The 461,373-nt window shown below is 65.0% G+C and carries 414 protein-coding genes, 2 tRNA genes, 1 other RNA gene and 11 pseudogenes (2 of these 428 running past the window's edge); 209 read left to right on the top strand and 219 right to left on the bottom strand.

All coding sequences use genetic code 11. From position 1 onward, the window contains the following. The 6 genes from ACQP2U_RS35075 to ACQP2U_RS35050 form a co-directional block, all read right to left on the bottom strand. Positions 1-3,268, bottom strand: partial view of a multifunctional oxoglutarate decarboxylase/oxoglutarate dehydrogenase thiamine pyrophosphate-binding subunit/dihydrolipoyllysine-residue succinyltransferase subunit gene (locus ACQP2U_RS35075; protein ID WP_433711436.1) — the 5' portion only. It extends 527 nt beyond the left edge of the window; the window shows 3,268 of its 3,795 coding nt (coding positions 1-3,268); the start codon lies at positions 3,266-3,268; the stop codon falls past the left edge of the window. Between the two features lie 96 nt (positions 3,269-3,364). Further along, positions 3,365-7,156: an ABC transporter ATP-binding protein gene (locus ACQP2U_RS35070; protein ID WP_433716682.1), complete on the bottom strand. Its 3,792-nt coding sequence runs from the start codon at positions 7,154-7,156 to the stop codon at positions 3,365-3,367. A 100-nt stretch (positions 7,157-7,256) separates the two neighbouring features. Further along, positions 7,257-8,039 carry an ABC transporter permease gene (locus ACQP2U_RS35065; RefSeq protein WP_433711434.1) on the bottom strand — a complete coding sequence of 261 codons (783 nt, stop codon included), beginning with the start codon at positions 8,037-8,039 and terminating at the stop codon, positions 7,257-7,259. Beyond that, positions 8,036-9,007, bottom strand: a complete 972-nt coding sequence (locus ACQP2U_RS35060; protein WP_433711432.1) for an ATP-binding cassette domain-containing protein — start codon at positions 9,005-9,007, stop codon at positions 8,036-8,038. The genes ACQP2U_RS35065 and ACQP2U_RS35060 overlap by 4 nt, the downstream gene beginning before the upstream one ends. Then, positions 9,004-9,735, bottom strand: a complete 732-nt coding sequence (locus tag ACQP2U_RS35055) for a hypothetical protein (protein WP_433711430.1) — start codon at positions 9,733-9,735, stop codon at positions 9,004-9,006. The genes ACQP2U_RS35060 and ACQP2U_RS35055 overlap by 4 nt, the downstream gene beginning before the upstream one ends. A gap of 112 nt (positions 9,736-9,847) precedes the next feature. Beyond that, the gene (locus ACQP2U_RS35050; protein WP_433711429.1) at positions 9,848-10,873 is read right to left on the bottom strand and encodes a glutathione S-transferase family protein; all 1,026 of its coding nucleotides are present in this window, start codon (positions 10,871-10,873) and stop codon (positions 9,848-9,850) included. A 38-nt stretch (positions 10,874-10,911) separates the two neighbouring features. On the opposite strand from ACQP2U_RS35050, the gene ACQP2U_RS35045 reads away from it, so the two are divergent. Together ACQP2U_RS35045 and ACQP2U_RS35040 are read left to right on the top strand one after the other, a co-directional pair. Beyond that, positions 10,912-11,748 carry an enoyl-CoA hydratase/isomerase family protein gene (locus tag ACQP2U_RS35045; RefSeq protein WP_433711428.1) on the top strand — a complete coding sequence of 279 codons (837 nt, stop codon included), beginning with the start codon at positions 10,912-10,914 and terminating at the stop codon, positions 11,746-11,748. Between the two features lie 95 nt (positions 11,749-11,843). Beyond that, positions 11,844-13,112 (top strand): class I adenylate-forming enzyme family protein, encoded by a 1,269-nt coding sequence (locus ACQP2U_RS35040; RefSeq protein ID WP_433711426.1) that lies wholly within the window; start codon positions 11,844-11,846, stop codon positions 13,110-13,112. A 1-nt stretch (position 13,113) separates the two neighbouring features. On the opposite strand, the gene ACQP2U_RS35035 is transcribed toward ACQP2U_RS35040, so the two are convergent. Then, positions 13,114-13,860 (bottom strand): tyrosine-protein phosphatase, encoded by a 747-nt coding sequence (locus ACQP2U_RS35035; RefSeq protein ID WP_433711424.1) that lies wholly within the window; start codon positions 13,858-13,860, stop codon positions 13,114-13,116. 419 nt (positions 13,861-14,279) lie between these two features. Here ACQP2U_RS35035 and ACQP2U_RS35030 point away from each other — a divergent pair, with 419 nt between their 5' ends. Both ACQP2U_RS35030 and ACQP2U_RS35025 read left to right on the top strand, forming a co-directional pair. Continuing rightward, the gene (locus ACQP2U_RS35030) at positions 14,280-14,759 is read left to right on the top strand and encodes a TetR family transcriptional regulator (protein WP_397036024.1); all 480 of its coding nucleotides are present in this window, start codon (positions 14,280-14,282) and stop codon (positions 14,757-14,759) included. A 38-nt stretch (positions 14,760-14,797) separates the two neighbouring features. Further along, the gene (locus ACQP2U_RS35025; protein ID WP_433711422.1) at positions 14,798-15,985 is read left to right on the top strand and encodes an amino acid deaminase/aldolase; all 1,188 of its coding nucleotides are present in this window, start codon (positions 14,798-14,800) and stop codon (positions 15,983-15,985) included. 120 nt (positions 15,986-16,105) lie between these two features. Here ACQP2U_RS35025 and ACQP2U_RS35020 read toward each other — a convergent pair whose 3' ends face one another. Together ACQP2U_RS35020 and ACQP2U_RS35015 are read right to left on the bottom strand one after the other, a co-directional pair. Continuing rightward, entirely contained in the window at positions 16,106-19,504 is a 3,399-nt protein-coding gene (locus tag ACQP2U_RS35020; protein WP_433711420.1) for an AAA domain-containing protein, read from the bottom strand. Positions 19,505-19,665: 161 nt separating this feature from the next. Next, a complete protein-coding gene (locus tag ACQP2U_RS35015; protein WP_433711419.1) occupies positions 19,666-21,459 on the bottom strand; it encodes a DEAD/DEAH box helicase in 1,794 nt (597 codons plus the stop codon). Positions 21,460-21,521: 62 nt separating this feature from the next. Here ACQP2U_RS35015 and ACQP2U_RS35010 point away from each other — a divergent pair, with 62 nt between their 5' ends. After that, a complete protein-coding gene (locus ACQP2U_RS35010; RefSeq protein ID WP_433711418.1) occupies positions 21,522-22,376 on the top strand; it encodes a carbon-nitrogen hydrolase family protein in 855 nt (284 codons plus the stop codon). 11 nt (positions 22,377-22,387) lie between these two features. Then, on the top strand, positions 22,388-23,011 hold the full coding sequence (locus ACQP2U_RS35005; protein WP_433711417.1) for a phosphoribosyltransferase: 624 nt from the start codon (positions 22,388-22,390) through the stop codon (positions 23,009-23,011). A gap of 95 nt (positions 23,012-23,106) precedes the next feature. Here ACQP2U_RS35005 and ACQP2U_RS35000 read toward each other — a convergent pair whose 3' ends face one another. Genes ACQP2U_RS35000 through ACQP2U_RS34985 form a run of 4 tightly spaced genes read right to left on the bottom strand, consistent with a single transcriptional unit; the run spans position 23,107 to position 26,390 of the window. Further along, the gene (locus tag ACQP2U_RS35000) at positions 23,107-23,979 is read right to left on the bottom strand and encodes an ESX secretion-associated protein EspG (RefSeq protein ID WP_433711416.1); all 873 of its coding nucleotides are present in this window, start codon (positions 23,977-23,979) and stop codon (positions 23,107-23,109) included. Continuing rightward, a complete protein-coding gene (locus ACQP2U_RS34995) occupies positions 23,961-25,250 on the bottom strand; it encodes a PPE domain-containing protein (RefSeq protein WP_433711415.1) in 1,290 nt (429 codons plus the stop codon). The genes ACQP2U_RS35000 and ACQP2U_RS34995 overlap by 19 nt, the downstream gene beginning before the upstream one ends. Next, on the bottom strand, positions 25,243-25,620 hold the full coding sequence (locus ACQP2U_RS34990; RefSeq protein ID WP_433711414.1) for a hypothetical protein: 378 nt from the start codon (positions 25,618-25,620) through the stop codon (positions 25,243-25,245). Before ACQP2U_RS34990 ends, ACQP2U_RS34995 begins: the two co-directional genes overlap by 8 nt. 47 nt (positions 25,621-25,667) lie before the next feature. Continuing rightward, positions 25,668-26,390 carry an alpha/beta hydrolase gene (locus ACQP2U_RS34985; protein ID WP_433711413.1) on the bottom strand — a complete coding sequence of 241 codons (723 nt, stop codon included), beginning with the start codon at positions 26,388-26,390 and terminating at the stop codon, positions 25,668-25,670. A gap of 189 nt (positions 26,391-26,579) precedes the next feature. On the opposite strand from ACQP2U_RS34985, the gene ACQP2U_RS34980 reads away from it, so the two are divergent. Further along, positions 26,580-27,428 carry an SMP-30/gluconolactonase/LRE family protein gene (locus ACQP2U_RS34980; protein WP_433711412.1) on the top strand — a complete coding sequence of 283 codons (849 nt, stop codon included), beginning with the start codon at positions 26,580-26,582 and terminating at the stop codon, positions 27,426-27,428. A 5-nt stretch (positions 27,429-27,433) separates the two neighbouring features. Here ACQP2U_RS34980 and ACQP2U_RS34975 read toward each other — a convergent pair whose 3' ends face one another. Both ACQP2U_RS34975 and ACQP2U_RS34970 read right to left on the bottom strand, forming a co-directional pair. Next, on the bottom strand, positions 27,434-27,763 hold the full coding sequence (locus ACQP2U_RS34975; protein ID WP_433711411.1) for an MmcQ/YjbR family DNA-binding protein: 330 nt from the start codon (positions 27,761-27,763) through the stop codon (positions 27,434-27,436). Positions 27,764-27,821: 58 nt separating this feature from the next. Beyond that, entirely contained in the window at positions 27,822-28,781 is a 960-nt protein-coding gene (locus ACQP2U_RS34970) for a helix-turn-helix transcriptional regulator (protein ID WP_433711410.1), read from the bottom strand. Between the two features lie 89 nt (positions 28,782-28,870). Here ACQP2U_RS34970 and ACQP2U_RS34965 point away from each other — a divergent pair, with 89 nt between their 5' ends. Then, on the top strand, positions 28,871-30,007 hold the full coding sequence (locus ACQP2U_RS34965; RefSeq protein WP_433711409.1) for an epoxide hydrolase family protein: 1,137 nt from the start codon (positions 28,871-28,873) through the stop codon (positions 30,005-30,007). 4 nt (positions 30,008-30,011) lie between these two features. Here the strand turns inward: ACQP2U_RS34965 and ACQP2U_RS34960 are convergent, their stop codons facing one another. Beyond that, complete coding sequence (locus ACQP2U_RS34960; protein WP_433711408.1) at positions 30,012-30,782, bottom strand: hypothetical protein; 771 nt, start codon at positions 30,780-30,782, stop codon at positions 30,012-30,014. Between the two features lie 196 nt (positions 30,783-30,978). Between ACQP2U_RS34960 and ACQP2U_RS34955 the strand changes: the two genes are divergently transcribed. Both ACQP2U_RS34955 and ACQP2U_RS34950 read left to right on the top strand, forming a co-directional pair. Next, complete coding sequence (locus tag ACQP2U_RS34955) at positions 30,979-32,151, top strand: acyl-CoA dehydrogenase family protein (protein ID WP_433711406.1); 1,173 nt, start codon at positions 30,979-30,981, stop codon at positions 32,149-32,151. Positions 32,152-32,160: 9 nt separating this feature from the next. Next, positions 32,161-33,312 (top strand): acyl-CoA dehydrogenase family protein, encoded by a 1,152-nt coding sequence (locus tag ACQP2U_RS34950; RefSeq protein WP_433711405.1) that lies wholly within the window; start codon positions 32,161-32,163, stop codon positions 33,310-33,312. A gap of 51 nt (positions 33,313-33,363) precedes the next feature. On the opposite strand, the gene ACQP2U_RS34945 is transcribed toward ACQP2U_RS34950, so the two are convergent. Beyond that, positions 33,364-33,831 (bottom strand): hypothetical protein, encoded by a 468-nt coding sequence (locus tag ACQP2U_RS34945; RefSeq protein ID WP_433711404.1) that lies wholly within the window; start codon positions 33,829-33,831, stop codon positions 33,364-33,366. 228 nt (positions 33,832-34,059) lie between these two features. On the opposite strand from ACQP2U_RS34945, the gene ACQP2U_RS34940 reads away from it, so the two are divergent. Together ACQP2U_RS34940 and ACQP2U_RS34935 are read left to right on the top strand one after the other, a co-directional pair. Further along, positions 34,060-34,401 (top strand): hypothetical protein, encoded by a 342-nt coding sequence (locus ACQP2U_RS34940; RefSeq protein ID WP_433711403.1) that lies wholly within the window; start codon positions 34,060-34,062, stop codon positions 34,399-34,401. A 65-nt stretch (positions 34,402-34,466) separates the two neighbouring features. Further along, positions 34,467-35,318, top strand: a complete 852-nt coding sequence (locus ACQP2U_RS34935; RefSeq protein WP_433711401.1) for a GNAT family N-acetyltransferase — start codon at positions 34,467-34,469, stop codon at positions 35,316-35,318. A gap of 39 nt (positions 35,319-35,357) precedes the next feature. On the opposite strand, the gene ACQP2U_RS34930 is transcribed toward ACQP2U_RS34935, so the two are convergent. The 4 genes from ACQP2U_RS34930 to ACQP2U_RS34915 form a co-directional block, all read right to left on the bottom strand. Beyond that, a complete protein-coding gene (locus ACQP2U_RS34930) occupies positions 35,358-36,290 on the bottom strand; it encodes a hydroxymethylglutaryl-CoA lyase (RefSeq protein ID WP_433716681.1) in 933 nt (310 codons plus the stop codon). A gap of 270 nt (positions 36,291-36,560) precedes the next feature. After that, positions 36,561-37,769 (bottom strand): CaiB/BaiF CoA transferase family protein, encoded by a 1,209-nt coding sequence (locus ACQP2U_RS34925; RefSeq protein WP_433711400.1) that lies wholly within the window; start codon positions 37,767-37,769, stop codon positions 36,561-36,563. Between the two features lie 135 nt (positions 37,770-37,904). Beyond that, the gene (locus ACQP2U_RS34920) at positions 37,905-38,834 is read right to left on the bottom strand and encodes a TauD/TfdA dioxygenase family protein (RefSeq protein ID WP_433711399.1); all 930 of its coding nucleotides are present in this window, start codon (positions 38,832-38,834) and stop codon (positions 37,905-37,907) included. A 416-nt stretch (positions 38,835-39,250) separates the two neighbouring features. Next, complete coding sequence (locus tag ACQP2U_RS34915; RefSeq protein WP_397036065.1) at positions 39,251-40,021, bottom strand: deoxyribonuclease IV; 771 nt, start codon at positions 40,019-40,021, stop codon at positions 39,251-39,253. Between the two features lie 130 nt (positions 40,022-40,151). Here ACQP2U_RS34915 and ACQP2U_RS34910 point away from each other — a divergent pair, with 130 nt between their 5' ends. The 4 genes from ACQP2U_RS34910 (at position 40,152) to ACQP2U_RS34895 (ending at position 44,848) form a co-directional block, all read left to right on the top strand. After that, positions 40,152-41,312: a serine/threonine-protein kinase gene (locus ACQP2U_RS34910; RefSeq protein WP_433711397.1), complete on the top strand. Its 1,161-nt coding sequence runs from the start codon at positions 40,152-40,154 to the stop codon at positions 41,310-41,312. 172 nt (positions 41,313-41,484) lie between these two features. Continuing rightward, positions 41,485-43,314 (top strand): protein kinase domain-containing protein, encoded by a 1,830-nt coding sequence (locus ACQP2U_RS34905; protein ID WP_433711396.1) that lies wholly within the window; start codon positions 41,485-41,487, stop codon positions 43,312-43,314. Positions 43,315-43,389: 75 nt separating this feature from the next. Beyond that, the gene (locus tag ACQP2U_RS34900; RefSeq protein ID WP_433711394.1) at positions 43,390-44,235 is read left to right on the top strand and encodes an isocitrate lyase/PEP mutase family protein; all 846 of its coding nucleotides are present in this window, start codon (positions 43,390-43,392) and stop codon (positions 44,233-44,235) included. Positions 44,236-44,266: 31 nt separating this feature from the next. Beyond that, the gene (locus ACQP2U_RS34895) at positions 44,267-44,848 is read left to right on the top strand and encodes a TerD family protein (protein ID WP_397036072.1); all 582 of its coding nucleotides are present in this window, start codon (positions 44,267-44,269) and stop codon (positions 44,846-44,848) included. A 43-nt stretch (positions 44,849-44,891) separates the two neighbouring features. Here ACQP2U_RS34895 and ACQP2U_RS34890 read toward each other — a convergent pair whose 3' ends face one another. The 9 genes from ACQP2U_RS34890 to ACQP2U_RS34850 form a co-directional block, all read right to left on the bottom strand. Then, positions 44,892-45,377 (bottom strand): glutathione peroxidase, encoded by a 486-nt coding sequence (locus tag ACQP2U_RS34890; protein ID WP_433711393.1) that lies wholly within the window; start codon positions 45,375-45,377, stop codon positions 44,892-44,894. Further along, on the bottom strand, positions 45,374-46,600 hold the full coding sequence (locus tag ACQP2U_RS34885) for a cytochrome P450 (RefSeq protein WP_433711392.1): 1,227 nt from the start codon (positions 46,598-46,600) through the stop codon (positions 45,374-45,376). Before ACQP2U_RS34885 ends, ACQP2U_RS34890 begins: the two co-directional genes overlap by 4 nt. A 25-nt stretch (positions 46,601-46,625) precedes the next feature. Then, a complete protein-coding gene (locus ACQP2U_RS34880) occupies positions 46,626-48,221 on the bottom strand; it encodes a succinic semialdehyde dehydrogenase (RefSeq protein ID WP_433711391.1) in 1,596 nt (531 codons plus the stop codon). 99 nt (positions 48,222-48,320) lie between these two features. Then, entirely contained in the window at positions 48,321-49,931 is a 1,611-nt protein-coding gene (locus tag ACQP2U_RS34875) for an acyl-CoA synthetase (RefSeq protein ID WP_433711390.1), read from the bottom strand. Positions 49,932-49,943: 12 nt separating this feature from the next. After that, entirely contained in the window at positions 49,944-51,188 is a 1,245-nt protein-coding gene (locus ACQP2U_RS34870) for a hypothetical protein (RefSeq protein WP_433711389.1), read from the bottom strand. Next, positions 51,182-51,733: a nuclear transport factor 2 family protein gene (locus ACQP2U_RS34865; RefSeq protein ID WP_397036084.1), complete on the bottom strand. Its 552-nt coding sequence runs from the start codon at positions 51,731-51,733 to the stop codon at positions 51,182-51,184. The genes ACQP2U_RS34870 and ACQP2U_RS34865 overlap by 7 nt, the downstream gene beginning before the upstream one ends. Beyond that, entirely contained in the window at positions 51,733-51,948 is a 216-nt protein-coding gene (locus ACQP2U_RS34860; protein ID WP_433711388.1) for a ferredoxin, read from the bottom strand. The genes ACQP2U_RS34865 and ACQP2U_RS34860 overlap by 1 nt, the downstream gene beginning before the upstream one ends. 2 nt (positions 51,949-51,950) lie before the next feature. Then, positions 51,951-52,751, bottom strand: coding sequence for an SDR family oxidoreductase (locus tag ACQP2U_RS34855; RefSeq protein ID WP_433711387.1), 801 nt, complete (start codon positions 52,749-52,751; stop codon positions 51,951-51,953). Next, complete coding sequence (locus tag ACQP2U_RS34850; protein WP_433711386.1) at positions 52,751-53,956, bottom strand: cytochrome P450; 1,206 nt, start codon at positions 53,954-53,956, stop codon at positions 52,751-52,753. Before ACQP2U_RS34850 ends, ACQP2U_RS34855 begins: the two co-directional genes overlap by 1 nt. 290 nt (positions 53,957-54,246) lie before the next feature. On the opposite strand from ACQP2U_RS34850, the gene ACQP2U_RS34845 reads away from it, so the two are divergent. From ACQP2U_RS34845 to ACQP2U_RS34800, 10 genes are all read left to right on the top strand, one after another. Then, entirely contained in the window at positions 54,247-55,770 is a 1,524-nt protein-coding gene (locus ACQP2U_RS34845; protein WP_433711385.1) for an aldehyde dehydrogenase, read from the top strand. Positions 55,771-55,820: 50 nt separating this feature from the next. Continuing rightward, positions 55,821-56,573: an SDR family oxidoreductase gene (locus ACQP2U_RS34840; RefSeq protein WP_433711383.1), complete on the top strand. Its 753-nt coding sequence runs from the start codon at positions 55,821-55,823 to the stop codon at positions 56,571-56,573. After that, on the top strand, positions 56,570-57,472 hold the full coding sequence (locus ACQP2U_RS34835; RefSeq protein WP_433711382.1) for an NAD(P)-dependent oxidoreductase: 903 nt from the start codon (positions 56,570-56,572) through the stop codon (positions 57,470-57,472). The genes ACQP2U_RS34840 and ACQP2U_RS34835 overlap by 4 nt, the downstream gene beginning before the upstream one ends. Before the next feature lie 19 nt (positions 57,473-57,491). Then, positions 57,492-57,959, top strand: coding sequence for a carboxymuconolactone decarboxylase family protein (locus ACQP2U_RS34830; RefSeq protein ID WP_433716680.1), 468 nt, complete (start codon positions 57,492-57,494; stop codon positions 57,957-57,959). 12 nt (positions 57,960-57,971) lie between these two features. Beyond that, complete coding sequence (locus ACQP2U_RS34825) at positions 57,972-59,438, top strand: FAD-dependent oxidoreductase (RefSeq protein ID WP_433711381.1); 1,467 nt, start codon at positions 57,972-57,974, stop codon at positions 59,436-59,438. A gap of 11 nt (positions 59,439-59,449) precedes the next feature. Further along, positions 59,450-60,028, top strand: coding sequence for a TetR/AcrR family transcriptional regulator (locus ACQP2U_RS34820; RefSeq protein WP_433711380.1), 579 nt, complete (start codon positions 59,450-59,452; stop codon positions 60,026-60,028). A gap of 78 nt (positions 60,029-60,106) precedes the next feature. Next, positions 60,107-60,925: an alpha/beta fold hydrolase gene (locus ACQP2U_RS34815; protein WP_433711379.1), complete on the top strand. Its 819-nt coding sequence runs from the start codon at positions 60,107-60,109 to the stop codon at positions 60,923-60,925. A 53-nt stretch (positions 60,926-60,978) separates the two neighbouring features. Next, a complete protein-coding gene (locus ACQP2U_RS34810) occupies positions 60,979-61,404 on the top strand; it encodes an acyl-CoA thioesterase (protein ID WP_397036101.1) in 426 nt (141 codons plus the stop codon). A gap of 81 nt (positions 61,405-61,485) precedes the next feature. Beyond that, positions 61,486-62,262 carry an ABC transporter ATP-binding protein gene (locus tag ACQP2U_RS34805; RefSeq protein WP_433711378.1) on the top strand — a complete coding sequence of 259 codons (777 nt, stop codon included), beginning with the start codon at positions 61,486-61,488 and terminating at the stop codon, positions 62,260-62,262. Between the two features lie 254 nt (positions 62,263-62,516). Further along, positions 62,517-65,033 (top strand): ABC transporter permease, encoded by a 2,517-nt coding sequence (locus ACQP2U_RS34800; protein ID WP_433716679.1) that lies wholly within the window; start codon positions 62,517-62,519, stop codon positions 65,031-65,033. 359 nt (positions 65,034-65,392) lie between these two features. On the opposite strand, the gene ACQP2U_RS34795 is transcribed toward ACQP2U_RS34800, so the two are convergent. Next, complete coding sequence (locus ACQP2U_RS34795; RefSeq protein WP_433711377.1) at positions 65,393-65,668, bottom strand: hypothetical protein; 276 nt, start codon at positions 65,666-65,668, stop codon at positions 65,393-65,395. Between the two features lie 107 nt (positions 65,669-65,775). Between ACQP2U_RS34795 and ACQP2U_RS34790 the strand changes: the two genes are divergently transcribed. After that, positions 65,776-66,594, top strand: coding sequence for a phosphatase PAP2 family protein (locus tag ACQP2U_RS34790; protein WP_433711376.1), 819 nt, complete (start codon positions 65,776-65,778; stop codon positions 66,592-66,594). A 1-nt stretch (position 66,595) separates the two neighbouring features. Here the strand turns inward: ACQP2U_RS34790 and ACQP2U_RS34785 are convergent, their stop codons facing one another. From ACQP2U_RS34785 to ACQP2U_RS34770, 4 genes are all read right to left on the bottom strand, one after another. Further along, entirely contained in the window at positions 66,596-67,756 is a 1,161-nt protein-coding gene (locus tag ACQP2U_RS34785) for a VWA domain-containing protein (RefSeq protein ID WP_433711375.1), read from the bottom strand. Positions 67,757-67,856: 100 nt separating this feature from the next. Further along, entirely contained in the window at positions 67,857-70,289 is a 2,433-nt protein-coding gene (locus ACQP2U_RS34780; RefSeq protein WP_433711373.1) for a DUF5682 family protein, read from the bottom strand. A 54-nt stretch (positions 70,290-70,343) separates the two neighbouring features. After that, positions 70,344-71,426, bottom strand: coding sequence for an ATP-binding protein (locus ACQP2U_RS34775; RefSeq protein WP_433716678.1), 1,083 nt, complete (start codon positions 71,424-71,426; stop codon positions 70,344-70,346). Positions 71,427-71,440: 14 nt separating this feature from the next. Then, positions 71,441-74,293, bottom strand: a complete 2,853-nt coding sequence (locus ACQP2U_RS34770) for an SWIM zinc finger family protein (protein ID WP_433711372.1) — start codon at positions 74,291-74,293, stop codon at positions 71,441-71,443. Positions 74,294-74,769: 476 nt separating this feature from the next. Between ACQP2U_RS34770 and ACQP2U_RS34765 the strand changes: the two genes are divergently transcribed. From ACQP2U_RS34765 to ACQP2U_RS34745, 5 genes are all read left to right on the top strand, one after another. After that, a complete protein-coding gene (locus tag ACQP2U_RS34765) occupies positions 74,770-77,196 on the top strand; it encodes an AAA family ATPase (RefSeq protein WP_433711371.1) in 2,427 nt (808 codons plus the stop codon). A 110-nt stretch (positions 77,197-77,306) separates the two neighbouring features. Beyond that, positions 77,307-77,585, top strand: coding sequence for a hypothetical protein (locus ACQP2U_RS34760; RefSeq protein ID WP_433711369.1), 279 nt, complete (start codon positions 77,307-77,309; stop codon positions 77,583-77,585). A 71-nt stretch (positions 77,586-77,656) separates the two neighbouring features. Continuing rightward, complete coding sequence (locus ACQP2U_RS34755) at positions 77,657-78,016, top strand: hypothetical protein (protein WP_433711368.1); 360 nt, start codon at positions 77,657-77,659, stop codon at positions 78,014-78,016. A gap of 149 nt (positions 78,017-78,165) precedes the next feature. Then, positions 78,166-78,552, top strand: a complete 387-nt coding sequence (locus ACQP2U_RS34750; protein WP_433711367.1) for a YchJ family protein — start codon at positions 78,166-78,168, stop codon at positions 78,550-78,552. A gap of 17 nt (positions 78,553-78,569) precedes the next feature. Further along, entirely contained in the window at positions 78,570-78,845 is a 276-nt protein-coding gene (locus tag ACQP2U_RS34745; protein ID WP_433711366.1) for a SelT/SelW/SelH family protein, read from the top strand. Positions 78,846-78,877: 32 nt separating this feature from the next. Here ACQP2U_RS34745 and ACQP2U_RS34740 read toward each other — a convergent pair whose 3' ends face one another. After that, positions 78,878-79,096, bottom strand: coding sequence for an FmdB family zinc ribbon protein (locus ACQP2U_RS34740; protein ID WP_433711364.1), 219 nt, complete (start codon positions 79,094-79,096; stop codon positions 78,878-78,880). 150 nt (positions 79,097-79,246) lie between these two features. Here ACQP2U_RS34740 and ACQP2U_RS34735 point away from each other — a divergent pair, with 150 nt between their 5' ends. Further along, complete coding sequence (locus ACQP2U_RS34735; protein ID WP_433711363.1) at positions 79,247-80,824, top strand: carboxylesterase/lipase family protein; 1,578 nt, start codon at positions 79,247-79,249, stop codon at positions 80,822-80,824. A gap of 258 nt (positions 80,825-81,082) precedes the next feature. Here the strand turns inward: ACQP2U_RS34735 and ACQP2U_RS34730 are convergent, their stop codons facing one another. The 3 genes from ACQP2U_RS34730 to rfbD form a co-directional block, all read right to left on the bottom strand. Next, the gene (locus ACQP2U_RS34730; RefSeq protein WP_433716677.1) at positions 81,083-82,162 is read right to left on the bottom strand and encodes a sugar phosphate nucleotidyltransferase; all 1,080 of its coding nucleotides are present in this window, start codon (positions 82,160-82,162) and stop codon (positions 81,083-81,085) included. 115 nt (positions 82,163-82,277) lie between these two features. Further along, on the bottom strand, positions 82,278-83,174 hold the full coding sequence (locus ACQP2U_RS34725) for a glycosyltransferase family 2 protein (RefSeq protein ID WP_397036121.1): 897 nt from the start codon (positions 83,172-83,174) through the stop codon (positions 82,278-82,280). 91 nt (positions 83,175-83,265) lie between these two features. Further along, a complete protein-coding gene (rfbD, locus tag ACQP2U_RS34720) occupies positions 83,266-84,132 on the bottom strand; it encodes a dTDP-4-dehydrorhamnose reductase (protein ID WP_433711362.1) in 867 nt (288 codons plus the stop codon). 242 nt (positions 84,133-84,374) lie between these two features. Between rfbD and ACQP2U_RS34715 the strand changes: the two genes are divergently transcribed. The 3 genes from ACQP2U_RS34715 (at position 84,375) to ACQP2U_RS34705 (ending at position 88,008) form a co-directional block, all read left to right on the top strand. Then, positions 84,375-85,850, top strand: a complete 1,476-nt coding sequence (locus tag ACQP2U_RS34715; protein ID WP_433716676.1) for an LCP family protein — start codon at positions 84,375-84,377, stop codon at positions 85,848-85,850. Positions 85,851-85,868: 18 nt separating this feature from the next. After that, on the top strand, positions 85,869-86,591 hold the full coding sequence (locus tag ACQP2U_RS34710; RefSeq protein WP_433711360.1) for a TIGR03089 family protein: 723 nt from the start codon (positions 85,869-85,871) through the stop codon (positions 86,589-86,591). Between the two features lie 103 nt (positions 86,592-86,694). Continuing rightward, positions 86,695-88,008, top strand: coding sequence for a cytochrome P450 (locus ACQP2U_RS34705; RefSeq protein WP_433711358.1), 1,314 nt, complete (start codon positions 86,695-86,697; stop codon positions 88,006-88,008). A 124-nt stretch (positions 88,009-88,132) separates the two neighbouring features. On the opposite strand, the gene ACQP2U_RS34700 is transcribed toward ACQP2U_RS34705, so the two are convergent. Next, positions 88,133-89,143, bottom strand: coding sequence for an NAD(P)/FAD-dependent oxidoreductase (locus ACQP2U_RS34700; protein WP_433716675.1), 1,011 nt, complete (start codon positions 89,141-89,143; stop codon positions 88,133-88,135). A gap of 142 nt (positions 89,144-89,285) precedes the next feature. Here ACQP2U_RS34700 and ACQP2U_RS34695 point away from each other — a divergent pair, with 142 nt between their 5' ends. Continuing rightward, on the top strand, positions 89,286-89,873 hold the full coding sequence (locus tag ACQP2U_RS34695) for a helix-turn-helix domain-containing protein (protein ID WP_397036128.1): 588 nt from the start codon (positions 89,286-89,288) through the stop codon (positions 89,871-89,873). Positions 89,874-89,878: 5 nt separating this feature from the next. Here the strand turns inward: ACQP2U_RS34695 and ACQP2U_RS34690 are convergent, their stop codons facing one another. Continuing rightward, complete coding sequence (locus ACQP2U_RS34690; protein WP_397036130.1) at positions 89,879-90,580, bottom strand: response regulator; 702 nt, start codon at positions 90,578-90,580, stop codon at positions 89,879-89,881. After that, complete coding sequence (locus tag ACQP2U_RS34685; protein WP_433711356.1) at positions 90,577-92,250, bottom strand: ATP-binding protein; 1,674 nt, start codon at positions 92,248-92,250, stop codon at positions 90,577-90,579. Before ACQP2U_RS34685 ends, ACQP2U_RS34690 begins: the two co-directional genes overlap by 4 nt. Before the next feature lie 113 nt (positions 92,251-92,363). Here ACQP2U_RS34685 and ACQP2U_RS34680 point away from each other — a divergent pair, with 113 nt between their 5' ends. Then, on the top strand, positions 92,364-93,752 hold the full coding sequence (locus tag ACQP2U_RS34680; protein WP_433711355.1) for a cation:dicarboxylate symporter family transporter: 1,389 nt from the start codon (positions 92,364-92,366) through the stop codon (positions 93,750-93,752). A gap of 186 nt (positions 93,753-93,938) precedes the next feature. Here the strand turns inward: ACQP2U_RS34680 and ACQP2U_RS34675 are convergent. Further along, positions 93,939-94,055: pseudogene (locus tag ACQP2U_RS34675) on the bottom strand (DUF4267 domain-containing protein); the annotation flags it as partial. Positions 94,056-94,260: 205 nt separating this feature from the next. Between ACQP2U_RS34675 and ACQP2U_RS34670 the strand changes: the two are divergent. Further along, entirely contained in the window at positions 94,261-95,724 is a 1,464-nt protein-coding gene (locus tag ACQP2U_RS34670; RefSeq protein ID WP_433711354.1) for a phytoene desaturase family protein, read from the top strand. A gap of 78 nt (positions 95,725-95,802) precedes the next feature. Here ACQP2U_RS34670 and ACQP2U_RS34665 read toward each other — a convergent pair whose 3' ends face one another. The 7 genes from ACQP2U_RS34665 to ACQP2U_RS34635 form a co-directional block, all read right to left on the bottom strand. Then, the gene (locus ACQP2U_RS34665; protein ID WP_433711353.1) at positions 95,803-96,723 is read right to left on the bottom strand and encodes a cation diffusion facilitator family transporter; all 921 of its coding nucleotides are present in this window, start codon (positions 96,721-96,723) and stop codon (positions 95,803-95,805) included. Positions 96,724-97,107: 384 nt separating this feature from the next. After that, positions 97,108-98,328, bottom strand: coding sequence for a mannose-6-phosphate isomerase, class I (manA, locus tag ACQP2U_RS34660; RefSeq protein WP_433711352.1), 1,221 nt, complete (start codon positions 98,326-98,328; stop codon positions 97,108-97,110). Beyond that, on the bottom strand, positions 98,328-99,551 hold the full coding sequence (locus tag ACQP2U_RS34655) for a tobH protein (RefSeq protein ID WP_433711351.1): 1,224 nt from the start codon (positions 99,549-99,551) through the stop codon (positions 98,328-98,330). Before ACQP2U_RS34655 ends, manA begins: the two co-directional genes overlap by 1 nt. A gap of 241 nt (positions 99,552-99,792) precedes the next feature. Continuing rightward, positions 99,793-101,163, bottom strand: a complete 1,371-nt coding sequence (locus tag ACQP2U_RS34650) for a phosphomannomutase/phosphoglucomutase (RefSeq protein ID WP_433716674.1) — start codon at positions 101,161-101,163, stop codon at positions 99,793-99,795. A 60-nt stretch (positions 101,164-101,223) separates the two neighbouring features. Next, positions 101,224-101,604: a DUF3499 domain-containing protein gene (locus ACQP2U_RS34645; protein WP_083898166.1), complete on the bottom strand. Its 381-nt coding sequence runs from the start codon at positions 101,602-101,604 to the stop codon at positions 101,224-101,226. Between the two features lie 106 nt (positions 101,605-101,710). Beyond that, complete coding sequence (locus ACQP2U_RS34640; protein WP_169338101.1) at positions 101,711-102,190, bottom strand: metallopeptidase family protein; 480 nt, start codon at positions 102,188-102,190, stop codon at positions 101,711-101,713. A 151-nt stretch (positions 102,191-102,341) separates the two neighbouring features. After that, positions 102,342-102,575, bottom strand: a complete 234-nt coding sequence (locus ACQP2U_RS34635) for a WhiB family transcriptional regulator (protein WP_029901515.1) — start codon at positions 102,573-102,575, stop codon at positions 102,342-102,344. 543 nt (positions 102,576-103,118) lie between these two features. On the opposite strand from ACQP2U_RS34635, the gene cofD reads away from it, so the two are divergent. From cofD to hpf, 15 genes are all read left to right on the top strand, one after another. After that, positions 103,119-104,117, top strand: a complete 999-nt coding sequence (gene cofD / locus ACQP2U_RS34630; RefSeq protein WP_433711350.1) for a 2-phospho-L-lactate transferase — start codon at positions 103,119-103,121, stop codon at positions 104,115-104,117. Then, complete coding sequence (locus tag ACQP2U_RS34625) at positions 104,114-105,478, top strand: coenzyme F420-0:L-glutamate ligase (protein ID WP_433711349.1); 1,365 nt, start codon at positions 104,114-104,116, stop codon at positions 105,476-105,478. The genes cofD and ACQP2U_RS34625 overlap by 4 nt, the downstream gene beginning before the upstream one ends. A 156-nt stretch (positions 105,479-105,634) precedes the next feature. Beyond that, positions 105,635-106,150 (top strand): NUDIX hydrolase, encoded by a 516-nt coding sequence (locus ACQP2U_RS34620; RefSeq protein WP_433711348.1) that lies wholly within the window; start codon positions 105,635-105,637, stop codon positions 106,148-106,150. Between the two features lie 208 nt (positions 106,151-106,358). Next, positions 106,359-107,597, top strand: coding sequence for an alkane 1-monooxygenase (locus ACQP2U_RS34615; protein WP_433711347.1), 1,239 nt, complete (start codon positions 106,359-106,361; stop codon positions 107,595-107,597). Positions 107,598-107,599: 2 nt separating this feature from the next. Further along, complete coding sequence (locus ACQP2U_RS34610) at positions 107,600-107,773, top strand: rubredoxin (RefSeq protein WP_397036154.1); 174 nt, start codon at positions 107,600-107,602, stop codon at positions 107,771-107,773. Further along, on the top strand, positions 107,770-107,952 hold the full coding sequence (locus ACQP2U_RS34605) for a rubredoxin (protein ID WP_062984220.1): 183 nt from the start codon (positions 107,770-107,772) through the stop codon (positions 107,950-107,952). Before ACQP2U_RS34610 ends, ACQP2U_RS34605 begins: the two co-directional genes overlap by 4 nt. A gap of 39 nt (positions 107,953-107,991) precedes the next feature. Beyond that, positions 107,992-108,612 (top strand): TetR/AcrR family transcriptional regulator, encoded by a 621-nt coding sequence (locus tag ACQP2U_RS34600; RefSeq protein WP_433716673.1) that lies wholly within the window; start codon positions 107,992-107,994, stop codon positions 108,610-108,612. Positions 108,613-108,891: 279 nt separating this feature from the next. Further along, positions 108,892-109,962, top strand: coding sequence for an alkane 1-monooxygenase (locus tag ACQP2U_RS34595; RefSeq protein WP_433711346.1), 1,071 nt, complete (start codon positions 108,892-108,894; stop codon positions 109,960-109,962). 68 nt (positions 109,963-110,030) lie between these two features. Further along, positions 110,031-111,515, top strand: coding sequence for an adenosylhomocysteinase (ahcY, locus tag ACQP2U_RS34590; protein ID WP_397036158.1), 1,485 nt, complete (start codon positions 110,031-110,033; stop codon positions 111,513-111,515). Positions 111,516-111,679: 164 nt separating this feature from the next. Beyond that, entirely contained in the window at positions 111,680-112,321 is a 642-nt protein-coding gene (locus ACQP2U_RS34585) for a dTMP kinase (RefSeq protein ID WP_433711345.1), read from the top strand. 78 nt (positions 112,322-112,399) lie between these two features. Beyond that, positions 112,400-113,077, top strand: a complete 678-nt coding sequence (gene mtrA / locus ACQP2U_RS34580) for an MtrAB system response regulator MtrA (RefSeq protein WP_062984230.1) — start codon at positions 112,400-112,402, stop codon at positions 113,075-113,077. Between the two features lie 71 nt (positions 113,078-113,148). Further along, entirely contained in the window at positions 113,149-115,020 is a 1,872-nt protein-coding gene (mtrB, locus tag ACQP2U_RS34575; RefSeq protein WP_433716672.1) for an MtrAB system histidine kinase MtrB, read from the top strand. Positions 115,021-115,022: 2 nt separating this feature from the next. Then, complete coding sequence (gene lpqB, locus ACQP2U_RS34570; RefSeq protein WP_433711344.1) at positions 115,023-116,840, top strand: MtrAB system accessory lipoprotein LpqB; 1,818 nt, start codon at positions 115,023-115,025, stop codon at positions 116,838-116,840. A 72-nt stretch (positions 116,841-116,912) separates the two neighbouring features. Then, on the top strand, positions 116,913-117,557 hold the full coding sequence (locus ACQP2U_RS34565; RefSeq protein WP_433711343.1) for a ComF family protein: 645 nt from the start codon (positions 116,913-116,915) through the stop codon (positions 117,555-117,557). 245 nt (positions 117,558-117,802) lie between these two features. Continuing rightward, entirely contained in the window at positions 117,803-118,504 is a 702-nt protein-coding gene (gene hpf, locus ACQP2U_RS34560; protein ID WP_433716671.1) for a ribosome hibernation-promoting factor, HPF/YfiA family, read from the top strand. A gap of 159 nt (positions 118,505-118,663) precedes the next feature. Here the strand turns inward: hpf and ACQP2U_RS34555 are convergent, their stop codons facing one another. From ACQP2U_RS34555 to ACQP2U_RS34545, 3 genes are all read right to left on the bottom strand, one after another. After that, positions 118,664-119,209, bottom strand: a complete 546-nt coding sequence (locus ACQP2U_RS34555) for a hypothetical protein (RefSeq protein WP_433711342.1) — start codon at positions 119,207-119,209, stop codon at positions 118,664-118,666. Between the two features lie 79 nt (positions 119,210-119,288). Further along, positions 119,289-119,711: a hypothetical protein gene (locus tag ACQP2U_RS34550; RefSeq protein ID WP_433711341.1), complete on the bottom strand. Its 423-nt coding sequence runs from the start codon at positions 119,709-119,711 to the stop codon at positions 119,289-119,291. A gap of 10 nt (positions 119,712-119,721) precedes the next feature. Continuing rightward, positions 119,722-120,426, bottom strand: coding sequence for a helix-turn-helix domain-containing protein (locus ACQP2U_RS34545; protein WP_433711340.1), 705 nt, complete (start codon positions 120,424-120,426; stop codon positions 119,722-119,724). A 421-nt stretch (positions 120,427-120,847) separates the two neighbouring features. Between ACQP2U_RS34545 and ACQP2U_RS34540 the strand changes: the two genes are divergently transcribed. Then, positions 120,848-122,140: an acetyl-CoA C-acyltransferase gene (locus tag ACQP2U_RS34540; RefSeq protein WP_433711338.1), complete on the top strand. Its 1,293-nt coding sequence runs from the start codon at positions 120,848-120,850 to the stop codon at positions 122,138-122,140. A 71-nt stretch (positions 122,141-122,211) separates the two neighbouring features. On the opposite strand, the gene bluB is transcribed toward ACQP2U_RS34540, so the two are convergent. The 6 genes from bluB to ACQP2U_RS34510 all read right to left on the bottom strand — a co-directional run bounded on the left by bluB (position 122,212) and on the right by ACQP2U_RS34510 (position 129,153). Beyond that, complete coding sequence (bluB, locus tag ACQP2U_RS34535) at positions 122,212-122,868, bottom strand: 5,6-dimethylbenzimidazole synthase (protein ID WP_433711337.1); 657 nt, start codon at positions 122,866-122,868, stop codon at positions 122,212-122,214. Positions 122,869-123,077: 209 nt separating this feature from the next. Further along, on the bottom strand, positions 123,078-124,325 hold the full coding sequence (locus ACQP2U_RS34530) for a fatty acid desaturase family protein (protein ID WP_433711336.1): 1,248 nt from the start codon (positions 124,323-124,325) through the stop codon (positions 123,078-123,080). Between the two features lie 99 nt (positions 124,326-124,424). Beyond that, complete coding sequence (locus tag ACQP2U_RS34525) at positions 124,425-125,840, bottom strand: fatty acid desaturase family protein (RefSeq protein ID WP_433711335.1); 1,416 nt, start codon at positions 125,838-125,840, stop codon at positions 124,425-124,427. Between the two features lie 82 nt (positions 125,841-125,922). Beyond that, positions 125,923-127,080, bottom strand: a complete 1,158-nt coding sequence (locus ACQP2U_RS34520; protein ID WP_433711334.1) for a ferredoxin reductase — start codon at positions 127,078-127,080, stop codon at positions 125,923-125,925. Positions 127,081-127,175: 95 nt separating this feature from the next. Further along, a complete protein-coding gene (locus ACQP2U_RS34515) occupies positions 127,176-127,733 on the bottom strand; it encodes a DUF6912 family protein (RefSeq protein WP_433716670.1) in 558 nt (185 codons plus the stop codon). A 7-nt stretch (positions 127,734-127,740) separates the two neighbouring features. Beyond that, entirely contained in the window at positions 127,741-129,153 is a 1,413-nt protein-coding gene (locus ACQP2U_RS34510) for a wax ester/triacylglycerol synthase family O-acyltransferase (RefSeq protein ID WP_397036182.1), read from the bottom strand. A gap of 588 nt (positions 129,154-129,741) precedes the next feature. Between ACQP2U_RS34510 and secA the strand changes: the two genes are divergently transcribed. Continuing rightward, the gene (secA, locus tag ACQP2U_RS34505) at positions 129,742-132,570 is read left to right on the top strand and encodes a preprotein translocase subunit SecA (RefSeq protein WP_433711333.1); all 2,829 of its coding nucleotides are present in this window, start codon (positions 129,742-129,744) and stop codon (positions 132,568-132,570) included. 63 nt (positions 132,571-132,633) lie between these two features. Here the strand turns inward: secA and ACQP2U_RS34500 are convergent, their stop codons facing one another. From ACQP2U_RS34500 to ACQP2U_RS34480, 5 genes are all read right to left on the bottom strand, one after another. Beyond that, entirely contained in the window at positions 132,634-132,900 is a 267-nt protein-coding gene (locus tag ACQP2U_RS34500) for a type II toxin-antitoxin system RelE/ParE family toxin (protein ID WP_397036186.1), read from the bottom strand. Beyond that, entirely contained in the window at positions 132,897-133,175 is a 279-nt protein-coding gene (locus ACQP2U_RS34495) for a type II toxin-antitoxin system Phd/YefM family antitoxin (RefSeq protein WP_433711332.1), read from the bottom strand. The genes ACQP2U_RS34500 and ACQP2U_RS34495 overlap by 4 nt, the downstream gene beginning before the upstream one ends. A 53-nt stretch (positions 133,176-133,228) precedes the next feature. Further along, positions 133,229-134,263 (bottom strand): ribosome small subunit-dependent GTPase A, encoded by a 1,035-nt coding sequence (rsgA, locus tag ACQP2U_RS34490; RefSeq protein ID WP_433711330.1) that lies wholly within the window; start codon positions 134,261-134,263, stop codon positions 133,229-133,231. Then, positions 134,212-135,522, bottom strand: a complete 1,311-nt coding sequence (gene aroA / locus ACQP2U_RS34485) for a 3-phosphoshikimate 1-carboxyvinyltransferase (RefSeq protein WP_433711328.1) — start codon at positions 135,520-135,522, stop codon at positions 134,212-134,214. The genes rsgA and aroA overlap by 52 nt, the downstream gene beginning before the upstream one ends. Before the next feature lie 612 nt (positions 135,523-136,134). Beyond that, the gene (locus ACQP2U_RS34480) at positions 136,135-137,682 is read right to left on the bottom strand and encodes an aldehyde dehydrogenase family protein (RefSeq protein ID WP_433711327.1); all 1,548 of its coding nucleotides are present in this window, start codon (positions 137,680-137,682) and stop codon (positions 136,135-136,137) included. Between the two features lie 93 nt (positions 137,683-137,775). On the opposite strand from ACQP2U_RS34480, the gene ACQP2U_RS34475 reads away from it, so the two are divergent. Further along, the gene (locus ACQP2U_RS34475; RefSeq protein ID WP_433711326.1) at positions 137,776-138,567 is read left to right on the top strand and encodes an SOS response-associated peptidase; all 792 of its coding nucleotides are present in this window, start codon (positions 137,776-137,778) and stop codon (positions 138,565-138,567) included. A gap of 25 nt (positions 138,568-138,592) precedes the next feature. Here the strand turns inward: ACQP2U_RS34475 and ACQP2U_RS34470 are convergent, their stop codons facing one another. Both ACQP2U_RS34470 and ybaK read right to left on the bottom strand, forming a co-directional pair. Next, complete coding sequence (locus tag ACQP2U_RS34470; protein WP_433711325.1) at positions 138,593-138,952, bottom strand: hypothetical protein; 360 nt, start codon at positions 138,950-138,952, stop codon at positions 138,593-138,595. A 75-nt stretch (positions 138,953-139,027) separates the two neighbouring features. After that, positions 139,028-139,522, bottom strand: a complete 495-nt coding sequence (ybaK, locus tag ACQP2U_RS34465; protein WP_433711324.1) for a Cys-tRNA(Pro) deacylase — start codon at positions 139,520-139,522, stop codon at positions 139,028-139,030. A gap of 292 nt (positions 139,523-139,814) precedes the next feature. Here ybaK and ACQP2U_RS34460 point away from each other — a divergent pair, with 292 nt between their 5' ends. Further along, complete coding sequence (locus ACQP2U_RS34460; protein WP_397036270.1) at positions 139,815-140,486, top strand: sigma-70 family RNA polymerase sigma factor; 672 nt, start codon at positions 139,815-139,817, stop codon at positions 140,484-140,486. A 20-nt stretch (positions 140,487-140,506) separates the two neighbouring features. Continuing rightward, the gene (rsrA, locus tag ACQP2U_RS34455; RefSeq protein ID WP_364493890.1) at positions 140,507-140,767 is read left to right on the top strand and encodes a mycothiol system anti-sigma-R factor; all 261 of its coding nucleotides are present in this window, start codon (positions 140,507-140,509) and stop codon (positions 140,765-140,767) included. Positions 140,768-140,840: 73 nt separating this feature from the next. On the opposite strand, the gene ACQP2U_RS34450 is transcribed toward rsrA, so the two are convergent. Continuing rightward, positions 140,841-140,915, bottom strand: coding sequence for a 50S ribosomal protein bL37 (locus ACQP2U_RS34450; protein WP_022597109.1), 75 nt, complete (start codon positions 140,913-140,915; stop codon positions 140,841-140,843). Between the two features lie 90 nt (positions 140,916-141,005). Between ACQP2U_RS34450 and ACQP2U_RS34445 the strand changes: the two genes are divergently transcribed. Together ACQP2U_RS34445 and ACQP2U_RS34440 are read left to right on the top strand one after the other, a co-directional pair. After that, complete coding sequence (locus ACQP2U_RS34445; RefSeq protein ID WP_433711323.1) at positions 141,006-141,221, top strand: biotin/lipoyl-binding carrier protein; 216 nt, start codon at positions 141,006-141,008, stop codon at positions 141,219-141,221. A 23-nt stretch (positions 141,222-141,244) separates the two neighbouring features. Then, positions 141,245-142,759 carry a sensor histidine kinase gene (locus tag ACQP2U_RS34440; protein ID WP_397036204.1) on the top strand — a complete coding sequence of 505 codons (1,515 nt, stop codon included), beginning with the start codon at positions 141,245-141,247 and terminating at the stop codon, positions 142,757-142,759. Positions 142,760-143,596: 837 nt separating this feature from the next. On the opposite strand, the gene ACQP2U_RS34435 is transcribed toward ACQP2U_RS34440, so the two are convergent. Both ACQP2U_RS34435 and ACQP2U_RS34430 read right to left on the bottom strand, forming a co-directional pair. Beyond that, a complete protein-coding gene (locus tag ACQP2U_RS34435; protein ID WP_011211115.1) occupies positions 143,597-143,851 on the bottom strand; it encodes a WhiB family transcriptional regulator in 255 nt (84 codons plus the stop codon). 251 nt (positions 143,852-144,102) lie between these two features. Then, on the bottom strand, positions 144,103-145,047 hold the full coding sequence (locus ACQP2U_RS34430; protein WP_433711322.1) for a diacylglycerol/lipid kinase family protein: 945 nt from the start codon (positions 145,045-145,047) through the stop codon (positions 144,103-144,105). A 67-nt stretch (positions 145,048-145,114) separates the two neighbouring features. Between ACQP2U_RS34430 and ACQP2U_RS34425 the strand changes: the two genes are divergently transcribed. Further along, positions 145,115-145,546 (top strand): hypothetical protein, encoded by a 432-nt coding sequence (locus ACQP2U_RS34425; RefSeq protein WP_397036208.1) that lies wholly within the window; start codon positions 145,115-145,117, stop codon positions 145,544-145,546. Between the two features lie 6 nt (positions 145,547-145,552). Here the strand turns inward: ACQP2U_RS34425 and ACQP2U_RS34420 are convergent, their stop codons facing one another. The 5 genes from ACQP2U_RS34420 to ACQP2U_RS34400 form a co-directional block, all read right to left on the bottom strand. Then, complete coding sequence (locus ACQP2U_RS34420) at positions 145,553-146,233, bottom strand: endonuclease V (RefSeq protein WP_433711321.1); 681 nt, start codon at positions 146,231-146,233, stop codon at positions 145,553-145,555. Between the two features lie 4 nt (positions 146,234-146,237). Next, a complete protein-coding gene (locus tag ACQP2U_RS34415; protein ID WP_433711320.1) occupies positions 146,238-146,729 on the bottom strand; it encodes an N-acetyltransferase family protein in 492 nt (163 codons plus the stop codon). Beyond that, complete coding sequence (locus ACQP2U_RS34410; protein WP_433711319.1) at positions 146,726-147,337, bottom strand: acid phosphatase; 612 nt, start codon at positions 147,335-147,337, stop codon at positions 146,726-146,728. Before ACQP2U_RS34410 ends, ACQP2U_RS34415 begins: the two co-directional genes overlap by 4 nt. Before the next feature lie 134 nt (positions 147,338-147,471). After that, complete coding sequence (locus ACQP2U_RS34405; RefSeq protein ID WP_433711318.1) at positions 147,472-148,710, bottom strand: Rv3212 family protein; 1,239 nt, start codon at positions 148,708-148,710, stop codon at positions 147,472-147,474. A 333-nt stretch (positions 148,711-149,043) separates the two neighbouring features. Then, entirely contained in the window at positions 149,044-150,735 is a 1,692-nt protein-coding gene (locus ACQP2U_RS34400; protein ID WP_433716669.1) for a DEAD/DEAH box helicase, read from the bottom strand. A gap of 456 nt (positions 150,736-151,191) precedes the next feature. Between ACQP2U_RS34400 and ACQP2U_RS34395 the strand changes: the two genes are divergently transcribed. The 3 genes from ACQP2U_RS34395 (at position 151,192) to ACQP2U_RS34385 (ending at position 153,955) form a co-directional block, all read left to right on the top strand. Then, positions 151,192-152,049: an SCO6745 family protein gene (locus ACQP2U_RS34395; RefSeq protein ID WP_433711316.1), complete on the top strand. Its 858-nt coding sequence runs from the start codon at positions 151,192-151,194 to the stop codon at positions 152,047-152,049. A gap of 70 nt (positions 152,050-152,119) precedes the next feature. Beyond that, the gene (locus ACQP2U_RS34390) at positions 152,120-153,175 is read left to right on the top strand and encodes an alpha/beta fold hydrolase (protein ID WP_433711314.1); all 1,056 of its coding nucleotides are present in this window, start codon (positions 152,120-152,122) and stop codon (positions 153,173-153,175) included. A gap of 87 nt (positions 153,176-153,262) precedes the next feature. Then, entirely contained in the window at positions 153,263-153,955 is a 693-nt protein-coding gene (locus ACQP2U_RS34385; RefSeq protein WP_433711313.1) for a ferritin-like fold-containing protein, read from the top strand. On the opposite strand, the gene ACQP2U_RS34380 is transcribed toward ACQP2U_RS34385, so the two are convergent. Continuing rightward, entirely contained in the window at positions 153,956-154,786 is an 831-nt protein-coding gene (locus ACQP2U_RS34380; RefSeq protein WP_433711312.1) for a helix-turn-helix transcriptional regulator, read from the bottom strand. A 102-nt stretch (positions 154,787-154,888) separates the two neighbouring features. Between ACQP2U_RS34380 and ACQP2U_RS34375 the strand changes: the two genes are divergently transcribed. Then, on the top strand, positions 154,889-155,434 hold the full coding sequence (locus tag ACQP2U_RS34375) for a YceI family protein (RefSeq protein ID WP_397036227.1): 546 nt from the start codon (positions 154,889-154,891) through the stop codon (positions 155,432-155,434). A 263-nt stretch (positions 155,435-155,697) separates the two neighbouring features. Beyond that, on the top strand, positions 155,698-155,925 hold the full coding sequence (locus ACQP2U_RS34370) for a DUF3107 domain-containing protein (RefSeq protein ID WP_364343879.1): 228 nt from the start codon (positions 155,698-155,700) through the stop codon (positions 155,923-155,925). Positions 155,926-156,001: 76 nt separating this feature from the next. Here ACQP2U_RS34370 and ACQP2U_RS34365 read toward each other — a convergent pair whose 3' ends face one another. Continuing rightward, entirely contained in the window at positions 156,002-156,667 is a 666-nt protein-coding gene (locus tag ACQP2U_RS34365; RefSeq protein WP_397036229.1) for a TetR/AcrR family transcriptional regulator, read from the bottom strand. Positions 156,668-156,952: 285 nt separating this feature from the next. Here ACQP2U_RS34365 and ACQP2U_RS34360 point away from each other — a divergent pair, with 285 nt between their 5' ends. The 9 genes from ACQP2U_RS34360 (at position 156,953) to ACQP2U_RS34320 (ending at position 168,030) form a co-directional block, all read left to right on the top strand. After that, positions 156,953-158,077: a DUF3152 domain-containing protein gene (locus ACQP2U_RS34360; RefSeq protein ID WP_433711311.1), complete on the top strand. Its 1,125-nt coding sequence runs from the start codon at positions 156,953-156,955 to the stop codon at positions 158,075-158,077. Between the two features lie 514 nt (positions 158,078-158,591). Further along, positions 158,592-159,662 (top strand): IS110 family transposase, encoded by a 1,071-nt coding sequence (locus ACQP2U_RS34355; protein ID WP_433709920.1) that lies wholly within the window; start codon positions 158,592-158,594, stop codon positions 159,660-159,662. Positions 159,663-160,113: 451 nt separating this feature from the next. Further along, a complete protein-coding gene (moeZ, locus tag ACQP2U_RS34350; protein WP_433711310.1) occupies positions 160,114-161,298 on the top strand; it encodes an adenylyltransferase/sulfurtransferase MoeZ in 1,185 nt (394 codons plus the stop codon). A 164-nt stretch (positions 161,299-161,462) separates the two neighbouring features. Then, the gene (locus ACQP2U_RS34345) at positions 161,463-161,603 is read left to right on the top strand and encodes a hypothetical protein (RefSeq protein ID WP_433711309.1); all 141 of its coding nucleotides are present in this window, start codon (positions 161,463-161,465) and stop codon (positions 161,601-161,603) included. Between the two features lie 343 nt (positions 161,604-161,946). Then, complete coding sequence (locus tag ACQP2U_RS34340; RefSeq protein ID WP_433711307.1) at positions 161,947-162,798, top strand: TIGR02569 family protein; 852 nt, start codon at positions 161,947-161,949, stop codon at positions 162,796-162,798. A 296-nt stretch (positions 162,799-163,094) separates the two neighbouring features. Then, positions 163,095-164,939, top strand: a complete 1,845-nt coding sequence (locus ACQP2U_RS34335) for an SCO2524 family protein (RefSeq protein WP_397035279.1) — start codon at positions 163,095-163,097, stop codon at positions 164,937-164,939. Positions 164,940-164,942: 3 nt separating this feature from the next. Continuing rightward, the gene (locus ACQP2U_RS34330) at positions 164,943-165,857 is read left to right on the top strand and encodes an SCO2523 family variant P-loop protein (protein ID WP_433711306.1); all 915 of its coding nucleotides are present in this window, start codon (positions 164,943-164,945) and stop codon (positions 165,855-165,857) included. Positions 165,858-165,905: 48 nt separating this feature from the next. Beyond that, the gene (locus ACQP2U_RS34325) at positions 165,906-166,922 is read left to right on the top strand and encodes an SCO2522 family protein (RefSeq protein ID WP_433711305.1); all 1,017 of its coding nucleotides are present in this window, start codon (positions 165,906-165,908) and stop codon (positions 166,920-166,922) included. Between the two features lies 1 nt (position 166,923). Continuing rightward, positions 166,924-168,030 (top strand): SCO2521 family protein, encoded by a 1,107-nt coding sequence (locus ACQP2U_RS34320; protein ID WP_433711304.1) that lies wholly within the window; start codon positions 166,924-166,926, stop codon positions 168,028-168,030. Positions 168,031-168,044: 14 nt separating this feature from the next. Here the strand turns inward: ACQP2U_RS34320 and ACQP2U_RS34315 are convergent, their stop codons facing one another. The 4 genes from ACQP2U_RS34315 to ACQP2U_RS34300 form a co-directional block, all read right to left on the bottom strand. Further along, a complete protein-coding gene (locus ACQP2U_RS34315; protein WP_433711302.1) occupies positions 168,045-168,887 on the bottom strand; it encodes a hypothetical protein in 843 nt (280 codons plus the stop codon). A gap of 67 nt (positions 168,888-168,954) precedes the next feature. Next, complete coding sequence (locus ACQP2U_RS34310) at positions 168,955-169,464, bottom strand: GNAT family N-acetyltransferase (protein ID WP_433711301.1); 510 nt, start codon at positions 169,462-169,464, stop codon at positions 168,955-168,957. A gap of 276 nt (positions 169,465-169,740) precedes the next feature. After that, a complete protein-coding gene (locus ACQP2U_RS34305) occupies positions 169,741-171,225 on the bottom strand; it encodes an MFS transporter (protein WP_433711300.1) in 1,485 nt (494 codons plus the stop codon). A 188-nt stretch (positions 171,226-171,413) separates the two neighbouring features. Further along, entirely contained in the window at positions 171,414-172,085 is a 672-nt protein-coding gene (locus ACQP2U_RS34300; protein WP_397035272.1) for a FadR/GntR family transcriptional regulator, read from the bottom strand. A gap of 65 nt (positions 172,086-172,150) precedes the next feature. On the opposite strand from ACQP2U_RS34300, the gene ACQP2U_RS34295 reads away from it, so the two are divergent. The 6 genes from ACQP2U_RS34295 (at position 172,151) to ACQP2U_RS34270 (ending at position 180,283) form a co-directional block, all read left to right on the top strand. Then, positions 172,151-173,410, top strand: a complete 1,260-nt coding sequence (locus ACQP2U_RS34295) for an MFS transporter (protein WP_433711299.1) — start codon at positions 172,151-172,153, stop codon at positions 173,408-173,410. Between the two features lie 293 nt (positions 173,411-173,703). Beyond that, positions 173,704-175,167, top strand: coding sequence for a nitrate/nitrite transporter (locus ACQP2U_RS34290; protein WP_433716668.1), 1,464 nt, complete (start codon positions 173,704-173,706; stop codon positions 175,165-175,167). 26 nt (positions 175,168-175,193) lie between these two features. After that, positions 175,194-177,743 carry a nitrite reductase large subunit NirB gene (gene nirB / locus ACQP2U_RS34285; protein ID WP_433711297.1) on the top strand — a complete coding sequence of 850 codons (2,550 nt, stop codon included), beginning with the start codon at positions 175,194-175,196 and terminating at the stop codon, positions 177,741-177,743. A 64-nt stretch (positions 177,744-177,807) separates the two neighbouring features. Then, positions 177,808-178,239 carry a nitrite reductase small subunit NirD gene (gene nirD / locus ACQP2U_RS34280; protein WP_397035269.1) on the top strand — a complete coding sequence of 144 codons (432 nt, stop codon included), beginning with the start codon at positions 177,808-177,810 and terminating at the stop codon, positions 178,237-178,239. A gap of 2 nt (positions 178,240-178,241) precedes the next feature. Then, on the top strand, positions 178,242-179,483 hold the full coding sequence (locus ACQP2U_RS34275; protein ID WP_397035268.1) for a uroporphyrinogen-III synthase: 1,242 nt from the start codon (positions 178,242-178,244) through the stop codon (positions 179,481-179,483). Beyond that, complete coding sequence (locus ACQP2U_RS34270; RefSeq protein WP_433711295.1) at positions 179,480-180,283, top strand: sirohydrochlorin chelatase; 804 nt, start codon at positions 179,480-179,482, stop codon at positions 180,281-180,283. Before ACQP2U_RS34275 ends, ACQP2U_RS34270 begins: the two co-directional genes overlap by 4 nt. A 121-nt stretch (positions 180,284-180,404) precedes the next feature. Here ACQP2U_RS34270 and ACQP2U_RS34265 read toward each other — a convergent pair whose 3' ends face one another. The 3 genes from ACQP2U_RS34265 to ACQP2U_RS34255 form a co-directional block, all read right to left on the bottom strand. Continuing rightward, the gene (locus tag ACQP2U_RS34265) at positions 180,405-180,692 is read right to left on the bottom strand and encodes a hypothetical protein (protein WP_433711294.1); all 288 of its coding nucleotides are present in this window, start codon (positions 180,690-180,692) and stop codon (positions 180,405-180,407) included. 260 nt (positions 180,693-180,952) lie between these two features. Then, positions 180,953-181,276: a hypothetical protein gene (locus ACQP2U_RS34260; protein WP_433711292.1), complete on the bottom strand. Its 324-nt coding sequence runs from the start codon at positions 181,274-181,276 to the stop codon at positions 180,953-180,955. Beyond that, the gene (locus ACQP2U_RS34255) at positions 181,276-181,473 is read right to left on the bottom strand and encodes a hypothetical protein (RefSeq protein ID WP_433711291.1); all 198 of its coding nucleotides are present in this window, start codon (positions 181,471-181,473) and stop codon (positions 181,276-181,278) included. The genes ACQP2U_RS34260 and ACQP2U_RS34255 overlap by 1 nt, the downstream gene beginning before the upstream one ends. 254 nt (positions 181,474-181,727) lie before the next feature. On the opposite strand from ACQP2U_RS34255, the gene ACQP2U_RS34250 reads away from it, so the two are divergent. The 3 genes from ACQP2U_RS34250 to ACQP2U_RS34240 all read left to right on the top strand — a co-directional run bounded on the left by ACQP2U_RS34250 (position 181,728) and on the right by ACQP2U_RS34240 (position 183,185). After that, positions 181,728-182,597 carry a helix-turn-helix domain-containing protein gene (locus tag ACQP2U_RS34250; RefSeq protein ID WP_433711289.1) on the top strand — a complete coding sequence of 290 codons (870 nt, stop codon included), beginning with the start codon at positions 181,728-181,730 and terminating at the stop codon, positions 182,595-182,597. Then, positions 182,594-182,800, top strand: coding sequence for a DUF397 domain-containing protein (locus ACQP2U_RS34245; protein WP_433711288.1), 207 nt, complete (start codon positions 182,594-182,596; stop codon positions 182,798-182,800). The genes ACQP2U_RS34250 and ACQP2U_RS34245 overlap by 4 nt, the downstream gene beginning before the upstream one ends. A 136-nt stretch (positions 182,801-182,936) precedes the next feature. Continuing rightward, positions 182,937-183,185 carry a type II toxin-antitoxin system Phd/YefM family antitoxin gene (locus ACQP2U_RS34240; protein WP_397035262.1) on the top strand — a complete coding sequence of 83 codons (249 nt, stop codon included), beginning with the start codon at positions 182,937-182,939 and terminating at the stop codon, positions 183,183-183,185. On the opposite strand, the gene ACQP2U_RS34235 is transcribed toward ACQP2U_RS34240, so the two are convergent. Next, the gene (locus ACQP2U_RS34235; protein WP_433711286.1) at positions 183,143-184,102 is read right to left on the bottom strand and encodes a GlxA family transcriptional regulator; all 960 of its coding nucleotides are present in this window, start codon (positions 184,100-184,102) and stop codon (positions 183,143-183,145) included. The two genes, ACQP2U_RS34240 and ACQP2U_RS34235, sit on opposite strands and share 43 nt — an antisense overlap. 129 nt (positions 184,103-184,231) lie before the next feature. On the opposite strand from ACQP2U_RS34235, the gene ACQP2U_RS34230 reads away from it, so the two are divergent. Next, entirely contained in the window at positions 184,232-185,140 is a 909-nt protein-coding gene (locus ACQP2U_RS34230) for an NAD-dependent epimerase/dehydratase family protein (RefSeq protein WP_433711285.1), read from the top strand. 76 nt (positions 185,141-185,216) lie between these two features. On the opposite strand, the gene ACQP2U_RS34225 is transcribed toward ACQP2U_RS34230, so the two are convergent. The 4 genes from ACQP2U_RS34225 to ACQP2U_RS34210 form a co-directional block, all read right to left on the bottom strand. Next, positions 185,217-185,486, bottom strand: coding sequence for a Txe/YoeB family addiction module toxin (locus ACQP2U_RS34225; protein WP_433711284.1), 270 nt, complete (start codon positions 185,484-185,486; stop codon positions 185,217-185,219). Positions 185,487-185,490: 4 nt separating this feature from the next. After that, positions 185,491-185,754: a type II toxin-antitoxin system Phd/YefM family antitoxin gene (locus tag ACQP2U_RS34220; protein WP_433711283.1), complete on the bottom strand. Its 264-nt coding sequence runs from the start codon at positions 185,752-185,754 to the stop codon at positions 185,491-185,493. Between the two features lie 300 nt (positions 185,755-186,054). After that, positions 186,055-186,507, bottom strand: coding sequence for a VOC family protein (locus tag ACQP2U_RS34215; protein ID WP_433711282.1), 453 nt, complete (start codon positions 186,505-186,507; stop codon positions 186,055-186,057). A gap of 107 nt (positions 186,508-186,614) precedes the next feature. Next, complete coding sequence (locus ACQP2U_RS34210) at positions 186,615-187,034, bottom strand: pyridoxamine 5'-phosphate oxidase family protein (protein ID WP_397035256.1); 420 nt, start codon at positions 187,032-187,034, stop codon at positions 186,615-186,617. A 258-nt stretch (positions 187,035-187,292) separates the two neighbouring features. Here ACQP2U_RS34210 and ACQP2U_RS34205 point away from each other — a divergent pair, with 258 nt between their 5' ends. Next, positions 187,293-187,418: a hypothetical protein gene (locus tag ACQP2U_RS34205; RefSeq protein WP_433711280.1), complete on the top strand. Its 126-nt coding sequence runs from the start codon at positions 187,293-187,295 to the stop codon at positions 187,416-187,418. Between the two features lie 44 nt (positions 187,419-187,462). Here the strand turns inward: ACQP2U_RS34205 and ACQP2U_RS34200 are convergent, their stop codons facing one another. Next, entirely contained in the window at positions 187,463-187,909 is a 447-nt protein-coding gene (locus ACQP2U_RS34200; RefSeq protein WP_433711279.1) for a cupin domain-containing protein, read from the bottom strand. Positions 187,910-188,199: 290 nt separating this feature from the next. On the opposite strand from ACQP2U_RS34200, the gene ACQP2U_RS34195 reads away from it, so the two are divergent. Beyond that, a complete protein-coding gene (locus tag ACQP2U_RS34195; protein ID WP_433711278.1) occupies positions 188,200-189,900 on the top strand; it encodes a metallophosphoesterase in 1,701 nt (566 codons plus the stop codon). A 4-nt stretch (positions 189,901-189,904) separates the two neighbouring features. On the opposite strand, the gene ACQP2U_RS34190 is transcribed toward ACQP2U_RS34195, so the two are convergent. From ACQP2U_RS34190 to ACQP2U_RS34165, 6 genes are all read right to left on the bottom strand, one after another. Then, complete coding sequence (locus ACQP2U_RS34190; protein ID WP_433711277.1) at positions 189,905-190,243, bottom strand: TfoX/Sxy family protein; 339 nt, start codon at positions 190,241-190,243, stop codon at positions 189,905-189,907. Positions 190,244-190,290: 47 nt separating this feature from the next. Next, a complete protein-coding gene (locus tag ACQP2U_RS34185) occupies positions 190,291-191,277 on the bottom strand; it encodes an alpha/beta hydrolase (protein ID WP_433711276.1) in 987 nt (328 codons plus the stop codon). Positions 191,278-191,462: 185 nt separating this feature from the next. Continuing rightward, on the bottom strand, positions 191,463-192,203 hold the full coding sequence (gene narI, locus ACQP2U_RS34180) for a respiratory nitrate reductase subunit gamma (protein WP_433711275.1): 741 nt from the start codon (positions 192,201-192,203) through the stop codon (positions 191,463-191,465). Then, on the bottom strand, positions 192,200-192,880 hold the full coding sequence (gene narJ, locus ACQP2U_RS34175; protein ID WP_433716667.1) for a nitrate reductase molybdenum cofactor assembly chaperone: 681 nt from the start codon (positions 192,878-192,880) through the stop codon (positions 192,200-192,202). Before narJ ends, narI begins: the two co-directional genes overlap by 4 nt. Before the next feature lie 25 nt (positions 192,881-192,905). Then, a complete protein-coding gene (gene narH / locus ACQP2U_RS34170; RefSeq protein ID WP_433711274.1) occupies positions 192,906-194,651 on the bottom strand; it encodes a nitrate reductase subunit beta in 1,746 nt (581 codons plus the stop codon). 1 nt (position 194,652) lies between these two features. After that, a complete protein-coding gene (locus ACQP2U_RS34165) occupies positions 194,653-198,432 on the bottom strand; it encodes a nitrate reductase subunit alpha (RefSeq protein ID WP_433711273.1) in 3,780 nt (1,259 codons plus the stop codon). 975 nt (positions 198,433-199,407) lie between these two features. On the opposite strand from ACQP2U_RS34165, the gene ACQP2U_RS34160 reads away from it, so the two are divergent. Next, positions 199,408-200,163: a helix-turn-helix domain-containing protein gene (locus tag ACQP2U_RS34160; RefSeq protein ID WP_433711272.1), complete on the top strand. Its 756-nt coding sequence runs from the start codon at positions 199,408-199,410 to the stop codon at positions 200,161-200,163. 55 nt (positions 200,164-200,218) lie between these two features. Here ACQP2U_RS34160 and mtnC read toward each other — a convergent pair whose 3' ends face one another. From mtnC to ACQP2U_RS34120, 8 genes are all read right to left on the bottom strand, one after another. Further along, positions 200,219-200,902 carry an acireductone synthase gene (gene mtnC / locus ACQP2U_RS34155; RefSeq protein ID WP_433711271.1) on the bottom strand — a complete coding sequence of 228 codons (684 nt, stop codon included), beginning with the start codon at positions 200,900-200,902 and terminating at the stop codon, positions 200,219-200,221. Next, the gene (locus ACQP2U_RS34150) at positions 200,899-201,474 is read right to left on the bottom strand and encodes a 1,2-dihydroxy-3-keto-5-methylthiopentene dioxygenase (protein WP_433711269.1); all 576 of its coding nucleotides are present in this window, start codon (positions 201,472-201,474) and stop codon (positions 200,899-200,901) included. The genes mtnC and ACQP2U_RS34150 overlap by 4 nt, the downstream gene beginning before the upstream one ends. After that, positions 201,471-203,138: an S-methyl-5-thioribose-1-phosphate isomerase gene (gene mtnA, locus ACQP2U_RS34145; protein ID WP_433711268.1), complete on the bottom strand. Its 1,668-nt coding sequence runs from the start codon at positions 203,136-203,138 to the stop codon at positions 201,471-201,473. Before mtnA ends, ACQP2U_RS34150 begins: the two co-directional genes overlap by 4 nt. Positions 203,139-203,831: 693 nt before the next feature. Then, positions 203,832-204,023, bottom strand: coding sequence for a hypothetical protein (locus ACQP2U_RS34140; protein WP_397035242.1), 192 nt, complete (start codon positions 204,021-204,023; stop codon positions 203,832-203,834). Between the two features lie 92 nt (positions 204,024-204,115). Continuing rightward, positions 204,116-205,891, bottom strand: coding sequence for an NTP transferase domain-containing protein (locus ACQP2U_RS34135; protein WP_433711267.1), 1,776 nt, complete (start codon positions 205,889-205,891; stop codon positions 204,116-204,118). A 96-nt stretch (positions 205,892-205,987) separates the two neighbouring features. Next, positions 205,988-206,731 (bottom strand): VOC family protein, encoded by a 744-nt coding sequence (locus ACQP2U_RS34130; protein ID WP_433711266.1) that lies wholly within the window; start codon positions 206,729-206,731, stop codon positions 205,988-205,990. 39 nt (positions 206,732-206,770) lie between these two features. Next, on the bottom strand, positions 206,771-207,067 hold the full coding sequence (locus tag ACQP2U_RS34125) for an MGMT family protein (RefSeq protein ID WP_397035239.1): 297 nt from the start codon (positions 207,065-207,067) through the stop codon (positions 206,771-206,773). Beyond that, positions 207,067-207,852 carry an alpha/beta fold hydrolase gene (locus ACQP2U_RS34120; protein WP_433711264.1) on the bottom strand — a complete coding sequence of 262 codons (786 nt, stop codon included), beginning with the start codon at positions 207,850-207,852 and terminating at the stop codon, positions 207,067-207,069. Before ACQP2U_RS34120 ends, ACQP2U_RS34125 begins: the two co-directional genes overlap by 1 nt. An 85-nt stretch (positions 207,853-207,937) precedes the next feature. On the opposite strand from ACQP2U_RS34120, the gene ACQP2U_RS34115 reads away from it, so the two are divergent. From ACQP2U_RS34115 to nudC, 4 genes are all read left to right on the top strand, one after another. Beyond that, a complete protein-coding gene (locus ACQP2U_RS34115; protein ID WP_433711262.1) occupies positions 207,938-211,819 on the top strand; it encodes a PD-(D/E)XK nuclease family protein in 3,882 nt (1,293 codons plus the stop codon). Then, a complete protein-coding gene (locus tag ACQP2U_RS34110) occupies positions 211,816-216,060 on the top strand; it encodes a UvrD-helicase domain-containing protein (RefSeq protein WP_433711260.1) in 4,245 nt (1,414 codons plus the stop codon). Before ACQP2U_RS34115 ends, ACQP2U_RS34110 begins: the two co-directional genes overlap by 4 nt. A 135-nt stretch (positions 216,061-216,195) precedes the next feature. After that, positions 216,196-217,251 carry a potassium channel family protein gene (locus ACQP2U_RS34105; protein ID WP_433711259.1) on the top strand — a complete coding sequence of 352 codons (1,056 nt, stop codon included), beginning with the start codon at positions 216,196-216,198 and terminating at the stop codon, positions 217,249-217,251. A gap of 23 nt (positions 217,252-217,274) precedes the next feature. Then, a complete protein-coding gene (nudC, locus tag ACQP2U_RS34100) occupies positions 217,275-218,177 on the top strand; it encodes an NAD(+) diphosphatase (protein ID WP_433711258.1) in 903 nt (300 codons plus the stop codon). Between the two features lie 61 nt (positions 218,178-218,238). On the opposite strand, the gene ACQP2U_RS34095 is transcribed toward nudC, so the two are convergent. After that, complete coding sequence (locus ACQP2U_RS34095) at positions 218,239-218,469, bottom strand: mycoredoxin (protein ID WP_364356912.1); 231 nt, start codon at positions 218,467-218,469, stop codon at positions 218,239-218,241. Positions 218,470-218,587: 118 nt separating this feature from the next. Here ACQP2U_RS34095 and ACQP2U_RS34090 point away from each other — a divergent pair, with 118 nt between their 5' ends. The 5 genes from ACQP2U_RS34090 (at position 218,588) to ACQP2U_RS34070 (ending at position 223,006) form a co-directional block, all read left to right on the top strand. Next, complete coding sequence (locus ACQP2U_RS34090; RefSeq protein ID WP_433711257.1) at positions 218,588-218,941, top strand: SRPBCC family protein; 354 nt, start codon at positions 218,588-218,590, stop codon at positions 218,939-218,941. Further along, positions 218,938-219,384 carry an EVE domain-containing protein gene (locus ACQP2U_RS34085; protein WP_433711255.1) on the top strand — a complete coding sequence of 149 codons (447 nt, stop codon included), beginning with the start codon at positions 218,938-218,940 and terminating at the stop codon, positions 219,382-219,384. Before ACQP2U_RS34090 ends, ACQP2U_RS34085 begins: the two co-directional genes overlap by 4 nt. Beyond that, positions 219,377-219,835, top strand: coding sequence for a MarR family winged helix-turn-helix transcriptional regulator (locus ACQP2U_RS34080; RefSeq protein ID WP_433711254.1), 459 nt, complete (start codon positions 219,377-219,379; stop codon positions 219,833-219,835). The genes ACQP2U_RS34085 and ACQP2U_RS34080 overlap by 8 nt, the downstream gene beginning before the upstream one ends. An 82-nt stretch (positions 219,836-219,917) precedes the next feature. Continuing rightward, positions 219,918-222,092, top strand: coding sequence for an ATP-dependent DNA helicase UvrD2 (locus tag ACQP2U_RS34075; protein ID WP_433716666.1), 2,175 nt, complete (start codon positions 219,918-219,920; stop codon positions 222,090-222,092). 593 nt (positions 222,093-222,685) lie between these two features. Beyond that, on the top strand, positions 222,686-223,006 hold the full coding sequence (locus ACQP2U_RS34070) for a WhiB family transcriptional regulator (protein ID WP_396958728.1): 321 nt from the start codon (positions 222,686-222,688) through the stop codon (positions 223,004-223,006). Positions 223,007-223,161: 155 nt separating this feature from the next. Here ACQP2U_RS34070 and ACQP2U_RS34065 read toward each other — a convergent pair whose 3' ends face one another. The 3 genes from ACQP2U_RS34065 to ACQP2U_RS34055 form a co-directional block, all read right to left on the bottom strand. Then, positions 223,162-224,514: an ABC1 kinase family protein gene (locus ACQP2U_RS34065; RefSeq protein ID WP_433716665.1), complete on the bottom strand. Its 1,353-nt coding sequence runs from the start codon at positions 224,512-224,514 to the stop codon at positions 223,162-223,164. A gap of 75 nt (positions 224,515-224,589) precedes the next feature. Further along, a complete protein-coding gene (locus ACQP2U_RS34060) occupies positions 224,590-225,453 on the bottom strand; it encodes a hypothetical protein (RefSeq protein ID WP_433711252.1) in 864 nt (287 codons plus the stop codon). Positions 225,454-225,541: 88 nt separating this feature from the next. After that, positions 225,542-226,951, bottom strand: a complete 1,410-nt coding sequence (locus ACQP2U_RS34055) for a zinc-dependent metalloprotease (protein ID WP_433711250.1) — start codon at positions 226,949-226,951, stop codon at positions 225,542-225,544. Between the two features lie 127 nt (positions 226,952-227,078). On the opposite strand from ACQP2U_RS34055, the gene ACQP2U_RS34050 reads away from it, so the two are divergent. Next, a complete protein-coding gene (locus tag ACQP2U_RS34050) occupies positions 227,079-228,104 on the top strand; it encodes a YlbL family protein (protein ID WP_433711249.1) in 1,026 nt (341 codons plus the stop codon). Here the strand turns inward: ACQP2U_RS34050 and ACQP2U_RS34045 are convergent, their stop codons facing one another. Beyond that, positions 228,105-228,686 (bottom strand): PPA1309 family protein, encoded by a 582-nt coding sequence (locus tag ACQP2U_RS34045; protein ID WP_433711247.1) that lies wholly within the window; start codon positions 228,684-228,686, stop codon positions 228,105-228,107. A 200-nt stretch (positions 228,687-228,886) separates the two neighbouring features. Between ACQP2U_RS34045 and ACQP2U_RS34040 the strand changes: the two genes are divergently transcribed. Continuing rightward, positions 228,887-231,889, top strand: coding sequence for a UPF0182 family protein (locus tag ACQP2U_RS34040; RefSeq protein WP_433711246.1), 3,003 nt, complete (start codon positions 228,887-228,889; stop codon positions 231,887-231,889). Between the two features lie 112 nt (positions 231,890-232,001). On the opposite strand, the gene ACQP2U_RS34035 is transcribed toward ACQP2U_RS34040, so the two are convergent. Beyond that, positions 232,002-232,553: a transglycosylase family protein gene (locus tag ACQP2U_RS34035; protein WP_433711245.1), complete on the bottom strand. Its 552-nt coding sequence runs from the start codon at positions 232,551-232,553 to the stop codon at positions 232,002-232,004. 566 nt (positions 232,554-233,119) lie between these two features. On the opposite strand from ACQP2U_RS34035, the gene ACQP2U_RS34030 reads away from it, so the two are divergent. Next, positions 233,120-233,193: transfer RNA gene (locus ACQP2U_RS34030), tRNA-Met, on the top strand. Positions 233,194-233,291: 98 nt separating this feature from the next. On the opposite strand, the gene ACQP2U_RS34025 is transcribed toward ACQP2U_RS34030, so the two are convergent. From ACQP2U_RS34025 to ACQP2U_RS34015, 3 genes are all read right to left on the bottom strand, one after another. Next, positions 233,292-234,524 (bottom strand): MAB_1171c family putative transporter, encoded by a 1,233-nt coding sequence (locus ACQP2U_RS34025; RefSeq protein WP_433711244.1) that lies wholly within the window; start codon positions 234,522-234,524, stop codon positions 233,292-233,294. A gap of 1 nt (position 234,525) precedes the next feature. Then, positions 234,526-235,035: a hypothetical protein gene (locus tag ACQP2U_RS34020; protein ID WP_433711243.1), complete on the bottom strand. Its 510-nt coding sequence runs from the start codon at positions 235,033-235,035 to the stop codon at positions 234,526-234,528. Positions 235,036-235,209: 174 nt separating this feature from the next. Beyond that, the gene (locus ACQP2U_RS34015) at positions 235,210-235,812 is read right to left on the bottom strand and encodes a TetR/AcrR family transcriptional regulator (protein WP_433716664.1); all 603 of its coding nucleotides are present in this window, start codon (positions 235,810-235,812) and stop codon (positions 235,210-235,212) included. A 198-nt stretch (positions 235,813-236,010) separates the two neighbouring features. Between ACQP2U_RS34015 and ACQP2U_RS34010 the strand changes: the two genes are divergently transcribed. The 8 genes from ACQP2U_RS34010 (at position 236,011) to ACQP2U_RS33975 (ending at position 248,075) form a co-directional block, all read left to right on the top strand. Next, the gene (locus ACQP2U_RS34010) at positions 236,011-237,003 is read left to right on the top strand and encodes a Rieske 2Fe-2S domain-containing protein (protein ID WP_433711242.1); all 993 of its coding nucleotides are present in this window, start codon (positions 236,011-236,013) and stop codon (positions 237,001-237,003) included. Then, positions 237,003-238,094: an NAD(P)H-dependent amine dehydrogenase family protein gene (locus ACQP2U_RS34005; RefSeq protein ID WP_433711241.1), complete on the top strand. Its 1,092-nt coding sequence runs from the start codon at positions 237,003-237,005 to the stop codon at positions 238,092-238,094. Before ACQP2U_RS34010 ends, ACQP2U_RS34005 begins: the two co-directional genes overlap by 1 nt. A 112-nt stretch (positions 238,095-238,206) precedes the next feature. Continuing rightward, positions 238,207-239,787 (top strand): FAD-dependent monooxygenase, encoded by a 1,581-nt coding sequence (locus ACQP2U_RS34000; RefSeq protein ID WP_433711240.1) that lies wholly within the window; start codon positions 238,207-238,209, stop codon positions 239,785-239,787. A gap of 418 nt (positions 239,788-240,205) precedes the next feature. Further along, positions 240,206-242,359, top strand: coding sequence for a hypothetical protein (locus tag ACQP2U_RS33995; protein WP_433711239.1), 2,154 nt, complete (start codon positions 240,206-240,208; stop codon positions 242,357-242,359). A gap of 252 nt (positions 242,360-242,611) precedes the next feature. Further along, complete coding sequence (locus ACQP2U_RS33990; protein ID WP_397035483.1) at positions 242,612-243,481, top strand: MurR/RpiR family transcriptional regulator; 870 nt, start codon at positions 242,612-242,614, stop codon at positions 243,479-243,481. Between the two features lie 41 nt (positions 243,482-243,522). After that, positions 243,523-244,287: an HAD family hydrolase gene (locus ACQP2U_RS33985; protein WP_433711238.1), complete on the top strand. Its 765-nt coding sequence runs from the start codon at positions 243,523-243,525 to the stop codon at positions 244,285-244,287. Beyond that, positions 244,284-246,629, top strand: a complete 2,346-nt coding sequence (locus ACQP2U_RS33980; RefSeq protein ID WP_433711237.1) for a glycoside hydrolase family 65 protein — start codon at positions 244,284-244,286, stop codon at positions 246,627-246,629. The genes ACQP2U_RS33985 and ACQP2U_RS33980 overlap by 4 nt, the downstream gene beginning before the upstream one ends. An 18-nt stretch (positions 246,630-246,647) precedes the next feature. Further along, positions 246,648-248,075: a lipase maturation factor family protein gene (locus ACQP2U_RS33975; RefSeq protein WP_433711236.1), complete on the top strand. Its 1,428-nt coding sequence runs from the start codon at positions 246,648-246,650 to the stop codon at positions 248,073-248,075. Here the strand turns inward: ACQP2U_RS33975 and ACQP2U_RS33970 are convergent. Further along, entirely contained in the window at positions 248,069-248,470 is a 402-nt protein-coding gene (locus ACQP2U_RS33970; RefSeq protein WP_433711235.1) for a nuclear transport factor 2 family protein, read from the bottom strand. The genes ACQP2U_RS33975 and ACQP2U_RS33970 overlap by 7 nt on opposite strands. A gap of 87 nt (positions 248,471-248,557) precedes the next feature. Here ACQP2U_RS33970 and ACQP2U_RS33965 point away from each other — a divergent pair, with 87 nt between their 5' ends. Beyond that, the gene (locus ACQP2U_RS33965; protein WP_397035478.1) at positions 248,558-249,112 is read left to right on the top strand and encodes a PadR family transcriptional regulator; all 555 of its coding nucleotides are present in this window, start codon (positions 248,558-248,560) and stop codon (positions 249,110-249,112) included. Here the strand turns inward: ACQP2U_RS33965 and ACQP2U_RS33960 are convergent, their stop codons facing one another. Together ACQP2U_RS33960 and ACQP2U_RS33955 are read right to left on the bottom strand one after the other, a co-directional pair. Continuing rightward, a complete protein-coding gene (locus ACQP2U_RS33960; protein ID WP_433711234.1) occupies positions 249,113-249,766 on the bottom strand; it encodes a VC0807 family protein in 654 nt (217 codons plus the stop codon). Positions 249,767-249,875: 109 nt separating this feature from the next. Next, a complete protein-coding gene (locus tag ACQP2U_RS33955; RefSeq protein WP_433711232.1) occupies positions 249,876-251,201 on the bottom strand; it encodes a lipase family protein in 1,326 nt (441 codons plus the stop codon). A 327-nt stretch (positions 251,202-251,528) separates the two neighbouring features. On the opposite strand from ACQP2U_RS33955, the gene ACQP2U_RS33950 reads away from it, so the two are divergent. Further along, positions 251,529-252,770, top strand: coding sequence for a PucR family transcriptional regulator (locus ACQP2U_RS33950; RefSeq protein WP_433711231.1), 1,242 nt, complete (start codon positions 251,529-251,531; stop codon positions 252,768-252,770). Positions 252,771-252,865: 95 nt separating this feature from the next. Continuing rightward, a complete protein-coding gene (locus ACQP2U_RS33945; protein ID WP_433711230.1) occupies positions 252,866-253,327 on the top strand; it encodes a DUF2231 domain-containing protein in 462 nt (153 codons plus the stop codon). Between the two features lie 243 nt (positions 253,328-253,570). Here the strand turns inward: ACQP2U_RS33945 and ACQP2U_RS33940 are convergent, their stop codons facing one another. Together ACQP2U_RS33940 and ACQP2U_RS33935 are read right to left on the bottom strand one after the other, a co-directional pair. Then, the gene (locus ACQP2U_RS33940; RefSeq protein WP_433711229.1) at positions 253,571-254,233 is read right to left on the bottom strand and encodes a response regulator; all 663 of its coding nucleotides are present in this window, start codon (positions 254,231-254,233) and stop codon (positions 253,571-253,573) included. Next, complete coding sequence (locus ACQP2U_RS33935) at positions 254,230-255,393, bottom strand: sensor histidine kinase (protein WP_433711228.1); 1,164 nt, start codon at positions 255,391-255,393, stop codon at positions 254,230-254,232. Before ACQP2U_RS33935 ends, ACQP2U_RS33940 begins: the two co-directional genes overlap by 4 nt. Positions 255,394-255,604: 211 nt before the next feature. Here ACQP2U_RS33935 and ACQP2U_RS33930 point away from each other — a divergent pair, with 211 nt between their 5' ends. After that, positions 255,605-256,507: a sterol desaturase family protein gene (locus tag ACQP2U_RS33930; RefSeq protein WP_433711227.1), complete on the top strand. Its 903-nt coding sequence runs from the start codon at positions 255,605-255,607 to the stop codon at positions 256,505-256,507. Positions 256,508-256,542: 35 nt separating this feature from the next. Here ACQP2U_RS33930 and ACQP2U_RS33925 read toward each other — a convergent pair whose 3' ends face one another. Beyond that, on the bottom strand, positions 256,543-257,349 hold the full coding sequence (locus tag ACQP2U_RS33925) for a nuclear transport factor 2 family protein (protein WP_433711226.1): 807 nt from the start codon (positions 257,347-257,349) through the stop codon (positions 256,543-256,545). A 27-nt stretch (positions 257,350-257,376) separates the two neighbouring features. On the opposite strand from ACQP2U_RS33925, the gene ACQP2U_RS33920 reads away from it, so the two are divergent. Beyond that, entirely contained in the window at positions 257,377-257,853 is a 477-nt protein-coding gene (locus ACQP2U_RS33920) for a thioesterase II family protein (protein ID WP_433711225.1), read from the top strand. 57 nt (positions 257,854-257,910) lie between these two features. Then, entirely contained in the window at positions 257,911-258,294 is a 384-nt protein-coding gene (locus tag ACQP2U_RS33915) for a hypothetical protein (protein ID WP_433711224.1), read from the top strand. Here ACQP2U_RS33915 and ACQP2U_RS33910 read toward each other — a convergent pair. After that, the gene (locus ACQP2U_RS33910; protein ID WP_433711223.1) at positions 258,284-258,499 is read right to left on the bottom strand and encodes a hypothetical protein; all 216 of its coding nucleotides are present in this window, start codon (positions 258,497-258,499) and stop codon (positions 258,284-258,286) included. The two genes, ACQP2U_RS33915 and ACQP2U_RS33910, sit on opposite strands and share 11 nt — an antisense overlap. A gap of 51 nt (positions 258,500-258,550) precedes the next feature. After that, positions 258,551-258,751, bottom strand: a complete 201-nt coding sequence (locus tag ACQP2U_RS33905) for a hypothetical protein (RefSeq protein ID WP_433711221.1) — start codon at positions 258,749-258,751, stop codon at positions 258,551-258,553. A 270-nt stretch (positions 258,752-259,021) separates the two neighbouring features. Between ACQP2U_RS33905 and ACQP2U_RS33900 the strand changes: the two genes are divergently transcribed. Then, entirely contained in the window at positions 259,022-260,170 is a 1,149-nt protein-coding gene (locus tag ACQP2U_RS33900; RefSeq protein ID WP_433711220.1) for an alpha-hydroxy-acid oxidizing protein, read from the top strand. 2 nt (positions 260,171-260,172) lie between these two features. Here ACQP2U_RS33900 and ACQP2U_RS33895 read toward each other — a convergent pair whose 3' ends face one another. Then, positions 260,173-260,796 (bottom strand): TetR/AcrR family transcriptional regulator, encoded by a 624-nt coding sequence (locus ACQP2U_RS33895; RefSeq protein ID WP_433711219.1) that lies wholly within the window; start codon positions 260,794-260,796, stop codon positions 260,173-260,175. A gap of 92 nt (positions 260,797-260,888) precedes the next feature. Between ACQP2U_RS33895 and ACQP2U_RS33890 the strand changes: the two genes are divergently transcribed. After that, positions 260,889-262,172, top strand: coding sequence for a glycosyltransferase 87 family protein (locus ACQP2U_RS33890; protein WP_433711218.1), 1,284 nt, complete (start codon positions 260,889-260,891; stop codon positions 262,170-262,172). Here the strand turns inward: ACQP2U_RS33890 and ctaD are convergent, their stop codons facing one another. Continuing rightward, positions 262,173-263,909: an aa3-type cytochrome oxidase subunit I gene (ctaD, locus tag ACQP2U_RS33885; protein WP_433711216.1), complete on the bottom strand. Its 1,737-nt coding sequence runs from the start codon at positions 263,907-263,909 to the stop codon at positions 262,173-262,175. It lies immediately after the preceding gene. A 391-nt stretch (positions 263,910-264,300) separates the two neighbouring features. Between ctaD and ACQP2U_RS33880 the strand changes: the two genes are divergently transcribed. After that, positions 264,301-266,247: a cytochrome c oxidase assembly protein gene (locus ACQP2U_RS33880; RefSeq protein WP_433711215.1), complete on the top strand. Its 1,947-nt coding sequence runs from the start codon at positions 264,301-264,303 to the stop codon at positions 266,245-266,247. Position 266,248: 1 nt separating this feature from the next. On the opposite strand, the gene ACQP2U_RS33875 is transcribed toward ACQP2U_RS33880, so the two are convergent. Then, positions 266,249-268,531, bottom strand: a complete 2,283-nt coding sequence (locus ACQP2U_RS33875) for a heavy metal translocating P-type ATPase (protein ID WP_433711214.1) — start codon at positions 268,529-268,531, stop codon at positions 266,249-266,251. 16 nt (positions 268,532-268,547) lie between these two features. Continuing rightward, positions 268,548-269,282 (bottom strand): zf-HC2 domain-containing protein, encoded by a 735-nt coding sequence (locus ACQP2U_RS33870; RefSeq protein ID WP_433711213.1) that lies wholly within the window; start codon positions 269,280-269,282, stop codon positions 268,548-268,550. Between the two features lie 65 nt (positions 269,283-269,347). On the opposite strand from ACQP2U_RS33870, the gene sigC reads away from it, so the two are divergent. Next, the gene (gene sigC, locus ACQP2U_RS33865; RefSeq protein WP_433711212.1) at positions 269,348-269,914 is read left to right on the top strand and encodes an RNA polymerase sigma factor SigC; all 567 of its coding nucleotides are present in this window, start codon (positions 269,348-269,350) and stop codon (positions 269,912-269,914) included. A 194-nt stretch (positions 269,915-270,108) separates the two neighbouring features. Here sigC and ACQP2U_RS33860 read toward each other — a convergent pair whose 3' ends face one another. Genes ACQP2U_RS33860 through ACQP2U_RS33850 form a run of 3 tightly spaced genes read right to left on the bottom strand, consistent with a single transcriptional unit; the run spans position 270,109 to position 273,046 of the window. Continuing rightward, entirely contained in the window at positions 270,109-270,960 is an 852-nt protein-coding gene (locus ACQP2U_RS33860) for an ABC transporter ATP-binding protein (protein ID WP_433711211.1), read from the bottom strand. After that, positions 270,957-272,006, bottom strand: coding sequence for a FecCD family ABC transporter permease (locus tag ACQP2U_RS33855; protein ID WP_433711210.1), 1,050 nt, complete (start codon positions 272,004-272,006; stop codon positions 270,957-270,959). The genes ACQP2U_RS33860 and ACQP2U_RS33855 overlap by 4 nt, the downstream gene beginning before the upstream one ends. Next, a complete protein-coding gene (locus ACQP2U_RS33850; protein WP_433711209.1) occupies positions 272,003-273,046 on the bottom strand; it encodes an ABC transporter substrate-binding protein in 1,044 nt (347 codons plus the stop codon). The genes ACQP2U_RS33855 and ACQP2U_RS33850 overlap by 4 nt, the downstream gene beginning before the upstream one ends. Positions 273,047-273,255: 209 nt before the next feature. Between ACQP2U_RS33850 and ACQP2U_RS33845 the strand changes: the two genes are divergently transcribed. After that, positions 273,256-273,717: an STAS domain-containing protein gene (locus tag ACQP2U_RS33845; protein WP_433711207.1), complete on the top strand. Its 462-nt coding sequence runs from the start codon at positions 273,256-273,258 to the stop codon at positions 273,715-273,717. A 13-nt stretch (positions 273,718-273,730) separates the two neighbouring features. On the opposite strand, the gene ACQP2U_RS33840 is transcribed toward ACQP2U_RS33845, so the two are convergent. The 6 genes from ACQP2U_RS33840 to ACQP2U_RS33815 form a co-directional block, all read right to left on the bottom strand. Beyond that, positions 273,731-274,909 (bottom strand): DoxX family membrane protein, encoded by a 1,179-nt coding sequence (locus ACQP2U_RS33840; RefSeq protein ID WP_433711206.1) that lies wholly within the window; start codon positions 274,907-274,909, stop codon positions 273,731-273,733. 661 nt (positions 274,910-275,570) lie between these two features. Beyond that, the gene (locus ACQP2U_RS33835; protein ID WP_433711205.1) at positions 275,571-277,334 is read right to left on the bottom strand and encodes an N-acyl-D-amino-acid deacylase family protein; all 1,764 of its coding nucleotides are present in this window, start codon (positions 277,332-277,334) and stop codon (positions 275,571-275,573) included. 4 nt (positions 277,335-277,338) lie between these two features. Beyond that, complete coding sequence (locus ACQP2U_RS33830) at positions 277,339-279,012, bottom strand: class I adenylate-forming enzyme family protein (RefSeq protein ID WP_433711204.1); 1,674 nt, start codon at positions 279,010-279,012, stop codon at positions 277,339-277,341. A 20-nt stretch (positions 279,013-279,032) separates the two neighbouring features. Next, the gene (locus ACQP2U_RS33825) at positions 279,033-280,073 is read right to left on the bottom strand and encodes an NAD(P)-dependent alcohol dehydrogenase (RefSeq protein WP_433716663.1); all 1,041 of its coding nucleotides are present in this window, start codon (positions 280,071-280,073) and stop codon (positions 279,033-279,035) included. After that, entirely contained in the window at positions 280,073-281,212 is a 1,140-nt protein-coding gene (locus tag ACQP2U_RS33820; protein WP_433711203.1) for a serine hydrolase domain-containing protein, read from the bottom strand. Before ACQP2U_RS33820 ends, ACQP2U_RS33825 begins: the two co-directional genes overlap by 1 nt. 10 nt (positions 281,213-281,222) lie before the next feature. Beyond that, positions 281,223-282,590 (bottom strand): flavin-containing monooxygenase, encoded by a 1,368-nt coding sequence (locus ACQP2U_RS33815; RefSeq protein ID WP_433711202.1) that lies wholly within the window; start codon positions 282,588-282,590, stop codon positions 281,223-281,225. Between the two features lie 154 nt (positions 282,591-282,744). Between ACQP2U_RS33815 and ACQP2U_RS33810 the strand changes: the two genes are divergently transcribed. Next, positions 282,745-283,365, top strand: a complete 621-nt coding sequence (locus tag ACQP2U_RS33810; protein WP_433711201.1) for a TetR/AcrR family transcriptional regulator — start codon at positions 282,745-282,747, stop codon at positions 283,363-283,365. On the opposite strand, the gene ACQP2U_RS33805 is transcribed toward ACQP2U_RS33810, so the two are convergent. The 4 genes from ACQP2U_RS33805 to galK form a co-directional block, all read right to left on the bottom strand. Beyond that, the gene (locus tag ACQP2U_RS33805) at positions 283,362-284,591 is read right to left on the bottom strand and encodes an epoxide hydrolase family protein (protein ID WP_433711200.1); all 1,230 of its coding nucleotides are present in this window, start codon (positions 284,589-284,591) and stop codon (positions 283,362-283,364) included. The genes ACQP2U_RS33810 and ACQP2U_RS33805 overlap by 4 nt on opposite strands. A gap of 74 nt (positions 284,592-284,665) precedes the next feature. After that, positions 284,666-284,917 (bottom strand): hypothetical protein, encoded by a 252-nt coding sequence (locus tag ACQP2U_RS33800; RefSeq protein ID WP_433711198.1) that lies wholly within the window; start codon positions 284,915-284,917, stop codon positions 284,666-284,668. 12 nt (positions 284,918-284,929) lie between these two features. Beyond that, positions 284,930-286,636, bottom strand: a complete 1,707-nt coding sequence (locus ACQP2U_RS33795) for a sodium:solute symporter family protein (RefSeq protein WP_433716662.1) — start codon at positions 286,634-286,636, stop codon at positions 284,930-284,932. 139 nt (positions 286,637-286,775) lie between these two features. Then, entirely contained in the window at positions 286,776-287,912 is a 1,137-nt protein-coding gene (gene galK, locus ACQP2U_RS33790) for a galactokinase (RefSeq protein WP_433711197.1), read from the bottom strand. A 173-nt stretch (positions 287,913-288,085) separates the two neighbouring features. On the opposite strand from galK, the gene ACQP2U_RS33785 reads away from it, so the two are divergent. From ACQP2U_RS33785 to ACQP2U_RS33775, 3 genes are read left to right on the top strand one after another with little or no spacing between them, the layout of a single operon-like run. Further along, a complete protein-coding gene (locus ACQP2U_RS33785) occupies positions 288,086-288,676 on the top strand; it encodes a pyruvoyl-dependent arginine decarboxylase (RefSeq protein ID WP_433711196.1) in 591 nt (196 codons plus the stop codon). Continuing rightward, positions 288,673-289,299 carry a hypothetical protein gene (locus tag ACQP2U_RS33780; RefSeq protein ID WP_433711194.1) on the top strand — a complete coding sequence of 209 codons (627 nt, stop codon included), beginning with the start codon at positions 288,673-288,675 and terminating at the stop codon, positions 289,297-289,299. Before ACQP2U_RS33785 ends, ACQP2U_RS33780 begins: the two co-directional genes overlap by 4 nt. After that, positions 289,299-290,885, top strand: coding sequence for a diguanylate cyclase domain-containing protein (locus tag ACQP2U_RS33775; protein WP_433711193.1), 1,587 nt, complete (start codon positions 289,299-289,301; stop codon positions 290,883-290,885). The genes ACQP2U_RS33780 and ACQP2U_RS33775 overlap by 1 nt, the downstream gene beginning before the upstream one ends. An 85-nt stretch (positions 290,886-290,970) precedes the next feature. On the opposite strand, the gene ACQP2U_RS33770 is transcribed toward ACQP2U_RS33775, so the two are convergent. From ACQP2U_RS33770 to ACQP2U_RS33730, 9 genes are all read right to left on the bottom strand, one after another. Then, positions 290,971-291,693 carry a DUF6319 family protein gene (locus tag ACQP2U_RS33770; protein ID WP_433711192.1) on the bottom strand — a complete coding sequence of 241 codons (723 nt, stop codon included), beginning with the start codon at positions 291,691-291,693 and terminating at the stop codon, positions 290,971-290,973. 451 nt (positions 291,694-292,144) lie between these two features. Continuing rightward, entirely contained in the window at positions 292,145-293,596 is a 1,452-nt protein-coding gene (locus ACQP2U_RS33765) for a PepSY-associated TM helix domain-containing protein (protein WP_433711191.1), read from the bottom strand. 317 nt (positions 293,597-293,913) lie between these two features. Then, a complete protein-coding gene (locus ACQP2U_RS33760) occupies positions 293,914-294,477 on the bottom strand; it encodes a hypothetical protein (RefSeq protein WP_433711190.1) in 564 nt (187 codons plus the stop codon). A gap of 169 nt (positions 294,478-294,646) precedes the next feature. After that, on the bottom strand, positions 294,647-296,305 hold the full coding sequence (locus tag ACQP2U_RS33755; protein WP_433711189.1) for an acyl-CoA synthetase: 1,659 nt from the start codon (positions 296,303-296,305) through the stop codon (positions 294,647-294,649). A 152-nt stretch (positions 296,306-296,457) separates the two neighbouring features. After that, complete coding sequence (locus tag ACQP2U_RS33750; protein WP_433711188.1) at positions 296,458-298,083, bottom strand: acyl-CoA synthetase; 1,626 nt, start codon at positions 298,081-298,083, stop codon at positions 296,458-296,460. Between the two features lie 190 nt (positions 298,084-298,273). Next, positions 298,274-298,780: an ArsR/SmtB family transcription factor gene (locus ACQP2U_RS33745; RefSeq protein WP_433711187.1), complete on the bottom strand. Its 507-nt coding sequence runs from the start codon at positions 298,778-298,780 to the stop codon at positions 298,274-298,276. A 108-nt stretch (positions 298,781-298,888) separates the two neighbouring features. Then, positions 298,889-299,515, bottom strand: coding sequence for a hypothetical protein (locus ACQP2U_RS33740; protein ID WP_433711185.1), 627 nt, complete (start codon positions 299,513-299,515; stop codon positions 298,889-298,891). Between the two features lie 233 nt (positions 299,516-299,748). Beyond that, positions 299,749-300,969, bottom strand: coding sequence for an acyl-CoA dehydrogenase family protein (locus ACQP2U_RS33735; RefSeq protein WP_397035436.1), 1,221 nt, complete (start codon positions 300,967-300,969; stop codon positions 299,749-299,751). A 33-nt stretch (positions 300,970-301,002) separates the two neighbouring features. Continuing rightward, complete coding sequence (locus tag ACQP2U_RS33730; protein ID WP_433711183.1) at positions 301,003-302,397, bottom strand: acyl-CoA dehydrogenase family protein; 1,395 nt, start codon at positions 302,395-302,397, stop codon at positions 301,003-301,005. 129 nt (positions 302,398-302,526) lie between these two features. On the opposite strand from ACQP2U_RS33730, the gene ACQP2U_RS33725 reads away from it, so the two are divergent. Further along, on the top strand, positions 302,527-304,425 hold the full coding sequence (locus ACQP2U_RS33725; RefSeq protein ID WP_433711181.1) for a glycosyltransferase family 39 protein: 1,899 nt from the start codon (positions 302,527-302,529) through the stop codon (positions 304,423-304,425). A 275-nt stretch (positions 304,426-304,700) separates the two neighbouring features. Beyond that, positions 304,701-305,666, top strand: coding sequence for an SMP-30/gluconolactonase/LRE family protein (locus ACQP2U_RS33720; protein WP_433711179.1), 966 nt, complete (start codon positions 304,701-304,703; stop codon positions 305,664-305,666). 37 nt (positions 305,667-305,703) lie between these two features. Here the strand turns inward: ACQP2U_RS33720 and hisN are convergent, their stop codons facing one another. Then, positions 305,704-306,486, bottom strand: coding sequence for a histidinol-phosphatase (gene hisN / locus ACQP2U_RS33715; protein WP_433711177.1), 783 nt, complete (start codon positions 306,484-306,486; stop codon positions 305,704-305,706). Between the two features lie 104 nt (positions 306,487-306,590). Then, entirely contained in the window at positions 306,591-307,178 is a 588-nt protein-coding gene (locus tag ACQP2U_RS33710) for an NADPH-dependent FMN reductase (RefSeq protein ID WP_433711175.1), read from the bottom strand. Positions 307,179-307,388: 210 nt separating this feature from the next. Between ACQP2U_RS33710 and ACQP2U_RS33705 the strand changes: the two genes are divergently transcribed. The 10 genes from ACQP2U_RS33705 (at position 307,389) to ssrA (ending at position 316,528) form a co-directional block, all read left to right on the top strand. Further along, positions 307,389-308,246: a helix-turn-helix transcriptional regulator gene (locus ACQP2U_RS33705; protein ID WP_433711173.1), complete on the top strand. Its 858-nt coding sequence runs from the start codon at positions 307,389-307,391 to the stop codon at positions 308,244-308,246. 64 nt (positions 308,247-308,310) lie between these two features. Continuing rightward, on the top strand, positions 308,311-309,426 hold the full coding sequence (gene prfB, locus ACQP2U_RS33700) for a peptide chain release factor 2 (RefSeq protein WP_433711172.1): 1,116 nt from the start codon (positions 308,311-308,313) through the stop codon (positions 309,424-309,426). Next, positions 309,427-310,284, top strand: coding sequence for a mechanosensitive ion channel family protein (locus ACQP2U_RS33695; RefSeq protein ID WP_397035428.1), 858 nt, complete (start codon positions 309,427-309,429; stop codon positions 310,282-310,284). 202 nt (positions 310,285-310,486) lie between these two features. Further along, entirely contained in the window at positions 310,487-311,167 is a 681-nt protein-coding gene (ftsE, locus tag ACQP2U_RS33690) for a cell division ATP-binding protein FtsE (protein ID WP_373283207.1), read from the top strand. Beyond that, on the top strand, positions 311,167-312,072 hold the full coding sequence (gene ftsX / locus ACQP2U_RS33685) for a permease-like cell division protein FtsX (protein WP_433711171.1): 906 nt from the start codon (positions 311,167-311,169) through the stop codon (positions 312,070-312,072). Before ftsE ends, ftsX begins: the two co-directional genes overlap by 1 nt. 163 nt (positions 312,073-312,235) lie before the next feature. Beyond that, entirely contained in the window at positions 312,236-314,122 is a 1,887-nt protein-coding gene (recQ, locus tag ACQP2U_RS33680; protein WP_433711170.1) for a DNA helicase RecQ, read from the top strand. A gap of 148 nt (positions 314,123-314,270) precedes the next feature. Beyond that, positions 314,271-314,516: a hypothetical protein gene (locus ACQP2U_RS33675; RefSeq protein ID WP_397035424.1), complete on the top strand. Its 246-nt coding sequence runs from the start codon at positions 314,271-314,273 to the stop codon at positions 314,514-314,516. Positions 314,517-314,567: 51 nt separating this feature from the next. Beyond that, complete coding sequence (gene smpB / locus ACQP2U_RS33670; RefSeq protein WP_040694424.1) at positions 314,568-315,041, top strand: SsrA-binding protein SmpB; 474 nt, start codon at positions 314,568-314,570, stop codon at positions 315,039-315,041. Further along, positions 315,038-315,901, top strand: coding sequence for an EamA family transporter (locus ACQP2U_RS33665; RefSeq protein ID WP_433711169.1), 864 nt, complete (start codon positions 315,038-315,040; stop codon positions 315,899-315,901). The genes smpB and ACQP2U_RS33665 overlap by 4 nt, the downstream gene beginning before the upstream one ends. Positions 315,902-316,157: 256 nt before the next feature. Next, positions 316,158-316,528, top strand: a transfer-messenger RNA (tmRNA) gene (ssrA, locus tag ACQP2U_RS33660). Positions 316,529-316,581: 53 nt separating this feature from the next. Here the strand turns inward: ssrA and ACQP2U_RS33655 are convergent. After that, positions 316,582-317,058 carry a hypothetical protein gene (locus tag ACQP2U_RS33655; protein WP_433711168.1) on the bottom strand — a complete coding sequence of 159 codons (477 nt, stop codon included), beginning with the start codon at positions 317,056-317,058 and terminating at the stop codon, positions 316,582-316,584. Between the two features lie 387 nt (positions 317,059-317,445). On the opposite strand from ACQP2U_RS33655, the gene ACQP2U_RS33650 reads away from it, so the two are divergent. The 6 genes and pseudogenes from ACQP2U_RS33650 (at position 317,446) to ACQP2U_RS33625 (ending at position 320,813) form a co-directional block, all read left to right on the top strand. Then, positions 317,446-318,573, top strand: a complete 1,128-nt coding sequence (locus ACQP2U_RS33650) for a serine hydrolase domain-containing protein (protein WP_433711167.1) — start codon at positions 317,446-317,448, stop codon at positions 318,571-318,573. A gap of 320 nt (positions 318,574-318,893) precedes the next feature. Next, entirely contained in the window at positions 318,894-319,238 is a 345-nt protein-coding gene (locus tag ACQP2U_RS33645) for a hypothetical protein (RefSeq protein WP_433711166.1), read from the top strand. A 177-nt stretch (positions 319,239-319,415) separates the two neighbouring features. Further along, positions 319,416-319,514: pseudogene (locus tag ACQP2U_RS33640) on the top strand (excalibur calcium-binding domain-containing protein); the annotation flags it as partial. Positions 319,515-319,583: 69 nt separating this feature from the next. Then, positions 319,584-319,877 carry a hypothetical protein gene (locus ACQP2U_RS33635; protein ID WP_433711165.1) on the top strand — a complete coding sequence of 98 codons (294 nt, stop codon included), beginning with the start codon at positions 319,584-319,586 and terminating at the stop codon, positions 319,875-319,877. Positions 319,878-319,917: 40 nt separating this feature from the next. Then, entirely contained in the window at positions 319,918-320,499 is a 582-nt protein-coding gene (locus ACQP2U_RS33630; protein WP_433711164.1) for a hypothetical protein, read from the top strand. Continuing rightward, positions 320,472-320,813, top strand: coding sequence for a hypothetical protein (locus ACQP2U_RS33625; protein ID WP_433711163.1), 342 nt, complete (start codon positions 320,472-320,474; stop codon positions 320,811-320,813). Before ACQP2U_RS33630 ends, ACQP2U_RS33625 begins: the two co-directional genes overlap by 28 nt. A 54-nt stretch (positions 320,814-320,867) precedes the next feature. Here ACQP2U_RS33625 and ACQP2U_RS33620 read toward each other — a convergent pair whose 3' ends face one another. Then, positions 320,868-321,617, bottom strand: a complete 750-nt coding sequence (locus ACQP2U_RS33620; protein WP_433711162.1) for an SDR family oxidoreductase — start codon at positions 321,615-321,617, stop codon at positions 320,868-320,870. A 102-nt stretch (positions 321,618-321,719) separates the two neighbouring features. On the opposite strand from ACQP2U_RS33620, the gene ACQP2U_RS33615 reads away from it, so the two are divergent. Continuing rightward, positions 321,720-322,583 (top strand): helix-turn-helix transcriptional regulator, encoded by an 864-nt coding sequence (locus ACQP2U_RS33615; RefSeq protein WP_433711161.1) that lies wholly within the window; start codon positions 321,720-321,722, stop codon positions 322,581-322,583. Between the two features lie 31 nt (positions 322,584-322,614). Here ACQP2U_RS33615 and ACQP2U_RS33610 read toward each other — a convergent pair. Together ACQP2U_RS33610 and ACQP2U_RS33605 are read right to left on the bottom strand one after the other, a co-directional pair. Continuing rightward, positions 322,615-322,767, bottom strand: a pseudogene (locus tag ACQP2U_RS33610) (hypothetical protein); the annotation flags it as partial. A gap of 31 nt (positions 322,768-322,798) precedes the next feature. Next, positions 322,799-322,996: a hypothetical protein gene (locus ACQP2U_RS33605; protein ID WP_364345082.1), complete on the bottom strand. Its 198-nt coding sequence runs from the start codon at positions 322,994-322,996 to the stop codon at positions 322,799-322,801. Positions 322,997-323,107: 111 nt separating this feature from the next. On the opposite strand from ACQP2U_RS33605, the gene ACQP2U_RS33600 reads away from it, so the two are divergent. The 3 genes from ACQP2U_RS33600 to ACQP2U_RS33590 all read left to right on the top strand — a co-directional run bounded on the left by ACQP2U_RS33600 (position 323,108) and on the right by ACQP2U_RS33590 (position 325,817). Further along, on the top strand, positions 323,108-323,500 hold the full coding sequence (locus ACQP2U_RS33600) for an ankyrin repeat domain-containing protein (protein WP_433711160.1): 393 nt from the start codon (positions 323,108-323,110) through the stop codon (positions 323,498-323,500). A gap of 64 nt (positions 323,501-323,564) precedes the next feature. Further along, the gene (locus ACQP2U_RS33595; protein WP_433711159.1) at positions 323,565-324,869 is read left to right on the top strand and encodes a glycosyltransferase 87 family protein; all 1,305 of its coding nucleotides are present in this window, start codon (positions 323,565-323,567) and stop codon (positions 324,867-324,869) included. Between the two features lie 39 nt (positions 324,870-324,908). Further along, the gene (locus ACQP2U_RS33590; RefSeq protein WP_433711158.1) at positions 324,909-325,817 is read left to right on the top strand and encodes an EamA family transporter; all 909 of its coding nucleotides are present in this window, start codon (positions 324,909-324,911) and stop codon (positions 325,815-325,817) included. Here ACQP2U_RS33590 and ACQP2U_RS33585 read toward each other — a convergent pair whose 3' ends face one another. After that, positions 325,818-326,732, bottom strand: coding sequence for a ubiquinol-cytochrome c reductase iron-sulfur subunit (locus ACQP2U_RS33585; RefSeq protein WP_433711157.1), 915 nt, complete (start codon positions 326,730-326,732; stop codon positions 325,818-325,820). 247 nt (positions 326,733-326,979) lie between these two features. Between ACQP2U_RS33585 and ACQP2U_RS33580 the strand changes: the two genes are divergently transcribed. From ACQP2U_RS33580 to ACQP2U_RS33570, 3 genes are all read left to right on the top strand, one after another. Next, positions 326,980-327,888, top strand: coding sequence for an NADP-dependent oxidoreductase (locus ACQP2U_RS33580; RefSeq protein WP_433716661.1), 909 nt, complete (start codon positions 326,980-326,982; stop codon positions 327,886-327,888). A 97-nt stretch (positions 327,889-327,985) separates the two neighbouring features. Next, on the top strand, positions 327,986-328,699 hold the full coding sequence (locus tag ACQP2U_RS33575; protein ID WP_433711156.1) for a helix-turn-helix domain-containing protein: 714 nt from the start codon (positions 327,986-327,988) through the stop codon (positions 328,697-328,699). A 96-nt stretch (positions 328,700-328,795) separates the two neighbouring features. Then, positions 328,796-329,161, top strand: a complete 366-nt coding sequence (locus ACQP2U_RS33570) for an META domain-containing protein (RefSeq protein ID WP_433711155.1) — start codon at positions 328,796-328,798, stop codon at positions 329,159-329,161. On the opposite strand, the gene ACQP2U_RS33565 is transcribed toward ACQP2U_RS33570, so the two are convergent. Then, positions 329,158-329,760: a TetR/AcrR family transcriptional regulator gene (locus tag ACQP2U_RS33565; protein ID WP_433711154.1), complete on the bottom strand. Its 603-nt coding sequence runs from the start codon at positions 329,758-329,760 to the stop codon at positions 329,158-329,160. The two genes, ACQP2U_RS33570 and ACQP2U_RS33565, sit on opposite strands and share 4 nt — an antisense overlap. Positions 329,761-329,787: 27 nt before the next feature. Further along, positions 329,788-330,231: a MarR family winged helix-turn-helix transcriptional regulator gene (locus tag ACQP2U_RS33560; RefSeq protein ID WP_433711153.1), complete on the bottom strand. Its 444-nt coding sequence runs from the start codon at positions 330,229-330,231 to the stop codon at positions 329,788-329,790. Between the two features lie 81 nt (positions 330,232-330,312). Here ACQP2U_RS33560 and ACQP2U_RS33555 point away from each other — a divergent pair, with 81 nt between their 5' ends. Further along, positions 330,313-331,473 carry an MFS transporter gene (locus ACQP2U_RS33555; RefSeq protein ID WP_433711152.1) on the top strand — a complete coding sequence of 387 codons (1,161 nt, stop codon included), beginning with the start codon at positions 330,313-330,315 and terminating at the stop codon, positions 331,471-331,473. A gap of 113 nt (positions 331,474-331,586) precedes the next feature. Then, positions 331,587-331,877: a hypothetical protein gene (locus ACQP2U_RS33550; protein ID WP_174415132.1), complete on the top strand. Its 291-nt coding sequence runs from the start codon at positions 331,587-331,589 to the stop codon at positions 331,875-331,877. Here ACQP2U_RS33550 and ACQP2U_RS33545 read toward each other — a convergent pair. Further along, complete coding sequence (locus tag ACQP2U_RS33545) at positions 331,874-332,416, bottom strand: thioredoxin family protein (RefSeq protein WP_433711150.1); 543 nt, start codon at positions 332,414-332,416, stop codon at positions 331,874-331,876. The two genes, ACQP2U_RS33550 and ACQP2U_RS33545, sit on opposite strands and share 4 nt — an antisense overlap. A 39-nt stretch (positions 332,417-332,455) precedes the next feature. Then, the gene (locus tag ACQP2U_RS33540) at positions 332,456-333,388 is read right to left on the bottom strand and encodes a threonine/serine dehydratase (protein ID WP_433711149.1); all 933 of its coding nucleotides are present in this window, start codon (positions 333,386-333,388) and stop codon (positions 332,456-332,458) included. A 499-nt stretch (positions 333,389-333,887) separates the two neighbouring features. Here ACQP2U_RS33540 and ACQP2U_RS33535 point away from each other — a divergent pair, with 499 nt between their 5' ends. After that, entirely contained in the window at positions 333,888-334,253 is a 366-nt protein-coding gene (locus ACQP2U_RS33535; protein ID WP_433711148.1) for a hypothetical protein, read from the top strand. On the opposite strand, the gene ACQP2U_RS33530 is transcribed toward ACQP2U_RS33535, so the two are convergent. Further along, positions 334,240-334,833 (bottom strand): dihydrofolate reductase family protein, encoded by a 594-nt coding sequence (locus tag ACQP2U_RS33530; protein ID WP_397035386.1) that lies wholly within the window; start codon positions 334,831-334,833, stop codon positions 334,240-334,242. The two genes, ACQP2U_RS33535 and ACQP2U_RS33530, sit on opposite strands and share 14 nt — an antisense overlap. A 158-nt stretch (positions 334,834-334,991) precedes the next feature. On the opposite strand from ACQP2U_RS33530, the gene ACQP2U_RS33525 reads away from it, so the two are divergent. Further along, positions 334,992-335,702, top strand: a complete 711-nt coding sequence (locus tag ACQP2U_RS33525) for a helix-turn-helix domain-containing protein (protein ID WP_433711147.1) — start codon at positions 334,992-334,994, stop codon at positions 335,700-335,702. 7 nt (positions 335,703-335,709) lie between these two features. Here the strand turns inward: ACQP2U_RS33525 and ACQP2U_RS33520 are convergent, their stop codons facing one another. From ACQP2U_RS33520 to ACQP2U_RS33510, 3 genes are all read right to left on the bottom strand, one after another. Continuing rightward, positions 335,710-336,099: a VOC family protein gene (locus ACQP2U_RS33520; RefSeq protein ID WP_433711146.1), complete on the bottom strand. Its 390-nt coding sequence runs from the start codon at positions 336,097-336,099 to the stop codon at positions 335,710-335,712. Positions 336,100-336,147: 48 nt separating this feature from the next. After that, entirely contained in the window at positions 336,148-336,561 is a 414-nt protein-coding gene (locus ACQP2U_RS33515; RefSeq protein ID WP_397035383.1) for an arsenate reductase ArsC, read from the bottom strand. 306 nt (positions 336,562-336,867) lie between these two features. Further along, positions 336,868-337,773 carry an oxygenase MpaB family protein gene (locus ACQP2U_RS33510; RefSeq protein WP_433711144.1) on the bottom strand — a complete coding sequence of 302 codons (906 nt, stop codon included), beginning with the start codon at positions 337,771-337,773 and terminating at the stop codon, positions 336,868-336,870. A gap of 123 nt (positions 337,774-337,896) precedes the next feature. Here ACQP2U_RS33510 and ACQP2U_RS33505 point away from each other — a divergent pair, with 123 nt between their 5' ends. Then, positions 337,897-338,643, top strand: coding sequence for an SIR2 family NAD-dependent protein deacylase (locus ACQP2U_RS33505; protein WP_433711142.1), 747 nt, complete (start codon positions 337,897-337,899; stop codon positions 338,641-338,643). 243 nt (positions 338,644-338,886) lie between these two features. On the opposite strand, the gene ACQP2U_RS33500 is transcribed toward ACQP2U_RS33505, so the two are convergent. Both ACQP2U_RS33500 and ACQP2U_RS33495 read right to left on the bottom strand, forming a co-directional pair. After that, a complete protein-coding gene (locus tag ACQP2U_RS33500) occupies positions 338,887-340,182 on the bottom strand; it encodes a D-arabinono-1,4-lactone oxidase (protein WP_433711141.1) in 1,296 nt (431 codons plus the stop codon). Positions 340,183-340,237: 55 nt separating this feature from the next. After that, a complete protein-coding gene (locus tag ACQP2U_RS33495; RefSeq protein WP_433711140.1) occupies positions 340,238-340,912 on the bottom strand; it encodes a TetR/AcrR family transcriptional regulator in 675 nt (224 codons plus the stop codon). Positions 340,913-341,029: 117 nt separating this feature from the next. Between ACQP2U_RS33495 and ACQP2U_RS33490 the strand changes: the two genes are divergently transcribed. From ACQP2U_RS33490 to ACQP2U_RS33460, 7 genes are all read left to right on the top strand, one after another. Then, on the top strand, positions 341,030-342,529 hold the full coding sequence (locus ACQP2U_RS33490; RefSeq protein ID WP_433711138.1) for an MFS transporter: 1,500 nt from the start codon (positions 341,030-341,032) through the stop codon (positions 342,527-342,529). Between the two features lie 373 nt (positions 342,530-342,902). Then, positions 342,903-343,331: a fluoride efflux transporter CrcB gene (gene crcB / locus ACQP2U_RS33485; RefSeq protein ID WP_433711137.1), complete on the top strand. Its 429-nt coding sequence runs from the start codon at positions 342,903-342,905 to the stop codon at positions 343,329-343,331. A 33-nt stretch (positions 343,332-343,364) separates the two neighbouring features. Continuing rightward, positions 343,365-343,739: a DUF190 domain-containing protein gene (locus ACQP2U_RS33480; protein WP_433711135.1), complete on the top strand. Its 375-nt coding sequence runs from the start codon at positions 343,365-343,367 to the stop codon at positions 343,737-343,739. Next, positions 343,736-344,098, top strand: coding sequence for a fluoride efflux transporter CrcB (crcB, locus tag ACQP2U_RS33475; protein ID WP_433711134.1), 363 nt, complete (start codon positions 343,736-343,738; stop codon positions 344,096-344,098). The genes ACQP2U_RS33480 and crcB (ACQP2U_RS33475) overlap by 4 nt, the downstream gene beginning before the upstream one ends. Before the next feature lie 47 nt (positions 344,099-344,145). Beyond that, positions 344,146-345,786, top strand: coding sequence for a phosphoglucomutase (alpha-D-glucose-1,6-bisphosphate-dependent) (gene pgm / locus ACQP2U_RS33470; RefSeq protein WP_433711133.1), 1,641 nt, complete (start codon positions 344,146-344,148; stop codon positions 345,784-345,786). A gap of 28 nt (positions 345,787-345,814) precedes the next feature. After that, a complete protein-coding gene (locus ACQP2U_RS33465; RefSeq protein WP_433716660.1) occupies positions 345,815-347,152 on the top strand; it encodes an MFS transporter in 1,338 nt (445 codons plus the stop codon). Between the two features lie 130 nt (positions 347,153-347,282). Then, the gene (locus ACQP2U_RS33460; protein WP_433711132.1) at positions 347,283-348,020 is read left to right on the top strand and encodes a thioredoxin domain-containing protein; all 738 of its coding nucleotides are present in this window, start codon (positions 347,283-347,285) and stop codon (positions 348,018-348,020) included. A 37-nt stretch (positions 348,021-348,057) separates the two neighbouring features. Here ACQP2U_RS33460 and ACQP2U_RS33455 read toward each other — a convergent pair whose 3' ends face one another. Beyond that, positions 348,058-350,016, bottom strand: coding sequence for an MFS transporter (locus tag ACQP2U_RS33455; RefSeq protein WP_433711131.1), 1,959 nt, complete (start codon positions 350,014-350,016; stop codon positions 348,058-348,060). Positions 350,017-350,413: 397 nt separating this feature from the next. Next, positions 350,414-350,746, bottom strand: coding sequence for a transglycosylase family protein (locus tag ACQP2U_RS33450; RefSeq protein ID WP_397035371.1), 333 nt, complete (start codon positions 350,744-350,746; stop codon positions 350,414-350,416). Positions 350,747-351,538: 792 nt separating this feature from the next. Between ACQP2U_RS33450 and ACQP2U_RS33445 the strand changes: the two genes are divergently transcribed. Together ACQP2U_RS33445 and ACQP2U_RS33440 are read left to right on the top strand one after the other, a co-directional pair. Then, a complete protein-coding gene (locus tag ACQP2U_RS33445; RefSeq protein WP_433711129.1) occupies positions 351,539-352,732 on the top strand; it encodes a Cmx/CmrA family chloramphenicol efflux MFS transporter in 1,194 nt (397 codons plus the stop codon). After that, positions 352,722-353,720 carry an IS481 family transposase gene (locus ACQP2U_RS33440; RefSeq protein ID WP_433711128.1) on the top strand — a complete coding sequence of 333 codons (999 nt, stop codon included), beginning with the start codon at positions 352,722-352,724 and terminating at the stop codon, positions 353,718-353,720. Before ACQP2U_RS33445 ends, ACQP2U_RS33440 begins: the two co-directional genes overlap by 11 nt. A gap of 144 nt (positions 353,721-353,864) precedes the next feature. Here ACQP2U_RS33440 and ACQP2U_RS33435 read toward each other — a convergent pair whose 3' ends face one another. Continuing rightward, a complete protein-coding gene (locus ACQP2U_RS33435) occupies positions 353,865-355,055 on the bottom strand; it encodes a Gfo/Idh/MocA family protein (RefSeq protein WP_433711127.1) in 1,191 nt (396 codons plus the stop codon). Between ACQP2U_RS33435 and ACQP2U_RS33430 the strand changes: the two genes are divergently transcribed. Next, the gene (locus tag ACQP2U_RS33430; RefSeq protein ID WP_433711126.1) at positions 355,054-355,653 is read left to right on the top strand and encodes a TetR/AcrR family transcriptional regulator; all 600 of its coding nucleotides are present in this window, start codon (positions 355,054-355,056) and stop codon (positions 355,651-355,653) included. The two genes, ACQP2U_RS33435 and ACQP2U_RS33430, sit on opposite strands and share 2 nt — an antisense overlap. Before the next feature lie 33 nt (positions 355,654-355,686). Here ACQP2U_RS33430 and ACQP2U_RS33425 read toward each other — a convergent pair whose 3' ends face one another. After that, on the bottom strand, positions 355,687-356,055 hold the full coding sequence (locus ACQP2U_RS33425; protein ID WP_433711124.1) for an ACT domain-containing protein: 369 nt from the start codon (positions 356,053-356,055) through the stop codon (positions 355,687-355,689). A gap of 168 nt (positions 356,056-356,223) precedes the next feature. On the opposite strand from ACQP2U_RS33425, the gene ACQP2U_RS33420 reads away from it, so the two are divergent. Next, positions 356,224-356,296 (top strand) — tRNA-Ala (locus ACQP2U_RS33420). A gap of 216 nt (positions 356,297-356,512) precedes the next feature. On the opposite strand, the gene ACQP2U_RS33415 is transcribed toward ACQP2U_RS33420, so the two are convergent. The 3 genes from ACQP2U_RS33415 to ACQP2U_RS33405 all read right to left on the bottom strand — a co-directional run bounded on the left by ACQP2U_RS33415 (position 356,513) and on the right by ACQP2U_RS33405 (position 358,451). Further along, positions 356,513-357,070: a hypothetical protein gene (locus tag ACQP2U_RS33415; protein ID WP_433711123.1), complete on the bottom strand. Its 558-nt coding sequence runs from the start codon at positions 357,068-357,070 to the stop codon at positions 356,513-356,515. Positions 357,071-357,267: 197 nt separating this feature from the next. After that, the gene (locus ACQP2U_RS33410; protein ID WP_433716659.1) at positions 357,268-358,056 is read right to left on the bottom strand and encodes a tyrosine-type recombinase/integrase; all 789 of its coding nucleotides are present in this window, start codon (positions 358,054-358,056) and stop codon (positions 357,268-357,270) included. A gap of 14 nt (positions 358,057-358,070) precedes the next feature. Next, complete coding sequence (locus tag ACQP2U_RS33405) at positions 358,071-358,451, bottom strand: hypothetical protein (RefSeq protein WP_433716813.1); 381 nt, start codon at positions 358,449-358,451, stop codon at positions 358,071-358,073. Between the two features lie 118 nt (positions 358,452-358,569). On the opposite strand from ACQP2U_RS33405, the gene ACQP2U_RS33400 reads away from it, so the two are divergent. Continuing rightward, positions 358,570-359,058 (top strand): TetR/AcrR family transcriptional regulator C-terminal domain-containing protein, encoded by a 489-nt coding sequence (locus ACQP2U_RS33400; protein ID WP_433711122.1) that lies wholly within the window; start codon positions 358,570-358,572, stop codon positions 359,056-359,058. Between the two features lie 598 nt (positions 359,059-359,656). Here ACQP2U_RS33400 and ACQP2U_RS33395 read toward each other — a convergent pair. The 3 genes from ACQP2U_RS33395 to ACQP2U_RS33385 are packed head-to-tail and all read right to left on the bottom strand — an operon-like array spanning position 359,657 to position 362,975. Next, positions 359,657-361,315: an ABC transporter permease gene (locus tag ACQP2U_RS33395; protein ID WP_433711121.1), complete on the bottom strand. Its 1,659-nt coding sequence runs from the start codon at positions 361,313-361,315 to the stop codon at positions 359,657-359,659. Further along, a complete protein-coding gene (locus ACQP2U_RS33390; protein WP_433711119.1) occupies positions 361,312-362,250 on the bottom strand; it encodes an ATP-binding cassette domain-containing protein in 939 nt (312 codons plus the stop codon). Before ACQP2U_RS33390 ends, ACQP2U_RS33395 begins: the two co-directional genes overlap by 4 nt. A gap of 50 nt (positions 362,251-362,300) precedes the next feature. Continuing rightward, positions 362,301-362,975: a TetR family transcriptional regulator gene (locus tag ACQP2U_RS33385; RefSeq protein ID WP_433711118.1), complete on the bottom strand. Its 675-nt coding sequence runs from the start codon at positions 362,973-362,975 to the stop codon at positions 362,301-362,303. A gap of 159 nt (positions 362,976-363,134) precedes the next feature. Between ACQP2U_RS33385 and ACQP2U_RS33380 the strand changes: the two genes are divergently transcribed. After that, on the top strand, positions 363,135-363,458 hold the full coding sequence (locus tag ACQP2U_RS33380; protein ID WP_433711117.1) for a hypothetical protein: 324 nt from the start codon (positions 363,135-363,137) through the stop codon (positions 363,456-363,458). A 22-nt stretch (positions 363,459-363,480) separates the two neighbouring features. On the opposite strand, the pseudogene ACQP2U_RS33375 reads toward ACQP2U_RS33380, so the two are convergent. Together ACQP2U_RS33375 and ACQP2U_RS33370 are read right to left on the bottom strand one after the other, a co-directional pair. Next, positions 363,481-364,671: pseudogene (locus ACQP2U_RS33375) on the bottom strand (IS110 family transposase). A 275-nt stretch (positions 364,672-364,946) separates the two neighbouring features. After that, on the bottom strand, positions 364,947-365,546 hold the full coding sequence (locus ACQP2U_RS33370) for a TetR/AcrR family transcriptional regulator (protein ID WP_433711116.1): 600 nt from the start codon (positions 365,544-365,546) through the stop codon (positions 364,947-364,949). 159 nt (positions 365,547-365,705) lie between these two features. Here ACQP2U_RS33370 and ACQP2U_RS33365 point away from each other — a divergent pair, with 159 nt between their 5' ends. The 4 genes and pseudogenes from ACQP2U_RS33365 to ACQP2U_RS33350 all read left to right on the top strand — a co-directional run bounded on the left by ACQP2U_RS33365 (position 365,706) and on the right by ACQP2U_RS33350 (position 367,947). Further along, complete coding sequence (locus ACQP2U_RS33365; RefSeq protein WP_433711113.1) at positions 365,706-366,071, top strand: hypothetical protein; 366 nt, start codon at positions 365,706-365,708, stop codon at positions 366,069-366,071. 173 nt (positions 366,072-366,244) lie between these two features. Next, positions 366,245-366,697 (top strand): annotated as a pseudogene (locus tag ACQP2U_RS33360) (class I SAM-dependent methyltransferase); the annotation flags it as partial. Positions 366,698-366,740: 43 nt separating this feature from the next. Further along, complete coding sequence (locus ACQP2U_RS33355; protein ID WP_433716812.1) at positions 366,741-367,070, top strand: hypothetical protein; 330 nt, start codon at positions 366,741-366,743, stop codon at positions 367,068-367,070. 52 nt (positions 367,071-367,122) lie between these two features. Beyond that, positions 367,123-367,947, top strand: a complete 825-nt coding sequence (locus ACQP2U_RS33350) for an SDR family NAD(P)-dependent oxidoreductase (RefSeq protein WP_433711112.1) — start codon at positions 367,123-367,125, stop codon at positions 367,945-367,947. 283 nt (positions 367,948-368,230) lie between these two features. Here ACQP2U_RS33350 and ACQP2U_RS33345 read toward each other — a convergent pair whose 3' ends face one another. Both ACQP2U_RS33345 and ACQP2U_RS33340 read right to left on the bottom strand, forming a co-directional pair. Continuing rightward, entirely contained in the window at positions 368,231-368,554 is a 324-nt protein-coding gene (locus ACQP2U_RS33345) for a hypothetical protein (protein ID WP_433711111.1), read from the bottom strand. Positions 368,555-368,568: 14 nt separating this feature from the next. After that, positions 368,569-368,955, bottom strand: a complete 387-nt coding sequence (locus ACQP2U_RS33340) for a class I SAM-dependent methyltransferase (RefSeq protein WP_433711110.1) — start codon at positions 368,953-368,955, stop codon at positions 368,569-368,571. Between the two features lie 203 nt (positions 368,956-369,158). Here ACQP2U_RS33340 and ACQP2U_RS33335 point away from each other — a divergent pair, with 203 nt between their 5' ends. Both ACQP2U_RS33335 and ACQP2U_RS33330 read left to right on the top strand, forming a co-directional pair. Next, entirely contained in the window at positions 369,159-370,058 is a 900-nt protein-coding gene (locus ACQP2U_RS33335; RefSeq protein WP_433716658.1) for a PQQ-binding-like beta-propeller repeat protein, read from the top strand. 157 nt (positions 370,059-370,215) lie between these two features. Next, positions 370,216-371,154, top strand: coding sequence for a tyrosine-type recombinase/integrase (locus ACQP2U_RS33330; RefSeq protein ID WP_433711109.1), 939 nt, complete (start codon positions 370,216-370,218; stop codon positions 371,152-371,154). Between the two features lie 104 nt (positions 371,155-371,258). Here the strand turns inward: ACQP2U_RS33330 and ACQP2U_RS33325 are convergent, their stop codons facing one another. The 9 genes and pseudogenes from ACQP2U_RS33325 to ACQP2U_RS33285 form a co-directional block, all read right to left on the bottom strand. Further along, positions 371,259-372,194, bottom strand: a complete 936-nt coding sequence (locus ACQP2U_RS33325) for an immunity 49 family protein (protein ID WP_433711108.1) — start codon at positions 372,192-372,194, stop codon at positions 371,259-371,261. 496 nt (positions 372,195-372,690) lie between these two features. After that, positions 372,691-373,122: a hypothetical protein gene (locus ACQP2U_RS33320; RefSeq protein WP_433711107.1), complete on the bottom strand. Its 432-nt coding sequence runs from the start codon at positions 373,120-373,122 to the stop codon at positions 372,691-372,693. 117 nt (positions 373,123-373,239) lie between these two features. Further along, positions 373,240-373,524, bottom strand: a pseudogene (locus ACQP2U_RS33315) (Tn3 family transposase); the annotation flags it as partial. Between the two features lie 74 nt (positions 373,525-373,598). Then, positions 373,599-374,186, bottom strand: a pseudogene (locus ACQP2U_RS33310) (Tn3 family transposase); the annotation flags it as partial. Positions 374,187-374,194: 8 nt separating this feature from the next. Beyond that, positions 374,195-376,261: a DUF4158 domain-containing protein gene (locus ACQP2U_RS33305; protein ID WP_433711106.1), complete on the bottom strand. Its 2,067-nt coding sequence runs from the start codon at positions 376,259-376,261 to the stop codon at positions 374,195-374,197. A gap of 523 nt (positions 376,262-376,784) precedes the next feature. Next, positions 376,785-377,624, bottom strand: coding sequence for a TetR/AcrR family transcriptional regulator (locus ACQP2U_RS33300; protein ID WP_433711105.1), 840 nt, complete (start codon positions 377,622-377,624; stop codon positions 376,785-376,787). After that, positions 377,621-379,141, bottom strand: coding sequence for a class I adenylate-forming enzyme family protein (locus ACQP2U_RS33295; RefSeq protein ID WP_433716657.1), 1,521 nt, complete (start codon positions 379,139-379,141; stop codon positions 377,621-377,623). The genes ACQP2U_RS33300 and ACQP2U_RS33295 overlap by 4 nt, the downstream gene beginning before the upstream one ends. A gap of 20 nt (positions 379,142-379,161) precedes the next feature. Next, entirely contained in the window at positions 379,162-380,133 is a 972-nt protein-coding gene (locus ACQP2U_RS33290; RefSeq protein ID WP_433711104.1) for a phosphotriesterase family protein, read from the bottom strand. 65 nt (positions 380,134-380,198) lie between these two features. Further along, a complete protein-coding gene (locus tag ACQP2U_RS33285) occupies positions 380,199-380,420 on the bottom strand; it encodes a hypothetical protein (protein ID WP_433711102.1) in 222 nt (73 codons plus the stop codon). A 60-nt stretch (positions 380,421-380,480) separates the two neighbouring features. Between ACQP2U_RS33285 and ACQP2U_RS33280 the strand changes: the two genes are divergently transcribed. The 6 genes from ACQP2U_RS33280 (at position 380,481) to ACQP2U_RS33255 (ending at position 386,938) form a co-directional block, all read left to right on the top strand. Next, on the top strand, positions 380,481-380,921 hold the full coding sequence (locus ACQP2U_RS33280) for a hypothetical protein (RefSeq protein ID WP_433711101.1): 441 nt from the start codon (positions 380,481-380,483) through the stop codon (positions 380,919-380,921). Then, positions 380,918-381,238: a hypothetical protein gene (locus tag ACQP2U_RS33275; RefSeq protein WP_433711100.1), complete on the top strand. Its 321-nt coding sequence runs from the start codon at positions 380,918-380,920 to the stop codon at positions 381,236-381,238. Before ACQP2U_RS33280 ends, ACQP2U_RS33275 begins: the two co-directional genes overlap by 4 nt. A 66-nt stretch (positions 381,239-381,304) precedes the next feature. After that, complete coding sequence (locus tag ACQP2U_RS33270) at positions 381,305-381,625, top strand: hypothetical protein (protein ID WP_433711099.1); 321 nt, start codon at positions 381,305-381,307, stop codon at positions 381,623-381,625. A gap of 98 nt (positions 381,626-381,723) precedes the next feature. Then, complete coding sequence (locus ACQP2U_RS33265) at positions 381,724-384,003, top strand: hypothetical protein (protein ID WP_433711098.1); 2,280 nt, start codon at positions 381,724-381,726, stop codon at positions 384,001-384,003. Positions 384,004-384,729: 726 nt separating this feature from the next. After that, positions 384,730-386,316, top strand: a complete 1,587-nt coding sequence (locus ACQP2U_RS33260) for a hypothetical protein (RefSeq protein WP_433711097.1) — start codon at positions 384,730-384,732, stop codon at positions 386,314-386,316. 292 nt (positions 386,317-386,608) lie between these two features. Continuing rightward, positions 386,609-386,938, top strand: a complete 330-nt coding sequence (locus ACQP2U_RS33255; RefSeq protein ID WP_433711095.1) for a hypothetical protein — start codon at positions 386,609-386,611, stop codon at positions 386,936-386,938. Between the two features lie 183 nt (positions 386,939-387,121). Here ACQP2U_RS33255 and ACQP2U_RS33250 read toward each other — a convergent pair whose 3' ends face one another. Continuing rightward, complete coding sequence (locus tag ACQP2U_RS33250) at positions 387,122-388,342, bottom strand: MMPL family transporter (protein WP_433711093.1); 1,221 nt, start codon at positions 388,340-388,342, stop codon at positions 387,122-387,124. An 86-nt stretch (positions 388,343-388,428) separates the two neighbouring features. Between ACQP2U_RS33250 and ACQP2U_RS33245 the strand changes: the two genes are divergently transcribed. Further along, the gene (locus ACQP2U_RS33245; RefSeq protein WP_433711092.1) at positions 388,429-388,650 is read left to right on the top strand and encodes a hypothetical protein; all 222 of its coding nucleotides are present in this window, start codon (positions 388,429-388,431) and stop codon (positions 388,648-388,650) included. 495 nt (positions 388,651-389,145) lie between these two features. On the opposite strand, the gene ACQP2U_RS33240 is transcribed toward ACQP2U_RS33245, so the two are convergent. Next, positions 389,146-389,775 carry a hypothetical protein gene (locus ACQP2U_RS33240; RefSeq protein ID WP_433711091.1) on the bottom strand — a complete coding sequence of 210 codons (630 nt, stop codon included), beginning with the start codon at positions 389,773-389,775 and terminating at the stop codon, positions 389,146-389,148. Positions 389,776-390,349: 574 nt separating this feature from the next. Between ACQP2U_RS33240 and ACQP2U_RS33235 the strand changes: the two genes are divergently transcribed. Both ACQP2U_RS33235 and ACQP2U_RS33230 read left to right on the top strand, forming a co-directional pair. Next, the gene (locus ACQP2U_RS33235) at positions 390,350-390,709 is read left to right on the top strand and encodes a TetR/AcrR family transcriptional regulator (RefSeq protein ID WP_433711090.1); all 360 of its coding nucleotides are present in this window, start codon (positions 390,350-390,352) and stop codon (positions 390,707-390,709) included. A gap of 14 nt (positions 390,710-390,723) precedes the next feature. Beyond that, complete coding sequence (locus ACQP2U_RS33230) at positions 390,724-391,068, top strand: TetR/AcrR family transcriptional regulator C-terminal domain-containing protein (protein WP_433711089.1); 345 nt, start codon at positions 390,724-390,726, stop codon at positions 391,066-391,068. Between the two features lie 224 nt (positions 391,069-391,292). Here the strand turns inward: ACQP2U_RS33230 and ACQP2U_RS33225 are convergent, their stop codons facing one another. After that, positions 391,293-391,892: a TetR/AcrR family transcriptional regulator gene (locus ACQP2U_RS33225; RefSeq protein ID WP_433711088.1), complete on the bottom strand. Its 600-nt coding sequence runs from the start codon at positions 391,890-391,892 to the stop codon at positions 391,293-391,295. A 691-nt stretch (positions 391,893-392,583) separates the two neighbouring features. On the opposite strand from ACQP2U_RS33225, the pseudogene ACQP2U_RS33220 reads away from it, so the two are divergent. The 5 genes and pseudogenes from ACQP2U_RS33220 to ACQP2U_RS33200 all read left to right on the top strand — a co-directional run bounded on the left by ACQP2U_RS33220 (position 392,584) and on the right by ACQP2U_RS33200 (position 395,334). Continuing rightward, positions 392,584-393,182: pseudogene (locus tag ACQP2U_RS33220) on the top strand (TetR family transcriptional regulator). Between the two features lie 225 nt (positions 393,183-393,407). Further along, positions 393,408-393,590 carry a hypothetical protein gene (locus ACQP2U_RS33215; protein WP_433711087.1) on the top strand — a complete coding sequence of 61 codons (183 nt, stop codon included), beginning with the start codon at positions 393,408-393,410 and terminating at the stop codon, positions 393,588-393,590. A gap of 65 nt (positions 393,591-393,655) precedes the next feature. Next, the gene (locus ACQP2U_RS33210; RefSeq protein WP_433711086.1) at positions 393,656-394,186 is read left to right on the top strand and encodes a hypothetical protein; all 531 of its coding nucleotides are present in this window, start codon (positions 393,656-393,658) and stop codon (positions 394,184-394,186) included. A 334-nt stretch (positions 394,187-394,520) separates the two neighbouring features. After that, the gene (locus tag ACQP2U_RS33205) at positions 394,521-395,045 is read left to right on the top strand and encodes a class I SAM-dependent methyltransferase (RefSeq protein ID WP_433711085.1); all 525 of its coding nucleotides are present in this window, start codon (positions 394,521-394,523) and stop codon (positions 395,043-395,045) included. Continuing rightward, the gene (locus ACQP2U_RS33200) at positions 395,017-395,334 is read left to right on the top strand and encodes a hypothetical protein (protein ID WP_433711084.1); all 318 of its coding nucleotides are present in this window, start codon (positions 395,017-395,019) and stop codon (positions 395,332-395,334) included. The genes ACQP2U_RS33205 and ACQP2U_RS33200 overlap by 29 nt, the downstream gene beginning before the upstream one ends. A 220-nt stretch (positions 395,335-395,554) precedes the next feature. Here the strand turns inward: ACQP2U_RS33200 and ACQP2U_RS33195 are convergent, their stop codons facing one another. Beyond that, positions 395,555-395,977 (bottom strand): nuclear transport factor 2 family protein, encoded by a 423-nt coding sequence (locus ACQP2U_RS33195; RefSeq protein ID WP_433711083.1) that lies wholly within the window; start codon positions 395,975-395,977, stop codon positions 395,555-395,557. Positions 395,978-396,076: 99 nt separating this feature from the next. Between ACQP2U_RS33195 and ACQP2U_RS33190 the strand changes: the two genes are divergently transcribed. Beyond that, on the top strand, positions 396,077-396,787 hold the full coding sequence (locus tag ACQP2U_RS33190; protein WP_433711082.1) for an ArsR/SmtB family transcription factor: 711 nt from the start codon (positions 396,077-396,079) through the stop codon (positions 396,785-396,787). 46 nt (positions 396,788-396,833) lie between these two features. On the opposite strand, the gene ACQP2U_RS33185 is transcribed toward ACQP2U_RS33190, so the two are convergent. Then, complete coding sequence (locus tag ACQP2U_RS33185) at positions 396,834-396,980, bottom strand: hypothetical protein (RefSeq protein ID WP_433711081.1); 147 nt, start codon at positions 396,978-396,980, stop codon at positions 396,834-396,836. Positions 396,981-397,050: 70 nt separating this feature from the next. Further along, entirely contained in the window at positions 397,051-397,644 is a 594-nt protein-coding gene (locus ACQP2U_RS33180) for a TetR family transcriptional regulator (protein ID WP_433711080.1), read from the bottom strand. 45 nt (positions 397,645-397,689) lie between these two features. On the opposite strand from ACQP2U_RS33180, the gene ACQP2U_RS33175 reads away from it, so the two are divergent. After that, the gene (locus tag ACQP2U_RS33175; RefSeq protein WP_433711079.1) at positions 397,690-398,604 is read left to right on the top strand and encodes an SDR family NAD(P)-dependent oxidoreductase; all 915 of its coding nucleotides are present in this window, start codon (positions 397,690-397,692) and stop codon (positions 398,602-398,604) included. 851 nt (positions 398,605-399,455) lie between these two features. After that, positions 399,456-400,793: a group II intron reverse transcriptase/maturase gene (gene ltrA / locus ACQP2U_RS33170; protein WP_433711078.1), complete on the top strand. Its 1,338-nt coding sequence runs from the start codon at positions 399,456-399,458 to the stop codon at positions 400,791-400,793. 302 nt (positions 400,794-401,095) lie between these two features. Here ltrA (ACQP2U_RS33170) and ACQP2U_RS33165 read toward each other — a convergent pair whose 3' ends face one another. Continuing rightward, entirely contained in the window at positions 401,096-402,184 is a 1,089-nt protein-coding gene (locus ACQP2U_RS33165; RefSeq protein ID WP_433711077.1) for an IS110 family transposase, read from the bottom strand. Positions 402,185-402,374: 190 nt separating this feature from the next. Between ACQP2U_RS33165 and ACQP2U_RS33160 the strand changes: the two genes are divergently transcribed. After that, the gene (locus ACQP2U_RS33160; protein ID WP_433711076.1) at positions 402,375-403,076 is read left to right on the top strand and encodes a DUF3885 domain-containing protein; all 702 of its coding nucleotides are present in this window, start codon (positions 402,375-402,377) and stop codon (positions 403,074-403,076) included. A 247-nt stretch (positions 403,077-403,323) separates the two neighbouring features. Here ACQP2U_RS33160 and ACQP2U_RS33155 read toward each other — a convergent pair whose 3' ends face one another. Then, positions 403,324-404,658 (bottom strand): cytochrome P450, encoded by a 1,335-nt coding sequence (locus tag ACQP2U_RS33155; protein WP_433711075.1) that lies wholly within the window; start codon positions 404,656-404,658, stop codon positions 403,324-403,326. 123 nt (positions 404,659-404,781) lie between these two features. Here ACQP2U_RS33155 and ACQP2U_RS33150 point away from each other — a divergent pair, with 123 nt between their 5' ends. Further along, positions 404,782-405,996: an AAA family ATPase gene (locus ACQP2U_RS33150; RefSeq protein ID WP_433711073.1), complete on the top strand. Its 1,215-nt coding sequence runs from the start codon at positions 404,782-404,784 to the stop codon at positions 405,994-405,996. A gap of 117 nt (positions 405,997-406,113) precedes the next feature. Next, positions 406,114-406,920: a hypothetical protein gene (locus tag ACQP2U_RS33145; RefSeq protein WP_433711072.1), complete on the top strand. Its 807-nt coding sequence runs from the start codon at positions 406,114-406,116 to the stop codon at positions 406,918-406,920. Between the two features lie 423 nt (positions 406,921-407,343). Here the strand turns inward: ACQP2U_RS33145 and ACQP2U_RS33140 are convergent, their stop codons facing one another. Further along, on the bottom strand, positions 407,344-408,033 hold the full coding sequence (locus tag ACQP2U_RS33140) for a hypothetical protein (RefSeq protein WP_433711071.1): 690 nt from the start codon (positions 408,031-408,033) through the stop codon (positions 407,344-407,346). Then, positions 408,034-424,149, bottom strand: coding sequence for an amidase family protein (locus ACQP2U_RS33135; RefSeq protein ID WP_433711070.1), 16,116 nt, complete (start codon positions 424,147-424,149; stop codon positions 408,034-408,036). A 2,641-nt stretch (positions 424,150-426,790) separates the two neighbouring features. Between ACQP2U_RS33135 and ACQP2U_RS33130 the strand changes: the two genes are divergently transcribed. After that, positions 426,791-427,447, top strand: coding sequence for a hypothetical protein (locus ACQP2U_RS33130; protein WP_433711069.1), 657 nt, complete (start codon positions 426,791-426,793; stop codon positions 427,445-427,447). Continuing rightward, positions 427,444-427,698 (top strand): hypothetical protein, encoded by a 255-nt coding sequence (locus ACQP2U_RS33125; RefSeq protein WP_433711068.1) that lies wholly within the window; start codon positions 427,444-427,446, stop codon positions 427,696-427,698. Before ACQP2U_RS33130 ends, ACQP2U_RS33125 begins: the two co-directional genes overlap by 4 nt. Here ACQP2U_RS33125 and ACQP2U_RS33120 read toward each other — a convergent pair. From ACQP2U_RS33120 to ACQP2U_RS33110, 3 genes are all read right to left on the bottom strand, one after another. Then, the gene (locus tag ACQP2U_RS33120) at positions 427,688-428,104 is read right to left on the bottom strand and encodes a hypothetical protein (RefSeq protein WP_433711067.1); all 417 of its coding nucleotides are present in this window, start codon (positions 428,102-428,104) and stop codon (positions 427,688-427,690) included. The two genes, ACQP2U_RS33125 and ACQP2U_RS33120, sit on opposite strands and share 11 nt — an antisense overlap. Before the next feature lie 146 nt (positions 428,105-428,250). Continuing rightward, positions 428,251-428,862, bottom strand: a complete 612-nt coding sequence (locus ACQP2U_RS33115; RefSeq protein ID WP_433711066.1) for a hypothetical protein — start codon at positions 428,860-428,862, stop codon at positions 428,251-428,253. 284 nt (positions 428,863-429,146) lie between these two features. Further along, positions 429,147-429,305, bottom strand: coding sequence for a hypothetical protein (locus ACQP2U_RS33110; protein WP_433711065.1), 159 nt, complete (start codon positions 429,303-429,305; stop codon positions 429,147-429,149). A 64-nt stretch (positions 429,306-429,369) separates the two neighbouring features. On the opposite strand from ACQP2U_RS33110, the pseudogene ACQP2U_RS33105 reads away from it, so the two are divergent. Further along, positions 429,370-430,460, top strand: a pseudogene (locus ACQP2U_RS33105) (IS630 family transposase). A gap of 58 nt (positions 430,461-430,518) precedes the next feature. Here ACQP2U_RS33105 and ACQP2U_RS33100 read toward each other — a convergent pair. From ACQP2U_RS33100 to ACQP2U_RS33085, 4 genes are all read right to left on the bottom strand, one after another. Beyond that, positions 430,519-431,748, bottom strand: coding sequence for a hypothetical protein (locus ACQP2U_RS33100; RefSeq protein ID WP_433711063.1), 1,230 nt, complete (start codon positions 431,746-431,748; stop codon positions 430,519-430,521). Beyond that, the gene (locus ACQP2U_RS33095) at positions 431,749-432,807 is read right to left on the bottom strand and encodes a hypothetical protein (RefSeq protein ID WP_433711062.1); all 1,059 of its coding nucleotides are present in this window, start codon (positions 432,805-432,807) and stop codon (positions 431,749-431,751) included. Between the two features lie 446 nt (positions 432,808-433,253). Further along, positions 433,254-433,487, bottom strand: coding sequence for a hypothetical protein (locus tag ACQP2U_RS33090; protein ID WP_433711061.1), 234 nt, complete (start codon positions 433,485-433,487; stop codon positions 433,254-433,256). A 311-nt stretch (positions 433,488-433,798) separates the two neighbouring features. Beyond that, on the bottom strand, positions 433,799-434,356 hold the full coding sequence (locus ACQP2U_RS33085) for an SRPBCC family protein (RefSeq protein ID WP_433711060.1): 558 nt from the start codon (positions 434,354-434,356) through the stop codon (positions 433,799-433,801). Between the two features lie 59 nt (positions 434,357-434,415). Between ACQP2U_RS33085 and ACQP2U_RS33080 the strand changes: the two genes are divergently transcribed. Both ACQP2U_RS33080 and ACQP2U_RS33075 read left to right on the top strand, forming a co-directional pair. Then, the gene (locus tag ACQP2U_RS33080) at positions 434,416-435,687 is read left to right on the top strand and encodes a TetR/AcrR family transcriptional regulator (RefSeq protein ID WP_433711059.1); all 1,272 of its coding nucleotides are present in this window, start codon (positions 434,416-434,418) and stop codon (positions 435,685-435,687) included. Between the two features lie 33 nt (positions 435,688-435,720). After that, entirely contained in the window at positions 435,721-436,185 is a 465-nt protein-coding gene (locus ACQP2U_RS33075) for a hypothetical protein (protein ID WP_433711058.1), read from the top strand. 277 nt (positions 436,186-436,462) lie between these two features. Here ACQP2U_RS33075 and ACQP2U_RS33070 read toward each other — a convergent pair whose 3' ends face one another. Beyond that, positions 436,463-437,179, bottom strand: a complete 717-nt coding sequence (locus ACQP2U_RS33070; protein ID WP_433711057.1) for a TetR/AcrR family transcriptional regulator — start codon at positions 437,177-437,179, stop codon at positions 436,463-436,465. Positions 437,180-437,394: 215 nt separating this feature from the next. Here ACQP2U_RS33070 and ACQP2U_RS33065 point away from each other — a divergent pair, with 215 nt between their 5' ends. From ACQP2U_RS33065 to ACQP2U_RS33055, 3 genes and pseudogenes are all read left to right on the top strand, one after another. Then, the gene (locus tag ACQP2U_RS33065; RefSeq protein ID WP_433711056.1) at positions 437,395-438,600 is read left to right on the top strand and encodes a class I SAM-dependent methyltransferase; all 1,206 of its coding nucleotides are present in this window, start codon (positions 437,395-437,397) and stop codon (positions 438,598-438,600) included. A gap of 876 nt (positions 438,601-439,476) precedes the next feature. Beyond that, positions 439,477-440,202 carry a hypothetical protein gene (locus ACQP2U_RS33060; protein ID WP_433711055.1) on the top strand — a complete coding sequence of 242 codons (726 nt, stop codon included), beginning with the start codon at positions 439,477-439,479 and terminating at the stop codon, positions 440,200-440,202. Between the two features lie 455 nt (positions 440,203-440,657). Next, positions 440,658-441,616, top strand: a pseudogene (locus ACQP2U_RS33055) (IS110 family transposase); the annotation flags it as partial. Between the two features lie 420 nt (positions 441,617-442,036). On the opposite strand, the gene ACQP2U_RS33050 reads toward ACQP2U_RS33055, so the two are convergent. Continuing rightward, the gene (locus ACQP2U_RS33050) at positions 442,037-442,249 is read right to left on the bottom strand and encodes a hypothetical protein (RefSeq protein ID WP_433711054.1); all 213 of its coding nucleotides are present in this window, start codon (positions 442,247-442,249) and stop codon (positions 442,037-442,039) included. 152 nt (positions 442,250-442,401) lie between these two features. Between ACQP2U_RS33050 and ACQP2U_RS33045 the strand changes: the two genes are divergently transcribed. Together ACQP2U_RS33045 and ACQP2U_RS33040 are read left to right on the top strand one after the other, a co-directional pair. Then, complete coding sequence (locus ACQP2U_RS33045; protein ID WP_433711053.1) at positions 442,402-442,785, top strand: hypothetical protein; 384 nt, start codon at positions 442,402-442,404, stop codon at positions 442,783-442,785. Between the two features lie 291 nt (positions 442,786-443,076). Next, positions 443,077-443,427, top strand: coding sequence for a hypothetical protein (locus ACQP2U_RS33040; protein WP_433711052.1), 351 nt, complete (start codon positions 443,077-443,079; stop codon positions 443,425-443,427). Between the two features lie 263 nt (positions 443,428-443,690). Here ACQP2U_RS33040 and ACQP2U_RS33035 read toward each other — a convergent pair whose 3' ends face one another. After that, positions 443,691-444,035 (bottom strand): DUF6461 domain-containing protein, encoded by a 345-nt coding sequence (locus ACQP2U_RS33035; protein ID WP_433711051.1) that lies wholly within the window; start codon positions 444,033-444,035, stop codon positions 443,691-443,693. Positions 444,036-444,195: 160 nt separating this feature from the next. Here ACQP2U_RS33035 and ACQP2U_RS33030 point away from each other — a divergent pair. Next, positions 444,196-444,627: pseudogene (locus ACQP2U_RS33030) on the top strand (recombinase zinc beta ribbon domain-containing protein); the annotation flags it as partial. Between the two features lie 216 nt (positions 444,628-444,843). Here ACQP2U_RS33030 and ACQP2U_RS33025 read toward each other — a convergent pair. From ACQP2U_RS33025 to ltrA (ACQP2U_RS33015), 3 genes are all read right to left on the bottom strand, one after another. After that, positions 444,844-445,620, bottom strand: a complete 777-nt coding sequence (locus ACQP2U_RS33025; RefSeq protein WP_433716656.1) for a reverse transcriptase/maturase family protein — start codon at positions 445,618-445,620, stop codon at positions 444,844-444,846. A gap of 51 nt (positions 445,621-445,671) precedes the next feature. Continuing rightward, positions 445,672-445,797 (bottom strand): hypothetical protein, encoded by a 126-nt coding sequence (locus ACQP2U_RS33020; RefSeq protein ID WP_433711050.1) that lies wholly within the window; start codon positions 445,795-445,797, stop codon positions 445,672-445,674. 196 nt (positions 445,798-445,993) lie between these two features. Then, positions 445,994-447,688 carry a group II intron reverse transcriptase/maturase gene (gene ltrA, locus ACQP2U_RS33015; RefSeq protein ID WP_433711049.1) on the bottom strand — a complete coding sequence of 565 codons (1,695 nt, stop codon included), beginning with the start codon at positions 447,686-447,688 and terminating at the stop codon, positions 445,994-445,996. A 1,443-nt stretch (positions 447,689-449,131) separates the two neighbouring features. Here ltrA (ACQP2U_RS33015) and ACQP2U_RS33010 point away from each other — a divergent pair. From ACQP2U_RS33010 to ACQP2U_RS33000, 3 genes are all read left to right on the top strand, one after another. After that, positions 449,132-449,617: a hypothetical protein gene (locus ACQP2U_RS33010; protein ID WP_433711048.1), complete on the top strand. Its 486-nt coding sequence runs from the start codon at positions 449,132-449,134 to the stop codon at positions 449,615-449,617. Between the two features lie 407 nt (positions 449,618-450,024). Continuing rightward, complete coding sequence (locus tag ACQP2U_RS33005; RefSeq protein WP_433711047.1) at positions 450,025-450,408, top strand: hypothetical protein; 384 nt, start codon at positions 450,025-450,027, stop codon at positions 450,406-450,408. A gap of 166 nt (positions 450,409-450,574) precedes the next feature. After that, positions 450,575-450,904, top strand: a complete 330-nt coding sequence (locus tag ACQP2U_RS33000) for a hypothetical protein (protein ID WP_433711046.1) — start codon at positions 450,575-450,577, stop codon at positions 450,902-450,904. A gap of 94 nt (positions 450,905-450,998) precedes the next feature. On the opposite strand, the gene ACQP2U_RS32995 is transcribed toward ACQP2U_RS33000, so the two are convergent. The 3 genes from ACQP2U_RS32995 to ACQP2U_RS32985 form a co-directional block, all read right to left on the bottom strand. Next, complete coding sequence (locus ACQP2U_RS32995) at positions 450,999-451,181, bottom strand: hypothetical protein (protein WP_433711045.1); 183 nt, start codon at positions 451,179-451,181, stop codon at positions 450,999-451,001. A 199-nt stretch (positions 451,182-451,380) separates the two neighbouring features. Then, entirely contained in the window at positions 451,381-452,118 is a 738-nt protein-coding gene (locus tag ACQP2U_RS32990; RefSeq protein ID WP_433716655.1) for an NAD-dependent epimerase/dehydratase family protein, read from the bottom strand. Then, entirely contained in the window at positions 452,081-452,425 is a 345-nt protein-coding gene (locus ACQP2U_RS32985; protein ID WP_433711044.1) for an NAD-dependent epimerase/dehydratase family protein, read from the bottom strand. The genes ACQP2U_RS32990 and ACQP2U_RS32985 overlap by 38 nt, the downstream gene beginning before the upstream one ends. On the opposite strand from ACQP2U_RS32985, the gene ACQP2U_RS32980 reads away from it, so the two are divergent. After that, on the top strand, positions 452,406-453,038 hold the full coding sequence (locus tag ACQP2U_RS32980) for a LysR family substrate-binding domain-containing protein (RefSeq protein ID WP_433711043.1): 633 nt from the start codon (positions 452,406-452,408) through the stop codon (positions 453,036-453,038). The genes ACQP2U_RS32985 and ACQP2U_RS32980 overlap by 20 nt on opposite strands. 476 nt (positions 453,039-453,514) lie before the next feature. On the opposite strand, the gene ACQP2U_RS32975 is transcribed toward ACQP2U_RS32980, so the two are convergent. The 6 genes from ACQP2U_RS32975 to ACQP2U_RS32950 form a co-directional block, all read right to left on the bottom strand. Then, positions 453,515-454,162, bottom strand: coding sequence for a hypothetical protein (locus tag ACQP2U_RS32975; RefSeq protein ID WP_433711041.1), 648 nt, complete (start codon positions 454,160-454,162; stop codon positions 453,515-453,517). A gap of 1,094 nt (positions 454,163-455,256) precedes the next feature. Further along, positions 455,257-455,382 (bottom strand): hypothetical protein, encoded by a 126-nt coding sequence (locus ACQP2U_RS32970; RefSeq protein WP_433711040.1) that lies wholly within the window; start codon positions 455,380-455,382, stop codon positions 455,257-455,259. Between the two features lie 224 nt (positions 455,383-455,606). Continuing rightward, on the bottom strand, positions 455,607-456,044 hold the full coding sequence (locus tag ACQP2U_RS32965; protein ID WP_433711039.1) for a hypothetical protein: 438 nt from the start codon (positions 456,042-456,044) through the stop codon (positions 455,607-455,609). Positions 456,045-456,211: 167 nt separating this feature from the next. Next, the gene (locus tag ACQP2U_RS32960) at positions 456,212-457,018 is read right to left on the bottom strand and encodes a hypothetical protein (RefSeq protein ID WP_433711038.1); all 807 of its coding nucleotides are present in this window, start codon (positions 457,016-457,018) and stop codon (positions 456,212-456,214) included. Beyond that, positions 457,015-457,686: a type IV toxin-antitoxin system AbiEi family antitoxin domain-containing protein gene (locus ACQP2U_RS32955; RefSeq protein WP_433711036.1), complete on the bottom strand. Its 672-nt coding sequence runs from the start codon at positions 457,684-457,686 to the stop codon at positions 457,015-457,017. Before ACQP2U_RS32955 ends, ACQP2U_RS32960 begins: the two co-directional genes overlap by 4 nt. A 232-nt stretch (positions 457,687-457,918) precedes the next feature. After that, positions 457,919-459,142, bottom strand: a complete 1,224-nt coding sequence (locus ACQP2U_RS32950; protein ID WP_433711035.1) for an FAD-dependent monooxygenase — start codon at positions 459,140-459,142, stop codon at positions 457,919-457,921. Positions 459,143-459,864: 722 nt separating this feature from the next. On the opposite strand from ACQP2U_RS32950, the gene ACQP2U_RS32945 reads away from it, so the two are divergent. Next, positions 459,865-461,298, top strand: coding sequence for an ATP-binding protein (locus ACQP2U_RS32945; protein WP_433711034.1), 1,434 nt, complete (start codon positions 459,865-459,867; stop codon positions 461,296-461,298). Positions 461,299-461,327: 29 nt separating this feature from the next. On the opposite strand, the gene ACQP2U_RS32940 is transcribed toward ACQP2U_RS32945, so the two are convergent. Beyond that, positions 461,328-461,373, bottom strand: the 3' end of a protein-coding gene (locus tag ACQP2U_RS32940) for a hypothetical protein (protein ID WP_433711033.1). The gene runs 521 nt beyond the window's last position; the window shows 46 of its 567 coding nt (coding positions 522-567); the start codon falls outside the window, past its right edge; its stop codon occupies positions 461,328-461,330.

Raw genomic sequence — 461,373 nt, 5'->3', positions numbered from 1 at the left:
CGTGGCGGCGCAGCAGGTGGAAGTAGTTCGCCGGGGTGGACGGTACGGCGACCGTCATCGAACCCTCGGCGCACAGCTGCAGGAAGCGCTCGATGCGACCGGAGGTGTGGTCCGGGCCCTGACCCTCGTGACCGTGCGGCAGCAGCAGCACGACCTCCGACAGCTGACCCCACTTGGCCTCACCGGAGGAGATGAACTCGTCGATGATGGACTGCGCGCCGTTGACGAAGTCACCGAACTGCGCCTCCCACAGCACGAGTGCGTCCGGGTTGCCCAGCGAGTAGCCGTATTCGAAGCCGACGGCGGCGTATTCGCTCAGCGCCGAGTCGTGCACCGCGAACCAACCCGGGTTGGAGCTGCCGATGTTGTGCAGCGGGGTGTATTCCTCGGCTGTCTTGCGGTCGATGATCACCGAGTGACGCTGGGTGAAGGTGCCGCGACGCGAATCCTGACCGGTCAGACGCACCGCGCGACCCTCATCGATCAGTGTGCCGAAGGCGAGCAATTCGGCGAAGGCCCAGTCGACCTTGCCCTCGTAGGCCATTTCGCGGCGCTTCTCCAGCACCGGCCTGACGCGCGGGTGCACATTGAAGCCGTCCGGCACGCCGAGGAAGGCGTCGCCGATGCGCTGCAGCACGGCCTTGTCCACGGCCGTCACGACCGTCGCTGGCACCTGCTGGTCGTCCTCGACCGATTCACTCGGTTCCGGTGTGTACTTCTCCAGTTCCCTGACTTCGTTGAAGACCCGCTCCAGCTGACCCTGGTAGTCACGCAGCGCGTCCTCGGCCTCTTTCATGGAGATATCGCCACGGCCGATCAGGCTCTCGGTGTATGCCTTGCGCACCGAGCGCTTGGTGTCGATGACGTCGTACATGTACGGCTGGGTCATCGACGGGTCGTCGCCCTCGTTGTGGCCACGACGCCGGTAGCAGATCATGTCGATCACGACGTCCTTGCGGAACTTCTGGCGGAAGTCCACCGCCAGGCGCGCCACCCAGTCGCAGGCCTCGGGGTCATCACCGTTCACGTGGAAGATCGGCGCGCCGATGAACTTCGCGATGTCGGTGGAGTATTCGGTGGAGCGGCTGTTCTCCGGTGCGGTGGTGAAGCCGATCTGGTTGTTCACCACGATGTGGATGGTGCCGCCGACGCGGTAACCGCGCAGGCCCGACAGGTTCAGCGTCTCCGCGACCACACCCTGACCCGCGAATGCGGCGTCACCGTGCAGCATCAGCGGCATGACCGAGAAGCCCTCGGGCCCGTCGCCCTTGTTCAGCAGGTCTTGCTTGGCACGCACCAGACCCTCGAGCACCGGGTCGACCGCCTCCAGGTGCGAGGGGTTGGCGGTGAGCGAGACCTCGATCTCGTTGTCGCCGAACATCTGCAGGTAGGTGCCGCGCGCGCCGAGGTGGTACTTCACGTCGCCGGAGCCGTGCGTGGCCGCCGGGTTCATATTGCCCTCGAACTCGGTGAAGATCTTCGAGTACGGCTTGCCGACGATATTGGCGAGCACGTTGAGGCGACCGCGGTGCGGCATACCGATGACGACCTCGTCGAGCGAATGCTCGGCGGACTGGTCGATCACGGCATCCATCATCGGGATGACGGCCTCGGCGCCCTCGAGCGAGAAGCGTTTCTGCCCGACGTATTTGGTCTGCAGGAAGGTTTCGAAGGCCTCCGCCGCGTTCAACCGGTTCAGGATGTACTTCTGCTGTGCGACAGTCGGCTTGACGTGCTTCTGCTCGACGCGCTCCTGAATCCATTGCAGCTGCTCGGTTTCCAGGATATGGGTGTACTCCACACCGACGTGGCGGCAGTAGGCATCGCGCAGCACCGAGAGCACATCGCGCAGCTTCATCCGTTCCTGGCCGTGGAAGCCCGCCACATCGAAGGCGCGGTCCAGGTCCCAGAGGGTGAGGCCGTGTTGGGTGACATCGAGGTCCGGATGGCTGCGGAACTTGTCCTTGACCAGCCGCAGCGGATCGGTGTCGGCCATCAGGTGGCCCCGGTTGCGGTAGGCGGCGATCATCTCGAGCACGCGGGTGCTCTTGTCGACGCCGCGCTCCTTGACGTCCTTGCGCCAGCGCACCGGCTCATACGGCACGCCGAGGCCGTGGAAGATCTCGTCGTAGAACTCGTCGCTGATCAGCAGGTTGTGGATGGTGCGAAGGAAGTCGCCGGATTCCGCGCCCTGGATGATGCGGTGGTCGTAGGTCGAGGTCAGGGTCATCAGCTTGCCGACGCCGAGCTCGTTGATGCGCTCATCGCTCATGCCCTGGAATTCGGCCGGGTACTCCATCGCGCCGGCGCCGACGATCGCGCCCTGACCCGGCATCAGTCGCGGCACCGAGTGCACGGTGCCGATGGTGCCCGGGTTGGTCAGCGAGATGGTCACGCCGGTGAAGTCGTCGATGCCGAGTTTGCCGTCACGGGCGCGGCGCACGATGTCCTCGTAGGCGGTGTGGAACTGCCCGAAGGTCATGGTCTCGCAGCCCTTGATGGCCGCGACGACCAGCGAGCGGCTGCCGTCCTTACCCGCCAGGTCGATGGCAAGTCCGAGGTTGGTGTGTGCGGGGGTCACCGCGTTCGGCTTGCCGTCGATCTCGGCGAAGTGCCGGTTCAGATTCGGGAACGACTTGACCGCCTGCACGATCGCGTATCCGAGCAGGTGGGTGAAGGAGATCTTGCCGCCGCGGGTGCGGGCCAGGTGGTTGTTGATGACCAGGCGGTTATCGATCATCAGTTTCGCCGGAATGGCGCGCACGCTGGTCGCGGTCGGGATCGTCAGGGACGCCGACATGTTCTTGACCACGGCGGCGGCCGGTCCGCGCAGGACCTTCGCCTCGTCGGCCGCGGTGTCCGCGGGCTTCGGCGCGCCGGAGGTGGGCGCGGCATTCGAGGTCGGCGCGGGAGTCGTCTGCGGCGCGCGGGCGGTGGGCTTCGCGGGAGCGGGAGGCGCGGGAGCGGGAGGCGCGGGAGGCTTGGGCGCGGCGGGCGCGGGTGCCGGGGCGGGGGTCGCCGCGGCCGGGGTCGCCTTCACCGACGCGGGAGCCGGTGCCGGGTTGGCCACCTGCGCGGGTGCGGCCGCGGGCGCGGCGCTGTTAACTGAATCACCCGCGACTTCGGGCGTGTAATCGGCGAGGAACTCGTGCCAACTTTCATCGACGGAAGATGGATCCTGTTTGTACTTTTGATACATCTCATCGACTAGCCACTGGTTCTGTCCGAACTGGGAAGTTGAGCTGCTCACAGCAGGTGTTCGCCTCATTTCGTTCTTCGCGCTGCGACGTTTGTGACGTGCCCGGCACGGGGATCAGCGGATGCGCGCCGATGCGCCCTCTCTGAGGATAGGCCCAGCAGCAAATCAGTGAATCGACTGACCACCGGACAAACGTGATCCCAAAGATGACGACCCGTCCTCAGTCGAGAATATTCCCCCCGTTTCGCTGGCCGCCGCCCAGAGCTGGGCATAGCGGCCACCGGCCGCAACCAACGTGTCGTGCGGTCCGATTTCGGCGATTCGCCCGCGTTCCACGACGGCGATCCGATCGGCTCGCGCGGCGGTTCCCAAGCGGTGCGCCACCACGACGGTGGTGCGGCCGCGAGTCAGCGATCGGCTTGCTACCAGCACCGATGCCTCGGTCTCCGGATCGAGGGTGGCGGTGGCCTCGTCGAGCAGCAGCAGATCCGGACGGACCAGTTCGGCTCTGGCCAGTGCGATCATTTGGCGTTGGCCCGCCGAGAGGCCGCGGCCACGCTCACCGATCGGGTGGCGCATGCCCTGCGGTAGCGCGGCGATCATGTCGGCCGCACCGACGGCGGTGGCGGCCGCCGCGATCTCGGCTTCGGTGGCGCAAGGTTTCCCGAATGCAATGTTGCTGGCGACATCGCCGGTGAAGAGGTGAGCTTCCTGGGGGACGATGCCGAGCCGGGCGCGGTAGTCGGTGAGGCGGTAGTCGCGGATGTCGATGTCGTCGACCGCGATCGCGCCATGGGCGTCGCGCGGCAAGTCGTAGAGGCGGGCCAGCAACTTGACGATGGTGGATTTGCCCGCGCCGGTCGGTCCGACCAGGGCCAACGTGGATCCGGCCGGAATCCGCAGCGAAACTCCGTCGAGGGCGGGTTGCTCGGTGCTCGGATAGTGGAATCGGATGTCGTCGAGGACGACCTCGCCGCGCAGTCCGTGGTCGATGGCGATCGCGTCCGGTGGATCGGCGGCGATGGAGGACGGGGTGCGCAGCAGGTCGCCGATGCGGCGCAGTCCGACGCGCGCCTGCTGGTAGCCGTCGAAAACCTGGGACAACTGCAGGATCGGGCCGAAGAGCAGCTGCAGGTAGAGCACGAAGGCGATCAATGTGCCCGCGGTCGTGGTGGCGTCGGCGACTTCGCGCGCGCCGAAGTACACGACCGCGGCCAGCGCCAGATCGGCCCATGCGATGACGAAAGCGAAGTACATCGCGATCGCGCGCTGGGCGCGCATCCGACTGGCGCGGTAGCGATCGGAGTATTCGGCGAAGCGGCGGGCGGCGATCGGCTCGTGCCGGTTGGCCTGAACGGCGCGCAGACCGGCGACGTTTTCCTGGAAATCCGCATTGACGGTCGAGACGTGTTCGCGCGAGACGGTGTAGGCGGTGGAGGAGACGCGGCGGAACAGCGCTGTCGCCACCAGCAGCGGGGGAAGTGCGATCAATACCACCGCGGCCAGCGAGGTATCGATGACCAGTAGCGCCACCGCGATGCCGACCAGGGTGAGCATGCCGATCAGGGTGGTGGCGACGCCGGTTTGCAGGAAGGTCGACAGTGCGTCCACGTCGGTGGTCATCCGGGTCATGATGCGACCGGACAACTCGCGCTCGTAGTAGTCCAATCCCAGCCGTTGCAGATGGGCATAGCTGCGCACGCGCAGGCCGTAGAGGACGCGTTCGCCGGTGCGGGCAGTGAGGATGGTGGTCGCCGCGCCCACCGCGAGATTGAGTACCACCAAGACCGCGCCGAGCACTCCGGCTCTGGCGAGTACGCCCGAATCATGGCCGCTCACGCCGGAATCGATGGCGTAGCGCACGATCGGTGGGAAGGCGACGCCGATGAGGGTGTCCAGTGCGAGCAGCGTGATGACGGTCAGGACCAACCAGCGCACCGGGCGCAGGAGGCGAGCGAGCCGGAATCCGGGATCTGGCTTGCGCAGCCGCTCATCGTCCGAGCCGGGTTGTTCGGTGGCCGGTGGCAGGCGTTCGATGGTGCGGCGCAATTCGGGGGTTTCACTGAGATCGGCTGCGGCGCCGGAGAAGCCACCTGGACCGCTGGTGCCGGTGGGGCGCTTGGTATCAGCTGACGCTGGGGTAGCAGCGACTGTGGCTTCGTCATTGGCGTATGGGACCGGGCCGGGAAGCCGGATCACCCGATCCGCATGCGCAAGTGTCGATTCCCGATGCGCCAAGATCAATGTCGTGCGCCCGCCCGCATCGGCCAGTTTCTCGAAGATGGTCGCCTCGGTCACCGCGTCGACCGCGGAGGTCGCGTCATCGAGTACCAGAATCCGTGGCTGCGCCAATAGCGCTCTGGCCAAAGCGATTCGCTGCCGCTGCCCGCCGGAGAGTGTCAATCCGCGTTCACCGACAACGGTGTCGTAGCCGTCCGAGAGTTCGGTGATGAACTCGTCGGCCGCGGCAAGCTTTGCGGCATAGCGGATTTCGGCATCGGTTGCCGCTGGTCGACCGAGGCCGATGTTGGCGGCGATGGTGTCGGAGAACAGGAACGGATCGTCGAAAACCACCCCGATCGCGCTCCGGAGATCGGTCGCACGCAGATCTGCGATATCCACGGCCTCGGCATTTCGCGGGTCTGCCCGCACCGGCGAGCCGTACGCGGGGCCGCCGAGCTGTGGAGCGACTGGTGCTGCCGAAGGCGAGTCGGCGGTATCGGCGGTTCGGTTCTTCGCAACGGCGAACTCACCTGCGGTGGTGCCCAGTTCGGTGCCGAAGAGGCGGATGCTACCGGAGTCGGGGGCGTAGAAGCGGGGCAGAAGTAGTGACAGCGTTGACTTCCCGGAGCCCGCGGGGCCGATGATGGCGACGGTTTCGCCGGGCTGCACGGTCAAGTCGAGCTCACGCAAGATGGGCTGTGCGGGATCGAATCCGAAAGTCAGCGAATCGATGTCGAAACCCAGAGGCCCATCGGGAAGCTCGGCAGGGGCAGGCGGGTCGGCGATCTCGGGGGCCGCGTCGATGACCTGATAGACGCGCTCGGCCGCGGCCCTGGTCAGCTGGGCCATGATCACCACTGACGACATGGTTCGGGTGGTCACGGTCATGGTCGTGACATACGCGGAGAAGGCGAGAAATGTGCCGATACCGATAACGTCGTGCAGCGCGAGTAGTCCGCCGACAACGATCACCGCGACCAGCCCGGCTTGCGGAATCGTGGTCACCACGGGTGCGAAGCGCGCATTGATCTTGGCCGCGCGCATTCGCTCGGCGTAGAGAACGCGCCCGTGCGACTCCAGCACGCGCACCATCCGAGCTTCCTGCCCGAAGCCCTTGACCACGCGCACGCCGGTGACGGTCTCTTCTACATGTTGCGCGACCTCGGCAGCGCGTTGCTGCGCCGACCACGTCGCCGCGTACAGGCGCGGCCGCATCCGATACACCAGCACCGCGATGGCGGGGACAACCAGCAGTGCGACGGCGGCCAGCGGCGGCGACAGCCACACCATGACGGCGGCGGCCAGCAGGAACTCGAGCAATGCCAGCCCGGACAGTGGCGTCATCGCCAAAAGCCCCTGCACCAACTGCAGATCCGTGATCGAGCGCGACACCACCTGTCCGGTGCGCAGCGCGTCCTGTCCGACGCCGTCGAGTCGTTGCAATGAGGCGAGCAGACTGACACGTAACGAGTGCTGCACATCGAGGGAAAGTCGTCCGGCCAACATACGGCGTCCGAAGGCAGCCGAGAACCGGCCTAGTGCGACGAGGGCGAGCAGGGCCGCAACGGTCCCGATGACGGAGGTATCACCGACTCCGGCCGCATCAACCGCCCGCTTGGTCAGCAGCGGCGCCGAGATCTCGACCATCGCTCCGGCCGCCAAAGCGATCGCGATACCCGTGACCGTGCCCCGGTGGCTCCGGCACTCGGACCACAGTCTGCGCATCCAACCCATACCGCGCTCGGTCACTCCGCTGCTCACCCGTCTTGTCGTGCTGTCCCGACGGTAATGACACGTGCCGCACCGTTGTTTGTTCCCCGCCGCCGGGGCGGCGTCAGATGTCGCTGGTGCGGAGCAACCACCAGGCCCCGCCCGCGGCGGCGATCGTCCAGAGAATGAGGACCACCAAGGCGGCGGGGGTGGGTGCCAGGAAATCGCTGTCTTTGAAGGATCCGACGGCGACGGTGCTGACGGTGGCGGAACCGGGCAGGACGGCGACCACTCCGGCGAGGCCGATCGCCTTGGCGACCACCCAGGTCAACGGTTCGATGATCACCAGCCAGCCGAGCATCGCCGCGACCGCGGTGGTGGAGGTGCGCAGCAGCAATCCCAGACCGGCCCCGATCAGGGACCAGCAGACCGCGGCGAGCAGACCGCCGCCGAGAACCGCCAGCAAGCGCACTCCGAAGTCGAATTTGCCGCGGCCGAAACCGAGCAGACAGGCGAAGGCGATGAGTTCGACGACGAAGGTCGCCGCCAAGGCGAAACCCGCGGTGACGAGGAATTTCGCGGCGGCCAGGCGATCCCGGTCGGGGGTGAACACGGCGGTGGACGATATTGTCGCGTAACGATATTCGGCGCCCGCACCGGCCGCACCGAAGGCACCGGCCAGCACGATCGCGGCCGCGAGACCGATATAGAGCCCGATGGTCGCCGCGCCCGTGGCCGGATTGGATTTCGGATCGGCGGGTCCGGCCAGCAGTGCGGTCACCGTGCTCGCGACGAGGGCGATCGCGGGGATCAGTGCGGCCAGGATTCGGCTCGCGCGCAGCGTGCTGACCTTGCGGACCTCGGAGTTGACGGCCGGAACGAGATCCGGAGGCAGAACAGCGATCATCGTGGAATCCCATAGGGGGTCGGTTGCTGCGGTGCGATCCCGGCATAGGGGGCGGGCTGGGGCGGGCGGGCCGGTTTGACCAGCGAGGCGAGCACTCGGTCCGGGTGGATCTGATCGGCGGCGATATTGTCCACGCGCACATTGGCCGCCGTCGCCGCCGCACGGATCTGCTCTTCGGTCGCCTCGGCAACGGCCAGGCGTCCGTCGGGACGGATCACCGCATCGGTGAAGCCCTGTGCCGCCAACATCGTCGCGAGTGCGATCGGGGTCGATGCGGCGACGACCAGGCGATCGGGATGACCGCGCCGTAGCCTAGCGGGTGTCCCCTGGTAGACCACCGAACCCTCGCTCACGACAATGATGTTGTCCGCCATGGGAATCACATTCGCCAGGCTTTCGCTGGAAAACAGGACCGAGCCACCACGGCGGGTGTGTCGCCGCAGTAGGTCGGCCAGCCAGGCGTGTTCCGCCGCATCGAGACCGGCCAGGGGCTCATCGAGAATCAGCAGCTGCGGGTCGCCGAGCAGCGCGGTCGCCAGGGCCAGCCGGGTCTGCGATCCGGGCGACAGCTCGCCCGCCCGCGTCTTCGCCGAGTCACCGAGGCCGACCACCTGGATCACCTCGTCGACCCGCGGGTCCCCGACCCCGGCGGCCGCCGCATAGATCAGCAGATGATCACGCGCGCTTCGAGCCGGATGCAGCCCTCGCGGCTGCAACATGGCGCCGACGACGACCGCCGATCCGTCGCGCCGGGAACCCGGCCCGCCGACCGCGGCGGTTCCGGAAGTCGGCTGGAGCAGCCCGAGCAGAATCCGCAGAATCGTCGTCTTACCCGCGCCCGCCGGACCAACCAGGGCGGCGGTGGTCCCGGACGGCACGGTGAAACTCACGTTTTCGACCGCGGTGACCAGGTTGTAGCGCTTGGTCAGGCCGCGAACGGAGAAGGCGAGCGGTCGGCCCGCGCTCATCGCGGCGTGGTCGGGGGTTGCGGCTTGCCCGGATCCAGGGCCGGCAGCGGATCGGCATCGATGACGAGCTGCCGATCGGCGGGCCAGGTCACCGGCGCGGGACCGAATGCCTTGCGCGCATTGTTGATCGTGGTCTTGCCGAGTGTCCGGTTGCCGACGCCACCGATCACCGCGCCGATGCCGGCGGGCACCACCTTGCCCGCCATCAATGCCGCCCGCTTGGTGACGAAGCGGATGATGAATCGCTTGAGCAGCGAATCGTTCATGCTCGATAGCCCGGGAATCCTGTTGGCGAACAGTGTGCCCCAGTTCTTCGCCGAATGACCGACCGTCTTCTCGACGATCTCCATCCCGCTCTCGCCGAGCACGACCGCGAGCACCAGCGCCCGCCGCGTCTCCTTGTCCTCCGGGGAGATGCCGTGCACGGCCGCGACGGCCAGCGTGAACACCGCGGACGCCTCCATGAAGAAGGTCGTCTCGGCACTGACCGCCGCGAGTGCCGCGATCGTGCCGACGCCGGGCACCGCGGCTGTCGCGCCGACCGCACCGCCACTGCTGGTGACCGCGAGTAGGTACTGGTGCTCGAGCCGCTCGATGATCTGCGCGGGACTCTCCGCCGGGTGCGAACGGCGCAGCCGGTCGACGTACTTGGCGACCGCGGGCGCCTGCAGGCGCGACCCGGTATCGAGTAGCTGGACCACCGTCTTCTCGAACGTGCCTTTGAACACGGCGATATCCTCCTCTTCCGCCCGTACGCAACGACCTTATTGCACCGACCGCTATCGGCTCGTCATGACAACGATGTACCCGCTCGGCCGGGTTCCCAGCGTGTCGGTTCCATCACGCCGGTTCGCGCAGCGCGGGGACCCGCTCGGTGAGTGGCGGCGGTGGCGGCGGGGTGCCGTCGCCGAATGGCCTGCCGCCCAGCGCTTCTCGGCCGTGCGGGGCCAGCAGGTCGGTCAGATCCGGGCCCTTCGGCACGATCTGGGTCGGGTTGATATCGGCGTGCACCACGTAGTAGTGCTTCTTGATCTGCCCGAAATCGACGGTGTCGCCGAATCCGGGTGTCTGGTAGAGATCACGCACATAGGCCCACAGCACCGGCATTTCGCTCAGCTTGCTGCGGTTGGTCTTGAAATGGCCGTGGTAGACCGGATCGAAGCGGATCAGCGTGGTGAACAGCCGGACGTCGGCCTCGGTAATGGTGTCGCCCACCAGGTAGCGCTGGGTGGCGAGCCGATCGGAGAGCCAGTCCAATCGGGCGAAGAGCCGATCGTAGGCCGCCTCGTACGCTTCCTGCGTTCCGGCGAAGCCGCACCGGTAGACGCCGTTGTTGACATCCCGGAAGACGGCCAGGTTCACCTCGTCGATCTCGGCCCGCAGCTCCCGCGGATACAGCTGCGGCGCGCCGGGGCGATGGTATTCGGTCCACTCGCTGGAGAAGTCGAGCGTGATCTGCGCGTAGTCGTTGGTCACCACCTGCCCGGTGGGAACGTCCACGAGTGCGGGAACCGTGATGCCGCGCGGATAGTCAGGGAATCGCGCAAGGTACGCATCACGCAAGCGGGGGATGCCGAGCACCGGATCCACCCCGCCGGGATCCAGATCGAAGGTCCAGCTGAGCTTGTCGTGTGTCGGCCCGCAGAGCCCGAGCGATAGGACGTCTTCCAGCCCGAGCAGCCTGCGCACGATCAGTGTGCGATTGGCCCACGGACAGGCCCGCGCCGCAACCAGCCGATAGCGCCCCGGCTCGACCGGATACCCGTCGCGGCCGTCGGCGGTGATGCGTGTGGTGATGTAATTCGTATCCCGGTTGAACTCACCGGGCTCGACGTAGGAGCCGTTTTCCGATACCGACTTGGTCACTCGCCTAGTCTGGCAGATCGACGCCTTAGTCTTGCCGGATGAGTGATACGAAGGCCACCAGGCTGACCCGGGAAACCACCGACGGCGGCGCCGAAGTCGCGACGCTCACCCTGGCCAATCCGCCGCTGAATCTGTTCGATCGGTCGATGTTGGACGCGCTCGTCGAGGATCTCGCCGAGCTCTCGGACAACCCGCCGCGCGCGGTGCTGCTGCGGGCCGAGGGCAAGGTGGTCTCCGGCGGCGTCGACGTGCACGTCTTCGACGGGCTCCTCGCACCCACCCCGCCGAGTCCATCGGATGCCATCCCCTCAGCGGTCGAGCGGGGCGCTGAACTGTGGCGCGCCCTGTTCGCGCAGATCATCCATCCGCTGGAAGCGCTTCCGTGTCCGGTGGTCTTCGCCGCGCATGGCCTCACCCTGACCGCCGCCTTCGAAATGGCCCTGGCCTGCGACATCATCCTGGCCGCGCCCAAGGCGAGATTCGGTCTGGTGGAAACGGTCGTCGGTCTGACACCGTCGATGGGCGGTCCGCAGCGACTGGCCGAGCGTGCCGGTTCGGGCCGCGCTCGCGAATTCGTGATGACCGGTGACCTCTACGACGCCGCGACCATGGCCGAATGGGGCGTGGTCAACGCCGTCCACGACGATGTCGACGCCGCGGCAAAGGAATTGACGGCTCGCCTGGCCGATGGCCCCACCCGGGCACATGCCGCGACGAAACAGATCATCGAGGCATGGCGATCGGGCGGTGTGGCGCATGCGGATTCGGTGACGCCGGAGGTGTCCGGCGCGCTGTTCGATACGGCGGATCTGCGCGGCGCGGTGCGCAGCTTCCTGGAGGTGGGACCGGGGAAGGCGACCTACACCGGCCGATGACAGCCGGGACACGTTCCTCTCCTATGCCAGCGAAATTGTGACTCGCGTCATATAGTCGCAAGAGCCTGCGGGCTCGAGGCGCGTGCGGAGGACTCATGTCGCAGTTTCTGGTCGAATATCCACTCAACCGTCCGCAGGCTTGCGACGCCCCGCTGGCCCGCGGCGCCGATGGGGTGCTGCGCTACGGCAACCTCACCCCGGCGCTGACCGAACTATTGGATCTGCAGGTGCATGCCTTCTCGACCAGGGAGGCGGTGGTGGAGATCGGCGGCCCCCGGCTGAGCTATCGGGAGCTGTGGCATCGCGCCTCCCGCATCGCGGGTGGCCTGCAAGAACACGGCATCGGCTTCGGCGACCGGGTCGCCATCCACATGCCGACGGGCGTGCGCTGGGTCCAGGCCTTCCTCGGTGCGCTGCTCAGCGGCGCGGTTCCGGTGTTGGTGCACGACGGACTGCCCGATGCGGTGGCCGAGCGGGTGATGGCCGACAGCAGTACCGATTTCGTACTCGGCGGCGGCAGTGACGAGCTGCCCGACGGCGCCGCCTTCATCGATGACGGTGCGGCCCTGAGCGATCTTGCGCTGCTCTGCTACACCAGCGGCACGGGAGGCTGTCCGGCCCATGCCACCGTCGCGCCCAAGGGCGTCGAGCTGACCAACGAGAATCTGCTCTCGGCAATCCGTTCTGTCGTCGCGGCGATGGCTCTACCGACCGATGGGTTGCGCAATCTGGTGCTGTTACCGCTGGCACATGCCAGCGGCTGTGTGGACCAGTTGCTGCCGACCTTCGCCGTCGGCGGCACCGTCGTCCTCGCCCCGGATAGTCGCTGTCTCGCGGAAACCATTGTCTCCGAACGGATCGATATGGTTTCCGCGACACCGCGCATCTTCGCCCGCCTGCTGCCCGAACTCGCGGCGCTGCGCAGTGCGGGACTGCGCACCGAGGGCATCGTGCGGGTCAGCAATGCGGGCCATCGCGGCGAACGCGCCGCCGATCGTACCGATCCCGCTGATCTGGTCGCGCCGCTGCGGGACATGTTCCCGGCCGCGCGGCAGTGGTCGGTCTGGGGCGCGACCGAAACCAGCGGCATCGGCTTGGTCGTCGATCACGAGACCGACACCGCACCAGGCGCCGATCCGGTGCTCGGATTCCCCTTCGGCGGTACCGAATTGGCGCTGTGGGGGCCGCGGGCGCAGTCGGGCCACGGCGAATTGCTGTGTCGCGGACCGAATGTGACCCATCGCTACTGGAACGATCCGGTGGCCACCGCCGACCGCTTCACCGGAAGTTGGTTCCACACCGGCGATCAGGTCAGCATCGATGCCGACGGTCTGGTCCGACGCGAGCAAGCGCCGGCCGGGTGACTCACTCGAGTAGGCGATCGCGCAGCCGCGAGCGCAGGTCCGCGGTGAACCCGATGGCGGTCAGGTAGGTCTCGAAATCACCGTGGCGTTCGTGCGCCGCGTCCGTCGCGATGCGCAGGTAGTCCTCCCGCACGCCGAGGATGTCGATGGAAAGTTCCACTCCCGCAGTGAGTTTCGGTGCCATCATGGCGCGCAGCGCCGGGACGGCGTCATTGCTGGCCATGAAGTCGGCGAGTACATCGGCCTCGCCGATCGCGACCGCGCGCAGCAGTGAAGCGATCGCCCAGCCGGTCCGGTCCTTACCTGCCGCACAGTGCACCAGCACCGCACCCTCGCCGTTGGCGATCGTCTCGGCGATGGTGATGATCGCGGTATTCGCCTCGGGCAGGGTCGGGAAGTACCGGTAGACCTCGAGCATGTGCGTGAATGCGGAGCCGGTCTGCGCATCGTGCGGCGGCGCCTCGGCCATCCGGGAATCGAATGGTGTGACAGTCAGTCGCACGCCCTCGGGCAGATTATCGTGGCCGATGTGCTCGATCTCGCGCGGCCCGCGCAGATCGAAGACCTCGGTGACGCCGAGCTCACGCAGGATCGCGTGTCCGGGCAGATCGAGTCCGCTCAATTGGGCCGAGCGCAACAGCACGCCGGGGCGGATGCGCGCGCCATCGACGGTGCGCAGACCGCCGAGATCGCGGAAGTTGAACGTGCCGGTCAGATAGAACTGGTCGGCCGAGGGCGAGAGAGTCACCGGTCCAGGCTAGCTACCTCGCGGTGTCGGCACGGTGTCGATCGCGGAACCGTCGATCGTCCAGTTTGCGAGGTGTTGGTGTGGGATCCGCCACAAAGTGCCAGGGCGGTACCGTTACGTACCGTAGTCTGCTCAATGGTCTATCGTGCGCGCGGCGGACGCGAGAGTGACGCCCTGGGAGGCGATTCCAGTGAACTCCGCTCGATCGCGGCGGGATCCCGTTTGGGTAACAAAACATTCTTCCAGTCTGGAAATACCCAACGAAGCCGTTCTTAAAACCTGGAAACCCTCTACGATTGATGAATGTTGGACTGGGCAACCAGGAAATTCCCTAACGCGGGATTCGTGAGAGTCGCCTGTCGTGTTCAGCGCGCCGCGCCGACGAAGGTGCGCGAGTTCTTTCCTCGAGGGAGTCGTCGTTGAGCGTACGTGGAGAAATAGCGGCGGTCAGGCTGCGGCCGACCATCTGCGAGGCCGTGGAGAAGGCGGCCGCCTCGCTCGATTTCACCGGAGTGCGAGCACTTCGGGTGCTGCTGCATGCTGGTGTGAGTGCGTACTGGCCGCTGGTCAAGGCGGCTCCGGCCAAGCAGGCCCGCAGGTACGAGGCGACCGCGCATCAGCTGGCCGAACGGTGGGAGGCGCAGACCGACTGTGTCGCCGACCCGCAGGCCACGGCCCTGTTCCGGGAGATGGACTCCGAGGTCGCAAGCTTCCTGGACCTGTGTGCCGACCGTTCGGGCGCGCAGTGGTTGGAGCCGACGGATGCCATCGCGGCCTACGCGGTCTCGGTGCTTCAGGGCACCGTGCTGCGCTGGCTCGCGGATTGCAATGACGAAACGATGCTGGTGGTACTCGACGACCTGGTCAGCAGCCTGGCCACCCGGGCCGCCGAAGTCTGATCCCGCAATACTGGACGTTTGACCAGTTTGGTGGTTGAGTGGGTCTGGTGACCGACACGTCGCCGATTGTCGCCCTGCATGCGGCCACCGCCGAGCTGGACCCGCCGCTGGCCGCCCTCGACCTGACCGCACTCCGTGCCAACGCCGCTGACCTGGTCCGTCGTGCGGGTGGGGTGCCCATCCGAGTCGCGAGTAAATCGGTGCGCTGTCGCGCGGTGCTCGAGGAGGTGCTCGGCTCCGGGCTCTGCGCGTCCGGCGGCTTCGCGGGCATCATGTCCTACTCGTTGGCGGAGGCCATCTGGCTGGTCCGCCTCGGCGCGCGCGATGTGCTGCTCGGCTATCCGACCGTAGACCGTGCGGCGCTCGCCGAACTCGCCACCGACGACACGCTGCGCCGATCCATCACGTTGATGGTCGACGATCTCGCGCAGCTGGACCTGATCCGGGCCGCGGTCGGCACCGATCTGGTGCGACCGCGGATCTGCCTCGATGTGGACGCTTCGCTGCGGATCGGGCCGCTGCACTTGGGCGTTCGGCGCTCACCGGTGCGCACCCCGGAACAGGCCGCCGCGCTCGCGCGCGAGGCGATGAACCGTGGGTTCGACGTGGTCGGCGTGATGACCTATGAGGCGCAGATCGCCGGGCTACCCGACTCCAATATCGCTGTGCGCCTGGTGAAGCGGGCCTCGGCGGCCGAAATCGGCAAGCGGCGCGGGCAAGTTCTGGACGCGGTGTGCTCTGTGGTCGGCAAGTTGGAGATCGTCAATAGCGGCGGTTCCGGATCCATCGAGGTCAGCGTCACCGATCCGGATGTCACCGAGGTGACCGCGGGCTCCGGACTGTATGTGCCGACGCTCTTCGATCACTATCGCGCCTTCACCCCGATGCCTGCGCTGTTCTTCGCCACTTCGGTGCTGCGCAAGCCGACTCCGTCCATCGCGACGGTCTTCGCGGGCGGTTACATCGCCTCCGGTCCGACCGGGGCGTCGCGGGTGCCGAAGCCGGTGTGGCCCACCGGTTTGCGGCTGCTCGGTACCGAGGGCGCCGGCGAGGTGCAGACTCCGCTGTCCGGAGCCGCCGAACTGCGGATCGGCGACCGCGTGTGGTTCCGGCATGCCAAGGCGGGGGAGTTGTGCGAGCGGTTCAACCAGATCCATCTGATCGATGGTGCGGGCACGCGGACGACAGTGCCCACTTATCGCGGTGAAGGCAACTGCTTCGGCTGAACCGGCTGCTAATTGTGAATTGCGCGAGCCCGCAATTTCAAGATCGAATTCCATTAAAAGAACCAACCGGTTCGGATTGATTATTTCGGTCACAAACCGACCGAATGCTGAAAGAAATATTCAGCTGAGTCGCAGGAATGTCGCCAGATCCGATAGATCGTCCGGCGTACTCGGCAGATATTCGGTGAGTAGTGGTGACCGAATGATCACGGCCTTCCACATCGCCCGGCACAGCGTCGCCTGAACCAGACTGCGCGACAGTAGGAATCGCATGCCGTAAGGCGCGTCGGCGGGGCTGGATGTGGTCATCGACATGAGCACCACCGCCGCCTCCCGGCCGCGGAATCGCTCGGCGGTGCCGACCAGCACATCCTCGATCTTGGCGCGGGCCAGCAGCGTTCGGATCAGGCCGACTTGGGCGCTGTAGGGCGCGACCACGAGGATGTCGTGCGGATGTAGCCGTCGCGTCATCGCACCGGTCGTCCACGAGGCGCCGAGCAGGGCGCGCACCCGGCGGACCACCTCGCGGGCCTCAGCCATCGATTCGGTCGAATCGCCGCTATGCCGCACCAGCACCGTCTCCACGCCCGGCTCGATGCCCTCTAGTTGGCGTGCGAGCGTGACGGTCTCGTTGGAGCGTAGGCGGTTGTCGTAGTACAGCCGGGAGATCGGATCGCAGACCCGCGGATGCATCCGCCAGGTGCGGTCCAGGAAGTAGCCGCGGGCGGCGGGCAGCGTGTGGCGGCCTTCGGTGAGCCAGCCGAGCACCGATTCGTCGACCGGTTCCGGATGCGCACTGCGCGCCGCGGACGGCGCGGGATCGCCGAGCAGCAGCAGGTTGCGCGCACTCACCGCGACAGCGACGGTATCGGCGAGCGGGAAGCGGCCCGCATCGGCGATTACGAGCAGGTCCAGATTGTTGCCGGGGACTACCTCGTCATCGGCGAAATCGGCTGGTAGGCCGCCGATTACGCAGCCGTTGACCGCATTGTCCAGAAACCGCGGATAGCGCGTGCCATCGATCACCGACCACTCCGGCGCCACCGCCACGGCATCCTTCTTTGCCACCAGTTCCGGTAGCACGCCCATCGCGACGATCATGTCGAGCAGGCTCTCCACCGTCGCGTGCGTCTGCGCGACGATCCCGACGCGCCACTTGTGCCGCGTGACCAGACGTTCGACCGCCCTGGCGATGGTGGAGGTCTTGCCGGTGCCCGAGGGACCCTGCACCGCGAGATAGGAATCGTCGAGATCGCGCAGTGCGGCCATGATGGCCGCCGCGTGGTCACCGTGCACATCCGGTAGCCGTGCGGCGCGCCGCAGCCGCGGGGGTCGGCGGGCGAGGATGTCGAAGACCGCGCCCGCCGGGATCCGCGGTAGTGCCATCAGCAGTTGCTGGGCCGCGAATTCGACTGCGGTCTCGATGTTCTCGTCCCAGGCGGGCAGGCCGGGCGCGATCGCGGTCGGCAGCTCGTCATAGGGTTCGCAGCCGTGCGGCAGTAGTTCCTCCAGCCGCACGGTGTCGTCGAAATTCGCGTCCACCGAGCAGCCGAGCACGGTCGCGGTGGCGGTCGCTCGTCGGCCGACGGCGGTGATCATCCCGGCGGCGACCGGCTGATCGTAGAAGGTGTACACAGTGGCACCCGGGGTCAGCACCGTGCCTGTCGCGGCGCCGCCCGCGGTTTCGCTACCGCCCCAGCCGATGCCGATCCTTCCGGTCAGCGTGAGGTATCTGCGCATGGTCGGCTGATGCGGGCTGCGATGCCATTTGGTGTCGACCGTGCCCCAATCGGCCACCAATACGCCTGGCGCGTCGGCCCATTCGTCCACCGGATGACTGAGCCGGTCGGCATGCGCCCACCACAGCGGCTGACGTTCGCGCCGGTGATAACCGAGCGCTGCCGCCATCAATGCCGCAGGATGATGCGGCTCGCCCTGTGCCGCCGCGTATTCCGCGAGTGCGGCCTCGATCGATGACGGCCGCGACGGCGGCGGCGGATCCGGCTCCTCCGGACTCGGCACCAGACACCACGAACTCGCCTGATCCAGCAGCACCGCATCCGAGTCCACGCGCCGCTCGCCCGCCCGATCCAGCAGCCAGTCACGCAGCCGCAGCACGGTGACGCAATCGCGTTCCTGGCCTGCGGTGTTCGGCAGCAGCCGGCGTAGCCGACTGAGCCGATAGGAGCGTTCGCCGATCAGCAGGGCACTGCGCACGATTGGATACAGATCGACGAGCACACCGGCGTGCAGCAGATCCTCGACGATCTCCTCACCGACTCCGTACCTACCCGTCCACCGCAGCAGCGCCGAGCGCACGCCGGAGGTGTAGTGGTATACGCGCATATCCGGATACATCCGCAGCCGCTGTGCGATGAAGTCGAGCATCTCGTCCAACGCGCGCCGCTGCCCGGCCTCCTCGTCGGCGATATCGGTCATCGCCCGATACGGTGCGGGTGCCGCGCCGAACGGGGCTCGGAAGGCCACGTGGACTGTGCCGTCGCCACCCACCTCGATACCGAGCAGCCGACCCGATGGCCCCTGCTCGATGGTGAGCGCGAGATCGCCCGGTGACGGCGGCGGCAACGCGCCCAATGCGATCGGGTCGACCAGCGTGTGGGTCGGCTGTCCGGAATCTTCGCGGGCCAGTTGGATTCCGGCTTGGCGACGCAATGCGGTAAGGGTGCGCGGCGGCAAGCCGGGCACGGTGGTGGTGGTGGTGCTACTCGCGAGCCGGTCGATGGTGCTCATCCCGGCCTCGCGCAGTCGGGCCCGCGCCGTGCGCGGCATACCGGCCACCAGCAGCAGATCACGCGCCGCCGAGATGGCGCTGGTGCAGGTCGGGCAGTGGCCGCAGGCGAGATAGCGCGGATCGCCCCACTGCACGGGCAGCAACTCGCTCAGTTTGTCTTCCAGAATCCGCTCCACCCGACCGCGCCGAGCCAGATACACCGGAAGCAGATCGGTGAGCGCGAAGGTCTCGCTGTCCTCGTCCAGGTACAACCGGATCAGCGGAGCGGTGAGCGCGCCGCTGCGGTCCACAGCGTCGGCGCAGGCGGCGAGTTCGAGTGCCGCGTCGATCCGATCCGGTGGACCAGCCGCGATGCCGTGCACGGTGTAGCGCACCCGATGACCAGCCCGCACCAGGAAATCGCCGGTACAGACGAATTTTCCGTCGAAGAAGGTGGCACCGTGCAGCACATGCGCACCGGCCCGCAGCGCCGCGACCGTCTCGGCATTGGCGGTCCGCAGCGCGGCGATATACCCCTCGGGATCGACCGCCGGATCGTGCGCGGCGCAGTGGATCTCCACCATCTGACTGCCGAACCGATCACGGAAGTCCGCGAGCCTGCGGGCGCGCGCATCGTGGAATGCGCTGCGCGACGCGTGATCCGGCACCACATCCGCCGTGCCAGCGATGGTGCCCAGTTCGGTATCGAGGGCACGCAGCAACTCGAATTCACAGCGCGCCGCGCGTACCAGGTCGACGGCGGAGCAGACGACACGATCACCGAACACGATCAAACGCGGCCTCCTGTGTCTTCGCCGGACACGGACGGCAACACTGTAGCTAGCCGATTTGACTGCGGTGAATTCGGTGTCCGCGGGGGCCCTGCGTGGTTACGCAAGCTACCGCCTCCGGGCCCGTCACTCCCACCGGCGGTTTAACCGTCCCCGGTTCAGGAGCGTGGTTTACGCCGTTCGGGTCGCTTGCCCCCATCGCGATCGCGACGCGGTCCGGCGCGGAACGGACGTCCGCCCGGCGGCCCGGAATCGAGCTGCAGCTGAATCAGCTGGCCGCTGATCCTGGTGCGCCGCAACGCTTCCAACGTCTCCGAGGATAGGTCGGCGGGCAGTTCGACCAGGCTGTGGTCCGGCCGGATGCTGATATGTCCGAAATCGCTGCGGCGCAGTCCGCCCTCATTGGCGATGGCGCCGACGATCGCGCCTGGCACCACCCGGTGCCGCTTGCCGACGCTGATCCGGTAGGTCGCCAATTCCGCTCCGGTGCCGCGGTGATGCGATGGACCGTGATCTTCGCCCTCGAACCGGCGCGCAGGGCGGTCGCCGCGCGGCATGCGTTCGCGCTGCGGGCGTTCGACCGGCTCCGGCTCGGGCTCCATGAAGAAGTTGTCGCCGTCGTAGCCGCTGACCGCCAGCGCCGCCGCGATATCAACGAGCGGAATGTTGTGCTCGCGCTCGTAGTCCTCGATGAGCTTGCGGAACAGCGCCAAGTTCGTCGAGCTGAGATTCTCGGTGATCGAATCGCCGAATTTGGCGACGCGCTGGGTGTTCACATCATCGACGCTGGGCAGCTGCATTTCGGTCAGCGGATGCCGGGTGGCACGCTCGATCGCCTTGAGCAGATGGCGTTCCCGCGGTGCGACGAACAGCAGCGCCTCACCGCTGCGCCCGGCCCGGCCGGTGCGGCCGATCCGGTGCACATAGGACTCGGTGTCGTGCGGAATGTCGTAGTTGACCACATGCGAGATGCGATCCACATCGAGTCCGCGGGCGGCGACATCGGTGGCGACCAGAATGTCGAGCGCACCGGACTTCAGCTGGCCGATGGTTCGCTCACGCTGGTTCTGCGCGATATCGCCATTGATCGCCGCGGCGGAGAATCCACGCGAGCGCAGCTTTTCGGCCAGTTCCTCGGTGGCCTGCTTGGTCCGCACGAACAGGATCATCGCCTCGAACGACTCGACCTCGAGAATCCGGGTGAGTGCGTCGAGCTTGCGCTGATGCGAGACCTGCACCCAGCGCTGGGTGATGTTGGTCGCCGTGGAGGTCTTCGACTTGACGGTGATCTCGACCGGTTCGCGCAGATACTTCTTGGAGATGCTGCGGATCGCCGAGGGCATCGTCGCGGAGAAAAGCGCGACCTGCTTCTCGCGCGGGGTGTCGGCGAGGATGCGCTCGACATCCTCCTGGAACCCCATCTTCAGCATCTCGTCGGCCTCGTCGAGCACCAGATACTGCAGTTGCGACAGGTCGAGCGTGCCCTTCTCCAGGTGGTCGATCACCCGGCCCGGCGTGCCCACCACGACATGCGCGCCGCGGCGCAGGCCGGAGAGTTGGACGCCATAGGCCTGGCCGCCGTAGATCGGCAGCACATGCAGTCCGGGAATGTGGGTGGCATATCGCCCGAATGCCTCGGCGACCTGGATCGCGAGTTCGCGCGTCGGGGCCAGCACGAGGGCGCGCGGAAGTTTGCCGGTCGCCTCGATACCCATGAGGATCGGGATGGCGAATGCCGCGGTTTTGCCGGTGCCAGTCTGGGCCAGCCCGACCACATCGGCGCCTTCGAGCAGCGGTGGAATGGTCGCGGCCTGGATGGGAGACGGCGACTCATAACCCACATCGGCGATGGCCGCGAGGATGCGGTCATCGATGCCCAGATCGGCGAAGGTCGGGCCGTCGTTGTCCCTGTCGTTGTCGCCAGGAACGCTGTCGACCTGATTAGTACTCATTGACCAGCAGTTTACTGCCTCCCGGTGGTCGTCCCGGCCACCGGGCCAATACGGTGAGACGTATGCAACCCGAAAGCGTGTCCGCGCATCACGATCCGACGACATCGGCGGTGGCTGTGGCGGTGGTTCAATTCGCGCCGGGAACCGATCCGACCAGCAATCTGCGAACGCTGCGCGAGTATGTTCGCGCGGCCTCCGAACGGGGTGCGAAGGTGGTGGTCGCGCCCGAATACTCGATGTTTGCCGTGACCCGGCTCGACGAGCGGGTCGTGGCCGTCGCCGAACCGCTGACCGGGCCGTTCGTCACCGGCCTCGGGGATATCGCGCGCGAATGCGGGGTGTATCTGGTCGCCGGAATGGTCGAGCAAGTGGCGCCGGAGGCGGGTCGGATCCGCAATACCCTCGTCGTGCTCGGACCCGATGCGAACCTGGTGACGAAGTACCGCAAGATGCATCTCTACGACGCGTTCGGACATCTCGAATCCGATGTTGTCGAGCCGGGTGCGATCGAGGCGCCGGCCACCTTCACGGTCGGTGCTGTGACATTCGGCATGCAGACCTGTTTCGATCTTCGGTTCCCGGAAGGCTGCCGTCGCGTCGCGGCTGCGGGCGCGCAGGTGCTTGTGCTGCCGGCGCAGTGGATTCCCGGTCCGGCGAAGGTTGATCAGTGGACGACGTTGCTGCGTGCACGTGCCATCGAGAACACCGTCTACGTGGCCGCTGCCGATCAATGCGCCCCGCGTGGTGCTGGCGCGTCGATGATCATCGACCCGACCGGTGCCGTCCTCGCCGAACTCGGCGACGAAGCGGGCGTGCTCACCGCCGATATCGATCTCGAACAGCTCGCCACGGTCCGCCGCACCAATCCCAGCCTGGCATTGCGGAGATTCGCGGTCACCGAGCGCGCACCGGAGTAGCGTTAATCCGGATGATCTACTCCGATCGGACAGCGGCCGGTCGCGCGCTGGGTTCGGAACTCGGCCACTTGCGTGCGATGCAACCGCTGGTGCTCGGACTGCCCCGCGGCGGGGTTCCGGTGGCGGCCGCCGTGCGCGAGGTAATCGGAGGCGATCTCGACATCCTGTTGGTCCGCAAGCTCGGTGTGCCGTGGCAGCCGGAGTTGGCCATGGGGGCCATCGGTGAGGAAGGTATCCGGGTTCTCAATGAGGATGTGTTGTCGCACACCGGGATAACGCCGCGTCAGGTCGCCGAGATCGAGGATCTGGAACGGGCCGAACTCGAGCGCCGACGTGAGGTGTGGCGCGGTGATGTCAAGCCGATCCCGATCGCCGGCCGCACGACGGTGATCGTCGACGACGGCATGGCGACCGGGGCGACGGTGGCCGTCGCATGCCGGGTCGCCCAACTGCACCAACCGACGCGGATCGTCGTTGCGGTGCCGGTGTCGTCCTCCGAGGCGCTGCGCCGGGTGGCCGCAGAGGCGGATGAAGTGGTCTGCCCATGGGTGCCGCGGTCGCTCGGCGGCGTCGGAATGGCGTACCGCGACTTCCACCAGTTGGCGGACGACGAGGTCACCGCGCTCCTTGCATGAGGTGCCCGCGCCGATTTCGGCCAGGTCGAGGACCGTGGCGCCATTGCCGACCATGGCCTCCGCGCCGACCGACGCACACACCGATCAGGGCGCGGTCACCAACGCTCGGCCAAGGTGAGGGTGCGTTCGGCCGCGGTGACCATCGGTCGCAGTTGTGCGGTGAACCGTTGGGCGGTGACCGGCACGATATCGACATCGACCCCGGTGCGCACCGAGTACCTACCGTCGCCGATCACATCAATCCAGCACAGCACCCCGAATGGATGCAGTTCGCCATCGGCTCGGCGCACCGAGACCACGATCTGGCCGATACCGTCGCGGGATTGCCGGAGTAGCTTGCGAATTCGGGTCGGCGTGGTGGGTCCGGCTACCGGCACGGTCACCAGATCGCGGCTGTCCTCGTTGACCCGGGCCAGCGGTGCGGTCAATTGCGGTGTGGTGCCGGACGTATTCTCCGGCAGCACCGAAATCACCCGTGCGGAAAGGTTTTTCACGCGATCGACGAAAAGTCGTATATCGCCGCCGCGGTCGGTGGTCGCGCCCGCGCGTTGCGCCGCGACCACCGCGATATCTCCGGCGATCGCACCGAGTACCCGAACCGGACGCGATTGCGCCGCGATGCTCGGCTGGGCGACTACGGGACCGGTCTGTTCGACCAAACCCGTCGCTTCGACCGTGCCGTCCTGCGCGCCATCGACTCCCGTCGATGGCTCTGCGGTATCGCGCTCGCCGAGGACCTCGATACGCACGGTGGGACGGGCCAGCACCCGCAATACGCCTTCCAGGTCGGCGTCGAGACTCTCATCGCACCAACGATTGAGGGCGGGGAGTTGGGCGGTGCGCTCTGCGGTATCGCGAGCCGACAGGCGCACGGCGAGTGGGTAGGGGATGCGGTCGCCATCGGTGCGGGCCCAGGCCATGGCGAACTGGTCCGGGGTCAGCGTCCAGTTCACTCCAGTTCGGTCCATTCGCCGACGACCGGGGGTGTCGTCGGATCCATATCGCCGATCAGCTCACCGCCGTCGTCGGCCGGTTCCAGGAAGGTCAGATCGTCGTCGAAGAAGTGGTAGTCGTCGTCGTACTCGTCCTCTTCGTGGGCCGCGCGGGCGGCGGCCGCACTGGTGCTCATACCGGAGCGCGTGCTGTCGCCCGCGACCATTGCGCCGCCCATGAGTCCGCCGACCGCACCCGCCCCGACGCCGTTGATCGCATCGCTGCTCGCATCACGCTTGCGCTCATCGCGTTTGCGCTCATCATCGGTGTTGGAGGTGCCGGGAACCGTCGGGGCGATTACCGAGGTGGATGCGGCGGTGGTCACCGGTGCGGTGGTACCCGGTCGCACCGAGTGATCCGGTGTGGTCGTCGGTGTGGTGGCTGCGGCGGCGCTCGTTGCTGGGGAATCCGCCATCGGCACAACGGGTTCGGCGGCGGCGGGTGCGGTGTCGGTAGTGGTCCCCACCGGAGTGACGGTGGTCGGCGCACTCGCCGGTTGAGTCGCCGCGGCGGGCTCGACGCTGGTGTGCGGTGCGGTCGGTACCGCCGCAGTCGTCGAAACCATTGGGGTGGTGAGGGTTTGCGTACCGCTGTCGAGGACGGTCGTCGCGGACACCTGAGCGGCGGGTGTGGTGGCGGAGGGCTGCGGCACCTCAGCGGTCACCGCATCGGGGAAGGCGGGCACACCGGATCCTGTCGCGATGAACACATTCGTGTAGATGCTGTCCATCGCCTGCACCGCATCCTGGCGGATGCCATCGGCGGATTTCTGTGTGGCGGTGTTCTCGGTCGCCTTGGTCGGATCCAGTAGTGCACCAGCCAGATCCGTTGTCTCGCTGGATGGTTCGACCACGGCCGCCCGCAGTGCCTCGGCGGCATCGCCCGCCTGGCCGAGCCGCTGACCGACCGCGGCCATGACATCGGCGAGTTGCTGTCCGTGCCGCTCGAATTCGCGCACCGCTGCAGCGGCGGCATCCGCCGCGGCACCGCGCCAACCGTCGGCCATCGTGGCCCGAATCTCGCTGTGCGCCTGTTCGACTGCGGTGGCGAGTCCGGTTGAACTGCCTTGCCACGCCTGCTGTCCGGCTGACAGGACAACCGGATTCATCAACTGGACACCGTCGTGGATTTCCCGATGCGACAGGTTGTCGAAAATTTCGACGGTCTGCGCGTAGTTGGGGTCGGTGTAGCTGGGGTCGGCATAACGGATGGGGGTCTTCTCACCGGAGTGCGGCATCTTACGCATGCGCCGCTCCCGCCACCTCGACCTGACCGACCGCGGCTGCCAGATCCGTATCGGACCGGGTGTATGCCGCTCCGGCCGCGCGGAAGGTCTGCGCGAGTGCCCTTGCGGCGTCGGCGTATGCGCGCAATCGAGTGATCGCCTCGTCGGCCTTGTCTTCGAAGCCGCGCCGCAGCGCCGCACCGGAATCGAAGCCGCCGAAGCCGGGAAGCGATGTGGCACCGCTCAATACGGCGATCTGGGCCTCGACCTCATCGGCGAGTTGTGCATAGCGCCTAGCGCACTGTTCGTGTGCCCCCTCGGCGACCAGCACCCCATCGATCCAGAGCTGGCCATCGTCGATCGCTTGATTCAGCGCTGTCACGTCCGACATTTCGCCGCCCCCTTCCTCGTCGTGCTGCCCGCGCAGCCGTGATCAACTCACCGGTGCGCCAACCCCACGACGACACCCTGCATCCAGTCCGCGATGTCGGCAGCGACCCGCGCGTGCACCGGCTCGTGCAACAGGTCGTGCCCGGCGTCGGCGTACTCACGCAAACTTACCCAATCGTGGCGACGAGTCCAGCCCCTCATCGCATCGATCGGCGCCCGTCGGTCCTCGATACCGTGCACGGCGAGAATCGGCAGGGTGCTCGGCAACGGCGTGCCGGGTGCACCCGGCACGCCGCCGCCGAGCGCGCGCTTCGGCACTCCGGACAGCACCAGCCCGACCAGTTCGGTCGGCGGCAGGCTCGGACGCAGCGGGTACTTGGCCTCTAATCCGTGCAAGTCGTCGGCCGCGCTGGTCTGATCCGGCACCGCCGCGCCCAGAATGCCCAAGGCGGTGACCGCCCCGAGTGAATGGCCCATCAGGATCAGCGGCCTGCCCGGCAATTCCGCGCGGACCAGCTCGATCAGCCGCATCGCATCGTCCACCAGTTCCACCAGCGTGCCGGGGTTGTTCGGATCGCCCTCGCTCAACCCGTGCCCCGTGGTGTCCAGCGCCCACAGTTCGATCCCGGCGGAAGTCACGGTGCGGGCAAAGCGGTGGTAATGGCCGCTGTGCTGGCCCATTCCGGGCAAGAGCACCGCGGTCGCCGTCGGGTGGTCGACCGGCCATCGCCGATAATGCATCCGTCCGCGTGCGCCATCGAAGAAGGGCATCTGTAAATACTGTCAACTCGGGAGGATGCAGTCGAGTTCTTGACATAACTACTTGCCAGTTAATAACTGACTAGTTGGCTAGACTTCCGGCCGACAGGTCGGGCAGAAGAGTCGAGGTTCGCTTTGAGAAAGCTGCATCATCCGCACGTAGGACTGTGGGCGGCCGCTTTCGCGCTGAGCTGTGCTGGTATGGATGCATCGGCTGCCATGGCCGAAGCCGAGCCGGGCACGGTCGCCGCATGCGCGTCGGCCCGAGCCACCACGGCCGTGCCAGCCGGACTGCCGGTGCTCGACTGGTCGGAGAACGTTGGCTACGACGCGCAGGGCAACCTGTGGGTGTCGCGGCTGTACCGCAATGAGGTGCAGCGCTACGACAGCGCGGGCCGGTTGACCGCGACGGTGCCGGTCGAATTCCCGGGCGCGGTTCGGCTCGGACCGGACGAACTGCTGTACGTCGTCTTCGGTGATTCACCGACGAGTGCCGTGCGTCCGGGTGGCGTAGTGCGCTTCGATCCCAATGACCCCCGGCCTACGGTATTCGCCTCCGGATTCACCATGCCCAATGGCGCCGCCTTCGACGCGCAAGGCAATCTGTACGTCGCAGCCAGCCTCGGCGTGATTCGGATTCGTCCGGACGGTGTCGTCGATGCGGACTGGACTGCGCGGGCGAACTACACCGGCGCCAATGGCATTGTAGTGCGGGATAATTCGATCTACCTCAGTATGAACGGCAATCCGCTCGGTCGGATCGTGCGCTTCCCGATCGATGATCCAGGCCGCGTCGCCGTGGTCGCGGACTTGACGGTGTCACCCGGTGTGCCGGACTTCGCGGACGATTTCATCATCGATGACGCGGGCGTGCTCTGCGTGACCACATTGACCGGCCAGTTGGTTCGCGTCGATCCGGGCACGAACAGCGCATGCGCCGTACTGACCGACCAACCGATGACATCGGTGGTCGCCGTGCCCGGCCGTTCCGATGAACTCCTCGCCGGCACCGAGAGCGGCGCCATCCTGCGGATTCGCTTACCGCACTGAGCCGTTCATTCCTCGATGAGGTCCGGTGGTGCTGCTTGACGCCAGGAATCCAGCAGGATGTCGTACAGCTCATCGATATCTTCTACAGCGGTGAGCCGGGCCCGGACCCAGGACGAGGATGCCTCGTGCGGCGGGATCCAGAACTTGTCCGGTTCGGCGGCGATGAGTTCTTCGCGATCGTGTTTGGGGCAGCGGATAGCGAACGAGGTCTGATCGTCGGGGATGGTGACGAACATTTTGCCCGCCACATCGAAGGTGGGATGGTACCAGCGTTCCTTCTCCACGGTCTTGGGAAAGGACAACGCGATGCGGCGCACATCGTCGGCGTCGAGCACGGTTCAGGCCTCCGGTTCGGAAATCGGACTCCTATCGTGCACATCGCTTCCTCGGCCATCAAGTGACGGCGTCGGTTATCCGGGACGCGATCGTACGCAACCGCTCCACCAGGACGGGAGGCTCGTGGACACGGAAGTCCGCGCCGAGGTCGATCAGGCGGTATGCCAACCAGGTCGGGTCGTCGTCGCGGGTGGCATCCAGTCGGCAGGAGTTGTCGTCGATGGGTGCGATATCGCCGGGGGAGTCGCCGAGACGTCCCGCGACCCGGCCGATGGGGGCCTGGATCGTTATGCGCACGCGGAACAGCGGTGTGCCCCAATCGGTCCGGCGACCGGCCACATAGGCGGCCGGATCCGCGGCGGGCAGCGGTCGGGGGCGGTAGCGGACGCTGGTCGGCTGCGGCCGGTCGATGCGATCGACGCGGAAGATGCGCCAGTCGTTACGGTCTACATCGTGGCCGACGAGGTACCAGCGGCGGCGCGACGGCACCAGTGCGACCGGTTCGATATGCCGACGGGTTTCGGCACCGGATTCGCTGCGATACGCGAAACGCAGGCGCTCCCTATTGGTTACGGCCGCGGCCAGTGCGGTCAGCACCTCGGGATCGACGGCCGGGGCGTCATCGGTGTGCGGCACCAGGGCGGTGCCGAGTACCCGCACGCGGCGGCGCAATTTCGCGGGCAGCACCTGCTCCAGCTTGGCGAGCGCGCGCACCGAGGCCTCCTCGATGCCGACGATGGCCGATCCCGCGGCAGCACGCAGCCCGACCGCGATGGCGACCGCCTCCTCGTCATCGACCAATAGCGGCGGCATCGCGGCACCGGCCACCAGGCGGTAGCCGCCCGTCGCACCCATCGACGCCTCGACGGGGTAGCCGAGTTCGCGTAGGCGATCGATATCGCGGCGCACGGTGCGGTCGGTGACGCCGAGGCGTTCGGCCAGTTCACTGCCCGGCCATTCCCGTGGTGTCTGCAATAGCGAGAGCAGGCGCAGCAGGCGGGCGGGTGTGTCGTTCATGATTTTCAGGATTCCAGATAAGTAGGACATGAACAGTCCTAGTTGGCTCTTAATGTGGTCGCTGTACCCGAGAGCTAGGAGTCATGCCGATGAACGAGATTCGTCCCTTCCACATCGACATTCCGCAGGCCGATATCGACGATCTGATCGACCGGCTGACCCGCACCCGCTGGTCGGCGCAACTGCCGGGTAACGGCTGGGAGCGCGGCGTCCCGGTCGACTATCTGCGGGAGCTGGCCCAGTACTGGCACACCGGATTCGACTGGCGGGCGCAGGAGGCGGGATTGAACGAGTTCCCGCAGTTCACCACCGAAATCGACGGTCTGGACGTGCATTTCCTGCATGTGCGGTCGCCCGAGCCGGATGCGCTGCCGCTCATCCTGACCCACGGCTGGCCCAATTCGTTCGTCGAATTCACCAAAACCATCGGCCTGCTGGCCGATCCGCGTGCCCACGGGCTCGATCCGGCGCAGGCGTTCCATGTTGTGGTGCCCTCCGTTCCCGGTTTCGCGTTCTCCGAGGGGCCGAAGGAGACCGGGATGACGGTGCGTCGGGTCGCGCAGATGTGGGTCGAGCTGATGGACCGGCTCGGCTATCGGCGCTACGGCGCCCAGGGCGGCGATCTCGGTGCCTACGTCGCACCCGAAATCGCCCGCATCGCACCGGATCGGGTGGTCGGCGTGCATATTGATGGCGGTATCGGCATGCCGACCGAGGCCGATGTGCCGACCATGACGCCGGAGGAACGCGCGGAATGGGATCAGATGCAGGGCTGGATGTCCGGCGGCGTGAACCACCACGTGCTACTGCGTGCCGCGCCGCAGACTTTCGCGCACGCCTGGACCGATTCCCCGGTGGGTCTGCTCGCCTGGCTGATGCAGAAATTCAACGAATTCACCCCGCTGGCCGACTTGGCCGAGGACGTCATGGATCGTGATCATCTGCTGACCAATATCAGCCTGTACTGGTTCACCAACACGGCGGGCACCTCGTCCTGGCCGATGTACAACGGTCTCGGCGATGGCGGATTCGTCTGGCCCGCCGGCCAAAAGGCGGTGCCGACGGGCGTCTACGCGGGCGGCTCCGCACTCATGCTGCGTCTGGCCGAGCGCGACAACACCATTGCGCACTGGCCCGAGGGCAATACCGGAAACCATTTCGTGCCGATGGAACTGCCGGATATGCACGTCGCCGATATCCGGGCGTTCTTCGGCAAGGTGGCTTGAGCGCTCAGTTGTTCTGGTGCGCGATCTCGTCCTGCGATATGGAGTCCGCGCTGTTCGGCGCGGCCGGTGCCACGGGTTGTGGCGCCGGAGCCTGAGTCGCGGCGGGCTGGGCCGGTGCGGGCGCGGTGTTCTCCGGTGCCGGAGCTGGTAGCACCGGACGATCCGGAACGTAGAACATCCCGACCGTCGGCGTCATCACGCAGTGCGCGAAGGGGTAGTCGATCATGCCCCACATCGAGGCGATGACGGTGCCGGGGCCGCTGGTCACGGTCTTGGACAGCGTGGGCATGTTGTATTCGGTGCGGTCGTCGAGGGTAGTGAGGCCACTCGCGCCAGTATTGACGTTCAGCCAGGCCACGACGAGGCCGGAGGACAGCGGCGCGCCCGAATGCGCGGGTGTCGCGCTGAACCGCAAGGTGCCGGGCAGCGGATCCGCGGCGCCATAGGGGTTGGAGCCGTCGGTGGAGGCCGCCGCGATAATCGTGGTGACCGGGCCGACGCTGCCGCAGCCGAAGGTCGGCGCGGCATATGCGAAAGGTGTGAACGCGGCCGAGACATTGCGCAGTTCGGCGATATCCACCATCTTGGTGAACTGGTTCAGCGCGCCGACGCCCGCCTGGGCGGCCGGATCGGGTCCGGCATCGGTGGTGAGTTGTTCGAGTCCGGCGTCGACGGGGGATGGGTCGGCGACCGCCGTGCCGGTGAGGGCGAGGACCGCGCCGATCCCGAGAGATGTCACTGCCGCGGTGGTGCGTGCGATGGATCTGCCGTTCACTCGTTCTCCTCGATACCGAACACCGGGATAGTGCAGCAACGTACCAGCTCGTCGCGTACGCCGCCCAGGGACTCCCGGCAACCGCTCGGGGCCGACGCGCGACACCTACCCGACCACCCCTGTGACCCACTCGACAGTGCGAGATTACCGGGGGGTAGGTTTGACTCGGACGTACGAGACACACCGGGAGATGTGTATGAAACTAAGTCTGACGCCCGACGAGGTGAGCTTCCGCGACGAGCTGCGGAACTTCTACCGGACGCAGATCCCCGCCGACATCCGTGACCGCGTCAAATACGGCCGCGAACTGTCCCGCGAGGACATCGTCACTGCGCACAAAATCCTCAATGACCACGGTCTGGCCGTGCCGAACTGGCCGGTCGAGTGGGGTGGCAAGGATTGGACGCCGATTCAGCGGCATATCTGGCAGGACGAAATGCAGCTGGCCTCGGTGCCCGAGCCGCTGACGTTCAATGCCCAGATGGTCGGTCCGGTCATCGCGCACTTCGGCTCGCAGGAGATCAAGGAGCGCTTCCTCCCGCCGACCGCCGCGCTGGATATCTGGTGGTGCCAGGGCTTCTCCGAGCCCGACGCCGGATCCGATCTGGCCTCGCTGCGCACCACCGCGGTGCGCGACGGTGATTCCTACATCGTCAACGGCCAAAAGATCTGGACCACCCTCGGCCAGTACGCGGACTGGATCTTCTGCCTGGTCCGCACCGATCCGAGCGCAGCGAAGAAGCAGGCTGGCATCTCCTTCCTGCTCTTCGATGTGAAATCTCCCGGCGTCACCATCCGCCCGATCAAACTCATCGACGGCGGCTACGAGGTCAACGAGGTCTTCTTCGAGAATGTGCGGGTGCCCGCCGATCAGCTGGTCGGCGAGGAGAACCAGGGCTGGGCCTACGCGAAATTCCTGCTCGGCAACGAGCGCACCGGCATTACCGGTGTCGGGCGCACCAAGGTCAAGCTCGGTGTCGCGAAGGAGTACGCGCGCCAGACCAAGTCGGGTTCGGGCACCCTGCTCGGGGATCCGATCTTCGCCGCGCGCATCGCCGAACTGGAGAACGAACTGCTCGCACTGGAACTGACCCAGCTGCGCGTTGTCTCCAACTCCTCCGACGGTAAGCCGAATCCAGCCTCGTCGGTGCTCAAGCTGCGCGGTTCGGAACTGCAGCAGGCCGCGACCGAGCTGCTGCTCGATATCGCGGGCCAGGACGCCCTCCCGGTCGATGCCGCCGATATCGCCTCGCCCGGTTGGGCACAGCGCAGCGGCCCCGGCTATCTGAATTACCGCAAGACCACCATCTACGGAGGCTCCAGCGAGGTGCAGCGCACCATCATCGCCTCCACGATCCTCGGATTGTGAGGCGCAGCCATGGATTTCGAACTCACCGATGAACAGGTCATGCTGCGCGACACGGTTCGCGAGCTGCTGGCCCGCAACTACGATCCCGAGACCCGTCTGAAGGTCACCGACACCGAACTCGGCTGGAGTCGCGATGTCTGGAACCAGCTGGCCGAACTCGGCGTGCTCGGTCTGAGCTTCACCGAGGAGGACGGCGGCGTCGGCGCCGGTCCCGTCGAGACGATGGTCGTTCTCGAGGAGATCGGGCGTCGGCTCGCACCCGAACCGCTGCTGGATGCGGTGCTGGTGCCGGGTGGTCTGGTCGCCCGGGTCGGCAGTGCCGAACAGCGCCAGCGGATTCTGCCCGAGGTGACCGGTGGCACCAAGCTGCTCGCGTTTGCGCACGCCGAGCCGGGTGTGCGCTGGCCGTCCACCGAACTCGCGACCACCGCTGTGCAGCAGGGGGATTCGTGGGTGCTGACGGGTCTGAAGAATCCGGTTCCGCACGGCGACAGCGCCGATGAGCTGGTGGTCAGCGCGGTGCTGCCGACCGGTGGTATCGGACTGTTCCTGGTGGATCCCGCCGGGGTGCAGCGCAAGTCGTACCGGACCTTCGACGGTCAGCGTGGCGCTCAGATCGAATTCGACAAGGTCCCGGGCGAATTGCTCGGTGACAATATCGACGCCGCCGAGGCGGTGCGGGTCACGATCGGACACGCTCAGGCCGCGCTGTGCGCTGAGTCGATCGGTGCGATGGAAGAGGCGCTGCGGCTGACGACCGATTATCTGAAGACGCGTAAGCAGTTCGGCGTCACCCTGTCGAAGTTCCAGACGCTGACCCAGCGGGCGGCGAATATGTATGTCTCGCTGGAACTGGCGCGCAGTATGAGCCTCTACGCGAACGCGTCGCTGGCCGACGGTGCCGCGGCTGGATCCGATGGCTCCGCAAGCTCCGTGGACGCGGTCGTAGCCTCGCGGGCGCGGCTGCAGATCGGCCGGTCGGCTCGGCATATCGGCCAGGAGGCGATCCAAATGCACGGCGGCATCGGCGTCACCGCGGAATACCCGGTGAGCCACTACGTCGCTCGGCTCACCGCGATCGAGCGCACGCTCGGTGGTGGGCTGGAGCATCTGCGGGTGCTCAGTGCCCAGGTCGGTGAATACGACCTGCCGGAGCTGTAGGGTCCGATAGTTCCGAACGGCGGCGCGTGCGAGTCATGCGCCGCCGTTTCGCTATTCGTCGTCGCTCTGACCCGGCGAGCTGGCCGTCGGTACGCGGCGTGTCGTCGGCGGCTCTTCGACGGTCGGGTCGACGGCAGAACGCGGCTGGGTGGTCGGCGGCGGCTCGGCTTCCGTGGTGAAGGCAGGCGGCGGTACGGCTGTCGGTGTGGAGGTCTGTGCCCCTCGGGTCGTGGATTCCGGCAGGGCCGTCGGCGGAACGGTGAAATCGACCGACTTGCGCGGCGGTCCCGGGCGCGCGACCTGCCAGCTCGGCGACGGCGGGATGAACACCTTCGCCACCGCCGATGTGGTGGTGCCGTAACGCACGGCCGGGACGGCGTCATTGGCGGATTTGATCGGCGGGGGTGCGACGTAGGTGTCGTGCTTACCGATTCCGCAGGCGCCGATGAGAACGAGTCCCAGAGAGACCGCGCCCGCGGCGATCACCGGACCGGCGATCTTGGCCCTGCTGCTCTCCATCGGTGACACTCCTCGTCGTTCGAGTGGGGCTCACAATAATCGAGGCCGGTCGACCCGGCCAGGCGAGGGAACACGGTAAGCGTGCGGCGCCCCAGCGCAATTAAACAGCGGTGATTCAGATATCGAATTGGTGTCTCTTCGGCGTGTCGCGGGAACGTGTCGTGGTCGAACCACGTCCCGGGCCGTAGCGTGTGTGATCAAAGTTACGCGTGAGACGCCAGTACTTAGATGAGAGACGCGCGGTGCAAATCGGGCGCCGGCAATACTCTGATCGGCGTCATCGAGGAGTTGATGATGGGAGCTTACTCGACAACTCCGTTGCGAGCCTCCGCCACGGCCGACGAATCGGCCGCCCGGGAAACTTCGCAGCAAGTCGTGTCGAACCCGCCGGTGCACACCCTGTCCACGATTTTGTCGCGGATAGCGGCCTGGCTGATTTTCATCGGCGGCATTGTCGGAGCCGTGCTCGGCATCGCCGGACTGCACGTCGAAATCACTGTCGCCGGACTGATTCTGGCGTGCACGGCCGGTCTGGTGCTGCTGAAGCTACGCGCCGATCGAACCAGCTGAACCGCGCCAGGTGGCGCGGGTAAATCGCAAGCGCACAGGACTTTCGGGCTCTAGCGTGATTCGGTATGAGAATCGAGATCACCGCCGATGCCGCGCGGTTCCGGTCGCTGACCGAGCCGTTTCTGCTGTGTGATCCATTGCGGCACACGGTGATCACCACCGGTATCGCCAACCACCTGACCGGCATGCAAGTCGATGCCGACCATTCGCGGTTCCTGTCGGTCCACGATGCGGATGCGACGGTGATCGGTGTCGCCATGCGCGCGGCCGGGCGCGGGGTGTATCTCGGTGCGCTACCCGCGGGAAGTGTTGTGCCCGTTGCCGAGGCGCTGGCCGAGGTAGCCGCGGATGCGGACGGGGTCGAGGGCGCGACCGAGGACGCCACCGAATTCGCCGAGCACTGGGGCAAACGGCACCGTATCGGCTATCACGAGGCGTACTCGACCCGCCTCTACCGGCTCGCGGAACTGAACTTTCCGAGTGTCGTCGGATCGGCTCGCCGCGCAACCGATTCCGATGTCGGACTGTGTGTCGAGTGGACCGGAGCCATGCGCCGCGAATCCGGTATGCCGCCACCGAGCCTGACCCCCATCGCCATCCGGAACCGCATCTCGACCGGCCGCTGGTGGCTCTGGGAACGCGACGGTGAGCCCGTGTCCCTTGCCGCACACCAGGTCCCGGTCTTCGGCTGGTCCCGAATCGGCCCCGTGTACACCCCACCCGCTCACCGCGGCCGCGGCTACGCCAGCATCCTCACCGCCCACGTATCCCGCACCCTGCGTTGGCAGAACCTGCACGTCTGCCTCTTCGCAGACACGGCCAACCCCACCGCGAACCACATCTACCGCACCATCGGCTTCGAACCCGTCCGCGATTTCAGGCACTACCAATTCACCTCGGCCGCAACCGATCTTTAGACGGGCGGCCGCCTGCGGTTCTCAGCAGGTTCGCGCTGCCTATGCGGTACCAGGGGTCGAGGTGACCCATTCGAAGGCGGTGGCCTTGGAGCGGGCGCCTTCGACGGTGCGGGAGCGGTTGGGTTCGTTCAGGTCGGTGAGTAGGGATTCGGTGAGGGTTACCAGGGTGGTCAGGACTGGTGGGGTGAACCAGGTGGGGCGGGTGGCGAAGAGGATGTCTTCGGTGGAGGTGTTGCCGCTGGCGCCGGGGGCGAAGGGGCAGCCGCCGAGGCCGCCGAGGGAGCCGTCGACCATGGTGGCCCCGGCCTGTAGGGCGGCGAGGGTGTTGGCAACGCCCATGCCCCAGGTGTCGTGTCCGTGGAAGACGATGCGGCGGTGCGGGGTCCGGTCGCGCACCGCCGAGATCAGCTCGGATACCTGGGTCGGGTGGGCCTGGCCGAGGGTGTCGGCGATGACGATGTCGGAGGCGCCTTCGGTGCGCGGATCGTTGGCGATGGCCAGAACTCGCTCCGGATCGACGGGACCGTCGAACGGACAGGTGAAGCTGGTGGCGAGGCAGAGCTGGATTTCGCCGCCCGCCTCCCGCGCCAACCGAACGGCATCCGGCATGGCGGCGACACTGTCCTCGGTGCTGCGACCGATATTGGCCTTATTGTGCGCGTCCGATGCGGAGAAGCAGTACTGGAAGTTGCGCACACCCGCGGCGGCGGCCTTCTCCACGTGACGCGGTGTGGCCACCCAGACCCAACACTGCTGCAGTTCTTCGGGACTCAGCGCGGCGATGAGTTCCATGGTGTTTGCCATCGGCGGCACCAGGTCGGGACGCGCCATCGAACCGATCTCCAGTTCGGGCACGCCGACGGCGAGCAGCTGGCGCACGATATCCACCTTGTGCTCGACTGGCAGCACCTTCCCGGTCAATTGCAGTCCGTCGCGCAGTGTCACATCACGCAGGATGGATTCCGGCCGCATCGCCCGACCACCGCTGGTGGTCGAGTCGCTACGCGATGCCACGCTCATCCCTCTTCCTCCCGCGCGTCCAGGACCGGCTGGGCCTGACGCACGTGCATGGGGACACACATCACTCCGCCGCAGGGCTTTTCATTCGAAGCGGGGGTCGGATGCACTGTCGGTCGCGCGTGTCCGGGCGCACTCATTTCGCGCGCACCACGCCCCGGCGGTCGACGCCTGCCATATACCCGTCGCGTCATTTCGCCTCCACTCCATCGATACCGGCGTGCATCACGCCTCCAATCCGGCGATATCGGTATCGCTCATTCCGAGCAGTTCCGACAGCACCTCTCGCGTGTGCTCACCCAGGTCCGGCCCGATATTGCGGATCGGCAGGGACTTTTCGCCGATCACCGGCACGATGCCGGAAAAGCCGACCGTCTTCGGTTGCGGCGCACCGACATCCACCGGAAACGGCTGAATCATATTGCGCGCCTTGTACTGCTCGTCGACGACGATATCGGCGGCGGTGTAGATGGGACCGCACGGAATGGCGGCCGCCTCCAATAGTTTCAGCGCCTCGTCGCGGGTGTGCCGCACGGTCCATTCGGCAATGGACGCGTCGAGCCGTTCACGATTGCGCCAGCGTCCGGCATTGTCCTGCAGCTCAGGATCAGCGGCCAGATCGGGGCGGCCGATCACCTCCATATAGCGCTGGAAGATGGCGTCACCGTTGCCGCCGATAATGATGCTCGTACCGTCGCTGGTCGGGTAGGCATTACTCGGCGCGATGCCCTCCATCCGCCCGCCGACCCGCTCGCGGTTGATGCCGTAGGCAAGATAATCGGGCACGAGCGATTCCATCACCGACAAAATCGCCTCGTTCAACGCCACATCGATGACACGTTCCCCCAGCGGAATCGAGGCGTCGGTGCGTTCCCGCTGGAACAACGCCATCACCGTGCCGAATGCGGCATAGATCCCCGCGATCGAATCACCGATGGACACACCGACCCGGACCGGCGGCCGATCCGGATCCCCGACGAGTTCACGCAGCCCGCCGACCGCCTCGGCGACCGCCGCGAATCCGGGCCGCGCGGCCAGCGGCCCGGTCTGCCCGTAAGCGGAGATCCGGGTGATCACCAGATCCGGATTGACTTCGTTCAGCACCTCCGGACCGAGGCCCCACTTCTCCAGCATTCCCGGCCGAAAATTCTCCAACAGCACATCGCAGTGCCGCAGCAGTTCCAGGACGACGCCCCTGCCCGCGTCGGTGCGTAGATCCAGCGTGATCGACTTCTTGTTCCGGTTGATGGTGCGATACAGCATCGACGTATCGCCGCCGTAGAGCCGCCAGTTGCGTAGCTCGTCCCCGGCCTTCGGCCGCTCCACTTTGATCACCTCGGCGCCGAAATCGCCGAGGATGCGCCCAGCGGTCGGCGCGGCGATGTAATTGCCGAGTTCCAGGACGCGAACCCCGTCCAGCGGGCTGATACTCATGGGCATCAGTCTGTACCATCGCGCCGCCCGGCAACGGCCCGACCTACTACCTCGGCGAATGCTGGTCGAGCAACCGCACGGCCCCTCAACTGCCGCAGCACAATAGGCGATACCGCGGCAGCCGTGCGATTGCCGTCACACTTCGAGCGGAGAAACCTCCTCGATGATCGAGTAGTGCTCGGCATTGCCGTGGTGCGAGGTGCTCTTGACGCCGTCGACACCGACCGGGACGTCCCCCGCGAGGGTGATACGGGTCAGCTTGCGCGGCTGGTCGTCGTAGTCGTCGACGGCGTAGTGCTGGGTGGCGCGGTTATCCCAAATGGCGACGTCACCGGGCTGCCAGTTCCAGCGGGTGGTGTTCTCCAGCCGGGTCACCCGGTCCTGGAACAGGCGGAACAGGGCCTGGGATTCACTGGTGGAGACGCCGACGAAACGCTTGACGAAGTGCCCGACCAGCAGGGCGCGCTCACCGGTCTCCGGATGCACCCGCACCACCGGATGCTCGGTCTCGTAATAGTCGGACTGGAACTCGGCGCGGTAGGCGTCGGTGTTCGGGTTGCTCCGGTCGACGTCGGTGGCCGCGTAGTCGTAGAGATTGGTGTGCACCGCCCGCAGGCTCTCGGCCAGGCGCTCGAGGGGCTCCGGCAGCGAATCGTAGGCGGCGACGGTGGAGGCCCAAGTGGTCGAGCCGCCGTAGGTCGGCAGGGTAACCGCGCGCAGGATGGAAGCCTTCGGGATCCGGTCGACGAAGGTGACGTCAGTATGCCAGCTATTGGCGCGGCCGTACTCCGAGTCGATGGCCAGGCTCTTGACACCGTGCGAGGTGACCGTCGGATGCGGGGTGGTTGGGGTGCCGAGCAGCTGTGCGAACTCGTACTGCCCGTCTTCGGTCAAGTGGTCCTGACCGCGGAAGAAGATGACCTTGTGCTCGAGCAGCGCGCGCCGGATCACCGCGACGGTTGCCGCGTCCACATCGCCGCCGAGCCGGACGTTGTCGACTTGGGCGCCGATGCGTGCGCCGATTTTGGTCACGGTGGCGGTTGTCTGGGCGTAGTCGACCGTCATGAGATCACCTTCGCTGCGTTGAATCGGTTGATGCGCCCCCGAGCACACCACCGAAACAACCACTCCAACCAGGGTTTTCGTCGCCGTGATCCCAACGCACCACCCGCCGAGCGGAGTCATATGGCGGCTCAGCACATGTCGCGGAGCCGCCATATGACTGCCCTCGATGGGCAGGGCTGGCCGTTGCGTGGTTGCGTTGCAGTGCTGGGCGCGTCGTGTGCCGCACCTGGCTTATCTCCCGCAATCAGCTAGGCGGGCCCGCAGCCTCCGTCTCCCCCACTGGTTGTGGTTGCGCTATCGAGCGTTTGTCGAGGGGAGTCGAATGGTCGCTCACGGCGTCGGGCTATTCGACTACCCTCGGCCAGCTGTTCGGTTCGATCTGCTCTCGGCCCATGCCTCGGAGGAAGGCGGGGCGATCAGCTGACGTGCTCGCGCAGATACGCCAGATCCTCGGCGACGCCCTCGGCGGGCGTCTCGAGGACCACCGGAGCATCCGCGGTTCGGCACACCTCGGCGAGCAGTTGCGGATCGATCGTTCCGTCCGCGAAATTGGCATGCCGGTCCGCGCCCGAATTGAATTCGTCGCGTGAGGAGTTCAGGTGTACCAGGTCGATGCGGCCGGTGATGGCTTTGATCCGCTCGACGACGCCGACCAGATCCTCACCACCCGCCCAGGCGTGGCAGGTGTCCAGGCAGAAACCCGCGCCGAAATCGCCGACCGCGTCCCAGAGCCGGGCGATCGAATCGAAATGCCGGGCCATGGCGTGGTTACCGCCGGCGGTGTTCTCGATCAGGATCGGCACCGCGAAGCCGCCCTTGTCCTGCTGACGTTCGAACAGCTTGCGCCAGTTATCGATTCCGGTCTCCAGTTCGCCGTCGGAGCGCACATGTCCACCGTGCACCACCAGACCGAACGCGCCGATATCGGCGGCGGCCTTCGCCTGCTGGGCGACCGCATTGCGCGATGGCATGCGCAGGCGGTTGTTCAGGCTGGCCACATTGATCTGATAGGACGAGTGCACCACCACATCGATTGGACTGGCGAGGATCTCCTCGGTCCGCGGATGCGGGGTCGGTTTGTCCCAACTCTGCGGGTCGACGACGAACAGCTGGATAACATCGGCGCCGAGTTTTTCACCGAAGCCGATCGGATCGCTGTCGAGCCGGACGTGTGCTCCAATGCGCATGGGGCCGAGCCTAACGACTGCCACCGACAACGTCTTCGCCCACCGCAACGAAGGTGTTGCGTCCGGGCCGTGCGGACAGATACATCGGTAGGATCCAGGTGCTCGACCCGATACGGGGGGTGAATCCACTGTGCTGCGAACTGGCGATGTTTTCGCTGGATACACGATCAAACGCGTGCTCGGCCAGGGCGGTATGGGCACCGTATACCTGGCCCAGCATCCGCGTCTGCCGCGCCTGACCGCGCTGAAATTGCTGAAGCGCGAACTGTATACCGATGCCGAGATCCGGCGCCGCTTCGAGCGGGAGGCCGATCTGGTCGCCCAGCTCGACCATCCGAATATCGTCACGGTCTACGACCGCGGCGCCGAGGAGCAACAGCTGTGGATCTCGATGCAATTCGTGCCGGGCGCGGATGCGTCCTGCGCGGATGTCAATGTGCTCGCGCCGGGCCGCGCGGTGCAGATCATCGTCGATACCGCTGCCGCACTGGATTTCGCACACGGCAACGGCGTACTGCACCGTGACGTGAAACCGGCGAATATCCTGCTGGCCAAGGCCCCGATCGGACAGCCGGAACGGGTGCTGCTCACCGACTTCGGGATCGCGGGCATGCGCGATGGCGAGTCAACGCTGAGTTCGGCAGGAACCATTACCGCCACGCTGGCCTACGCCGCGCCGGAACAACTGACCGGGACGCCGGACTACCTGGCCGACCAGTACTCACTGGCCTGCTCGCTGTTCTGGATGCTGACCGGTGCCGCGCCGTTCCAAGGCGCGAATCCGATGGCCGTCATCAACGGGCATCTGTATGGGGCGATACCGTCGCTGCGCCGGTATCGCCCCGACGTGCCGCACGCGCTGGACGCGGTGCTGGCGCGGGCCATGGCCAAACGGCCCGCGGACCGTTTCGTCAGCTGCACCGAATTCGCGCAGGCCGCCCGTCGGGCGCTGCTGTCGGCGGTGCCGTATCCGCATCAAGGGAACGGGCATTACGGTCCAGCGATGGGCAGGGGGGCCGGCACCGAGCATTCTGGTGATGTCGGTCCGGCCCGGAACCCGGTGCCGTCTGGAAACACGGTGCCCCCCAATGCTTCCGAACGAGTCGGCAGCAGAACCGCCCGGCCGATCGAGCCGAGCAGCCACTCCGCCGCCGAGCCACCGAGAACGTCTCGGCCGCGTCTGCCGCTGCCCCCGCGCCGCGCACCGCGGCCCGGCACCATCGCCCTGCCCGATATCCCACGTCGCCCCGGCAGAACCCCGCCCGGACCCGCGCCGCGCCCGCCGCCATAGCCGGAAACAGTCGGATATCGCATGCGATGACGATAAGTCGACGATAACCAGGGCTTAAGCGAATCCTGCTAAGGTTTCGATGTTTTCCGTGGTCAGGAGGTCCTGATCGCGCATTCTTATGCTGTACGCCTGTCATCGGTGGGTCCCGGTGGCGGCGGGAAGTGGAGCAGACATGCTGGCCAGCGGTGACGTATTCGCCGGTTATGTCATCGATCGGCAACTGGGTCGCGGTGGCATGGGTTCGGTGTACCTGGCAAAACATCCGCGACTGCCGCGGATGACGGCGCTGAAGCTGCTGAATCGGGAGATGTTCTTCGATAAGGAGGTGCGGGCGCGGTTCGAGCGGGAGGCGGATCTGGTCGCCCAGCTCGATCACCCGAATATCGTCACCGTCTACGACCGCGGCCTCGATGACGAGCAGCTGTGGATCTCGATGCAGTACATCGATGGCATCGATGCCGCATCGGTCGATCCCAAATCGCTGCCGCCGGAGCGGGCGGTCCAGATCATCAAGGAGACCGCCGACGCGCTCGACTACGCGCACGGTATGGGCGTGCTGCACCGCGACGTGAAGCCCGCGAATATCCTGCTGGCCCGCTCCGGCGGCGGCCGCGGCGAGCGGGTCTACCTGACCGACTTCGGTATCGCGCGACTGCGCGACGACACCGGCCACCTCACCCAGACCGGCACCTTCACCGCCACCCTGGCCTACGCCTCGCCCGAACAGCTCACCGGCGCATCGCTGGATCACCGATCGGATCAGTACTCGCTGGCGTGTTCGCTGTTCTGGCTGTTCACCGGGTCCGGTCCGTTCGCTGCGACGAATCCGGCGGCGGTGATCCAAGGACATCTGCAGGCCGCGCCGCCGGCGCTGAGCAGTGTGCGTCCCGGCTTGCCCTACCAGTTGGACGCGGTGATGGCCAAGGCCATGGCCAAGCGGCCCGACGATCGGTTCGCCTCGTGCTCGGAGTTCGCGCAGGCCGCCAAGCACGCACTGACCAATCCGAGCGTTCCGTCGATGCCGGTGGTCGGTGGACCGCGTCCAGGCACCGGTCCGGCGATTCCGGTGACAGGTGTGCCGCGGCCGATCACCGGGCAGCCGATTCCGGTGACGAACGGGCCGTACCCGCAGACCGCCGGACCGTACCCGCAGACCAGCGGGCCGTACCCGCAGACCAGCGCACCGCACACGGTGCAGCCGCAGCCGTTGGCGCCGACGACCATCAATCCCGCCTCCCAGGGCACCCCACATCCGCAGCCGGTGCAAACCGCGCCGACCCAGCAGCAACCGCATCCGAGCAACCCATACAACCAGCAGCCACTCAGCTTCGCGCCGCGGCCGCCGATGGGCGGACCGCACCCGCCCGCGCCGCCGCAGCGCAAATCGAATGTCGGGCTGGTCGTCGCGCTGTGTGTCGGTCTGGTGATCCTGTTGGTGATCGTGGTCGCGATCATCGGCGCCCTGTCGTCGAGCAGCGGTTCGTCGAGTTCCAGCGGCAGCAGCACCACGACCTCCATTTCGTCCAATGGTGGTGGCGGCTCGATGGATGCGACCGCAGCCGCGATCAGTAAAGAGTTCCCGCGCATGGTGCCCGCCAGCGAATCCGATTCGGTCGGCTACAACGGCGCGAAATGCAATGCCCACAAGACCGGCGACCTGACCCTGCCCACACCGGGCACGCCGGACTTCGGCGCTTGGGCCGCGCAATGGGACTGCTACGGCGGCGGTGACAACGACGATCCGTTCTACACGATCTACGTCTACAAGAACGCCTCCGACGTGCAGAAGGTGCTGAGCAACTTGCCCTCGGACGCCACCAAGTCGACCGACACCAACGGCGGCAAGACCTACACCAACTACAAGTTCGTCAACGACGGGCCCAAGATCGTCACCGCCTTCACCGGCGACAGCAAGCGTGCCCAATTCCTCATGTACGCCGACGGTTTGGCGGGTGCTCAGGACAAGGTCCTGCGCTGGTGGCGTTCGGCTCCGCTGAACTGACAGCCGAACAAGTTCGGCTGCCTCGATGGCCTTCGCGCTGGACGAATGAACACGGGATATAGAGAGGAAGGCGACATGGTCAGCGATCGGCGCCAACGCGCGCAGCGGTTCGTGGAGTTGCATCGGGAAGGTTGCTTTCTGCTTCCGAATGCGTGGGATGCGGGTAGTGCCCGGATTCTGGAATCGGCTGGATTTCCCGCCGTTGCCACCACCAGCGCTGGTATCGCATTCTCCCTCGGGCGTCCGGATCACGACTTCTTCGCTGAGCACGAGGAGGGCCGGGTCGATCGCGAGACCATGCTGGGGCGGATTCGCGAGATCGTCGATGCGGTAGGGGTGCCGGTCAGCGCCGACCTGGAGGAGGGATTCGGCGAGAAGCCCGAGACGGTGGCGACGACGATCTCGTTGGCGCTCGACGCCGGTGCGGCGGGCGGCAATGTCGAGGACTTCACCGGCGACAGCACGCGCCCGCTCTACGACGAGGCGTTGTGCGCGGACCGCATCCGCGCGGCGCGCGCCGCCATCGATGCCAGCGGCGAGCCATTCGTTCTGGTCGGGCGCACCGACGGACTGCTGGTCGATAGCTCACTGAATGAATGCGTCCGCCGGGCCAACGCCTACCTGGCAGCGGGTGCGGACTGTGCATTCGTTCCAGGTGCCAGCGATGCAACCACCATCGGCACCCTGGTGCGCGAACTCGACGGTCCACTCAACGTGGTCATGGGTTTGACCGGCAACGCACTGTCACTCGACGACCTGCGCGAGCTCGGCGTTCGGCGAGTTACGGTCGGCGGCAGCATCTTCCGTGCCATGTATCGCCAATTGCTCGATACCGCACATGAATTGGCCGACCGAGGCACTTTCACCTATGCCGCCGAGCAACTCACTCAGAGCGACCTCAACAACCTCTTCCGCCGCTAAAGCTCGGCGAATTCGCTTGTAATGTGAAGGCATGATCACGCTCAAAAAGGAAGATGGTGCCGCTGATCTCAACGGCATCACCAAGCTGACGGTCGGGGTGAGCTGGGACCCGTCGGGGGGCACCAGCGGCGGCGCGCTCGGAATGCTGCGCCGCAAGCGCGGTGTGGATCTCGATCTGATCGCCATCCTCATGCAAGGCGCCGAGCCGGTGCGTTTCGCCGGTCTCGACTCGCTCGACCCGCTGGGCAACGGTTCGGTCCAGCACACCGGCGACGAACAGACCGGCGCCGCCACCGGTGACGACGAATCGGTGCACGTCACGTTCGCGAATGTGCCCGAGGCCATCGACGCGATCATTTTCGTGGCCGCGGCATTCAAGAAGGGCTCCTCTTTCGAGAAGGCCAACAACATCAGTTTCAAGATCTACGACGCCTCCGGCGGCAGTACCCAGCAGGTGGCCGATATCTGGCCGTCGCTGCTCGGCACGGATAACGCCAATGCGGTGGCCAAGGCATTCCGCAACGGTGGTAGCTGGCAGCTCGAGGTGCTCAACCGCAAGGGCAAGATCAAGCAGGGCGATAAGCAGGCCCTACTGCATTTCGCCATGGCATGAGCAGGCCGGCCGGAGCTCGGGCGAGGAGCTCCGGCCGCTATTGCTACAGAACGGCTTCGACGGCCGAAACGACGGTGGCGTCGTCGGGTGTGGTGCGCGGGCGGAAGCGGCCGACCACCGCACCTTCGCGATCGATCAGGAACTTCTCGAAGTTCCACTGGATATCACCGGCAGCGCCCTCGGCATCCGCGGTCTCGATCAGTGCCTGGTAGAGCGGATGCCGGTCCGCACCGTTGACGTCGGTCTTCTCCAGCAGCGGAAAGTCGACGCCATAGGTGGTCGAGCAGAATTCCGCGATTTCCTCGGCGGTACCCGGCTCCTGGCCCATGAACTGGTTACACGGCACGCCTACGACGCTGAAACCACGTTCGCCATAAGTTTTCTGAAGTTCGACGAGCCCGGTGTACTGCGGTGTCAGCCCACACTTGGAGGCCACATTGACCAGCAGTACCGCTTTATCTCCGACCAATTCGCCCAGTGTTGCCGGGGCGCCGGAGAGGGTACGTAGGGGAATGTTGCGGATATTCATTCGTATCGCACCTGCCAGTTCTTGATTCCGTTGATCCACCCCGATCGCAACCGTACCGGATCAGCGACCTGGCTGATCTTGGGCATCACATCGGCGATCGCATTGAACATCAGGTCGATCTCCAGTCGCGCCAGATTCGCTCCGACGCAATAATGCGCACCGGTGCCGCCGAATCCAACGTGCGGATTCGGATCGCGCAATACGTCGAAGGTGAACGGATTTTCGAAGGCGTCCTCGTCGAAGTTGGCCGAACTGTAGAAGATTCCCAGCCGTTGCCCCTGCTCGATCCGCTGCCCACCGAGTTCGGTGTCCTCGGCGGCGGTGCGCTGGAAGGCATTCACCGGGGTCGCCCAGCGCACGATCTCATCGGGTGCGGTGCGCGGTCGCTGGCCCCGGTACAACTCCCACTGTCCCGGATGGTCCACGAAGGCCTTCATGCCGTGGGTTATGGCATTGCGGGTGGTCTCATTGCCCGCGATGGCGAGCAGGATGACGAAAAAGCCGAATTCGTCGGAACCGAGTGCTTCGCCGTCGACATCGGCATGCACCAATTGACTGACGATGTCGTCGACCGGACATGCGCGCCGCTTTTCGGCCATATTCCAGGCATAACCGAGGATTTCGGTGAAGGCGGTGGTGGCGTCGCCGTACTCCGGATCGTCGTAGTTCAGCGTCTGGTTGGACCATTCGAACAGCTTGTGCCGGTCGTCGTTCGGCACGCCGAGCAGTTCTGCGATGGCCTGCAGCGGCAGTTCGCAGGCGACCTGCTGGACGAAATCGCCGCCGCCGGTTCGCTTGGCCTCGTGCACGATGCGCGCCGCACGTTCGGTGAGCGCGGCGCGTAGGCCCTCGACCGCGCGCGGGGTGAAGCCCTTGGAGACGATCCGGCGGATCTTGGCATGCTTGGGCGCATCCATATTGACCAGCAGTGCACCGGTGAGTTCGATCTGCTCCGGCGTGACATCGTCGGGCAGGCGGATGATCGCGCCCTTCTGTGCGGAGGAATAGATTTCCGGGCTGCGTGAAATCTCCTTTACATCTTCGTGTTTGCTGACCACCCAGTACCCGCCGTCGCGGAAGCCGCCGGAGGTCGCATCCGGCTGCGCGCACCACCACACCGGTGCTGTGCGGCGCAGGGTCGCGAATTCCTCGACCGGCATACGGTTTTCCCACAGTCCTGGATCGGTGAAATCGAAGCCTGCCGGGAACGCGGGCGCTGCCATAGCTACCTCCTGGGTGAAATGCGTTTCAGCGCAGCCTGAGTCGGCGCATGAGTCGTAGGGTTGTCAGCGTCGTCTTCAGCTGCTTCTCGTAGGGCAAGCCCGCACGGGCGGCCATTACCTGACGCTTCTGCACGCCGATATTCACCGTGTCGGTGTATTTGAGCAGGCCCTGATCGCCGTGCCTGGTGCCGACGCCGGATTGTTTGACGCCACCGGACGGGGTGCCCTTGGCGGCGTAGGTGGTGACGAAGCCGTCGTTGATATTGATGTTCCCGGCCTCGAGTTGCGCGCCGATTCGGTTGGCACGGGCCAGATCCCGGCTCCAGACGCTGGCATTCAGACCGTAGGTGGTGTCGTTGGCGAGCCGGATGGCCTCCTGCTCGTCGGTGAACCGGTAGACACTCACCACCGGACCGAAGGTTTCCGCGGTCGCGTGCGTCATCTCGGGGGTGACATCGGTCAGCACGGTGGGTTCATAGAATGCCGGGCCGATATCCGGTCGCGCCTTGCCGCCGGTCAGCACCGTCGCGCCCTTCGCGCGCGCGTCCTCGACATGCGCCGCGACCCGCTCCATATGCTGCACCGAGACCAGCGAGCCGAATTCCGGTGTGAAGTCGTAGGCCGCGCCGATCTCGGCGTTCAATTCCTCTGCCGCCGTGACCAATCGGCGCACGAATTCGTCATACAACCTGTCCTGCACATAGATCCGTTCGATGTGCATACATGCCTGGCCCGAATTCGCGAAGACCGCGAATGACGCACCGGGAATCACCTCGTCGAGATTCGCGTCGTCCAGCACGATCATCGGGTTCTTGCCGCCGAGTTCGAGGCTGCAGCCGATCAGATTGCGGCCCGCGCCTTCGCCGACCACCCGTCCGGTCGCGGTCGAGCCGGTGAACATGACGAAGTCGGCGTTGTCGATCAAGGCCGGGCCCACATCGGGACCCTCGCCGCAGACGACTTGGAACAGCCCCTTCGGCAGACCCGCCCGATACAGCAGCTCGACACCGAATAGCGCACAGAGCGCCGTCTTGTTATCGGGCTTGAGCACGACGCCATTGCCCGCCATCAGCGCGGGCATCGAATCCGACAGCGCGATGGCGAAGGGGAAATTCCACGGTGCGATAACCGCGACCACCCCCTTGGGACGGTGCTCTTCGGTCGAAGTGGTGATCATCGGCACCGGCCCGCCGCGCCGCTTGGACTTCAGCACGCGGCGTGCGGTCTTGAGGTAATGGCTGATAACCATCGGGACATCGCAGGATTCCTCGAAGGCCATGCGGCGGGTCTTCCCACAGCCGATCTGGATCAGGTCGGCAATGGTTTCGTATTCGGCGAGAATCAGGTCATGTGCGCGTTGGAAGACCTCGAGGCGGCGCTGCAGCGGCCAGGCGGCCCACTCCTTCTGGGCCGCGCGGGCGCTCGCGTAGGCGGCGGCGACATCCTCGGGAGTCGATTGGGGTAGTTCGCCGACCACGGCGCCGGTGTAGACCTCGATCATCGAATACGCAGCGGCGGTGCCGGAGGCCGCGACCATGTCGGTCAGCCTGCCGATCAACGCTTCGGTGATCCGGGCGGGCAGCGCCGGTGCGGAATCCTTCTTGGCTTCGGTTGTATTCATCAGACCTTCTCCGTGCTGACGGTAGATGCCCCCGAATTAGAACACGTTCTCATCGTGGCTGTCAGGGCCTTGGGTGGGATGACCTGGTCGAATGCATATTCAATCCGCTTGATGATCCGGTGCGCGGCTCGACGCGAATTCCCGCGCCCAGCGGTAGTCGGGCTTACCGCTCGGGGCGCGCGTGACGACGTCGGCGAGCCAGATCTGCCTCGGCACCTTGTATCCCGCCAGATGCTTGCGCACATGGTGCTCCAGTGCGGCGAAGTCCATCTCGGCACCCGCCACGGATACCACCGCCGCCACCTGCTGGCCCCAGCGCTCGTGCGGTACCCCGATCACCACCGCGTCATATACGGCCTCGTGCGCCTTGACCACGCTCTCGACTTCTTCGACGAAGACCTTCTCGCCGCCGGTATTGACGACCATATTGCCGCGCCCGATCAGGGTCACCGAGCCGTCCGTCTCCACCCTGGCGCGATCGTCGGTCACCACGATCCGGGCGCCGTCGACCGTCTTGAACAGTCGCTCGGTCTTCTCCGGGTCCTTGTAATAGCCGATCGGCACCGCGCCGGTCTTGGCGAGCCAGCCCTCGGCACCGGGTTCGACCGGCCGTCCCGCATCATCGACCACGACCGCACCGCGCCCGCTCTGTACGCGCGGACCGCGGCCGGGATTGTCGTCCTTCTGTGCGAAGCCGATACCGCCGAAACCGGTTTCGGACGAGCCGATGGAGTCGGAGACGACCGTCGACGGAAAAAGTTCCAGCAGTGCGTTTTTCACCGGTTGCGACAGCAGCGCGGCACCGGAGCCGATAGCGACGAGCGAGGAGGCGTCGACCGGTGTGGCGCGGAAGGCATCGATCAGTGGACGTGCCATGGCATCGCCGGTGATCACCATGATCTGCGGACGGCGCTGTTCGACCACCTGCCATACCCGCCGCGCATCGAATTTGGGCTCGAAGAGCACGGCATTGCCGGACCACAGGGCGGTGAAGGACGGCATCATCGCGGCGGCGTGGATGAGCGGCGGGAGGACGAACCAGGTGCTCGGTTCGCCCTGTGCGCCGATACGGGACTGCTGATATTCGTCGGAAACCGGTTCGTTGGTATAGAAGTCGATACCACCGCCGAGGACCCGCCACATATCCTCTTGCCGCCACATGACGCCCTTGGGGCGGCCGGTGGTGCCGCCGGTGTACATCATGAACAGGTCGTCGGGGCTGCGGTCGATGGTGCGGCGGGTGGGGGAGCCGGATAGTAAAGCCTGCTCATACGAGGCGGACAGGTCTGCGGGGGCGATGGGGTCGTTGGGTTGCCGGTCGTCGACGATCAACATGCGAATCGACGGCGTGTCGGTAAGTGCCTGCAGTGCCCCGGCTGCGTATTTCGCATGGCACACGAGCACTTCGAGATCCGCATTGTCATAGAGATAGCGCAGCTCTTCGACGCCGTAGCGGTAGTTGATATTGATCGGCACGGCCCGCCCCTTGAAACAGGCAATGAGGGTTGTCATGGTCTCGATGCCGTTGTGCATCTGGAAACCCACGTGCGTACCGGGTCCGACGCCGATCGAGCCGAGATGATCGGCGAGCCGATTCGCGCGGGCTTCGAGTTCGGCGTAAGTGAGTGCGAGATCGCCTTCGATCAGCGCGATGCGCCGCGGCATCGCGTCGACGGCATGTTCGAAGAGGTCGGCGAAGTTGTTGGACATGGCGATTCACTCTCAGTGAATGACGGTGAGCGGTAGCGGGATGCCACGGTCGGTGAAGGTGAAGGCGGCACCGGTGCTGATCCGGGTAATGGCCACCTCGGTCGCCTCCTTGAACGGAGCTGCGGCGAGGGCTATCTCAGCGATCCAGCCCTGCTCGTCGGAGGAGGTAGAGCGCACCTCGAACCGCGGATTCACGCCGCGCACCATGGCTTCCAGCGGTGCGAGATAGTCGGGATCGATCATCGATGGCCACGTGCGATCGGTGTTGGCATCGCTGTGCCACGGCACCCGCAGCCGCACCGCGTCGTCGGTAGCGGATACGTCGAACCCGCTGTATGGCATGGGATTCCACGCCGGATGCAGGCGAAGTACCTCGGCGAGCGCGGCCGGATCGGCACCGAGCCCGAGTGCGTTGCGAATCCGCTCGGAGGTAATTCCGGCGATGCCCGTGAATTGTTTGCGGCCGATATCGGTCGCGATGTCGACGGCTCGCGCGCGCACGGCGGTCATGAAGCCGAGGGTGAGCAGATGGTGTTGCAGACAGACCTCGTCGGCCATGCGCACCAACGCCGATTTGGAGAAGTCCGCGAAGCGCAGATCGCTGAGCAGCGGACCCGCGTAATCGCTTCGGCCCGGATCGTCCTTATCGATCGGGGACAACTCCAGCTGCGCGGCTCGCGAATCGGCCACCACTTCGGCATTCGGCGGTGCGGGCGGTGGAATATGTGCCGGATCGATGATGACGGTCCACGCGCACACCGGCTTTCGGTCCGCTGGCCGACGTGGCGGCCGGTGGATCGGCCGGACCTGGGCATGCGGATTGGTGGCGAGGGCGGTCGCATCGAAGGTCGGATCCTCGATGTCGTGGCACATGGCCACCACGAACTCCTCGCCGAGCGGCTCCACATCCGCCAGCGCGCCGCAGTGGTCCAGCCAGAACTCGCCGTGATCGCGATCGTCGACGCGGAACCGGAAGTCCATGAACTGCGGCGGCGCACCGATATCGAGTTGCAGACCCTTGAAGATCGTCGGCACGTCATCGCCGTCGAAATCGAGCGCGCGGCGCATGCGGCGGGTATAGACCGGACTGGCCAGCTGCCACTCCTCGATGGCGACCGCCGCCATGCCCTCGCGCCCGAATGCACCGATGGAGTGCGCCATTCCGGACCGGTCGATCAGGTGACCGCACAGCAGCAGTTCGGGCACCAGCTTTGCCAGCTCGGCCCGCGTCAACCGGTCGAAGCTCGATCTCACCACAGTGGAACCGGTGCTTCGCCGATCCGATACCAGCCCGGCAGTGTCTTTCCGGAGACCGACCGCTGGATGCGTTTCTGCATACCTGCGGTCAACGCATTGTTCTGGATCATCTCCACGAACAACTGCGAGACATTGCCGAAGTCGAAAAAGTCACGCTGCCAGGACCATTGGTAGTCACCGCCGTAGCGGAACCAGCTGCCGCCGATGCCCTCGGGACTGTAGTTGCGGCCGTCGGGTCGCTTGTTATCGCTGATCTGCTTCCAGAACCCGATGACATCGCCGCTGCGCTCATCGATGACGAACTGTTGATATGGATAGGACCAGCCCTCCAGCCCCTCCATTTCCTGACCGAGTGCGAGTTCCCGGATCTCGGCCCGCCCGACGGCCATGAATTCCTGGGTCGGGCCGTAATTCCAGCCGTAGGTCGCGTCCTCGGTATACATCTCGGCGAGTGGCTTCCAATCGCCCTTTTCCTCGCAGCGCTGGTTCTCCAGCACCCAGCGCCGAACCATCTCGTCGAGTTCGGCGCGGTCGAAGTCTGGCATTACCGTGTTCCTTTCGCGGGGTCGTCCTCCCGGATCGACAGCGCCTGGGTGGGGCAGTAGCGCACCGCGCGTTCGATATCCGCGCGGGCTTCGGGACCCGGTGTCGGGTCGAGGATTTCGACCTTGCCGCGTTTGGGCACGGTGAAGGACGAGGGCGCTTCGTCCTGGCAGACGGCGTGCCCCTGACACAGATCCAGATCGGCGACGATCCTCACGGTCAGCTCCTGTTCTCGGGGTTCGGTAACGGACGCAGCGGGGCCTCGGGCTGGACCTCGACCAGCACGAGATGTGCCCCCCGCGGTGCGCAGACCACGGCGATGACCGCGGCGGCCAGATCGCTGGCGCGCAGCATGTAAGGGTGACGGGCGAAACCCCAGGTCTTCCAGTCCTCCAGCATCGGCCCGACCACCTCGGGTGTGGAGTTCATGCCCATACCGGTCAGCGTCGGGCCAGGGCGCACCAGTGACGCGCGAACTCCGCTGCCCTCCAGCTCCATGCGCATCTGCTGGACCATTGCCTCGAGCCCGGCCTTGGCCGCGCTGTAGGCGCCGGTACGCGGGCGCGGTTCGTCGGCGCAGTCGGAACTGATCAGGACGAAATCGCCGCGCTGCCTTCGCATCATGCCCGGCAGCACTCGGTGGACCAATCGGTGCGCGCCGACCAGATGCACCTGTACCTGTTGCAGGAACCGATCCGGCTCCATCTCGTGCACCAGCGAGAATTCGATATCGCCCGCACCGGAGACCAGGATTTCGGTGGGCCCGAGGGTATCTTCGGCCGCGCCGACGAAATCGTCGATCGATGCCGGGTCGGTAACATCGAGCTGATGGGCGAAGGCCTCCCCGCCATTGGCGCGGATCTTGGCCGCCAGTGCCTCGCATTGATCAACCCGGCGTGCCCCGAGCGCGACGGGATGTCCGAGTTCGGCGAGTGCCTCGGCCGTTGCCGCGCCGATACCGGAGGACGCTCCGGCCACAATCGCCGGTCGGCGCACCGGATTCGGTTCGAACCGTGGCATTATTTCGCCTCCACGATGATGGGCAGGTGGGCGAACCCACGGACATTACTCGAGTGCACCCGCTTGATCCCGGCGTCGACGACGTCGTAAGACCGCACCCGCGAAGCGAATTCGCGCAGCGCGACGGTGGCTTCCAACCGGGCGAGGTGTGCGCCGAGGCAGAAGTGCACGCCCGCACCGAAACTAGCCAGTCCGGCCTTGTCGGCGCGGTCGATACGGTAGCTGTCGCCGTCAGCGAAGACCTCCGGGTCCCGGTTGGCCGAACCGATCAGCAGCAGCACCTTCGCGTCCTTCGGGATGGTGCGGCCGTGCTGATCGATATCCGTCGCGGCGCAGCGCGCGACCATCTGGCTGGAGGTGTCGTAGCGCAGCGTCTCCTCGACCCAGTCGGTGACCAGCTCGGGTTCGGCCACGACCTTGGCGTACTCGTTCGGATTGCGCGCACTCCAATACAGCGCATTGCCGAGGAGTTTGGTGGTGGTCTCGTTGCCGGCCACCACCATCAGGAACATGAAGCCGATGATCTCCTCATCGGACAGGGTGTCGCCGTCGATGGCGGCATTCAGAAGCGCGGAGGTGAGATCCGTTGTCGGAGTTTTCCTTCGCGCGGCGACCAGATCCGCGTAATAGGTGAGCAGGGTAATCGATGCCTGCGCCGCGGCCATGGGGACATCCAGGACGCCGTCCTCGCGGTGCACCACCAGGTCGGCGAGCCTGCGGATCTCCGCGCGGTCTGGCTCGGGCACGCCCATCAGCTCGGAGATGACATCCATCGGGAGTTTGCCCGCGACCTCATCGATCCAGTCGAACTCGCCGGTCGCGAGTGCCGGTTCGAGGTAGCAGAGCGTCAGTGCCCTGATCCGCTCTTCCATCTCGGCAACCCGCTTGGGGGTGAACCCCTTGTAGACCAATCGGCGCATGCGCATATGCCGCGGATCGTCCATGGCAAGGAACGACATCACCCGGCTGGCGTGCGGGCCCCAGGCCGCCGGATCCAGCGAGACGCCGTTGGCGCTGGACAGGCGGACGCTGTCGCGGAAGGCCGCGGTCACATCCGCGTGCCGCGACAGCGCCCAGAAATCCATATCGGCGTTGTGATAGAGCGGCGCCTCGGTGCGCAGCCGCTCATAGGTGGGGTACGGGTCCTCGTGGAACGCGTAGTCGTAGGGGTCGAAGGTCAGGGGCTCCAGTGAGGCGGCCGTCATCGCGATAACCCGAAATTCGAGAACCAGTTCTCATCGATGATCCGCGCCGCGGCATCGGTGGGAGACACATAGCTGGACATGTGTCTGGACGGTACCACCGAGATGCTCGAATCAACAGAGGTTTCCTGAACAATCTAGGTGTGGGTGGAGTTCGCTCAGAATGGTCGCTGGTTGCTCTCCTCTGGTGCGGCCAGGCTAATCTGCAAGCGCAGTTCTGAAACGGGTTCTTGCGCTTGTGAGCGCAGCGAGACTATATTCCGTACACCTGTCCAGACAGTATCGGAGCCTTTATGAATGCAGCATCGCGCAGCGATTCGGTGCAGGGTGATGGTCGGGCGACGGGTGGGCGCAGCCTCCTGCCCGCCGACGGTTCGCGCCTGCTCATCGGCGGCAAACTGGTCGCCGGCGGGGACGGCGTCTTCGCGACGGTGAACCCGGCGACCGAAGCGGTCATCGGTGAGGCCGCGAATGCGAACGGCGCGGATATGGACGCGGCCATCGCGGCCGCGCGCACCGCATTCGACGACACCGATTGGTCGCGCGATCATGGCTTCCGCGCCCGCTGCCTCGAGCAGTTGCGCACCGCATTACAGGCCAATATCGAGGAACTACGCGAGATCACCGTGGCCGAGGCGGGCGCACCGACCATGCTGACCCGAGGGCCGCAACTCGAAGGCCCGGTCGCGGATCTGTCATTCTCCGCGTCGCTGGCCGAAACCTACTGCTGGGAAACCGATCTCGGCACCGCGACGCCCATGGGCATCAAGAGCCATCGGGTGCTGCGCCGCGAGGCGGTCGGCGTGGTGGGTGCCATTACGCCGTGGAACTTCCCGCACCAGATCAATTTCGCCAAACTGGGTCCCGCGCTCGCGGCCGGAAATACCGTGGTGCTCAAACCCGCACCGGATACCCCGTGGTGTGCGGCGGCGGTCGGTGCGATCATTGCCGAGCAGACCGATATTCCGCCCGGCGTCGTCAATATCGTGACCTCCACCGATCACGGTCTGGGCGCACAGCTCACCACCGATCCGCGCGTCGACCTGATCAGTTTCACCGGTTCGACGCGGACCGGTCGATCGGTAATGACGGGTGCGGCAACGACTTTGAAGAAGACCTTCCTCGAACTCGGCGGCAAATCGGCATTCATCGTGCTCGACGATGCGAATATCGCGGGAGCCTGTTCGGTGGCGGCGTTTTCGGTGGCGGTGCACGCGGGACAGGGGTGTGCCCTCACCACCCGACTGCTGGTGCCGCGCGCCGCATATGACGAAGCGATCCAGGCGGCGGCGGCAACGCTGTCGGGCATCGTGCCTGGTGATCCCGCCGATGCGCGCACCGTCTGCGGGCCCCTGATCTCCGAACGCCAGCGGGCCAGGGTAGAGCGCTATCTGGAGATCGCGCGCGCCGAAGGCGGCCGGATCGTAGTCGGCGGCGGCCGACCGGCTGGCCGCGAGCGCGGGTACTTCATCGAACCGACGTTGATCGCGGATGTGCCGAACACCGCGACGGTCGCGCGCGAGGAAATCTTCGGACCCGTGCTCGTGGTGATCCCGCACGACGGTGACGACGATGCGATCCGGATCGCCAACGACTCCCCGTACGGGCTCTCCGGCTCGGTGTGGGGCACCGACCCGGACCGAATTCGGTACGTCACCAATGGCGTTCGCACCGGCACGATCGGCGTCAACGGCGGCATCTGGTACTCGGCCGACGCACCGTTCGGCGGTTACAAACAATCCGGCATCGGCCGGGAAATGGGCGTCGCCGGATTCGAGGAATACCTGGAAACCAAGCTCGTCGCGACCGCCGGATAGGCCCACCCGTCTCGCCTCGCGATGCTGGATAAATAATAGGAGCTGATTTCATGACTCGATTCCCGGGAAAGACCGCCATTGTCACCGGCGCCGCTCAGGGCATCGGCGCGACATATGCCAAGGCCTTGGCGCGCGAAGGTGCCAATGTCGTCGTCGCCGACCTGAATGCCGAACGCGGTAAAGCCGTCGCGGCCGAGATCACCGCCGACGGCGGCAGCGCCATCTTCGGCGAGGTCGATGTGGCCGATCCGGAATCGGCCACCGCCCTGGCCGAATTGACCATCCGCGAATTCGGTGCGATCGACCATCTGGTGAACAATGCCGCCATCTATGGCGATATGAAACTCAACCTGCTGCTCAGCGTGCCATGGGACTACTACAAGAAGTTCATGAGCGTGAATATGGACGGCGCGCTGAATATGACGCGTGCGGTGTGGCAGCACATGGTCAAGGCGGGCGGCGGATCCATCGTCAACCAATCCTCCACCGCCGCTTGGACCTACTCCAGCTTCTACGGCCTGGCCAAGGTCGGCATCAACGGCCTGACCCAGCAGCTCGCCTTCGAACTCGGTGGTTCCAACATTCGCATCAATGCCATCGCACCCGGCCCCATCGATACCGAAGCCACCAAAACCGTGACACCGAGCGTCATTGTCGACGATATGGTGAAACGGTTGCCGCTCAAGCGAATGGGTACACCGGATGACCTGGTCGGCGCCTGCCTGTATCTGCTCTCGGACGACGCGAGCTGGGTCACCGGGCAGATCTTCAATGTCGACGGCGGGCAAGTGTTCCGGTCATGAGTGAGCGCAACGAGCGAACAATCGGCACAACTGACGAATTGCCGGTCGGGTTCATCGGTTTGGGCAATATGGGCGCACCGATGGCCAAAAGTCTGCTGTCCTGGCCCGGCGGACTCACTGTCTGCGATATGCGGCCCGATGCAGTCGCGCCGCTTCTCGAAGCCGGTGCGGCAGCGGCCGTTTCGGCTGCCGAGATCGCCGAGAAGGCGGCCGTCATCTCGGTGACCGTACTGGATGACGCGCAGGTGCGGGCCGTGGTCACCGGACCGGACGGGGTGTTGCGAACGGCCGCCCCTGGCACGGTTGTCGCGGTGCACTCCACCATCAGCGACCGGACCGCCGAGGAGCTGGCGGGCGAATGTGGCGAATATGGCGTCGAACTGGTGGACGCACCGATCAGCGGTGGTGCGGTCGGGGCCGCGCGCGGCAAGCTCGCGGTGATGGTCGGCGGCAGCGATACGGCATTCGAGCGGGTGCGCGGTCCTTTCGGCTGCTTTGCCGATCTGGTCGTGCACGCCGGACCGGTCGGTGCGGGCACCCGAATGAAGTTGGCGCGCAACCTCTTGCATTTCATCGCATTCACCGCCGCCACCGAGGCGCAGCGGCTCGCCGAGGCCGCGGATCTGGATATCACCGTGCTGGGCAATGTCGTCCGGCACTCCGACGCGGTCACCGGCGGGCCCGGCGCGATCATGCTGCGCGACCGCACCGCGCCGATCGAACCGAATGATTTCTGGCTGCCGATCCTGAGTCACGTGCGCGATCTCGGCGAAAAGGATCTGAGCCTGGCCTTGGATCTCGGCGCACGACTCGGCGTCGAATTGCCGTTGGCGGAACTGGCTCTCGACCGCCTCGGGTCCGGGCTCGGCGTGCCAAAGGAAAGGGAATCCAATGAGTGAGGCATCGCGTAGCGATTCGATGGGAGGTGGCGGTCGGGTGACCGGTGCGGATGAGAACGGATCCGCCGATTCCGTGCGTCAGCGCGGGCTGGCCAAGATGGCCGAGGTCTACGGCACCGAATTCCAGGACTACCCCGGCGACCATTTCGCCGTGACGGCAGATCATCTCTTCGCCGAAATCTGGTCGCGCCCTGGAATCACCATCCGGGACCGCCGACTGCTCCTGCTCGGTGCGCTCGCCGCCCAGGGAGCGATGGATACGGCGGGTATCCAGATCGGCGCGGCCCTGCGCAACCAGGAGCTGACCGAGGCGCAGCTGCACGAAATCGCGCTATTCCTCTGCTATTACATCGGGTGGCCTACCGGCACGAAACTCGATCTACTGGTGGGAACGATTGTCGCCCAACAGAAAAAGGCGGCACGCAAGCAGTCCGAACAGGTGGCGGAGTCCGAATCGTCTGTGCCGTCCGAAGACGTGAGCAAGTGAGGAACGCGAAACATGTCTGATGCCGCAAAGGTCCGGCCGCTGCGCGCCGACTCGGTCGCCGCGTGGGATTTCCAAGCCGATGTCGTCGTCGCCGGATACGGCATCGCCGGTGTCTGTGCCGCGATCGAGGCCGCACGCGCGGGGGCCGATGTACTGATTCTGGAACGCACCGGCGGCTGGGGCGGTGCGGCGGCCATGGCGGGCGGATTCATCTACCTCGGGGGTGGCACCCCGTTGCAGCAGGCGCTCGGCTTCGAGGACACACCCGAGAATATGGAGACATTCCTGCAGGCCGCGCTGGGGCCGGGACAGGATAGAGCCAAGATCACGGACTACTGCCAGAACAGCGTCGAGCACTACAACTGGCTGGTCTCCTGCGGTGTGCCGTTCAAGGAGGAGTTCTGGGGTGAGCCCGGCTGGGAACCGCCGCACGACCAAGGACTCATGTACTCCGGTGGCGAGAATGCCGCGCCGTTCAATACGATCGCGAAACCCGCTCCGCGCGGCCACGTTCCGCAAATGGCGGATAAGAAGATCGGGGCCAAGAGCGGCGGCTACATGCTGATGAAACCGCTCGCCGATACCGCCGAAAGTCTCGGTGTCGGCGTCGAATACGACATCAGGATCCGGCGGCTGGTGATCGACGAGACCGATCGGGTGGTCGGCGTCATCGCGACGCGCTTCGGCAAAGAGGTCGCGATCCGCGCCGAACGCGGGGTCGTGCTCGCCACCGGCAGTTTCGCCTACCACCAGCAGATGATCGAAGGCTATGCGCCGCGGTTGATCGGGCGACCCGCCGCCGCGATCGAGGAGCACGACGGCATCGGCATCCTGGTAGCGCAGGCGTTGGGTGCGGAGTTGGCGCATATGGATGCGACCGAGGTGGCGTTCTTCGGTGATCCACAGCTGTTGGCGCGCGGGATCCTGGTCAACGGGCGCGGCCAGCGCTATATCCCGGAGGACACCTATCCGGGGCGGATCGGGCAGGCGACGCTGATCCAGCAGGAGAATCAGGCATTTCTGGTCATTGATGAGGAGTCGCTCGAGGCAGCCATGGCCACGGTGACGTCCACGCCGTTCTTCCGGCAACCGCCGACCTGGGCGGCCGAGACGGTCGCCGAGCTGGAGTCCGATATGGGTCTGCCGGAGCGTGCGTTGCAGGGCACCGTGGAGTGCTACAACCTGCACGCCGCCGATGGCAAGGATCCATTGCTCGGGAAGAAGCCGGAGTGGGTCAAGCCGATCGGTACCCCGCTCGCGGCCTTCGACATGCGGGGATTCACAGCGGGTTTCACGCTCGGTGGGTTGCGCACCGATCTGGATTCGCGGGTGCTGCACGTCTGCGGTGAACCGATTCCCGGTCTGTTCGCCGCGGGCCGCTGCACCTCCGGGCTCTGTGCCGGTGGCTATGTCAGCGGTGCGTCCCTCGGTGACGGCAGCTTCTATGGCCGACGCGCCGGTCGCGCCGCCGCAAAGTAGGATCTAGACACATGTCCGAAGGCGAGTCCATCATACTGGAGGCGACCCGACGTCGCCTCACCGAGAAGCAGGCCGACACCGTCGACAAGCTGACCAAGGCCGCGGTGGAAGTGCTTGCGCGCGAAGGCTTCGCGGGGATGACCATCCGCATGGTCGCCGCGGCGGCCGGCGTCGGCACCGCCACGGCGTATACCTACTTCTCCTCCAAGGAACACCTCGTCGCCGAGATCTTCTGGCGTCGCCTGTTCGCCAGTGCGGCTCCCGTCAGCGATGATCCGGACCCCACGGTCCGGGTCGTCGCCGAACTGCGCAATATCGCCATGCTCGTCGCCGATGAACAGGAACTCTCGGGCGCGGTGACCAGCGCGTTGCTCGGTCGCGATCCAGACGTGGCCCACCTGCGCGCGCGGATCGGGATGGAGATCCGCAAACGCCTGGTGCGCGCTCTCGGTCCCGACGCCGACCAGGATGTGGTCGAATCCCTGGAACTCTTGTACGCGGGCGCGCTCGTCCGCGCGGGTATGGGCTACGCCTCCTACTCCGAAATCGCCGACCGCATCGAGAAGTCGGCACTGCTGATTCTGAAGTAGGGCACTTACCCGCGAGGTAATCGACTTCATTATCGGGAGCCGCAATGATGATGGGGCACCTGATGATTGGAGAAACCGATGCCCTACTTCGAATCGCACGACGGCACCACGCTGCACTACCAGGACTGGGGTTCCGGGCAGCCGGTGCTCTTCCTGGCCGGCGGCTGGTTGAGCAGCACGTCGTGGGAGTCGCAGATGCTGCCGTTGGCCAAGCAGGGGTTGCGGTGCCTGTCCTACGACCGGCGTGGACACGGCAAGTCGGACTGGGTCGGGCATGGGTACGACTACGACACGCTGGCCGCGGATCTGGCCGCATTCCTGGAACATCTCGATCTGCACGAGGTCACCGTGGTCGCGCATTCGATGGCGGGCGGTGAAATCGTCCGATACCTGAGCCGGTACGGCAGCGATCGGATCAGCCGAGTCGCGCTGGTCTCGGTGACTATGCCGTATCTCGCGCAGGCCGAGGACAATCCGAACGGCGTGCCGAAGGCGGTCTTCGATGCGGTGGGTGCGGCCCGCGCCGCCGACCGGCCGCTGTGGATGGAGCAGAATGCGCAGGCATTCTTCGCGACACATCTGGGCAACCAGGTGTCCTCGGCGCGGATCGCGTGGATGGTCCAGAAGTGCATGGACTGTTCACTTCTGGCGGCGGATGAGATCATGACGACGATCTACAACGCCGACTTCCGCGACGAGTTGCGCGCGCTCACCGTGCCCACTCTGGTCATCCACGGTGACGCCGACGCCTCGGCCCCCATCGATCTGTGCGGTCGGGTGATCAAGGACCTGATTCCCGCCAATACCTACAAGGAATACCCGGCCACCGGCCACGGCATCATGATCTCGCACGCCGCGCAGCTCAATGCCGACATACTCGATTTCATCAAGGCATGAGGCCGGTGCGGTAGCGGCGGATTCTTGTCGTACCCCGCCGCTACCGTGAGCCCATGGGATTCGCGCTCTCGATCACCGTGTCGCCCGAGGACATCGATGGCAACGGGCATATGAACCAGGCCGTCTATCTGCACTATGCGGAACGGGCGCGGTGGGCCTGCCTGCGGGAGGGCGGCTTGTCCCAGGAGAAGCTGCGGGATGCCGGGGTCGGGCCGATCTCGCTGCAGGTCACGCTCGAGTTCAAACAGGAACTGTTCGTGGGCGACGAGGTCACCGTCACTTGCGATTTCGCCTGGGATGGCAAGACCCACCGGACCATTCAGGAGATCCGCAAGGCCGATGGCACGATCTCCGCCGAGATCGTCGGGGTGGGTGGTCTGCTCGATCTCACCGAACGGCGCCTGGTGCCGGACGGCGCGCGCTACTTCCGCGACCTCGCGCAGGATCCGACCGTCTTCGGTCTGGGCCGGTCGGAGTAGTTCTAAGGGTTTATTGAGACCTCGAGAGTTGGGGGAGGTCCCTGATGGCGCGGGCGCTCGATACCGGACAGACTGGATTCCATGACTTCGCACGCCCTAGGTGCCGACCTCGAGAATTCGGCAGCCGCCACTACTGTGGCGGCCCGCGCCATCGACATGACGAAGGTCTATGGACACGGAGATACGCAGGTCAGGGCACTGGATGGGGTATCGGCAGAGTTCGTGAAGGGGGAGTTCACCGCGATCATGGGGCCCTCCGGATCGGGCAAATCGACTCTCATGCATTGCCTGGCCGGCCTGGACAGTGCCAGCTCCGGAACCGTGCGGATCGGCGATACCGATCTCGCCGGGCTCTCCGATAAGCAGATGACCAGGTTGCGTCGCGACCGCATCGGCTTCGTCTTCCAGGCGTTCAACCTGGTGCCGACGCTGACCGCGCAGGAGAACATCACCCTGCCGCTGGACATCGCTGGCCGCAAGCTCGACCAGGACTGGCTGGATACGGTGATCAAGCGGCTCGGACTCACCGATCGACTCACGCACCGCCCGAGCGAACTGTCCGGCGGACAGCAGCAGCGCGTGGCGTGTGCGCGGGCGCTGGCGGGCAAGCCGGAGATCATTTTCGGTGACGAGCCGACCGGCAATCTCGACTCGCGCGCCTCGGAGGAGGTGCTGTCGATCCTGCGCGCGGCGGTGGACGAATTCGGGCAGACGGTCGTCATCGTCACCCATGAGCCGCATGCGGCGGGATATGCCGACCGGGTGGTTTTCCTCGCCGACGGTCGTATTGTCGACGAGTTGCGTGATCCGACCGCCGAATCGGTGCTCGACAAGATGAAGTCGCTGGAGCAGGTGTAATGAGCGAGCGTCAGCGAGTGAACCAAAGATACAGCGCGCCTTCGCGCACGACGGAGCTGAGCGTCAGCGAGGAGCAGTCGTGAGCGAGCGTCAGCGAGTGAACCAAAGATACAGCGCGCCTTCGCGCACGACGGAGCTGAGCGTCAGCGAGGAGCAGTCGTGAGCGAGCGTCAGCGAGTGAACCAAAGATACAGCGCGCCTTCGCGCACGACGGAGCCGAGCGTCAGCGAGGCGCAGTCGTGAGCGGCAAACCGATGCGCAAGGTGGTCTTGCGCAATCTCGCCGCGCACAAGGTGCGCCTGGCATTGACCCTGCTATCGGTGGTGCTCGGAACCGCATTCATCGCAGGCTCCTTCGTCTTCACCGATACCTTGCAGCGGACCTTCGACGGGATATTCGCCAATCAGGCCAAGGGCGTCGATGTGCGGGTGAGTCCGCAAAAACAACAGGCACAGGGTATTCCGCTCAGCGTGGTCGATCAGATCGCCAAGATGGACGGGGTGCGGGCGGTCGCGCCCAGTGTCAACGGACCGCTGGTGCTGCTGTATCCGGATGGCAAGAAGGCCGTACAGACCGGTGGCGCACCGACTTTCGGTCAGTCCTATATCCCGCCGGATAAGGCGGTCGCCGAGCCGGATAAGTTCCTTCAGGGTGTCCCACCCGCGCGCGAGGGCGAAATCGCGCTAAATACCGGCGGTGCGGAACGCGCGGGTCTGCATGTCGGTGAGAAGACCAAGGTGCTGGTTCCCTCGCACGGCAATCCGATCGACGTCACGCTCACCGGAATCTACGAAGTCCCGTCGGACACCGGCGGATTCATCGGTGTGCTGTTCGACGACACGCAGGCGCGCCAGCTGTTCACCGACGGCACGCATGTCGCCTATGTCGATATCGCGGCCGCTGCCGGTACTCCCGGCGACGAACTGCGCGACAAGATCGCGAACGTGCTGGTGGATTACAAGGTGCAGAACGGCGATCAGGTGCGCGCCGATCTGAAGAAGGAAGTCTCCAACGCGCTCAACTTCATCAATTACTTCCTGCTCGCCTTCGGTGCGATCGCACTGATCGTCGGCACCTTCATCATTTACAACACCTTCTCGATGATCGTGGCCCAGCGGCTGCGTGAGTTGGCGCTACTGCGCGCGGTCGGCGCGAGTCGACAACAGGTCGGCCGATCCGTGGTGGCGGAGGCGCTGGTCATCGGATTGATCGGCAGCGCAATCGGTTTGGCGGGCGGCATCGGTCTTGCCTTCGGGCTTTCGGCACTGCTCAATGCATTCGATCTCGGCCTGCCGACCGGATCGCTGACGGTGCTGCCGCGCACGGTGATCGTCGGGCTGCTCGTCGGATTGCTGGTGACGGTGGTCAGCGCCTATGCGCCCGCGCGTCGCGCCGCCAAGATTCCGCCGGTGCAGGCCATGCGCGAGGAGTTCGCCTCGACCGGTGAATCGCTGCGGCTGCGGACCGGAATCGGCATCGCGCTGGCCGTCGCGGGTGTGGTGCTCGTGCTGCTCGGCGCGCAGAAGACCGGCGGCCACGCCGCATTGACGGTCGGGATCGGCGCGCTCGGCCTGATCTTCGCGGTACTGCTCGCCGCGCCCGCATTGTCGCGGCCGGTGGTGGGCGGTCTCGGGGTGCTGCTGCGGCCGTTCGGGTCGATCGGCCGGATGTCGCGCAATAACGCCGCGCGCAATCCACGGCGCACTGCCGCAACGGCTTTCGCGCTCACCCTCGGTCTGATGCTGGTGACCGCGATCGGCATGCTCGGCGCATCGGCGAAAGCCAGCGTGAGTGTGCTCGTCGATAAGGGGGTGAAGGCCGACTATGTGCTAGCCGGACCGCAGCTGATCGGTGTGCCGCTCGGTGCGGGTGACGCGGTCCGCAAATCGGTGCCCGGGGTGGCGGATGTGGTCGGCTTGCGCGGTGTCACGTTCAAGGTCGGCGATGAGCAGCTGACCGGCACCGAATTCGACGGCACGCCCGACCGCGTCATCAACTACGACATGATCAAGGGCACCAACACCCTCGGCGATCACGATGTCATGGTGTCGGAGGACGAGGCCGATAAACGCGGCTGGAAGGTCGGCGACCAGGTCACCGTGACGAGCCTCGGGTTCAAGAAGATCCCGGTCGAGGTGGTCGGTATCTACAAGAAGACGCCGCTGCTCGGCCCGTTGGTGGTCTCGCCGGTCATGTACGACGAGGTGATGCCGGTCAACTTCCGGACCAACCTGCTCATGTTCGTCAAGGCCGAGCCGGGTGCCGATCTGACCCAGATGCGTACCGATCTGGAGAATGCGACCGAGCAGTTCGTCGTGGTTCAGGTGCAGGACCGGGAGGAGTTCAAGGGCGCGCAGGGCAAACAGATCAATACGCTGCTCGCTATCCTCTACGGACTGCTCGCGTTGGCGGTGGTGATCGCCATTCTCGGCATCGTCAATACCCTGGCGTTGTCGGTGGTGGAACGCCGTCGAGAGATCGGTATGTTGCGCGCGGTCGGCATGCAACGGTCGCAGGTGCGCCGAACCATCTATCTGGAATCCATGCTGATAGCGGTATTCGGTGCGATCGTCGGGATGGTGCTCGGCCTCGGTCTGGGTATCGGCTTCCTCCGAACCCTGCGTGATCTGGGCATCGATGAGATCGCCATCCCGTGGAACCAACTGGTGCTTGTGCTCGTCAGCTCGGCCGTGGTCGGTGTGCTGGCCGCGCTGTGGCCAGGCATCCGGGCCGCCCGTACGCCACCACTGGCGGCTATCGCGGACCTGTAGGTCTACCTCGGAAAGGTACGGGCCACTCCGCCGTCGGCGCTCGGTAGACGTCGCTCGGCGGAGTAGCCGAGTCGGTGCAGAGATCCGCGCCAGTCGCTCGATGATCGGCCCCGCCGCGACAACGGTTTCGCTGCGCACGATCGGTTCGATGTGTCGCCGACCGGGTCGGCAGGAGTACGGCGAATGCCCGGTAGCCAGGCTTCCGGGCCGATGGTGTGAGTGCCGCAGCGTCACACTGAGATTCGAAGATCTCTCCGATGGTTCTGCCGGTCGTCGAGTCCACGCGGGGCTGCATGCGGTCGGTGCGCAGCTGACTGGGTGTAGGCCGGGGAGTATTGGTCGGTTAGGCGATCCAAAAGTCAGCTACTCGGGCGAGGCGTAGCCCGGACCGCGTTCGGGGCGCCGGTGACGTGGCCGGTGTCGTCGGGCAGCCGGGCGATCCCGAAGTCGGTCAACAGCGCTCGATCGTGCGAATCCAGCGCCCGCCGACCGTCGCGGCAGGACATTGCCGGGTTTCGCATCCCGATGCGTGCGGTCGAGTGCGCCCCTCGGCTGGGCGATGAGGCCGCAGCGTGCGGATCATCCAGTGAGTCGAGATCGCTGAGCAGTCGAATCGGAGGTGTCTCTCTGGTCACAGTGTGCTGAGTCTGGCTAACGACTGATGCTACGTTAAACGGAGGTTGATACTCCGTTTAACGTCTGATGACGGCCCGGGGATGAATGGGTAAGGAGGCCGCTGGCAATGGTGGCGGTGGGTCTCGGTGGTCCGAACGTGGGTTTTTCGCCCGCGGTCGGTGGCATCGCCGAGAAGATGAGGGTGGCGGTGCACGGCCGCGGCGGCGAGGCGGTTCGACAGCTCGCGTTGATCACCGTGCTCTATGTGGCCTATCGGGTCGGGCGGATGTTCACCGCCGATGACACCGTGCACGCGCTCGGCAATGCCAGGGCCATGCTCGGGCTCGAGGATAAGCTCGGGCTGCCGGAGGAGACTACGGTGCAGGCCGTATTCCTGCATCGGGATTTTCTCGCGGTACCGGCCAACTTCTATTACGCCACCGCACATTTCACGGTGGCGGTCGGGGTGCTGTTGTGCCTGTGGGTCTTCCGGCCGGAGCACTACCGCTGGACCCGCAACCTGATGGTGGCATTGACCGGGGCCGCGCTCGTCGTGCATGTGCTGATACCGCTCGCGCCTCCGCGCATGCTCCCCGATTACGGTTTCGTCGACCTCGCCGCCCTACACGGCCAATCCGTCTATGGTTCACCGGATTCCGGCGGGCTTTCGAACCAGTTCGCCGCCATGCCCTCGCTGCATGTGGGGTGGGCCTTGCTGCTGGCCTTCGCCGTGGTCGCGGCGACCCGTAGTTCCTGGCGGTGGCTGGCATTGGCGCATCCGGTGCTCACCACGCTCGTCGTGGTCGGGACCGGCAATCACTATTGGCTCGACGCGATCGTCGCGGTGGTGCTGCTCGGGTTGGCCGCGCTGCTGCATCCGCTGGTGGTGCCCGCCTCGGCTACGGCGTGGGGTGCCATGGGTCCGCAGCTGGTGCCGACGCGCTGACTCAGTTGGCTCCGGCATTTCGGTTGGCCCAGGCTTGGATATCGCCGCGGTCAAGGGCCAGGGCGAGCAGGTCCGGGAACTTGTCGGGAGTGCAGGCGAACGCCGGTACGCCGAGCGCGGCCAGGGCGGCGGCATTTTCGTGGTCGAAGGCGGGAGCGCCGTCATCGGAGAGGGCGAGCAGCACAACCACCTGAACGCCGGACTCCCGCATGGCGTTGACGCGGCGCAGCATCTCTTCGCGGATACCGCCCTCATAGAGATCGGAGATGAGGACGAACAAGGTATCGGCCGGGCGGGTGATGAGTGATTGGGAGTAGGCGATAGCACGATTGATGTCCGTGCCGCCGCCGAGTTGGGTGCCGAAAAGGACCTCGACCGGATCGCTGAGCTGTTCGGTCAGATCGACGACCTCGGTATCGAAGACGACCAGAGATGTTTTCAGCGAGCGCATGGAGGCCAGAACCGCGCCGAAGACCGAGGCGTAGACCACGCTGGAGGCCATAGAGCCGGATTGATCGATCGCGAGGACGACATCGCGGCGCACCGCCTGCGCCTTGCGGCCGTAGCCGACCAGGCGTTCGGGCACCACGGTCCGATATTCGGGGAGGTAGTTGGCCAGGTTCTTGCGGATGGTGCGGTCCCAGTCGATATCGCGCAGCCGAGGTCGGGTGACGCGGGCGGCGCGATTCAGCGCACCGGAGACCGCTGCGACGGTGTGCGCGGCAATGCGCTGTTCGATTTCGCGGACCACCTTCTCGACCACCATTCGCGCTGTCGCCTTGGTGGTTTCGGGCATCACGCGGTTCAAACTCAGCAGGGTGCCGACCAAATGCACATCGGGTTCCACCGCCTCGAGTAGTTCCGGTTCCAGCAGGAGCTGGGTCAGATTGAGCCGATCCACGGCATCGCGCTGCATGACCTCGACGACGGTGGACGGGAAGTAGCTGCGGATATCGCCGAGCCAGCGGGCCACCTTCGGTGCGGAGCCGCCTAGTCCGGCGGAGCGTTTACCGGATGTCTGATCATCGGTGTTGTAGACCGCGCCGAGTGCTCGATCCATCGCCTCGTCGTCCGCGGAACCCAACCCGCCGAGGGGTTGTTCGGCCGCGGTGCCGAGTACCAGACGCCAACGCCTGGACTGGGTTTCGTCGATCGCGTTCATCCGGTCACTCCGGGGAGTTCGGTGACGGCACTATGTCGCCACATCGTGGTTCGGGGTTGATCGAGGGGGCTGAGCGGGGTGCTGAAGGAGTGCGTCGATCTCATACCGGCACTCCCAGGATGTCCGCGACCGTGCGCATGGCGACGAGCCCGCGTTCGATATCGAATGCCGCTTCCTCGCCGGTGCGCGAGGCACCGGAGCCGCTGTCGCGCACCGCCTGGCCGATGGCGCGGCGCTCCCCGGATTCGAATGCGCCGAAGGTGCGGCGCAGTAGCGGCAGGATTTCGACGAACATATCGTCGCCGAGACCGCGCAGCCAATCGTCGATGAGCCGCAACAACTCTCGGTCGTGGACCAGTATCAGCCCGCGACCGCCGAGGAACCCGTCGATCCAGGCCGCCTTGGCGGCGGCCGTATTGCCGATCGATAGCGCGGCGGAAAGCCGACGTGCGGAATCGGTTTCGTCGATGCGCCCGGCATCGGCCAGCAATCGGACGGCGCGGCCGACGAGAGCGCCGTGCACATCGTCACGGTCGGCCAGGCGGTGCAGGGCGGCGAGCCATTCGCTGGTTGCCCAATCATTGTCGCGGGTGTGGATGGCGGTGTGCGCGGCATCGAGTTGGGTGCGCAGATGTTCGGCGGCATCGGTATCGAGGCCGGTCACCGCGCCGGGCAGGCCTGCGCATATCCGCACGAGCAGACCGTCCGCGACGTGGGCGAGTGCCTCGGTATCGGTGCCGCGGACATCGCCGTAGCGCAGTGTGCGGGTCAGGCCGGGAAGGGCGGCGAGCAGGTGGGTTACGTCGTGGTCCAGTGCCGCTGCCGACTCCAGGCGGGTGATCAGGCCATTGGTGGCATCGCCGAGGTCGGCGAGCAGCGCGACTTCGAGTGCGTCGGTGAGATCGCCGACGGTACTGCCCTCGCGGCCAGCGGTATCCAGGATTTTGGCTTCCGCCGCGGTGCGAATGGTAGTGCCCCAGCGGGAGGCCTCGATGATCGCGACGGCGAATTCGGGTCGCCACCGTAGCGTCCAGGATTCGCGGAAGGTGCCGGTGCTGCGCACTTCGCCGGTTGTCGGTGTGCCCCAGTCGATTCCGAGCACGCGCAGCCTGTGCAGCAGTCGCGAACGCTCGACTCCGCGCTCCTTGCGCAGGTCGAGATCGAGATTGCGGGACAGGGCTTCCTGCTCGAGCCGCAGCGCGCGGATCCGGGCGCGCAGATCGGCATCCAGCGGGACGGTCGGCGTGCCATCCGGCACGGCTCCGAGTGCCTCGCCGACCACTAGTTCGGAAGCGACGAGCCGCAGCATCGTCTCATCGCCGGCGCACATCACCGACCGCACCGCCTCGGTGACCTCCGACAGTCCGGCAAGCGGCCGAGCCCGCAGCACCGCGAGCGTATCGGCGAGCCGGACGGATTCGATGATGTGCGCACTCGACACCGGCAGATCGTGGGCGCGCAGTACTCCAGCCACCTTGGTCAGCCAGCGCGCGATCGGCTGCTCGGTCTCGGTGAACAGGTGGTGATACCAGCCCGGCGAAGTGATCCCGGCACCGTATCCGGAGGTCGTCGCCAGCCGCGAATGCGTCCACGGCACCCAAGTCACCGTCGCCTTCACCTTCGGCAGCCCCTTGAGCAACTTGGTGTCTGCCGTCGCCGGACCCAACTTCCCCGCCAACGCCGGTGCATGCCATGCCCCACACACCACCGCAACCCGCCGCGCCCCCTCCTTCAATACCTTCCGCATCGTCTGCCGCATATACGCCTCACGCCGAAGTGTGTGCGTGTCGATTCCAAGGGGTTCGCGCTCGGCGTGTTCGAGCCCGATCGCTTCGCCGACAGTGTCGCCGGTCGGTGCGTTCTCACTGGCCGCCTCCCCGAGTGCGGCACGGCCTACGACGGTGTCGGGTGCTATGCGTTCCTGCTGGAGTTGGTCATGTGTCGGCCCTTCGCATGTGTCGCCGGGTTCGACCTCGATGGGGTTGGCGGTCATGCCTCGTTCAGCTGCTTCGCGCAGTGCGCCCATTGCCTCGGTGATTGCTTCGAAAGCGTCGGTGTCGGCGACGGATTCGACTACTGCGTCCCACCAGCGTTCGGCATCGTCGTAGCCGGCGGCGGCGGCCAATTCGGCGAGTGGGTCGATGCGGTCGCCCGGTTCGTCTTCGGTGGCCAGGACAGTGGTGGCGGGCAGATCGCAGAACCGGACCGGCACTGCGTGTTCCACCGCATATCGCAGCGCCTGCCATTCGGGGGAGAATACGGCGAAGGGCCAGAATGCGGCCTTGGCGGGCTGATCCGGCACGTAGGCCAGCAGCGCGACAGGCGGCGACATTCCCTCTGCCGCAACGTATCCGACCAAGGGATCGGCATCTGCCGGACCCTCGATCAGGATCGCGTCGGGACGAAACTGCTCCAATGCGGCACGCAGGGATCTGGCCGAACCCGGGCCGTGATGGCGGATACCGAATACGCGGGTCACCGGACCGCTCGAGGCTGCGCTCTGCTGCTCGTCCACTGTGTTTGTCTTCCTCACCGTGTCACCCCCGGTTGGACAGCCGATGTCGTCGGATCAGATGTCGCCGCGCCCTCATCCGGTGACCTCGCGGCAGGCGCGGTAGAAGTCGGACCACTCGGGACGTTCACGCACAACTGCTTCCAGATATTCGGTCCAGATGACAGCGTCGCCCACCGGATCCTTGATGATCGAGCCGAGGACCGCGCCCGCGATATCCGAGGCACGCAAGGTGCCGTCGCCGAAGTGTGCCGACAGGGCAATGCCATTGGTAATCACCGAGATCGCCTCGGCGGTGGACAGGGTGCCGGAGGGTGTCTTGAGTTTGGTGCGGCCGTCGGCAGTCATACCGGAGCGCAGCTCGCGGAAGACGCGAACAACTCTGCGCACCTCCTCGGCCGCAGCCGGAACAGTTGGAAGTTCGAGCGCGGAGCCGAGCTGTTCGACGCGGCGGGTCACAATGGCGACCTCCTCGTCCTCACTGGCGGGCAGCGGCAGCACAACGGTATTGAAGCGGCGGCGTAACGCGGAGGACAGGTCGTTGACGCCACGGTCACGGTCATTGGCAGTGGCAATCACATTGAAACCCTTGGCCGCCTGCACCTCCATCCCGAGTTCCGGCACCGGCAGCGTCTTCTCGGATAACACGGTGATCAGCGCATCCTGCACATCGGACGGAATACGGGTGAGTTCCTCGATCCGCGCGATCGCACCGCGACGCATCGCCGTCATGACCGGCGACGGCACCAGCGCACCCTCGCTCGGCCCCTCCGCGAGCAGCCGCGCATAGTTCCAGCCATAGCGGATAGCCTCTTCGGCGGTGCCTGATGTGCCCTGGACGAGCAGCGTCGACGCGCCGCTGATCGCGGCCGAAAGATGTTCCGATACCCAGGTTTTCGCGGTGCCGGGCACGCCGAGCAGCAGCAGCGCCCGATCGGTCGCCAGCGTCGCGACCGCCACCTCCATGAGGCGACGCGGTCCGACGTACTTGGGGCTGATCACGGTGCCGTCGTCGAGCGTGCCGCCCAGCAGATAGGTGACCACCGCCCATGGCGACAGCTGCCACGACGGCGGCCGCGGCCGATCATCGATCGCGGCCAGCGTCCGCAACTCCTCGGCATACGCCTGTTCGGCATGTGGACGCAACAGCTCCGGCATCGAATCGGTAGTGGTCACTGCAACTCCTCGAGCATCATCGAGCGGTGGTTGAGGTCATGGGCGAGCTGATCGAAGGCTCGCTCCCAATGGGGATCGGTGCATCGGCGTGCCACCGCAGTGGCCGTCCGCGCCGCGCTGACGGGTAGATGTACGGCCGCCACGGACAGCAGTGACCGATGCGCGCTCGGTCCGGTGCCATGCGCTTCCGGGCGCTTGGCTGCGGCGCGTGCGCGTTCGAACAACAACAGAATCAGGTGTTGGGCAAGGGGCTCCGGCCACGGATGGCCCATGGCGGGCAGCAATGCCTCGAGCTCCGAGAGCCACGCGCCGTCCAATTGCAGCAGATGCCGAGTGCGATCCGGCAGCGGCAGCAGCGCGAATAATTCACGCCGCCGCAGCATCGCCAGATCGGTCGGCACGCCCGCGTCGAATAGCGCCCGCGCCCAGGTCGGATCATGTTGTGCCAGTGCGGCATCCACCCAGCCGTCGAACAGCGGCTGGCGGAACCGTTCGCTGATCTTGGCGCGGGTGGCCTTGTGCGGCGCGCCGAGTTCGGACTCCCAGTGCGTCAGCGGTGTCGCCGCGACGAGTTGCCGTAGTCGACCCGCTCGCAGATCCGGTGCTCCGTCCCAGCGATAGGTGAACTCAACGGTGCGGTCGTTGATGCCGTCCCTGCGGTCCGCGTCATCGAGCTCCTCCGGAATGCGGACAACCAGATTCGGGTGCAGCAGCATATGTTCGACCGTGACCCATGCGCTCGCGCGCCGAGTCATGCGCTGGGTGAATGCCGAACTCGGCAGCAGTGGCAGCAGTGCGGCCGCGACTCGCCGCACATCAGATCGCCGATCGTCCAATGCGGCCTCGAGCAGCGGTTCGTCGTCGGCCGAAATCCCATCGGCGAGTATGGCCAATAGCTCCGCCTTCAGCGGACCGGATTCCTTCGGCCAAGACGCGATCAGTGCTTCCCGTGCGGCCTTGGCATCTCGGCCGCGCAGCTCGGTGAGCCATTCGCGGCGCTCGGGCGGTTGGCCGAACAGCCAGCTCTGCGCCGTCGGCGTATCGGAAGGTCCTTGCCGCACCAGGTCGCGCCAGTCCGGATTTTGATCGGCGAGCCAGCGGCCGCGGGTTCCGGCCAGGCGCAATAGCGGCTCGCGCAGTTCGGTATCGGCCTTCGCCTGCTCGAGCAGCAGCGCGCACAGTGCATCAGGGGCGCGATAGTCGAATGGTGCTGCGGCCGTGAACCATTCGGGGAGAAACGGAGACCGATCCCGCAACAGGCGGGCGAGGCGCGATGCCGCGGCGCGGGGCAGTAGTCGCCGCGCGTCATCCACGGCGGGCTCGGGCTTGGCCGCCGTGCTGACGGATACGCCGCCGCGCGCGAAAGCCCCACGCAGAGCGGCGGATTCGAGCAGCAGCAGTGCCGGATCGGTGCGCAACCTGGTCGCGGCGGCCGCCACCGGAGCCGCGAGTCGAGCGGGATCGGCTGCCCTGCGAGCAGTGCCGAGCAGTGCCACCGAGGTCAGCTCCTCGGACACCAGCGCATTCGATGCCTCGCGCGGCCCGAACTCCGCACTACCCACATCGACGACCTCACCGGCGGTGCATACCGAGATCGGCACCAATCCGGCCACACCCCATTCGGCGGCCAGTGTCAACGGATGGCCACCGGAGACCCCGAGCAGTCGCCACGGCTGCTCGGCGGCCGCAACAGGTAGCGCGGTGCCATTGGATTCGGTGATATACCAGCCATTTTCAGTCCATACCGGCGCGACATCGGTGAGCAGCAGCGGCCGCGATCGCAGCCACGGATCGCCCGCGAGCGCCTCGGCATGTACGGCCAATGCGCCAGCGATCGTACCGTCGGCGACCGGCAGCGTGGTGAACGGTTCGGCCGCACCGTGCCGTTCGCCCCAGAGCGCCCGCAGCGGCGCGCCACCCGGGTAGTAGTGCAGATCGGCTTCGGCCATCATCCCCGGAAGTGGTACCTCCACCGAGAAGCTCGGCGAACCGAAGGAATGCTCGAGCAGCAGTGCCCAGCGGCGAGTCCGCCTGCCGTACAACCAGGTTCGGCGCGTATAGAGGCGCTCCTCCTCGCTGGTCCGGATGCCGAGTACCTGCCACTGATCCCGAACCGCCGGTTCGGCGCGCACGGATTCGGCGGACGTCGGATAGCCGATATGGCTACGGACGCTTGCCCGCAGCTCCGGCGACAATTCGTCGAGGCGGCGGTGCGCGGCGATCAGCAGATGCAGTCTCGCGTATTCGGCGAGTACGACATCCGGCCAATCCGCCCTGGTCACCACGGTGGTCGGCAGCTGACGCAGCGCGGCGGCGACGCCGGGTGCCTGCGCGTCCACCATCCGGGCCGCGATCGCCTCGAAGGCACGATACGAGCGGTCTGTCTGGGCCAGTCCGGTCCGCACCTGATCGCCGAGCCAGATATCGAGTTCCTCCAGCCCCGCCGTCACCCGTACCCGCCGCTGTTCGGCGGTCGCCGGATTGGCCCTGCGGGCCTGCGGGTCGGCTGGGGGCTTGGCCGTGCGGACCGCGCGTGCGTTGATCCACTCCGCCGCGAAGGCCGCGATCGTGGCAGCTTCGGCGACCGCACCACCCGACCAGGCGAGTAAGAGCGACAACGCGTGCTTGCACGGGAACTTGCGGCTGGGACACGAGCACTTATATGCCGGACCCGCCAGATCCACGATTGTCTGATAAGGCTTGGAGCCGCTGCCCTGACACAGGCCCCACAGTGCGGTGTCCGACTGTCCGGTGCCGTGCCAGCGCCCGGCGAGCTTGCGCGCGGCCGATAGCGAGCTCGCATCCGGTGCGAGCGCGCTGACCTGTTCCTCGGTCCACGGCGCGGTCATATGTTGGCTCCCGCCTGGTTCATCCGGCGGCCCCGGATCGACTGTATGTCATGTCTTCCCCCGTTACTAGGTTGGGCGAATTTCTACCGCACCCCACCGACAAGTTAGGTGGTGAGTGGGTGTTTTTCCTGGAATACGCTGCGCGGACGGCAGATTCGGCGACAACCGCGCCTTGCGCTGGTTGTCCGATTCTGGCATTCTGTCCTGTTCGGCTCCGACCGAGCCGCCCGAATCGGGCGACACACCATCGAGCTGCCCGCCGGGGTTGGCGAGGGGTGGACATCGAGCGGGGCCCAGCCTGTTCGATGGCCATACCATCCCCGCGGGCAGATTCGTATTTCCCCTTCCGACCAGGCGAAACGACACCCCTGTGGGCGAATTCGACGCCATCGGGTAGCGTTTCGCTCAACTTTCAACAGTGATACCCGTGCGGGGTTGGAGGACAAGCCGCGGTTCGGTGGCGTAGGGGGTTACGCATGCGTACAGATCCCGGAACCGATACTGCGCCGGTGCCGCGCCTGACCGAAGTGGTATCCCGGCGGCTCGCCACCGATCCCGCCGTCACCCCCGATGTGGCGCATACCGTGCTCCGCGCCCTCGGTGGCGGCGAGTCCGATGATCTGACAACCGAATTCGACAGTTCGGGCATATTCCTGCGTGCGATTCGGGTGCGCGGTTTCCGCGGCATCGGACCCGAGGCAACACTGGAGCTGTCGCCCGGCCCTGGTCTCACCTTGGTGGTGGGCCGCAACGGAAGTGGCAAGTCGAGCTTCGCCGAGGCCGCTGAACTGGTGCTCACCGGTAGTAATCGCCGCTGGGACGGCCGATCCGCGGCGTGGCGCGAGGGCTGGCGGAATCTGCACGATGGTGGTTCGGCGCGGATCGAACTCGAATTGCTCACCGCCGGAGACGATCCCGAGCTGACCATAGCCAAAGAATGGTCACCGCAGGCCGATTTGACTCAGGCGCAGTGGACGGAGCGGCGATCCCGAACCACGCCAACGGATTTCAATGGCGACCGCTGGGCAGGTCTGCTGGAGTTGTATCGACCGTTCCTGTCCTACAGCGAACTCGGCGCTCTCGTCGACGGCAAACCGAGCGATCTATTCGACGCGCTGCATCGGCTGCTCGGGCTCGACGAATTGACCGTGGCGCAGGAGCGGATTCGCAGTCGCCGACTGGAACTCGAACGCGCCGCACGGGATTCGCGTCTGGAACGCATCGAACTGGTGACCGCGCTCGGTGCGGTGGCCGACGACCGCGCGGTGCGCATGGCGGCACTGCTGCGCCCGGACCGTCCCGATCTCACCGCCATCGGTCGCGAAATACTCGGCACCGCAGAGAATCCGGTCGGACCGGATGGGCTGCGGGCAATCGTGCGGCTGGTCTTGCCGTCGGGTGCCGAGGTCGAGGCCATCGCCGCGCGCCTCGAACAGTGCCGCGCGGTCCTGGCTCGCAATTCGACCGCGGATGCCGAGGCCGATCTGCGGGTGCTGGAGTTGCTGCGGCGGGCACTCGATCATGTCGGTGCCAGCGGGGAATGCCCATGCCCGGTCTGTGGACGCGGGGAATTGGATGCGACGTGGTTGCGCGGTGCGCAAGCCTCGATTGCCGAGCTGACCTCGCGGGTCGATGCGCTCGCGACCGCACGCGCCGCACTGCGACAGGCCCTCCGCGACGCCCGCGCGCTGCCGGAGCATATTCCCCCGGAACTCGATTTCGATCCACGCAATCCGCCCACCGTCGACACCACCGCCGTGCGTCGCGCCTGGACGGACTGGGCGGCGCTGACCGGTGCCGACTACTCGCCGGACCTGCCCGATCGCCTGCGCGGTGCGCATACGCGTCTGGTCGACGAACTCGAACTGCTGCAGCAGGGCACCCGCAAGGAACTGAACCGCCTGGACGAGGTGTGGTCGCCCCTGGTGCCACGCATCAGCGGGTGGCTGGAGGGGGCGCGCGCGGTCGTCGCGAACGGCAGCGAACTGCGCACGCTCAAGCGTGCCGAGGATTGGCTCAAATCCGCGACCGCCGGATTGCGCGGGGAGCGGATGGCGCCGCTGGAGACCACGGCGCGCTGGGTCTGGCGCACACTGCGTCAGCAGAGCAATGTCGAACTCGGTGCCATTCGTTTGCAGGGCAATGCCGGAACCGCACGTCGGGTACTGCTCGATGTCACCGTCGACGAGGTGGACGGCGCCGCGCTCGGCGTGATGAGTCAGGGCGAATTGCACGCCCTTGGACTTTCGCTGTTCCTGCCGCGAGCGACGGTGGAGGACAGCCCTTTTCGCTTCGTCATGATCGATGATCCGGTGCAGGCCATGGATCCGGCGAAGGTGGACGGATTGGCCAGGGTGCTCGAGGTCATGGCGTGGACGCGGCAGGTGATCGTCTTCACCCATGACGAGCGGCTGGCCGAGGCGGTACGGCGCATGCAACTGGACGCCAGCGTGCTGGAAGTGCAGCGCCGCGAGCGCTCGGTAGTGGAAGTACGGGTCTCCAGCGACCCCATCCGCCGCTACCTCGACGACGCCCGCTCCCTCGTGCGCACCCCACAACTTCCCCCGGCGATCGCCGACGAACTGGTGGCCACCTGCTGCCGCTCCGCCGTCGAAGCCGCTAGCCTGGCCCGAGCCCGGCGCAATCTGCTCGCCGACGGCATGGACCACCGCGATGTCGAACGCCATATCGAGGGCGCACAAACCACCCGCGCAATGGTCGCGCTCGCGGTAATGGGTATCGACGGCCGAGTAGACGACCTCAACAAACACCTCGCCCGCGAAGGCAAATGGGTCGTCGACGCGTTACGCGACGCCACCGCGGGTGCCCATGTCCCCATCGGCCGCAGCATGCGCGACCTGATCGCGGACACCGAAAAGTTCGTCGGCTGGCTACGACGATGAACGGCTGCTGCGTCTCGATCGCTCGGAAGGTATCGATAGCTCGGGGGTGGCGTTGAGCGCGGCGCCTGAAGACGCGGACACTTCAGACGAGGACGAGAGTCGCGCGCCGGATGGGGATCCTTTGGGTGGCGCGCAGTCGCGAGGCATTGGCGATTCGTGGCGCACCGGGGATCAGTGGGATGGTGCTGGCCGGAAGGGGGATGCAGGCGCGCGGCACGGCGGAAATGGTCGGGTGGGAAGGCGAGTCGGGCCGGATGACTCGGGTGGGCAGAGCGGTACGGCTCGGCAGGGTCGTACAAGTCGGCAAGGCGACGGGGCTCGGCAGGGCGATGGGGCCCGGCCGGGCCGCATGGCTCGGCAGGGCGACGGGGCTAGGCAGCGGAAGGTAGGGGGTGCGGAGCGGCGGGGTGGTGGGCGCAAGCGAGAGTCGACGCGGAAACAGCATCCGCCGCGGCCGACGGTGGCTGAGCGGTTCGATGCGGTGGATCGGCTGCTCGACGGGTCGGTGACCGATGCCGACGGGCTCTGGTCGCGGGCGACGGTGTGGATTCTGCGTCTCGCGCTCGAACAGTCCGTCGACGAGTTGTGGTCGAAGGTGGCACCAGAATTGGCGCGCTGTCCGATGCGCGCACAACTGCTCGCCCTGCGCGTATTCGCGGGCGACGCCACCGCCGCGCAGGTCGCGACGGTATGGGCCGCTCTCTCCCGCGCCGCCCACCATCACGATTACGAACTCGCCCCGAGCGTCACCGAATTACGCCGCTGGCGCGAACAGACCGCCGCGATCGCCACCACCCTAGCCACAGCCGCCCCCCGCTGACCACACGCTGCGCAGAAGCCATCTGGATCAAGATCAGGTGGAATCTGTGCAGGCGCCAAGCGAGTAGCCCCTCCACCAGTGCCACCTGATCTTGATAAGCCCGGCCCCGGTGCACGCGGTGATGTGCGCGATGAGCAAGATTTGGAGGCATGGATCAGTCGCAGCCGTGCCCGTGTAAGCGTGGGGAGCCGTTCGGCGCCTGTTGTGGACCGGTACTGGCAGGGGAGCGGTCCGCGGCGACGGCCGAGGCGCTGATGCGTTCGCGCTACACCGCATTCGCGGTCGGTGATATCGAATATCTACTGCGGTCCTGGCATCCGCGCACCCGACCGAAAACGCTCGAACTGGACCCGGACCAGCGCTGGCTGTTCCTGGAGATCCTGCGCACCGAGCGCGGCGGACCATTCGACGACACCGGCCTCGTGGAATTCATCGCCCACTACAAGACCGATCGACGCGGATCCCTGCACGAGGTCAGCACATTCACCCGCGTGGACGGTGGGTGGGTCTACCTCGACGGCGTCATCGAACCATGACGGGTAGCGTGCCAACCATGCCGCGTATCGCGATCGAATACTGCACCCAATGTCGCTGGTTGCTGCGCGCGAGCTGGATGGCACAGGAACTGTTGAGCACCTTCGCCACCGAACTCGGTGAGGTGGCACTCATCCCCGGCTCGGGCGGTGTCTTCCGCATCACCATCGACGGCGACCAGATCTGGGAGCGCAAGGCGGACGGCGGATTCCCGGATATCGCCGTACTCAAACAGCGCGTGCGCGATCGCGTCGCACCGGAGCGTGACCTCGGCCACGTCGACAAACAGGACTGACCCAACCGAGCCTGATATCGACCACGCCGGATTCAGGAACAGCAGCCGCCACCGCAGCATCCACCACCGGCGGGCCGCGGCGTGGGCGCGGGCACCGCCGCACCCCTGCTGACCGTGCCAAATGTGGTCAGCAGCTTGACTGTGTCATCGTGACCGTTCGGGCAGGCCGCCGGATTCGACGCCTCCGCCATCGGACGGTTGACCTCGAAAGTGTCGCCACAGCTGCGACACCGGAAGCTATAACTCGGCATCGGCCCAGCGTAGCGCCAAGGGTGAGAGCTACATCGCCCTATCCCACTGTCCAACTGGACGTACTCTCGATAAGAGATCGCTAGGTGCTTGGACCCGGCCGGAGCAAACTCACAGCGCACTGTCCGGGTCGTAGGCAGGAGGTGCTGAACATGACCACGCAGTTCGATATCGAACCTGGCTCCGAGGTCGATGACACCGAGCCGGTCGCGGAAACGACCTGGGGCCGCGTGAGTGGACGGTGGGACGGACCGGTCGCGGTGTGGCGCAGCATTCCGTACGCATCCGCTCCGTCGGGTCCGAATCGGTTCCGGCCGCCCCTGCCGCCGCAGCCATGGGATGGCATCCGCGAGTGCACCGCCTTCGGCGAAATCGCCCCGCAGACAATGGGCACTATGGTCCCGGTCGATTCCGATCTGCGGATGGGCGAGGACTGCCTGTGGCTCAATGTGTGGTCCCCGCGCAGTTCCGCCGATACCGGTACGCCACGGCCGGTCCTGGTGTGGTTGCACGGCGGCGCCTACTGCCTCGGCACCGCGGCCCAGGCGATCTACGACGGTCGCAGGCTGGCCGAAGCCGGTGACGTGGTCGTGGTGACGGTCAATTATCGCCTCGGCGCGCTGGGCTTCCTCGACTTGTCCTCGCTCTCGGACGCTTTCACGCCGAATCTCGGTTTGCACGACCAGCTCGCCGCACTCGAGTGGGTCCGCGACAATATCGCCGCATTCGGCGGCGATCCGGGCAATGTGACGCTGTTCGGTGAATCGTCCGGCGCCGGATGCGTGACCGCACTGCTGACCGCACCGCGCGCCGCTGGTCTGTTTCACCAGGCGATCGCGCAAAGCCCGCCCGCGACAACAGTTTTCGGGCAGGCGCGGGCTGCGGCTGTGGCCCAACGCTTTCTGGAGTTGATTGAATTACCGTATTCGCGCGCAAGCGAATTGCTGGAGTGCCCGATCGAACGAATCGTCACCGCGGCGGGCCTACTGCTGGATGAGATTCCGTTGAAGGAGCCGGGCCGACTGGCCGCCGCGCCGGTGGTCGACGGCGATCTGGTCCCGACCTATCCGATCGACCGCTTCCAACACGGCCAGTCGCATCGTGTGCCGCTGATCATCGGCACCAATAAGGACGAAGCATCATTGTTCCGCGTTTTCCGCTCACCGATCATGCCGGTGACCCCGGATGCGGTGAACGTCATGCTGCGCGATGTGGCCGCCAGCCATCCGGATATGTCGCCCGAGCGCATCGCCGAAATCACCTCGGCCTATCCGGATCTCGCGAAGACCCGTGGCGCACTTGCCATGTCCACCGACGCGGCCTTCCGCATGCCCGCACACTGGGTCGCCGACGGCCACGCCCAGCACTCGCCGACCTGGATGTACCGCTTCGACCATGCCACCCCGATGCTGAAGGCCGCCCGCGTCGGCGCGGGTCACGCCACCGAATTGCCTTATGTCTTCGGCAATTTCGGCACCCTGAACCACGATCCGACCTTTTGGCTCGGCGGGCGCAAGGTCGCCATGGAAGTCTCCGGTCGCATGCAACGCCGCTGGCTCGCCTTCGCCACCCACGGCGTCCCGGCGGCCATCGATGGCTCCAAACACTGGCCCCCCTACCGCCCCGACACCCGCACCACCCTTCTCATCGACAATATCGACCGCGTAATCGACGACCCGGACCGCGACCTGCATACTGCCTGGGGCGAACAAGCGGTCGGCTTCAGCTGACGCCCGCGCGCGCCTTCCCGACGCCGAGGGCAGCCGGGTTGGCGGCATGGGGAACGCCGCCTCGGTCTCGGCCGTGACGGCTAGCTCGGCTGCGCTCGCCCACGAGTTGCCCGGTGTGGCATGAGTATGTGGCCGGGCGACCCGCGGGTCACGACTGTCGCACGCACAGTGGTCGAGCTTCCTTGAACCGTGCCTTTCGAACGTGCGACGATAAGGGATTTCACCGCGCGCCCGCCAAATACCTTGTGCGCCTCGAGATCAGACGTCCGTAGAGAAGCGAATTCCGCCGTCTGGGATGTCGACGCCGGGCCAGATGCGGGCGCCGCGCAGTAGTTCGCAGCGGGCGCCGACGTTCGCACCGTCACCGATGACGGCGTCGCGGACGAGGGCGCGGGGACCGATGCGCGCACCGAAGCCGATGATGGAGCGTTCCACGGTGGCGCCCGCTTCGATGCGGGCGCCATCGAAGAGCACCGCGCCGTCGAGGCGAGCGCCAGCGCCGACTTCGGCGCCGCGACCGACCACGGTGCCGCCGATGAGCAGCGCGCCGGGGGCGACGCCAGCACCCTCATGAACCAGCGATTCGCCGCGCTGACCGGGCAGTGCCGGGGAAGGGGCGATGCCGCGGACCAAGTCGGCCGAGCCGCGGACGAAGTCTTCGGGAGTGCCCATATCGCGCCAGTAGGAGGAGTCGACGTGTCCCTGCACGCGGGCGCCCTCGGCGAGCAGCGCTGGGAACACCTCACGCTCCACCGACACCGGCCGCCCCGCCGGAATCTTCTCGATGTATTCGCGCCGGAAGACATAACAACCAGCATTGATCTGATCGGTCGGCGGGTCCTGCGTCTTCTCCAGGAACGCGGTGACCCGGCCCTGCTCATCGGTCGGCACACAGCCGAATGCGCGCGGGTCGCTCACCCGAACCAGATGCAGAGTGACATCCGCGTTCGTGGATTCGTGGGTGTCCAGGATCGCGCCGAGATCGGTGCCTCCGAGCACATCGCCGTTGAACACCATGATGTTGTCGGCGCGCAGTCTGGGCAGCACATTGCGGATGCCGCCGCCGGTGCCGAGCGGTTCGGTCTCGGTGACGTACTCGAGTTCGAGTCCGAGGTCGGCGCCGTCACCGAAGTGTTCCTCGAAGACCTCCGCCTTGAACGAGGTGCCGAGCACGACGTGGGTGATTCCGGCGTCCGCGATGCGGGCGAGCAGATGGGTCAGGAACGGCAGTCCGGCCGTCGGCAGCATCGGCTTGGGCGCCGACAGGGTGAGCGGACGTAACCGCGTGCCCTGGCCGCCGACCAGAATCACGGCGTCGGTGCCTGCATTTCCTGCCATCATGCTCCCTGTTCACAGTGGATCGTGTGCTCGGTGGTGCGCGTCAACACCACAGACACCAGTCTCGGTACCCAGCGACACGGGTTCGGCACCGTTGCGTGCCGAACTCGTGACGTTAGCTCTGGGCTTCCCGTGCCTGTTGACGCAGCGCAGATCGAACCGCAATTCGGGAACGGATCGCAAGTCCGGCCCGCAACGCCAACCGCAACGGCGCCTGCCACCAGTGCGGATGCCGATCGGCCTGGAATCGGTATGCGCTCGCGTGGTGCGCGGGCAGCATCACCTCGGGATGGCGGCCGGCCGCATGCCCCTTGGCGTGGGTCACCTCGGCGTCGGGCACGAAGACGTTGTGCCAACCGGCCCTGCCCATCCGGTCGCCGAAGTCCACGTCCTCCATGTACATGAAGTAGCGCGAGTCGAAGCCGTCGATCGAATCGAAGGCCGCGCGCCGCACCAGCAGGCACGAGCCGGACAGCCAGCCGACGGCCCGCTCGGAGATCTGCTCGTTGTCCTGGCGGTATCGCAGGGTCCACGGGTTGGATGGCCATACCGTGCCGAGAATGGCATGTCCGGCGCCGTCGAGCAGGCCGGGCACCGAGCGTGCGGACGGATAGACGCTGCCGTCGGGCTCGCGCACCATCGGTCCGAGCGCGCCGGCTCGCGGCCAGCGCTTGGCGGCGGCCAGCAGTTTGTCGATGGAATCGGTGCCCCAGCGAATATCCGGGTTGGCGATGACGATGAATTCGACACTCGGATCGATCTCCGCGACCGCCCGGTTGATCGCGCCACCGTAACCGATATTTCCGCCGGTTCGCAGCAGTCGCACGTGTGCGTTGGCCTCGGCCGCCAGCTCCGGGGCACCGTCCACCGAACCGTTGTCGGCCAGGATCACCTGCGGTTTTTCGCTGGTGGCTGCGGCTAGGGTGGTGATGAAGTGCTCGAGGTGCTCGCCGGGTGAATAAGTCACCGTGACGACGACAAGCCCGCCTGGGGCCGCTCCGGAATCACTCACGACCGTGCCTCGCTGACGCTCGGCTCCGTCGTGCGCGATCGCACGTTGTGTTGATGGTTCGCTCGCTGTCGCTCCCTCACGGCCATGCAGCCTACTGTGACAACCCCGCAAGCGCGTCCCCGAGTGCGACCTCCCATGGCCGCAATGGCGTAAGTCCGGCATCGGCCCAGGAACGGTTGGACATCACCGAATATGCCGGGCGCCGTGCGGGTCTCGGAAATGCGGTCGAGTCACACGCGCGCACCCGGGTCGGATCCGCGCCGACTCCGGCGAATATCGCCCGCGCGAATTCGAACCAGCTGACCTGGCCGGAATTAGTGGCGTGCAGCACTCGCGGCGCATCCGGTCGACCCGTCAACTGCAGCAGTCCGGCGGCCAGATCGGCGGCGTATGTGGGCGAGCCGAGCTGGTCGTCGACCACGTCGAGGGTGTCGCGTTCGCGTTCCAGCCGCAGCATGGTCGCGACGAAATCGCTTCCGCGCCCGGTGTATACCCACGCCGTGCGCACCACATGCGCGTGCGGCGCGGTTTCCAGCACGGCCTGTTCACCTGCCAATTTCGATCGGCCGTATACGGTGGTGGGTTCGGTCGGGTCGTCGGTGTCGTACGGCTCGGTGTGGGTACCCGCGAACACATAGTCGGTCGAAATATGGATCAATCGGGCGTCCAGCCTCGCGCAGGCGGCGGCGAGTACGGCCGGTCCGGTCGCATTGACCGCGAAGGCGGCCTCGGGATCGGATTCGGCCTGGTCGACGGCGGTATAGGCGGCGCAGTTCAGCACGACATCACCCGGTTCGAGTTCGGCGCGCACCGCGGCTGCGTCCGTGATGTCCAATTCGTCGCGACTGAAGGCGTGGGCGTCGGGTGCGCGGCGCAGCAGTTCGCGACCCAGCTGCCCACCCGCTCCGGTTACGACGAGGCGCGCGGCTACGGTCGAGGAGGGCGATATCGCGGTCACGGGCACGAGTCTGGCACGCCGTGGCACCTGCGGTTGAGGTCCGCCGCGGTAGCCGTCGGTTAGCCTCGGGACAACGGAGACGGGGGCCACCGGAGGCGGGGCGGTCGAGTCAGCGACGCGTCGGCTTCGACGAAACCGGCGCCGCACAGTCGGAATCAGCTGGGAGCGCGCGGGCAAGCGCAGCATGGTGCTTGGGCAGGATGCTCGGTTTTTGGCGAGAGGATGCAGTGGTGCCGCAGAAGATGAGGGCGACAGCGTCGTCGCGACTGTCCGAAGGCGGAAGCGGCTTGGGTCCGCTGCGCGCGTTCGTCGCGGTCGGGGCGGTGCTGGTCCTACTCATCACCGGATTCGGCTGGCACAGCGTGGACGCGCTGATCTCGAATATCGAACGTATCGGCGGCCTCGGCCTCGGCGGTGGCAGCGACGGCGCCGTCGACATACTGCTGGTCGGTGTGGACAGCCGCACCGACGCGCACGGTAATCCGCTCAGCAGCAACGAGCGCGCAATGTTGCACGCGGGCGATGAGGTCGGCACCAATACCGACACCATCGTGCTGGTACGTGTCCCGAACGACGGCCGCTCCGCCACCGCCATCTCGATTCCGCGCGACTCCTATGTCGACATTCCGGGCATGGGCAACGGCAAGATCAACTCGGCGTATGGTTCGACCAAGGAGGCCCAGCGGCTGAAGCTCATCAACCAGGGCGTTTCGGAGGCCGACGCGGATAAGCAATCCACCCAGGCGGGGCGCCAGGCGCTGATCAAGACCGTGGCCAATCTCACCGGCATTACCGTCGACCACTACGCCGAGGTCAGTTTGCTCGGCTTCGTGCTGCTCACCGATGCGGTCGGCGGTGTCGATGTGTGCCTGAACAATCCCGTGGACGAATGGATGTCCGGCGCCGATTTCCGGGCCGGTCGCCAGCAGCTCGACGGGCCACAGGCGTTGAGTTTCGTGCGCCAGCGCCACGATCTGCCACGCGGCGACCTGGACCGGATCGTGCGCCAGCAGGTCTTCATGGCGCAGTTGGTCGGCCAGGCGCTCAGTGCCAAGACGCTGAGCAATCCGGGCAAGTTGCAGAACCTCAGCGATGCGGTCGGGCGCACCGTGGTGCTGGACGACGATTGGGATGTGTTGGCGTTTCTGCAACAGCTGAAGGATCTTTCGGGTGGTCAGGTCAGTTTCGAGACGATTCCGGTCGCCGATCTCAACGACACGACCAGCGACGGCGAATCCGTCGTGCGGGTGGATCCGAAGGCGGTCAAGTCGTATGTGGCGTCGCTGGTCGACGGCAAGTCCGACGATCATGCCGAGCCGACCATCGATCCGGCCTCGGTGAGCGTCAGCGTGTTCAATGCGAGCGGAATCGGCGGGCTTGCGGGACAGGTGGCACAGGTGTTGACGGCCAAGGGTTTCCAGGAGGGATTGGTCGGCAACTACACCGGGCCCAGCGTCACCAGCAGTCGAGTCCTTGCGATGGACGCCTCGAATCCGAAGGTCAAGGCGGTCGCACAGGCGCTCGGCGGGCTGACGGTCATCGCCGACAGCACGTTGTCCCCGGATTCGGTCAGCGTCGTGCTGGCAAGCGACTATTCTGGTCCGGGCTCGACCGCGGGCAGCATGTTCGACTTCTCCGGAACGTCGAGCACCGCGACGCCCGTGCCACCGGCTCCACCGATCGACGCAGGCCAGAACGGACCGAAATGCGTGAATTGACCATGCGTGTATTGACCGATGCGTGACCACGACCAGGTACTGACACTCACCGAGGCGGTGCTGGATCCGATCCTCGAGCGCGATCCGGCAGGTCCGCGCGTCACCTACTACGACGATGCGACCGGCGCCCGGATCGAACTCTCCGGGCTGACCCTGGCGAACTGGGCGGCCAAGACCGGCAACCTGATCCGCGACGAGTTCGGGCTCAGCCCGGGTGCGCGCGTCGCGGTGCTGCTGCCCGCGCACTGGCAGACCGCCGCGGTGTTGCTCGGCTGTTGGTGGGCCGGGATCGAGGTGGTGCTCGGGCCCGATCCGGATGCCGATCTGGCGCTGGCGACCACCGAACGGTTGGCCGAGACCGACGGAATTCCGGAGGCCGCAGCGCTGTCCTTGGATGCCTTCGGCATGCCGGTGCGTGATCTGCCGATCGGCGTCACCGATTTCGCCACCTCCGTGCGGGTGCACGGGGACCAGTTCATGCCGCGCGGCGCCGGGGTGGCACTGGACGGCATGCCGGTCTCCGAGGTACTGGCCGAGGCCAGGAAATCCGCTGTGCTACAAGGGTTTTCCGAGGGCGACCGGGTGCTGTCGAGCACGTCCTGGGATACCCCGGCCGAGCTGATCGACGGGTTCGTTTCGGTGCTCGTCGCGGGGGCCTCGCTGGTGCAGGTGGTGAATCCGGATCCGGCACTGCGCGAGCGGCGCATCGAATCCGAGCGGGTCACCGCGCAGCGCGGCTGAGCTCCTACCCTGGTATAGGTCGGCGTCCGACCTTGGGACGTTCCACTCTGCCCGGGCAGTCCGTACGGTGGAATTGTCGCGCAACGATGGGGTTGGTGAAGTGATGAAGCCGCAGTATTGGTTCCGGTGGTTATCGGTGCAGGGTGCGCCGCGCTTGGCTCTGCGCACCCAGGCCCGGCGCGGCGATCCGTTCGCCCAACTCATGGGCGGACCAGACGGTCTCGCCGACCCCTACCCGCTGATCGAGCGGCTGCGCGGACGGGGTCGGGTGCAGCGCACCTCGATCGCGTGGGCGAGCTTCGATTACGATCTGTGCCGAGCGGTGCTGCGGGACAACCGATTCGGTGTTCGCACCACCGACACCTTCAATATCCCGAAGCCGCTGCAGTTGCTCGCCAAGCGACTTCCCTTGCCGCCCAACCCGGTCGAGCCACCGTCCATGCTGGTCATCGACCCGCCGGAGCATACGCGGATGCGAAAGCCGGTCGCCGCGGCCTTCACCCCGCGCGCGATCGGGCGATTGCGCGAACGGGTCGAGACGGTCACCGAGGAACTGCTCGGTGCGCTGCCCTCGGGCGGTTCGGCCGATCTGATCGAGTCGTACGCCGCGCAGGTGCCGATCGCCATCATCTCGGAAATGCTCGGCTTCCCGGAAAAGGACCGAAAGTTATTCCTGGGCTGGGGCGATCGGATGACACCGCTGCTCGATGTCGGGATTTCCTGGCGAGCATTCCGGCGTGCGCTCGGCTCGATGGAGGTGATGAACGATTACCTCGACGGACATATCGCTCGGCTGCGCCGCGAACCGGGCGACGATATTCTCAGCAGTCTGGTCACCGCGGATGAACTGGACGATTTCGCCTTGAAGGCGACCGCGAGTCTGTTGATGGGCGCGGGGTTCGAGACCACGGTCAACCTGATCGGCAACGGTGTCGCGCAATTGGTCACCCATCCGGAACAATTGGATCGATTGCGGGCCGAACCCTCTCTCTGGCCGAATGCGGTCGAAGAGGTGCTGCGCATCGATGCGCCGGTGCAGACGACGGCGCGAATCGCACGGACCGACGTGGAACTCGAGGGTGTGCAGTTGCACAAGGGACATACCGTGGTGTTGTCACTGGCAGGCGCGAACCGCGATCCAGCGGTCTTCGAGGATCCGGATGTCTTCGATGTCGGACGTTCGAATGCCAAGGAGCACTTGACGTTCAGCAGTGGCATCCATGCCTGCCTCGGCGCGAGCCTGGCCAGAATGGAAGCCACCTACGCGCTGCAATCATTGTTCGAGCGGTTCCCGGACCTGCGACTGGATGGGACACCGCAACGGCGAAAACTGTTCACGCTGCACGGATATGAGCGGATGCCGGTTCGGCTCGGTCGCCGGGCCAGCAGCCCGGCTCCCGAGCCGACGACGGTCTGAGTGCCCTGCGCAGTCGCGCTTCGGGCATAGTGAAATGGTGGTACCGCAGCCGATCGGAGCCGCTATCTCACTGCCTCGTCGACTCGACGGCATTGCCAGGCGACTCGGCTGCGGTGTGGCCGCATCAGATGCCGTGCCGCCGGTCGCCCATCACCTCCTCGCACAGCCGCGCTTCGGTCGCGGCTGAGAAGCAAGCGCGCAGACCGGCGACAGCTTTCGCGGTCTCTTCGGCGACAAAATCGGCGTTGATCTGGGCTGCTGCGGCTGCGCCCGCTGCCGCGGCCGCGCCGACCTGGGCCGTCATATCGGTGACATTGCCCGCGGCCCAGATGCCGGGCACATCGGTTCGGCCAGTGGCATCGGTGGGAATGTATTCGCCGACGCCAGCCGGGTGTTGGGTGGGTCGCAGGTCGAGTGCTTCGAGGAAGTTCGCTCGGGCGACCATCCGGGAGCCGACCACCGCGACCTCGCGAGGGACTACGGTGCCGTCGCTCAACCGCACTCCCGCGAGTCGGTCGTCGACGATCTCGAGTGCGGTTACTGCACCATGCACCACAGGAATACCCCGGGCGTTCAACTCCTCGGACTGTTCGGCCGTCAATGCCATGGTGTGCGAGAAGTAGGTGACATCCGCGCTGAGCTGACGGAACAGCAGTGCTTGGTGCACCGCCATCGGGCCGGTACCGAGGACACCGATGGCCTGGTCGCGGGCCTCCCACCCGTGGCAGTACGGGCAGTGGATCACATCGCGGCCCCAACGCTGCCGCAGTCCCGCGATCTCGGGCAGCTCATCGACCAGCCCGGTGGTCACCAAGAGCCGACGCGCGCGTACCGACCTGTCACCGAGGCACACCGCGAAACCGTCGGCATCCCGCGCGACCGTGATGACCTCGCCGTTCACCACATGCCCGCCATAACCCCTGACCTCGGCTCGACCGCGTTCCAGTAACTCGCCCGGCGGCGTTCCGTCCCGGGCGAGCAGTCCGTGCACCCCCTCGGCCGGAGCGTTACGCGGTCGTCCCGCATCGATGACAACCACCGACCGACGCATCCTGGCCAGGATCAGCGCACCGCTCAATCCGGCCGCGCCACCCCCGATCACCACCACGTCATAGCCGTCCTTCAGATCGGTCACAGCTTCGCCTCGCTGGCGCTCGGCTCCGCTGCGACCGTTGGTGCTGTATTGCTCGGTCACGTGACCACCTCCTCGAAGACGACCATGCAGGAGAGTCGGCGATAATGGCAAACAACCTTGCCGATATGGCAAACTGGGTGGCATGGACAACGACCTCGGCCGAGCACTCGACGCGGTCGGACCTCGGTTACGCACGCTGCGCCGCCAGCGCGAAACAACACTGGCCGACCTCTCGACGGAAACCGGTATCTCGGTGAGCACCCTGTCGCGCCTGGAATCCGGAGACCGCCGCCCAACCCTCGAACTGTTGCTGCCGCTGGCCAAGGCGCACGGGGTCACCCTCGACGAACTCGTCGACGCCCCGCCCACCGGCGATCCGCGCATCCATCTGCGCCCGACCACCCGCCACGGCATGACCTACTTGCCGCTGACCCGCCGAGCGGGCGGCATCCAGGCCTACAAACTGGTCATCCCCCCGAACATCCGCCGCGAGCCCGACCCACGAACCCACGAGGGCTATGAATGGCTCTATGTCCTCAATGGCCGCCTCCGCCTGATCCTCGGCGAACACGACGTAATCCTCACTCCAGGCGAAGCCGCCGAATTCGACACCCGCGTCCCGCACTGGTTCGGCACCGCCGCCCCCGAACCCGTCGAATTCCTCAGTCTCTTCGGCAAACAAGGTGAACGCGCCCACCTGCGCACCACCCCCAAAGCCCGCCCTGAGTAAGAAATTTATTCTGCGCGGGGTTTCCAGATGTAGCGGGTTTTGGGGCGGCCGGCTCGGCCGTAGTCGGATTTGCGGTCTACCAGGCCGTCTTCGGCGAGCTTTTCCAAGTACCGCCAAGCCGTGATGCGTGAGACACCGACGGTGCTGGCCGTGTCGGCGGCGGTGAGGCCGCCGGGGGCGTCGCGGACGGTGCGCGAGATCTCGTCCAGAGTGTGGGGGGCAACGCCTTTGGGGGCGGTGGCGCGTTGGTCGGAGGTGCGTAGGGCGCTGAGGGCGCGGTCGATATCGTGTTGGGAGATGGCGGTTTCGCCCGCGGGCAGGGCGGTGCGGAATTCGCGGTAGCGCTCGAGTTTGTCGCGGAAGGCGGCGAAGGTGAATGGTTTCAGCAGGTAGAGGACCACGCCGTAGGAGACGGCGGTGCGCACCATGGCCAGGTCGCGGGCGGAGGTGATGGCAATGACGTCCGGCCGGGGGGCGAGCCCGGTCAGCGCGGCGGCCACATCCAGGCCACTGGCATCGGGAAGCCCGATATCCATGAGGACCAAGTCGATCGGCGCATTCTCGGCGGCCGCATCGGCGGCGGCGCGCATGGCCTCACGACCGGTGTGCGCGACCGCGACCGCGCTGAAGCCCGGAATCCGTTCGACGTAGGCGCGGTGCGCCTCGGCGATCAATGGCTCGTCCTCGACGATCAACACTCGGATCATCGCGCATCCTTTCGTGGGATCGTCACGGTCACGGCACTTTCCGGATCGCGTTCGGTGCCGATCATGCCGCCGTGCCGATCGACCAGGCGGTGGACCAGTGCCAGCCCGAGGCCCTGATGGTCGGCCTTGGTGGAGTAGCCGCGTTCGGCGGCACGGGCGAAGGCTTCGGCCGACATGCCGGGTCCGCTATCCGCGACGCGCACATACAGTGCCGAATCGTGCACCGGTCGCACCGAATCGAGTACCGTCGTCAACTCTATGGCCGGTGCCGGCGCAGGATCCCCGGCGGCAGACGAATCCTGTTGATGCACAGTAACTTCCACCCATCCAGCGGCACCGTCGGTAGCCGCATCGATGGCATTGTCGATCAGATTGCCGACCAGCGTCACCGTCTCCTGCGCGGACAGCGGCGTGGTCGAGTCGAGCGCCGTATCCTCGGTGATCGTCAACTCGATGCCGCGCTCGGCCGCCTGGTTCACCTTGCCGAGCAGCAGTGCAGCAAGAGCCGGATCGCCCACCGAGGTGAGCAGCCGATCGATTAGGGCTTGGGACAGTTGGAGTTCCGCGGTCGCGAACTCCACTGCCTCTCGATAGCGCCCCAACTCCACCATGGTGATCACGGTGTGCAACCGGTTGGCCGATTCGTGCGCCTGTGCGCGCAGCGATTCCGCGAAACCGCGCACCGAATCGAGTTCGCCCATCACGGTGCGCAATTCGGTGTGGTCGCGAATGGTGATCACGGTGCCGATCGGCCGCCGCTCCCAGGTGACGACATCTTGATTGACCAGCAGAATTCGGTCCGTGGTCACATGCATCTCGTCGCGGACCACGCCCCAACTCATCCGCTGCATCGAAATCGGCAGATCCGCACGTGAGACGGGCCCATCGGGCAGATCCAGTAGCCTGCGCGCCTCATCGTTGACGACCTCCGCGCCATCGCCATTCGGACCGAACACCACGAGCCCCTCGTGGATCGAATGCAGTACCGCATCGTGCTGTTCGTACAGCGTGCGTAGCTCATCCGGCGCGAGACCGTGCGTCTGGCGACGAATCCGGCGACTCAACAGAAACGAACCCGCCGCCGCTACCAGTAGACCTGCCGCGGCCACGCCGAGAATCAACGGCAATTGCGTACCGACCTGAGCGCCGATCCGCGCCCGCGTCACACCCGCCGAGACCAATGCGACGATGCGCCCGTCGTCATAGACCGGTGTGACCGCCCGAATGGAGGGCCCGAGCGTTCCGGTATACGTCTCGGTGAATGTTTCCCCCGCCAGTGCCCGATCGATATTGCCGCTGAACGGTTGCCCGATGAGTGCGGGTGTGGTGTGGGTGTAGCGGGTCCGATCCGTCGCCATCACCACGATGAAGTCCATCCCGGTCGCCATGCGGGTCCGTTCGGTCACCGGTTGCAGCAGGGCGGTGGGGTCGGCGGTGCGCAGCGCTTCGCTGGTGGAGGGTGCGTTTGCGATGGTCATCGCGACATCGGTGACCTCGCGCGTGGTCGTGACATCGCTGTGGTGCCTGGTGTCCAGTACGGCTAGAACGGCGCCGATTCCGATGACCAGGCCGAGTACCACGAGCTGGAGCACGAAGGCCTGCCCGGCCAGCGATAGCCGACCGCGTCCCCCGTGTTTCTCACCGCGCAACACTTTCTTCCCTCGTGCCATTTTGAACGTAATGCACCAAAGCGTGACCGCCATCACCTCTAGCAGCCAACATTGTGCACGTGAGGGCGTGAGCCACCTCACGCCGGTACCACTTGAAGGGGACTTCACCCACCATGAGCGATAGCAGCGACCGAACAACGGTCACCGCCGAAACAACACAGCGGCCGGTGCCACGCGACCGCACCCATTGGCTTTATCTGGCCGTCATCGTCGCCGTCATCGCGGGAATTCTGGTCGGTTGGCAGGCCCCCGAATTCGGTCAGGATGTCGGCCCGCTCGGCACTATGTTCGTCAATCTGATCAAGATGATGATCGCGCCGGTCATCTTCTGCACCATCGTGCTCGGCATCGGCTCGGTGCGCTCGGCCGCCAATGTCGGCAAGGTCGGCGGACTCGCGCTCGGATACTTCCTGGTCATGTCGACCGTCGCGCTCGGCATCGGCATGGTCGTCGGCAACCTGCTGGAGCCGGGCTCCGGCATGAATATCGCCAAGACAGCCAAACAAGGCGCGAAGCTGGCCGATCAGGCGCATGCCGCGGGAGGCACCTGGGATTTCATCCAGGGCATCATTCCGACCACACTGCTGTCCTCGTTGACCACCGGCAGCGTGTTGCAGGCACTGTTCATCGCGCTCCTCGTCGGGTTCGCGCTGCAGGCGATGGGAAAGACGGGTGAACCGATTCTGCGCGGTGTCGCATCGCTGCAGAAACTGGTGTTCCGGATTCTGTCGATGATTCTGTGGCTGGCCCCGATCGGTGCGTTCGGCGCGATCGCGAATGTGGTCGGCAAGACCGGACTCGATGCGGTCAAGCAACTCGCACTGTTGATGATCGCGTTCTATCTGACCTGCCTGGTGTTCATCTTCGGCGTGCTCGGCGTGCTGCTGTGGGGCGTCTCGCGGGTGTCGGTCTTCAAGCTGGTCCGCTACCTGGCTCGGGAATACCTGCTGATCCTGGGCACTTCCTCCTCGGAGTCCGCACTGCCGCGGCTGATCGCCAAGATGGAGCACCTCGGTGTCGAACGGACCACCGTCGGTGTCGTTGTGCCGACCGGATATTCGTTCAACCTGGACGGCACCGCCATCTACCTGACCATGGCGTCGCTGTTCATCGCCGACGCGATGGGCAAACCGCTCGGCATCGGGGAACAGGTCGGCCTGCTGTTGTTCATGATCGTCGCCTCCAAGGGCGCGGCCGGTGTCACCGGTGCTGGTCTGGCCACGTTGGCGGGCGGCTTGCAGAGCCATCGTCCCGAACTGCTCGACGGCGTCGGCCTCATCGTCGGCATCGACCGTTTCATGTCCGAAGCCCGCGCGCTGACCAACTTCTCGGGCAATGCGATCGCTACGGTGCTGGTCGGTACCTGGACCAAGACCATCGATGTGGACCGGGTCCACACGGTCCTCGATCGCAAACTGCCCTTCGACGAGCGGACCATGGTCGACGATGACCACGGCTCGCAGCCGCAGCAGGACGACACCAAGGATCTGGTTCCGGCCTAGCTGTACCCGTATAACGAAGGGGCCCGCAGGATCTGCGGGCCCCTCCGTGGCGTCGGTGGGTCGCGTTCGGCCCACTCCTCCGTGCTGGGCGATCGCGGTGGCGTGGCCGTGGCGCTCGGGGGGCAGCCCGTGGATGCCGGATGCGGCCGCGGTGGAACCGTCCGAGCTGAGCACGGTGAGCATGTCGCCTATCGGGATCAGCGCGATGATCAGGGTGACGATGCCGAGGGCGTAGCACTGCTCGGTGGCGAGCAATACCAGATCAGCCCCGGAGACGGTATCCCGACCGCCCTCGAGATTCATGAACGCGACCGCGTCACCCGCCGGTCATTCCGGCAGCCCGAATCCGGTGGCAATGGTTTCCGGGTCACCAGGTAGCTGATGCCGATGCAGAGGATGAAGGCGGCACCCGCCATTCGCGACCTCAGGGAGCGAATCGGTGATCGATACCTCTCGATACCTCGCAGGGATGACGGCACCGCCCGGGTCGGCCCGGCAGAATCGAGGTATGCCCGATGTCGTCGTGGTCGGTTCCGGTCCCAACGGTCTCGCCGCGGCGGTGATCCTGGCCCGTGCCGGTCTCACCGTCGAGGTGTACGAGGCGCAGCCCACAGCGGGTGGTGGCAGTCGCACCGCTGAGCTGACGCTGCCCGGATATCGACACGATGTCTGCGCCGGTGCGCATCCGATGGCCTTGGCGTCGCCGTTCTTTCGCGCCTTCGACCTAGCCGCGCACGGTGTCGAACTGCTCGCGCCCGAGGTGTCCTACGCGCATCCGCTCGACGGTGGCACGGCCGGACTGGCATGGCGCGATCTGGACCGCACCGCCGCCGGTCTCGGCCGCGACGGCGCCGCATGGCGCGCGCTCTTCGAACCGATGGTCCGACAGTGGCAGCAGGTCGTGGATCTCGCGATGTCGGATCTGCGCCGCCCGCCCGCGGATTTGCTGACCGGACTGCGCTTCGGACTGCGCGTGCTCGAACAGGGATCGCCACTGTGGAACCTGCGATTTCGCGAGCAGACGGCACCGGCACTACTGACCGGCGTCGCCACCCATGCGATCACACCGCCACGCGCCATCCCCGCGGCCGGGGCAGGCATGCTGCTCGCGACACTCGCCCACGCCGGAGGTTGGGTGCTGCCACGCGGCGGGAGTCAGGCCATCGCGGACGCACTGATCACCGAACTCGAACGGCTCGGCGGCAAGCTCGTCACCGGACACCGCGTCGAATCGCTGGACGAATTCGGCGGGGCGCGTGCGATTGTGCTGGACACCGCGCCCGCCGAACTGCTGCGCATGGCGGGGGACCGGCTGCCGCAGCATTACGCGAACGGGTTGCGCCGCTTCCGTTATGGCGGCGCGGCCTGCAAGGTCGACTTCGCGCTGTCCGGTCCGGTGCCGTGGGAGGCACCGGGCTGCGAACTCGCCGGGACACTGCATCTGGTCGGCACTCGCGCCGAGGCAATGGCTGTCGAAAAGACCGTCGCCGCAGGCCAACACGCCGATCGTCCGTATGTCCTCGCCATCCAGCCTGGCGTGGTCGACCCGACGCGTGCGCCAGCGGGTGGCCACACGCTCTATACCTACGCGCACGTTCCGAACGGGTCCACCCGCGATATGAGCGCCGCCGTCATCGCCCAGGTGGAACGCTTCGCCCCGGGCTTCACCGACCTGATCCTGGCCGAGAACGTCGTCACCGGCGCCGAAATGCCGACGCACAATGCCAACTACATCGGCGGCGACATCTCCGCGGGCGCGATGACCCTGCGCCAGTTCGTCTTCCGCCCGGCCCCCCGCTGGAATCCTTACGCCACACCGCTACCCGGCGTCTACCTCTGCTCCGCCTCGACCCCGCCCGGCCCCGGTGTCCACGGCATGTCCGGTTCGAATGCCGCGCGGCACGTGCTGCGCACGGAGTTCGGCATCCACACCAACCCATTGGATCTGCTGCGCACACCGAGTCACCCCTGAGCGTGCACTATCGCAAGAGTCCCTGGATCAGGCCGCAGCCAGACCGGATTGCGTGGCAGGACACGCGAGCGAGCCGACTCAGGCCCGCGGCGTCCGGTACAGGTCGGGTTCCAGATACATCACCCGTGCGGCAGGCACGGCCGCCCGCACCCTGGCCTCCGCGTCATCGATGGCCGCGGCGATATCGTCGATATCCAGATCCGGCACGATCGAGATCTTGGCCGCTACCAGGATCTCCTCCGGCCCGAGATACTGCGTCTTGAGATGGATCACGCGATCGATGCGCTTGCCGTCGACCAGGTTGGCGCGAATCGCCTTATCCTCCTCCGGCGTCGCGCCCTCACCGATCAGCAGGCTCTGCATCTCCACGATCAGGATCACCGCGATAACGCCGAGCAGTGCGCCGATGGCCAGGGTGCCGATGCCGTCCCAGACCGGATCATCGGTGAGCATGGTCAGCCCAACGGCTGCGAATGCGAAGACCAGACCCACCAGCGCGCCGGTGTCCTCCAGCAGCACCACCGGCAGTTCCGGACTGCGCGAATTGCGGATGAACCGCCACCAACTCGAATTGCCCTTGAGCGGGATGGATTCCCGCATCGCCGTCACGAAGCTGAAGCCTTCCAGGCAGATCGCGAGGAACAGGATGACGATCGCGACTATCGGATTGGTCAGCTCCTCCGGATGCTGAATCTTGTGGATGCCCTCGTAGATGGCGTAGATCGAGCCGAGTGTGAACAGCACAAGCGCCACGATGAACGAGTAGAAGTAGCGATTGCGCCCGTATCCGAACGGGTGCAGTTCATCGGCATCCTGCGCGGCCCGGCGCTGACCGAGCAGCAGCAGCCCCTGGTTGGCGGTGTCCGCGACCGAGTGCACCGCCTCGGCCAGCATTGATCCCGAACCGGTGATGAACGCGCCGACGAACTTCGCCGCCGCGATCCCCGCATTCGCCGACAATGCGGCGATAATCGCCTTCTTGCCACCACCAGCCGACATGTAGGTACTTCCTCCTGTATCTTTGGCCGCGCCTTCGGCGCGGCGTGTTCGCGGCCCCCTGGTGTCTCGCGTCCGAGCCGTCGAGACTCGCGACTTCGTCGCATGCGCTTCGACGGCTCGGACGCGAGACGGGCCGCGAACTCCTCGCTCGTAAGACTCGCTCCGGTGTGGCCAGGTTAGGAGGCCGTCGAACGAACAGCCTAGGGGAGCGGACAGGCAAATCGGGCGACAGGTCAGTTCGAGCCACCGACGCATGCGCTTCGGCCACTCGGACGCGAGACGGGCCGCGAACTCCTCGCTCGTAAGACTCGCTCCGTCGTGGTTCGGTTAGGAGGCCGTCGAACGAACAGCCTAGGGGAGCGGACAGGCAAATCGGGCGACAGGTCAGTTCGAGCCACCGACGCATGCGCAGAACAACTGGGCGTCAGCCTCCAGGGCCTGAGCGCGAATCTCGGTGTCAGCCGCGGATATCCACGCCGCCGCGCCGCGTTCCAGCACCAGCTCACTCCCCCCTTGCGACAGTCGCACCCGACCCTCCGTGCACAGCATGATCCCCGGCCCCGCGGATGTCAGCGGCACCTGCCCGGATTCGGCGGTCAGGTCGAACCGCCGAAGCGCGAATTCCGGTGCGGGTGTCGGATAACACAGTGATCCGTCTTCGGCCGGTTCCGGCAGCACCACCGGCAGATCGATCGGCTCGAAATCCAGTACTCGCAGCAATTCCGGCACATCGACATGCTTGGGGGTGAGACCGCCGCGCAGCACATTGTCCGAGTTGGCCATGATCTCGACACCGAGTCCGCGCAGATACGCGTGCAGATTGCCTGCCGCGAGAAACAGTCCCTGGCCGGGTTCCAGGGTCAACCTATTGAGCAGCAGCGCGGCCAGCACGCCGGCATCGCCCGGATATGCCTCGGCGAGTTCGAGTGTGGTGCGTGCCTCTGCGGTGAACTCACGAGTGCCCTTCTCCGAGAGGTAGCGCACGCACCCGTCGAGCACTTGGGGCAGCAGGGTACCGAGGACACTCTGCGGCAGCGTGATCCAGGTCGTGAACAGCGTCCGCAACCCGGCCGAATCGGGTTGGGCGGCAAGCAGATCAGCATACGAGCGCAGCCCGAGCACGTTCAGTGCGCGCAGCAGCTCGACCGTGCGCCGTGGATCCCGGAATCCGGCCAGCGCCTCGAACCGGTCCAGCGCCACAACCAATTCCGGCTTGTGGTTCTCGTCGCGGTAGTTGCGCATCGGCGAATCCAGCGGCACCCGTGCGAGGTTCTCCCGTTCGAATCCGACCCGGGCCTGCGCCGAACTCGGATGCGCCTGCAGTGATAGCGGTTCCTCGGCGGCGAGAATCTTCAACAGGAACGGCAGCCGCCCGCCGAATTCCGGTGCGGCGGGACCGAGTTCGCGCTCCGGATCGTCGGCGACCAATTCCAGCAGCGAGCGGGTGCTGTTCTCCAGGCGGACATGCGCCGGATCGGCGGGATGCGCGCCGAACCACAGTTCCGCCTCCGGATGCGCGGAAGGGACCGGTCGGCCGCACAACTTAGCGAGTGCGGTGCGTGAACCCCAGGCATAGGAACGCAGCGCACCAACGAGTTCGTGCACTAGTAGTGTCCCCCGTCGAGCTGTTCGGTGGACGGTGCCGCACCGCCACGCGAGCCGATCAAGCGTAGATAGGCGGCGGCCATTTCCAAGCGCAGCGCGAGCACCGCGAGTTGTTCGAGTTCGCTGGCGTGGGTGATAGTGCCGGGCATGGGTGCACCCGAATCACCCACCAGGGCGGGCATCGGCGCGACGGGATCGGTGAGCGAGGTGTGCAGCAGTGCGACATCCGCGCTCACCAGATCGGCGTCGACCAGACCCGATCCGTTGCCGCCGAAGACGGCGAGCCGGCGACGCACGGCGGCCTGATCCAGATCAGCGCTGAGCACGAACACCTGGACGCGTTCCACCGGCACGGGTCCGTCGAGTTCCTCATCGTGGAACAGCGGATCGAAGTTCGGCGCGGATTGGCCTGCGGCCTCGACCATTCGGGGATTGGCGGCAACGGCCTCGGCCAGATGCACCGCGGTGGCCACCTTGCCCGCCGCCTGCAACAGCACCTCGGCGCCGTGCTCGGCGAGCTCGCCGGCGGCAGGGGAATCCCCGGCCAGCACGATGGCGCGCTGCTGCATGCGGGCGGCCAGGGTCTTGGCCGGATTGTGGAAGACCTCATTGTGCGGGCCGTCGCGCAATGCCTCGGCATCGAGCACTGCGGCCAGCTCGGTCAGATCGGGTACGACCGCACCGGAGCGAGTCGGATCGACGATGCGCAGCACCGCGATACCGGCGGCGAGGAAGCGCAGCAGCCGATTGTGGTCCAGGACCGGAATCCGCGGCTCCAGCAGGGAGGTGCGCCCCGCCGCCGCGGCCCGCAGCGGGCCTTCGAGCGGCGCCGCGACCACGACCTCCGCACCCCGGCGCTGTGCCCGGTCGACCGCATCGATCAACCGGGGATCGCCCGCGTCGTCACCCGCGACGAGCACCACATCCAGCGGACCGACCCATGGCGGAAGGGCAGTGACCGGGACCACGGGCAGGCCCGCGCGGTCGCCGAGTGCGGCGACGATCAGACTCGCGGCGCGCGCGGCCCGGCCTGCGCCGGAGACCAACACCACACTGCGTGGTCGCAAATCCGCGAGGCGCGCGAGCGCGTCCTCGGTGACCGCGGCAGCGGTCGCACGTACCTGCGCGCCGCCGGATGCCGCGGAGCGCAGAGCGCCGCCGACATCGGCAGCCTCGAGCGAAGCGGCATCATCGAGGTCGAGCACCGGTGTTCCAGCGATCATCGGGCATCCCACCTCCCCTCATCGCGGTGTGTGCGGTCCCGCCCTGCTCCCACCCGGGCTGCCGATTCGGAGGGATCGGCATGGGCGCCCAGGTCGGGCGAATCCAACGTCTGTAATTCCACTATTCCAGTCAGGAGCAAACGATGCTCAGAATCTCGGTATCGGGCTGAGTCGTCTGCTGCCTCGGGCGTCGAATTCTGAGCCTGCACGTCCATTCCGGGCTGTGCTTCCACTATCCCAGTCAGGACCGGACGATGCTCAGGATCTCGGTCACCAGTGCGCTTACTTCCTCCGTCGAGCGGGCTTCGACGTTCAGCCGCAGCAACGGTTCGGTATTCGACGCGCGCAGATTGAACCAGGCGTCGTCGGCAAGCGCAACGGTTACCCCGTCCAACCGGTCCACCGACTTGGCTCGATCCCTGAACGCGTCCACTACAGCCATCGTCCGCTCCTTCGCGTCCGCCACTGTCGAGTTGATCTCTCCGGAGGCCGCATATGTTTCGTACGACGACATCAGCTCCGAGATCGGCCGGTCCTTCTCGCCGAGCGCCGCGAGCACATGCAGGGCCGCGAGCATGCCGGAATCGGCGCCCCAGAAATCGCGGAAGTAGTAGTGCGCGGAATGCTCGCCGCCGAACACCGCGCCGGTGGCCGCCATCTCCTGCTTGATGAACGAGTGCCCGACCCGGGTGCGCACCGGGGTGCCGCCGAGTTCGTGCACGAGTTCGGGCACCGCATGCGAGGTGATCAGATTGTGGATGATGACCGCACCCGGCTCCTTGGCCAACTCACGCTCGGCGACCAGTGCGGTGATGGCCGACGGCGAAATCGGATTGCCTTTCTCATCGACCACGAAGCAGCGGTCGGCGTCGCCGTCGAAGGCCAGGCCGATATCGGCGCCGGACTTGCGGACCAGATCCTGCAGATCGACCAGATTCTTCGGATCGAGCGGATTGGCCTCGTGGTTGGGGAACGAGCCGTCCAGCTCGAAGTAGAGCGGCACCAGGGTCAGCTGCGCCACGGTGCCCAGCACCTCGGGCACGGTGTGTCCGCCCATGCCGTTGCCCGCGTCCACGGCGATGGTGAGCGGGCGGATGTTGTCGAGATCGACCAGCCCGCGCAGGAACTTCGCGTAGTCGGCCAGCAGATCGATTTCTGTGGCGCTGCCCGGTGTTCCGTCGTAGCCGGGTACCCCGTTGATCACCTCGTCCTTGATCGTCGCCAGGCCGGTGTCCTGACCGACCGGAAGCGCCTTCGCGCGGCACAGTTTGATGCCGTTGTAGCGAGCCGGATTGTGGCTGGCGGTGAACATCGCGCCGGGACAGTCGAGGTGACCGGAGGCGAAGTACAGCTGATCGGTCGAGGCGAGTCCGATGTGCACCACGTCGAGGCCCTGGCCGAGCACGCCGTCGGCGAAGGCACCGGCGAGTTCCGGGGAGGATTCGCGCATATCGTGTCCGATGACCACGCGGGTCGCGCCCTCGGCGCGCATCAAGCGCGCGAACGCGGCCCCCACATCCTTGACGAATTCTCCGTCGATCTGTTCACCGACGACGCCGCGAACGTCATAAGCCTTGATCACCGCGTTCACGAATTCGGCAGAGCGGGCCACTGTCATGGTGACCACCCTAGTGGCTGGCGCCGACACCCCTGACACGGTCCCGTCCGACTGCTAACTCGGCGGGTCCGGGAGTACTCGAAGGTGGCCGCGCCGCCCGGTGCGCGTGGCGCGCGGTGCTGGCGGGGCGTAATCGGAATAGCCACGCTGGTCGTGCTCCGGGGGACGGCGGCGCAGGCCCGCCTCGCGGACCGCTTCGGCCAATGCCGTCAGATCATCGTCATCCGGTGTGCTGGAAGAGAATCCGCCTTCGTGGCGAACCATTTCCCAACCCTTTGGCGCGGTGATGCGGGAAGCATGTGTTTCACACAGATCCCAGGAATGCGGTTCGGCCACCGTCGCCAGTGGCCCGACCACCGCGGTGGAGTCGGAGTACACGTAGGTGAGCGTCGCAACAGCGGGATTCTTGCAACCTGGTCGGCAGCAACGACGCATGGGGATCACGCCGATGAGAGTAACGCGCTCGACGTTGCGATGTGCTCAGACACGCTAAGGATTCGGCGATTTCGGGCGAGTTCACCTGCCCTAGGCGGTGTGTTCGTCACGCGCCTTCGGGATCGATGATGTCCGGATCGACGCCGAGATAGGTCGCGATCTGTTGCACGAGGACTTCACGCAGTAGATCGACCAGATCGTCCGGATCGCCCGCGCGCAGTTCGAGTGGCTTGCGGAACAACACAACTCGGGCGCGGGTGGCCACGCCGTGCCGGTCCACTCCGGCCGGAATGAGCCGGGAAAGCGGCACCGGTCCATCGGCCACCACCTCATCCGGCCAGGTAACCGAATCCGGGTGCAGCGGACGGATTTTCGGCACATCGTCAACCGCGATATCGAGTTTGGTGAGTCGATCGTGCCACCGGGTGTCCAGCGGCGCGAACGCCTCCAGGACCAGTCGGTCGAACTGCTGGCCCCTGGTTCGCCATGCCGGCACCGTCGGTGGGAGCATCGGCCCGCGCACCCCGCGCCCACGACGGATCACCGATCGTGCGGTCGGTGGACGACGATTACGTGAACGGGCCATGACTAAAACTTAGGCTAATCCGCCTCCCCTGACCTTCGGCGCCCCATCGGGTCCGCGTGCGCCGCGTCGGCGGCCGAGGGTCGGGTGCGGTTCGACTTCTGGGCGTGCCCCCGGAGTTACCCGCGGTAACTCCGGGGCATGCCCCAAGTCTCTAGCCGATGCCGCGCTTCAGGCGGCGCCGCTCTCGTTCGGAGAGGCCGCCCCAGATACCGAAGCGTTCATCGTGTGCGAGTGCGTACTCCAGGCACTCGTCACGTACCTCGCAGCCCATGCAGATCCGTTTGGCCTCACGGGTCGAGCCGCCCTTCTCGGGGAAGAACGCCTCCGGATCGGTCTGTGCGCACAGGGCACGTTCCTGCCACTGCTCCTCGATCGATTCGAACATCTCGTCGAAGCCCGTCACGACCAAGCTGAGCCGGGGGGCTGTCACTCCGTCGGTCATCTCAGGCCCGATCCGGTCCGGTTCGATCCGACCGATCTCTGCGCAGACGCCACGTGCTGCGCCTGCTGTGGAATCGGTTTGCGATACGCCGCCCGGCATGCCCGAAGGGGTCATGCCCGAAGGGACCAGCTCATTGGCCATCGCTCCGCCTCCTCACTGTGTGTTAGCGCAGAATGATTCTTTCCGTCGGACCAACACGCACACCGACGGCCGTACCCCGCGACGTTGTCCCGCGGACATCCCCGAGCTTGCCACCCCGGTGCGAACACTTGTTCGAAAAGCTGTCCGCGCCTTGAACTCTCGCGCGAACCCGAAATGACATGACTGTGATTAGACACGCCGGACGTGTCGATGGTCAAGCCGCCGTCGCAATTCCGTTACTATCCGCTACCGCTTTCCGTAGCTGATCTTGAACATGGAATAGCAAATGAGCAGCAAATACACGGTGAACCGCGGCCGCTCCGACAGCGCATAGGCTGTGTCGATGTGACTCCACAACAAGCGGACACCGCACCCGCAAGTGGGCCCAAGATCGCCGTCCTGGTGGGCGGGGTCGGTGGCGCGCGCTTCCTTCAAGGCGTCCGGGAACTCCTGCCCGATGCGGACGTTTCCGCCATCGTCAATGTCGGTGACGACGTCTGGATGCACGGCCTCCGGATCTGCCCCGACCTCGATACCTGCATGTACACCCTCGGCGGTGGGATCGACACCGAACGCGGTTGGGGTCGGGTCGCGGAAACCTGGTACGCCAAGGAAGAACTCGCCAAATACCATGCCCAACCCGATTGGTTCGGTTTGGGGGATCGCGATATTGCCACGCACTTGGTTCGAACCGAAATGCTGCGTGCCGGGTACCCCCTCTCCGCGGTCACCGAGGCGTTGTGCAATCGGTGGCAGCCGGGCGTAAAACTCATCCCGGCTACCGACGATCGCTGCGAAACACATGTCGTTGTCAGTGACTCCGACAACCCTGGCGAACGCCGCGCGATCCATTTCCAAGAGTGGTGGGTTCGCTACCGCGCGGACATCCAGACGCACGGATTCGCCACAATTGGGGCCGATGAAGCCAAACCGGCGCCAAATGTGACGCAGATCATAGCCGAGGCGGACGCGGTGCTATTGGCCCCCTCCAACCCCGTGGTGAGCATCGGCGCCATCCTCGCCGTGCCCGGCATTCGCGGGGCACTGCGCACCACCGAGGCCAAGGTGATCGGCATCTCCGGCGTGATCGACGGGAAGCCATTGCGCGGTATGGCCGATGAATGCCTTTCGGTGATCGGCGTGGAAACCAGCGCCGAGGCGATCGGACGGCACTACGGCGCGCGCTCGGCCACCGGCATTCTGGACGGATGGCTGATCCATAGCACCGATACCGCGGATGTGCCCGGTGTCGAAGTGCGCAGTGTGCCGCTATTGATGACCGATCCGCCGACCACCGCCGAGATGGTGCGGGAGGCGATCGACTTGGCCGGGGTGAAACCATGACTACGCAAGCGCCATTGACCGGACCCGCCGATCACGCGGCGGGCGAATTGCGGATTCTGCCGATCACCGGTCTGCCCGAGTTTCGGCCCGGCGACGATCTCGCCGAACGCATCGCCGCCGCCGCCCCCTGGTTGGTCGACGGCGACATTCTCGTCGTCACGAGCAAGATCGTGGCCAAAGTCGAGGGCCGCATCGTCGAGGCGCCGCTGGATCCAGAGGAACGCGATACCGCGCGCCGCGCGCTGGTGGAGCAGGAGGCGGTGCGCGTGCTCGCGCGCAGGGGCCGCACGCTGATCACCGAGAACAAGCTCGGGATCGTGCAGGCCGCCTCCGGGGTGGACGGCTCCAATGTCGAGCAGGGTGAGCTCGTTTTGCTGCCATCGGATCCGGACGGGAGTGCGAAGGCGTTGCGCACCGCGGTGTCCGAGCGGCTCGGGGTGGATGTCGCGGTGCTCATCACCGACACCATGGGTCGTGCTTGGCGCAACGGTCAGACCGATACCGCCATCGGCGCCGCCGGATTGCGGGTATTGCACGACTATGCGGGCGCGGTCGACGGACAGGGCAATGAACTGCATGTCACCCAGGTGGCGGTGGCCGATGAATTGGCCGCGGCCGCGGATCTGGTGAAGGGCAAGCTCGGCGGCGTGCCGGTCGCGGTGGTACGCGGGCTACCCGTCATCGACGACGGGTCCTGCGCCGCGGATCTGCTGAGGGGCGGCACGGATGACCTTTTCTGGCTCGGTACCGCCGAAGCGATCGAACAGGGGCGTTCCGAGGCGCTGCTGCTGCGCCGCTCGATTCGTCAATTCGCCGAAACCCCAGTCGATCCCGAACGGATCCGCACCGCGGTCGCGAAGGCGCTGACCGCGCCCGCGCCGCATCACACCCGCCCGGTGCGGTTCGTCTGGGTTCGTAGGCCCGGCCTGCGCGCGCAACTGTTGGAGGCCATGGCCGAGAAGTGGCGAGCCGATCTCACCGCGGATGGTCTCGACCCGGAGCGGGTGCAACGCCGAATCGCCCGCGGCCGCATCCTGCACGACGCACCCGAGGTGATCATCCCGTTCTGCGTGCCCGACGGCGCACACGACTATCCGGATGAGCGGCGGCGCGGCAATGAACGCACCATGTTCACCGTCGCGGTGGGTGCGGCGGTACAGGGCCTGCTCGTCGCGTTGGCCACCGAGGGCATCGGCAGCTGCTGGATCGGGTCGACCATCTTCGCCCCGGACATCACCCGCGAAGTTCTCGGCCTCGCCGATGACTGGAACCCCTTGGGCGCCATCGCGATCGGCCACCCCCTGGAAGAACTCACCCCCCGCCCCGTCTTCGGGCCCGGCCCCGGCCTGGTCGAGCTGTGAGCGTGTGCGAGCGAGTGAACCGTGAACACGGTGCGTCGCCGGGTACGACGGAGCCGAGCGCTGGCGGGGCGCAGTCGCGAGTGAGTGTCAGCGAGTGAACCGTGAACACAGTGCGTCCGCGCGTGCGACGGAGCCGAGCGCTGACGGGGTGCAGTCGTGAGCGCCAGTTCGCTGCACCTCTCGGCAACGCGGTTGCTCGAGGCGTGGAAGCCGACGGGTATCGATGCCTCGCTGCGCGAGGCGATGCTCGCCTTCCTTGGATCCGCACCGCGCGGGTGTCTGCGCGAGCACGCACCCGGTCATATCACGGCCTCGGCCGTCGTCTTCTCCCATGACGAGCGTGAAGTGCTGCTGACGCTACATCCGCGGGTCGGCCGCTGGATCCAGCTCGGCGGGCACTGCGAGGAGGGTGACGAGACGGTGGCCGATGCGGCACTGCGCGAGGCGACCGAGGAGTCCGGGATGACGGGCCTGCGCATGGATACCGAACTCTATGGCGCGCAGGCCCATCCGATCACGTGTTCCCTCGGCATCCCGACCCGGCACCTGGACCTGCTGTTCCGCATCGTCGCGCCGCCCGGTGCGGTTCCGGTCCGCAGCCACGAATCCACCGACTTGCGCTGGTGGCCGATCGACGCACTGCCCGACAACGCCGACGTCTTGCTTCGCTGAATCTCAACAGCTCGATCGCCGCGTCATCCCGTATTCGATGGGATGACGCGGCGATCGTCGTATCAGGCTCGCCGCGTCCGATTTGCCGTTTCGGCCAGAGTTTACAAAAGCATAAATTTGTCTAGACAGAAGACAAGTTGATCTCTAATGTCCAAGTAAGTGGTACTGCGCATCACATGTGATGTGCCGCTTGGATGAGGAGACAACGATGTCCACGGGAACCCATGCACCAGGCCGCCAGGCGGCGGCGACCGATTGGCGCGACCGCAAGCGATACCTGTGGCTGTGGGGGTTGTTCGCGCCGACCGGGCTTTTCACCATCGGCCTTCCACTGGTCTGGGCATTCAACGAATTCGGCTGGCACCGGCTGGCTCAGGTCCCGTTCTGGCTGGGCCCGGTGCTGGTCTACGTGGTGATTCCGCTGGCCGATATCTTCTTCGGCCCGGACGGCGACAATCCGCCGGACGAGGTGATGGAGTACCTGGAGAACGACCGGTACTACCGCTATCTCACCTACCTCTACCTGCCGTTCCAGTACGCGACGCTGGTCATGGGGTGCTACTTGATCACGGCGGACAACCTGAGCTGGCTCGGCATCGACGGCGGGCTGCACATCATCGATAAGATCGGCCTGGCCATCACCATCGGCATGATCGGCGGCATCGGCATCAATACTGCGCACGAACTCGGCCACAAGAAGGTCGATGTGGAGCGCTGGCTCTCGCGCATCGCCCTGGCCCAGTCCTGCTACGGCCACTTCTACATCGAGCACAACCGCGGCCACCATGTGCGCGTCGCGACGCCCGAGGATCCCGCGAGTTCCCGGGTGGGCGAATCGTTCTGGGCGTTCTGGCCGCGCACGGTATGGGGCAGCTTCATCTCGTCGTGGCGGCTGGAGAAGACCCGGCTGGATCGGCTCGGCAAGAAGTCGTGGAGTCTACGCAATGAGGTGCTCAGTGCCTGGCTGATGTCGGTGGCGCTGTTCGCGGTCCTGGTCGCGGTATTCGGAATCGGGCTGCTGCCGTATCTGATCCTGCAGGCCATCGTCGGATTCAGTCTGCTGGAGGCGGTCAACTACCTCGAGCACTACGGTCTGGTTCGCCAGCGCACCGCATCCGGCCGATACGAGCGTCCCGCCCCGGTGCACAGCTGGAACAGCGACCACATCGTCACCAATATCTTCCTGTACCACCTGCAGCGGCACAGTGATCACCACGCCTACCCGACCCGGCGTTACCAGACGTTGCGCAGTTGGGACGGTGCGCCGAACCTGCCGAGCGGCTACGCCAGCATGATCCTGCTCGCCTACTTCCCTCCGCTGTGGCGGCGCGTAATGGACAAGCGGGTGCTCGCGCACTACGGCGGCGATATCACCCGCGCGAATATCCATCCGGCCAAGCGGGACAAGGTGATCGCGCGCTACGGTACGGCCTGGTCGGAGGCGTGATCATGAGCAGATTTCGTTGTCCGGTTTGCGATTACGTCTACGACGAGCTGAAAGGCGCACCGCACGAAGGGTTTCCGGCGGGCACGACGTGGGAAAAGATACCCGACGACTGGTGCTGTCCGGACTGCGGTGTGCGCGAGAAGATCGACTTCGAACCGATGGGGGTTCCCAAATGAGTGAATACAAGCTGTTCCAATGCATCCAGTGCGGCTTCGAATACGACGAGGCAAAGGGTTGGCCGGAAGACGGAATCGAGCCCGGCACCCGCTGGGATGACATCCCGGACGACTGGACCTGCCCGGACTGCGGCGCCGCCAAGGCCGACTTCTATATGGTCGAGATCGAACGGTCGTGAATTTTGACTGCGGCAACCACCCGTGACAACCTCGCGGGTATGCCGCGCAACGGACCCAGAGTTTCCTATCAGGAGGCGGCGCGGGAACTTCTGCGCACCTCCGTCCTGGATTCGATGCGCGAGCTGCTGACGGAGCGGGATTGGTCCAAGATCACCCTCGGTGATGTGGCCACCCGCGCCGGTGTCAGCAGACAGACCCTCTACAACGAATTCGGTTCGCGCGCCGGGCTCGCGCAGTCCTATGCGTTACGCCTGGCCGACGATCTGGTGGATCATGTCGGCTCCGCGATCGATGGCAATATCGGCGACGCGCGTGCCGCGTTCGAAGAGGGACTGCGCGACTTCTTCCAGGCGGCCGCCGCCGACCCGCTGGTCCAATCGCTGATCGCCGGTGAGGTGAAACTGGATCTGTTGCGGCTCATCACCCTCGAGGCCGAGCCGTTGGTCGAACACGCGACCGCACGGCTGTCCATCGCGTTCCAGCACAGCTGGGTACAGGCGACGGCTGCCGAATCCGATGTGCTGGCACAAGCTCTGGTGCGGATCGCGCTGAGTTACATCCCGACGCCGCCCGCGGAAGGTCGCAATGCGCCCGCCGAATTGAGTGCCGTTTTCAGCCCGTATGTCGAGGCGATCCTGGCCGCCCGCGAGCGGCACTGATTCCACCACTGGGAAATTGACTGTTTGCGGTGAGTATGCCCTGATCATGGCTACATATGAAGGCGCTAGAGAACCGACTGCTACGCATGTAACGGTTGACAACTTTCGACGCCGTGCTGCTGTGTAACGGACGTAAGGTCTGTATGTATTCTCATGCGTCGGAGTTCATGGAACTTATTTAGCGGGGCAAACGTGCAAACGGTTGGCAAACCGGCGGGGTCGCCCGACCCCAAACGCCATCTGTGGGTTCTCGGGCTTATCGCGCCTGCGATCGCGCTGTTGCCGTCGCAGCTGGTCCTGCATACCGGCACCCCGGTCTTCTGGTGGATCGGGCCGATCATCGTGTTGATCGTTATCCCGGTGCTGGACTGGGTGGTCGGCGTGGACGGCACCAATCCTCGCGACGAGGATTACGAGTTGCTGTCCAATGATCGGTACTACCGGTGGTGCACCTATCTTTTCCTGCCGGTTCAGTTGATCGGCCTGGTCATCGCCGCCGTCATGTGGGCGGGCGACGAGCTGGCCGTGGTCGATAAGCTCGGGCTGGCAATGACTCTCGGGTTCGTCAGCGGTATCGGCATCAACGCCGCGCATGAACTCGGGCATCGGGTCGAACATCTGGAGCGCTGGTTGGCCAAGATTTCGCTGGCGCAATCCGGATACGGACACTTCTTCGTCGAGCACAATCGCGGCCATCACGCACGCGTGGCGACACCGGAGGATCCGGCCAGCGCCAGGATGGGCGAATCACTCTGGGAGTTCTTGCCGCGCAGCATTTCCGGCGGATACCGCTCCGCCATCCGGCTCGAACGCGAGCGCCTTACCCGCAAGGGCAAAGGCTGGTTCACCTTGGACAACCATATTCTGCAGGCATGGGCGATGAGCGTGGTGCTGTTCGGCACACTGATCGCGATCTTCGGCTGGCGCGTACTGCCGTATCTGGCGCTGCAGGCGGTGATCGGCGTCATGCTGCTGGAGACGGTGAACTACATCGAGCATTATGGGCTGCTGCGGGCCCGCCGACCCAATGGCATGTATGTGCGCTGCTCGCCACGCGATAGCTGGAACAGCGACCATCTGGTCACCAACATCTTCCTGTTCCATCTACAGCGCCACAGCGATCATCACGCGAATCCGGGCCGTCGGTACCAGACCCTGCGCAGTTCGATGCAGGCGCCGCAACTGCCCGCCGGATACCTGTCCATGATCGCGTTCGCGGCCATTCCGCCGCTGTGGCGACACATCATGGATCACCGCGTACTGGCCCATTACGGCGGCGACATCACCCTCGCGAATATCCAGCCGCGTAAGCGCCGTCGGATCCTGATGTCCTACGGCGTGACCGCGTAGTCCGTCGGTGCGTTCAGCGGTTAGCCTTGACCCGGTACTGACGAATCAGGAGAGGCTGATAGAGGCAGATGACGACCTCAGAACTTCCCGCACGCACGTCCCTGACCGCCGATGTCCGCAACGGCATCGATTACAAGGTGGCGGACCTGTCGCTGGCCGAATTCGGCCGCAAGGAGATCCGCCTCGCCGAGCACGAGATGCCCGGCCTGATGGCCCTGCGCCGCGAATACGCGGAGGTGCTGCCGCTCAAGGGTGCGCGCATCTCCGGTTCGCTGCACATGACCATCCAGACCGCCGTGCTGATCGAGACGCTGACCGCGCTGGGCGCCGAGGTCCGCTGGGCCTCCTGCAACATCTTCTCCACCCAGGACCATGCCGCGGCCGCGGTCGTTGTCGGACCGCACGGCACCGTGGACGAGCCCAAGGGCACCCCGGTCTTCGCCTGGAAGGGCGAGACCCTGGAGGAGTACTGGTGGGCCGCCGAACAGATGCTGACCTGGCCGGGCGAGCCGGCCAATATGATCCTCGACGACGGCGGTGATGCCACCATGCTCGTGCTGCGCGGCGCGCAGTTCGAGAAGGCCGGCCTGGTGCCGCCGGAGGACGAGGACCACTCGACCGAATACAAGGTCTTCCTGAACCTGTTGCGCGAGCGCTTCGAGACCGATAAGACCAAGTGGGGCAAGATCGCCGCGTCGGTGCAGGGCGTCACGGAGGAGACCACCACCGGCGTGCTGCGGCTCTACCAGTTCGCGGCGGCGGGGGAGTTGGTGTTCCCGGCGATCAATGTCAACGACTCGGTCACCAAGTCCAAGTTCGACAACAAGTACGGCACCCGTCACTCGCTCATCGATGGAATCAACCGGGGCACCGACGTTTTGATCGGTGGCAAGAAGGTATTGATCTGCGGTTACGGTGACGTCGGCAAGGGCTGCGCGGAATCGCTTGCGGGACAGGGCGCCCGGGTCCAGGTCACCGAGATCGATCCGATCAATGCACTGCAGGCGCTGATGGACGGCTACGACGTCGTCACCGTGGAGCAGGCGATCGGTCAGGCCGATATCGTCATCACCTCGACCGGCAATAAGGACATCATCACCCTCGACCATATGAAGGCGATGAAGGATCAGGCCATCCTCGGCAATATCGGTCATTTCGACAACGAAATCGATATGGCGGCGCTGGAGCGTTCCGGCGCAACGAAATTGAATATCAAGCCGCAGGTCGACCTGTGGACGTTCAAGGAGTCCGGCAAGTCCATCATCGTGCTGTCGGAGGGCCGACTGCTGAACCTCGGCAATGCGACCGGACATCCGTCGTTCGTGATGTCGAACAGCTTCTCCAATCAGGTGATCGCGCAGATCGAACTGTGGACCAAGCCCGAGGAGTACGACAACGAGGTCTACCGTCTGCCCAAGCATCTGGACGAGAAGGTCGCGCGCATCCATGTCGAGGCGCTCGGCGGCACGCTGACCAAGCTCACCAAGGACCAGGCCGAGTACATCGGCGTCGACGTCGAGGGCCCGTACAAGCCCGACCACTACCGCTACTAGTAGGGTTACCCGTCGGCCCGAAGTGGGCCGACGGGCCCAGGTAACAACTGATTTCGGTCAGTCCATGGGTACACCAAGAACTCACTCGGATCCGGACCGCTGGCCCGCGACGTGACTGTCGAGGCACCGACGACCGGCAAAAGGCGCGGGGAGGCGGAGGAGTCGTGTTGATCGCGGTCGAGGGTCTCGACGGCGCAGGGAAGCGGACGCTGATCGACAGCGTTGTCGCGAATCTGCGCGGACGAGGTCTGCGCGCGCAAACACTTGCGTTTCCGCGCTATGACCAGTCCATCCACGCGGATCTCGCGGCCGAGGCATTGCGCGGCGCCCATGGCGATCTCGCCGATTCGGTACACGGCATGGCGCTGATGTTCGCGCTCGATCGGGCCGCGGCCCGCGATGACCTGTCGAAGTTGCTGGCCGACAACGACATCGTGATCCTGGACCGCTATGTGGCCTCCAATGCCGCGTATTCGGCTGCGCGCCTCCATCAGTCGGCCGACGGCGAAATCGTGCGCTGGGTGGGCGAATTGGAGTTCGGTCGGTTCGAGTTGCCGGTGCCGAACCTGCAACTGTTGCTGGACGTGCCGACCGAGGTCGCGGCCGAGCGTGCCCGCCTGCGTGGCGAACTCGACGACAGTCGTGCCCTCGATGCCTACGAGCGCGACGGCGGACTCCAGCGGCGCACCGGCGAGGTGTACCGTGAGCTGGCCGAACGAGACTGGTACGGGCCGTGGTCGAGATACCGATCCGGTGACGATCCGACGACGCTCGCTAGGCGTTTGGTCGAAATTGTTGCCGGATAAGGTTGGATGTGCGGCGGGATTGCACCAGTGTTGGCGTGGCGGCCCGTTCCGAGCGCGAGAGATGACAACATAGTACTTATGAAGCCGAAGATTCTGGTCGTCGACGACGATATGGCACTCGCTGAGATGCTGACGATCGTCTTGCGCGGGGAAGGGTTCGACCCGCATGTGGTCGGCGACGGCACGCAGGCGCTGGCGGCGGTTCGGGAGATTCGTCCCGATCTGGTACTGCTCGACCTGATGCTGCCGGGCATGAACGGTATCGACGTATGCCGGGTGCTGCGGGCCGACTCCGGAGTTCCGATCGTGATGCTCACGGCGAAGACCGATACGGTCGACGTCGTGCTCGGTCTGGAGTCCGGTGCCGACGATTACATCGTCAAACCCTTCAAGCCGAAGGAACTCGTCGCCCGCGTGCGTGCCCGCCTGCGGCGCACCGAGGAAGAACCTGCCGAGCTGCTTTCCATCGCCGATATCGTCATCGATGTGCCCGCGCACAAGGTGACCCGCGGCGGTGCGCAGATCTCGCTGACACCGCTGGAGTTCGATCTGCTCGTCGCCCTGGCCCGCAAACCGCGTCAGGTCTTCACCCGTGAAGTGCTGCTCGAGCAGGTCTGGGGCTACCGGCACGCAGCCGACACCCGACTGGTGAACGTGCACGTGCAGCGGTTGCGCGCGAAGGTCGAGAAGGATCCCGAGAATCCGGAGATCGTGCTGACCGTTCGCGGTGTGGGTTACAAGGCCGGACCCCCGTGATCGGAGGCGATGCGGATCGTTCGACCGCCTCGCCCGGTCTCGTGCAGCGTCTCGAACGATCCCTCGCACCGGTGGTCGCTTGGCTCAAAGAGGTCGGCAGCGCCCTCGGCCATGTTTGGCGGCGTTCGCTGCAGTTGCGCGTCATCGTGTCCACACTCACCCTGTCGCTGATCGTCATCACGATCCTCGGCGTGGTGCTGACCAGTCAGATCACCGATCGGTTGATCGACGCGAAGATCAACGGCGCGGTCGAGGAGATGGATCGGGCCCGCAATACGGTGGAGAGCCAGCTGGCCGGTGTGCACGACATCGGCACCCAGCAGCAGCGTCTGATCGATGCCCGCAATGCGCTGTCCAATCGCGGCAGTACGGGTCAATCCACCGGTGTCGCAGGCAGTTTCGATTCGGCGCTGAGCGTTGTCGGCGGTACTCCACAGCAGCCGATCTCGACCGGGCCGGTCCAGGAGGTGCCCGAGGAACTGCGCCGCTTCGTCGCGCGCAATCAGGTCAGCTACCAGTTCGCCACGGTCGCGGATCCGGATGGCTACCACGGCCGGGCACTGATCATCGGCAGCCCGAGCGCGGAGATTCCGACGCTACAGATCTACCTGATCTTCCCGCTGGCCAATGAGGAGCGCAGCCTGTCGCTGATGCGCGGCACCATGTTGATCGGCGGCGTCGTGCTGCTGGTGTTACTGGCCGCGATCACCGCATTGGTCACCCGACAGGTGGTGCTGCCGATTCGCTCGGCCGCGCGGATCGCGGGACGCTTCGCCGACGGCAGGCTCAAGGAACGCATGCTGGTGCGCGGCGAGGACGATATGGCGCGGCTGGCCCAGGCATTCAACGAGATGGCCGAAAGTCTGTCCAACCAGATCAACGAGTTGGCTGAGTTCGGAAATCTGCAGCGCCGCTTCACCTCCGATGTCAGCCACGAGCTGCGCACCCCACTGACAACCGTCCGCATGGCCGCGGATCTCATCCACGGCAGCAGCGACGATCTCGATCCGGCACTGGCCCGCAGCTCCGAATTGCTGGTCACCGAACTCGACCGCTTCGAAGGTCTGCTCAACGATCTGCTCGAGATCAGCCGCCACGACGCCGGTGTGGCCGAACTACAGATCGAATCGCTCGACGTGCGGATGTGTGCGCGGGCGGCGATCTCCACCGTGCGACATCTGGCCAAGGAATCCGGTGTCGAAGTGGTCATCGATATGCCCGATGACCCGCTGGTCGCCGAGGTCGATCCGCGCCGGGTGGAGCGGGTGCTGCGCAATTTGCTGGCCAATGCGATCGACCACAGCGAGGGCAAGCCCGTACTGATCCGGATGCGCGGCGATGCCGAGGCCAATGCGGTCGCGGTCATTGTGCGCGATCAGGGTGTCGGCCTGCGGCCCGGCGAGGAGAAATTGGTTTTCAACCGGTTCTGGCGCTCGGATCCGTCGCGGATGCGGCGCTCCGGCGGCACCGGACTCGGTCTGTCGATCAGCGTCGAGGACGCCAATCTGCACGAGGGCAAACTCGAGGCGTGGGGCGAGATCGGTATCGGCGCCAGCTTCCGACTCACCCTGCCGCTGGTGCGCGGCAAGAAGATGGGTGCTAGCCCGCTGCCGCTGGAACCGGGGCTGCGCAAGGCATTGCCGGCGCCGCGGGTCGATCCGGACCCGGCTGGGGATCCGGGCACCGACGAGACGACCGAAGCGACGGTCACGGACCTGTCGATGATCCGCGTCGAGACCAACGGTGGCGAATCGGCCCCGAGTGAAACCGATGCGGTCGCGCCGGATTCGACGGACACCGACTCGGCGGATGTGAACGGGGGCGGGCCGATCGAATCCGTACCGACCAATGGCACGGGACCGGAGCCCGAGCCAACCGAATCCACCGAACCGAAGCAGACCGGGCACAGCGTGCCGGGTGACGGCGGGGACGTACAGTCATGAGGATGCGTAGCTGGTATCCGATGCGCAAAACGCTGCGGCTGTCCGCGCTGGGTGCGGCCGCCGTGGCCGCACTGCTGGTACTCTCCGGATGCGCGAGCCTGCCGGAATCCTCCGCACCGCAGGCGCTCGGCACCATCAACCGCCAGCCCACCTCCGAAGGCCCGCCGGCGCCCATCGGCGGTCGCGATCCGGACCTGCTGTTGCGCGATTTCCTGCAGGCCACGGCGGATCCGACCAACCGGCATGTGGCCGCACGTCAGTACATGACGCCGTACGCGTCGTCGCGGTGGGACGATGCGGCGGGCACCCTGATCGTGGACAAGGCCGATACCCTGCGCGAATCCCGCTCGGGGGATAAGGCGACCTATGTGATCCGGGCGCACAAGGTCGGCGAACTGGCCGCCGACGGCGCCTATCGAGCCATCGACGCGCCGCTGGAAAACAAGATCGAAATGACCAAGATCGACGGCGAATGGCGCATCGACGAGCTACCCGACGGCGTGGTGATGGAGCAGACCGCCTTCGCCAAGTCCTATCGCCGCTACGTCCTGTACTTCGTCGACCCGACCGGTACCACCGTTGTCCCGGATCTGCGTTGGATCTCGGTGGCCAAGAACCAGCTCGCCCAGCGTCTGCTCGGGCTGCTGGGCGAGGGCACCCAGCCCGCGCTCGCCCCGGTCGTGCGCAATGAGCTCGCACCACCGGTGACGCTGCGCGGTCCGATAACCAAACCGAACAACGACGACAACGACGTCGGCGTCGGGCTCGGCGGGGTGCGGATCGATTTCGCCGGTGTTTCCGGATTGTCCCCGCGTGACAAGGAGCTGCTGGCCGGACAGGTGGTGCTCACGCTCGCGGGCGCGGATATCCTCGGCCCGTACATGCTGCTCGCCGATGGCAAACCGTTCGACGACCGCTTCGCCGCCAACGGCTGGTCGGTCGCCGATGTCGAACAGCTGAGTCCAGCTGTCTACGCGCGCAACCAGATCGGACTGCACGCGCTGCGCAACGGCTCGCTGGTGCAGGTCACCGACAGCGGAATGATCACCCCGCCCGGCTACTTCGGCGCGGTGAACAATCTGCAGTCGGTCGCGCTCTCCCCGGACGGTCAATTGGTCGCCGCGGTCGCCGACGCCGGACGGCCGCCACCGGAGCCGCCACGCACACTGATGATCGGCAGCTACGGCGGCAACGCCTTCCCGGTCGCCGCGGGTTCCACCATCAGCCGACCGTCCTGGAATGCCGACGGCACCGCCGCCTGGGCCGTCATCGATGGCGAACGAGTCATCCGCGCGGTCAACGATCGCGCAACCGGAAACGTCTCGGTGCAGGATGTGGACATCTCGGCACTGATGGCCTCGGTACAGGGATCGACGCTGCGGCTTCCGATTACCGAGTTGCGGGTCTCGCGCACCGGCGTGCGTGCGGCGCTCATCGCCGACGGCAAGGTCTATGTCGCGGTGGTCGAACGACGCCCGGATGGCAAGTACGCACTCACCTCGCCACTGCCGCTCGCGCTCAGCCTCAGCACCCGCGCGGTTTCGTTGAGCTGGCTGGCCGCGGACACCATCGTCATTGCCAGGGAGGGCAATGTCGATCCGCTCTCGACCGTCTCCATCGACGGATCGCAGTTCGCACCGCAGACCAGCCAGAATCTGACCGCGCCGGTCCGGGTGGTCAGTGCCTCGCCGGAGACCGAGTACGTCGGCGACTCGCGTGCTGTGCTCCAACTGCAGTACAGCGAGCAGACCTCCGACCGGTTCTGGCGCGAGGTGCCCGGTCTCAACGGCGACAACTCGGTCCCGGTGCTTCCCGGCTGATCGTGGCACCGAAACGGATACCGCGACACCGGCATTCGCGTATCTGTCGGTGGGAGGGCGCAGACTCGGGCGATGCGAACCCTGTTGGATCTGATCCTGGCCACGGCCTGTGCCGGATGCGGTGCGGTCGGGGTTGGCTGGTGTGCGGACTGTGCCGCGACCTTGATGCGGCCGCCGATGCGGGTACGGCCGCGCACCGATCCAGGTGTGCCGTGCTGGGCGCTCGGGAGGTATGCGGGTCCGGCGCGGCGGGCGTTGCTCGCGGGCAAGGAGCACGGACGTCGCGATCTGGCCGAGCCGTTGGGGCTGGCACTTGCCGACGGTCTGGCGCGGTTGCGCGATGACCAGCGGCCGCTGATATTGATCCCGGCGCCGAGTCGACGGGTGGCCGCACGTCGCCGCGGCGGGGATCCGGTGGCGCGCGCGGCGCGGGCGGCGGCGCGGTGGCTGCCCGATAGCCGGGTGATACCGATGTTGCGTGTGTGGTGGGGTGTGCGCGATTCGGTGGGCTTGACAGTCGGTGAGCGGCAACACAATCTGCGCGGTCGGATAGTGGCTCGACCCGGTTCGGGAACCGGGTCGGAAATCGCGGCGAATGCCGAGGTTGTACTGGTCGATGATGTGCTCACGACAGGTGCCACGGCCCGCGAATCGGTACGCGCGCTCGACCGGATCGGGGTGCCGGTACGCGCCGTGCTGGTGACGTGTTCGGCTTGACTCCGGGAAATTTGCGTGAACAGTGGCGGACCGCCCGTTGACGTACTAGCGTCGCGATCACACACCCGAACCGGGAGTTTGGAGGTGGCGCCTCGGACATCAAGTGCCGAGAGATTGTCAATCGGCACGGCTCATCCCGCCGCACGCACGCTGGTCTGTGCGGCCATATCCGGGAGGTACGCGTGACGACTTCTTCACGACCTTCAGTGAAAGACGCCCTCGCTGTGAAAGAAACACAGGCCTCGGTGCTGGATGACAGCACCCTGGATGCGACAGAGCAACCCACAGCGGACCGACCTCGCGCGCCCCGCGGCGATGTCGTGGTGAAGGGCCGCAATGTGGAGGTTCCTGACCATTTCCGAATTTACGTCGCGGAGAAACTCTCCCGTGTCGAACGCTTCGATCCGTCGATATTCATCTTCGATGTGGAGTTGTTCCACGAACGCAACCGTCGTCAGCGTAAGGCTTGCCAACGCGTCGAGATCACCGCACGCGGCAAGGGCCCGGTCGTCCGGGCGGAGGCATGTGCCGACAGCTTCTACGCTGCCCTGGAATCGGTGACCGCGAAGCTGGAGAGCCGACTGCGTCGAACCAAGGATCGCCGCCGCGTCCACTACGGGGACAAGACCCCGGTCTCGGTGGCCGAGGCGACCGCCGATCTGATCGATGAATCACTGTTCGCCCAGGCTGAGGGCGCCACCGCGCACGAGCATCCCGAGGCCGAACGGAGTCGGCCCGAAACGGAGGCTCCGGATTACGCGGCCGGCCCCGGCCATATCGTCCGAACCAAGGTCCATTCCGCGACACCGATGTCGGTCGACGACGCCCTCTACCAGATGGAGCTCGTGGGGCACGACTTCTTCCTCTTCCAAGACAAAGAGACCGACCGGCCGTCGGTCGTCTACCGTCGCCATGCATTCGACTACGGCCTGATTCGGCTCGCGTAGTCAGTCGCCACCGTTGTTCTCCGGGTATTCAGCGCGCGAGTTGGATGCCCGGAGAGTCGCATTATCTGCCTGCTCGGCGTAACAACAGATTTCCCCAGCGCATGGGTAACTCATCGGGTACGTCCATCCCTTGGCCGGGCTTCGCCCGGTCCGCGGCAGTCAATCTCCGGCATGAGGTCCGGGGAAGCGGGGGAGCCGTTCACGAAAAAAGGTTCTGTGCAGCAAGGAATCTCGGCGCTGCGGGCGCATGGCCTGAAGCATGACCAGGTCGGCGAAGGTTTCGGCATCGCGCTCGCGGGCGGTTGTGTAATCGCTGCGCCCGAGCACGTAGGCGATGGACTCCGCGGAGATCGAGGGGAGCAGTTCCGCGAGGGCCGATATCGGCTGTGGCGCGGGGGTTTCGGTCGCCGATCCCGGTCCGTGGCCGAGCAGCATATGACCCAACTCGTGGACGATGATGTGCTCGGCATGCCATTCGGTGGTGTCGGCGCCGTAGACGACGATGTCGCTGTCGCGCTTGGCAATCCACAGACCGCTGCCGGTACCGCAGCCGGCGCCCGTGAGCAGCGCGGTATCGACGGGTTGCAAGGTGATGGGGCGACCGCGATGGTCGGCGACGGCATCGAGGTATGCGGTCAGATTCCAGGGGGACGGTATTGGTACGTCCCGGGCTACTTCCCGGAACCGGCTTTCCATACCGGGCATTCGTCGGCAATCTCCTACAGCGCTGCGGTCCCGCCCTATGCAACCGACGATGCTACCGAGTGTTCGGAAACTGCCCAGCCTACGGTCGCTCGACCGGTTGATCCGTGCGGTGGATGAGTGCGGTCAGCGTGGCGAGATCAATATCGGATCCGCGCAGCGCGATGCTTGCGACATTGGCATCGCGCATGGTGGCCAGCAATTCGAGTTCCCGATCGATCGCGGCCGCCGCCGAGCCCGTGGTGGTCAGGTAGTCGGCGCGCACGCCGAAGCACTGTGCGATGGCGGTGAGCAGTTCGGATCCCACCGGCGCGGAATCGAATTCGCCGCGCCGCAGCCGGTCGAGCTGCTCCTGCGGGACGGTGCGGCCCAATTGCGCGCCGATCTGTTCGGCCACCGCGGCCGTCGTACGCTCGGGCTCCGACCGCGGGTGCACGGTCGCGAATAGTCGATTCACCTTGTGGCTGAGCGTCAGTGGCGCTCGGTTCGTCGCATCGTCAGTCATCTGTATGCCTCTACTGCTTGCCGTTTCGAATCGATGCCGCACCGGGATTGGCCGCCAGCCAGCGTGCGCGGAAGCGGCCCTCGGTGCTTGCGTCCAGATCCTCCGCACGTCCGGCCAGCCAGCGGCGATAGCGGCGTTCCTCCAGATCGGTGGGATCGCTGGACTCGGCGGGCACATCGAGCAGATGCGAGAATGCCATCGCGACCAACGGGTGCAGGGATTTTCCGGGTCCGCCGTTGCGTTCCAGCATCGCGGTGGCATAGCGCGCGGACAGTCGGGAAACAACCCCGTTGAGTTCCGAAATGGCCGATATCACATGGGGTTCGGTGGTCCGGCCGCGCTCCACCGCGTCGTTGAGCCGCCCGGCGGCGGCGAGCAGTCCGGTCAGATCGGAGAGTTCGAAGCGGATCGAGTCTGGTCCGGAGACGATCGACTCGCCAGTGCTCGAGGCGTGTGAGGCGAGCTCGTGCGCGGTCGGATCGCCGCCCGCATAGGTGCGTGCCGCACTGCCGGGAAGCCAGCGCAGCGGCGCGTCGAGTTTGTTCAGGGTGTGCGTGCTGATGCTCGCATCGCCGTCTTCGATTTTGCGGATCGTCGGCGCGGAGGGCCCTCCCAGATCGCCGATCTGCATCTGGGTGAGGCCGAGCTCGTCCCGGCGTTCCTTGATGATTCGGCCGAAGCGCTTATGTCGCGACAGCTCCGAAGGGCTTTGCATAGTGACCATCATGGTAAGCGTCTTTTGGGAGAAAAGACAACTTTATAGAAACTATTTGAAAAACTAATGAAAAGATTGCTACTGTTCCTTCGCGCCGAGTGGTGTCGACGTCGACCTTGCGGGTTCCGAGACGAGCAGGGGCGTTCGCCGGGACGGGCGCCGCTCATCCGCCTCCGCGTGCCTTGCCGGCCGCGGACGCCCCGACAGTGTCGTCGCGGGCGGGCGGTTGAGTGCCGGGCTCGCTTGCGGGCGTGCCCGATGAGTTACCGATGTGCTTGCGAAATCAGTGCGCAGCGGGTCTCAGGAGAACGCCCGGCTCAGCGGCGATGGAGGGGATCGCTGAGCCGGGTTCTCCGGGGTCTGGACCTCGAACTTACTTCCGAGTAAGTTTGTGGGATAGATTTCTCGAGGAGGAAAATCCATGGCTACCAACGCTGCTCGCCGTGCCGTCATCGTTTCCGGTGCGCGGACGCCGTTCGTCAAGGCGTTCAGTGATTACACGCGGATGGATTCGATCGCGTTGGCCGATGCCGCGGTGCGTGGGTTATTGGAGCGGACCGGGCTGCCGGGAGCGCAGGTGCAGGCGCTCGTATGGGGTGGGGTGATTCTGCCGAGTGCCGCGCCGAATATCGCGCGGGAGATTGCCTTGGATCTGGGTCTCGATCCTGGGTGTGAGGGCTACACGGTGACGCGGGCCTGCGCCTCCGGACTCCAGGCGATCACTTCGGCGGTGGCGGCCATCGAGCGCGGCGAATACGACATCATGATCGCCGGTGGCAGCGATTCGACCAGCAATGCCGAGGTGAAGTTGCCGCAGAAGCTGGTGCATGCCGGTGCGCCGCTGGCACTGGGCAAACCGAAGCCGAAGGACTATCTCGCGGCGGCGCGTCAGCTCGCGCCGTTCACCGATCTGCTGCCGAGCCGGCCGAAAATCGCCGAACGCACCACGGGTGAAGTGATGGGGGAGTCGGCCGAGAAGATGGCGCGCATCCACGGCATCAGCCGGGCGGATCAGGACGAATTCGCGGCGCGCTCACACCACCGGGCCGCTGCGGCCATCGACTCCGGCCGCTTCGATGACGAGGTGCTGCGGGTGCGCACCCCCGATGGGGTCGATGTCACGCGCGACGGGCTGGTGCGCGCGAATACCAGTATCGAGAAGTTGGCCGACTTGAAGCCGGTCTTCGCCCGCGACGGCAGCGTGACCGCGGGCAATGCCAGCCCGCTCACCGACGGTGCGTCCGCGGTACTGCTGATGAGTGAGGAGCGGGCGCACGCGCTCGGCTACCGTCCGCTGGCCGCCTTCCGCTCCTGGAGCTACGTCAGCGTCGACCCGACCGATCAGGTACTGATCGGCCCGGCCATCTCCATGCCGCGCGCCCTCGACAAGGCCGGAATGTCGCTTGGCGATATCGATCTGGTCGATATCCACGAGGCATTCGCGGCCCAGACCCTGTCGGTACTGGCCGCGCTGAACAGCGACGAATGGGCCAAGACCCGCCTCGATCGCGATACCGCGGTCGGTGAGGTCGATATCGACAAGCTCAATGTGCACGGCGGTTCGGTTTCGCTCGGGCATCCATTCGGCGCGACCGGCGCACGCATGGTCACCACAATGGCCAACGAGTTGGCCCGCACCGGAAAGAACGCCGCCCTGCTCGGCATCTGCGCCGCAGGCGGAATCGGTGCATCGGCGGTGCTGGAGCGCGTCTGACGGCCCTGGGCATCCTCCCCATTCGACCGCGCAATGGCCGAGCCTATGGCGAACTCGAACCGCGCTTCGACTCAGCTCGGTAGTGTGCGGAAGGTTTCTTGGTGGACGGCGTCGGTGAGGGGGCGGCCGGTGCGCCAGCCGAAGCGTTCGAGGTCGGGTACGCGTTGGAATTCGTGTACCGGGCCGACGCAAAGCCAGGCGACGGGGCGAATGCCGTCGGGTAGGCCGACCAGGTCGGTCAGGAATTCGGCATCGTAGAACGAGACCCAGCCGACGCCGATGTGCTCGGCGGTGGCGGCCAGCCAGAGGTTCTGGATGGCGAGAACCGCCGAGTAGATGCCGGTTTCGGGGACGGTGGCGCGGCCGAGGACCTGCGGGCCGCCGCGGTTGTGGTCGTAGGTGACCACAATGCCGGTGCCACTCTCGGTAATGCCCTCGATCTTGATCGGATCGAAGGTCGCCGCCCGCTCCGGCGGCAGTGCGTCCCGGAATTCGATCCGCTTCTGCGCGACGTGGTCGGCGAATTTGCGTAGCGTCGCGTACTCGCGCACCACCACGAAGTCCCATGGCTGTGAATTGCCGACACTGGGCGCGCGATGTGCGGCATCGAGTATCCGCCACAGTGTCGCATCATCGACGAGGTCACCGGTGAACTCGGCCCGCACATCCCGCCGCATCCGAATGGCCTCGTAAACGCTCAGATCTTCAGCACACACGCTCTCAGTCAACCAGTCACAATCGGCGCTCCCGCCGAGGGCCAGGCATATTGCCGGCGTGGTGTGCCCGGAATACCCGTGCTTCGATATGACCCACCGAAAGGCGAAGGCGCCCACGGGATTCCATGGGCGCCTTCGCACGTCTTCGGTGACATCCGGCCGAAGCGATCAGGGTCGCCGCGAAGGAAATCCTGGAAGAGCGGGCCCGAACCGAACTCGCGTCAGCCGACGGCCGCGGCCCGACGGGCGAATCGGCGGCGGCCATCCTTCAACGCCGTGCGCAGGCCGCGGCGCTTGCCGGTGACCGGGTCGAAGCTCGGCATGGTCTCGCCGTCGAATTTGCGCTCCGAGGCGGTCTCGGGGGCATCGTCGGCGGTCGCGCGCAGGTACTTGTTCGGCAGCGCCAACTTCAGGATGGTGCGCCAGGACTTGAAGTACTGCACCGGGAGCGAACCTGTGGTGTAGGGCAGGTCGTACTTCTCGGCCAGGGCCCGCACCCGCACCGCGATATCGGCGTAGCGGTTGCTCGGCAGATCCGGGAAAAGGTGGTGTTCGATCTGGTGGCTCAGATTGCCGGTCATGAAGTGCATGACCGGCCCACCGGAGATATTGGCGCTGCCCAGCATCTGGCGCAGATACCACTGGCCTTTGGATTCGCCGTCGATATCGGCCTTGGTGAATTTCTCCGCGCCGTCCGGGAAGTGCCCGCAGAAGATCACCGCATTGGTCCAGACATTGCGGATGATATTGGCGGTCAGGTTCGCGGTGAGCGTCGAGAAGAAGGCGGGCCCGGTCAGCAGCGGGAACAGCAGATAATCCTTGCCGACCTGCTTGCCGATCTTGACCAGCACCTCGCGGCGCTTGACCTCGAATGCGGCCCGCTCCGGCGAACCCTCCTTCAGCCTATGCACCTTGCCCAGCTCCAGATGCTGGACCGCAACGCCGTATTCGAAGAACAGCTGCAGCGCCAGGTTGTAGACCGGATTGCCGATATTGAACGGCTTCCACCGCTGATCCCGGGTGACGCGCAACAGGCCGTAGCCGATGTCGTCGTCCATGCCGAGCACATTGGTGTACTTGTGGTGCAGATAGTTGTGCGTCTGCTTCCAGTGCTTGGACGGGCCGGTGTTATCCCATTCCCAGGTGCTGGAGTGGACTTCTGGATCGTTCATCCAGTCCCACTGCCCGTGCATGACGTTGTGCCCGATCTCCATATTCTCGATGATCTTGGCCGTGCTGAGCAGGGCAACACCGGCGAGCCAGGCGGGCGGCAGGAAACTGGCGAACAGCACCGCGCGGCCGCTGATCTCGAGCGCACGCTGCAGGCGGATGACATTGCGGATATACCGCGCGTCCCGAGCACCGCGCGTGGACTCGATATCGCGGCGGATCGCGTCGAACTCCGCACCGAGCGCCTCCACATCGGCTTCGGTGAGGTGCGCGTATTCCTTGACATCCGAGATCGCCATGGCGGTTACAGTACCGTAAGTTACGAGACCGTAGGTTGCCGGGACACGCTCCGGGATGTGGCAAATCCCGCATTGCGAAGGCGGCCGGAGGATGCTAGCTCATCGGCGCCGTCGGATGCGCCGGATCGCCCGCTCACGCATGGCCCTACGCTGCAGTGTCGCCTTCTCCTGACGTGCCTTTTCCTGCAGCGCCAGCTTGGCCTCGCGCAGCACTTCCTTCTCGTGCCGAGCCTTTTCCCGCAAGACCACCTTGGCCTCGTTGAGCGCCGAACGTAGGCCGCGCCGCTTACCGGTCTCGGGGTCGACGGGCAGCCAGTGCGTTTCGTTCCACTTGTCGGCCCAGCGCTCGGCATTCGGCATCGACGGCATGGCGGGCAGTGAGACGCCGGCGAACTTGCGCTCCGATGAGGTCTCCGGTGCGTCATCGGCGGTGCGCTTGAGGAAGCGGTCCGGCAGCGCGAGCTTGTGGATGGTCCGGAAGGCCAGCAGATACTGCTTACCGAGGGAGCCGGTGGTGTAGGGCAGGTCGTATTTGTCGCACAGTTCGCGGACCCGCTCGGCGATTTCCGGATACCGGTTGCTCGGTAGGTCGGGGAACAGGTGATGTTCGATCTGGTAGCAGAGGTTGCCGCTCATGAAGGCCATCGCGGGCCCGGCCTTGAAGTTGGCGCTGCCGAGCATCTGGCGCAGATACCACTCGCCGCTGGTCTCGCCCTCGAGCTGTTCGATGGTGAATTTCTCGGCCCCGTCGGGGAAGTGGCCGCAGAAGATCACCGCATAGGCCCACAGGTTGCGCACCAGGTTGGCGGTCGCGTTCGCCTTGAGCGTCGACATGAAGGCCGGTCCGGTGAGCGCGGGATAGAACAGGAAGTCCTTGGCCACCTGGCGGGTTATCTTGCGGGCGAACTCCTTGTCCGGCTCCGACATCCGCGCCTTGGGCGGCGTGCCGGAGAGCTCCTTCTCGATGCTCAAGTCGTGCAGCGCGATACCCCATTCGAAGGTGGCCGCGAGCAGGATATTGGCCAGCGGCTGGATCAGATGGATCGGCCGCCACTGCTCGTCGCGGGTCATCCGCAGGATGCCGAAGCCGAGATCCTCATCCTTGCCGAGCACATTGGTGTAGGTGTGGTGCGAATAGTTGTGCGCCCGCCGCCACTGCGCCGACGGCCCGGTCATATCCCACTCCCAGGTGCCGGAGTGGATTTCCGGATCGTTCATCCAGTCCCATTGCCCGTGGCTGATGTTGTGCCCGAGCTCCATATTCTCGATGATCTTGGCGACCGACAGGAGCGCCGTCCCGGTCAGCCAAGCCCACCGATTTCGGCTGCCGAACAGCACGCCGCGGGCGAGCACTTCCAGGCCACGCTGTGCCGCGATGGTGCGCCGGATGTACTTTGCGTCGCGCTCGCCGCGGGACAGTTCGACGGCGCGCCGAATGGAATCGAGTTCCTGCCCCAGTGTTTCGATGTCAGCCGCCGTGAGATGGGCGAACGCTTTGATATCGGCGATGGCCACCGGGGTCCTTTCCCTGACTGGATTTATCTCGAGGGTACCTGGCGGCTCCCCCGGGGACGGTGCGTCTGCGAGTGTCGCTGTCTCAGATGTCGAGTGTGCAGTCGCCCGCCGCGGCCGAGATGCAGGTCTGTACCTTGTCACCCTCGCGGCGCTCGTCACCATTGCGCAGATCGCGGGTATGTCCGGAAGTCAGTGTGACGACACAGGTTTGGCAGATGCCCATCCGGCAGCCGAACGGCATCTGTACACCGGCAGATTCGCCAGCCTCCAGCAGGCTGGTCGCGCCGTCGACCTGGACAGTGCGCCCGGTCTTTCCGAAGGTCACGGTGCCGCCCTCGCCGACAGCGGAGCGCTCGATCTCGAAGCGCTCGACATGCAACCGGTCGCTGATGCCCGCCTCGCGCCAATGCTGTTCGATCTCGTCCAGCATGGCGGCCGGACCGCAGGCCCAGGTCTGGCGCTCGCGCCAATCCGGGAATTGTTCGTCCAATGTCGTCAGGGAGAACCGGCCCTGCTCATCGGTGAGGTGCAGATGCGAGGAGAAGCTGGGGTGGCGATCGTGCAGATCGCGCAGTTCGGCGCCGAACATCACATCCCCGCGGGTGCGCGCGGAATGCACGTGCACCACATCGGTGACCACATCGCGACGATCCAGCGCGCGCAGCATGGCCATGACCGGGGTGATACCGCTGCCCGCGGTGAGGAACAGCACCTTCTGCGGCGGCGGCGACGGCAGCACGAAACCGCCCTGCGGCGCGGCCAACCGGACGATGGTGCCCGCGGCGACCCCACTGACAAGGTGGCTGGACAGGAAACCCTCGGGCATCGCCTTGACCGCGATCGAGATCAGGCGCTTGCCACGATGTTCCGGATCGGTCCAGTTCGGCGGGCAGGTCAGCGAGTACGAGCGCCAGTGCCAGCGGCCGTCGACCAGGATGCCGATGCCGATGTACTGACCCGGCTCGTACTTCCAGTCGAAGCCCCAACCCGGCTTGATGACCAGGGTGGCCGAATCGGCGGTTTCCTTGCGCACTTCCACAATCCGGCCGCGCAGCTCACGTGCCGACCACAACGGATTCGCCAGATGCAGATAGTCGTCGGGCAGGAGTGGCGTGGTGACGCGCGCGACGGCGCCGCGCAGCACATTCAGCCGTCCACCGCGTTCGGCGACTTCCGCCGCCGGAGCCTCCAGCCACTCCCGGACCGTGCGCACCGAGAGTGCCGCTTTTTTCAAGACCATTGCCGCCGTTCGTCTCCCTGTCGTAGCAACCGGTGAGGCCGCCTCGCAGCCAGGTTACGGCATCGTAGGTTACTACGGGATGGGTAGGTTGCCCGTCACAGTAATTCGAGCAGGAACGGCAATTCCTGCGCCGCGTACCAGGCCAGCTGATGGTCCTCGGCATCCCCCAGCACGAATTCGGCATCGGCATCGCCGAGGTCGGCGGCATCGACGACATCGACCGCCTTGGCCACCTCGGGTTCGGCCTCGGCCAGGTCCACGTGCACCGAGGCGATCCGGTCGTAACTGATCGATCCGGCCAGTCGGACCACCGCGTCGTCGAGGTCGGGGCGCAGCTTGGCGCCGGTTACATCGGCGGCGATGACCGCGCGTCGATAGACCGGGCTGTGGTAGGTGGTGGCCGGGTCGCCGGCGTCGGTGTCCTCGTCGTCGGCCGCCTCGGTGGCCTCTTCGCGCTCGGCGGCCAGCAGGCGCAGCGAGGCCCGTGCGGCCTCGGCCATCGCCACCTCGGCCAATTCGTCGTCGTCACCGGAGGCGTAGGCCTCGCGCAGTGTCGGCGTGACGGCGAAGGCGGTGCCGCCGGCCGGGCGCAGTTCCCGGTTCTCGACGAGCTCACGCAGCATCGGCACGGTGGCCGGGATATAGACCCGCATGGTGTTCTCAGACGCAGGCACCGAGCATCTCCTCCATGGACTCGTGCACCGACGCGGCCAGCACGCCGATATCGGCCATCGCGTCGCGGTCGGCGTTGAGTCCGTAGAAGACGCGTCCGTCATAGGACGTGATCCCGATGCTCGAGGCCTGGTTGCGCAGCAGCGGCGACACCGGATACATCTCCAGCATCCGCGCGCCGCCGATATACATCGGGGTCTGCGGACCCGGTGCGTTGGTGATCACCAGATTGAACGTGTGCTCTGCGAAGGTACTCGCCGCACGCACACTCATCGCATGCAGGCTCGCCGGAGCGAACCCGGCCAGGTGCACCAGGGTGCGCGCCCGCACCCCGCGCCGATGCCGGCTATTGGCCTCGGTGGCATGGGAGATGTGCGATAGGCGCATCACCGGATTCGGTTCGCCCACCGGCAGATCGATCAGGAACGAGGAGACTTCGCTGGCCGGTTTCAGCTGGTCGTCGATGCCTTCGACGTAGACCGACATGGGCACCACCGCGCGCAGCACGGTCGATTCGGTGAGTGCTTCACCGCGCGAGAGCAGCCAATTGCGCAGTGCCCCGGTGACGACGGCCAGGATCGTATCGTTGATCGAGCATTCGAAGCGCTTGCGGATCTTGCGGTAGTCCTCCAGATCCGTGCGCACCACATCGAAGCGGCGGTTGCGTGAGGTCTTGGCGTTCAACGGGCTGTCCGGTGCGCCGATGGCGGCCGTGCGCACGGCCGAAACCATCGAATCCACCGCCTTGCCCGCGGTCGCGACCACCGAGAACGCGTGGGCGCTCACATCGCGGGCCACCTCGAGCGCCTCGCGCGGCTGCGCCGCGAGTTGGGAAAGCGCGCCGATCATCAGTTCCATCTCGTTGGGTTCGCGCGGGGCCACCCAGGCGTCATCGGCGATACCGCGCGGTGATGCGCTGGTATCGAGGATGACGTGCCCGATCTCGAGTGCGGTATCCCCGTCGACGAGCGCCGAATGTGTTTTGGTGAAGATCGCGGACCGGCCCTGCGCCAGGCCCTCGATCAGATACATCTCCCACAGCGGGCGACTCTGATCGAGCGATCGCGAGGCCAGCCGGGCCACCAGATCGTGCAGCTGGCAGTCGTTGCCCGGAGCGGGCAGTGCGGAACGGCGGATGTGATAGCTGATATCGAAATGGCTGTCCTCGACCCAGACCGGGCGGCCGAGCGCGAACGGGATTTCGCGCACCTTCCTGCGATAGCGGGGGACCAGGGAAAGCCGGCTCTCCACCAGATCGACCAGTCCGTCGTAGTCGAGCGCCGTTTCCCCCTGTGCCGAGTCGCTACCTCGGACGATCGCGAGAGAGCCGATATGGATCGGATTGCTGCTCGACTCGAGCCGATAGAACGACGCGTCCTGCGGCGTCAATCTCGTGATCACGCTGCCCGGTGCTCCTTCCGATGTGGCTCCCACCCGAGCCGTCTCATCGCCCATTGTGGTCGCCCACAACGGTTCGTCCTGCCCCCTGTGGCATATCCAGCGATATTCGCGCATCCCTTTACCCACGCCTGGTTCCGTGGAAGGCTGCCCTGGTTCGAGACCGAGGAACTCGATTCGCACACATTAATCGGGGTGCCGCATAACGGATGCCTTTTGAGCCGCGCTGCCCCTTGGGTGTCGTCGCGCGCCGTCGGATAACGGGTCGTCCCTGGTGGACCAGGGTCACGGCGTCCGGCACGACGAACGACTTACATCGTATGACACCCGCGCTGAAACAGGTTCCGGTCCAGCGGATTCCCATCCGCTCCGGTGGCCGCCACGCGGGTACGGTGAAAAGAAACGGCTATCGCCTCGGCGGTGGCGGCGGATGCGGCGCTATGTCGCTGGTCATCGGCACCTACCATGGATGCCGCATTACCATGAAGCGTGCTGCGGATTCCGCCATGCTCGGCGGGGGCCATGTGCACACTGCCCGCCCCGGGTGACGGCCGAACATTTGACACACCGACCAGAGGACTGACGAGACCCGTGCCTGCGCTGACACTGACGAGGTTGCTACGGATTGGTGAGGGACGCACGGTCAAGCGGCTCGCCCACCTCGCGGACGAGGTCCTCGCGCTCGGGCCCGAGGTCGAGGAGCTCACCGACCACGAGTTGCGTGCCAAGACCGACGAGTTCAAGGACCGCTACGCGGACGGCGAATCGCTGGACGATCTGCTTCTGGAGGCGTTCGCGGTGGCCCGGGAGGCGTCCTGGCGGGTGCTGAACCAGAAGCACTACAAGGTGCAGATCATGGGTGGCGCGGCGCTGCACCTCGGCAATATCGCCGAGATGAAGACCGGTGAGGGCAAGACCCTGACCTGTGTGCTGCCCGCCTACCTTAACGCGATCTCCGGCGACGGCGTGCATGTGGTCACGGTCAACGACTACCTGGCCAAGCGCGATGCCGAGTGGATGGGCCGCGTGCACCGCTTCCTCGGGCTGAGCGTCGGGGTGATCCTGTCCGGTATGACCCCGGCCGAGCGTCGCGAGTCCTACAACTCCGACATCACCTACGGCACCAACAACGAATTCGGCTTCGATTACCTGCGCGACAATATGACCCACTCGCTGGATGATCTGGTCCAGCGCGGGCACAACTTCGCCGTGGTCGACGAGGTCGACTCCATCCTCATCGACGAGGCCCGCACCCCGCTGATCATCTCGGGTCCGGCCGACGCCTCCTCGAAGTGGTATGCCGAATTCGCCCGCATCGCTCCGCTGTTGAAGAAGGACCTGCACTACGAGGTCGACATCAAGAAGCGCACCATCGGTGTGCACGAGGCGGGTGTCGAGTTCGTCGAGGATCAGCTCGGCATCGACAACCTCTACGAGGCGGCCAATTCGCCGCTGGTGAGCTACCTGAACAACGCCATCAAGGCCAAGGAGCTCTACCACCGGGACAAGGACTACATCGTCCGCGACGGCGAGGTCATCATCGTCGACGAATTCACCGGCCGCATCCTGGTCGGGCGCCGCTACAACGAGGGCATGCACCAGGCGATCGAGGCCAAGGAAGGCGTCGAGATCCAGCCGGAGAACCAGACCCTGGCCACGATCACGCTGCAGAACTACTTCCGCCTCTACGACAGGCTCTCCGGTATGACCGGTACCGCCGAGACCGAGGCCGCCGAGCTGCACCAGATCTACAGTCTCGGCGTTGTCCCGATCCCGACGAACAAGCCGATGGTCCGCGCGGACCAGTCCGATCTGATCTACAAGACCGAAGAGGCGAAGTTCGCGGCCGTGGTCGACGATGTCACCGAACGGCACGAGAAGGGTCAGCCGGTGCTGATCGGTACCACCAGCGTCGAGCGCTCGGAGTACCTGTCCAAGCAGTTCACCAAGCGCGGTATCGCGCACAACGTGCTGAACGCGAAGTTCCACGAGAAGGAAGCCGAGATCATCGCCGAGGCCGGTCGCCCGGGCGCGGTCACGGTGGCGACGAATATGGCCGGTCGTGGTACCGACGTCGTGCTCGGCGGTAACCCGGACATCATCACCGACATCATCCTGCGCAAGGAGGGGCTGGATCCGGTGGAGACGCCGGAGGAGTACCAGGCCGCCTGGTTGCCGACGCTGGAGCGGGTCAAGGAGCAGACCGCCGAGGACGCCGACGCGGTGCGCGAGGCCGGTGGTCTGTATGTGCTCGGTACCGAGCGGCACGAATCGCGGCGCATCGATAACCAGCTGCGTGGTCGTTCCGGTCGTCAGGGTGACCCGGGTGAGTCCCGGTTCTACCTGTCGCTGGGTGACGAGTTGATGCGGCGCTTCAACGGCGCCGCGCTCGAGGCCATCATGACCAGGCTCAACCTGCCCGATGATGTGCCGATCGAAGCGAAGATGGTCTCCAAGGCCATCAAGAGTGCGCAGACCCAGGTCGAGCAGCAGAACTTCGAAATCCGCAAGAACGTGCTCAAGTACGACGAGGTGATGAACCAGCAGCGCACCATCATCTACAACGAGCGCGACCGGATCCTGCGCGGTGAGGACATGGAGGGCCAGGTCCAGGAGATGATCACCGACGTGGTCACCGCCTATGTCGACGGCGCCACCGCCGAGGGCTACATCGAGGATTGGGATCTGGACAAACTGTGGACCGCGCTGAAGACGCTGTACCCGGTGAGCGTGGACTACAGGGAGCTGACCGGTGAGACCGGTGTCGGCGAGGCGGGGGATCTCACCAAGGACGAACTGGTCGACGCGCTGCTCGATGACGCGCACAATGCCTACGCGAAGCGCGAACAGCAGATCGACGGTCTGGCCGGCGAGGGTTCGATGCGCAATCTCGAACGCCAAGTGCTGCTTTCGGTGCTGGACCGCAAGTGGCGCGAGCACCTCTACGAGATGGATTACCTCAAGGAGGGCATCGGTCTGCGCGCCATGGCGCAGCGCGACCCGCTGGTCGAATATCAGCGTGAGGGCTTCGATATGTTCGCCGCGATGCTCGAGGGCCTGAAAGAGGAGTCGGTCGGCTTCCTATTCAACCTGCAGGTCGAGGTACAGCAGCCGCAGCCAGAGGGCGTCGCGGTCGATCCGGGCCTGCGCTCGCCCGTCGGCGCCCCCGCACCACGTCCACTGCCCACCCAGCAGGCGCCGGTAGCCAATGGCGCGCCGGCGGCGTTGCGTGCCAAGGGGATCGGTGATTCCCGGGCCAACAACGGCTTCCACTACTCGGGTCCGGACGAGGGTGGACACGCCGCGGTGCACAGTGACGTCGAGGAATACGGCGACGGCGGCACCCGCCGTGAGCGCCGCGAGGCGGCTCGCGCCGAATCGAAGGGCAAGCGCGCACCGAAGTCGCGTCGTCGGCACTGATCGCCGAATCACGAACGCGCCCATGAATCCCCATGGGCGCGTTTCGTAATGGCCGCCCCGCGTCTAGCGTTCGTAAATATCGCGACGGTGTCCGGTGGTAACAACCAGGATGATCAGCTTGCCGTCGTCAACCTCGTAAACCAAGCGGTAGTTGCCAACTCGTAGCCGGAATCCTGGCCGGCCGGTAAGGGCCCGGACGTCTACCCCATCGCGTCGGTATGGGTCGTCGCCCAGCAGCGTGAGCGCGATCAGCAGGCGCATGGCATCGGGATGCGGAATATTCCGCAATGCACGACGCGCGGCTGGGGTCCAACGGAATTCGTATTTCACGCCGCGCCGTGATGTTCAGTGGCGAGGATCTCATCCATCATCTGGCCGAGGGTGATATTTTCCGGTTCACCACCTTCGGCGAGTGCTTCGTCGGCCATGCGTCCGAGTTGTTCATCTTCCCACTCCTCGAGCTTGGCGAGCATGTGCAGCGGGATGACTGCGGCGGCGGGTTCCCCGGCACGCGTAATGACGGTCACGTGCCCGTCCTGAACCGCGGCGTTGACGACGGCAGGGAGCTGGGCGCGGGCCTCACGAATGCTGAGCTGGTCTTCCATATCTGGAGTGTACACCCAGTCGTGTACACCCGACCCGAGGCGGCGGGCGGGAGCTACCAGGGATCGTTGGAGTTCAGGGCGCCCAGCAGCAGGCGAATCGCGGCGACGCGGCGTTCCTTGCCGGGCAAGGTATCCAGGGCGCATTCGGGATCCGCGGGCGGACCGAGATGGGTGCAGCCGCGGGGACAGTCCTCGATGGCGACGGCCAGATCGGTGAAGGCGGCGATGACATCGTCGGGCGTGATGTGGGCAAGCCCGAAGGAACGAACGCCGGGTGTGTCGATGACCCAGCCACCCCGCGGGAGCGGTAAGGCGACGGATTGGGTGGAGGTGTGTTTGCCCTTGCCCACGCCCGAGACCTCGCCGACCGCCCGATCCGCGTCGGGCACAAGGCGATTCACCAATGTGGATTTGCCGACGCCGGAGTGGCCGATGAAGGCGGTGAGTCGGTCGGTGAGCAAATCCAGGATCGGTTCCAGGGGATCGTCGATGCCGCCGTAGATGATGGTGAGGTCGAGATCGTCGAAGGCGGCGGCGAATTCGGATTCGGCGGCCAGATCGTGTTTGGTCAAACACAGAATCGGTTGCAGCCCACCGGCAAATGCGGCGACCATGGCGCGCTCGACGAAACCGGTGCGCGGCGGCGGATCGGCGAGGGCGACCACGATGAACAGCTGTTCGGCATTGCCGACGACGATCCGTTCGAACGGATCGGTGTCATCGGCGGTGCGGCGCAGGACCGTTCGGCGTTCGCCGACGCGGACGATGCGGGCGAGGGTATCGGGTTTCCCGGACAGATCGCCGACCACGTCGACCTGATCACCGACGACGATCGGGGTGCGGCCCAGTTCCCTGGCCCGCATGGCGACGATCAGCTTGTCCGGATCGCCGCCGAGCACGCAACCCCAACGACCGCGGTCCACCGAAACGACCATGGCCGATTCCGCATCATTGTGCCGCGGACGGGTTTTCGTGCGTGGACGAGAGGATTTGCCCGGGCGCACCCGGACATCCGACTCGTCGTAATCGCGTCGTCTCAGCGGGCCGCTCCCTGATCGGTGAGCGTGGGATCGAGCATCTGCTCCCATAGGCCGACGAATCCGGGCAGCGTCTTGGCCGTGGTGCCGATATCCTCGATCGCCACGCCGGGCACCCGAAGTCCGAGAATCGCACCAGCCGTTGCCATTCGATGGTCGGCATAGGAATGCCAGTTGCCGCCGTGCAGCGGGGCCGGGGTGATCTCGAGTCCGTCCTCGGTCTCGGTGACATTGCCGCCGAGCCGGTTGATCTCGGTGGACAGCGCCGCGAGCCGATCGGTCTCGTGGCCGCGCAGGTGGGCGATGCCGCGCAGCCAGGACGGCGAATCAGCAAGTGCCGCAAGGGCAGCCACGGTCGGAGTCAACTCGCCGACCTCGTGCAGATCGATATCGATACCGGCCAGGCGCTCCGGGCCGCGCACGGTCAGCACGCCGTCGAACCGGGTGACCTCCGCGCCCATGCGCACCAGGATCTCCCGGATCACGTCACCGGGCTGCGTGGTCAGCCGCGGCCAATGCGGGATGCGGACCTCGCCGCCGGTGATGGCGGCCGCGGCCAAGAATGGCGTGGCATTGGACAGATCCGGTTCCACATCCCAGTTCACCGCGCGAATCGGGCCGGGGGCGACGGTCCAGGTCTGGGCCTTGCGGCTGTCGGCGGGGGCATCGACCGCGACGTCGGCGCGCCGCAGCATCTCTACCGTCATCTCGATATGCGGCATCGAGGGCAGTGCCTTGCCATCATGATGCACCACGATGCCCTCGTCGAACCGGGCCGCCGACAGCAGCAGCCCGGAGACGAACTGGGAGGATCCGGAGGCATCGATGGTGACCGCACCGCCGCGCAGCGCGCCCTTGCCGTGCACCGTGAAAGGCAGTGCGTCGCCCTCGATATCCGCGCCGATGCGGCGCAGTGCCTCCAGGATGGTGCCGAGTGGGCGAACCCGGGCCTGCTCGTCACCGTCGAAGGCGACGTCGCCGGTGGCCAGGGTCGCGACCGGCGGCAGGAACCGCATGACGGTGCCGGCCAAACCACAGTCGACGGTGCCGCCGTGCAGCGGCGCCGGTGTCACGGTCAGCGTTTCCGCGTCGCCTTCGATCCGCGCACCCAATGCGCACAGGGCGCCGATCATGAGTTCGGTATCGCGGCTGCGCAGCGCGCCGGAAATGGTCGAGGGGCCCTCGGCGAGGGCAGCCAGGATCAGGGCCCGATTCGTGATCGATTTAGATCCGGGCAGGGTCACGGTCGCGTGCACGGGGACATCGACATGGGGCGCTGGCCAGAAACTCACCCGTCCATCTTCACCCATCGCGTCACCGGACACGCGGGCTGGGCTGTGTTTGTTTTGCCGCGGCTGCGGCGCGGCGTGTTCGCGGCCCCCTGGTGTCTCGCGTCCGAGCCGTCGAGACTGGCGACTTCGTCGCATGCGCTTCGACGGCTCGGACGCGAGACGGGCCGCGAACTCCTCGCTCGTAAGACTCGCTCCGTGGTGGTTGGGGGTGGCGGGGGTGTTCGGCACTTGGTGCGCGCATGTGGGAAGGGTGAGTCCCGTGCGTGTGTCGCATGCGCTTGACGGCTCGGACGCGAGTCGGGCCGCGAACTCCTCGCTGGTAAGACTCGCTCCGTTGTGGTCACCTGAGCGGGTCGTTTCGGTGCTCGCCCAGTGGGGGAGGCTGGTGGCTGCGTCGCAGGTGCTTCGACGGCTCGGACGCGAGTCGGGCCGCGAACTCCTCGCTGGTAAGACTCGCTCCGTTGTGGTCATCTGAGCGGGTCGTTCGGTGCTCGCCCAGTGGGGGAGGCTGGTGGCTGCGTCGCAGGTGCTTCGACGGCTCGGACGCGAGTCGGGCCGCGAACTCCTCGGACTCGCTCCGTTGTGGTCGAAGGGCTCGCCTCGAAAAGGCGAGCCCGGCGGGTGGGGCGGCTACTTGTGGCGGCCGTGCACGATCGGCACCAGGCGGCGCAGCAGCTTCATAGTGGATTGGGTCCGGGAGTAGCTGAGCAGTGCCATGCCGGGAATCGCGAAGCGCTGCACCGCGATCGAATGCGGACGGGAGAATTCGCGCAGCCCGGGCTCGCCGTGGATGCGCCCGATTCCGGAATCGCCGACACCTCCGAAGGGCAGCCCGGCGATGGCGGCGAAGCCGAGCACCGAGTTCACCGAAGTCGCGCCGACACGCAGCCGTCGGGCGATCTCCAGGCCGTTCTTCTTCGAGTAGACCGCCGAGCCGAGGCCGTACTTTGACTTGTTGGCCAACTCGACCGCCTCATCGACGCCGTCCACCGTCCGAATGGTGACGGTCGGCCCGAAGGTCTCCTCGGCCACGGCCTCGGAGTTCTCGTCCACATCGATCAGCACGACCGGCTCGATGAATGGACCCTTGACCGAGTCCGGGCCGCCGAGCACCGCGGTGCCGCCGTTCTTCAGCGCGTCATCGATATGGCGGCGCACGATATCGATCTGGCTGGGCATGGTCATCGGACCGTAGGCCGCATCGGCGCCCGAGCCCGGCTTGACCTCGCTCAGGATGCGCTTGACCTCCGCGACGAAGTCGTCGCGCACCGAGCGTTCCACGTACACCCGCTCCACACCGGCGCAGGTCTGGCCACTGTTGGCGGTGGCGCCCCAGGCGACCGCATCGGCCGCGGCCTTGATATCGGCATCGCCCGCGACGATCACCGCGTCCTTACCGCCGCATTCCAGCAGTACCGGGGTCAGCGCTTCGGCGGCCGCGGCCATGATCTTCTTACCGGTCGCGGTGGAGCCGGTGAACGCGATCTTGTCCACCCCCGACTTGACCAGCGCGGCACCCGTCGCGCCGTAACCATTGACGGTTTCGAAGACGCCTTCCGGCAGTTCCGGATTGGCCTTCTTGAACGCATCGGAGAGGAAATTGCCGATGCCGGTGGAGAATTCGCTCGGCTTGAAGACCACGGTATTGCCCGCGGCCAGGGCGTAGGCGATGGAGCCGTTCGGGGTGTAGACCGGATAGTTCCACGGGCCGATCACGCCGATGACACCGAGCGGACGCTGCTCCAATCGCGCGGAGAAGTTCGCCATGAACACGCCGGGGGCGATCTTCTTCGGCGACAGCACCTTCTTGGCATTCTTGGCCGCCCAGGCGATGTGCTCGAGCGCGAGCATCAACTCCAGGAACGCATCGTCGAGTGGTTTGCCGTTCTCCTTGTGGATGAGCGCGGTGAACTCCTCGGAATCCGCGACCAACTGGCTCGACCAGCGCAGCAGATGTTTGCGCCGCTCGTCGAAGCCGAGTCCGCCCCAGGTCGCGGCGGCGGTACGGGCCTTGGCGACGGCGGCGCGCACCGCATCGGCATCGGCGATGGTGTGGGTGGCAATGACCTCTCCGGTGGCCGGATCGACCGATTTCAACGCCGTCTCCGGTGCCGTTGGGGTGGTCTCGATGGTTGTCACGGTGGGTCTCTCCTCTTGCCGAGATAAGTTAACGGCCATTCTCTGAGATGATGCTATGTCAGAACTCTCACCAGGTCACCCCTACCGTCAATTCTTCCCGAGTCTGTCGGCGCAGCGTGCAAGTATCGAGATATGTGCGGCAGATATGCGACAACTACCGATCCCGGTCGGCTCGCCGCCGAACTGGATGCCATCGATGAGACGCCGACCGATAACAAGGGTGGTTCCGCCAACTACAACGTCGCACCGACCACCCAGGTGCTGACCGTTGTCGAGCGGCGTGAGCACGACCACCCGGACGATGACCCCAAGCTGCGCATCCGGCGCATGCGCTGGGGTCTGATCCCGGTGTGGACCAAGGCCGCCGAGCCGGGCGTACCGGTCAAGGGCAAACCGCTGTTCAATGCCCGCGCCGATAAGGCGGCTACCACGGCATCGTTTCGCGATGCGGTGAAGTATCGCCGCTGTCTGGTCCCGATGGACGGCTGGTACGAGTGGTTGGTCGAACCGGATGCCGGGGCAAAGGGCAAGGTCGCCAAACATCCGTACTTCATGTCGAATGCCGATGGTTCGCGGCTGTATATGGCCGGATTGTGGTCGGTATGGCGGGACCGTTCGCAGCGGGAGAGCGAACCGCTGCTGTCGTGCACCATTCTGACCACCGACGCTGTCGGTGAGTTGACCCGCATTCACGACCGGATGCCGCTGCCCATGCCGCAGGAGCATTGGGCGGACTGGTTGGATCCGGATCATCCGGCACCGGCCACGCTGCTGGAGACGCCGAGCGTGGAATCGGTGGCGGGCATTGTGGCGCGTCCGGTTTCATCGCTGGTCAACAGCGTACGCAATAACGGTCCGGAACTATTGGCGCCGTTGGACACTCGGGGCGGTACGGAAAAGGCCGGGCAGATCAGCTTGCTGTGATCGCCCGGCCCGGCCGGTCATCGGCTCAGAGCTGGCACTTCACGCTGTCGGTCACGATATTCAGCGCGCACTTGACGATACCGCCGCCCAAGTCGATGACCTTGCGGGCGACGCCGCCGCCAAGGTCGATGACCTTGCCGGCGACGCCGCCGCCCAACTTCTCGGCCTTGTCGGCCTTCTCATCCTTCGTCGGAGGTTTGTTCTTCTTCTGCCCGTCGTCAACGACATGCTCATCGAAGGGGAAGTCGTTGACCTCGATCACCAGGGGGCCGCCAGGTGCGGCGGTGGCCGCAGGCGCTGGCAGCGCGACCGGGCCGGTGGTGAGCAGGAGAACTCCGAACAGGGTGACGATGACAGTGCTGCACAATCGCTGGCGCGCGGACATTTCGCATCACATCCTCGAGTCGGACGATCTGGGCCCGTTCAGTAACGCACAAAATGTTGCTGACATGGTACGGAGTTATACGGATGTGACTGGTGAGGTTACCGCGTCGGTGAGCCGGATCAAGTCCGCAGGGGCCAATTCGATCTCGAGACCCCGCCGTCCCGCACTGCAAAGCATGCGGTCCCAGGCCAATGCCGAGGCATCGACGACGGTGGGCAGCAGCTTGCGCTGACCGAGCGGTGAGATGCCGCCGAGGACGTAACCGGTGATTCGCTCGGCCTTCGCCTTATCCGCCATGGCCGCCTTGGGTGCGCCGAGCGCCGCGGCGGCGGCCTTGAGTGACAAGGTATTCGGCACCGGCAGCACCGCGACCGCGAGCGCACCGGTCGACAATTCGATCACCAGCGTCTTGAAGATCTGCGCCGCCGTCACCCCGACCTCGGCGGCGAGCGCGTCGACCGCCTCGGTGCCATAGGAATCGGCGCGTGGGTCGTGCTTGTACGCGTGCACGCGATGGGCCACACCGGCCTTGGCCAGGGTACGGATCGCCGGGGTCGAGGCTCCTGCCATGCCGGTCACCCTAATGCCGGTGGGCAAGGGGTTTTCGGCGCGCGGAGTTCGCCGTGGGAACACAGTGGGGCGCGGACATGTTGCATGCGATACGAAAGCCGTATGGCGGCTGTAGGACGTGAAGGAGAGGTCGGTGTCGGTTCTGCTCGACGAACGCCCCGTGACGTCGCTGGTGCTCGATCTGCGACACCCCCGGCGCCCTCCGTGGTCACGCTCGACTACCGCCTCCGGGCGCGTCGAGAGCGCCGCGGCGGACGCTCAGTTCTCACTCGATCCGGCCACGCCTGTAGATTTGGCAGGTACGGCGATCGAAGGGATTGGTGTGACGAGCGACGATGACGTGGTGACCGACGGTGCGGTCGGCGCCGCGGTCGACGATACCGAGCTGGTGCAGCGGTTCGAGCGCGATGCGCTCCCGTTGCTCGACCAGCTCTACGGTGCCGCGCTGCGCATGACCCGGAATCCGGCCGATGCCGAGGATTTGGTGCAGGAGACCTACGTCAAGGCGTTTCAGGGCTTCAAATCCTTCAAGGAGGGCACCAATCTGCGTGCCTGGCTCTACCGCATCCTGACCAACACCTACATCAACTCCTACCGCAAGAAGCAGCGTCAGCCCGCGCAGTATCCGACCGACGAGATCACCGACTGGCAGCTCGCCGCCACCGCCGAGCACACCTCGACCGGCCTGCGTTCGGCCGAGGTCGAGGCGCTGGACGCGTTGCCGGACGACGACATCAAGGCCGCACTGCAGGAGCTGCCGGAGGAATTCCGGATGGCGGTGTACTACGCCGACGTGGAAGGTTTTCCATATAAGGAAATCGCCGACATCATGGGCACCCCCATCGGTACGGTGATGTCCCGGCTGCATCGTGGCCGTAAGCAGCTCAAAGGATTGCTCGCCGATGTGGCGCGCGAACGTGGATTCAACCGCAACGGCGCGGAACGCCAGGAGGTCAAGCAGTGAGTACGGAGCGTGACCCCGATATGGAGTTGGACTGCACGGCTGTACTCGCCGATGTCTGGCTCATGCTCGACGGTGAATGTGACGATGCCACCAGGGCCCGGCTGCAGCACCATATGGATCACTGTTCGCCGTGCATCGAGGCCTACGGCATCGAGGAGAAGATCAAGAGCCTGCTGAGCCGCAAGTGCGGCGGCGACCGGGCACCGGATTCGTTGCGCGATCGGCTGACACTGGAGATCCGCCGATCGGTCACGGTCACGCGGGTCGAGACCACCGAGTAGTCCCGGAAACCGAAAAAACACCGAGTGCCTTACGAAAGATCTTGGCCCTCGGTGTTTTTCGTCTATTTACGGCTCAGGCGTTAGGACGCTTGCCGTGGTTGGCCGCGTTTCCCTTGCGGCTGCGCTTCTTACGACCACGCTTACCCATAGGTAGTCTCCCTTCTGATCGAAGGTCATTGTTTCATGTGTGGTTGGCTGTAGCTTCAGCGGATACGGGCGAACGAGTGGATGAGGTGTCATGGCGGAGGAAGTGCTCTCGGAGCTGGTGTCGGTCGTGCAGCAGGTTGTCGTTGCCGAGGGCGACGAGGTGCATGAGGGGGACACCCTGGTGATCCTCGAGTCGATGAAGATGGAGATCCCGGTGCTCGCCGAAAGCGGTGGCACGGTGACCTCGATCGGCGTCAAAGCCGGCGATGCGATCAAGGCCGGGCATCTGATCGCCGTCATCTCTTAACTTCTGAAGCGGGTAGATCGAATATGGCGACACTGAGCGAGCTGCTGGCCGAACACACCGACCTACCCGGCGTCGCCGTGGACCATCTACAGCGGGTGGTCGGCGATTGGCAGCTGCTGGCCGATCTGTCCTTCGCGGATCTGCTGCTATGGGTCGGTGCGGGACCGATCACCGACGGTGCGGATATCGTCTGCGTCGCGCAGTGCCGCCCGACGACCGCGCCGACCGTTCATCCGGAGGACCGCGTCGGTGGAAGCGCCTCGCAGACCGATCATCCGCAGGTCTTCGACGCGCTGACGACCGGCAAGATCGTGCGTGCGGACAGCGATATCGAGGCCGAGGGCGTCTACCACCCGCATCCGGTGCACGCGATCCGCGAGGCCATTCCGGTGCGCTGCGGCGACGATGTCATCGCGGTGCTCAGCCGCGATACCGATCTGCAGCGCTCGCGGGTGCGCAGCACACTGGAGATCGCCTATGTCGCCTGCGCCGACGATCTGTGCCAGATGATCGCCGACGGAACCTTCCCGACCACCGAGGACCGCGCCGCGACGCACTCCAGCCCCCGTGCGGGTGACGGCTTCATCCGGCTCGATACCGAGGGCATCGTCGTCTACGCCAGCCCGAACGCGCTGTCGGCGTATCACCGGATGGGTCTGCAGTCGGATCTGGCCGGTCAGGACCTGGCCGTCACCACCCGGTCGCTGATCACCGATCCGTTCGACGCCCAGGAGGTCGTCGGCGATATCCAGGCCGCCCTGGCCGGCCGGACCGGGCGCCGCATGGAGGTCGAGGCGCGCGGTGCCACCGTGCTGCTGCGCACGCTGGTGTTGCGCCCGCACGGCGAACTCGCCGGTGCCGCGGTGCTCGTTCGCGATGTCACCGAGGTCAAGCGCCGCGACCGTGCGCTGCTCAGCAAGGATGCGACCATCCGGGAGATTCACCACCGGGTGAAGAACAATCTGCAGACCGTGGCCGCGCTGCTGCGCCTGCAGGCGCGCCGCACCGAGAACGAGGAGGCGCAGGTCGCACTGACCGAATCGGTGCGCCGGGTCACCTCGATCGCCTCGGTGCACGAAATGCTGTCCATGTCGGTGGACGAAGAGGTCGATCTCGACGAGGTGGTGGACCGGCTGCTGCCGATCATGGCCGATGTCGCGACCGTGCACACCGCGAGAATCAAAGTGCGCCGGGCGGGTTCGCTCGGCGTGTTCTCCGCCGAACGCGCCACGCCGCTGGTGATGGTGCTCACCGAACTGGTGCAGAACGCCATCGAGCACGCCTTCGATTCCGGCGAAAACGGCACGGTGACAATCCGTTCCGAGCGTTCGGCGCGCTGGCTGGACGTGATCATCAGCGACGACGGCCGCGGCCTGCCCCCTGGTTTCAGCCTGGAATCCTCCGACCGCCTCGGCCTGCAGATCGTGCGCACCCTGGTCACCGCCGAACTCGGCGGCTCCATCGGCTTACACCCAGGCGCCGATATCGGCACCGACGCCGTCCTGCGAGTCCCATTGGGCCGCCGCTCCGGCCGCTGAGTCGAATTCGCCCGGCAAGCAATAAAACTCAACTTCCACGCACACCTGACCAGAATGGAGCGCGTCTTTCCAGCGACCGTTCGCGGCCTGTCTCGCGTCCGAGTCGTGGAAGTGTATGTACTGCAGGCGCGGGACTCAACCATCCGATACCCGTGCATCAGGTGCCGAACGTCCCGCTGTCAGCAACCAGAATGGAGCGCGTCTTTCCAGCGACCGTTCGCGGCCTGTCTCGCGTCCGAGTCGTGGAAGTGTATGTACTGCAGGCGCGGGACTCAACCATCCGATACCCGTGCATCAGGTGCCGAACGTCCCGCTGTCAGCAACCAGAATGGAGCGCGTCTTTCCAGCGACCGTTCGCGGCCTGTCTCGCGTCCGAGTCGTGGAAGTGTATGTACTGCAGGCGCGGGACTCAACCATCCGATACCCGTGCATCAGGTGCCGAACGTCCCGCTGTCAGCAACCAGAATGGAGCGCGTCTTTCCAGCGACCGTTCGCGGCCTGTCTCGCGTCCGAGTCGTGGAAGTGTATGTACTGCAGGCGCGGGACTCAACCATCCGATACCCGTGCATCAGGTGCCGAACGCCCCCGCCACCCCCAACCACCACGGAGCGAGTCTTACGAGCGACCGTTCGCGGCCCGTCTCGCGTCCGAGTCGTCGAAGCGCATGCGCCGTAGGCGCGAGTCTCGACGGCTCGGACGCGAGACACCAGGGGGCCGCGAACACGCCGCGCCCGCGCGGCCAAAAACACAGCAAAACAAAAGAGCCCGGCACCTGAGTGCCGGGCTTGGCTGCGTTACCGGGCCGGGCCGATAGGTCCGGTAACGCTGGTCGTCCTACTAGACGACGGTGCGGGTACGTGTGCGGGCGTTGCGGCGTTTGAGCGCCCGACGCTCGTCCTCGCTCATACCACCCCACACGCCGGCATCCTGCCCGGACTTCAGGGCCCAGGACAGGCAGTCAGCGGTAACGGGGCAGCGAGCGCAGACCAGCTTGGCATCGGCAATCTGCGCGAGCGCCGGACCACTGTTACCCACCGGGAAGAACAGCTCGGGGTCCTCATCGCGACAGATGGCCTTGTGGCGCCAGTCCATTCCTCTGCTCCTTTGCTGGGCGCCGCAAAAGGGCGCCTATGGTTTGTGGATCGTTCACTTGTGCGACTCGAATGTTTCCGCACGGTTGCTTGTGAATGCTTTCACGAACACCGTAGATGTCAATAGGTATCCGGTGCACCGTGGGGAAGCTCACGCTCTCAAGGAACCCCTAGGGGAACCTGCCCGGTCCTTTGTACTCGCTCTACCCGGTTTTTGCAGCACAACACCGAGTTTTTTCGCGCGTTTCGTGCTCATTTCAGGCGCGGAGCGATGACCTCCAGCACGTCCGGCACGGCTGTGAAATCCACCATGTTGCGTTTTCCGATGAAGTCGCCATCGATTTGCAGGCCGATGGGCTCGCTGGCCTCGATATGTACGGACGGCACATTGTCTTCACGAAAAAGGTTGCGGGACTTGGGATTTCCATTGGCCGAAAGAAGCTGTCTGGCCAGCAGCAGGGTGGAGACCACGGACATAGACCGCACGGCAAACACACCGAGTCCGGTCTCGAAGGCCGTTCCCGGGTTGGTGTGCACCGGGGTGGCGTTCAGGTAGGTCCACGGGCTGGTGTTCGTTACGAAGGCGTAATGGACCTCACTGATCGGCTCGAAGCCCGGGATCTCGATCCGGACGCTCGGCTCCTTGCGCTTGGACTTGAAGAACTGTTGGACGGTGGTGCGAAGGTAGCGACCGGGAGTGGCGGCATGGCCGTTGGCGCGACTGTTGTCGATCGCCTCGCAGACATCGGCGTCCAGACCGACGCCCGCGCTGAAGCCGAACCAGCGATCGTCGGCGAGGCCGAGGCCGATCTTGCGATCGTGATCGAGGGTGAGCAGATCGATGAGCTGGTTGGTCGCGGTGACCGGATCCGGGGAGATACCGAGTGCGCGTGCGAACACATTCGCCGAACCTCCCGGAATCACGCCGAGGCGCGGCAGCCAGGCCTGTCCGTCGTCGACCTGGGGTAGCGGCAGATAACCGTTGATGGTCTCGTTGACCGTCCCATCGCCGCCGTGCACCACGATCAGATCCATCTCGTTGGTCGCTGCCCACTGCGCCAATTCCGCCGCGTGGCCGCGGTGCTGGGTATGCGCGACGGTCAGCTGAGTCCGGCTCTCCAACGCGTGCGCCAGCAGGTCCCGCGTCGCCGGCGTAGTCGAGGTGGCATTCGGATTCACGATCAGCAACGTCCGCACCTTCGGCAGCCTAATCGGCGCACGGCCCGGTCCGAAAAGCCGCCGAGTGCGTTCTAGGCTTGGCCACGTGGCGGACAGCGGCAAAGACGAGGTTTCGGCGGGCGTGCCCGCGACGGTGCGCGGCGCGGGCGGGTTGGTCGCGCTGGAGGGTGCGGTGGCCGTTGTCGTGGCGATCGTGCTGATCGTGCGCGGCCTGCTCGGACACGATCAGAGCGCCGCGAGCGGATACGGCACGGCGGCGTGGTTCGGCATTCTCGGCGGCGCGGTGCTCGCGGCCGGAATCGGACTTTTTCTCGGGCACCGATGGGGGCGGGCCATTGCCGTGATCGCACAGGTGCTGCTGCTTCCAGTGACGTGGTCGCTGCTGACCGATTCGCATCAGCCGCTGCTCGGCGCGCTGCTCGGCATTGTCGTGGTTGGCGCGCTGGTGCTGCTGTTCGCCCCTGCCTCCAATCGCTGGATGGCCGAGGTCTACGGGATCGAACCGGAATCGAAGTAGTCGAGTTCAGGTGGTGGCGGCCCGCAGCGCCGCACGGCACAGGTGATCGGCCTGCCGGGTGGTCTCCGGCTGACGATAGCGCGGGGTGAGCGCGAGCACCTGGGTGCATGCGGTGTCCAGGTCGATGAGATGGCCGACCGAGACGAAGACCGGTTTGACGCCGCGCCGGGTCCGCAGCGCGCGCCCGACGACTTCGCCGTCCATGGTGATATCGCTGCCGGTTCCGCGTTCCGGACCGGGTTCGCGATAGTCGCCCCACGGCGCCTTGGCCACGCCGATTGTCGGTGTCCCCGTGAGGATTCCGACGTGGCAGGCCAAGCCGAAGCGGCGCGGATGTGCGAGTCCGTGTCCATCGCAGACCAGCAGATCCGGTGTGGTACGGAGCTTTTCGAGTGCGGCGAGGGTTATCGGCAGTTCACGGAAGGACAGCAGGCCCGGCACATAGGGAAATCCGACGGCACCGTGTGCTACGGCGGAATCGACGGGATCCAATGTGGCACTATCCAATACGACGGCGGCCGCGGCAGTTGTCCCAGTTTCGTCGTCGTAGGCGGAGTCGAGCCCGGCAATGGCATGGAATTGCGGCGGGTGCGGATCGGCCGCAATCACCAGAGGCCGCAAGGCATCCTGGATCGCCATGGCCTCGTCCGCGGTGGTCGGCCAATCCGTTGGTGCGGTAACCCTCACTCCCTCACCAGGCTTCGGCGGCAAGCTTATCGATGGCCGCGCCGGTGAGCCGGTAGCCGACCCACTCGTCCTGCGGGGTGGCGCCGATGGATTTGTAGAACTCGATGGCGGGCGCATTCCAGGTCAGCACGGCCCAGTCCACGCGGCTGTAGCCATTGGCGACGGCCTCCTCGGCCAAGGCGGCCAGCAGCGCCTTGCCGTAACCCTTGCCGCGGGTTTCCGGTTTGACGTACAGGTCCTCCAGGTAGATGCCGTGTACGCCGGTCCAGGTGGAGTAGTTCAGGAACCAGATCGCACAGCCGACCACACCGGTCTCGTCCTCGACGACATGGGCGAAAACCGCGGGTGACGGCCCGAACAGCGCGGCGCCCAGCTGCTCGGCCGTGAGTGTGCACTGCGCACGGGACTTCTCGTACTCGGCGAGATCTTCGACCAGGCCCACCATGGCGGGTACATCGGCAGGGGTGGCGCGACGGATCTGGCCGGGGCGAGTCATTGTGCGGCTCCATGATTTGCGGGAACTAGGTTGTGCGCCAGGATGGTTCGGTCGTCGTGTTCGTAACCGAGCACGGTGATCGCGGCGGTCGACATCGCGAAGCGCCGCCCCTCCCGGATATCGAGTTCGGCCCAGCGGGCGATCAGCGCCCGGGAGAAATGACCGTGGCCGACAAGCACGATATCCCGGTCCGGCAGTGTAGGTTCCACCGATGCCAGCACCCGATCGGCGCGTGCGCTGACCTGCGCGGCCGTCTCGCCACCCGGGACGACTCCGGTCCAGATGGTCCAGCCGGGATCGTGCTCGCGGATCTCGACGGAGGTTTTGCCCTCGTAATCGCCATAATCCCATTCGGCCAGATCGTCATCGACGACGGTATCGACGAGCGCGGCGAGCGCTGCGGTGCGGACAGCGCGTTGGCGCGGACTGGTGAGCACAAGCGGGTCACGCAGCTTCAGCTCATCGAGCACTCCGCCCGCGGCACGGGCCTGCTCCGCACCGCGCTCGGTGAGTGGCAGATCGGTGCGGCCGGTATGGCGCCGCTGGCTGGACCAGGTGGTTTCGCCGTGTCGGAGCAGGACCAGTCGGGCATCGTCACGTGCTGACATGCGTGCTAGCCCGCCTCCCCGAATCTCTTGCCGGTCGTCGGTGCCTCGATCGTCCATGCCCGGGCCGGCGGTAGGTGCCGACGGGCTTTTGGGCGTTCGGCGATGAGTTACCCATGTTCTTACTAAATCAGTAATCACGAGCCCAGCGCGAACATCTCGGCGCCGCGCTTTTCCAACACGGTGGTGCCGAGGACGGCGAGCGAGATGGGGGAGCCGTCGTAGCCGGGGCGGGCCACTGGAATGCGCGAGACCTCGGTACCCGAGGTGGGGTCGAGGACTGCGATGGCGCCGTCGACCGGCACGAGCAGTCGGCCCGCCATGAAGACAGGACTGCCGAGGGCCCCGGGTGCGGCCCAGATCGGATCGAAAGTGCCCGCGTTCAAGGCGATCAGGCTGTTGCCGGTGAATACCAGGAACAGCGAACTGATCCGGGTGGTTGTCGTCTTATCGCTCAGCGGTGCGGAAAGTTGGTGCACCACAAGCGCGTTCCCGGTGCCGTCGAATACCTCCAGCCGTGGTGATGTCGCTTCGGCGGTCGCGGTGGCGGGGGTACCGGGTAGGTACAGCACGATTCGATTGTCGGACACCGCGATTACGCGCCCGTCTGGTGAGTCCGAACCGGATCCGTTGAGCACATGCGAGCCGTACTCCTCGGGCACCGTATTGTCCTTCGGCGCGGGATTGAGCACGGTCAGCCGATTGGTGGGATCTTCGGGGCAGCGTTCGAGCACGGCGAGCCGGGTAGAACTCGAACTCGACGAGATCAGCTTGCAGCCCTTGCGCGGTTGAGTTTTCACGTTCACCGGTGCGTCGACGTAGCCGTATTCGAGGGTGCGCACCAGATCCGAGCGCCACATCTCCAGCCGTCGCGGCCCCTGGGCCAGCACGTAGGTGCCGTCGACCGATAGCTGCACAGCTGGATCCATATAGCTGCTGCGCGCGGTCCGGCGCGAACCGTCCTCACCGGCGAGCAGTGTGGCTTGGCTGCAACCGCGCTGGTCCTTGTACACCGCGATCACGGTGCCGAACTGCGACTCCACGCCGCACAGTGGTAGGTCGCGCCGATAGTGCCACACTTGCGTACCCGTGCGCGGATCGTGCCCCGTGACCGTGCCGTCCGCGCCCGTCACGACTGTGCCGGCGGCCACCAGCGCTCGGTCCGCGGCCGGGTCGGGCGCGTGCCACAGCTCGTGCAGACTCGTCGGAACCTGATCGGCCGCCGCCGGAGTGGAAACCGGATGTTCCGCCGTCACCGACTCGGTGCCCCTGGCATCACTGCGCGCCCACACCACCGCGGCCGCGATCACCACGACCAACGCGATCGCGACTGCGGAGATGATGTCGGCGCGCGTTCGCCGCTCGGGTGCGAGCACGTTTGCGAGACTACAACGTATCGCCCGGCCGATGCGATCGGTCTCACGGTGAACATCCGCCAGTGGATGACGGCCGCCGACACGTTGAATGGCGCTTACCTGCCGGTATTTCCGCGTCGACACTTGCCTGCGACAGGGCATCGGCGACGCACCGGCATCTGCGCTGGGACCGCTGAGACGCCACAGGCGTGCCTGACCATGTCAGATGCGTCTGGTTGTTGACGGACCTGTTGGTGCTTGCCTGCGAGTGTGTGTCGCCAGACGCGTCCGCAGTTGCGGCGGTTGAGATGCCGCAGGCGCGCCTGGTCCATGCCAGACGCGCCTGTGTAATGACTATGCCGAGGCGGTCACCGTTTCGGGAGCGGTTTCCGTGGCCCCTTCGCCAGCGGGCTTGCGTCGACGGCGCCGACGGCGCGCGGGCTGTTCGGTGGTTTCGGCGTCATCGGCATCGCTGTCCGAGTCCGGCTCGGCGGTCACGTTCGCGTCGCCATTCGGCTCGGCGCCGTTCTCCGTGCCATTTTCGGTGGCACCGCCGGACTTGCGCCGACGGCGGCGGCGACGGGCGGGCTTATCCGCCGTCTCGTCGTCGGTCGCATCGTCGAGCGGGGCTGCGGCGTCATCGGTTTCGGCATCGTCGGTCTCGATGACGTTGGCTTCACCGTCGAGCGGCTGACCCGCGCGGGTGCGGCGCCGATTGCGTTGGCGCGGTGTGCGGGCAGGGCGCTCGACAACCTCGGCGTCCTCGTCATGGACCGGCTTCGGCTTGCGGATCGTGCCGCTGACGCCCTCCGGAATGCCGAGGTCGGAGAACAGATGCGGCGAGCGCGAATACGTTTCGACCGGATCCGGGATGCCGAGACCCAGGGCGGTGTCGATGGAGGCCCAGCGCTTCAGTTCGTCCCAGTCGATCAGCGTCACCGCGACACCGGTGCGTCCGGCCCGGCCAGTGCGCCCGATCCGGTGCACGTAGGTCTTCTCGTCCTCCGGGCACTGATAGTTGATGACGTGGGTGACATCGTCGATATCGATACCGCGCGCCGCGACATCGGTCGCGACCAACACATTGATGGCACCCTTGCGGAACTTGTTGAGCGCCTTCTCCCGAGCGATCTGCCCGAGGTCACCGTGCACGGCGCCGACGGCGAAGCCGCGGTCGGCCAGATCGTCGGCGACCTTCTGCGCCGTGCGCTTGGTCCGGGTGAAGATCATGGTCGCGCCGCGGCTCTCGGCCTGTAGCACCTTGGCGACGAGTTCGCTCTTGTCCAGCGCGTGCGCCCGGTAGACGAACTGCGCGGTGCGATCGTGCACGGCCGAATCGTGCGGTTCCTCGGCACGGATATGCGTCGGCCTGGTCAGGAAGGTGCGGGCCAGGGTGATGATCGGGCCCGGCATGGTGGCCGAGAAGAGCATGGTCTGACGTTGCGTCGGAACCATGCCGAGAATGCGTTCGATATCCGGTAGGAAGCCCAGGTCCAGCATTTCGTCGGCCTCGTCCAGGACGAGCACGCCGATCTTGCCGAGGATCAGATGGCCCTGATCGGCCAAATCCATGAGTCGGCCGGGTGTACCGACGACCACGTCGACTCCGGAGCGCAGCGCCGCGATCTGGGACTCGTATGGACGGCCGCCGTAGATCGAGAGCACGCGCAGCTGGCCCTGGTGGTTCTTCAGGTACTTGCTCGCGTTCTCCAGATCCTTGGTGACCTGGATGCACAGTTCGCGCGTCGGTACGATGATGAGCGCCCGGGGGGTGCCGTCCAGCGGGGTCGTCCCGGTGTCGGCGGTAGCGATCCGGTGCAGCAGCGGTACACCGAATCCAAAGGTCTTACCCATACCCGTGCGGGCCTGACCGATCAGATCTTCACCGGCGAGTGCCAGCGGCAGGGTCAGTTCCTGAATTGCGAAAGTGCGTTCGATTCCGATCTCGCCGAGCGCGCGCACGATTTCATCGCGAACCCCCAATTCGGCGAATGTCGGAGCGGTGTGTGTTTCGTCCAGTTCGGCGGTCAGTAGCGTATCCGCCAGACCGGGTTCCTGTTCGACAGTGATCTTGCTCAGGTTCGTGCCTTTCCTCGTTAGCGCGTCACGCGCGCACGAGGTGTGGGGCGGACCGGCCGGCCCGCGACAACCACATATCCGCCTGTGATACTCACCTCGGCCACTGCCCTGATGCCTGCGGCAGCTCGTCGTTTCGGCGGCTGACCTCAGCAGATATCGGCGCGGCGCAAGGGTGATGCGGATCTGGTGCGCGCACATATTCCCGGACTTCGAAAACCTCGTCGGCGACACTCGGGCGACCGTACGATCCGGCGACTCGACGGACGAAAATTTCCGTTGTCCGCAGAGATTGTAGCGTGATAATGTGCATGGTTCGAATTTGGCGTAGCAACTGCTCGCAAATCGCTCGAAACGGGCGGCCACGGTATTTCCGTACGAAATGCGCCGTTTCCATGTGTCGACCGTCGACGTACGCTGCGGCACATGGCAATTCATCTGGCGCGTCGAATCTGGCACACTCTCGAACCCATCCATGATGTCGTGTATTTCGGTGCGGGTGTCAAGCAGGCCGGAGTCGCGCTCGGACTGCGCGGTTTCTGGCAGACCTACTTCGCGTTCCGCGCCGCGCCGCTCGGAGCGGTGGGTGCGGGCACCGTACTGGCGACCTTCGCCGGATTCCACCCGGACACGGTGGCCAAGGCGGTCCCGGATGCCTGGACCCGGACGACGCCGCAGGCCTGCCTGCAGTCCCGGCGCGCGTTCTCGGTCGGATTGTTGCGCGGGGCCGGAGCCGGTGACGCCGATTGCGCTCGTGCCGTCGAATTGCTCGCACCGGTGGCCCGCACGGCTGATCCGACCGGTCGCCCGCTGTTCGCGGCGAATGCGGAATTGCCGCTGTCCGAGGATCCGGTGGCCGCGTTGTGGCAGCTCACCACCGCGCTGCGCGAACATCGCGGCGATGGCCATGTGGCGGCCCTGGTGGCCAATGGCCTGTCCGGATCGCAGGCGCTGGTGCTGCAGGTGGCGGCCGGTAAAGCGCCCGAATCGGTGATGCGGCCCGCCCGCGGCTGGTCGGAGCGGGAGTGGTCCGATATCGCCGATGAGTTGCGTGCTCGGGGTTTGATCTCGGGGGAGCCGATCAGTCCGGAGCTGACCGGTTCCGGTGCCGAATTGCTCGAACGCGTCGAGGCCCATACCGACGAGGCGGCCTGGAACGGTGCACTGGCGGCGCTGTCGCAGGACGCCATCGCGGAGCTGACCTACGTGCTCGAGCCATTGGCCAAGCGCGTTCAGGAGAGCGTGGTGCCGCCGCTCAATCCGATCGGCATGACTCGGGGCTGAGCGGTGCTCGATTGCTCATAGATCGGGGTTGCCTGTTACCGTCGGTAACGGAATATGAGACATTCTCGAGGTGAGCTTCACCGACACCGTCACCATCGCCGCGCGCAATGCCTGGGCGCTGACCTTCGGTCAGGGCGTCGAGGCGCCGGATCCTACCCCGTCGACAGTGCTGTGGGACGACCCGCATCGGCAGCTGCGCCGCTTCGAGACTACCGGATCCGCCACTGCCGCAATGGAATCGGCAGTGCTGCTGGTGCCGCCGCTGGCCGCGCCCGCCACTTGCTTCGATCTGCGACCGGATCAGAGCCTGGCCCGATTCCTGCTGGAAACGGGCCGGGCGCCCTACGTCGTCGACTACGGCGAAATCACCTTCGCCGACCGGCGTATGGGCTTCGAGACCTGGATCGATGACATCCTGCCCGAGGCGATTCTGCGGACGTCCGCTGATCGCGACGGCGGTCCGGTCGACCTGGTCGGCTGGTCCATCGGGGGCACGCTCGCACTATTGACCGCGGCCGCGCACCCCGAACTGCCGATCCGATCGATCACCGCGGTCGGCTCGCCACTGGATTACGACAAGATGACCGGCATTCCGCAGCTGCGCGCGGTGGCCAAACTCACCGGCGGCATCGCCACCTCGACGGCCGTGCGCGCGGCGGGCGGCATTCCGGCCACGCTGACCCGAATCGCCTACAAGGTCACCGCATGGGACCGCGAACTCACCAGGCCCTGGTTCGTCGCTAGCAATATCGCGCGCACCGAAACCCTGGCCAAGATGGAGTCCATCGACCGCTTCATGTCCGAGATGCCCGGCTATCCCGGCCGCTTCTACGGCCAGCTGTGGGGCCGCCTGATCCTGAACAACGACCTCGGTCGCGGTGTCGTGCAACTCGGCAAGCGCCGCATCGAATTGGCTGACGTGACCGTGCCCGTGCTGCTGGTCGGCGGACCCGCCGATGTCATCACCCCCGCGGCCGCAGTGGCCGCCGGGCAGCGCATCCTCACCGGCGCTCAGTCCGTTCGCTACGAATCCGCACCGGGTAGTCACCTCGGCATCCTCGCCGCCGAAACCGCGCGCGACACCACCTGGGCCTATCTCGACAAGTTCCTCTCCGAACTGTCCTGAACAACGCGCCCGATGTTCGCCGAGATGACCGCGACATGTACCGGGATGACGCTGCCACGTAACAGACCCGGACTACGCTGTGTCGACATGGGAGCACAGTCACCTGCAGCGGTAGGGGTTTCGTTGTCCGGCTCGTCCATTTCCGCCGACGAAACGGGCGTGATCGACCTGTTCGCGGTGCTCGCCTACGGTGAGATCTCCGCGTTCTACCGGCTGGCCGAGGAGGCCAAGCTGTCGCCGACACTGCGCGGCAAAGTGGCCGTCGCGAAGATGGCCGCCGCCGAGATGCGCCACTTCGAAACGCTGGAGTCCGCGCTGGCCGAACGCGGTGTGGATATCTTCGACGCGATGGCGCCGTTCGTGCGCGCCCTGGACGCCTACCACGCCTCCACCGATCCCTCGACCTGGCTCGAGTCGATGGTGAAGTTCTATGTCGGCGACGGTATCGCCGCCGACTTCTACACCGAGATCGCCGGCGCCCTGTCTCCCGAGGTCGCCGCCGTGGTCCGGGATGTGCTCGCCGAGACCAACCACTCCGAATTCGTGGTGGAGGAGGTGCGCCGGGCGGTCGCGACGAGCCGCTCCGAGCGCGACCGGCTGACGCTGTGGGGTCGACGATTGCTCGGTGAGGCGATCACCCAGGCGCAGTACGTCATGGCCCAGCGCGACGAACTCACCGAACTGGTGCTCGCCGCAACCGGTGACCTCAACGGCATCGCCGCGCTGTTCGAGCGCATGCAGGCCAGCCATGCCGAGCGCATGGCTGTCTTGGGAATCTGATTACTCGTTGACCGCGCGGACCAGTCGCAGGCCGCGCGATTGCGCCTGCGCCTGGTCGGTGAGCCAGACGACGACGCACTGATCCTTATCGGCGTTCAGTGCCTCGAAGGGGATGTCGATATGGCCGTACTCCGGGTGGTCGAACCGCATCGTGCCCGAGGCCAGGTCATCGATGTGCTGTGGCTGCCAACGGCTTTCGAACTCCGGGTAGGCGAGCAGCGCATCGATCAGCGCGAGTAGGCGGTCCTCGCCCGGCCAGCGGATCGTCGCGCGCCGCAGCGCGGCCGAGAAAATATCGGCCACCTCGTCCCAGTTCCGCAGCACCTGCTTGGCACGCGAATGCGCGAAGGTGAACCAGGCCAGATTCACGACCTCCGGATTGTCGAGCAGCCCAAGGGGTTTCGCGATGTTCTCCCACGCCGGATTCCAGCCGAGCACGTTCAGTCGCCGCCCGATGACGAAGGCCGGCGTGGGATGCAGGGCGCGCAGGATGGTTTCGATCGCGGGCGTCGGATGTTCGGCCACGGATTCAGTGGTCGGGCAACGGGATTCATTACTCGAGGTGATGGCGAGCCAGCCGAAGTGGTGGCGGTCCTTACCCTCGATCAGCAGCGCCTGCGCGAGCGCATCGATGACCGCCCCCGACGGATTCGTATCGCGGCCCTGTTCCAGCCGGGCCAGATAGTCGGCGCTCACCCCGGCGCGCACCGCGACCTCTTCGCGGCGCAATCCTGGGGTACGGCGGCGACCGCCCTCGGGAAGTCCCACATCGGCCGGCCGCAATTGGGCGCGTCGCGCGATGAGGTATTCCGCGAAGGGATTGGGTGCCATACGTTTCATCGTGCCCCGTCCTGGGATGGTTATCCGCGCCCTGACGGGTCCAGGATAACGGCGGTCTGGCTAGCGGACCACGGTCCGGTCATGGTCTATGGCATGACATCTTCCGCTGAATCCACCACCACCGCGCTCACCCCGGGGGCCTGGACCCTGGACACGATGCACTCCCAGGTCGAATTCACCATCCGCCACCTCGGCATCTCCAAGGTCCGCGGCCGCTTCAACAAGTTCGAGACCGAGTTCGTGGTCGACGACAAGGGCTTCGCCACTCTCGGCGCCACCATCTACCTCGATTCGTTCGACACCGGCAATCCCGATCGCGACAACCATGTCCGCACCGCCGACTTCCTCGATGTCGCCAACCGTCCCACCCTGAGCTTCCGCGCCGTCGAGCCGGTGCTGATCTCGGAATCGTTCGAGGTCGAGGGTGAGGCCACGCTCGGCGGGATCACCAAACCGGTCACCCTCGATGTCGAGTGGGGCGGTGTCCAGGAGTTCGCCGGAACCGGCGACCGGCATGCCGGGTTCTCCGCGACCGGCACGATCAAGCGCACCGATTTCGGCGTCGGCGGCCCGCTGCCCGGCATGCTCAGCGATGCCGTCAAGGTCGAGCTGGAAATCCAGCTCATCGAGCCCAAGTAGGCATATCCGCGAACGGGACGACGTTCGCGACAGGCGAACGCCAGCCGCGTGGTCGGTCGACGGCGCTGTCGGAACACGGAAGCGCTAATGATTTCCCAGGTACATGGGTAAATCGTGGGGTCGCCCAGTACTGGCGAGCTATCCGGCCGCCGGTCGCCGACGTGGGTTTAGTGGCTCTTAGTGGGGCGCTGAATACCCGGCGAGGCGGGGGAGCATTAGCCTTGAATCGACAGCACACAGGACTCTAGGTTCGGAGGTTGGCCGTGGAGGTCAAGATCGGTATTTCGGATAGCCCACGCGAGCTCGTGATCAATAGCGGGCAGACCCCGGACGAGGTCGAGGCGCTGGTGTCCGGTGCGCTGAGCGGTGAGAACGGTGTCGTCGCGCTCACCGACGAGAAGGGCCGCAAGTTCCTGATCCAGGCCTCGAAGGTCGCCTATGTCGAGATCGGCGCCGCCACCGGCGGTCGCGTGGGCTTCGCGGCGGTCTGAGCTCGACCGCGAACCGACAGACGAGAGCCCCCGCACTCGAGCTCGAGTGTGGGGGCTCTGCTGTCCGAATACTCGATCAGTTGATCGGATGCAGCGGCACGTGCGACAGACCGCCCCACGCCAGCGAGACGGTGGTGTCGACCGCCTCTTCCTTCGGAATCGGCCGATCCGCCTCCAGCCAGTACCGTGCGGTGAACTGGCTGGTGCCGACCAGTCCGACCGCGAGGATCCTGGCCCGGTAGGGGTCCAAACCGGAATCGTGGGCGACCAAATCGAAGACCGCGTCCACACAGGCCTCGGTGGCCTGCTCGACCCGGCGCTGCACCTGCGGCTCGCTGATCAGATCGGATTCGAAAACCAGTCGGAAGCCCTGCATTTCGTTGTCGACGAAATCGAAGTAGGCCTGCACCGCGGCACGTACACGCTGCCGGTTGTCGGTGGTCGAGCGCAGCGCCTGACGCACACTCGACACCAGCATGTCGACGTAGTTCTGCAGCACCGCCAAGTAGAGCTCGAGCTTGCTGGCGAAGTGCTGATAGAGCACCGGCTTGCTCACTCCGGCACACTGCGAGATCTCGTCCATGCCCGCGGCGTGGTAGCCGCGCTGAACGAACACCTCACTGGCGGCCGCGAGTAGCTGTTGACGACGCTCGTCGCGCGGAAGCCGGGTGCCGCGCTTGGTCGGCGCGATGGCATCGGACGACATTCTGCGGGACGTCATCCGGTCCACGAGGTCAGTCATTTTTCGGCTCTCCCAGTCGATGCCCCGGCAAATTGGGGTGTACACCGGGTATCCCATGAACGATACCCGGTTGTATCGCGTCTGCCGATCGGGGCCGTACATGCCGTCCATTCGGTGAGATATATCGCAGCCGATCGCGCGTGCAGGCGCAACAGGGTCGCGGGTATTGCGCCCTGTGAGACTCTGGTTGACGTGACCGACCGACCGGAAAGATCCCCCGGCGGCGGGCGCAGCGCGCACCGCCGGGCTGGCTCCGCCGCGTCCGGTTCCGTAGTCTCGGGCTCTGTGGAAAGGCCAGGCCCCGAGGTGCGTACGGGGGCAGTCACCGGAAACGGTGCCGCTGCCCGAGACAGCGCCGAGGGTGAGATCGAATGGAGATCCGGTTCGCCACCGAGCACCGCGAACGGCGTCGAGATCTATGACCCCCTCGGCTTGTACGAATCACCCGTCGATCGTTCCTATCAACCGCTGCGGGCCCGCTGGGATCCCACGGCTCCCGACGAGAGTCGTTCCCGCGCATCGAGACCCGAGCGCGATACCAAGAAGCAGAGCGCACTCGGTCGTTTCATCCGCACCTACGGATGGCGTGCTTACGCACTTCCGGTACTTTTCGTAGTGACCGTGCTGGTGATCGTGGACGCGGTGCACGGGGTCAGCGATCCGGCGAATCTGGCAGGCGGGGCACCGGGATTCGGACGATTGAGCCCACGTGCGGCATCCGCGGGCATTATCGGCGCACCGCCCGGCGACGGCCACTTCCCGACGAATCTGCCGACCGGCGCGCTGCCGGACGGCGGACCGTTCACCGAAAACGGCACAGGCACATGGCATGTGGTGCCCGGGACCACCGGGCAGGTGGGTACCGGAGCGGAGTTACAGTTCAAATACACCGTCGAAATCGAGGACGGCGTAGACACTTCCGGATTCGGCGGGGACGAATCAGTGGCCAAGATGGTCGACAGCACCCTCGGCAATCCCAAGAGTTGGGCGCACGACACCAAGTTCGCCTTCCGGCGCATCGATCAGGGGCAGCCGGACTTCCGTATTTCGCTCGCCTCCCGCGAATCCTCGCGCAAGGCATGCGGTTTCGATATTCCGATCGACTCCTCCTGCTTCAATGCCGATCTGCGCCGGGTGGTGCTTTCGGAGGTGCGCTGGGTGCGCGGTGCGCCGGCCTTCGAGGGCGATATCGGTTCCTATCGGCAGTATCTGGTCAACCATGAGGTCGGCCATGCCATCGGCTATCACCAACATCAGCCCTGCGAGACCGACGGCGGGCTCGCACCGGTGATGATGCAGCAGACCTTCGGCACCAAGAACAACGACATCGCGGTGCTCGATCCGGACGGTGTAGTCCCGATGGACGGTAAGCGCTGTCGTTTCAACCCCTGGCCCTATCCGCGCGGCTGAGTTTTTGGCCGCGCGGGCGCGGCGGGTTCGCGGCCCCCTGGTGTCTCGCGTCCGAGCCGTCGAGACTCGCGACTTCGTCGCATGCGCTTCGACGGCTCGGACGCGAGACGGGCCGCGAACGGTCGCTCGTAAGACTCGCTCCGTGGTGGTTGGGGGTGGCGGGGGCGTTCGGCACCTGATGCACGCGTCCCCGAAGGTCAAGTGCCGCGCCTGTGGGCGCATACGCTTCGACGGCTCGGATGCGAGACGGGCCGCGAACTCCTCGCTCGTAAGACAGTAATGATTGCTGAGTTCCCGTGGTGGCCGTCCTGACTCACCGTAAGACTGGCTTCGGGCCTTCAGCGAGATCTGTCGGTCGACCACCACGGGCACTCAGGTACTCACCGGACGTGGTGTTCGTGACTTCATAGGAGCCTGTTCGCACCAGTCACCCATTACTGTCTTGTCCGCCCGCCCGGCTGGTGTGTGCCGTCCTCAACCCCGGTCGAGAGAAAAGGGCAGGCACATTCCCACCATGACACACGCGGTGATCGAAGTCACCGCCGGCATCGACACCCACAAAGACACTCATACCGCGGCTGCGATCGATGCTGCCGGCCGGACGCTGGGTTCGGGCCAGTTCCCCGCCACCCCCGCCGGATACGCACAGTTGCTGTCGTGGTTACAGACACTGGGCACGCTGGTGCTGGTCGGTATCGAGGGCACCGGCGCCTACGGCGCCGGTGTGGCTCGTTACCTGGCGATCAAGAAGGTGGCGATCGTCGAGATCGACCGGCCCGACCGCAAAACCCGCCGCATGCAGGGCAAATCCGATCCGATCGATGCCCTGGCCGCGGCCCGCGCCGCGTTGGCCGGTGAGCGCACCGGCACACCCAAACAACGCGACGGCCTGGTGGAGGCACTGCGTAACCTGCGCGTCGCACGCCGCAGCGCCGTCGCGCAGCGGTCGGATACCCAACGACAGATCAAGTCGTTGATCATCACCGCGCCCGCGCAGCTGCGCACGCGACTGGCGCCGCTGACCGACAGCGAATTGATCAAAACCTGCCTCACCGCACGTCCGGACATACGCAAGGCCGGTGACCCCGCCCACGCTGTCAAGATCACACTCCGACACCTCGCACGCCGTCACAGCGCGCTGAGCGAGGAAATCACCCAACTCGACGCCACAATCAAACCCATTGTCGCCCAAATCAACTCACCACTACTGCAACTACTCGGTGTCGGCCCCGACATCGCCGGCCAACTGCTGGTCACCGCAGGAGACAACCCCGACCGGATACGCTCCGAAAGCGCGTTCGCGATGCTGGTCGGGACCGCACCACTGCCCGCCTCTTCCGGACGCATCGATCGCCACCGCCTCAACCGAGGAGGCGACCGGCAAGCCAACTCCGCGATCCACCGCATCGTCGTCGTCCGCATGCGCTGGGACCCACGAACCCGCGCCTACACCGAACGCCGCACCCAACAAGGCCTGTCCAAAAAAGACATCATGCGCTGCCTCAAACGACTCGTAACACGCGAGATCTACCACGTCCTCAAAACCCCGAAAACCACCACACCACCCCCGAACACAAACACTTGACATCTATAGGAGCATCTCGCTCCGTGGTGGTTGGGGGTGGCGGGGGCGTTCGGCACCTGATGCACGCGTCCCCGAAGGTCAAGTGCCGCGCCTGCGGCGCATGCGCTACGACAGCTCCGCCGCGAGACGGGCCGCGAACTCCTCGCTCGTAAGACAGCTCCGTTGGGGTTGGTGGTGGCTCGGTGTTCGGCACTTGTGCGCGCATGCGGGAAGGGTGAGTCTCCCGCGCCTTGCGGGCGCATGTGCATCGACGGCTCGGACGCGAGAAGGGCCGGGAACTCCTCGCTCGTAGGAGTCGCTGTGTTGTGGTCGAGTTATGCGGGTCGGTTGCGGTGCTCGGTCGTTGATGCGAGACGATGGTCGGGAAGAACGGTTCGATTGTCGGTGTTCACTTACTTAGGCGCTGAGTCGCCGCACTGCGATCGGCCAATTGATTCGAGGAGCCCTGGACGTGTCATCACCGAAGTCCCTGCCGCCGCTGGTCGAACCGGCCGCGGAGCTGACCAAGGACGAGATCGCCCGCTACAGCCGCCACCTGATCATCCCGGACCTGGGGGTTGACGGGCAGAAACGGCTGAAGAATGCCAAGGTGCTGGTGATCGGCGCCGGCGGGCTCGGCTCGCCCGCGCTGCTCTATCTGGCCGCCGCCGGTGTCGGCACGCTCGGCATCGTCGAATTCGACGAGGTCGACGCCTCCAATCTGCAGCGCCAGATCATCCACGGTGAATCCGATATCGGCCGCCCGAAGGCCGATAGTGCGCGCGATTCCATTCTCGAGATCAACTCCGGTATCGACGTGCGGCTGCACAAGATCCGCCTGGAGCCGGAGAACGCCGTCGAGTTGTTCGCCGAATACGATCTGATCGTCGACGGCACCGATAACTTCGCCACCCGCTATCTGGTCAACGATGCCGCGGTGCTGGCGGGCAAGCCGTACGTCTGGGGCTCCATTTACCGCTTCGAGGGCCAGGTCTCGGTCTTCTGGGAGGACGCACCGGATGGCCGCGGCATCAACTACCGCGACCTCTACCCCGAGGCCCCGCCGCCGGGCATGGTGCCCTCCTGCGCCGAGGGCGGTGTCCTCGGCGTGCTGTGCGCCTCCATCGGTTCGATCATGGTGACCGAGGCGATCAAACTGATCACCGGCATCGGTGAGCCGCTGCTGGGCCGTCTGATGGTCTACGACGCATTGGATATGAACTACCGGACCATCAAGCTGCGCCGCGATCCGGAGCGTCAGCCGATCACCGAACTGATCGACTACGAGGCGTTCTGCGGTGTGGTGTCCGAGGAGGGCCAGGCGGCGTCCGCGGGCTCGACCATCACCGCGCGCGAGCTCAAGGAATTGCTCGACGCGGGCAAGGAAATCGAGCTCATCGACGTGCGCGAGCCGGTCGAATGGGACATCGTGCACATCGAGGGCGCCAAGCTGATCCCGAAGGATCGTTTCCTCTCCGGTGAGGCGCTGTCGGATCTGCCGCAGAACCGCCCGATCGTCTTGCACTGCAAGACCGGTATCCGCTCGGCGGAGGTGCTCGCGGTCCTGAAGAACGCCGGTTTCGCCGACGCCTCGCACGTGCAAGGCGGCATCGTCGCCTGGGCGAACCAGGTCGACAAGTCACTGCCGGTCTACTAGACCAGGTACTCATGCCGAGAGCTTGCTTCGCGACGTCGCCACGGCGGAGTGGGTGTTGGGAGTGACTTGTTCGCGGCGGGTGTGGTGTTCGAGTGGTCGATGTGTGTGCGCCGCTGGGGTGGGGGCGCGGTTGCGGCGCCTGTGTATCGGGTGCTGTACGCCTCGTGACCGCTGACCTCGGCGGAGTGGGTGTTGGGAGTGACTTGTTCGCGGCGGGTGTGGTGTTCGAGTGGTCGATGTGTGTGCGCCGCTGGGGTGGGGGCGCGGTTGCGGCGCCTGTGTATCGGGTGCTGTACGCCTCGTGACCGCTGACCTCGGCGGAGTGGGTGTTGGGAGTGACTTGTTCGCGGCGGGTGTGGTGTTCGAGTGGTCGATGTGTGTGCGCCGCTGGGGTGGGGGCGCGGTTGCGGCGCCCGTGTATCGGGTGCCGTACGTCCCGCGACTACTGACCCCAACGGAGCAAGTCTTACGAGCGACCGTTCGCGGCCCGTCTCGCGTCCGAGCCGTCGAAGCGCATGCGACGAAGTCGCGAGTCTCGACGGCTCGGACGCGAGACACCAGGGGGCCGCGAACACGCCGCGCCCGCGCGGCCAAAAACTCAGCGGCGCGCCGCGGGCGTGCCAAATTCAACACAGGTACCGTACGGCCGTGACTTCTGTGGAACCTCCCGAGCACGTGCGCGCCACGTTCGGTCTGCGCGAAGTGACCCCGGTTTCGCTGGGAGACTGGGACGGCGGCTGGCGGCTCGGTGACGTGGTGCTGAGCCCGATCGCCGATCATGCCAGGGCGGCATGGTCGGCGAAGGTCCGCGAAACCCTCAAAGTTGACGGTCTACGCCTGGCCCGCCCCGTGCGCGCCACCGACGGCCGCTACGTGGTATCCGGTTGGCGCGCCGATACCTATCTGGAAGGTGTGCCCGAGCCGCGCTACGACGAGGTCGTTTCGGTATCGCTGCGGCTACATCAGGCCACGGCGCAGCTGGAACGACCACGGTTCCTGGTGCAACCGCCGGTCGCCCCCTGGGTCGATGTCGACGTCTTCGTCGCCGCCGATCGTGCCGCCTGGGAGCCGGTGCCGCTGCGGAGTCTGCGCTCTGGTGGCATCACTCCGGCAACTTCTCCCGACGGCCAGCGCAGTATGGAACTGATCGGCCAGCTGGCCACCCTGCGCAAGCCGGTTCAAACCCCCGCGCAACTGGTGCACGGTGACTTGTTCGGCACGGTTCTTTTCGCCGGAGTCTTCACTCCCGGTCTCACCGACATCACGCCGTACTGGCGCCCGGCAGCATGGGCCGCCGGTGTCATCGTCGTCGACGCACTCGCTTGGGGCGGCGCCGACGACGGCCTGCTCGACCGGTGGTCCGATCTACCCGAATGGCCGCAGATGTTGTTGCGCGCGGTCATGTTTCGGCTTGCTGTGCATGCGCTACATCCCCGCTCGACCCCCGATGCGTTCCCCGGACTGGCGCGGACCGCCGATATGGTTCGCCTGATGCTCTGAGTTTCGTCTCGACCGCGCGATCGCCCGGTTATCCGATCTGCGTCGTGTGCTGCAACGGTTGCTTTATGCTCGGACAATCGCCACCAGGCGGCGTTGTGCTACCTGCTTTGCGGGCTACCGGGATGCTGTGTGGTTGCCCGTGTTCGGACGGCTCTGCGACCGGTTCGGGTGATGCCGGAATGGAACCAGATCGGACCCTCGTGGAGCCAGCGTAAGCGTTGTGCCCGTGCTAATTTGACGTTCGTGGACGCGGTGTGGACCGGCGCGCCTGCGACATGGGGTGAGGACGGCAGCAGGTGAGAATCCAACCGAGGCAACAGATTCTGGATGTATGGCGCGCCATGCTCGCCGCGTGCTGGGATGGCAGGGATTGGCGCTGGGGCGGTCGGACGGACGCCAACTCTATCAGCGATTCCGAGCAGTTGCTCTGCCTGCTGTATCCGGCCACCGAGATCGATATCTTCGCACTGGACAATCCGGATCGGATGGAAGACGACGTCAGTTCGGTCCTGGAACCGCTCGGCGGTCCGAAGCAGATCGGCAGTTTCGTTGTGTGGCTGCTCGAGCGTTATATCGAGCAGAACACCCGTGACGACGGGCAGCCGGACTTCTCCGCGGGCAGCTATCTGCGTTCCGCCGATGAGCGCGAACCCAATGCGGCACAGCGCCGCATCGAGGTTGTCGACTCGTACTCGATGTCGCTGACCGTCTGTATGGCGGGTCTGCGCTTCCTGCGCGCCTTCCGCGGTTGGGCGCGACCGGGGGAGCTGACTCAGCGGATCGATATTCTCTCCGGGCAGCTCAGCGCGCGGCTCACCGCGGCGATGACCGGACTGGTCCGCAGCTTCGTCGTCAATACGGTGAAGCCGAAATCTCCTGAGGGACAGGCCATTCTGGGGATGTTGAACCAGACCGGTGAGCCCGAGCAGGCCATGGTCGACGGTGTGCGGCGCAGTCTGGAACGGGTGCGGGCGCGGTTGCGCAGTGATGTCACCCTGGGCCAGGAGGAATCGGTCAGGGAGCTCGAGGACGAGAATCTGTTGTTCGAATGCGGGTGGAGTTGGGGTATAGCGCGCGACGCCACCGAGGTCGACTTCGTCGAGGCGCAGATCGCGAGCGAGAAGGGCATCGCCGATCCGCGCCCGTATCTGTATTTCACGGTCGTCGCGTTGGACGGCATCAACGACCTGGTCTCCCCGCGCACCGGTGAGCTGGGTCTGCTCGACGAGAAACAGCACCGACTGGCGCAGGCCCTGCGTACACGCTGGGAGTTGACCCAGCGCTACTGGTCGACGGTCGCGCGCTTCGGCTCGGGCAGTTGGCCGCTGGAGGATATTCCGTGGCGCACCTCCGACGGCGAGCAGTCGGACTACTTCAGTCTCATCGTATCCGCCGTACTGATCCAGGATCTGGTCGCGCGTACCGCCTCCGATGACGACTTGACAAGGGCGGTGGCCATTTTCGACGAGTTGGCCGGCCGCGGCCGGATCATTCGCCGCACCATGCACGATGACCCGGCGGTCGCGCTGCACACTCCCGGCGTGCGACTGACCCTGCGGGGCAGTGAGGTCGTCGATGCCGGACCGACACTGCAGTGGGAGGTCTCGGACTTCTCGGCGGTACTGCTCAAGCGAATGCTACAGGCGGCCAGGCTGTCCAACAATGTCGCGGCCCGCGACAAGCTGATGGAATTGGCCAAATCGGTGATGGAGCATCTGGATCGCCGCATGCTGCGGGCCGGAGCGCCCGGACTATGGGACGATCCGGCGGGCGCGTTCGGTGAGAACGGCGATGCCGAGGTCACAAAACCGTCCTGGTACATGACCGAACGCGTCATCGAATGTCTGGTTGCCGCGGACCGGACCTACCGTGAACCGCCGCCCAATTGGCCGGATCTGCAGGACGTCGCGCGGGTCATGCTGAATACCGCCGAGCATCGGTTCGATCAGGAGATGCTCGGTGTCAGCATCGATGACACCTCGGGCAACCGCGCCGCGCTCGATCGGGTGGAGGACCATATCGATCAGGCCAGGCGGTTGGTGCGCGAGGATTCCGCGACCACCTTCGTGCACGCCCTCGACGCGCTGCGTGAACTCGACCGACTGGCCGCCGCCCGCCGTGACGCGACAAGGAACCCCTAGCGCATGATCGTGTTCGCGACCTCCGACAAGGGCGGCACCGGCCGCTCGGTGACCAGCTGCAATCTCGCCTATCGGATGTGTGTGCGGGGTAAGCGGGTCGCCTATCTGGATTTCGATTTCGGTTCCCCGACCGCAGGTGCGCTTTTCGAGATCAGCGGGGTGGAGCGCGGTATCTCCAGTGGCGACGGCCTGCATTCCTATTTGCTCGGCAAAGTGGGCGTCGCCGCGCGAATCGATGTGCGGGACAACACCGATCGCCGTGAATTGCGCAAGATGCGCACGCGAACCGGCAAGCTGTTCCTATTGCCCGGCGATGCGGGTGGCGCGGAGTTCACCAAGGTCGATGGCCTTACCCTCGAAAACTGCGCCAAGTTGCTGCTCGAACTCGATCAGGACTTCGATGTCTGCATTGTCGATCTCAGCGCGGGCCGCTCGGTGGCGATGGAAATCGCGCTCAAGGCAACGGCTTTGCCGCAGCTGGCCACCCGCACGGTGCGCTGGTTGGTGTTTCACCGCTGGACCCGTCAGCACATCATCGCCGCACACGGTTTAGTGCGCGGGCAGTACGGAATTCTCGATTGCGGTGCGGGCGCGGGGCACGATCCCGAGGTGCTGCTGGACAACATCAGGTACGTGCGTACCGCAGTGCCGCAATTGAACGAGGCCACCGAATCTCCTGGGCCGCAGGCGGCTTGGTTGCATCAGCAGGACTCCATGTTGAAACGGCTGGCATCGACGAACAAGGTCGGTGCGAGCGCGATGCTCGGCGAGACCCCGGTCGAGCCGGTATTGCAATGGCGCGAACAGCTGATTCTGGACATCGACGTGCAGAAGGAGATTGCCAACAAGGCAACCGTCGAGGCCTTCGACACGCTCGCCGATCGTGTGCTCGATCCAGCCACCTGGCGCCGAATCTGAATCGACCGAACTCGAGCACACCGTCGGATGAAAGGGGATTTCGAGTACATGGAGCATGCCGCAGGCTACAGCGAGGCCACCGAGCACCCGCGCGTCGCCAAGGTGCCGCTGTCTCATGTGTCTATCGAGGTCGGACATTTCTATATGCATGATCTGGCCAATGGGGAGGAGAAGATTCGCGCGCAGTTCCGCCGGATCGTGCCGCTGGTCACGGCATTCATCGAGGCCGCGAAAATCGAATTCGGTCCGCGAGCCAGGGTGAGCACCTGCTTTCTGGTCGATGACTATTTCCGGTCCGATACCAATCCCGGCGAAATCCTCGACAAATTGATTCGCAATGCCGACGAATGTGGGTTGACTATCGACTATTTGGCGCGCGAGGCGGGATGCTGGGAGGTTCCGGCCGCCGAATACGGCGCGGTGAGCGCACCGCGTATCGAGCTGGCCGAATTGGTCCGCGCCCGCATCGTGGCCGAACCGCCGGAGGGCGCGAACGGTCGCAGGCCACCTACCGCGGAATCCGGCTGGCTGTGTAATGGCCGACGTGCCTCCGATGATCCCTCGGAGCAGGCGATGCACGACGAGCCGTACGAACCGGCCGAGGAGTTCGGGCGGCGCGAGCATTCGATTTTCCTCGATGTCGAAATGTGGAGTAAGCAGACCCGAAAGGTGAACGGACGCAAGGAAGTATTCACCAAGTGGTCCTGCCCGTATCTGGCCTCCATCTGGCAGTTGCTGCGACTCGGCATGCTGCGATTCGACGGTATGCCGGTGGTCGAGCCACAACCGTGGGAGCCGGGTGTGCCGTGGCCGGGCAGTTGGTGGGAGATGCCAGCGGTGGTCCAGCTGAATCCGCGGGCCAAACCATTTGCCGCATATCGGTCACTTTCGCTGCTGCCGCAGCGATATCTGGGTATCGAGCACGCGGTACGGGTAATACTCGATCACATCCAACTCGACGACGAAGTGGTGGATCAGATCGTCGCCAGGGGCAACGAGGAGGGTATCGACGTATCGCGCAAGGTGACCGAACGCCTCACCCATTTCCTGCTGGACGGATCCTGACGTGAACGAACCGAACGATTCGGCCGCGCGCCGGATGCGCACGGCTCGGTCGACGCCGCACTTGCGGCAGCTGCGTCGCGGCCGAGCCGTGCGCCTGCTGGTGCGTGCTGGTGCGGCACAGACCAGGACACCCGTCGGCCCCCTGGTCGTATTCGGCGAGGTGGACACCTGTCTGCTGCCCGCCGCGACGCCGCTGACGCGCGGTGATCTCGAGGAACTGCTCGAGCTGGTGCCGGGCCGTCCGATGGTGTGGCGGGAGCGGCCGATGTCGCTCGCGGTTTCGCCGACCACTGCCGAGGGTGTGGATTGTCGGTTGGCGGCCCCGTCGCATCCCGACGTGCGGGCGATCGGCACCGTGGCAACGCATGCGGTCGTCGTCGGCGGACGAGTGCTGCAGAGTTCGGCACGTACCAGGGTCGTTCGAGCCGCTGGCGATCAGCGCCGGACGTGGTCGCACTATCTGAGCCAGGTCGGCGTATCCGAGGTGATCACCAAGGTCACCGCGGAAACCGGCGCCCGGCTGGCCGAGGGCTTCCTGGCCGCGGGGCCGCCGCCGGGGGGCACCCTCGATCTCGCGTCGATCGCCAATCGGCTGCTCGGCCGCATCCGGATGGATCACCGCCTGGACCAGAACACGCCTGTGCAATCCGGGACGACCCGGCTGCGTTGGGCGGCGCGAATCGGCGATCCGGCGCAGCCGGTGGTGTGGTTCCGGTTGCGCGACGATACGGTCCGCACCGCGTTGATCACCGTGCGCAGCGAGGCGGAACTGGCCGATGTGCAGCGGTTCTGTGAGGATCTCGCGGTGCACGATTGGTTGCTGTCGGTCACCGCCGCGGCGCTGGAGCAGTCCGATCTGTACCTGCCGGGCAGTGCGGAGTCGGTGGAGGTGCTGGCTCCGGTGCTGCATCACCTGGCACATCTGTGGGTGCCCGGCGCGCATACGCCCCCGGCGCTGCGCGGACTGTGGACGCAGCTGAACACCGATCCGGACTTCACCGCGGGACGGCGGGCATTGATCGATCAGCTGCACAATCGGTTGCTGGTGGCGACCCTGGATGCGGTGCGGCACACCAGGATCGGCACCGAGGACTACAGTGCGGATTAGCCGATACCGCGGCGTCAGATTCGGAACCATCGCCGGACCAGTAGCGCGAAGAACAGCGAATTGAGCACGAGTCCGGCGTAGGCCTCGATGACCAGCAGCGTGCGTCCGGCGCCCCTGATGTCCTCGAGATCGCCGAGCCCGAGTGGATTCAGATAGTTGATCAGGCACATGTGCAGTGCGGTCGGGATGGGCTGGCCGTCGGTCGCCCACAGCACGAAGGTGCCGATGAGTAGGACGGCCGCGATCCAGCCGAGCAGCCGGAATGGCCGAAAACCATAGCCGCACAGCCATTCCAGGGTCCAGTGCGGGATCCGCTTCCAGACCGGATCGATGGCGCGGCAGCGAGCCTGCGCCAAGGCATGCCCGCAGCGGTCCTGGGCGTCGAAGTCCTCCTCGACCCGGTGCAGGCCCACCGCGCGTTTGAAGGCCAGTACGGCATGTTGGGGCAGGTCGGCGGCGATCAGGGCGCGGCCGAGATGCTCATAGGTTTCGGCGATCCGGATGTTCTGGGTGCGGCTCAGGCGGCGTGGTCCGCGGAATTCGACTTCGGCGGCGAGCAGCGCCGTCAATGCGGGCAGTGGTCCGTCGCCGTCCGCGGCGGGTTCCTGGGCCACCTCGTAGATGTGGGAGAAGACCAGGCTGTCGCCGGGCTGGGAGATCTTCGCCGGGTCGTAGTCGAGCTCCAATGTCTCGACGTGGGTGTTGAAGGAGTCGAGTAGCCGCTGTTCGGACTCGGCCCCGGACTGTTGGAAGTAGTCGGCGATCTCGCCCGCGTAGCGGTCGGCATGCCGGTCGATCAGCATGGTCATCGAACTGACAGCAGGTGACAGTTGGGATAGGCCCGCGTATTCGGTCATCGTGTATTCCCCCGGGTGCAGCCGTCACGTTGGACGTGATACCCACCATACCAATGACATTCGACTATCAATCCGGTGCGCGCGTGCCCTTGAGCCAGCGCTTGTCATTCGGTTCGGGAAACTGCGCGGTGGTCGGCCATGGATCGATGCGATGCACCAGCACATCTCGCGGTTCGTTTGCGCCGAAGTAGCGCTGTTCGTGTCCGGCCCAACGGAATCCAGCGTTCTTGTACAGCGCGACCGTGCGTTGATCGGTGGGGCGCACCGTGAGGTACACCGAATCCGCCTGGGCGGTGCGGCAACTCGATACGGCATGGTCCAGCAGCGCACGGCCGAGGCCACGGTTGCGGTAGTTCGGTGCGACCGCGAGACCCATGACCCAGCCGCGTCGGCGGGTGCCGACGCCGACGAGTGCGTAACCGCGCACTCTGCCGCCGATTTCGGCCACCACCCAATCGGGTCCGTGCAGGTCGAACAGTTGCCGCAGCGTCACATACGGGTAGCACAGCTCGCCGAAGTGTTCCCGCTCCAGTGCGGCGATATCGTCGAGATCGGCCAATCGCGCGGTCCGGAACACCGGTTCCCCCTCGGATCTATCCAATGCTCACCCTCCCGATGTGAGTCTGCTTTCCAGCGTAAAGTGCTGGCGCAGTTGACGGACCGGGACCGCCGAAAACGATCCCTACTCAGTCGCGGATAGTGATGCGGATGTGTGCCATCTCGACGGAGCCCCCTCGTGCTGCCTACTGATTCGGCGTGATATCCACCATAGCAATGTGATTCGACGAGGACAGCCGAATGCCGCGCTGGGGACCTCTTCCAGCGCGGCATTCGGGTCTAGCGGGTGATGTGGTTATACGTTGGCGTAGGCCAGGGAGGGCACGCGGGCCACGGCGAACGAGGAACGCAGGTAGAAGAACCAGGTGACCGCGGCCATCACCAGGAAGGCGCCGGCGTAGGCCCAGAAGGCCGGGTTCATGCTGTGGAAGTTGATATTGGACAGACGAAGTGCCTGCTGGAGCAGGTAGCCACCGAAGGCGCCGACCGCGCCGATGACACCGATTGCGGCGCCCGCCTGTCGCTTCGCCGATGCGGCAGATTCGATGATGTCCAATCCGTGTTCGGCAGCGTATTTCTTCGCCTCGGCGCCGAAAATGGATGGGATCATCCGGTAGGTCGAGCCGTTGCCGATGCCGGTCAGGACGAACAGCAGCAGGAACGCGATCAGGTACAGCGGGAACGACTTTGCCTTCAATCCCGCCATGATGAGCACACACGAGATCGCCATGCCACTGAAGACATAGATGGTGATCTTGGCGCCGCCGACCTTATCGGCGATCCAGCCGCCGAGTGGACGGCTGAACGAGCCGACAAATGCGCCCAGGAAGGCGAGATTGCCGAGCGTGGTGATCCAGCCGATTTTGGCGAGGTCGGGGAAGTTGGCCTTGATCAGGGTCGGGAAGGCGAAGGAGAACCCGATGAACGAGCCGAAGGTGCCGATGTAGAGGAACGACATAATCCAGGTGTGCCGGTTGGTCAGCGCCAACTTGTAGGACTTGCCGTCGGCCTTGGCGGTGGTGATGCTGTCCATGTATCGCAGCGCGCTGAACATCGCGACCAGGATGAACGGTACCCAGACCAGCACCGACAGCGTGATACCGAAGCGGTAGCCCGCTGGATCCTTGGCCATGATGTGCGTGCCGAGGGTGATCAGCAGCGGCAATATCAGCTGGGTCTGCGCGACGCCGACGTTACCGCCCGCGGCGTTGATTCCAAGGGCAGCCCCCTTCTTCCCCTCCGGGAAGTAGAACGAGATGTTAGCCATCGAGGACGAGAAGTTGCCGCCACCGAAGCCGGCGAGCGCGGCCAGGATCATGAACACCCACATGGGTGTGCTCGGCTGGTTGACGAAGTACGCCAAGCCCAACGTCGGGATGAGTAGCATGCCCGCGCTGAACGCGGTGAACGCACGCCCGCCGAACTTGGGTATGGCGAAGGTGTACGGAATACGCAGTGTGGAGCCGACCAGGGTCGGCATCGAGGTGAGCAACAGGGCGTTGCTCACCGCGGTCGGGTTGCCCTTGCCGAGTCCGGCAAGGAAGTCGAATCCGGCTAGGCCCATGCTGGTCACGACGGTGCCCCAGATGACCCAGATGCTGAATCCGAGGTTTTCGGAGAACACGGAGAAGATCAGGTTCTTGCGAGCGGTGAGTTTGCCGCCCGATTCCCAGAATTCGGCGTTGTCCGGCTCCCAGTGATCTAACCAGCGTCCCCTTTTCTGGTGGGTGAATGCGGGGGTGTCCGACTGCTGGCCGGTGGCAGCTACTGCGGCAGTCATCGGCTTCCTCTCGATCTGGCTCGGTGGGTTCGCCGAGCTGCGGTCGAGACAAAGGTAGGAGCTGGTTGTTGCGTGTGAATGGCCCCGAGTGACGTTCCAGGCAAATCCGACTCACACGGCCGCGTGCCGCTCGGTGACCTGTTGGTTACCTCGTCGGAAGCAAGGGTTCGGTCGGTCGACCAGAAGTTTTAGCGGTCCGGATATTCGGCGATCAGCGAAGCGAGGAAACATTGCGCGGCCTGCGCCGCGCGATCCGGATCGCCATCAATAACGGCCTGCACCAATTCATTGTGCTCCGCGTCGTAGGCGTCGTCGGATTTCGCGGACCGCGCCCGGATCACCTGTTCGATAATCGGCAGCAGCGAATCGTAGAACTCGAGATATATCGCGTTGTGGCTGGCGACGACGATCGCGCGATGCAGTTCCACATCGGCCTCGATCGCCGCGACGTTCTGTTCGTCCCAGTGCTGCTGGCTGCGTTCCTCCAGCAGCCGCCGCAGATTCGCGATATCGGTCTCATCACGGCGGCGCGCGGCCAGTGCCGCGGCATTGGTGTCCAGCGCCATGCGCAGCTCCAGCACATCGCGCTCCTCCGCATCGGCGAAGTACTTCGCGAGGGTGCCGCCGACCTCCGAGGCCGCGATGACATAGGTGCCCGAGCCTTGGCGACGCTCCAGCATCCCGGCGTGGACGAGGGCCTGCACCGCCTCGCGCACTGTATTCCGCCCGGTTCCGGTGAGCTCGGTGAGCTCCGGTTCGGTGGGGATTCGGGAGCCGATAGGCCAACGGCCGGAACGAATTTCGGCACGCAGCTGCTCGGTTACCTGGGCAATGAGGCTGGTCCGCCGGACGGGTTGCACGGCATCAGAGTACCGCCCATCACAAATCCTTGCCTCCTATCATGGGGTCATCCTATGATTTCGCGGTGACTGCGACTCTCCCGGAAACCACGACTCGCCCGGAATATCTCCGGGTCGAGCGGCGCAAACGTGCACTGACGGAAGGCCGACTGCTCGTCCTCGCCGCCATTGTGATGTCCGCGCTCACCCTCCGGGTCGCCGTCACCGCATTCTCGCCACTGGCCGAGCGCATCGGCGCCGATATCGGCTACTCGACGGCCGTCGTCGGTGTCTTCGGCATGATCCCGACGCTGATGTTCGCGGTTTCAGGTTTGCTCACCCCGCTTTTCGTGCGCCGGATGGGACTGGAGCGCACCGCACTGGTCGCGATGCTGATGGCTGGACTCGGCATGCTGATTCGGGCGGCAGTCGGCGGCACGGCCGAACTGCTGATCTTCTCCGCGTTGGCCCTCGGCGGCATGGGCATCGGCAATGTGGTAATTCCGCCGCTGGTCAAACGTTACTTCCCGGACCGGCTCGCGGTGGTCAGCTCGCTGTACATCACCATGGTCCAGCTCGGCACCGTGGTGCCCGCGCTGATCGCGGTGCCGGTCGCCGACGCACACGGTTGGCGGATCTCCTTGGGGCTGTGGGCAATTCTCGGCTTCGCCGCCGCGCTGCCGTGGCTCGGTGTACTGCGTGATCGCCGCGGCCACGACCAGGTCGACAGCACCGCGCTGCCGCAGCGGACCCAGGGCCGCAAGGGAAAGGTATGGCGTTCGCCGGTGGCATGGGGCATGGCGGGCATGTTCGGCATGACCTCGCTGACCACCTACGCCATGTTCACTTGGCTGCCCAAGATCCTGTCCGAGGCGGGTGCGAGTGCCGCATTCGGCGGGACTATGGTCGGTGTGTTCGCGCTGGTCGGCCTGGTGTCGGCATTCACCGCACCGACGGTGGTCGCGCGGTTCCGCAATCCGTTCGGGTTCGTAGTGGGTTGTGCCGTCTTCTTTTTCACCGCATTCGCCGGACTGCTGCTCGCGCCGATGAGTGCGCCGCTGCTGTGGGTCGTGCTGTTGGGCCTCGGTCCGAGCACCTTCCCGATGGCGCTGACGCTGATCAATATGCGCACCAGAACCCCGCAGGGTTCGGCCGCGCTGTCGGGCTTCACGCAGGGCGTCGGATATGCGGTGGCCTGCGTCGGTCCGGTGCTGTTCGGGATGCTGCACAGCGCGACCGAGGGCTGGGCCGCACCGTTCGCGATGCTCGTCGTCGCGGTGCTGGTGCTGCTCGTCGGCGCATGGCAGGCCTGCAAGCCGCGCATGCTCGAAGACACCTGGGGCTAACTGCGAGCTCACAGCTCGAGTTGCGAGGTTGTGCGGGGGCGGCCATGCTGTGCGTGGCGGATCACATCGTGACAATGCGGGGGAGCGCGTGCGTCACACCTCACGCGCCGGTAATTCGAAGATCGGCTGTTTGTGACGTGCGGAAACCGGTGTGTCACATGGCCGAAACATTTCGTTGAAACTCACCCGGCTTTCCCGGTAATCGTGAGCAACCGTTGATTTGACGGTCATTTGGGGCAGCATTTCGGCAATACCCGTTTCCTACCGTGGGGCTAACCGATTTTGGGAGGCCCCTGTTGAGCACGCTGACGCGTAACCACAACATCGAGCATTGGGATGCCGAGGATGTCGCGGCCTGGGAGGCCGGTGGCAAAGACGTCGCCAGGCGCAATCTGATCTGGTCGGTCTTCGCCGAGCATGTCGGGTTCTCGGTGTGGTCCATCTGGTCGGTCATGGTGCTGTTCATGCCCACCGACAAGTTCGGCATCGATCCGGCTGGCAAGTTCTTCCTGGTCGCCATGCCGACGCTGGTCGGTGCGTTCCTGCGCATTCCCTACACCGTGGCCACGGCGCGCTTCGGCGGTCGCAACTGGACCATCTTCAGTGCCACGCTGCTGCTCATTCCGACGCTGCTCACGCTGTACTTCATCAATCAGCCGGGCACCTCGTACACGACCTTCCTGGTGGTGGCCGCATTCGCCGGATTCGGCGGCGGCAATTTCGCCTCCTCGATGACCAATATCAATGCCTTCTACCCCCAGCGGCTGAAGGGCTGGGCGCTCGGGCTGAACGCGGGCGGCGGAAATATCGGCGTGCCCGTCATCCAGCTGGTCGGTCTGCTGGTCATCGCCACCCTCGGCAACGGCTACGCCTCGCTGATCTGCGCGATCTACCTCGTGCTCGTCGCGCTGGCCGGTGTCGGCGCGGCGCTGTTCATGGACAACCTGAAAAACCAGAAGGCCGATCTGTCCTACATGATCACGGCGCTCAAGGTGCCGCAGTCCTGGGCGATCGCCTTCCTCTACATCGGCACCTTCGGATCGTTCATCGGCTACAGCTTCGCCTTCGGTCAAGTGCTGCAGATCAGCTTCAAGGCCGGTGGTGACACCGTCGCGCAGGCCACACTGCACGCCGCGCAGATCGCCTTCATCGGTCCGCTGCTCGGTTCACTGGCCCGGCCGTACGGCGGCAAGTTGGCCGACCGGATCGGCGGTAGCCGGGTCAGCGTGTACACCTTCGCCGTGATGACCGCGGCCGCTGTCCTGGTGGCCGTGGCGAGCGCTGCGGGTGACCGCAGCGGCGGCGTACCGAGCGGCGCCGCGATGACCGCGCTGGTGGCCGGATTCATCGCGCTGTTCGTGGTGTCCGGTATCGGCAACGGCGCGGTCACCAAGATCATCCCGTCGGTCTTCGACGCCAAATCCAAGAGCCTGGACGCGAGTCCGGCCGCCCAGGCCTCCTGGTCACAGAACACATCCGGTGCACTCATCGGTTTCGTCGGCGCGATCGGTGCGCTCGGCGGCGTCGCGATCAACCTCGTCCTGCGCTCCTCCTACGCCTCGACCAAATCGGCGACCACCGCGTTCTGGGTCTTCATGGCCTTCTACGTGGCCTGCGCCGCGGTGACCTATCTGGTGTTCCTGCGCCGCCCGCGCGGCGGTGTCGACTCCGAGGTCGTCGCGGAGGCCGAAGCACTCGTGCTCGAAGCCGAGGCAGGCAATCCGTCCCAGTCCACCAGCACGTCGGCCCGAGCCTGACACCGAATCATCAACGGAGGACAGTCATGAACTCGACAGTCGACCCCACCCAGCGCAAGACCGTCGTGGTCGCCGGCCACGGCATGGTCGGGCACCGGTTCGTCGAGGCGCTGCGGTCCAGGGACGAGGCAGGCCAGTGGCAGGTCGTCATCCTCAGCGAGGAGCAGCTGCCCGCGTACGACCGCGTTGGACTCTCGTCGTACGTCGGCAACTGGGATCCCGCCGCGCTGGCCCTGCCCGGTAACGAATACGCCGGCGACGAGCTGGTCGAGCTGCGCCTGGGTCAGTCCGCGCAGTCCATCGACCGCGAGGCGCGCAAGGTCACCACCTCGGCGGGCGACACCATCGCCTACGACGCGCTGGTGCTGGCGACCGGTTCGTACCCGTTCGTACCGCCGGTCCCTGGCCACGATCTGCCGGAGTGCTTCGTCTACCGGACAATCGATGACCTGGACGGCATCCGCGCGGCAGCCGCCGCGGCCGGACCCGGCGCGGCCGGTGTGGTCGTCGGTGGTGGTCTGCTCGGTCTGGAGGCGGCCAACGCGCTGCGCCTGCTCGGTATGACGCCGCATGTGGTGGAGTTCAACCCCCGTCTGATGCCCGCCCAGGTCGACGAAGGTGGTGGCGCCATCCTGGAGAAGCTGGTCGTCGATCTGGGGCTGCAGGTGCACACCGGTGTCGGCACCGCGTCAATCGAGACCGTCGCGGACGCGGAAACGGCTGAGCGCCTGAAGGTTACGCTCTCCGACGAGACGGTGATCGAGGCCGGACTTGTGGTCTTCTCCGCCGGTGTCCGCCCGCGCGACCAGATCGCCCGCGACAGCGGCATCGAGGTCGGCCCGCGCGGTGGCATCATCACCGACCTGGGTCTGCAGACCTCCGATCCGAATATCTACGCGATCGGCGAATGCGCTGCGGTGGAAGGCGTTTGCTACGGCCTCGTCGCCCCCGGCTACACCACCGCCGAGATCGTCGCGGACCGATTGCTCGGTGGCGCGGGCGAATTCCCCGGCGCGGACATGTCGACCAAGCTCAAGCTGCTCGGCGTCGATGTGGCCAGCTTCGGTGATGCGCACGGCACCACCGAGGGCGCGCTGTCGGTCGTGCTGCACGACGCCGCCAAGGGCACCTACGCGAAACTCGTCGTCTCCGACGACGCGCAGATCCTGCTGGGCGGCATCCTGGTCGGTGACGCGACCGCGTACTCGGCGCTGCGTCCGCTGGTCGGGCGTCCGCTGCCCGCCGAACCGGCAGCGCTGATCTCGCCCGCCGGCGCCGAACTCGGTGCCGACTCGCTGCCCGACGATGCCCAGATCTGTTCCTGCAACAACGTTTCCAAGGGTGCGATCTGCGGGGCCATCGAAGAGGGCGCCTGCGATATCGCGGGTATCAAGAAGTGCACGTCCGCGGGAACCTCTTGCGGCGGTTGCGTTCCGATGCTCAAGAAGCTGCTCGAGCAGTCCGGCGTGGAGATGTCCAAGGCGCTGTGCGAGCACTTCTCGCAGTCGCGGGCCGAGCTGTTCCAGATCGTCCAGGTCACCGGCATCCGCACCTTCTCCGCCCTGATCGCCAAGCACGGCACGGGCACCGGCTGCGATATCTGCAAGCCGACGGTCGCCTCCATCCTGGCCTCCACCTCGAGCGATCACATCCTCGACGGCGAACAGGCCGCGCTGCAGGACACCAACGACCACTTCCTGGCGAATCTGCAGAAGAACGGCACCTACTCGGTGGTGCCGCGGATGCCCGGCGGTGAGGTCACCCCGGATCAGCTGATCACCATCGGTCAGATCGCCAAGGAATTCGACCTCTACGTCAAGGTCACCGGTGGTCAGCGCATCGACCTGTTCGGCGCCCGTGTCGAACAGCTGCCGCAGATCTGGCAGCGCCTCGTCGATGTCGGCATGGAATCCGGGCACGCGTACGGCAAGTCGCTGCGCACCGTGAAGAGCTGCGTCGGCTCCACCTGGTGCCGCTACGGCCAGCAGGATTCGGTCGGCATGGCCGTACTGCTCGAGAAGCGCTACCGCGGCCTGCGCTCGCCGCACAAGCTGAAGCTGGCCGTCTCCGGTTGCGCCCGGGAATGTGCCGAGGCACGCGGTAAGGACGTCGGTGTGATCGCCACCGAACAGGGCTGGAACCTCTATGTCGGTGGTAACGGCGGTCTGACCCCGAAGCATGCGGTCCTGCTGGCCGGTGAACTCGACGACGAGACGCTGATCAAGTACATCGACCGGTACCTGATGTTCTACATCCGCACCGCCGACCGGCTGCAGCGCACCGCGCCGTGGCAGGAGGCGCTGGAGGGTGGCATCGAGTACCTCCAGCAGGTCGTGTGCGAGGACAGCCTCGGTATCGCCGCGGATCTGGAGGCGGCCATGGCCCAGCATGTCGCCGGTTACCGCGACGAATGGGCCGCGGTGCTCGAGGACGAGGAGAAACTGTCGCGTTTCGTGTCCTTTGTCAATGCCCCGGAAGAGGCAGATCCGACCATTTCGTTCGATGAGACCGGGGAGCGGAAGGTCCCTGTGTTGCTCGGCATACCGGAAATCCCGGTCGCCACACACGGGAAATAGCCGCTTAACCCTGAAGAAACAGGACGCCGGTACCAATGGGTAAGGCGTTTGGAGGATGACACCGATGACCGTGATGGATACCCCCGGCATTGCCACAGCTACCACTGTGTTGACCCACGACTTGCCATCCCCTTCGGGTTGGACGCAGGCCTGCCGACTCGACTACCTGATTCCCGGCCGCGGCGTCGCGGTGTTGCTGAAGGGCGGCCGTCAGGCCGCTCTGTTCTTGATGACCGACGGCACCCTCGCCGCCGTGGGCAATATCGATCCGATCGGTCGCGCGGCAGTGATGTCGCGCGGGATCGTCGGTGACCGCGGCGGTATTCCGGTCGTGGCCTCACCGCTGCTGAAGCAAGCGTTCTCGCTGCTGGACGGGCGCTGCCTGGACGACGATTCGGCGACGCTGCCGGTATACGCGGTGCGCGTCGAGGACGGCATCGTTTCGGTTTCCAATGAGCCGGTCGATGCCGGTCTTGTCGCCGCGGACGGTGGATAAGCATGACGACAATCGATACGGGCGCCTGTCTGGCCGGTTTCACAGTCGGCGTCACGGCCGCCAGGCGGGCCGATGAGTTCGCCACGCTGCTCACCCGACGGGGTGCCGGTATCGTCGCCGCTCCCGCTATCCGCATCATCCCGCTGTCCGACGACACCGAACTGGAGCGGGTGACCCGCGAGATCGTCGCCGATCCCCCGCAGATCGTGGTGGCCACCACCGGCATCGGATTTCGCGGCTGGATGGAAGCGGCTGAGGGCTGGGGGATTGCCGAGGATCTGCGGCTGACGCTGTCGTCCACCAGGATGCTGGCGCGTGGACCGAAGGCCAAGGGCGCCATCCGCGCCGCGGAATTGCGTGAGGAATGGTCGCCCGCGTCCGAATCCTCGGCCGAGGTGCTCGATCACCTGCTCGCCGAGGGTGTGGAGGGTGTGCGGATCGCGGTCCAATTGCACGGCGCGACAACCGAATGGGAGCCGGTACCGGACTTCTGTGAGGTATTGCGTTGTGCCGGTGCGGATGTCGTGCCGGTGCCGGTGTATCGCTGGGTGCCGCCGGATGATCAGGGCCCGATGGACAACCTGATCGAGGCCATCATCACCTCCAGCCTGGACTGCGTGACCTTCACCAGCGCGCCCGCCGTGGCGTCGACATTGATGCGCGCCAAGGAAACCGGGCTCCTCGAGGGTGTGCTGCACGCGCTGCGCGGACGGGTCCTGCCCGCCTGCGTAGGACCGATCACCGCGGCTCCGCTGGAGGAATTGGGTGTGGCGACCTCGATGCCCGGGCGGGCGCGCCTCGGTGCGCTGGCCCGCCACGTCGCCGAGGAATTGCCGCGGCGCGCCAATCGGATTCAGGCTGCTGGACACACCATCAGCGTGCGCGGGGCGTGCGTGGTGGTGGACGGTTCGGTGCGCCAGCTCGCGCCCGCGCCGATGGCGTTGATGCGCTCGCTGGCGCGACAGCCCGGCCGGGTGGTGTCCCGGGAGGATCTGCTCGCGGCGCTGCCCGGTGGTGGTGACGATACCCATGCCGTGGAGACCGCGATCGCGCGGCTGCGCGCTGGGCTCGGTACGCCGAAAGCCATTCAGACCGTGGTCAAACGGGGTTACCGGCTGGCGCTGGATGCCGCGGATTGCGCCGATGACTTTCCGCGCGCAGTAGCTACCGGTCGTGCGCCGGTAGCGGGTATCGGTACCCCGGCCCGCGCGCCGAGGTACGCACAACCTGCGGGGAGCTGGTGACCGCTCCGGCCCTGGTCCTGGTCGCACACGGCACCAGGAGTACCAGGGGTGTGCAGATGATCGCCGCGCTCGCGGAGGCGGTGGTACAGGAGTTCAGGGGGACGGCAGCCGGCGGGGTGGGTGAGCTCGGCGCCGCGGTTTCGGGGCGCGACGCCGAACTACCTTGGGTGCGTACCGGTTTCGTGGATGTGCTCGGTCCGTCGCCGGCCGAGGTGCTGCGCGATCTGACCGATTCCGCGGGGGAAGCCGTTCCCGCCGTGGTGGTTCCGGCCTTCCTCGCCTCCGGATACCACGTCTATCAAGATGTGCCGCGCGAGGTGGCCGAGAGCGGTCATCACGAAGTCGCGGTGACACCCGCGATGGGTCCGGACCCGGCGTTGGCCCGCATCATGGCCATGCGGTTGCGTGCCGCAGGCTGGCGTCCCGGTGACGCGGTGGTCTTCGCGGCGGCCGGATCCTCGGATGCCCGTGCGCGCCAAGACGTTCGGCGCGCGGCAGGCATGCTGGCCGAACATCTGGATGTCCCGGTTCGCATCGGCTACGTCGCCACCGGAGCTCCGCGCGTGCCGGAAGTCGTCGCCGAACTCCGCGAGTCGGGTGCCCGGCGCGTCTTCATCGCCTCCTACCTGCTGGCACATGGCCTGTTCCAGCAGCGTCTGCACGAGGCAGGTGCTGATGGTGTTGCTGAACCGATCGGCGTTCACCCCGCCGTGGTCCGCCTGATCGCCGACCGCTACCGTGCCGCTACCCGAGAATTGATGCGGGCCAACACATTCCCTGTGGAAGTCAGCGGGGCGTAGCGCGTAAGCCACGCAGTACGGGCGCTGATATTTGTGGCGAACGCGCTCTAACCGGTTCGATCAGGTTAGGGCGCCTTCGCTGTCACAGGGACTGGTAGTCGTTGGCTGGTTCCGGAGAATGTCATTGGATCTGAATACCAGCGGTGCTCTGGGCGTTCTGCTGCTCCTGCTCGCTGATCCGTTGGACCGACACTTTGATCGTGTCACGGATCAGGTTCACCACCTCGATATGCTCGGCGAGTGCGGAGTCGATATCCCCGTCACCGCCAATGGCTTTCTCGCCCAGCATTTTCGCCAGTTGGTCCGCGCATTCGTATTTGCCCAGCCCCGTGACGTGGTTCATCTGGCTCGCACCTGCACCCGTCCATTTGGCATCCACGGGCCGCATCACAGTGTAGGTCGGGCTCATGGCACCCGGAATGTTCGACAAGCGCAGACGCATACGGCACGGCGCTGGTCAGGTTGAGATCGATAACATCGGATTCGTCCAGGTCGTCATACTCGATGAGCCAGCCGTCCGCGCCCACCACACACAATGAGCCGTCCGCGAGCTGGCACAGCGTGACGCTATCGGTGGGAGCCAGTTCGAGCTTGCGTCGCGTGTCTTCGTGGAAGGCGGTGAGCAGTGCCTTTACAGCGGGGGCGATTTCATCTCGGTGGGTCTCGATCTCATTCATCTGCATTGTGCCCCAATGGGTTCGGGAGGTCTGCGGCGCACAGCAGCGCGGTCCAATAGTCGTTGCGTAGCACGTCCCAGAGGTTGTCGTGCGCGGGCAGCAACTCGCGCGCATCGGCCAGATCTGGATTTACGTCGAACAGGATGGTTCCGGACTGCGCATCCGGAAGTGGTGTGCGCGACGGAAGCCGATGTGCGGTGAACGACTCGCGGGGGAACTGCACCCGCAGTACGCGCGCCGAACTACTGACCAGCTGCCACACCGCAATCTTGTCACCGTCGCGAGTTCGGGTGGTTCGCAACATATCTCGCCGCATCACTTCACCTCGCCACTGGCATGCCCGATGCCGGGGGAATCGACACCCCGGCACCGGGACGACTCGGTGGGCGCGGGTTGGTTCGCCCACTCGTGAATCGCGTCCGCGAACAACTCGACAACATCGGCCGATGCACCGACGTAGCTGGTGGGTGGACCGATGAACGGATCTCGTTGGGGAAGCTCATGGTTCGGCATCTGCGGTCCTCCCGTACCTCGATGGCTATAGTTGTGAACCCGGCCCGGCAATCTCTGGATGCCCTCGGGGCGGAAGCGGACTACTCAAGAGCGATGGCCGTTCCCCTACCGGGCGCATTTCCAGCAGACCACCGAGCAAGCAGCCCGGGGCCGCCGATCTGAAATTTCGCGGGAAGTTATGCAAAGAGCCTGAGCGGATTACAGATATTCGCGATGCTGCTTCAAATTGAAACGTCACAGAAGGGGAGATGGGTATGGGTGAAACGGGAGAACCGCAGTCTTTGCCGAAGCGTCAGCTCGGCCAGTACCTTCGAGAGGCCCGCGAGGAACAGGGCATGAGCCTTGCCGAGGCAGCCGAGCACATCAACCGCTCGGCTCCGACCCTGCTGCGGATCGAGAAGGGCATCACGAAAAAGCTTCAGCCGTTGGAGATCGAGGCGCTCTGTCGACTGTACGGGTTCGATCAGGTGAAGACAGAGGCAATGAAAGGGCTTGCCCAGCAGGCTAATACGAAGAACTGGTGGCGCGAGTTCGATGACTTGATCCCGGCCAACTTCGACATCTACGTCGGGCTGGAGACTGCGGCCCAGGAGATTGCCACATACCAGCCCGACCTGATCCCTGGCCTGTTGCAAACCCCCGATTATGCCCGCGCACTCATGCGCAGCGCGCTTCCGCTTGATGCGACAGAGGAAATCGAACGCCGTGTTCAGTTGAAGATGCGACGGCAGCTTCTCATCACCCGCAAGGTCAACCCGGTCGCCTTCCAGGTTGTCATCCACGAGGGCGCGATTCGACGCGTCGTTGGTGGTGGCAAGGTGATGGCTGCCCAATTACGCCATCTCGCCGACATGAGCACCCGTACTAACATCACTGTCCGAGTGCTTCCCTTCGCTGCGGGCATCCCGCTCGGCGATCCCGTCGGATCATTCGTCATCCTGCGGTTTGGCGCGGGCGTGCGCACCGTGGTCTATGCCGAGATCTTCACTGGTGACCTCTACCTGGAGAAATCCGCTAGCCTGCGCCGGTACGCTGGCGCTTATGAGGCCATTCAGCAAGCTGCGCTGGATGAGCCCAGAAGCAGGAGCCTGCTCCGGCAGGTGGCGAAGGAGTATCGAGGGTGAACGCTGATCTATCCGGTGCCAAGTGGTTCAAGAGCAGCCGAAGCACCGCGACCAAGGAATGTGTGGAGGTTACGTTCCTTGATGGCGGCATGGTTGGTGTCCGCGACTCCAAGAACCCAACCGGTCCGGCGCTCGTATTCACCCCGGGCGAATGGTCGGCCTTCACCGCTAGCGTGAACGATAGTGAGTTCGAGCGCCCCTAACCCCATTCGAGACATGCGCCCCGCCCGAGGCGGTGCTCAGACGGGGCGTTCCCTATGTATCGCCCGAGAGTTGGTTCGTGCACACGCTATTCGATTGTGGACCAACAATCTGAAGCGAAATCGCTACGCTGAATTCATGTCTCAGCCTGCGCGGATTTCGATGCGTGAACTGCGTAATCACGTCGATGACGTGCTGCGGCGAGTCGAGGCCGGGGAAACCTTCGAAGTCACCGTGAACGCGCGGCCGGTCGCCTTGCTGGTGCCTCGCCGCGAGCGTCCGTCCACTGTGCCGACGCGGGCCTTCTTCGCGGATCTGCCACTCGCTGATGCTGGATTGCGGGATCAGCTTGCCGATGACGGGGTGCGGGTGAAGGAGGCGCGGTAGGCGCTCGGGGGGAGGCCTACGTGGCGGATCATGTGTTGGCGCAGGGATTCCGCGGAGCCGATGCCGCTGTGGCGGGCTACCTGGTCCATGGGCAAAGTGGTGGATTCGAGGAGTTCGCGGGCGCGCTGAATGCGTTGGTGCAGTAGCCATTTCTGGGGGCTCAGGCCGGTTTCCTCGTGGAAGCGACGGGTGAGGGTGCGCACGCTGGTGCGGGCGTGGGTGGCCAGATCGTCCAGGGATAGGGGAGTGTCGAGTCGTTCCAAGGCCCATGTGCGGGTGGCCGAGATTGTCAGTCCGTTCTCGGGCGGCAGTGGCGAGTCGACGAATTGGGCTTGGCCGCCTGGTCGCACCGGTGTCACCACGGCGGCGCGGGCTGCGGCATTGGCGACCGTCGCACCGTAGTCGGTGCGAATCAGGTGCAGGCACAGGTCTATTCCGGCGGCGGCACCGGCGGCGGTGGTCACCGGTCCGTCCTCGATGAACAGTGCGTCGGTGCGCACGTTCACGTCCGGGAACATCGCGGCGAGTTCGTCGGCCAGTCCCCAGTGCGTGGTTGCGGTGCGTCCGGTCAGTAATCCGGCTTGTGCCAGTACGAAAGCGCCGCTGCAGATCGAGGTGACCCGCTTGCCTTGGTCGACGGCCCTGCGCAGTGCCGCGAGGGTGGCCGCATCGGCGGTGCCACGACTGCCGGTGCTCGGCACGATGACGGTATCCGCCTCGTCGAGCGCATCCAGTCCGCGCGGCACCACGACATCGAAGCCGCCCAGCGCGCCGGGAACCACGCCGGGTTCGGCGGTGCACACCACCATCCGATAACACGGCTCACCGTCCACCGTCACCGTGCCGAGCATGGTTCCGGGCATGGCGAGTTCGAAGGGCTTCACCGGCGCGACGGCGACAACGGCCACGGTCTTCATGGCTGGATCCTTGGGATAGATGGCTAACCGGCCACTAGTCTAACGCTCCCGCGCCCGGCAATGTTGATGGCACGCGATCGGGGAATTGTCTCGGCTGCGTGAATCATCTTGTCTCAGAAGGGAAGTCGCATGCCTTCGCATGTCATCATCGGCCGGGGCGCCACCGCCTCGGCAACCGCGGTCCGGTTGGCCGAATCCGGTGACCAGGTGCGGATGGTCAGCCGCAGCGGCACCGGCCCACAGCATCCTGATATCGAACTGATCGCCACCGATGCCGTGGACGCGGCCGCGCTCACCGCTCTCGTCAAGGGGGCGGACACCGTATTCAATACCGCGATGCCCGCCTATCACACCTGGCCGGAGGCCGTACCGCCACTGTTCGGGGCCATCCTGTCCGCCGCAGAGCAGTCTGGTGCGGATTACGTGATGCTCGGCAACCTGTACGGCTACGGTCCGGTGGAAGGTGTGGTCACCGACGACACACCGCTGGCGGCCACCGGACCCAAGGGGCGGGTGCGCGCGCGGATGTGGCTCGATGCCAAGGCAGCGCACGATGCGGGCCGGGTGCGGGTCACCGAGGTCAGAGCAGGGCAATTCCTCGGTGCCGGTGCGGTATCGCTGTTCTCACTGCTGGTGCAGCCGAAAGTGGTTGCGGGCCAACTCGCTCTGGTGCCGCAGGATGTGGACCTGCCGCACTCCTACACCGCGATCGGTGACGCGGCAGCGGCACTCGTAGCGGTCGGGCGCAGCGAAAGCGCTTGGGGACGTGCCTGGTTCGCGCCGACAATCACCAGCACCCTGCGTGCGGCCGCCGAGCGTTTCGCCGCAGCGGCGCAGGCTCCGAAGCCACGACTCGAGGTGATGACCGACCGCGAATTGACCCTGCTCGGCCACACCGACCCGTTCTGGGCCGAATTGTTCGAGACCTACCACATGTCGCACCGCGAGTTCACCGTCGACGACACAACCACCCGGGAGACTTTCGGACTCACCGCGAGCAACCTCGACGAGGTCTTTGCGGAGGTGGCCGCGGCATAGTGAACTGGCGCTACGACGGCGGTCGACCGCGGCATTCCGGACAGCGTTGAATGCCGCGGTCTCGGGGGCCTTGTCGTCAGTCTTCGTAGTGTGAACCGACTTGCACCACAACGATTTCGGTGTCTGTCACGTAGTAGACCAACCGATGCTCTTGGGTGATGCGCCGTGACCAGTGCCCGGCAAGGTGGTGGCGTAGCGGCTCAGGTTTACCGATCCCCTCGAACGGGTCGCGCAGTGCCGCGTCGATCATTTTGTTCGCGCCTTTCAGTACGGCCCGATTGGTGGTCAGCCAGTCCGTGTAGGACTTCCAGCCTTGCGCGGTGAACATGAGTTTCCGGTCGGCCATAGGCTCAGTCTTGGTCGGGGTCGATGAGCTCGTGTGCCTCGGTGCGTCCTGCGCGGGCGTCCTCGGCGGACTGGAGTAGCTTCACCCCGCCATGTGTGCGCAGCACGTACAGCGTTTCAATGAGCGAGTTGTAATCGCTTTCGGCCATGAGTACGGCGTTCTCGCCGCTCTTGGACACGACAGTCACGGTGTCGTGGTCGTCGTTGACCTGCTGGACCAGTCCGAACAGGTTCTGGCGCACGGTCGATATCGGTAGAGCTTTGGCCATCTCTCACACCTCGCACGTAGTGGTACGACTTATTGTACGACACATGCGAGGTGTCGACCTTGGCGGCGTGATGTTCTGAGCGTGTGAGTTGATGACAGTGGCGCGGATCGGGCGAATCCGTAGTGGGTAGACCCGCCGCGTTCACTGGAATCCGTGCTGGCGCTTTGGATTCTTGTCAAAACCGGAGTTCGTCGACCATCCCGGCCGTGTACCGGCGCTGCGCCGACACGGCCGGGCACCTCTTGTCGTAGCCGAGCACTGGTGTGTGGGGGTGCCGGACAACAGACGAGTTGTCCAGTCTCAGGCGTTGTCGTAGGCGTCCTGCAGAACCTTGATATCGAGCTTGGACATGGACTGCAGCGCCGCGGCGACGGCGGCGGTCTTGGTGGGGTTCGCACCGTCCATGAGGGTGGGCAGGGCCGCGGGGACGACCTGCCAGGACAGGCCGTAGCGGTCGGTGAGCCAGCCGCACGGCCCTGGCTCGCCGCCGTCGACAAGGGCGTCCCACAGGCGATCGACCTCGGCCTGGGTATCCACGATCACCTGGATCGATGCGGCATCCGTGAACGGATGTCCGGGACCGCCGTTCATCAGGGTGTACGGGTGGCCGTCGAGTTCGATCGAGACGATGAATGCCGAGCCATCGGGGTGGCGATTGACATCCGAGATGCGCGAGTTGGGGATCAGTGCGGTGTAGCGGGCAGCGGCTTCCTCGGCGTTGCTGTCGAACCAGAGGAAAGTGTTGACCGACATGGTGGGCTCCTTGGGTTGATTTTGACCTGCTGTCACCCGTCGGTCGAAGCTGCTCTTACGCCTTCGACATATCTCCGCGAAATTTCTGAAGAAATTTTTCGCGCAGGTCAGACGCTCGCGACGGCGATGAAGCGGTCTGGAGTGATTGTGATCAGTACCCGCGCGCGCTCCACCTCGCCCAGCACCGGCCCACTGCCGTACTTCTCCCAGATGCGCTGGGTCCACACGCCATCCGCGTCGAGGGTCAGTTCAGCATCCCCGATCACCCGAACCTGCCGATTCGGCCGCTGCCCGCCGTCGCGCGAACCCACAACCTCCCGGTCGATCACAAGTCCGACTCGCGGATTCGCCAGGATCCGCCGCAAATGTGGCCGCCCAGCCCAACTCGTCAGCCGAAACGTCTGCTGATCCCACAGGAACCATATCGGTGTGACATGCGGATATCCGGCCGCGTCGATGGTGGCCAGGTGCGCGACGATATCGCTGGCCAGCAACCCGGCAATCTCGGCTCGACGTAACGCCCGCATCCAGATCCCCTCGAATCGAACTTATGTTCGATTCTACCTCGTTTTGGCGTGTCGGACTCGCTGGTGCTGGTTCTCGCGGTGGAAGGCGCCCGCTGTGCGGGGCATGATGAGGCCATGACGAGACCGGCGACGTCCCCGTGCTGCGGCGAACGCGCGACGGCCGTCACATAGACGGTTTTTCGCGCCGGGACCGATCCTCGGTTCGGTTGGGGGAGTGGTTGCTACGACGGTGGCGGCGGGGTGCCGCGTGGTCACGTCGTGACGGTACCGCTCGGCTGGAGCGCCGAGCCGCGCATCGAATGGAGCCAGGACGTGGTGGTCCTGGTTTTCGAGCCCGGTGGTGAGATCGGTGTTCCGATGAAGATGGTGCTGGATACGCGGTAGCCGGGAATTGGGCACACCTTTCGGTGAAAGGGGTGTCGAGTCGGCTACGCGCAGTCGGGGGCGTCGGCGTCTTCGAACAGCGGCTTACCGGTGGGCGGTGCGTAGACGACGTCGAGGACGAGGGGGTCGGGGCCGAGGTTGCGGCCTATGTGCACGTTCCAGGCGCCTTCGGGCTCGTAGATGAAATCGCCGGTGTGAAATACCGGAGCCACGCAGTCGGGGCCCGGATGGGTGAGGGTGCCCGAGCGGACGAAGCCGAAGACCGGTCCGTAGTGATAGTGCCAGCCGGTGGAACCGCCTGGGGCAATGGTGATTTCGCGGACGACGAGGTCGGTGCCCGCCACGAACGGCAGCAGGCCCGCGGGGATTTGCGTCTGGGCAAGGGTGACCGCGGTGATATCGGTGCCTGGCGTCGCATGTGCGGTCGCGGCACCGAATACGGAACCACCCAGAACGATCGCCGCGGTCGCCGCACGCGTGAAGGGCGTCATCGCCGCAGCGTAGCCCCGAAGACGCTGTGCGGGAAAGGGAGATCGCCTCTGTTGCTGGAGTACCCGTGAGTTTTGGGCGATTTGCTCGCGCGGGCCAAGGCTGGACCGGCGCTTCGCCGACACATGCGGGCACCCCATGTCGTCGCCGGGCACCCCTGTCTTGGGTGCCCGGCTATCCGGCTGGTGCCTGGTCTCGGCGTGTCGTACTCCAGACCAGAATTCGGGAACTGTTCGTGCGTGGGAAGCGGTGTCGGGTTGCGTGATATGCCGCGGCCGTAGAGCATCGTGCCGTGCCGTCGAATCCGATGAACCCCGCTGGCGATCTGCCGGATACCGGAATTCCCGCTGCCAAGGCCGCCCATATGACCATGGACGAGCAGCACGAGTGGCATCGGAATTATCTACGGCGACACGCGGTTTCGCGACGTAGCGTGCTGCGCGGTGCGGCAGCGGCCGCCGCGGTAGCGGCCGTGGGAACCTCACCGTTCGGTAGGCGCGCCTACGCCGAGGACCTGCAGCTCGCGGTCGGCGGTCGACGGGTCGGATACGGGCCGGATGCGACGAGTCAGCTCCGGTTCGCCGGTCAGCTCTCTCGACCACCGGCCGGCACCAAGGTCTTCCTGGACCACGGCCCGACGCCCGCGCTCGGCGGCACCATCGAGGCCGAGGTGCGTAATCTACTGACCCAGGTTCCCGCCGCCGACGGCGGTGTCCTCGCGGCCGAACAGTTCTATGTGCACGCTCCAGTGGACGACCTCCCCGGACGTGTGCCGCATTTCTATCGCTGGCGTACCTCCGACGGGTTCACCTGCGATATCCGCGCCGCCGCACCCGCGATGCCGAGCGCGCGCAGTGCGATCCTGCCTTTCCGGTTCACCATGATGGGCGATCAGGGCACCGACGAAACGCCGGCGTTGCCGCAGGGCACCGTGCCCGGCGACTACGACGACAAGTACTACAAACCCGATAACGATCCGAACGCACCGCACGCGAGCAATGTGCTGCGCCAAATCGCCGCCGCCGAACCGGATTTCCACATTCTCGCCGGTGATATCGCCTACGCCGACCCGTCCGGCGGCGGGCGGCCGAACGAATTCGTCGCCAATGGCGCGAAGCTCGAAACCGGTTTCGACAAGTACAACCCCTACGTCTGGGATGTCTACTTCGGGGCCATCGAACGCAGTGCCGCCGAGACGCCGTGGATGTTCGCCACCGGCAACCACGATATGGAAGCGACCTACGGCCAGCACGGCTACGGCGGCCATCTGGCACGGCTGGACTTCCCGGGCAACGGTCCGGCGGGCTGCCCATCGGCGTACTCGTTCACCTACGGCAATGTCGCGGTGCTCTCGCTCGACGCGAATGACGTCACCTATGAGATCAAGGCCAATACCGGGTATTCCGGTGGGGCGCAGACGAGTTGGGTTGAGCGCACGCTCGCCGCCTACCGCGCGGACCCGAATATCGACTTCCTGGTCTGTTTCTTCCACCACTGCGCGTACTCGACCACCGACTCCCATGCCAGCGATGGCGGCGTGCGCGATGCGTGGGCCGGACTGTTCGACCGGTATCAGGTGGATCTGGTGCTGCAGGGCCACAATCATGTCTACGAGCGCACCGATCCGATCCGCGGTGGCGCCGCGACCAGGATCGCCGCGGACAATTCGATCGTCTACCCCGACACCGACGGCACGGTCTACTACACCGTCGGCGGTGGCGGTCGCCCGCGCTACGACTTCCAGCCCGGTTCGCAGGAAACCTTCCGCGGCCACGAATTACCGGACACCACGGTCCCGAACAGCTATGTGTGGACCGCGTCCGGCGGCAAACAGGACGAAGCGGCCCCGTGGTCGCGGGTGCGCTTCCGCAACTACTCGTTCCTGCGCGTCGATGTCCGCCCCGGCATCTTCGCCAGCGAAATGGATGTGGTCGCGGTTGACGAATACGGTCGAGAATTCGACAAACTCACCTTCCGCCGCCTGGTCCACTGAACCGCTACTTCTCCTTCGGCGGAAGCGAACGCGCATAGCTGACGCCGCGGTCGACCCATTCATCGAGCGCCGCGTCATCGGCGACGGCCGCGCCGTCGACCCGCAGCCAGTTGTTCATTTCGCGGCCGCCCATGACCATCGTGCCGACGTGTTCGCGGGCGAGCAGGATGGTGCTCTCCTCCGGGTCGACGCGGACGAGCAGACCACCCTTCGAACTCGCCGCGACCGCCATATTGCCGTTGATCAGGAAGGCGAGACCGCCGAACATCTTCTTCTCGCTCACCTCGGGCGTCGGGTCGATCAGCTCCCGTATCCGATCGGCGAGCACCTTGTCATATGCCATACCGCATTGTCGACCAGGGCACCGACAAGTTCGTCACGAAGCGTTCGCTACGCATCCAGAGCGGCGGCGAACAGCGGCCAGGACTGGTGCACGTCGTCCTGCCAGTACGCCCAAGCGTGGGTGCCACCCGGACGCATATTCACGGTGGCGGGGATACCCGCCGCGGCCAGCCGGTCCACGAAGGGACGGGTGCAGCCATCGATGACGGTCTCCATGACACCGCCGACCATCATGCGATCGAGCAGGCGGATCGGATTACCGTCGATGCCGCCATCGCCGAGGTTTTCGTGCGGTCCGGGTGCGCCAGTGCCCGACGAGACGTAGAGCGCCGAGCCGCGCAGGCGGTCGACGTGCAGCATGGGATCGTTTTCGGCCCAGGCCGGATTGTCCGGGGCGCCCCACATGTTGTCCGCATTCGCGCCGAAGACCGCGAGTTCGGCGTGCACATAGGCATTGCTGGCGGGATCGCTGGTGCGTGGGCAGCCGCTGTAGGCACCCACCGCCTGATACCGGCCGGGTGCGTTGATGGCCAGATTCAGTGCCGAGGTCGCCGACATCGACACGCCCGCGATGGCGTTGCGTCCGGTCATACCGAACCGCGAATCCAGCAGCGGCGGCAGTTCCTGGGTCAGGAAGGTCGTCCATTTATTGCGGCCGAGCACCGGATCGTCGTTGAGCCAATCGGTGTAGTAGCTCGCGCGCCCACCCATCGGCACGATCACATTGACGTTCTTATCCGCGAAGAAATCCGCGACATCCGTGCGGCGCGTCCATGGGCCGCCGTCCTCGCCGCCGTCGACCGCATTGAGCAGATAGAACGCGGGCGCACCCGAACCGGGGTGCGACATCCACAGCGTGATGGGCCGATTCATCGCCGCCGAATGGACCACCACCTCGAACTGTCGCCCGCCCAGCGGCCGGACATCGAGAATTTGGGGGCCGGGATCGGCTCCGGCGGTTACGGGGACGGACGCGGCGCAGACCGCCAATAGGGAAACCAGGCATCGCATAAGGGAGTGCGGCGAGCGAATCATCGGCACAGCGGAGCGTGGCGAGCGAACCATTGGCACAGGCCGGTACATGGGTCGATTCCTATCACGGCAGCTCGAGCGTCCTCGGTATTCGCCGGGCGTGTTTGCTCACAAATAACACGGCCCCGCCCTCCCGATGAGAGAGGACGGGGCCGCGGGGCATCGGGTGAGAGGACCCGAACTCGGGGTCAGCGCCAGGTTTCGGGCGTGACGGGGGCATCCCAGGCGCGCGCGTAGCGGCGCTTGTCGGGGGCGTTGGATTCCTTGGCGCGGTACACGATGTACGGCCGGGTCAGGTAGCCGAGCGGCGCGCTGAACATGTGGACCAGCCGGGTGTAGGGCCAGATGGCGATGAGGGTCAGCACGACGAGACCGTGCAACTGGAAGGTCCACGGCGTGCCGACCATCAGCTCGGGCTCGGGATGGACGGTGAAAAGGCTACGGAACCACGGGGATACGGTCTCGCGGTAGTTGTACGTACCCCACAGCAGGTTGCTACCCCAGGTGTTCAGCAGACCGGTGACCAGCGCGGCGGCCAGCAGCACATACATGAGCTGGTCATTGCGGGTGGTGGCCTTGCGCACGGCCGCAACGGTGATTCGGCGGTAGAGCAGGATGCCGACACCGAGAATGACCGCGAGTCCGGCGACCGAACCCGCCGCGACCGCGACCACGTGGTAGGTGTGCTCGGAGATGCCAACAGCGTCGGTCCAGGATTCCGGAATCAGCACACCGAGTACATGGCCACCGATGACACCGAGCATGCCGAAGTGGAACAGCGGGCTGCCCAGCCGCAGCAGTCGGCTCTCATAGATCTGGGAAGACCGTGTGGTCCAGCCGAATTGGTCATTGCGGTAGCGCCATAGGTGGCCGAGCACGAACGAGGTGAAGGCCACGTAGGGCAGCGTCATCCAGAAGGCGGTGGTCATCGGCGGGCTTCCGATCCGTCGAACAGCGATGGGTCCATGGCGAAGGGGTCGAGGCCGACCTCTTCCTCGGGCGGTCCCTGGGCGGCGAGTTCGGCGATGCGCCGCCGGTCGGCGGTGGTCAGCGGCGGCAGGGTGGCAACGACGGCCGCCAGCACCGCGGCGTACGGGGATCCGTTGTCCACCAGGGAGAGTCGCAGTAGTTCGATCACCGGAACGTGTTCGCCGAGTAGGCGTTCACCGCCGATCGGGTCGACGGTCGCGGCGAACTCCAGTAGCACCGGCAGGTGGTCGGGCAACTCCTCGTCACCGAGTTCGACACCGGCGTGCCGGTAGGCGTGTTTGAACCGCAACAGCGCCATACCGCGTTTGCGGGTGTCGCCGTAGGCATAGAACGTCAGGTGCATGCTGGAGCGGCGGCGCAGGTCGAAGGTCTCGACGTACTGCTGGGCCAGCGTAATCGGCGGGGTAGCGCGTAGATGGTGGATGAATTCCAACAGCGGCGCGCCCACCACATCGGGCAATTGCGTTGCGGCATCATCGATCTGATCCACGGTCGCCAACATCTGCTCGCTCGGATAGTCGAGCAGCAGCGCGGCGATTCGCCATACCAGGCGGCAATCGCGCTCGGATAGCTGAGCGACGGGCTGGGGCCTGCGGCGCACCTTCAGCAGTGCCATCATGCGCCTCCGGGTGTCAGCGGATTCATTTGCTCGCTCCGGTCGGCGTCGGCGTGACGGAACCGTTTGTAGCGCCATTCGTGGTCGGTCCCGAACCATTGGTGGCCGAGCCATTGGTGGCCGCAGCGATTTTCGCCGAACCATCGGCGTCGTGCCCCTTGGCCCCATTGCCATTGTGCGCGCTGGGCAGCAGACCATCGGTGCTGCGCCCATCCCAGTTCAACAGATTGATCCGGTTCGACTTCGCCTCCGGCGCAGCGCCATTGGTGTCGGTCAGATGGAACTTCTCCACCATTGTGTCGAATGCCGTCATACCCGGCCCGCCGTCGGTATCCAGGCTGCATCCGGTCGCCAGCGAATCCAGTTCGTGCGCCTGTGAAGTAGCGCCGTGCGGAATTACGTACCGGTGTTCATATTTCGCGATGGCAAGCAGTCGGTACATCGCCTCGATCTCCTCCGGCTCCAACCGCACCGACGGCGCGATCGACGGATCTGGCTCGATACCGAGATTCACCGACCGCATGAACGACCGCATGGCCGCCAGCCGTTGCAGCGACGCTCGCACGGGCCCGATCTCACCTGCGGTGAACAATTCGGCCAGGTATTCGACTGGAATGCGCAATGCGTCGATGGCGCCGAACAGATTCGACGCATCTTCGGCATCATGGCCGGTTTCGGAGAGCACATCCACCACCGGTGACAGCGGCGGCACGTACCAAACCATCGGCATGGTCCGGTATTCCGGATGTAGCGGCAGCGCGATCTGGTAATCGACGATCAACTTGTAGACCGGCGAAGTCTGCGCGGCCTCGATCCACTCCGGCGATATCCCGGCCCGTTCGGCCTCCGCGATCACCCGCGGGTCATGCGGATTGAGGAACACCCCGAGCTGCGAGGGGTACAGGTCCTTGGTTTCGGTGACCGAGGCCGCCGCCTCCACGGCATCCGCGTCGTACAGCATGACGCCGATATAGCGCAGCCGACCGACGCAGGTCTCCGAACACACCGTCGGAATACCGACTTCCACGCGCGGATAGCAAAACGTGCATTTCTCCGCCTTGCCCGTTTTGTGGTTGAAGTAGATCTTCTTGTACGGGCAGCCGCTGACGCACTGTCGCCAGCCACGGCATTTGTCCTGGTCGACCAGCACAATGCCATCCTCGGACCGCTTATAGATCGCACCCGACGGGCACGAGGCCACACACGACGGATTGAGGCAGTGCTCGCAGATCCGCGGCAGGTAGAACATGAAGGTCTGTTCGAACTCCAGCTTCACCTGATCCGACAGCTTGGCCAGCAGCGGGTCCTTACCGACCTGTTCCGGTCCCGAGCCGAGGTCGTCATCCCAGTTGGCGCCCCAGGTGATCTTCGTGTCCTGGCCGGTGATCAGCGATTTCGGCCGCGCGACCGGACTGGTGTCCATGGCGGGCGCGGACAGCAGGTTGTCGTAGTCGTAGCTCCACGGCTCGTAGTAGTCCGAAACCGTGGGCAGATCCGGATTGGCGAAAATATTGAGCAGGCGCTTCAGGCGCGACCCCGACTTCAGGGTCAGCTTGCCGCGCTTATTGAGCGTCCAGCCGCCCTTCCACTTCTCCTGGTCCTGGTACTGCCGTGGATAACCCTGTCCCGGACGGGTTTCCACATTGTTGAACCACATGTATTCGGTGCCACCGCGGTTGGTCCACGCCTGCTTGCAGGTGACGCTGCAGGTGTGACACCCGATGCACTTGTCCAGGTTCATCACCATGGCCATTTGTGCCATGACACGCATGTCAGTACTCCACTTCCTGCGAGCGCCGCCGAATGGTGGTCACTTCGTCGCGCTGATTTCCGGTGGGGCCGTGGTAATTCAGTGCGAAGGACTGCTGCGCATAACCGCCGATGAGATGCGATGGCTTGATCATGATGCGGGTCAGCGCGTTGTGGATGCCGCCGCGCTTACCCTTGCCCGGTTGCTTATCCGGTGCGCCCCAATCGAATCCGCCGGGAGCACCCTCGATGCGCGGCACGTCCACCGCCCGGTCCTGGGCGTGATACATGAATACCGTGCCCTCCGGCATCCGGTGGCTGACGATGGCTCGCGCGACGACCACACCGTTCCGGTTGACCGCCTCGATCCAATCGTTGTCCGACACACCGATTTTCGCGGCGTCCCTATCCGACATCCAGATCGACTGCCCGCCGCGCGAGAGCGTCAGCATGTGCAGGTTGTCCTGGTACGCCGAGTGGATGGACCACTTGGAATGCGGGGTCAGGTACCGAACGGTGACGCCGTTGTCACCGACGGACCCCACCCCTGGCTCACTGAACAGCGCGCTCATATCGAGCGGCGGCCGGAAGACCGGCAGCTGCTCGCCGAGTTCGGCCATCCAGTCGTGATCGAGGTAGAAGTGCTGGCGCCCGGTCAGGGTGTGCCATGGCTTGAGTCGTTCGGTATTGATGGTGAACGGCGAATACCGTCGTCCACCGGTCTCGCTACCCGACCATTCCGGTGAGGTGATCACCGGTACCGGTCGGGATTGGGTGTCGGCGAACGTGATTCGCTTACCCTCGTGCTCGGCGGCGAGATCTGCCAACTCGGTGCCGGTGCGCCGCTCCAGCGCCTGGAAACCCTCGACCGCGAGCCTGCCGTTGGTGGTTCCCGACAGCGCGAGAATCGCCTCGGCCGCATGCGTGTCCTTGGCCAGCGACGGACGTCCCTGGGCCACGCCGGAAACCGCGGTGCCGTTCACCCCGGCTAGGTAGGCCACCTCTTCATTCGGATGCGTGGTGACGCCCTTGGTGGTGACGCCGAGCGTATCGATCAGCGGTCCGAGCGCGGCCATCTTCTCCGCGAGCTTCGGATAGTCCCGCTCGACCACGACCAGCTTCGGCATGGTCTTACCCGGAATCGGCTCGCACTCACCGGCTTTCCAGTCCAGTACGCGTCCACCAGCCTGCGCCAGCGCGTCCGGCGAATCGTGCTGCAGCGGTACCGCGACGATATCTTTGCGCTTGCCCAGATGCTTCTCGGCCATCCAGGAGAATCCGCGCGCGATCCGATGGAACGCGTCGAAGTCCGTCTTGGCCTCCCATGGCGGGGAGATGGCGGGGGAGAAGGCGTGCACGAACGGGTGCATATCGGTGGAGGACAGATCGTGCTTCTCGTACCAGGTGGCGGCGGGGAGCACGATATCGGAGAACAGTGTGGTGCTGGTCATCCGGAAGTCCAGCGACAAAAGCAGATCCAGTTTTCCGCTCGGTGCTTCCTCGCGCCAGACCAACTCCTGCGGCCGCACACCCGCGGCATCGGTGGTCTGCAGATTGGAGTCCGCGCCGAGCAGGTGCTTGTGGAAGTATTCGTTGCCCTTACCGGAGGAGCCGAGCAGATTCGCCCGCCACACGGTCAGGCAGCGCGGAAAGTTCTCCGGCGCATCGGGATCCTCACAGGCGAAGCGCAGATCACCGGATTTCAGCCCGTCCACCACATGTTCGGGTGCGGTCTTGCCAGCGGCCTCGGCCTCGTCCACCAGGTCCAGCGGGTTGCGGTCGAAGGTCGGATAGCTCGGCATCCAGCCGAGACGGCTGGCCAGCGCGATATTGTCCGCGGCGGTACGGCCCGCGAATTTCCCGGTGCTCAGCGGTGAGGCGAAGGACTGCGCGGTGAACGGGTCGTAGCGCCACTGGTCATTGCTGAGGTACCAGAACACCGTGCCCTGCATCTGCCGCGGCGGTCGCTGCCAGTCCAGTCCGAAAGCCAGGGTGGACCAACCGGTTACCGGACGGCACTTCTCCTGGCCGACGTAATGCGCCCAACCGCCGCCATTGACGCCCTGACAGCCGGTGAGCAGGGTCAGTGTGAAGAAGGAACGGTAGATCTGGTCGGAGTGGAACCAGTGATTGGTGCCCGCACCCATCAGGATCATCGACCGTCCGCCGGATTTATCGGCGTTATCGGCGAATTCACGGGCGATCCGCTGTGCCTGTGCGGCCGGTACGCCGGTAATGGCTTCCTGCCAGGCCGGGGTGTATGGCTCCGCGGCATCGTCGTAGCCGGTCGGCCAGGTGCCGGGCAGTCCGTCGCGTCCGACGCCGTACTGCGCGAGCAGCAGATCGAACACCGTAGTGACTCGCTTACCCGCGACGGTGATCGTCGGAACGCCGCGCACGAGCACGCCCGCGGTATCGGTATCGAAGCGCGGCAGCTGCACCGCGACCGGGCGCTGATCGGCGCGGTCGTACAGGGTCAGCAGCGGATCGACGCCCTCGAGATCCAGATTCCACTTGCCAGCATCACCCTCGGTGAAGCGATGTCCGAGTGAACCATTGGGCACCACCGGATTGCCCTGCGCATCGAGCAGCACCATCTTGTGCTCGGCGGTTTCGTCGGTGTGGCCGAGATCGGCGGCGGTGAGGAATTTGCCGGGCAGCGCACCGTCGTGGTGGTAGTTGCCATTGGCGTCCCAGCCCTCCGGATCGTCGAGGCACACCAGGAACGGCAGGTCGGTGTAGCGCTTGACGTAGTCGAGGAATCGGGGCGTGCTGCGCTCGACGAAGAATTCCTCGAGGATCACGTGGCCCATCGACATGGCAAGGGCCGCATCGGTTCCCGGCCGCGCGGGCACCCATTCATCGGCGAACTTAGTGTTGTCGGCGTAGTCGGGCGAGACCACCACGACCTTCTGCCCGCGGTAGCGTGCCTCGGTCATGTAGTGCGCATCCGGGGTTCGGGTCACCGGGACATTCGAACCCCACATGATGAGGTAGCCCGCGTCGAACCAGTCGGCTGATTCCGGCACATCGGTCTGATCGCCGAATACCTGCGGGGAGGCCACCGGGAGGTCGGCGTACCAGTCGTAGAACGACAGCATCGAGCCGCCGAGCAGCGAAATGAACCGTGCGCCGACGGCATGGCTCACCATCGACATGGCCGGAATCGGAGAGAATCCGGCCACCCGGTCGGGCCCGTACTTCTTGATCGTGTGCACGTGTGCGGCGGCCGCGATTTCGGCGGCCTCCCACCATTCCGCGCGCACGAATCCACCCTTACCGCGAGCGGACTTGTAGCTCTTGGCCTTCTCCGGATCCTCGACGACCGCTTCCCAGGCCAGCACCGGATCCTTGAGCCGCTCCTTCGCCTCGCGGTACAGCTCGAGCAGCACACCGCGGACATACGGATAGCGCACCCGCGCGGGGGAGTAGGTGTACCAGGAGAAGGACGCGCCACGCGGGCAGCCGCGCGGTTCGTATTCGGGCTTATCCGCGCCTACCGAGGGATAGTCCGTCTGCTGGGACTCCCAGGTGATCACGCCGTCCTTGACGTAGATCTTCCAGGAGCAGGACCCGGTGCAGTTGACGCCGTGCGTGGAGCGCACCACCTTGTCGTGCGACCAGCGATCCCGATAGAACTCATCGGCACTGCGTCCGCCCACCTGGTGCAGGCTGCGCTGATCCGCCGAGACCTCGCCCCGGTGGAAATATTTGCCGAGACGCAGCAGTGCGTCACTTGCGTCGCTGGATTGCCGATCGGCCGAATCGGAGGACGCGGAAGCCTGAGTGCGCGAATTAACCACGACGCCCCCTTCGAGCTGTGAAATCGGGCTGTTGCACCGACTGTAAGGAGGTCGCGACGCACGTCCAAACGAATCTCTCACAGCCCGCAGCGGTTGATCGTGAGGTGTGAGGTCGACGCAACGTGGCGGTCACCGCGCGATTGCCGTGAAATGCCGAAGACATCGATGTGACCAGGGCGGATCCGCTCTGACCGGCCGAAATGCGGCTTGCGGATAGTGTTTCGGGGACTAGCCGGTGATGCTTTGGAAACCACCGGTTCTCAGGCGGTTTACATTTGTTAACACATCCGGCGAGGGCTCGTGAGGCCGATTCCACACCCACGCACGGTGTTCGAATCGGTGCGCGCACAGCCATTCTTCGGCCTGCTGATCCATTCGCTGTCGGTTTGCCGACAGTTTCGGCGATGGGTACCTCGCCCAATTATTCTTCGACGCATGGAGTGATTCGAGGGCGCCATCGGGTACCGCAGAGGCGGCGATGCGTAGGTCGCGGTGCCCCCGCGGCGCTCAGGGTGGTCGTCGCATCCCGCTTCACTCGAGTCCGTCCCCAGCCAGGCATCCCGCCCGGTGTGCCCCATCGAAAGCGGCCGAGCCAGCGCCGTGTGCGGATAACCGGCCCCGTCCCGCTGCTCGCCGAGCGTAGTCATATGGCGGTCGAATGGGAGTGGGGGCGACCAGCGTCCGACTGCGTTCGTCGGAACCCTCCGAACCAAGGCTCGATACGGCAGAAGCTATCTGGACGCGGTACCAGCTTTGCGGGGTGCGGCGTGAATGTTATTGGTGCCCTGGGGTATTCGCGCTTGGGTGTGTCGACAGGCACGGGGAGGCCGGTCGGGAAATTGGAGCAAACACGTCGTTTAATATTGGATCGGCTCGCCTTCTGTGCAGACTGCCAACTTTGTTGATACATCTACAGTTTCATGGGAGTGTATTGCTGTGCCAAGCAGGTCGACCGATGGCGGCGATGGGGCTCGAGTGCGCCCGCCAACGTTCGGGGGCGAGTTGCGCAGACTGCGCGACGATCGACGCATTTCTCGGGAAAAGCTGGCCTTCGCCGCGGGCGTGAGCACCAGCTATATCACCCACCTGGAGGGCGGCGACCGGGAACATCCCACCAGGACGGTGGTGAATGCGCTGGTCGGATATCTGGATCGGATCGTGCCGCTCACCGATGCCGAACGCAGACTGTTTTTCGATCTGGCCGGATTGGGCGTGGACCGATTCCCCTCCGTAGTCGAACTGCGCAATGAGATCGGCGCGGATATGCGCGATGGACTGCGCCTGCACGAGCCGAATGCGGCGGGCTATGTCGATACCCGGTGGAATGTCCTGTCCTGTAATGACTCCTACGCGGCAGCCTTTCCCGGTCTGGTCGACGATGTCAATGTACTGCGCTGGTTTTTCGGCAATGAGCTGTCCAAACAGGTGATGGTCGAATGGGAGCGTGAGGCCGCGCTCACCGTCGACTGGCTGCGCGGACTGATCGGTCAGTCCGGCGATACCGCCTGGTCCATCGAATTCCTCGACGAACTCGGCGCGTATCCGGACTTCCGCAGAATGTGGGCCGCGGGCGGCACCACCTACGGTCGGGATCGGCCCATGCATCTGCGCGATCTGGGCTCCAGGGAGTGCCATCGCCTCGATGTCCAACTGTTCCGGGTGGATTCGGGCAATCATCCCGGGAGGATCCAATTCTTCCTCGGCATTCCGAGCCGGTGTGCCAGTCACTGACCGGCACGGCCGCGTAGGCACGGCCCACCCCTGACTCGCACGGCAGGCGAATAGCTCAGGGCAGCGTCAGTTCCGCGAACGAGGAGATCCAATGATGCGGCGGACGCGCGGGATTCGGTTCACCGGGCCGGTGGACACCGGTCACCGACCAGCCCGCGGTGACAGCGGCATCGAGTTCGTCAGGATGGTCGGACAGGAACCGGATGCGATCGGCGGGGGTGCCGATGGCGCTGGCGATCTTTTCGTAGGAGGCTGGTTCGCGTTTCGGTCCCGCGCTGGCCAAGTCGAAGTAGCCGCTGATCAGTGCGGCAAGATCGCCGCCACGGGCGAAGGTGAACCAATCCTGTTGGTTGCGTACCGATCCCGAGGAGTAGACGAACAGGCGAAGACCAGCGACGTGCCAGGCGGCGAGGGCGGGCGCGACATCCGGGAAGAACTGCCCGTGCAGCGCGCCGTTGCGGAACCCCTCGGCGCAGATGATGCCCTGCGCGGCCTTGAGCGGTTCGGCCTTCACATCGGAGCCGAGCCAGTCGCGCAAGATCGCGGCGACCTCGTCGGTATCGGCATCGGGGCGGCCGGCGAGTTCGCGGGTCGCCGCGATAATGGGAGCAGCCGCAGCCGTGCGGTTTTCGGCCAGCCATTCGGGCAGGCGGGCGCGTGTGTAGCCATAGAGGTCCTCGCGCACCGAACTGGTCGGGCTGGTGGTGCCCTCGATATCGATGACGACGGTGGCGATCACGGGGCCGTCAGCAGCTGATCGAGGGTCGGGAAACCCGAGCTGATCGGGTCACCGGTGAAATCGCCGACCCAGCCGTCTTCCTCCTCGAAGAAGCGGATGGCGATGAAATCGGGCCGAGTGCCCATATCGAACCAGTGCAGGGTGCCCGCCGGGACCGAAAGCAGATCGCCGCCTTCGCATACCGCCGCCACGACCTCGGCACCGAGATGCAGATAAAAGCAGCCGCGTCCGGCCGCGAAGAACCGCACCTCGTCCTCGGCGTGCCGATGCTCGTTCAGGAACTTCGCCCGCGCGCCCTCGGCGATCTGCGGCCATTCCGGATTCGCGTCGTCCGGATGGATGCGGGCGATATCGATATGCTTGTAGCGGCCGGAGGCATTCAGTTCGGCCACCCGGTTGTCGTATTCGGCGAGCAATTCGTCCGACGCGGTCTCGGTCGCATTGACCAGCACCGGCCAGCGGTCGAAAGTGAAACCGCGGGCGGCCAATTCGGCTCCGATCACCCCATCATCGGTGGTGCGCAGCAGTACCTTGTCGGCATCGTCGGCGGCCATAACCTGCAACAGCGTCATGATGTCAGTCCAATCTCGAGGATCTCGTCCGGATTGCGCGCGGCAAAGGCCTGCCGACGGCCGGTACGGGTTACCAGTTCGCACAGGGCCTCGAGGCATTCGGCGCGATCGCGTGCCTGGGAGAGATTGTCTCCCCATGTCGTGATCCCATGACCCGCGATCGCCAATACCGGTGCAGCGGTGGGGTTTTCGAGCAGGTAAGCTTCGATATCCGCGCCGATGCGCGCGACGTCGGGCCAGTTCGGGAAGACGGGCAGGTCGAGGACGGTCGCAGAGGTGCCGTCCGGCTCCTTGGCCACCAGGCCTTTGATGAGTTCGTAGTCGGTGATCCGCAGGGTGGTCAGTGCGTCGGAGGAGCCGAACCGCGTCGCGGTGGTCGTCGCGTAGGGCGGATGAATGTGGACGACGGCTGTGGCACCGGTTGTCCGGTACACCGCGCTGTGAATTGTGGTCTCCGCCGAAGGCTTACGCTGCTGATTCGGCGTCGGCATGGAATCGGCGATGCGGACGGTCACCATATCCGCACTGGTCAATTCGCCCTTGGAGAAACCGCTGCCGGTGATCACCGCGGTATCGCCGGTGCGCACCGAGATATTGCCCGCCGTGCCCGGCATCCAGCCCCGCTCGTACAACTCGCGGGCGATATCGGCGATGGCCGCACCTTCGGTATCGGCGCCGTACACGACACCCAGCTCGGTGACGACCGCTGTCACCAACTCCGCGGGTGTCACATCGAAGGCCGGGTTGAAAACCTCGGTACCGACGGGAGCCGTTGTGACACCGCCGAATCCGGTGACCTCGGCCGCGGCCCGCTGTTCGACGACGATATCCGCACCGGTCGCCATCTTCGGATCACGCGTCGACTCCGGCGCGACCACGATGAACGGAATGCCATGGTGGTTGGCCGCGATAGCGAGCCCGTAGGTGCCGATCTTGTTCGCGACATCGCCATTGGCGGTCACCCGGTCCGCGCCGACCAGCACGCAGTCGACCTGACCGGTCGCCATCGCCCAGGCGGCGGCGGAATCGATGGTGAGCCGATGCGGTATGCCCGCCTCGGCCAGCTCCCAGGCCGTCAGCCGGCCACCCTGCAGTAGCGGCCGCGTCTCATCGACCAGGACGTTCTCGATCGCACCGCGCTCGGACAGCACCCGCATAGCCCCGATCGCGGTGCCGAAGACGCTGGTCGCCAGCCGCCCCGTGTTGCAATGTGTGAGCACCCGCAGCGGTCGGTCCGGACACAGCCGCTGCACGAGATCGGCGGCATGGGTGGCGGCCGCCCGATTGACCCGCCCATCCTCGGCCAGCATGGCCAGGGTTTCGGCGAGTACCGCATCCGCACCGAGCGGCACCTTGGCCAGCACCCGGTGCACCGCCCAAGCCAGATTGACGGCGGTGGGCCGGGCGTCGGCGATTCGCGCGGCATCCGCCTCAGCACGCGCCACATCGACGACACCATCGGTGGTATGCGCGGCGGTGGCGATGACCACCCCGAAGGCACCGGCGATACCGATCGCGGGGGCACCGCGGATGGCCAGTGTCTTGATCGCATCGATTACCTGGTCGACCGTGCTGAGCCGCAGCTCGCGCACCTCATGCGGCAGTTCGCGCTGGTCGATGGTGACCAGCGCACCATCGTCCCAAATCAGGGAACTGTCGTTCATCAGGTGCGTCCTTCGCTTCGTGCGGAGTCGGGTGTTGCCCCTGGTCAACGGTATCGGACGGGCGTTGCCGCCGAAAATCCGCGTCGCCCTGACATCCGGGTCATTCCGCGATGAACTCCGCCTCGCGTTCCACCGCCTCGATCCCTCGATCGTCTGGTCCTGAACGCTGACCGCACGGTGGGTCGGCAGTCAATCTCGCCAGTATCGAGGACACCGGTCACGACCACGCGGTGGTCCGCCAGTTCGCCGACCCCATGGTGGTCCTACGCGCGGGTGCCGTCGTCGAAACCGGACCCGTCGCCGAGGTATACGCATCCCCTCGGGCCGACTACACACGCCGCCTCCTGGAAGCAGTCGCCCGTCGCATCCCTGACCGCCCGGCGCCACTCCGTCTCGGCGCCTGACATCCGGCTCAACGGGCGAGTCGAAAAATGATTGCTTATGTGCTGGAATCGTCATTCGACGAATAGCACGCATAATTTCCGCGTGCAAAAGGCAACCCGCCGGGGCATGCCCATCGGCGGCAAAATTCGAACCAGGCGTGACGCGTTCGAAAGGATTAAGGATCGACCGGCCGGAACATATTGCCGTGAATAGTTTTCCAACGGCTCCGAACCCGACACCGGGAAACGAGACGAGCCACGCACAACCGGGCCGCCGGCTCACGCTGAGGAACCGGCGGCCCGTTTCAGATCAGTGCTGTCCGGTTCGGCGCTGGTCAGCGCCTCGCCGCTCTGAACCCTGGCCTCGCTGATCGCCTTCCATGCGATCGCGATCGCTGGTCTGGCCGGATCGGTTCATGCCCTGGTCCTGGCGCTGCTGTTGCTGCTGCCGTTCCATCTGCTTGGGCATTTTCTTAGGCGTTTTCTTCGACTTTTCAGCCATCTCCACTCGGTCCTTTCCGAAGTGATGTTGTATTCGCCTAACCATCACACAATAGCGAGCGGACATCAGCAGTGGAAGAAGAAATCGATTCTTTACACCCGGAGCGGGAGGAATTCGACGAGGTCGTCGTCGGTGGCCCCGGCGGGGACGACGACCAGGCCGTCACGGTCGATAAGGCCGCCCAGATGGGTGGTGCGGATCTGCGGATCGCCCAGCCAACCGCCGTAGGGGGCGAGTCGTGCCGGGACCATGCGGGTGGCGGGTCCGGAGATCGCGCTCGCATTGCGCAGCGGCCCGATCAACGGTCGCGAGGGATGGCTTCCGGTTCGACCCTCGACGAGCGCGGGTGAGAGCGCCATCAGCACGGCAACAGCCGCGAAGGGATTTCCCGGCAGACCGAGAACGGTTGTACCGCTGGATAATTCGGCGACTACAGTGGAGCCGCCCGGACGCAATTTCAAGCGGTGCACCAGGATTCGGGCCTCGGCACGGGCGATCGCCCCGCGCAACTGGTCCGCCGCGCCACCGCCCGTCGCGCCGACGATCACCAGTAGATCGCAATCGTGCGCCGCACCGAGCACCTCGTCGAAGCCGCGCGGAGTATCGCGCAGGTGCACCCGATCGATCGCCCGAATTCCATACCAGGACAGCACATCCGGCAGGATCGGCCCGATCGAGTCGCGGGTCTGGCCGGTCTGCAGCGGGCCGGTGCTGCGGATCTCGTCGCCGGTCATGATGATGCGGGCCCGCACCGGGCCGCGTACCACCGCATCGGTCACCTCCACACTGGCGGCGGCGGAAATCAGCCCAGCCGTGACCGGTGTGCCCGCTGGAGCGATGAGATCGCCGGGGGCGCGGTCCTCGCCGCGGCGGCGGATATCGTCGCGCAGCGGGGAATCCTCATGTTGGTACAGCATTTCGTCATGCTCGATCCGCGCGAATTCGTCACGCAGCACCCGCGTGGTGCCGTCGGGCACATGTGCTCCGGTGGCGATCCGCACCGCTTCACCGGGCAACAGCCCGACCGGTCGCCGACCGCCCGCGAAGCCGATATCGCGCCGCAAACGCCACGGTCCGTCACCGGCTACCGCGTATCCGTCCATCGCGGAGACATCGAAGCGCGGCAGTGATGCGACCGCTGTCAGCGGTGCGGCGAGCGCGGCGCCGCGCACGGAACCCAATTCGGCACGATACTCGGTGAGTCGAGAGATATTGGCGCGCAGGACATCCCGTGCCTCGTCGAGTGGCAGCGGCGTTGCCGAAACCGCAGCTTGCGGTGCGGGTCGAGTCGCACCGGTGTCCCAAGCCATCCTGGCCCTTTGCACCTGCTCCTCGGTATCGCAATCGGCGATACCCGCCATGGTGACGGTAGCCGTATCCGGCGGGATCAGCGCCTTCATCGGCTGATTGATCAGCGAATCCAGCCGGTCCAACGCGGCCGCCAGCGCCGTCCGTCGCCACACGCCGATCAGGTACTGCGGTCGACCGGATTCGTCGGCCGCGAAGACCGCATCCGCGCCGGATTCGGAGCCGTGCCGAATCAACTCGGTCACTGTCGCCTGCGACAGGAACGGCAGATCCGCCGCGAGCACCACCACCAGCGGGGCGGGCGCCGGGCCGAGCGCGCGCAATCCGGCTCCCACCGCGGCGACCGGACCCGAACCCGGTGGTACCTCCCGCACCTGCACGATCCGCGCGTCCAATTCCGGCCGATGCGGTCCGACCACCACGGTCCGCGGACACCGTGCCACAGCGGCCAAGGCCGCATCGAGCATGGATCGACCGCCGATCACGATGGCGGGCTTATCGACGCCCCCCATGCGGCTGGCGCGTCCGCCCGCGAGCACGATCGCGTCTGCGGCGGTCACCGGTTAGTGCCTGGCGCGAGAGAGGGCATGGCCGACATGCTAATTCGTCGGGTGTACAGATCCGGGGAGGGCGGTCGGGTTCCAGCGGTCGAAGGACTAGACCGTCGAATAGTCCTGGGCCGGTCGGCGCAGGCAGAACTCATTCGTCTCCGGATCGGCGAGCACCACCTCGGGCGCACCATCCGCGTCGTCGACCGGGGTCGCGCCCGCGGCACGTAATCGGGCGACCTCGGTGGCCGGATCGTCGGTGGGGAAGGGCGCCAGGTCCAGGCGCAGTCGATTGCGGCCGCACTTCACATCAGGCGTATGGACGAACTCCAGCCAGGAACCGAGCCCCGTCGCCGAGCGCAGTCCGGCCACCCGCGCGCCGCCGTAGGCGATCGGCCAGCCGGAGGCGGTGCACCAGAACTCGGCCAGCCGCGCCGGATCGTGCGTATCGATCACGATGGCGGCGACCGCACCGGTATCCACATACTCCTCGCGCGGCTCCAGCACGCAGAACTCGTTGCCCTCCGGATCAGCGAGCACCACCCACGGCACCACGCCCTGCCCGATATCGACATGACGTGCGCCGAGTGCCAATGCGCGGTCCACCTGCACCTGCTGATGGTCGAGCGAGCGACTGGCCAGATCCAAATGCAACCGGTTCTTGCTGTCCTTCGCGCGTGCCGCTGGCAGGAAGGTCAGGGCTAGGTCGAGGCCGTCCGGATCGGGTGCCGCCACATCGACCTCGTCGGGGCGGTCGAGCGTCACCGTCCAGCCGAGCAACTCGGCCCAGAAGTCCGCGACGAACCGGGGCCGGTCGGCATCGAAGACGACACACACCAGGCGGGTGGACATATTTCAACGTTAACCGCCGATGGAGGGCGGCGGGGCCGTTTACGGGAGCCGGAAACGCGCGGCGCGCAGGTCCACTCGGCCCTCGCGGATCGGCACGCCCTCGGCGGCCAGCAGGCGCAACTGACGATCGGCCAGATGCGCGGCGGGCTTACCGCCCGCACCGATCACCCGATGCCATGGCAGATCGGCGGAGTCGGTGCGCATGATCCAGCCGACCGTGCGCGGGGTGGACAATCCCGCCGCCGCGGCGATATCACCGTAGGTGACGACCCGGCCCGGCGGCACGGTCGCGACCAGCGCGCGCACCCGCTCGACCTCGGCGTCGGTGGTGGGCATTACAGAACCGATCGGATCAGTGCCGCGGTCTCGGCCGGACGAGCCTGGGCGACCATATGGTCGCAGTCCCATTCGAGCACGGTCAGATCGTCGCCCATATGCGTGGTGAGGGCGGCGCGGAACTCCGGGGTGACGAAGGGCGGCATCACCTTCATGGCCTGCACCAGGATCGTCGGCAGGTCACTGGGTGGCAGCACATAGTGCCTGGCCAGCTGACCCCAGTAGGAGTTGATGGCGGGCAGGCTGATCCGCCAGCCGACCCGGCCGTCGGCGGTCGGCATCAGATGTTCGATGAGTTCGGCATCGAGCAGGCGTGGCTCCACCTCGCCCCAGCCGGTCGCGATCTTGTCCTGGCGGGCATGCTCGACCGTGTCGTAGTCCGGTGAGGCCAGGCTGGACAGTGCGATATCCATCAGGCGCTCGGCCTCCAGCGCGATCGCCGAATCGAGCAGAATCAGCTTGCGCACCAGATGCGGATGGTGATGCACCAGATGCAGGGCACAGGCGCCGCCGAAGGAGTGCGCGACGACGACCACCGGTTCGTCGGTCTCCGCGTTGAGCAGTTCGACCAGATCCTCGACGATGGTCTCGAAGTTCCACGGCGGCAACGCGGTCGAGCGACCGTGTCCGCGCAGGTCGGGAGCGATCAGCCGGACATCGGGCAGATGTCGGGTGGCGAGATCCTCCCAGCGTTTGCCGTGGCCGGTGACACCGTGCAGGGCCAGGACTTTCGGGCCGTCGTCAGGCCCGAACCGGTACACATTGAGAGGCGGCACAGGTCTCATAGTGGCGCATCTGGAAATCCGCCGCAGATCCAGGCGCTGTGTCCGACCTCACCGATCGGTGAATCGCCCGCGTGGCGTGTCGGAGGTGTCTGTTGCAATAGCCCGCGTGGTGCGATCGGATAGCGCGGTGCGACTTGTTCGCCGGAATGTGGCGGCACCCCCGGCTCGGACCTGGGGTGCCGATGTCCGCGCGCTATTCGATGCCGCGGCGACGGTCGGCCCGATTCGGCCGGACTGGCGGCCGTGGCAGGTGCTCGGCGGACCGGGAACCGGCAAGACAGCACTGCTGATCGATCTGGCCGCCGACCGCATCGCCGCGGGCGCCGACCCGGAATCGGTGCTGGTACTGACCCATTCGAAGCAGGCGGCGAGCATGGTGCGCGACGCCATTACCGTCCGGCTGACCGATCCCGGCTCCGCCGAGGGCGGGGTCCCCGGCGCAACCAGGGAACCGCTGGTGCGCACACTGCATTCCTACGCGTTCTCGGTGTTGCGCAGACATGCCAGCGCGCACGGCAATCCGCCGCCGCGTTTGCTGACCGGTGCCGAGCAGGATGCCGTACTGCGCGAAATGCTGCGCGGCGATCTGATCGATATCGCGGCCGGAGCCAGCGGTCTGTGGCCGGAGCGGCTGCAGCCCGCACTGGGCCTCGGCGGATTCGCCGAACAGTTGCGCGATCTCATGCTGCGGGCCACCGAACGCGGACTCGGCCCCGAGGATCTGGTGCGGCTCGGCCGCGAGCACGGTCGGCCGGAATGGGTGGCGGCGGGCAAATTCGCGGTCCGCTACGAGCAGTCGATGCTGCTGCGCTGGTCGGTCGGGGTGGAAGCGCCCGAGGCGACCGCGCCCGCGCTGGACGCGGCCGAACTCATCGGGGCCGCGCTGGATGCGCTGGCCGGCGATGCCGATCTGCTTGCCGCCGAACGGAATCGGATCCGATACCTGCTGGTCGACGATGCCCAGCATCTGGATCCGCAGGCCGCGCTGCTGGTGCGGGTCATGGGTACGGCCGCGCATACCTCGGTCGTGGCGGGCGATCCGGACCAGGGCGTATTCGCCTTCCGCGGTGCGGATTCGCGCTTTGTCGCGGAGCTGGCCGCACCGGATGGACAGCGAATCATCCTGCGGGACAATCACCGATCGGGTGGCGCGGTGGAACTGGCCGTCGCGCGGATCGCGGCCAAGTTGCCAGGCAGTGCGCCACAACGCTTTTCGGCACCTGATCACGCGGCCGCAGCGAAGGACGACGACACCGAGGTGCGCGTGCGGGTACTCGCCACTCCCGCGAAGGAAGCGGCCCTGATCGCCGACCATTTGCGCCGCGCCCACCTCACCGATGGTGTGCCGTGGTCGCGCATGGCGGTGATCGTCCGCTCGGTGCCGTTGTCATTGGCTCCGCTGCGCCGCGCCCTATTGGCGGCCGGAGTGCCCGTACAACAGCCCGCACTCGACGCGCCATTGGCGCGCCGCCGCGGCGCGGCCTGGATGCTGCTCGCATTGCGCGCGGTGCTCGCGGAGGATGCGCAGCAGCGTGGTCGTCGACGTGCGGCCGATGCGATGTTCTCGGCCGAAGACGCCTTGGATCTGCTGGCCGGACCACTCGGCGGCGCCGATCAGATCAGTTTGCGCCGGTTGCGTCGCGGTATTCGACGCAGTGTGCTGGAGTCCGCACGCAGCGAAATCAAGGCCGCACGAGCATCTGCGAGTTCCGCGCCGGGTGATGAACCCGATTGGACCGCTGAGGGTTTCACACCGGGTGAGGAAGCGTTCCCGCCGGACGAGGAAAGCTTCGCCGCCGGGGCGGACAGCTCCGAACGGAATGTCACGACAGCTGAAAGCAACATCGGCCAAGTCGAGCGGATCACCGACGATGCCGATTGGTATGGCATCGAGCCGGAATTCCGTAGCCGAGATTTGGAATGGCAGAGTGCCCAGTCCGGATCGGACATCGACGAGGCGGGGCGGGGTACGGATGACGCTGAGTTGGGTGCGGGTGAGGCCGAACGGAACGCACTGCGAACCGATCAGGGAGACGCAGTCGCTTCCGCGCGGAGCAGCGGCGACCCGGAAGGGGACTCTTCGGCACCCGAACCGGACGACAGCGATTCGGAATGGCGTGGGTATGTCGACAAATCCTCGGCGGAGGTGCTGCGTGATCTGCTGATCGGCCGCGCCGATCGTCGGATCATGGCGCGGCTGACCGATGTCGAGGCGGGGCCCCTGAAGCGGGTGTTCGATTCACTCGACCGGGCAATCAAGACTCGGCGCCGCGGTGCCGGCCTCGAGGATGTGCTGTGGGCGCTGTGGACCGGGTCGCGGTTGGAGCGTCGATGGGTGGCGCAGTCCGAACGCGGTGGGGCGGCGGGTATGCAGGCCGATCGCGATCTGGATGCCGCCGTCGGACTATTCGATGCCGCAGCCGCGTACGTGGATCGACTGCCGCGCGCGAGCATCGAGGGTTTCGTCGAATTCCTTGTGCAGCAGGAGATTCCGCACGACACCAGGTCGCTGACCGCGGCGGGAAATGCGGTCGCGCTACTCAGCGCGCATGCGTCCGCTGGCCGGGAGTGGGATGTGGTCGCGGTCGCCGCTGTGCAGGAAGGTATTTGGCCGAATCCACGCCCGCGCGGCACCCTGCTGCAGACCGAGGATCTGGTCGATCTCACCGCGGGCATTATCGACGCGGGGGAGGTGGTGAGTCGTGCCGCTCCGATCATGGCCGAGGAGCGCAGATTGCTGCTGGTCGCGTGCAGTCGGACCAGGCGCTCGCTACTGGTGACGGCCGTGGAATCGGTCTCGGGTGAACGCGATCTCGTCCCCTCTCGGTTTCTGGCTGAACTCCTCGGCCACGACGATGACAGTGAACCCGGCGCGCTTCCGGTCGCCGATCCGGGGCGCGCTCTGGTCATGCATGCGCTGGTGGCCGAATTGCGCGGGGTGGTTTGCGATTCCGAGGCCGAACCAGAGCGCAGACGGCGTGCCGCCCATCAACTCGCCCGGCTGGCCCACGCCGGGGTGCCGGGTACGCATCCCGACCAGTGGTACGGCACAGCTGATCTCAGTTCGTCGCGTTCACTCTGGGATGACGACGAGACCGCGGTTGCCCTGTCCCCATCCACCGTCGAGCTGTTGCGCACTTGCCCGCTGCGCTGGGCACTGGAACGTCACGGCGGCACCGACGGCGATAACCCGCACGCCGTCAAGGGCAATCTGGTGCACACCCTCGTCCAGGCGCTGGCGGGCAAGGTGCCCGAATCACAGGTCCGTGCCGCATTGGACAAGGCATGGCAGGCCATCGATCCCGGCACCGGCTGGCATTCCCGCCAGGAACTGCGCCGCACCGAGGCCATGCTGGAGACCTTCATGGCCTGGGTGCGCAATACCCGGGGTGAACTGACCCAGGCCGGTGTGGAGGTCCCGGTCGACTGCGTCCTGCCACCGCGCACGGAAGACGAACCCGCCGTGCGGATCCGCGGCCGAGTCGACCGACTGGAGCGCGATGCCTTCGGCCGGTTCGTCATCGTCGATGTGAAAACCGGGAAGTCGCCGGTCACCAAACAGGCCGCCGCCGACCACGCCCAGCTCGCCACCTATCAGGTAGCGGCCGCCGCTGGCGCACTCGACATCACCATTGCCGAGTCCACCTCCGAATCCGACCGCGCGCAGGACGAATCTGCCGCAGGCGAATCGGGTCCGTACACCAGCGAGACCGGCCCCACAGGCGAACCCGGCGGTGCGCGGCTTGTCTACGTCGCCAAGCCCAGCAGCAAGGAGGGCGCAACGCAGCGCATGCAACCTCCGCTGGATGCCGAAGCGCTCGACAAATGGCGTGGCACGATTCATGATGCCGCTGCCGCAACCCAGGGCCCGAGCTACCTCGCCATGCGCAACGACGGCTGCAGGCACTGTTCGGTCGCGGGCAGCTGCCCCGTCCAGGACACCGGAAGGCAGGTGACCGACGAATGAACGCCACCGTATCGCCGAACCGGCTCGCGGAGGCGCTTGGCCTGCCGACACCCACCGAGGAGCAGGCCGCGGTGATCGCGGCCCCACCAGGACCGACCCTGGTGGTGGCCGGTGCGGGCGCGGGCAAAACCGAGACCATGGCCGCCCGCGTGGTGTGGATGGTCGCGAATCGCCTGGTGCTGCCCGACGAGGTCCTCGGTCTGACCTTCACTCGAAAAGCCGCCCAGCAGTTGACCTCCCGCATCCGCACCCGGCTGGCCCGGCTGGCGGGTTCACCGCTGCTGCGCGACCTCGACACCGGCGGTGAGCTGCGCGCCCAACTCTCCGGCGCCGAACCCGAGATCAGCACCTACCACTCATATGCGGGCCGCCTGCTCACCCAGCACGGCCTGCTGCTGCCGGTGGAACCCGCCGCGACACTGCTCACCGAAACCCAGCTGTGGCAGCTCGCCCACCAGGTGGTTCGCAACTGGGACGGCGACCTCGACACCGAGCGCACTCCGGTCTCGGTGACCGAGGCGGTGCTCGCGCTATCCGGTCAACTCGCCGAACATCTGGTGGAACCCGAACAGCTCGCCGAGGCCCATACCGAACTCGAAAAACTGGTGCACACTTTGCCTGCCGGCCCACGCCAACGCGGCGGACCGAGCCAGGCCCTGCAGAATATCGTCCAGGTGCAGCGCGAACGGGTCGCCCTGCTGCCCCTGGTCAAGCAGCTGGCCGAGGCGTTACGCCGGCGCGGCGCACTGGATTTCGGCGCGCAGATGTCTCTGGCCGCACGCCTCGCCGCCGAACATCCCGAAGTCGCCGCCGCCGAATGCGCCCGCTTCCGCCTGGTCCTACTCGACGAATACCAGGACACCGGCCACGCCCAACGCATTCTGCTCGCTTCGCTTTTCGGCGGATTGCCTGCGCAACCGCAGGCCAGGCGCGCACGCAAGGCCACCGCTCCATCGAAGTCCAGCGCTGACATCGGGGTCGACCAGCTCCCGTCGTCCCATACGCCGATCGACCCCGACGTTCGCCGGGCCGAACCTCGCTCCGACGGCGGTGAGTTCGATGCCGGTGGGGGCGACTTCGGCTCCGACCGCGGTGCGTTCAAGCCTGACGGAAGCGACCCCGGCTCTTATCGGAGTGTGCCCGACGCTGGCGGAAGCGGCTCCGGCTCCCATCGGGCCGACTCGGAGGTTCGCCGGAGTGACGGCGATGCGAGACTCGGGCGTCGGTCCGATGCTGAGCAAAGGACAACCAGTCGTGGCGAACAGCGACTGGCGGTGACCGCGGTCGGCGATCCGATGCAGTCCATTTACGGCTGGCGCGGCGCGTCGGCAGCCAACCTGCCCAGGTTCGCCACCGATTTCCCGAGCGCTCCAGGCGTTCCCGCGCCGATCCTGCCGCTACTGACCAGCTGGCGGAACCCGCCGGAGGCATTGGCTTTGGCGAATCTGGTCGCCGAACCATTGCGCCGAAATGCCATCGACAGCGGCGGCGTAACCGTCGACGCACTGCGCGCGAAACCCGATGCCGAGCCGGGCGTTGTTGCTCTGGCTCTCACCGAAACCATTGCCGACGAACGGAATTGGGTGGCGGTCCGGATCGCCGCGGAATGGGCGGTGAAACGCGAGGCGGGGGAGCCGCCGCCGACTTCGGCGGTACTGGTGCGTCGCAATGCCGATGCCGCCCCGCTTGCCGAAGCTCTACGCGAACAAGGCCTTCCGGTGGAAATCGTCGGCCTCGGCGGTCTGCTCGCCACCCCTGAGGTCGCCGATATCGTCGCGACGCTGCGGTTGATCGCCGAACCGGGTGCGGGCAGCGCGGCCATGAGGATACTCACCGGCGCTCGCTGGCGCATCGGCGTCGCGGACCTCGCCGCCCTGGCCAGCCGCGCCAGAGATCTGTCGATCGGCCGTCTGCACGGCAATGAAGTCAACGAGATCACCGATTCGACCGCACTGGCCGAGGCATTGCGCGAGGTGGCCCCCGAACCGGCCGAACAGGCGGGCCTGGCCGATGCGATCGCCGACCCCGGTCCACCGGAACAGTATTCGGAGTCCGGATTCCAACGCATCGTCGCATTGGGCCGAGAACTCGCCGCATTGCGTGAGCGCAGCGGTCAGCCGCTCGCTGAACTGGTCTCGGATGTGGAGCGCACCATCGGCGTCGGCGTGGAAACCCAGGCTCGTCGCGCCATGCTCGGCGCCGGTGCGGGACGCGAACATCTGGACGCCTTCGCCGAGGTGGTCGCCGGTTACGCCAGCGATTCGGGCGCCTCGCTCGGCGGCCTGCTCGCTTTCCTCGCCGCCGCCGAATCCGTTGAAAACGGACTCGAGCCGGGCGAAGTCGAGGTCGCACGGGATCGCGTCCAGGTGCTGACCGTGCACGCGGCCAAGGGGCTGGAATGGGAGATCGTCGCGGTACCGCACGTGACGCGCGGCGTCTTTCCCTCCGGCGCGGCCTCGGGCACCTGGCTCGGCGCGCTGGCCGAACTCCCCACTTCCCTGCGCGGTGACCGCAGACAGGACGATGCCGCCGAGGGCGTGCCCGTACTCGACCTCGCCGATCTCTACGACCGCGCCGATCTGGAACGAGCGATCAAGTCCCACAAGGAGTCCCTGGACCGCCGCCGCATCGACGAAGACCGGCGCCTGTTCTACGTCGCCCTCACCAGAACCGAACGCGTCCTGTTCGTCTCCGCCCACCACTGGGCCGAAACCGGCACCGCACCGAAGGGCCCATCGGATTTCCTCCTGGAACTCAAACACGCCAGCGAGGCCCCTGACAGTCCGACCAATGGCGCGGTCACCATCGACCGGTGGGACGATGCCCCCGACGTCGATGCCGTCAACCCCTTCACCGACAACCCCGCAACCGCCGAATGGCCCCGCGACCCCCTCGGCAAGCGCCGCGACCCGATCGAACAGGGTGCATCCCTCGTCCGCGCCGCCCTCGCCGAACTCGCGGCGCAACCCACAGACGTCACCAACCGTACGGCCCAAGCCACTACCCGTGACAAAGCAACTGCCTCAGTCGATTTCGCGGACCTCGCGCCCCATGACATCGACATGGCACCGACTGTAGACCCTGCCACCGACAACTTTGCCGCCCCGATGACAACGGCTGCTCGCGCCGATGATTCCGCCGCCGCCGCACTGTCGGTCGATCCGTATGCCGATGTTCCCCCGCCCGACTTTCCCGATGCGCCCGCAGTATTCGATGACTCCTACGAACTGTCCGCGAACACCCTTGGTGCGCCGGATCCACACCGTGAGGACGAATCCCAGCCGCCCACACACGAACTCGAACCATATCCCGACGAGTTCGGGCCTTCCCCCAGCGCCTTCGAACCCGTTCCCGACAAGCTCGAACCATCCCTCAGCGACTTCGAACCGAGTCCCGACGAGTTCGGGCCTCCCTCCGACGACTTAGTGCCGCCCTTCGACGACTTAGTGCCGCCCCCCGACGAATTCGCCCCATCGACCTCTGAACCCGCACCACCCCGAAGCCATTCGCTCGACCCCGCCGACCCCGATGGCTGGGCCGCCGACGTCGACGCCCTCCTCGCCGAATTCGAAGCCGACCAAGCCATCGCCCAGGAAGTCGAACTCCCCGGCCAGATCGCCGCGACCGCCCTGGTCGAAATGCGTGCCGACCCAGCCGAACTCGCCGCCCGCCTGCGTCGCCCACTGCCCTTCCCACCGAACCCGCTGGCCCGCCGCGGCACGGCCTTCCACGCCTGGGTGCAGCGCTGGTTCGCCGCCGACCGCCTGCTCGCCTTCGACGAACTTCCCGGTGCTGCCGACAACACCGCCGCTGACGCGGGCCTGGACACCGAGTTGGTCACCATGCAGGAGTCTTTCCTCAACTCGCCATGGGCCCATCGCAGCCCGCTCGAAGTAGAGATCCCCTTCGAAACCTCCATCGCCGGCACGGTGATCCGCGGCCGGATGGACGCGGTCTTCGCCGAACCCGGTGGCGGCTGGATCGTGGTCGACTGGAAAACCGGCGCCGAACCCGCACCCGCCGACGAGCCCGCGGTCGCCATGCAGCTGGCCGTCTACCGATTGGCCTGGGCCAGGCTGATGGCGGCGCGCGACCACGGCACCGAGACGGAAATGCTCGAACGCGTCGGCGCCGCATTCCATTACGTGCGGACCGGGCGCACCATCGCACCCGTCGAGCTTCCCGGCCCGGCCGAACTGGCCGAGCTGATCCGGAATGCGGCGCCGACGCCCCCGCAATGATCCAGAGATTCACCCACCGTTCGCGTCGGCGCCAGGCATGGGTGCCGGGACCCGGTAGGCTGCCGTGCGTGCCGGAGGGACAAGCAACGCCGGAGACGGCCGAGACCGTGGCGAGTACAGGGGCGGGTGCGTCCGGTGTTCGGTGATCGCGCACGCAGTGTCGGACTGTCCAGTCGTCCGGATTTCGCGCTGGTCGGGGTGTTGCGCATTCCCGAAATCCAAACCAGCCCATGGGCTTCACTGGTGCGCAGGGTGCTCTTCGCGATCGGCCTGCTGTTCGCCGCGGCGCTGGTGGTGTATTTCGGTCGCGCTGGGTACCACGACAATTCCGGTGACGAGCTGTCGTTCCTCGACGCCTTCTACTACGCGACGGTATCGCTGTCGACCACCGGTTACGGCGATATCGCGCCGGTGACTCCCGAGGCCAGGTTGGCCAATATCGTCATCATCACCCCGCTACGCGTGCTCTTCCTCATCGTGCTCGTCGGTACCACCATCGGCGTGCTCACCGAGCGCTCCCGGCAGGCATTCAAGATCCAGCGTTGGAGGCGCAGCGTGCGTAATCACACCGTGGTCGTCGGATACGGGACGAAGGGCCGCACCGCGATCGACGCCATGCTCGGCGACGGCGTACAGCCCGCCGATATCGTCGTGGTCGATACCGATGCGGTCGCGCTGGAGGGCGCGGCGAATGCGGGTCTGGTGACGGTGCACGGTTCGGCCACCCAATCCGATGTGCTCAGGTTGGCCGGTGTGCAGCGGGCCGCCTCGGTGGTGGTCGCCGCCAACCGGGACGACACCGCCGTTCTGGTGAGTCTCACGGCGCGCGAGCTCAATAAGAGCGCCAAGATCGTGGTCGCCATCCGGGAGGCCGAGAACACCCACCTGCTGCGCCAGTCCGGTGCGGATTCGGTGGTCGTTTCCTCCGAGACCGCGGGCCGGTTGCTCGGCATCGCCACCACCACCCCCACCGTGGTGGAGATGATCGAGGATCTGCTGACTCCCGAACAGGGCTTCGCGGTCGCCGAACGCGATGTGGAACCGTCCGAGGTCGGCGGCTCCCCGCGCCATCTCAGCGATATCGTGCTCGGCGTGGTGCGTGGCGGCGAGCTGATCCGAGTGGGCGAAGCCGAGGTGGATGCGCTGGAAGCGACCGACAAGCTGCTCTACATCCGGCACGCACGCCGGTAATACCGGCACGATAGTCTCGAACCGTGGCCTCTGGATTTCAGCTCAATGGTGTTCCACTGCTTTCGCGTTCAGTGCTCGACCGTGCCGAGGAGATCCGGGCCGACGAACAGGCGCTGAAGGAGGGCTGGGCCGATGCCGAGTTGCTCCGGATCAATAAGCGCGGGCAGTTCCGCTTCGACGATGGTGCGTTGGTACTGGAACCGGCGATCGAACTGGCCGCCGAGCCGAGTCGGGCCGCGGTATTCCTCGGCATTCACGGCGGCAAACATGTGTGGGCCGTACGTGATGCCGAACTACAGGGCACGCTGACCGATCTGCGCGCCATGGCGGGCGGCCTAGACGATCTCACCGCCGACCTGCTCACCTCCGCCATGGCCCTGCTGAACTGGCATGACAAGGCCGGATTCCATGCCGCCGACGGCACCGCGTCCACTGCGACCAAGGGCGGTTGGTCGCGGGTCACCGAGAGCGGCCACGAGGAGTTTCCGCGGATCGATCCGGCCGTCATCTGCTTGATCCACGACGGCGGCGAGCGGGTTCTGCTGGCCCGCCAGCACACCTGGCCGAAGACGCTGTTCTCGCTGCTCGCCGGATTCGTGGAGGCGGGGGAGTCGTTGGAGCGATGCGTCGAGCGCGAGATGCGCGAGGAAGTCGGACTCGACGTGCGCGATATCACCTACCTGGGCAGTCAGCCGTGGCCTTTCCCGCGCTCGCTCATGCTCGGCTTCGCCGCCATCGCCGATCCCGATCAGCCGCTGATTTTTTCGGATGGCGAGATCGCCGAGGCCTACTGGTTCACTCGGGCCGAGGTGCGCGAGGCGCTGGCCGTCGGTGACTGGTCCGCCCAGAACCAGGGCGCACGGTTACTGCTGCCGGGCTCGATTTCCATCGCACGCACGATCGTGGAGTCCTGGGCCGCGCTCTGATCGAAGACATGGGAAAGTTCCGTGCGGGCTACTCGGTCCGCACGGAACGATCGCAGCCTGATCAGGCCAGCGCGGCCAATGCCTGTTTGACCGCGGCCAGCGACGGATTCGTCGCCGTTGACCCATCCGCGAACTTCACCGTCGGCACCACATGGTTGCCGCCGTTCACACTGCCGACGAATTCGGCCGATGCGGGATCGTCTTCGATATCGATCTCGACATAGCTGATGCCGGACTCGTCCAACTGCTTCTTCAGCCGTCGGCAGTAGCCGCACCAGGTGGTCGAGTACATCGTCAGAGCGGGAGTCACGTCAGTCACGGACGGTTCAACATTTGACGGCCCGATCCTGTTCCGCCGGACTCCGAATCCCGACTTGCGCATGGATTTAGTAAGCGCGCATACTAAATCCATGACAACGATCGCCACCGCACAGGCCACGTCGACCGCGGCGCCCGCCGCCTTCTTTGCCAAATGGGCGGATATGGCCACCTGGCCGGAATGGAACAACGACACCGAATGGGTCCGTCTGGACGGCCCGTTCGCGCAGGGTGCCACCGGCGCTTTGAAGCCGAAGGGCGGTCCCGAGGTGCCGTTCGACCACCAGATAGCCACCGGCCCCGAGCGAACAACGGTGACGGTGACCGTCTCGATCGAGGGACCGCTGAGCTGGTTCTGGACCAAGGTGATGGGCGCGGACCTCGCCGATTCGGTGGAGCCCGATCTGCGTGCGCTCGTCGCCGCGGCTGAGGCGGTGCTCGTATGAAGTACTGGCTGGGGGTGGTCTCCCGGGATCATGTGCGCCGCGGTGTCGAACTCGGCATCGCCCAGGTCAACCATGGCAAGCGGACGCCGCTCGAACGCATGCGTCCCGGCGACGCATTCCTCTATTACTCGCCGCGCGAGGGTATGCGCAGCGGTGCGCAGATCCGATCCTTCACCGCTATCGGCACCATCGACGACCGGCCGGTCTGGCAGGCGGATCCGCAGGAAGGTGGCTGCTTCCAGCCGTGGCGGCGCGCGGTGCACTATCGGACCGATGCTCGCGAGATACCGATCGACGAACTGCGCGGTGAACTGGATCTCACGAGTACGCCGAATTGGGGCATGGTGCTGCGCCGTGGACTGGTCGAACTGACCGCGCACGATTTCGCGGTGATCGCACAGGCGATGATCGATGAACCAGTGGTAAAGGAGGCAGATGAGTGAGGACCGCGGCCTGCGCAGCCGATTCTCCGAGGCGGACGAAAGTCCCGGCCTCTTGCTCTGGCAGGTGACCAACCGATGGCAGGCCGCTCAGCGCGCGGCCCTCGCCTCCTACGACCTCACCCACGTGCAGTTCGTCCTACTGGCCGCGCTGACCTACCTCGCCGCGGGACGCGACGAACCGGTCATGCAACGCGATCTGGCCGCCCACGCCGCCACCGACCCGATGATGACCTCCCAGGTTTTGCGCGCACTCGAGCAGAAGGGGCTGCTCGAGCGCCGTGACCATCCGCACGACCGCAGGGCCAAGGCCCTCGTGCCCACCGAAGCCGGTGTGGCACTGGCGAATCGGGCGATAATCGCGGTCGAGAACTGCGACCACGAATTCTTCGCCCCGCTCGACGGCGATACGAGCGCGTTCGCGAGTGCGCTGCGTCGCCTACGCGATCGTTAGCCGCGCGACAGAGCCCGCGAAACGCGGAGTCCGATCCGGACCGGATCCCTTGCGCGACCACTTGTCGGCGGGCACTGCCATGATGTGTGTCGTGTCGGCAACCAGTACGAGTGAGTCCACCCGCCCGGAGTTGGACTCGCTGGACCCCGAACAAGCCGCGGCCGTCCGTGCGCCCCGGGGTCCGGTCTGTGTGCTCGCCGGTGCCGGTACCGGCAAAACCAGAACCATCACCCACCGCATCGCGCATCTGGTTTCCGCCGGACACGTCAAGGCCGACCAGGTGCTCGCGGTGACATTCACCGCGCGCGCGGCGGGGGAGATGCGCAACCGTCTGCGTGCGCTCGGTCTCGGCGGCGAGGCCAATCAGGTGCAGGCGCGCACCTTTCACGCGGCCGCGCTACGCCAGCTCAAATACTTCTGGCCGCAGATCGTCGGCGATGTGCCGTGGCAGTTGCTCGATCGCAAATTTCCGGTCGTGGCACAGGCCGCGCATCAGGCCGGATTGTCCTCGCACACCGAAGCCGTGCGCGATCTGCTCACCGAAATCGAATGGGCGAAGGCCACTCTCATCGCGCCGGAGGACTATCCGGCGGCCGTGGCCAAACACCGCCGCGAGCCGCCGTATGACCCGATGCGGGTCGCGGCCGCCTACAGCGGCTACGAGAAGTTGAAGGCAACACCGGACGGACTACTGCTCGACTTCGACGATCTGCTGCTGCACACCGCCGCCGCGCTGGAGGACTACGCGTCGGTGGCCGACGAATTCCGCGGGCGCTACCGCAGTTTCGTGGTCGACGAATATCAGGACGTCACGCCATTGCAGCAGCGGGTGCTCGACGCCTGGCTCGGCGACCGCGACGATGTGACCGTGGTCGGCGACGCGAACCAGACGATCTACTCCTTCACCGGTGCCACCCCGAGTTATCTGCTCGACTTCTCCCGCCGCTTTCCGGAGGCGACGGTGGTCCGGCTGGAACGCGACTATCGCTCGACGCCGCAGGTGGTCTCACTGGCCAACCGGGTGATCGGCGCCGCGCGCGGTCGCATCGCGGGCACCCGGCTGCAACTGGTCGGCCAGCGCGACGACGGCCCGGAACCGGTATTCGCCGAATTCGATGACGGCCCGGCCGAGGCCCATGCGGTCGCGCGGTCTATCAAGAAACTGGTCGCCGCGGGCACGCCCCCCGCCGAAATCGCCGTGCTCTATCGGATCAACGCGCAGTCCGAAGCCTATGAACAGGCACTGACCGAACTCGGCATTCCGTACCAGGTCCGCGGTGGCGAGGGGTTTTTCGCCCGAAATGAGGTCAGGCAAGCCATATCCGCACTGCGCCAGGTAGCCGCTCGCGAGGATCTACCCGACCAGTCCCGCAGTGGTAAGGCCTTGGTTACCTTGGTGCGCGCCGCACTCGCGCCCGTCGGACTTACCGCAACCGAACCCGCGGGAGCCCAGGCGCGCGAGCGTTGGGAAGCGTTGATGGCGCTTGTGCGCCTGACCGAAGAGTTGGTCGACCACGACGACGCACTCGACCTGATCGGCTTGCTGCGCGAGTTGGCCGCACGCGCCGAGGCCAGGCACCCACCCACCGTCCAGGGCGTAACCCTCGCATCGTTGCATGCGGCGAAGGGCTTGGAGTGGGACGCGGTATTCCTGGTCGGCGTCGCCGACGGCACGCTGCCGATCGCCCATGTGCTCGGCGACGACGGCTCGGTCGCCGATCAGGCGGCGCTCGAAGAGGAAAGGCGACTGCTCTACGTCGGCGTGACCAGGGCACGCGAGTATCTGCAATTGTCCTGGGCGCTCTCGCGCGGCGGGGGCAGTAGGCGTACGCGGCGGCGCTCGCGATTCCTCAACGGCCTGGTGCCCGACGACTCGCCGGCCTCGCGAATCGCCGCACCTGTTGCCGACACTGCCTCGAATGGTGTGCGCCCGACCTGTCGGGTATGTGCCAAACCGTTGATCGGCACCTACGCCACCATGCTCGGCCGCTGCCGCCGCTGCCCGGCCGAACTCGACGCCGAGCTACTCGCGGCGCTACAGGCGTGGCGCGAGGAGAAAGCGCAGGATCTGCGGGTGCGCGAGTTCGTGATCTTCACCGACACCACACTCACCGCGATCGCCGAGCAACTGCCCGCCGATGACAACGCACTCGCCGCCATACCCGGAATCGGGGCGAAGAAGCTCGAGCAGTACGGGGCCGAGGTGTTGTCGATAGTGGCATCGCGGCTGCGGTCAAGCCCACAAAACCGCAGGTAGAAAATAGGTTGTCGCAATGAGCGGCAACACATATGGTGGATTTCACGCACCGGGAGGTCATCTCGGCGCGCAGAGTTACCGACACGAGTACAGGAGGGAGGCAGACCGATGAATGGCAATACGAACTTCAGCGCCACTGGCGTTGCGGTGAATGCTGCGCCCGTCATGTCGGCCTCCCGGGGGATCCTCGCTGCTTTGCAGGGGATCGGTCTGTCCGGTGTCGGCGTATTCGGGGAGCAAGGCAAAGCCATGAGCATGCATTCCCCGAGTCGCGTCGTCATTCAGGACAAGCCAAGCGCGGGCTGGCACCCGGCCTTTGCCATTACGGCAGAAGCCGGTGTCTTCGCAGTTGAGGCCGGATATGCACCGGCAGATCTGCGGGCAGCACGCCTCCGCCGCACCGCACACCCAGCGACCGTGATCAGGATTCGACAGAGATGTCGAACTAGGTAGGGAACACCCCCCGACCTCCTGGCCACGGATCGCCCGAAGCGAAACCGTGGCCAGTATTTTTACCGGCCCTTCAGCCCACCGGCCTCGGTTTCGCGGAACGAACGAAACGTACCGCTGCAAACGAGCTGAAGGAGAACGACGTGTTCACCGCAGAGAGGCCACAAGCCACTACTGACGTGACATGCCGAACCGTGGCACGGCCCACCCGCCCCCGGGAGGTCACAAAGGTCCTGCCTTGTCGAGCCGGAGACCCCGATCTCTGGTTCGCCGAGAGCCCGGTCCAGTTGGAGCAGGCCAAGGCGCTGTGCGCGTCCTGCCCCATCCGAAAGGGCTGCCTGACCGCGGCCATGGATCGGGGCGAGCCGTGGGGTGTCTGGGGCGGTGAGATCTTCGACCAGGGTGTCGTGATCGCCCGCAAGCGCCCGCGTGGACGTCCACGCAAGGTCGCGATCTCGGCATGAGATCTGTGATTCCCCTCCCTCCGGTCGCTGAGGCCTATCCGGATACGGCCGAATCCGTTCCGGGTAGGGCCCAGGAACGAGAAAGCAAACAAGCCGCTCACCGTGAGATCCGGTGGGCGGCTCGTTTGCGTTCTCGGCCAATCTCTTTCGAGCTTTCAGCTAGCGGAGCGCTCCTCGCGGAAGCCAGGCATCCAGGCCCGCACCAGTTGCATGAACGGGAGCTCCGCATCGAGCTGGGCCAGAATGCCGACCGTACCGCTGAGCACGCGGAAGATCATCAGGTACTGCGTGGGCAACTGTAGTGCCCGCGCGGTCTTCATATCCGGACTGCCGATATCGGAGGCCTTACCCGCCACCCGCTGCATCCACTTGCGGGTGAAGTGGAACGAGTCGGTCTGGATCGGATCGGTGAACGGCCGCAGATAGTCCGCGATCTCCTTATCGGTAACGGTTCGGCCCGGAATCACCCAGCCGTTGTCGTACATGAGCTCGACCAGTTCATCGAAGCGTTCGTCGAGTGCGAGGGCCAGCATCCGGCCGAGGGCCTCTGGGAAGCCATCGGGCATGGGCGCGCAGGCGCCGAAATCGATGACGGCCAGTTTGCCGTCGGACAGCATCATGAAGTTGCCGGGATGCGGATCGGCGTGCAGCAGACCGACGGTCTCCGGCGAGGAGAAGTGCAGTTTGCCCATCAATCCGGCGACCCTATTGCGCAGCGGACGGGTGCCTTCCGGATCCTCGACCCCCTGCTTGATGATTTGTGAGACCGGCGTGCCGTTCAGCCATTCGGTCACGATCACCTTCGGCGCGCTGGCCACCACCTTCGGCACCACGATCTCCGGGTGTCCGTCGAAGGCCTTGGCGAAGGCGCGCTGATTGGCGGCCTCGTTACGGTAATCGAGTTCCTCCTCGGTGCGCTCGGTGATCTCGGCGAGCAGCGGCTTCACGTCCGCGCCCGGAATCACCGAAGCGATCAGACCGGTCATCCGCGACAGTGTCTTGAGATCGGCGCGCAGCGCCTCGTCGGCACCGGGATACTGCACCTTCACCGCGACGGCTCGGCCGTCCGACCACACCGCCTTGTGCACCTGGCCGATGCTCGCCGATGCGGCCGGGGCGTCGTCGAAGGCTGTGAAGCGCTGCCGCCACTGGGTGCCGAGCTGCTGGTCCAGCACCCGGTGCACGGTCTCGGCGGGCATCGGCGGCGCGGCGGCCTGCAGTTTGGTGAGTGCCTCGCGGTAGTGCTCGCCGAATTCCTCGGGCACCGCGGCCTCCATGACGCTCAGCGCCTGACCGAACTTCATCGCACCGCCCTTGAGCTCACCGAGCACGGTGAACAACTGCTGGGCGGCCTTCTGGTTCAACTGAGCGTTGATCTCCCCCTTATCGCCACCGGCCAGCTTCTTACCGAATCCGACGGCGGCTCGTCCGGCGATACCCAGCGGAATCTTGGCTAACTTGGCATTGCGGGACGAGCGACGGCGCACGATCTCAGACACGTAACCCATCATGGCGGACGGACCCGTGCGATCGCCACGACAATCTTGGTGTCGTTGCCTAGCGGACTGTAAGAATCGACACTCTCATCCAGTCGGAGCAGAGAAAATACGGCGGCATCCGCAGCCGTCGTGCTGCGGCCATTCCCGCCGCGAGATCCGGTGTGTATCGAGTTCGAGTTCGATCGTGGTGTTCATCGTGTCGAGCTGACGCTCAGGAGAACAGTCCATGATCGCCTCGAGTTCGCCGAGCAGCAATGCCGCCGTCGCCAGGATTCCGGCCGGTGAGGCGTGCCCGACTCGGCCGAGCAATTGGCTCGCCAGCTGCGGCCACTCCGGGTCGTACTCACAGCGGGTCAGATCGAGGCAGCGCAGACAGCTCGTCAAGCCGGGAAAGACCAGCGGTCCAACTACGCCTTTGCCATCGCGAATGCGCACCTGCACATGTGGAATCCCGTGCAGCACAAGGTCATTGGCCAGGCGCGGTTCGATCACGAGCGCATCGGTCAGCACCACGAGCTCACCGTGCCAATCCAGCACCGAACTATCAGGGCGGTACCCGCGCGAGCGCATCGGCCGCAGCCCGAGCCGCCGCAATCCGGTCGTGACGGCATCCGAGAGCGGGCCGAGCCCGTGCACCCGCACCGAACGCAGCCGTCCCAGTCGCGGATCCGCATGCAGCAGCAGACCCGCGTCATTGATGCGATTCAGCAGCTCCGCCGCGTCCTCGGGTTCGATCCCACATTCCCCGGCCCGCCAGATGACCTGCGGGCGACTGTGCATACCGTCGAGCAGCCGCAGGAATGCCAGCACGGTATCGGTATCCAATGCGGTCCGATCCAGTAGTAGCGCCCGCTCCGGATCCCACCCCAATTGCACGACCCCGGACGACCGAACCAATACGGTCACCCGCGGCGCCAACATCGGCCCGCACATCCGCCTCGTCGTCATGGCAGCAGTATGCGGAGCGGGTCATCGACGAATCAGCGCGAATCCTGTAATAATCCACAGGAATTCGCGCTTATCAACAGGACACGTCTCAGGACGCGTCGGTGTCCTTGCCGAGGTCCGGGCCGGATTCGCCGTCACCCTTGGCGGCCTCGCGTTCGGCCTTTTCGCGTGCCTCGGTTTCGGCCAATTGGGCCAGCGGATCGTCGAAGGCGTCCACGCCGCCGCCGATCACCGAATCGATGAAACCCGCGGGGGAATCCAGATCATTGGAGTCCGGCAGTAGATCCGGATGCGCCCAGACGGCGTCCCTGGCGTCGATGCCCGCATCAGCGGTGAGCCGCCGCCATAGCGCCGCCGCTTCACGTAGCTTGCGGGGCCGCAGCTCGAGTCCGACCAGCGTCGCGAAGGTCTGCTCGGCCGGACCGCCGGTGGCGCGGCGGCGGATCAGCGTTTCGGCGAGTGCGCCCGCGCCGGGCAGGCGGTCACCGATCGCCTCGGTGACCACGACCTGCACCCAGCCTTCGATCAGGGCCAGCAGCGTCTCCAGCCGCTCCAGCGCCTGCTTCTGCTCCGGGGTGGTCTGCGGTTCGAACGCGCCCTGGGACAGGATCTCCTCGAGTTTCGAGGGATCGGTCAGCGACATCGGATCGATATTCTGGGCCGCCGATTCCAGCGCGGAGAAGTCCATCTTGATGCCGCGCGCATAGCCCTCGACCGCGCCGAGCACCTGCTGACGCAGCCACGGCACGTGTCCGAACAGGCGCTGATGGGCGGCTTCGCGGGCCGCGAGGAAGACCAGGATCTCGCTTTCGGGCTGCTCGAGTCCCGCGCTGAACTCCGAGATGGCCGCTGGCAGCAGTGCCGCGGTGCCGGTCGGGCCGAGCGGCAGTCCGATATCGGTGGAGGTCAGCACCTCCTTGGCGAGTTGGCCGAGCGCCTGCCCGAGCTGCGAGCCGAAGGCGAGTCCGCCCATCTGGCCGAGCATGCCGACCATCGGACCGGCGAATTCGCGTGCCTCCTCGGGCAACTGCGCGGTCCACATGCCAGAGATCTGTTCGGCCACCGGATCGCACAGCCGCTTCCAGGTCGGCAGCGTTTCCTCGATCCAATCGTTGGCGGTCCAGGCCGCGGTTCTGCTGGCACCCGCGGGCAGGGTGGTCGCGCCGTCGAGCCACAGTTCGGCCAGACGCGCGGCATCGGCAACGGCCTTGACCGTGCTCTCGGAGACCGGCGTCACACTCGTGCCGAGCTGCTGGCGGGCCAATCGCTTGGCCACGTCGTAATTGACCGGGCCGGATTGCGCCGAACCGGGTTGCCCCATCCCGCTGAGCATCTGGCCGAGTGAGGTGAGCATCTGACCGAGCTGGGCCGGATCGAAACCACCCGCACCCGCCCCACCGAAACCGAACGGATCATTCGCCCCGGCACCGCTCGGCTCGTCGCCGCGGTTGCGGTCGTCATCATCGCGGTTCGAGAATCCGAAGGGGAGGTCACTCATACTGCAAACCTTACGCGCGCGGTGTAGGGGGTCGATGTTCGCGCGGCGCGAAATCCCCGGCGCGCGTACGCCGGTAAATATGCGCCTCGCACGAACGGGCGCGATGGCGATCACTACTGTGGTCCAGGTGAATCGTCGGATCCTGACCCTGGTGGCCGCCCTGATCCCGGTGCTCGTCCTCGGTGTGGTGGGCAGCCTGCTCACTGTGCCCTTTGTCGCACTCGGGCCGGGACCCACGTTCAATACCCTCGGCTCGGTCGATGGCAAGCAGGTCGTCGACGTCCGCGGCGCCGAACTCGACCCGGTGACCGGTCATCTGAATATGACAACGGTCTCGGTCCGTGACGGACTCAATATCTTCGAGGCGTTCGGGTTCTGGGTCAGCGGCGAGCACGGACTGGTCCCGCGCGCCGAGGTATACCCACCCGGTGTCCCGCGCGAGGAGATCGATAAGTCCAACCAGCAGGACTTCAAGGATTCCGAGAGCAATGCCGAAGTGGCGGCGCTGCACTTGCTGAACCTGCCGACGGTGGTGCTGGTGCGCAAGGTCTCCGACGACGGTCCGGCCAAGGAGACGCTGAAGGCGGGCGACGAACTGGTCAGCGTCAACGGCGCACCGATCGCCACGCCCAAGGATGTCGTCACCGCGGTGTCCTCGCAGGCGCCGGGCAGTCAGATCACCGTGACCTACCGGCGCGAGAACACCGAACAAACCGCGACTATCACTCTGGCCGCGCGCCCCGACGACGCGAACAAGGGCTATCTCGGCCTGACCCCGACCGAGGGGGCGCGCCCGCCCATGGAGGTCTCGTTCAACCTCGCCGATATCGGTGGACCGTCGGCCGGTCTCATGTTCAGCCTCGCGCTGATCGACAAGCTCACGCCCGGTGAACTCGACGGCGGCAAGTTCGTCGCCGGTACCGGAACCATCGATCAGGACGGCAAGGTCGGCCCGATCGGCGGCATCCAGTACAAGATGATGGCCGCGCGCGATGCCGGTGCGGAGACCTTCCTGGTCCCGGCCGCCAACTGTAATGAGGCCAAACAGCGCACACCCGACGGCCTGCGCCTGGTGAAGGTCGAAAACCTCACCGGCGCGGTGCAATCCCTCAACGACATCAACGCCGGTCGCCAGACCGTCTCCTGCGGCTGATCACTCCATGGTGTGGTGCAGTGCCTCGATGAGGTTGGGCGCCAGATTCGGATAGGTGCGCAGGTCGAGATCGCCGAAGTCGTCGACGTCGTCCTCGGGTTTGACCTGCAGTAGGCACAGATCCGCGCCGGTGCGCAGTACCGCGGCGAAGAGCCGGGCCGTGCGGCGCCCCGGATGCGTCTCGGCGGCGGCGCGCGCTGCGGCGTCGGCGGCCTCATGATCGGCGAGTAGCGGGGTGAGCGCGTCGTCGAGGGTGGTCTCGGCATCCGGCGGCAGCACGACGATCTCTTGGACGAGCACGCAGCCGCTCACGGCATCGGGCCAGCTGGTGGTGGCGAGGAATTCGTCGAGCGCCATCGATCCGCCGGTGATGTCCGCCGGGAAGGACTCCTGGGCAATGGGAGTCAATTCGCTGCCCTGATCCAGCTGATCGAGCAATCCGGGCTCAGCCGCGACCAGATCGACAGTCGGCACCAGCGCGAACATCTGCGGCGGTCTGCCCCAGCCCTCGGCATCGACGAATTCCGCCACTTCACGGACGGAACGGGCGAGGACGAGTTCGGCGTGCAGGTCTGCGGTCACATCGATATCCAATCAAACACTCGGAATCGATAGGTCGGTGCGTGCGTAATCGCAGACCAATCGCAACCCACCGGTCTGTACCCTCTCAGATTCCGTAGAGTGGGCCGAAACGGTCCGCTTTGGACCACCTGCAACATCGGACTGCGGTGTCACGGCTGAGAAATCGGTGCGCGCGCCGCCGGACCTTGGAGAGTGGCATCGTGGGCATGCGGCCCCCCACCGGCTTACCTTCGTTGTCCCGACGCAGCCGAGTGCTGCTGGTGGCGGCAATCATTCTGGCGGCGCTGCTGCTGCTGGGACCGCGGCTGACCGACACCTATACGAACTGGTTGTGGTTCGGCGAGGTCGGTTTCCGCAACGTCTATCTCACCGTGCTGCGCACGCGGATCCTGTTGTTCATCGTCGTCGCGTTGTTCGTCGGTCTTGTCGTGTGGTTGGCGCTGCTGCTGGCGTACCGGACCAGGCCGGTATTCATACCGGTGGCGGGTCCGAACGATCCGATCGCGCGCTACCGCACCACCGTGATGAGCCGGCTCAAGTTGTTCGGGATCGGCATTCCGCTGGTGCTCGGCGTGCTCTCCGGCTTGGTGGCGCAGTCGAATTGGGTCACCGTGCAACTGTTCCTCAATGGCGATTCGTTCGGCCAGAAGGATCCGCAGTTCGGCCTCGATGTCGGCTTCTACGCCTTCGACCTGCCGTTCTACCGGATGGTGCTGAACTGGCTGTTCGTCGCGGTCGTCATCGCCTTCTTCGCCAGTCTGGTGACGCACTACGTCTTCGGTGGCCTGCGCCTGACCGGGCGCGAGGGCACGCTGACCAGGCCCGCGCGCATCCAGCTCGCGGTCATCGCCGGAATCTTCGTGCTGCTCAAGGCGATTGCCTACTGGTTCGACCGCTACGAGCTGCTGTCGAGCAGTCGTAAGGAGCCGACCTTCACCGGTGGTTCCTACACCGATATCAACGCCGTATTGCCCGCGAAGCTGATCCTGCTGTCCATCGCGGTGATCTGCGCGATCGCCTTCTTCGCCGGTATCGTGCTGCGCGATCTGCGGGTGCCCGCCATGGCGGCCGCGCTGCTCGTGCTCTCTTCCGTCCTGGTCGGCGCGGTATGGCCGCTGGTGGTCGAGCAGTTCTCGGTGCGTCCGAACGCCGCCGACAAAGAGAGTGAGTACATCGAACGCAATATCGCGGCGACCAGGCAGGCGTTCGGCATCACCTCGGACAAGATCGAGTACAAGGACTACAAGGGCGATAGTTCGAAGAGCCCGCTGGAAGTTCCGGTGGATGCGGCGACGATCGGCAATGCCCGCCTGCTCGACCCGAATATCTTGTCGCCCACCTTCACTCAGCTCAAGCAGTTGAAGAACTTCTATGGCTTCCCGGAGTCGCTGGATATCGACCGCTACAACCTCAAGGGTGATATCCAGGACTACATCGTGGCGGCTCGTGAACTGCATCCTTCGGCGCTGAGCGGTAACCAGACCGACTGGATCAACAAGCACACCGTCTACACCCACGGCAACGGCTTCGTCGCGGCGCCCGCCAACCGGGTGAACCGGCCGCAGTACGAGGACCCCAATGCCAACACCGGCGGCAGCAGCGACAGCGGCTACCCCATCTTCCTGGTCAGCGACCTGTTCAACTCGACCGACCAGCAGCAGATCAAGGTCGACCAGCCGCGCGTCTACTACGGCGAGCTGATCTCACAGTCCAATCCCGACTACGCGATCGTAGGTTCCTCCAACGGTCAGCACCCGCGCGAATACGATTCCGACACAGCGCAGTTCACCTACAACGGCAAGGGTGGCGTCTCGATCGGGAACTGGTTCAACCGGTTGGCCTTCGCGGCCAAGTACACCGAGCGCAATCTGCTGTTCTCCTCGGCCATCGGCGACAACTCCAAGATCATCTTCAACCGCAGCCCGCGTGAGCGGGTGCAGAAGGTGGCACCATGGCTGACCACCGACGGCAATGCCTATCCGGCGGTGGTCAACGGCCGGATCCAGTGGATCGTCGATGCGTACACCACGCTGGACAACTATCCGTATGCGCAGACCACCTCGCTGGAGGGCGCGGTCGAGGACAGCATCGATAAGAAGACCGGAAGGCTGTTGCCGCGCAAGGAGGTCAGCTACATCCGCAATTCGGTGAAGGCCACCGTCGATGCCTACGACGGCACGGTGACCCTCTACGAGGTGGACTCGACCGACCCGGTGCTCAAGGCTTGGCGCGGTGTGTTCCCGGGCGCGGTCAAGCCGGAGAGCGAGATCTCACCGGAACTGCGCGCGCACTTCCGCTATCCGGAGGATCTGTTCAAGGTGCAGCGCGAAATGCTGACCAAATACCATGTGGACAATCCGCGAGAGTTCTTCACCAACAACGCTTTCTGGTCGGTGCCGAGCGATCCGACCACCGAGGGCGGGACCTTCAATCAGCCGCCGTACTACGTGCTGCTGGGTGATGCGTCGGCGAACAATAAGCCGGTATTCAATCTGACCAGCGCCATGGTCGGCTACAACCGGCAGTTCCTGTCCGCCTATATTTCGGTGCGTTCGGATCCGGACGGATACGGCAAATTCACGATCTTGCAATTACCGACCGATACGCAGACACAGGGTCCGCAGCAAACGCAGAACAGTATGACGACTGCGCCGGAAGTCTCCAGTCAGAAAACACTGCTGTCGAACTCGAACAAGATCAGATATGGCAATCTGCTGACACTGCCGATCGCCGACGGCGGAATCCTTTATGTGGAGCCGTTTTACAACGAGCGAAATACCGGTGCGGGCAGCTCCACCTTCCCGCAGTTGCTGCGGGTACTGGTGAGCTATCGCGATGTGGCGGGCAGTGTGAAGGTCGGCTTCGCCTCCACCCTGGCCGATGCGCTGAATCAGGTGCTGCCCGGAACAGGTTCGCTGGCCACGCCATTCGGCGGTGATCCGGCGAGCAGGCCGAAACCGGGGACCGCGCCACCGGCGGATCACGGCGCCACACCGCCGACGCAGGGCACGACACCGCCGGCGCAGGGCACCACGCCCCCGCCCGCGACCGGATCCGGCGCCAAGGACGCCGCCGCCGCGGAGCTGAGCAAGAAGATCGAGACTGTGCGAAATGCCATGAAGTCCGGGAACTTCCAGGACTTCGGCAGGGCGCTGGAGGAACTGGACGCCGCTGTGAAGGCATATCAGGACGCCGGTCGCTGATCCAACGAGAACGGCCCCGTCACCCGAAGGAATCGGGCGACGGGGCCGTTCTCATTGACGTCGAACCGACGTCCGCCTCGGCGCCGTTGCCGAGTGACGTCGAATTCCTACGTCAGCGACCGAACGAGTCGATCAGTGCGCCGTTCTGGTCCAGCAGCTGCTGGTACTGGCCCTCCAGGCCATTCTGCTTGGCCAGCTGGTAGCCCGCGGACTTGGCCTGCTCGATGGCGCCCTTGACGCTGGAGACCGGGGCGGGGGCGGCCTCAGGGGCGGCGGGCTCCGGCTCGACGACGGCCGGGGCCGGGCTCGGCTCGGACTCACCGGCGCGCAGGTACTGACCGCAGACCGGCCAGGCGCCCGCACCCTGGGTGGCGAGCACATTCTCGGCCACCCGGATCTGCTCTTCCTTGCTCGCACTATTGGCGGAACCGTGGCCACCGTTGGCCGCCCAGGTGCTCTGCGAGAACTGCAGACCGCCGTAGTAGCCATTTCCGGTGTTGATACCCCAGTTGCCACCGCTTTCGCACTGCGCGACGCCATCCCAATTGTGCGCCGGGGCGGCGGCTGCGGTGCCGGTGGAAAGACCGAACGGGACGGCAACGATTGCGCCGGTGACAGCGGCATAGCCGAGGGCGCGGGTGCTGAGCTTTCGGTGCTTCGACATGTTGTATTCCCTCCCTGCGCCCACCGCCCCCGGTAATGCAAAATGCCGAGTCCCTGCCCCCAGGTGTGTCGGGGATCCTCGAACCGCGGGACAGGGTCGCCGGTGTTCGGCGGTTCGAGTTCGAGCCCATCACGTCTGATCCGGGCCGTGGCTCGACGGTAACGAAGAAATCTCGGTAGATCACATCTTGATAACTTCGCCATTGCATGAAGCGCATAACGTGTATACCGGTGTTTGCGCAGGTCGCAAATGCCATAAGAATGGATTCCGGTCGGTCTGTTATAGCGCCGTTATGTGTTCGGGATCACTACGAAATAGTGACTCATGTCACGTTTGAAACCATTTGGCGACAGGCCTGTTTTCTTTGAACGACTTTCGCGGCCGCGCTCGCCTGGTTCGGTGGATGGATTCGGTAGGCGTCCACCGCCTCCGCTCGGAGCCGTCTGTGCGCAACGTCCCTCGGCTTTCCGTGACCCGTCGCCGCGGCTCCCTGACCAGGGCAAACCGCCTGGAAGGTAAGCGATTTGCCTTCCGTGCGTAGACGTGTGTAATGTTGTGTTTACCGACGCGGGGTGGAGCAGCTCGGTAGCTCGCTGGGCTCATAACCCAGAGGTCGCAGGTTCAAATCCTGTCCCCGCTACTAGGGAAACGGCCCGGAACTCAAATGTTCCGGGCCGTTTTTCATTGGCGCTCGAGCGCGCGTTGGGAATCGTTGCAAGGCTCCTTATCCAGGGCCGATCACCGAGCCGAGGTCGGGGAGGACGCCGCACCGCGTCCGTGCGCTGGCGGATACACATACGTACGCGATGGCGACTTTGTCAGGCCGCGGACCTGCCGCCATGCCCTGGCAAGTGCGAGTAGCTGGCGCAGCTCCGCGGTGAGGTCCCGTGCCCCTGGTTGGACTTGGTGCCGGGGCGTGAACCGGCTCGCGCTCGGGGGGTGCCCGGCAGCTTTGGTGGCAATGGCCTCGGCGATGCGGCGGGCATAGATATATGGGTCACCGCCGGTGGCGGCCAGATCGTCGGGGCTGTCGCTGTAGCGCTCGAGATGCAGCAGGCTGTCGCGGATCTCGACCGTCATGCGGTGCAGGCGGATGGCCGGGTCTGTTCGGCCGTTATGGTCGCGCCGCATCTCTAAGACGATTTCGGGTACGGCTGCGGTGAGATCGGCCCACATCGGCCGCAGGCGGCGGCAGTATCGGCCGGTGCGGTCCCATCCGATGTGGGTGAGCAGGGTGCTGATCAGCGGCACCGTGATCACGGCGGGAGCGCCGACGGCCGAGAGAAGGAAGCCGCTCCATGCTTTCCAGTGCATCTCGGGATCGAATGACGGTTGGCCTGTGATGAGACTGATGATGGTTCCGACCGGGTATACGACCGCTACGATCCCCAGGCCCACCGCGGTGCCCAGGACCGCTGTGTGCAGTGCACGTTCCTGCCAGGCGGTATCGCCTGCGGCATGTATCTCGCGCACGCATACCCGGCCGACGAGCAGGGCTGTAGCGCCGAGCGGAAGGGAAAAAGCGGCCCAGACCACGACAGCCGGCCAGCCCAGGGTTTGGTCGATCAACTGGTCGGCGCGGCGGGCGGGCGTCCCTGCGGTCAGGATGACGGTGGTGGCGGTGATCGTGACGAGGTAATAGCGCCACTGCCGGCGCCATGTGTGGGCGGGATCGGCGCCTGCCCACAACATGGCAACGCCGTAGACATGCGAGATGCACAACACGGTTGCTCCCAGCGAGAGCTGTCGGGCGATGTTCACCACGTCGCTGTCGTCGCCGGGCAGCAGCCAGGCCAGTGAGTGTTGGAACCATGCGTCCCGCAACAAGTGTTCGGAGAGCGCGGCGGCGAGCCCGCGGTTGATGAGCCGGTCGACGAGGCTGTCCCGCAACAGCCACCACCGACCGGCGAGCACCAACGCGATATCTGTCAGGACGGGCCAGGTGATCAGACCCGGGATCGGGGAGGTCATCTCATCGATGCCGGTTTCGGAAGAACGTCGATCGGAACCGGCTCGCCGACCGCTTCGGCAGCATCGCTTCCACCAGCAGCAGGTCGGCGAAGGTTTCGGCGGCTAGCTCGCGCTCGCTACCGTAGTCCTGGCGGCGCAGTACGCTGCGGATGGTTTCCAGCGACAGCGAGGGCATCAATTCGCGCAACGGCAGATCAGCCGCGGCGCCAGCGGGACCGCTCGCGGTCCCGTGGCCGAGCAGCATGTGACCGATCTCGTGGGCGATGATGTGATCGGCATGCCATTCGGAGTCGGCTCCGTACATGATCACGTCATCGCCTTCCCGGGCAATCCACAGGCCGCTTCCGGTGCCGCATCCGTTTGCCGAGAGGGCGCCGACGTCGATCGGGCACAACGTGATCGGCCGTCCGCGGTACTGGGCGACCCGAGCGATGTATTCCGTTATGTCCCATGGGTGGGGGATCGGTACCAGGCGACCCAGCTCCTCGAATCGCGCGGCGAGATCCTCCATTACGTCTTCCCTCGTTGATCACGTCACCCATGCCGATATTGCGGTGAGCGTAGTCGCTCATGGAGCATGGCCGCGAACGTGGCCCGGCGCTTCCGTGAGCACCACGAAAACTGTTGGTGCACGGGCGAAGCCGGGCCGCGCACCAGATCCCGCACCAGTGAATCTCTGGCGGGTTCAGCGCTGCTGATCCGGGTCGGGTGATCGTCGAACCGCCGGGCGTCCCGAATCCTCGAGGTAGGCGACGATGGCGTTGGTGAGTCCACGCCGAGCCTTGTCGAGGTCGGAGTAGGTGCCGAGTTGGCGTTCGGAGTTGATGCCGCGCATGGCGCCTGGGATCAGCGCTGCGATCTCCTCCACGCGGTCCGGGGCAACGCCTAGGTCCGCGAAGGCGTTTTGGCAGGTTCGAAGCCACCCATGGCCCCAGGATGCTAGTTCGGCGGCCGTACGCGGGTAGAGCTGTTCGAGTTCGGTGTGATCGCGCGGCAACGCGGCACGCAGGTTCTCGATCGCCCGGGAGTCGGGGGAGGTGAGTCCCGCGTAGAGGGTGTCGATGATGCTGGCGACTCGCTGATGAAGTGGTGCGGCGGTATCGGTGAAGGTGAGCATTTCGGCTCGCCGCTCGGCGGTGTAGTGCAGCACGGCGGCCCAGAGCCCGTCGTTATCGCCGAACTGATATTTGACCGCACCCCAGGTGGCGCCGATCTCGCGGGCGATCTTGCTGGCCGATACCGCGCCGGGGCCTCCGGTTGCCAGCGATCGCACCGCCGCTTTCAGCATGTTCTCCCGGGTGGCATCGCCACGTCGATTCGTGCGTCGCGCATAGCCATCCCGGTCGGTCACTTTCCAGATGTTAGCTGGTGACGCGCACGCGGCCCGGTCCGAATCCCTGCCGAATGAACCGTCTTTCTATTTTCACAGCATCCACTGTGATAATTTCACAGCGGTCACTGTGATCTGTTGGGAGAGGACAGCGAGATGGCGAAGCCGCCGCTATCGATGAAGCCGACGGGATGGTTCCAAGTCGCGTGGTCGGCCGAGATCGGCGCTGGCACGGTCCGGCGGATGACCTACTTCGGCCAGGAATTGGTGGCGTGGCGGGCGCAATCGGGCCTGCTGACGGTGATGGATGCGTACTGCGAGCACCTGGGCGCTCATCTCGGCTTCGGCGGTCACGTCGAGGGCGATGTCATCGAGTGCCCATTTCATGGCTGGCAGTGGAACCACGAGGGCCGCAATGTCTGCATTCCGTATGAGAAACATCCCAACCGGGGCAGACGCATCCGCACCTATCCGGTCGTCGAGCGCAACGATTCGGTCTACATCTGGCACGACGTCGCCGGTCGCTCACCTTATTTCGATGTGCCCGACGTATTCACCGGATTCGGCGACGACAGCGGCCCGGCCGACTACTACCCATCGGCCACCCTGTTCCGGGAGCGACTGGAACTGCATCCGCAGTACGTGCTCGAAAACGGTGTCGACTTCGCACATTTCAAGTTCGTGCACCAGACGCCGATCGTGCCGATATTCACCCGGCACGACTTCGACGAACCGGTGTCCTACGTCGACTTCACCATCACCTTCGAAGGTGACGATGGACAGTCCATCGAGGATGTCAACAGTGGCGTCGAGGCGATCAACGGCGGACTCGGCATCGCGGTGACCAAGAGTTGGGGCATGATCGACAACAGGACCATCACGGCGGTCACCCCGGTCGACGACGGCACCTGCGATGTTCGCTTCAGCGTGTACATCGGCCGTCGGCCCAGCTCCGATCCGGCGCAGGCCGAGCGTAGAGCCCAGGCGTTCGCCCAGGAGGTCATTCGCCAGTTCACCCAGGACGTGAATATCTGGCAGCACCAGCGCTACTCGGATCCACCGGCACTGTCCGGAAGTGAGTACCAGGGTTTCAACGCCATCCGCACCTGGGCCGAGCAGTTCTATCCAGCGCACGAAAGCAGGCTTTGATGAACACGCCAACCAAGGCGCCGATCCGGGTCTTCCAGGTCGCCACCGGCAATGTCGGAACCGAAATGATCAAACGAATCGGCAACCATCCCGATCTCGAACTCGTCGGATTGCATTGCTACACACCGGAGAAGATCGGCCGCGACGCCGGCGAGATCGCCGGTCTGGCGCCGAACGGCGTCATCGCGACCGGCTCGGTGGAGGAGATCATCGCCGCCGCACCCGACGTGCTCACCTTCCACGGCGTATTCCCCGACGAGGACCTCTATGTACAGGTGCTCGAAGCGGGCATCGACATCGTCACCACTGCGGACTGGATCACCGGTTGGCATCGCGACACCAACCATCCGCATCCGTCGGGTAAGCCGGTGACGCAGCTGCTGAGCGAGGCGTGCGCGAAGGGCGGCACGACCTTTTACGGCACCGGCATGAATCCGGGACTGAATCAGATCCTCGGCGTGGTGTGCTCCGCTGACGTCGCCGATATCGAGAGCATCATCACCCTCGAATCCGTCGACGTGTCGTGCCACCACTCGAAGCAGACCTGGATCGAGGTCGGCTACGGGTTACCGGTCGAGGATCCGAGCATTCCGGGCAGACTGGAGAAGTACACCAGTGTCTTCGCCGACAGCGTCCTGATGATGGCCGATTGCTTCGGGGTGAAACTCGACGGGGTCGAGTTCACCTATGAACTCGGTGCCTGCACCAAGGATGTCGATCTGGGTTGGTATCGACTACCGAAGGGCTCGCTCGGTGGTAACCACATCAAGTACCAGGGCATGGTCGACGGTGTTGCGAGGATCGAGACGCATCTGCAGTGGCAGATGACCCCGCACACCGACCCGAGCTGGAATATCAAGGGCTGCTACATAACGCAGATCAAGGGCGATCCGTGCGTCTACAACAAGCATATGGTTCTCCCGAAGCCCGGCGTCGACCTCTCGAATCCGGACAACTTCGCCTCGATCGGCATGACCGTCACCGGATTGCCCGCACTCAATGCGATAGCGTCCGTGGTTGCCGCTCCGCCGGGACTACTGACCAGTGCGGATATCCCGCTGCGCGGATTCGCTGGTCGCTTCAAGAACTAGGAAACGGGGCGCGCCCACTCATTTCCCTTCTCAACTTATAACGCACCCGGGGGCTTGCGGCAAGACCCGGGTCGTACCGCAGAATCGCTGGCCGAGGCCAGAACCTGCGGAGATGGGAAGTAACCGAATGCATGTGACCGACACCGATGTGATCATCGTGGGTGCGGGCCCGACGGGGCTGATGCTGGCCGCCGAATTGCGACTGGCCGGAGTGCGGCCGCTGGTATTGGAGCGGAAGTCGCAGCCCCGAGACATCCCGAAGGCCGGTGGTATCGGCGGGCAGATCCTGGAATTGCTGCGCTATCGCGGCCTGCTGGAACGCTGCGAAGCGGCCAACACCGATCCGATCCCGGCTCCCCGCTTTCCGTTCGGCGGTGTGCACGTCGACTTGACGCACCTGTCGGATCCACCGTTGCACGCGCTGCCGCTCGCACAGCATCGACTCGAGCGAGTGCTCGCCGAACGGGTTCGCGAACTCGGCGCGGACGTTCGCCGCGGACATGAGGTGGTCGCGGTGAGCCAGGACGATGCCACGGTGACCGCCGAGGTGCGCGGGCCGGACGGGGCGTACCAGGTGACCGCCCGATACCTGGTGGGCTGCGACGGCGGACGCAGCCGAATCCGCGATATCGCGGGCATCGCATTTCCGGGTACCACATATCCGGAGGTCAACCGACTGGTTCAGGTCGCGGTGCACGATTCGGTGACCGTGCTCGACAACGGCGATCTCGATGTCCCCGGATTCGGTAGGATCCGTGCGGGTTTCACGCAAACAGAGCGCGGTATGTTCGCGAACGGGTCGACCACTCCCGGACTGCTCGGTCTGTTCACCGCTGAGGACGAGTCCACCGAGTACGACGACGACGAACCGATGACCCTGACCGAGTTCCAGGACAGTGTCCGCCGGGTGCTCGGCGCGGATCTGCCACTGGGGGAGCCGATTCGGCTGTCGCGCTTCACCTTCAAGGACCGGTTGGCCCAACGCTACCGCGCCGGGCGGATCCTGCTGGCCGGCGATGCGGCCCACCTGTTCCTGGCCACGGGGGTGGCGATCAACGCCGGCATGCTCGATACGGTCAACCTGGCTTGGAAACTGGCCGCCGATATCGACGGCTGGGGACCAGCGGGCCTGCTCGACACCTATCACGACGAACGTCACCTGGCGGGCGCGCGGACCCTGCTACACACTCGGGCGCAAGTGGCACTGCGGCGCGGTAAAGACCCGGCCGCCGAAGCGCTTCGGCAGGTCTTCCAGGAACTGCTTCTCGACGAGCAGCCATTGCGCCGCGTTGGAGCCCTGATCGCGGGCACCGACATCCGCTATCGGCTAACAAACCCCAACGAACACGCCTCGACCGGCACATTCGCACCCGACCTTCCGCTATATACCGACCAGGGCGCAAGCAGCGTCGCGGAACTCATGCACACCGCACGGCCCATCCTGCTCGTCCTCGCCGACCGGCCGGAGCTGTGCGCGATCGCCCGAGAGTGGCAACACCGCATCGAAATCCACACCGCCCGAACCGATCACCGTCCAGCCGACGCCCTGCTGATTCGCCCCGACGCTCATATCGCCTGGGCGGCAACCATTGACGAGTCCGTCGATACCGCCGCGCCGGCGCTGCGAGAAGCGCTCTCGAACTGGTTCGGCGCACCCTCGAGAACGCCGGTGCCCGCCGATCAGCTCGGCTGATCGGCCGTTGTCCCGCACCACTTCTCCCGCTTTCCGACCTGGTGGGAGAAGTGGTGACGCGCCAAGAGGATCCCGGCGCGTCGGACCGTAGACATGCGGTCTGCTGAGCGCGATTGCACTGTGGGAGTGCGGTTTTCATGTACTCGATGTCGGTGGCGGAGGTTTCGAAGACACTTCGTCGGCGCCGCACCGATGTGCCGCCGGCGATGGCTCCGACGGCGTACGAAGTGGACGCTAGGTGAACAACTGGTATCGCAATAGTGTTGCCACGCAACAATAGTTGCGTCATGCTGAGGGTATGGCCAGACGGTCGAAGAGGCGGCCGGTCCGGCCGAGGTGGGGATCCGAGGATCCGAAGGGGTGCTGTCCGCGCCCCGTCTTTTCCCGTGCAATTCGTTGGCGGCGGCGCCTCGGCTGGGTGCTGGCCGTCATCTTCGTGCTGTTCGTCTTTCCTGGGCTCCTCGGCGCGGTGGCCAATGCGCAGTACCTGGCCGCGGCGACGGGCGGCGGTGTCTCCGAAATCGACGGCCTCAGCTGGATGCACATCCACGATTCGTACGGGGTTCCGCTGGCGAACTACGCCTTCGCGACCGACCACGGCGGCGTGCTGGATCCGGGGTCGACGATCCTCTGGGCCATCCTCGGCTTCGAATTCATCGGCTATATCGCCATCGTGACGACCGCTATCTGGTTGATCGGCAATGCGCTGAGCTTCCAGTGGCTCAATATGTTCGGCTCGGCACTGACCGGCGTCGCGGACCGGCTGACCGGTCAGATCGCGACGCCGATGCTGCTGATCACCGCGGCGACGATCGGTGCTTTCTGCGTCGCCTGGTTCTGGGTGCGTGGCTATCACGCCAAGGCGATGCTGCAGATCGTCACGATGCTGGGTGTCGCGGTGCTCGGGCCGGTATTCCTGGCAGAGCCGCTGGGCGATGTGCTGTCCTCGGACGGATTGCTCGCCAAGGGTAGGGATCTCGGAATTTCGGTGGCGGCCGGGCTCAACGGCAACAACAACCCGAATCCGAACCAACTGGTGACGACCATGCAGCGCGATCTGGCGGACAACTTCGCCCGCCGCCCGGTGCAAGTGTGGAATTTCGGGCATGTGGTCGACGAGCAACCGGCCTGCCGGTCGGCCTGGTCCGCGGGGATGACCGCGGGCGACGACGAACGGGTCCGCAAGGGCATGCAGAGCTGCGGTGATTCCGGCGCCTACGCTAAGGCCCAGAATCCGAGCATGGGTCAGGTCGGCACCGGCCTGATGCTGTTGATCTGCGGCGGCATTCTGTTGGTCTTCGCGGTGGTGCTCGGCATCCGGGTCATCAAGGCGGCGCTGGACGCGATCTACCACGGGTTCATGTCGATATTCGGTTTCGCCGCAGGCGGATTCGTCTACGGACCGACGCAGACCTTTCTGATCCGCAATATCGTCGACGGCTTTGTCGCGGCGGGCCGGATGACCGCCTACACCATCTTCCTCGGCATCTACGTGCTGTTCATGGGCAATCTGTTCGCGCAGGCGAAGGGGCAGACCATGGCGGTGATCGTCATCGCGGGCACCGTCGAGATCGTCGCCATCTCCCAGCTCAAACGCCTGAACCGCAGCCTCACCCGGGGCAACGACTGGATCGCCAACCGGTTCGCGCTCGCCGTGCAGGGGTCTGGAGCGCGCCCCGGCGGTGGAGGTGGCGGGGGATCGGCACTCGGTATGGGTGATGCTCGGGCTGGCGGTTCGATGCACGGCGGGCTGATGTCCGGATTGGGCATGCTGAACACGATCAATGCGTCGCCCGCGACCGCGTGGCTCCTCGGCGCCACAGTTGCCCCGTTGAACCCGCTGTCGCGCAGGAAGAAGGGGATGGATCTCAACAACATCGCCGTCTCGCCGATGGTGCGGCAATTGCACGAGTACAACCACGCTGGCCGCGGGAACTGGCGGGTCAAAGCCGCCGGGCGATTGAGCGGAATAGACCGCGGAACCGGGTCCGCCCTCGGTGTCCAAAATATTCTGGACGGTCTGGGCGACAGTAAGGTCCCGGACGCGATGATCGCTCCGATTCTGCTGGCGATGGGTGCGACCGATCAGCAGGTGATCGATGCCCAGCGCGCGCTGGCCGTCCAGAAGGCCAGCATGAAAGACTTCAACCCGAACGGCTTCGCGCCCCTACAGAAGGCGGTCGCCGCGGGGTACGCGGTCGAGAACCACCAAGACACCGCCGCGCTGCCGGCATTCGCGGGGCAGGCAGTGGTCGCTGCGGACAACTTCGTGCGGCACTCCACTGCGCCGATGAACCCGAACGCTGTAGATGACCAATTCGTACAGCGGGTCATGAACAGCGACGAACATCAGCTCAGAACCATTACCCCGGACGAATGGCGCAACGTTGGGCGCGATACTCGCCAACATATCGGACGGCGACTGGCGCTCGAGCACCAGGAAGCGGCCACGAACTACTACCACAATCAGAACGACAGGGCTCTTCTTCAGGCGTTGCAGTTGTCGAACCGGCGTCTGGCCAACTTCAACAGCCTCGATCCGAATGGCGGACCAAACCCGTGGTCTTCGTAGGCGGGCATGTGGGCAGGCTGACAATATTCGCCGATCGGTGAGGTCGAGGATCTGATCGATGGCCGCACCGATGGACCGGTCAACGATCCGTGGTCCGGGCTCCGGAGGCCGAAGCTGATCTCATAGCAAGGAGACCCATTCGCATAGCCCCGAAAACTGGTAGAAACCTGTGGGTTGAACGTGATTGCCCGGGGGCACTAGAACCAGACGGGCCGTCAGTTATGGTGACGGCCTATCGTTCGAGTACCCCGAATGATCGCGAGGCTCACCGTGCGGGACAGCGCTCCCACCACCTATCAGGAACTACGCGCCCTCCTGCAGCAGCGCTTACCGGAACTGGCCGAGGGCCAACAGCGCATTGCCAGGCTGGTATTGGACGATCCGGAAGGAACCGCATTCCGCAGCATCGGGCAGAGCGCCGAACTCGCGGGGGTGCACCGTTCCTCGCTGGTGCGCTTCGCGACCATGCTCGGCCTGCCCGGCTATCCGGGCCTGGTCGAACTCTGCCGCAGACAACTCGCCGCCGAGGCGTATCTGGTGCGTAGACCCGCCGACGCACCGCCGCCGAGCTCGAACGACGAGTTCTTCACCGCGATAACCGAGTACGACGCCACCAATATGTCCCGTACCTTCGCGCGAATCGATCGCGGCGACTGGGACCGGGCGGTGGAGACGCTCGCACATGCCTCGGGTGTGCACGTCATCGGGCTGCGGCGCTGCCTCGCGATCGCCTACGCCGCCACCTACCAGCTGCAGATGGTGCGTCATCGGGTGCGCCAGCTCGGGGCGACCGCCCGGCTGCTGACCGACGAGCTGCGCGATATCGAACCCGGCGACGCACTCCTCGCGGTATCGATCCGGCGCTACAGCAGTGATACCGTGCGCGCGGTCGAGGCGGCGCGCCGCCGAGGCGCCACCACCATCGCCCTCACCGATGACGCGTCCTCCCCGCTGGCCCGCATCGCCGATGTGACCTTCTACGTCGGAACCGGATCCCTCACCGTGCTGCGCTCGCTCACCGCCTTCACCGGACTGGTGCATGCCCTGGTCACCGCCGTCGCGCTGCGCCTGGAATCCGTCGGCGCCGATACCGACATCCTCGACGATCAATTGCTCGAGTAGCCGCGTCGTTTGCCGGTGCCGTCCTCGGGTACCGCTTGGTTATGACGCCAAGCCATGATCTCCGGGAGCTCGGATTGCCCGAGACGATCTCGGTGGCGCTGTTCGACCTCGACGGTGTATTGACCGATACCGCGGCGGTGCATCGGCGGGCGTGGAAGGCCGTCTTCGATGAATTCCTGGCCGGTCGCAGCCCAGGTCCGTTCCACCCGTTCACCGAATCGGACTATCTGGGCTATGTGGACGGCCGCTCGCGGGCGGACGGTATCCGCGAGTTCCTGAAGTCGCGGGGGATCACGCTAGCGGAGGGGGAGCCGGATGCGGCCGACGGGGAGCCGACCGTACAGGGACTCGGAAATCGGAAGAATCGGCTGTTCCTATCGTTCCTCGAACGCGACGGCGTACATGTCTATCCGGGTTCACTGGCCTATTTGAACGCGACGCGGGCGGCCGGATTGCGGACGGGGGTGGTGACCGCATCGGCGAATGCCCATGAGGTGTTGGCGGTCGCGGATCTGACCCGGTTCGTCGATGTGTGCATCGACGGAGTCGAAATCGCCAGCCGCGGTCTGCGCGGCAAACCCGCCCCGGACGCATTTCTCGCGGCCGCCCAGGCGCTGGACGTCAAGCCGGAACGGGCGGCGGCGTTCGAGGATGCCATCGCCGGGGTGACAGCCGGTCGGGCCGGTGACTTCGGATATGTGGTCGGCGTCGATCGAGTGCGCGATGGCACGCAGGCCGAGGCATTGCGCCGGGCCGGGGCAGATGTGGTCGTCACCGATTTGGCCGAGCTCGGGCCACCGCGATGACCACCGACTGCCATGGCTTCGAGATCGCGCCATGGCACCTACGTTGGTGCGGACTGGATCTCGAGGCATTGCACCGAACCGAGTCGATCTTCGCGCTCTCCAACGGACACCTCGGGTTGCGCGGCACTTTCGAGGAGGGCGAGCCGGTCGGCAAGCCGGGCACCTATCTCAACGGGTTCTACGAGAAACGCCAATTGCCATACGCCGAGGCGGGATATGGCTATCCGGAGGAGGGCCAGACCGTCGTCAATGTGACCGACGGGAAAATCATCCGGCTGCTCGTGGAGGACGAGCCGATGGATATGCGTTACGGCGAGGCCGTCGAACACGAACGGGTGCTGGACTTTCGTTCGGGTACGTTGCGGCGCGACACGGTCTGGAACTCGCCGACGGGTCGGCGCGTGCGCATCCGCTCGGAGCGACTGGTGTCGTTCACCGAACGCAGTCTGGCCGCGATCCGCTACGAGGTCGAACCGCTCGACGACGATCTCGAGTTGGTCATCCAATCGGATCTGCTTGCCAATGAACCGGTTCCGACCCCGCACGGTGATCCCCGACTCGCCGCCGCGCTGGAGAACCCTTTGGTGGCGGACTTCTGCACCGCAGGTGATTTCTCGGCGGTACTCGTCCACCACACCCGGCGATCCGGGTTGCGCATGGCCGCGGCCATGGACCACGAACTCGAGGTCGACGCGCCGCCGCGGTGCGGTGTGCACGCCGAGGAGGATATGGCCCGCTTGACGATCGCGGTCGATGTCGCCAAGGGCGAGCGCGTGCGATTGACGAAATATCTAGCCTACGGATGGTCGAGTCGGCGCTCGGTACCGGCGCTGCGAGCTCAGGTCGAGGCGGCGTTGGCCGCGGGTCTCGAGACCGGCTGGGATACCTTGCTGGCCCGCCAGCGTGCGTATCTGGATAACTTCTGGTCCACCGCCGATATCGAGATCGACGGAGATCCGGAACTGCAGCAAGCCGTCCGATTCGCGCTGTTTCATGTCCTGCAGGCGGGCGCACGCGGTGAGACCCGCGCGATACCGTCCAAGGGGCTGACCGGGCCTGGCTATGACGGACATTCATTCTGGGATACCGAGACTTTCGTATTGCCGGTGTTGACCTACACGGTGCCGGTGGCCGCGGGTGACGCATTGCGTTGGCGCCACGCCACCCTCGATCGGGCCCGCCAGCGCGCACACGAACTCGGCCACACCGGCGCGATGTTCCCGTGGCGCTCGATCAATGGCGACGAGGGTTCCGGCTACTGGCCGACCGGCACCGCCGCGGTGCACGTCAATGCCGATATCGCCGATGCGGTGGTCCGATATCTCGGCGCGACCGGTGATGAGCATTTCGAAAGAGGATGCGGTGTCGAGCTTTTGGTGGAGACCGCCCGCTCGTGGGTGAGCCAGGGGCACTACGACACAGCTGGTAACTTCCGGATCGACGGCGTGACAGGTCCGGATGAATACTCCGCACTCGCCGATAACAACGTCTATACCAATCTGATGGCACAGCGGAACCTCGATGAAGCCGCCGAAGCCTGTGCGCGCCAGCCGGATATCGCCGAGCGGTTGGATGTCGACGCCGAGGAGATCCGCGGCTGGCGCGACCGCGCCAAATGTATATTCCTGCCGTATAACGAGGAACTCGGAGTGCACGAGCAATCCGAGGGTTTCACCGACCATGCACGCTGGGACTTCGCCGCGACGCCGCCGGAGAAATATCCGCTGATGCTGTATTACCCGTACTTCGATCTGTATCGTAAACAGGTCGTCAAACAGGCGGACCTGACCTTGGCAATGTACTTGTGCCCCAACGCTTTCACTCCCGAGCAGAAGGCGCGCAACTTCGACTATTACGAGGCATTGACCGTCCGCGATTCGTCGCTGTCGGCCGCTGGCCAGTCCGTCATGGCGGCCGAGGTAGGCCACCTCTCGCGCGCCTTCGACTATTTCGCCGAGGCCGCATTGACCGACCTGCACGATCTGCATCACAATGTCGCCAACGGGCTGCATATGGCCTCACTTGCCGGAGCATGGCTGTGCTGCGTCTTCGGGTTCGGCGGCATGCGCGACCACGGTGGTGAATTGTGTTTCGCACCACGACTTCCCGCGAATATCTCGCGCTTGGTCTTTCGAATCATTTGGCGCGGCAGTGGTATAGCCGTCGAGATCACCGGTGATTCAGCGACTTATCGACTGCTGTCCGGAGATTCGGTGGTCCTGCGCCACCACGGTCGCGATACGACGCTCGGCAATGTCGCGGTCACATTGCCGATCCCGCGGCAATCCGATCGACCCGGGCCATTGCTACCCCGGGGGCGGGCGCCATATCGGCGGGGGTAGCGGTACGAAGGAGCGGGCATGCCATCGTTCACCGAATCCGAGTACTGGTTGGGCCGACTGATCTTCCAGCACGGCCTGGCCGCTATCTATCTGGTCGCCTTCGTGGCGGCGGCGCGGCAATTTCGAGCACTCATCGGCGCGAAGGGGATGTTGCCGGTGCCCAGATTCGTGCGGCGGGTGGAATTTCGCCGGGCTCCGAGTATTTTCCATTTCCACTATTCGGATCGGTTCTTCGCTTCGGTCGCCTGGTCCGGTGCGGCGCTGTCGGCCGCGGTGGTGGCCGGTGTGTTGAACCTGGTGCCGCTGTGGGGCGCGATGCTGCTGTGGGCGGTGCTGTGGGCGCTGTACCTGTCGATCGTGAATGTGGGGCAGGCGTGGTACGCGTTCGGGTGGGAATCGCTGCTGCTGGAGGCCGGATTCCTGGCGATCTTCCTCGGCAATGATCGGGTCGCGCCGCCGGTGCTTGCGTTGTGGTTGGCGCGGTGGCTGCTGTTCCGGGTGGAGTTCGGCGCCGGTCTGATCAAGATGCGTGGCGATTCCTGCTGGCGCGATCTGACCTGTCTGTACTACCACCACGAGACCCAGCCGATGCCCGGCCCGCTGAGCTGGTTCTTCCATCGCTTGCCCAAACCGCTGCATCGAGTGGAGGTGGCGGCCAATCATTTCGCCCAACTCGTCGTACCCTGGGGACTTTTCGCGCCGCAGCCGGTGGCGAGCGTGGCCGCCGCGTTCATTATCGTCACGCAACTGTGGCTGGTGCTCTCCGGCAATTTCGCCTGGTTGAACTGGGTGACGATTTTGTTGGCCAGCACCGTGATCGATATGTCCTCGGCACAAGCGGTTCTGCCCGTACCGGACCCGCCGTCCATGCCCGCGGCATCGCCGTGGTTCGCGGGTCTGGTTATCGCGTGCACCGTCGTGGTGCTGTTCCTGAGCTACTGGCCCGCCCGCAATCTGGTTTCGCGCCAGCAGCGCATGAATGCGTCCTTCAACCCATTGCACCTGGTCAACACCTATGGTGCGTTCGGCAGTATCGGCCGAACTCGCGAGGAGGTGGTGTTCGAGGGGACCGACGAAGCGGAGATCACCGACCGGACACTGTGGCGGGAGTACGAGTTCAAGGGTAAGCCGGGGGATCCGCGTCGATGGCCACGGCAATGGGCCCCGTACCACCTCAGGCTGGACTGGCTGATGTGGTTCGCCGCGATCTCCCCGTCCTACGCCCGCGGCTGGCTGCTCGGCTTCGTCGAACGACTGCTGCGCAACGACCCCGCGACCCTGCGACTACTACGCCGCTGTCCCTTCCGCGATACTCCGCCGACCTACGTGCGGGCGCGAATCTATCTGTACCGCTTCGCAACTCGCGCCGAACTCCAGCACGAGCACACATTGTGGCGCCGCACCCTGGTCGGCGAATACCTCCCGCCGATGGCGTTGGGTCAGTAGTAACTGCGTCCGGCCGGGCCGCCGGAGACCGACCAGACCTCGGTGATGAGCCCATCGGCGATGCGCAGGATATCGGTGCCGCTCACATCGACCAGCTCGCCATCCGGTCCGGTCAACGCCGCACCGTACGGCCGTGCCACGAATCCCGTTCGGGCGTTGTCTATTTCGACGACCGGCTCGCCCTGCGGTGTGAATCGGATCCCGGGACGCTGCTCGTGGAATTCGGCGATCTTGGCGGCGAAGGTCCGCGGGTCGTGGATATCGTCGTAGTCGCTGGCACCGGGCTGGGCATAGCGGAGAGTGAATTCAGGGGCCATGATCTTGTCCGCGAGTCCCAGATCGCCGTTCCACATCGCGGTCCATTCGTCGAACAGGGTGATGCCGAAGTCGCGCATCGTCGCTCCTCAATAGTCTCATTGATACGGTCTCGATGGAATTAACTTATACTCTCAGTGAGACGGTGTCAATGAGATGGAGGAGGCATGGCGGATCTCGGGCCGCAGGACCACATCGTGCTCGGGCTCATCGCCCGGCACGGACCCCTCACGCCCTACGAGTTGAAGGCCAGGCTCGAGGAGAGTGTCGACTACTTCTGGCCCGTGCCGCACGCCCAGCTGTATCGGATTCCCGTGCGCTTGGCCGAGCAGGGGTTGCTCGAAGAGGAGGCCGAGCAGGGCGGGCGGCGGCGTCGACTCTTCCATCTGACTGATGCGGGTCGGGCCGAATTGAAGCGCTGGCTCGCCGATCCGCAGAGTCCGCCCGCCGAGACCCGCGACCCGGCACAGCTCAAGCTCTTCTTCGCGGATCTCGGCGCTCCTGGCGATGTGGTCGCCCTGGCGAATAGCGAGGCAGGAGAACACCGTCGGCTGCTCGAGTCGTATCGATCGCTGTACGCCGATATCGACCCGAGCGACAAGGTGCGCGCGGTATCCCGTGCGCGCATCCTGCGGCTCGGCATCCTGCACGAACAGGCCTATGTCGAGTTCTGGGAAGATCTCGCCGCCGACCCCGAATACCGGGACCGGCGGCGCACGTAGTCAGCCGCGGCGGGCGCGCTTGACGAAACGGACACTGAGTGCGATCAGCGGGGTGAAGAAGATCATCGACAGGACCGGCGAAAGCCAGGCCATGGTGTGTATGGGCAGTTGGTAGGCCAGCAGGATGCGGACGGCGGCTTCGGCGACGAGGCCGACGCCCCAGGCCATCGCCAGGGTGTTGAAGCCGCGGCGCTTGGCCGGGTTCGCTCGGTAGGACGCCTCGAATTCGGCGAGCGCGACCGGTCCGGTGGCCGCGAGTGCCTTGCGTGCGGACAGGTAGGTCAGCGGTTTACCGGCCAAGGTGCTGATCAGGAAGGCGATGCCGACGATCGCGGTGCCCGCGGAATCCTTGACGATCATCATCCGGGGGTCGCCGCTGATCAGCGAACCGAGCAGACCGAAGGCGAAGACGCCGAGCATGATCGCGGCGAACGGTTCGAGGCGCCGCGTTCGGATCGTCTCGGTGAGCAGCACCGCAGCCGAGAACAGGGTGCCGGCGAGCAGGCCGGTGAAGTCGCTGTAGCCGAGGCCGGTCAGCAGGAAGTACGCGCCGATGGGCACCGCGATATCGCGGGCGATCGGGGCGAGTACGCGGATCGGGTTGAAGCGCGGCGCCGCGGTCGGCTCCGCCTCGGACGGTGCGATGGTCGTCATTACGGGTGCTCCTGGCTGGTGAAATCTGCTGTGCACTACGTGAAATGACGTTACGGCTCGGCGGTGGGCGACAAATCTGCCAACCATCACGGGTCCGGCATGACAACTGTCATGCCCGACGGAATTGCCGGATCGGTCTGCCCGCGAGCATGCGCACGAAGAGTGCGGCAAAACGCAAGTGGCTCAGTGCCTCTCGCCTAGTGAAGGCAACCGACCACACCGTTCTCGTGCCCGCCGCGGGCAGTGGGCGGTTGTCGAATCGATCCGCCACCCAGTTCATGGTGGCCGGTGCGCCGATGAACAGCAGCGGCAAATGCAGGCTGAGGCGGTCGCGCAGATAGCGGACGTGCGCGCCCCGGACCGTATAGCGGGCAACGTGTCGATCGATATCGTCGACGGCGATGAGCTCGTCATTGATGCCCTGGATGACGAGCAACGGCATGACCGGCGCCTGCACGCCGGGACGGATCTCGGCCATGATCTGCTGCAAGCCGGGTTCGGCGAGCAGATCGGCGAAGGTGCGGTGGCTGTAGTCGTCGACGTTTTTGCCCATCAACCGGAACAGCAGATGCAGTGTGGTCCGCGTTTCGGCATCGGTGAGCAGATCGAAGAATTCGGACTTCACCTGGGCGCGCAGGATACGATCCAGATCCGCGTAGGCCCGGCGCAATCCGGCCACGCACACCGTCGCGAAACCCGCGAAGAAGGTGCCGTTCAACCGCGCGAAGGCCGAACCGGGATCGCCGACCGGTGAGCCGGCGACCGCGCCGACGATATCGAGTTCCGGTGCGTATTCGGCAGCCAGTTCCGCGGTCCACGCCGTGGCGAGGCCGCCGCCCGAATAACCCCACAGCGCAATGGGAGTCGCCTCGCTCAGGCCGAGTGGTGCGAAGCGCAGGCTCGCACGGATGGCGTCGAGGGATCGGTAACCGGGTTCGCGCGGCACCCCGAAATGTCCGGCCAGCCCGCCGTGGTCGGGCACCGAGATCGCCCAGCCGCGGGCCAGTGCATAGGCGATGACGGGCAGTTCGACCTGCGGAATCGAGCCGAGTGCCCGCGCGCCGCGCCGCAATGCGTACGAGGGCAGACATTTCGAGCTGACGCCGTCGATGGCGCATTGGAACGAGACCAGCGGCCGTGGTTCGCGCGGGTCGGCACCCCATGGCAGTAGCACCGTGGTCACCGCCGCCTCGGCGGTGCCGTGCAGGTTGCTGGTGCGGTACAGCAGTTGCCACGCCGAAAACTTCAGTGGCACACGGCCGAACAGGGCGAGCTCGACCTCGCGTGTCCGCAGGATGGTGCCGCGGGCGAAGCGTGCGAATCCGGCGGGCGGACGATAGAACCGATCCAGTTCCGGTTGCAGTGGTCGAGTCGAACGATACAGTTCGGCAACCGGGTGCGCCGATTCCCATCCGGCGTCGGCCTGCACGCTCATTCCGCAACATCCTTTCGAAGGCGCACCGGCACGGTGTTCTATTTGAAATGACGCCGGAATACCGATACTCAACGTAGCAATTCGGGGGTGGAAAAATAATTGTCCCGAAACACAATTGAGCCGGGTGTTTTTCTCCGACGCGCGGTGTTGACGGTGACCGTCGTCACCCGGTACCACGGTGGAATGCGCAGGTGGGCAGGGTCATGTCGAGCTGGCCTGTCACTGCACGCGGAAGAGAAGAATCCACGGAAATTTTGTCTTCGGAGACAAAAACCGGGCGGTTGCGAGATTTATCGGAAAATGGTTTCGTTGGGTAACGTGCAAGTCATGCCCGTGGTCCTACCCCCGTTGTCCGGAGACGCACCGATTATCGCCCGACTGGTTCGTCGGTTACCCGAAATCGCCGAACGCATGCTCGAGGCGGGCTTCGGGTCGACACCTCCGACCGCGGGTCTGCCGGATGGACATTTCACCGCCGAGGTGCTGCCCGCGATCGCCGGATGCGGACAGGCCTTCCTGCGTGCGATCCAGGAGCAGCGGGTCTTCACCGGAACAGAGGTGATCGAATTCGTCGGTCCGGTGGCCGAGCGGCATGCCGAGGACCGAATTCCATTGGGGCTGTTGATGCATGCGGTACACGGTTCCGGTCAGGTGATCGTGCAGGAGGCAGCGGCGGTGGCCACGCCGGAGGACATGCCCGATCTGATCGCCTTCGGTGCTCGCCTGCTCGATCTGCTGCGCGATATCAATGTCGCCGTGGTGGAGGCCTATACCGATGTGGAGCAGTCGATCTACCACGCCGAACGCGAGGCGCGCCGGGCGCTGTGTTCGGCGCTGTTGCGTGGCCAGTCCGCGGAGGAACTGGCGGCACGCGCGGATGTCGTTCTCGCGGAGCGGTATACGGTGCTCGCCATTCATATCCGTCCGGACGACCACCCGATCGTGGTCGCCGATCTGCTCACCCGCCGCCGAATCCGGGTGTTGCAGCGGGCATTGGACGGGATTGCCGGAACCAAGGCCTTGAGCACATTCGACGGCACGATCGGAATTGCGCTGCTGCCCAGTGGGTCTGATTCCAAGGAGTACGAGCGGCTGGCCGCAGAACTCACCGAACAGTTCGGGGTCGATGTCTTCCTCGCCGAACGTCGCGCGGTCGAGCGGAATCTGCTGCCCCATGCGGTGCAGGAGGCGACCGATCTGGCCGAACTGGCCCGCCTGCTCAACCGGCCCAGCGGGCTGTACGACCTGGATGATCTGCTGCTCGAGTACCAGTTGACCCGGCCGGGTCCGGCCCGGGACCGGCTTGCCGACCGTATTGGCCCGCTGCTGTTGCGCCCGCACCTGTTCGAGGCGCTGGAGGCGCATCTGCGGCACGGGTCCGATCGCAAGGCAGCCGCGGCGGAGGTGCACGTGCATCCGAACACCTTCAGCTATCGGCTCAAGCGTATCGCCGAGCTCACCGGTATTGATCCGAGCGAGCCCAATGGTTCGCGGTTACTGGCGGCGGCGCTCACGGTGCATCGGTTCTATCCGGTGGGTGAGGCCGCGGAGGTCATCGAGGGGGACTGATTGGCGGGATGAACCGTGTACCGCCCTGATCCGTGAGGTGAGGCAGATACTTGGTCCGCAACAGCTGCGGCGGCCACGAACTCCGGGAGTGCCTCATGTCGACGATCAACGGGTTACCCGCGCACGTGCTGCTGGTGCACCTCATCGTGGTCTTCGTTCCGCTGACCGCGGCACTGCTCATCTTGTCGGCGGTCTGGCCCGCGGCTCGTCGGCGGCTGATCTGGCTGGTCACCGGGTTCGCCGCGATCACTGTCGCGCTGACCCCGGTGACGACCGAGGCGGGGGAGTGGCTTCAGCACAGGCTCGGCGGATCCCCCGCCATCGATGAGCACGCGGATCTCGGCGACACGATGATCTACTTCGTGGTGCCGCTGTTGCTCGTAGCGGCATTGCTCATCGTCGTCCACCTGCGCGACGAGCGTGGACGTCCGGTGCGGCGCGTGGTCACTGTGCTGGCGGCGGTATTGGCGATCGCCGCAGGCGGTGCGGCGACCACGCAGGTGTACCGCGTCGGAGATTCGGGCTCACATGCTGTGTGGGGTGCCCAAGCGCCGTAGTGCCATGGTGGGAACCGCATGGCTGTGCGGCTACGGCTTCAGCTCCTGAGCGAATTCCTCACGTCCAGGGCCGGATTCGACCGTTGGACGACCGGCCCGGCGAAAATATCTGACCAGACGCGATGCACGGTGTCCCCCAACTCCAACTCGCATCGGTCTGGGTGTCGCCGACGAAGCCCAACGGCTGGGGAGTATCGCGCAAAGGCTATCGCTGGTGCGAGCGGGTGCTGGGATATGCGGCGGCTAGTGGCTGTGGGGAGGGACGAGGCCGTGTTTGTGGGCGTACACGACAGCGTGGATGCGGTCGCGCACACCGAGTTTCGCGAGTACTCGGGATACGTGTGTTTTGACCGTCTCTTCTCCGACGCCCAGTGCCGCGGCGATCTCGGCATTGCTGCGCGCATCGGCCAGTAGCAGCAATACTTCTCGCTCCCGGGCGGTCAACTGCTCCACCTCGGATGGGCTGTCCGGTGGGGCGAGCGTGCCAGCGAACCGCGATATCAACCGTCGCGTCATCGACGGGTCGATCAGGGCATCACCACGGGCCGCGATTCGGATGGCGGCCACCAGCTCCTCCGGCGGCAGGCTTTTCAGTAGGAATCCGCTGGCACCGGCCTGCAGTGCGCGGTAGAGGTTGGCGTCGCTGTCGTAGGTGGTGAGTACGAGGACGCGAGTGCCGCCCGCAGCGACAATCGCCGCGGTGGCCGCGAGTCCGTCCAGCTTCGGCATGCGGACATCCACAATCGCGACATCCGGGCGCAACCGGGCGGTTTCGGTGATGGCACAGCGGCCGTCAGCGACCTCGGCGACGCATTCGAGATCAGTCTGACTGTCCACCACCGCGCGCAGTCCGGAACGGAACATGCTGTGGTCATCGGCGATCAATACGCGGACCGGTGCGTTCACGAACCTCCGATCGGCAGGGAAACCCTGGTGTGCCAATGGTTTTGCGCATCGTTCGGACCGAATCGCAGTTCACCGCCGAACAACTCGGCACGTTGGCGAATCCCGCTGATCCCACGGTGCGCCGCCGTATCGCCCACCTCGGCGGTCTCGGCGAGCGGGTTGATCGACTCCAGCACCACGCGGTTGGGCTGATAGTCCACGACCAGTTGCGCGTGCGCGCCGTCGCCGTGGCGCAGCGCATTGGTCAGCATCTCCTGCACGATGCGATAAAGGGTCAGGTTCAGCGAATCCGGCAGCGCGACCGCCGTACCTCGCACGGTGAAATCGACGGCGAGACCGGCCGCGCGTACCCGCTCCAGCAGATCCTCGATATCGGCGAGCCCGGGCTGTCGCTGGCCGTCCTCCTCGCGTCCGTGTAGCAGATCGAGTTGACGGCGCAGATCGACCATGGCCGCGCGGCTACTCGATTCCACCGCGGTCAGCGATCGGGTGGCGGCGGCATTCCCGGTGTCGGCCATGGCGATGCGCGCCGCGCCGGCATGGATGCCGATGGCGCTGACGTGATGGGAGATCACATCGTGCAGATCCCTGGCAATGGCGGCGCGTTCCTCGGCGACGGCGCGGGCGAGTGCGCTGCGCTGCTCCTGTTCGCGCAACTTGGCCTGCTGCTCCAGATCGGCGATATACGCGCCCCGCGCCGCGGTATACCGGCCGACCAGCCAAGGCACCACACCGGCCGACACCGTCGAGGCCAGCAGCAACCGCCAATCATGTGAGGTATTGCTGCTGATCAGCAGATGCGCGCTGGCGAAGCCCGCACTCATCGCGATAACGGTCAGCACCGATTCGGGACCGACCATCCAGGCGCCCGCCCGATATCCCGCCACCAGGAATCCGACATCGGCGAAGCGCGCGGCGAAGCCGTGCCGGTGCAGCATCATGGCCTCGGCCAGGCGCAGCGCCACCTGGATCAAGGCCACCACACCGGCGGTGCGCGGCGGCGCGGCCAATGCCAGATCGGCCGCGACGATGGCGATCAGCACCGCGGTGGTCTGCCACGGGGCCACCGCGAAGATCCCGTTCAACGTCAACATCGCGGCATCGACCGCCGCGGCCGCGACGGCGACCACCAGCGATTGGCGGGCCAGCGATCTGCTCACATCCAACAGTTCGCACCACCTTCGCACCGTCCGGGTCGAGCCGTCCGCGGGCGATCCTACCCAGCGTTCGTCCATATTCCGCGAAACTCTGCCTGGGCGACAGCCGCGGCGCATCCCCCGCCCGGGGGACGGCAAATCCCTCGTCAGCGCGATGTTTCCCCAGGCCAGCGCCCGTAACGTGGCGGTGGAGCAGCACAGCGGAGGAGCCATTGTGATCGGTGCGCAGTTATTCATCTACGCCTTACCGGCGTTCGCCGTACTCATGTTCGTGGAGTGGATCGATTATCGCCGCGATCCGGATCGTCCGGCCAACGGTCACTCCGGACGGGATATGGCCTCCAATATCACCACCTACCTGCTCGGCCGATTCCTGAAGCCGGTGTTGCAGTATCTGATTCCCTTCTCGGCGGTGGTGGTCGCGGCCGCCATCACTCCGCTGCACCTTTCGCCGACCACATGGTGGGTGTGGGTGCTCGGGCTGGTGATCACCGACTTCTGCTACTACTGGGCCCATCGCGCCGACCATCGGGTCCGGCTGCTGTGGACCGCGCACAGCGTGCACCACTCCAGTCAGTACTTCAATCTGTCGACGGCCATCCGCCTGCCGTGGGTGCATCCGGCCGCCACTGTTGTGCGCGGATTCGCCTGGGTGCCGGCGGCTTTGATCGGGCTACCGGCGTGGATGATCTTCCTGCTGCAGACCATCGGGCTGCTCTACCAGTTCCCGATCCACACCCAGCGCATCCGCACCCTGCCGCGCCCGATCGAATTCCTGTTCAACACCCCGGCACACCACCGCATTCACCACGGTTCGAATCAGCCCTATATCGATAGGAATTACGGCGGCGTCTTCATCATCTGGGACCGGCTCTTCGGCAGCTTCGCCGCGGAGAGCGAACCCATTCGCTACGGCCTCACCAAGAACATCGGCACCGACAACCCGCTGAAGGTCAATTATCACGAACTCGGCGCGCTGATCAGTGATGTGCGCCATGCGAATACGTGGCGCGGGCGCCTCGGCTACATCTTCGGGCCGCCCGGTTGGACCGAAGCCGCGCCGGTCGATCCGACGGTCATCCCAGCCGCAGCGCGCGAGGGATCGGTCGCCGCTTAGCTTTCGCGGTGTCTGACCGTCGCCGCGAACCAGGTCTAGATCGAGTGAATGAATATGCGGATGGCGGTGATTCGTCGACTGTCCGGGGCGAACTCGACAAAGGCGACACCCTGGGCGGCATCGAGCTGGACGCTGGCACTCACCGTGCGTCCAGCCGCGATCAGCTTGCCCCACTGCATATTTCGAGAACGATTGGTGAATTCCTCCAGCGAGATTCTGGTTCCGGCCGGGAGTTCGATGACCGTGCGCTCGCTGAGTAGACGACGAACCCGCGAGATGTCCGTGGCGGCTGCGGCCGAGAATATCTGGGCCGCAACGCGTTTGCCCGACCGGCCGATACCGCTCAGCGCCTGCACCATGCCGAGCATGCCATCGAAGCCCTGATTGGCGATCAGCTGCGGGCCCAATTTCAGTGCGGCGCCGAGTCCGGGCAGTCCGGTGCGCAGAAGCTGCACGATCATCGCGGCCAACTCCCAATGGGCGGCCAGCCGGGTGATCTTCCAGACGCCGTCCTCCTCGACGAGGTCGTAGCGCAGATGCATGGGCACCGCGACGGTGGCGCCGGTCGACATGGTGGTGCGGATCAGCAGGTCGCGGACTACGGTCGACGGGCCCACGAAGTCGTGGTCGACCTGGAAGGCGATGGTATTGGGGCCGATGAAGGTGTCGTAGAACCGTTCGATCGCGGCGCGGCCGATATGCGGGCGAGAACCGACCGGATCGTTGACGGTCGCCTCGGCGGTGAACAGTTCGACCCAGGCCACCTTGTCATGAGCCGTCACCGCACGCGGTGACGCCTGGACGGCCGCGATCAGGTCCTCGGCAGTGGAATCCAGCGGCATGGCAGTTCCTCCTAGCTACTGCGTCTCATGGTAGAACATGTTCTAATTTCGGCGCGGCGGGGTCGGTGCGCCGCTGGACCGGCGACACCATCCCCGGATCAGCCGGCGCCCGTCTCGACCACTCTCGCCGTCATGGATACCGGGCGGCGTCGATGTCGCCTTGATCAGCGCCTGGTACGGGCGGGAGGGCGTGCTGATCTCCCATCACGAGGTTCGTCGCCGAAGCCGGTGGCGGCCTGGTCGCCGTGCTCTACGAAAGTTGCGGGTGCGCAGGCGTACCGAACCGTGGAGACCTATCGGCCCGAGCCGGGCGCGCGCGTGGGCTGCCCGCTGACGGTACTGGTCGGCGACCGCGATCCTCGGGTGAGCCGGGTCGAGGCCGAGGCCTGGCAGTCGCATACCTCAGGCGCCTTCGAGCTGCGGCAATTTCCCGGCGGGCACTTCTACCTGTGGGATCGGCTGCCAGAGGTCGCGGCCGCGGTCCAGCGGGAGCTACCGGTCTAGCGTTGGCGCCGCGGCTGCACCGAGCACCGGGCCGCGTTGCATGGCACGCTGGCGCCCGTGTCTGAATCGCCGAATCGCACAGGGCAGGGTCGCGTCGCGTCGGTACTGCGTTTTGCGACCGAGCTCATCGCCTGGATCGCGACGCCATGGGCGCTGGCCGGGCATTCGATTGTGCTGGCGGTGTTTTCGGTGGTTGCACTGATCGGGCTGCCCACCGTGTTCGCTACGCCGGGTGACAAGAAGCAGGTGCTCGTCGCCGTACCAGGGTGGGGCACTATCGCGCTGGTAGTTCTGCAACTGGTCGCGGCGGTCGTCGCGGCGTGGGCGGTCTGGCCGGTGTGGCTCGCAGTTCCGGTCAGTGTGTTGGCGGTGCTCACCGTGCTCATGGAGTTGCCGCGCTGGCGCTGGCTGTGGCGTGCCGGCGGTCTCGTCATCCAGTGATGGTCGCGCGGACGAAATTGTGGTCCGACAGGCCGTCGACTGCCACGACCGTCGTGTCCCGCGCGGTCGTGCCGCGCACGATCACATGGTCGATGAACTGCGGTTCGGTGCCTGATGCGCGCGGACGGGTCGGTGCGGAGGCCGGTGGCAGCTCGGCGATGGTGAGATATCGGAGCGCCAGTTCTCCGCGTGCACGCGGTGACATTCCAACTGGCCACGGTGAGCACAGCTCACGATGCTAGTGCGACTATCGAGGCTAGAATTCACCGCTGGTCGCCGGATCGGCCAGCGCCCCCTCCGCGGTTCGTAGTCGGTCGGTGAGTGCGGTGAGTAGGTCCATGGACTCGGTGGATAGGCCGAGCGCCAGTTGTACCAAGCGGTGTAGTGGACGGCTCTTGATCTGATCGGCCACCAGAAGGTCGTGGTCACCAGGTCTATCGAGGTAGTCGGGATTCACGGCGCGGTTCTCACAATCTGTCAGCTGCTCGGTGGATTACCCGTCGCTCCAGCGGTTAGTCGCGCTACAGCAGGTACGGCCGTCGGACCTCGATGCGCAGGTCATCCGGTGCGAACACTACGAGACTGTGACGCACATCGCACAGAGTCCTCGGCTGTGCCGTGGTCGAATGTTTCGCGGTTCGTCCGGCGTTGATCATGGACATTAGCGTCTAATATCCCGGCAAGCGGAGGCCACCCCTCCGATCGACCCCTACCGAAGGGCAGAACAGTGGCGTTCGGCGACTATCAGAACGAGATCTACTTCGCCGCCCTCGGCGGGCATGTGCCCGAGTTCCCGATGGATTTCGCGACGCTCGAGGCAAAGGGCTCGGCCGCACTGCCGGCAACGCTGCACTCCTACATCGCGGGCGGAGCCGGCGACGAGTTGACCCAGCGGCGCAACGTCGAGGCATTCGAGGACTGGGGTGTAGTGCCGCGGATGCTCGTCGGTGCGACCGAGCGCGATCTGTCGGTACACGCCTGGGGGCTCACCTTTCCCAGCCCGATCTTCATGTCCCCGGTCGGTGTGATCGGCTTGGTCGGCGATAAGCACGGTGATTTCGCGGTCGCCGAGGCGGCGGCGAAAACCGGTGTGCCAGCGGTCTTCTCGACGCTCATGGCGGATCCGCTGGAGCAGGTCATCGCGCACGCGGGTGCGACGCCGAGCTTCTTCCAGCTGTACACACCGAAGAATCGCGACCTGGCGGCGAGTCTGGTGAGCCGGGCCGAGGCGGCCGGATATCGCGGCATCACGGTCACGTTGGACACCTGGATTCCGGGCTGGCGGCCACGTGACCTGTCGAGCGGGAACTTTCCACAGTTGCGCGGGCACGTGCTGAAGAACTACACCTGCGATCCTGTTTTCCAGAAGATGGTCGGCTCGGACGATCCACAGTCCATCGTGCTGCACTGGGTGCAGACCTTCGGCAATTCGCTGACCTGGAACGATCTCGAGTGGCTTCGGTCGCTGACCGAGTTGCCGATCGTCCTCAAGGGCATTTGCCATCCCGATGACGCGCGCCGCGCGATCGATGCGGGCATCGACGGCATCTACTGCTCGAATCACGGTGGGCGCCAAGCCAATGGCGGTCTGAGCGCACTGGAGACGCTGCCCGGCGTGGTCGAAGCCGTCGCCGACCGGGTGCCGGTGCTTTTCGACTCCGGCGTGCGGTCGGGCACCGATGTGATCAAGGCGCTCGGACTGGGTGCGACGATGGTCGGCATCGGCCGTCCGTATGTGTACGGCCTTGCGCTGGGCGGGGTTTCGGGTCTGGTGCACGTATTGCGGATGATCCTGGCGGAGGCGGATCTGCTCATGGCGGTGAACGGCTATCCGGATGTCGCCGCGGTGCGCGAGAATATCCGGTCGCGGCGCTGAATCTACGATGTCATCAGGCTGATCAGGAATCGGGTAAGCACCTCGGTGATCCCGGCGAGGTCGGTCTGCTCGTCACCGGTGCTCCACTGGTGTACCAGCGCGAGTAGTGCGCCGAAGTATCCGATCACGGCGGTGTGGAAGCCACCTGGCGGCTCGAAATCGGGTCCGAGCGTTCGACGCATCTGGTCCTCGAAGAAGTCCATCCACAGCGCCCGCTGCTCCAGCCTGCGCTGCTCGACGCGTTCACCGACCCCGACGACCTCGACATGCGCGATCCGGGCCAGGCGCGGGTCACGTCCGATCGATTCCGCGTAAGCCCGCACCGCCGCCTGCGCCAAGCCGACCGCGTCACCCGTTGCCGCCATGGCGGCGGTGACCGCCTGCCTGGCCTCGGTCTGGATCCGGTCGTACACCGCGATCAACAGATCCTCGCGGTTGCCGAAATGCTCATAGAACTGGCTGCGCGCCAATCCGGCCGCCCGGCACAGCGCGGTAATCGAGCTGTTCTGGTAGCCGCTCTCCCCGAATACCTCGACTCCGGCGGCCAGAAATTGCTCCCGCCGTCGCGCACGGCGGGCGGCGACGGGCCGTCCGTCGTACATCCGCGATGGGGAGCCAGCAGGCATCCGAGGACCATACCGGTCCTACCGAGCGGTGTGCGTCGCACGCGCGGTGCCACTACCGTGGGTCGGCGAGTCCGGACCCCGATCGCTGGGAGATGAGCGTGCCTGTATCGACGATCGAGACCACGGCGCCGCCAACCGCGGCACCGCCAGAGCCCGAACGCCGCACCATTCCCGCCGCGGCGTGCTGGGTGATCTCGATCCTCGGGACGGTCGCCGGTGTGTATTACATCCACCAGGTGCGGGAAACGATGCAGGTCATGATGCATCTGATGGATCTGAGCGTCTATCAGATCGCCGGGCACCGCGTGGTCGACGGCGCCTCCATCTATGACACACCGCTGCTGGGGCACACTCGAGGCGTCTGGGAGTTCGTCTACACGCCGTTCGCCGCGCTGCTGTTCGTGCCGCTGGTCGATCTGCACGGTGACGTCTTCACCTACGTCGGTGCCTTCGGCAACTTCGCCATGCTCACCGCGTCGGTGTTGGCGGCGCTTTCGATGCTCGGCTACCGTCGCGACCTGCGGTTGGTGTTGATCGGCGTGCCGATCGCTGGACTGCTGATGTGGTGCGAGCCGGTGCGCGAGACCATGGCCTTCGGTCAGATCAATATCTTCCTGTTGATGCTGGTGCTCGCCGATATGGCGTTGCCCGATTCCTCGCGCTGGAAGGGCGTGCTGACCGGGATCGCAGCAGGCATCAAACTCACCCCCGCCTTCTTTGTGGTCTATCTGCTGGTGACCCGCAGGTATCGGGCGGCCGTTACGGCCATCGGTGTATTCGCGGCGACCGTACTCGTCGGTCTCGCGGCCATGCCCAAGGACTCGCTGACCTTCTGGAGCGGTGCGTTCGCCGACCCCAAGCGCGTCGGTGTGCCGGAGAATCCGCGCAACGAATCATTGCGCGGTCTGCTCGCACGCACCATCGGTGTCCAGGGTGTGCACCAATTGCTCTGGCTGGCAGGCGCTTTCGTCATTGCAGCGGTATGCCTTTATCTGGCACGTCGGCTGTCGCTGACCGGATACGAACTGCCCGCGGTGGTGCTGGTCGGACTCACCACCACCGCGGTGTCCCCGTACAGCTGGGTTCACCACTGGGTCTGGCTGGCACCCCTGCTGGTCTATCTGGCAGACCTGGCCTTGCGCAGACGCGATGCGGTCACATCGATCGGGCTGCTCATCGCAGTGGTGGTCGCATCCGGAGGTGTGATCGCCTTCTTCGACCCGACCATGAGCAGCATCTACGACTATCCCGCGGGAAGCCACCTCGCGACCTTCCTCCACAACGGATACATCTGGCTGACGCTCGCATTATTCGGTGCGGCCGCCGTTGCGCTGCGACGTTCGGCACGTGACGCACTACCCGCCCCGGCGCGGTAATCAAGCCTCCGAAGCGTCCGCCGGTTCCCGTTCCGCGACCGCGGCGGCGTGTTTGGCGCCCGAGCCCCAACCGACGTGCAATTCGGCCCGCATCCGATCGGCCATGTGTGGGTAGTGCAGTTCGAAAGCGGGACGCTCGGAACGGATGCGCGGCAGTTCGTAGAAGTTGTGCCGCGGCGGCGGGCAGGTGGTGGCCCACTCCAGTGAGTTGCCGTAACCCCACGGATCATCCACCGTGACGACCTCGCCGTAACGGTAGCTCTTGAACACATTCCAGATGAACGGCAGCATCGACGCGCCCAGGATGAAGGCACCGATGGTGGAAATGGTGTTCAGCGTGGTGAACCCGTCACCGGGCAGGTAGTCGGCGTAGCGGCGCGGCATACCCTCGGCGCCCAACCAGTGCTGCACCAGGAAGGTGGTGTGGAAGCCGATGAAGGTGGTCCAGAAGTGCCACTTGCCCAGGCGCTCGTCCAGCATGCGGCCGGTCATCTTCGGGAACCAGAAATAGATCCCCGCGAATGTCGCGAACACGATGGTGCCGAACAACACGTAGTGGAAGTGCGCGACGACGAAGTACGAGTCGGTGACGTGGAAGTCCAGGGGCGGGCTGGCCAGGATGACGCCGGACAGGCCGCCGAAGAGGAAGGTGGCCAGGAAGCCGAGGGAGAACAGCATCGGCGTCTCGAAGGTGAGCTGGCCGCGCCACATGGTGCCGATCCAGTTGAAGAACTTCACACCGGTCGGGACGGCGATCAGGAAGGTCATGAACGAGAAGTACGGCAACAGCACCGCGCCGGTGGCGTACATGTGGTGCGCCCACACCGCGACCGATAGCGCGCCTATGGCCAGCGTCGCGTAGACCAATGTGGTGTAACCGAATAGCGGCTTGCGACTGAATACCGGGAAGATCTCGGTGACTATGCCGAAGAACGGCAGCGCGACGATGTACACCTCGGGGTGGCCGAAGAACCAGAACAGGTGCTGCCACAGCACGACGCCGCCGGTGCCGGCGTCGTAGATATGCCCGCCGAGGTGGCGGTCGTAGGCCAGCGCCATCAGAGCCGCGGTCAGAATCGGGAAGGCAAGCAGGATCAGGATGCTGGTGACCAGGATGTTCCAGGTGAAGATCGGCATCCGGAACATGGTCATACCGGGAGCTCGCAGGCAGACCACGGTGGTGATCATATTGACGCCGCCGAGGATGGTGCCGACACCGGAGACCGCCAGACCCAGGATCCACAGATCCGCGCCCGCTCCCGGCGCGTGCTCGATGGTGCTCAGCGGGGTGTAGCCGGTCCACCCGAAGTCGGCGGCGCCGCCGGGCGTGACGAAGCCCGCCGTGGCGATGGTCGCGCCGAACAGGTACAGCCAGTAACTGAGGGCATTGAGCCGGGGGAACGCCACATCCGGCGCGCCGATCTGCAGCGGCAGCACGCAGTTGGCGAAACCGAACAGGATCGGCGTCGCGTAGAACAGCAGCATGATCGTGCCGTGCATGGTGAACAGCTGGTTGAACTGCTCGGGTGACAGGAACTGCATACCGGGGCGTGCCAACTCACCGCGCATCAGCAGCGCGATGAGACCACCGATGAAGAAGTAGGTCATCGCGCTGGTCAGATACATGACCCCGAGGACCTTCGGATCGGTGGTCGTGAGCATTTTCCAGAAATAGGAGCCCTTCGGCCCGACCCGCTGCGGATAGGGCCGCGCAACTTCGAGTTCGGTCGTAACCACGGCCGTCGCCACCTTCCGATCGCTGATCAGCCTTGTCCGGATTATGCGCCTCTTCGATCTGCGACATGCGTGCTTTGCGCCATTGCCGCCGACTTGTCTGCTGCCACGGTATGACTCCGGCTGCGACCACGGTGGGATGTGCTCTGGTGCGACACCTGCTATTTCCGCATCCACTGCTTCTTCGCCATGGGCGTGCGATTCCTGCACCGGTTGCGGTGCGCGCTCGGATACCTTCGGCGCCATGAACCCCGTCGCCGTCCGGCTGTGACGCCTGCCATGTGATGTGCATCATGCCCGTCGCGGACCGGGAACCAGCGGCGGGCAGCGGCCGACCTGTGTGCGAGGGCTGGCACTTCCATGGCCGTCGCGGATCTTTGGCAATCGAGGATTGGTGGAAAACGTGCAGGTCAAGCGCTCCGATCACCTCGTGTGGCTGATCGCGGCGCTCGCCGCCGGCGCGCTCGTGCTGCTCGCTGCGCGCGCGGCCGGTGATATGCCCTACCGGTCGGCGGGCACCGCGTATCCCGGGTTCCCGGATGTCGTGTTCTATATCGTGCTGCGGGTGGTCGCCGCCCTGGCGGGTGCGTTCACATTCGGCGCATTGATTTACGCGCTGTGCTGCACCGTTGTTACCGCGCGCGGTCGGGTCGATGTGGACGGCTATGCCGGGGTCCGGGTGGCGGAGCGGGCGAGTCTGGTGTGGCTCGGCTCGGCGCTGGTCCTGATACCGGTGAGTGCGGCGAATGTTGGTGGGTTGTCGATTGGTGTCGCGCTGGAGCGGGGTGCGGTCGGCGCGCTGATCGATGCGAGCGAGCAGCCGAAGGCATGGATTGTGGTCTCGGTGCTGGCCGGTGTGGTCGCGCTGGCTACGCGGATGACATTGGCGTGGACCGGACTGGTCGTGCCGACTGTGCTCGCATTTGTCGCGGTGCTGCCGCCCGCAATGGTCGGCAATGCGGGGGAGGGTCCGAATCACGACTTCGCCACCGGCGCGATGATCATCTTCCAACCGGCGGTCTCGGTGCTGCCGGGTCTGGCCTGGTGTGTGGCGGCGCAGTTACGGCGGAACCGTTCCCAGGCCGCGGTCCGGCGGTACGGGCGCATCGGGCAGTTGTGTCTTACCGCGGCCACGCTCAGCGGGTTGGTGCTCGGTGCCGTCCTATTGCCGTTGTCGGCGCTGGTCAGCACGGACTACGGTCGGCTCGCCCTGGTGGTCGTCGGGTCGGCCGTCGCAATCGGGATCATGCTGAGAAGGATTGCTGCCGAAGATGTTTCGAGCGTTCTGATCTCAGGAACCGGCGCGCTTTCCATAGTCGCGACGGCTGCTCTGGTGTCGATGGCCGTCCAACCGGCGCCCGCCTTCGCCGACCGCTCATTCACCGCGCAGGAGGTGTTCCTCGGCTTCGATCTGCCGGGGCGGGCCGACGTCTGGCGACTGATGACCATGTGGCGCTTCGATATCGTCCTCGGTACCGCAGCTCTCACCGGTATCGCGCTGTACGCCGTCGGCGTACTGCGCCTGCGGCGGCGCGGGGATACCTGGTCGCCATGGCGCACGCTGTCGTGGACCAGCGGCTGTGTCGCCCTGTTGATTTCGACGTCGTCGGGGATCGGCGCGTACGGCTACGCCATGTTCAGCATGCACATGATCACGCATATGGCGCTCAATATGTTCGTACCAGTGCTGCTGGTACTCGGCGCGCCGGTGACCCTGTTGCTGCGTACCGTTCCCGCCGCGCCCAAGGACGCGGTTCCCGGTGTGCGCGAATGGGTTCTGTGGATGTTGCATTCCCGCCCGACCGCGATACTTGCCCATCCCGGCACCGCGATCGCGGCGTTCGTGTTCTCGCTCTACGGCCTGTACTTCACGCCGCTGTTCCAGAACCTGATCCGTTATCACTGGGGCCACGTCTTGATGAACGTGCACTTCCTGATCATCGGCTATCTGTTCTACTGGGCCATTATCGGCATCGACGCGGGTCCGCGCCGCCTGCCGCATCTGGGTCGGCTAGGTATGTTGTTCGCCATCATGCCGTTTCATGCCTTCTTCGGCGTCGCGGTGATGTCGATGAATACCATTATCGGCGAGCGTTTCTACGAACAACTCCAATTGTCCTGGCATATGGACCTGATGGCCGATCAGCGAGTCGGCGGCGGCATTGCCTGGGTCTCCGGCGAAATCCCGATCCTGCTTGTGGTCGGTGCGCTGCTGACACAGTGGGTGGCCCAGGATCGGCGCACCGCGGTGCGTTCCGATCGCAAGGATGACGAGTACGGCGACTCCGAACTCGCCGCCTACAATGCCATGCTGGAGAAATTGGCGCAGTCGCGCCGTTGATTCAGCGCGCGAACCGCACCCGCCGCAGGCGCAGACTGTTGGAGACAACGAAGAACGACGAAAACGCCATGGCCGCACCGGCGATCAACGGATTCAGCAGGCCGAGCACCGCCACCGGGATGGCGACCACGTTATAACCGAAGGCCCACACGAGATTTCCCTTGATGGTGCGCAGGGTGGCATGGGCGAGTTCGATGGCATCGGCAACGGCGGCGAGATCGTCGCGGACCAGGATGACATCGGCGGCCGCGATCGCGACATCGGTACCCGTCCCGATGGCCATGCCGAGGTCGGCGGTGGCCAGCGCGGCGCCGTCATTGATGCCGTCGCCGACCATGACGACGCGGCGGCCCTGCTCCTGCATGCGGGTGATGAGTTCGACCTTGCCCTCCGGAAGCAGTTCGGCGACAACCTCATCGATGCCGATCTCATCCGCGACCGACTGTGCGGCATAGGCGTTGTCACCGGTGAACATCATGATGCGCAGCCCGAGCGCGTGCAGTCGGGCGATGGCATCGGCGGCGGTGTCCTTCACCGTATCGGCGACCGCGATCACCGCGCAGGCCGCACCGTCGACTACCACGAGCACTACGGTGCGCCCCGCGCGTTCCTCCTGGCGCACAGCACGACTCAGCGTCTGCGGGACATCGATACCGTGGTCGTTCAGTAGGCGGAGACGACCGACCATTACCTCGCGACCCACGACTGCACCGCGTGCGCCCAAACCCGGCAGTGCCGTGAAGGATTCGACCTCCGGCAGGTCGTCGAGCAAGGTCCTGGCGTGCCGGGTGATGGCCGCGGCCACAGCGTGTTCGGAGGCCGCCTCCACCGCACCCACCAATCGCAACACCTCGTCCTCGGTCACCGAATCCGTGACGGTCACCGCGACCACGCTCATCACGCCGTTGGTGACCGTGCCGGTCTTGTCCAACACCACGGTGTCCACATCGCGGGTGGCTTCGAGCGCCTGGTGTCCCTTGATGAAAATGCCGAGCTGGGCTCCGCGCCCGGATGCCACCATCAGCGCCGTCGGAATCGCCAGCCCCAACGCACACGGACACGCGACCACGAGCACGGCGAGGGCGGACGAGGCGGCCCGGTCCACACCGGAACCGAGCAGCCACCAGGTCGCGAAAGTGCCTGCCGCCACCGCGAAGACGAACGGCACGAAGACCGAGGAGACCCGATCGGCGACGCGCTGCATGCGCGCCTTCCCGGTCTGTGCCTGCTCGACCAACCGGATCATGCCGGACAGCTTCGTATCCGCGCCCACCGCGGCCGCCGCCACGACAAGCCGACCGGTGAGCGCGGTAGTGCCACCGATGACGGCCATCCCCTCGGTCACCTCGACCAGAATGGATTCGCCGGTCATCGCGCTGGCATCCACACTCGACTCGCCGGAAACCACCAAGCCGTCGGTGGCGATGGTCTCACCGGGGCGAACCACGAACCGCTGTCCCTCGACGAGTGCACCGATGGGGACCCGCATCTCGCGATTGTCGCGGGTCAGCACCGTGACCTCGCGCGCGCCGAGTGCGGCGAGCGCACGCAGCGCACTGCCCGCCGAACGCTTGGCCTTCGCCTCGAAATACCGCCCGGCGAGCACGAATGTGGTGACACCCGCCGCGGCTTCGAGGTAGATCGCATCACCGGACCAGAACGCGTCCCATACGCCGTTCGGGATTTCGGTTCGCTCCGCATGCAGGAACATGGTGTCGAGCGACCACAGCGTCGCGGTCGTTACGCCGACGGAAACCAGTGTGTCCATACTCGCCGTAAAATTCTTCGCGCCCACCAGGGCCTTTCGGTGGAATGGCGCGGCTGCCCACACCACTACGGGCAGCGCCAGCACGGTCAGGATGATCTGCCAGCCGGTGATCCGGGTGGCCGGGACCATCGCGAACATCACCGACAGATCGGCGAGGGGGAAGAACAGCAGTAGTGCGACGACCAAGCGGCGGAACAGATCCCGGACTGCCGCCTCCTCGGGGGCACAGGAGACGGGTCCGGTGCTATCGGTGATCGGCTGCGCGCCGTAACCCGCCGCGACCACCTCGGCGCAGAGCTGGTCGGCGGAGATGTCCTCGGCCGCATCGACGGTGGCGACGCCGGTCGCATAGTTCACCGAGGCCAGTACGCCCTCGACCTTATTGAGCTTGCGTTCCACTCGGTTCGCGCAAGCGGCACAGGTCATTCCGGATACCGCGAGCGAAATGCGGGTGGTTTCGCGTTCCGGACCAGTGCTGAGATCTGGGCCGACCGCCGCCCGCGTTGCTGTGTTCATTCAATTCCGTTCGGTGTCAGGCGGCAGGATCTTGGGTAGAGCGGAGATGCCCGGTGCGGCGGCCGAATCGGGCGCCGGGTGGCAGGACGAGTTCAGTGGCCGCGGGATTGCTAGTCCGTGTCGGCGGCGAGGTTTCCGGTCGGCGGGTGCGATGCACCACCGCGACCAGCACCAACGCGGCGACCAGAATGCCGTGCGAGAGCACCCGGGAGATCGGCACGACCCCCGAATACAGATCACCGATGACAAAGGCGGTGAGCGTTGCCACCAGCACGCCCAGTACCGGCAGCACACCGGAGGTGGCGTACGGCCGCAGCGCGCAGTAGATAAATCCGATGCCGATCGCCAGGCTCCATGCCGTCGACTCGTTCATCAGGTGCTGAGTCATTTCAGCGTCGTGGTGATGCGTCATGCCGAAGTCGAATCCGGCGAACTGGCCGATCGCCAGCACACACTGCACGACCCCGAGCAGACCGAGCAGCAGCCTGAGCCACTTCACCTCGGAAAGTAATGTCCGCCACATCGATCCGCGCGGACGCTCCAGATCGGCGGCCGCGAATATGGCATCGGTGAGATCGGGTGCGTACGCCGAACCGCCGCGCAGCAGGCGCGAGGTCTCCACGGCGGCCGCGTACCAGGAACAGCACTGCGCGCACTGTTCCAGGTGTTCGTCGACACGCGCCGCAGGCGCGGTTTCGCGTTCGCCATCGATCCGGGCCGACAGTGCGGTCCGGCAAACCTTGCACTCCACGTACAGATTGTCGTCCGCCAGCACCGCAAAGTTCCCGAGGGCGCGCAGGGGTTATTGTCGAGCCCATGCCGACGCCCGCCGAGGATGACGAGACGACTCAGCTGGCACTAGCGGCGGCGCGTGGGGATCGACGAGCTCTGGAAGCTTTTATCCGGAGTACCCAGAAGGATGTCTGGCGATTGTTGGCCCATCTCACCGAGCTGTCGCGTGCCGATGATCTGACCCAGGAGACCTATCTGCGTGCGCTGGGCAGCATCAAACGCTTCGAGGGTCGTTCCACCGCCCGGACCTGGTTGCTGTCCATCGCGCGCCGTGTCGTCGTAGATCAGGTGCGAATGGCCGTGGCCCGGCCGAGCATTGCGCAGGGCGTCGATTGGGTTGCCGCGGCGGACCGTCAGGCGGCGCGGCGCGATGGGCTCGCCGACATCGTGGAGCTGAAGCTGTTGCTCGAGGATCTGTCCGTGGAGCGTCGGGAGGCGCTGGTGCTGACGCAGGTGCTCGGTTTGTCGTATGCCGAGGCCGCGGCGGTGTGTGGGTGTCCGGTGGGCACGGTGCGTTCGCGGGTGGCGCGTGCTCGCGAAGAGCTCATTGCCGCAACGCGCTTCGGCGGTAAGCGCCGCGCCAACGGCTGAACCTGCAGCGTCGCATCCTGCTCTGCTCCGCGCCATCGGCGGTGCGCGAATCCCGAGTAAGGCGGCAGCTTTCGGACCTCGCGGGCAGTTGGAGGTCGAGGTATTGCGATGTAACGCAATCAGATCGACGGTGAGCGCCCGCGAACGGCAGATTCCGCCTTCCGCTGAGTACGCGAATCCCGCAGGAGCGTTGTTCAGCTGGCAGCCAGAGGCTGTGCGGCGTAATGCAATCGGACGATGCCGTCCTCGTGCACCTCGGCAGTGGCATTGACACCGAATACTTTCCGCAGCAGTTCGGGCGTCATGACCTCGAGCACGGCACCCGTCGCGACGACCTTGCCGTGATCGAGCACGACCAGCTGATCACAGCAGCGCACCGCGAGATCCAATTCGTGCAGTACCGCAAGCGTGGTGATACCGGTCGAGCGGACCAGGTCGAGTAGTTCGAATCGAGTGCGCACGTCGAGGTGGTTGGTCAGTTCGTCCAGGACCAGCAGGCGCGGTTGCTGTGCGAGCGCCCGGGCGAGCAGCACCCGCTGACGCTCACCACCCGATAGTGAGCCGATCGGGCGCTCGGCATAGTCGGTGACATCTGTGCGCGCCATGGCATCCGTGACCGCCGCATGATCGGCGACGGTGTCCCGGCTGAACAGCGCGTGATGCGGATTGCGGCCGAGCCAGATCAGCTCGGCGACCGTCAATTCCGTCGCGCCCGAACCATTTTGCAGTACGGCCGCGGTAGTGCGTGCCGCCGCGCGCACCGACAGCGAACTGATATCGGTGCCGTCGACGAGCACCACGCCCCCCTCCGGTCGCAGCGTCCGATAAATGGTCCGCAACAAGGTCGTCTTACCGCTCCCATTCGGCCCCACCACCCCCACGAGCGCCCCGGGCGGCGCATGCAACGTCACCGCATCGAGCACTCGCGCACCCCCGAATCCAACCGTCACCCCCACCACCGACAACTCGGCCATCTGGGTACCCTGTGACTCGACCGGAGGCCCAGTGTGCGGGGTGCCCGGCGCATGGGCGGGCTGCCCGGTCACGCCGGACCTCCCTCGTGGCGGAGTAGCCAAAGGAAGAACGGTGCACCGAAGGCGGCGGTGAAGATGCCGAGGGGAAGTTCGTTGGGAGCGTTGATGGTTCGCGACAGCAGGTCGACCAGGACGAGATATGCCGCGCCGAGCAGTGCCGCCAGCGGTAGCACCCGACGGTGATCCATGCCGAAGGCCAGCCGTATCAGATGCGGAATCATCAAGCCCACGAAGCCGATTCCGCCCGCCACCGCGATGAGCACGCCGGTCAGCAGGGAGGCCAGTACCAACAGGATGATTCGGGTAGTCCGGACGTCGACGCCCAGCGCGGTGGCCTGTTCGTCGCCGGTGCCGAGCACATTGAGGCGACGACCGAAGGCCAGCACGACGGCGACGACCATGAGGACCACCAGCGTGACCGGTCCGAGTCGGGACCAACTCGCGCCGGAGACACTGCCCATGGTCCAGAACATCACCGCACGAAGCTCATTCGGTGTCGCACGTAGTTGGAGGTAGTTCGTCGCCGCCAGCAGGAGATATCCGACGGCGACGCCGGCCAGCACCAGACGGGTCGGTGCCAGCGTGCCGCGCCGCTGTCCGAGAGCGAAAACCACTGCGGCGGTACCGATTGCGCCCATGAAGGCCGCGGTCGAGACGCCGATGCCGCCGAGTGCCGCACCTGCGGTGACGATTACGGTCACCGCGCCGAGTGCGGCGCCCGATGACAATCCGAGCACATACGGATCGACCAGCGGATTGTTCACCAGCGCTTGCAGAATCACGCCCGAAATCGCCAAGCCGCAGCCGCAGAGCGCGGCGAGAATGACCCGGGGGAGGCGATAGTTCCAGATGATCTGGTCGACGGTGAACCCGACATTCGGTGTCCCACCCGACAAGTGGGCGAATATGACCCGCAACGTATCGGCAATCGAGACTGCGACCGATCCCGCGCCGATGGATACCAGCATGACCACCAACAGGATCGCCAGCGAAACGGCAATTGTGAACGGCAGGGGCGTGGTCGCCGACAACCGCCGTCGTCGAAGCGTGTTGGTCATGAGAACTGTTGGGGGTGTACGAGTCTGGCGATCTTGTCCACGGCGATGTTATTGCTCGGTCCGAGGTAGATCGAATCCGAGAGCACCGTGTAGTCGCTGTTCTTGCTCGCGTTCCACTGCGGAAACTGCTCGAGGATCCGCCTGGCCGCGCCATCGATATCGCGATTGCGGTAGTTGACCACGATGAGCCCGTCGATCGGGGTGATGGCGAGCATTTCCTTGCTGATCGTCACGAAAGTGGTTCCGTCCGTTCGGTTGAACGGATTCACCGCACCGGCCTTTTCGATTACGTCGTTCCAGATGCCGCCTGCCGCGATGGCCGAAAAGTCGCCCCCATCGCCCATACCCATATCCGGGAAGATGAGTAGCACATTCTTCTTCGGCTGGCTCGCCACCCGCGCGGATGTCTCGGCGATTTTGCGCTTGATGTCTTCGATGAGCTTCTCGGCGCGACCGGGCACATCGAAGATCGTGCCGAAATCGCGCAGCATAGCGTAGCTGTCCTCGACGGTCGGCATGCCGGAGACGGCACCGGTCGGAGCGCAATTGGTTCGGGGAACATAAGTATTGGCTCCCGCACCGGACAACTCGGCACGAGTGGCGAAACCCTGATCGGCGGAGAAGCCGCCACCTCCGGTGGAGATGACGAGATCGGGATGCTGGGCGAGCATGGCCTCGCGAGGGATGTCCTGCAGGTTGTTCGGCGTGATGCCACCGGTCGGCAGGGCAGCGATGGCTTCGGCGCGGCCGGACACATCGGAGAAGCCGTAGGACTGCGCATTGGCGATGACGCGGTCCGCGACGCCGAGAGCGACGAGCGACGAAATCTCGCCGACGGAGCCGCCGTTCATCACCACAACCCGCTTCGGTGCTTCGGTGAACGTATAGCTCTTGTCGCAGTTCTCCACGCTGACGGGATATTTCGTGCCGCCGTCGGTCGCTGCGGCGGGTGCGGTGGACGCGGATTCGGTGACCGTGGTCGAACATCCGGCGACGGTGATGGCGCCGACGGTCAAGGCCAGCACAGCGCTACGTTTCATGGGCGGGATCTTTCGATACGATCGCCGGTTTCGGTAGGGCGCATCCGCACCGCTGTATGCTGCATGAACACTTAGTCGTACGGCATCACGCCATGGTTCCCGGTGATTTTTCGTATCCGTTACCGTGTGGCGCGCGGGATCCCTGTACAGACCCAGCCGATCCTGCTTGACTGGTGAGATAGGTCCGACCGGACCGCAGGAGCCAGCGCATGTCGACCCATTTCGCTTATCCGGCAGGTAGACCCGCTGACCGTGACAAAACCGAACACGGTGAGCGCGTTGATATTTCGACCGTGCCCGGAGCTCGGATCATCCAATTCACGGTGAGCCATCCGCGTGGTGATGTCACGCTGGTAGTTGTGGCGGGCGAGGTCGATTTGTCGACCGCGCCGCGACTACGGGATAAGTTGTTGCGCGCCTTCCGTTCTCAGGGATCGATCATGGTCATCGACTTGTCCCCGGTCACCTTCTTCGCCGCGGCCGGGCTGACGATCCTGGTCGAGGCGCAGGCGGCCGCCGAAAAGGCCGATCGCCGAATGGTTTTGATCACCACGGTGCGCTGTGTCGATCGGGCCATTGAGCTCACCGGACTTTCCGCGAACTTCTGCCGCGTTACTTCATTGGCCGCGGCACTCGCGGGCCCTACACCGGGATGTGCTGCCCCGGTGTAGGGTTCGCGCGAATTCAGCCGCGCCGCGCCTCCACGCGGGCACGGGCCTTCGCAATCCGTTCCTGTGCAAGCGCCGCCCGGTCCTGAGCTTTATCGAGCTTGCGCAGCGCCCTGTCCACCCGCGGCTGGGCCTTCTTGGCACGTCGCTCGGCCTTCGCGGTCAAGCGCGCACCGCGCTTCTGTGCTTTCCCCGAGAGTTCGGCGCCGCGCTTGCGCGCGGTCGAGGCGAGTTCGGGTCCGCGCTCCTTGGCGAGCTCGGCGAGCTCGATGCCGCGGTGCTGGGCCTTCTCCGCCAAGCGCGCACTACGTTTCTGGGTTTTCTCCGAGAGTTCGGCGCCGCGTTCGCGTGCGGTCGAGGCGAGTTCGGGTCCGCGCTCCTTGGCGAGCTCGGCGAGTTCGGCACCGCGGTGCTGAGCTACTTCGGCGAAATGCGCACCTCGCTCGCGCGCTGTCGCGGCGATTTCAGGGCCGCGTTCCCTGGCGAGCTCGGCGAGTTCGGCGGCCTTCTCGGCCCACTTCGCACTGCGTTCCTTGGCCAACTCGGCCCATTCCGGACCGTGCTCCTTGACCGTATCCGCGATATCGGACCCGCGCTCCTGCGCGGCCGTCGCGACCCGCGTCGCCGCGACATCGCCGAGTTCGCGGGCCCGCGCGGCGGCATCGACCGCGTGCCGTCGCAAGCTCTCGCTCGTCGCCGAATCCGTTGCGGTGAACGGCAATGCGGCCGAAACGGCTGCCGTGGCATTGCTCGCGGCGCGTCGACCACGCCAGCCGAGCGAAGGCCTGCCCTCGGTATCCGCGCTGGCGATCATCAAACCGCCGAGCAGACTCACATCCTTGAGGAAGGCGTTGCGCTTGGCCGCCTTGCGTTCCGGATCCTTCTCCGCCCAGAAATCCTGTTCGGTGAGCGTCGCGGGAATCACGGTCGCGGCCAGGGTGAGCGAGGCCAGGCGCGGAAACTTGCCGAGGGCAAGCAGCACGCCCGCGGAGACCTGGGTGATCGCATTGATCCGCACGACCGTCCCCGGATCCGCTGGCAGTTTCGCGGCGATATTGTCGGGCAGCGATTGCTGACCCTGCTGGACCAGGGTCGATGCCGCTTGGGTGCGTGGCTCGGGGTGGACCAGCGCGTCGACCCCATCGGCGACGAACGCGGTCGCCAGCAGTGGTCGGGCAAATCGGCGTAGCAACATGACGTCCCTTTCCTCGATGGCTGAGGTCCGGGTAACCGCGTTCGGCGCCGTCAAACAACAAGATCAACACCTGAATCGGGGTGTGACCGGGTGTTCTGTCGCGCCGAACGGCCGTACCTGCGGACTGGACAGAAAGGTGGTGATGATGTTCGTTACGGTCTCTGGATTCTCCACCATAGGCAGATGGCCGCAATCCGTGAGCTGAATTCGAGTGTGCCGATGCAGTGTCGCATCCGGGCGGGCCCGGCGCGGGCGGACAGGATGCGATTCTGCTTGCCCAAGATGGTGCAGATCGTGGGGTTGAACATAGGTCGGCATAGGTCGGGAGTCCTGCGCCAAGCCGTGCAGCGCCTGCAACCGGCCCTTATCGCCCCAGAGCGCCATGAGCCGCGCGGTGAGTGTCGCAGTGTGCGCAGCCGCCCGCTTTCGCCGAGCTGATCAGCCACGATTCGGGAGATGACCGCATCCGGCAGCTCCAACCTGCTGGCCACCGGCGCCAGCAGGAGTCCGGCGCCCCCAGGCCACTGCTGACGCGGTCATAGACCCGATCCCGACCGCGATGGGCGAAGATCGCCACGCCACCTCTTGCGAGCGGATAGGCGAACACCTGTGTTCGCCAGTAACGCTTGACGTAGCACGGATCCGGCGACGAAGCGAATTGCTAGCGGATGGTCGGGCGAGGTCGGGAGTTCGCCCGGAGGAAGCGTCCGGTGCGGCGTGCACCGAGCGCCGGTGCCGCCACGCCCGCGCCGAAGACGTACTCCCCGCCGACGAGCACCGCGACCACCGTGGCGTCATTGCGATTGACCATGCGCGACAGATTATCGAATACCGCGATCGGTGCTTCGGCGTACCCCTCCACGGTCTCGTCCAGCTGGGCGGGATCGATGACGACCAGATCGGCGCGGTCACCCGGACGCAGATGGCCGGCGTCGATGCCGTACCAGTCGGCCAGTTCGCCGGTAATGCGGTGTACCGCACGTTCGAGGGACAGGAACGGATGCCCCGCGCGCTCGGCGTCGTACACCCGCCGTAGAAACCGCAGCCCGAAATTGTAGAAGGCCATATTCCGCAGGTGCGCGCCCGCATCCGAGAAGCCGAGTTGCACACCGGGGTCGGCGGCGAATTTATCCAGCACCTGCGGCCGGTAATTGGAAATCGTTGTGTGCCAACGCACCTTGCCACCATATTCGACGACCAGGTCCAGGAACGCGTCCACCGGATGCAGGCCACCGCGATCCTGCCCGACCTGACCGAAGGTCTTGCCGATCACCGAAGCATCCGGACACTCCACGATTTCGGCGTCGAAGAAATCGCGATGCCACACCCGCGGCCCGAACTTCTTGTCGTAGTCCTTGCGGAATCGGCGTCGGTAACTTTCGTCACGCAGTAGTTCCCGGCGCTGCTCCAACTGGTCGGACAGGTGCAATGCGGCAGCGCCCGAACCGAATTCCTCGAATACCGGCAGATCGATACCATCGGAGTAGACCTCGAACGGCACCGGCAGATGCTGCCAGCGGAAGTCGCCGCCCAGCCGATTGAGCACCCGCGCGATAAGCGGAAAGATCTGGGCGACAGCGGGAATGGCCTTGATATCGGCCGCCGACAGCAGGCTGACCTTGAGGGGTTTGCGGAAGATGCCGAGGCTGCTCGCCGCCATCGCGACCAGACTCTGCGGCCGGGCCACATCCGGACCACCCTGCAGCACCCGGCCGCGACGCCGCAGGATCGCGTTGAGCCTGCGGCGTTCGCGGGTGGTCGCGTAGGTCGAGGGCAGCGTGCGTGACCGGCAGACCTCACCGTCGAGCTTGTCGAATAGCAGCTGTTGGGAGGACATGCCGACGAAGCCCGCGTTCAATGCCTCATCGAGTTTCGCTGCCATGGCGGTCAATTCGGCGTCGGTAGGCCGAACCTCCTTGCGGGTGGCGCGATCCAATCCCATCTCCGCTGCCCGGATATCGGAATGCCCGATGAAGGCGGCCAGGTTGGGTCCGAGCGGCAGCGCCTCGAGTGCCTCGACATATTCGTGCGCCGAAGTCCAGGACTTGATTTCGGTCATTGCCGCGATCACATGTTTGCGTGGAATGGCCTCCACCCTGCCGAACAGGTCGCCGGCGTCCGATGCGTCGACATGCACCGTCGACAATGAGCACGATCCGAGCAACACGGTGGTGATGCCGTGCCGGATGGATTCGGTCAGCGCCGGACTCTGCAGCACCTCGACGTCGTAGTGGGTGTGGATATCGATCATGCCGGGAATCACCCATTTCCCGGCGGCATCGATGACGTGTGGGCAGTCGGTCTCGTCGAGGGGTTCGGCCGAAACCGCGGCTAGAGAACCTGCCCGGATTCCGAGGTGACGGATGGCCGACGGCGAGCCGGTGCCGTCGAACCACCGTCCGCCTCTGATGATCGTGTCGTACATGGCTTCACTCCGCGGTGGACAGGGCTTCGGCGATTCCGGCCCGCACAACCTTGCCGGTCGCATTGCGGGTCAGGGGAGTCGTGGTGATCCGCCACCGAGCGGGCACCTTGTAATACGCGATGCGCTGTTTCGCGAAGTCGGCCAAATCCTGTTCGGTTGTGGCGGAAGTGTTCTCGACCACAACCAGGGCCGCGACCACCTGGCCGAGATCGGCATCGGGCACCCCGACGACGGCGGATTCGCGCACCGCGGGATGCTCGTCCAGACACTGCTCGACCTCGGTCGGATAGACATTCTCGCCACCGCGCAGAATGAGATCCGAACGCCGGCCGGACAATCGGAGTCGGCCTTGCTCGAGGACACCGATATCGCCGGTGCGCAACCAGCGCTCGGGCGTGATGGCCGCGGCGGTCGCGGCCTCATCGGCCCAGTAGCCGAGCATGACATAGGGGCTGCGCACCCAGATCTCACCCTCGACCCCCGCACCGACGGGTTCGCCGAGCGCGTCGCGGATCTGCAGGTCGACTCCGATCACCGGGCGGCCGACGGTATCCGGAAAGGCGGCCAGTTCGGCCGGTGCGGCGATGGTCGCCGCGGTACTGCATTCGGTCATGCCGTAGCTGGTCACCAGAGCGGTTTTGGCGACCGGAAGTTGTTCGCGCAGTTGCTGTTGCAGCGCGGCCGAGGACGGTGCCGAATTGAGCGAGAAGGCGGCCAGTGAGGTCAGATCGTATTTCGACAGATCCACTTCGAGTAAACGACTCGCCATGGTCGGCATCGCACCCCAATTGCTGATCCGCTCGCGTTCGATCAGCCGCAGTATCCGGTCGGCATCGAACGCTCCCTGGTATATGACGGCGGTATCGCCGGTCACCATGCGCGGCAACACCAGATTGTGCAGGCTGGCGATATGAAACAGCGGGGAGGTGAGCAGGAAGCGGCGGCCCTTCGGGCTGCCGTCGTCTACGCCGTCCTGGAAGGCGGCGGCGAGCGCGTCGTTGAACCGGTGATAGTCGATGACCGCCACCAGGTTTCGATGCGAATGCACCGCGCCCTTGGGGCGGCCGCTGGTGCCGCTGGTGTAGAGGATGACCGCGGGATCGTCCTCGTCCACCGGAGTATCCGGTAGCTCCCCCTCGCCGAACTCGGCTATCAGGGCGGGCAGGTCGGTCTCCATGGTGAGCACGGGAATCCGAATATCCAACTGTGCCACCTGACCCGCGCGTTTCGCATCGACGATCAGGACCTTCGGGCTGGTGTGCTCCAGACCGTAGGCGATTTCGCGCGGCATCCACCAGGCGTTGTACCCCACCGCGATCGCACCCAACGTCTGCGCCGCCCAGAAAGTCACCACCCATTCGGGAGTATTGGCGGCGAGTATGCCGATTCGGTCACCCTTTTCGACGCCGTATCGCTCCCGCAGCGCACGAGCCAACGCTGCGACGGTGGCCACGTGCTCGGCATAGGACATCCGCCGGTCCTCGGTGACCAGGTAGTCGCGATCATCCAGGGCGACCGAGGCCGCGAGCACTTCGCGCAATGAGCGCACCCGGTCCTCGAGCACCGGAATCGGTGCGCCGAGCACATCTTCGACCGTCATCTCGAACGGCCCGCCGGGACCGGTCAGCCGCGCGACGGCCTGAGTGGCCAATGCCTGTGGATCGAAGGGCTTTGTCATATCGACACTTCCTCATGGGTTCAGGGCACTAGTACTGCGCGGCCGGTAATGAGTCCGCGCTCCAGTCGGTCGAGCGCTGCGCGGCCGTCCGCCAGTTCGAAGCGTTCGGTTTCGACAGTGAGCCGACCCGACTGGGCCAGGGCTACGGAGTTGATCAGGTCGGATTTGGTGCCGCCGTAGGACTTTCGAATCGAAGCGCCCCATGGCCAGCCCGGACCACCCGCCGGCCCGGCCGTGATTTCCGGTGCGCCACCGCCGAGCCCGATCATGCGGTATGCGCCATTGGGGGCGACCGATTCCACCGCCAGCCTGGCGGTCGCATCGACACCGACGAAGTCGAAGACCGCATCGGCACCACGGCCATCGGTGCGGTCCAGGATTTCGCGCGCGGTATCGGTACCGGCGAGCAGGCCCTTGGCCGCACCGCAGCGGGCGGCCAACGCGAGTTTGTCCTCGCTCACGTCAACGGCGATCACGTGCGTCGCGCTGGTCGCGGTAAGGATCTGCACCGCGACATGGCCGAGTCCACCGATGCCGATAACCACCGCGACAGCACCGGGGTACAACTGCTCGCGTGCACCGTTGATGGCGTGATAGCTCGACAGCGCCGCGTCGGCCAGCGGCGCGGCCTGCAGAAAATCCAGCTCCCCGATCGGCACGAAAGAGCTGGCGGGTATGCGGATGTACTCCGCCATCCCACCGTCCGGACCGAGTCCCGGGCACGGCGGCATGGCGGTGCGCCCGGCGGCGCGGCACACATTCTCATTGCCGCTCACACATTCTCTGCAGACACCGCACGACCAGCACAGATAGACGATGCCGCGCTCACCGACCAGTCGAGCTTCGATCGCACTGCCGACCGCCTCGATGGTGCCCGCCACCTCGTGCCCGAGCGTCAGCGGTTCTTCGCGCATCTTGAACGGAATATGCAGCACATGCAGATCGGAATGACAGATACCCGCCGCACCGACCCGCAGCAGCAGATCAGTCGGCCCGATCGTGGGCACCGCGACCTCGCGCAGTTCGAGCACACCGGGTTCGGTGAGCTGCAACGCCCGCATCATGTACGGACCACCGAAAACACGGCGCGCAGATAGGCATTCGCACGATCGGAGCCGATGATTCCCGGAGCCATCTTGTTCATGGTGTAGGCGAAGGTGACTCGATGATCGAGGTCATTGACCACGATGGCACCGCCGAATCCGGCCCACCAGCAGACCTTCCCGTCGGGCACCTCCGGGGCGGTCTGCGACTGCGGCAGCCCGTAACCGAGGCCGAAGCGCAGCGGCAGCAGCAGTGCCAGATCCGCACCGTCGGACTGCTGTTCGAAGATCAGATCGATGGTCTTCTCCGACAACAACCTTCGCCCGTGCAGCGCACCACCGCAGGCCACCAGCGACTGCACCGCCGCCACCGAACGCGCATTGCCGTGCCCGTTCACCGCTCCGATCTCGGCCTCGCGCCATGCGGCGCTATTGGCCTGCGGGATATCGAGCAGGGGACTGGTGAGCGTCTTGACCAGAATGCTGTCCTGATCGAGCGCGGCCATATCGAATTGCAGCAGCGGGGGCGGGACGAGCGGTGTGATGCGGTGGTGATTGTCGGGTGCGGTGCCGATATGGAAATCGGCATTCAACGGTCCGGCCAGCTCCTCGGCGAAGAACTCGCCAAGGGTCCGGCCGGTAATTCGACGAATCACCTCGCCGACCAGATGTCCGTAGTTCAGTGCGTGATAGCCCGATGCGGTGCCCGGCTCCCACCACGGCGCCTGGGTAGCGAGCCGCGCGCTCGCCGCCTCGGTGTCGTAGATATCTGCCAGCTCGATCGGCCGCTCCCAACCGGAGACGCCGGAGGTGTGACCGAGCAGATGACGAATCTCGATATCGCCCTTGCCGTTCGCGGCGAACTCCGGCCAGTAGTGCGCCACCTTCTGCTGCACATCCAGCTCACCGCGGTCCACCAGCAGCAGCGCCGACAGCGCGGTCATGGTCTTGCTGATGGAGAAGACATTGACCAAGGTGTCCTCGGTCCACGGCACGGTCCGCTCGAGATCGCGGTGCCCGCCCCAGATATCGACGACCGGTTCGCCGTCGACGGTCACGCAGATCGCTGCCCCGAGCTCCGCACCCGAGGCGATCTGATCGGCCAATTCTTTTCGCACACCGGCGAATTCGTCGGTACAGAATCCTGATGTCGTCATCGCGCCGCCCTTACGCGTTCTCGAGTGCCCTGGCGGGCACCGGTAACGCATTGCCGGCGGCGGCGGCTCGCTTCGCGCCCCTGGCCATTTCCCGGTTCATATCGCGCACATAGGGCTCGAACTCGACCTGGATCGTGTGCCGAGGCGAGTTGTAATACCGTCCAGTGCGGCGCTGTTCGGCCGCCGCGATCTCGGCATTCATCTGCGCCTGCGACGGCGGCAGGTACTTGCCCGTCAGATAGGCCGCGACCAACTTGCTCTGCTGCTCGGCGAAATTGACCAGCGTCGGCAGCGGTTGGGCCAGACCGAGATAGAACAAATTGTCCACACCCGGTTTCATCATCTGCTTGAACAGCGGGATGCGATTCTGCTCGTCCGGCACCAGTCGCGGATCGGAGAAGAACGGGAAGCTGATGTGGTAGCCGGTGGCGCAGACGATGACGTCCACCTCTTCGGTGCTGCCGTCGGCGAAGCGCACCCGCGGCCCCTCCAGTGCGGTAATGGCCGGTTTGAAGGCGATATCCCCGCAACCGGCGCGATGCAGGAACTCCTCACTCGCCGACGGATGCGCCTCAAATGGTTTGTGATCCGGTTTCGGCAGCCCGTAGAACTCCATATCGCCGCGGAACTTGCGCACGAATCGCTGCTTGAGCTTCAAGCTGACCTTGCGCGGAATCCATGGAGGCACACTCTGTTTGTCGCCGACCTTGCCGTTCACATATTTCGGCAGTACCCAGACCCCGCGGCGCGCGGAAACGGTGAGCTGCTCGGCCACAAAGCGCTGGGACAGCTCCGAGGCGATATCGAGGCCGGAGTTGCCCATGCCGACCACCACGATCTTCTTACCACGCATATCCACCGGATCGAACGGATCGTTGTAGGCGTGACTATGGATCAGCACGCCGTCGAATTCACCGGGATAGTCCGGAATGCGCGGATCCCAGTGGTGCCCGTTGCAGACGATAAGTGCGTCGTAGGCCCTGGTGCGGCCATCAGTCGCGGTGATGAGCCAGCTGCCGTCGTCTTGACGCTCGGCCGCGGTGACCTTGGTATCGAACAGGATCTTGTCGCGGAAGCCGAAATGGTCGACGTAATCCTTGAAGTACTGGAACAGCTGCGAGTGATGCGGGAAGTCTGGCCATTCCTCGGGCGCCGGATAATCCTCGAAGGCGAGCCGGAACTTACTGGTGTCGATATGCAGCGACTGGTAGCAGGCCGACATCCCGTTGGGATTCTTGAAATACCAATTGCCGCCCACCTCATCGCTCGCTTCGAAGACCTCGAAGGGAATATCGAAGTCCTGCAGGCGTTTTGCGGCGGTGATTCCGGAGGGGCCCGCGCCGATGACGCATACCCGGGGCAGATTGCTGTGAGTCAATTCCGTAGTCCTCGTCCGAAGGATTGCCGTCACGTGGGCGGCACCGGATCCGGTGCGGCGAACCATCCCGCGCCGCCTGCGACACGTGGAGTGACGTAGGCAACAAATTAGCACTCACTAGACTCACTGTCTAGTGAATGACATGATGTCTAACATGCCGACCAAATCGAACCCGCCCGGACCGAGTCTGCGCGACGAACAGAAGCTGCAGACCCGCGCCAGACTGGTGGAGGGCGCGAAGGCGCTGTTCATCGAACGGGGTTATGCGGCGGTGCGGGTCGACGACATCGCCGCCGCCGTCGGCTGCAGCCGGGCCACCTTCTATTTGCACTTCGGTAGCAAGCTCGAGATCCTGCGCGCCATTGCCGAACAGAGCACCGCGCCGACCGCACTGTACTTCTACGAGGATCTGGACCGGGTGCTCGACACCGGCTCCCGCGCGGCATTCGTGGACTGGGTGACCCGCGCCATCGCCTGGTTCCAGGAATACAAGGACCTGCTGCCAGCATGGGACGAGGCCACCGCACTGGAACCGGAATTCCGCGAAATCGCCCGCCGCGGCATCCTTGCCCTGCCCAATGCCATGACCTCCTACCTCGCCCGCTGGCCCGAAAACCGCCGCGACGAGGCCCGCCTACGCGTGGAACTCCTTGTCGCCCAACTGGAACGCTTCTTCACCCGCTGGGCCATGCAGGGCACCATCGATGTCTCCGCCGATCAGGCTGCCGAAGTGCTCACCGACATCTGGTTCCCGGCTTTACAATCCCCCGCTTAGCGGCGGCCGCGGAAGGTGCGGCGCAGGTCCTGGGTCCAGAGGTCGGGGATTTCCCAGGGGATGAAGTGGCCGCCCTGGTCATGGGCAGTGAGATTGACGTGGTTGTACCAGCGGCCGCGATCGCTGGCGCGGAAGTGCTCGACGCGGTCGGCGGTGGTGACGCCGGGCGGATTCTCGTAGCCGACGAAGGTGATTCCGGTGGGCGCCTCGACGACGGGTTGGCGCTCGTGTGACGGGGTCCAGGGGTAGCGGTTGTTATTGGCGTAGGTGCGGATCGAGGTGCCGATGGAATTGGTGGCCCAGAAGATCATCGCGTGGGTGAGCAGATCGTCCTTGGTGAAGACGGTTTCGATATTGCCGCCGTCGTCACTCCATGCCATCCAGCGCTGGAGAATCCAGGCGAGCATGCCCGCGGGTGAATCGGACAGGCCGAAGGCCAGGGTGCTCGGTTCGAGGACGTGCGCCGCGAGGTGGACGCCGAAACGATGCTCCAACTCGATGATTCGGGCGTAGACATCCTTGGGCAGGCCGTCCGGAATGGGACGCCCGCCGCTGATATCCCAGGCGCGGTCGCCCTCGAACAGCGTCAGCTTCTGGCTCGAGCCGATATGGATGGCGTACAGCTCGTCGGCGTATTTATGGCCGAGTTGACCGGTGACCAACGCGCCCACATCGCACCCCGCGGCGGCGTATTTGGTGTAGCCGAGGGTTTCGGTCATCAGGATGTGCCAGAGATCGGCGACCTTCCAGAAGTTCATATCCGGGTGCTTCGATAGCGGACTGGAGAATCCGAAACCGGGAAACGACGGCACGATCACATCGAAGGCATCGGCCGGATCGCCGCCGAACGCACCGGGATCGGCGAGCGGATCGATGACCTTGGCCCAGTGCCAGAAGGTCCACGGCCAGCCGTGGGTGAGGATCAGCGGTATCGGATTCGGGCCGACACCGGGTTTGCGCAGGAAATGCACCGGAACGCCATCGACCTCGATGAGGTAGTTGTCGTAGGTGTTGATCGCGGCTTCGGCCTTGCGCCAGTCGTATTCATGCTGCCAGTACTCGACGAGTTCTTGAAGGTAGCCGCGGTCTACGCCGTAGTAGCGATCGTCATTGCCCACATCGTCGGGCCAGCGCGTCAGTGCGAGTCGCTGCCGTAGATCGGCGAGCACCGCATCGGGCACATGAATAGGCGTCGGCTGGAACGGGAACGGGTCGGCGTGACTCAAAGATCTCTCCTGCAACCGCTTCGCGAAATCTCGGATGCCCCGACCGTAACACCGGCGAAAATCGCGAGCTCGAGTCATGCCTCGGGAGGCGAATCCTCCGCACTGGCAGGTGCGTCCTTGGTCGGCACCGCGACCGGCCGCAACAACACCCAGACCAGGAACGCGATCGCCACCGCTCCCATGCCGAGACCAGCCCAGATATTCACATTCACCCCACCGGTCTTGGCCTCCTCGGCCCCGGTGTTGTGCACCAGCCCTGTCACGACCAGCACGACGGCGTAACTACCGAGCAGCGCGCCGACAATGGTGCGGATATCGAAAAGCATCGACTGGCCTCCTTATCCGACGATGATATTCAGTGCGATGACCAGGACCAGCGCAATCCCCGCCAGCAGTACCGGCCGTTGATACCAGGGCAGATCCGCTTCGTCCGGATCGTGGCGCAGTTCCTTCGGCGTCTGCGAATACACCAGCCCGACCAGCTCGGCATCCGGCTTCGACTGCGTCACCTGGGTAACCGCGACGCTGACCACGATATCCACCACGAACGCCACACCGGCCGCGACGAAACTCGAACCCTGACCGGACAATTCGAAAACGCCAGCCTTGTGCAGAATGAAAACCACAATGGCCGAGGCGGTTCCGAAGACCAGCCCCATCCAACCCGCTGTCGGCGTCATCCGCTTCCAGAACATACCGAGAATGAAGGTCGCGAACAGCGGTGCATTGAAGAAGCTGAACAGCGTCTGCAAATAGTCCATCATATTGCTGAAATTGCCTGCGATGAAGGCGGTTCCGATCGCCGCGACCGTCGCGCCGACCGTCGCGAGGCGACCGACGTTCAGGTAGTACCCGTCCGGCCGATCCCGCCGCACATACTGCTGCCACAGGTCATAGCTGAATACCGTATTGAAGGCGGAGATATTGGCCGCCATACCCGCCATGAACGCCGCGAGCAATCCGGCGAGCCCGACGCCGAGTAGCCCGTTCGGCAGCACATCCTTCATCAGATACAGCAGGGCCTGGTTATAGGTGGCATCGCCGGAGTAGTTCGAACCGGTCGTCTCCGCCGCCTTGTACTCGCTCATCTGCGGTACCAACACCGCGCTGATCATGCCGGGAATGACCACGATCAACGGAATGAACATCTTCGGATACGCGCCGATGATCGGGGTGCGCCGCGCGGCCGAAATGGAATGCGTCGCGAGCGCGCGCTGCACCTCGACGAAGTTGGTGGTCCAGTAGCCGAAGGAGAGCACGAATCCGAGACCGAAGACGATCCCGACCACCGAAAGGAAGTCATTGGCGAATCCGCTGAGCGCATTGCCCGGCCAGGAGTCCAACTGCGGGCCACCGCCGGGGGACGCGGTCACCTTGTCACGCAGCCCATCCCAGCCACCGGCCTTGTGCAGACCGACCAGCGTCAGCGGCAACAGCGCGGCGACGATCACGAAGAACTGCAAAACCTCGTTGTAGATCGCCGCCGACAACCCGCCGAGCGTGATGTAGGAAAGCACGATCGCCGCGGCGACGATCACCGACACCCACAGCGGCCAACCCAGCAGCACATTCAGAATCGAACCGAGTAGATACAGATTCACCCCGGCAATGAGCACCTGCGCGATCGCGAAGCTCAACGCGTTCACCAGATGGGCGCCGGTGCCGAAGCGTCGCCGCATGAATTCCGGGACGCTGCGCACCTTGGAGCCGTAGTAGAACGGCATCATCACCACACCGAGGAACAGCATGGCAGGCACCGCGCCGATCCAGAAGTAGTGGAAGGTGGGGAAGCCGTATTCGGCGCCATTGGCCGACATGCCCATGATCTCGACCGCGCCGAGATTGGCGGAGATGAAGGCGAGACCGGTCACCCAGGCGGGCAGCGATCGTCCGGACAGGAAGAAGTCGATACTCGACGAGACCCGCTGCCTGGCCAGCAGACCGATGCCGAGTACGAAGACGAAATACAGCGCTACCAGCGCATAGTCGACGGGCTGCGCGTCCAGGCGCAGTGTCGTCTCGGCCTGTGTCGAGACGGCGGCCAGCGCCGATGAGTAAGCGGTTGAATCGGCAAGCGGCACAGCGTCGTCCCTCCAGGCGATGAAACTGGACGTCTCGCGTTCTACTGTGCGTGATTGTGCCGTACCCGCGCGGCACATTCACGCACAAAAGTTGGACAGTTGCTCACACGATGCGGTGCGCACCGGCACTGGGCACGACGACGAAGGTGCGCGGTGCCTCGAAACCCGATTGCGCGAATAGATCTCGCACCGCGTCCGCGACCGCCGCGGTGACGTCCCGATCGACGAGCGCGATGACGCTGCCGCCGAACCCGCCGCCGACCATCCGCGCGCCGTGCGATCCGGCGTCGAGCGCGGCGGATACCGCGGTGTCCAGTGCCGGTGTCGAAACCTCGAAATCATCGCGCAGTGACTCGTGCGCCGCAGTCAGGATCGGTCCGATCTCGCGCGGATCGGCACCGCCTCGCAACTTTTCGGCAACCGCGAGCACTCGCGCATTCTCGGTCACCACATGGCGCGCTCGCCGCCGCAGTATCGCGTCGCCGATGCGGTCCACAGCCACCGCCGATTCGATATCGCGCAGTGTCGGCACATCGAGCGCCGCAGCGGCCGCCTCGCATTGAGCGCGCCGCCGTGCGTAACCACCATCGATCAGCGCGTGCGGCTGTCCGGTATCGATCACCAAAAGTTCCAGCCCGAACCGATCGAGATCGAACGGAATCTGTTCGTGCGCGACAGCGTCGTGGGCGACCAATCGGCGCACATCCAGGAACAGCGCGTGTCCGGCCGTGCACAGAATCGATGCGGACTGATCGAGCAGTCCGGTCGGCACTCCGGCGTAGTCGTTCTCGGCGGCGCGGGCCAGATCGATCAATTCGCGATCGGTGACGGTGGGCGCGAACAGATCTCGCAGCGCGACCGCCACCGCACACGACAGCGCCGCTGAGGAGGACAATCCGGCGCCGATCGGCACCGCACCGTCCAATTCCAGATCGACTCCGTCACCCACATATCCACGCCGCGCGAATTCGGACACAACGCCCAGCGGATAACGCGACCATCCCGGCACCCGATCCCGTTCGGCGGCAAGCTCGCTCACCGCGACGAGCACGGTCTCACCCGGGCGCTGCTGCGAGACCACCCGGACCCGTCCGTCGGTGCGCGCCTCCGCTCGACACTCGACTACCAGCGGCAATGCGATGGGCAGCACGAAACCGTCGTTGTAATCGGTGTGTTCACCGATGATGTTGACCCGCCCCGGCGCAACCCACTTCGGCACGAATTCCTCACTTCGTCGCATGGCCAGTGCCCACGCACGTCATCCGAGCAACCCTGGGCACCACACCCTACGAGACACGCCACCGGAGCATGTGTTTCGGCCTGCGCGGATGCGTGATCGATCTTCTTGACGCACAGTCGAATTTGACGCAATACCGGCCTAAAAAATCCGGCCGGTGGCTTCGGGAGGGCATTATGGTTCTGACAACCCCACGCGGCGGCCTACTCGGGCTGCAGTGGATCGATCGACTACTCCCGCCCATGGGCAGGCCGGACCGCGGCGATCAGCGTGACTCCGGAGCTCCACTGACGATCGAGATCGGCGCGGCGACGGGGACCGGCCCGACAGCTATGTCGGCCTTCGATGCGGCACTGCGTGACCTGGGAGTAGGTGATGCCAACTTGATCCGCCTGTCATCGGTCATTCCACCGCGCGCTGTGCTGGCCCGCACCGGGCGCGTCCGCAAACCGATCCACTGGGGTGATCGGCTCTACTGTGTCTATGCCGCGCAGCACGCGGATGCGGCGGGTGAGCGCGCGGGCGCGGGCATCGGCTGGGCGCTGCGCGACGACGGTTCCGGCGCCGGACTTTTCGTCGAACACGAGGCCGAGACCGCCGCGCAGGTCGCGACGCTCATTCGCGCGAGTTTGACCGATATGACCCGCAACAGACCGCAAGGCTTCGGCCCGATCCAGCTGTGCACCACCGAGGCCCACTCCGATGGCACTCCGACCTGCGCACTCGTGCTGGCGGCGTACCACACGACACCGTGGGGACAACAATGACAGCATTGCGCAGCGATTCCATGGCGGGTTGTGGTCGAGCGACGGGTGGGCTGCCTGAGCTGAAAGTCACTATCGAATCGACCATTCCGGACGACCGGATCGACATGTTCCACCTGCTGTACGAGGAGGCCTTCGGCCCCTTGCGCACCAAGGCCATTGCCAGGCAGGTGCTGCACCGATCGGAATTCCGCGAGGAGATGATCGATCCGCGGGTTGTCAAACATGTCGCGCGCACCGCGACCGGCGAGCCCATCGGGGTGACGACTTTGACCAAACATCTCGAGACAGTTCCGTGGATCAGTCCGGAGTATTTCGCTGCCCGCTATCCCGAACATGCGGCACGCGACGCGATCTACTACGCGGGTTTCACCCTTGTTGCGCCAAGTGCCCGACAAGGAGCCGCATTCCATGCCATGATCAAATCAGTTGTCCAGGTATTGGTGGCCGAGCGCGCGGCGGTCGGTTGGGACATCTGCTCATACAACAACACTCGGTTTTCCTTCGCCGACAGCATTCGAGCGGTGCTCGATGAGCAGGCGGCGAACGTCGAAGTCGCGGTGGAGGATTCGCAGACCTACTACGCGGCGCGGTTCACTGGGGATGGAGCGACCAAGGGGGGCTGATGACCGTCAGCGAAGAGCAGTCGACCACCATTCGGCACCGCCACGAAATGCGCTGGTGCACAGTATTTCTCGCACTGACCGCAGTTGGTCTGGCGGTGCTGCTCTTGATTGATGTCCGGCCGGTGTCGCTGCTGACCATTGCCGCCGTGGTGCTCGCGGCGCTCATCATGATCTGTATCGGCCTGCGCCGATATCGTCCCGAGCGCCCCCTGCCGTGGTATCTGCTCTCGGCGTCGGCGGTGCTGTTCGCCGTGGGTACGGCCACCCGCGAGGTCGACAGCCACAAGCTGCATCCGATCGACGATCTGTTCACGCTCGCAGGGTATCTCGGCACCGGAGTGGCCGCGGCGCTGTGGCTGCGCCCGCGCCAGGTCCGGCCGAACTACGATTTGCTGCTCGACTCGGCGCTCATCGGTCTCGGCGCACTGCTCGCTTCGTGGACCTTTCTGATCTCACCGATCCTGCAGTCGCACGACACTGTCGCGCACACGGTGGTGGCCGCGACCTATCCGGTGCTCGATGCACTGCTGCTGAGTTTGGTAGCGCATTCGATGGCGACCGCGACTCGTTCGGAGACCTCGTTGCACCTGTTGCACGTCGGGTTGATCGCGGTGCTGATCGGCGATTTCGGGTACAGCCTCGACGCCGTCGGGCGCGCACCCGTCGCGCACGAGTTATTGCTGGTGCCGCTGCTGGTGGCCTATCCGATCGTCGGCGTCGCGGCGCTGCATCCGACCATGGCGAGTCTTGGTGCGCCCCGGCGCATTCACCCGCACCATTCGCGGCAGCGGGCCAGCTTCATCGCGGTCGCTTTGATCGTGGCCTCGCTGATTCCGGTGGTCGGTTCCAGTCTGGACACTCTCGATAGGGTGGTGGTCTCGTCACTGTGTGCGCTGCTGCTCATCGGCGTGCTGGTACGCAGCGAACGCGCGATCGTCCGCAGTGCACGCAGTGAACGGCGCGCGCAATACCAGGCCGATCACGACATGCTCACCGGATTGCTGAACCGAGCCGCGCTGCTGCGCGCGCTGAATCGCAATCGTGATCACTGGATCGAGCAACCGCTGTGCCTGCTGTTCATCGATCTCGACGGCTTCAAGATGGTCAATGACAGCTACGGCCACGCGGTCGGCGACGAACTGATCGCGAATGCGGCATCCCGGATTCGGCACCTCATCCGGCGCGACGATGTGGTGGCCCGCTACGGCGGCGACGAATTCGTGGTGCTCGCACCGCTGGACCGACAGGAGGCCACGATGCTCGCGGAGCGACTACTCGCCGCCTTCGTTCGGCCATTCGAGCTGAGCGCGGGCCAAATTCCGATCACCGCGAGTGTCGGGCTGGCCTGCGGCAGCCCGCGCAGCTCCGACGACACCATCTACGACCTCATCCGAGAAGCGGATTCGGCGATGTACCACGCGAAGGAGTACTCGCTCGGCTACGCCTTCCACGACGATCTGCGCCACGGTCCGGAACCGCGCAGCACCGACGCACGCCACAGCAGTGCCGACTCGGGACGCCGGATCTGGCGCCCGAGCGGCAGGTCGTTCAATGCCAGCGGCACGTCCACCAGCACCGCGGTCTGATCAGCCGAGCACCACAATCCGTTCGATCGGCACTGCGATCCGATCCGTCCAGCTCTGTGGGTCTGACCAGCAAAAGCGCCGCGACCTAGTCGGACAGTTCCTCGAGCAGTCGCCGCGCTTCTTCTAACTCGGCCTGTAACTGCTGCACTTTGGACTCCTGGACCACCCGGGCCGCCTCCAGGATTCCGGCAACCACCTCGGCCACCTCCGGATGCAGCACCTTGGCCGCCTGCGCCACCGCGGAGCTGGTCACCGGCAGACCGCGCACGGACTTCTTTTTTCCGCTGACCACATCGACCGACCACTCGCCGTCAGCGGTACCTGTCAGCGTCACCGTCACTTCCGGTGCCTTCGCCTTGCTCCGCGCGGCAGTAGCCTTCGCCGCAGGCTTCGCGGTGCCCGCGGGCTTGGCCGGTTCCGCCGCAGGGGCACCGGGTTTCGAGGCCGGGGCGGGTGGGGTGGGGCTCGGGACCGGCTGGGGGGCCGGTGTCGCGGTGCTCGTCAAGGTCGACGGCTGGGTCACCGTGGATTCCTTCCTGGTTGTCGACTTCGGCTGGGCAGAGCTTGTGGTTGCCGCCTTATCGCGCGGCGGCTTGGTCAACGTCACTTCGGTCGGAGAAAAGGACAGTACATCCTTCGATCCGGTCGGCTTGACCCGCAGGAAGTCGCTCTCGGATCGATCACCGATCTCCACCACCTTGCCGGACCGCCCCTCCGGCACGCCCACCGCGGCCGCGGTGAACCACACCATCGGCGGGCGACCGCCGGCGATGTCCGTGGCGATCTGCTGAATCTCAGTGTCCGACAATGGCTGTGGTCTCGTTCGTGGGGACGGCATGGTGCACTCCGAGCGGTATTCGTGGATGGCTGCGTGCACAGATGATGCCGTACACCACCGACACATTCACAAGCCACCACCGAATCCACCCGGAATCAGCCGGACTTCGGAATCGCAGCGAACTCGCAGCAACGGTTCTGTTGCGGGTCTCGAGAGCGTTCGGCGTCCACGAAAGCGGGACTGATGTCCCCGGATTCCGGCGCGTTTCCAGCATTAACGAGCACCCCGCGCGGTTGTGGCCGAGGGGGGCGCTCGTGTTCGGTTGTGCGGCAGTTGTTCACGACCGGACTAGGGCTGGTGGTAACTGCCGGAGCCCCTCACGCCCCGGCAGTTCAATTGCTGCGTCCCTCGGGCACCGCACATGGCATGGCGCGGCGATGACGTGCACGGCACGTGATCGGTGTACGGGAATATCTCGCGACTAGGTCGTGGCGCGCTTGCCCACGACCAGGCCGACAATGACGTCGACACCGAGGAAGCCGAGCAGGCTCAGCCCGACCAGCGGCACGAACCAGCCGACAACCAGCGCCGCCGCCACGATGGGCAGCGCCAGCCACGGCGAGGTCTGGCGCAATGCGCCGCGACGTGGCGCGCGTCCGATGGCGAGCCGCGAAGCACCGCGGGTCGGCCGTCGCTTCCACCACATCAGGTAGCCGAGCACGAGCACGACGACCAGCCCGATCATCACCGCGAGCAGCAGTAATTGGTTGAGCAGTCCAAACATCAGGCCCATGTGGAATTGGATGCCCCAGTTGGTGAGCTTGGCCATGATCGGCCAGTCGGCGTAGGCGAGCTTGTCGGTGACCGTGCCGGTCACGCCGTCGACGGCAACCGAATCGACGGTGTAGGTGCCGGACATGCGCCGTTCCTTCACCGCGAATGTGACGCCGGGTTCGGCCGGAACGGCGATCTCGGAGCCCTGGGTTATGCCATTGGCGCGGGCCGCCGTATAAACCCCGTCGAGCTGTGCGATCCGGGTCGGCATAGCCATCGGCGCGGGCGCGTGGTCGCCACCGCTGCTGTGATGCTCGCCCCCGGCATGCCCCTGCGTAGTCGCGCCCGGCAGCGCGGTGCTCACAGCGGGTGTTGTCCAGCTGAGCTGCTCGCGCAGTTCGGTGATGTTCTCGCCAGCATAGGTCGACCAGGTCATCCCGGTCGCCGAGAGCAGCAGGATCACCGGCATGATCCAAATACCCACGGCCCCATGCCAATTCATAGAACGGCCACGGCCGGTTTGTGAACCGTCCGGTGCCAGTAGCCAAGCCGCGGAGTTGCGGTTGCGGCGTCCGCGCACGCGACGGATCCACAGCACCAGACCGGCCAGCGCCACGACCCACAACCAGGACGCGGCGAGTTCGCTGTAGATGCGACCCGGCTCGCCCAGGTGCAGATCCCGATGCAGTCTATCGATCCAGGTGCGCATCGGAAGCGCACCCGAACTGCCGTAGACCACATCGTTGCCGACCGGCTGCGCGGTGTATGGATTCACGAAGACCGCACGCCGTTCGGATTCGCCGAGCGACGGGTCTTCGAACAGCACGCGGGTGGTGTCATCGGCCTTCGGTGCCGGAGCCACCGCGATCAGCTTCAGATCTGGCTCGGTGGCCACGGCCGCGGTGACCTGTTCGGACAGCGGCCGCATTTCGCCATGCGCCTCGACCTTCAACAGCTCGTGCGAGGTGATCGATTCCAGGGTCGGGGAGATGGCATAGAGCGCTCCGGTGACCGCGGCGATCAGGATGAACGGTGCGACGAAGATGCCCGCATAGAAATGCAACCGCATCGCGAGGGGATAGAGGCCGTTGCGCGACCGCGTTTCCTTTGTCGGAGCGGGCGATTCGACATCCGGTGGACTGGTGTCCGTAATACTCATGACTATTCGTTTCTGGAGTTCGGAAGAACCCGGAAGATCGTCGGCCGTTCGTAATCGGCGAATGGTTGTCGGAATCCGCTGGACGCACGGCAAAGCGGCAAACGCCGAAATTCATGACGGACAGCGGATCCCGGCATTCGCCGGGCGAGCAGGGCGCCGCGCGACAACTGGGCGAGTCCGGACGCGGCAGCAATGCTGACCGACGAACCAGCAATCCAAGGATCGATTTCAGATCGTCATATGAAATCTCGCCCTCGCAAAGGTGTTGCGCGGTAACGACGACGCACGAGCAGGGCCCGTGCACCGGGTAAGGAATATCAGCGACCGAACGCCAACGGCGGACCGCGCGTGCGCAGCGATTCCGCGGCGAATATGCGCAGCACAACACGATCGCGATGCGTCAGGCGCCGCGACGCCGGCCCGGGTATCGCGGGCGGGTGGTACCGCATCGGCAGCAGCCGCGAGAGCAGCGCGCAACCGATTCGATACGCGGCCTCCGCGCCTCGGATAACCACCGCGGCGAGCACGGCCGCCACGAGGTGGGCGGCCACCATACCGGGCGTGAGCTGTGCATCGACGTGATGCATATGCCCCGAACTCCAGCCCATGGTGACGTGCCCGAGTAGCTGACCTGCGGCGAGGACCGAGATCAGTCCGATCGAGGTGTCACGCAGCGGTGCGAGCCCGGCGACCAGTGCGCCGACAACGGCGCAAGCGGCGGCGAGGAGCACGAGCGTGGTGCTGTCCGGTGGCATCCCATCGGACGCCCACCCGTGTGCCGCAACGGATACGGCACCGGAGATCGAACCGGCACATGCGCCGCGCACTCGCGCGACGGCGCTGCGATGCCCCGCAGCGGCCGGGCCGAACTCGATACTCACGCGCTGATGATAGCCGACGAATTACCCATCGGTCCCCACCCGGGCGGCGGCCGAAATTCATGGGATGCATCAAGTTCCCAGCTGGAGAAATGCAAATGCCGCACACCTCCGGATTTCCCGTACCGATTCCGCGGCCGGGAATTCGAAGGTGTGCGGCCATGAATGTGACTCAGTTCGCGTCGATTTCCATCTCGATCAACGGCTTGCGCAGCAACTTACCGGTCGCATTGCGCGGCAGCTCATCGAGGAAAATCACCTCGCGGGGTACCTTGTACCGCGCCAGATTCGCCCTGACGTACTCCTTGATCTCCTGTGCATCGCGCTTGGACTCCGGACCAGGAACGACGAAGGCGCGCAACCGCTTACCGAATTCGCGATCGTCCACACCGACCACCGCGGCCTCGAAGATATCGTCGCGCCCCGCGATCAGGTTCTCCACCTCGAGCGGGAAGACGTTCTCACCGCCGGAGACGATCATGTCGTCGTCGCGGCCGTCGATGTAGAGCAGGCCGTCGGCGTCGAAATGCCCCACGTCACCGCTGGACATCATGCCGTCCACGATTTCCTTGGTGCGGCCGTCGGTATAGCCGGTGAAGGCGAATCCGTTGTCCACGAAGATGGTTCCGGTCACATTCGGCTCGGTGATCGGCTTGCGGTTCTCGTCCAGCAGCACGATCCGGATACCGACCGGCGCCTTGCCCGCGGTGGTCGGTGCCTTGCGCAGATCCTGCGGGGTCGCGACGGTCATAACCGCGCATTCGGTGGAGCCGTACAGGTTGTAGAGGCTGTCGCCGAAGTAGTCGAGGGTGCGGGTGACCACATCGGGTGCGATGGCCGAACCCGCCGCGAAGATCACCTTGATACTGCGCGGGTCGTACTTGGCCAGCACCTCGTCGCCGAGATCGAGGATGCGCTGCAGCATGGTCGGCACCACGACCAGCGAATCGGCCTGGTAGCGCTGGATATTCGCCAGCGTCTGCTCCGGATCGAACCGGCGCTGCTGGAAGATCACCCGGTTGCCGAGGGCAAGACCAAGGGTGAACTGGGAAAGACCGGTGCCGTGGAAGATCGGCGCGGCCATGATCATGGTGCCGTTATTGGGCAGCGGCACCCGATCCACGAACTGAGCCGAGGCGAACGGGCTGACGCGGTCGCGCGGCGCACCCTTCGGCGTGCCGGTGGTTCCGCTGGTCAGGATGACTATGCCGCCGGGCTTCACGGGCGCGGGCACCGGCGCGGTCGATCGGCCTTTGATCAGCGATTCGATGGTCGCAACCGCCGGATCGACATTGTCCTTCTCGTCCACCCAGGTGAGCACCCGGGGAATCTCGGCCGGGATCGCGCTCATCAGGTCGAGGAATTCACTGTCGTGCAGTACGGCCTTGACGTTTTCGCGCGCGGCCACATCGGCGAACTGTGGTTTCGCGAAGCCGGTATTCATCAGCACTGTGCGCACGCCGAGCTTGCCGGTTGCGAGCAGGCTCAACACCATGCCGCGATGGTCGCGCGCCAGCAGGGCGACGACATCACCTGGCCTGAGACCCTGCTCTTGGAGCCCACGGGCCAGGGCGCTGGACTGGTCGTTGAGTTGGCCGAAGGTGACCTCACCGCGCTCATCGACAATGGCCGCCGCATCCGGTCTGGTCTGCGCCGCGTGCATCACGACACCGGCGAACGGGCCGAATTTGAGCACGTTGAACGCGGACCGCGCCGCCTGATCGGGTCGGAGTGGATTGAACAGGCGCCGCTTGACCATGATATTCACGCCCTGGGCGAAATCGCCCGCTTTCCGGACGGAGTCATTCAACGCAGGCAGGGATAGGGACATTCGTCAACGCCTTCCGCGGTCCACCCACCTGGACCGGGGATGGTGTGGACCGCAACTTCGGGATCCAGTGCTGCCGCTAACAATAGCAAGCATCTGTGACTCGCTGTGTCACGTATCTCAGTTGTCCCGCTCGGCGTCGCTATAGCCCAGGTTCAAGCCTTGACTTCGTACTCGACGAGCACCCTACGCAGCAGTTTCCCGGTGGTGTTGCGGGGCAGATCGTCGAGAAAGACAACGTCGCGCGGCACCTTGTAGCGAGCCAGATTCTCCTTGACGTAGGCCTTGATCTCCTCGCCGTCGGGGGAGTGACCGTCCTCGGGGACCACGAAGGCACGCAGACGCTTGCCGAATTCCACGTCATCGACGCCGACGACGGCCGCGTCGAATACATCCGGCCGCTCCAGCAGCAGGTTCTCCACCTCCTGCGGAAAGACGTTCTCGCCGCCGGAGACGATCATGTCGTCATCGCGGCCGTCCACCATCAGCAGGCCGTGTTCATCGAAGTGGCCGACATCGCCGCTGGACATATAGCCGTCGATGATCTGCTTATGCCTGCCGTCGGTGTAGCCCTCGAACGGCGCACCGCTGCGGACGAAGATGCGCGCGGTGGTATTGATCGCGCTGACCTGCTTGTCATTGTCGTCGTAGAGCCGGACCTCACAGGTGATCGGCGCGCGACCGACAGTGCCGGGGGCGATGGCCAGATCGTCCGGGTTCGCCACGGTGGCCACGGCGCATTCGGTCGAGCCGTACAGGTTGTAAAGGACCGGGCCGAAGATCTGCGTTGCTTTGACGCACAACTCCGGCGCGAGCGCCGAACCCGCGAGCAGAATGCATTTCAGCGAAGTGGTGTCGTACTTGGCGCGGATCTCCGGTGCCAGTTCGGTCATCCGGTGCAGCATGGTCGGCACCGCGACCAGCATTTCGGCCTTGTGATCGGCCACCATCTTCAGCGTGGCCTCGGCGTCGAAGCGGCGGCGCACCACCACCTTGTTGCCCATCGCCGAGGCGACCAGATAGGTGCCGAGTCCGGTGCTGTGGAAGATCGGCGACACGATGACCTGAGTTCCCCTGACCGGGAATGGAATTCGGTCCACCATCTGCGCGGTTGCCAGCGGGGTCACCTTGCTGCGCGGTGCGCCCTTCGGCAGGCCGGTGGTGCCGCTGGTGAGGATGACGAACCCGCCCGGCTTGGACGGTGCGGGCAGATCCGCAGTCGAGTTGGCGGCGATGAGATCGTCGAGAGTCTGTGCGCCCTCGGGCAATTCGGTGCCCTCGTCGACCCAGGTGAGGTAGCGCGGCAGACTCGGCGGCAGCGCGTCGAGCAAGCCGAGGAATTCGCTGTCGTGCAGCACGGCCTTGACCTTCTCGCGCTCGCAGACCTCGGCGAACTGCGGTTTGGCGAAGCCGGTATTCATCAGCGCGACTCGCACGCCGAGCTTGCCTGCCGCGGCCATGGCCAAGATCAGGCCGCGATGGTCGCGGGCCAGCACACCGATCACCGACCCTTCGGTCAGATTCGCCTGTCGCAGCCCGCGCGCGACGGCGGTCGACTGCTCGTCGAGTTGCCGGTAGGTCAGTTCGCCACGCTCGTCAACCAGCGCGGGGGCGTTGGGCGCCACTCGAGCCGAATGCCGGATCAAGGTCGCCTGCGGCCCATAGACCTGCGATTCCTTCACGGTTCGCAAGGCTTCCAACGGCTTCGTGGGATCGCTGACCCCGCGCGCCCGCAGCACCCCGAATGCCTTCACAACCTCCAGCGCATGCGCCAACTTCATCGTCGACCACCTCTACAGCAACTCGCGTCGGCACTCGCCCCAGCGATCTGAACCACCGTCATGTCCCACCAACCGTATCAGCGCTATGACCCACATCACACCCGCCGACGTGCGGGCTGGACAGATGATCACGCGGAAACCATGGCGGCGAACCGCGAGAAACTCCCGCCATCAGTTCACCTGATCTCGATCACCTCCGCGCGGTGGCCAGCGCGACGAGTAGGGGAACGACGCGGTTCGGGGGGACCTCGAAGCGGTTGTCGCCGACCGTGTGGAGCCAGCCGGTGGCGGCGAGTTGGCGCAGGTGGTGGTAGATCTGGCCGGAGCTGCCCACTTCGTCGAGGTCGGTGAGTTCGGCGGCGGTTCTGCTGCCGAGAACGATCTCCCGAAGGATGCGCAGACGGACCGGACTGCCAAGGGCAGCGAGGCATTCAGCGGCATCGTCCCAGTTGTAGCCGACGAGGTCATCGGTACTGAACTGGACCTGCCAGTCGAACGGTTCCGCGCTGGGTAGTGAGCCAGAACCAGCGAACATCACTCCACCATTGGGCTGGTCCGCATTCGCAAACTCCTCATGAAGCCGCCGCAGCGCCCACCCTCCTTGCGGGGCGGATCCACTCGCTTGCCCGCTGCCGTTGATCAGATCCATGGCCGCGAGTCGGCGTTCGAGTTTTGCTAGTCGGTCATCCACGCTCACGAGCGCAAATTTACGGAGTCGGATAATTGCTGGCAATGGCTCAGCATTGGCTGATGTGACGCATAAGCCCGGCACGGTTGATCCGTGCCGGGCTCACGTGTCGGACGGTCAGTTGTAGATAGAGCCGAATGACGGAACCGAGATGGTTGCGAGTTTGTACTCGAAACCGTCGGGGTGGGCGTCGCTGACCGGGACGGGCCAGCGGTGCCACAGGGTGCCGTAGACCGCGCCGACGATGACGCCGGCTCCGGTGTCGATCGGGCGGGTGCGGATGGTGGTGTCGACGGTGGCGTCAGTGTGCTCGGAGAGCACCTCGGTACCGCTGCGGCCATTGGCCAGATTGATCCACAGGACCTGGAGCTTTGCCCCGGTCTGATCCGGCGCGATCATGCCGGGTCCGCCGAAGAATCCGAATCGCAACCCGTCGTAACCGAGGGCGACGCCGGACCCGTAGACGCCCGGACCGTTACCGCGTCCGATATCGGATTGCGCCGGGATCTGGAACGGCTGTGCGGGCAGGGCCACCTGGGTGGCGACCTGCCCGGATGCCAGTAGCCGGTCAACTGCCTGTTCGGCGGCGGCATTGCCGATGGCGGCCTTGCGCAACTGCTGTGTGGCCGCATTCCAGTCGATCGTCGTCGGTGCCGCCACGGCATGACCGGCGAATACGGCGACGAATGCGGTGGTAGCCGCGAGGGCGGCGGTGAAGCGACGTATCAAACCCAGCCTGTGCATAACCAGTCTCCTGTTGGGAATCTTGGTACTGCTCGATGGAATTCGTCCGCTGATCAGCTCGCCAAGATACCGTGCGCTACTTCACCGGTTACGGCGGGTGCCTCGAACCCTCCGTGGCCGCGATCGCGGAGGGAGGCGTGTCGGCGCCATAGCGTCCACCACGACCGAGAAAATAGGAAAACCGGTGCGCGTCGTTCGCACCGGTTTCCCTTCTAGCACTTGCTAGGTCAGCATCACTTCAGCTCGGCGCTGGTCTTTCCGAGAATGCGGCGTGCCACGATGAGCTGCTGGATCTGCTGGGTGCCTTCGAAGATATCCAGAATCTTGGAGTCACGGCCCCACTTTTCGAGCAGTGTGCGCTGCGAGTAGCCAATGGTGCCAGCCAGTTCGACTGCCTTGAGGGTGATGTCGGTGCCGGTGCGGCCTGCCTTGGCCTTGGACATCGAGGCTTCCAAGGAGTTCGGCTTCTTGTTGTCGGCCATCCACGCGGCGCGCAGCGACAGCAGGTACGCGGCCTCGTAATCGGCTTCCATCCGCAGGAATTCGGCGGCGGCCGCCGGCTGATTATTGGCCGGGATGTCGTAGGACGGCTCGATGCCCGCATCCTTCAGGATGGCGCGCAACTCCTCGAGCGCCGCCCGCGCGACACCGACCGCCATCGCGGCCACGAGGGGACGGGTGTTGTCGAAGGTCTGCATGACCCCGGCAAAACCCTTTTCCACGTTGACTTCCGGGCTGCCGAGGATGTTGTCCTTCGGAATCCGGCAGTCCTGCAACAGCAGTACGGCGGTATCGGAAGCCTTGATGCCGAGCTTGTGCTCGAGCCGGGCCACCGAAAGCCCGGGAGCATCGCGCGGTACGACGAACGACTTGATCGCCGCGCGGCCCAGGCTGCGGTCCACCGAGGCCCACACCACGATGTGGGTGGAGCGCTGACCCGCGGTCACGAAGATCTTCTCGCCGTTGAGAACCCATTCGTCGCCATCGAGTACGGCGGTGGTGGTGACGGCGGCGGAGTCGGAACCGAAGGACGGTTCGGTGATGGCCATTGAGGCCCACACCTTGCCGAAGCGCTCGAGCTGCTCATCGGTGGCCACGGCGGCGATGGCCGCATTCCCCAGACCCTGGTAGGGGATCGACAGCATCAAGCCGACGTCGCCCCAGGAGGTTTCGAGCGCGTTCAGCAGCGCGGACATATTGCCGCCGTTGGAGTTTCCGAGCAGTTCGGTGGCGTGCTCGTCGGTATCGGAACGACCGCCGGCCGCACCGCCGATCTTCTGGGTGCCGGAGTCGGCGAGGCCCTCGACCATGGCGGCCATGGTGTCCAACTCGACCGGGTACTCGTGCTCGGCGAGGTCATACTTGCGCGAGATCGGCCGGAAGATTTCCTGGGCGACCTGATGGGCCTGGTTGGCGCTGGCCCGCAGCTTCTTGGGGAGTTCGAGATTGATCATGGTGATGTCTCCTGGAAATAAGGAACCGGCCGGTCAGACGAGCACGACACCTTCGGCGACGCCGATGGCCCGCAGATCGCGGTACCAGCGCTCGACCGGGTGTTCCTTGGTGAAGCCGTGGCCGCCGAGTAGCTGCACGCCGTCGAGGCCGATCTGCATGCCCTTGTCGGTGGCCAGCTTGCGGGCCAGTGCCGCCTCGCGGGCGTAGGAAAGGCCCTGTTCCGCCCGTGCGGCACCCCGCAGGGTCACCAAGCGCAGGCCGTCCAGTTCGATCGCCATGTTCGCGACCATGAACGCGACCGCCTGGCGGTGCGAGATCGGCTCGCCGAATGCCTCACGCTCGTTCACATACGGAATTACGTAGTCGAGCACGGCCTGTCCGGTGCCGATGGCCAGCGAGGCCCAGCCGAGGCGGGCCAAGCGCACCGCGTCGGCGTACTCCTCGGCGCGGGTGGTGGCATCGCCGTCGCCGAGGATGGCGTCGGCGCCGACCGCGACATCGTTGAGCAGCAGGCGACCGAGCCCGGCGGCGCGCAGACCCATGCTCGGATCGGCCTCGATGACCAGACCTTTGCTGTCCGACGGCACGATGAACAACGCGGGGCGGCCGTCGAGTTCGGCGGCCACGATGAATAGTTCGGCATCACCGGCGGCCGGGACCAGGCTCTTCACGCCGTTCAGGCGGTAACCGCTCGGGGCACGGGTGGCCTTGGTCTGCAGGGCGAACGGGTCGAACAGTGCTCGCGGCTCGCTGATCACGACCGAGGCCTGTGGCACGTTCTCACCGGTGAAGGCGGGCAGGTAGGTCTGCTGCTGTGCGTCGGTGCCCCACTGGGACAGGGCGACTGCGACACCGCTCGGTGCGAGAATCGGCAGGGCCAGCCCCATATCGCCATGCGCGAGCGCCTCGGCGACCAGCGAGTTGGCGACCGCGCCGCGCTCGGCGGCCGCGCCTTCCAGTTCCTCGGGCACGTTGATCAGGGTGATGCCGAGTTCGGCGGCGCGATCGAGCAGATCGCGCGGGGCCTTCGCGGAGTTGTCGGCCTCGTAGGCGGCCGGGCGCAGGATCTCGGCGGCGAATTCCTGCACCGTCTCGACGATCATCTGCTGCTCGTCGCTCGGGGTCAGATCGAAGAAGTCCTTGTGCTTGGATTCGTTGTCCGCCAGGCGTTTCGGCGCACCGCCGCCGGCGACCTTGCCGAATGCGCGAGTCGCGGCACCGAGGGTGCGGAAACCGGTCTTGGTGCCTTCGTAGGTGACTCGCTCGATCGGCTTGCGCAGGTTGTACTTCTCGGCGAGCTCCGACCCGGTAATGGTCGTCATCACCCGCATTGCCGCGCCCATCCAGTCCCGCTTGGGGTGGTTCAGGCCGACCGCGGACGTGTCTGGACGTCGCGTCGTTGCGCTGTCTCGAGTGCTCATCATCACCTGTTTTTCTCGGGTGGGTGGGTGAGGTCTTTTCCCAGCTATCTTACTCCTGAGTAAGGCTATCTTACTCCAGAGTAAGAAGTGCGTCGAGGTGCAGCATACGCTGCCGAACTGTGTCAGGCTGGACAAGTGCCCAGAGTCGTGGGACGACCGCTGTGTGTCGTCGCTGTGCTGTTCGCCGCGCTACTCACCGCATACGCCCCGCGCTACGGCTATCACCGGGACGAGCTGTACTTTCTGGCGGCGGCCCGGCATGCGGATTGGGGCTACCCGGATCAGCCGCCATTGACTCCGCTACTGGCCCGCGCGATGTCGGCAATCGATGCCGATTCGTTACTGCTGCTGCGGCTTCCATCGGTCGCGGCCGCGACATTCGTCGTCGTTGCCGCGGGCTTGATGGCGCGCGAGCTCGGCGGTGGGCGCGGAGCGCAGCTGTTGGCGTCGCTTGCCGTCGCGAGTGCGGCGATGGTGATGGGGATCGGTCATCTGCTGAGTACCGCGTCGTTCGATATAGCGGCGTGGGTATTGGTTTGTCTGCTGGTGCTGGCGTTGTTGCGAGGCGCGGAGGGAGGTGCTGAGCGACTCGCGTGGGGCGCCGAGGCGGACGGTTGTGCGGGCGGGGGCAGTCCTGCGCCGTCGGATGCGTGCGACGGTGGGCGTGGACGCGCGGATTCCGGTGGTCGTTCCGCAGCGGATGAGCGCGATGGTGCGCGTCGGGTGGGGCCGGGTGAGCAGGAGCGCGCGATTGATCGGGTTGGGCCAGTTGGGCCCGTGGATATGGGAGCACAGGGCGCGCCGGATGAGCGTGAGGTCGCGAATGGTCGCGTCGCGGCGGATGGGCGTGAGGGTGTAGGTGGTCGGGGTGGGCCAGTTGGGCCCGTGGGTACGGGAGCTCGGGGTGCGCCTGATGGGCGTGAGGTCGCGAATGGTCGCGTCGCGGCGGATGACCGTGAGGGTGTAGGTGGTCGGGTGGGGCCGGATGAGCGCTCGAGTGTCGGTAGGCCGGGGCAGGTTCGATTGTGGCTCGGGGTGGGGCTTGTTGTCGGGATCGGGTTGCAGAACAAGGCGCTGCTGATCTTTCCGGTCGTGGCGCTGGTGCTCGCACTGGTTATCCTCGGCCCACGAAAGATATTCGCCACCAGATACTTTCCGATGGCGGTCGGGGTGGCGATGGTGATCTGGCTGCCATATCTGGTGTGGCAGTGGCGTAATGGCTGGCCGCAGTGGGAGATGAGTCGAGCGATCGCGGGCGGATCTTCCGGAACCTCGGATTCGCCGATGATGTTCGTGTTGTCGCAATTCGGGTTGATGGGTCCACTGCTGGTACCGCTGTGGGTATTGGGGCTATGGCGGCTGTGGCGCGATCGGAGTCGGCGTGCGTTTCCGGTCGCCTATGCGGCGCTGTTCGTGGTGTTCCTCGTCAGCGGCGGTAAGGCGTACTACCTGGGCGGGATGTATCCGATCCTGGTGGCCGCGGGTGCGGTACCGGTCGCCGCCTGGTTGGGTAGTCGGCCAATCCGTTGGGCGGCGGTGGGTTCGATGATCGCGGTGAATGCGATCGTCTCGGCGGTGCTGTTCCTTCCCGTATTACCGGTGGCGCTGCTGAAAGATTCGCCAGTCCTCGCGATCAACTACGACGCGGGCGAAACCATCGGCTGGCCGCAGTTCGTGCGCCGAATAGCCGAGGTACGCGCCACGCTCGGACCCGATATCGCCATCCTTACCGACAACTACGGCGAGGCGGGCGCGATCGAACACTTCGGCGGCGAATACGGATTGCCGACTCCGCACAGCGGTCACAACTCCTACTGGTGGTGGGGTCCGCCCAGCGACACGGCCACCGCGGTGATCGTCGTCGGCCTCGATCGTGACCGCCTCATCCGGTACTTCGCCGAAGTCGAGCCCGCCGGTCACATCGACAACGGTCTCGGCATCGCCAACGACGAACAGGGCAAACCGCTGTTCATCTGCCGTGAACCGCGCGTACCCCTGTCCGGGATATGGCCCGCGGCGAAACATCTGAGCTGAGCTGTCCGATTGCAGCCATCCACGGGCCCGACGGCAACGAACAAAGTTGGACGCCTATCTACGTAGGTGCCGTCCCCAGTGCTCGGCCGTGTGTTTTCGTCGAGGCTGAATCCCGCTGTACGAGTAAGGAGATGCCATGGTTCTTCGCATTGTCGATCAGTTCGTCTCCGGGGTCCTGAATATGATCGCGACGCTGTTCGTTCCGTGAGACGGGTCGCCCGGGGCGGGTTGTCCGTCCCGGGCAACATTCCAGCACGGCTGTTAGGTTGTGCCGCATGGCAAGACGGCCGCGGAGTCGGCGACTGAGCGCAACGTTGCTGACGGCGGCGATTACAGCGGGCATCTTGTCCGTGGGGACGGCCGAGGCGAAGACACCGTCCGGATCGTGCGCGGACGGGTGGGACGTTTCGACGATCGTCAGCGGGGTCGGCAATCTGGAGAATCTCGATACCGACGGGTCCGGCGGTTTCTATGTCACCGGCATCCTCGACGGGTACCTGGCCCATATCGATGCGGCGGGCAAGTTCGAGAAGTTGGTTACCGGTCTGGACCATCCGGCCGGTGTGCGGGTCGTCGGGCGGTCCGTGTACTTCGTCACAGGCGACGGTGTGGCGGAGGCGCCGGGCACTCTGCGGCGCTACGACATAGACACCGGTATGGTGACGATTCTGCTCACCGAGTTGAACGGTCCGAACGGACTGCTCGAATTGCCCGACGGTGACCTGGTATTCGCCACCATCGGCATCACCGGTCCGCCGACCGGCATCTCGCGGTATCGGCCGTCGACGGGGGAGTACACGAAGACCTGGTCCAACCTGCCATGGACCAATGGACTGGCGCTCGCCCCCGACGGCAAGTCGATCTACACCGACAATATGACCCTGCGCGTCTTCCGTGTAGCACTCGACGATCCCGATAACGCGACGGTCGTCGCCGGTGCTCCCGATCTGGTCGCGCTGTTCGACGATATGGAAGCGACCCGCGCGGACCAACTCTTCGTGGCCGACCACATCCAGGGCGCGGTGTACCAGATCGACCCGGCCACCGGCCGGGGCTGCACGATCATTACCGGCCTGATCAAACCCGGCCCGATCCGCAACCCACCCGACGGCGCCACCTCCGTGCGGATCGCTCGCGACGGTGACGGGTGGGCACTGTTCGTCACGAGCATGGATGGAACCCTGCGTCGACTACGTCCGCCCGCGGGCATCGACCTGACCCCGGCCGATCCGAGGCGATAGAAAGGACTGTGCCCGAACGCGACCGCGTTCTCGAGGCTCAGTTCAATCGGGTGAGGACAGCGTCGTGGAGCAGGGAGTTGGTGGCGATGGCGTCGCCCCCGTGCGGGCCGGGAGTGCCTGAGAGGGAGGTGAAGCGGCCCCCTGCTTCGCGGACGAGGATGTCGAGGGCAGCCAGGTCCCACAGGGAGACTTCGGGTTCGGTGGCGATATCGACCGCGCCCTCGGCGAGCAGGCAGTAGGTGAAGAAGTCGCCGTAACCACGGACCCGCCATACCGCATCGGTGAGGTCGAGGAACTTCTCGCGCAGGCCGCGCTCGCGCCAGCCGGACAGGCTGGAGAAGGCCAGGCTCGCCGAGCCGAGCTCACCGACCGCGGAGACCGAAATCGGTTTCGGCGCATCGGAATCGACGATGGCCCAGGCTCCGGAACCGGCCGCCGCCCACCAGCGCCGCGCCAAGGCGGGCGCACTCACCACGCCGACCACTGGAACGCCGTCCTCGAGCAGCGAAATCAGCGTCGCCCAAATCGGCACCCGCCGCACGAAGTTCTTGGTGCCATCGATCGGATCGATCACCCACTGCCGCCCGCTGAACTCGACGTCACCACCGAACTCTTCCCCGAGCACCGAGTCGTTGGGGCGCTCCTGCCCGAGGACCTGGCGTATCGCCTTCTCCACCGCCAGATCCGCATCCGACACCGGTGTCAGATCCGGCTTCGAATCGACCCGCAAATCCAACGCCCCGAACCGCGCACGGGTAATCCCATCGGCCTCATCGGCCAACCGCAGCGCAAGTTCGAGATCAGAGGAGTAATCAGCCACCCCCGAACCCTATCGCCCACCCTCTGTGCGTCGGACGCATCCCTGCTGCCGCATAAGCAGTGCCCACCTCGCAGACGTCGCACCTTGTGCGAGGCAGCCGCGAGTTATGCGGCGGCCGGGACCGAGCGAGCGGCGGCGAGGGCACTCGCCCACCAGTGGAGTTGGTCGAGCATGGCCTGGGCGGCTGCGGCGGGTTCGGTCGGGTCGAGGAGTTTGCCGTCGGCATCGAAGAGCAGGTAGTAGCGAGGGAAGCTGACGTAGTTGCGGACGGTGTGTGCGTTGAGCTCGTTGAAGACCTGGCGCAGGTGCTCGATGGCGAGCAGGCCGCCGCTCCCGCCGCTGTAGCCGACGAAACCGATTGCCTTGCTGTCCCATTGGGTGAAGTGCCAATCGATGGCGGCCTTCAGTGCGGCCGGGTAGCTGCGGTTGTAGTCGGGGGTCAGGATGACGAAAGCGTCAGCGTCACCGAGCCGCCTGCTGAGGTCGGTCATCCCGGCCGGGCGTTCCGGATCGGGGTTCATCGCCGGGGGAACGGCGGGCAGAGCCAATGGCAGCTCGGCCTCGGCCAGATCGATCAGGTCGATCTCGAATCGGCCGTGCCGGGCGGCCTCCTCGACGAACCAGTTGGCCACGGTCGGCGCGAAGCGTCCCTCCCGGACGCTGCCGATGATTACCGCGAGCTTCAAGGACATGGTGTTCTCCTTCGATCTCGAAATCGTTCGAGTCCCAATCTGCTGCCCGGTGGCACCATCAGGAAGACCGCGCGAAGAGTGGTAGTGGCAGGGACACCTTCGGCGCCGGCCGCGCTTGTACCGTCGAGGTGTGAACGAGCATCCGCGAGTGAGCCATCACCACACTGCGCCGTTGCGAACGACGAAACCGACCGGCAGCGAGGCGCAGTCGTGAGCGACAACGAGTTGGGCCTGTTCCTGCGCACCCGCCGCGAGGCGGTGACTCCGGCCGAGGTCGGCCTGCCCACCGGGCCGCGCCGCCGAACCCCCGGCCTGCGTCGTGCTGAACTGGCAACTCTCGCGGGTGTGAGCGTGGAATACATCACACGCCTCGAGCAGGGGCGCGACCGCCGCCCCTCACCGCCGGTGCTGTCCGCACTCGCCGACGCCCTCGCCTTGACGCCGAACGAACGCATCCACCTGCACCGTCTCACCAAGGGCGCCGATCCGGGATTCAGCTGCATGGGCGGTGCGCAACCGCCGCGCGAAGTACGTCCGGCGGTCCGCGCCATCCTCGATCACTTGGAACCCGCGCCCGCGCTGGTCGTCAACCGACTGCGCGAAGTGCTCGCCTGGACCGAGGGATACGAACGCCTGATGGCGCCGATCGGACTGCTCGATAACGAACACCACGCCAATCTCGCCCTGTTCGCGTTCACCGACCCTCGGGCCCGGACCGCCTATCAAGACTGGGACCACATCGCCGACGAACTGGTAGCCGCATTGAAACAGGGCCCGTTCCGCAGCGACCCACACATCGCCGCCCTGGCCGACGAACTCACCGTCGCCGCCGGTGCCGAGTTCACTCGCCGCGTCGAATCCGTGCCCAGCCTCGCCGCCGCCACCGGCACCACCCGCCTCGCCCACCCCGCGGCAGGCAACCTCCGCCTCACCTACGAAACCCTCGAACTATCCGCCGACGACGACCAGCAGCTCATCGTCTACCTCCCCGCCGATGACGCCACCGCGGCCGCCCTCGACTCCCTCGCCGGTCGTCGCCCAGGTGGGCTGCGCGCCGTCTCCGGCTGAGGACGCCACCCCCGCGCCACCGCGTGTTTCACCGTCTTCACCCCGCCCAGTAGGCTTGAGCATCGTGCATCCTGACGTCTCCGCTGACCTCGCCGAACTCGACGCCACGCTCAAGACCGTCGAGTCGGTCCTCGATGTCGAGGAGCTGCGTCGACGGATCGATGAACTCGAGCATCAGGCCGCCGATCCCGATCTGTGGAACAACCAGGAGCACGCGCAGCAGGTCACCAGTGAGCTGTCGCATGCGCAGAGCGAGTTGCGCCGGGTCGAGGAACTGCGCCAGCGCCTCGACGATCTGTCGGTGCTATACGAATTGTCCGAGGAAGAGGAGGGCGAGGCCAGGGTGGCCGCGCTCGCTGATGCCGATGCCGAGCGGGCCATGCTGCACAGCGACATGGAGGCCATGGAAGTCCGCACGCTGCTCTCGGGTGAGTACGACAAGCGTGAGGCGCTGGTCAATATCCGTTCCGGCGCGGGTGGTGTGGACGCCGCCGACTGGGCGGAAATGCTGATGCGCATGTACATCCGCTGGGCGGACCGGCACAAGTACTCGGTCGAGGTCTACGACACCTCCTACGCCGAAGAGGCGGGCATCAAGAGCGCCACCTTCGCGGTGAAGTCGCCGTATGCCTATGGCACCCTCTCGGTGGAGATGGGCACGCATCGTCTCGTTCGCATCAGTCCGTTCGACAATCAGGGCCGCCGCCAGACCTCCTTCGCCGAGGTCGAGGTGCTACCTGTGGTCGAGACCACCGACCACATCGAAATTCCGGAGGGCGAGATCCGCGTCGACGTCTACCGTTCCTCGGGTCCCGGTGGCCAGAGCGTCAACACCACCGACTCAGCGGTGCGGCTCACACATATCCCGACCGGCATCGTCGTGACTTGTCAGAACGAGAAATCCCAGCTGCAGAACAAGATTTCGGCCATGCGAGTGCTGCAGGCCAAACTGCTGGAACGCAAGCGGCAGGAGGAGCGCGCCGAAATGGATGCGCTCAAGACCAACGAGGGCGCGTCCTGGGGGAACCAGATGCGTTCCTACGTGCTGCATCCGTACCAGATGGTCAAGGATCTGCGCACCAACTACGAAGTCAACAATCCGACTGCCGTGCTCGACGGCGATATCGATGGTTTCATCGAATCCGGAATTCGTTGGCGAATGCGAGAGCAGGCGAGCTAGTTGGACGTACCCCAGGCCTTCTCCACCTCCACCGACTTCACCACCTGGCTGCGGTCCTCGGGTCTAGAGATCGTCCTACTGATCATGGGTGCGGTGCTGTTCAGCCGATTCGCCACCTTTGTTCGGGATCGGATCACCCGCAGGATCGACTCCGGTTTCCGCAGCAGCGACGCACTCGTGCGTTCCGAGGCGGCTAAACATCGGCATGCCTTGGCCCAGGTTGTCACCTGGGTGGTGCTGACCGTCGTCTATGTGCTGGTCGGTATGGAAGTGCTGCGGCGGATGGGTTTCGCGGTCACCGGTCTGGTCGCGCCCGCGGCCGTACTCGGTGCCGCGCTCGGCTTCGGCGCACAGCGGATCGTGCAGGACATCCTTGCCGGGTTTTTCCTGATTACCGAGCGGCAGTACGGATTTGGTGATGTGGTTCGCATCGCTGTCACTGGATCTGCGGAGCAGGCCGAGGGTACGGTCGAGGACGTCACGCTGCGGATCACCACACTGCGCAATGCCGACGGCGAGGTGATCACCGTGCCCAACGGCCAGATCGTCAAGGTGACGAATCTGTCGAAGGATTGGGCGCGCGCCGCGATCGACGTTCCGGTTGCGGCCAGCGTCGATATCACCAGGATCAACGAGATCCTGCACGAGGTCGGTACAAAGGCGTACGAGGACCGCAGATTGAAGCCGCTGCTGCTCGACGAGCCCTCCGTGATGGGCGTCGAAGATCTGACAGTGGACCAGATGAACATCCGAATGGTTGCCCGAACATTGCCGGGCAAGCAGTTCGAGGTCGGTCGCGAGCTGCGGGTGCGAGTCGCCGCGGCATTGCGCCGGGAGGGAATCAGTGAGACCACGTAGATCCACGGCGATCCTGATGGCATCATGGGTCGCCACGTTCGTGTTGTACCTGTTCGTCAAACCCGATCAACCGATCGTGACATCGCCCGAAAAACTCAACACCGTTCCGGTAGTGATGAATACGGCCACGCCGGGTCATTGACCATGATGTAGCTGGTGGCTGCACGCCGGTTGCTGGTTACACTGGCCAACCGTGATCGCTATGCGGAACGTGACCAAGTCGTATCTGACCTCGACGCGACCCGCGCTGGACAACGTCACCGTCGATGTGGGCAAGGGCGAATTCGTCTTCATCATCGGCCCGTCCGGTTCGGGCAAGTCGACCTTCATGCGACTGCTGCTCAAGGAAGAGGCCCCGACCGCGGGCGAGATCCGGGTCGCCGACTTCCGGGTCGACCGGCTGCCCGGCCGGAAGGTGCCGAAGTTGCGTCAGCGCATGGGTTGCGTTTTCCAGGACTTCCGGCTGCTGCAGCAGAAGACCGTCGCCCAGAATGTGGCGTTCGCGCTGGAGGTGATCGGCAAACGGCGCCAGTTCATCGACCGGACCGTCCCCGAGGTGCTCGATATGGTGGGACTCGGCGGTAAGGCCGATCGGCTGCCACACGAACTGTCCGGTGGCGAGCAGCAGCGTGTCGCGATCGCGCGGGCCTTCGTGAACCGTCCGCTGGTGCTGCTCGCCGATGAGCCGACCGGCAACCTCGATCCCGACACCAGCGGCGACATCATGCTGCTGCTCGAGCGGATCAACCGCATCGGTACCACCGTGGTGATGGCCACACACGACAATCACATCGTCGACGCGATGCGTAAGCGAGTGGTGGAGTTGGATCGGGGCCGGCTGATCCGCGACGACGCGATCGGCGTCTACGGGGTAGGTCGATAATGCGCGCTGGATTCCTGTTCAACGAGGTCCTGACCGGCCTGCGCCGCAATGTCACCATGACCATCGCGATGATCCTGACCACCGCCGTATCGCTGACCATGCTCGGCGGCGGTCTGCTCGCGCTGCGAATCGCGGATAAGACCCAGAACTACTTCATGGACCGGGTCGAGATCCGGCTCTACCTCACCGACCTGGTTTCGGCGAGCGATCGGGACTGTTCGCTGAATCCGTGTCAGCAGCTGATGTCGGATCTGAAGAAGACCGATGGTGTGGTGTCGGTGCAGTTCGTCAACAGCGATGAGGCGATGAAGGAAGCCACCGAGGTGACCTTCAAGGACCAGCCCGAAATGCTGGACATGATCAAGGACACCCGCCTGCCCGCGTCCTTGCGCGTGAAGATGACCGACGCCGATCAGTACCCGCGGATCTACCAGACGTTCAACGGTAAGGACGGGATCCAGAGCGTCCTCAACGACAAGGACACCGTGGACCGCTTGGTCGGGGTGTTCGACGGCCTGCGGAACGCGGCATTCGCGCTGGCGGCGTTGCAGGCATTGGCGGCACTGCTGTTGATCGCGAATATGGTGCAGATCGCGGCGTTCAGTCGCCGCGAGGAAGTCGGCATCATGCGGATGGTCGGTGCGACGCGCTGGTACACCCAGTTGCCATTCCTGCTGGAAGCGGTGGTCGCGGCCTTGGCCGGGTCGATTCTGGCGGTTGTCGGGTTGTTCCTCGCGCAACCGTTGGTGGTGAATCGTGGGCTCGGTGCGCTGTTCAACAGCAATGTCTTCCCGCATCTCGCGGGTGAGGACATCGCGCTGGTCTCACTGACCATCGCGCCGCTCGGCATCGTGTTTGCCGCGATCACCGCCTACGGCACGTTGCGTTACTACGTCCGGGACTGACAACTCGCGCTGACGGCCTCGGTGTAGCTTGTGCGAGGCCGTCAGGGGACCCCCGCGCGGTGATCGAAATTGGTTGTCCACATGTGGACAACTCGGCCGGTCACCTGGGATCCGCGCCGATGTAGGGGTTCGGTTGTCCGACCGCGCTCGTAGGATGGGCCGCGTGGAATACCCCGATGCATTCGCGGCTGTATTGACCGACGGCGCCCCGGTCGCCGAATCCGGTGCGGCACAAGAGGTTCTACGCCGGGTGTTCGGCTATGACAGCTTCCGCGGTGATCAGCGGGAGATCGTCGAGCATGTGGTCGGTGGCGGGGACGCGCTGGTGCTCATGCCGACCGGCGCGGGCAAGTCGCTGTGCTATCAGGTGCCCGCGCTGGTGCGTCCGGGCGTCGGCGTGGTGGTGTCCCCGCTGATCGCATTGATGCAGGATCAGGTGGACGCACTCAGCGCACTCGGCGTGCGCGCCGGATTCCTGAATTCGACGCAGTTCCCGGATGAGCGGCGGATGGTCGAGGCGCAGTTCGTCGCCGGGGAGTTGGATCTGCTGTATCTCGCGCCCGAGCGGCTGCGGCTGGAGTCGACCGCCGCTTTGCTGGATCGCGGCAAGGTGGCGCTGTTCGCCATCGACGAGGCGCACTGCGTATCGCAATGGGGCCACGACTTCCGCCCCGACTATCTGGGCCTGTCGATGCTGCACGAGCGCTGGCCGGAGGTGCCGCGCATCGCGCTCACCGCGACCGCGACGGCGAAGACCCGCGACGAGATCATCGAGCGCCTCGACCTCGGCTCGGCCCGGCGTTTCGTGGCGAGCTTCGACCGGCCCAATATCCAGTACCGGATCGAACTCAAGAATCGGCCGGATCGGCAGCTGCTGGACTTCATCAACACCGAGCACGCCGGAGACGCTGGGATCGTCTACTGCCTTTCGCGCAATTCCGTGGAGAAGACCGCGGCCTTCCTCACCGAGAACGGCGTCGAGGCGGTTCCGTATCACGCGGGTTTGGATTCGCGCACCCGCGCCGCCAACCAGGCGCGGTTCCTGCGCGAGGACGGCCTCGTAGTGGTCGCGACGATCGCATTCGGCATGGGCATCGATAAACCCGACGTTCGCTTCGTCGCCCATCTCGATCTGCCCAAGTCCGTGGAGGGCTACTATCAGGAGACCGGGCGTGCGGGACGGGACGGGCTGCCGTCGACCGCGTGGATGGTCTACGGACTCGCCGATGTGGTGCAGCAACGCAAGATGATCGACTCCTCCGACGGTGATGCTACCCATCGCAGGCAATTGCAGTTGCATCTGGACGCCATGCTCGCGCTGTGTGAAACGGTGTCCTGCAGGCGAACTCAGCTACTGGCCTACTTCGGACAGTCGGGACAGTCGTGCGGCAATTGCGATACCTGCCTGACCGCGCCGGAGACTTGGGACGGCACCGTGCCCGCACAAAAGGTGCTCTCGACGGTGCTGCGGCTGAAACGTGAACGCGGACAGAGTTTCGGCGCCGGCCATATCGTCGATATCTTGCTCGGCAAATCGAATCCCAAAGTGCTGCAGCATGATCACCACGAGCTGAAGGTCTTCGGCATCGGCACCGATCTGCGCGATGTCGAATGGCGCGGTGTCATAAGGCAATTGCTCGCACAGGGACTACTCGCCGTGCATGGCGACTACGGTGTGCTCATCCTCACCGAGGCCAGCAACGAGGTGTTGTTCGATGGCCGGGAAGTGCTTCTGCGCCGCGAACCGGAGCGTGCGGTCAAACCGGCTAAGACACCTAAAGCGGCCAAGGGCAAGTCCGTGGCTGCCGATCTGGCTTCCGCGGACATGCCGGTCTTCGAGAAGCTGCGCGAATGGCGGGCCACGACAGCCAAGGAACAGGGTGTACCCGCCTACGTCGTCTTCCACGACGCGACGCTCCGAGAGATCGCCGCGCGCAAGCCCGTGAGCCTGTCCGAGCTCGCGACGGTCGGCGGTGTCGGCGAGAACAAACTCGCCAAGTACGGCGAAGGAGTACTCGCGGTATTGGCCGGAGAAGTGAGCAACGCGTGATCGGGCAATGCGTGCACACCATCGACCGCAGGGTGCTAACAGTCGATCTCGTGATCGGTGGTGCCAGTGAGGCATTTGCGCGCCGAATTGCCTGAATCGCAATGAAATTGCGCGGCGTCGAACCGGTTTCGCGGCTAGCGTGCAAGATATGCATTCCGGTGATGGCCCCACCGACGACGGGCCCGACCTGGGCGGCTCGCCGTCCACGGACCCTGGTGATCCGCCGCCGCATCGGCGCGGCACCCATGACCCCGCGGTGGAATCGGTGTGGCTGCGCCGCACCCCGCCGTTACCGCCGCGCCCGCGCGGCATACCACGCATGACCACGGTCTTGCTGGTCGCGGCCTTCATCGCGGTACTCCTGCTGTATCTCGCGGTCCGGCCGGGTGGCTAGAGCAACAGGCGCGGAATAATTCGGTTGCCGAGTCACTTAAGGTTGACCGTTATGAAGGAACAGGGGCGCAAGGTCATCGCGACCAACCGCCGGGCGCGGCACAACTACACGATCCTGGACACCTACGAGGCCGGGATCGCGCTGGTCGGTACCGAGGTCAAGAGTCTGCGCGAGGGTAAGGCCTCGCTGGTGGACGCCTTCGCGACCGTCGACAACGGCGAGGTGTGGCTGCGAGGTCTGCACATTCCGGAATTCAGCCACGGCACCTGGACCAACCATTCGCCGCGCCGGGTGCGCAAGCTACTGCTGCACAAGCGCGAGATCGAGCGGCTGGTGGGCAAGTCGCGAGAGGGCAACCAGACTTTGGTGCCGCTATCGATGTACTTCTCCGACGGCAAGGTCAAGGTCGAACTCGCGCTCGCCAAGGGTAAGCAGGACTACGACAAGCGACAGGATCTGGCCAAACGCACCGCTGAGCGCGAGGTCACCCGGGAATTGGGGCGGCGGATCAAAGGCATGCGTTGACCGCTGTTCTACTGGCGCTGGTGGCCGCGGTCGGCTACGGCGTGAGTGATTTTTTCGGTGGTGTTGCGTCACGGCGGGTGACCGCGCTGCGCGTCGTTGTCGTCTCTTATCCGATGTCGACGCTATTCGTCCTCGCGCTGTTACCACTGGTCGGTGGAACCCCGGACACCGCATCGATGCTGTGGGGACTGGCCGCGGGTGTCGCGAGCGGCTTCGCGGTGTGGTGGTTCTATGCCGCGCTGGCCGGCGGCCCGATGGCGGTGGTGTCGCCGCTGACCGCCCTGTTGGTTGCCGGAATTCCGGTGCTGGTCGGTCTGTTGATCGGCGAACGTCCGGGTCCACTCGCCATCGCCGGCATCGTGTTCGCACTCGGCGCGGTGTATCTGGTGAGCCGCGAGTCGCCCGATGACGTCACCGAGGAGATCACCGGTGGGCGTGAGCTGCGCTTCACCAGGAAAGTCGCGCTGCTCACCGTCGGCTCGGGCGCGGCGTTCGGCCTCGCCTTCGTGTGCCTGCACGAAACCCAGGCGAGCGCCGGGGTCTGGCCGCTGCTGGCCCAACGCGGCGCCGCGAGTCCGATGGTCTGGCTCATCGCGCTATCAGCGGGGGAGTTGCGGCCGCTGCGCGGTGAACCATTGCGGTTGGCGGCCTATATCGCGGTGCTGGACACCATCGCGAACGCCGCGCTGCTGTATGCATTCCACGGTTCGCTGCTCTCGCTGGTCAGCGTGATCGGCGCGCTGTACCCGGCCGCGACCGTCCTGCTGGCGATGGCCCTACTCGGGGAGCGGGTCGGGCGACAGCAGCAGTTCGGGATGGTTTTGGCGCTCGCGTCGGTTGGATTGATCGCGGCGGCCTGATCGCCGTCCGCACACCCAGCGAAGCGGAACTCGCCACCCTCCAAGATCAAGGCGCACTCATGGCGGAACGGTCCCGGGCCGGTGCCGTCATAGCTTCCCGTTGATCTTGGTCCGACGCGCGTAGCAGGCCGGGGACAGCCCAGATGCGACCGCATCCGTGGAGGTCGGAGGCGTGATACGCGCCGCATGGATAATGGAATGAACGCGGCATGGCCGAGTGTTAAAGTAACTAGCCCGACAAGGTGTCGGGACGTACGGGGCTGAACGGTTTCGACTGCGTACGTAGATTTAGGGGAAGCGTGTCGGTGCAGGCAAGAGACCACCGTAAGCGTCGTTGCAACCAATTAAGCGCCGATTCCAATCAGCGCGAGTACGCCCTCGCTGCCTAAGTAGCAGGCGTCTCTGTCAGTCCGGGTTCGTCCCTCGACCCGGGTACTGGCATCAGCTAGAGGGAATTACCGTCCGGCTCGGTCGCGGAGTCGGACGGGACATCCAACAGCGACTGGGATCGTCATCCGAGCTTGTTCGCGAGACCCGGAGATCCAAGTAGAGACCTAGCGAACTGCACACGGAGAAGCCCTGAAGACGCGGCGGAGGACCCGGGTTCGATTCCCGGCAGCTCCACGAAAGGCCCGGTCCGCACGGACCGGGCCTTTGTCGTTTCGGTTGATCGTTCGGGACTAGACGCACACTCCGCCGAGGTTCACCGCGGTGACATTGGTGTACCCGGCTGCTGGTTGGTAGTCGGGGAGGCCGTCGTAGTAGACGGCGCTGACGATGTGCTGGCCCGCGATATCCGGAATCCAGAGGATGCTCGCGGTGCCGTTGGAGACCGGGACGGTTCCGACGATGTTGCCGCCGAGGCCGGGCAGGCGGCTGGTGAATTCGACAACACCGCTTTGTACCGGGGTGCCATCGGGGCGCTGCACCCGCGCCTGCGCAGTCTGTCCGCAGCCGACCGACGCGATACTGGTCGTACCGAGTGTCGGGCCGGTCATCACCACCGAGAGGGTCGGGGCGATCGCCGCATTCGCTTGGGGTGCAAAGGTTGTCGGTACTGTCAGACACGCCGCCGCCAGCGCCACACCGGCCGCGCCGCGCGAGAGTCCGCCCATCATGCCTGCCCTGCCTTTCGCTGTGCCGACCGGGCCCCTCATGGCCCGGCGTAGGTTGTCGCACGGTACCTGAGACGTCGATCACGTTGAGGCAAGCCGCGCCGAGAATTCCGGGAAAGCCGTTCACGGGTGAACTGTTGCTACGACCTGATGACCCGGGATGTCCAGTCCGAGCTGAGGGAGCCCCGCATTCCCGCCCGAAACCGCGTCGCACGGAGTTAGTGTTGCACCGCGCCACATAGCCACGTTCCAGCAAACCGCGAATGGAGCGTTATGGGACACAGGACGGGTATCGCCGCGTACATTGCAGCCGGGCTGTTGATCGTCACGGGTTGCGCAACATCGACGGACTCCACCGGAACTTCCTCGCGATCGACTTCGCCCGAGCCCGCGTATGCCGCCGCTCTTCTGCCGGTGATAACCACGTTGATGAAGGACAACGCCATTCCGGGCGCTGTTGTGATCGTCAAATCGCCGAAGCAGGGCAATTGGACCGCGGCATTCGGTACTCGAGCCATCGACTCGAATGAGCCGATGGCTGTTGACGATTACTTTCGGGTCGGCAGTAATACCAAGACGATGACGTCGACGGTCATCCTGCAGTTGGTGCAGGAAGGCAAGCTTTCGCTCGATGATCCCATCGACAAGTATTGGCCCGGCGTGCCGAACGGTGATCGGATCACGATAGCTCAGCTCAATGAAATGCGAAGCGGGCTATACAGTTACACGTTCGACCCGCAGTTCGATGCCGCGCTCGACAACGAGCCGCAGAAGGTGTGGACACCCGAGGAATTGCTGGCCATCGCGTTCGCGCACCCGGTGAACTTCCAACCCGGGGAAAAGTTCGAGTACAGCAATACCAACTTCATCCTGCTCGGGCTGGTCATCGAGAAGCTCACGAAAACGACGGCCACTGAGAGCTTTCAGCAGCGAATCTTCGAGCCATTGGGTCTGAAGCACACATCACTGCCCGCGCCAACAGACTCCTCGATTCCGGAGCCCCATCCCCAGGGCTATGCCTTCGGCACCAACGTTTCCACCATCGATACCTACGCGCTTCCTCCCGCGCAACAAGCCGAGGCCGTCGCAGGCACCCTGAAACCGGGCAACCAAACAAATATCAATGTGTCGTGGGCGTGGACCGCTGGTGGTGCGATCTCGACGGCGGACGATATGGCGACATATGTGAAGGCACTCGTCGGCGGTGGCCTGCTGGATGCGAAGATGCAGAAGATTCGGTTGGACAGCATCGCGCCGATCGATCCGGCGAATCCGGACCAGGCGGGATACGGTCTCGGCATTGTGCGTTTCGGTACCCACCTCATCGGCCACGACGGTCAGCTACCGGGGTTCATGACGTTCATGGGCCACGATCCGGCATCGGATATCACCATCGTGGTCGCCACGAACCTCGCGACGGTTCCTTCGGGTGAGGGATCCGCCCTTGTGCTGGTCAAAGGCATGCTGCCGACCTTCTACGGTGCTGATGCCCTACCGGGCAAAGCGACCGCGAGCCCGACGAGCAGTTCCGCCGAAACAACGACGAGCGGTCGATGACAGATGCCATTGGCGAGCGTCCGCGGCGTGATCTGGTCGGCACGTGGGAAATCGGCTGCCTATCGCCGCGCCATACACCGAATGCGGCAGCGCTGAGATCGTCTGCAGCGGATGATGTCCATGATTCGTGAGGCTTCGGGCTTGCTGTTCGCGGGACAGTCGAATTCTGTGCTCGGTGGCTGTGATCCGAGCCGAGCAGATGGCAGCGACGACGATCGTGACGGTCAACGCAATGCTGGAAACCGCGTGAGCTGGAATTTACGCGCCGACGATCGGGCCCGGAAGATAATGCGACGTAGCGGGCACATGAGGAGGAAGCCGTGCGGTATCAGGCCGGGGTGGATGCGACGTTGCGAGTCACCGTCGACTTCACCGATACGGCGCGTCGAACGCTCGACATCTCGTGGTCGGCCGCCAACGCATCGGCCGCCCGCAAGAAGTTCGAGTACGCGCGAATCTTCCTGGTGGCGCTGGATAATGATCCGCAGCGGATGTACCTCGACCTCGTGGACCGACGGCCGTCGGCATCAGTGCCACTGCCCGCTGAATTGACCGACGGCGAGTACGCCATCGAAGTCGACGCCTATGGCAGCGCGAGCTGGGGTGATGGGCGGCTGGACGCACGCGGCCGCAGTGCCTCGTTCACGATCGGCTCGCGCGAATAGCGACACATACACCCAAGGCTTTCGTAACCCAGTCGGCCGCAACCGAACACCGGCTAGGGCCGAAGGTACGAAGCGGCACCGTCTGCCACGCCGCCCACTACGGCGGCTGTTCCGCGATCCGTTGTCCCACAACCCGTCGCCACTACCGCTCCGGCGAACGTCTACTACCCCAACTGCGATGCCGCTCGCGCTGCGGGTGCGGCGCCACTGCACCGCGGCGATCCCGGCTATCGCTCGAAACTCGACCGCGACAACGACGGAATCGCTTGCGAGTAGCGGACCGCCGCCTCGATTCCGCCGCGATCAGGGTTCTGCTTCCACCACTGTCGGCGTAGCCTCGGATCTGTGCTGCGCCGCCAGCAGATGCACCAGCTCGATCAGAATGCCTACGGTTATGAGTCCGAGCACCTGATCATTTCGCGGTGGGCAGCCCGTGAATCGCAGGTCGATCGGCTCAGCGCCGAGTTCGTCGATCAGGGCCCGGCTGTCCGGCGCGACGATCGCGTTTGTGGTGGACGTGATGACAACGACCACAAAATCTTCGATCCTCAATCGAAGACTCTGGTCGCAGACCGGCACCGCGCCCCTACGGGCGACATCCTGGCCTGCCGCGGTGTTGATACATCAGATTGGTTGTGAATCGATGCAATTCGCTAGTTCGAACCGTAACCCTGGGGAAATGACCGCGATGCGGCTTGGTAACCGTACGTGGTCGATTCTGCGGGTCGCCTGCGCGGGCGTTGGCATCAATTCCACAGACGCCCAACTACTTCGAGTGACGGGGGAGATCGACTACCGGCTGCCCGGCGGTGTGTTGGCGCGGATCGCTGCGCCCGGACAGGACGGTGCCGCCAAGCGTGCGGTCGATGTCGCCCGATGGTTGGCGGCCGCCGGAATCATAGCGGCACAAGTGGTTTCGGATATTCCCCAGCCGGTAGTGGTGGACGGTCGCGCGGTGACCTTCTGGCATGAGTTGCCGCGGCACCGCGCGGGCACACCCGCGGAGGTGGCCGCGGCGCTGACACGTTTGCACGGACTCGCGTCGCCGGCCGATACGGAAATCGGACAGGTGGCGCCCTTCGTCGGACTCGATGAACGCATCGACGCCGCACACACCATGAGCACGGACGACAGATCCTGGATGCGTAGGCATTTGGCGGAACTGCGCGGTCGCTGGGCCGCGCTGCCGACCGGTCGACGTCCGTCATCCATGGTTCGGCGTGGAGCGGCAATGTGGTTGCCGCGGAGGACGGCAGCGTGATCCTGCTCGATACCGGGCTGCTGTCGTTCGGTCCGCCGGAATGGGATCTGGTGCATGCGGCGATCGAATGCGCGTCGTTCGGCTGGATCACCGATGCGCAGTATGCCGAGTACTGCCGGGCCTACGGCAGTGATGTGATGCGCTGGGACGGCTTCTATCTGCTGCGCGATATCCGGGAGTTCCGGATGGCCACCATGGCCGCGCAGGCAGCGGCCGCGAATTCGGAGTACCAGGAGCAGGCGGATCTGCGCCTGGGCTGTGTGCGTGGCGATATCGGCCCACGGGTGTGGGACGGGTGGACGGCGCTGTCATAACGTGCTGGCGCCGCCGAGCGGCGGACGTACGGGAGGGCGTCCGCCGCAGCGCGTTCAGCCCTGCTGGGTCGGCACGACGATGAGCTCGGCCACATTGACCCTTGGCGGTGCGGCGACGGCGTAGGCGATCGCATCGGCGATATCGTCCGAACGCAGGATTTCGAGTTCGCTGCGCCATTGGGTGAGCCCGACGCGCTGTTCTTCATCGCGCATACCGGCGCCGAGTTCGGTTTCCACGAAACCGGGCTCGATATTCTTCACCCGGACACCGCGCGGGCCGAATTCCGCGCGCAGATTGCGGGTCAGGTGGGCAACCGCGGCCTTCGTCGCGGTGTACACGCCGTAGTTGGGGAATACGGTGTGTCCACCGATCGAGCCGACATGGACTAGATCCGCGCGACGACCGTCGCGTGCGGCGGCGACCAGGTCATCGATGAAAGCCCTTCCGGTGTAGAGCAACCCGTTGATGTTGGTGCCTACCATTTGATCCCATTCGTCGGTGTCCGCGGCTTCGAACGGCGCGGCGAGCATGACGCCCGCATTCGCGACCACCAGATCGACCGGACCGAATGCCGCGCGCACCGTCGCCGCGGCATCGCGCACGGATCGCTGATCGACCACATCGGCGACCACCGCGAGGGTCGGTCCACCGATCTCGGCGGCCAGTTCTTCGATCCGATCCTTACGGCGGCCGAGCAGGGCCACCCGTGCGCCATGGTGTGCGAGCTGTCGGGCGGTGGCGGCGCCGATACCACTGGACGCGCCGGTGACGACCGCGGTGCGGCCTTCGAGGTTATTTGTCATGAACACCACATTCGTATCCGCCACGGCCACCCGCCAGGCTGCGGACTTCCTGGTAGTCGCAGGGCCACCCAGGTCCGCCCGGGTTGTCCTACCCTCGGGTACATGGACTCCGAGAACCGATTGGGCGTATTCCTGCGCGCCCGCCGCGAACTAGCGCGTCCGGAGGAGTTCGGGATTCCGGGCGGCGGGCAACGGCGGGTAGCCGGACTGCGTCGCGAGGAAGTGGCCATGCTCGCGGGCATGAGTGCGGACTACTATGTGCGGCTGGAGCAGGGGCGCGATAAGCATCCGTCCGAGCAGGTTGTCGCGGCATTGGCCCGGGTCTTCGCGTTGGACGAGGAGGGGGTCGCGCATCTGCGGGAGTTGGCGCGGCCGACGGCTCGGCGCAGGCGGGCAACGCGACGGCCCGAGCGGGTTGCGCCCGGGCTGCTGCGCCTAATGGATTCCTGGCCGAATACGCCCGCATTGGTCCTGGGCCGACATATGGATGTGCTTGCCGCGAATCCACTGGCCACCGCGGTAAATTCCTGTTCGGCCAAGGGCGTCAATATGGTACGGGCGATCTTTCTGGACCCCCAGGCACGTGAGTGTTATGCCGACTGGCCCACCATTGCCGCCGATACCGTTGCCAGTCTGCGTGCCACCGCGGGCACCGATCTCGACGATCCACGCCTGACCGAACTGGTCGGAGAGTTGACGCTGAAGAGTGAGGATTTCCGGCGGCTGTGGGCCCGTCATGACGTGCGAGCGAAAACCGCAGGCGTCAAACGTTTTCGCAACCCGTTGGTCGGCGATCTCACGCTGTCGTACGAAACCTTTGCCGTCAACGGTGCTCCGGGCCAGATCCTCATCGCCTATCACGCCGAGCAGGATTCGGCCGATGAGCACGCGCTCGCGCTACTGGGCATGATCGTCGCGGGTAATGTGCACGAATCCCCTTCCGTACCAGCCGATTCTGATAACTGATTCCTCGCCACCTCGCTCGATCAACGATTTGTCACCAAAACCGCTGAGCAACTCGAGATCGTCGACGGCATCGAGTGTTATACCGGCCGGAAATACCGCCAGCCACATAACAAGACGGATCAATGCCGAGTTCGTCGCCGAGTCGATCCCCGGTCCGTTCGAAGACCGCCAACGCATCGGCCTGCCGACCCGCCGCCGTAGTTCTGGTGGATCGGCTAACGACTGTGCGGCAGAATGCCGAGTGTCACGGCCAGTCCGGCCGCGATGCACCCGGCGGCCGCCGCGCTGGTCGGGAAGGAACGGGTAATGGTGGCGATGCCGGCCACGAAAATCAGGCAGGTTGCCGAGGCCAGCAGCGCGGTTCCGCGATCGACACCGGCGCGCCGGTGAATTCGCTTGTGCGTCACTGTCATGTTCAGGGAGTACCCGATCGCCGAGTTATGAAACTGTTATCGGCCGCGACAGGCCGAATCATTCCGTGACAACTGCCGTCTCCGGCGTACCTCGAGTGGTAGGACTGGCAGATGGGCAATGACGAGACGGACGCGGACCTGATCGAACTCGCCACCAAGATCTTCGATCTAGCTCGGCACGGCGATACCGAGCAGCTCACGGCGTACCTCGATGCCGGTGTCCCGGTGAACCTCACCAACGACCATGGCGACACGCTACTCATGCTGGCCGCCTACCACGGTCATCAGGACGTGGTACGAGTGCTGCTGGCCCGCGATGCCGACCCGAACCGCGCCAATGACAAAGGACAGACACCGCTGGCCGGTGCCGTCTTCAAGGGCGAGACCGAGATCCTGCGCGCCCTGCTCGACGCCGGTGCGGATCCGGATGCCGGGACACCGTCCGCGCGGGCCGCGGCGGCCATGTTCGGCAAGAACGATCTGCTGAGCTTGTTCGGGGCGTGACCGATTGCCATGAGCACGAACGCCGATTCGGCTGCGTTCGGGCGGATCGGTATAGTCGCCGCGGATGAGTAGTGTCACCACCCCAGATAGGTCCAAGCCCGTGAACCGACGATTCGGGCGCGCGGTGTGGCTGGTGCCGGTGCTGCTCGTCGGCTTCGCCACCTGGTGCCTGCTGGCGCCGCTGTGGCCCTTCCATCGGATCACCGGTGGGTTCATCGACCTGCAGGTGTACCGGCTCGGTATCGAGGCGCTGCGCGATGGCGCGGATATGTACGGTCAGCTGCCGCAGACCACCATTGGTATCGGCCTGCCGTTCATCTATCCCCCGTTCGCCGCGCTGGTGCTGAGCCCGTTCGCACTGCTGCCATGGGACGCCGCGGCCTTCACCTTCTTCATCTCCTCGACGCTAGCGCTGGCCGTGACGCTCTATCTGGTCGCGCGGCGGCGCTGGCCCGAGCGCGGCGGATTGCAGCTCGCATTGCTCGCCACCTGCTGTGCGACCCCGCTGGCCATGTTGCTGGAACCGGTCCGGTCCACGCTGGACTTCGGACAGGTCAATCTGCTGCTGATGGTGTTGGTCGTCGCCGACGCGCTGACCGCGAAGCCGAAGTGGCGGCGCGGCATGCTGGTCGGCGTGGCCGCCGCGATCAAGCTGACACCGGCCGCGTTCGTGCTCTACTTCCTGGTGCGCCGGGACTATCGCGCCGCGATCACGGCCGCGATCACCGGTGCGGTGGCGACCGCGCTCAGCTTCGCGATCCTGCCCAAGGAATCGGTCAACTACTGGTTCGGCGGGCTCGGCAATGTCTCCGGGCTCAGCGGCTCCTCCTTCCATACCAACCAGTCGATCCAGGCTGTGCTCGCCCGCTTCGGCGTGGAGAAGCCGCTGTTCACCGTGCTGTGGCTGCTGCTGAGTGCGGCGCTGCTCGCGCTGGTGGTCCCGGCCATGCGCCACGCCGCCGAGGTGCCCGCACTCGCGCTGTCCATCAATGCCGTCTTTACGCTGCTGGTCTCGCCGATCTCCTGGTCGCACCACTGGGTGATGATCGCGCCCGCGCTGTTCGCGATGGTCTGTTACGCGACCACACTGCCGCGCCGTCGGGCGATCGGCTGGTATGTGGCAATCGTGCTCACCGCCGCGGCATTCGTCTACGGGCCGCAGAATTGGTTGCCCGGCGATAATCGCCGCGAATTGGCTTGGACGCCTTGGCAACACCTGTGGGGGAACACCTACGTGTGGTTGAGCGTGTTGCTGGTGGTTGCGTACCTCGTTGCCAGCAGGCGGGCGAAGTCGCAGGTGAGCGAACGCGATTGCGCGCCGAAGGACATCGATCTAGTCGATCTGGCAGGTCCCCGCCCGGCGGCCTGACCGTTTCTGGGATGCTGGGCTTTTGGACGGAGGTGCCGCGTGGTCGCGATCGATATCGAACGGAATCCGAAGTCGGCGTGGCCGCTGGCGCCCCTGCGTGCGGTGCACGCGCGCGGGCTCGGCGGGGTGCCGCCGACGGCATTGGTGCTGATCGGGATCGTCAGCGTACAGGTCGGTGCGGCACTGGCCAAACAGCTGTTCACTGCGACCGGAGCCGCGGGTGCGGTCACACTGCGACTGTTCTTCGCCGGGGTGGTGCTGTTGGTCGTCTGGCGCTCCTCGCTGCGAATCGAGCGGCGCGCGCTGCCGGTCGTGCTCGGCTACGGCACCGTACTCGCCTCCATGAATCTGTGCTTCTATCAGGCCATCGACCGGATTCCGCTGGGTATGGCGGTCACCCTGGAATTCTTGGGGCCGCTCACCGTCGCGCTGGCGGGCTCACGGCGATGGACAGATCCCGTGTGGGCGGTGCTCGCCGGCGGCGGCGTGCTGCTGCTGACCAAGGCGGGCGGTGATGTCGGCTGGTCGGGTGTGCTGTTCGCGCTGGCCGCGGGAGCCCTGTGGGCGAGCTACATTCTGCTGAGCGCCGCACTCGGTGACCGGACCAGCGGCGGTGGGGGATTGGCCATCGCGATGGCCTTCGGCGGTGTGCTCATGGTCCCGGTCGGCATTGCCGACGCGGGGGCGACCCTGTTCCAGCCGTCGGTCCTCGCCGCCGGTTTCGCGGTCGCGATGCTGTCGTCGGTGCTGCCGTATTCCGTGGAACTCGAAGCGCTGCGGCGCATCCCACCGCGCGTCTTCGGCGTACTGATGAGCCTGGAACCGGCGGCCGCCGCACTCGCCGGACTGATCGTCCTCGGCCAGATCATGCATGCGGCGCAATGGGCTGGCGTCATCTGCGTCGTGGCGGCCTCCATCGGAGCGACCCGCACAGCGCGGCGGAAATAGTCAGCAGCCCGCACTACCCGGGGCGAAAATCGGGACTTCACACCACCACGGCTTGATCATTGGCGGTGTCGCCGGTGCGCCGGCGACGATCCAATCGCCCTGTAGGGATACCTCACGGGGTGACAGCGGTTCGTTTGCCGGACCGGTGGCGACGGATCCGTCCAGATGGAATTTGCTACCGTGACAAGGGCAATTGATGGTGCCGCCCGCGATTTCGTTGAGGGCACAGCCCTGGTGTGTACAGATCACCGAGAAGCCTTGGTAATTACCGGGATTCGCTTGGGTCACGACAGTGTCACCGAGGATGACGCCGGAGCCGACCGGCACATCCGCGGCGCGGGCGATGGCGTTCTCCGGTGCGCCCTCCTCGACCTGCGGCGCCGGTGCGGGTTGCTCCTGCACCTGTTGACGAGTGGCGGGTAGCGGTGCGAACGCGCCCGCGACGATCCATTCGCCCTGAACCGAGATGGCGCGCGCGGCGAGCGGTTGGGTGGCCGGACCTGTGGCTACGGAGCCGTCGAGATTGAATCTACTGCCGTGGCAAGGGCAATTGACGGTGCCCGCGCTGATCGTGGCGACCGCACAGCCCGCATGCGGGCAGATGACCGAAAATGCCTGGTAGTCGCCAGGACTCGGTTGGGTGAGGACGGTATCGCCGAGTAGCACGCCGGAACCGATCGGGACATCGGCGGTACGGATAAGTGCGGTGCCGGGCACTGGTTCCGGCCCGGCCTGTATCTCGACGGCGGAAGGCGGCGGTTCGGCGGCGATCGAACTCGACGACGTCGGCGCTGCGGTGGAAGTGGGAGTGGCTTGGTTCGAGGGACTTTCGCTCGTCGAACAGGCCGCGACAACTGCCGCGGCTCCTGCTCCGATGACGATCGTTCGACGGTTGACATGTTCGACGCTCATCATGACCTCGGCGTTGTCGGCTCGTTGTGGTAGGTGTTACGAGATGGCCGCCGATTCGGTTCGAGGTCGTTTCGGATACTTGCCGATTTGGCGCTGCCTACCGCCCGGGTGAGACTGGAACCGGGCGGGGCAGCCACCGGCCATTGAACGGAACACTTCTGAGACCAGAGGTAGGTGTTCGATGAGACTATCCTGAGAAAATACGGCGGCGCTACCCGTAAGCGCGCGCTGTGACCCGTAGGCTGGAATGATGCGGGCGATTGCGTTCTACGAATTCGGCGGTCCGGACGTACTGCAGATCGTCGACATCCCGATCCCGGAACCTGGTCCTGGGCAGGTCCGAGTGGAGGTGCGGACCACCGCGGTGAATCCGGTGGATTGGAAGATCCGTTCCGGCGCAGTATCTTTCGGCGAACCGACGTTTCCGCAGTATCCGGGTGGTGAGATCGCCGGTGTGATCGATGCGGTCGGTCCTGATGTCACCGGCGTGGCGGTTGGCGATGAGGTACTCGGCTGGGCTGTCGCGGCGTACGCCGAATACGCCCTCAGCAATGCCGTCGCGAAGAAACCCGAGGAATTGTCCTGGCCGGATGCCGCATCGCTCCCGGTCGCGGTGTCGGCGGCGGAGAAGTCATTGGCGGCACTGAAAATACAGTCGGGCGACACGCTGCTCATCAACGGTGCGTCCGGTGCGGTGGGGTCGATGGCGGCGCAACTGGCAGCGGCCGAGGGAGCCACCGTAATCGGCACCGCATCCGCGGCCAATCAGGACATTGTGCGCGAAATCGGCGCCACCCCGACCACCTACGGTGCCGGTCTGGTCGAGCGCGTGCGCGAACTCGCGCCCAACGGCATCGACGCCGTCTTCGATGCGGCCGGATACGGTGTGCTGCCCGCCGCGATCGAATTGCGTGGCGGCACCGACCGCATCGTGACGATCGCCGACCCGGCCGCCAGCGATCTCGGCATCACCTTCCTCGCCGGTACCGGTGCCCAGCGGCCGACCGAACTGCTCCACCAGGTCGCCGAGCGGGTCGCCAGCGGTACGTTCCGGCTGCCCGGCCCGGCGCGGACCTTCCTGCTCGAGCGTGCCGCAGCCGCCCATGAGGAGAGCGAAAAGGGGCGTGGCCCAGGCAAGGTCGTCCTCAACGTGAGCTGACCCCGTCCCGGAACGCCTTGTTGCGAACGACAACCGGCGTACCATCTTCTCTTGCCGTGTACCGATAGGAGCCGCGGCAAGGAGGAGGACGGGCGCGATGGCCGGTAGTCCATCGACGGACGGCACGGGCCGCGGTGTGCTCGATGCCGGTTTCCAGATCCTGGAGGCCATTTCAGCGGCACCCGAGGGCTGTGGACTCTCGCAACTGGCCCGCACCACCGGATTGGCGAAGGCCACCGCATATCGGCTGGCCGAACAATTGGTGGCGCTCGGTGCCGTGCAGCGGGTAGAGCAGCGTTATTTCGTCGGCGAGCGCATGGCGGAGCTCGGGCGACATTGGCAGGCCGCGCCGATCCTGCGCCGGGCCGCGCAACGACCGGCCCGGGTACTGTCCGCATTGACGAATTCGACTGTTGCGGTGTGCATTCTCGATGCGGGTGAGGTTCGGATGGTCTCCGGGATCAAGGGCGCGGAGTTTTTCGTAAATACCACCGTGGATCCGGAGTTGGTCTATCGCACCGCGTTGGCGCAGGTGCTGTTCGCGGGGCGCGTCGACAACACCGTCCCGCCGCCGAGCTATTCGGCCGCGGAATGGCAGCGTGTCTGCTCCGGAATCGTCGATGCGGGAATGGTTTCCGTCGACCATCACAAGCTCATCGCCGGGATATGTTGTGCCGCAGCGGCTATCCGTCAACCGGGCATGTGTGATGCGGCCGCGATCTGCTGTATCTCCCTGTCCCAACAGTTTCCGCCGAATCTGCCCGGCCTGGTCGCACATACCGCCCGCGAAATCGAGAAGAATCTTCGCTGATCGGTTCGTTCAGTGGACCGGGCCGTTCCTGCATACTCGGCGGGCGCACCAGGATAGATGAGCTGTCGAACGCTGTGAGTAAGGGCCGATCCACCGATGCAAGACGCCGATCTCTGGGGCCACCGCTATGTCTCCTCATCCGTCACCGAGAATGGCCGACCACGATTCCTGGTCCGCGGCACCTGGATCACCCTGTGGTTCGTCGACGAAACCCGCCGCCTATCCGCCCATGCGGGCGCAAATACCGTGATGTTCGAGGTGGATCCCGATAGCGGTGTTCTGAAAACCAGATCCCCGTTCTCCACCGTGCTTTCCTACCCGCCGGAATTCGCCGACCAGGACTCCTGGCTCACCGAATTCCTGCTCCTCGCACCGACATGGACCACCACTGGCGACGGCACCCTCATCCTCAGCGACGACCGGACCAGGATCGAGCTGCAACAGACCGCCGACTGCCCCTAGGTCGCCGGAATAAGAAGGTTTTCGACAACTCGGCGGATCTTGGACACCGCATCGGATTCGCCGAGTCGCAGTGCGGTATTGGCGGCGCAGAGGACTGCGTCGATCTGGAAGGCTGCGAGATCGATATCCAGATCAGCGATTTCGCCCGAATCGACGGCATACCGGAGTTCGCGCGCGATGGTCGCTATCCAGTCGCGCTGATCGCGGACGAGGGCATCGCGCACCGGACCGGGACGACTGTCGAACTCCGCCATATTCGCGACCCGATAGCAGCCACCCGTGAACAGCGGGGCCTGAGCATAGACGATCCAGTGTTCGATCAGGGCGCGAAGTCGGGCCACTCCATGCGGTTGTGCGCGGGCGGGCTGGATGACGGCATCGACGAACATATCGCGGGCGAAGTCCAGCGCCGCTAGTTGCAGCGTCTCCTTGGTCTTGAACAGGGTCTGCACACCCGCCTTGCTGAGCCCGGTATCGCTCGCCAACTTGCCGAAGCTCAAACCCTCGAGACCGTCGAGGGAGGCGGTGTCGACCGCATGACGCAATACGAGCTGGCGGCTGCGGGCCCCGCGCAGCAGGCGCTTGTCCTCGGTAGTCATATCTAAAGAGTACGTCCGGCCGTATTGTTAAACAACGGGGCTCACCATTGCCTGCAGCAGATCGCGCAGGGTGCGCTGCTGCGCAGCGGTGAGTGAGGTCAGTGGCGATCGCGCCCCGAGCAGGTCGAGCGCCTCGGCGCGGCGCCGCTGCCCGGCCGCCGTCAGCACGATTTGTTTGGCGCGGCGATCAGTCGGATGTGGTTGTCGCCGAACGAGATCCTGCTGTTCGAGGCGGTCGAGCACGAAGGTCGCATTCGACGGTTCGCACGACATTCTGGCGGCCAACTCGCGTGCGGTAATCGGATCCGACAGTTCGCGCAGGGCGATGACCTGCGACGGCGTCATATCCAATGTCTCGGCGACGCGGCGTACATGCACGTCGAGGCGATGGGTGAACTGATGCACCAGCTTGCAGACATCCCGATCGATCTCGGTATCGACGGTGAGATTCGGTGACGCCTGCTCCATCATGCAGCCGAGTCTAGTGTCATGCTTCGAACTGTGATAGTTCTAGTTCAAATCATTTGAGTTGTAACTACCCGGAGTGGATATATGCGCCCTGCTGTCTTTGCGCTCATGCTGGTGGTCTTCAGCCTGACCACCGGGGAATTCGTCATCGCCGGAATCCTGCCCGAGGTGGCCGATGGTCTCGCGGTGTCGGTGCCCGCGGCGGGTCTGCTGGTGAGCGCCTATGCGCTGGGCATGATCGTCGGTGGCCCGGTGGTGACCGTGGCGACGGCGCGGCTGCCGCGCAAACCGCTCGTGGTCGGTTTGGTCGCGGTCGCGGTCGTCGCGAACCTGGGTTCGGCTCTCGCGCCTGACTATTCGACCGTGCTGCTGGCCAGATTCGCCGCAGGACTCGTGGTGGCAACGTTTTTCGCCGTCGCCATCGCAACGGTCGTCTCGACGGCCGAACCCGGGCGGGAGGCGTCCGCGGTGGCGCAGGTGTCGCTCGGCATGAATCTGGGCATTGTCGGCGGCACCCCGATCGGCGCGGCCATCGGCCAATCTTTCGGCTGGCGTGCGACATTCGTATCGGTCGCATTGTGCGCGGCCGTCGCGCTACTGCTCGTGCTGCGTTTCCTGCCGACGATGCCTGCGCCGTCGGGCGGATCGGTGTCCGGCGAGCTGCGCGTATTCACCGACCGTCGAGTGCAATTGGCGATCGCGCTCACCGCACTCGGCAATGTCGGTGTGGTGATGGTGTTTACGTACTTCACCCCGCTGCTCACCGAGGTGAGCGGTTTCGCGGCGGGTGTGGTTCCCGTGCTGCTGCTGACGTACGGCGCGGGCGCGGTGCTCGGCAATTATCTCGGTGGTCGGCTGGCCGATAAGGCGCTGATGCCATCGCTGGCGGGCCTGCTCGTCGCTCTCGCGGGCACGCTGGCGCTGCTCTGGGGCGTCGCGGAAATTCAATTGATTACGGTGGCATCGATTTTCGTGCTCGGCGTGCTGGCCTTCGCGGTCATTCCCGGTATGCAGACCCGCGTCGTGACCGCGGCGGGTGCAGCACCCACACTGGCAGTCGCGGTCAATGCCTCCGGATTCCAACTCGCCGCCGCATGCGCGGGCCGCATCGGCGGCTGGGCCATCGATGACGGACCGGGTCTGCGTTCGATATATTCGGTCGCCGCCGTGCTCACGGTCTCTGGTTCGGCGATGGCACTGTACATGCTGCGCCGTGATCGCAAACCCGCCTTGGAATCCAGCTGACGGGTATCTCGGTGAATCTGCTTGGTGCACAATCCGTCTCGAGTCGAGCCGCTATTATCTGGCTAGACGCTTACCAGCGTCGCCGATATCAGAAGAGGGGTACGACTGTGAGCATGATTCTCGCCGCGGCACATGACACGTATGGAGCAGTCCTGGCCCAACTCGGCAATCCGACACCGGAGGCGCCGCCCCTCGCGGACAAGATCCTGCAGATGGTGCGCTATTTCACCTGGTTCATCCTGCTGGCAGGCATTACCGCCATCACCTACGCGGGCGGACGGTTCGCCTGGGAGAAGTGGTCCGGTGGTGGCCTGCAGTCGCCGAAGATGGTGGCGGGAGCCATGATCGGCGGCGTCGTCGCGACCAGCGCGGGCACCATCATGAATGCCGTAATCGGCACCTAGGCACGCCATTTGATGGAGCAGCCCATGCTCGGCCGGTGCGGCTCGGGCACGGGTGCTCCGGTGCGTACCGCCTCGGCCGCGGCGCGTAATTCGTTGCCGGTCACCGGTTTACCGTTGCCGGGGGTGGATTCGTCGAAGGCGCCACGGTATGCGAGTTCGAGTCGCGCGTCGTAGAGGAAGAAGTCCGGCGTGCATGCGGCCCGGAAATCTCGACCGACCTGCTGTGTTTCGTCGATCAGGTAGGGGAACTTCCACCCCGCGCGATCGGCTTGTGCCCGTAGATGTTCCGGCGCGTCATCCGGATAGGCATCGGCATCATTGGTGCAGATCGCCACCGTCGGGATGGTCAATGTGCCGAGCACCTCGCCGAGCTTCGCCTCGAGGTGCCGCACATAAGGGCAGTGGTTACAGGCGAAGATGACCAGTAGCCCGGGCCCGTCCGCGTAGTCGGCACGGGTGTGCAGGTGACCGTCGAGGTCGGGCAGACTGAAGTCCGGAGCGGGTGTTCCGATCGGGACCATCAGGGATTGGACCGACATGAGGTGCCTCCATCCGAGTCGATATCGAGCGTAAACCGTTTATCGCGCCAGATCCGCCGGATCGGTATTGGCGCCGCACAGGACGACGCAGACCCGTTCGCCGGGTTCGGGTCGATAGGCCTTGGTGGTCAATGCCGCGAGAGCAGTTGCGGCGGCGTGTTCCACGGCCAGGCGGCGGTCCTGCCACAGGGCCATCCGGGCCGCGATGATGTCGGCATCGAGGACGAGCACCGACGTCACGTCATAGTTCTGCGCAGCGTGGAGTGCCAGTTCGGTGGCGCGGCGGGCGCCGAGGGAATCGGCGGCGACCGAATCGACCGACGCGTCGACGATACGTCCGGCCTGGATCGCATCGTGCAGCGCCCGACAGCGTTGCGGTTCCACCGCGATCGTCCGGGCGCCGTAGTGGTCCGCCGCCGTGGCGACCCCGGCGAACAGACCTCCGCCGCCGACCGCGACGACAACGGTGTCCAACCGAGGGAGCAGATGGTGGAGCTCCACCATGAGGGTGCCCGCGCCGGCCGCGATGTAGGGGTTGTCGTAGGCGTGCGAGGGCAAAGCCCCACTGGTATCGGCGAATTCGCGACAGGCGGCGAGTGCGTCCGCGTATTCGGTGCCGACCAGGCGCACATCCGCGCCGTAGCCGCGCAGTCGCTCGACCTTCACCTTCGGCGCGGTGGCTGGCAGGAATACAGTCGCCGGTACCCCCTGTTCGCGAGCCGCCCACGCGCACGCGAGTCCGGCGTTTCCGCCGGATGCGATGGTCACGCCCGCGTCCGGCAGCGTCGCGTCGTCCTGGTGCGCCCGGATGAAGTTCCGGGCGCCACGGGCCTTGAACGAACCGGTGTGCTGCATGAATTCCAACGCCAGCCATAGCTCACCGGTTGCGTCCCCGGGTGCGATGGCGACCGGCCGCACGTGCCCGGTGATCCGATCGGCAGCGGCCTTCACATCGCCGTAGCTCAGCTCCATTCGCACTCCTGTCCTCGGGTTGCTCATTGCTCATCCTGCCCTCTCCTCACGCGCTGGGGAGCGCCCGGTGCGGGAGGTCGAGCAGATCGGTGAGGTCGCGGTCGCAGAGCGCCTGATCGAAGACCCGTGGTGTCGCGCATGGTGAAGCCGTGGCGGGTAGCCCACTGAGGCGTAGCGGACGTGCGCCGCGGCGAGGGCGCTTTCCAAACGGGCGATCTGCTCCGGAGTATCGAATCATCTTGGCTCGCAGGGTCGATCAATAATTCAGCGGTAGATATCCGTCGAGTCCTCTTATTTGCGAACAAATTGCCGATTTTCCCGCCATGTAGTCTGCGTCCATCTGTGAAGTTGTAGTCATGCTCTGTCGAAGAGAGGTTGACCTGTGAAACTGATCTGGATGACGGTGCCGGCCGCACTTGCCGTTGCCGTGGCGGGCTGCTCCGATGACAAGTCCACGACGGCCGCGTCGAGTTCGTCCGTACCTGCGGAGACGAGTTCGGTGAGTGCGACGCCGATCGAAAACGAGGAGCCGGCCGACGGCGTGCGGATTCCGTTGGGGGAAACCAAGAAAGTGCCGATTCCCGCCGATGCCGTAATGGATATCAGGGTGCCCGTCGATTGGGGCGCGGCGAGCGTGAGCCTACGCTGTGCGGTAACCGACAGCACCGGCCGCAACGAAGACCTTCGTTCCACTAATACGAAAAAACAGGAAACAATCGGCGGAAAAGAGTGGATGACGCTGTGGACCTTTTCCTCGCCCGCAGGTGCTGAAGTCACCGTTGGATGCAAGGATCCGGAGTCGAAACTCGCGCCGGGCGACGATCACCTGATCCGGGTTGTCCCGCGCGGCCTCACTCCGCACTGAATCGCTGTGACGCGGGTGCCCAACCCGCCGCCCGAGCCTGCGGTACGCCGCCGCGATTGTCGACGGTGTAGACGATTTCCACCGATCCGCCGGACAGCGCACGCGAACTCTCGAGGGTGAGCCCGGTATCGATATCCAGTGCTTCGGTGAGGCGCATGCCGCCGCCGACGAAGAAGGGCAGCACGACCAATTCGAGTTTGTCCAATGCGCCTATCGCGCGAAAGGTTTCGATGGTGCGCGGACCGCCGATCAAATGGACATCACCGCCACGATTGGCCGCGCGCAGCTGCTCGAGCAAGCGCGCCGGATCGCTGTCCACCGTGACGTGGTCGGGGGTGCCCGCGGGACGCTGCGATGCGAGCACGAACACCTGCAGTGTCGGCCACGGCCAGCGGTCATTTGTCAGCGCGGGCGCGAAGGTGGTGTGCCCCATCAGCGCGGCCTCACAGGTCGCGACGAATTCCGGAATGCCGTGGCTTTCGCCGGGTACATACGCCGGATCGACGACCTGTGGCGGCCACCCATTGGGTGTGGTGATGTAGCCATCGGCGCTCATGCACAGGCGTGAACGGATCTGCATACGACGTGCCTCCTTGGTTCGGCCTGCTGGATAGGACGACCCGGCCGCCGGGAATTCATCGGCGATCGATGACCGATCTCGGTGCCGCAGGAGCAGCCGCGGTGGCTGGCGGGTCGACTACTGACCTCCGCGACTCGGGCACGGGTAGCCTCGGATTCGTGGCAGAGGCAGTGCCGGGATATCGGGAGCGGCCGTCGCGGCTGCCGGGTGCCGTGGTGTGGACGAATACCAATGCCACCGGGGCCACGGCATTGCCGGTGTTGCCGGATGGATGTATGGATCTGCTCTGGAGTAACGGCAGGTTGCTGGTGGCCGGACCGGATACCCGGGCATATATGGCCGATGGTGCGGCGGGCACTCGATGGGTGGGGGTTCGATTCGCACCAGGGAGCGCGCCCGCTCTGCTCGGCGTGCCCGCACACGAATTGCGGGATAAACGGGTGGAGTTGGCGGATCTGTGGTCCGCGGCGAAGGCGCGGCGGCTCGCGGAACAGGTCGGCGCGGCAGCGGATCAGACCGATGCACTGGAAGCTATCGCGGTGCGCCGGGCCTACGACACCGAACCGCCCGACCCGGCCTTGCGGCGAATCGTCGATGCGCTGAATGCCGGATGTTCGGTCGCCGCGACGGCCGAGGCCGTGGGGGTGGGTGCGCGAGTGTTGCATCGACGCTCGCTCGCGGCCTTCGGCTACGGACCGAAGACGTTGGCGCGAATCCTGCGGCTGCAGCGGGCGCTCGCGGTGGCGCGTAGCGGAGTGCCACTCGCGGACACCGCGTTTCGTACCGGATTCGCTGATCAGGCCCACCTCGCGCGCGACGTGCGCGAACTGGCAGGCATGCCGTTGAGCCAGTTGCTCACCCGCTCATAGCGACCGCTCAATCGGATATCGGGGCGTACAGGTCGACGCTATTGCCGTCCGGATCCAAGATTGTCGCGTACCGCTGGCCCCAGAAGGCGTCCCACGGCTTCAGTTCGCCGCGGTATCCGGCATCGATGAGTTCGCTGTAGACCGCGTCGACCTCGGCGGGATCCGCGCATTGGAATGCCAGCCCGAGTCGCCCCGCGGACGTCGGCGGCTGCCAGTCGGAGTGGAACGACTTGATCACGGCCTCGGTATCCAGTGTGAGGCGCATACCGCCGGGCAGCGTGGCCTCCATATGCCCCTCATCCGCCTCCGGGAACTCGAGACCCAGGCGGCGGTAGAGGGCGAGCGAGGCGGCCATATCGCTGACGACAATGCCGATGACATTGAGTTGTGGAGTCATATCCGCAGCGTATGCCGCACTTCGGCGGGCGTCTTGAATAAATCGGACTCAGCAGGCTGTGGCCGGGATCAGTTCCGCGATGAGGTTGTCCACCAGGATACGGATCCGGTCGCGGATCGAGCGCACGATGGCGATGTCCTCATCGGTCGCATCCGGCAGCATCCAATCGCGATAGCTGATACCGGGGAAGAACGGGCACACGTCGCCGCAGCCCATGGTGACGACGACATCGGACATCGCGACCGCGTCCACGGTCAGCAGCTTCGGCGCATGGGCCGAGATATCGATATCGAGTTCGGCCATGACCGCGACGGCGGCCGGATTGATGGTGTCGGCGGGCGCACTCCCGGCGGAGTGCACATCGATGCGGTCGCCGGCGAGCGCATCGAGGAATCCGGCCGCCATTTGCGACCGGCCCGCATTGTGGACACAGATGAACAGCACGCTGGGCTTGTGAGCCATGTGCGGGAATACCTTTCAGGCTGGTGCGTGGTGCTGGGCGCAATGTCGGGATTGTCGGACGGTTGCACCTGGTCTGCGTCGGAGGGTGCGTGATACGTATACCAGGACGGGCGGAATATGTTTCGCGACGAGGGGGGCGACTTTGTCCGCCAAGGCATCTCGAGCCTCGTCGCTCGAGAGTTGTTGCCGTACGCGGAATATCGGTCAAGAAGAAACCGGTCGGTCAGGATTTCGGCATTTTGCCTAGATACGACGCGGCCCGCGGTGCCGGAGCGGCAACCGCGGGCCGTGCACGCACGCGAGGCGTCACATGGGACGCAGATCGATCACCTTGCGCAACCGCGCGCGATCGCGCTCGAGCCGCCGCGCCTCGTATGCGATCGGGAAGTAGCGCACCCGCTCCGGCAATAGCGGCACCGCGCGGGCGATGAACCACCCCAACGCCTCGAGCTTGCGCTCATCGGACTCCGACCACGTCAGGCCGAGCTTGCGCCGGGCCGCCTCCGGAGTCGTGCCGACGGTCACGAAGTACTGCAGCCGACCGACCGGCGCGACCATGCGCTTCCAGGCCGGGTGCAGTGCCCGCGGCAATTGTTTGGGCGGTGCTACCGACTGGATCACCCGCAGGTAGTCGTGCGCGGTGCCGGTCTCCTGTAGGTGGTTTTCCACCATATCGGTGAAGAACTTCTCGAATTCGGTGTAGTTCGCCGGAATCTCCTTGGGCGGCACCACGAAATTGCGCATGAGCTGCACCGTCTCCTGGTAGTACGCCTCCTTCTCGTCCGGGGTGAGCGGGCGGCGGGCGAAGTATTCGGCATTCTCGGTGAAGGCGAAGGTGCCGGTGTGCAGCACCCAGGCCCACGGCCCGGAGGCCAGCGCCTTGTGTCGGACACCATCGGCGGAGGTGGTGTTCAGCGAGGCATGCATCTTGCGCAGGCGATCCGCTTCCGCGATCGCCTCGTCGCCGCCGTAAACCCACATCATCACCGAACCGATGCTGCGCACGGCGCGTCCGAGTGGATCGGTGCGGAAGGTGGAGTGTTCGTCGACGACGGCGGCAATGGTCGGTTCCATGGTCTGCAGCAGAAATGCCGAACCAGCGGTGAGGGAGAAGGTGATCAAGCCGGTCTCGTCCCACATGCGCGTCCCCGGTGCGAACGGGCGGCGCTCCGGTGCGGTCCGTGAATCGGCGTCGGCTGCGACGGCGGTCATTGCGATCTCCTTTGATCGACCATCCAAGAACTTGAGAGACTTAGTGTAGCAATCTCTCATAGCCTTGGCTTGTCGACCGATCGTCCTGGGCGCCGCTGACACTGCCCCCTAGGCTGAATCAATGTGACGACCGACTGGCGCAAACGGGATGGGCGGATCGGTGTGCTCACCGGCGCGGGCATCTCCACCGATTCCGGCATTCCCGATTTCCGCGGCCCCCGCGGCGTGTGGACGAAAGACCCCATCGCCGAACTGTTGTCGACCTACGATGCCTACCTCTCCGATCCGGAGCTGCGCAAACGCTCCTGGCTGGCCCGCCGCGACAATCCTGCCTGGCAGGCCCAACCCAATGCCGCGCACACCGCGCTGGCCGATCTGGAACGGGCCGGACGCACCATCACGATCATCACCCAGAACATCGACCGGCTGCATCAGCGCGCCGGATCCTCACCGGGCCGGGTGATCGAAATTCACGGCAATATGTTCGAAGTCGTCTGTATCGGTTGCGAATACCAGACGAGCATGGCCGCCACCCTGGCTCGCGTGGCGGCGGGCGAGGCGGATCCGCCCTGTCCGGCATGCGGCGGAATTCTGAAATCCGCGACCATCATGTTCGGCCAGCAAATGGATCGCCGCACCATGACCAAGGCCGCGCTGACCGCCGAGTCCAGCGATATCTTCCTGGCCGTGGGTTCCTCGCTGCAGGTCGAGCCCGCCGCATCGATGTGCGCGATCGCGGTCGACAGCGGCGCGGATCTGGTCATCGTCAATGCCGAACCGACGCCCTACGACAGCATCGCCACCGAGGTCATCCGCGAGCCGATCGGCACCGCCCTACCACGCTTGGCCGCCGAAATACTGGCAAGTTGACGCTACCGCGCTTGGTCGCCGAACTAGTACTGGCGAGTTGACGCGCGACTCTGCCCCAACGGAGCGAGATGCTTACGGGCGACCCGTTGGCGGTCCGAGCCGTCCAAGCGCACGCGACGCAGCCGCAGGACCCAACCATGCACCGCGCACCAGGTGCCGACGCCCCCGCCATCACCGACCCCAACGGAGCGAGATGCTCCTACGCGCGAACACCGCGGCGCCCGCGCCGCCAAAAACACCCCATCAAACACAACCGAGTACCCGCTCGACGTAGCCGTTGGCGAAGCGGCCCTTTGGGTCGAAGCGGCGGCGCACCTCGGCGAAGTGATCCCAGTCCGGATAGCGCGGCCGTAGTGTTTCGGCGGTCTGGAAATGGCGTTTGCCCCAGTGCGGGCGGCCGTTGTACTTGTCGAAAACTGCCTCGCAGGCGCGGAAATACGGTTCGAAGTCCATGCCGCGGTACTGGTGCACGGCGATGTAGCAGGTGTCGCGCCCGCTCGCGGGGGAGAGGTACGCGTCATCGGGGGCAACCCAGCGCACCTCGATTGGCATCGGCGTATCGAACTGCATCGCGAGTTTCTTGATCTCGCGAATGGCCGCTACGGAATGTTCGCGCGGGATCGCGTATTCCATCTCGGTGAAGCGAATAAGCCGAGGTGAGGCGAAGACTCGATAGGAGCGGTCGACCTGGCGGCGGTAGCTGCCCGCATAGGCCGCGCCGCGATGTATCCACGGCACCAGCCGGGGCTGGCGCTTGCCGAGTCGGCACAGCGCGTCGAAGGCGTAGTTGGACATCAGGATGTCGGCGAACCAGTCCGCGGCCCTACCGCGCGGTTGTTCCGGCAGGTCGACGGGGTTGTTGCGCTTGGTCATCGCCAGTGGGCTGTGCCCGAACATATAGAACTCGAAATGCTGGTTGCCGTCGACATGGGAGTCCAGATCGGCTAGAACCTCCTCGACCGGAATCGGGCGCTCGATTCCCTCCAGCACGAACGACGGCACCAGCTGCAAGGTGACCGCGCTGATCACGCCGAGTGCCCCCATGCTGACCCGTGCCGCGCGCCAGCCCTCCGGATCGGATTCCTCGGTCAACTCGACGCGGCTGCCATCGGCGAGTACCAGCTCGATGGATTGCAGTGCGGCCGAAAGGTTTTGCAGTGTCGCACCGGTGCCGTGGGTGGCCGTGGCGGTCGCGCCCGCGATGGTCTGCACGTCGATATCGCCGAGATTGGGAAAGGCCAGGCCGAGCGGATGCAGCGCATGGCTCGCGGCATTGAGGGTGATACCCGCCTCGACTCGAACGCGTCCGGTCTCCCGATTCACATCGAGGATGCGGTTCAGCTTCGCGAGGTCGAGCAGAATGCCGTCGGTGAGTACGGCATCGGTGAACGAATGACCCGCACCGGCGACGCGTACGGTCTGTCCGGTGGTGGCGGCGCGGCCGATGATCTCGGCTAATTCTTCGGTATCGCGCGGGGTGGCGATGGTAGCTGGCGCGCACCGCTGATCCCCGGCCCAGTTCCCCCACGAATTGGTCATGCGTCCAACTGTAAGGGGTGGCTCGAACCGGCGCTAGATGTGTCCGGTTTTTGCGCTAGCGCTTGCGGCCCGCGCAGGCGAACGACTTGGCCCGTTCGACTTCTTCGTCCGTCAAGGGGGGTGCTGGTAGTGGTCGGCGTGGCGTGTCATCGCTGCGTACGCCGTTGAGTGCGATGGCCATATAGCGCTGCCAGGAATTCGGATTCACCGGCTTGGAGAACTCGGCCAGTGCATCGACCATGTGGATCAGCGCGAAGAAGTCCGATGGCTCGATATCGGGCTGTAGAGCACCGGCCTCACGCGCGCGATCGATGACCGCGGCGATGGTCGGCTTGATCCGGTCGCGCAGCTGGGCGAAGCGCTCCAGATCCTCCTCGAGTTCGAGCATGACCTCGCTGAAGCCGCGATTGGTAGCGAGATGGGTGCAGGCGTACTCGAAGAACTGAACCAGCCCCAACCAGGGGTCCGGGTGCTTGGCCGCGGTCTCGGCGGCGACAGCGAACTCGCCGACATTCTGTTCGAAGACCTCGGCGATCAGTTCCCTCTTATTGGCGAAGCGCCGGTAGACGGTGCCGACGCCGACCCCGGCGCGTTCGGCCACGTCATCGAGGGTGATCTCCAAGCCGTGATCGGCGAAGAGCTGGCGGGCTGCCTCGACGATGCGCTGCTGATTGCGGGCAGCGTCGGCGCGTAGACGCCGAGGTGGAGGCACGGTAGTGGCGGGATTCACAGTCACATCCTAGCAATAAGCAGGATTAAGTGGAGGAGTTGTCTCCGTTATTGTGTTAGCTTAACTCGGAAAGCGGAGGAAATACCTCCGGATCAAGCTTCGAGACAAAGGGGACACATGACTACCACGTTGGACCGTGGGGCACTGGCCCCCGAGAAAACCGACTCGGGCCGCCGCGGCTCGCATGCCCTGCGCTGGTGGGTGCTCGCCGTACTCGGCGTGGCTCAGCTCATGGTTGTGCTCGACGCGACCGTCGTGAATATCGCGCTGCCCGCAGCGCAACAGGACCTCGGTTTCAGCGATGGCGATCGGCAGTGGGTCGTCACCGGTTACGCCCTTGCCTTCGGCAGCCTGTTGCTGCTCGGTGGCCGACTCAGTGACCTGTTCGGCCGGCGTAACACCTTCATTATCGGCCTGATCGGATTCGCCGTGGCCTCCGCGGTCGGCGGCGCGGCCACCAGCTTCGAGATGCTGGTCGCGGCTCGCGTCGGACAGGGCGTCTTCGGCGCGCTGCTGGCACCCGCCGCCCTATCGCTGCTCACGGTCACTTTCACCGAACCGAGTGAGCGCGCCAAGGCCTTCGGCATATTCGGTGCGGTTGCCGGCGCCGGTGGTGCCATCGGTCTGCTGCTCGGCGGCATGCTCACCGAATGGGCATCGTGGCGCTGGGTGATGTTCGTGAACCTCGGCTTCGCCGCGGTCGCGCTGATCGGCGCGGTGCTGCTGCTGGCCAAGCATGTGGTGACGGAGCGGCCCCGGCTCGATATTCCGGGCACCGTCGTGGTGACCGCCGCGCTGTTCGGCATCGTCTACGGGTTCTCGCACGCCGAGTCGACCAGCTGGGGCAACCCGGTCACCCTCGGTTTCCTGATCGGCGGCGCGGCACTGCTCGCGGTGTTCGTGGCGCTCGAGACCCGGGTCGCGAATCCGCTGTTGCCACTGCGCATCGTGCTGGACCGCACCCGCGGCGGTTCGTTCCTGACAGTGTTCGTCATGGGCATCGGAATGTTCGCGATCTTCCTGTTCCTGACCTACTACATGCAGCTGAGCATGGGGTACTCGCCGATCAAGACCGGTCTGGCGTTCCTGCCGATGGTGGCGGGCATGGTCGTCTCCTCGACCACGGTCCCCTCGCTGCTGTTGCCGAAGGTCGGTCCGAAGATGGTTGTCGCCGGTGGCTTTCTGGTCGCCGCGCTCGGCATGGCATGGCTGACCCAGATCAGCCTCGACAGCAGCTATGTCGCGAATATCCTGCCCGCCCTGGTCCTGATGGGCCTCGGTCTCGGTGGCGCGATGTCGACCGCCTTCCAGGGCGCGACGGCCGGTGTGCACCACGAGGATGCCGGTGTCGCCTCGGCGATGATCAACACGAGCCAGCAGGTCGGCGGCTCGATCGGCACGGCGCTGCTGAGCACCATCGCAGCCTCGGCCGCGACCGACTACCTGTCATCGCGTACGCCGGGTCCGCTGGCCGTGGCGCAGGCCCAGATCGAGAGCTACACGACCAGCTTCTGGTGGGCCACCGCGATTTTCGTGGCCGGTGCGGTGATCACCGGATTCCTGATGCCGAATGCGGTTCCGGCTCCGTCGGAAGGTGAACCGGTAATCGTGCACTGAGCTGTTCCGCTCGAACAGCACAGCGCCCGCATCAATGACGATGCGGGCGTTGTGTTTTCGTCGATCGCCTCGGCCGTCACCGGGCCGAAGGCCCCAGCCGCCACCATGCTGAACAGTTGCTGGTGCCCATTTTTCGCCGTCTTCCGAGGCGTTTCGGATCTCGCCCTCGGTGCCGCCGTCATCGCTGCCGACCTGTGTCCGTAGGGATGGCCGGGAACTTCGGCCGAACATTCCCAGCATTCGTACGCGCTCAGCGCCCCGTGTCAACGAACGATGCTGTTCATGGTGCGTCCCGTCGTCCCGGATGTTCGGCTCGGCCGACCCGCCCGTTAGCATTGCGCCGGTGACATTCGGCTCGGCAGGAGGTCAGCGCATGGCTCAGCGGGCCCGCAACCCTGCCGTCGAACCGTTGGTGCTGGTGGTGATCTCGCTCGGCGGTGGTCTCGGCGCGCTGGCGCGCTATGGCATCGGCGTGTGGTGGCCGTCGCAACCGCATCAGGTCCCCTGGGCGACCTTCACGATCAATGTCGTGGGATGCTTTGCGATCGGAATTCTGATGGTTCTGATCACCGAGGTGTGGGTAGCCCACAGACTGCTCCGCCCATTTCTCGGTATCGGCGTGCTCGGCGGCTTCACCACTTTTTCCACCTATAGCCTCGAGGTTCGTAGACTGCTCGAATCGGGTGCCGTGGTCGAGGCACTCGGCTATCTCGGGGGAACAGTGGTGGCCGGACTGGGGGCGGTTGTGCTCGGCATGTTTTCGGCACGGTGGGCTACTGGTACGGCACGGCGGACGAGTTGAATAGTGGACAGCGCGACGGAAGGGGGTCAGGCGATGAAAGATTCACCGACGGGCACTGGTCCGGCGGCGGGACAGTGGCAGTCGGCGGCGCGGCTGACGGTGCTGCTCGACGAGGACGACAAGTGGCGGCACGGGCCCCTGTACCACGAGATCGTGCGGCGCGCCCGCGACACAGGGCTGGCCGGCGCCAGCGTGTGGCGCGGCGTGGAGGGTTACGGGTCGTCCTCACGCATCCACACCAGTCGGATCCTCGATCTGGCCGAACACCTACCCGTGCTGGTGATGATCATCGACGAGGCCCAGCGGTTGCGCGCCTTCGTCGAACAGAATTCCGAGCTACTCGTTGCGGTGAATGTCGCATTGTCCGAAGTCGAGGTCTGGCAGCCGACGCTGGGGGTCGCCCGATGATGGTGGTGCTCGTCCTGGTCGGCGGCATGATCGGTGCGCCGGCGCGGTATCTCATCGACCGTTCGGTGGCCGCGCGATTCGAATCTCTGCTGCCGCTGGGCACATTGACCGTTAACATTGTCGGTTCGGCGTTGCTCGGTGGACTGATCGGCGCCGGCGTGAACCACTGGCTGCTGGCCGCCGCGGGAACAGGTTTCTGCGGTGCGCTGACCACATTCAGCACCTTCGGCTACGAGACGATCAGGCTCGTGGCCGAGGGCGCCTACGCCTATGCGGTGGGCAATGTGGTGCTCAGCGTCGTGACCAGCTTGACCGCGGTGTTCGTCGCCGCGGCCACGACCCAGTGGTTGTGGACATGATTCTGATGACGAGCCGGGCGCAGCCGACACGGAAGGGAGACCCGAGCATGGCCCATGATCGAGCCGGGCGACCCGCGCGTCCCACTGACCTCGAGGACGTCGCGCGTTTGGTGACGGCCTACTACAGCCGCATCCCCGATCCGGCCGAGCCCGCACAGCAGGTGGCCTTCGGCACCTCGGGGCATCGGGGCTCGAGTCTGGACACCGCCTTCAACGAGGCGCACATCCTGGCCATCACCCAGTCGATCGTGGAATACCGTGCCACCCGCGGGATTACCGGTCCGGTCTATCTGGCCCGCGATACCCACGCGTTGTCCGAACCCGCCTGGACCACCGCGCTCGAGGTGCTGGCCGCCAACGATGTGACCACGATGATCGACGCGCGCGATCGCTACACACCCACGCCCGCGCTGAGTCATGCGGTGTTGCGCCACAACCGCGGTGGGGCCAAGCATCAGGCCGATGGCATTGTCGTCACGCCATCGCATAATCCGCCGCGCGACGGCGGCTTCAAATACAACCCCCCGCACGGCGGTCCGGCCGACACCAAGGCCACCGATGCCATTGCCAACCGCGCCAACGAACTGTTGCGCAGCGGCTTGGCCGGGGTGCGGCGGACCACGCTGCGGCATGCGCTGGAGAACTGCGTCGAGCGCTACGACTACCTCGACCACTACATCGCGGATCTGCCGAATGTGTTGAACCTGGACGCCATTCGTGGTGCCGGGATCCGGCTCGGCGCCGATCCGATGGGTGGAGCCAGTGTCGACTACTGGGAGGAGATCGGACAGCGCTACGACCTCGAACTCGAGGTCGTCAACCCGTTCGTCGATCCGACCTGGCGGTTCATGACACTGGATTCCGACGGCAAGATCCGGATGGATCCGTCCTCGCGCTATGCGATGGCCTCGCTGATCGCGATCAAGGACGATTACGACATCTCCACCGGCAACGACGCCGACGCGGATCGGCACGGCATCGTCACACCCGATGGCGGACTGATGAATCCGAACCACTTTCTCGCGGTCGCCATCGAATATCTGGTCGCGAATCGGATGGGTTGGGATGCGCTCACCAAGATCGGCAAGACGGCGGTGAGTTCGTCGATGATCGACCGAGTGGTCAGCGTGCTCGGGCGCGATGTGTACGAGGTGCCGGTCGGCTTCAAATTCTTCGTACCCGGATTGTTCAGCGGCAGTCTGGCTTTCGGCGGTGAGGAAAGTGCGGGCGCATCGTTCTTGCGCATGGACGGCACGGTGTGGACCACCGATAAGGACGGCATCCTGCTCGCCTTGTTGGCCACCGAGATCGCCGCCGTCACCGGCCAGAGCCCGTCGGCCCGCTATGTCGAACTCGAGAAGCGCTACGGCAGTCCGGCCTATGCCCGCATCGACGCCGTCGCGACCCCGGAACAGAAAGCACTCCTCGGTAAGTTGACACCGGACATGATCACCACGAAGGAGATCGCCGGTGAGCCGATCACCGCGGTCCTCACTCGAGCCCGCGGCAACGGCGCCCCCCTCGGCGGCCTGAAGGTCACCACCGAAAACGCCTGGTTCGCCGCGCGCCCCTCCGGCACCGAAGACAAGTACAAGATCTACGCGGAGTCCTTCGAGGGCCCCGAACACCTGACCCAGGTCCAAGCGGCCGCGGAAGAAGTGGTGGGGCAGGCGCTGTCCGGTGAGTGATAGATCGACCGCGGGGTCGTCGGAGTCGCTGGGTTCGGGAGCTTCGGCGGGGACGGCAGCGGCGTCGGGTGGGTCGGCGTCCAGGGCTTTGCCGGTGGAGATCTGGGTACTGATCGGGGCGTCGTTTGTTATCGCCGTGGGGTTCGGTCTGGTGGCGCCCGTATTGCCGCAGTTCGCGCGGGGGTTCGGGGTCGGGGTTGCGGCGGCTTCGGCGATTGTCAGTGCGTTTGCGTTGATGCGGCTGCTGTTCGCGCCGGTCAGTGGGCGATTGGTACAGCGGCTGGGGGAGCGGTCGGTGTATCTCGGCGGTTTGTTGATCGTCGCGGTGTCGACGGGGGCCAGTGCGTTTGCGCAGAGTTATTGGCAGCTGCTGGTGTTGCGGTCGGCGGGTGGGGTCGGGTCGACCATGTTCACGGTGTCGTCGCTGGCACTGGTGATCCGGATGTCGCCGCCCGCGCAACGTGGGCGGGTGTCCGGGCTGTGGTCGACGAGTTTTCTGATCGGGTCGGTGAGCGGGCCGCTGGTCGGCGGCGCGCTCGCCGGGCTCGGGTTGCGGGCGCCGTTCCTGATCTATGCGGCGGCGCTGCTGCTCGCGACCGCGGTGGTCTATGTGAATCTGCGGCATTCGACCCTGGCCGCACCGGAACCGGTGGGCGGGTTGCGGCTGATGTCGTTCCGGGAGGGATTGGCCCGGTCGGAGTATCGGGCGGTACTGCTATCGAATTTCGCCAATGGTGCTGCGGTATTCGGGGTGCGGATGGCGCTCGTGCCGCTGCTCGTTGTCGAAGTGCTGCATCAGAAACCGGGTATGGCAGGTGTCACCCTGACCGTGTTCGCCGCGGGCAATGTGGCGGTGCTTTTCGCGTCCGGCAGGCTCTCCGACCGCTTGGGACGCAAACCGTTCCTGATCACCGGATCGCTGATCTGTGCGGCGGGTACCGCTGGACTGGGTCTCGCGTCGAACCTGCCCTGGTTGCTGATGACCTCATTCGTCGCCGGGCTGGGCTCGGGCATGTTCACTCCCGCTCAACAGGCCGCGGTCGCGGACGTCATCGGACCGAAGGCCCGCGGCGGCCCGGTCCTCGCGGGCTTCCAGATGGCAGCCGACCTCGGCACCGTCGTCGGCCCGGTCGCGGTAGGCGCCGTGGCCCAACACTTCTCCTACGGCCTCGCCCTCGCACTGACCGGCGCACTACTCGCCATCGCAGCCGCGATCTGGGCACTCGTCCCGGAACCACTGCACCGCCGAGGCGTCGCATCGAAACTGGAAACCGCTGTGGACTCCCCGCCCGGCTCCACCTACGGCCCCCACGGCGCCGAGTCCCCCACATCCGACTCCCAAGGAAACGACTACGCCTCCCGCTGACCTGGACGTCTGATCACTATGTAACCCTGTAGGCCTCCCCCGACGTTTGCCTGCGTGAATGCACCGTGATCGACGGTCAAGAACGCACCCCGCGCGCGCGTTGGCGTGTGGTTGGGGCAGAGTGGTCGGAGTGAGCGAATCGGGATCGAAATACACGCCGCGGCCGATGTCCAGTGCGACCACATATGCCCTGGGTGGCGTGGCGCTCGCGCTCATCGTGTTGATCGTGATCCTGGCTTTTCGATGGGGACGTGACGACGCCACGATCCGCAATGACGGATACGGGTCGGTGCGCAGCACGGATGTCCGCGCGGCCCTGGACCAGAACAACGGGACGATTCTGCTCGGCCGCCCGGATGCGGCGAAGACCACCGATGTGTACGAGGATCCGCTGTGCCCGTCCTGCGGTGCGCTGGAGCGGCTCTACGGTCAGGAGATCGCGCAGCAGACCGACGAGGGCAAACTCGCCGTCCGATATCACCTCGTGACCTTCCTCGACCCGAAGTCGAAGAGCGAGGACTATTCGACGCGTGCGGTCGCCGCGAACGAATGTGTCGCCGATAACGGTTCGGGCCCGGTGTATTCGAAATTCCACGCGCTGCTGTTCACCTCGAAGCAGCCGAAGGAAGGCGGCGCGGACCTCAGCAATGACGATCTCGCGAATGTCGCCAAGGAATCGGGCGCCTCGCTGGAGGCGGTGCAGTGCATCAGCTCCGGCGCGAAACTCGACGCGGCCAAGATCCACGCCCACATGGCGCGCGCGGCGCTGACCGAGGCCAACGGGGAGGTCGCCACGCCAGCCGTCTTCGACGGAAAGAACAAGGTCGACGTCAACAACCACGAATGGGTCGTCGACCTGACCAAGTGAATTGTGCCGGGCGGTGGTACCGCCCGGCACGACCCAGCTACCCGGCGGGTTCGGGCTCCGGCTCACCCTTCACGATCTCGGCCAATTCGCGCTCGACGAGCTCGTCGTGCGCCTTGGCCTGCGCGGCCGCCTTCTTCGGACTCCAGTGTCCGGCCATCAGGAAGACGAACGGTAGGAACACCACCTGCGCCGCCAGGCAGATCCACCACCAGCGTTCCCACTGCTTCGGCGAATCGGCTTGCGCCTGCTGCACTTCCGTGGCGTGCGCGGCCAGATAGGCCTGATCATCTGCCGGGATGGTGCCGACCGACTGCAACTGCGTAGCCGCCTGCGCAAGTTTGGGGCCGACGGTCGCCGCCACCGCGAGGTCGGCGGCCGGAATCTGCTGCACGGCTTGCAGGCGCGCGATCGCCTGATCCACCGGAATGCCGAACTTCTTCGCGACCTGTCCGACTGCCGCCAGACCCGCGTTGGCATCGGCCGGATTCGTGGTCAGCGCGGCCAATGTCGCCGAATCAATGGCCTGCAGCGTCGCCAACTCCTGTGGGTAGCGGGTGTTGAGACCGACGGTGGTTTGGATATCGGCGGGTGACGCGCCGGTCAGTTTGGTCAGCGCGGTGATCTGTGCGGCCTGATCACCGGGGTTGTGCTGCAGTGCCGCAAGGGTTTCCGTGCCGACAGTCTGGATGGTCGCGAGTTGCTGGGCGTATTTGTGCGCGATCTCCGACAACCGGGGTCCATAATTGACCAGCGGACCGGCCGCGTTCACCACGATCAGCAATCCGAATAGCACCACGGTGACAACGCTGCGCAGTGTGCCGCCCCACACCGCGAGCCCCACCGCGGTAGCGGCCGGATTACGGGCCTCGACCGTCTCGGTGAAGCTCGCCATCCAGGTGGAGTAGGCAATGCCGGTGCCGACCGCGATCACTACGAAAACCGCGGCGAACGAGTAGTAACCGGTATCGGGATGATCGGTGTAGCCGATGAACAGGTACATGCCGACGATGCTGATGAGCGCGCCGACGATCATGAACGGCTTGCGCACCTTCAGTTTGTCCGACACGATCCCGGCCAGCACCAGGGCGATCGCATTGGCGGCCCAGTACCAGTTGCCGAGCGCATTGGCCTTGGCCGGGCTGAAGCCGAAATTCGTCGCCATATACACCGGTAGGAACGACACGATGGTGTAGAAGAAGGCGAGGAACAGGCTGATCGCCAACGCCGAGCCGATGATGTTGGGGCGCAGCATCTGTCGCCACACGCCCTGCTCGAGTTCCTTGACGTCCAGACCGCGGGCGCGGGCCTCGATCAGCGCACGGTCGCGCAAGGTCACCATGATCTGGTCACGCAGTTGTGGGCTCAGTTCGCGCAATCCGATCACCGCGACCACCGCGATGACGAGGCTGATCACACCGCACAGCCGATAGTGGTACTGCCAATCCGGATGCGCGTCGAGCGTGTGGGTGGAGATCTGCGTCGTGACCAGTGCGCCGATGACCGGTCCCAGTGTCCAGAAGCCCATTGCCGATGCCCGGTCCAGTTGGGGGGAGAAGTCGCGAATCAGTGCCGGTGTGGCCACAAGCACCGCACCCTCGACAATGCTGACCAGGCAGTACACGAACAGGTACTGCTCTTTGGTGGTCGTCGCGGGCACCGCGAACAGGGTCAGCAGCGAGCAGATCACCACGCCGTAGGCGACGATATTCGCCCGCCCCCACCGATCCAGCACGCCCGCGAGCACCGAGGCCACCGCGCCGAAGGCGGCGCCGATGATGAAGATCCAGACGAAGTAGGCGAAGGACAGGTCGAAGTAGCCGATGAGTTCATTTCCCACGGCGCCGGTGACGAATAGTTGGTAGTAGAGCGCGATCGAGGCGATGACCACGACGGCCAGGTACCAGGAACGGGCGGGTGTATCGGGATAGTGCGGTAGCTTGCGTTGCCACAGCCCCGTGAGCAGGGTCGGCGGGTCCGCAATCTGGGTCGAGCTCATGGTCGAGATGCCTTTCTAGCCACGGCATTTCGTAAAGGACCTGAGCCGTGCATGGATCAGGGCGATTTGCCGGGTGGACACAGGGTAGTGAGATGGATCACTGCCCGCAGCTGTTTCGGACCATGAGAACGTTCGATTTGCGCAATTGGAATAGACCGTACCGATGAGTGGGACTATTGGTTGACGCCGCAAGTATCTCGAGATGGGGTGGGGATTGTGAATTCGGCCGCCGCAGAGTGGTTTTCGATTCCCAGATCGGGCGGATATTCGCCGGAATAGAACGGCGGTTGCGCGCCGGATTGCTGGAAATAATTCCGGCACTGGTGATTTCGTTGATCGTACTGACGACAACGGGGCCCGTGCACAATGGCACGGACCCCGCTAGGTCTATCCGGGCTTACAGGTAAGCGCCGCACACGGGCCAAGCGCCCGGGCCCTGGGTGGCGAGCACGTTCTCCGCGACGCGGATCTGCTCCTCACGGCTGGCGTTGGCCGGGCTGCCCGAGCCGCCGTTGGCCGACCAGGTGCTCTGCGTGAACTGCAGACCGCCTGCGAAGCCGTTACCGGTGTTGATACCCCAGTTGCCACCGCTTTCGCACTGCGCGACGGCGTCCCAGTTGTGGCCGGATGCCGATGCGGTGGCGGTGGACAGTCCGAACGGAACGGCGGCGATGGCACCGGCGACGGCGGCGATTCCAAGGGCACGGGTGAACTTGCGGTTCTGAGTCATGTGTATTCCTGGCTGCGCCCGCTCGGCCCCGGCGGACTTCCGCCGTGTCCCTGCCCCCAGCGATGTCGGGGATCCTCGAAACCGCGGGGCAGGGTTACCGGCGTTCAGCAGTTCGAGTTCGAGCTCGTCGCATTGATCCGAGCTGTCGACGACGACGCTAGCGAAGAATTCGCGACAGATCACGTTGAGATAACGTCCGAATTGTCTCGACCGAAACTGTGGATTATCGGCATTCACCCAGTTCGAATGCGTAAAAATGTATATATACGACCGTTCGTGATAGTTACGTTATGTGTTCGGGATCACTACGAAATAGTGACCTGGATCGCGTTTGAGCTCCGGATCCTGGGATGTATGTCCGGTTCTGCGGCTGGTCCGTCTCGGTGTGGATGGTGAAATTGTTATCCGCTGTGGTATTTGTGAATCCCGGTCAGCCCCGGTTCGAGTCTCATAAATCGGGTTTTGCGGCGTGTGCGCGCTTTACGACGACAGGATCTAGCTGTTGCGGGTCATGACGTTGTAGTCGTTGCTTCGGTTTGATGCGGGTGGGTTGTTAGGGTGGCGGGGTGAGTTCTCCGGAGGCGTCCAGACGGTAGCCGCTCGGCCTGTGGGCTGGGCGGCGTTGTGAGCGTGGTCCCTACTGGTCGCTGAGCGACTGGTGCGGTTTGGTATCTCGCAGCGCCGGATGATGTCGGTTTCTTGCTGTCGGGTGGATGGTTCGCCTGATTCTGCAATCCATCTCGGGTGTCGTGGATTTGGCTGCGGCGCCTTGTATCCGGGGAGTTCTCTCTTATGCCCGTTGTGGTGTTTGTGCTGGCTGCTGCGGTTTTCGCGCAGGGCACGTCCGAGTTCATGGTGTCGGGACTGCTGGAGCAGATCGCAGCCGATGTCGGGGTCTCGCTCGGTGCGGCTGGCTTGCTGACCTCGTTATTCGCGGCCGGCATGGTGGTGGGGGCGCCGGTGATGGTGATGTTGGCGGGCCGGTTGCCCGTCCGGTATTCGGTGACAGCGTTTCTGGGGTTGTTCTGTGCTGCGCATGTCGTTGGTGCTGCGGCGCCCGGGTTCGCGGTGCTGCTGGTGACGCGCGTTGTCGCGGCGGTCGCCAATGCTGGGTTCTTGGCGATCGTTCTGGCTGCGTTGCCGCAGTTGGTGGGTCCGGCGGTGCTCGGGCGCGCGAGTTCGGTGGTGGTGTCCGGGGTGACGGTGGCCTGCATCGCCGGTGTTCCCGCGGGCACGTTGCTGGGGCAGGTCTGGGGCTGGCGTTCGGCGTTCTGGGCCGTTGCCGTCATCAGCGCGGCAGCGCTGGTGCCGGTGTGGATGATGCTCGGTGGTGACGTGCGCGACGGCGATATGCCGGACGGGCAGACGCCGTCGATGCGACGCGAATGGCTGGTGGTGCGGCAGCGGCCGGTTCTGATTGCCGTCGTGGCTGGTGTCCTGGTCAACGCGGCAACCTTCGCTGGGTTCACCTTTCTGGGGACCATCACGACCGGCATCGCCGGTGGTGATCGGTGGGTTCCGGTGGTGCTGGCCTTGTTCGGTGTCGGCTCGTTTCTCGGAGTGATGGTCACCGGTCGTTACAGCGACCGTCATCAGCGGCGGATCATCCTTGTCGGAACGGTCGTCCTCGTCGGAGTCTGGCTGCTGGCCGCGGTGACCGCGCAGGCGTTGATCGGGGTGTTGGTCATGTCGGTGGTGGCGGGTGCGGGCGCGTTCGGTATCGGTTCGACGCTGATCGCGACGATCGTGCAGACTGCCACGCCGGTGGCTCCGCGTATCGCCGGTGCACTGGCGACCACCGCGTTCAACATCGGTGCCGTTCTCGGCCCCGCCGCTGCGGGTCTGCTCGTCGACCGCACTGATCACCCGACCATGGCGTTGTGGTGCAGCGCCGCCTTCACCACTGTTGCGGTGAGTGTCGTTGTGATGGGCCAGCGTCGGCGCGTCACGAGCCCGGTCGAGCAGGTGCGCGCCGATGCACGCTAACGCTCCCTTGTCGGTCGAAGGTCGGCGACGACTGGTCCAGCGGTGCCAGAGCCGCCCGATCGCTCACGTTGCCGCTGAGATGGGGATCTCGCGCCAGTGTGCAAGCAAGTGGGTCAACCGATTTCGCCGGTACGGGGAACTCGGTTTACTCGACCGGTCCTCGGTGCCGCGTCGCCAGCCCACCGCGACCACCGCGGAAGTTATCGTGCGGATCGAGCAAATGCGGCGGGAACGCAAATGGTCGGCGCGGCGTATCGCCTCCGAACTGGCCATCGAAGGCTTGTCGGTGTCGGTGCGCACCGTGAGTCGGCATTTGGCCCGGCTCGGGTTGAACCGGCGCCGGTTCCTCGACCCCGGTGGTGAAATCAACCGAGCCCCACGCCGAATCATCGCTCGCCGACCAGGGCACATGGTTCACGTGGACATCAAGAAAGTCGGCCGTATCCCCGACGGCGGCGGCTGGCGAACCCACGGCAGAGGATCCGATCACGCCAAGGCCGTCGCCCGCGCCAAAACCCACGGGACCCGCACCGGATACGTGTTCCTGCACACCGCGGTCGACGGCTACTCACGATTGGCCTACACCGAAGCGCTGCCCGACGAGAAAGCCACCACCGCCATCGGTTTCGTGTTCCGAGCGCGGGCGTTCTTCGCCGCACACGGCATCGACCGGATCGAAAGGATCGTCACGGACAACGGGTCTTGTTACCGGGCAAAAGATTTCGCGAAAGTCCTACTCGGTGCCCGCCATCAGCGGATTACGCCCTATACACCCCGCCACAACGGCAAAGTCGAACGCTATAACCGGATCCTGGCCGAAGAATTCCTCTACGCCCGCGAATGGACAAGCGAACCCCAACGCCGCGAGGCGCTCGGTGTCTGGAACATCCACTACAACTATCATCGACCCCACTCGGCCACCGGGAACCGGCCACCAGCCAGCCGCCTCCACGCCGGCGTCACCAACGTCCAGGCCTCATACATCTAGCTGGTCAGAAGGTTGACGTCGCACGGTCACCCCCTCGGTAGCCGATGGGCGTGTCGGGTACATCGGCCGGTCGAGAACGACATCAGAGCTCACCGATGTGGTCAGGCGGGCGGCGGAATCGGTCGATTCCGTGCTCTGTGTCGATTACGAGATGGCCTGGACCATTCCATCGGCCGCGGACCGTTCGATGGCGGCTAGCAGCCGGTGGTGACGTAGGGCGGTCTCGAAGTTGGGATTCGGTTGCCTGGCTTCGGTAATGGCGTGAGCGACCTCCTGGTAGAGGGCCGCAATGTTGGCCGGTGGGCCGGACTGGACGCTGGCGGGCACGGTGCGATAGGTGTCGGGCATGGCCAAGGCCTCGTCGCCGATCCGGATATCCCAGTCGCCCCAGTGGATGAACGTCCCGGGCTGGGCTGGGGTGGCGGTCAACGTTGCGTCGCTGCCGACGAGCTCGAGGCGGAACCCGTCCCGGGCGGGCCCGTTGCCGCCATGTACGGCGACCGAAGCGGTAGCGCCGTTGGCCAGCACTCCGTGCAGCAGCACGTGACTGGGCGTGGCGTTGGGCACAGTCCGCTCCGTCCCGGCGACGAGCACACGGTCGTGCGTGCGGGGCAGCCGTGCGGAGACTTCGGTCAGTGAGCCCGCGACTTGTTCGAGTGTGGCCAGGAAGTGACCGGCCATGATGGTCAGGATGTTGGTTCCCTCCGAAGGGTCGAGGCCGAACACCAGGTTCGGCGGTATTCGACTGCCGCCCCAGGGGGCGCCCTCCGCCACCAGTGAAACCGATTCGAGCATGCCGATTCGACCGTCGGCCAGGAGGTCTGCGGCGAAGCGGACGCTCGGGGAGTGATGGCCCTGGAGGACGACCGCATGAACGACTCCGGCGGCGGTGGCGGCTTCGGTCAGTTCACCCGCTTCGTCGGCGTCGACGCCCAGCGGCCATTCGGACACGACGTGCTTGCCGGCGTCGAGTGCTGCCCTGATCACGGCGGCATGTCCGGAGGCCTTCATCGAGACGACGACCAAGTCGACCTCGGGGTGCGCGGTGAGTTCACCTGCGTCGGCGAAGGCGTACCGAGCGCCGTGGGTGGCGGCCGCCCGGTCCGCGCTGGCCTGGTTGGTGGTCGCGACCGCGGTCACGTCGAACTCCTCGAGCGCTGCGAGCGCGGGCAGGTGCGAGCTGTCCGCCCAACGCTTGCCCCGACAACTCCGACTCGAATCATGTGCGCTCCTTAGTTGTGTACCTTTCGGTATGAAACTAGGTGGCGCAGAGCTCTCATGCAAGAGATAATGTACCGATAGGTAAAAAACTGGAGCGAGCACGGAGGACGGCATGCCCGGCGGACGCCCCCGCTCATTCGACGCGGAAACCGCACTCGACCGCGCGCTGGAGGTGTTCTGGCGCAACGGCTACGAGGGCACCTCACTGACCGACCTGACCGCCGCGATGGGCATCAACAAGCCGAGCCTTTATGCCGCCTTCGGTAACAAAGAGGAACTGTTCGCCAAGGTTCTCGCCCGCTACCTCCACGGCCCCGGCGCCTACACCGCCGAGGCGCTGGACGCGTCCACCAGCCGTGAGGTCGTCGAACGGCTGATCCGCGGGGCCGTCGACCTGACCGCAGGCGAAAGCACGCCCCATGGTTGCCTGTGCGTCAAGACCGTTCAAGCCTGCGGACCCGACGCGCACGCTGCACGCCAGGACGCCGTCGCGGTACGCAAAGCCGGCGAGGCGGCGCTGCGCAGACGGCTCGAGCAGGCCACCGACCTGCCGTCCCACTACGAACCAGCCGCCCTGGCCGCACTCATCCACACAATCTCGGACGGCATCGCCGTCCAGGCCGCGGCCGGGCGCCGCCGCGACGAGCTACTGCAGATCGGCACCTCGGCGCTTCGCGCCATCCTGGGCGAAGGCACGCAGACCACGCCGTGACAAAATCGGTCGAGGGCGCCGCATTCGGAGTCTTCAGCCAATCACCCGGTGGCCGGCCCGGCACAGCAGCTCAGACGCCTCGTCCACCTGATCAACGGGGATCAGCACGATGTCGCCGTCGAAGCTGGCCGCGACCCAGACCGGCACATTGCCGGCGGCGAGCGGTGTCACGATCGCAGCCAACATGCCGGTCGCGTCCGGCGGGTGCGCCTCGTCGCCATTCCACAGCGCCACCCAAGCGTCGTCGGCCGCATCCTTGCGTCGCATGCGAGCTCCGCCGTCAGGGCCGCGCACGACCGCGAGCACCTCGCCATCACGGGCGACCTCGCCGTCCGATACCGCGCGCTCCAGCACGTATCGACCCTCCAGCACCCGCAACGTCTGATGATCAGCGACCGACATCAGCGCATCGTCGCACACCGATCGCGTCCGATGTCCAGCGTTATGGAGAGTTCGTAAGGAATCACAAACGCCCCCTCCGTCACCCCTGAATCGAGGCGATTTGGTCGCCGACACGCCAGTGGTGTAACTTCGTTCAGGCAGTCAGGGAAACCCGACGGCAACCCACTCGGGGCTATGGCGCAGCTGGTAGCGCACCACACTGGCAGTGTGGGGGTCAGGGGTTCGAGTCCCCTTAGCTCCACAAGTAGAGACGAATAGGGATGTTGATCAGGGGTTTTGCCATCTTTCAGCCATGAGACCAGCTTCGATCGAGTGTCGCATATCGCCTGGTCAGCGCCTGTTTTCTTGTTCTAGTTGGCCCCCCAAGGTGTGTCTTCGTTCCGGCTCGGTGTTGATTAAGTCGGAAGGCACTCTTTCATTACCGCGACCGCGAGCCATGCTCGTCGCGAGTGTGGTCTCACCTGGTCATCATGGATTGATGTCGGGACCGAGCCCGCCCGTGTGTGTCGCGGGTGCGGACGCCACGCTCGCGCAGGCGGTTCAACACGGTGGCCGGATCGACGGCGAAGTGTTTCCCGACTCGTGCCAGGGACCAACCGAGACGGTAGAGGCGGATCGCCTCGTCGGTCTGGTCGGGGGACAGGCCGCGTCGGCGCATCGGCACGTCGTGGCGATGCAGGATGGCGCTGATGGTGGGGCGGTCGACACCGAATCGGTTGCTCAGTTCGTAGGTCGTTGCGCCAGCGACATAGTCGTGTATCAGCATCTGGATTTGGTCCTGATCGAGTTGTCGTGCCCGCCGCGGTGTGGACTGGTGGGCCACCAGGGGCGGCAGCGGTGAACTCTCGCCACCGATCGCGGTGCGTTCGTCACGACGCCGTGGCTTGTCGGCCATCTGTTCTCGCGCGAGTTCGACGAGCACCTTCGCGATCTTGCCGGCATCGGGCGGATCATGACGGAGGCCACGAACCGCAAGTTCGCCCCACCGGGTAACGGTGTTGATCGGAGTTGTCATGCGTCCACTGTCCTACCTGACGGCAAGTGGTGAGTGCCCGGGGCAGAAGGTTCTGGCTCGCAGTGGTGACCATGGTTGCTCGGTCGTTGGCCGAGTCGCAGTTCGGCGGCGGATGCTGCTGCCGAGTCCCGGAGAGTGGAAGTTGGCGGATGTGTCGGAAAGACGAGTGCAGGTGGGGACTTGATCACGAATCTCTGTCATCGATGACGCTGATTGGTGTTCAAGTGGAGGCTATTTGGGTTCGCTGGAGCATGGCACAGGTTCACCGATTGTGGTGCAATATCTGTATTCTGTTGAGTTGTAATGGTTTTCGGTACTTCAGTGGAAGTAGCTGAGTGGGGGACCGTTGTCGCGTTGTGTCGATTGGTTCGGTTTCGGTGTGTTGTCTGCTTCAAATGGGTTGTGGCGTGGGCGGAATCATTGATCGGAATGTGGTCCATTGTGGTGCCGGTCGCGTGTTGTGGGCGACCGGCACCGTGGTTGTCATGGGTGGTGGGGTTGGGGTTCGGCGGTGAGTAGTGGGTGGGGTTCTTGGGTGAGTGCTGCGAGTGCGGCGGTGATTTCGTGGAGGTCGGCTTTGACGTAGGTGGCGGTGGTGCCGTGGGTTTTCGGGTGTGGTGGCCGGCGTAGGTGCGGGCGGTGGCGTAGCCGAAGGTGTGTTCGACCCAGGTGAGGGTGGTGTGGCGTAGCCAGTGGGAGGTGATGTGTTGGGTTGCGACCCAAGGCAGGTGTTCACCGATGCGGGTCCAGAGGTGGTCATAGCGGCGGGCCGTGATGGGTTTGCCGTTGCGGTAGCGCAGCAGCTGTCCGTCGGGCGGGCTGTGGCGTTGTTCGGCGTGGTGCAGTAGGTGCCGCATGAGGGTGGGGGAGACGGGTTGCCACCGGTCGATGCCTTCTTTTTCGCGCAGCCGGATTAGGCAGTGGTGTGGGTCGAGGTCGCAGGGGCGTAGGTGTAGGGCGCCGTTGCGGCGGCAGGCCGTTTCGATGTGTAGCCGCAGTATTAGGCGTCGAGTTCGCGGTCGTTGCCGGTGAGGGAGGCGACTTGGCAGATCTGGGCGAGGAGCGGGGAGGAGATCGCCTGTCGGTGTGATGGTGGTCGGGTGGGTATTGCTAGGTGGCGGGCGGGGTTTCGGGTGGGGTGGATCCAGTTGTTGTCTTCGGCGTAGCGGTAGAGGCAGCGTGCGGTGCTGATGAAGTGTTCGCGTGCGCTGGTGCCGTTGCGGGTGCCGGTACACCGCGCCTTTGGTGAATCTGGCTGCGGCGCCGACCGCGTCCAGTGAGGTGCGGTGGTAGCCGCGGCGAACAGCCGCTCGGCCGCGTCGACGAGCGCTTGGCGGGTCTGCTCGACGTAGTCCAGGCGTTGAGGCTTGACATTGCTCACGATGCTCATAGTAAGGTTCGATACCTTAAGTATCTGTGATACTGAAGGTCTCCTTGTGATTTAGCAGACTACCGGATTGCGCATTGCTGAATTGATGCCAGTTTCCGAAGGAGTTGCCATGACACACCGCACCCCGATCGGCCACGGACTGGGTATCGCACGGCTCGCCGCGGAAATCGACTACCCGCCTCTCACCGGAGATGTGCAACGCGACATCATCGGCATCCTGGAACAGTTACGCGCCCTTTATCGATGCCACCCACGGGCACCGGAGGTCGAATCGCCGAACCTCTGCCCGCATACCATGCGATATCTCGACCACATGGCCGGCGCATTGGCGCCGACCGGCCTCGACGCCACCGCTACGCTAACGGTCATCGGCCTGCTCACAGGGTGGGTGCGCGCCCTCGCCGCACAAGAAGAAGCCGGGCTCTCCGCGCGCGCAAACATGGCCGACCACATCTCAGCGATGCTGTCCCACGGCGACTACCCACAGTTGACCGCGCTATTCGCCACCCTCGAATCCGCCACCCCACCCGACACCGACACAGCATTCCGAACGTGCATCGAAGCGCTACTGTTCGGCATCGTTCCGTTGGAACCGTGAGTCGCCCAGTGCAATAGGTGTCCCGCATTGCCATGCGCCGATGGCCATCGCAGCATCCCTGGCGCGCTCGACCACCCGAATCAATTCTCCCTCGCACCAGAATGCATCGGTACGTCGATCAACCGCCTCTCAGATCGAGCGACCTGAGTGCGGCTGGTACGTCGAGAGATCAACCATACTGACCCGATTATTAATGACACGACGGTCATAAATATATCAATTAGAATAATCATCTCGCAGACAACGAATACTGCATTCATGGCGAGCCCCTCCTTTTCGGGCTGCCTCTGCTGGATGACCACCTTGAAAAGTTCATTGTGCGCTTAACTTCCATTGGCCGATTCTTGCTACGTGACGGAACGTTGCAACTCGCCTTTGTCGAGGTCACATCCTTGATGCAGCACAACAACATCGGGATGCGTCGATAGGGATCCCGTCGGCCAGTCGTCGATACGGTGAATCGCAGCTGCAGCAGCACGATCACCCAGGATAGGGATTTCTGATATGACCACATCGCCGACTATCCGATCGGAATGGCTGTCACCGGTGGAGTGTGCTCTTGGAGCCTACGCTCCAAGAGCACACCCGGGGATACCACTCAGCGCAGGTCGCGGCGACGGAAGCCGAAAAGCCCCACTGTGATAGCCATTGCTGCAATCGCTACCAGGATCACCACCGGGGTGGCGGTGAATGATGCCGCGGGCAGCTTCGGCAGGTGACTGTATGGGTCGAGGTCCAGAACCCATTGCGGCATACCGGAGATGGATCCGAGCAGGAACAGGGCGAGCCCGCCGATGAATACGCCCCACGCCACTGGTGTCCACCGGGGCAGCAGCCCGAACAGTAGAACGGTCGCCGCTGTGAACAGCCAGATAGCCGGAAGCTGCACCATCGCCGCACCGAGCACGCGTGGGAGTTTGCCGCCGACGTCGTGGGCCGCCAGGCCGTAGGCGAGGCCACCGACGCAACCCGAAACCAACAGCAGCACTATCGGTCCCCCGAGCGCGAATGCCAGATGTGAAGCGGCCCAGCGGGTCCGGCCGATGGCGCCGGTGAGCACGGCCTCGGCACGATCGGCGGTTTCTTCCGAATACAACCGCAGCGCAGCCGAAATCGAGTACGCGGCTGCCGCGAGGCCGAGCATGGTAAATGCCATGGTGACCATCGAATCCTCGAGCACCTGCGAGCCGCCCATCCGGGCGATGATGTCGCGCATGGTCTGATTGGAACCCAGCTCGTCTCCGATGCCGTTGATCACGCTGCCGAACATCAGCGCGTACAAGCTGAGCCCCACGCACCAAGCCGCCAGCGTGCCACGCTGCATCCGCCAGGCGAGCCCGAGCGGCCCCGCCAGCGTGGAACCCGCCACAGGTGCGCCGGACCGCTCGGCGATCAGCCCCGCCCCGAGATCGCGGCGGGACAACAGAAGATATGCCGCGACGATCAGCACCGCAGTGGTTGCCGCGTGCAGCAGCAGAATCCACCAGTGGTCGCCGGCGAACGGCCGCACCTGCAACGACCAGCCCAGCGGTGACAGCCAAGTGAGCACGTTTGTGGGACCGTCACCGGCACGTGCGTCACCGATCGCGCGCAGTGTATACGTGACCGCCAACACGGCGAAGGCGATACCGCGCGCGGTCCTGGCACCGGCGCTGAGCTGCGCGGCCACCGCAGCGACGGCGGCGAACACGATGCCCGAGGCGGCCTCGGCGAGCCCGAACGCGAGGGCACCATTGCCGGGCACCCCGGCGCCCTTGATGCTGGCAGCACCGATCAGCCCGGTGGCCAGCGCACCTCCGCAAGCGACCGTCAGCGCGGCAGTGAGGCTCGCGAACCGCCCGACCTGGGTCGAGGCGAGCAGTTCCTCGCGTCCGGTCTCCTCCTCCGCGCGAGTGTGGCGGATAACGGTGAGAATCGTCGCGATCGCGATGAGCGCATGAAACGGCCCGGCCTTCCATACCCCCGCCGCACCGAGTGTGAGGTTGTAGATCGGTCCGTACATGGCCAACTGCGCCGGGCTGGACAGGATCGAGTTCGCGAAGTCGGCCAGATCGGCCGGGGTGTTGACAAGTTTGTCGACACTCTTGACGTAGACGCTGCCCAGTGGGGCCGACAGCAGCAGCACCCACAGCGGCAGCACGATGCGGTCGCGCCGCAGATACAGCCGTAGCAGTTGCAGGGTTCCGGCGAAAGCTGAGGCGCCGCGGGTGGATTCGGCGAATCCGTAGTGCGGGTGCGTGGCGGTGGCGGTCGTCATTTCGATGCCCCGGCGTAGTGACGGCCCGAATCATTACTGCCGGCGTCGTGGCCATCGAGCGAATAGTGGCGCAGGAACAGCTCTTCCAGCGTCGGCGGCTGGCTGACCAGGCTGCGCACACCGGCATCACCGAGGATCCGGATCAACTCACCCAGATGTTCGCTGTCGACCTGGCAGCGCAGGGTGTGGTCATCGATGCTGACGTCTTCGACTCCCGCGATCCGGCCGAGATTGCGCGGATCACTGATCATTTCGGCCTTGATCGAGGTGCGGCTCAGATGCCGCATCGACGCGAGCGTGCCGCTCTCCACCGTCGCGCCGGCACGGATGATGGTGACGCGGTCACACAGCGTCTCTACCTCGGACAGGATGTGGCTGGACAGCAGCACCGTCACCCCCCGATCAGTGGCCTCCTGGACGCATTCCCCGAAAACCTGTTCCATCAACGGATCCAGCCCCGAGGTGGGCTCGTCGAGCATCAGCAGATTCGCGTTCGAGGAAAACGCCGACACCAGGGCGACCTTCTGCCGGTTGCCCTTGGAATAGGTGCGGGCCTTCTTGCGCGGATCCAGCTCGAACCGCTCGATCAACTCCTCGCGACGATCGTGATCCAGGCCGCCGCGCATGCGGGCCAGCAGATCGATCGTCTCACCGCCGGACAGCGTCGGCCACAGCGTGACATCACCCGGAACATAAGCGATCTCGCTGTGCAGACCAACCGCGTCGGCCCACGGATCACGGCCGAGTACACGCACCTCGCCCGAGGTGCGGGCCAGGATGCCCAGCAGAATACGGATAGTGGTCGACTTGCCCGCCCCGTTAGGACCCAGGAAGCCGTGTACTTCCCCCTCGACGACTTCGAGGTCGAGACCGTCGAGAGCGTGTACTTGTCCGAAATGCTTGCGCAGGTCGCGGACGACAATTGCCGATGACATCGAATCTCCTTGAGAGACTGAGGATCAATATTTGCATGTGAGAATTGGGTTCACCGTTCGGCGAGCAGGGCATCCAGCACCGTCGAATCGGTGAACAGACCGTGCGTGCTCATCTCGACCGCTGGCAGCATCATCTGGTCGGCGAACTCGCGAAGCGCCTTTCGATAATCGAGCTCCCCGTCGTGGCTAGCCTCGTGCAGTTGCAGGAAGAAGAAGAACCCACCGCCGCTCTGGGTCGCCAGATAGCGGGCCGTCGCCTTGAGATCCGTTGGTGAGCGCAAGGTCCCAGCCTCGATGCCGATCGCCAGATACGCCTCGACGTCGGCCACCATCTGCTCGAACCACGTCACCAGAAGGGCGCCGCCCGTCTGAAAGGTCCGCATCAAGTAGGCAATGAGTGGCGCGTACTCCTCGATCTCCGTGAGCGCTTGCAGCGTCGCAGTCGGCGAAGGCTCCAGCACGTACTCGGTCTTCGCTGTCCGGATGAGCGAACGAACATGCTCGTCGCACGCCGCTCGAAGTCCATCCTTGGACCCGAAGTGATGATTCACCAACCCGGGTGACACACCCGCCGCCTTCGCGATCGCTCGAACACCGACCCCGAACCCCTCCTCGCCGAATACGACGATCGCGGCATCCCGGATACGGGCCCGAGTGTTGAGATCCGCAGGCGGATCCTTCCGGTACGGTTGCTCTCTTAAACGCATGTTTAGTACATTAAACACATGTTCAGTTGTCGCGCAAGTGTCAGATCCCTGGTTCCTGGGAGGTCTGCTGGTGGTCGGCAGATTGGGGGTGTCCCTATGGTTGTTGTCAAGTCGCGGGGTCGATGTTGTGACTGGTGACGGTGTTGGGCGAAGCCGGTGGTCGGTAGCGTGATTTGGGTGGCGAGGAAGGCTGAACGGCAGGCTGCCCGTGCGTCGGTGGCTGCGTATCACGAGGCGCAGCTCGGTGTGCTGATCGAGCACGTCGGTCGGGCGGTGGATCGGTTCCGTGCGGGCGAGCAAGACGCGTTCGAGGTCGACGCGGCGATCCATCGGTTCCATCGAGCGGCCCGGCAGCTGTGGTCGTTCTGTGCCCAGTCCGGTTCACAGGTGGAATCGGCCGCGCACCTGATTGCGCGGATGGCCGATGACGGCGACACCATCGATTGGTGGCAGCGTGGCGCGCCGGCCAGAGCCCGAAGTGCCGAGGATCTGGGCGTGTGATCCCTGCCGGTGGTGTGGCAGCTCAGGCGGTGGCATGTCGCGAATTCCGGTAGGGCTGTTTGGTTTGAGCATGGCGTAGAGGACATCGCAGCGGCGGCGAGCCAGGCAGATGAGGGCGGCGTTGTGTTTCTTGCCTTCGTCGCGTTTTCGCGTGTAGGCGCGGCTGGCTGGGTCGTGGAGCGCGGCGAAGACGGACAGGAACAAGGCGCGTTTGAGTTTGTGGTTGCCTGATCTGGCGGGGTGTTCGCCGCGGATGGAGCTGCCGGAGCGGTGAGTGACCGGGGCGATGCCGGCGTAGGCGGCGAGGTGTGCGGCGGAGGCGAACGCGGAGCCGTCGCCGACTTCGAGCAGGATGCGGGCTCCGGTCCTGACTCCGACGCCGGGCATCGAGGTCAGGACCTTGGAAAGAGGGTGGTCGTCGAGCATCCTCTCGATATCGTCGGCGACCAATTTTCGTTGCAGCAGAATGGTTTTCAGTGAGTCGGCGAGTTTGGGCAGCACGACCTCAGCGGCTTTGGAGCCGGGGACGGTGAACCGACTGCGCGGGTATCGCGGCAAGGATTTCATCGACCAGTCGAGCGCCCATTCGTGGAGCGTGTTTGACCGCGATGGCGGTGAGTTTGCGCCGTCCGGCCGCCGTGATTCCGGCTGGCCCGCCGCAGCGCGACAGGATCTCCAAGACCGCCGGATGGGCGACGCGGGGCCCGAGGACGCGTTCGAGGGCGGGGTGGACGCTGGTGAGCAGGCCGCGGATGCGGTTGCTGGTGCGAGTCGCCTCCCCGGCCAGGTCGTCATCGAATCCGACCAGCACACCGAGTTCGGTCAGTGCTTCGTCGCCGGTGTCGACGCGGCGCAACGTGTGCGGCATCGTGCGGGCGGCGTCGGCGATGATGTAGGCGTCACGGGCATCGGTCTTGGCTTGTCCTGGATACAGATCGGCGATGCGGCGCATCGACAGGCCGGGCAGATACGCCACGTCGTGACCGCACGCGCGAGCGACGGTGACCGGTAGGGCGCCGATGGTGTTGGGCTGGTCGACCACGATCAGCAGTGCCCCTCGTTCGGCGAGACGATCGAACACTGCTCGTAGCCGGGCCTCGTCGTTCGGTAGCGCCTTGTCGAACAGCCGCTTGCCGCCGGTGTCGAGACCGACCGCGTGATGTTCGCCCTTACCTACGTCAACGCCGCAGAACACGGCATACGCCTGTGCCACTTCGCAGTTCCTCATCGCGTCGAAACCGGCACGGTCGCCGATCTGGCGTCAACGCCCGGCACCCACGTTATGAAGAGACCTACCCTCGGCCCTGTCCCTATCAGCGGTCCACCGACGCCACCAGGTCCCGGCGACACCACCCCCCGGATCATGCGAACGACAGGGGCAAGAAGTCATACCGGGCCTGGCGACCGTAGCCCTCGTTCAAGGGCTGCGAAGAAGATAACGGGCGAGAGGCGGAGCCGTCGAAGATCGGCAGCGACCCCGACGCATTGCTACGGCGCCCGTAGGCCTGTCAGCAGTTTGGTGAGGATGGCCAGAGTTTGTTCTCGGATCGTGTCGGGGGTGTCGGTGTCAGCGATGGTGAGTGCGGCTTCGCCGATGAGCGCGCAGCATAGGCGTGCGAGCAGGTGGGCTGGATAGTGTGGCAGGACCTGCTTGTTCATCAGCTCGATGAGGACCTGTTCCAGGAGGCGGCCGGCGTATTGCTGGTCCAGTTCGCGCCACCTCGACCAGCCGAGGACCGCTGGGCCTTCTTCGAGGACGATGCGTCGGTATCGCGTCTGGGTGCATGCCTGCAGATACTTCGCGACCGCGTCCAGACCCCACTGCCAGGCATCGCCAGCCGCAGGGGTGTCCGCGAGCAGGGTGGTCGCTGTGTCGGTTTGGACCCGTACGAACACGGCTTCGAACAGCGATTGCTTGTCCTTGAAGTGTCGGTATACCGCGCCTTTGGTGAATCTCGCCGCGGCGCCGACCGCGTCCAGTGAGGTCCGGTGGTAGCCGTTCTCGGCGAACAGTCGCTCGGCCGCCTCGACGAGTGCTTGGCGGGTCTGCTCGACGTAGTCCAGGCGTTGGGGCTTGACATCACTCACGATACTAATAGTAAGGTTCGATACCCCCAGTATCTACGATACTGAAGGTATACACTCTGGCGGGAGAGCGTCAGCCGGTGGGTTGTCGACCCGTTGTCCCGATGGCGTTCGGGGTTGGGCCCACTTGCTGATCCGCCGCTGATTGCTGAAGGAGTTGCTATGACGCACCGTTTCCTGATTGCCCGCGGACTGGGTATCGCGCGACTTGCTATCGGCCTGTCCACATTCGGGAGGCCGGTGCTAGCTCGCCGATCGCTCGGTATTGCGGTGCCCGACACCGACGGTGGCACCATTGCCCGAATGTTCGGTATTCGGGATGTCGCACTGGCATTGGCGACCCTGAGCTCCGATCCGGTGGTTCGCAATACCGGGCTGCGACTCGGCGCGCTCGCGGACGCGGGGGACGCCGTCGCAGTGGTGCTCGGCCGCCGCGGCGGTGTCACCGCCTCCGGCGCAACTCTTATCGGCGGTGGAGCCGCACTGTTCGCGCTGGCGGGATTGGCAGCGCTCCCGCGGCAATCCTGACCGGACCGCGCTTCGGGAGAGCGGCTATATCCGCCGAGTGCGACACGCCGCCGAGTAGTCGTGTGAATAGGCCATGGCGGCAACACATTACACTGACTACATCTGGTTATGTGCTGAAAAGCTTTGTCCGACAACAAGTTCGGGTCTGTCCCGATGTTTCGAGGAGGGTTCTGATGGAAAGGGTTACTTTCTCCGAGGAGAAGGCGACCATGCTCGCCACGCTCTACAGCAAGGTGCTCGACAACCGGCTGGCGAACCCGATCCTGGGCGATCAAGCTGCCGAGGACGCTGTTGAGCACATCGACTACGACTTCGAAAGACTCGGTGTCACAGTGGCTTCCGCTGAGGGGATCGCAGCCCGCGCGAAGGTCATCGACGACTGGGCCGCGCAGTATCTGCACGACCACCCCGACGCTATCGTGCTGCACCTGGGCTGCGGTATGGACAGCCGAGTCTTCCGGCTCGACCCGCCACCGTCGGTGCAGTGGTTCGACATCGACTATCCGGAGGTGATCGACCTGCGTACCCGTATCTATCCGCGGCGTGCCAACTGTCATCTCATCGGCACGCCGATCACCGACCTCTCCTGGCTCGACCGCATCCCCTCCGACCGCCCCGCGCTCATGGTGGCCGAAGGGCTGCTCGTGTACCTGAAGCCGGAAGCAGGCGGTGAACTACTGCGATCAGCTCGCCCGCAAGTTCTCGTCGGGCGAGCTGATCGCCGACATGCTCAGCAAGCTCGGCGTCAAGCTGCAGAAGGCCACACCGATCACCCGCAACACCGGTTCGACATTGCACTGGGGCATCGACGACCCAACCGAACTCGATCAACTCGGCTACCACACGACCGAGTGCCTCGCCGCCTCCGACTGGTACGACCCACGGACGCCCGAGGGGCAGAAGTCCGGATTTTCCCGCAGTGTACGACTGCAATTCGCGATGACCCGCTACATTCCGGGGTTGCGCCGGCTTGCCACGATCGGGCGCTGGAGCTTCTGACCGGCGATTCGCGACTACGGCACAGAGAGGACTGTCGCTAGTGGTGGTACACGTGGAAACAACACGGCGAGGCGGGGTCCTGATAACGGGAGCCAGCAGCGGAATCGGGTCGGCGTTCGCCCGGATGCTCGCCAGCAGCGGCCACGACCTGATCGGGGTCGCCCGGCGCACCGACCGGCTCGACGAGCTGGCCGAACAGCTGCAGGACGCGGGAACGAACATCGAGGTCCTCGTCGCCGATCTGCAGGACGACAGCGATGTGCGGCGGGTGGAGGATCGGTTGCGAAGTCGGGCCGAGCCCATCCAGCACCTGGTCAACAATGCCGGCGTCACCGACTACACCTTCTTCGCCAACAGTGAAATCGACCGGGCGGTAGCACAATTGACGTTACATACCGCCGTCCCGATGCGCCTGATGCGTGCCCTATTACCGCAGCTGGTGGAGCAGGGCAGCGGCGGCGTGCTCAACATCGCTTCCACCGCCGGACTACAAGCAAGCCCGGGTCTGGCCGCATACAGCGCCAGCAAGGCGGCGCTGATCACCCTCAGCGAATCGGTCCATCACGAAGTCAAACCCTTCGGTGTCCGGGTGAGCTGCCTCTGTCCCGGGTACACCCGGACCGAATTACAGGATGCGGCGGGCGTCGATGCGAGCGGCCTGCCCCGCATGTCCTGGATGAGCGCCGACACCGTCGCTCGAATCGGCTGGCGCGGCTACCAACGCGGACGAGCAATTATAGTTCCAGGCACCATCAATCGCGCCACCACCATCGCCTTCCGCTACGCCCCCCGAACCATAAGCCGACACTTCATCGCCACCATTGTGCGACAAGTACACCCTCACGACCATCAACCATCCACAGCGGGACCACATTAGACCGTTGAGTGGGCTTTGATCGGATGGATGAGTGGGAATCAGAACCGAATTTCTCAGTCCAACTCCCGGGGAGCGATTCACAGTCCGGGACTCCCGTTGGTAGCACAACACCATCGGATACTCACCACCGGCCACCGCGATTGCCTGACCATCCCGCCAAGTAGCCCGACCAGAGGAACGCAGCAGAAAAGCTGGGCCGACAGCGGCTACCCCTACCTGAAACACACAGGTCCGCGCGCCGAAGAAGTGCGAACCAGGGCACACCCCGATCCATGGATCAAGGCTAGAAGCTGTAGCAGAGCACTACCGTGCCAATGATCCGGGACAAGGCCGCGCTGCGACCGATCAATTGAATCCCTAGCCGGGCGAGCAGTGGGCCCTTGGCAACCTCAGGTGCTCGGGTGAGGAAAATCTCCTCGACCAGACTCAGGCGCGCACCCCACTGTTCTGGTGCGTGGGGATCATTGAAGCCGGGATTGACCACCCCGCCGGCGATCGCGGCGGTGCTGCGCATACGCTTGACCGCCCGGACGGCGTAGGTGGTGTAGTGGTTGAACGCCAGCTCACGGCTGGGGAAGTGACCGGTGAGCCGGTTCAGCAGGGACACAAAGGCTTCCTGAGTCAAAACCCGACCAGGCCGTCGGCGACGATGACGGCTGGCCGGTCGTTGGGGACGTCGTCCAGCCAGTTCGGATCGGTCAGGTCAGCGCCGAGGCTGTGGGCGCTGATCTGCTCTGGCAGCACCTGTTGCCGGACGGCGACGACCTCGGTGAAGTCGATGTCGTACCAGCCGACAGTGGACGGTGGGTCGACGCGCATTATTCTGCTGTCCGAGCCGGCGCCCAGATCCAGTACGACCGCATCGGGGTGGTCGGCGACGAACAGGCGCACCACCTCGTCCAATCTCTTTGCCCTTACCGCGATGTCGAAGACCTTGCTCATCTTGGGGCTCAGCCCGGGAAACTTACAGAGGTCATAGCCGGTCTGCCCTAGGATCTCGTCGGCCACTCCGGTGCCTCAGTGGACATTGCGTGCTGCTGACTTGTCCGACGAGCCTGGTGCGGTCTTGCTGAGCGCGCCGCAGAACCTGCACCGCTACTACGGCTACGGCTCGCCGATGGACGCCGGGACGGTAATCATCGCGGCAACCGCGGTGCCCGGCGGGCGGGGGGCCGGGCGAAAGTGCTGGACTGACCGTCGGACCGGTGCGGATGCACGGCATCGATCCGGACACCGGCCAGCTGCGATGGACGACCGATGTCGGCGAACTCCTCGGCTGCCGTGAGCAGGTATTCGACGGAAAGATCGCCTGCCACGGCACGAATCGGGTGTTGATCATCGAAGCCGCCACGGGCGCGGTACTCGCAGACCATGCGACGGACTTCGAGGTCATGGACGTGGCGGTGCGGGACGGCGTGGTTTCGGTAGCCGGCCGAACCGCGGACTGGATGACCGCCGTCGTCACGCGAGGGAACGTTTCCGCTATCGACGCCACCTGGCGGCGGACGTATCCGACGCCCGTTCCCGGCGACCCGGTCAGACCCAGGATCACGCAGGACTACTTCCAGGACGGGCACGACCAGGACGTTCGCGTCTACGATCTGCGCACCGGCGAGTTGCTGTTCACCGGCCCCGTTGGCCATACGTTCGACGGCGGCATTGTCGCTTCGCAGGTGATCGGCCGCGGCTGGAGCGCGGGAAGGGTCACGCTTCTCGATCGCAATGGCCACCCGATTATTGAGGTCAGCAACCCCAGCTCCGTCTTCGACTGGTATCCGACTGCGACCGCGACGCCGCCGCCGATCCTCACCGGGGAGAGTGCCTACGAGCGAACCACGGGCCGACTCCTCTGGACCAATGCGCAGATCGGCATCGACGACCACACTGGACGCAAGAGCGCGATAGCAGGAGTAGTGCGCAACACTGTGATCGTCCGATCGCTCGATGGATCAGAGCTGGCCGGTCTCGATCTCACTGACGGACACCGAATCTGGCAGCAGCCGACGCCGTTCGCGAACACGTCACGCTATTCACGCTTTGACGGCATAACCGACGCAACCCACCTCATCCTGACCGACGGCAGCACCGTGCACGCGATCGACGCCGGATAGGGGGTCGAGAACATCGCTGAGAAATCCGGCGCTTAGCGGTTACCGCGCATAGCCGCACACTATGTGCGGTAACCTCGGAGTCGTCCTGGCGCTATACACCGTTCGAGCGGGGGCGGCTCAGGAAACTATGTGCGGTAGTGCGTGGGAGGTCGGTCGAATGGGGCGAGTCCGGGTGCTGCCGACGGCGGTGAGTGGTGTGCGATTGGCCGACGCGGTACGGATCTACCTGGCCACGATCACGGTGCCCAACACCCGGGCGACCTACGCGGCGGCGTTGGATCGGTTGGTGGCCGATTTCGGGGCGGACACAAATGTGGCTCTGTTGGATGCGCAGCCGGATCGGGTTAGTGGCTGGTTCATGTTCGTGTGGGGTGGCAAGTCGGCGAAGACGTTCAACATCCGGTTGACCGCGCTGGTATCGGCGTGCGGGTATTGGCGAGAGCAGGACTGGCTGGCCGGTGATCCACTGGTGCGGTTGCGGGCGCGGCCCGCGCCTCCGGACACCAGCAAGGCGCTGAGCCGGGATCGGGTCGCGGAGATCTTGGGATCGGATGCGGCGCTGCGGGATCGAGTGTTGTGGCACCTGCTCTACGAGTCCTCGGCTCGCGTCGAGGAGGTGTTGATGCTGGATGTGCCCGATCTCGATACGGTGAGTCGGTGCGCGGTGGTGACGCGCAAGGGCGGGGCACGCGAGGTCATCGCATGGCAGACCGGCACTGCCCGGTTGTTGCCTCGGATGCTGACCGGCCGCCGGAGCGGTCCGTTATTCCTAACCGACCGCAAGGCCCGCCCAGCGGCGGCGACCAACGATGTGGACCTGGTGACCGGGCGGGCGCGGTTGTCCTACCGTCGCGCCGCGGAGCTGTTCGAGGCCCACACCGAGCGCTTCGATGACGGCCCGTACACGCTGCACCAGCTGCGGCATTCCCGGTTGACCCACGCGGCCGAGGAAGGCGCGTCGACGCCGGTGTTGATGAAGTTGTCGGGGCATACCTCGGTGCGCAGCCTTGCGAAATACGCGAGGGTGTCCGACGAAGGGCTACGGCGCTATCAGGCAGACAGCGATCCGGCCGCGCGTCGCAGGTCGGGCCGCTGATCCTGTCGGGGTTCGTTCGGGGCTGGCCGATGAGCAAGGTCGGCAGCGCCGAGGGCATACGAGCACGTCAAATATGGGATGGCACCAACAATAAATCCCTAACGTCACTTTTCGCAGAGATCTTCCTCGACCTCCGGCTCCGTGGGAAGGCTGTATTCGCCGTGCAGTAGGCCCGCCGGTAGGTAGTCGGATCGGATGCCCAACTCCCACCCGTGAACCTGGGTGGCGAGCTTGACCAGCGAGATCGTGCCGAACGGCAACAGGGTTCGTGGAGGCGCGTCGATTGCTGCGTTATCGCGATACCGAGTGAGACGGGTGGTCAATGCGTCTTCAAAGGTCGACCGGTCGTCGTCCAGCAGTGTCCGGAGCAGCTGCTGATCCGATGTCAGTGGACCGACTGCGTCCAACTGTCGTGCTGCCTCGGCGCGCTCGTCCGCGTCGGGCTTGCACAGAACCAGCCCGGACTCGGAATAGTTCGATCGCCACGGCCCGACCAGGTAGCTGCACAACGCGTCCATCTCCGCGATATCCGCTGGATCCGACTGCGATTCCAGCGGCGAGTACGGCACTCCCTCACGGATCGTGGGCGCAAAGTCGACGCGCAGCAGCCCGCCGATCGCTCGGTCTCGCTCCCATGGGCCGCTGATCAGGCACAATGAGAACACTTGCCGCCAGGTTCGTGCGGTCGGCGCCTGGTCGACAGGAGGATCGTAGCCGGCTACCTCACTACTGAACGTCTCGCCGATGAGCGGGAGAGGCACCTCTTGGTCGCCGTTGGGGGACGCGCCATAGCTCAAAGCCCCGAGAGCGCACTCCGCTGCAGTGCGCAGGACTACGGCCGAAGGAGGCGAACACAGCTCGGGGTCCTGCGCGATGCGCGCGGCGAGGTGGTCGAGGAGCGTGTCGCACATTTCCTGCAGAATCCCGAGAGTCGGGCCGTCGTACCAGTGCTCCCAGTGGATCCTTGTGCGCTCGGAAATTCCGTCCAGCGCGTAGGCCATTCGCCACTCATCGATACGGTGGCTCGCCACTTCCCGCACGCCGCAGTCCTTTCACATTCAATCTGTCTGGAGCGGGAGCCACGCCTTCGGCTGGGGGTCGACACCGCCCAGTGAGTTCGCGGCACTATGAATCCGCCCCCCGATATGCCGTGATTGTGCCTTGCTCCCATCGCTGGGTGCAGCGACATCGCTATCCGCACCGGCCGAACGGGTGGTGGGACCTCCACGACCTGCACCATTCCCGGCTCACCCGCCCCGGCCAGTCCGGGGCGAGCCTCCTCGAACTCATAGCCAAATCCCGGCACCGCAAACCTGAGAACCTGCGCCGCTACTTCGAACCATCCCCCCCAAGGCCATGCGCCGGCTCACCAGCCTCCTCGGCCCCGGCGCGCCAACCGACGTCACTGAGCCAGCCCATACCCCTGAAATGCGATGACGCCGTATCCGTTGTTTCCGAACGAGTCCTCACCAGTCCAGAACCCTCATTGGGGGTCGTCGTCTCACGCAGGGCGAAGCTGTTATGGCAATCAAACGTTCAGCGGGGACCGCGTGTTTTGCTGGGTTCGGCCGGGTCGAACACGTCCACAGTCATCCCGGGATGGGTGTCGTCCATCCTCACCCGAGCATCGAACCCTCCTGACAGGAGGATCTCGTGGATCGCAGTGGCCATGATGCGGCGGACTTGATCGCGGTAGCCATAGCGCGAGGAGGATGAGAACAGTTCATCCAGTCGTTCCTGCACAGGCCGGCGATACTCGGACGGCGAGAGCAAACTCTCCATCGACTGCTGTGCTTCGTCATTAAGGTCTCCGGAGACAACCCACGCCACCGAGACGTGAGGTGTGTCGTCGAATCCCGCGCCGAGCGCAATTCCTCCTTCGTCGCGCTTCGGTTCGCGGTCCAGGAACGGCAGGCCAACTTTCCGCAGTTCGTGGGCGACCAGCTTTGCAAGTTCAGAGCTGTCCATGAGGCAATGGGGGGGCAGCCGCAGTGCACGTCACCTTCTCCGGGCTGGATGGTGGTTTCGGCTGGATGATTGCCTTGCCTGTCTAGACCAGTGTCGCCATGGCTACCGACACGCGGCTCATTCATCGTCGCGGGCATCGGGATCGCGCAGCGGCCGGTGGGTTCCGTCGAGGTCGGGCAGGTGGAAGGCGTAGTGCCCGTCGATGCCGATGTGGCCGCGGATGAACGCCGACAACCGGGCGGCGTCCTGCTCGCGGACCGGATAGCCTTGTGCGCGAAGCTGTTCCAGGGCGCGGTCGCTGTAGACGGTGTTCCATAGCACGAGGCAGTTGAGCACCAGCCCGAGTGCTGAGAGCTGGTCTTCCATGCCCTCGTAGTAGGCGCGCACCATCTCGCCCTTGCGGCCGTGGTAGAGCCGCGTGCCAGGTCGTGGCGGCCCTCGGTCAGGTTGGCCTGGGCCTTGCCTTCGCGCCGGTAGGGTTCGTCGTCGGCCAGGCGCAGGATGTGGAGGGTCTTGAAGATCCGCCCGTACTGCGCGATGGCCTCCCCGAGCGGGGTCGGGTGCCCATCGCGGGAGATCATGCGGGTGACGTCGTGGCCTGAGACCTCGCCGGAGTGGATCGACACCGCGACCCGGCACATGTCCTCCCAATGTGTGGTGATCTTGTCGACGTCGATACGGCCGCGGGCGGCCTGTTCCAGCGGCCCGTAGTCGGTGCGGATGTCGAACCGCCACAGCCGCTGATCGGGAAGATTCGCCAACTGCGGCCGATATTGATAGCCGGTCAAATGCAGGAGACCGAAGACGATGTCGGAATACGATCCGGTGTCGGTGATGACCGACTCGGGCACGCGCCCGCCGTGCTGGCTCTGCAACACGTCGACAATGTGCAGCGAGTCACGTGGCGTCCCGGACACGACCTTCGCGGCCAGGCCGGCGGCCTGATCGTTGAGCATGTTCAACCAGGTGATGCCTCGCCGGCGGCCGAAGAATCGTGGGCTCGGTCGTGCGTGGATCGTGCGGATCGGAGTGACGAACCGAATGCCATCGACCGACGCCAGCAACCGCCGCCCTAGGTCCGCGCCAACGGCACCCGCGCCTGCGCCTCGATCAGCGCGACGTTGGCGGTGCTCATCGTCTCCAACCGCACATAGTGCTGGTCGACGTGATGGAGCCGGTCCCGGGTCAGCGCGGGCACGCCAGGGCTGGTCACCGGTTTGAAACCCACGTTCATGGCATGCCCGCAGAGCACGGCCGCCACCGACAATCCGAGGTCGGCGACGCGGGCGTCGTTGCCGGAGGCGTGGACGAACGCCTCGGTGAACCCGGGCACCCACGACATCACCTCCAGGACCATCTCCGGCAGATCGACTTCCGGCAGCATCCGCTCGACGCGCCGGCGCAGCTCGGTCAGCGATGGCGGATCCGGCACTGCCTCGAGCGCGGCCAGGTGCAGCTTGCCGTCCTCGTCGACGCTGGCAGGGCCGTCGCCGTCCAGTCGGGCGGCGACCTGCCGATAGGCGGTGTCCACCGCGGCGGCGTGATCGGCCAGCAGCGCCGCCGGGTCCGTCGGCAGGTTCAGCGCGTTCATGCCCACCTCGCGGGTCCGTTCCCACGCCACGCCCGACAGCAGCTGGGCGCGCGGGTCGCGCCACCGCGAGGAATGTGGCGCGAAGATGTTGCGCTGTTTGAGATGGCGGTGGAACTGCTCCAGCAGGCACAACGTGTAGGCGGCGCGGTCCACCGTCTCTGGTGGGCGGCCGTCCCGGTAGACGAGGCGTTTCCACGCCCCGCCGATCAGGTCGTGATCGACTTTGCGGGCATCGAGCCAGGTCGCGGACAGTTTCGTTTTCGTGGTCACCAACTCACCAAGGGTTTTCGTCGCCGCCAGCACCGCCGCGCCCTCGGTACTCGCGCCGAACTCGACGACCCTCATCATCGGCGGCAGGAACGTGCGCACTGTCGCCAGCCGCCCGGCCAGCTCCTCGAGCCGCTGCCCGCTCAACTCGGCGTCGTCGACCGGCACGAGCTCGTTGATCGCGGCCACCGCCCTGCGCAGCTCGCTCTTGGTGACGGCGTTCTCGATGTGGTCCCAGATCATCTCCAAACTCAGCTCCGGTCCCACCTCCGTCATCTCCAGCAGCACCTTCACCGCGCCAGCGAGCTTGCCCGCGTGCCGCGACACCCGCGGGTAGCGGCGCAGCTTCTCACCCTTGGATTCGCGTTCGGCCTTGGAGTACAGGTCGGTGACCATCAGCAGGTCGAACAACTTGAGAACGTCATCGGTGGCCCGCCCGATCAGCACCTTCACCGTCGCCACCAACACCGCCAGTCGATACTCGGGCGGCTCCAGCCGCCGCAGCTGCGCCGCCTTGCTCGACAACCCGTAGGTCGCTAACCCGATCAGGCGACGCGGCGGCACCCGCGTCACGTCCAGATCGACACCGATCCCGAGCAGGTCCGACAACCGGGCCACCGCGGTGACCATGCCCTTGGAGGTGGGCCGGAACACGCCCTTGCGCAGCCGCTCCAGCTCGCTGATCCGCACCTTGCCATTGACAGGCGAGCTCAGCAATGCACGCAGAGCTGTCTTCGCCGTCGCCGGTAGCCGTTGCGTGAGCTGAGCCGACAGCCGCCGATCAGCCGTCTTACGGCCTTCTCCGACCAGACGTTCCAGTGTCGTGATTCCCGGCAGCAGCGCTTGGCGTTCCCGCAGCCACGCCACCGCGCCGTCGGAGATCGCTTTCGGTCCGTCGCCGGTCATCCACGACTGGTCCGCGATCCACGCTGACAACTCCGCCTCGACCTCGGCGAACGCCACCAGGCCGTACTCCCGCTGGATCTCCCAGGCGTGTTCGAGCTTGGTCTTCTCCCGGTCCACATAGCTCTTCACGCACGCCGGATCGGCGATATCGAGCTGCTCGGCGACGTAGGCGACCACCTCCGCCGGCACGTCGAGGGGATCGGCCAGGAACATCCCCAAGTGACGGACCGTGACCATCTGGAGCGCGAATCCAAGGCGGTTGTAGTCACGGCGGCGGGCCGCGATCAGTCGCCGGTCTTCATCATCGAGATAGAAAAATCTCTCCAGCTCAACCCGTGAATACGACCCGAACCGGCCGTAACCCTCATCCGTCACCGCGACATGAAATCACCTACCGGCCAACCCCGTTCGCCGAATCCGATCCTTAAGCGCCGGATTTCTCAAAGATGTTCCTCGACCCCCACGGTTCGACTGCTTGGTCGATGCCGTTACCGCCCAGCGGTAGGCCCAACCTTCGCTCGGCGGTGAAGGCAATGGGTGGCCGCATGGTCACCGTGACCGCGCACGAATTCACCGGATACGCCGCGGCATAACGCGACTCTGATATTCGGCGGCAGCCTCATCGGCGGATCCAGTAGGCGATCACACAGACCGGGTAGCTGGCCCGGTCGGTCCAAACATCAGCGGGCGACATTGACCGCCGTGTCGATCTATGCGATCCCGACGAGGTGGGCGAACGCGGCTTCGGAGCGCATGCTGGATTGTCGCCAGCGTGGCCGACAGCTGGCCCGGCGGTCTCGGGATCCGCTGCCGGACAATCCTTCTCGTTACAGCCGATCGAATTCGTGCAGAGACCGAATAGATTGCAATACCGCTTGACTCTCATCAGCGGGCGAGACTATTCCGGCTGGGCCAAACCGATTCCGTTGACCCACAGTCGGGTCAACGTGGCGATAGCCGTGTCCCGGTCGTGTGGTTCGCCGTAGGTGATCCAGATCCGGCTGGCGTGGCCGACCATAGCGGCCAGGGCGTGTGCGGCGTGCTCGGGGTCGAGTTCCGGGTCGATGATTCCGAGTTCCTGCCAGTGACGCAGGCTGCGTTCGATGCGCTGCGCGAATCCGCGATGTCCGCCGAGCCGCATCGGGATCAGCTCCGGGTGGGCGCCGACGGCTTCGTCGATTCTGAGCACGATTGCCGCGTAGCGGGAGTAGCCATCGATATAGTGTTCGATCGCGCGTCGTATCCGCTCGTGGATTCGCTCACGCACATCTGTGTCGTCAGTGATGGACTTGTCGAGTGGTTCGGGCGCGAGCTGGCGTAACTCGGTCACGGCTCGGTGGATTATCTCGGTGAAGACCTCCAGTTTGGAGGGAAAGTAGGTATAGAACGATCCGACTGCGACCCCGGCCAGGTCGGCGATGTCGGTGATTCTGGCGGCCTGGTAGCCGTCCCGCTCGATGCATTCACGAGCGGCGGCTATCAGTGCTTCCCTGGTGCGTTGCGCTCGGCCGGTAAGGATTTGTTCCGCGGGGTCGCCGAGCGGCGGCTCAGCACCCATTACCGAGCGATATGCCTGCTCTTTGGAGCCGAACCTGGCGTAGAAGGTGGACACCGACACGCTGGCTTCTCGTGCGATGTCCTTGATGTGGGTACCGACGTAGCCGCGGGTGTGGAACAGATCCCGGGCGGCCATACCGATCGGGTCGCCCGGACGGTCCAGCTCGGCGTCCGTGGTCATCGGAGCGGATCGGTCCAGACGACACTCTCACGCAGTTGTGCCTTGAGGAGCTTGCCCGCCGGGTTCCGTGGCAATGGTGCGTGCATCACCTGAACGTACTGCGGGATCTTGTAGTCGGCCAAACGGGAGGCGGTGTAGCTGATGACCGCATCGATATCGATGCCATCGGCCCCGGCGACCAGGATTGCTCCGACCTTTTCGCCCATCACCTCGTCGGGTACACCGATCACTGCGGCTTCGGTCACTCCTGGTGCACTGCCGAGCACCTGTTCGACCTCCAGGCTGGAGATGTTTTCGCCACCCCGGTTGATCATGTCCGTGGCCCGGTCGACGATGGTGACGCGCCCGGTCTGGTCGACGGTGACGATGTCGCCGGTGTGTACCCATCCGTCGGTGAAGGTTGCGGCTGTGGCGTCGGGCTGGTTCCAATAGCCGGTCGTGATGTTGGGTCCTCTGGCCAGGAGCTCGCCGTGATATGGCCCGTAGACCGGATCGATAGCCAAGTCCACCACCGGCGCCGCGTATCCGACCGAATCGGCATGGTCGGCCGCGTCCGCATTCGGTAGTACCGCGAGCAGCGAGGCGGTTTCGGTCGTTCCATATCCATTGAAGACCACTGCGTCCGGGAACGCGTACTGCAGCTTTCGGACAAGCGCCGAGGTGATCGGCGCGCCGCCGTAACCGACGTGGCGCACCGACCGGAGATCGGTGGTATCGAACGCTGGGTGCTGGAGCAGGAGGGCGTAGATCGCGGGAACCGTGACCAGGAAGGAGATCCGCTCCTCCACGATGACCTCGAGCATGCGAGCCAGATCGCGGTTCGGCATGATGACCGACGTGCCACCGAGCGCGGTTGCGACAAGAAGCTGGGAGTTGCAGCCGGTCACGTGGAACAGCGGCACCGAGATCAGCGTCCGCAATCCGGCCCCGATATCGCGAGGCAGCTCGAAGCATCGGATCGCGGTTTCGGCGTTGCTGAGAAATGCGCGGTGTGTGGTCGGCACTCCCTTGGGCCTGCCGGTGGTGCCCGAGGTGTAGAAGATCGCGGCGACATCATCACGCTGCGGTTCGGCGACATGCGGATCGCCCTCGGGTAGTGGAGCGCTCTCATCGAGGTCGACCGCCACACCGGCGTCATCTAATACATAGGCGATCTCTGGTATGGCGAAGCGCGTGTTAACGGCAACCGGAATCCCGCCGGCCATCAGCGTGCCCCAGAAGGCCAGTACCCAGCGAATCCCGGCGGGGTACCGCAATGCCACCCGGTCACCTGCTTTCAGCCCCTCCGCTCGCAGGCCGCCCGAGACCTGGGATGCCCGCTCGTAGAGTTGCCGGTAGCTCAATCGAGGCCCGTCGACCTCGACGACCGCCTCGGCATCCGGGGTTGATTCGGCTTGCTGCCGCAGCAGCGCCACCAGCGATTCCGGCAAGCCCTCGTACTGTGCGACCCCCTTCCCATCACGGTGGACACCGTGGATGGGGAACGGATTCTCCGCGCTTCGCCGCAGGATGATCATCCGGTCGGTGCTCATCGCGCTCACCCCTCCTTGCCCATGCTGAAGTAGCGGCGTGGGTTGTCCACGAGCATGGTCGTCAACTGTTGCTCGGTGACTCCGGCATCACGCAGCGCGGGCAGCACCGCATCGTGAATGTGGGTGTAATGCCAGTTCGGCGCAACCTGTTCCCGTACACCAGGTGGGAGCCAGTCGATATGGCAGGAGGCATCCTGCGCGAGCACCATCCGGTCGGAAAGCCCCTCGGCCGCAAGTTTGGCGACAGAGGCGATGCGCTGGTCATCCGGGAGCAGGATGTCCAGCCCGAATCGGTCCATCCCTACATAGGAACCGTTGTCGATCACCTCGTGTAGGTAGTCCAGATCGGCGGTGTCGCCGCTGTGCCCGATCACCACCCGGCCCAGATCGACACCTTCCCACCGGAGCACGTCCTGGGCGATCAGCCCGGTCCGGTGCGCTGGCGAACTGTGCACGGTGATCGGTACCCCGGTGCGCTTGTGCGCCTCCGCGACGGCGAGGAGTACTCGCTCGACACCAGGGGTCAGTTCCTCTTCGATCGCGCACTTCAGGAACGCTGCCTTGATCGACGTGCCTCCGATGCCCACGGTGATGTCTTTGACGAACATATCGACCATGGGCTCGTCACCGTCGAGCATTGTGCCGGGCCCGTGCAGCCGGAAGAAGAGTGGCACGTCGTTGTAGGTGTACAAGCCGGTGGCGGCGATGATGTTGAGGTCCACCCCGGCATTGATGCGAGCCACACGCTCGATGTCCCGCCCCAACCCGAGGACTGTCGGGTCGACGATCGTATCCACGCCCCGGGCCTTCAGCGCGCGCAAACGTTCGATCGCGTCCGCGACCCGCTGCTCCTCATCCCACAAGTCAGGGTAGTTGCGGCGAATCTCTTCGCTGAGCACGAACACATGCTCATGCATCAGCACCGTGCCGAGTTCGTCCACCGGCACTGGGCCGCGAACACTCTCTACCTGCACCATCGGGAGACCTCCTCGTTGAGCTACTTCTCAATTGCGCGGAATAGTAGTTGAATCCGTATTCATATTCAATACTGATTCCGGCAGCTCGGGGCGACTTCACCGGTCGATCCGGAGGTGGCGAGTTTGGGCAGGTCAGCTCTTTCGGGTGACGACTTCACCGTTACCGCCACGGCCACCTGGGTGTAGGCGGGGTGCGATCCCGGTTCGGGATCGTCGTTGGTAGCCAACGGCGAAGCCAGGGGAGTGGGCGTCATCGGCAGCTGGCGTGCCACCATAGTTGCGAACATCGTTAGCAGAAGTGTACGCTCGCGACTGCGAACGCTGTTCACGGTTGGCTGGAGGTTCTGGTGAACGACATCGAAGCCCACCGCACCGTGGTGGACCGGGTGACTCTGCGGGTGCCCGCCGGTCGATTCCACGCCTTTCCCGGACCGGACGGTTCGAGGATCGGTTTTACTGCTGCGGCGTTTCTCGCTATCCCGGGAATCTTCGATGTGATCGCTCACGGACAGACCGGGACCTCAACGAGTAGTGGCGCCAACATAGACATGCTCGATTGGATGAGTGTCCGTGATGCCGAGGATACGCCAGCGAAGAATCATAGGTTCGTCACCGACGACGGCAACATTTTCCACCGGGACAAACTAAAGGGCCTTGCTTTCGGTGGTGGATGGGAAGCGTTCGTCAGGTCCAAACCCTCGGCGCAACCGACTCGAATCCATCGACGTGAAAAGAAGGAACCCGTGATGGTGAAAGAACAACCAACCGAAGGGACCGCGCCGTCATGATGCACCCATATACGGAATCGGCGCTGGAATCCGGCCGAGCCCTGGCGCATGCCATCGATGATCTCACGGAACGGATCGACCGGATCCGCGCCCGGCGCCCCTCGCCCAGCTCCCGGGTGATTCCCGAAGTGGATGGGATGGGCAGACTCACCGATCTATACATCGCCGACGGGACGGCCGCGAACTGTGCGAACAGGCAGGAGCTGGTGGACGACATCATGACGGCGATTCGGGAAAGCACCTTAGATGCCGTGCGGCAACATGAACTTGCCATCCGGGAGGCGACGTGGCCGAAGATGCCGTGGCCGCAGTCCTGACTCGAGTTCGGTGAAGTTTTCTTCGGCCGATGGCGAAGTTGATCGAAATGGAGAGAGTCTGTCGATATGGGCACTGAATTAAATCAAGATCCAGACGATTGGCGTCGACTACGCGACATAAACAACGGTATGGCTCCCGTCTATCATGAGCGGGCGAAGAACGATCCGGACTATGTGGCCAACTTTTATTTGGAAAAGGGCTACGCGGCCCACGCATTTCTAGTGGGGTATGCCGTGCCGCACCTGAGTGCTCGTTCAGGCGGTTGGACCTCGGTGGCAGAAGGTTATCAAAGTGTGAGCGACGAATCACATACGACAGCGGGTGGTCTCGAGGAAGCCGATAGCGCGGGTAGCGCGGGGATTCGGCGGACGGCACCGGAGATGTGAGGCTCTAGTGTCCGTGAGTATCTCGGTAGAAGGACTCGGGGTGGCGGCGGGGACTCGCGAACAGTTCGGCGCGACGCATGTGATCAAAGGGTGTTCTAATGGCTGACTCAAAGGTCGTCAAGGTCCTCAACCCAGGCGATAGCCTCAATGAAGGCGACTGGGTTGAATCGCCGGACGGCAACTACCGGTTCGGGCTCAAGAACGGCGACGTAGTCAAGGTTTTCGTCCCGACCGGAGATAGCAAGACAATATACAATCGCGGAGACGCCAGCAAAATCGTATTCGAAACCAAAAAAGACGGTAGCGAGTACAGGCTCGAGGCCCACAATGATGCTGGCGACGAGCTATGGTCGGCGAATCCTGACGACAAAAAAAGACGAGGGGGTGGGTACAACGATCATTATGACGAGTGGGACACCGATGATGATGCCGACCAGAGGGTGCGACAGTTCGCTCTTACGAACGATGGCGCTATGGTTGGGGTCAAGCATGCCTTAGGTAATAAGTGGAAGGGTAACCTAGGCACAGACGCTAAAAATGTTCTCTGGGCCGACGAAAAGCCAAATCTCGAACTGGTCGCCTACCGAAACTACGTAAAGAGCTTTACTCGCGATCCGAAAGCGGGCGACACATACTCCACTCGCGATCCGGAAGCGGGCGACACCGGCGAAGATCCCGACTTCCGGCTGAGGATCGATGTCCCCCCTGGCAAGGCGTCGAGCGAACTGAAGGACGTCATAAGTGTAGTGAACGATCGGCTTGCCTATTTAGCTTACCAGATGGGGCATAAGAGGAAGCCGGTGGCTTTACAGTCGAAAAGTAGCTTCTGGAATGGCAAACTGGAAGACGATCTTATCAAGAAGCTTCAAGACGGGCCGGTCGCCAAATCGGGGGCTAAGGGCGAGGCCGTAGAGGCATATGAAGCGGCCGCAGACCATTTCGGCGCCCTGGCGGCGGCGTGGGACGAAAAGGATTCGAAGTTCCAGCAAGAGGACCAAGAACTCACCAAAGAGAATTTCCGGGTCTTCAAGCGTATGTATGATACGGTTCAAGAAGCCCGTGAGGATATCTGGAAAATCCTCAAAAATAACGTCAGGCTGGAGTCGGGGAAGCAAACCCGCGAGTTCGGTATCCAGAACATTGTCGAAGAATGGCCTATCTATCCCATCCTCAAGCAAGTGGTCCTGGACTGCACGAAAGACGTCGCCGACTACGCGAAACAGGCTGAGGAACGCGCAAAAAGGGGTGGGGATTTTCCGGGGTACCCCAGCGAGAAGAGGCCCGAGAAGAGTGAGGTGGAGAAGCCGGAGAAGAGGGAAGGGAAGCCGGAGAAGAAGGAAGGGAAGCCGGAGAAGAAGGAAGAAGAAAAGCCCGCCACAAAAACCACCCCTACCCCAACGACCATCATCCCTCCCTCCTACACTCCGCCGCCGACGCAGACTACTCCCACGCAACAAGACATGTTCCCGAGTCCGGATTCGAACCCCACATTGGACAATCTCGGCCTGGAACCTACGGACAGCACGGATTCCCCGACCGGTACCCAGCCAATTGCGGACAGCACTAGCGGCGATACCCCGTCGGGCACAGACCTCCGTTCTCTGATCCGGACGGCGATGCAGGATGCCGGAACCGGATCGACCGTTGCGCCCAGCGCCCCGCAGCAACCCACGAATAGCAGTGGCGATGCTATGGGGCAAATAGGGCAGATGATGGCGATGAACGCTCTCAACCAGAACCGGGTTCCCGGCGATGACAGGGGCTACGAAGACAGGGAATCGCGTGAGGACCGGCAACGAGAACGGGAGCGGAACCGCGCAGCCCAGACGGCCACAACGAATCCCGCGGCCCAGACAGCTCCTCCCGGCGTGGTGGCGCCAGCCTATGTGGGTTCTCCGCCGCCGGTGACGACACCGGGCGCGATGGTGGATGTCCAAATCGGCGAGAATACCGTGAAGGCGTCGCAGCCGGTGGCGGAGGCTTTGCAGAAGCAGGTGCAGAACACCGCCATCGATGCGATGTCCGCGTACCGGGGAACTGCGGGTGAGTTGTCAGCGGATCATCCGCCCGCAGTGATCAATAGTCGTGACCCGCAAGCGTTTAATACGGGCGATATTATTCAGTGGGAGAGACATAACGCGCTGATTGTCAAGGAATCGAACCAATTATTTGTCTTGGACAACGGTCAGCTCATTCCCTTTGATCCCGGCAAACCTCCGCTGGAGGAAAAGTACGGGCTTTGCACGGGCTACATCCACCCGACCGGCCTGGATAGCGCCGCCGGTGGCGACCCCGCACTCGCGGCGGCAGCTCCGCCGACCGTGGCCGCACCGAAGCAGCCTGTCGGTCCGCCGCCGGTTGGGCCACCGCAGATCTGACCGGCCGGAATCGTCGATACAAATCTCGTCGAGCGGCCGGACGCGGAGATCGACGATCCGGCCCTAGTTCAGGTTTCTGGTCGAATGCGGCTGGTGAATTCCCAAAGATATTTCTCCGACAAGAAAGGGAAACCATGGGGATTTTTGGTATGGATTGGAAGGATGGATTGGTTGCAACAGCAGGTCTCATTGGAAGTGCGGCCGGGCCGGTCGGCGGCGCGGTCGCGAGTGGCCTCGTAGGCGGAGCGATTGCCATGAGTCAGGGCAAGAGTTTGGATGACGCGTTCGAAACCGCTGTAGTTGATGCCGCGACTGGCGCAATCCCCGGGGGAGCATTTGCTGGTCGCGCCGGGACCGTAGCGGCGGATGCCGCGGCTGGTGGAGTCGCTCGAGGGTTGCGCCAGGGAATTCGGGGGTTCGCAGACAATGCCAAAGGTATCAAGAACGGCTTGCGTGGAGTGGACGTGAGTACAGAGGGGGGCCGGTTCCGAAAGAGTGTAGCCAGAGGCGCTGCTGCGGCCAAGTATGGTCGTGGCGCTGTGGCCCACCCCGTACGAGGCGCGTTTGCCACGGGCGCGGGTAGCGCGTTGGGTAACCACTTTGTGGCACCATTTTTCCATGACCAGGAGAAACGTGGTCCTGTTCCTCTCGTCTCAGTGAATCCGACTGCGTGAGCGATGGAAGACGATGTCGGCGCCATGGCCTGATAAATTGCCGCGATTGTTTATGCCCGACCCGGATAAAATTGATCTCTCCCCGTCGGTCCAAAATTATTACGAGGGACCGCGGGGGCTCGCTGTGAGCCTGCGTGATCATTATTTGAGTACGGGTGAGGAGTCCCCGGAGGAAGCGCCGGATCTGAAGCCGCCGGAGCTGGACATTGAGGGCGACAAACAGTTCAGTGGTATCGAGAATTATGAAGTTAAGCAAGAGAAGCTCCGGATGACGGGGGTCAAACTCGTGGAGGCGTACGGCGATGTGCCGGACCGGATACGCAGGTCAGCTGGGTATTCCAAGGAAGTGAGAGTATGGACGTCAAAATTCATCGAGGATCACAACGCGGCCATAAGTGAGTGGCCTCCGGACGGTGTGAGTCACGATGAGTACTGCATGAATGAAATCACCAAGACGATCGACAACTTGAATGCGATCATGGCCGACGCAGTGAAGGGCCAGAAGAAAGAAGCAGACGAGATCGAGAAGCTGGCGCAGCAGGTGGAGAAGCTGACGCAGCAGTCGGAAACGCTGGCGCAGCAGGTGAAAAAGCTGAAGCAGCAGGTCGGGGATGAGGGCGACCCGCGGCCCGGGGAGCTGGATCCAAAGGATCTGGGCGTGCCGAAACAGCCCGGTATGCCGTTTGACCCGGGCATCCCGTACGACCCGAGTCCTCCGATGGATCCACGCCTGCCGCTGGATTCGAACCAGTCACTGGATCCGGACCTGACGGAAGATCCTGGTGCGTCGCCGTATCGGAGCGATGTGGGTCTGGATCCGCAAGAAGCGGTCGCTGGACCGGCGGCTCCAGCGGCGACGCCTATTGGCTCGGCGATGGGCTCCCGAGACGACCAGACAACGGGGATTAACCCTTGGATGATCCCAGCACTGGCCAACAGCATGCAACCCGGCGTGCGCAACGAGCCGGATCCGGACAGGCTCCCCCGCGACGACGAAGCAGTCGCGCCGTCGCCGATTCCAGCGGTCACCGCAGCTCCTGTGGCGACGCCAGGGAGCCAACCCCCCGCTGGCGCGGTGCCGAATCACAGCCAGCCGATCGGGCCGGGTGCCGGGCCGAATGTCACGTCCGCGCAGAGTGCGCTGCCGACGCGGACGCCCGCGCAGGACGGGAGTGGGGATAGGTACTACTCGTTCCCGGAGGGGGAGAGACAGTGGGTTTCCGCCGTGGTTGCTCAGGCATTGGATGCGGCTTTCGGCAACGCGAGCGGTACCGATGCGAAAGCCGCGTACGCGAATACACCGGCGAAGTGGTCGGACAACAAGCAGATCGATCCGGTCGACCCGTACCAGTTGATGACCGGCGATGTCGCTACGTGGGAGAAGGATCATTCCGCGATCGTTGTGGTTTTCGGTTCCTTCGAGAGCGGCACGCCGGAGGTCGTCGTCAACGGGCAGCTGCGGCCGTTCGCCGCGGAAATGTCCGACAGCGCAGGAGACTTCGGCGCGTTCGCCGGATTCCGCCACCCGCGCGGCATCGAGGTCACCACTCCCGCGCCGGATTCGGCCGCCCCGGCTTCGTCGCCCGCGGATGCGTCGGCCGCTACCACGGCGTCGGTAGCTGCGGTGCCCGCGACCTGACGCCGGCGGCACAGCACTGGCCGACTTCGACGAATCGAAGGACATGGCGTGGAGTCGCCGCAATCGCGGATCTATTCCTCTACTCCGTGAATCAAACAAGAAGGTAATACCAGTGACACAAGGAAATAGTGGAAGGCCTGGTCAGACGCGCGCAACGAACAGTGTGGCCGATCGGGTGAATGCGGCGACACCGATCGGCCCGGAACCCGGTGTGCGAGAGGACCATTTCGCCGGGCGTACAGGCGCGGCGCCAGATGCCGAGCGCCGGGCCGGAGCCATGTCGGGGACGGGTGTGGTCGGGGCCGAGGCCGGGTCGTTCACGGGACCGGGTCTGGACGTGCCGTCGGTGACGATGCTGCCGGTGACGATGCTGCCGGTGACGATGCCGCCGGTGACGATGCTGCCGATGATCGCACGGCAAGTCGAGATGAGGCGTCTCGCCGATCATGATCTGAACCGGCGACGAGCGGAGTTCGGCGCGTTCACCGGGTTCGACCACGCGCACGGCATCGAAGCGGTTGCAGAGCAGAGGCAGAACAAGACCGTGACGGGCGGTGCGCTGATCCCCGGCGGCGACTCCGCGGCTGCGGCCGCGCCGATACGCGCGGCCGAAGAGTCCTGATCGGCAGGGGTAATGATGACGCTCGATGCCGACGGGGAAGCGATTGCGCACAACCTGCGTAACGCCGCCTGGAACGCAAACGCTCCCCTGCCGCCGCCATAAGCGCTGATCACGCCCTCGGGCGACGAACACTATTCGGTTGAGGTGCAATGGCTACCATGCGCGGAGCACCGTGTGCGGACCTCATCGCACGATGCCGAACAGCAGTGCTTCGACGCCGGCCCGGAACACGGCATCATTGTCGACTGGTGCGGTCTCGGACTCGGCGGTGGCAAGCAGCCTGGTCAGATGGGGGTAGTCGCCGTGGGCCAGCATTGCCGGAGGGTGGTCGGACGCATCCATGACGGGGGCGGAAAACCCCGCTGCTTCTATCCCGGTGAAGGTGCGCACCCACCCCGACAGGAGGCTGACACCCATCATGGTCGCGTTGGCGTCGAGTCCCGCCGAGGCCAAGGCGCCGACCATACGGTCGAGGAATCGTATCGAATTCGGACCGAGGTTCGACGACAACGAAGCGACCTCCCCTAAGCCCTCCCTCAACCATGGGTGCCGTTGATGCAACGCCCGCGCCTGGTCCAGCATGGCGAAGACATCGGTGCGCACGTTCCCGGTCAGGGGTGGGTAGTCGTATTCCGCGGCGACGTGGTCAACCATGAGCGCGATCAGGTCGTTCTTGCCGTCGACGTACCGATAGAGCGAGGCCGCGGCGGTGCCGAGTTCGTCCGCGATGCGGCGCATCGATAACGCGCGCAGCCCGTCTAAGTCGGCGAGCCGGACACCCACGTCAGCGAGCTGGTCCAGGGTGTAGGCGGGGCGCGGCCCCGGTTTGGGGTTGTCGCCTCGCAACCACAACGAGGTCGAGGAAGCAGCGGATGTCATGTCAGTCAGCATGCCACCACTCAGAGTTGCGAACACCGTTGGCAAACGTTCGTTCAAACTTTGTTCATGGTTAGTGGGAGGTTCTGGTGAACGTGAATCGAAGCTGACGCCCACCGCGGAGGTGATGGCCTCACCGACGCGGGTGACGGCACTGACCATGGCGGTCTTCGGATCTTCGCCCGCACGCAGCCGCTCGCGGTAGCGGAACATCAAAAACAGGATGTAGTCGGTGCCGACGCCGAACAGCACGACCAGCAGGATCGCGCTGATCGAGGCGTCGATCTGCAAGTCGAATGCCTTGGCCACCATGGCGATCATCCCATTGACCATGCTGGAGATCGCGCCGATCACGACGATCGGCAGCAGTGCGATCACCGGGCTGCGGAAGATGACCAGCAGCAGCACCAGAATCAGCACGATGGTGGCGCCGCCGATGATCGCCATGCCCTTTTCGCTGGATTCCTGCTGGTCCAGCACCTGAGCCGCCTGACCGGTCATACCCGCCTTCAGGTCCGTGCCCGCCACGCGCTCTTTCAGTTCCGCGCAGCGCCTTGACCGCGTCACTCTGCGTGGTGTCGTTCGGATTGGTCACCTTGGTCGTCTGCACGGCAATGATCTGGATCAGCCGGTTCTCCAACGGCGGCGTTGACTGGATCGCGGTGACGTCCTTGATCTGTTCGCCGAGCAGTTCGGTGCCGATCGCGACGACCGAGGCCGAATCGCCTTCGGTCAGCGGCGCCCCGTCGTGCCGGGCGAACACGATGATCGCCGCTGGCGCGGAGCTCTGCGGAAACGCCTCCTGCAGCATCTCCAACGCCTGGATTGACTCATAATACGAAGGCAGGAAAACGGATTGATCGGTCGTTGATTTGAGTTCCGGCGCCGAAGCCACCACCGCGATGGCGAGCAGCACCCACAGGCCGATTACCTTCCACGGATTGTGGACCACCACGGCCCCCAGTCGTGCGAATATCTACGCAGAAATCTTTTCCGGACTCGTAATTACCTGGAGTAATTCAGATTTCGAGATCCCGTGAGCTCGGCATCGAGCCTGGAGGTCGACGGGCCCGCGCTGCGCGAACCTATTCAGATCTTCGAAGCTCAAATGCAAGGTAGAACCCCGACCTGCACATCACAGGATCGGTCTTTGCTACATCTCGGTGCCCAACCGGCTGTCAACGCCGTATATCACTTGACCCAGGAGCGCATGAGTACTTCACCGCCGGACACGCGAGGCCTCACGCAACATCGGGCTGTCAATGGTCGAACGGGTGGTCACGCGGTCGGCCGTTCTTATGGTGCCGGAGGTAGTTCGACTTCTGCGGAATCTACATTTTTTCGAGGGTGCCCACGGTCGGGGGAGGAAGTTCATCGACCTGTTGCTGTGTGCGTCTCGCTATCCTCCGCATTGCTTGTTCTGCGGTTGCGAGGTCTGGCTTGGAATTCGTGCTATGGCCTGCTGGAAGTGTCGACATGTCCGAATCAAGATCGGCTATCAGGGCCGAAGCGATAGCGGTGATCTCAAGTTTTCCCAGCTCGATTAGGTCGGAAATCTTGTCCAGGTGCGCCGCCATGCCGTAGCAGTAGAGGACCTGACGGTGTAGATCTGCGAATAATCGGATGTTCAGCTGGGCGATCGACCTGTCGGTCCGGCCGGAGGAGTTCCGGGCAGAATACTGATGATAGATATTTACATGAATTTGCGCCATGGCCTCCAAGCGTTCGCCGATGTCTATCCATGCTTCCGAGTATTGGCGCAGTGTGCTCTCGTTACCTGCGGGGAAGAAGCTCGACGCGAGGGCCGCTGCTCGCTCCATCATTCCTTCGTGTGACTCTGGTGTCATGGCGACACTCGACTCCCGTTTATCAGCGTTGGCTGCAGTGAGGTCAGGTAGCGTTTTCCTCACCAGCCTGGTGCGGTTGTATGATTCGATCACTACCACTCCAGTCAACTCCATTCGAGTGATCGAAGTGGAGCCTGTCTGCAGATCTTCACGATTCATTCAGGCCTAGAAATGGCGATTGCGGTGCCGTGGAAACATCGCCACCGGATTTTCGAATGGTGTCGAAGACCTCGACATGTGCGTCGTTTATCGCATCAAAAAGTGAACATCGGTCGGTCCTGCCGGTTGTCCCGACGCGCGATTAGAGTGATCTGGCTCTCGGATGCGTTCCTCAAAAATATTCTGAATCTACTGCCCGGTGATGCGACGCACCACTTCCCCGGCAATGGCGAACGCGACGAAACCGCCGTAACCCTGCATCGACCCCGGTCGGAAATATGGACGCTGACGTGCGACACGTGGTGCCAGTATGCGCACGGTGGGTCTCGCTCGAACTGTTCAGTCCGAGCAGGTATGGACCTGGCCAGCATCCGCAGATCCACTCCGTCCATTGCGGCGCCTGAGCTATATCGCCTGGTCAGCGCCGCGGCTTCAATGACGGTCACCAAACCTCCCGTTAATTGTGAACAACGTTCGCAATTGCAGCATAGATGTTTGCTAACATGGTTCGCAACACTCCAGTAGTGGCATGACACCCACGGCTTCCTCGACCTCATTGTGGTTGCGAGGCGACGATCCCAAACCGGGGTCGCGTCGCACCTACACCCTGGACCAGCTCGCGGACATGTGCGTCCGGCTCGCCGACGCGGAGGGGCTGCCCGCGCTATCGATGCGTCGCATTGCGGATGACCTCGGGACCGCCGCGGCTTCGCTCTATCGGTACGTCGACGGCAAGAACGACTTACTTTCGCTCATGGTGAACCGCGTCGCCGCGGAATACGACTACCCGCCCCTGACCGGGAACGTGCGCACCGATGTCTTCGTCATGCTGGACCAGGCGCGGGCGTTGCATCGACGGCACCCATGGCTGTGGGAGGGCTTAGCTTAGGGGAGGCCGTTTCGTTGAGCCCCGGTCCGAATTCGATGCGATTCTTCGACCACATGGCCGGCGCCTTGGCCCAAGCGTGGCTCGGCGCCAACGCGACTATGATGGGTGTCGCCCTGCTGGGGGCGTGGGTTCGCAACTTCGCCGGGCTGGAAGCGGCGGGGTTTTCCACTCCCACCATGGGTGAATCCGACAACATTCCGACTATGCTGGCCCACGGTAACTATCTGCATCTAACCGCGCTGCTCGCCACTGCCGGGTCCGCGACTGCACCGGTCGACAATGATGCGCTGTTCCGAGCGGGCATCGAAGCACTGCTGTTCGGTATCGTCCCAGGCGGTGGTCGGCCGAGCGCGGGCTAGGGCACGCCGTTCCGCTCTTGCTGTGCTCGCGTCTCCGGAAAGTGATCGCGCGGGTGGTGGATTGCGCTGCTGGGCGATGGCGAGTTGTGGGTGGCACTCCCGTAGTCATGGTCGTGGGCGCTGATGGCTGCGCGGCGACCGGCCTGGTGAACCAGCCTGCATAGGTCAGCAGCAGGCCGATCACAGCCAAGACGCCGAAGAAGATGCGGTCCGGCCGCCTCGGATCAGCGTGGCACTAGGCCGGTATCGATGGTAGTGAAGACGGAGTCGGCCAGGGATCGCACACGTGCGGCGGGGATTTCACCAGTCGCGATGAACGTGGCCAAGCCCTGCATGACGCAGCGCATCGTGAGCATGATCGCATCCACTGAAGGTCCACAGATCGCACCCGCACGCCATGCGTCCCCGAATGCTCCTGCGAAGGTGTCGCCCACCGAACCACGCACCGCGGCCAACTCTGGGTGGGCGTCGCCATCGGTGACCGTTCCGCCGAACATCAGCTGGGACAGGGCGGGCTCGGCGGCCACGAACTCCAGGTAGCGGTGGCCGATGGCGTGCAGCCGTGGCAGCGGGTCATCGACCTCGATGGCCGAGAGGGCTTGCGCCAACTCTGCGAACCCCTGAGTCATCACAGCGGCGAGCAGTGCCTCCTTGTCGGCGAAGTGCCGGTAGGGCGCCGCTGCGGACACTCCCGCCCGCGTCGCGGCCGCGCGCAGCGTCAGCCCCGCGACTCCATCCTCCTGTACCAGTGCGCGTCCGGCATCGACCAAGGCCCGGCGCAGGTCTCCATGGTGGTAGGCCTTGCGCTTCGATGTTGACATCATTTACATTACCTTCCAGTCAGATGTTAACGAAGATAACATTCTTCGATGGAAGCGAGTTCATGTCCCACCGCATCCACTACGCACGTCAGCGGGTTCCAGGACCACGCCATCATCAGATAGTTGCGAACGTTGTTAGCAGATGTATATTCTGCATCTGCGGACGATGTTTGCAATGGGCGCGAGCGCCGGGGCCTGCTCGACGCCGAGTACGAGCGGATGCGCAATGAACAGGGGCAATGTCCGCTCCGGCCCGACCTCGGAAGCGTCCGATTCTGCCGTCTACGGCGCGGCGGACCCGGGCGGTGGCTCGGGCGAAGGCGCAATATGGAAAGTGAGGCCGGCATGATGCATCCCGAGACGGCAGCTGCGCTGGGGTCGAGCCGGGCACTGGGTTATGCCGTCGATGACGTGGAGGAACGGATCGGCAAGATCCGTGCTCGGTGGCCTTCGCGCACCTCCAGGGTGATCCCGGAAGTGGATGGGGGTCGGTCGGCTCGCCGACCTGTATATCGCTCCCGGGACGATCGTGAGCATGGCTCGCCAGGAGTTGGTGGCCGAGATTATGGGAGCGATTCGGGAGAGCGCGCTCGACGCTGTGCGGCGGCACGAAATCGCCGTCGAGTCGACTACCTGGCCGCAGATGCCGTTGTCGCGCCCTGAAACAGAGCAAGTGCTCTGTTATAGTGACGGCGTGCCCCGCCCCCGGATGCACGGCCCCGACACCGTGCTCGACGCAGCGGAATCACTGGCCGTCCGCGGCGGCCCCGCCGCGGTCACCGCGCGTGCGGTCGCCGCTGCCACCGGCATCTCCAACGGCGCGATCTACCACACCTTCGGGTCGCGCGCTGAACTGCTCGGGCGCACCTGGTTACGTGCCGCGCGCCGCTTCCTCGACCTGCAAACCACGCTGGTTAGACGGCGCTCGGCAGCCATGACGAGGTCGAAGCCGTGGTCGCGGCCGCCGAGGCGCCCGCGATCTTCGCCGAGCGGCATCTGGACTCGTTGCGGCTGCTGCTCGCCGTGCGGCGTGAGGAGTTGCTGGGCGAGCTGCCCGAGAGTGTCGCCGCCGAACTCGCCGCGACCGACGAGATGCTGATCGAGCTGATGACCCGGCTGTCGCAACACCTGTGGCAGCGCGGCCACCGCCGCGCCGTCGACGCGATCACCCTGTGCCTGGTCGACCTGCCCACCGCCGTACTGCTGCGCCGCGAGCGGCTCGCCGATCCCCATGCGCGGGAATACCTCCGCGGCGCCGTGCGGGCCGTGCTCGCGGTCGGCCCGGCACCCTGACCATCCCCGTCCCCTACCCCTTGAGGATCCACCATGTTCGTCGGTCAGGTCGGCGCTCCCGGGGGAGTGGTGCCGTGGCGGATTCGGACGAATCGGGCGATGCCGGGTCTGGGTCCGGTGAAGGCTTCTGATTCCGGCCGAGCGAGACGGTCGGTTGGTTCGGTCATGGATGCGGTGTGAGAACGCTGCCGTTAGTTATCTTTCGAGGAGGAAGGGTTCGTCGATATGAGCAATATTTCCGGTGATGATCCGGAAGCGGTGCACAAGCTACGCGACGGTCACTACGGCTCTGTCGAGACCGATCTCGAGCGGGCGAAAGTCGATCCCGACTATGCGGCCGACCGCCATGCGCGGCTCGGTAACGCGGCCTGTGCGCTGATGGAGATGTACTCTTTCTTTCGATGTTGACATCGTTCACATTATCTTCTCGTCAGATATGAACAATGACAACTTTCTTCCGGCAAAGGTGAGTCATGTCCCACCGCATCCGCAACCTGCACTGGCGAGTGCTTCCGGCAACTCCCGAAAATGTATGGGCCACATTGACATTGCTCGGCACGGATAGCGATCCGCTCTACCCGCCGGAGTGGGGCTGGGTGCGCTTTCCCGACGGTCTGCACTCGGGTGCCAGGATGGTTCAGTACAACGGTGCCGGCCCGATCGGCTACCGCATCACGGAAGTCGAGCCACCGCGGCGGCTGTGGTTCGGCGGAATTCCCGGCCTCGACGGAAGTCACGGATATGACCTGGAGCCCGTCGACGGAGGCACTCGGATCAGCCACGTGCTGTCGGCCGAGCCATCGATCATCCCGTACCTCCTGTGGATGGTGGCGTTGCGGCACAGCCACGACGCCATCAGTGAGCGCATCTTCGACAACCTCGAGCTCCTCGTCACCGGCACGATCGCCGATCCATACCGTCCCCGATCGGGTGCGCGAATCATGAAACGACTGCTCGGGAACCGGTCCGCGAAACTCGCTCCGCCTCGGGTCTCGACCGCGTGAAGCCTGGGCTCGGCCACCTGTGCGGCCGATTCGGGCATCCGGCGGCGTGGCGGGGGCGAAGGTCGAGCGTCCACGAATAGTTGCGAACGTTGTTAGCAAACACGAATGGTGCGAATTGCGAATATTGTTCACAATCGGAGGTCTTGGTGGGCTGTTGCCGACCCCGGCACATCGAGCTGTGTGGTGGGAGCACATCCGGCGAGGCGGCTGCACCGTATTGCCGTCGAGATCGCATCAGGACCGCCGGGCGCCCAACGGAATCTGGTTTCTGTGCTGAAAAGCTTTGTCCGACAACAAGTTCGGGTCTGTCCCCGATGTTTCGAGGAGGGTTCTGATGGAAGGGGTTACTTTCTCCGAGGAGAAGGCGACCATGCTCGCCACGCTCTACAGCAAGGTGCTCGACAACCGGCTGGCGAACCCGATCCTGGGCGATCAAGCTGCTGAGGACGCTGTTGAGCACATCGACTACGACTTCGAAAGACTCGGTGTCACAGTGGCTTCCGCTGAGGGGATCGCAGCCCGCGCGAAGGTCATCGACGACTGGGCCGCGCAGTATCTGCACGACCACCCCGACGCTATCGTGCTGCACCTGGGCTGCGGTATGGACAGCCGGGTCTTCCGGCTCGACCCGCCACCGTCGGTGCAGTGGTTCGACATCGACTATCCGGAGGTGATCGACCTGCGTACCCGTATCTATCCGCGGCGTGCCAACTGTCATCTCATCGGCACGCCGATCACCGACCTCTCCTGGCTCGACCGCATCCCCTGCGATCGCCCCGCGCTCATGGTGGCCGAAGGGCTGCTCGTGTACCTGAAGCCGGCAGTAGGCGGTGAACTACTGCGATCAGCTCGCCCGTAAGTTCGCGTCGGGCGAGCTGATCGCCGACATGCTCAGCAAGCTCGGCGTCAAGCTGCAGAAGGCCACACCGATCACCCGCAACACCGGTTCGACATTGCACTGGGGCATCGACGACCCAACCGAACTCGATCAACTCGGCTACCACACGACCGAGTGCCTCGCCGCCTCCGACTGGTACGACCCACAGCAGAGTTCCGGATTTTCCCGCAGTGTACGACTGCAATTCGCGATGACTCGGTACGTTCCGGGGTTGCGTCGGCTTGCCACGATCGGCCGCTGGAGCTTCTGACCGCCGACAGCCTCTGACCTCAACAGATTCGGTGTTGCCCAGCCGCTGTCGGCGACGATATACGGTGTTGGGCAGGGGTGTGTTGTATCAGCTGCGTACAGAGGAGCGCGGTGGCGGCCGAGTCTGACGGCGCGTGCCTTCTACGCTTCTGGTGTGTTTTGGATGGTCGTGGGCGCCACAGAGTTTCGCCGCTGGCGCCCACTACCTCGCCGATATCTGATTACTTCAAGTGTTGTCCCTTTGTGAGCATTCCGACGCTCACCCAACCCCAGTAGACGCGGTGGTGGGCAATGAGCCCGTCCCGGATCTCCATCACTTCCACGATGTCCATTTGGTCACCGTCCGGGGACTCACGGGGGTACTCCCAGGTGAGGCGGTCTCCATCGGTCAAGAAGCCGACGCGGTACCGGCGTCGTTCAGCGGGTTGGTGGGCGAACACCTTGTCCACGAATCGCCGTAGGTTGTCTCGGCCGCGAACCACCCCCTCCTCGGTGCCCAGAAAATGGCGGACCAACGGACTTTCCAAGGTCGCGTCGGGCTGATAGAGCGCCATTGCGGCATCGAGGTCCTTGGCGCCCAGCGCATCATCCCAGGCGGTGAAGATGTGCTCGATCTGCTCGGCGGTCGTTGTCGACTCGGTCATGGCCGTCCGGCCCCTTCTGTGATGATGGTTGTGACGGTGTGACGGTAGGTCAGCAACGTTTTGGTCCGGAGCTAATCGTGGTTGTGGCACGGTGGCGGCATGACGGGTGAACCGGACGGACAGTGGATGCTTGATCGCGATCTCGCGCCCGTGGCGGCACTGATCGGCGATCAGACCCGGGTCGCCATCCTTGCCGCGCTGGCCGAGGGGCACGCATTGCCGGCGGGTGAGCTCGCCCGCCGAGCCGGAGTGCAGCCCGCGACTGCGACCGCTCATCTGCGACGGTTGGTCGAGGGGGGTCTGGTGGCGGTGCGTACGCAAGGCAGACACCGTTACCATGAGCTGGCCGGACCACAGGTCGCCGCTGTAATCGAAGCCCTGGCACAGTTGGCCCCGGCGACAGCGGTACGTTCGCTGCGCACCGATCGTGCTGCCAGGACTCTCATCGAGGCCAGAACCTGCTACGACCATCTCGCTGGTCGCCGCGGAGTTGAGCTACGCGACCGTTTGCTGGCCGTTGCCGCCCTGCGGTTGGTCGATGACCGAGACCACCAGCTCACGCCGGTCGGGCGGCAGCTGGCCGAAAGGTTGGGAATTGATCTACAGGCGTTGAATAGCACCCGGCGGGTGTTCGCGCGGATCTGTGTGGACTGGACACAGCGACGACCACATCTGGCCGGGGCACTGCCCGCGGCGCTCACCGACCGTTTCCTCGAGCTCGGGTGGCTGACCCGGACACCGGGGCGGAGTCTGCGTGTTGCCCCCGATTACGATCATCGGCTCAACACGTGGTTATCCAAGCCGATCTGACCATCGACCCGCCCATGCATTGTCGGTCGACGCGCCCATCAAGTAATCAATCGATCATGGTTTTGTCGTCCACCCCGATCAGGTGGACCCTCTCGATTCGCTTGCCGCGTAACCCGCCTATGGATAGCCCGGTGGTGTAGTCGATGCCGCCCACGTCGGCGCTCGCCTCGGTGTCGCGATCACGGTGAGGCACGCGCAGCACTCCTAGTTGTTGCGGGACGGGACGTTGTCAGCGGCGAGTAGGCAAGGAACCTGGTAGTCGGTCAGCCATCTCGAGCGTCGGGAGCCACGCGGACGTGGAGGAATCCTTGGTCGAGGAGAGTCGGGCGATCCGCTTCCCCGCCTGATCGCACCCAGTGGCTGGACACGGCATCGAGGACAGCGGTTGCGGCGTTGGTGAGTAGGTCCGCCGTGTACGCGTCGATCTCAGCACCTGGTCGGGTCTTCAACGCGTCGCTGACTCGCCGTCGCCATTCTGCTCGTCGTTGGTGGAGTCGTCCGACCAGGGCAGGTGTGGCCTCGATGAGCCGCAGAGTCGTGAGGACCTGTTCACTGGCGTGGATCTCGTCCTGCCTGGTCCGGAGTACGTGATGTAGCGAGTCCCAGGGAGCCTCATCTGTCGGTCGGGCGGCGATGTCGGCAACCACGTCCTCGCCCGTGAGGTCCACGCCATCGAAGACGACATCTTCCTTGGTCGGGAAGTACCGGAAGAAGCTGCGCTTGGTCATTCCTGCTGCGCTGGCGATCTGATCAACGGTCGTGTTCTCGAAGCCCTGGCGGGTGAACAGGTCGATGGCGACCTCCGCGATCTCCGCCCGCACGGCTCGCCGCGTCCGTTCCCGCAGTACTTCACTCATGCACCCAGACTACTTTCCTACACTTAGTGACTATAGTGTCACCAAGTGACATCGGTTGAACTGAGTGGAGTGGTGACGATGGAAGGCAAGACCGTGCTGGTGACTGGAAGCACAGGCGGGATCGGGAAGGAGACCGCGCGGCAGCTAGCCGACCGAGGCGCAAGCGTCGTCCTCGTCGGGCGCGACAAGAACCGCGCCGATGCCGCAGTAGAGGAGCTCCGCGGCTCCAGCGGGAACAAGAGTGTCGAGGCGATCACGGCCGACATGTCCCGGCTCAACGACGTGAAGCGCCTCGCGGAAGAAGTCAGCAACCGGACCAACAGCGTCGACGTCCTGATCAATAACGCAGGAGCGACCAGATCTCATCGCCAGGTCACCGAGGACGGCCTCGAGACGGCGTTCGCGGTCAACGTAGTAGCGCCGTTCTGCCTCACGCACTGGCTGATGCCCGCGTTGACGGCCTCGGGTGCCGCTCGGGTCATCAACATCACCGGCGGCATTCCGAAAGGAAGCATCGACCTCGACAACCTCCAGGGCGAGAAGTCCTACGTCGGCCTGTCGTTCTACAACCAGACCAAGCTGGCCCAGATGGCGATGAGCTACCGCTTCGCCCAGGAACTCGACGGCACGCCGGTAACGCTGAACGTGGCCTACCCCGGACACGCCTACACCTCGATGAACAAGGACCTCACCATCGACACTTACCCGCCACTGGCGCGTCCGATCGTGCCGCTGCTGCGGCTCGCTATGCCGCTCGTCTTCGGCCACAAGGCATTGCTCAAGGCCACATGGTCCAGCGTTCACCTCGCGTCCAGTCCTGAGGTCCGCAATACCAGCGGCACCTACTTCAACACCAAGGCCACCCCGACCCCGTGGCCCGATGCTGTCCTGGACGAACGCACGCGCACCATCATCTGGGAACTGTGTGCGACGCACCGCGACCGCCTGACCGCATCGTGACACCCGCCATCACACGAACGGACGTGCGGTCATGGCTCACCGCTCGGACTCGATCACCGTCGCTTCATCGATCCCAACGGCGACACCAACCGCAAGCCAGGGAAGACCACCGCCCGTGGGATTTCACCAGCGAGGATGACCGATCAGCAGCCATCGCCGTCTGGAACATCCACTCAACTATCACCGACCACACTCAGGAGCAGGCGGTCAGCCACCGGCCTCACGCCTTCGGGAAGGTGTCACCAACGTCCGGCTCTCCCACACCTGATATGTAGGCCTGTTCTGTCAAGTGGCAGGTGAAAGCGGTCCCGGTAACGTCGGTTGCCGGGACCGCTTTCGTGGTTTGCCCGGCATGGGCAGTTGCTTGGGGGTGTGAGTCCCCTGGAGGAAGAGGTGATGCTAACTCCGAGCCGGAGGCAAGGGCGTCGTCGTGAGGCGGGGTCTGAAGGAAGCCGGAGGCGAAACCCTGCACCGTGGAACACGAATCGCGTATGAGGCCGGATGGATCTGGGTGAGCCTGCCACGGAAGGTGAAGCCCGTCATCATCGACAGGATCGTCAGGTAGACGCGGCGGCGGCAGGGGGAAAGTGACTGTTCTTAACCGGGGAGGTCTGTTCGGGTGTCGGTTGTGCTTGACGTGGTCGCCGCGCCGACGGTCGTGGTCGTGAGGTCGTGACTGACCGGGCAGAAGTCAGCAGAGGTCGTAGTACCGGTGAGGGGAACGGACAATCAGCCGGGAAGGACCGAACGTGAAGTGGGACAGAGGAATTGGTATTGCTCGTGCTGGTCGCGATGATCGCAGCCATCCCGCGTGAACGCGGGCCCATGGTGGGAGGGGCCGGTGAATCCCGGTGAGTACCACGGTGGAGCGTAGCGGCCGGTCGGCGCATGCCGAGGAGGATGTTCTCCCGGGGCTGGAGATCTCGTTGTGGGAGCGGTTGCTTTCACCGGAGAACCTGTCGCGGGCGTTGAGGCGTGTCGAAGCCAATCGGGGCGCGTCTGGTGTGGACGGTGTGACCACGGAGGCGTTGCGGCCGTGGTTGCGCGAGCACTGGGCGGGTGTCCGGGAGGCGTTGGACGCGGGCACCTTTGAGCCCTCGCCTGTCCGCCGGGTGGTGATTCCCAAGCCCGGGGGCGGACAACGGTTGTTGGGGGTGCCCACTGTGCTGGATCGGTTGATCCAGCAGGCGATCGCGCAGATCCTGACGCCGATCTTCGATCCGGGGTTTTCGCAGTTCAGTTTCGGGTTCCGTCCCGGCCGGTCCGCTCATCAGGCGGTGCGGTCGGCGCGGCGGTCGGTTGATGCTGGATTGCGGTGGGTCGTGGATGTCGATCTGGACCGGTTCTTCGACCGGGTGCAGTTCGATGCGTTGATGGCGCGGGTGGCACGCAAGGTTGATGACCGCAAGCTGTTGCGGCTGATCCGGGCGTTTCTGGAGGCCGGGGTGATGGTCGAGGGGGTCAAACTCCCGACGGTGGAAGGGACCCCGCAGGGGTCGCCGCTATCACCGATCTTGTCGAACATCATGCTCGATGATCTAGACGCCGAGTTGGCCGCACGCGGTCACAGGTTCGTGCGCTACGCCGATGACATTCGTGTTTTCGTGCGTAGCAAACGGGCTGCTGGCAGGGTATTGGGCTCGGTCACCGATGTGGTCGAGCGGCGATTGAAACTCCTGGTGAACCAGGAGAAGTCCTCGGTCCGGCACGCGCGCGAGGCGACGTTGCTGGGATTCGGGTTCTACTTCTCCCGATCCGGGGTCAAGATCCGGGTCGATCCGAAAGCGATAGCACGCTTGAAGATGCGGATCCGGGAGTTGACTTCTCGGCGGTGGAGTGTGTCGATGTTCTGCAGAATCGACAGGCTCAACCAGTTCATCACGGGATGGATGGCCTACTTCCGGCTCGCCGATCTGTCACACCGGTTACGCGAGCTGGACAAGTGGCTTTATCGCCGGATGCGGCAGATCCGCTGGAAGGAATGGAAACGCTACTCGGCCAAACGCCGGAACCTGCGCCAGCTCGGCATCGGTGACCGCACCTCGCGGGAATGGGCTGCCAGCAGCAAAGGTTACTGGCGCATCGCCGGGTCGGCCATCCTCCAACGATCGCTGACCAAGTCCTACTGGGACGACCTCGGCCTGCTGGGAATGCAAGGAACCTGGCGCCGGCTCAGAACAACGGCTTGACGAACCGCCGGATGCGGGCCCGCATGTCCGGTGGTGTGAGAGGAGGGCCGGGCAACCCGGCCCTCCTACTCGATTGCGGTCGGGCGGGGTTTGTCTCGGGTCGTGTCGTGGTTGGCGACGGCGTGGTCAGACTGATATGCGCGGGTTGGTTACCGCAGGACGACTGTTCGATGGGGACGGTGCCGCTGGTCTAGAGTCGGGCATCGCGACGCGAAAAGCGTTGCTGCCCATAGCTGTGTCGCGGATCGTCCCGCACGCCGACTCGAGGGTTGACTCGCCTGGCCGCGGTCTCGGGGACGGCGTCAGCCGTCATCGAGGATGGCCAGTGACCAGCACCAGCCGGCGAGTTCACGGGCGACGGCGACGTTGGCGATCACGGGGCGTTTGTGGTGGGCGGTGAACTGCTCCCACCGGTGGTGCAGTCGGTGGTTGCCGGCGTGGCCGCGCACGCGGGCCGCGGCCGGGGCCAGCGCCCATCGTGCGCCCATGGTGGCAGTCGGGTTGCGGTAGGAGCGGCGGTGGTGCCAGGCGGCCTCGACCAGTAGACGCCGGGCGTGGGTGTTGCCGGTCTTGGTGATCGATCCTTGCGTGCGGGTGGCGCCGGAGGAATATTCGGTGGGGACCAGGCCTAGATAGGCGCCGATGGTCTTGCCGGTGAACCGATCCCAGTTCCCGATCTCCACCGCGAGGGCGAACCCGGTCAGGGTCGAGATCCCGCGCAGACACCCCAACCGGTGGACCATCGGGGTGTAGTCGCTGGCGGCGGCCATCGCGGTGATGGCGGCATCGAGCCGGTCGCGGCGGGTCTTGGTCAGCGTCATCGCCTCGTAGTCGGTGTCGAACGCGGTCTGCAACGCGGCCTGGTCGAAGCGCTGCCCACGCAACCACAGATCATGCGCCCCGGTCCACGCGGACCCACCGGAATACACGATCCCTTGCCGCAGAAGCAGTTTCGACAATCGATGCCGGGCCCGCATCAGATCACCGCGCGCGTCCTCGCGGGCACGGACCAGATCACGAGCGGCTTCCTGGGCCACGGTCGGCACCGCCACCGCCACGATCTCACCCAGCCGCAGTAGCCGCGCCAGATGCAGGGCATCGCGGGCGTCGGTCTTGATCCGGTCCCCGGCCGGGCGTTGCAGTTTCGACGGTGCGGCCACGACAGTGGCGATCCCGGCCGCGGTCAACGCCCGGTACAGGCCGAAGCCGGTCGGCCCGGCCTCGTAAACCACTCGGACCGGGCCCGCCAGCCCGGCCAACCACGCCAGGATCTGTCCCGGATCCGGGCACAACCGCTGCCGCTTCAGCTGCCCGGTCTCGTTGTCGATGGCACACGCCACCACCGATAACGCGTGCACATCCAGCCCGACACTCGTACGCTCGATACTCACCGGAGGCCCTCCTGACCTGCAAATGTGGCTCTACCGAAGTGAGTTTCACCCGGCAACCCACGCGGTTTTGCAGAATCGAGGCCTCCGGCCCCCAAACTCAGTGGGCCTTCATACCGTCTAGTGGTCAGGGCCGCCCACCGCCGAGTGCCTGGAAAAGCCTAGGCGCCGGGTCAGTTCAGTTTCGACGTCGATGTCGACCTCGATGGCGCCGAAGAAGGCCGATTTCGCGGGAATGGTCGTAGGTGATGTCCGGTACGGGGGCCTGGACGTTGTGGAGGTCGTGGGCGTGAAAGATCAGGTGGTATACCGTAACTGGGTGTACGAGAAGGACCTGCTGCGCCGCTGGGAAGAGCGCTGGCCCGCATGCCCACCGATCGCCGATGCGCTGAAAATGGCCTATCCGGATCGGTGGGTACGTTTTCACAGCCTGCCGGAGTCCAAGCGATACGCTGACAGCACGGACGAGTACGCGATAGTGCTGAACCGCTACAACACTGTGCTGGATGGACTCTTCGGCGGCAAGGACATCTACGTCATCACGGCGGACGGGTCCGAAACCTCGTCTGTGTCAGGGCGTTCCCACACGGGCGCCCACTTGCACCCGGGAGCCCGGTACTGGACATCCGTCCTCGAGGATCCGGATCCTGACGCCCTTTGGTACTGGCACCTGTACGTCAGTGAGAAACCTTGGGAGCGTGGTTGTCTCGACGAACTGCTGCGTGCCGCCGCCGACGAGGTCACCGTCGGGCTGCTGATCGCCGACACCGCATTGCAGCGACTGCACCATCCCTACGACGGTGGCGCCGATGTCATCCTGGCCACGACCGACGAACGCGATCGGCTGCGCTGCAGGCACGCCGACTGGCTGTCATCGGAACCGTCAGGACTCTGAATTCTGCGGAACAACCCAGGGGGGCGAATGCCGTTCGCTTTGTGCAGTCAAGGACGAAGCCACCCGCCTGGGCTGCGAGGCGCTGCACCTGGACGTTGCGAAGTAGCGGCTGCAGCAATTCGATGTCGTCGACCGGTAGATGATTCCAGGCGTGCGGATTCCGATGGCGCCGGCCAGCGGCAAACGCCGACACGGCCTGCTCGTGCGTGTCGGTCCACTCAGCCATGGGCGGCTCCGGAACATGTCGTCACTGGTGCCCTGCGGCGGTCCAGCGGTGACGCACTACGGCCCGTGCGCCTTTGCCCGGCATCAGTGAAATGTTGTGGGGTATCGCCCGTTCCGGTTCAGGGTCGGCCGGAGCGAGGTCCAGATGGGTGAATACGGTGCGGAGCACCGCCGTCATCTCGGCGAGGACGAGTCCTTCGCCGATGCATCGGCGCTGTCCGCCGCCGAACGGTATCCAGGTGTGGCGTCGGAGTGGCCCGCTGAGGAAGCGTTCGGGCCGGAAGTCGCCCGGTTGGTCATGCCACTGACTGGAGTTGTGTACGAGGCCGGCCACCGCGGCCACCGAAATTCCTGCTGGCAGCAGGTATCCGGCGAGTTCGACCGGCTCGGCCAGTCTGCGACCCGCGGCGAACAGTGGTGGGCGCTGACGTAGTACCTCATGAGCGACCGCGTCGAGGTAGCCATCGTCGCCCGCGTGCACCGCCGAACGCACCCGGGCCAGCGCACCGGGTTCGTGCAGAATCCGTTCGAACATCCACGACAAGGCATCGGCGGTCGGCACGTATCCGCCCAGAAACAGGTCCACCACCTCATCACGCAGCTGCCGGTCGGTCGATGCGTTTCCCTCAGGGGAGTCGAGTAGTGCCGACAGCACGTCGGTGTGCTCGTCCATGGTCGATGCCCGGCGGCGCCGTGCAATTTCCGCGAGAATCGGCTTGTCCGCCCGGTCCAGGTGACCTCGGAACCGCCGCAGCGGACCCACCCGGCGGAGCCCTGGCACGAGAAGCAGAGGGTTCGCCTCGGCGAGGGCGGGCAATACTTCTCGCAATTCGGACAGCCGTGCCGGTTCGGCCGCGCCGAAGAGGACATCCACGATGACGTCTCGGGCAATCACCTGCATGTGCGGGCGCAGGGCGAACGGCTGTCGAATCGGCCACTGGCGCAGCTCTTTTGCAGTGACCTCCTCGATCATCTCCGCGTATTCGGCCACTGATCTCGCTCGAAACGACGGCGACAGCAACCGCTTCAGGCGGCGATGTTCGTCCCCGTCCCGAAGACCGAGGGCATCGCGGCCGAGGATGAGGCCGAGCCCCGCGGCGGCGTTGAACTCACCAGCGCGGAAGACTGCGGGATCGCCGGTAAGCACCTGTTCGATGGCGGATGGCTCGGAAACCAGGACGATCGTCCCGAACGGGGCGATCCGCAGTGTGAAGCAGTTACCGTAGCGGTGCTGGCAGGCGTCGAGGAACGGTTGCCGCCGTCGCCAGGCCAGGGCGGTCTGCACGGCGGACGGCAGCGGCGGGCCAGGAGGAAGCTCGGCTGCGGTGGGCGTGGCGTCGGCGGGCCGAGAGGTCATGGTCACGCTCCGATGTCGGGCGACCCGATGAGCGGTCGCATGTGCAGCACACGATGACTCGGCCGAATGTTCATGTGCCAGATCACTTCCTGCTCATTGTGAGCGGCCCGCTAGCCTGGAGGCGTGTCCCGTATCGCGGACCGGATACAGCAGGTCCGGAGGCAGCGGTTCGTCGGCCGGACCGCCGAGACGGCGTTGTTCCGCGCCGCACTGACCACCGAGAGTCCCTTGTTCTCGGCCATTTTCGTCCACGGAGCGGGCGGTGTGGGTAAGACGGCGCTGTTGCGCGTGTGGGGAGAGATCGCCGAGGCGGCCGGGGCAGTGGCGGTTCGAGTGGATGCCCAAAGCGTGGAGCCGTCGCCGGTGGCATTCCTGTCCGCACTCGGCGCGTCACTCGAGCTCGAGCAGGGGGATTCGCCGATCGATGCGTTGACACGCGGGCCGCGCCACGTCCTGTTACTGGACACCTACGACTCGCTGGCGCCGATCGACGAATGGGTCCGTGAACGGTTTCTGCCCGAACTGCCCGGCACCGCGCTGGTCGTCATTGCAAGCCGAAATCCGCCGTCACCGGAATGGACCTCCGATCCCGGATGGCGCGAATCCCTTCGATCGGTCCCGCTACGAAATCTGTCGCCGGCGCAAGCGCGCTCGTATCTGCGCGTCGAGAAGGTTCCCGAAACCCTGCACGACCAGGTGCTGGCTGCCACACATGGGCATCCGTTGGCGCTGTCCCTGCTGGTAGATGTGATCCGGCAGCACGACCAGGATCATCGAGCGATCACCGAGGTCGACCTGCGTGACACACCCGACGTAGTGCGGGTTCTGCTGGAGCGCATCATTGCGGCCGTACCGAGCCCGCGGCATCGGAGGGCGCTGGAGGTCTGCGCCCACACGAGAGTCACCACCGAAGAGATCCTGCGCGCGGTCCTCGGTGGCGACGATGCCGGTGAGCTTTTCAGCTGGCTGCGCAGGTTGTCTTTCGTCGAGGAGGGCGAGACGGGGGTATCCCCGCACGAACTGGCCCGCGACGTCATCGACGCGGACCTGCAGTGGCGTGATCAGGCGAGCTACACGGCCATGCACCGCAAGGTGCGCCGACATGTTCTCGGGCACATAAGGCACGACGCCGGAAGGGCACAGCAGCAGGCGGTCGCCGATCTGGTCTTTCTTCAGCGTGTTCATCCGCCTATCCGCGCCTTCATGGACTGGTCGAGCCACGGCCGGCATTATCCCGACGCACTGGCACCGGGTGATCGCGAGGCGCTGCTGGACATGACGCAGCGGTGGCAAGGACCGGAATCCGCCGAGCTGGTGGCATATTGGCTGGACCGGTAGCCGCATGCCTTCGTTATCGTTCGCGGCCACGGCGGACCACCCCTCGGGTTCGGGGCCCGGCTGCGCCTGCACGAGGCCACCGCGGCGGACCTGTCCACCGACCCCGGTGCGTACGCGATGTGGGAGTACGCCCAGCGGCACGGCCCGCCCCAGCCGGGTGAGGAGGTTCTCGCGAGCCGCTTCTTCATGGATCGCGATCTCTACCAACAGCCTGCACCGTCGTTCACCGTCATCACCGTCGGCTACCTGCAACGCAGTCTGGCCAACCCCCATGTGCGGTGGGATTTTCTCGGCGGTTACGAGAACGTGGATCCGTTGTCGCCACTGTTTTCCTATATCGATTATCACCGTGCGCCGGAAGCCGACTATCGAGTGGGCGACCGGCACTACCAGGTGGTCGCCCGCGACTGCCGGCACGGCTTGGAAGCCTGGCTCGATCTGCTGGCCGAACGAGAGGTCAGCGGCTACGACCCGTCGACATCGCCGGTGGCCCATCCCGTTCCGGCAATCACGTGGTCGCGGCCGGAATTTCGCGAGGCGGTGCGTCAAGCGCTTCGTGACCTGCACCGGATCGACAAGCTGGCACAGAATCCACTGCTTCGCACCCGGCAGGTGCGGAATCAAAGCGGTGCCACATCCGCCGCAACCGCATTGGCCGGGATAGTTCGCCAGGCGGCGGAGACGCTTCGCGAAGATCCACGCGACGTCAAGCTGTTTCGGGCGATCGACCGAACGTACCTGCGACCGGCAGTCACACAGGAGCGGGCCGCCGAGGTACTGAGTCTGCCGTTCAGCACCTATCGGCGGCATCTCACCGCCGGTGTGTCGCGGATCGTCGACCTGCTGTGGCAGCGCGAAGTCCACAGGAGCCGGGAGCCGGGGCTACACCTGCGGCACCCGGCTATCCGGTCACCGGGCCGCTGAGCAGAGCAGACCCGCGGGACTACGACCGCCCGGCCACCGAGCTGACATGGCAACCGAGTTACTCGCCGACGTCGAATCCGAACCGAGCTGAGCCGTCGCGAACTCTGTCCGGGGCGGTGAACGGACCGCAGGACGACGAATTGGGCCGCGAGGTCAAGCTGTACGGAATAACGGCGTGCGGGCTGGCCAAAGGCGTTGCATCGGCTGGTGGTCAAGTTTGCGCGCGGACGGGTCTGGCTCGCAGTGACCGCGTCCGTCGTGTCGGCGCCGAGAGGAGGTCACTGGTTGGATCGCCGGGGATATGCCGCGACGGCGGCCCTGTTGTCTCGTGGCGGATACGTGCGCGCACGGGCATTCGACGCAACCTCAACCTCGCACCCGGCCGAACTGTTCCGTGCAGCGACAGCTATAGTTTCTGATTATTCAGTGCTCATTCGCCCATCTGCGGAACTGCGCGCTCAATTCTTCCCGTGAAATGCTCGGCCGAGGCGCGGAAAGTATAGACAACCACTCATGGTAGCAGTCGGCCCAATACTCGAAGCGGCTCGGTTCCGTAGCAATGCTTTCCAGCATCTGCTCGAAATGCAGCATTATTTTTCGCCAAGCTTCGAAACGGCCGTACGTGGTAAAGACTGCTTTGATATCGACGGCAGGATTCTCATACGATATCCGCTCGATCCATATTGCAGCAGCACGAGCTCGGTCTGCCTCATCCGGCAAACTCACTATCGCACGCTCAAAGAAGAATTGTACGTTCCAGAGTGGATCACTAGGTCCGGCCAGGTCCCAATCGAGGGTCCATACTTCGTTTCGATAGAGCACCAGGTTGGGTCGATAGACGTCGTTGTGGTTGAAGCCAGTTTGTTCGCCTGAACGACTAAGGTCTGGCTGAATATAATTTGACAACGGTCTGACGATGTTACGGAGCTTCGAAAGCAAATGCTGTGGCAGGTTGTGATACTGCTCATCGGCATGCTCGATCATTTGCCGCTGCCATTCTGGAATATCTATTTCTTTCATTCCTGGAGGCAGGGGTAGAGTTGATGTCAACTGTACTTGATCCAGCAGATCAAAGAACCAATCAGGCAAGTCGGAACCATTGAAAGTTGGCATTTAGCCGGGAATGTATTGCATGATTGTGAACTCCCGGCCAGTAGAGCCATCAATCCCGTTATATAGTGTCTTCGGCGCTCTGACTCCGCCTGCCCGCGCACGTTCCCTGGCTGTGTTTTCAGGCATCCATTTCTTCAGGAAATTTACCTTTGGTGGTTCTTTTCCTAATCTCATCACAGCGAGGCCTGAGCTCGTGTGAACCAGATAAATCTCACTGGTGGTGCCCCCCTCGATATCCGGTTCCCGATCCCGGACCTGATCACACAATCTCTGGGCCTCTTCCTCAGATATTTCGAATGGGGGTCGACCATTCCCCTGTCCGGGTGCCTTCGGCTGTTCCGGTGCTGAGCTAGCGTCGGCCGCGGTGGTGGTTGTTGTCGCCTCTTCCCGCTCTGTCGTTGGCGACGCGGATGTCGCGTCGTGGGCGCTAGCCGGTATGGCGCCGGCCGCCTCAGCTTTGTGCCAGGGAGTCGGCGCAGGTTGCCTGGTAGCCGGATCGGTCGGCTCTGACCGCACGACATCGAACTGGCCGAGGGGCGTGTTTCGCTGGATGCCTGGTCGTTTCGCTTCCGTAGAGCTTGGCGGCGACACGCCGCCATCCGATGGGCCCCCGCCGACAACAGTCGGTTTCGCGTCGAAGACGGCCGTGGCCTCGGAGTTCCTTGCAGCCGAATCGGTTTCGCCGGCGGCGGGAGGCGTATGCGATGCCGGCAAAGCGGTATCGGCGCCTGTGTGCGTCGGCGACGATTCGGTTCGATCACCGGAGCTCGTCAGGTCCGCTGCGGGAGACACCGTGGGAGGAGGCGGAACAACGTGATCGGGCCGAGTCCGTGTCGATGGTTTCTCCTGGGTGCGAGTTGCTGGGTCACCGTCGCCCGAGTCGGTGTGCGGTGGCGTGGTGTAAAAAGAGGGGCTGATCTCGGACGGTGGGCGCCGCACTTGTGCCGCCTCCAGGTAGGCGTGGGCGCAAGCGAGTAGCGTGGCCTCCGAGAACGCGGTGCCGACCAGGACCATTCCGAACGGCTGATTGTTGTCCGGGTCGTATCCGATGGGCACCGCCACCTGCGGGTATCCGGATCGGGGGGCGACTATGCATGACGCGATCTGGATGAATAGCAATGCGTCCAGTTGGTTCGCGGCGAGTGCGGAGTCGATAACACCTCGCGCGGTCGCGTTGTCGGTAGCACAGTTTCTCTCGTTCTCCTCGCGTACTACTGGATCGTCCAGGTTGACGTTGTTGGACTTGATCAGCAGTTCTTGCCCATGCTTGATCGCGCCGTCCTCGGCGTGGGCGATGTTGAATCGGACGAGGTCGTCCTGCGACTTCACGGGTGCGTTGGCGGGCAGTTGGTCGAAATACCGATTCAAGCTCTTCTTGACTTCGTAAGGCATAGTGTCCGGTGCCCATTTAATATTGGTGCTGTCTATCGTGGCCTCGACCAAGGTCGCGCCCTGGGCTATGAGGACGGCCTGCGCATTTGCGAATGCGGCGGACACATTGCCGGTCGACGCGCCCATCAAGTAATCGTTCATGGTTTCGTCGTCCACCCCGATCAGGTGGACCACCCCGATTCGCTTACCGCGCAACCCATCTATGGATAGCCCGGCGGTGTAGTCGGTGCCGACCACGCCGGCGCTCGCTTCGGTGGCGGGATCCTCCGGGTCTATCCCCGCTATCACCGTGACCAGCGCCGAAGCGTCGTACACCGTGCGAGCCATCACCCCGGGGGAGTCCCGGACGTCGGAGAGCGTCATTATCCCGTTTCGGCTCGCCAGACCGACGGTCAAATCGACGCCAACAATCGAGTTGGCTATCGACGGGGCGATGGTCGAACCCCCCGTCTCGACGCTCAAGGCCGCGTCGGCTTCCCCGGCCGCTACCACCACCGCCGACCCGGTGCTGGATCCGCGAGGGTCCAGGTGCGAGCCATACGCGTTGGATACTGGCCCGCCGAGTGCGCTGTCGCCGCTCGGCGGATCGTTCGCGATGTAGTTACTGAGCTCCGACATATTGGACTTGCCGAGAATCACCGCACCAGCCAGCCGCAGCCGCCGGATCACAAAGGCATCGTCAACAGGAAACGAGTAGGCCAGTGCCAGCGCACCTGCCGTGGTGGGCATCCCTGCCACGTTGTAGACGTCTTTGACAACTACGGTCAACCCATGGAACGGCCCGCGCACATGACCGCGCTGACGCTCCTCATCCAGCAGCCTCGCATCCTCCACCGCAGCCGGATTAAGGCACCGGATTGCATTCAGACGGGGGCCCTCCTTGTCCACCGCCTGGATACGCCATAGCCGTCCCTGCACCAACTCGACGGAGGTGATGCGGCCATCGGCCATCGCTTGCTGCGCAGCGCGGCCATCTGCCCGCTCCAAGTCGATAATGGCTGGGTCGAGCCACCTCCCCACATCCCCCTGCGGGGCAGGTCCATTCGGCTCGCCGCGCCCCGGATCGACGCCATCCACAGCCCCCCGCTCGGTGTCTATGGCGCCCGCCGAGTCGACCGGCATCGCTCCCGGCCCACGCGTCGAAGGCTGATATGAATCCGGCGCCGTGGCGGCGGACGGAGAACCTGGATCCCTTGCCGACGGCGGCTCGCCGAAATCTGCGGCATCGCGGTGAACTGTCTGCCTATCGGTGGAGATCTCTGCCATCTCGATTACGGTGCGCTTTGAGATAGCCGGAGCGTGCTGCTCCGGTGCGGTTGTCTTGGCCGTGCGGTCGACCGCGATTGCTGAGTCAGTCCGCTGAGCTAGGGGCCGCACGCCGCTCCGGGGCGTCTCGCCCCTGTTTTCCGAGGTGGCTCCGTCCTCGGTGACGTGCACTTCGATGTGCTGTCCAGCGGAGGCTGGATCGGCTTGTTGTCGCCCGAACGGCCATTTCCACCGAGGCTTTCCTGGGTTGCGATCGCTATTGGTATCGGTGGGTGGGTTTCGGGGTGTTCCTTTTTTGCGTGGGGTTGGTTGGTTGGGTTGCTGGGGTTGTCGGCTGGTGAGGTTGCCGTCGGTGCGGGTGCAGTACCAGACGAATGCTTCGGCGTCTTCGATGTTGGATATGTCGGGTTGTTGCCATTCGCTGCTGATACGGACGCGGGGATTACCGGGGTCAGGGTTGGTGATGGTGGTATCGAAGACGATGCTCTGGCCATCGGTGCCGGTATCGGTGACGACAAAGCGGAGGATGCGATCGCCGACGATGAAAAACACGACGGCAGTGTCGATTTCGCTATCTGTCTCCACACTTTTTCTGACTTCACCTAAGAGGTTGTCGGGGTCGAGGTGGATTTTGACGAGTTGGGTGGCGATGGCGTCTCGGACGTGAGGCCACTTCTTCTGCCATGGTTTGGGCTTGGGTTCGTTGAGGCCGAGTGCCCGCACGACTTCGGCTGTTTGGTTGATGCCGTCGAGCAGCTTCCGGGCGCGGGCGGCGACAGTCGGGTCCTGCAGTGCCTTATCTTCTCCGAAGATTCGGCGGATGACGGACACGAACGCGATGGAGCCGAACACCGCGGCCATACCTATGGCTGTGGGCTCGGGTCCCCATGCCTCGATTGCGCCGGCGGCGCCTAAGCTGCTCAGCCCTGCTGTTGCCCCTTGTGTCATGCCGCGGAGGGAACGAACACGTCCCCTCAGTTGCTTAGGGACCGTCGCGGTCACGTGGATGTTTATAGCCACGTTGCTCGGACTGAAGACCATCCAGGCGCCTGCAAGCAATAGCGAGGTCACCCAAGGGTCGGAGGTCGTTGCCATCGCGCCGGCCACCCCTCCCGCGGCGATCAACTTGGCGGTGAGTAGCCTGCTGATTCTGACTGCTTGCGCCCGCTCGCCAGCCAACTGGTTGATGAGTATCCCGTTCGAGAGATTGAGCCCGACAAGAGGGATCGCCGCCGCCACTCCCATCTGCCCATATGAAAGGCCGGATTCGGCGATCAGCCACGTGAGCTGCGTCGTTTGCGCACCTAGGAAGAGCCAGGTGAGACCGCCGTTGGTGTTTATGCGTCGAAGCAGAGGATTGTCCTGGATCGTGTGTACGCCTTCACGGATCGATTTGTTGAATCTTTTCCAGGTACTTTCCGATTCCGAAGTTTTCGGCGCGGTCGTGGTGTCCGGCACCAGCGGTAGGCTCACCATGCTGACGATGTTCGTCCCGAGATTGATGACCGAGGGGACGGCAGAGCCGAGTGCCAACGTCACGGGTCCGAGAAATTGTGCCGAGTTTGTGACGGCGCCCCCCACGACGTTATGGAAGCGTTCCAGACTTTGTTGCGCGGCGTCGCCGGCCTCATCTTCGAGGTACCGGAACATCATTGCCCTATAGAGCTGGTTTGAGACTACTTCCAGCACTGTTGCTCCGACGAGCCCGGGGACGGTGTATGAATTGTTAGCTGCCACGGCGAGAATCGCGAGCCCTGCTCCTGCCGAGCCTATGCCCAGAGCTTTCCACATTCCCTTCCTGCGCGAGCTGTTGTCGGCCATATATCCCACAATCGGTGCGCCGACGACCGGTAGCACGCGGATGATCAGGGTACTGGCACCCAACGCCACAGGTCCGGCCTCGGCCGCCAAGTAAAGGCCCATCGCCGTTTCCGCCAGTACCATTCCGCCCGTGTGGAGTTCCTCGGTGGCGAGGCGTATGCCGAAAGCGCGCTTGGCGCGAATCACGCTCAGCACTGATTCGGTCGTTTTAGCTTCTTTGCTGTCGTCCGACGGCTCAGTTTCTCTGGACAGCTCGGATCCGTTTGGCTCGATACGGGAATCATTCGCCGCGGCGGATATCTCCAGAGAATCAGGCGTAGGCTCGGGCTTGTCGTCCCGCCTACCCGTATCACCCTGTGGGACAGGATAATTCGGCTCTCCGACAGGGCGGGATGCGGGTTCCGGCGTGCCGGAGGTTGCTTTCGGCTTTTTCGGGTGCGCTGCATCCCCTTTCCCGAAGACGTTGAGTCGCTCAGGGTGCCACCCACCAGGGTCGGCTGCGATGGCCAGATCCAGGTCCAGGCCTCGTACTCGGCGCTTGTCGATACCCCCCAGTACGTCTGTGATCTGGTCTGGCGTCGGAGGCGCACCAGCCAGCGGCTTCCGGTGGGGTATCGGCCCGGCGGGTAGGGAGGGGTCGGCTTCCGGTTGGGGTGGTGGTGCGGCCGGAGCATGTGTCGGACTGGAGGTTCTGCCACGCCGTCGCCCGGCTTCCCGGTGGGCCTCCTTCACCAGGTGGTTACGTAGAATTTTTGGCACTTCTTTTGCGTGGTCACCGAACCATCGCACGGCATTGTAGCCTTCGGCGAATATTTCAGCGAGATCGAGATTTCCGTCTGCGTCGTAAATGTATTTGCCAATTTCGCGCTCTAGCCAGGGTTTGAACTGGTCTAGAGCCCAGTCTTGACCCCTTGTTGGGTTGTCATGTTCGAATAGTTCGATAATCTCGAGAAAGACCGCCAGCCAGTCCTTGCTTTTCTTCTCATCCCACTCCATCTGGCTGTGTCCAGCAGGAAAACCCTGGACGACATGCCCCATCTCGTGTCCAATGGTGTTCGGCATCGCCTCATCGCGCGACCCTACAGTCCATCCATCGATTATGTCCTTAAGGTTACTGACATATTTCATATATCGACTGATTGTCCACTTTTCACTTACATCCAAGCGTGCACCATTAAGTGTCAGCCATGTCGAGCCGTATCTACTTTCGCTACCCTCCGGTCGGATGCGAATTTCAGCGAGTCCGACGTTGTCCAGACCGATATGTTCATGATTAAAGAGAACCTCATCGATAATCTCTTCAACCGTTTCGGCATCGACATCTACCATGACCAGTCCATGAGCTTCGATCCCTAGCTTGGACTTCAGCTCATTGATTTTCGTTATCTTCTTCTGGAGCTGCTCTGTCTCTGCAGGGGTTGACGGATCCCGGAAAGCGAGGTCGCTTCGATCCTTCCATTCCTTGGCTTGATCGATCAATAGTTGATACAATACTTTCTGTCCGGTAGTTGCCTCCGGCTCACCTTGGTAAACCCTCGCGAAGGATACTCGCAGCGCTTCTTTCAGCAAGAGCAGGTCTCCGCCGAAGAACATAAAGTCATCGAACTGCTCATGCAGCCAGGTATTGAATCCATCCAGTGATTTATCTTTATGTGTCCGCTGGTGCAGCTTCTCCAGTTCGCCTATCGCATGCTTTCCGGCCCGCCAACGGCCCGCGATCATCATTGCATCGCCGAATCCTCTGGCGACCGCAGTGCGTATGTCTCCTGGGGGGATCGTCGAGCCTGCGGTTCTACCAATCATCAACGTGATTCGATAGACGCCGACTGCCCCATTGTCGAGAATTATTGGTTCCGCGACAGCGCGCACGCCATCTTTGTCATCGAGAACTGCATCGATTCCCTGCAGATGAATAGGAAAGAGGTCATGCAACTCGTGAACGGTCTCCGCGAATTCGCGGGCTTGGACGAGATCAAGACTCTCGAATCCTAAGACAAACATGCGCGTGTTTTCGCTGAATGCAGCCCCGACATCGGCGCTGGTCGTGTACCGACTAGCGTCCCATCCGACTCGGCACTCCAGATGCAAGAATCGTTCGATCGCGGCAACAAGATCTGCGAAATCCGAAGCTTCGGTTGCCTGCGCACTAAGACGCCGCAACTCAGCCGATGGGTCTTCGCGCGATGGCACCCCCGCAGAGGACTTCGGCAAACCAAGGATTTCGGGCAGCTGCGCTAGTAGGCCAGCTCTTCGCCGTAAGGATGCTAATTCTCGAGCCACGGTGATGCCCGGAGCATCGATGACGGCTTGATTGGCCATCCAGCTGGCGATCCAATCCTTGAGCTTCGACAGCTTCTCTTCACTGGCAACATGATTCAGCGCTGCATCATCCCGGCCGTGCAACCGGCGCCATATTGCGTCAAGAGCCGACCTGAGCAAATGTGATGACTGCAACGATCCTCGATCGATCCCGAGCAGCTCCGCCAGGTCCGCACCTGCCCGATCAAGGTCCTCCTTCGTCCCCGAAGGACGACCCCACTCCCGGTCACCGCCAACCGAGGGCATCGCACTGTCCTCGGTGGCCTCTACCTGCTCGCTGCGTTCAACCGCCCATCCTTCTCGGTCGGCGCCGTCGGGTTCGGGTTGTGTGTGTTGGTCTGCTGTGATGCTGGTGGTCTGCTGTGCGGGTTCGTGGTGGGTTTCGCTGTCGGCGGTTCGGTCCGCGGCCGGGTTGGTCCCGCCCGGCCGCTGCGGTTTGTTCGCGGAGGGCCCGGAGGCGGATGCCCCGACGCGCGGTACACCATCGCGCGAGGTCATGTAGCCCAGGTATTCGCCGCCCAGAAACTTCTCTCTAGCCGTCCCCACGCGCACCTCAGCACCCTCATTGCGTTCCAGGCGCTCGCGGGTGATGTCCAAGGCGTCGGCTTGCGAACCGATATACCCCATCGGCACGCGCCTCGGACCGGTGTCCGGCGATAGTGAGTCACTCCGCGGTTGGGGTGTGGACGGTGTGTGTGGAGTACTGGCCGGTTCCGATGCCACAGGCTTCTCGCGGTCCGTGGCGACCGGATCGTCGACTTGAAGAGAATCCAGATCGGTGCGTGCGGGTTGGTCGAGCGCCGCATCGATTGTGTCGATAACGTCGTCGGGGGTTGGCGCACCGCCTCCGGATTTCGCGGTCGAGCGGCTGGTCGTGGTGGCGGGTGGTCGGGTGAATACTCCGGGGGGCAGCCCGCCGTTGGCGGGCTCGATCGATTGGTCGGCCGCGCCCCTCGGTTGCTGCTTCTCCAGCCCGCTGTCGGCTCCGGCTCGAGCCGTCGTCGACGACGCCGGCGGCGTGCCTTGTGTCGGCCTGGTCGAAGCCGATTGTCGGCTCCACGGCGTCCTCAGGGGTTGGTTGACGGCAGACTTCTGGGCGGGGCTGGTCGTCAGCTGGTGGTTGCTCGACGGCGTCGGCGTCCACCTGGCCGGAGGATTGGATGCATCGTGGTTCAAGCCATCTGGAAGGGCAGGCCCCACAGCATCGGCCGGGGGCGCTGGGGCCACGCCAGGCGCAGGAGATTGCTGCGGGTGCGGGCCCGGTGCGTTTGGTCCGGTTGACGGAGGAACGCCGCCGCCTGGGTTCGACTTTGGCGGTGGTATCAGCGCACCGTTCTCGTCGAACAGGGCGACCCAGACTTTACGGATGAACGGGTCCATTTGTTTTGTGTCCGTGGACCGCTCGACTGGCAGCCTTTGAGCCACGGTGGGGCTGATCGAGATGACCGGGCCGCCGCTGTCCTTGGTCAGTACCAGCACCGTGTCGTTGTGGGCTCTCCACAGGATTCGCACCAGCGCGGTCGCACCGTTGGGCATCTGGTCGACGAGGTCGAAAGCCTCGGTCCACGCGATGAGTCGATGCAGGTTGTCCTCGCCCACCGCCTGCGCGATGTCGCGTTTGGAATTGTCGATATATCCGAGCCCGTCCCGCACACCGGTGGGGACGGTCACGACATGTCGTCCGTAGAGATCGTTGACCACCTGCAACGCCAGTCGTGCCTCGTCTGGTTGCACGGCCGTGTGGGCACGCGCATGAGGAGGTGTTCCGCGCAGGGCTGCCGTACCGGTGTGGCCGGGGGCGAGTGCATGGTTGGCCTGCTCGAGTTCGGGACGCAACTGGTCGAGCCGATGAGTCAGTTCGGCCACGGCCGCCGAGGTGAGGTCGGGGGCGGTCAGCTGATGCTCCAGGCTGATCACGGCCAGATCCAGTCTGAGCTGGTCGTGGGCCAGGGCGTCGAGTCGAGCTATCTCGGCGGCCAGCCGCTCATGTTCGGGCGTCCCGGGCCGCAGTTCCCCGAGCTGGACATATGCGTCCAGGCGTTCTCGCGGAATATCGGTTTGCGGGCGGACCGGGCGAGAATGCTTCGCAGCGGGGTCGAGTCCGGGGGTGGATCGTGGGCCTGGGTCGTGCCGCACCGCTTGCTCGGGCTCGGGTACCGTGCCAGGTGGCGCAGCCGCTCCGGGATCGGGCGTGCCGCTCGGCGGGTTGGTATCCAAGGCGTATGTGAGCGCGCGGATACGGTCGTCGGCCGCGCGGCAGCGGTTCACCGCATCCTCGGCCACCACATCCTGATCACCAACGTAAGCCTGTCGCACGCGCGCCGTAACGGTGGCGTCGTTCGCGCCGCCGAATGCCAGCCACTCGATCGCGGCATGCAGTAGGTGGACGAGCAACCAGAGTTCCCGGAGTTCCTCCGGCGTGACCTCCGTATCCCGTTGATTGATCACGGTGCGCAACCGGTTCAGCCAGGTGCGCATGCCGTTCAGTCTCCGGCCACGCGTCGAATCTGTGGGTGCGTCCGTCTTGCGCGGATCCGCGGCAGTGTGTTCGGCTGCCACCGCATCACGCACCAACTCCAGCATTTCGGTATCGACGGCTGCTCGGAGCTGCGCGACGCCAGGCGCGTTATCGGCGGCCCTTGCGGGCTGGGGTGGTCGTCCCGGTGTCGGGCCCTCACCCGATTCGCGGTGCAGTGGGTCTTCAGGATGATGGAAGCCCAGCCAGGGCTTCTGCCCGAAACCCAGTCCTGCCTGCGGTCCAGGGGGGTCGGCCGCTTCCGCAGTAGTGCCAAGGGTGGGGTTGCGGTCGGCCGTGTCGAGGGACCGGTCGGCGGTGTCGTCGGTGTGCTGCTCCAGACGTTCCGGCGCGGCGCGCTCCGGATGCCCAGGTGCGGGTCCTGGCCCCGGTGCTCGGGCGGCTCCGCCACCGTCCCTACGAACGAGGTCGAGTTCGCGAAACTGCTCCCGCATCTGGTGTTTCACGCTCTTCCAATCGTCCAGTGGACGATCATTGAGGCGGGTATCGGGCGGCGGGACAGCGCCTCCACCCATGGCGGGGAGGCTGGGCACGCGCTCTGGTCTTCGAACGGGTTCCGCGTCGTCCCCGGCAGGGTGCACAGGTGGGTTCGCGAGTACCGGTGGCGCCAACGCAGTCTCGGCAGTCCGCCGAACCTCGGGCTCACCCGTAGCCTGGCCGGAGTCGCGTGCGGCCGTTCCCTGCCCGGTCGACGGATGTTGACTGAGCAACGCATCGATGGACGCTCGAACAGCGTCGACATTCCGGAGGTCCAGCGCACCTGTCGGTGCACTCGAGTCCGGCACCGGTTGTTCGCCCAGCACAGTATTGATTCTGGTGGCAGTGCCGCGGGGGTCGAGCCGAGTCGACTGACGTGGTCGCCTGGCTGACCCACCATGGTCGCCTTGGACGTTGGCGGACGGGGGCAGGTTGAACGCAGCCACGATGATCGTGCCGCCGTTGCTCCAGGACATGACTGCCACCCTGGTGGCGCCTCCCGGACCGAGCAGATCCTGGACTCGCCGCCCCGCCACAGAGGTAGCCGGATCCCCGTGGGCCACCACCACCCGAACTTCGTCCCCTATGACGGCCACCCGGACGATACCTGGCCGACCCGGCTCCACCAGCTCCATGTCGATCAGCGCCCCGACGAGCTTTTGTGCCCGGACCTTCACGCTCGGCCTGTCACCCAACGCTTGCAGGACCGGCTCGTCGGTGCGCCGCAGGACCACAACCGGATCTTCATCCGCGCTCGCGTAGACAACCCACTCCGCATACGCATGTTGATCCGTCGCACCGAACGTGCCGCCGACATCGACCGACTCAGCCTCGGTATACCAATGCAGATCGAGTCCGACCGCCGCCTGCGAGTCTCCGGAGCGCTCGGAGCGCACAGTGACAGTCCGGATTTTCGTATTCGGGTCTTCGGTCACCCTCGGATCGAACCGGCGGACTCGATCCAGCCGAATCCCGGCCATAGCCCTGCGCACGTGCCACGCCACCTCCGCTTCGGCAGCGTCGAGCTGGTGCGAGTTGGTCCAGTACCACGCCATATCGGCACGCGTCCGCCGACATACCTCCGCCACCACCGTGTCGACGGTGTCGTCATCGGCGATGGTTACGGCCATGTCGTCGAAGACGATGCCACCACGAGGTGTCGGCCTTCCCCGCACGTCGCAGATGACTAAGTTGAGCTGGCCAGACCGCTCGCGTCGAGCAGTCGGCTTCCATTGAGCAGTGATCCGAAGCCCGAATGCCGCAGCCGGGCCGTCACGTCCGGCTGCCTCCGCTCGGACCAACCGCTCCGTCGCATCCCTCGCGACATCGCTACGGTCCGTCAGCCAACCTGCCGCCAGCTCCCGAACCACCCGCGACACGCCGGCTATCACGCTGTCCGGATCCTGCTCCGAATCGACCCACGTCGTGAGGGTCAGCTTCGCATCGGCCAACCCACCGCCCTCGGGCACTTCCAGCTCCAGCTCCAGCTTGGCGGTTGCACCCACTCCGTGCCTGCCGAACTCGGCGGACAACTCGCAGTCACCGGTGGAGTCCTGAGACATCGTGATCTGCAACCAGCCCGCGCCGGTCGCGTCGAGCTGGGCAGCCAGCTCTTCCAGTACTGCCCCCACGACCATCTGGTAGTCACCAGCCGAACCGCGGCCGAACATGTCATCTATCCACGACCGCAGCACGTCCTGCCGGTACACAAACTCCCGCACTACCAGGCTGAATGCGTTGAGCGGGTTCCCTGGCACAGAATCCGCCTTCAACGACGCCCGCTGCGACACATCGACCGTCAGTAACGGGCCGAAATCGTCTTCTGTTGGTTGCACCTTCTCTTGTTCGACCTTGGTGAGATCGAACAACAACCGCACGAGGCGCTTGCCCGCCTCCCGCGCATCTAGGGACCAGCCGGATCGATCGATCTTGTCGGCTGCGTCACGGAACCGGGACTCGACAGGACCGGTCGGCGTTGATGATGCTGTGGTCTGCGGTGGAGTGACGTCGGGAGGCGTTTCCATGCTGTCAGCAGAGTCGTGACGGCCGACATCGGGGGATACGTCGCCCCAATTCTGGCCGTCGGGGTCCCGGGCGAACACGAATGCCTGTACCGGGACACCTCGGCCTGGGTTCGCCACCCGTGGCTCGGCTTCCCGGCGGTGGCGGGGGAAGTCTAGAGCTTCATCGACTTTCGGAGCTTTGTCGAGGTCTGCCTGGTGGGCGGCAGGATGGTGTGTACTCACTTTCCGGCCCCCGCGATCGACCGGTCGATCTACCGCACCGGGCTGGTCGACATCCGGTATGCGCTCGTGGGGGTCCCGGTTGCCACCGTTTTTGCGGGACCAGGGGGTCGGCATCGCACGTGGCGCTCGTGTAACCATGAACGGCGAGACTGTCGTGCCGTCTTCGGCAACCTCGGTACGCACGTCGAGGGTACCGCTGTCGGCATCGAGGTCCATCCTGTTCCGAGCCGCCCACACGTCAGCTTCGAAACCGCGGCGATGCAGATAATTCGCCAGCAGCTGATGGGCATCGGGATGCAATCCGCCCTCATCGAGAGGCACCTGTAACAAAGGGCTGCCCTGATGCTCTCGATACGCGGTATGGAAGTGATCGCTGGCTTCGACCAAGCGGCCGAGCACGATTCCGTCTATATCGACGGCCTCGTACTGCCCGGTTTCGGGGTTCCGGACGTCAACTGTGTATGTCGTCTCTCTCCCGCGTACCGCGATTAATATCGGCTCCGGTGTTGAGCCTCGGACATACCATTCGGCAGGCTCGGGATGGGCACCGCGCCGCCACTCCGGCGCCACATCAGGTACCCGAGTCGCGCCATCCGGCGCGGGGAATACCGGCCAGAATTCTCGGTGGGCCGATCTGTGTGCATTTCGCCCCCAGGCCCGAATCTTCTCGATATCTCCCAGCTGAGACGTCAGCGCTATCCCTGTCACTCGACCGTCATGAGAATATATCGGAGCAATATTCACCTGATCGCTGGAGAATTCTATGTATCGATCACGAAGCGAGCCGTAGAGCGGAATTTCCGCATCGTCCGATTCATCGATTGTGTCATCCGTGCTGGTCACGAGCGAATCGCCTATCGTGTCATCGGGTGAAGAGACCTTCCCTCCCGATTCCGGAGGCGGACAGAGTGGCGCGCGAGCGACTCTGTATGGCGGGACCATTGCGCCGTCCTCGGCAAACTCGATCCAAATTCTGACGGAACCGTCAGTGCGGAGATGTGGAGAACCTATCGGGCTCCACACATCTGCTTCGATACCCGCCTGCTCATGCAGATACCTTGCCAGATTGGCATGCGGAGACCCGTGTGAGTCGAGCGCGGTGAGGCAAGACATCACCAGGAGGGGACTACCCGGGTGGCTCTGCCGGTATGCGGTCTGGAAAATCTCGCTGGCCTCAAGTAGCTGACCGAATGTCTGTCCGACGACAGTCACAGGCTCGTACCGTTCGACCTCCGGGTTCCAGACCTCGATCGAATAATCCAAAAACGACCCGTGCGCGACAGTGAGAATCGGCTCGCTCGGATCATCTGGATCGTACCATCCAACAGGTTCCGGTATGGGATCTAATCCCTCATGTCCATGATTTTCCGTCTGCGTCTCTACATCCCAGGTGGGCCAGATCGGAAAGTATTCATAATAGGCGGATTCACGCGCCCTCCGAGCCCATGCCGTGAATACCTCGATATCATGCGGCCGCGAAGGAAACAAAGGGCCCAATATGCGACGATCACGAGAACGCAACGGTACGATGTGGACCTGGTTTATAGTGAATTCCATGACCCGATCGTGGTCATGGTTATAGCCGGAAAATACCGGTTCGATATACTCGGGATAATCGTCTACCGAGTAATCCGGTACGGAGATCCATCCATCGAACGGTTGTCCTCGCTCCGCGCCGGGTACCGCCGGCCCTGGTGGCTCATCGGCCGTCCCCGACCGGACTTCGATCGGCTGCTCGGGTTCTGCCGGGGGTGGGACTTCGTCGGTGGCCTCGACGCTGCTTTCGGTGCGCCATTCTGCGGAATCGTCGATTACCTCGATACGGTGATCGGGTATGGTCCGGCCGGCTTCGTCTTCTATTCGGATGGCCTCCAATCTGGCCTTCATGCTCGGACGGACACCATTCATGAAGTGCCACTTGATCTGTGGCGGAGCACCGTCGACCCAGTACGCGCGATTAATGTGCGTAATGTGGAGCTGCCTACGAGCCTGGGCCTCGAATTCCGCTTTCTTGCTTGCTTGCCCATCGATGGTGTTGGTCTTCGCTTCGCGCCAGACCCGGTTGCCATCGGTGACAACATCGATTTCCGCATCGATCCGCGGACCCATCGGCATCGCGACCTCGGCCCGTAGGCACACGGCGTCGATTTGATCGAACTGCTCGGCCAGTTGGATCTCACCGAGCAACCCGCGAACCGAAGTGCCATGTCCACTCACATCGCTGGTGTCCGTCTGCGATGTGACCGGCTGTCCGTCAGCTGCCTTACCTTCGGAATAGTGGAGGGATAGTTCGGTCAGTGCTGAGCGGTGTGCCTTGAAAGCCGTCTGCCAGTGATGTGCGCCATTGGCCTGGAGGTCCCGATGTTGCTTCAGCAATGCGGCGAGCCTTGTTTCAGCCGCTGTCAGCTGATCACGCACGCTGTCCATCAAGTCGAGGACGGCGCGTTGCGCGCTGGTCAGCCCGGCCACGGGCTCGGATGGAATACCGTGGGCTTCGCGGTACAACCGCGCAAGCCAGTCGACGAAGTTGGAGTTCGCACGTTCGGCGCTTTTCTGAACCTTGTCGACCCATTGCTTCGCGTTGTTCACGGTGACGCTATCGACCGCCCGTTGCGCCTTTCTGGACCGTATGAAAACGTCGGCGTCCTGGCGGGCTCGCCGTTCGGCATCCGCCGCCGGAACACCCTTCCCCAGCAGAGCGGCTGTCCGCTGTTCCATGTACCGACGATGAGCACTCGCCTGCCGAACCCGCAGATGTTCTTCGTAACGCTCACGTACCAGGTTCTTGGCCTGTTCGGTAGCGACCGGATCGGCTCCGGCGCTGTCGATTTCGGCCAGGATTGTTCGGAGCGTCTGGGGCAGTGGCGCACTGGTCTCGACTGTCGGTTCTGTGTCCGGGTGTGCCGTATCCCTGTTCGAGGGCGATGCCGTTGCGTCATCGGGTAGCAGGGGAATCTTGGCGTTCTGCACCCACTGCAGGGTGTTCCGGATGGCGTCCTGTGTGATTCGCTGTCGCGCACGGTCGGTCTGGATGAATTCGTCTGCCTGCTGTTCGGCGAGGGATTCGGCGGCTTGCGCTGAGGTGCCCTTGTTCGCCAGGTCGGTCTTCCTGTTGTTCAAGAACTCCTGATAGATCGAGCGTTCTCGGGCACGGAGATAGCCCTTGTATTGCTCGATAACGAGGGCCTGTGTGTCCGCCGCGTCGCCGGTGTTGTCGAGCTGGTCCAGCAACTCCTGGATGGCAGGGGGAACTGTCGGTTCTGTCGATTCTTCGGCAGAGGACGCACCGCTGGGGTTCGCTGCAGTGCCATCAGGTTCGGGGTTCGGTCCGCCCGATTGGTGACCCCGGCGTCCATGGGGGGCCGTTGCATGTTCTTCCGGCGATCGAGCAGGCTCGGACGGCGACGGTTGCGCTTCGGACGAGGTAACGGGTTGTGCGGCGAGCACCGCACCCGTGGGAACACCCGGCTCGGGGGGCGACGTGGAATGGTTTTCGTCGACGTCGGCAGGACCCGTCGTCCCGAAGTCGAACCAAATCGTCTTGCCCCCAGCGCGTTCCAGGTTGACGCCCCATGTGTTGGCAAGCTGGCCCACCATCTCACGGAAGAAGCGGCCGTGGGTGCCGGGCAACAACGCGCCCAATGCCCACTCATCGGCTTCCTCATCGGAGAACGCGTCGGTACCACTGTCTTCCTGCGGCCGTGGCAAATTCTGGCTGTTGTCGCCGATCTCGACCCGCCCGGTTCGCCAAACCCGTACTCGTGCATCCGAGTCGGGCACGTGTCGAGCAACGTTCTGCATTGCGTCCGAGACCACCGACTCCACAGCGTCGACTCGCTCGTCCGGCAACCCGGCTTGCCGCAGCAGGTTGCGGACCTCGCGCCGGGCTTGCGAGGCCCCCCGCTTGACGGTGCCCGGAGTGAAATTCAGGTCGACATCCGGGTCGGGCATCGCCTGCGATGGATCATCGTCGCCCGCTGCCTCGAAGAGCTTGAACCACACCGTCTTTCCCGCACTCTGCGGCAACTCGTAGCCCGACGCCTCTGTTTTCTCGATCATCGAGTCGATGGCAGGCGACCCAGGTTTGCCGTCTTGGGAGCGTGTAGGCATGTCGCCGTTACCGTCTGATACCTCGACCAGAGCCCACCGATTGCCCGGCGCCCCATGAATCGACGCCGATACGCGCGGATCGCGATCCCTGCTGGGATCGAAATCAGGCCGGGTGAGCGCCTGCAGTACCAACGCCGCCGCGATCGCCGCGGCGGTATCGACCTGTTCGGTATGCGGCCACTCTCGCAGTACCGTGCGAACGGCTCGGTCGGCCGTGGCGTGTGCTTTTGACTGCGTGGGGGTGGGAGGCCCCGGTGTCGGCGCGGCGGGAGCCGCCGCGTTCTCTTGTGACGACTGGGGCGGCGGGGGTGGGGGTGGTGTCTTCTCGAGAGGTTTGCGTTTCTTGCGCTTCTGCTGGTTGGGATCGTCGCCCATCGTTGCTTGGGCTCGGGTGGTCAGATGCTTGCGTTCCACTGGTTTTCGAGGCGATGCGGTGGGTTGTAGGTGTGGTACTCCGCCGATGGCGGGAACGCCGCTTTCTCGGGGGTTGTATTCGAGGCTGTGCGGGTTCAGTTGCGGACCAGCGGGTTTCTGCGGAGCGCCGGGGGCTTCCGGATTCGGTTCGAGGGCGTACTTGGTCTGGAGGATGGGTGTGTCGGGTTTTTCGGGGACAGCGTCCTGGTGGGTTGGGTGTGTGGCTGAATCACGGGGCAGCGGTGTGACTTCAGGGGGGCGTGTCGGCGTCGGGTTGGCGGTGTTGCCGTCGGGGTTCTGGGGCGCGGGGGTGAAGCGGGCGGAATCGGCGGGTAGGTCGATCGGGGTGAGCGACGGTGTGTGCGGGATTATGGGTATGGCGCGGTCGGGTACCTCGTTATCGAGTGGGTAGGTGACGCCGGGAATGGTGACGTAGTCACCTGCCGGGGTCTTCTGCACGTTGTGGTTGCGGGGGTCTTGCCATACGTTGTGCTCCGCGGGGTTGGTCTGCACGTTGTGATCCCGGGGATCGGTCCAAGTGGTGCCCGGTGGGGTGGGGAACTCCTCTGGGGCGGCGTTGGGTTCATCGCTGTCGGTAGCTGGGTCACTTCTCGGCGCCCCGAGTGGTTTGGTCGACCCTTCGGCTGCGGTGTCGGGATGATCGGTTTCGGTGATGAGTTGCCCGCCGGACGTTGCGGGTAGTGGTGTCGAGAGTCCAGTAGCGGCATCGGGGTTCGATGGCTGATGTCCGCTCAGTGCTGCTGCGCCGGCCAGTGCTGTTGGTGGGATCACTTGGGCTGCAAGGTTGTTCGCAGCCGCATCGACGATCGGTGTGGCGGTGTGTGGCTGCTGTGGCGAATTGGCGTGTGCGCTTTTCGGCGTGGCCTGAGGTTGAGGTGTGTTGCTTTGTGGTGTCGCGTGGGGCGTGTTGGCTCCGGGTGTGGGAGTGGGTGTTGCCGGTGCGCCGCCGGGACCGGCCGGTGCGCCCGCTTGTGCGGCCTGTGGGTTGGTGTGGGGTTGTTGGGGTGTGTTTGCTTGTGGTGTGGCGTGTGGTGTGTGGGGGCCAGGTGTGGGAGTGGGTGTTGCCGGTGGGCTGGCGGGACCAGGCGTTGTACCCGCCTGCGCGGTTGGGCTCTTCGCCTCCGTTGGGGTGGCAGGCGGCGTCGGGCCGGTCCCGCTGCCCGGCACTGGTTCGACCGGTGCGGTGCCTGCGGCGTGTGGCGTCGCCGTGGGGGAGTTGCCGGTCGGTGTGACGGGTTCGTTGGGAACCGGCTCGTAGTCGAAGAAATCGAGGTCGAGGAGGATCTCCTCGTCGGACGGTGGTTTACCGGGCCCTTCCCCGGTGGCGGACGGTCGCGGGCCCGATCCGCCTCGGGAAGGCGAATCCCCGTGTGAGACAGGCGGTCCCGCCGTGACGTCCGGTCCATTGCTGCCGCCGATGCCGCTGAGATCTTTGGCGGTGCCGACGTGGGTGTTGTTCTCGGCATGGGTGTTGGCAGGTATCGTCGGCGCCGATCCCGGTGTGGCGGTGGGCTGGCCGTCGGCGGCGACGACAGTTCCGGCCAGGCTCATCTGCGGAGAATCCGGTTGGCCCCTGTGGTATTGGGCGGTGCTGGGATCGCCGGTCGACGACGAGCGTCCCGGTGCGGCCGTGTGTTCGGTCGGTGCGGATCCGGCGTTGCCCGCGATGAGTTCTTGCAGGCCTTTATTCCAATCGCGCCAGCCGTGGCTTGGTTCAGGTGTGCTTCCGGGGGAGGTCGGCGACGCGGAGGGATCTTGTGGCGTGCCCGATGACGGTTGGTCGGTATCCGGAGGCCGCGAAGTGCCGCCCTCATCGAGTTTGCGGAAGGCATCTTCTAATGACCCGCCGCTCTCGTCATCGCGTAACTTGCCGAGTTCGTTGATATCGGCAACGGTCTTCTTGGGCGGCTCCCAGGGCGCTTGGCCTTCGCGGTTGGTTTCGCGGACCGGCAGTCCGTCACGCGGGCTGTCGTCCCGGGATCCGCCGATCTCGGGGATGGTCTCCTCGCGTGGCCGAGGCGTGTCGGCGCTGCTGTGCGGTCTGGCCCAGTCGGGTGCTGATCGGACCGGCAGATCCTCGCGCCAGCTATCGGAGCGCGACCGGCCGATCTCGGGGACGGTCCCCTCCGGGGGTCGGGCGATACTCATGGCTCGCGTGACGCGTATCGCCGTGCCGAGGCCGCCGATGATGCCACTGCCGACCCCCATCATCATCGTCTCGGCGACGTTTCCGCCGGTGACCGTCGCAGCGGCGGCGCCACCCGCGGCTCCGCCGGAGGCGCTGGCGAGCATGACGACTACGGCGCGTCCGGTCGTGTGGCCCACCTGTGTCGCGGCGTTAGCCGCAATGCGGGTGAGTGCGGGTAGCGCCGCGCGGGTTGCCAGCGAGCCGAACAGGCCACCGGCGAAACCGGCGGTCACCGCTACCCGGACTTGGTGCCCATCCATGTTGGTGCGGCGTCCGGCTTTGCCGTGGCCCTGGGCGATTTGGACGGCTTGGGCACCGGCGACGACGCCGCCCATGGAGACCGCGCCGACGATGGCTGCGCGAATGGCGAGTGCCAGTTTGGGGAATCGCTCCGCGAAGGCGGCGATGCGTTGGAATAGGAAGGTGAGGGTGTCGCGGCGGGCGGCGGTGGCCGCGATATCGGCGGCGACGCGGTCGCTGGCGGCTTTCATCGGTACGGCGGCATCGATGAGCAGGTTGGCGAGTAGGACCGCCGCGATACCGATCACGATGTACAGCTCGAGTTCTACCGCGTTGGCGAAGTCGAAGAGCAGCGTGGCCATGCCGTCGGCGAACTCGATTTGATTGCGCGTGTTGGCGATCTCGGTTTTCAGCTGTCGCTGGATCGCATCGCCCGCCTCACCCTGGATCGCCTCGGCCGCCAGCTGTTTGAGTCGTTCGAGGTGCGGCAGGGTAACAGTGGTGAGGTGTTCGGCCGAGCGTGCCCAGGCATCGGCGGCGGCACGGATGGCATGGCGATCCGCCTTGGGGATGTGGCCGATTGTCCAGCGGGCCAGCCAGTCCGGGAAATGGGACGGGATCACGTCACTCACTGAGCGCGTCGACCGCCCTCTTGCCCTCCGCCAGCAACCGATACAGTAACCGCTTCGGGTCACACGCATCGTCGCCACGCAACTCCACCTCGGCGAATGCCGCAACCAACGCCGCGTGCGGCCGGAACCGGCCGTCGACGATGCTGTTGCCGCCCAACTGGTCTCGCCACCGCCGGTAGCCGCCCACGATGCGGGCCTCGAAACGATTGCCGATGAAGCTCCGGCCACTCAGCTGGGCGCACCACTTCCGATACCCACGGACGACACCTGCCAGGATGTTGTTCCGGGCCCACGGCCCGCTGACGCGGTGGTATTCGGTGATCGGGGCGCGCTGTGCCAGCTGCCGAATGCAGGGACCGGCCGCTTTCTCCAGAATCTGGCCGAGCTCGCGCACAACGGTCGAATACATCGGTCGCTCATTCGATGAATCCGCCGCCGGTTGTCTGAATTCGGTTGCAGTGCGAATCGTCTCGGCAACGGTGCTGTTGGCCGTCGAGATTCGGTCGAGCACAATCCATGCCGCGGTGCGTGCATCGTCGACCGGGCGATCCCGCACTACGCGGGACACCGTGCCGTCGAGATCGGCCCTCTCGATCCCGCAGAGGTCGAGAAATGGATACTTCCTGAGCATGTCGTCGACGGCCGCCGCGATCTCGCGGGCAGTGTTCCTCGATACCCGAGGTTTCGAATCCCGCATGTCATCGTGGGGCGTGCCCTGCTTACGGTGATGTGTGGGCTGGGCGCCGGGACGCCCTGTTGCGCGATGGTCATCACGTCAGCGCCCCCTGGTCCGGACGCGCCAGGGGCGACCTGATTGATCGGCGACGTCGGCCCGCCCGATCCGTCGTCGTGCGATGCGGTGGTCGTGCCCGTGATCATGCTCATCGTCTGAGCCCAGGCGGGCCACCCGTAGTCGCGCTCCGGCGTCAACCCGGGCAGCGAACCCGGTCGCTGGCCAGGTGAATTCGGAGGCAGTGCGATCTGTCCGCCGTTGTCCTGTTCGGTGCGCACCCGCTCGTAATCGGCGTCGAGCAGGTTTCGACGCTCGGCGTACATTTCCTGGAGCTCGGTGGCGTCGGCCTCACACAGTGTGTCAGGCGAGTCGGGACCGTTGTTCATGAACTCGGCGAGGGCCTTGTCTGCCGCAGTCTCGAGGCGATTCGCCACTGCGGCAACCTCATTCGACGAGTCCGACCAGCCATCAGCGCTCCGCCCCATCGCAGCCGGGTCCCCGGCCGGAAAGTGTGCCATCACCATGCCCCTCAGCCACTCGGGAAGTAGTCCGGAATCTGCACCAGGACCCACCAAGGCGTCCGATTGTGAACATCATTCGCAATCCGACGATACCTGTTTGCTAACATCGTTCGCAAATATTCGAGGCGCTCGACCTTCACTCCCGCCGCACAGCCGGAGGCCCGAATCGGCCGGACGCGCTCAAGTGCTCATCGTCGTCATTTGGCGAATCCGAGCCGGGTTCCGGCGAATGGCGACGTCGCGCCTCCGACGATGAGCACCAGGACAACGATCACGCCGAAGAGGCCGGTGGTGACCGCCAGCACCACCCACGCCCAGACCGGGAGCACGAGGAGTGCCAGGAGACGACCGATCATCGAATGCCCTTTCTGGTGTCCCGCACCGGGAATTCATTGATTAAGTGGGTTGTAGGCTCGCCTGGTGGCGCGGACGGGTCGGCCGGTGGCCGAGGTGGTGTTGACCGACGAGGAGCGGCAGACGCTGGAGCGGTGGGCGCGGCGAGCGAAGTCGTCGCAGGCGCTGGCACAGCGTTGTCGCATCGTATTGGGTTGCGCGGCAGGAAATCCAACAAAGAGGTGGCCGCGGAGCTGGGGATCTGGCCGCAGACGGTGGGTAAGTGGCGCAACCGGTTCGTAGCGCGGGGTATGGAAGGGTTGGTCGACGAGCCGCGGCCGGGCGGGCCGCGCACGATCACCGATGAGCAGGTGGAGGTGGTGCTCGTGGCGACGCTGGAGCGGCAGCCTGCTGATGCCACGCACTGGTCGCGGGCGTCGATGGCTACTGAGAGCGGATTATCGAAGTCGACGGTGGGCCGGATCTGGCGGGCGTTCGGTTTGCAGCCGCATCGGGTCGATGAATTCAAACTCTCCAACGATCCGCAGTTCGTGGACAAGGTGCGTGATGTGGTCGGGTTGTATCTGAACCCGCCGGAGAAGGCACTGGTGCTGTGTGTGGACGAGAAGTCGCAGATCCAGGCCCTGGACCGGTCGGCACCGGTGCTGCCGATGATGCCCGGCATGCCCGAGCGCCGTACCCACGACTACATCCGCCACGGCATCACCACCTTGTTCGCCGCGCTGAACATCGCCAACGGGCAGGTGATCGGCCAGATCCACCGCCGCCACCGCGCGGCCGAGTTCAAGAAATTCCTCATCACGCTCGACAAGCAGATCCCCGCCGAGTTGGACGTCCACCTGATCTGCGACAACTACTCCACCCACAAGACGCCCGTGATCGTGAAATGGCTTGCGGCGCATCCCCGTTTCCATATGCACTTCACCCCGACCTACTCGTCGTGGTTGAACCAGGTGGAACGCTGGTTCGGGTTGCTGACCGACAAGAAACTGCGCCGCAGCGCCCACCGATCGATCCAGGCTCTCGAACGTGACATCCGCGACTGGATCGCCCGCTGGAACGAGAACCCGAAACCGTTCACCTGGACCAAAACCGCTGACGAGATCCTCGAACGACTCGCCTCATATCTTCAACGAATTCCCGGTGCGGGACACTAGGTGATGGGATTGATTGACGACGGCTACAGCCCGTCTTCGGCATTCGAGCCTTCTGCTGTCACGGTGTCCGGCTGGACGGCCGCGGGGGTGGCGAGCTCCACGGATTCCTGTGCAGCCCGGCAGCCCGGACATCGTCGTTGCTCGCGCGGACACTGTGCCACCGTAGGTCTGCGATCAGACGGTCGGCTCGTTGCGAATGCAACTCGCCCTCGGGCAAGTCCATGACCTTGTCGAGCGACTCCACAATTTGCCGTGCGTGCTGATTGCCGACCCAAGTGGTAATGCGCTGCGCCTCGTCTCTGTTCACAGTCACCGGTCCGGTACCCAAATCGATCGGTACACGGGCATTCGCTGGCACGCTATTGTCTGAGCTGTCCCTGCCATCCGCTATATCTCGGAGTTGCTGCCATGAACCAGGAGTGGGATTCTCGAAGTAATGCCGAGCAAGCCGCTCATGTTCCGGATCATCGAAATTAACACCCCCGCGGTATCTATTGCGTAACCTCAGCGCCGAGGTCTCGACCTCGGCGAGATTGAACTCAGTCCGATCGTCTTGAAAGTTCCGTAACGCAGCCATATGCATCGACAAATCATCGTTCTGCCATGGCTCACGCTTGGCACTTTTGTCGACGTGGTTGCGAGCCGCGGCGGCCTCGTACATTATTCTCTCATCGGTGAACCCTGCGGCAATCATAGCGCCGCGAACTCTTTCTATCGACCCACCACCGTCCTCGATCACGGCTTCGATGATCGCGGCTGCTTCCCTCGCCGTATTAACACCGCCTCGGCCGATTACCGACCGGACATTGCGGTGCCCGACAATACGGCCGATATTCGCAGCGAAATGATCCGGGTTACGAAATGCATGGAGACCAGCATTATTGAACTGCCGAATATTCTGATACGAATTGGCCCACTCGGCGGCTATTTCATCCCACCCCGACAGCTGCTTCTTCTCCACCCTGCGCCGCCGTTTCGCATCGGAGCTCAGCGGCCGACCACGCCCGCCGAAAAGCCATTCGGCGATGGGCGAACTGTTGACTGTACTCGCCGCAGCGAACCCGGCAAGTACATGGGCCGGCATGGAGTGGGCAGCACCGACCACGCCCATCCCCAAGGCGCGAGAACCGCCTCCACCACCATGACCTGGGCTCGAGGAACCCTGCGCCGCGAGCCCGAGCCGGTTGGCGATCCAGTCACTACCACCGCGCATTGCCTTACTCAGGTTGCGGACCTGGAAGATTGCGACCACGTTCACGACAGCGCAAAGGAACAATATTTCCATCACCTAGCTGCCTGCCTGCAGAAACATATTGTTGAGAAAAAGTGTGTATACGCCCAGGAATATGGTGTATGCGGCCATTCGGCCGGTAGCTATAAACGCATCCACGATGTTCCTTATCAGGAACGTTTGTGTCGGTCCGTAAATGAATCCGCCTGCAGCGAAACCAAAGATTGTCATGAAACCGTGATAGATAGCATAGCAGCCGTCTCTGATAATCATGAATGAAATCATTATCAATACCAGCGATGCAAGCGGGGACAGAAAAATGATCACCAAACCGGACCCGACCTGTCCCCAGGTCGGGTTGGAAGCCCTCTCATAAGCAGTCGAGTCGCCACAGTTACGCATTGCTTCCCTGATGTTGGAATCATTGCCCGAGAGAACCGTGGTCGACCAAGCATCACGGCAGGCCGGCGACCGATCGACGACGTGACCGAAATTCAACACCTGCAGCGGATGTCGCAGCAGGTTGTCGACCAAACCAGCCTGCATGACTTCCACCTGATCGGCCGGATTCGGATCAGCATCACCATGGAGACCGGCCGCCACCGAGATGCCGAGATCACGCCCTTGAGCCAGGAGACCGTTCGGCGCCAGCACTTCCGCCAGAGGCTCCGCAAGAAGGACCGGAGCCAGCACTGCCACCAGCAGCATGAAAGATACTTGCGTCGCAGCCCGAGCAAAATAGCCCCGCACAACGAACACTGCAACAATAAATGAGCCTATCGCTGCCGCAGTGATAAGCACCTGCGGTGTGGCAATCTGCCTGGTAAGACTCTCTGCAACACCGGTCAAAGCGCGATGAAAGGGGGCCAACCATTCGTAAGCAGCCGAAAAGCCCACGAACTCGCACGCGGGAATCTGCAGAAACAGCCAGATCTGGACCTCGAAATTGAGCACGGCAGATCTCACCGTGTCGCCCGGGTGAAAAAGGCCTCCATCATCTGTCGAGATCTGATACCTCGTCGCCGGCACACCCTGGGAGTCCCGGATATCCATCCAATCGAGTACGTCGATGCCGCCACCGCCACCGCCCCCAGTCCCAGGCTGCCCGAGTGCCATTCCATCGAGGATCCCTGGTATAGCCAGCAACGCAACAACAGCAATCAAGATCCAGACCACCCGACGCCGACGTCGGCCGGAATTGATCCATCCGACGCAGCGTCCTGCCACGGCACTCGGCCGCCACCGGTCCGGATCCCAGAACTCCTCCGGCTCCAATACCAACGAGCACCTACGCCTGCCTCGAGGTCCTCTCGCCGTCCGTACCAGCTTCCGACCACATCCTCGCGGCAGAACCACGGCGGGTGGCCGCCGAAACCGCATCCGTCGTATCCAGATCGCCATCGTCGTCCGCGTCCTATTTGTCGATCGATACGGGAGCAGTGATTTCGATACCGCGTGGGTGAGCACGGCCGCCGAAAAGCCCGAACTCGCCGTTACTGTCACTCATCTCGTCACACTTCTCGGCGACGAGAGGCTGCAGTCGGCCATCGACAATTCGTCTGTCACGGTATCGGTTTGCGCCACGCGACCGCGCCGTGTAAGCCGGGCAAAACAACCAGAACGAAGGCCGAGACGATGAACCACACGGTCCTGGTCCGCCGCCGCGAGGCGCGAACCCATGCCGGAATCTGTTGGTTGAGCATGCTGGGGCGCCACTCGGCAAGGGCCGTCAACGCCGACTCCCACGTCGGCAACGAAAGCCGACACCACGAATCCACGACCTCGTGGATGCCCACCCAGAGGTCGTGGACCAGGTGAACCCGGTCCAGAGCACCTGCGGCCCAGTGGCCACCAGGTCAATTCGGACATTCGCATGAACTCGGGCCCGAGCGGGTCGATCACGACACGGCGGCTGAGCACCTCTGCGGGCACGGCCAGGCGGGTGGAATCGGCTCCTCCCGTGACAACCGTGGAGCGTCGACAACAGCTCATCAAGACCTCCGATTGCGAACAGTGTTCGCAACGATACTTGTTCGCTAACACCGTTCGCAACTATCCGACGGTGCTTGACCATCGCTCCTGCTGCGACGCTGGAGGCCCGAATCGGCTAAGCATGCGGCTGAGTCGGGGGTTCCACGTGATGGAGGCGCTGAGGCGGAGCGACTTTCGTGGACCGGTTCCCGAGCAGTCGTTTCATGATTCGCGCACCCGATCCGGGGCGGTGTGGATCGGCAATCGCACCGGTGATGAGGAACTCGAGGTTGTCGAAGATGCGCTCGCTGATAGCGTCGTGGCTGTGGTGCAACGCCGCTGTCCACAGGAGGTACGGGATGATCGATGGCTCGGCCGACAGCACGTGGCTGATCCGAGTGCCTCCGTCGACGGGCTCCAGGACGTATCCGTGGTTTCCGTTGATGCCGGGGATTCCGCCGAACCACAGCCGTCGCGGTGGCTCGACTTCTGTAATGCGGTAGGTGATCGGGCTTACACCGTTGTGCTGGACCATCCTGCCGCTGAAGTGCAGACCGTCGGGAAAGCGTACCCAACCCCACTCCGGTGGGTATAGCGGGTCATTGTCCGTGCCGAGCAATGTCAATGTCGCCCATAAGTTTTCGGGAGTTGTCGAAAGCACTCGCTGATGCACGTTGTGGATGCGGTAGGACATGGCTCGCCTTTGCTGGAAGAAAGTTGTCATTGTTCACATCACGGAAGATCATGTAAAGGATGTCAACATCGAAGCGCAAGGCCTATCACCATGGCGACCTGCGACGGGCGCTGGTCGATGCCGGACGCGCACTTGTGCAGGACGAAGGCGTCGCGGGGCTGACGCTTCGGGCAGCCGCGACACAGGCGGGAGTGTCCGCAGCGGCGCCTTACCGGCACTTCGCGGACAAGGAGGCGCTGCTCGCCGCTGTGATGACTCAGGGGTTCGTTGAGCTGGGCAAAGCCTTGTCCGCCATCGAGTTCGATGACCAGCTGTCACGGCTGCACGCTATCGGCCACCGCTACCTGGAGTTCGTGGCGGCCGAGCCTGCCCTGTCCCAGCTGATGTTCGGCGGAATGATCACCGACGGAGACGCCCACCCGGAGTTGGCCGTGGTGCGTGGTTCGGTGCGCGACACCTTCGCGGGAGCAATCGCGGATGCATGGCGTGTGGGTGCGATACGGGGGCCCTCGGTGGATGCGATCATGCTCACCATGCGCTGCGTCATGCAGGGCCTGGCCACGTTCGTTGCTACCGGCGAAATCCCCGCCGCAGGTGTGCGATCCCTGGCCGACTCCGTCTTCGCCACCATCGACACCGGCCTGGTGCCCACTGATCCGAGGGCGCCCCGACCGCGGCTTTACAATACGGATCATATCTGTATTGTAAAACCTGTGAGTGTCGATGACCGCGCTCCTGGCCGACCTCGGAGTAGGGAAGCCGATGTCGCTATCCTGAACGCCGCGCTGGAGCTGTTGATCGAACGCGGCGCGGAGGCGACCAGCGTCGAGCTGGTCGCCCGGCGTGCGGGAGTTACCCGGGCAACCGTGTATCGGCGGTTCCCGGACAAGACTCGGCTGTTGATCGCCGCGGTTGAGGCCGCCTACGGAGACCCTCCGCGAACGCCGGAGATCCGCGACATCGAACACTTGCTGGTCGGTTGGGCATATGTCCTCACCGACCCGCGTCAACGCCGTCTCTTGCGTCGCCTCTACGACGCGAGCGATGACTATCCCGAGCTCGCTCGTGCCTACCGCGACCTGTTCGGTCAGCATCGTGACCAGGCGCGCAAGGAGGTGTTCGAGCAGGCCCGGGAGCGCGGGCAGCTGCCCGCCGACACCGATGTGGACATTCTGCTGGATCTGCTCACCGGCGCGGTCTGGCAGCACCTGGCCACCCGGCCGGACACCAGCACGGGCGACGAAGTCGAGCAGTTCTTACGTGCGGTGCTCCGCCAGGTCGGATACCAGCCCGACGCGCATCTGCAACCCCCCGTTTCGGGCAGTCAATAGCCCCCGGTCGGATTGGATAGAAGGAGTAATAACGTGCCAACCGCCAGAATCGAAGCGCAGGAACGTAGTCGGGCGTTCGCCCGCGTCATCGGGCCCTACGTCGCAACCTTCACCACCGTCTACGCGATCCGCCTACCCGCGCTGGAAGGCCTTATCAACGACCTGTTCGGTCAGCCCGTAATGGTTTTCTTCCTCGGCGCCCTGATGCTTGCCGGAGGGCTGGTCATCATCGGCGGTCACCGGAGTTGGCGCGGACCACTTGCGGTCACCGTGTCGCTGTTCGGCTGGTTCGTTGCCGTACGGGGATTCCTCCTGGTCGCCAACCCCAAAGCAATCCAGTCAGGCGTCGACGACACCCTGCTCTCGCCGACCGCGACGCTCGTGGCCCGCATATTCTTCGGCGTCATGGCCGTGATCGGCCTGCTGCTGACCTACGCGGGCTGGTTCACCAGGCCGGTCGTTGCACAGCCATCGGCGCCCACGACCATAACCATGTGAGTGCCACCCGCAACTTGCCATCCTCACCGCTCTGTTGGCGACCGATCCTCGGCATGTGTCCAGCAGCTCCCGCACATGGTGCTCCACCGGGTCGGGCGTCGGCCCTCGCGCTTTTGCGCACATCGACGCCTTCTGTGAACGTGGCGACGGCCCTAACCGCAATTCTCTTGGCAGACGCGTACGCGAATCCTCTGGCACACGAGCTATGGTGGCGCCCAGCGCGATCGATCACCCGCGCGATCACGTTCCGGAGATGCAAGAGCGGAACAGCTGCGCCCTAGCCCGCGTTCGGTCGACCACTGCCCGGGATGATGCCGAACAGTAATGCTTCGATGCCCGCCCGGAACATCGCATCATTGTCTACTGGTGCGGTCGCTGACTCGGCAGTGGCGAACAGCGCGGTCAGATGTGGGTAGTCACCATGGGGCAGCATTGTCGGAATGTGTTCGGACTCGCCCGCGGTGGAGACGGAAAACCCCGCTGCTTCCAGCTTGGCGAAGTTGTGTACCCAACCCGACAGTAGGCTGCTGCCCATCATAATCGCGCTGGCGTCGAGTTCCGCCTGGGCCAAGGCGCCGACCATGTGGTCGAGGTATCGCATCGAATTCGGACCGAGGTTCAACGAAGCGACTTCGCCTAAACCCTCCCTCAACCATAGGTGCCGTCGAAGCAACGCCCGTGCCTGGTCCAGCATGACGAAGACGTCGGTGCACACGTTCCCGGTCAAGGCCGTGTAGTCGTATTCCGCGGCGACGTGGTTCACCATTAGCGCGAGTAGGTCGTCTTTACCGTCGACATACCGATAGAGAGAGGCCGCGGCGGTCCCGAGGTCGTCCGCGATGCGACGCATCGATAGTGCGTGCAGCCCCTCCGTGTCGGCGATCCGGACACACGCGTCCGCGAGTTGGTCCAGGGTGTAGGTGCGACGCGGCCCCGGTTTGGGATCGTCGCCTCGCAACCACAACAACGAGGTCGACGAAGTCGTGGGTGTCATGCAGTCAGCATGCCACTACCCGGTAGTTGCGAACCGTGTTAGCAAACATCTATCCTGCAACTGCGAACATTGTTCAATGGGAGGTTTGGTGACCGGTTGATGAAGCCGCCGTTCTCGTCGAACGGACACGGGCCACGGGCAGTCCCCCCGCGCGACAGGACCTGCTCGGGGTCTACCTGTCGGATCCCGATGAATACGCGCTCTATGTGCAGTGCATGGTCCGCGCGATCCACGACGACGCACCCACCGCCGGCACTTTCGTCGACACCATGGTCGAGGAGTCCGAAGCGATCGTCAGAGCCGAAGCCGCCGCCGGCACCATGCGCCCCTCGTCGGACCCACGGGCACTGGCGGTGCTGAACATCCTCATCGGCCTCGCCGTGCTGACCATGCCGCCACCCCTGGCGCGCGCCCTGGGCAGTGAACGGTTCGGTCCCGATGTGCTCGCGAATCTCGATGCCGATGGCCGAGCTGTTCACGCGACGGATCTACACCGACGACACGCTTACGCAGACCGCTATGGACTCGTGGACTGCTGCGCGTCCGTCACAACAGAAGGAGAACTGACACACATGGGTATTACGCTTCCGAACCTCACCCCGGCACAGCAGAGCGTGTTCATCACGCTCGGCAGCAGGGCTATCGACAGCCGCCTGTCACACCCCTTCCTCGGCGACGCCATGGCCGACGAGGTCATCCGCAAGACCGGGTACGACGTCGCCGATCTCCCCAAATTCGGCGCAATGAGCAAGGTCTTCGACCCGAGGACCCTGATCTTCGATGTCGCGGTACGGGCCAAGAAACTCGACGAAGTGGTGCAGCGATTCATCTCCCACCACCCGGACGCGGTTGTGCTGGATCTGGGGGTTGGACTGGACACCAGGATATTCCGCGTCAACCCACCCTCCACTGCAGGCTGGTACGGTATCGACTTCCCCGAGGTCATCGATCTCCGGCAGCAGGTGGTGCCTCAGCGCACCGACGTCCACAGCATCAGCGCGGACCTGACCGAACCACACTGGCTGGACGACCTCCCCAGTGACCGACCAGCCGTGATCGTCGCCGACGGCCTGGTGCCGTTCCTCCCCCAAGACGGTTTCGTATCGATGCTGAACCACCTCGTCGATCATTTCCCCAGTGGGGAACTGGCGTTCAATGCCTACACCACATTCGCTGTCAAAGCGGCGAAAGGTTACCTCGGCGCCGGATCCGCCGCCGATGGAATGGTCAACCCTGGTTTCGACGACCCCCACGCACCCGAACAATGGGCTCCTGGCCTGACACTGATCGAGGAGATCTTCCTCACCCGAGTCCCCGAAAACGCCGGCCAAACGCTGCCCATGCGACTGTGGAGCCGCCTCGCGGCGCGCAGTACCGCCTTGTCCCGGCGAGGCACCGTCGTATTTCGCTACCGCTTCTAGCCTGCGCGTTCACCACAGCCGACATCCGCGTCGGCCACGGGCGGGCTAATCGAGGATGTCAAGGTCGCGCGGCACCAGAGTGGCCGATCGGGTCAGTTCCTCGAGCAGATTGTGGTTGAGCATATTGCCGATCGGTTCACTCAGTTGATCACGAGTCAGGCCCGGTGGTGGTGGATACCGATTACGGAGACTGGACCGAAAATGTCCCTGGTTCCGATGGCCGCGCCCCGGAGCCACAGTGGCACCAAGCGCGAATCGACCTGCTGATCACAGACCACGAACGCTCCGGCCAACCCTTGTTCATCGGCGGAACGGTGAGCAACCAGGTCGAGTTCTATCCTCGATTCGACGAAATCGTGCTACTCACCGCACCGGTGCACGTGATACTCGACCGCGTCGCGCACCGGCAGACCAATCCGTTCGGGAAAGCTCCCACAGAACGCGATCGAATCGCGGCCGATACCGCCGAAACGAGCCGCTGTTGCGCTCGGTGGCGACCGTGGAAATCAACACCTGCAGGCCGCTGATCGAGGTCGTAGAGCATCTGGCATCACTCGCAGGGCCGCCGACCCTGCGGCCTCATCGCTGACGAGGTCTCGGATCCAGCGTCCACAAACAGAACCACTTAGCGTGACTTTTCTCCCGGGTGAGTCTCAACCCCCATGATTCGCGTCAGCCTTGCCGGGGGCTGGGCGACGGCGTCGGCTGTGCAGAGACGCCTGGCTGGTCACCACCAACTGACGAATGGAACTCACGAATGATTACGCGATGTCACCAGTACGGTCCTCCATTGCTGGGAGTTCCCTGGTGCCGGTTCGGGGGTGCTGAGAACCTGGACCTCGACAGTCCGCAACAAATAGCTTGATGGAGATCAACATGTTGGAGGAGGCAGCCGATCCCACGCCAGCGCCGTCCCCGGGACCGGCGCCTACCCCACCCAAGCCGGAGCACAAGGGGTGGCAGGTGCCGCTCGACCCGCCACCCCGGGCATCGAAAGCCCTGGCCGACTATATAGTCGAAGCCCGAGACGTTTTCCAGGATCTGGCCGATACGCTGGGTACCCCGGAATACGCGGTATCCCCGCCCAAGGGTCCGCCCGTGGCTCTGCCCTTACTTGCTGTCGCCGAGGCCGCTGGTCTGGTCGGATTCGCCGCCGGATCGTATTCGACATCTCAGAATGTTCTACAAGGTCGTCAGACGGTGTGGCATGGCGCCGACGGTACGGCCGTCACTATCGCGCAACGAGCCGCCACTGTTGGTTCGGCGGCCCTGCGACAACTCCAGCACCTGGTTTATCGATTGCAGGAGATGTCGGCCGCGACCAATCTGGATCAAACGGTGCCTGCCTCCTACACCGAACGTCCTTCTGCCAGTGGTGGTCTTGCGTCGTATGCCGAATACAGGCTTGCCGTCACCGTCGAGCGAACGCTTAAGCAAGCCTACGCTGTCGTCATCCATGCGCAGACGGAATTGGGCCTCCAGGAGATCCCACCGCTGGTGCCGCAGTTTCCGGCTGTCCCCAAGGGGATTGTGCCGCCCCAGCCTGTCCCTCTGCCTGAGCGACAGCGGCATCCGCAGAGTCCGGGGACGCTCGAAGTGTAAAGTCCGACCGGCAGTTTCGCTGCGTACGGGGTCGGGGATGAGCGGACGCTCTCCGGTAAGGATGCTTTGACGGCTATGTTGACCGCGCGCGTGCGCGATGGCAATGGAAACAGGTAGGCGATGCCTGCCCACCCTTCGGCGAAGCGGTACGAACGTGAGACGCCCCAAACAGGGTGCTCTTCCAAATGACCCGCATGGCCGGTTGCGGCGAGCGCGGTCACCTCCCCCGTTACCTTCTTCGTGGCCCTGCAACCAGGGCCACGGTCGCCAGGCCCGGTATGACGTCTTGCCCCTGTCTTTCGCATGATCCGGGGGGGTGGTGTCGCCGGGTTCTGGTGGCGTCGACGGACCGCTGATAGGGACAGGGCCGAACGCAGATCTCTTCGTAACGTGGGTGCCGGGCGTTGACGCCAGATCGGCGGCCGTGCGGGTTCGACGCGACGAAGGAACGACGATTGGCACAGGCGTATGCCGTGTACTGCGGCGTTGGCGTTGGCAAGGGCGAACATCATGCGGTCGGGCTCGATCCGACCGGAAAACCGGTTGTACGACAAAGCATTACCGAACGACGAGACCAAACTGCGCGCGGTCTTCGATCGACTCGCCACCCGCGGCCCACTACTGATCGTGGTCGACCAGCCCAACACCATCGGCGCCCTGCCAGTCACCGTCGCCCGCGCCTGCGGCCACGACGTCGCCTACCTGCCCGGCCTGGCGATGCGACGCATCGCCGACCTCTACCCCGGGCAAGCCAAAACCGATGCCCGCGACGCGTTCATCATCGCCGACGCTGCACGCACCATGCCCCATGCGCTGCGCCGGGTCGACACCGGCGACGAAGCCCTGACCGAACTCGGTGTGCTGGTCGGCTTCGACGACGACCTCGCCGGGGAGGCGACTCGCACCATCAACCGCATCCGCGGCCTGCTCACCAGCATCCATCCCGCCCTCGAACGCGTCCTGGGCCCACGCACCGCCCACCCCGCCAGTACTCGAGATCCTGTCCCGCTGCGGCGGCCCAGTCGGTATCCAAGCCGCCGGACGCCGCAAACTCACCGCCATCGCAGTCAGGCACGCCTCACGCATGGGTACTCGCCTCGTCGAGGAAATCCTGGCCGCGCTGCCACAGCAAACCGTCACCGTTCCCGGCGCGCGCTCCGCGGAGATCGTGCTCCCCAAACTCGCAGACTCACTGAAAACCACTCTGATGCAACGACAAACGCTTGCCGCAGATATCGAGAGGATGCTCGATGACCACCCTCTTTCCAAGGTCCTGACCTCGATGCCCGGCGTCGGAGTCAGGACCGGCGCCCGCATCCTGCTCGAAGTCGGCGACGGCTCGGCCTTCGCCACTGCCGGACACCTCGCCGCCTACGCCGGCATCGCCCCAGTCACCCACCGCCGTAAGTCGACCGAGTTGGCGGTGACCGAGGCTCAGGGGCGGGATTTGGTGGCGGGCGCGCGGGCGGAGACGCCGACGGAGGCGTATGCGTTGCGGTGCCGGACCGTACTGGCGCTGCGCCGAGCCGGGCGCGTTCAATAACCATGTCGCAGCCCAGTTGGGGGTGTCGCCACCGAGGGGGCCAAGTGGCGGTGCTGGTTCGTCGAGTACGGGGGGCTGGCATGGCCGACGAGCCGCGCCAGTCGCCGTCCTGCTGGATCAGGTGCAGGGTCGAATTGACGTGGCAGGTGCCGTTCGATGCCACGCGCTGGTCGCGTTCGTCGGTGGCTGAACGGACCGGGCTGTCGAAATCGACGATTGGGCAGATCTGGCGGCGGTTCGAGCTGAAACCGCACCTGAGCGATGGTTTCAAGATCTCGACCGATCCGTTGTTTATGGAGGGTCGCGGATGTCGTTGGCCTGCTCCACAATCCGCCCGAGCGGGCCCGGGTGCTGTGTGTCGACGAGAAGCCACAGTGCTCGACGGTTCGAAAAGCTTTCCGGAGATTGGTATTCGTTTCGCAGCGAGAGGTCTTGCCCGTTCAGCCAGGTCAGGAACTCGCTGGCCTGCTTGACATGGTCAGGCGACTCCAGCGCAGCCGCCACCGCAGCCGCACCAGCTCCTGCGCGACAGGCGACAACCGCCGCGCGTCCAACTCGCTCACGCACCGTCGACGAGCAAGGCAATCAAGAAGTTTCGTTCTATAAACGCGGGTTATCGTGATGGTGTGGCCCGAGAGCAAGGAGCTCCACTGTCCATGTACGACGACGCTGATAACGCATCCGCTTTCATGTCCAGGATCGCCGAGCGCTTCCCTCAGTTGGCCGAGGACCTCGAGTGCCATATCGAGAACGACGGCGGGCCGCTCACCCACGTATTCCTCGGTATCTATGTAACTCCCGCAGTGGTTTCCGCATTTCTCGGCGAGGACGGCGAGTTCAAAGACCTCAACTGGCAAGGACTGATCCACTTCCTGTCCACCGAGTTCGAGAAGGCCCCGCTCGGCGGTGAGGTCAGGGCCGCTATCGGCACGTCCTTCCTCATGCACCTGCCATGGCCTTCCGGCCCCGGCTATGATGTCCTCGATCGCCTTGGTCCGACCCTACGCGAGAAGTTCGACGAGCTCAGGCCAGCTGGCTGATTTGGTTGTGTCTCCAAATAATCAGTGGTAGTCGAGCAGCGCTGTGTGGGCTGCGGTGGCAGAGTCGAATAGGTGTGGGCCGGGGAGCACAGCATAGGCGAGTGGGCTGATTTGCGGCCCGTAGCCGGCGCGTGGGTCCAGTTGGCCGAGAAGGCACGGTAGGCACTGTTTTCGAAGGTGAGGGAAGCGACTTGCCGGGGGACCGGCCGGCTGTATGCTGGCATTCGCCATAGAGGTTCAATTCATTACAACCGCAGTGGATTTCGAAGTCGCTCATAGGTTGGTCACAGTATGAAAAATCTGTTCAGAGGTGCCGCGATGGCTACCTTGGCCATTGCTGCGGGCGCGCTTCTCACACAGTCGGAGCTGCCTTCGATGGCTGATGGCAGGAATGAGAAGAAACTGGCTCAGTTGACAGACGATCAATCAATCCCGCCCGAGCAGTTGGTCGACGATGACTATGACGTCAGCCTGGAGGAACCCGTCATCGACGACGGCAGGCCGAAGAGCTTGCAGGAATTCGCCGAGGACGCCCGTGCGGGTGGCTCCAGCAATGCCGGGCCAATTGTCCTCGGCCCGATGGGCGAACTCGAGCCCGCTCAGCCGGGGCAGTCTGTGATCGAGTGGATGGGTCCTGGGTGACTGGCCCATGGAATAGTTGATCAGCGACGCACGAACCAGGGGATAACCGGCGGGCCGCATCGGGATCAGCGACCCGGTCAGCCTCTGGCCGCAGGGTCGCTGTCGGCTTGATACCGTCGCAGCCCCTCGTCGGAGACCCTCGCGTACTTGGCGAGGCTGCGCACCGAGGTATGCCCCGACAGCTTCATCAACACTGGGGTCGACACGCCGTCCCCCGCAGCACAACTCGTCGCCACGGCCGGACATCTTGCGGCACAAACGATTTAGACATGCGGGAAACGAACCCTGAGGACGTTGGACACCGTTTTCGATCTACGCCCCGGTGATAGGTCGAATGTGGCAATCGGCCCAGAGAGGTCCGCGCGTTTCGAGTAATAGGCCGAGTGGTCGACGGGGGGTAGCTGGACGATTCCGGCGCTGTAGGTGGCGTTGTCGAGGAGTTCGGCCGTGACCCGGACGCCGGTGAGTTGCTCAGCGAGCGTGAGGTTTCCGGGGATGCCGGGGTGTGCTTGCTCATCGTCGTTCAACTCGAACCCGGCGCGTGCCATTGCATCGACCAATGCATCGGGGGTGCTACCGGATCGGTCTACGAGACGTTGGTTCCGCAACGACGCGCCCGCATTAGGCGGGCTCAGGAAGGACTGCCACCACGTGAGCAGCGCGGTGATCTACGCCCGGGTGTCCTCGGCCCGGCAGAAGCGCAACGAGACGATCGCCTCCCAGATCGCGGCACTGCAGGCGCACGCCGGGGCTCGAGGTGCCTGAGCAGTGGGTATTCGCCGACGACGGGCACTCCGGCGCCACACTGGTCCGGCCCGCGTTGGAGCGGTTGCGGGATCTGGTCGCTGGGGTCTGCAGGGCCGTTCGGTGCCGAAACCGTCGAAAACCGTGGACCGCCCGCGCGAGGAGTGGATCGAGATCCCGGTCCCGGCGATCGTGACCGTCGAGACCTTCGACCGCGTGGCCCAGCGGTTGGCCGACAACAAACGCTCCTCAGGGCGAGGCCGCACCGAACCATCACTGCTGCAAGGTATTTCGGCCTGCGCTGCCTGCGGATACGGCTATTACCGCACCCCCACCCGCACCACGAACAAGAAGATCTACTACTACCGGTGCCTGGGCTCGGACAACTACCGCTACGAAGGCGGCCGGGCCTGTGACAACAAACCCGTCCGCGCGGACTACCTCGACACCGTCGTCTGGGACCACATCACCGCCCTGCTGGCCGACCCACAACTGATCCACACCGAGATCGACAAACGCCTGCAAACCGCGAAAACATCCGATCCCGTTGTCGCTCAACGCAAACGGCTCGAAACCGCACTGGCCAAAGCGCGTTCGGGCATCGCCGCGATGATCGAAGCGTTCGGCGAACAACTGATCACCATCGACGAGCTGCGCGCCCGCATGCCCGACCTACGCGCCCGCGAAACCGGCCTGCGCAACCAGATCGACGCCCTCGACGCCCAACTCGCCGACCGCGACGCCTACCTCGCCCTTGCCGCCGACCTGCAAGGCTTCCTCGCCCAGCTCAACAACAACGCCGAAACCGCGACCGTCGACGAACGTCGCCGCGTGCTGAAACTGCTGGTCAAAGACGTCCTCATCGGACCCGAAAAGATCACCATCCGCCACCGCATCCCCATCCGCGAACGCGCCAGCAACGGCACCCCCTCGACCGGCAACACCGACCAGGAGGGCGAACATTGCCAACTGCGTTGGGGGCGTAACCACCCCACCTTGCGGGGCACCCGACACGGTGGCGTTCCATGTCCACTCTTCCAGGTATCCAGCCTCGAGCATGTTGCGCGTCAGCCGCAGAAACCGGTTGTCGTGGATCTTCTCCGCCAAAATCGCCAGCAGCACTTGATGATCCAGCGATCCGAAGCAGTCGGAGACGTCTCCCTCGACGAACCAGGTTGTCCCGGTCCAGGTGTCGGCCACCTCGCTCAACGCGGTGTGGCAACCCCTGCCGGGACGGAACCCGTGGGACCGGTCGGAGAACTGCGGCTCGTAATACGCCTCCAATAGCAGGCGGATCACTTCACCGAGCAGTTTGTCCGACCAGGTCGGCAGTCCGAGTGGGCGTAGTTTCCCGTTGCGTTTGGGAATCCAGACTCGCCGGGCGGGGTTGAATCGGTAGCGTTCGTGGCGCACCGCATCGATGATGCGGTGAATCCGGTTCAGCGACATGCCGTCCACGGTTTCTGTGGTGACCCCGGGTGTCATCGCTCCGGTGTTGGCCTAGATGCGTCCGTAGGCCACCAGATACAACTGCGGATTGAACAACTGTCGATACAACTCATCCAGCGGCAGCCCCTTGCTGCCGCGATCACGGAGGACACCCAGCACCGTTGCGGCGCTCTGCATTTCGCATACCTCCCAGTTCCTGTGGTGTCCGATCACCTGTCGTCCTTCGCCCTGCGGACGGCTTCCCCGTCCTCCCTGGCCGGGCATGACTCCGGCGCCTACTAATCGGGTAGGACCGGCGGGTCGCCCCGCCGATCCCCCCTCAGAACCGGACGGGCCCGTTTCCGGGCATCCGGCTCAAGCAAGCCGCGAGGGCTCACGGGTGTGCAGAAGTGATTGCCGTGCTTGCCTTTCGGAGGCAGTGAGCGTGTGCGAGACGGAGTTGGGTTTCGTCCGGTCCCCCGGACCCGACAGCGACCGCGATGTAGCGTTTGCGGATCACGTGGCGGGTCGTGCGTATCCACTGCTCCCATTCGTCGGGAGAGCGGGGCTGGTGGTCGGCGTGCAGGAGGAAGTCCCCGCACATAGGGCAGCGTCCGTGCTGTTGGTGTAGCAGCCTCAGCGTCTGCCGCCCGAGCGGGGTCGTCAGTCTGCGGCGACGGTCTGCCCAGTACTGGGCCAGGTCCGGATCGTCCGGAGACGCCGTGCCCTTGACCATCACATGCCGGACGATTTTCGTCCAGGCGAACTTGTAGAGATAGAGACCGCTGACGCGGTCCCCGAACACCCACCGGTTCTGACTGGCTTTATTGAATTGACCGAAGTAGCGGTCCACCACCCACCACCTCGATTTCTTGGGGTGACTGTAGCGTGCCCACCGGAAGGTGAGCCGCCACATGTATGCATCCAACCGGGAGAATTCCCGCGTGGATACCACCCCTCGGTAATAGGCCGCCCACCCTCGCACGATCGGGTTGATCGCGCGCAGAACCCCAGCAGCATTGGAGCCACGAAGAGATCTCATCTCGGTGCGCAGCCGTTTCCGGAACCGTCTCACCGCCGTTGTGCTGGGTTTGATCAGCAGCTTGCCGGAATACCGGCGAACGCTGAATCCCAAGAATTCTATGCCCTCGTCGAGGTGGACGATTCTCGTCTTTTCCTCATTGAAGGCCAACCCTCGGGGTGCTAGCCATTCGGCCAGCTGCGCCTTGACCTGTTCGGCCTGCTCACGCGAGTGACACAGGGCGACCATATCGTCGGCGTAACGTACCAGCATCGGCGAGCCCGGCTTGCTCTGCCCGGCATAATTACCGGTCAGATAATAGCGGACTCCGGCGGCCCCCTCCAGCCCGTGCAATGCAACATTCAATAGCAGTGGACTTATCACACCGCCCTGCGAAACACCGTCCTCGGTCGGTGCGAATCGTCCTTTGTCGACTACTCCCGTTTTCAGCCACTGCTGGATCATTCCCCTCGCGGGAAAATTTCCCAGCATTGTCATCAGGTTATGGTGGTCGATTTTGTCGAACGCTGCGGTCAAATCCGCGTCCGAGGCCCACAGTTTGCGAGCCTTGCGCCCGCACGCTGCTTTGAAGAGGGCCTCCATCGCGTCGTGACAACTCCGGCCCGGCCGGAAACCATATGAGCGTGGCTCGAACCGGGCTTCCCACTCGGGCTCCAGTGCATTGCGGACCCGTGCTTGCTGCACGCGGTCGGCAATCACCGGTATCCCGAGACCGCGGAGTTTGCCATTGGCCTTCGGTATGTACACCCGCTTGACAGGACGCGCCTGCCACGGCCGTGACGACGCATGCAGTCCCGTCACCAGCTCGGCCCTGGCTGGGGAGGTCAATGCGACCTGCCCGTCGACGCCCGCCGTCTTGCGGCCGGCGTTGCGCTGCGTGACCTGCCGCACGCTGACCAGCGTGTTGGCGCGGCTGCGCAGCATCAGCTTCTGCAAATTACGGACCTTCTTCAGGTCCTGATCCCGTGTCGCCTTGAAGATCCGCTGCCGCAGACGCCGTACGTGATCCTCCTGAGCCCGCCAGTCGATGGCGTCCCAGTCCAGCACGTCCTCCGGTCCGTTCACATCGACGGACGCCGTCGAACTCGGCAGCGTGTTTTCCGTCATCAGTGTCCAACTTGCCCTTCGGTTCCGGCGCTCCGGTATCGGAGCATTCAACAGCTCACCTGGTCCACGTCAGCACCCTTGCGGGCCCGGGCATCGCCCGTATCCGGCCAGTTATCCCAAAGACACCGACGGAGGAGTCGGCTACCGGTCTCCGGGTTTCCTGTCGCCTTTCGACGCACCGGCATTCGCTTGTTGGACCATCTTGTTCCCACTGAGGGATTGGGCCTTCCTCACGGTCGGCTTACCGAACAACGTTGGCTGCAAGCAGCTTTCGCTGTCCGGACCTCAGCCGGGGTTTCCACGTTCCGCACGTGTGAGACACGACCGGGGTGGGCGCCCTCTTCATCCCGGGACGGTGGTGCTCTCCCGCTAGGGCCTCGAACCTTCGCGGCACCCGCCGCTTCCCAGCGACCAGTCCTGTTCCCCCGCTGCAACATCCCATCGGCGGAGGTGACGGTGACGAGACGTCATCGAGGATTCACTGCGCGTTCGCCCGTCCGGTCTTCTCCTGGCCTGTAATCCCCGGATGGAACGAGAACCCTTGGGCCTTCACCTCGATGCTCCGCACCCCGCAGTCACCCGCGACGCACGCCGAGGTCGGAGACAAGCCATGAGCACTGGCTTGGAAACTACATCTTCGACATCGAACCTCCATTGATGTGTTCACTCACTACGTGCGACCTCGTGTCGCACCGGGGCCTACGCCCCACCCGAGACCTTCGGCCGACGACGGGCCTATCCCGCCCTGCGGATGGATTCCGCACTGCGGGAACGGTTTCGGATGGTTCCCGTGTTCACTAAGGATCGATCGATCGGCTTGGCACCCAGCTTTGCTCCGGCAGCATCGTCACAGTTACGCCGCAGGCTTTCACCGTGACCTCCTCACCGGCACGCTTAGCCGGCTACGGAGTCGACCACCACAAGGGTTGTCGTGCACTGCATCCCGGCCCATATCCACCAGATTTGAGCCGGTGCCTCGCTTACGAAGCTTTACCACTGGTTTCTCTCGTATACCGTCCGATCTTGCTTGCCGAACCCGGTCCGTCTGGCAGTGCCGAACCGTCCCGGCTTTGTCAGCGCTGCTTCCCGCCCTCACCGGCGTCTCCCGGGTCGGACTGCGCTCCGCTTCTACCGGGCTGCTGCGACAACCCAGCGAGAAGGTCTTCCACCCTCCTTCGATCCCTAGCGCCTCACGGCGCACAAGCGCCTCGCGGCGCACACCGCTCATGCCGAATGCAGCGCGTTTCTCTGGGCTTCAGTGGAATCACCAGCGGGTCAGCCGATGGGCCATGTCGTCGTGCTGGTCAAGACACCTGAAAACACTGCATCGCCCGCTTCCGGCACGGCGAGGTAGGTTCGAGCGAAACGGCGAGGGGAACGAGTGTGAAAGATCCGCACGATCAACCGGAGTTACCGACGCCGCCCCCGCACGGCGCGACCGCCGTCACCGCTGCCATCACCGCGCTGATCCTCGGTCCAATCACCGGAATCGCCGGAATCATGTGGGTTCTCTACACGGTCGTCGGAATCGAAGATGAAGCCCGCGAATCGTCAGTCGAGATCGGCGGGTACACAGACCTGATCCTCATGGGGATCGTCGCCGTCGTCATCGGGCTGGCCTGGTGGGTCGGCGGATTCCTTCTGCTGGCGTACATGAAAACGGGTCGTTTCCTGTTGATCCTCGCGTCAGGGGTGGCACTGATTGTGAGCGTTGCACAGCTCTTCAACAGAGGTTTCACCTTCTTGATCATTCCGATCATCGTGAGCCTGCTGATTCTCGTCCTGTGTGCGGTCCCGGCAACCGGTCGCTGGATCGTGGCGGATGAACCAGAGCCGAATCCGCTTGCTCACGATCGGGGCCGGGACTGAGTTCGCCCAGCTGGCCACGCTAACTATGGACATATGTTCTAGGTCCGTTGCTCATTGGGCTGCGGGGCCCGAAATGCCGAGCTCCCGAGCTAGCTTCAGTCGACTCGAGTGCGCGGTAGCCGCTTATCGAGCGGTTTTCACCGGTTGGGCCTGGTAAATGGCCGTGACGCCGGACGCGCTCGTCGTCGACGTCCGGCACGTCTGTCGCGGTGAATCATCAGCCACTGGCCACCCGTGAAACGCCGATGGTTCTGGGCGATGTTGGATGAGGCAACGGGGTGGACTAACGTGCGTTTCACCAGGGGGCGGGTTGATGTGTTGAGTCGGGCCATGAGTTCGCGGTTGGTGGCGCGAGCTGCGGCGAGGTCGTCGTCGCGTTCGTCGAGTTGTTGCTGCAGGTCGAGGTTGTGTTGTTCGAGCTGGTTGATGCGCTGGTGGAGGGCGTCGATGTCGGTGGGTGTGCCGAGCCCAGATTCGCGCCAGGTCTGTTCGCCGAGGGCTTCGGACAAGCGTTTCTCGAGGTGCTGGATTCGGGTGTTGAGCCGGGCGGCTCGTTCGTGGGCGGCGAGCAGGTCCGCCTGCAGCGAGGCGCGGGTGACCGCAGGCCCGGTGTCGTTACTGATCGCTGGATCTGTTTGCAGCGCATGGATTTTCTCCAGGCGGTCGCGGTGCCGGTAGAGGAAGGTGCGGTCGACTCCGGTGGCGCGCGCGATCGCGGACGCGCTGATCTGCTGGCCGTCGGCCGCGGCCCGGTCGAGCCCGGCCAGGACGCGTTGGCGTCGGCGAATTGAGTCGTCGCGGCGGCCATGCGCCTCGGCCGAGTGCTCGTGATGCGTTGCACGTGTGAGGATTTCGGTGGGGTGGTGGTCATGCGCTGGTCTCCGAGGCGGGGGTGGTCGGTGATGCGGGCGCGGTGGTGAGGATCGGCATGCCCAGTGGGATGCTGTGGGTGGCGCGGTGACGGCGCACGATGGTGACCGCGTCGTCGATCTGGGCTTGTTCGGTTTCGTCGAGGTCGGCGATGTCGCTTTTGATCCGGTTGATCAGCCGCCGGATACGGGTGATCTCCTCCTGGGTCGGGGTGGCATCAGCACGAGCCCAGTCGTCGACGCTGTCGAGGGTGGCGGCCAGTCGTTCCCGGGTGCGCAGCAGATCATCAAGGTATGCCTGCAGGTCGGGCAGGTATGCGATGTTGGTGCGGAAGTGGTCGCAGCCCGCGCAGCGGACCAGACCGGACAGGCTCCGCCGCCTGCTTGGACGTTGGTCGGTTCGGTGCAGGTGCCGTAGGGGACGGCGACCTCGCCGACGGCGTGGCGGGCGCGTTCGGATTCCAGCCGCATGCGTGCGTCACGCCAGATCCGGTTGCCGTGCCGGTCGAAGCTCAGCGCGGTGACGGTGTCGACCGCAGCGCGGCGACGGTCTTCACCGATGCGCTCTGCGATGTCACTAGGTGCAGGTGGTCCATGAGCTCGCGCAGAACATCAACCTGAACGCCCGCGTCGGCGTGGCGTTGAGCGTAGGAGCGGTATGTGTAGGGGAAGATGCGGCTCTTGTCGAATGGCACTCGGCGACCGCGAACGCGGGATTGGGCACCCGCACCGGCGGGGCGTCGACGAAACGGCGCCGCGGCTGGGTCAAGCACAGATGAGCACCCAACACCTCCATTGTCGCCATCCCCCGAGGACTGACCGTGTCACCAATCGCGGTGACCGCACGGCACGCATCGGCGAACAGCCCGGTCGCCGAATCGCTGGTCAACGTGATCATCGGATGACCACCATCGACTCCAGCGACAGCGCGACACCGACATGGTCTGCCATCCAGCGCGCCTGACGGGTAATCCCTTCGCGCAGACCGACTTTCGGTCGATACGCGAGCACCTGCTGGGCGAGGGTGTGGTCAGCGTGGCTCACCTCGACATCCCCGGCCTGGACCGGCTTCTCGATCATCGGGACTTCGTTTCCGGTGATCTCCACCGCCAACCGAATCACATCCAGCAGCGAGACACACTCGCGCCCAGCCCCATTCAACACGACACCATCGACGGAGTCCGGCGCGACCGCGGCAGCGACGGTGGCATCGACGATATCGGCGACGTAGGTGAATTCGCGGCGCTGATCTCCGCTGCCGTACATCGGCAGCCGCTCCCCGGTCAACGCTGCCGACAGCACCTTGGAGATCGCCATCCCGGGCCGCTGTCGCGGCCCGTATACCGTGAAATAGCGCAGGATGACCGTCGTCATCGTGGTGTCGCGACGTTCGGTGTGCACCCGGCACGGGTTCTCCGCCGCGAGTTTGGTCACCCCGTAGGGCGAGAGCGGCAACGGTGGGTCGTCCTCACGGCTAGGTCGGTCGGTGTTGCCGTACACACTCGACGACGACGCCAACACGAACCGGCGCACCCCGACCGATTCGGCCGCGACCAGAAGACGTTGCGTGGCAACGATATTGGATGCCGAGTATTCAGGGGAACACCGGAGCCCACGAGTCCCGCACTCCAGGCAACGCGGCGAGATGGATCACGGTGTCGGCGCCGGCCAGCAGCGGCTCGAGCTCAGCGGTGGACAACTCCGCCTGATGCAGCCGAAGCAGTGGGTTCGCTACGACGGTGCCTAGATTGGCCGCAGCGACCAGGTCGTCGGTCACGCTGCGACGGTCGATCCCGATCACCTCACGGCGCTCGGCAAGATATGCCTCGACCACGTGCGAGCCGATGAAACCCGCAGCGCGGGTGACGACTACCGGACCACCGGCCGTCTCAGGGTGTTTGTCGCTGACCGATGATGTGGTGCTCAGCACGCTGCGCATCGGATACAGCCTCAGCGCGGGGGCCGAGACGGCACCGGCCCTGGTGGAAAGGCTCATTCGCAGCAGCCCGGGACTCGAGGTCGGCGCGGTCCCGATGGCGACACCGGAGATCTCCCCCGCGGTCGCCGACGGCCGCATCGATGCGGGGATCACCCGCGGTGAACAGCCGGGTCGTGGCGTACGCCGGTTCCTGCTGCGGCGCATGCGCGTCGGGGTCCAATTGGCGCAGCATCATCCGCTGGCCGAACATCCGGAGATCGAGATCGCCGATGCGGCCGCGTATCCGCTGCGACTCCCCGACCGTGCGGCCAACCCCGTGATCCACGATCAGCTGTCCGCACTGTTCCGCGACACCCGGCCGACCCCCCGATTCCACACGCCCGCAGTCTCTTTCGACATGTCTCAGCGCGACCTACACGACGGGCTCACCCTCGCCCCGGCCGGTGAAGCCGCGGTCACGACACAAACGGCCGGTCTCACCTGGCGACCGCTGCGGGGCGCACCCACCTTGACGATCCACCTGGTCCTCCCGCGCGAGCAGTCACCACTACACCGCCGCATCCGTGCTGTCGCCAAAACCCTGGCACACGAGCTGCACTGGCTGCCGGACTGACGCGCAAGAGGTCAAGCGAGACGGACATCGGCGGTGGCGAGGCCGAAGACCTTGCGCCCGGCGGACTTCGCGGTGATGACGACGACGGCGGTCTTGCTGAATGTCCGACACGACCTCGCTACGCCGGCGGATCAGCATCCAATGTTGGCCCCGGGTCCGGTCCGAGTCGTACACCGCGGCGACGTCCTCGCCCAGCCCGAGATCTCGGCGGATACCGCGCCTTCGCCGACGCCGAACCGGACAAGCACGGGTAACCGGCGGGAACGCCTGCCGTCAACGGCATCCATGACGTCGGTCAATGCTTAACGCCAACCACTGTTCCACTGCTCCCCGAGCCGTCGTCATGATCAATCACGACCCCTGAGCCGGGAATCACCAGCCGAAACGCTTAGCGCGACTTTTCGCGCCACTGGTCAGAAGACCAGCGCGGCTGAGGCTCAGCGACATGTTCACGGTCGCTAGGGCCGCCGGTCCACCTAATCGGTGCTTGGCGATGGGAAGAATCCTCCGATGGAGCGCCAGTTGTCGTTGATTCCGGACCAGTCCGAGCCCTCGTGCCACCACGAGGTGTAGACACGTCCGTCATTGCCGACGACGAACAGGTCCAGTTGATCGGACATCTGCGCCACCGGAGTGACGATCGCAGCGGTGCTCTGCGGAATCACGCACGCATTGCGCCGCCGTGACCAGTGGCCCTCGACATACACGCCCCGAACAAACGCTCGGCGTGTATTGCACATGTCGCCGATCTCGCTTCCATCGGAGTCGACGTACCACGCATCGCTCTCGGGGTCGGTGCACGTCTCTGCCATTTCGTGGCCGAAACTGCGGGTCATTGTGTTGATGTCGGCGAACCCGACCCACGCGACCCACGAAGTGTCGATGTCGAAAGGGAAGTCGAAATCGGTCGGGTGACTGTGCGCACCCAAAGCGCCGCCAGGCGAGTAGCTGGTTCCGGGCGGCATGAACAAGCAGTAGGCATTCCGGCCGCCGGAGTTGTCCGGCTCCGGAAAGACGTTGTTGTCGATCATGTTCCACAACGCGTCGCCCACGCCACCGTCGTCGAAGCTTGATGGAGGATCCGGCGATGTCAGCGTGATCGCCCCCGTACGTGGGGCGAGCAATACCGTATTCCTTGAGCGCGCTGAAGTACGGCCCCGCGATCAGGCCGCTACATGCTGCAATAAGTTGCGCGCGAAGTGCACTGTTGGCTTTGACGTTGTCCCAAGCACCACCCCAGAACACCAATTCCACGGGAACTCCCGGCGCGATAGAACCCCCATGGAAGACTACGTTTGTGTCGGTCACGCCTCCGTTCGGTGGGAACAGCAGGTTGGGCGACGAAGCCCGCACAGGCAGGACCGCGCCATCCGGGTCTGCCTGTTCATCGTCGGGCACGACGCCGATGCGCGTTACCCGCGCGGTGCGCGGACGTGGCTTGAGCGCGGGCAGGCTGGCGCGACTTGTCAGCTTCGCGTATGGATCGTCGATACTCGAATCCAGTGGCGGCGGTTGGATCCCCACACGATTTGTCGGTTTCGATGCCCTGTAGTCGCGGTATTGCGTTTTCGCGGACATGATTTCTCCTCACCGATGTACTGCGTCGGATGTTCTGTTCGCCACGGCTCTATCAAGCATCGGGTTATTTGTGATGATGGTCACGGGTAGCTGACTACGTGCTCGCGTCCAGTCGACGATGTGTTTGTCAGGCGAGATCAGCGCATGGTTGCGTTCTGCTGTCGGCTCAACAGTCAGTAGGCGACCACCCCGGGTGGGGATCCGCGCGGGACAGCTCGGCGACGTACTCGCCGCGCGGCGGTCCGCGGTGCTTGTTGTTGAGCTTGGATGAGATCCGGTAGCTCAGGCACCTGCAGACGTTGGCGTCGGGTCTCATGGGGCCGATCAGGGTGCGGGCATCCTCGAAGACCGAAGGCTGGCGAACCTCGATGGTCATGGCACCGCGATGCCACGGAGTGCCCTGTGTCATCGAAGGCCGCGTGGGTGTGGAGCGTGCTCTTCGTTCTCCGCGCCTGGCAACCGATTCCCGGAATCGAGCCGCCAGCCCACGCCTCGATCACCAAAAGGCTGGAAACCGGACCGATCCCGCGACAGTTGAATACGCGACCTCACCAGCCCCACATGCCAGTTATCACCGATCGAACCCGGTGACCTTGGAGTTGAGACTGAGGTACAGGTGGATGTTGTCACTGGGGACAGGTCAGATCCCGCTGTCTCCACCGCGGCCGTCCGGGGCGATGAAATCGCCGATTCCGCGCCATAGGCGGGCCAGAAGCGTCTCCACGATCGTGTCGAACTTCTCATTGCCGATCGTGCTCCAGTCCACGCTCACGCTCCCACAACCCGCTCGGCGCCTCCCAGTATGGCGAAGTCCGCCAACTGCCTCACCGGCTCATGTTCCCCTCTGAGCCTTGGGTTGCGGAAGATCTGCACGCATTGTTCGGGCACTTCGATGACGACCCGGGATAGGCGCGGAGCATGAAGAAGCCGGATCGATCCCGAGGCGGGCCCCTTGCGGTTGCTCGGATGGATGACATGGTCATGCGTCCGTTACCGAGGTCTTCCGTGGGTGTCTCGGGTGGGTATTCCGTGTTGGCGGAGTGCGGTCAGGATGGTGGTGTGGGCTACGCCGAGGTGTTGTCCGACTCGGGTGAGTGACCAGCCGAGCTGGTAGAGGTGGGCGGCGGTCTGGACCTGGTCGGGGGACAGGCTGCGGCGGCGCATGGGTACATGGTGCCGGTGGAGGATATTGCTGACCGTGCGGCGTTCGATACCGAATCGGGCGGCGAGTTCGTACACGGTGGATCCGGTCTGGTATCCGGTGATCAGTTCCGCGACTTGGTCGGCGTCGAGTTGCCGTGCCCGCCGGGGAGCGGGCCGTTCCGCAGGTGGCTGGGTGGTTGTCGTGGTGTCGGGCAGCTTCTTAATCAGGGCTTCCAGGGCTTCTACCTGCGTGTTCGTGTTCGAGTAAGGTCCCCCAAGGTCCACCCAGAATGATCCGCAGGCGAGAAGGCCTGCGGATATTTTGTTGTGCAACAGCATCTAAACCGCGTAGTGGTTGGCTCTGCCACACCTGCTCGGCCGGCTGGCAAAGCCTTCGGCAAGCGAACCGGATGTGCCCGGCTGATCGCCCGGTGCGTGCCTTCTGGTTTCGATCAAAGCCCCAGCGCCGGGTCCTGGTTGGCCAAGATAGCCAAGGCGGTCTCGCCCTGAGTTCGATGCTGGCGTGGCAGCGCGCGCCACGCGGAGTGTTCGGGTACGAGATGGGTGGCCAGCATGGCGATCCGGCGTCGGTCGGAGCCGGCGAAGTCTGCACGTTCCGTGAACGGATCCTCGATGCATGCCAGCGCGGCGGCGTCGTAAAGGTGCCGGTCCCGATCTCGGGAATCCGTCGTGTAAGCCGCTGCTTTGAGGATCACGGCACCGAATGGGCGCGGCACGGAGATGTCGGCGACTACCCCTGCTGCTATCTCGATGCGTGCGTTGATGGTTCGGCGCAGTGCTTGGGTACCACCTTCGATGCGAACCATTTCGCGGCCGCGGAGTCGTTCGACGACCCTGGGCGCCGGATGATCGGAGACCAGGACGTCGACGTGTTCCTCTGTCGGGGTACCCGCGACGAGGTCGACGGTCGTGGTTCCTCGAACGAACCGGTGTGCGGTGTTATTGCGTGGGTCGATGGATGGCTGCAGTCGATAACCGAGGCTTTCGAGTGCGGTCGCCGAGGCGGCCGGAATGCCACGCTGGGTCTCGATGTGCAGCACGATGTCGACGTCGTTGGTCGGGCTGACGATGCCGACACCGTGACGGATTGTGTGCAGCTGGGTCATGAGCCCGCCGACCAGAGTCCCATTGTCACGCGGGAGCGTGTCGGCCAGTTCGGCGACATTGGGCCACGGTTGTGGCCAGCCACCGGGCAGGGAAGCGATGTCGATTGTCGGTCGCCGTGGTTGCTCGCTCATCGGTATGTCTCCAGCATCTCGGTGAGAGCGCGTTGTCCGACCCCCCGGATGCGCGGATCGAGTGCCGTTGCGGCGTCGAGCGCCGCGACGACGGCGCTGGTGGAAACGAGCTTGCCGACCTGGTCGAAGTCGAATCCTGTGACACGCAGGGTGATGTCACCGGAGGGCTCGGTCCGGAGCCCAAGAGTCCGAATCACGTTGTCGAGTTCTCGAGCGGCGATGTAGCCGTCGATTCGGTCTTCACCGCTGTCGACGATGCCGAGAGCGTTCATATTGGGGCGCAAGACAGTTGCGCGAAGCCGAGGCAGCGCGGCGCGGTGGGCTGTGAATGTTCGCACGCGCGCGCGGTCACGGACCCGTGAAACCAGTTCACTCGGGTCGGCCAGTTCTCGGAGCGTACGTCGGACCCGCGAGATCTGGGTCGGGCCGAGCCAGTCGGCCTCTCCTCCGGACAGGACTGCGATCGCTCCCCACGCCGTATGCTCGGCCCACGAGCGAGTTCGACCCTGGCGCTGCGACATCAGGTAGCGATCCACGGAGTCACTTTCGAGCACTCCACGGGCGACTTGGGTCAAGCTTCCAGAATTCACGAGGCGACGAACGTGCCGAACGGAAATGCCGAGCACGGTTGCTGCGGCTTCCAGACTGACGAAGTCACTCTCGGTCATGACAGATAATGTCCCATTTCGGACCTATTCTGTAAAGGTCATCGTCTGTTCATCGGATCTCACCGTTGACCGGCTTGCCGGGCGCCGACCGCGCGGGTCATGATGTCCGGCCCGTCTACCAGCACCGCGCAGCTCGTATACTGGTCCGTCAGGTCCACTTCATTTCTCGCCAACCGTCGGATTGCGCGCGTAGGCCCGGCGGTGGCCTACCGAGGGACACGTTAAGTGACGCCTACGGCCTGGCCGACGAGGTGATCAGCGGTCCGGCCGTGGCCCCGGAGTCCGGCACCCCTGCGTAGTCGGGCAGCTCCACGCCGTTGATCGCACGATCGATCAGTTCGGTGAACCATTCGCTTTCGAAATCCATGCTCGGCTCGGCGTCCGGCCCGGGGACGGCGCGGCTGCGCGCGTGCAACCGGCCGATCTCCTGGTTGGCCTCGACGAACGAGCGCATCCGCCGCTCGTAGCCGGCGAACCCGGCTTCCGGGTCCCACTCGGCGGCGGCCAGCTCTCCGGCCAGTATGTAGGCGCCGACCAAGGCCAGCCCGGTGCCCGCCCCGGACATTGGCGACGAGCTGAACGCCGCGTCCCCGAGCAGCCCCACCCGCCCGCTCGACCAGCGGTCCATCACCACCTGGGCGACCTGGTCGAGGTAGAAGTCCGGGGTGTCGTCCAGGTGCGTGAGGATGTCCGGGGTCAACCAGCCCATGCCGGCCATCCGCTCCCGCAGCAGTCGCTTCTGCGCCGCGACGTCGCGGTAGTCGACATCGAGGTCCGCCGAGGAGAAGGAGAACATGGCCATCGCCCGGGTGGCGTCCTGGATGGGCCGCAGCCCGGCGGAGCGCCCGGACTCCTGGTAGTCGATCAGCCAGCGGTCCAGCCCGAACTCGTTGGGCACACTGTAGAAAGCCAGCACGAGCCCGAGGTGACGGACGAACCGCTCGCGCGGCCCGAAGACCATCGCTCGCAGCGCCGAGTGCAGCCCGTCCGCACCGACCACTAGGTCGAAGCGTCGCCGGTCGCCGCCCGCGAACGCCACGTCGACACCGTCCGCGTCCTGGGTGAGCTCGGCGATCCAGTCGCCGAAGATGTACTCGACACCGTCGCGGGTGTCGTCGTGGAGCACCCGGGACAGGTCCCCGCGCAGGATCTCGATTTCCGAGATGTATCCGTCGCCGCCGTCGTCGTCCGCGCGGTAGGTCTCCAGCACTTTCCCGTCCACGTCCACGGTGTACGCGCCAGCGGTCTCGGTGCAGGCCGCGCGCACCGCCGCGTCGAGCCCCATGCGCTGGATGACCTCCTTGGCAACCCCACGCGCGTCCACCGCCTGTCCACCGGGACGCAGTTCGGGGGCCCGCTCCACCACGGTCACCTCGGCCCCCCGTCGGCGCAGCCAGTGGGCCAGCGCGGGCCCCGCGATGCTCGCCCCTGCCACCAACACCCTGGTACCGCTCATTATTGCGCCTCCTGCTCGCCCGTCCGGATCACTGTCCGGATCGTTTGTTCCTGCTCTGACCCACCGCTGTCGGTGTATCCAGAGGTATCGACGTCGGAGCCACACGAAAGTCATCGGTGCAGCCGAGATCGTGTCCACGCTCCTGCGAACACCCCGAAGTGGCAGTACCGAGCGTTCGAGGCAACTCCGGTGCAGGTTGCGTGTCGTTTGGTGGCGGTTCGCGGGTATGGGCACAGACTCGAGCCGGCGCCGGTTGCCCACTCTTTCGTCATCGATGTGACGTCGACGTCGGGTGCCTACGGGGGAGGACTGCTCGCGAAGCGGCACGGACATCGCCGGTCGCATAGTCTTTTTCCCTGCTCAGTCGCTTGCTCGGGCGTCACGGACCGTCTTGGACGCAGTCGGCCGGGAGGCTGCGTTGCTGCCGGTCGACTTGATGTTCCGACGAGCGGGTCATCGAGGGGCGAGTATCTGTTGTAGGCGTGCGTTGGTAGCCCGGTTGGGGAGGCCATGCAGTTCGGTCCCGAGGGGAGTTCCTCACACCGCCTTGCCGAGGGAACTTCGAACCAAGACACGACACAAAACAAACTCACTGGCATGCAAAAACGAGGCCGAATCGCTGCGGCGGTCTCTCACAAGCTTAGGCAGTAAATTGCATAGTTCATATCTTACTTAGATTGAATCTATGTATGATTGTGCTGGTCTAGCGTAGGAGGTGGTCGGTGGAGTTCAAGGGGCGCGCGTCGGATCTCGACTTGCTGGGGCGGCAGCTGGAGTTGGTGACCGACGGGACCGGTGCGACGCGGGCGCGTGCCGTGATCATGACCGGGCGGCGGCGGGTGGGGAAGTCGCGTCTGGTTCAAGAGTTCTGCGACCGCTCCGGTCTCCCATATGTCGTTTTTCAGGCGACGCGAGGGCGTAATCCCGTCACGGAGCGCGAGGACTTTGTCGGTGCTTTGGCTCATTCGCCGTTGCCGGGGGCAGAACTGGTCGTGGGGATGTCGGCGGCGGATTGGAACCAGGCGTTGCGGATATTGGCCATCGCTTTACCGGACGATGCCGCGAGCATCGTGGTTATCGACGAGGTGCCATGGCTGGTCGAACAGGACTCCGAGTTCGAAGGAGCGCTGCAGACGGTGTGGGATCGGCACCTTTCGGCCAAGCCGCTGCTGCTGGTTTTGGTGGGCAGCGATATCTCGGTGATGGAGGCGTTGCAGTCGCACGATCGTCCCTTCTTCGGACGGGCGACGAAGATGACTGTTGCGCCGCTGCATCTGGCGGATGTGCAGGCCATGACCGAACTGCCAGCGGCCGAGGCGGTGGACGCGCTGTTGATAACCGGTGGGTTCCCGGAGATCGTGCGGTCCTGGCGGGCGGGCATGAGCCGTGTGGGTTTCCTCCGTGATGCCACGGCGAATCCGCTGTCGCCGTTGCTTGTGGCGGGTGAACTGTCGCTGCTGGGCGAGTTTCCCGAGGCGTCTCGTTCACGGGCCGTGCTCGAGGCGATCGGCAGCGGCGAGCGCACCTTCAGCGCCATTGCCGCCGCTGCGGGCAGCACCGGTGTATTGCCGGCCGGAACCCTGACACCGCTCCTGAACACCTTGCAGGCTAAGCGGATAGTGGCTGCGGATCTGCCGCTGTCGACGAAGCCGGACAGCAAGAATAAGCGCTACCGCATCGCGGACTCATACATGAGATTCTGGCTGGCCTTCCTGGAACGCGGAATTCCGCTTATCGAACGCGGCCGGGGAGATCTGGCGCTGGAGCGGATCGAGCGTTCGTGGACGACCTGGCGCGGTCGCGCAGTAGAACCGGTGATCAGGGAATCGCTGCGGCGGTTGTTGCCCGACGCCCACTGGCCCGAAACCGAAGCGGTAGGTGGCTGGTGGAACCGGCAGAACAACCCGGAACTCGACTTGGTCGGTGCCGACCGCGACCCCGTCGCCGGCGCAGTGCACTTCGTCGGGTCGATCAAATGGCTCGGGGATCGGCCGTTCGATCGCCACGATTATGACGCCCTCGCCCGCAGCGTCCTAGCTGTTCCTGGCACGCAATTCGATACGCCGCTGGTGGCGGTCTCGCGCTCCGGGATCGACGGTGACCTGCCGCTGGCGGAGCATTGGGGACCAGAAGATCTGCTGCGTGCATGGCAATGAAGCCATGGGACATTAAAGTCGGTCCGTGATTATGGCGGCAGGAGAGTCAGCGCCGCAGGCCATGGCACACTCACC

The sequence above is a fragment of the Nocardia sp. CA-084685 genome, from assembly GCF_050955785.1.
Lineage (GTDB): Bacteria > Actinomycetota > Actinomycetes > Mycobacteriales > Mycobacteriaceae > Nocardia.
Note: the sequence above shows the minus strand (reverse complement) of the source record. Positions and strands in the feature narration are given on the sequence as shown.

Coding starts and splice junctions, on each gene's coding strand:
- ACQP2U_RS35070 (WP_433716682.1), bottom strand. CDS start 7,156: ATGGGTTGGATGCGCAGACTGTGGTCCGAGTGCCGGAGCCACCGGGGC.
- ACQP2U_RS35065 (WP_433711434.1), bottom strand. CDS start 8,039: ATGATCGCTGTTCTGCCTCCGGATCTCGTTCCGGCCGTCAACTCCGAG.
- ACQP2U_RS35060 (WP_433711432.1), bottom strand. CDS start 9,007: ATGAGCGCGGGCCGACCGCTCGCCTTCTCCGTTCGCGGCCTGACCAAG.
- ACQP2U_RS35045 (WP_433711428.1), top strand. CDS start 10,912: ATGAGTGATACGAAGGCCACCAGGCTGACCCGGGAAACCACCGACGGC.
- ACQP2U_RS35040 (WP_433711426.1), top strand. CDS start 11,844: ATGTCGCAGTTTCTGGTCGAATATCCACTCAACCGTCCGCAGGCTTGC.
- ACQP2U_RS35015 (WP_433711419.1), bottom strand. CDS start 21,459: ATGAGTACTAATCAGGTCGACAGCGTTCCTGGCGACAACGACAGGGAC.
- ACQP2U_RS35010 (WP_433711418.1), top strand. CDS start 21,522: ATGCAACCCGAAAGCGTGTCCGCGCATCACGATCCGACGACATCGGCG.
- ACQP2U_RS35005 (WP_433711417.1), top strand. CDS start 22,388: ATGATCTACTCCGATCGGACAGCGGCCGGTCGCGCGCTGGGTTCGGAA.
- ACQP2U_RS35000 (WP_433711416.1), bottom strand. CDS start 23,979: ATGGACCGAACTGGAGTGAACTGGACGCTGACCCCGGACCAGTTCGCC.
- ACQP2U_RS34995 (WP_433711415.1), bottom strand. CDS start 25,250: ATGCGTAAGATGCCGCACTCCGGTGAGAAGACCCCCATCCGTTATGCC.
- ACQP2U_RS34990 (WP_433711414.1), bottom strand. CDS start 25,620: ATGTCGGACGTGACAGCGCTGAATCAAGCGATCGACGATGGCCAGCTC.
- ACQP2U_RS34985 (WP_433711413.1), bottom strand. CDS start 26,390: ATGCCCTTCTTCGATGGCGCACGCGGACGGATGCATTATCGGCGATGG.
- ACQP2U_RS34980 (WP_433711412.1), top strand. CDS start 26,580: ATGGATGCATCGGCTGCCATGGCCGAAGCCGAGCCGGGCACGGTCGCC.
- ACQP2U_RS34970 (WP_433711410.1), bottom strand. CDS start 28,781: ATGAACGACACACCCGCCCGCCTGCTGCGCCTGCTCTCGCTATTGCAG.
- ACQP2U_RS34965 (WP_433711409.1), top strand. CDS start 28,871: ATGAACGAGATTCGTCCCTTCCACATCGACATTCCGCAGGCCGATATC.
- ACQP2U_RS34955 (WP_433711406.1), top strand. CDS start 30,979: ATGAAACTAAGTCTGACGCCCGACGAGGTGAGCTTCCGCGACGAGCTG.
- ACQP2U_RS34950 (WP_433711405.1), top strand. CDS start 32,161: ATGGATTTCGAACTCACCGATGAACAGGTCATGCTGCGCGACACGGTT.
- ACQP2U_RS34945 (WP_433711404.1), bottom strand. CDS start 33,831: ATGGAGAGCAGCAGGGCCAAGATCGCCGGTCCGGTGATCGCCGCGGGC.
- ACQP2U_RS34940 (WP_433711403.1), top strand. CDS start 34,060: ATGAGAGACGCGCGGTGCAAATCGGGCGCCGGCAATACTCTGATCGGC.
- ACQP2U_RS34935 (WP_433711401.1), top strand. CDS start 34,467: ATGAGAATCGAGATCACCGCCGATGCCGCGCGGTTCCGGTCGCTGACC.
- ACQP2U_RS34930 (WP_433716681.1), bottom strand. CDS start 36,290: ATGCGGCCGGAATCCATCCTGCGTGATGTGACACTGCGCGACGGACTG.
- ACQP2U_RS34925 (WP_433711400.1), bottom strand. CDS start 37,769: ATGAGTATCAGCCCGCTGGACGGGGTTCGCGTCCTGGAACTCGGCAAT.
- ACQP2U_RS34920 (WP_433711399.1), bottom strand. CDS start 38,834: ATGACGGTCGACTACGCCCAGACAACCGCCACCGTGACCAAAATCGGC.
- ACQP2U_RS34915 (WP_397036065.1), bottom strand. CDS start 40,021: ATGCGCATTGGAGCACACGTCCGGCTCGACAGCGATCCGATCGGCTTC.
- ACQP2U_RS34905 (WP_433711396.1), top strand. CDS start 41,485: ATGCTGGCCAGCGGTGACGTATTCGCCGGTTATGTCATCGATCGGCAA.
- ACQP2U_RS34900 (WP_433711394.1), top strand. CDS start 43,390: ATGGTCAGCGATCGGCGCCAACGCGCGCAGCGGTTCGTGGAGTTGCAT.
- ACQP2U_RS34895 (WP_397036072.1), top strand. CDS start 44,267: ATGATCACGCTCAAAAAGGAAGATGGTGCCGCTGATCTCAACGGCATC.
- ACQP2U_RS34890 (WP_433711393.1), bottom strand. CDS start 45,377: ATGAATATCCGCAACATTCCCCTACGTACCCTCTCCGGCGCCCCGGCA.
- ACQP2U_RS34885 (WP_433711392.1), bottom strand. CDS start 46,600: ATGGCAGCGCCCGCGTTCCCGGCAGGCTTCGATTTCACCGATCCAGGA.
- ACQP2U_RS34880 (WP_433711391.1), bottom strand. CDS start 48,221: ATGAATACAACCGAAGCCAAGAAGGATTCCGCACCGGCGCTGCCCGCC.
- ACQP2U_RS34875 (WP_433711390.1), bottom strand. CDS start 49,931: ATGTCCAACAACTTCGCCGACCTCTTCGAACATGCCGTCGACGCGATG.
- ACQP2U_RS34865 (WP_397036084.1), bottom strand. CDS start 51,733: ATGCCAGACTTCGACCGCGCCGAACTCGACGAGATGGTTCGGCGCTGG.
- ACQP2U_RS34855 (WP_433711387.1), bottom strand. CDS start 52,751: ATGCCACGGTTCGAACCGAATCCGGTGCGCCGACCGGCGATTGTGGCC.
- ACQP2U_RS34850 (WP_433711386.1), bottom strand. CDS start 53,956: ATGACGGCCGCCTCACTGGAGCCCCTGACCTTCGACCCCTACGACTAC.
- ACQP2U_RS34845 (WP_433711385.1), top strand. CDS start 54,247: ATGAATGCAGCATCGCGCAGCGATTCGGTGCAGGGTGATGGTCGGGCG.
- ACQP2U_RS34840 (WP_433711383.1), top strand. CDS start 55,821: ATGACTCGATTCCCGGGAAAGACCGCCATTGTCACCGGCGCCGCTCAG.
- ACQP2U_RS34835 (WP_433711382.1), top strand. CDS start 56,570: ATGAGTGAGCGCAACGAGCGAACAATCGGCACAACTGACGAATTGCCG.
- ACQP2U_RS34830 (WP_433716680.1), top strand. CDS start 57,492: ATGGGAGGTGGCGGTCGGGTGACCGGTGCGGATGAGAACGGATCCGCC.
- ACQP2U_RS34825 (WP_433711381.1), top strand. CDS start 57,972: ATGTCTGATGCCGCAAAGGTCCGGCCGCTGCGCGCCGACTCGGTCGCC.
- ACQP2U_RS34820 (WP_433711380.1), top strand. CDS start 59,450: ATGTCCGAAGGCGAGTCCATCATACTGGAGGCGACCCGACGTCGCCTC.
- ACQP2U_RS34815 (WP_433711379.1), top strand. CDS start 60,107: ATGCCCTACTTCGAATCGCACGACGGCACCACGCTGCACTACCAGGAC.
- ACQP2U_RS34810 (WP_397036101.1), top strand. CDS start 60,979: ATGGGATTCGCGCTCTCGATCACCGTGTCGCCCGAGGACATCGATGGC.
- ACQP2U_RS34805 (WP_433711378.1), top strand. CDS start 61,486: ATGACTTCGCACGCCCTAGGTGCCGACCTCGAGAATTCGGCAGCCGCC.
- ACQP2U_RS34800 (WP_433716679.1), top strand. CDS start 62,517: ATGCGCAAGGTGGTCTTGCGCAATCTCGCCGCGCACAAGGTGCGCCTG.
- ACQP2U_RS34790 (WP_433711376.1), top strand. CDS start 65,776: ATGGTGGCGGTGGGTCTCGGTGGTCCGAACGTGGGTTTTTCGCCCGCG.
- ACQP2U_RS34785 (WP_433711375.1), bottom strand. CDS start 67,756: ATGAACGCGATCGACGAAACCCAGTCCAGGCGTTGGCGTCTGGTACTC.
- ACQP2U_RS34775 (WP_433716678.1), bottom strand. CDS start 71,426: ATGCCGGAGCTGTTGCGTCCACATGCCGAACAGGCGTATGCCGAGGAG.
- ACQP2U_RS34770 (WP_433711372.1), bottom strand. CDS start 74,293: ATGACCGCGCCGTGGACCGAGGAACAGGTCAGCGCGCTCGCACCGGAT.
- ACQP2U_RS34765 (WP_433711371.1), top strand. CDS start 74,770: ATGCGTACAGATCCCGGAACCGATACTGCGCCGGTGCCGCGCCTGACC.
- ACQP2U_RS34760 (WP_433711369.1), top strand. CDS start 77,307: ATGGGGATCCTTTGGGTGGCGCGCAGTCGCGAGGCATTGGCGATTCGT.
- ACQP2U_RS34750 (WP_433711367.1), top strand. CDS start 78,166: ATGGATCAGTCGCAGCCGTGCCCGTGTAAGCGTGGGGAGCCGTTCGGC.
- ACQP2U_RS34745 (WP_433711366.1), top strand. CDS start 78,570: ATGCCGCGTATCGCGATCGAATACTGCACCCAATGTCGCTGGTTGCTG.
- ACQP2U_RS34740 (WP_433711364.1), bottom strand. CDS start 79,096: ATGCCGAGTTATAGCTTCCGGTGTCGCAGCTGTGGCGACACTTTCGAG.
- ACQP2U_RS34735 (WP_433711363.1), top strand. CDS start 79,247: ATGACCACGCAGTTCGATATCGAACCTGGCTCCGAGGTCGATGACACC.
- ACQP2U_RS34730 (WP_433716677.1), bottom strand. CDS start 82,162: ATGGCAGGAAATGCAGGCACCGACGCCGTGATTCTGGTCGGCGGCCAG.
- ACQP2U_RS34715 (WP_433716676.1), top strand. CDS start 84,375: ATGAGGGCGACAGCGTCGTCGCGACTGTCCGAAGGCGGAAGCGGCTTG.
- ACQP2U_RS34710 (WP_433711360.1), top strand. CDS start 85,869: ATGCGTGACCACGACCAGGTACTGACACTCACCGAGGCGGTGCTGGAT.
- ACQP2U_RS34705 (WP_433711358.1), top strand. CDS start 86,695: ATGAAGCCGCAGTATTGGTTCCGGTGGTTATCGGTGCAGGGTGCGCCG.
- ACQP2U_RS34695 (WP_397036128.1), top strand. CDS start 89,286: ATGGACAACGACCTCGGCCGAGCACTCGACGCGGTCGGACCTCGGTTA.
- ACQP2U_RS34690 (WP_397036130.1), bottom strand. CDS start 90,580: ATGATCCGAGTGTTGATCGTCGAGGACGAGCCATTGATCGCCGAGGCG.
- ACQP2U_RS34685 (WP_433711356.1), bottom strand. CDS start 92,250: ATGGCACGAGGGAAGAAAGTGTTGCGCGGTGAGAAACACGGGGGACGC.
- ACQP2U_RS34680 (WP_433711355.1), top strand. CDS start 92,364: ATGAGCGATAGCAGCGACCGAACAACGGTCACCGCCGAAACAACACAG.
- ACQP2U_RS34670 (WP_433711354.1), top strand. CDS start 94,261: ATGCCCGATGTCGTCGTGGTCGGTTCCGGTCCCAACGGTCTCGCCGCG.
- ACQP2U_RS34665 (WP_433711353.1), bottom strand. CDS start 96,723: ATGTCGGCTGGTGGTGGCAAGAAGGCGATTATCGCCGCATTGTCGGCG.
- ACQP2U_RS34655 (WP_433711351.1), bottom strand. CDS start 99,551: ATGATCGCTGGAACACCGGTGCTCGACCTCGATGATGCCGCTTCGCTC.
- ACQP2U_RS34645 (WP_083898166.1), bottom strand. CDS start 101,604: ATGCGTCGTTGCTGCCGACCAGGTTGCAAGAATCCCGCTGTTGCGACG.
- ACQP2U_RS34640 (WP_169338101.1), bottom strand. CDS start 102,190: ATGGCCCGTTCACGTAATCGTCGTCCACCGACCGCACGATCGGTGATC.
- ACQP2U_RS34635 (WP_029901515.1), bottom strand. CDS start 102,575: ATGTTCGAATCGATCGAGGAGCAGTGGCAGGAACGTGCCCTGTGCGCA.
- ACQP2U_RS34625 (WP_433711349.1), top strand. CDS start 104,114: ATGACTACGCAAGCGCCATTGACCGGACCCGCCGATCACGCGGCGGGC.
- ACQP2U_RS34615 (WP_433711347.1), top strand. CDS start 106,359: ATGTCCACGGGAACCCATGCACCAGGCCGCCAGGCGGCGGCGACCGAT.
- ACQP2U_RS34610 (WP_397036154.1), top strand. CDS start 107,600: ATGAGCAGATTTCGTTGTCCGGTTTGCGATTACGTCTACGACGAGCTG.
- ACQP2U_RS34605 (WP_062984220.1), top strand. CDS start 107,770: ATGAGTGAATACAAGCTGTTCCAATGCATCCAGTGCGGCTTCGAATAC.
- ACQP2U_RS34600 (WP_433716673.1), top strand. CDS start 107,992: ATGCCGCGCAACGGACCCAGAGTTTCCTATCAGGAGGCGGCGCGGGAA.
- ahcY (WP_397036158.1), top strand. CDS start 110,031: ATGACGACCTCAGAACTTCCCGCACGCACGTCCCTGACCGCCGATGTC.
- mtrA (WP_062984230.1), top strand. CDS start 112,400: ATGAAGCCGAAGATTCTGGTCGTCGACGACGATATGGCACTCGCTGAG.
- lpqB (WP_433711344.1), top strand. CDS start 115,023: ATGCGTAGCTGGTATCCGATGCGCAAAACGCTGCGGCTGTCCGCGCTG.
- ACQP2U_RS34565 (WP_433711343.1), top strand. CDS start 116,913: ATGCGAACCCTGTTGGATCTGATCCTGGCCACGGCCTGTGCCGGATGC.
- ACQP2U_RS34555 (WP_433711342.1), bottom strand. CDS start 119,209: ATGCCCGGTATGGAAAGCCGGTTCCGGGAAGTAGCCCGGGACGTACCA.
- ACQP2U_RS34550 (WP_433711341.1), bottom strand. CDS start 119,711: ATGACTGACGATGCGACGAACCGAGCGCCACTGACGCTCAGCCACAAG.
- ACQP2U_RS34545 (WP_433711340.1), bottom strand. CDS start 120,426: ATGCAAAGCCCTTCGGAGCTGTCGCGACATAAGCGCTTCGGCCGAATC.
- ACQP2U_RS34540 (WP_433711338.1), top strand. CDS start 120,848: ATGGCTACCAACGCTGCTCGCCGTGCCGTCATCGTTTCCGGTGCGCGG.
- ACQP2U_RS34530 (WP_433711336.1), bottom strand. CDS start 124,325: ATGGCGATCTCGGATGTCAAGGAATACGCGCACCTCACCGAAGCCGAT.
- ACQP2U_RS34520 (WP_433711334.1), bottom strand. CDS start 127,080: ATGGTCTTGAAAAAAGCGGCACTCTCGGTGCGCACGGTCCGGGAGTGG.
- ACQP2U_RS34515 (WP_433716670.1), bottom strand. CDS start 127,733: ATGCGGGTCTATATCCCGGCCACCGTGCCGATGCTGCGTGAGCTCGTC.
- ACQP2U_RS34495 (WP_433711332.1), bottom strand. CDS start 133,175: ATGGAAGACCAGCTCAGCATTCGTGAGGCCCGCGCCCAGCTCCCTGCC.
- rsgA (WP_433711330.1), bottom strand. CDS start 134,263: ATGGGAGCAGATGCTCGATCCCACGCTCACCGATCAGGGAGCGGCCCG.
- aroA (WP_433711328.1), bottom strand. CDS start 135,522: ATGGGTGAAGATGGACGGGTGAGTTTCTGGCCAGCGCCCCATGTCGAT.
- ACQP2U_RS34480 (WP_433711327.1), bottom strand. CDS start 137,682: ATGGCCGTTAACTTATCTCGGCAAGAGGAGAGACCCACCGTGACAACC.
- ACQP2U_RS34475 (WP_433711326.1), top strand. CDS start 137,776: ATGTGCGGCAGATATGCGACAACTACCGATCCCGGTCGGCTCGCCGCC.
- ACQP2U_RS34470 (WP_433711325.1), bottom strand. CDS start 138,952: ATGTCCGCGCGCCAGCGATTGTGCAGCACTGTCATCGTCACCCTGTTC.
- ybaK (WP_433711324.1), bottom strand. CDS start 139,522: ATGGCAGGAGCCTCGACCCCGGCGATCCGTACCCTGGCCAAGGCCGGT.
- rsrA (WP_364493890.1), top strand. CDS start 140,507: ATGGAGTTGGACTGCACGGCTGTACTCGCCGATGTCTGGCTCATGCTC.
- ACQP2U_RS34445 (WP_433711323.1), top strand. CDS start 141,006: ATGGCGGAGGAAGTGCTCTCGGAGCTGGTGTCGGTCGTGCAGCAGGTT.
- ACQP2U_RS34440 (WP_397036204.1), top strand. CDS start 141,245: ATGGCGACACTGAGCGAGCTGCTGGCCGAACACACCGACCTACCCGGC.
- ACQP2U_RS34435 (WP_011211115.1), bottom strand. CDS start 143,851: ATGGACTGGCGCCACAAGGCCATCTGTCGCGATGAGGACCCCGAGCTG.
- ACQP2U_RS34415 (WP_433711320.1), bottom strand. CDS start 146,729: ATGACTCGCCCCGGCCAGATCCGTCGCGCCACCCCTGCCGATGTACCC.
- ACQP2U_RS34410 (WP_433711319.1), bottom strand. CDS start 147,337: ATGTCAGCACGTGACGATGCCCGACTGGTCCTGCTCCGACACGGCGAA.
- ACQP2U_RS34395 (WP_433711316.1), top strand. CDS start 151,192: ATGGCAATTCATCTGGCGCGTCGAATCTGGCACACTCTCGAACCCATC.
- ACQP2U_RS34385 (WP_433711313.1), top strand. CDS start 153,263: ATGGGAGCACAGTCACCTGCAGCGGTAGGGGTTTCGTTGTCCGGCTCG.
- ACQP2U_RS34380 (WP_433711312.1), bottom strand. CDS start 154,786: ATGGCACCCAATCCCTTCGCGGAATACCTCATCGCGCGACGCGCCCAA.
- ACQP2U_RS34375 (WP_397036227.1), top strand. CDS start 154,889: ATGACATCTTCCGCTGAATCCACCACCACCGCGCTCACCCCGGGGGCC.
- ACQP2U_RS34365 (WP_397036229.1), bottom strand. CDS start 156,667: ATGACTGACCTCGTGGACCGGATGACGTCCCGCAGAATGTCGTCCGAT.
- ACQP2U_RS34355 (WP_433709920.1), top strand. CDS start 158,592: ATGACACACGCGGTGATCGAAGTCACCGCCGGCATCGACACCCACAAA.
- ACQP2U_RS34330 (WP_433711306.1), top strand. CDS start 164,943: ATGATCGTGTTCGCGACCTCCGACAAGGGCGGCACCGGCCGCTCGGTG.
- ACQP2U_RS34325 (WP_433711305.1), top strand. CDS start 165,906: ATGGAGCATGCCGCAGGCTACAGCGAGGCCACCGAGCACCCGCGCGTC.
- ACQP2U_RS34315 (WP_433711302.1), bottom strand. CDS start 168,887: ATGACCGAATACGCGGGCCTATCCCAACTGTCACCTGCTGTCAGTTCG.
- ACQP2U_RS34305 (WP_433711300.1), bottom strand. CDS start 171,225: ATGACTGCCGCAGTAGCTGCCACCGGCCAGCAGTCGGACACCCCCGCA.
- nirB (WP_433711297.1), top strand. CDS start 175,194: ATGAACTCGACAGTCGACCCCACCCAGCGCAAGACCGTCGTGGTCGCC.
- nirD (WP_397035269.1), top strand. CDS start 177,808: ATGACCGTGATGGATACCCCCGGCATTGCCACAGCTACCACTGTGTTG.
- ACQP2U_RS34275 (WP_397035268.1), top strand. CDS start 178,242: ATGACGACAATCGATACGGGCGCCTGTCTGGCCGGTTTCACAGTCGGC.
- ACQP2U_RS34265 (WP_433711294.1), bottom strand. CDS start 180,692: ATGAGCCCGACCTACACTGTGATGCGGCCCGTGGATGCCAAATGGACG.
- ACQP2U_RS34260 (WP_433711292.1), bottom strand. CDS start 181,276: ATGCGGCGAGATATGTTGCGAACCACCCGAACTCGCGACGGTGACAAG.
- ACQP2U_RS34255 (WP_433711291.1), bottom strand. CDS start 181,473: ATGCCGAACCATGAGCTTCCCCAACGAGATCCGTTCATCGGTCCACCC.
- ACQP2U_RS34250 (WP_433711289.1), top strand. CDS start 181,728: ATGGGTGAAACGGGAGAACCGCAGTCTTTGCCGAAGCGTCAGCTCGGC.
- ACQP2U_RS34240 (WP_397035262.1), top strand. CDS start 182,937: ATGTCTCAGCCTGCGCGGATTTCGATGCGTGAACTGCGTAATCACGTC.
- ACQP2U_RS34235 (WP_433711286.1), bottom strand. CDS start 184,102: ATGAAGACCGTGGCCGTTGTCGCCGTCGCGCCGGTGAAGCCCTTCGAA.
- ACQP2U_RS34230 (WP_433711285.1), top strand. CDS start 184,232: ATGCCTTCGCATGTCATCATCGGCCGGGGCGCCACCGCCTCGGCAACC.
- ACQP2U_RS34225 (WP_433711284.1), bottom strand. CDS start 185,486: ATGGCCGACCGGAAACTCATGTTCACCGCGCAAGGCTGGAAGTCCTAC.
- ACQP2U_RS34220 (WP_433711283.1), bottom strand. CDS start 185,754: ATGGCCAAAGCTCTACCGATATCGACCGTGCGCCAGAACCTGTTCGGA.
- ACQP2U_RS34215 (WP_433711282.1), bottom strand. CDS start 186,507: ATGTCGGTCAACACTTTCCTCTGGTTCGACAGCAACGCCGAGGAAGCC.
- ACQP2U_RS34210 (WP_397035256.1), bottom strand. CDS start 187,034: ATGCGGGCGTTACGTCGAGCCGAGATTGCCGGGTTGCTGGCCAGCGAT.
- ACQP2U_RS34200 (WP_433711279.1), bottom strand. CDS start 187,909: ATGACGCCCTTCACGCGTGCGGCGACCGCGGCGATCGTTCTGGGTGGT.
- ACQP2U_RS34190 (WP_433711277.1), bottom strand. CDS start 190,243: ATGGCATATGACAAGGTGCTCGCCGATCGGATACGGGAGCTGATCGAC.
- ACQP2U_RS34185 (WP_433711276.1), bottom strand. CDS start 191,277: ATGATTCGCTCGCCGCACTCCCTTATGCGATGCCTGGTTTCCCTATTG.
- narI (WP_433711275.1), bottom strand. CDS start 192,203: ATGACCACCGCCTTCTGGATGACGCTGCCCTACGTGGCCTTCACCTCG.
- narJ (WP_433716667.1), bottom strand. CDS start 192,880: ATGGCACTGCTGAAGGTGCGCCGCAGGCCCCAGCCCGTCGCTCAGCTA.
- narH (WP_433711274.1), bottom strand. CDS start 194,651: ATGCGTGTCATGGCACAAATGGCCATGGTGATGAACCTGGACAAGTGC.
- ACQP2U_RS34150 (WP_433711269.1), bottom strand. CDS start 201,474: ATGACGCTGTTGCAGGTTATGGCCGCCGACGATGCCGACAAGGTACTG.
- mtnA (WP_433711268.1), bottom strand. CDS start 203,138: ATGAACGACAGTTCCCTGATTTGGGACGATGGTGCGCTGGTCACCATC.
- ACQP2U_RS34140 (WP_397035242.1), bottom strand. CDS start 204,023: ATGGCTGAAAAGTCGAAGAAAACGCCTAAGAAAATGCCCAAGCAGATG.
- ACQP2U_RS34130 (WP_433711266.1), bottom strand. CDS start 206,731: ATGTCCACCCGCCTGGTGTGTGTCGTCTTCGATGCCGACCGGCCCCGG.
- ACQP2U_RS34125 (WP_397035239.1), bottom strand. CDS start 207,067: ATGCCCACCACCGACGCCGAGGTCGAGCGGGTGCGCGCGCTGGTCGCG.
- ACQP2U_RS34120 (WP_433711264.1), bottom strand. CDS start 207,852: ATGAGACCTGTGCCGCCTCTCAATGTGTACCGGTTCGGGCCTGACGAC.
- ACQP2U_RS34110 (WP_433711260.1), top strand. CDS start 211,816: ATGAACGCCACCGTATCGCCGAACCGGCTCGCGGAGGCGCTTGGCCTG.
- ACQP2U_RS34095 (WP_364356912.1), bottom strand. CDS start 218,469: ATGTACTCGACCACCTGGTGCGGCTACTGCCGACGGCTGAAGAAGCAG.
- ACQP2U_RS34090 (WP_433711257.1), top strand. CDS start 218,588: ATGACAACGATCGCCACCGCACAGGCCACGTCGACCGCGGCGCCCGCC.
- ACQP2U_RS34085 (WP_433711255.1), top strand. CDS start 218,938: ATGAAGTACTGGCTGGGGGTGGTCTCCCGGGATCATGTGCGCCGCGGT.
- ACQP2U_RS34080 (WP_433711254.1), top strand. CDS start 219,377: ATGAGTGAGGACCGCGGCCTGCGCAGCCGATTCTCCGAGGCGGACGAA.
- ACQP2U_RS34075 (WP_433716666.1), top strand. CDS start 219,918: ATGTGTGTCGTGTCGGCAACCAGTACGAGTGAGTCCACCCGCCCGGAG.
- ACQP2U_RS34065 (WP_433716665.1), bottom strand. CDS start 224,514: ATGGGTTACGTGTCTGAGATCGTGCGCCGTCGCTCGTCCCGCAATGCC.
- ACQP2U_RS34060 (WP_433711252.1), bottom strand. CDS start 225,453: ATGACGACGAGGCGGATGTGCGGGCCGATGTTGGCGCCGCGGGTGACC.
- ACQP2U_RS34055 (WP_433711250.1), bottom strand. CDS start 226,951: ATGAGTGACCTCCCCTTCGGATTCTCGAACCGCGATGATGACGACCGC.
- ACQP2U_RS34035 (WP_433711245.1), bottom strand. CDS start 232,553: ATGTCGAAGCACCGAAAGCTCAGCACCCGCGCCCTCGGCTATGCCGCT.
- ACQP2U_RS34025 (WP_433711244.1), bottom strand. CDS start 234,524: ATGACCTCCCCGATCCCGGGTCTGATCACCTGGCCCGTCCTGACAGAT.
- ACQP2U_RS34020 (WP_433711243.1), bottom strand. CDS start 235,035: ATGGAGGATCTCGCCGCGCGATTCGAGGAGCTGGGTCGCCTGGTACCG.
- ACQP2U_RS34015 (WP_433716664.1), bottom strand. CDS start 235,812: ATGCTGAAAGCGGCGGTGCGATCGCTGGCAACCGGAGGCCCCGGCGCG.
- ACQP2U_RS34010 (WP_433711242.1), top strand. CDS start 236,011: ATGGCGAAGCCGCCGCTATCGATGAAGCCGACGGGATGGTTCCAAGTC.
- ACQP2U_RS34005 (WP_433711241.1), top strand. CDS start 237,003: ATGAACACGCCAACCAAGGCGCCGATCCGGGTCTTCCAGGTCGCCACC.
- ACQP2U_RS34000 (WP_433711240.1), top strand. CDS start 238,207: ATGGGAAGTAACCGAATGCATGTGACCGACACCGATGTGATCATCGTG.
- ACQP2U_RS33990 (WP_397035483.1), top strand. CDS start 242,612: ATGATCGCGAGGCTCACCGTGCGGGACAGCGCTCCCACCACCTATCAG.
- ACQP2U_RS33985 (WP_433711238.1), top strand. CDS start 243,523: ATGACGCCAAGCCATGATCTCCGGGAGCTCGGATTGCCCGAGACGATC.
- ACQP2U_RS33980 (WP_433711237.1), top strand. CDS start 244,284: ATGACCACCGACTGCCATGGCTTCGAGATCGCGCCATGGCACCTACGT.
- ACQP2U_RS33975 (WP_433711236.1), top strand. CDS start 246,648: ATGCCATCGTTCACCGAATCCGAGTACTGGTTGGGCCGACTGATCTTC.
- ACQP2U_RS33970 (WP_433711235.1), bottom strand. CDS start 248,470: ATGCGCGACTTCGGCATCACCCTGTTCGACGAATGGACCGCGATGTGG.
- ACQP2U_RS33965 (WP_397035478.1), top strand. CDS start 248,558: ATGGCGGATCTCGGGCCGCAGGACCACATCGTGCTCGGGCTCATCGCC.
- ACQP2U_RS33960 (WP_433711234.1), bottom strand. CDS start 249,766: ATGACGACCATCGCACCGTCCGAGGCGGAGCCGACCGCGGCGCCGCGC.
- ACQP2U_RS33955 (WP_433711232.1), bottom strand. CDS start 251,201: ATGAGCGTGCAGGCCGACGCCGGATGGGAATCGGCGCACCCGGTTGCC.
- ACQP2U_RS33950 (WP_433711231.1), top strand. CDS start 251,529: ATGCCCGTGGTCCTACCCCCGTTGTCCGGAGACGCACCGATTATCGCC.
- ACQP2U_RS33945 (WP_433711230.1), top strand. CDS start 252,866: ATGTCGACGATCAACGGGTTACCCGCGCACGTGCTGCTGGTGCACCTC.
- ACQP2U_RS33925 (WP_433711226.1), bottom strand. CDS start 257,349: ATGCCGCTGGATTCCACTGCCGAGGACCTGATCGCGGCCGTCCAGGCG.
- ACQP2U_RS33920 (WP_433711225.1), top strand. CDS start 257,377: ATGGTAGAACATGTTCTAATTTCGGCGCGGCGGGGTCGGTGCGCCGCT.
- ACQP2U_RS33910 (WP_433711223.1), bottom strand. CDS start 258,499: ATGTCACCGCGTGCACGCGGAGAACTGGCGCTCCGATATCTCACCATC.
- ACQP2U_RS33895 (WP_433711219.1), bottom strand. CDS start 260,796: ATGCCTGCTGGCTCCCCATCGCGGATGTACGACGGACGGCCCGTCGCC.
- ACQP2U_RS33890 (WP_433711218.1), top strand. CDS start 260,889: ATGAGCGTGCCTGTATCGACGATCGAGACCACGGCGCCGCCAACCGCG.
- ACQP2U_RS33875 (WP_433711214.1), bottom strand. CDS start 268,531: ATGAACACAGCAACGCGGGCGGCGGTCGGCCCAGATCTCAGCACTGGT.
- sigC (WP_433711212.1), top strand. CDS start 269,348: ATGCCGACGCCCGCCGAGGATGACGAGACGACTCAGCTGGCACTAGCG.
- ACQP2U_RS33855 (WP_433711210.1), bottom strand. CDS start 272,006: ATGACCAACACGCTTCGACGACGGCGGTTGTCGGCGACCACGCCCCTG.
- ACQP2U_RS33850 (WP_433711209.1), bottom strand. CDS start 273,046: ATGAAACGTAGCGCTGTGCTGGCCTTGACCGTCGGCGCCATCACCGTC.
- ACQP2U_RS33845 (WP_433711207.1), top strand. CDS start 273,256: ATGTCGACCCATTTCGCTTATCCGGCAGGTAGACCCGCTGACCGTGAC.
- ACQP2U_RS33840 (WP_433711206.1), bottom strand. CDS start 274,909: ATGTTGCTACGCCGATTTGCCCGACCACTGCTGGCGACCGCGTTCGTC.
- ACQP2U_RS33835 (WP_433711205.1), bottom strand. CDS start 277,334: ATGTACGACACGATCATCAGAGGCGGACGGTGGTTCGACGGCACCGGC.
- ACQP2U_RS33830 (WP_433711204.1), bottom strand. CDS start 279,012: ATGACAAAGCCCTTCGATCCACAGGCATTGGCCACTCAGGCCGTCGCG.
- ACQP2U_RS33825 (WP_433716663.1), bottom strand. CDS start 280,073: ATGCGGGCGTTGCAGCTCACCGAACCCGGTGTGCTCGAACTGCGCGAG.
- ACQP2U_RS33820 (WP_433711203.1), bottom strand. CDS start 281,212: ATGACGACATCAGGATTCTGTACCGACGAATTCGCCGGTGTGCGAAAA.
- ACQP2U_RS33810 (WP_433711201.1), top strand. CDS start 282,745: ATGCCGACCAAATCGAACCCGCCCGGACCGAGTCTGCGCGACGAACAG.
- ACQP2U_RS33800 (WP_433711198.1), bottom strand. CDS start 284,917: ATGCTTTTCGATATCCGCACCATTGTCGGCGCGCTGCTCGGTAGTTAC.
- galK (WP_433711197.1), bottom strand. CDS start 287,912: ATGCGACGAAGTGAGGAATTCGTGCCGAAGTGGGTTGCGCCGGGGCGG.
- ACQP2U_RS33785 (WP_433711196.1), top strand. CDS start 288,086: ATGGTTCTGACAACCCCACGCGGCGGCCTACTCGGGCTGCAGTGGATC.
- ACQP2U_RS33780 (WP_433711194.1), top strand. CDS start 288,673: ATGACAGCATTGCGCAGCGATTCCATGGCGGGTTGTGGTCGAGCGACG.
- ACQP2U_RS33775 (WP_433711193.1), top strand. CDS start 289,299: ATGACCGTCAGCGAAGAGCAGTCGACCACCATTCGGCACCGCCACGAA.
- ACQP2U_RS33765 (WP_433711191.1), bottom strand. CDS start 293,596: ATGAGTATTACGGACACCAGTCCACCGGATGTCGAATCGCCCGCTCCG.
- ACQP2U_RS33755 (WP_433711189.1), bottom strand. CDS start 296,305: ATGTCCCTATCCCTGCCTGCGTTGAATGACTCCGTCCGGAAAGCGGGC.
- ACQP2U_RS33750 (WP_433711188.1), bottom strand. CDS start 298,083: ATGAAGTTGGCGCATGCGCTGGAGGTTGTGAAGGCATTCGGGGTGCTG.
- ACQP2U_RS33740 (WP_433711185.1), bottom strand. CDS start 299,515: ATGCACAGGCTGGGTTTGATACGTCGCTTCACCGCCGCCCTCGCGGCT.
- ACQP2U_RS33735 (WP_397035436.1), bottom strand. CDS start 300,969: ATGATCAATCTCGAACTCCCCAAGAAGCTGCGGGCCAGCGCCAACCAG.
- ACQP2U_RS33720 (WP_433711179.1), top strand. CDS start 304,701: ATGGCAAGACGGCCGCGGAGTCGGCGACTGAGCGCAACGTTGCTGACG.
- ACQP2U_RS33710 (WP_433711175.1), bottom strand. CDS start 307,178: ATGTCCTTGAAGCTCGCGGTAATCATCGGCAGCGTCCGGGAGGGACGC.
- ftsE (WP_373283207.1), top strand. CDS start 310,487: ATGCGGAACGTGACCAAGTCGTATCTGACCTCGACGCGACCCGCGCTG.
- ftsX (WP_433711171.1), top strand. CDS start 311,167: ATGCGCGCTGGATTCCTGTTCAACGAGGTCCTGACCGGCCTGCGCCGC.
- ACQP2U_RS33675 (WP_397035424.1), top strand. CDS start 314,271: ATGCATTCCGGTGATGGCCCCACCGACGACGGGCCCGACCTGGGCGGC.
- smpB (WP_040694424.1), top strand. CDS start 314,568: ATGAAGGAACAGGGGCGCAAGGTCATCGCGACCAACCGCCGGGCGCGG.
- ACQP2U_RS33655 (WP_433711168.1), bottom strand. CDS start 317,058: ATGAGGGGCCCGGTCGGCACAGCGAAAGGCAGGGCAGGCATGATGGGC.
- ACQP2U_RS33650 (WP_433711167.1), top strand. CDS start 317,446: ATGAAGGACAACGCCATTCCGGGCGCTGTTGTGATCGTCAAATCGCCG.
- ACQP2U_RS33630 (WP_433711164.1), top strand. CDS start 319,918: ATGACCGCGATGCGGCTTGGTAACCGTACGTGGTCGATTCTGCGGGTC.
- ACQP2U_RS33620 (WP_433711162.1), bottom strand. CDS start 321,617: ATGACAAATAACCTCGAAGGCCGCACCGCGGTCGTCACCGGCGCGTCC.
- ACQP2U_RS33615 (WP_433711161.1), top strand. CDS start 321,720: ATGGACTCCGAGAACCGATTGGGCGTATTCCTGCGCGCCCGCCGCGAA.
- ACQP2U_RS33605 (WP_364345082.1), bottom strand. CDS start 322,996: ATGACAGTGACGCACAAGCGAATTCACCGGCGCGCCGGTGTCGATCGC.
- ACQP2U_RS33600 (WP_433711160.1), top strand. CDS start 323,108: ATGGGCAATGACGAGACGGACGCGGACCTGATCGAACTCGCCACCAAG.
- ACQP2U_RS33595 (WP_433711159.1), top strand. CDS start 323,565: ATGAGTAGTGTCACCACCCCAGATAGGTCCAAGCCCGTGAACCGACGA.
- ACQP2U_RS33585 (WP_433711157.1), bottom strand. CDS start 326,732: ATGATGAGCGTCGAACATGTCAACCGTCGAACGATCGTCATCGGAGCA.
- ACQP2U_RS33580 (WP_433716661.1), top strand. CDS start 326,980: ATGCGGGCGATTGCGTTCTACGAATTCGGCGGTCCGGACGTACTGCAG.
- ACQP2U_RS33575 (WP_433711156.1), top strand. CDS start 327,986: ATGGCCGGTAGTCCATCGACGGACGGCACGGGCCGCGGTGTGCTCGAT.
- ACQP2U_RS33570 (WP_433711155.1), top strand. CDS start 328,796: ATGCAAGACGCCGATCTCTGGGGCCACCGCTATGTCTCCTCATCCGTC.
- ACQP2U_RS33565 (WP_433711154.1), bottom strand. CDS start 329,760: ATGACTACCGAGGACAAGCGCCTGCTGCGCGGGGCCCGCAGCCGCCAG.
- ACQP2U_RS33560 (WP_433711153.1), bottom strand. CDS start 330,231: ATGATGGAGCAGGCGTCACCGAATCTCACCGTCGATACCGAGATCGAT.
- ACQP2U_RS33555 (WP_433711152.1), top strand. CDS start 330,313: ATGCGCCCTGCTGTCTTTGCGCTCATGCTGGTGGTCTTCAGCCTGACC.
- ACQP2U_RS33550 (WP_174415132.1), top strand. CDS start 331,587: ATGATTCTCGCCGCGGCACATGACACGTATGGAGCAGTCCTGGCCCAA.
- ACQP2U_RS33545 (WP_433711150.1), bottom strand. CDS start 332,416: ATGTCGGTCCAATCCCTGATGGTCCCGATCGGAACACCCGCTCCGGAC.
- ACQP2U_RS33540 (WP_433711149.1), bottom strand. CDS start 333,388: ATGGAGCTGAGCTACGGCGATGTGAAGGCCGCTGCCGATCGGATCACC.
- ACQP2U_RS33530 (WP_397035386.1), bottom strand. CDS start 334,833: ATGCAGATCCGTTCACGCCTGTGCATGAGCGCCGATGGCTACATCACC.
- ACQP2U_RS33520 (WP_433711146.1), bottom strand. CDS start 336,099: ATGACTCCACAACTCAATGTCATCGGCATTGTCGTCAGCGATATGGCC.
- ACQP2U_RS33515 (WP_397035383.1), bottom strand. CDS start 336,561: ATGGCTCACAAGCCCAGCGTGCTGTTCATCTGTGTCCACAATGCGGGC.
- ACQP2U_RS33510 (WP_433711144.1), bottom strand. CDS start 337,773: ATGACCGCCGTCGCAGCCGACGCCGATTCACGGACCGCACCGGAGCGC.
- ACQP2U_RS33500 (WP_433711141.1), bottom strand. CDS start 340,182: ATGACCAATTCGTGGGGGAACTGGGCCGGGGATCAGCGGTGCGCGCCA.
- ACQP2U_RS33490 (WP_433711138.1), top strand. CDS start 341,030: ATGACTACCACGTTGGACCGTGGGGCACTGGCCCCCGAGAAAACCGAC.
- crcB (WP_433711137.1), top strand. CDS start 342,903: ATGGCTCAGCGGGCCCGCAACCCTGCCGTCGAACCGTTGGTGCTGGTG.
- ACQP2U_RS33480 (WP_433711135.1), top strand. CDS start 343,365: ATGAAAGATTCACCGACGGGCACTGGTCCGGCGGCGGGACAGTGGCAG.
- crcB (WP_433711134.1), top strand. CDS start 343,736: ATGATGGTGGTGCTCGTCCTGGTCGGCGGCATGATCGGTGCGCCGGCG.
- pgm (WP_433711133.1), top strand. CDS start 344,146: ATGGCCCATGATCGAGCCGGGCGACCCGCGCGTCCCACTGACCTCGAG.
- ACQP2U_RS33455 (WP_433711131.1), bottom strand. CDS start 350,016: ATGAGCTCGACCCAGATTGCGGACCCGCCGACCCTGCTCACGGGGCTG.
- ACQP2U_RS33450 (WP_397035371.1), bottom strand. CDS start 350,746: ATGACTCAGAACCGCAAGTTCACCCGTGCCCTTGGAATCGCCGCCGTC.
- ACQP2U_RS33445 (WP_433711129.1), top strand. CDS start 351,539: ATGCCCGTTGTGGTGTTTGTGCTGGCTGCTGCGGTTTTCGCGCAGGGC.
- ACQP2U_RS33440 (WP_433711128.1), top strand. CDS start 352,722: ATGCACGCTAACGCTCCCTTGTCGGTCGAAGGTCGGCGACGACTGGTC.
- ACQP2U_RS33430 (WP_433711126.1), top strand. CDS start 355,054: ATGCCCGGCGGACGCCCCCGCTCATTCGACGCGGAAACCGCACTCGAC.
- ACQP2U_RS33435 (WP_433711127.1), bottom strand. CDS start 355,055: ATGCCGTCCTCCGTGCTCGCTCCAGTTTTTTACCTATCGGTACATTAT.
- ACQP2U_RS33425 (WP_433711124.1), bottom strand. CDS start 356,055: ATGTCGGTCGCTGATCATCAGACGTTGCGGGTGCTGGAGGGTCGATAC.
- ACQP2U_RS33415 (WP_433711123.1), bottom strand. CDS start 357,070: ATGACAACTCCGATCAACACCGTTACCCGGTGGGGCGAACTTGCGGTT.
- ACQP2U_RS33400 (WP_433711122.1), top strand. CDS start 358,570: ATGACACACCGCACCCCGATCGGCCACGGACTGGGTATCGCACGGCTC.
- ACQP2U_RS33395 (WP_433711121.1), bottom strand. CDS start 361,315: ATGACGACCGCCACCGCCACGCACCCGCACTACGGATTCGCCGAATCC.
- ACQP2U_RS33390 (WP_433711119.1), bottom strand. CDS start 362,250: ATGTCATCGGCAATTGTCGTCCGCGACCTGCGCAAGCATTTCGGACAA.
- ACQP2U_RS33365 (WP_433711113.1), top strand. CDS start 365,706: ATGACGCACCGTTTCCTGATTGCCCGCGGACTGGGTATCGCGCGACTT.
- ACQP2U_RS33335 (WP_433716658.1), top strand. CDS start 369,159: ATGCACGGCATCGATCCGGACACCGGCCAGCTGCGATGGACGACCGAT.
- ACQP2U_RS33330 (WP_433711109.1), top strand. CDS start 370,216: ATGGGGCGAGTCCGGGTGCTGCCGACGGCGGTGAGTGGTGTGCGATTG.
- ACQP2U_RS33320 (WP_433711107.1), bottom strand. CDS start 373,122: ATGGACAGCTCTGAACTTGCAAAGCTGGTCGCCCACGAACTGCGGAAA.
- ACQP2U_RS33300 (WP_433711105.1), bottom strand. CDS start 377,624: ATGACCACGGACGCCGAGCTGGACCGTCCGGGCGACCCGATCGGTATG.
- ACQP2U_RS33295 (WP_433716657.1), bottom strand. CDS start 379,141: ATGATCATCCTGCGGCGAAGCGCGGAGAATCCGTTCCCCATCCACGGT.
- ACQP2U_RS33290 (WP_433711104.1), bottom strand. CDS start 380,133: ATGGTGCAGGTAGAGAGTGTTCGCGGCCCAGTGCCGGTGGACGAACTC.
- ACQP2U_RS33285 (WP_433711102.1), bottom strand. CDS start 380,420: ATGTTCGCAACTATGGTGGCACGCCAGCTGCCGATGACGCCCACTCCC.
- ACQP2U_RS33275 (WP_433711100.1), top strand. CDS start 380,918: ATGATGCACCCATATACGGAATCGGCGCTGGAATCCGGCCGAGCCCTG.
- ACQP2U_RS33270 (WP_433711099.1), top strand. CDS start 381,305: ATGGGCACTGAATTAAATCAAGATCCAGACGATTGGCGTCGACTACGC.
- ACQP2U_RS33265 (WP_433711098.1), top strand. CDS start 381,724: ATGGCTGACTCAAAGGTCGTCAAGGTCCTCAACCCAGGCGATAGCCTC.
- ACQP2U_RS33260 (WP_433711097.1), top strand. CDS start 384,730: ATGCCCGACCCGGATAAAATTGATCTCTCCCCGTCGGTCCAAAATTAT.
- ACQP2U_RS33245 (WP_433711092.1), top strand. CDS start 388,429: ATGATCTGGATCAGCCGGTTCTCCAACGGCGGCGTTGACTGGATCGCG.
- ACQP2U_RS33240 (WP_433711091.1), bottom strand. CDS start 389,775: ATGGAGTTGACTGGAGTGGTAGTGATCGAATCATACAACCGCACCAGG.
- ACQP2U_RS33235 (WP_433711090.1), top strand. CDS start 390,350: ATGACACCCACGGCTTCCTCGACCTCATTGTGGTTGCGAGGCGACGAT.
- ACQP2U_RS33225 (WP_433711088.1), bottom strand. CDS start 391,892: ATGATGTCAACATCGAAGCGCAAGGCCTACCACCATGGAGACCTGCGC.
- ACQP2U_RS33215 (WP_433711087.1), top strand. CDS start 393,408: ATGAGCAATATTTCCGGTGATGATCCGGAAGCGGTGCACAAGCTACGC.
- ACQP2U_RS33210 (WP_433711086.1), top strand. CDS start 393,656: ATGTCCCACCGCATCCGCAACCTGCACTGGCGAGTGCTTCCGGCAACT.
- ACQP2U_RS33205 (WP_433711085.1), top strand. CDS start 394,521: ATGGAAGGGGTTACTTTCTCCGAGGAGAAGGCGACCATGCTCGCCACG.
- ACQP2U_RS33195 (WP_433711083.1), bottom strand. CDS start 395,977: ATGACCGAGTCGACAACGACCGCCGAGCAGATCGAGCACATCTTCACC.
- ACQP2U_RS33190 (WP_433711082.1), top strand. CDS start 396,077: ATGACGGGTGAACCGGACGGACAGTGGATGCTTGATCGCGATCTCGCG.
- ACQP2U_RS33180 (WP_433711080.1), bottom strand. CDS start 397,644: ATGAGTGAAGTACTGCGGGAACGGACGCGGCGAGCCGTGCGGGCGGAG.
- ACQP2U_RS33160 (WP_433711076.1), top strand. CDS start 402,375: ATGTCGACCTCGATGGCGCCGAAGAAGGCCGATTTCGCGGGAATGGTC.
- ACQP2U_RS33155 (WP_433711075.1), bottom strand. CDS start 404,658: ATGACCTCTCGGCCCGCCGACGCCACGCCCACCGCAGCCGAGCTTCCT.
- ACQP2U_RS33145 (WP_433711072.1), top strand. CDS start 406,114: ATGTGGGAGTACGCCCAGCGGCACGGCCCGCCCCAGCCGGGTGAGGAG.
- ACQP2U_RS33140 (WP_433711071.1), bottom strand. CDS start 408,033: ATGCCAACTTTCAATGGTTCCGACTTGCCTGATTGGTTCTTTGATCTG.
- ACQP2U_RS33135 (WP_433711070.1), bottom strand. CDS start 424,149: ATGATCGAGAAAACAGAGGCGTCGGGCTACGAGTTGCCGCAGAGTGCG.
- ACQP2U_RS33120 (WP_433711067.1), bottom strand. CDS start 428,104: ATGTATTCGACCGTTGTGCGCGAGCTCGGCCAGATTCTGGAGAAAGCG.
- ACQP2U_RS33110 (WP_433711065.1), bottom strand. CDS start 429,305: ATGATCGGTCGTCTCCTGGCACTCCTCGTGCTCCCGGTCTGGGCGTGG.
- ACQP2U_RS33095 (WP_433711062.1), bottom strand. CDS start 432,807: ATGGCACTCGGGCAGCCTGGGACTGGGGGCGGTGGCGGTGGCGGCATC.
- ACQP2U_RS33085 (WP_433711060.1), bottom strand. CDS start 434,356: ATGTCCTACCGCATCCACAACGTGCATCAGCGAGTGCTTTCGACAACT.
- ACQP2U_RS33080 (WP_433711059.1), top strand. CDS start 434,416: ATGTCAACATCGAAGCGCAAGGCCTATCACCATGGCGACCTGCGACGG.
- ACQP2U_RS33070 (WP_433711057.1), bottom strand. CDS start 437,179: ATGACACCCACGACTTCGTCGACCTCGTTGTTGTGGTTGCGAGGCGAC.
- ACQP2U_RS33065 (WP_433711056.1), top strand. CDS start 437,395: ATGGTCCGCGCGATCCACGACGACGCACCCACCGCCGGCACTTTCGTC.
- ACQP2U_RS33060 (WP_433711055.1), top strand. CDS start 439,477: ATGTTGGAGGAGGCAGCCGATCCCACGCCAGCGCCGTCCCCGGGACCG.
- ACQP2U_RS33045 (WP_433711053.1), top strand. CDS start 442,402: ATGTACGACGACGCTGATAACGCATCCGCTTTCATGTCCAGGATCGCC.
- ACQP2U_RS33040 (WP_433711052.1), top strand. CDS start 443,077: ATGAAAAATCTGTTCAGAGGTGCCGCGATGGCTACCTTGGCCATTGCT.
- ACQP2U_RS33025 (WP_433716656.1), bottom strand. CDS start 445,620: ATGTCGCTGAACCGGATTCACCGCATCATCGATGCGGTGCGCCACGAA.
- ACQP2U_RS33020 (WP_433711050.1), bottom strand. CDS start 445,797: ATGCAGAGCGCCGCAACGGTGCTGGGTGTCCTCCGTGATCGCGGCAGC.
- ACQP2U_RS32985 (WP_433711044.1), bottom strand. CDS start 452,425: ATGCGCAGCGTGCTGAGCACCACATCATCGGTCAGCGACAAACACCCT.
- ACQP2U_RS32960 (WP_433711038.1), bottom strand. CDS start 457,018: ATGAGCGAGCAACCACGGCGACCGACAATCGACATCGCTTCCCTGCCC.
- ACQP2U_RS32955 (WP_433711036.1), bottom strand. CDS start 457,686: ATGACCGAGAGTGACTTCGTCAGTCTGGAAGCCGCAGCAACCGTGCTC.
- ACQP2U_RS32950 (WP_433711035.1), bottom strand. CDS start 459,142: ATGAGCGGTACCAGGGTGTTGGTGGCAGGGGCGAGCATCGCGGGGCCC.